Source organism: Pelomonas parva, assembly GCF_043555835.1.
GTDB classification, from domain to species: domain Bacteria; phylum Pseudomonadota; class Gammaproteobacteria; order Burkholderiales; family Burkholderiaceae_C; genus Pelomonas; species Pelomonas parva.
The window spans coordinates 1-444,742 of the sequence record NZ_JBIGHV010000005.1; the positions used below are offsets into that span (position 1 = coordinate 1).

413 protein-coding genes, 2 tRNA genes, 1 other RNA gene, 2 pseudogenes and 4 riboswitches (1 of these 422 cut by a window edge) are annotated in these 444,742 nt (G+C 68.4%); of the genes and pseudogenes, 222 read left to right on the forward strand and 196 right to left on the reverse strand.

Annotation, left to right across the window (positions count from 1 at the left end; all coding sequences use genetic code 11):
* The first annotated feature begins 208 nt into the window (after window positions 1–208).
* Both ACG00Y_RS13770 and ACG00Y_RS13775 read left to right on the forward strand, forming a co-directional pair.
* Window positions 209–415 (forward strand): hypothetical protein, encoded by a 207-nt coding sequence (locus ACG00Y_RS13770; RefSeq protein WP_394479691.1) that lies wholly within the window; start codon window positions 209–211, stop codon window positions 413–415.
* A gap of 9 nt (window positions 416–424) precedes the next feature.
* Window positions 425–628, forward strand: a complete 204-nt coding sequence (locus tag ACG00Y_RS13775) for a LytTR family DNA-binding domain-containing protein (RefSeq protein WP_394479693.1) — start codon at window positions 425–427, stop codon at window positions 626–628.
* A 185-nt stretch (window positions 629–813) separates the two neighbouring features.
* Here the strand turns inward: ACG00Y_RS13775 and ACG00Y_RS13780 are convergent, their stop codons facing one another.
* A complete protein-coding gene (locus ACG00Y_RS13780; RefSeq protein WP_394479695.1) occupies window positions 814–1,455 on the reverse strand; it encodes a hypothetical protein in 642 nt (213 codons plus the stop codon).
* A 920-nt stretch (window positions 1,456–2,375) separates the two neighbouring features.
* Here ACG00Y_RS13780 and ACG00Y_RS13785 point away from each other — a divergent pair.
* The 6 genes from ACG00Y_RS13785 (at window position 2,376) to ACG00Y_RS13810 (ending at window position 9,115) form a co-directional block, all read left to right on the forward strand.
* Entirely contained in the window at window positions 2,376–3,290 is a 915-nt protein-coding gene (locus ACG00Y_RS13785; RefSeq protein ID WP_394479697.1) for a DUF6929 family protein, read from the forward strand.
* A 37-nt stretch (window positions 3,291–3,327) separates the two neighbouring features.
* Window positions 3,328–4,578 carry a M20/M25/M40 family metallo-hydrolase gene (locus ACG00Y_RS13790; RefSeq protein ID WP_394479699.1) on the forward strand — a complete coding sequence of 417 codons (1,251 nt, stop codon included), beginning with the start codon at window positions 3,328–3,330 and terminating at the stop codon, window positions 4,576–4,578.
* A gap of 341 nt (window positions 4,579–4,919) precedes the next feature.
* Window positions 4,920–6,764: a thiamine pyrophosphate-binding protein gene (locus ACG00Y_RS13795; RefSeq protein WP_394479701.1), complete on the forward strand. Its 1,845-nt coding sequence runs from the start codon at window positions 4,920–4,922 to the stop codon at window positions 6,762–6,764.
* A 5-nt stretch (window positions 6,765–6,769) separates the two neighbouring features.
* The gene (locus ACG00Y_RS13800) at window positions 6,770–7,534 is read left to right on the forward strand and encodes an SDR family oxidoreductase (protein WP_394479702.1); all 765 of its coding nucleotides are present in this window, start codon (window positions 6,770–6,772) and stop codon (window positions 7,532–7,534) included.
* Window positions 7,534–8,334 (forward strand): citrate synthase family protein, encoded by an 801-nt coding sequence (locus tag ACG00Y_RS13805; protein ID WP_394479703.1) that lies wholly within the window; start codon window positions 7,534–7,536, stop codon window positions 8,332–8,334. Before ACG00Y_RS13800 ends, ACG00Y_RS13805 begins: the two co-directional genes overlap by 1 nt.
* Window positions 8,306–9,115 (forward strand): citrate synthase family protein, encoded by an 810-nt coding sequence (locus ACG00Y_RS13810; RefSeq protein ID WP_394479705.1) that lies wholly within the window; start codon window positions 8,306–8,308, stop codon window positions 9,113–9,115. The genes ACG00Y_RS13805 and ACG00Y_RS13810 overlap by 29 nt, the downstream gene beginning before the upstream one ends.
* Here ACG00Y_RS13810 and ACG00Y_RS13815 read toward each other — a convergent pair.
* Together ACG00Y_RS13815 and ACG00Y_RS13820 are read right to left on the reverse strand one after the other, a co-directional pair.
* The gene (locus ACG00Y_RS13815) at window positions 9,112–11,220 is read right to left on the reverse strand and encodes a TonB-dependent receptor plug domain-containing protein (protein ID WP_394479707.1); all 2,109 of its coding nucleotides are present in this window, start codon (window positions 11,218–11,220) and stop codon (window positions 9,112–9,114) included. The genes ACG00Y_RS13810 and ACG00Y_RS13815 overlap by 4 nt on opposite strands.
* Before the next feature lie 139 nt (window positions 11,221–11,359).
* On the reverse strand, window positions 11,360–13,471 hold the full coding sequence (locus tag ACG00Y_RS13820; RefSeq protein ID WP_394479709.1) for a TonB-dependent receptor plug domain-containing protein: 2,112 nt from the start codon (window positions 13,469–13,471) through the stop codon (window positions 11,360–11,362).
* 295 nt (window positions 13,472–13,766) lie between these two features.
* Between ACG00Y_RS13820 and ACG00Y_RS13825 the strand changes: the two genes are divergently transcribed.
* Together ACG00Y_RS13825 and ACG00Y_RS13830 are read left to right on the forward strand one after the other, a co-directional pair.
* Window positions 13,767–14,741: an ABC transporter substrate binding protein gene (locus tag ACG00Y_RS13825; protein WP_394479711.1), complete on the forward strand. Its 975-nt coding sequence runs from the start codon at window positions 13,767–13,769 to the stop codon at window positions 14,739–14,741.
* Between the two features lie 9 nt (window positions 14,742–14,750).
* Window positions 14,751–16,397: an ATP-binding protein gene (locus tag ACG00Y_RS13830; RefSeq protein WP_394479713.1), complete on the forward strand. Its 1,647-nt coding sequence runs from the start codon at window positions 14,751–14,753 to the stop codon at window positions 16,395–16,397.
* Here the strand turns inward: ACG00Y_RS13830 and ACG00Y_RS13835 are convergent.
* The gene (locus ACG00Y_RS13835; protein ID WP_394479715.1) at window positions 16,375–17,820 is read right to left on the reverse strand and encodes a sensor domain-containing diguanylate cyclase; all 1,446 of its coding nucleotides are present in this window, start codon (window positions 17,818–17,820) and stop codon (window positions 16,375–16,377) included. The genes ACG00Y_RS13830 and ACG00Y_RS13835 overlap by 23 nt on opposite strands.
* A gap of 209 nt (window positions 17,821–18,029) precedes the next feature.
* Here ACG00Y_RS13835 and ACG00Y_RS13840 point away from each other — a divergent pair, with 209 nt between their 5' ends.
* Together ACG00Y_RS13840 and ACG00Y_RS13845 are read left to right on the forward strand one after the other, a co-directional pair.
* A complete protein-coding gene (locus tag ACG00Y_RS13840; protein WP_394479717.1) occupies window positions 18,030–18,299 on the forward strand; it encodes a hypothetical protein in 270 nt (89 codons plus the stop codon).
* A gap of 75 nt (window positions 18,300–18,374) precedes the next feature.
* Complete coding sequence (locus tag ACG00Y_RS13845; protein ID WP_394479719.1) at window positions 18,375–18,725, forward strand: hypothetical protein; 351 nt, start codon at window positions 18,375–18,377, stop codon at window positions 18,723–18,725.
* Window positions 18,726–18,733: 8 nt separating this feature from the next.
* Here ACG00Y_RS13845 and acnA read toward each other — a convergent pair whose 3' ends face one another.
* Window positions 18,734–21,445, reverse strand: coding sequence for an aconitate hydratase AcnA (gene acnA / locus ACG00Y_RS13850; protein WP_394479721.1), 2,712 nt, complete (start codon window positions 21,443–21,445; stop codon window positions 18,734–18,736).
* A 77-nt stretch (window positions 21,446–21,522) separates the two neighbouring features.
* Between acnA and ACG00Y_RS13855 the strand changes: the two genes are divergently transcribed.
* The 12 genes from ACG00Y_RS13855 (at window position 21,523) to dut (ending at window position 33,308) form a co-directional block, all read left to right on the forward strand.
* Window positions 21,523–22,872, forward strand: coding sequence for an MATE family efflux transporter (locus ACG00Y_RS13855; protein ID WP_394479723.1), 1,350 nt, complete (start codon window positions 21,523–21,525; stop codon window positions 22,870–22,872).
* A 158-nt stretch (window positions 22,873–23,030) separates the two neighbouring features.
* Complete coding sequence (locus ACG00Y_RS13860) at window positions 23,031–24,005, forward strand: BMP family lipoprotein (RefSeq protein WP_394479725.1); 975 nt, start codon at window positions 23,031–23,033, stop codon at window positions 24,003–24,005.
* Window positions 24,006–24,015: 10 nt separating this feature from the next.
* The gene (locus tag ACG00Y_RS13865; RefSeq protein WP_394479727.1) at window positions 24,016–25,551 is read left to right on the forward strand and encodes an ABC transporter ATP-binding protein; all 1,536 of its coding nucleotides are present in this window, start codon (window positions 24,016–24,018) and stop codon (window positions 25,549–25,551) included.
* Window positions 25,548–26,651, forward strand: a complete 1,104-nt coding sequence (locus tag ACG00Y_RS13870; protein WP_394479729.1) for an ABC transporter permease — start codon at window positions 25,548–25,550, stop codon at window positions 26,649–26,651. Before ACG00Y_RS13865 ends, ACG00Y_RS13870 begins: the two co-directional genes overlap by 4 nt.
* Window positions 26,651–27,616 (forward strand): ABC transporter permease, encoded by a 966-nt coding sequence (locus tag ACG00Y_RS13875; protein ID WP_394479732.1) that lies wholly within the window; start codon window positions 26,651–26,653, stop codon window positions 27,614–27,616. The genes ACG00Y_RS13870 and ACG00Y_RS13875 overlap by 1 nt, the downstream gene beginning before the upstream one ends.
* Before the next feature lies 1 nt (window position 27,617).
* Window positions 27,618–28,034: a cytidine deaminase gene (cdd, locus tag ACG00Y_RS13880; RefSeq protein ID WP_394479734.1), complete on the forward strand. Its 417-nt coding sequence runs from the start codon at window positions 27,618–27,620 to the stop codon at window positions 28,032–28,034.
* Between the two features lie 9 nt (window positions 28,035–28,043).
* On the forward strand, window positions 28,044–28,880 hold the full coding sequence (locus ACG00Y_RS13885; RefSeq protein WP_394479736.1) for a purine-nucleoside phosphorylase: 837 nt from the start codon (window positions 28,044–28,046) through the stop codon (window positions 28,878–28,880).
* Window positions 28,877–29,641: a deoxyribose-phosphate aldolase gene (gene deoC / locus ACG00Y_RS13890; protein ID WP_394479738.1), complete on the forward strand. Its 765-nt coding sequence runs from the start codon at window positions 28,877–28,879 to the stop codon at window positions 29,639–29,641. The genes ACG00Y_RS13885 and deoC overlap by 4 nt, the downstream gene beginning before the upstream one ends.
* Window positions 29,642–29,645: 4 nt before the next feature.
* Complete coding sequence (deoA, locus tag ACG00Y_RS13895; RefSeq protein ID WP_394479740.1) at window positions 29,646–30,956, forward strand: thymidine phosphorylase; 1,311 nt, start codon at window positions 29,646–29,648, stop codon at window positions 30,954–30,956.
* Window positions 30,956–31,657, forward strand: coding sequence for a tRNA (guanosine(46)-N7)-methyltransferase TrmB (trmB, locus tag ACG00Y_RS13900; RefSeq protein ID WP_394479742.1), 702 nt, complete (start codon window positions 30,956–30,958; stop codon window positions 31,655–31,657). The genes deoA and trmB overlap by 1 nt, the downstream gene beginning before the upstream one ends.
* A complete protein-coding gene (gene coaBC / locus ACG00Y_RS13905; protein ID WP_394479744.1) occupies window positions 31,657–32,859 on the forward strand; it encodes a bifunctional phosphopantothenoylcysteine decarboxylase/phosphopantothenate--cysteine ligase CoaBC in 1,203 nt (400 codons plus the stop codon). Before trmB ends, coaBC begins: the two co-directional genes overlap by 1 nt.
* Window positions 32,859–33,308, forward strand: a complete 450-nt coding sequence (gene dut, locus ACG00Y_RS13910) for a dUTP diphosphatase (RefSeq protein ID WP_394479746.1) — start codon at window positions 32,859–32,861, stop codon at window positions 33,306–33,308. The genes coaBC and dut overlap by 1 nt, the downstream gene beginning before the upstream one ends.
* A gap of 26 nt (window positions 33,309–33,334) precedes the next feature.
* On the opposite strand, the gene ACG00Y_RS13915 is transcribed toward dut, so the two are convergent.
* Window positions 33,335–33,853, reverse strand: a complete 519-nt coding sequence (locus tag ACG00Y_RS13915; protein WP_394479748.1) for an FKBP-type peptidyl-prolyl cis-trans isomerase — start codon at window positions 33,851–33,853, stop codon at window positions 33,335–33,337.
* Between the two features lie 31 nt (window positions 33,854–33,884).
* Here ACG00Y_RS13915 and ACG00Y_RS13920 point away from each other — a divergent pair, with 31 nt between their 5' ends.
* From ACG00Y_RS13920 to ACG00Y_RS13930, 3 genes are all read left to right on the forward strand, one after another.
* Window positions 33,885–35,000: a JmjC domain-containing protein gene (locus tag ACG00Y_RS13920; protein WP_394479751.1), complete on the forward strand. Its 1,116-nt coding sequence runs from the start codon at window positions 33,885–33,887 to the stop codon at window positions 34,998–35,000.
* Window positions 34,997–35,491, forward strand: a complete 495-nt coding sequence (locus ACG00Y_RS13925) for a hypothetical protein (RefSeq protein ID WP_394479752.1) — start codon at window positions 34,997–34,999, stop codon at window positions 35,489–35,491. Before ACG00Y_RS13920 ends, ACG00Y_RS13925 begins: the two co-directional genes overlap by 4 nt.
* Before the next feature lie 161 nt (window positions 35,492–35,652).
* Window positions 35,653–35,856, forward strand: coding sequence for a hypothetical protein (locus ACG00Y_RS13930; protein WP_394479754.1), 204 nt, complete (start codon window positions 35,653–35,655; stop codon window positions 35,854–35,856).
* Between the two features lie 85 nt (window positions 35,857–35,941).
* On the opposite strand, the gene ACG00Y_RS13935 is transcribed toward ACG00Y_RS13930, so the two are convergent.
* The 7 genes from ACG00Y_RS13935 to ACG00Y_RS13965 form a co-directional block, all read right to left on the reverse strand.
* A complete protein-coding gene (locus ACG00Y_RS13935) occupies window positions 35,942–36,721 on the reverse strand; it encodes an MBL fold metallo-hydrolase (protein WP_394479756.1) in 780 nt (259 codons plus the stop codon).
* Between the two features lie 19 nt (window positions 36,722–36,740).
* Window positions 36,741–37,922 (reverse strand): outer membrane protein assembly factor BamC, encoded by a 1,182-nt coding sequence (gene bamC, locus ACG00Y_RS13940; RefSeq protein WP_394479758.1) that lies wholly within the window; start codon window positions 37,920–37,922, stop codon window positions 36,741–36,743.
* Between the two features lie 65 nt (window positions 37,923–37,987).
* Window positions 37,988–38,869 carry a 4-hydroxy-tetrahydrodipicolinate synthase gene (dapA, locus tag ACG00Y_RS13945; protein ID WP_394479760.1) on the reverse strand — a complete coding sequence of 294 codons (882 nt, stop codon included), beginning with the start codon at window positions 38,867–38,869 and terminating at the stop codon, window positions 37,988–37,990.
* Between the two features lie 30 nt (window positions 38,870–38,899).
* Window positions 38,900–39,391, reverse strand: a complete 492-nt coding sequence (locus tag ACG00Y_RS13950; RefSeq protein ID WP_394479762.1) for a class I SAM-dependent methyltransferase — start codon at window positions 39,389–39,391, stop codon at window positions 38,900–38,902.
* A complete protein-coding gene (locus ACG00Y_RS13955; protein ID WP_394479764.1) occupies window positions 39,388–39,513 on the reverse strand; it encodes a hypothetical protein in 126 nt (41 codons plus the stop codon). Before ACG00Y_RS13955 ends, ACG00Y_RS13950 begins: the two co-directional genes overlap by 4 nt.
* Window positions 39,510–40,724 carry an MFS transporter gene (locus tag ACG00Y_RS13960; RefSeq protein ID WP_394479766.1) on the reverse strand — a complete coding sequence of 405 codons (1,215 nt, stop codon included), beginning with the start codon at window positions 40,722–40,724 and terminating at the stop codon, window positions 39,510–39,512. The genes ACG00Y_RS13955 and ACG00Y_RS13960 overlap by 4 nt, the downstream gene beginning before the upstream one ends.
* Window positions 40,725–40,737: 13 nt before the next feature.
* Window positions 40,738–42,147, reverse strand: coding sequence for an amidohydrolase family protein (locus tag ACG00Y_RS13965; RefSeq protein ID WP_394479768.1), 1,410 nt, complete (start codon window positions 42,145–42,147; stop codon window positions 40,738–40,740).
* A gap of 55 nt (window positions 42,148–42,202) precedes the next feature.
* Here ACG00Y_RS13965 and ACG00Y_RS13970 point away from each other — a divergent pair, with 55 nt between their 5' ends.
* The 7 genes from ACG00Y_RS13970 (at window position 42,203) to ACG00Y_RS14000 (ending at window position 49,071) form a co-directional block, all read left to right on the forward strand.
* On the forward strand, window positions 42,203–44,197 hold the full coding sequence (locus tag ACG00Y_RS13970) for a DNA topoisomerase IV subunit B (RefSeq protein ID WP_394479771.1): 1,995 nt from the start codon (window positions 42,203–42,205) through the stop codon (window positions 44,195–44,197).
* A gap of 44 nt (window positions 44,198–44,241) precedes the next feature.
* Window positions 44,242–44,472, forward strand: a complete 231-nt coding sequence (locus ACG00Y_RS13975; RefSeq protein ID WP_394479773.1) for an AbrB/MazE/SpoVT family DNA-binding domain-containing protein — start codon at window positions 44,242–44,244, stop codon at window positions 44,470–44,472.
* Window positions 44,469–44,885, forward strand: a complete 417-nt coding sequence (locus ACG00Y_RS13980; protein ID WP_394479775.1) for a PIN domain-containing protein — start codon at window positions 44,469–44,471, stop codon at window positions 44,883–44,885. The genes ACG00Y_RS13975 and ACG00Y_RS13980 overlap by 4 nt, the downstream gene beginning before the upstream one ends.
* A complete protein-coding gene (locus ACG00Y_RS13985) occupies window positions 44,882–45,409 on the forward strand; it encodes a GNAT family N-acetyltransferase (protein ID WP_394479777.1) in 528 nt (175 codons plus the stop codon). Before ACG00Y_RS13980 ends, ACG00Y_RS13985 begins: the two co-directional genes overlap by 4 nt.
* Window positions 45,406–46,059 (forward strand): lytic transglycosylase domain-containing protein, encoded by a 654-nt coding sequence (locus ACG00Y_RS13990; protein ID WP_394479779.1) that lies wholly within the window; start codon window positions 45,406–45,408, stop codon window positions 46,057–46,059. Before ACG00Y_RS13985 ends, ACG00Y_RS13990 begins: the two co-directional genes overlap by 4 nt.
* Window positions 46,056–48,383 (forward strand): DNA topoisomerase IV subunit A, encoded by a 2,328-nt coding sequence (parC, locus tag ACG00Y_RS13995; protein ID WP_394479781.1) that lies wholly within the window; start codon window positions 46,056–46,058, stop codon window positions 48,381–48,383. Before ACG00Y_RS13990 ends, parC begins: the two co-directional genes overlap by 4 nt.
* A gap of 214 nt (window positions 48,384–48,597) precedes the next feature.
* Window positions 48,598–49,071, forward strand: a complete 474-nt coding sequence (locus ACG00Y_RS14000; RefSeq protein WP_394479783.1) for an FxDxF family PEP-CTERM protein — start codon at window positions 48,598–48,600, stop codon at window positions 49,069–49,071.
* 88 nt (window positions 49,072–49,159) lie between these two features.
* Here the strand turns inward: ACG00Y_RS14000 and ACG00Y_RS14005 are convergent, their stop codons facing one another.
* The 3 genes from ACG00Y_RS14005 to ACG00Y_RS14015 are packed head-to-tail and all read right to left on the reverse strand — an operon-like array spanning window position 49,160 to window position 51,655.
* Window positions 49,160–49,648 (reverse strand): outer membrane protein assembly factor BamE, encoded by a 489-nt coding sequence (locus ACG00Y_RS14005; RefSeq protein WP_394479785.1) that lies wholly within the window; start codon window positions 49,646–49,648, stop codon window positions 49,160–49,162.
* Between the two features lie 10 nt (window positions 49,649–49,658).
* Entirely contained in the window at window positions 49,659–50,699 is a 1,041-nt protein-coding gene (locus tag ACG00Y_RS14010; RefSeq protein ID WP_394479787.1) for a quinone-dependent dihydroorotate dehydrogenase, read from the reverse strand.
* 14 nt (window positions 50,700–50,713) lie between these two features.
* Window positions 50,714–51,655, reverse strand: coding sequence for a LysR family transcriptional regulator (locus ACG00Y_RS14015; RefSeq protein WP_394479789.1), 942 nt, complete (start codon window positions 51,653–51,655; stop codon window positions 50,714–50,716).
* Window positions 51,656–51,754: 99 nt separating this feature from the next.
* Here ACG00Y_RS14015 and ACG00Y_RS14020 point away from each other — a divergent pair, with 99 nt between their 5' ends.
* The 9 genes from ACG00Y_RS14020 to ACG00Y_RS14060 all read left to right on the forward strand — a co-directional run bounded on the left by ACG00Y_RS14020 (window position 51,755) and on the right by ACG00Y_RS14060 (window position 60,434).
* Entirely contained in the window at window positions 51,755–52,678 is a 924-nt protein-coding gene (locus tag ACG00Y_RS14020) for a DMT family transporter (protein ID WP_394479791.1), read from the forward strand.
* 28 nt (window positions 52,679–52,706) lie between these two features.
* The gene (locus ACG00Y_RS14025; protein WP_394479793.1) at window positions 52,707–53,828 is read left to right on the forward strand and encodes a 3-deoxy-7-phosphoheptulonate synthase; all 1,122 of its coding nucleotides are present in this window, start codon (window positions 52,707–52,709) and stop codon (window positions 53,826–53,828) included.
* Window positions 53,829–53,943: 115 nt separating this feature from the next.
* A complete protein-coding gene (locus tag ACG00Y_RS14030) occupies window positions 53,944–54,372 on the forward strand; it encodes a DUF2141 domain-containing protein (RefSeq protein WP_394479795.1) in 429 nt (142 codons plus the stop codon).
* A gap of 10 nt (window positions 54,373–54,382) precedes the next feature.
* Window positions 54,383–55,858: a carotenoid oxygenase family protein gene (locus tag ACG00Y_RS14035; protein WP_394479797.1), complete on the forward strand. Its 1,476-nt coding sequence runs from the start codon at window positions 54,383–54,385 to the stop codon at window positions 55,856–55,858.
* A 181-nt stretch (window positions 55,859–56,039) separates the two neighbouring features.
* Window positions 56,040–56,711: a PEP-CTERM sorting domain-containing protein gene (locus ACG00Y_RS14040; RefSeq protein ID WP_394479799.1), complete on the forward strand. Its 672-nt coding sequence runs from the start codon at window positions 56,040–56,042 to the stop codon at window positions 56,709–56,711.
* 17 nt (window positions 56,712–56,728) lie between these two features.
* The gene (locus ACG00Y_RS14045) at window positions 56,729–57,379 is read left to right on the forward strand and encodes a PEP-CTERM sorting domain-containing protein (RefSeq protein WP_394479800.1); all 651 of its coding nucleotides are present in this window, start codon (window positions 56,729–56,731) and stop codon (window positions 57,377–57,379) included.
* Between the two features lie 5 nt (window positions 57,380–57,384).
* The gene (locus ACG00Y_RS14050; protein ID WP_394479802.1) at window positions 57,385–59,154 is read left to right on the forward strand and encodes a glycoside hydrolase family 16 protein; all 1,770 of its coding nucleotides are present in this window, start codon (window positions 57,385–57,387) and stop codon (window positions 59,152–59,154) included.
* 51 nt (window positions 59,155–59,205) lie between these two features.
* Complete coding sequence (gene rpiA, locus ACG00Y_RS14055; RefSeq protein WP_394479804.1) at window positions 59,206–59,865, forward strand: ribose-5-phosphate isomerase RpiA; 660 nt, start codon at window positions 59,206–59,208, stop codon at window positions 59,863–59,865.
* A gap of 2 nt (window positions 59,866–59,867) precedes the next feature.
* The gene (locus ACG00Y_RS14060) at window positions 59,868–60,434 is read left to right on the forward strand and encodes a hypothetical protein (RefSeq protein WP_394479806.1); all 567 of its coding nucleotides are present in this window, start codon (window positions 59,868–59,870) and stop codon (window positions 60,432–60,434) included.
* Window positions 60,435–60,719: 285 nt separating this feature from the next.
* Here ACG00Y_RS14060 and ACG00Y_RS14065 read toward each other — a convergent pair.
* From ACG00Y_RS14065 to ACG00Y_RS14085, 5 genes and pseudogenes are all read right to left on the reverse strand, one after another.
* Window positions 60,720–61,820 (reverse strand): annotated as a pseudogene (locus ACG00Y_RS14065) (methyl-accepting chemotaxis protein); the annotation flags it as partial.
* A 331-nt stretch (window positions 61,821–62,151) separates the two neighbouring features.
* Complete coding sequence (gene mnmC / locus ACG00Y_RS14070; RefSeq protein WP_394479810.1) at window positions 62,152–64,029, reverse strand: bifunctional tRNA (5-methylaminomethyl-2-thiouridine)(34)-methyltransferase MnmC2/FAD-dependent 5-carboxymethylaminomethyl-2-thiouridine(34) oxidoreductase MnmC1; 1,878 nt, start codon at window positions 64,027–64,029, stop codon at window positions 62,152–62,154.
* 145 nt (window positions 64,030–64,174) lie between these two features.
* Window positions 64,175–65,464 carry an MgtC/SapB family protein gene (locus ACG00Y_RS14075; RefSeq protein ID WP_394479812.1) on the reverse strand — a complete coding sequence of 430 codons (1,290 nt, stop codon included), beginning with the start codon at window positions 65,462–65,464 and terminating at the stop codon, window positions 64,175–64,177.
* Window positions 65,464–66,834 carry an MBL fold metallo-hydrolase RNA specificity domain-containing protein gene (locus tag ACG00Y_RS14080; protein ID WP_394479814.1) on the reverse strand — a complete coding sequence of 457 codons (1,371 nt, stop codon included), beginning with the start codon at window positions 66,832–66,834 and terminating at the stop codon, window positions 65,464–65,466. The genes ACG00Y_RS14075 and ACG00Y_RS14080 overlap by 1 nt, the downstream gene beginning before the upstream one ends.
* Window positions 66,831–67,463 carry a Rossmann-fold NAD(P)-binding domain-containing protein gene (locus tag ACG00Y_RS14085; RefSeq protein WP_394479816.1) on the reverse strand — a complete coding sequence of 211 codons (633 nt, stop codon included), beginning with the start codon at window positions 67,461–67,463 and terminating at the stop codon, window positions 66,831–66,833. The genes ACG00Y_RS14080 and ACG00Y_RS14085 overlap by 4 nt, the downstream gene beginning before the upstream one ends.
* 155 nt (window positions 67,464–67,618) lie before the next feature.
* On the opposite strand from ACG00Y_RS14085, the gene ACG00Y_RS14090 reads away from it, so the two are divergent.
* Together ACG00Y_RS14090 and ACG00Y_RS14095 are read left to right on the forward strand one after the other, a co-directional pair.
* Entirely contained in the window at window positions 67,619–68,284 is a 666-nt protein-coding gene (locus tag ACG00Y_RS14090; protein ID WP_394479818.1) for a type VI secretion system tube protein Hcp, read from the forward strand.
* Window positions 68,285–68,291: 7 nt separating this feature from the next.
* Window positions 68,292–69,038: a YkgJ family cysteine cluster protein gene (locus tag ACG00Y_RS14095; RefSeq protein WP_394479820.1), complete on the forward strand. Its 747-nt coding sequence runs from the start codon at window positions 68,292–68,294 to the stop codon at window positions 69,036–69,038.
* Here ACG00Y_RS14095 and ACG00Y_RS14100 read toward each other — a convergent pair.
* Together ACG00Y_RS14100 and ACG00Y_RS14105 are read right to left on the reverse strand one after the other, a co-directional pair.
* Window positions 69,033–70,946, reverse strand: coding sequence for a DUF3482 domain-containing protein (locus tag ACG00Y_RS14100; protein ID WP_394479822.1), 1,914 nt, complete (start codon window positions 70,944–70,946; stop codon window positions 69,033–69,035). The two genes, ACG00Y_RS14095 and ACG00Y_RS14100, sit on opposite strands and share 6 nt — an antisense overlap.
* 4 nt (window positions 70,947–70,950) lie before the next feature.
* Window positions 70,951–75,186: an SNF2-related protein gene (locus ACG00Y_RS14105; protein ID WP_394479824.1), complete on the reverse strand. Its 4,236-nt coding sequence runs from the start codon at window positions 75,184–75,186 to the stop codon at window positions 70,951–70,953.
* 201 nt (window positions 75,187–75,387) lie between these two features.
* Between ACG00Y_RS14105 and ACG00Y_RS14110 the strand changes: the two genes are divergently transcribed.
* Window positions 75,388–75,999, forward strand: a complete 612-nt coding sequence (locus ACG00Y_RS14110) for a hypothetical protein (protein WP_394479826.1) — start codon at window positions 75,388–75,390, stop codon at window positions 75,997–75,999.
* A 101-nt stretch (window positions 76,000–76,100) separates the two neighbouring features.
* On the opposite strand, the gene ACG00Y_RS14115 is transcribed toward ACG00Y_RS14110, so the two are convergent.
* Together ACG00Y_RS14115 and ACG00Y_RS14120 are read right to left on the reverse strand one after the other, a co-directional pair.
* Window positions 76,101–77,612 (reverse strand): DEAD/DEAH box helicase, encoded by a 1,512-nt coding sequence (locus ACG00Y_RS14115; RefSeq protein WP_394479827.1) that lies wholly within the window; start codon window positions 77,610–77,612, stop codon window positions 76,101–76,103.
* A 144-nt stretch (window positions 77,613–77,756) separates the two neighbouring features.
* A complete protein-coding gene (locus ACG00Y_RS14120; RefSeq protein WP_394479829.1) occupies window positions 77,757–79,328 on the reverse strand; it encodes an ABC transporter substrate-binding protein in 1,572 nt (523 codons plus the stop codon).
* Between the two features lie 92 nt (window positions 79,329–79,420).
* Here ACG00Y_RS14120 and ettA point away from each other — a divergent pair, with 92 nt between their 5' ends.
* From ettA to ACG00Y_RS14140, 4 genes are all read left to right on the forward strand, one after another.
* Window positions 79,421–81,085 carry an energy-dependent translational throttle protein EttA gene (gene ettA, locus ACG00Y_RS14125; RefSeq protein WP_394479831.1) on the forward strand — a complete coding sequence of 555 codons (1,665 nt, stop codon included), beginning with the start codon at window positions 79,421–79,423 and terminating at the stop codon, window positions 81,083–81,085.
* Window positions 81,086–81,280: 195 nt separating this feature from the next.
* A complete protein-coding gene (locus ACG00Y_RS14130) occupies window positions 81,281–81,769 on the forward strand; it encodes a Spy/CpxP family protein refolding chaperone (protein WP_394479833.1) in 489 nt (162 codons plus the stop codon).
* 91 nt (window positions 81,770–81,860) lie between these two features.
* Window positions 81,861–82,577 carry a response regulator gene (locus ACG00Y_RS14135; protein ID WP_394479835.1) on the forward strand — a complete coding sequence of 239 codons (717 nt, stop codon included), beginning with the start codon at window positions 81,861–81,863 and terminating at the stop codon, window positions 82,575–82,577.
* Entirely contained in the window at window positions 82,574–83,977 is a 1,404-nt protein-coding gene (locus ACG00Y_RS14140) for a HAMP domain-containing sensor histidine kinase (RefSeq protein WP_394479837.1), read from the forward strand. Before ACG00Y_RS14135 ends, ACG00Y_RS14140 begins: the two co-directional genes overlap by 4 nt.
* Here the strand turns inward: ACG00Y_RS14140 and ACG00Y_RS14145 are convergent.
* Genes ACG00Y_RS14145 through trpS form a run of 3 tightly spaced genes read right to left on the reverse strand, consistent with a single transcriptional unit; the run spans window position 83,974 to window position 86,710 of the window.
* Window positions 83,974–85,317 carry an MATE family efflux transporter gene (locus ACG00Y_RS14145; protein ID WP_394479839.1) on the reverse strand — a complete coding sequence of 448 codons (1,344 nt, stop codon included), beginning with the start codon at window positions 85,315–85,317 and terminating at the stop codon, window positions 83,974–83,976. The two genes, ACG00Y_RS14140 and ACG00Y_RS14145, sit on opposite strands and share 4 nt — an antisense overlap.
* On the reverse strand, window positions 85,314–85,721 hold the full coding sequence (locus ACG00Y_RS14150; protein WP_394479841.1) for a DUF3717 domain-containing protein: 408 nt from the start codon (window positions 85,719–85,721) through the stop codon (window positions 85,314–85,316). The genes ACG00Y_RS14145 and ACG00Y_RS14150 overlap by 4 nt, the downstream gene beginning before the upstream one ends.
* Window positions 85,718–86,710: a tryptophan--tRNA ligase gene (trpS, locus tag ACG00Y_RS14155; protein WP_394479843.1), complete on the reverse strand. Its 993-nt coding sequence runs from the start codon at window positions 86,708–86,710 to the stop codon at window positions 85,718–85,720. The genes ACG00Y_RS14150 and trpS overlap by 4 nt, the downstream gene beginning before the upstream one ends.
* Window positions 86,711–86,781: 71 nt before the next feature.
* Between trpS and purN the strand changes: the two genes are divergently transcribed.
* The 4 genes from purN (at window position 86,782) to ACG00Y_RS14175 (ending at window position 90,635) form a co-directional block, all read left to right on the forward strand.
* Entirely contained in the window at window positions 86,782–87,414 is a 633-nt protein-coding gene (gene purN / locus ACG00Y_RS14160) for a phosphoribosylglycinamide formyltransferase (RefSeq protein ID WP_394479845.1), read from the forward strand.
* A gap of 24 nt (window positions 87,415–87,438) precedes the next feature.
* Window positions 87,439–88,701, forward strand: coding sequence for an RsmB/NOP family class I SAM-dependent RNA methyltransferase (locus ACG00Y_RS14165; protein ID WP_394479847.1), 1,263 nt, complete (start codon window positions 87,439–87,441; stop codon window positions 88,699–88,701).
* A gap of 130 nt (window positions 88,702–88,831) precedes the next feature.
* Window positions 88,832–90,046, forward strand: coding sequence for a DesA family fatty acid desaturase (locus ACG00Y_RS14170; RefSeq protein WP_394479849.1), 1,215 nt, complete (start codon window positions 88,832–88,834; stop codon window positions 90,044–90,046).
* A 97-nt stretch (window positions 90,047–90,143) separates the two neighbouring features.
* Window positions 90,144–90,635, forward strand: coding sequence for a DUF3016 domain-containing protein (locus tag ACG00Y_RS14175; RefSeq protein WP_394479851.1), 492 nt, complete (start codon window positions 90,144–90,146; stop codon window positions 90,633–90,635).
* A gap of 100 nt (window positions 90,636–90,735) precedes the next feature.
* Here ACG00Y_RS14175 and rpmG read toward each other — a convergent pair whose 3' ends face one another.
* The 3 genes from rpmG to trxB all read right to left on the reverse strand — a co-directional run bounded on the left by rpmG (window position 90,736) and on the right by trxB (window position 92,325).
* A complete protein-coding gene (gene rpmG / locus ACG00Y_RS14180) occupies window positions 90,736–90,906 on the reverse strand; it encodes a 50S ribosomal protein L33 (RefSeq protein WP_348010927.1) in 171 nt (56 codons plus the stop codon).
* Between the two features lie 37 nt (window positions 90,907–90,943).
* Window positions 90,944–91,177, reverse strand: a complete 234-nt coding sequence (gene rpmB, locus ACG00Y_RS14185; protein ID WP_394479853.1) for a 50S ribosomal protein L28 — start codon at window positions 91,175–91,177, stop codon at window positions 90,944–90,946.
* 188 nt (window positions 91,178–91,365) lie between these two features.
* On the reverse strand, window positions 91,366–92,325 hold the full coding sequence (trxB, locus tag ACG00Y_RS14190) for a thioredoxin-disulfide reductase (RefSeq protein ID WP_394479855.1): 960 nt from the start codon (window positions 92,323–92,325) through the stop codon (window positions 91,366–91,368).
* A 162-nt stretch (window positions 92,326–92,487) separates the two neighbouring features.
* On the opposite strand from trxB, the gene ACG00Y_RS14195 reads away from it, so the two are divergent.
* Genes ACG00Y_RS14195 through ACG00Y_RS14215 form a run of 5 tightly spaced genes read left to right on the forward strand, consistent with a single transcriptional unit; the run spans window position 92,488 to window position 98,325 of the window.
* The gene (locus ACG00Y_RS14195) at window positions 92,488–93,156 is read left to right on the forward strand and encodes a Crp/Fnr family transcriptional regulator (protein WP_348010930.1); all 669 of its coding nucleotides are present in this window, start codon (window positions 92,488–92,490) and stop codon (window positions 93,154–93,156) included.
* 16 nt (window positions 93,157–93,172) lie between these two features.
* The gene (locus ACG00Y_RS14200) at window positions 93,173–95,551 is read left to right on the forward strand and encodes a DNA translocase FtsK (protein WP_394479857.1); all 2,379 of its coding nucleotides are present in this window, start codon (window positions 93,173–93,175) and stop codon (window positions 95,549–95,551) included.
* Entirely contained in the window at window positions 95,548–96,153 is a 606-nt protein-coding gene (lolA, locus tag ACG00Y_RS14205) for an outer membrane lipoprotein periplasmic chaperone LolA (protein ID WP_394479859.1), read from the forward strand. The genes ACG00Y_RS14200 and lolA overlap by 4 nt, the downstream gene beginning before the upstream one ends.
* A complete protein-coding gene (locus ACG00Y_RS14210; protein ID WP_394479860.1) occupies window positions 96,150–97,448 on the forward strand; it encodes a replication-associated recombination protein A in 1,299 nt (432 codons plus the stop codon). Before lolA ends, ACG00Y_RS14210 begins: the two co-directional genes overlap by 4 nt.
* Window positions 97,426–98,325, forward strand: a complete 900-nt coding sequence (locus tag ACG00Y_RS14215) for an amino acid ABC transporter substrate-binding protein (protein WP_394479862.1) — start codon at window positions 97,426–97,428, stop codon at window positions 98,323–98,325. Before ACG00Y_RS14210 ends, ACG00Y_RS14215 begins: the two co-directional genes overlap by 23 nt.
* Here ACG00Y_RS14215 and ACG00Y_RS14220 read toward each other — a convergent pair whose 3' ends face one another.
* Both ACG00Y_RS14220 and ACG00Y_RS14225 read right to left on the reverse strand, forming a co-directional pair.
* Window positions 98,326–99,666 (reverse strand): sigma-54-dependent transcriptional regulator, encoded by a 1,341-nt coding sequence (locus ACG00Y_RS14220; RefSeq protein WP_394479864.1) that lies wholly within the window; start codon window positions 99,664–99,666, stop codon window positions 98,326–98,328.
* A complete protein-coding gene (locus tag ACG00Y_RS14225) occupies window positions 99,659–101,485 on the reverse strand; it encodes a sensor histidine kinase (protein WP_394479866.1) in 1,827 nt (608 codons plus the stop codon). The genes ACG00Y_RS14220 and ACG00Y_RS14225 overlap by 8 nt, the downstream gene beginning before the upstream one ends.
* 300 nt (window positions 101,486–101,785) lie before the next feature.
* Between ACG00Y_RS14225 and ACG00Y_RS14230 the strand changes: the two genes are divergently transcribed.
* Genes ACG00Y_RS14230 through ACG00Y_RS14245 form a run of 4 tightly spaced genes read left to right on the forward strand, consistent with a single transcriptional unit; the run spans window position 101,786 to window position 105,333 of the window.
* The gene (locus ACG00Y_RS14230) at window positions 101,786–102,709 is read left to right on the forward strand and encodes a branched-chain amino acid ABC transporter permease (RefSeq protein ID WP_394479868.1); all 924 of its coding nucleotides are present in this window, start codon (window positions 101,786–101,788) and stop codon (window positions 102,707–102,709) included.
* 13 nt (window positions 102,710–102,722) lie between these two features.
* Window positions 102,723–103,808, forward strand: coding sequence for a branched-chain amino acid ABC transporter permease (locus tag ACG00Y_RS14235; RefSeq protein ID WP_394479870.1), 1,086 nt, complete (start codon window positions 102,723–102,725; stop codon window positions 103,806–103,808).
* Between the two features lie 11 nt (window positions 103,809–103,819).
* A complete protein-coding gene (locus ACG00Y_RS14240) occupies window positions 103,820–104,605 on the forward strand; it encodes an ABC transporter ATP-binding protein (protein WP_394479872.1) in 786 nt (261 codons plus the stop codon).
* Between the two features lie 14 nt (window positions 104,606–104,619).
* On the forward strand, window positions 104,620–105,333 hold the full coding sequence (locus ACG00Y_RS14245; RefSeq protein ID WP_394479874.1) for an ABC transporter ATP-binding protein: 714 nt from the start codon (window positions 104,620–104,622) through the stop codon (window positions 105,331–105,333).
* A gap of 34 nt (window positions 105,334–105,367) precedes the next feature.
* On the opposite strand, the gene ACG00Y_RS14250 is transcribed toward ACG00Y_RS14245, so the two are convergent.
* From ACG00Y_RS14250 to ACG00Y_RS14260, 3 genes are all read right to left on the reverse strand, one after another.
* On the reverse strand, window positions 105,368–106,423 hold the full coding sequence (locus tag ACG00Y_RS14250) for a Leu/Phe/Val dehydrogenase (RefSeq protein ID WP_394479876.1): 1,056 nt from the start codon (window positions 106,421–106,423) through the stop codon (window positions 105,368–105,370).
* 85 nt (window positions 106,424–106,508) lie between these two features.
* On the reverse strand, window positions 106,509–107,237 hold the full coding sequence (locus tag ACG00Y_RS14255; RefSeq protein WP_394479878.1) for a 2OG-Fe dioxygenase family protein: 729 nt from the start codon (window positions 107,235–107,237) through the stop codon (window positions 106,509–106,511).
* A complete protein-coding gene (locus ACG00Y_RS14260; RefSeq protein ID WP_394479880.1) occupies window positions 107,237–108,256 on the reverse strand; it encodes a CDP-6-deoxy-delta-3,4-glucoseen reductase in 1,020 nt (339 codons plus the stop codon). Before ACG00Y_RS14260 ends, ACG00Y_RS14255 begins: the two co-directional genes overlap by 1 nt.
* A gap of 69 nt (window positions 108,257–108,325) precedes the next feature.
* On the opposite strand from ACG00Y_RS14260, the gene ACG00Y_RS14265 reads away from it, so the two are divergent.
* The gene (locus ACG00Y_RS14265; protein ID WP_394479882.1) at window positions 108,326–109,186 is read left to right on the forward strand and encodes an SDR family oxidoreductase; all 861 of its coding nucleotides are present in this window, start codon (window positions 108,326–108,328) and stop codon (window positions 109,184–109,186) included.
* Here ACG00Y_RS14265 and ACG00Y_RS14270 read toward each other — a convergent pair.
* Window positions 109,183–109,761 carry a rhomboid family intramembrane serine protease gene (locus ACG00Y_RS14270; protein WP_394479883.1) on the reverse strand — a complete coding sequence of 193 codons (579 nt, stop codon included), beginning with the start codon at window positions 109,759–109,761 and terminating at the stop codon, window positions 109,183–109,185. The genes ACG00Y_RS14265 and ACG00Y_RS14270 overlap by 4 nt on opposite strands.
* A 93-nt stretch (window positions 109,762–109,854) precedes the next feature.
* Window positions 109,855–109,939, reverse strand: a tRNA-Leu gene (locus ACG00Y_RS14275).
* Between the two features lie 93 nt (window positions 109,940–110,032).
* On the opposite strand from ACG00Y_RS14275, the gene cysM reads away from it, so the two are divergent.
* The 3 genes from cysM to ACG00Y_RS14290 are packed head-to-tail and all read left to right on the forward strand — an operon-like array spanning window position 110,033 to window position 111,691.
* Window positions 110,033–110,929, forward strand: coding sequence for a cysteine synthase CysM (gene cysM / locus ACG00Y_RS14280; protein WP_394479885.1), 897 nt, complete (start codon window positions 110,033–110,035; stop codon window positions 110,927–110,929).
* Window positions 110,926–111,459: an NUDIX domain-containing protein gene (locus tag ACG00Y_RS14285; RefSeq protein ID WP_394479887.1), complete on the forward strand. Its 534-nt coding sequence runs from the start codon at window positions 110,926–110,928 to the stop codon at window positions 111,457–111,459. Before cysM ends, ACG00Y_RS14285 begins: the two co-directional genes overlap by 4 nt.
* A 4-nt stretch (window positions 111,460–111,463) precedes the next feature.
* A complete protein-coding gene (locus ACG00Y_RS14290) occupies window positions 111,464–111,691 on the forward strand; it encodes a sulfurtransferase TusA family protein (protein ID WP_394479889.1) in 228 nt (75 codons plus the stop codon).
* A gap of 159 nt (window positions 111,692–111,850) precedes the next feature.
* Here ACG00Y_RS14290 and galU read toward each other — a convergent pair whose 3' ends face one another.
* The gene (gene galU / locus ACG00Y_RS14295) at window positions 111,851–112,744 is read right to left on the reverse strand and encodes a UTP--glucose-1-phosphate uridylyltransferase GalU (RefSeq protein WP_394479891.1); all 894 of its coding nucleotides are present in this window, start codon (window positions 112,742–112,744) and stop codon (window positions 111,851–111,853) included.
* An 86-nt stretch (window positions 112,745–112,830) separates the two neighbouring features.
* Here galU and ACG00Y_RS14300 point away from each other — a divergent pair, with 86 nt between their 5' ends.
* The gene (locus tag ACG00Y_RS14300; protein ID WP_394479893.1) at window positions 112,831–113,787 is read left to right on the forward strand and encodes an NAD(P)-dependent oxidoreductase; all 957 of its coding nucleotides are present in this window, start codon (window positions 112,831–112,833) and stop codon (window positions 113,785–113,787) included.
* Here the strand turns inward: ACG00Y_RS14300 and ACG00Y_RS14305 are convergent.
* The gene (locus tag ACG00Y_RS14305) at window positions 113,784–116,597 is read right to left on the reverse strand and encodes a valine--tRNA ligase (RefSeq protein ID WP_394479895.1); all 2,814 of its coding nucleotides are present in this window, start codon (window positions 116,595–116,597) and stop codon (window positions 113,784–113,786) included. The genes ACG00Y_RS14300 and ACG00Y_RS14305 overlap by 4 nt on opposite strands.
* 151 nt (window positions 116,598–116,748) lie before the next feature.
* Between ACG00Y_RS14305 and ACG00Y_RS14310 the strand changes: the two genes are divergently transcribed.
* From ACG00Y_RS14310 to ACG00Y_RS14320, 3 genes are read left to right on the forward strand one after another with little or no spacing between them, the layout of a single operon-like run.
* A complete protein-coding gene (locus ACG00Y_RS14310; protein WP_394479897.1) occupies window positions 116,749–116,961 on the forward strand; it encodes a hypothetical protein in 213 nt (70 codons plus the stop codon).
* Between the two features lie 29 nt (window positions 116,962–116,990).
* A complete protein-coding gene (locus tag ACG00Y_RS14315; RefSeq protein WP_394479899.1) occupies window positions 116,991–117,704 on the forward strand; it encodes a response regulator transcription factor in 714 nt (237 codons plus the stop codon).
* The gene (locus tag ACG00Y_RS14320; protein WP_394479901.1) at window positions 117,701–118,777 is read left to right on the forward strand and encodes a HAMP domain-containing sensor histidine kinase; all 1,077 of its coding nucleotides are present in this window, start codon (window positions 117,701–117,703) and stop codon (window positions 118,775–118,777) included. Before ACG00Y_RS14315 ends, ACG00Y_RS14320 begins: the two co-directional genes overlap by 4 nt.
* Before the next feature lie 80 nt (window positions 118,778–118,857).
* Here ACG00Y_RS14320 and ACG00Y_RS14325 read toward each other — a convergent pair whose 3' ends face one another.
* The 3 genes and pseudogenes from ACG00Y_RS14325 to ACG00Y_RS14335 all read right to left on the reverse strand — a co-directional run bounded on the left by ACG00Y_RS14325 (window position 118,858) and on the right by ACG00Y_RS14335 (window position 122,388).
* Complete coding sequence (locus ACG00Y_RS14325; protein WP_394479903.1) at window positions 118,858–119,835, reverse strand: GMP reductase; 978 nt, start codon at window positions 119,833–119,835, stop codon at window positions 118,858–118,860.
* A 598-nt stretch (window positions 119,836–120,433) separates the two neighbouring features.
* Window positions 120,434–121,036: pseudogene (locus tag ACG00Y_RS14330) on the reverse strand (GDP-mannose pyrophosphatase); the annotation flags it as partial.
* 41 nt (window positions 121,037–121,077) lie between these two features.
* Complete coding sequence (locus tag ACG00Y_RS14335; protein WP_394479905.1) at window positions 121,078–122,388, reverse strand: DUF3422 family protein; 1,311 nt, start codon at window positions 122,386–122,388, stop codon at window positions 121,078–121,080.
* 360 nt (window positions 122,389–122,748) lie between these two features.
* On the opposite strand from ACG00Y_RS14335, the gene ACG00Y_RS14340 reads away from it, so the two are divergent.
* Window positions 122,749–123,882 (forward strand): beta-ketoacyl-ACP synthase III, encoded by a 1,134-nt coding sequence (locus ACG00Y_RS14340; protein ID WP_394479907.1) that lies wholly within the window; start codon window positions 122,749–122,751, stop codon window positions 123,880–123,882.
* 3 nt (window positions 123,883–123,885) lie between these two features.
* Here the strand turns inward: ACG00Y_RS14340 and ACG00Y_RS14345 are convergent, their stop codons facing one another.
* Complete coding sequence (locus tag ACG00Y_RS14345) at window positions 123,886–125,424, reverse strand: methyl-accepting chemotaxis protein (protein WP_394479909.1); 1,539 nt, start codon at window positions 125,422–125,424, stop codon at window positions 123,886–123,888.
* A gap of 11 nt (window positions 125,425–125,435) precedes the next feature.
* Window positions 125,436–126,230: a transporter gene (locus ACG00Y_RS14350; protein ID WP_394479911.1), complete on the reverse strand. Its 795-nt coding sequence runs from the start codon at window positions 126,228–126,230 to the stop codon at window positions 125,436–125,438.
* Between the two features lie 100 nt (window positions 126,231–126,330).
* On the opposite strand from ACG00Y_RS14350, the gene sbcB reads away from it, so the two are divergent.
* From sbcB to ACG00Y_RS14365, 3 genes are all read left to right on the forward strand, one after another.
* Window positions 126,331–127,764 (forward strand): exodeoxyribonuclease I, encoded by a 1,434-nt coding sequence (gene sbcB / locus ACG00Y_RS14355; RefSeq protein ID WP_394479912.1) that lies wholly within the window; start codon window positions 126,331–126,333, stop codon window positions 127,762–127,764.
* A gap of 75 nt (window positions 127,765–127,839) precedes the next feature.
* Window positions 127,840–128,769, forward strand: coding sequence for a GGDEF domain-containing protein (locus ACG00Y_RS14360; RefSeq protein ID WP_394479913.1), 930 nt, complete (start codon window positions 127,840–127,842; stop codon window positions 128,767–128,769).
* A gap of 114 nt (window positions 128,770–128,883) precedes the next feature.
* Window positions 128,884–129,156 carry a flagellar basal body rod protein gene (locus tag ACG00Y_RS14365; protein WP_394479914.1) on the forward strand — a complete coding sequence of 91 codons (273 nt, stop codon included), beginning with the start codon at window positions 128,884–128,886 and terminating at the stop codon, window positions 129,154–129,156.
* A gap of 52 nt (window positions 129,157–129,208) precedes the next feature.
* On the opposite strand, the gene ACG00Y_RS14370 is transcribed toward ACG00Y_RS14365, so the two are convergent.
* The 7 genes from ACG00Y_RS14370 to ACG00Y_RS14400 form a co-directional block, all read right to left on the reverse strand.
* Complete coding sequence (locus tag ACG00Y_RS14370; protein ID WP_394479915.1) at window positions 129,209–130,762, reverse strand: methyl-accepting chemotaxis protein; 1,554 nt, start codon at window positions 130,760–130,762, stop codon at window positions 129,209–129,211.
* A gap of 57 nt (window positions 130,763–130,819) precedes the next feature.
* Window positions 130,820–130,915, reverse strand: a riboswitch (cyclic di-GMP riboswitch).
* Between the two features lie 216 nt (window positions 130,916–131,131).
* Window positions 131,132–133,723, reverse strand: a complete 2,592-nt coding sequence (gene acnB / locus ACG00Y_RS14375; protein ID WP_394479916.1) for a bifunctional aconitate hydratase 2/2-methylisocitrate dehydratase — start codon at window positions 133,721–133,723, stop codon at window positions 131,132–131,134.
* Window positions 133,724–133,747: 24 nt separating this feature from the next.
* The gene (locus tag ACG00Y_RS14380; protein WP_394479917.1) at window positions 133,748–134,146 is read right to left on the reverse strand and encodes a type II toxin-antitoxin system VapC family toxin; all 399 of its coding nucleotides are present in this window, start codon (window positions 134,144–134,146) and stop codon (window positions 133,748–133,750) included.
* 5 nt (window positions 134,147–134,151) lie between these two features.
* On the reverse strand, window positions 134,152–134,427 hold the full coding sequence (locus tag ACG00Y_RS14385) for an AbrB/MazE/SpoVT family DNA-binding domain-containing protein (RefSeq protein ID WP_394479918.1): 276 nt from the start codon (window positions 134,425–134,427) through the stop codon (window positions 134,152–134,154).
* A gap of 102 nt (window positions 134,428–134,529) precedes the next feature.
* Window positions 134,530–135,150 (reverse strand): hypothetical protein, encoded by a 621-nt coding sequence (locus ACG00Y_RS14390; protein ID WP_394479919.1) that lies wholly within the window; start codon window positions 135,148–135,150, stop codon window positions 134,530–134,532.
* Between the two features lie 120 nt (window positions 135,151–135,270).
* Window positions 135,271–136,272, reverse strand: a complete 1,002-nt coding sequence (locus tag ACG00Y_RS14395; RefSeq protein WP_394479920.1) for an HpcH/HpaI aldolase/citrate lyase family protein — start codon at window positions 136,270–136,272, stop codon at window positions 135,271–135,273.
* A 56-nt stretch (window positions 136,273–136,328) separates the two neighbouring features.
* On the reverse strand, window positions 136,329–137,315 hold the full coding sequence (locus ACG00Y_RS14400) for a malate dehydrogenase (RefSeq protein WP_394479921.1): 987 nt from the start codon (window positions 137,313–137,315) through the stop codon (window positions 136,329–136,331).
* 94 nt (window positions 137,316–137,409) lie between these two features.
* Here ACG00Y_RS14400 and ACG00Y_RS14405 point away from each other — a divergent pair, with 94 nt between their 5' ends.
* The 9 genes from ACG00Y_RS14405 to ACG00Y_RS14445 all read left to right on the forward strand — a co-directional run bounded on the left by ACG00Y_RS14405 (window position 137,410) and on the right by ACG00Y_RS14445 (window position 145,490).
* Entirely contained in the window at window positions 137,410–138,138 is a 729-nt protein-coding gene (locus tag ACG00Y_RS14405) for a GntR family transcriptional regulator (RefSeq protein WP_394479922.1), read from the forward strand.
* A 94-nt stretch (window positions 138,139–138,232) separates the two neighbouring features.
* Entirely contained in the window at window positions 138,233–138,661 is a 429-nt protein-coding gene (gene sdhC, locus ACG00Y_RS14410) for a succinate dehydrogenase, cytochrome b556 subunit (protein ID WP_394479923.1), read from the forward strand.
* A 14-nt stretch (window positions 138,662–138,675) separates the two neighbouring features.
* Window positions 138,676–139,035: a succinate dehydrogenase, hydrophobic membrane anchor protein gene (gene sdhD / locus ACG00Y_RS14415; RefSeq protein ID WP_394479924.1), complete on the forward strand. Its 360-nt coding sequence runs from the start codon at window positions 138,676–138,678 to the stop codon at window positions 139,033–139,035.
* On the forward strand, window positions 139,035–140,828 hold the full coding sequence (gene sdhA / locus ACG00Y_RS14420; RefSeq protein WP_394479925.1) for a succinate dehydrogenase flavoprotein subunit: 1,794 nt from the start codon (window positions 139,035–139,037) through the stop codon (window positions 140,826–140,828). The genes sdhD and sdhA overlap by 1 nt, the downstream gene beginning before the upstream one ends.
* Before the next feature lie 26 nt (window positions 140,829–140,854).
* Entirely contained in the window at window positions 140,855–141,556 is a 702-nt protein-coding gene (locus ACG00Y_RS14425; protein ID WP_394479926.1) for a succinate dehydrogenase iron-sulfur subunit, read from the forward strand.
* A gap of 2 nt (window positions 141,557–141,558) precedes the next feature.
* Window positions 141,559–141,831: an FAD assembly factor SdhE gene (locus ACG00Y_RS14430; protein ID WP_394479927.1), complete on the forward strand. Its 273-nt coding sequence runs from the start codon at window positions 141,559–141,561 to the stop codon at window positions 141,829–141,831.
* Between the two features lie 33 nt (window positions 141,832–141,864).
* On the forward strand, window positions 141,865–143,175 hold the full coding sequence (gltA, locus tag ACG00Y_RS14435; protein ID WP_394479928.1) for a citrate synthase: 1,311 nt from the start codon (window positions 141,865–141,867) through the stop codon (window positions 143,173–143,175).
* A 60-nt stretch (window positions 143,176–143,235) separates the two neighbouring features.
* Window positions 143,236–144,159 (forward strand): ribokinase, encoded by a 924-nt coding sequence (locus tag ACG00Y_RS14440; protein ID WP_394479929.1) that lies wholly within the window; start codon window positions 143,236–143,238, stop codon window positions 144,157–144,159.
* Between the two features lie 20 nt (window positions 144,160–144,179).
* Window positions 144,180–145,490 carry a TRZ/ATZ family hydrolase gene (locus ACG00Y_RS14445; protein WP_394479931.1) on the forward strand — a complete coding sequence of 437 codons (1,311 nt, stop codon included), beginning with the start codon at window positions 144,180–144,182 and terminating at the stop codon, window positions 145,488–145,490.
* A 6-nt stretch (window positions 145,491–145,496) separates the two neighbouring features.
* On the opposite strand, the gene ACG00Y_RS14450 is transcribed toward ACG00Y_RS14445, so the two are convergent.
* Together ACG00Y_RS14450 and ACG00Y_RS14455 are read right to left on the reverse strand one after the other, a co-directional pair.
* Window positions 145,497–146,054, reverse strand: a complete 558-nt coding sequence (locus ACG00Y_RS14450; RefSeq protein WP_394479933.1) for a PEP-CTERM sorting domain-containing protein — start codon at window positions 146,052–146,054, stop codon at window positions 145,497–145,499.
* An 11-nt stretch (window positions 146,055–146,065) separates the two neighbouring features.
* Window positions 146,066–149,641 (reverse strand): alpha-1,6-glucosidase domain-containing protein, encoded by a 3,576-nt coding sequence (locus ACG00Y_RS14455; protein ID WP_394479935.1) that lies wholly within the window; start codon window positions 149,639–149,641, stop codon window positions 146,066–146,068.
* Between the two features lie 284 nt (window positions 149,642–149,925).
* On the opposite strand from ACG00Y_RS14455, the gene ACG00Y_RS14460 reads away from it, so the two are divergent.
* A complete protein-coding gene (locus ACG00Y_RS14460) occupies window positions 149,926–151,140 on the forward strand; it encodes a tetratricopeptide repeat protein (RefSeq protein ID WP_394479937.1) in 1,215 nt (404 codons plus the stop codon).
* A 7-nt stretch (window positions 151,141–151,147) separates the two neighbouring features.
* Here ACG00Y_RS14460 and ACG00Y_RS14465 read toward each other — a convergent pair whose 3' ends face one another.
* Window positions 151,148–151,474, reverse strand: a complete 327-nt coding sequence (locus ACG00Y_RS14465; protein WP_394479939.1) for a YkgJ family cysteine cluster protein — start codon at window positions 151,472–151,474, stop codon at window positions 151,148–151,150.
* 55 nt (window positions 151,475–151,529) lie between these two features.
* Between ACG00Y_RS14465 and ACG00Y_RS14470 the strand changes: the two genes are divergently transcribed.
* A complete protein-coding gene (locus ACG00Y_RS14470; RefSeq protein ID WP_394479941.1) occupies window positions 151,530–152,207 on the forward strand; it encodes a cupredoxin domain-containing protein in 678 nt (225 codons plus the stop codon).
* 19 nt (window positions 152,208–152,226) lie between these two features.
* Here ACG00Y_RS14470 and ACG00Y_RS14475 read toward each other — a convergent pair whose 3' ends face one another.
* From ACG00Y_RS14475 to ACG00Y_RS14520, 10 genes are all read right to left on the reverse strand, one after another.
* Complete coding sequence (locus ACG00Y_RS14475) at window positions 152,227–152,634, reverse strand: Hsp20/alpha crystallin family protein (protein WP_394479943.1); 408 nt, start codon at window positions 152,632–152,634, stop codon at window positions 152,227–152,229.
* 22 nt (window positions 152,635–152,656) lie between these two features.
* Window positions 152,657–153,106, reverse strand: a complete 450-nt coding sequence (locus ACG00Y_RS14480; protein WP_394479945.1) for an Hsp20/alpha crystallin family protein — start codon at window positions 153,104–153,106, stop codon at window positions 152,657–152,659.
* A 96-nt stretch (window positions 153,107–153,202) separates the two neighbouring features.
* Window positions 153,203–154,642 carry a protein kinase domain-containing protein gene (locus tag ACG00Y_RS14485; protein ID WP_394479947.1) on the reverse strand — a complete coding sequence of 480 codons (1,440 nt, stop codon included), beginning with the start codon at window positions 154,640–154,642 and terminating at the stop codon, window positions 153,203–153,205.
* Window positions 154,639–155,415, reverse strand: coding sequence for a metallophosphoesterase family protein (locus ACG00Y_RS14490; protein WP_394479949.1), 777 nt, complete (start codon window positions 155,413–155,415; stop codon window positions 154,639–154,641). The genes ACG00Y_RS14485 and ACG00Y_RS14490 overlap by 4 nt, the downstream gene beginning before the upstream one ends.
* 42 nt (window positions 155,416–155,457) lie before the next feature.
* Window positions 155,458–157,893 carry a spermine/spermidine synthase domain-containing protein gene (locus ACG00Y_RS14495; RefSeq protein ID WP_394479951.1) on the reverse strand — a complete coding sequence of 812 codons (2,436 nt, stop codon included), beginning with the start codon at window positions 157,891–157,893 and terminating at the stop codon, window positions 155,458–155,460.
* Window positions 157,894–157,980: 87 nt separating this feature from the next.
* Window positions 157,981–158,607: a TIGR02466 family protein gene (locus ACG00Y_RS14500; protein ID WP_394479953.1), complete on the reverse strand. Its 627-nt coding sequence runs from the start codon at window positions 158,605–158,607 to the stop codon at window positions 157,981–157,983.
* Window positions 158,604–159,563 carry a HupE/UreJ family protein gene (locus ACG00Y_RS14505; RefSeq protein ID WP_394479955.1) on the reverse strand — a complete coding sequence of 320 codons (960 nt, stop codon included), beginning with the start codon at window positions 159,561–159,563 and terminating at the stop codon, window positions 158,604–158,606. The genes ACG00Y_RS14500 and ACG00Y_RS14505 overlap by 4 nt, the downstream gene beginning before the upstream one ends.
* On the reverse strand, window positions 159,560–160,426 hold the full coding sequence (locus ACG00Y_RS14510; protein WP_394479957.1) for a peptidyl-prolyl cis-trans isomerase: 867 nt from the start codon (window positions 160,424–160,426) through the stop codon (window positions 159,560–159,562). Before ACG00Y_RS14510 ends, ACG00Y_RS14505 begins: the two co-directional genes overlap by 4 nt.
* A gap of 369 nt (window positions 160,427–160,795) precedes the next feature.
* Window positions 160,796–163,072 (reverse strand): hypothetical protein, encoded by a 2,277-nt coding sequence (locus ACG00Y_RS14515; protein ID WP_394480638.1) that lies wholly within the window; start codon window positions 163,070–163,072, stop codon window positions 160,796–160,798.
* Between the two features lie 113 nt (window positions 163,073–163,185).
* A complete protein-coding gene (locus tag ACG00Y_RS14520; RefSeq protein ID WP_394479959.1) occupies window positions 163,186–163,635 on the reverse strand; it encodes a copper chaperone PCu(A)C in 450 nt (149 codons plus the stop codon).
* Window positions 163,636–163,822: 187 nt separating this feature from the next.
* Between ACG00Y_RS14520 and ACG00Y_RS14525 the strand changes: the two genes are divergently transcribed.
* Entirely contained in the window at window positions 163,823–164,395 is a 573-nt protein-coding gene (locus tag ACG00Y_RS14525) for a PEP-CTERM sorting domain-containing protein (RefSeq protein ID WP_394479961.1), read from the forward strand.
* 60 nt (window positions 164,396–164,455) lie between these two features.
* Here ACG00Y_RS14525 and argF read toward each other — a convergent pair whose 3' ends face one another.
* Both argF and ACG00Y_RS14535 read right to left on the reverse strand, forming a co-directional pair.
* A complete protein-coding gene (argF, locus tag ACG00Y_RS14530; RefSeq protein WP_394479963.1) occupies window positions 164,456–165,418 on the reverse strand; it encodes an ornithine carbamoyltransferase in 963 nt (320 codons plus the stop codon).
* Window positions 165,415–166,620, reverse strand: a complete 1,206-nt coding sequence (locus ACG00Y_RS14535; protein WP_394479965.1) for an aspartate aminotransferase family protein — start codon at window positions 166,618–166,620, stop codon at window positions 165,415–165,417. Before ACG00Y_RS14535 ends, argF begins: the two co-directional genes overlap by 4 nt.
* Before the next feature lie 150 nt (window positions 166,621–166,770).
* Here ACG00Y_RS14535 and ACG00Y_RS14540 point away from each other — a divergent pair, with 150 nt between their 5' ends.
* The gene (locus ACG00Y_RS14540; protein WP_394479967.1) at window positions 166,771–167,100 is read left to right on the forward strand and encodes a DUF3579 domain-containing protein; all 330 of its coding nucleotides are present in this window, start codon (window positions 166,771–166,773) and stop codon (window positions 167,098–167,100) included.
* Between the two features lie 83 nt (window positions 167,101–167,183).
* Window positions 167,184–168,044: an alpha/beta fold hydrolase gene (locus ACG00Y_RS14545; RefSeq protein WP_394479969.1), complete on the forward strand. Its 861-nt coding sequence runs from the start codon at window positions 167,184–167,186 to the stop codon at window positions 168,042–168,044.
* A 293-nt stretch (window positions 168,045–168,337) separates the two neighbouring features.
* On the opposite strand, the gene rpsT is transcribed toward ACG00Y_RS14545, so the two are convergent.
* Window positions 168,338–168,634, reverse strand: coding sequence for a 30S ribosomal protein S20 (gene rpsT, locus ACG00Y_RS14550; protein ID WP_394479971.1), 297 nt, complete (start codon window positions 168,632–168,634; stop codon window positions 168,338–168,340).
* Between the two features lie 120 nt (window positions 168,635–168,754).
* Here rpsT and murJ point away from each other — a divergent pair, with 120 nt between their 5' ends.
* From murJ to ACG00Y_RS14595, 9 genes are read left to right on the forward strand one after another with little or no spacing between them, the layout of a single operon-like run.
* On the forward strand, window positions 168,755–170,317 hold the full coding sequence (gene murJ, locus ACG00Y_RS14555; protein WP_394479973.1) for a murein biosynthesis integral membrane protein MurJ: 1,563 nt from the start codon (window positions 168,755–168,757) through the stop codon (window positions 170,315–170,317).
* 3 nt (window positions 170,318–170,320) lie between these two features.
* Window positions 170,321–171,178 (forward strand): SirB1 family protein, encoded by an 858-nt coding sequence (locus tag ACG00Y_RS14560; protein ID WP_394479975.1) that lies wholly within the window; start codon window positions 170,321–170,323, stop codon window positions 171,176–171,178.
* A 53-nt stretch (window positions 171,179–171,231) separates the two neighbouring features.
* Window positions 171,232–171,918, forward strand: a complete 687-nt coding sequence (locus ACG00Y_RS14565) for an HdaA/DnaA family protein (protein ID WP_394479977.1) — start codon at window positions 171,232–171,234, stop codon at window positions 171,916–171,918.
* Window positions 171,915–172,583 (forward strand): histidinol-phosphatase, encoded by a 669-nt coding sequence (locus tag ACG00Y_RS14570; RefSeq protein ID WP_394479979.1) that lies wholly within the window; start codon window positions 171,915–171,917, stop codon window positions 172,581–172,583. The genes ACG00Y_RS14565 and ACG00Y_RS14570 overlap by 4 nt, the downstream gene beginning before the upstream one ends.
* On the forward strand, window positions 172,580–174,139 hold the full coding sequence (pcnB, locus tag ACG00Y_RS14575) for a polynucleotide adenylyltransferase PcnB (RefSeq protein WP_394479981.1): 1,560 nt from the start codon (window positions 172,580–172,582) through the stop codon (window positions 174,137–174,139). The genes ACG00Y_RS14570 and pcnB overlap by 4 nt, the downstream gene beginning before the upstream one ends.
* On the forward strand, window positions 174,136–174,612 hold the full coding sequence (gene folK, locus ACG00Y_RS14580) for a 2-amino-4-hydroxy-6-hydroxymethyldihydropteridine diphosphokinase (RefSeq protein ID WP_394479984.1): 477 nt from the start codon (window positions 174,136–174,138) through the stop codon (window positions 174,610–174,612). Before pcnB ends, folK begins: the two co-directional genes overlap by 4 nt.
* 15 nt (window positions 174,613–174,627) lie before the next feature.
* Window positions 174,628–174,984 (forward strand): DMT family protein, encoded by a 357-nt coding sequence (locus ACG00Y_RS14585; protein ID WP_394479986.1) that lies wholly within the window; start codon window positions 174,628–174,630, stop codon window positions 174,982–174,984.
* 60 nt (window positions 174,985–175,044) lie between these two features.
* Window positions 175,045–175,692 carry a DUF47 domain-containing protein gene (locus tag ACG00Y_RS14590; RefSeq protein WP_394479988.1) on the forward strand — a complete coding sequence of 216 codons (648 nt, stop codon included), beginning with the start codon at window positions 175,045–175,047 and terminating at the stop codon, window positions 175,690–175,692.
* Window positions 175,693–175,704: 12 nt separating this feature from the next.
* The gene (locus ACG00Y_RS14595) at window positions 175,705–176,715 is read left to right on the forward strand and encodes an inorganic phosphate transporter (protein WP_394479990.1); all 1,011 of its coding nucleotides are present in this window, start codon (window positions 175,705–175,707) and stop codon (window positions 176,713–176,715) included.
* Here the strand turns inward: ACG00Y_RS14595 and ACG00Y_RS14600 are convergent.
* The gene (locus ACG00Y_RS14600) at window positions 176,709–177,137 is read right to left on the reverse strand and encodes a TM2 domain-containing protein (RefSeq protein ID WP_394479992.1); all 429 of its coding nucleotides are present in this window, start codon (window positions 177,135–177,137) and stop codon (window positions 176,709–176,711) included. The genes ACG00Y_RS14595 and ACG00Y_RS14600 overlap by 7 nt on opposite strands.
* Complete coding sequence (locus ACG00Y_RS14605; RefSeq protein WP_394479994.1) at window positions 177,134–177,682, reverse strand: GNAT family N-acetyltransferase; 549 nt, start codon at window positions 177,680–177,682, stop codon at window positions 177,134–177,136. Before ACG00Y_RS14605 ends, ACG00Y_RS14600 begins: the two co-directional genes overlap by 4 nt.
* Before the next feature lie 180 nt (window positions 177,683–177,862).
* Here ACG00Y_RS14605 and rpsP point away from each other — a divergent pair, with 180 nt between their 5' ends.
* The 9 genes from rpsP to ACG00Y_RS14650 all read left to right on the forward strand — a co-directional run bounded on the left by rpsP (window position 177,863) and on the right by ACG00Y_RS14650 (window position 184,078).
* On the forward strand, window positions 177,863–178,123 hold the full coding sequence (gene rpsP / locus ACG00Y_RS14610; RefSeq protein WP_394479996.1) for a 30S ribosomal protein S16: 261 nt from the start codon (window positions 177,863–177,865) through the stop codon (window positions 178,121–178,123).
* A 117-nt stretch (window positions 178,124–178,240) separates the two neighbouring features.
* A complete protein-coding gene (gene rimM / locus ACG00Y_RS14615; protein WP_394479998.1) occupies window positions 178,241–178,756 on the forward strand; it encodes a ribosome maturation factor RimM in 516 nt (171 codons plus the stop codon).
* A 7-nt stretch (window positions 178,757–178,763) separates the two neighbouring features.
* Window positions 178,764–179,504: a tRNA (guanosine(37)-N1)-methyltransferase TrmD gene (gene trmD, locus ACG00Y_RS14620; protein WP_394480000.1), complete on the forward strand. Its 741-nt coding sequence runs from the start codon at window positions 178,764–178,766 to the stop codon at window positions 179,502–179,504.
* 135 nt (window positions 179,505–179,639) lie between these two features.
* Window positions 179,640–179,993: a 50S ribosomal protein L19 gene (gene rplS, locus ACG00Y_RS14625; protein ID WP_394480002.1), complete on the forward strand. Its 354-nt coding sequence runs from the start codon at window positions 179,640–179,642 to the stop codon at window positions 179,991–179,993.
* A 67-nt stretch (window positions 179,994–180,060) separates the two neighbouring features.
* Window positions 180,061–180,750: a CoA pyrophosphatase gene (locus ACG00Y_RS14630; protein WP_394480004.1), complete on the forward strand. Its 690-nt coding sequence runs from the start codon at window positions 180,061–180,063 to the stop codon at window positions 180,748–180,750.
* A gap of 20 nt (window positions 180,751–180,770) precedes the next feature.
* Window positions 180,771–181,760: a CobD/CbiB family protein gene (locus tag ACG00Y_RS14635; RefSeq protein WP_394480006.1), complete on the forward strand. Its 990-nt coding sequence runs from the start codon at window positions 180,771–180,773 to the stop codon at window positions 181,758–181,760.
* 1 nt (window position 181,761) lies between these two features.
* The gene (gene cobT, locus ACG00Y_RS14640; protein WP_394480008.1) at window positions 181,762–182,787 is read left to right on the forward strand and encodes a nicotinate-nucleotide--dimethylbenzimidazole phosphoribosyltransferase; all 1,026 of its coding nucleotides are present in this window, start codon (window positions 181,762–181,764) and stop codon (window positions 182,785–182,787) included.
* Window positions 182,788–182,789: 2 nt separating this feature from the next.
* On the forward strand, window positions 182,790–183,551 hold the full coding sequence (cobS, locus tag ACG00Y_RS14645) for an adenosylcobinamide-GDP ribazoletransferase (protein WP_394480010.1): 762 nt from the start codon (window positions 182,790–182,792) through the stop codon (window positions 183,549–183,551).
* Window positions 183,551–184,078 carry a histidine phosphatase family protein gene (locus tag ACG00Y_RS14650; protein ID WP_394480012.1) on the forward strand — a complete coding sequence of 176 codons (528 nt, stop codon included), beginning with the start codon at window positions 183,551–183,553 and terminating at the stop codon, window positions 184,076–184,078. The genes cobS and ACG00Y_RS14650 overlap by 1 nt, the downstream gene beginning before the upstream one ends.
* On the opposite strand, the gene ACG00Y_RS14655 is transcribed toward ACG00Y_RS14650, so the two are convergent.
* From ACG00Y_RS14655 to ACG00Y_RS14675, 5 genes are all read right to left on the reverse strand, one after another.
* Window positions 184,053–186,086, reverse strand: a complete 2,034-nt coding sequence (locus tag ACG00Y_RS14655; protein WP_394480014.1) for a S9 family peptidase — start codon at window positions 186,084–186,086, stop codon at window positions 184,053–184,055. The two genes, ACG00Y_RS14650 and ACG00Y_RS14655, sit on opposite strands and share 26 nt — an antisense overlap.
* Before the next feature lie 100 nt (window positions 186,087–186,186).
* Window positions 186,187–187,065, reverse strand: coding sequence for a Tim44 domain-containing protein (locus tag ACG00Y_RS14660; RefSeq protein WP_394480015.1), 879 nt, complete (start codon window positions 187,063–187,065; stop codon window positions 186,187–186,189).
* Between the two features lie 60 nt (window positions 187,066–187,125).
* Complete coding sequence (locus tag ACG00Y_RS14665; RefSeq protein WP_394480017.1) at window positions 187,126–187,830, reverse strand: SDR family NAD(P)-dependent oxidoreductase; 705 nt, start codon at window positions 187,828–187,830, stop codon at window positions 187,126–187,128.
* Complete coding sequence (locus ACG00Y_RS14670) at window positions 187,831–188,421, reverse strand: RluA family pseudouridine synthase (protein WP_394480018.1); 591 nt, start codon at window positions 188,419–188,421, stop codon at window positions 187,831–187,833.
* On the reverse strand, window positions 188,421–189,323 hold the full coding sequence (locus ACG00Y_RS14675; protein ID WP_394480020.1) for a DMT family transporter: 903 nt from the start codon (window positions 189,321–189,323) through the stop codon (window positions 188,421–188,423). The genes ACG00Y_RS14670 and ACG00Y_RS14675 overlap by 1 nt, the downstream gene beginning before the upstream one ends.
* A 62-nt stretch (window positions 189,324–189,385) precedes the next feature.
* On the opposite strand from ACG00Y_RS14675, the gene ACG00Y_RS14680 reads away from it, so the two are divergent.
* The gene (locus ACG00Y_RS14680) at window positions 189,386–190,372 is read left to right on the forward strand and encodes a quinone oxidoreductase family protein (protein WP_394480022.1); all 987 of its coding nucleotides are present in this window, start codon (window positions 189,386–189,388) and stop codon (window positions 190,370–190,372) included.
* Between the two features lie 48 nt (window positions 190,373–190,420).
* Here ACG00Y_RS14680 and ACG00Y_RS14685 read toward each other — a convergent pair whose 3' ends face one another.
* The 12 genes from ACG00Y_RS14685 to ACG00Y_RS14740 form a co-directional block, all read right to left on the reverse strand.
* Window positions 190,421–191,005 (reverse strand): FxDxF family PEP-CTERM protein, encoded by a 585-nt coding sequence (locus tag ACG00Y_RS14685; protein ID WP_394480024.1) that lies wholly within the window; start codon window positions 191,003–191,005, stop codon window positions 190,421–190,423.
* A 29-nt stretch (window positions 191,006–191,034) separates the two neighbouring features.
* Window positions 191,035–192,546, reverse strand: coding sequence for a hybrid sensor histidine kinase/response regulator (locus tag ACG00Y_RS14690; RefSeq protein WP_394480026.1), 1,512 nt, complete (start codon window positions 192,544–192,546; stop codon window positions 191,035–191,037).
* An 83-nt stretch (window positions 192,547–192,629) separates the two neighbouring features.
* A complete protein-coding gene (gene lspA / locus ACG00Y_RS14695) occupies window positions 192,630–193,118 on the reverse strand; it encodes a signal peptidase II (protein WP_394480028.1) in 489 nt (162 codons plus the stop codon).
* Window positions 193,119–193,125: 7 nt separating this feature from the next.
* Complete coding sequence (gene ileS / locus ACG00Y_RS14700) at window positions 193,126–195,948, reverse strand: isoleucine--tRNA ligase (RefSeq protein WP_394480030.1); 2,823 nt, start codon at window positions 195,946–195,948, stop codon at window positions 193,126–193,128.
* 73 nt (window positions 195,949–196,021) lie between these two features.
* Window positions 196,022–197,038 carry a bifunctional riboflavin kinase/FAD synthetase gene (locus ACG00Y_RS14705; protein ID WP_394480031.1) on the reverse strand — a complete coding sequence of 339 codons (1,017 nt, stop codon included), beginning with the start codon at window positions 197,036–197,038 and terminating at the stop codon, window positions 196,022–196,024.
* A 22-nt stretch (window positions 197,039–197,060) separates the two neighbouring features.
* Window positions 197,061–197,774 carry a pseudouridine synthase gene (locus ACG00Y_RS14710; protein WP_394480624.1) on the reverse strand — a complete coding sequence of 238 codons (714 nt, stop codon included), beginning with the start codon at window positions 197,772–197,774 and terminating at the stop codon, window positions 197,061–197,063.
* A gap of 43 nt (window positions 197,775–197,817) precedes the next feature.
* Entirely contained in the window at window positions 197,818–198,945 is a 1,128-nt protein-coding gene (locus tag ACG00Y_RS14715; RefSeq protein ID WP_394480033.1) for an acyl-CoA dehydrogenase family protein, read from the reverse strand.
* Window positions 198,946–198,960: 15 nt separating this feature from the next.
* Window positions 198,961–200,160: an acyl-CoA dehydrogenase family protein gene (locus tag ACG00Y_RS14720; protein ID WP_394480034.1), complete on the reverse strand. Its 1,200-nt coding sequence runs from the start codon at window positions 200,158–200,160 to the stop codon at window positions 198,961–198,963.
* A gap of 141 nt (window positions 200,161–200,301) precedes the next feature.
* The gene (gene xdp1, locus ACG00Y_RS14725; protein WP_394480035.1) at window positions 200,302–201,222 is read right to left on the reverse strand and encodes an exosortase-dependent surface protein XDP1; all 921 of its coding nucleotides are present in this window, start codon (window positions 201,220–201,222) and stop codon (window positions 200,302–200,304) included.
* A 152-nt stretch (window positions 201,223–201,374) separates the two neighbouring features.
* Window positions 201,375–204,227 (reverse strand): XrtA/PEP-CTERM system TPR-repeat protein PrsT, encoded by a 2,853-nt coding sequence (gene prsT / locus ACG00Y_RS14730; RefSeq protein WP_394480037.1) that lies wholly within the window; start codon window positions 204,225–204,227, stop codon window positions 201,375–201,377.
* 56 nt (window positions 204,228–204,283) lie between these two features.
* Window positions 204,284–204,922: a retropepsin-like aspartic protease family protein gene (locus ACG00Y_RS14735; RefSeq protein ID WP_394480039.1), complete on the reverse strand. Its 639-nt coding sequence runs from the start codon at window positions 204,920–204,922 to the stop codon at window positions 204,284–204,286.
* Between the two features lie 169 nt (window positions 204,923–205,091).
* Window positions 205,092–205,580: a YajQ family cyclic di-GMP-binding protein gene (locus tag ACG00Y_RS14740; protein ID WP_394480041.1), complete on the reverse strand. Its 489-nt coding sequence runs from the start codon at window positions 205,578–205,580 to the stop codon at window positions 205,092–205,094.
* A gap of 94 nt (window positions 205,581–205,674) precedes the next feature.
* On the opposite strand from ACG00Y_RS14740, the gene murB reads away from it, so the two are divergent.
* Both murB and ACG00Y_RS14750 read left to right on the forward strand, forming a co-directional pair.
* Entirely contained in the window at window positions 205,675–206,703 is a 1,029-nt protein-coding gene (gene murB, locus ACG00Y_RS14745) for a UDP-N-acetylmuramate dehydrogenase (protein ID WP_394480626.1), read from the forward strand.
* Window positions 206,700–207,518 carry a DNA ligase gene (locus tag ACG00Y_RS14750; protein WP_394480043.1) on the forward strand — a complete coding sequence of 273 codons (819 nt, stop codon included), beginning with the start codon at window positions 206,700–206,702 and terminating at the stop codon, window positions 207,516–207,518. The genes murB and ACG00Y_RS14750 overlap by 4 nt, the downstream gene beginning before the upstream one ends.
* A 54-nt stretch (window positions 207,519–207,572) precedes the next feature.
* Here the strand turns inward: ACG00Y_RS14750 and argG are convergent, their stop codons facing one another.
* The 3 genes from argG to ACG00Y_RS14765 are packed head-to-tail and all read right to left on the reverse strand — an operon-like array spanning window position 207,573 to window position 209,722.
* Window positions 207,573–208,889 carry an argininosuccinate synthase gene (gene argG, locus ACG00Y_RS14755; RefSeq protein ID WP_394480045.1) on the reverse strand — a complete coding sequence of 439 codons (1,317 nt, stop codon included), beginning with the start codon at window positions 208,887–208,889 and terminating at the stop codon, window positions 207,573–207,575.
* 12 nt (window positions 208,890–208,901) lie between these two features.
* Window positions 208,902–209,165, reverse strand: coding sequence for a GNAT family N-acetyltransferase (locus ACG00Y_RS14760; protein WP_394480047.1), 264 nt, complete (start codon window positions 209,163–209,165; stop codon window positions 208,902–208,904).
* Window positions 209,162–209,722: a YaeQ family protein gene (locus tag ACG00Y_RS14765; RefSeq protein WP_394480049.1), complete on the reverse strand. Its 561-nt coding sequence runs from the start codon at window positions 209,720–209,722 to the stop codon at window positions 209,162–209,164. The genes ACG00Y_RS14760 and ACG00Y_RS14765 overlap by 4 nt, the downstream gene beginning before the upstream one ends.
* Before the next feature lie 126 nt (window positions 209,723–209,848).
* Between ACG00Y_RS14765 and ACG00Y_RS14770 the strand changes: the two genes are divergently transcribed.
* The 3 genes from ACG00Y_RS14770 (at window position 209,849) to ACG00Y_RS14780 (ending at window position 213,924) form a co-directional block, all read left to right on the forward strand.
* Window positions 209,849–210,514 (forward strand): hypothetical protein, encoded by a 666-nt coding sequence (locus ACG00Y_RS14770; protein WP_394480051.1) that lies wholly within the window; start codon window positions 209,849–209,851, stop codon window positions 210,512–210,514.
* An 84-nt stretch (window positions 210,515–210,598) separates the two neighbouring features.
* Window positions 210,599–212,650 carry a M3 family metallopeptidase gene (locus ACG00Y_RS14775; protein WP_394480053.1) on the forward strand — a complete coding sequence of 684 codons (2,052 nt, stop codon included), beginning with the start codon at window positions 210,599–210,601 and terminating at the stop codon, window positions 212,648–212,650.
* Window positions 212,647–213,924, forward strand: coding sequence for a serine hydrolase domain-containing protein (locus ACG00Y_RS14780; RefSeq protein ID WP_394480055.1), 1,278 nt, complete (start codon window positions 212,647–212,649; stop codon window positions 213,922–213,924). The genes ACG00Y_RS14775 and ACG00Y_RS14780 overlap by 4 nt, the downstream gene beginning before the upstream one ends.
* Here ACG00Y_RS14780 and ACG00Y_RS14785 read toward each other — a convergent pair.
* The 12 genes from ACG00Y_RS14785 to ACG00Y_RS14840 are packed head-to-tail and all read right to left on the reverse strand — an operon-like array spanning window position 213,921 to window position 226,275.
* Window positions 213,921–214,289 carry a YbaN family protein gene (locus ACG00Y_RS14785; protein WP_394480057.1) on the reverse strand — a complete coding sequence of 123 codons (369 nt, stop codon included), beginning with the start codon at window positions 214,287–214,289 and terminating at the stop codon, window positions 213,921–213,923. The genes ACG00Y_RS14780 and ACG00Y_RS14785 overlap by 4 nt on opposite strands.
* Window positions 214,290–214,303: 14 nt before the next feature.
* Window positions 214,304–215,068 (reverse strand): ABC transporter ATP-binding protein, encoded by a 765-nt coding sequence (locus ACG00Y_RS14790; protein ID WP_394480059.1) that lies wholly within the window; start codon window positions 215,066–215,068, stop codon window positions 214,304–214,306.
* 6 nt (window positions 215,069–215,074) lie between these two features.
* On the reverse strand, window positions 215,075–216,190 hold the full coding sequence (locus tag ACG00Y_RS14795; RefSeq protein WP_394480061.1) for a succinylglutamate desuccinylase/aspartoacylase family protein: 1,116 nt from the start codon (window positions 216,188–216,190) through the stop codon (window positions 215,075–215,077).
* Window positions 216,191–216,192: 2 nt separating this feature from the next.
* Complete coding sequence (locus tag ACG00Y_RS14800) at window positions 216,193–216,879, reverse strand: ABC transporter permease (protein WP_394480063.1); 687 nt, start codon at window positions 216,877–216,879, stop codon at window positions 216,193–216,195.
* The gene (locus tag ACG00Y_RS14805; protein WP_394480065.1) at window positions 216,876–217,568 is read right to left on the reverse strand and encodes an ABC transporter permease; all 693 of its coding nucleotides are present in this window, start codon (window positions 217,566–217,568) and stop codon (window positions 216,876–216,878) included. The genes ACG00Y_RS14800 and ACG00Y_RS14805 overlap by 4 nt, the downstream gene beginning before the upstream one ends.
* A gap of 2 nt (window positions 217,569–217,570) precedes the next feature.
* The gene (locus ACG00Y_RS14810; protein ID WP_394480067.1) at window positions 217,571–218,347 is read right to left on the reverse strand and encodes a transporter substrate-binding domain-containing protein; all 777 of its coding nucleotides are present in this window, start codon (window positions 218,345–218,347) and stop codon (window positions 217,571–217,573) included.
* Window positions 218,347–219,123: an ABC transporter substrate-binding protein gene (locus ACG00Y_RS14815; RefSeq protein WP_394480069.1), complete on the reverse strand. Its 777-nt coding sequence runs from the start codon at window positions 219,121–219,123 to the stop codon at window positions 218,347–218,349. Before ACG00Y_RS14815 ends, ACG00Y_RS14810 begins: the two co-directional genes overlap by 1 nt.
* Window positions 219,124–219,149: 26 nt before the next feature.
* Window positions 219,150–220,106, reverse strand: a complete 957-nt coding sequence (locus tag ACG00Y_RS14820; RefSeq protein WP_394480070.1) for an alpha/beta fold hydrolase — start codon at window positions 220,104–220,106, stop codon at window positions 219,150–219,152.
* On the reverse strand, window positions 220,103–220,840 hold the full coding sequence (locus ACG00Y_RS14825) for a sulfurtransferase (RefSeq protein WP_394480072.1): 738 nt from the start codon (window positions 220,838–220,840) through the stop codon (window positions 220,103–220,105). Before ACG00Y_RS14825 ends, ACG00Y_RS14820 begins: the two co-directional genes overlap by 4 nt.
* 13 nt (window positions 220,841–220,853) lie before the next feature.
* Window positions 220,854–221,930, reverse strand: coding sequence for an HD-GYP domain-containing protein (locus ACG00Y_RS14830; RefSeq protein WP_394480073.1), 1,077 nt, complete (start codon window positions 221,928–221,930; stop codon window positions 220,854–220,856).
* Window positions 221,927–223,951 (reverse strand): hybrid sensor histidine kinase/response regulator, encoded by a 2,025-nt coding sequence (locus tag ACG00Y_RS14835; RefSeq protein WP_394480076.1) that lies wholly within the window; start codon window positions 223,949–223,951, stop codon window positions 221,927–221,929. Before ACG00Y_RS14835 ends, ACG00Y_RS14830 begins: the two co-directional genes overlap by 4 nt.
* Window positions 223,948–226,275: a hybrid sensor histidine kinase/response regulator gene (locus ACG00Y_RS14840; protein WP_394480078.1), complete on the reverse strand. Its 2,328-nt coding sequence runs from the start codon at window positions 226,273–226,275 to the stop codon at window positions 223,948–223,950. The genes ACG00Y_RS14835 and ACG00Y_RS14840 overlap by 4 nt, the downstream gene beginning before the upstream one ends.
* 389 nt (window positions 226,276–226,664) lie before the next feature.
* Between ACG00Y_RS14840 and ACG00Y_RS14845 the strand changes: the two genes are divergently transcribed.
* The 4 genes from ACG00Y_RS14845 to feoB all read left to right on the forward strand — a co-directional run bounded on the left by ACG00Y_RS14845 (window position 226,665) and on the right by feoB (window position 233,785).
* Window positions 226,665–227,831 (forward strand): response regulator, encoded by a 1,167-nt coding sequence (locus ACG00Y_RS14845; protein WP_394480080.1) that lies wholly within the window; start codon window positions 226,665–226,667, stop codon window positions 227,829–227,831.
* Complete coding sequence (locus ACG00Y_RS14850; RefSeq protein WP_394480083.1) at window positions 227,828–231,592, forward strand: hybrid sensor histidine kinase/response regulator; 3,765 nt, start codon at window positions 227,828–227,830, stop codon at window positions 231,590–231,592. Before ACG00Y_RS14845 ends, ACG00Y_RS14850 begins: the two co-directional genes overlap by 4 nt.
* Window positions 231,593–231,666: 74 nt before the next feature.
* Entirely contained in the window at window positions 231,667–231,927 is a 261-nt protein-coding gene (locus tag ACG00Y_RS14855; RefSeq protein ID WP_394480085.1) for a FeoA family protein, read from the forward strand.
* The gene (gene feoB, locus ACG00Y_RS14860; protein ID WP_394480087.1) at window positions 231,920–233,785 is read left to right on the forward strand and encodes a ferrous iron transporter B; all 1,866 of its coding nucleotides are present in this window, start codon (window positions 231,920–231,922) and stop codon (window positions 233,783–233,785) included. Before ACG00Y_RS14855 ends, feoB begins: the two co-directional genes overlap by 8 nt.
* On the opposite strand, the gene ACG00Y_RS14865 is transcribed toward feoB, so the two are convergent.
* Genes ACG00Y_RS14865 through ACG00Y_RS14875 form a run of 3 tightly spaced genes read right to left on the reverse strand, consistent with a single transcriptional unit; the run spans window position 233,770 to window position 236,576 of the window.
* Window positions 233,770–234,711, reverse strand: coding sequence for a peptidylprolyl isomerase (locus ACG00Y_RS14865; RefSeq protein WP_394480089.1), 942 nt, complete (start codon window positions 234,709–234,711; stop codon window positions 233,770–233,772). The two genes, feoB and ACG00Y_RS14865, sit on opposite strands and share 16 nt — an antisense overlap.
* Before the next feature lie 30 nt (window positions 234,712–234,741).
* Window positions 234,742–235,632: a hypothetical protein gene (locus ACG00Y_RS14870; RefSeq protein ID WP_394480091.1), complete on the reverse strand. Its 891-nt coding sequence runs from the start codon at window positions 235,630–235,632 to the stop codon at window positions 234,742–234,744.
* Window positions 235,611–236,576: a glycoside hydrolase family 43 protein gene (locus ACG00Y_RS14875; protein WP_394480093.1), complete on the reverse strand. Its 966-nt coding sequence runs from the start codon at window positions 236,574–236,576 to the stop codon at window positions 235,611–235,613. The genes ACG00Y_RS14870 and ACG00Y_RS14875 overlap by 22 nt, the downstream gene beginning before the upstream one ends.
* A 210-nt stretch (window positions 236,577–236,786) precedes the next feature.
* Between ACG00Y_RS14875 and dnaE the strand changes: the two genes are divergently transcribed.
* The 3 genes from dnaE to ACG00Y_RS14890 all read left to right on the forward strand — a co-directional run bounded on the left by dnaE (window position 236,787) and on the right by ACG00Y_RS14890 (window position 242,898).
* Window positions 236,787–240,344, forward strand: a complete 3,558-nt coding sequence (gene dnaE / locus ACG00Y_RS14880; RefSeq protein WP_394480095.1) for a DNA polymerase III subunit alpha — start codon at window positions 236,787–236,789, stop codon at window positions 240,342–240,344.
* A gap of 28 nt (window positions 240,345–240,372) precedes the next feature.
* Entirely contained in the window at window positions 240,373–241,659 is a 1,287-nt protein-coding gene (locus tag ACG00Y_RS14885) for a patatin-like phospholipase family protein (RefSeq protein ID WP_394480097.1), read from the forward strand.
* An 81-nt stretch (window positions 241,660–241,740) separates the two neighbouring features.
* A complete protein-coding gene (locus tag ACG00Y_RS14890; protein ID WP_394480099.1) occupies window positions 241,741–242,898 on the forward strand; it encodes a glycoside hydrolase family 5 protein in 1,158 nt (385 codons plus the stop codon).
* Here the strand turns inward: ACG00Y_RS14890 and ACG00Y_RS14895 are convergent.
* Entirely contained in the window at window positions 242,876–243,154 is a 279-nt protein-coding gene (locus ACG00Y_RS14895; protein WP_394480101.1) for a ComEA family DNA-binding protein, read from the reverse strand. The genes ACG00Y_RS14890 and ACG00Y_RS14895 overlap by 23 nt on opposite strands.
* Complete coding sequence (locus ACG00Y_RS14900) at window positions 243,151–244,905, reverse strand: ABC transporter ATP-binding protein (RefSeq protein ID WP_394480104.1); 1,755 nt, start codon at window positions 244,903–244,905, stop codon at window positions 243,151–243,153. Before ACG00Y_RS14900 ends, ACG00Y_RS14895 begins: the two co-directional genes overlap by 4 nt.
* Window positions 244,906–244,986: 81 nt before the next feature.
* On the opposite strand from ACG00Y_RS14900, the gene ACG00Y_RS14905 reads away from it, so the two are divergent.
* Window positions 244,987–246,003 carry a glycosyltransferase gene (locus ACG00Y_RS14905; protein WP_394480106.1) on the forward strand — a complete coding sequence of 339 codons (1,017 nt, stop codon included), beginning with the start codon at window positions 244,987–244,989 and terminating at the stop codon, window positions 246,001–246,003.
* 10 nt (window positions 246,004–246,013) lie between these two features.
* On the opposite strand, the gene ACG00Y_RS14910 is transcribed toward ACG00Y_RS14905, so the two are convergent.
* The 13 genes from ACG00Y_RS14910 to gyrA form a co-directional block, all read right to left on the reverse strand.
* Entirely contained in the window at window positions 246,014–246,967 is a 954-nt protein-coding gene (locus tag ACG00Y_RS14910) for a glycosyltransferase family 2 protein (protein ID WP_394480108.1), read from the reverse strand.
* A complete protein-coding gene (locus tag ACG00Y_RS14915) occupies window positions 246,964–247,914 on the reverse strand; it encodes a glycosyltransferase family 32 protein (RefSeq protein WP_394480110.1) in 951 nt (316 codons plus the stop codon). The genes ACG00Y_RS14910 and ACG00Y_RS14915 overlap by 4 nt, the downstream gene beginning before the upstream one ends.
* 7 nt (window positions 247,915–247,921) lie before the next feature.
* Window positions 247,922–248,668, reverse strand: a complete 747-nt coding sequence (locus ACG00Y_RS14920) for a glycosyltransferase (RefSeq protein WP_394480112.1) — start codon at window positions 248,666–248,668, stop codon at window positions 247,922–247,924.
* Window positions 248,652–249,794: a lipopolysaccharide assembly protein LapB gene (gene lapB / locus ACG00Y_RS14925; protein ID WP_394480114.1), complete on the reverse strand. Its 1,143-nt coding sequence runs from the start codon at window positions 249,792–249,794 to the stop codon at window positions 248,652–248,654. The genes ACG00Y_RS14920 and lapB overlap by 17 nt, the downstream gene beginning before the upstream one ends.
* Entirely contained in the window at window positions 249,784–250,083 is a 300-nt protein-coding gene (locus tag ACG00Y_RS14930; protein WP_394480115.1) for a LapA family protein, read from the reverse strand. Before ACG00Y_RS14930 ends, lapB begins: the two co-directional genes overlap by 11 nt.
* Before the next feature lie 16 nt (window positions 250,084–250,099).
* A complete protein-coding gene (locus ACG00Y_RS14935; protein WP_056202110.1) occupies window positions 250,100–250,399 on the reverse strand; it encodes an integration host factor subunit beta in 300 nt (99 codons plus the stop codon).
* A gap of 109 nt (window positions 250,400–250,508) precedes the next feature.
* Complete coding sequence (gene rpsA, locus ACG00Y_RS14940; RefSeq protein ID WP_394480117.1) at window positions 250,509–252,221, reverse strand: 30S ribosomal protein S1; 1,713 nt, start codon at window positions 252,219–252,221, stop codon at window positions 250,509–250,511.
* Between the two features lie 150 nt (window positions 252,222–252,371).
* The gene (locus tag ACG00Y_RS14945; protein ID WP_394480119.1) at window positions 252,372–254,372 is read right to left on the reverse strand and encodes a bifunctional 3-phosphoshikimate 1-carboxyvinyltransferase/cytidylate kinase; all 2,001 of its coding nucleotides are present in this window, start codon (window positions 254,370–254,372) and stop codon (window positions 252,372–252,374) included.
* Window positions 254,372–255,280 (reverse strand): prephenate dehydrogenase, encoded by a 909-nt coding sequence (locus ACG00Y_RS14950; protein ID WP_394480121.1) that lies wholly within the window; start codon window positions 255,278–255,280, stop codon window positions 254,372–254,374. Before ACG00Y_RS14950 ends, ACG00Y_RS14945 begins: the two co-directional genes overlap by 1 nt.
* Entirely contained in the window at window positions 255,280–256,377 is a 1,098-nt protein-coding gene (gene pheA / locus ACG00Y_RS14955) for a prephenate dehydratase (protein WP_394480123.1), read from the reverse strand. The genes ACG00Y_RS14950 and pheA overlap by 1 nt, the downstream gene beginning before the upstream one ends.
* The gene (gene serC / locus ACG00Y_RS14960) at window positions 256,370–257,461 is read right to left on the reverse strand and encodes a 3-phosphoserine/phosphohydroxythreonine transaminase (RefSeq protein ID WP_394480124.1); all 1,092 of its coding nucleotides are present in this window, start codon (window positions 257,459–257,461) and stop codon (window positions 256,370–256,372) included. The genes pheA and serC overlap by 8 nt, the downstream gene beginning before the upstream one ends.
* A 13-nt stretch (window positions 257,462–257,474) precedes the next feature.
* On the reverse strand, window positions 257,475–258,062 hold the full coding sequence (locus ACG00Y_RS14965) for a DUF2059 domain-containing protein (RefSeq protein WP_394480126.1): 588 nt from the start codon (window positions 258,060–258,062) through the stop codon (window positions 257,475–257,477).
* A gap of 1 nt (window position 258,063) precedes the next feature.
* Window positions 258,064–260,697: a DNA gyrase subunit A gene (gene gyrA, locus ACG00Y_RS14970; RefSeq protein ID WP_394480128.1), complete on the reverse strand. Its 2,634-nt coding sequence runs from the start codon at window positions 260,695–260,697 to the stop codon at window positions 258,064–258,066.
* A 260-nt stretch (window positions 260,698–260,957) separates the two neighbouring features.
* Between gyrA and ompA the strand changes: the two genes are divergently transcribed.
* The 4 genes from ompA (at window position 260,958) to ssrA (ending at window position 263,455) form a co-directional block, all read left to right on the forward strand.
* On the forward strand, window positions 260,958–261,617 hold the full coding sequence (gene ompA / locus ACG00Y_RS14975; protein WP_394480130.1) for an outer membrane protein OmpA: 660 nt from the start codon (window positions 260,958–260,960) through the stop codon (window positions 261,615–261,617).
* A 74-nt stretch (window positions 261,618–261,691) separates the two neighbouring features.
* Window positions 261,692–262,396 carry a bifunctional 2-polyprenyl-6-hydroxyphenol methylase/3-demethylubiquinol 3-O-methyltransferase UbiG gene (gene ubiG / locus ACG00Y_RS14980; protein ID WP_394480132.1) on the forward strand — a complete coding sequence of 235 codons (705 nt, stop codon included), beginning with the start codon at window positions 261,692–261,694 and terminating at the stop codon, window positions 262,394–262,396.
* Window positions 262,393–263,070: an HAD family hydrolase gene (locus tag ACG00Y_RS14985; RefSeq protein ID WP_394480134.1), complete on the forward strand. Its 678-nt coding sequence runs from the start codon at window positions 262,393–262,395 to the stop codon at window positions 263,068–263,070. Before ubiG ends, ACG00Y_RS14985 begins: the two co-directional genes overlap by 4 nt.
* Before the next feature lie 12 nt (window positions 263,071–263,082).
* Window positions 263,083–263,455, forward strand: a transfer-messenger RNA (tmRNA) gene (gene ssrA / locus ACG00Y_RS14990).
* Window positions 263,456–263,598: 143 nt separating this feature from the next.
* Here ssrA and ACG00Y_RS14995 read toward each other — a convergent pair.
* Entirely contained in the window at window positions 263,599–264,516 is a 918-nt protein-coding gene (locus ACG00Y_RS14995; RefSeq protein ID WP_394480136.1) for an SPFH domain-containing protein, read from the reverse strand.
* A gap of 29 nt (window positions 264,517–264,545) precedes the next feature.
* Window positions 264,546–264,974: an NfeD family protein gene (locus ACG00Y_RS15000; RefSeq protein WP_394480138.1), complete on the reverse strand. Its 429-nt coding sequence runs from the start codon at window positions 264,972–264,974 to the stop codon at window positions 264,546–264,548.
* 120 nt (window positions 264,975–265,094) lie between these two features.
* Between ACG00Y_RS15000 and ACG00Y_RS15005 the strand changes: the two genes are divergently transcribed.
* Window positions 265,095–267,368 (forward strand): Orn/Lys/Arg family decarboxylase, encoded by a 2,274-nt coding sequence (locus ACG00Y_RS15005; RefSeq protein ID WP_394480140.1) that lies wholly within the window; start codon window positions 265,095–265,097, stop codon window positions 267,366–267,368.
* Between the two features lie 59 nt (window positions 267,369–267,427).
* Here the strand turns inward: ACG00Y_RS15005 and fabI are convergent, their stop codons facing one another.
* Window positions 267,428–268,210 (reverse strand): enoyl-ACP reductase FabI, encoded by a 783-nt coding sequence (fabI, locus tag ACG00Y_RS15010; RefSeq protein ID WP_394480142.1) that lies wholly within the window; start codon window positions 268,208–268,210, stop codon window positions 267,428–267,430.
* Between the two features lie 257 nt (window positions 268,211–268,467).
* Here fabI and rimP point away from each other — a divergent pair, with 257 nt between their 5' ends.
* The 18 genes from rimP to ACG00Y_RS15100 all read left to right on the forward strand — a co-directional run bounded on the left by rimP (window position 268,468) and on the right by ACG00Y_RS15100 (window position 291,267).
* On the forward strand, window positions 268,468–269,094 hold the full coding sequence (gene rimP, locus ACG00Y_RS15015; protein WP_394480144.1) for a ribosome maturation factor RimP: 627 nt from the start codon (window positions 268,468–268,470) through the stop codon (window positions 269,092–269,094).
* Window positions 269,091–270,569: a transcription termination factor NusA gene (gene nusA, locus ACG00Y_RS15020; RefSeq protein ID WP_394480146.1), complete on the forward strand. Its 1,479-nt coding sequence runs from the start codon at window positions 269,091–269,093 to the stop codon at window positions 270,567–270,569. The genes rimP and nusA overlap by 4 nt, the downstream gene beginning before the upstream one ends.
* Window positions 270,570–270,619: 50 nt before the next feature.
* Entirely contained in the window at window positions 270,620–273,619 is a 3,000-nt protein-coding gene (gene infB / locus ACG00Y_RS15025; RefSeq protein ID WP_394480149.1) for a translation initiation factor IF-2, read from the forward strand.
* A gap of 72 nt (window positions 273,620–273,691) precedes the next feature.
* Window positions 273,692–274,072, forward strand: coding sequence for a 30S ribosome-binding factor RbfA (gene rbfA, locus ACG00Y_RS15030; protein ID WP_394480151.1), 381 nt, complete (start codon window positions 273,692–273,694; stop codon window positions 274,070–274,072).
* Window positions 274,065–275,024, forward strand: coding sequence for a tRNA pseudouridine(55) synthase TruB (truB, locus tag ACG00Y_RS15035; protein WP_394480153.1), 960 nt, complete (start codon window positions 274,065–274,067; stop codon window positions 275,022–275,024). Before rbfA ends, truB begins: the two co-directional genes overlap by 8 nt.
* A gap of 36 nt (window positions 275,025–275,060) precedes the next feature.
* Window positions 275,061–276,884: a translational GTPase TypA gene (gene typA / locus ACG00Y_RS15040; protein ID WP_394480155.1), complete on the forward strand. Its 1,824-nt coding sequence runs from the start codon at window positions 275,061–275,063 to the stop codon at window positions 276,882–276,884.
* A 107-nt stretch (window positions 276,885–276,991) separates the two neighbouring features.
* Window positions 276,992–277,858, forward strand: coding sequence for a DMT family transporter (locus ACG00Y_RS15045; protein WP_394480157.1), 867 nt, complete (start codon window positions 276,992–276,994; stop codon window positions 277,856–277,858).
* Window positions 277,855–278,964 carry an enoyl-CoA hydratase/isomerase family protein gene (locus ACG00Y_RS15050; RefSeq protein ID WP_394480159.1) on the forward strand — a complete coding sequence of 370 codons (1,110 nt, stop codon included), beginning with the start codon at window positions 277,855–277,857 and terminating at the stop codon, window positions 278,962–278,964. The genes ACG00Y_RS15045 and ACG00Y_RS15050 overlap by 4 nt, the downstream gene beginning before the upstream one ends.
* 221 nt (window positions 278,965–279,185) lie before the next feature.
* Window positions 279,186–282,314 (forward strand): CHAT domain-containing tetratricopeptide repeat protein, encoded by a 3,129-nt coding sequence (locus ACG00Y_RS15055; protein ID WP_394480162.1) that lies wholly within the window; start codon window positions 279,186–279,188, stop codon window positions 282,312–282,314.
* 63 nt (window positions 282,315–282,377) lie between these two features.
* On the forward strand, window positions 282,378–283,322 hold the full coding sequence (dusA, locus tag ACG00Y_RS15060) for a tRNA dihydrouridine(20/20a) synthase DusA (protein WP_394480164.1): 945 nt from the start codon (window positions 282,378–282,380) through the stop codon (window positions 283,320–283,322).
* Window positions 283,319–283,885: a methylated-DNA--[protein]-cysteine S-methyltransferase gene (locus tag ACG00Y_RS15065; protein ID WP_394480166.1), complete on the forward strand. Its 567-nt coding sequence runs from the start codon at window positions 283,319–283,321 to the stop codon at window positions 283,883–283,885. The genes dusA and ACG00Y_RS15065 overlap by 4 nt, the downstream gene beginning before the upstream one ends.
* Before the next feature lie 66 nt (window positions 283,886–283,951).
* Entirely contained in the window at window positions 283,952–285,202 is a 1,251-nt protein-coding gene (locus ACG00Y_RS15070; RefSeq protein WP_394480167.1) for a DEAD/DEAH box helicase, read from the forward strand.
* Window positions 285,192–285,662: a CYTH domain-containing protein gene (locus tag ACG00Y_RS15075; RefSeq protein ID WP_394480169.1), complete on the forward strand. Its 471-nt coding sequence runs from the start codon at window positions 285,192–285,194 to the stop codon at window positions 285,660–285,662. The genes ACG00Y_RS15070 and ACG00Y_RS15075 overlap by 11 nt, the downstream gene beginning before the upstream one ends.
* Window positions 285,663–285,816: 154 nt before the next feature.
* Window positions 285,817–286,275 carry a hypothetical protein gene (locus tag ACG00Y_RS15080; RefSeq protein WP_394480171.1) on the forward strand — a complete coding sequence of 153 codons (459 nt, stop codon included), beginning with the start codon at window positions 285,817–285,819 and terminating at the stop codon, window positions 286,273–286,275.
* Between the two features lie 110 nt (window positions 286,276–286,385).
* Window positions 286,386–288,485, forward strand: a complete 2,100-nt coding sequence (locus ACG00Y_RS15085) for a TonB-dependent receptor (RefSeq protein WP_394480174.1) — start codon at window positions 286,386–286,388, stop codon at window positions 288,483–288,485.
* Between the two features lie 13 nt (window positions 288,486–288,498).
* Entirely contained in the window at window positions 288,499–288,981 is a 483-nt protein-coding gene (locus tag ACG00Y_RS15090) for a hypothetical protein (RefSeq protein WP_394480176.1), read from the forward strand.
* Between the two features lie 89 nt (window positions 288,982–289,070).
* Window positions 289,071–290,051 (forward strand): hypothetical protein, encoded by a 981-nt coding sequence (locus ACG00Y_RS15095; protein WP_394480178.1) that lies wholly within the window; start codon window positions 289,071–289,073, stop codon window positions 290,049–290,051.
* 145 nt (window positions 290,052–290,196) lie between these two features.
* Complete coding sequence (locus ACG00Y_RS15100; protein WP_394480627.1) at window positions 290,197–291,267, forward strand: type II asparaginase; 1,071 nt, start codon at window positions 290,197–290,199, stop codon at window positions 291,265–291,267.
* A 64-nt stretch (window positions 291,268–291,331) separates the two neighbouring features.
* Here the strand turns inward: ACG00Y_RS15100 and ACG00Y_RS15105 are convergent, their stop codons facing one another.
* Together ACG00Y_RS15105 and ACG00Y_RS15110 are read right to left on the reverse strand one after the other, a co-directional pair.
* Window positions 291,332–292,309, reverse strand: coding sequence for a recombination-associated protein RdgC (locus tag ACG00Y_RS15105; RefSeq protein ID WP_394480180.1), 978 nt, complete (start codon window positions 292,307–292,309; stop codon window positions 291,332–291,334).
* Between the two features lie 60 nt (window positions 292,310–292,369).
* Window positions 292,370–293,011: a DsbA family oxidoreductase gene (locus tag ACG00Y_RS15110; RefSeq protein ID WP_394480182.1), complete on the reverse strand. Its 642-nt coding sequence runs from the start codon at window positions 293,009–293,011 to the stop codon at window positions 292,370–292,372.
* Between the two features lie 125 nt (window positions 293,012–293,136).
* Between ACG00Y_RS15110 and yghU the strand changes: the two genes are divergently transcribed.
* The 5 genes from yghU (at window position 293,137) to ACG00Y_RS15135 (ending at window position 295,716) form a co-directional block, all read left to right on the forward strand.
* Window positions 293,137–294,018 carry a glutathione-dependent disulfide-bond oxidoreductase gene (gene yghU, locus ACG00Y_RS15115; protein WP_394480184.1) on the forward strand — a complete coding sequence of 294 codons (882 nt, stop codon included), beginning with the start codon at window positions 293,137–293,139 and terminating at the stop codon, window positions 294,016–294,018.
* A gap of 69 nt (window positions 294,019–294,087) precedes the next feature.
* On the forward strand, window positions 294,088–294,312 hold the full coding sequence (locus ACG00Y_RS15120) for an addiction module protein (RefSeq protein WP_394480185.1): 225 nt from the start codon (window positions 294,088–294,090) through the stop codon (window positions 294,310–294,312).
* The gene (locus ACG00Y_RS15125; protein WP_394480187.1) at window positions 294,309–294,602 is read left to right on the forward strand and encodes a type II toxin-antitoxin system RelE/ParE family toxin; all 294 of its coding nucleotides are present in this window, start codon (window positions 294,309–294,311) and stop codon (window positions 294,600–294,602) included. The genes ACG00Y_RS15120 and ACG00Y_RS15125 overlap by 4 nt, the downstream gene beginning before the upstream one ends.
* Window positions 294,603–294,631: 29 nt before the next feature.
* Window positions 294,632–295,261, forward strand: a complete 630-nt coding sequence (locus ACG00Y_RS15130) for a glutathione S-transferase family protein (RefSeq protein ID WP_394480189.1) — start codon at window positions 294,632–294,634, stop codon at window positions 295,259–295,261.
* Window positions 295,258–295,716, forward strand: coding sequence for a GNAT family N-acetyltransferase (locus ACG00Y_RS15135; protein ID WP_394480191.1), 459 nt, complete (start codon window positions 295,258–295,260; stop codon window positions 295,714–295,716). The genes ACG00Y_RS15130 and ACG00Y_RS15135 overlap by 4 nt, the downstream gene beginning before the upstream one ends.
* On the opposite strand, the gene ACG00Y_RS15140 is transcribed toward ACG00Y_RS15135, so the two are convergent.
* From ACG00Y_RS15140 to ACG00Y_RS15170, 7 genes are all read right to left on the reverse strand, one after another.
* The gene (locus ACG00Y_RS15140; protein ID WP_394480192.1) at window positions 295,688–296,581 is read right to left on the reverse strand and encodes a substrate-binding periplasmic protein; all 894 of its coding nucleotides are present in this window, start codon (window positions 296,579–296,581) and stop codon (window positions 295,688–295,690) included. The two genes, ACG00Y_RS15135 and ACG00Y_RS15140, sit on opposite strands and share 29 nt — an antisense overlap.
* 4 nt (window positions 296,582–296,585) lie before the next feature.
* Window positions 296,586–297,563 (reverse strand): succinylglutamate desuccinylase/aspartoacylase family protein, encoded by a 978-nt coding sequence (locus tag ACG00Y_RS15145; RefSeq protein ID WP_394480194.1) that lies wholly within the window; start codon window positions 297,561–297,563, stop codon window positions 296,586–296,588.
* The gene (locus ACG00Y_RS15150; RefSeq protein ID WP_394480195.1) at window positions 297,560–298,396 is read right to left on the reverse strand and encodes a PIG-L deacetylase family protein; all 837 of its coding nucleotides are present in this window, start codon (window positions 298,394–298,396) and stop codon (window positions 297,560–297,562) included. The genes ACG00Y_RS15145 and ACG00Y_RS15150 overlap by 4 nt, the downstream gene beginning before the upstream one ends.
* 9 nt (window positions 298,397–298,405) lie before the next feature.
* On the reverse strand, window positions 298,406–299,287 hold the full coding sequence (locus ACG00Y_RS15155) for a DMT family transporter (protein ID WP_394480197.1): 882 nt from the start codon (window positions 299,285–299,287) through the stop codon (window positions 298,406–298,408).
* A 114-nt stretch (window positions 299,288–299,401) separates the two neighbouring features.
* The gene (locus tag ACG00Y_RS15160) at window positions 299,402–300,550 is read right to left on the reverse strand and encodes an esterase-like activity of phytase family protein (RefSeq protein ID WP_394480199.1); all 1,149 of its coding nucleotides are present in this window, start codon (window positions 300,548–300,550) and stop codon (window positions 299,402–299,404) included.
* A gap of 11 nt (window positions 300,551–300,561) precedes the next feature.
* A complete protein-coding gene (gene aptA / locus ACG00Y_RS15165) occupies window positions 300,562–301,878 on the reverse strand; it encodes an omega-aminotransferase AptA (protein ID WP_394480201.1) in 1,317 nt (438 codons plus the stop codon).
* A gap of 60 nt (window positions 301,879–301,938) precedes the next feature.
* Window positions 301,939–302,724 carry a ferritin-like domain-containing protein gene (locus tag ACG00Y_RS15170; protein ID WP_394480203.1) on the reverse strand — a complete coding sequence of 262 codons (786 nt, stop codon included), beginning with the start codon at window positions 302,722–302,724 and terminating at the stop codon, window positions 301,939–301,941.
* A 42-nt stretch (window positions 302,725–302,766) separates the two neighbouring features.
* Here ACG00Y_RS15170 and ACG00Y_RS15175 point away from each other — a divergent pair, with 42 nt between their 5' ends.
* The 3 genes from ACG00Y_RS15175 (at window position 302,767) to ACG00Y_RS15185 (ending at window position 307,916) form a co-directional block, all read left to right on the forward strand.
* Window positions 302,767–303,291 (forward strand): gamma carbonic anhydrase family protein, encoded by a 525-nt coding sequence (locus ACG00Y_RS15175; protein ID WP_394480204.1) that lies wholly within the window; start codon window positions 302,767–302,769, stop codon window positions 303,289–303,291.
* Entirely contained in the window at window positions 303,288–304,250 is a 963-nt protein-coding gene (hslO, locus tag ACG00Y_RS15180; RefSeq protein WP_394480206.1) for an Hsp33 family molecular chaperone HslO, read from the forward strand. Before ACG00Y_RS15175 ends, hslO begins: the two co-directional genes overlap by 4 nt.
* 129 nt (window positions 304,251–304,379) lie before the next feature.
* On the forward strand, window positions 304,380–307,916 hold the full coding sequence (locus tag ACG00Y_RS15185; RefSeq protein WP_394480208.1) for a hypothetical protein: 3,537 nt from the start codon (window positions 304,380–304,382) through the stop codon (window positions 307,914–307,916).
* Here the strand turns inward: ACG00Y_RS15185 and ACG00Y_RS15190 are convergent, their stop codons facing one another.
* The 15 genes from ACG00Y_RS15190 to ACG00Y_RS15260 all read right to left on the reverse strand — a co-directional run bounded on the left by ACG00Y_RS15190 (window position 307,917) and on the right by ACG00Y_RS15260 (window position 324,863).
* Complete coding sequence (locus ACG00Y_RS15190; RefSeq protein ID WP_394480210.1) at window positions 307,917–309,359, reverse strand: methyltransferase domain-containing protein; 1,443 nt, start codon at window positions 309,357–309,359, stop codon at window positions 307,917–307,919.
* Between the two features lie 18 nt (window positions 309,360–309,377).
* The gene (locus tag ACG00Y_RS15195; RefSeq protein ID WP_394480211.1) at window positions 309,378–310,112 is read right to left on the reverse strand and encodes a PEP-CTERM sorting domain-containing protein; all 735 of its coding nucleotides are present in this window, start codon (window positions 310,110–310,112) and stop codon (window positions 309,378–309,380) included.
* A gap of 109 nt (window positions 310,113–310,221) precedes the next feature.
* Window positions 310,222–310,737, reverse strand: a complete 516-nt coding sequence (locus ACG00Y_RS15200) for an AAA family ATPase (RefSeq protein ID WP_394480212.1) — start codon at window positions 310,735–310,737, stop codon at window positions 310,222–310,224.
* A complete protein-coding gene (gene pnuC, locus ACG00Y_RS15205; RefSeq protein WP_394480214.1) occupies window positions 310,734–311,345 on the reverse strand; it encodes a nicotinamide riboside transporter PnuC in 612 nt (203 codons plus the stop codon). Before pnuC ends, ACG00Y_RS15200 begins: the two co-directional genes overlap by 4 nt.
* Window positions 311,345–311,635, reverse strand: coding sequence for a septum formation initiator family protein (locus ACG00Y_RS15210; protein ID WP_394480216.1), 291 nt, complete (start codon window positions 311,633–311,635; stop codon window positions 311,345–311,347). Before ACG00Y_RS15210 ends, pnuC begins: the two co-directional genes overlap by 1 nt.
* A 145-nt stretch (window positions 311,636–311,780) precedes the next feature.
* On the reverse strand, window positions 311,781–313,067 hold the full coding sequence (gene eno, locus ACG00Y_RS15215) for a phosphopyruvate hydratase (protein ID WP_394480218.1): 1,287 nt from the start codon (window positions 313,065–313,067) through the stop codon (window positions 311,781–311,783).
* Window positions 313,068–313,162: 95 nt separating this feature from the next.
* Window positions 313,163–314,401 (reverse strand): DUF3999 family protein, encoded by a 1,239-nt coding sequence (locus ACG00Y_RS15220; RefSeq protein ID WP_394480220.1) that lies wholly within the window; start codon window positions 314,399–314,401, stop codon window positions 313,163–313,165.
* A 1-nt stretch (window position 314,402) separates the two neighbouring features.
* Window positions 314,403–317,075 (reverse strand): DUF2339 domain-containing protein, encoded by a 2,673-nt coding sequence (locus tag ACG00Y_RS15225; RefSeq protein ID WP_394480222.1) that lies wholly within the window; start codon window positions 317,073–317,075, stop codon window positions 314,403–314,405.
* 5 nt (window positions 317,076–317,080) lie between these two features.
* Complete coding sequence (locus tag ACG00Y_RS15230; RefSeq protein WP_394480223.1) at window positions 317,081–317,368, reverse strand: DUF1330 domain-containing protein; 288 nt, start codon at window positions 317,366–317,368, stop codon at window positions 317,081–317,083.
* A 4-nt stretch (window positions 317,369–317,372) separates the two neighbouring features.
* A complete protein-coding gene (gene kdsA / locus ACG00Y_RS15235; RefSeq protein WP_394480629.1) occupies window positions 317,373–318,230 on the reverse strand; it encodes a 3-deoxy-8-phosphooctulonate synthase in 858 nt (285 codons plus the stop codon).
* 2 nt (window positions 318,231–318,232) lie between these two features.
* Window positions 318,233–319,879 carry a CTP synthase gene (locus tag ACG00Y_RS15240; protein ID WP_394480225.1) on the reverse strand — a complete coding sequence of 549 codons (1,647 nt, stop codon included), beginning with the start codon at window positions 319,877–319,879 and terminating at the stop codon, window positions 318,233–318,235.
* A 63-nt stretch (window positions 319,880–319,942) separates the two neighbouring features.
* Complete coding sequence (locus tag ACG00Y_RS15245; RefSeq protein WP_394480227.1) at window positions 319,943–320,737, reverse strand: alpha/beta fold hydrolase; 795 nt, start codon at window positions 320,735–320,737, stop codon at window positions 319,943–319,945.
* A complete protein-coding gene (gene mutS / locus ACG00Y_RS15250) occupies window positions 320,734–323,259 on the reverse strand; it encodes a DNA mismatch repair protein MutS (RefSeq protein ID WP_394480631.1) in 2,526 nt (841 codons plus the stop codon). Before mutS ends, ACG00Y_RS15245 begins: the two co-directional genes overlap by 4 nt.
* Before the next feature lie 120 nt (window positions 323,260–323,379).
* Entirely contained in the window at window positions 323,380–323,694 is a 315-nt protein-coding gene (locus ACG00Y_RS15255; protein WP_394480228.1) for an energy transducer TonB, read from the reverse strand.
* Window positions 323,695–323,921: 227 nt separating this feature from the next.
* Window positions 323,922–324,863: an inositol monophosphatase family protein gene (locus tag ACG00Y_RS15260; RefSeq protein ID WP_394480229.1), complete on the reverse strand. Its 942-nt coding sequence runs from the start codon at window positions 324,861–324,863 to the stop codon at window positions 323,922–323,924.
* A 107-nt stretch (window positions 324,864–324,970) separates the two neighbouring features.
* Here ACG00Y_RS15260 and ACG00Y_RS15265 point away from each other — a divergent pair, with 107 nt between their 5' ends.
* Entirely contained in the window at window positions 324,971–325,705 is a 735-nt protein-coding gene (locus ACG00Y_RS15265) for an RNA methyltransferase (RefSeq protein WP_394480231.1), read from the forward strand.
* Between the two features lie 41 nt (window positions 325,706–325,746).
* Complete coding sequence (gene cysE / locus ACG00Y_RS15270; protein WP_394480233.1) at window positions 325,747–326,523, forward strand: serine O-acetyltransferase; 777 nt, start codon at window positions 325,747–325,749, stop codon at window positions 326,521–326,523.
* Between the two features lie 5 nt (window positions 326,524–326,528).
* Here the strand turns inward: cysE and ACG00Y_RS15275 are convergent, their stop codons facing one another.
* Genes ACG00Y_RS15275 through yjgA form a run of 4 tightly spaced genes read right to left on the reverse strand, consistent with a single transcriptional unit; the run spans window position 326,529 to window position 328,983 of the window.
* Window positions 326,529–327,029, reverse strand: coding sequence for a hypothetical protein (locus ACG00Y_RS15275; protein ID WP_394480235.1), 501 nt, complete (start codon window positions 327,027–327,029; stop codon window positions 326,529–326,531).
* Window positions 327,022–327,864 (reverse strand): hypothetical protein, encoded by an 843-nt coding sequence (locus tag ACG00Y_RS15280; protein ID WP_394480237.1) that lies wholly within the window; start codon window positions 327,862–327,864, stop codon window positions 327,022–327,024. Before ACG00Y_RS15280 ends, ACG00Y_RS15275 begins: the two co-directional genes overlap by 8 nt.
* A gap of 14 nt (window positions 327,865–327,878) precedes the next feature.
* A complete protein-coding gene (mog, locus tag ACG00Y_RS15285) occupies window positions 327,879–328,451 on the reverse strand; it encodes a molybdopterin adenylyltransferase (RefSeq protein WP_394480239.1) in 573 nt (190 codons plus the stop codon).
* Window positions 328,444–328,983 (reverse strand): ribosome biogenesis factor YjgA, encoded by a 540-nt coding sequence (gene yjgA / locus ACG00Y_RS15290; RefSeq protein ID WP_394480241.1) that lies wholly within the window; start codon window positions 328,981–328,983, stop codon window positions 328,444–328,446. Before yjgA ends, mog begins: the two co-directional genes overlap by 8 nt.
* Window positions 328,984–329,040: 57 nt before the next feature.
* Between yjgA and pmbA the strand changes: the two genes are divergently transcribed.
* From pmbA to ACG00Y_RS15320, 6 genes are all read left to right on the forward strand, one after another.
* Window positions 329,041–330,408 (forward strand): metalloprotease PmbA, encoded by a 1,368-nt coding sequence (gene pmbA, locus ACG00Y_RS15295; protein WP_394480242.1) that lies wholly within the window; start codon window positions 329,041–329,043, stop codon window positions 330,406–330,408.
* 50 nt (window positions 330,409–330,458) lie between these two features.
* Window positions 330,459–331,610 carry an ABC transporter substrate-binding protein gene (locus ACG00Y_RS15300; RefSeq protein WP_394480244.1) on the forward strand — a complete coding sequence of 384 codons (1,152 nt, stop codon included), beginning with the start codon at window positions 330,459–330,461 and terminating at the stop codon, window positions 331,608–331,610.
* 69 nt (window positions 331,611–331,679) lie between these two features.
* Window positions 331,680–332,561, forward strand: a complete 882-nt coding sequence (locus ACG00Y_RS15305; RefSeq protein ID WP_394480246.1) for a branched-chain amino acid ABC transporter permease — start codon at window positions 331,680–331,682, stop codon at window positions 332,559–332,561.
* A gap of 2 nt (window positions 332,562–332,563) precedes the next feature.
* Window positions 332,564–333,418: a branched-chain amino acid ABC transporter permease gene (locus ACG00Y_RS15310; protein ID WP_394480247.1), complete on the forward strand. Its 855-nt coding sequence runs from the start codon at window positions 332,564–332,566 to the stop codon at window positions 333,416–333,418.
* A 2-nt stretch (window positions 333,419–333,420) separates the two neighbouring features.
* Complete coding sequence (locus tag ACG00Y_RS15315) at window positions 333,421–334,194, forward strand: ABC transporter ATP-binding protein (RefSeq protein ID WP_394480250.1); 774 nt, start codon at window positions 333,421–333,423, stop codon at window positions 334,192–334,194.
* A complete protein-coding gene (locus tag ACG00Y_RS15320) occupies window positions 334,191–334,913 on the forward strand; it encodes an ABC transporter ATP-binding protein (RefSeq protein WP_394480252.1) in 723 nt (240 codons plus the stop codon). Before ACG00Y_RS15315 ends, ACG00Y_RS15320 begins: the two co-directional genes overlap by 4 nt.
* Window positions 334,914–334,994: 81 nt before the next feature.
* On the opposite strand, the gene ACG00Y_RS15325 is transcribed toward ACG00Y_RS15320, so the two are convergent.
* The 4 genes from ACG00Y_RS15325 to ACG00Y_RS15340 all read right to left on the reverse strand — a co-directional run bounded on the left by ACG00Y_RS15325 (window position 334,995) and on the right by ACG00Y_RS15340 (window position 337,497).
* Complete coding sequence (locus ACG00Y_RS15325) at window positions 334,995–335,339, reverse strand: protein tyrosine phosphatase family protein (RefSeq protein ID WP_394480254.1); 345 nt, start codon at window positions 335,337–335,339, stop codon at window positions 334,995–334,997.
* Between the two features lie 10 nt (window positions 335,340–335,349).
* On the reverse strand, window positions 335,350–335,796 hold the full coding sequence (locus tag ACG00Y_RS15330) for a GatB/YqeY domain-containing protein (RefSeq protein WP_394480256.1): 447 nt from the start codon (window positions 335,794–335,796) through the stop codon (window positions 335,350–335,352).
* Window positions 335,797–335,896: 100 nt separating this feature from the next.
* Entirely contained in the window at window positions 335,897–336,109 is a 213-nt protein-coding gene (gene rpsU / locus ACG00Y_RS15335) for a 30S ribosomal protein S21 (RefSeq protein WP_007833691.1), read from the reverse strand.
* A gap of 167 nt (window positions 336,110–336,276) precedes the next feature.
* Window positions 336,277–337,497, reverse strand: a complete 1,221-nt coding sequence (locus tag ACG00Y_RS15340) for a BaiN/RdsA family NAD(P)/FAD-dependent oxidoreductase (RefSeq protein ID WP_394480259.1) — start codon at window positions 337,495–337,497, stop codon at window positions 336,277–336,279.
* A 220-nt stretch (window positions 337,498–337,717) separates the two neighbouring features.
* On the opposite strand from ACG00Y_RS15340, the gene ACG00Y_RS15345 reads away from it, so the two are divergent.
* Window positions 337,718–338,719: a GGDEF domain-containing protein gene (locus ACG00Y_RS15345; RefSeq protein WP_394480261.1), complete on the forward strand. Its 1,002-nt coding sequence runs from the start codon at window positions 337,718–337,720 to the stop codon at window positions 338,717–338,719.
* On the opposite strand, the gene ACG00Y_RS15350 is transcribed toward ACG00Y_RS15345, so the two are convergent.
* The 8 genes from ACG00Y_RS15350 to ACG00Y_RS15385 all read right to left on the reverse strand — a co-directional run bounded on the left by ACG00Y_RS15350 (window position 338,716) and on the right by ACG00Y_RS15385 (window position 344,670).
* Window positions 338,716–339,528 carry a sulfite exporter TauE/SafE family protein gene (locus ACG00Y_RS15350; RefSeq protein WP_394480263.1) on the reverse strand — a complete coding sequence of 271 codons (813 nt, stop codon included), beginning with the start codon at window positions 339,526–339,528 and terminating at the stop codon, window positions 338,716–338,718. The two genes, ACG00Y_RS15345 and ACG00Y_RS15350, sit on opposite strands and share 4 nt — an antisense overlap.
* Entirely contained in the window at window positions 339,525–339,983 is a 459-nt protein-coding gene (locus ACG00Y_RS15355) for an EVE domain-containing protein (RefSeq protein WP_394480265.1), read from the reverse strand. The genes ACG00Y_RS15350 and ACG00Y_RS15355 overlap by 4 nt, the downstream gene beginning before the upstream one ends.
* Window positions 339,984–340,203: 220 nt before the next feature.
* Window positions 340,204–340,503, reverse strand: a complete 300-nt coding sequence (locus ACG00Y_RS15360; RefSeq protein WP_394480267.1) for a cell division protein ZapA — start codon at window positions 340,501–340,503, stop codon at window positions 340,204–340,206.
* Entirely contained in the window at window positions 340,500–340,712 is a 213-nt protein-coding gene (locus tag ACG00Y_RS15365; RefSeq protein WP_268165868.1) for a DUF904 domain-containing protein, read from the reverse strand. The genes ACG00Y_RS15360 and ACG00Y_RS15365 overlap by 4 nt, the downstream gene beginning before the upstream one ends.
* A gap of 14 nt (window positions 340,713–340,726) precedes the next feature.
* Window positions 340,727–341,371, reverse strand: a complete 645-nt coding sequence (gene nth / locus ACG00Y_RS15370) for an endonuclease III (protein WP_394480269.1) — start codon at window positions 341,369–341,371, stop codon at window positions 340,727–340,729.
* Window positions 341,372–341,391: 20 nt separating this feature from the next.
* On the reverse strand, window positions 341,392–342,036 hold the full coding sequence (rsxB, locus tag ACG00Y_RS15375) for an electron transport complex subunit RsxB (RefSeq protein ID WP_394480272.1): 645 nt from the start codon (window positions 342,034–342,036) through the stop codon (window positions 341,392–341,394).
* Entirely contained in the window at window positions 342,033–343,355 is a 1,323-nt protein-coding gene (locus ACG00Y_RS15380) for a polyhydroxyalkanoate depolymerase (protein ID WP_394480275.1), read from the reverse strand. Before ACG00Y_RS15380 ends, rsxB begins: the two co-directional genes overlap by 4 nt.
* A gap of 127 nt (window positions 343,356–343,482) precedes the next feature.
* Window positions 343,483–344,670, reverse strand: coding sequence for an amino acid aminotransferase (locus tag ACG00Y_RS15385; protein ID WP_394480277.1), 1,188 nt, complete (start codon window positions 344,668–344,670; stop codon window positions 343,483–343,485).
* 106 nt (window positions 344,671–344,776) lie between these two features.
* Here ACG00Y_RS15385 and uvrB point away from each other — a divergent pair, with 106 nt between their 5' ends.
* From uvrB to tsaD, 9 genes are all read left to right on the forward strand, one after another.
* Complete coding sequence (gene uvrB / locus ACG00Y_RS15390) at window positions 344,777–346,903, forward strand: excinuclease ABC subunit UvrB (RefSeq protein ID WP_394480279.1); 2,127 nt, start codon at window positions 344,777–344,779, stop codon at window positions 346,901–346,903.
* Between the two features lie 175 nt (window positions 346,904–347,078).
* Window positions 347,079–347,612, forward strand: a complete 534-nt coding sequence (locus ACG00Y_RS15395; protein ID WP_394480280.1) for a Fe-S cluster assembly transcription factor — start codon at window positions 347,079–347,081, stop codon at window positions 347,610–347,612.
* Between the two features lie 21 nt (window positions 347,613–347,633).
* Window positions 347,634–348,854 (forward strand): IscS subfamily cysteine desulfurase, encoded by a 1,221-nt coding sequence (locus tag ACG00Y_RS15400; protein ID WP_394480283.1) that lies wholly within the window; start codon window positions 347,634–347,636, stop codon window positions 348,852–348,854.
* 13 nt (window positions 348,855–348,867) lie between these two features.
* A complete protein-coding gene (gene iscU, locus ACG00Y_RS15405) occupies window positions 348,868–349,254 on the forward strand; it encodes a Fe-S cluster assembly scaffold IscU (RefSeq protein ID WP_394480285.1) in 387 nt (128 codons plus the stop codon).
* 1 nt (window position 349,255) lies between these two features.
* The gene (iscA, locus tag ACG00Y_RS15410) at window positions 349,256–349,579 is read left to right on the forward strand and encodes an iron-sulfur cluster assembly protein IscA (protein WP_057299626.1); all 324 of its coding nucleotides are present in this window, start codon (window positions 349,256–349,258) and stop codon (window positions 349,577–349,579) included.
* Window positions 349,580–349,633: 54 nt separating this feature from the next.
* Window positions 349,634–350,152 (forward strand): Fe-S protein assembly co-chaperone HscB, encoded by a 519-nt coding sequence (gene hscB / locus ACG00Y_RS15415; RefSeq protein ID WP_394480287.1) that lies wholly within the window; start codon window positions 349,634–349,636, stop codon window positions 350,150–350,152.
* 3 nt (window positions 350,153–350,155) lie between these two features.
* On the forward strand, window positions 350,156–352,000 hold the full coding sequence (hscA, locus tag ACG00Y_RS15420; protein ID WP_394480290.1) for a Fe-S protein assembly chaperone HscA: 1,845 nt from the start codon (window positions 350,156–350,158) through the stop codon (window positions 351,998–352,000).
* Window positions 352,001–352,012: 12 nt separating this feature from the next.
* The gene (gene fdx / locus ACG00Y_RS15425; RefSeq protein WP_394480292.1) at window positions 352,013–352,351 is read left to right on the forward strand and encodes an ISC system 2Fe-2S type ferredoxin; all 339 of its coding nucleotides are present in this window, start codon (window positions 352,013–352,015) and stop codon (window positions 352,349–352,351) included.
* Window positions 352,348–353,391, forward strand: coding sequence for a tRNA (adenosine(37)-N6)-threonylcarbamoyltransferase complex transferase subunit TsaD (gene tsaD / locus ACG00Y_RS15430; RefSeq protein WP_394480294.1), 1,044 nt, complete (start codon window positions 352,348–352,350; stop codon window positions 353,389–353,391). Before fdx ends, tsaD begins: the two co-directional genes overlap by 4 nt.
* Here tsaD and ACG00Y_RS15435 read toward each other — a convergent pair.
* Window positions 353,388–353,783 (reverse strand): Hsp20/alpha crystallin family protein, encoded by a 396-nt coding sequence (locus ACG00Y_RS15435; protein WP_394480296.1) that lies wholly within the window; start codon window positions 353,781–353,783, stop codon window positions 353,388–353,390. The genes tsaD and ACG00Y_RS15435 overlap by 4 nt on opposite strands.
* Before the next feature lie 383 nt (window positions 353,784–354,166).
* Here ACG00Y_RS15435 and rpsO point away from each other — a divergent pair, with 383 nt between their 5' ends.
* The 24 genes from rpsO to ACG00Y_RS15555 all read left to right on the forward strand — a co-directional run bounded on the left by rpsO (window position 354,167) and on the right by ACG00Y_RS15555 (window position 379,364).
* Window positions 354,167–354,436 carry a 30S ribosomal protein S15 gene (gene rpsO, locus ACG00Y_RS15440; RefSeq protein WP_394480297.1) on the forward strand — a complete coding sequence of 90 codons (270 nt, stop codon included), beginning with the start codon at window positions 354,167–354,169 and terminating at the stop codon, window positions 354,434–354,436.
* 208 nt (window positions 354,437–354,644) lie between these two features.
* Window positions 354,645–356,786 carry a polyribonucleotide nucleotidyltransferase gene (gene pnp, locus ACG00Y_RS15445; protein WP_394480299.1) on the forward strand — a complete coding sequence of 714 codons (2,142 nt, stop codon included), beginning with the start codon at window positions 354,645–354,647 and terminating at the stop codon, window positions 356,784–356,786.
* An 11-nt stretch (window positions 356,787–356,797) separates the two neighbouring features.
* A complete protein-coding gene (locus ACG00Y_RS15450) occupies window positions 356,798–357,784 on the forward strand; it encodes an NAD(P)H-quinone oxidoreductase (protein ID WP_394480300.1) in 987 nt (328 codons plus the stop codon).
* Window positions 357,785–357,795: 11 nt separating this feature from the next.
* Complete coding sequence (gene tpiA / locus ACG00Y_RS15455) at window positions 357,796–358,539, forward strand: triose-phosphate isomerase (protein ID WP_394480302.1); 744 nt, start codon at window positions 357,796–357,798, stop codon at window positions 358,537–358,539.
* 61 nt (window positions 358,540–358,600) lie between these two features.
* On the forward strand, window positions 358,601–358,978 hold the full coding sequence (gene secG, locus ACG00Y_RS15460) for a preprotein translocase subunit SecG (protein WP_394480305.1): 378 nt from the start codon (window positions 358,601–358,603) through the stop codon (window positions 358,976–358,978).
* A 111-nt stretch (window positions 358,979–359,089) separates the two neighbouring features.
* Window positions 359,090–359,174: transfer RNA gene (locus ACG00Y_RS15465), tRNA-Leu, on the forward strand.
* A 220-nt stretch (window positions 359,175–359,394) separates the two neighbouring features.
* Complete coding sequence (locus tag ACG00Y_RS15470; RefSeq protein WP_394480307.1) at window positions 359,395–359,754, forward strand: NADH-quinone oxidoreductase subunit A; 360 nt, start codon at window positions 359,395–359,397, stop codon at window positions 359,752–359,754.
* A gap of 33 nt (window positions 359,755–359,787) precedes the next feature.
* A complete protein-coding gene (locus tag ACG00Y_RS15475; RefSeq protein WP_046113908.1) occupies window positions 359,788–360,264 on the forward strand; it encodes a NuoB/complex I 20 kDa subunit family protein in 477 nt (158 codons plus the stop codon).
* A 10-nt stretch (window positions 360,265–360,274) separates the two neighbouring features.
* Window positions 360,275–360,871, forward strand: coding sequence for an NADH-quinone oxidoreductase subunit C (locus tag ACG00Y_RS15480; protein WP_394480309.1), 597 nt, complete (start codon window positions 360,275–360,277; stop codon window positions 360,869–360,871).
* A 5-nt stretch (window positions 360,872–360,876) separates the two neighbouring features.
* A complete protein-coding gene (locus tag ACG00Y_RS15485; RefSeq protein WP_394480311.1) occupies window positions 360,877–362,130 on the forward strand; it encodes an NADH-quinone oxidoreductase subunit D in 1,254 nt (417 codons plus the stop codon).
* Entirely contained in the window at window positions 362,127–362,627 is a 501-nt protein-coding gene (locus ACG00Y_RS15490) for an NADH-quinone oxidoreductase subunit NuoE family protein (RefSeq protein ID WP_394480313.1), read from the forward strand. Before ACG00Y_RS15485 ends, ACG00Y_RS15490 begins: the two co-directional genes overlap by 4 nt.
* A gap of 8 nt (window positions 362,628–362,635) precedes the next feature.
* Window positions 362,636–363,976: an NADH-quinone oxidoreductase subunit NuoF gene (gene nuoF / locus ACG00Y_RS15495; protein ID WP_394480314.1), complete on the forward strand. Its 1,341-nt coding sequence runs from the start codon at window positions 362,636–362,638 to the stop codon at window positions 363,974–363,976.
* A 20-nt stretch (window positions 363,977–363,996) separates the two neighbouring features.
* The gene (gene nuoG, locus ACG00Y_RS15500) at window positions 363,997–366,303 is read left to right on the forward strand and encodes an NADH-quinone oxidoreductase subunit NuoG (RefSeq protein WP_394480316.1); all 2,307 of its coding nucleotides are present in this window, start codon (window positions 363,997–363,999) and stop codon (window positions 366,301–366,303) included.
* A 2-nt stretch (window positions 366,304–366,305) separates the two neighbouring features.
* Complete coding sequence (gene nuoH, locus ACG00Y_RS15505) at window positions 366,306–367,403, forward strand: NADH-quinone oxidoreductase subunit NuoH (RefSeq protein WP_394480318.1); 1,098 nt, start codon at window positions 366,306–366,308, stop codon at window positions 367,401–367,403.
* A gap of 10 nt (window positions 367,404–367,413) precedes the next feature.
* Window positions 367,414–367,902: an NADH-quinone oxidoreductase subunit NuoI gene (nuoI, locus tag ACG00Y_RS15510; RefSeq protein WP_056196926.1), complete on the forward strand. Its 489-nt coding sequence runs from the start codon at window positions 367,414–367,416 to the stop codon at window positions 367,900–367,902.
* Window positions 367,903–367,956: 54 nt separating this feature from the next.
* Window positions 367,957–368,598, forward strand: coding sequence for an NADH-quinone oxidoreductase subunit J (locus ACG00Y_RS15515; protein WP_394480320.1), 642 nt, complete (start codon window positions 367,957–367,959; stop codon window positions 368,596–368,598).
* Complete coding sequence (nuoK, locus tag ACG00Y_RS15520) at window positions 368,595–368,909, forward strand: NADH-quinone oxidoreductase subunit NuoK (RefSeq protein WP_394469526.1); 315 nt, start codon at window positions 368,595–368,597, stop codon at window positions 368,907–368,909. Before ACG00Y_RS15515 ends, nuoK begins: the two co-directional genes overlap by 4 nt.
* Before the next feature lie 7 nt (window positions 368,910–368,916).
* Window positions 368,917–370,968 (forward strand): NADH-quinone oxidoreductase subunit L, encoded by a 2,052-nt coding sequence (gene nuoL / locus ACG00Y_RS15525; RefSeq protein ID WP_394480322.1) that lies wholly within the window; start codon window positions 368,917–368,919, stop codon window positions 370,966–370,968.
* Window positions 370,969–370,981: 13 nt separating this feature from the next.
* The gene (locus ACG00Y_RS15530; protein WP_394480324.1) at window positions 370,982–372,460 is read left to right on the forward strand and encodes an NADH-quinone oxidoreductase subunit M; all 1,479 of its coding nucleotides are present in this window, start codon (window positions 370,982–370,984) and stop codon (window positions 372,458–372,460) included.
* Between the two features lie 20 nt (window positions 372,461–372,480).
* Window positions 372,481–373,962, forward strand: coding sequence for an NADH-quinone oxidoreductase subunit NuoN (gene nuoN / locus ACG00Y_RS15535; protein WP_394480325.1), 1,482 nt, complete (start codon window positions 372,481–372,483; stop codon window positions 373,960–373,962).
* A 6-nt stretch (window positions 373,963–373,968) separates the two neighbouring features.
* Complete coding sequence (locus ACG00Y_RS15540; RefSeq protein WP_394480327.1) at window positions 373,969–374,271, forward strand: DUF2818 family protein; 303 nt, start codon at window positions 373,969–373,971, stop codon at window positions 374,269–374,271.
* Window positions 374,258–374,836 carry an NUDIX domain-containing protein gene (locus ACG00Y_RS15545; RefSeq protein WP_394480329.1) on the forward strand — a complete coding sequence of 193 codons (579 nt, stop codon included), beginning with the start codon at window positions 374,258–374,260 and terminating at the stop codon, window positions 374,834–374,836. Before ACG00Y_RS15540 ends, ACG00Y_RS15545 begins: the two co-directional genes overlap by 14 nt.
* A gap of 122 nt (window positions 374,837–374,958) precedes the next feature.
* Window positions 374,959–376,116 carry an efflux RND transporter periplasmic adaptor subunit gene (locus tag ACG00Y_RS15550; protein WP_394480331.1) on the forward strand — a complete coding sequence of 386 codons (1,158 nt, stop codon included), beginning with the start codon at window positions 374,959–374,961 and terminating at the stop codon, window positions 376,114–376,116.
* A 14-nt stretch (window positions 376,117–376,130) separates the two neighbouring features.
* Complete coding sequence (locus ACG00Y_RS15555; RefSeq protein WP_394480333.1) at window positions 376,131–379,364, forward strand: efflux RND transporter permease subunit; 3,234 nt, start codon at window positions 376,131–376,133, stop codon at window positions 379,362–379,364.
* Here the strand turns inward: ACG00Y_RS15555 and ACG00Y_RS15560 are convergent.
* Both ACG00Y_RS15560 and ACG00Y_RS15565 read right to left on the reverse strand, forming a co-directional pair.
* On the reverse strand, window positions 379,342–380,745 hold the full coding sequence (locus ACG00Y_RS15560) for an FAD-binding oxidoreductase (protein WP_394480335.1): 1,404 nt from the start codon (window positions 380,743–380,745) through the stop codon (window positions 379,342–379,344). The genes ACG00Y_RS15555 and ACG00Y_RS15560 overlap by 23 nt on opposite strands.
* Window positions 380,742–381,122, reverse strand: a complete 381-nt coding sequence (locus ACG00Y_RS15565) for a DUF2069 domain-containing protein (protein ID WP_394480337.1) — start codon at window positions 381,120–381,122, stop codon at window positions 380,742–380,744. The genes ACG00Y_RS15560 and ACG00Y_RS15565 overlap by 4 nt, the downstream gene beginning before the upstream one ends.
* A 21-nt stretch (window positions 381,123–381,143) precedes the next feature.
* On the opposite strand from ACG00Y_RS15565, the gene ACG00Y_RS15570 reads away from it, so the two are divergent.
* Window positions 381,144–382,445, forward strand: a complete 1,302-nt coding sequence (locus ACG00Y_RS15570; RefSeq protein ID WP_394480338.1) for a YihY family inner membrane protein — start codon at window positions 381,144–381,146, stop codon at window positions 382,443–382,445.
* Here the strand turns inward: ACG00Y_RS15570 and ACG00Y_RS15575 are convergent.
* Window positions 382,417–383,373, reverse strand: a complete 957-nt coding sequence (locus ACG00Y_RS15575) for a Bug family tripartite tricarboxylate transporter substrate binding protein (RefSeq protein WP_394480340.1) — start codon at window positions 383,371–383,373, stop codon at window positions 382,417–382,419. The two genes, ACG00Y_RS15570 and ACG00Y_RS15575, sit on opposite strands and share 29 nt — an antisense overlap.
* Before the next feature lie 27 nt (window positions 383,374–383,400).
* The gene (locus ACG00Y_RS15580) at window positions 383,401–383,967 is read right to left on the reverse strand and encodes a helix-turn-helix domain-containing protein (protein ID WP_394480342.1); all 567 of its coding nucleotides are present in this window, start codon (window positions 383,965–383,967) and stop codon (window positions 383,401–383,403) included.
* A 91-nt stretch (window positions 383,968–384,058) separates the two neighbouring features.
* On the opposite strand from ACG00Y_RS15580, the gene kbl reads away from it, so the two are divergent.
* The 3 genes from kbl to ACG00Y_RS15595 are packed head-to-tail and all read left to right on the forward strand — an operon-like array spanning window position 384,059 to window position 387,045.
* The gene (gene kbl, locus ACG00Y_RS15585) at window positions 384,059–385,255 is read left to right on the forward strand and encodes a glycine C-acetyltransferase (protein WP_394480344.1); all 1,197 of its coding nucleotides are present in this window, start codon (window positions 384,059–384,061) and stop codon (window positions 385,253–385,255) included.
* Window positions 385,252–386,187 (forward strand): NAD-dependent epimerase/dehydratase family protein, encoded by a 936-nt coding sequence (locus ACG00Y_RS15590; protein WP_394480346.1) that lies wholly within the window; start codon window positions 385,252–385,254, stop codon window positions 386,185–386,187. The genes kbl and ACG00Y_RS15590 overlap by 4 nt, the downstream gene beginning before the upstream one ends.
* 48 nt (window positions 386,188–386,235) lie before the next feature.
* Complete coding sequence (locus ACG00Y_RS15595) at window positions 386,236–387,045, forward strand: MipA/OmpV family protein (RefSeq protein WP_394480348.1); 810 nt, start codon at window positions 386,236–386,238, stop codon at window positions 387,043–387,045.
* 4 nt (window positions 387,046–387,049) lie between these two features.
* On the opposite strand, the gene ACG00Y_RS15600 is transcribed toward ACG00Y_RS15595, so the two are convergent.
* The gene (locus tag ACG00Y_RS15600; RefSeq protein ID WP_394480632.1) at window positions 387,050–387,358 is read right to left on the reverse strand and encodes an Mpo1-like protein; all 309 of its coding nucleotides are present in this window, start codon (window positions 387,356–387,358) and stop codon (window positions 387,050–387,052) included.
* 129 nt (window positions 387,359–387,487) lie between these two features.
* Here ACG00Y_RS15600 and ACG00Y_RS15605 point away from each other — a divergent pair, with 129 nt between their 5' ends.
* The 4 genes from ACG00Y_RS15605 to ACG00Y_RS15620 all read left to right on the forward strand — a co-directional run bounded on the left by ACG00Y_RS15605 (window position 387,488) and on the right by ACG00Y_RS15620 (window position 393,684).
* The gene (locus ACG00Y_RS15605) at window positions 387,488–387,952 is read left to right on the forward strand and encodes a CBS domain-containing protein (RefSeq protein WP_394480350.1); all 465 of its coding nucleotides are present in this window, start codon (window positions 387,488–387,490) and stop codon (window positions 387,950–387,952) included.
* 71 nt (window positions 387,953–388,023) lie between these two features.
* Complete coding sequence (aroC, locus tag ACG00Y_RS15610; RefSeq protein ID WP_394480352.1) at window positions 388,024–389,127, forward strand: chorismate synthase; 1,104 nt, start codon at window positions 388,024–388,026, stop codon at window positions 389,125–389,127.
* 137 nt (window positions 389,128–389,264) lie between these two features.
* Window positions 389,265–390,431, forward strand: a complete 1,167-nt coding sequence (locus ACG00Y_RS15615) for an efflux RND transporter periplasmic adaptor subunit (RefSeq protein WP_394480354.1) — start codon at window positions 389,265–389,267, stop codon at window positions 390,429–390,431.
* A 10-nt stretch (window positions 390,432–390,441) separates the two neighbouring features.
* Window positions 390,442–393,684 carry an efflux RND transporter permease subunit gene (locus tag ACG00Y_RS15620; RefSeq protein ID WP_394480356.1) on the forward strand — a complete coding sequence of 1,081 codons (3,243 nt, stop codon included), beginning with the start codon at window positions 390,442–390,444 and terminating at the stop codon, window positions 393,682–393,684.
* A 97-nt stretch (window positions 393,685–393,781) separates the two neighbouring features.
* Here the strand turns inward: ACG00Y_RS15620 and ACG00Y_RS15625 are convergent, their stop codons facing one another.
* Window positions 393,782–394,264 (reverse strand): hypothetical protein, encoded by a 483-nt coding sequence (locus tag ACG00Y_RS15625; protein WP_394480357.1) that lies wholly within the window; start codon window positions 394,262–394,264, stop codon window positions 393,782–393,784.
* A complete protein-coding gene (locus ACG00Y_RS15630; RefSeq protein ID WP_394480358.1) occupies window positions 394,261–395,148 on the reverse strand; it encodes a LysR family transcriptional regulator in 888 nt (295 codons plus the stop codon). Before ACG00Y_RS15630 ends, ACG00Y_RS15625 begins: the two co-directional genes overlap by 4 nt.
* Before the next feature lie 72 nt (window positions 395,149–395,220).
* On the opposite strand from ACG00Y_RS15630, the gene ACG00Y_RS15635 reads away from it, so the two are divergent.
* The 4 genes from ACG00Y_RS15635 to ACG00Y_RS15650 all read left to right on the forward strand — a co-directional run bounded on the left by ACG00Y_RS15635 (window position 395,221) and on the right by ACG00Y_RS15650 (window position 398,292).
* The gene (locus ACG00Y_RS15635; RefSeq protein ID WP_394480360.1) at window positions 395,221–396,555 is read left to right on the forward strand and encodes an MFS transporter; all 1,335 of its coding nucleotides are present in this window, start codon (window positions 395,221–395,223) and stop codon (window positions 396,553–396,555) included.
* Between the two features lie 9 nt (window positions 396,556–396,564).
* A complete protein-coding gene (locus tag ACG00Y_RS15640) occupies window positions 396,565–396,786 on the forward strand; it encodes an AbrB/MazE/SpoVT family DNA-binding domain-containing protein (RefSeq protein WP_394480362.1) in 222 nt (73 codons plus the stop codon).
* 13 nt (window positions 396,787–396,799) lie between these two features.
* Entirely contained in the window at window positions 396,800–397,204 is a 405-nt protein-coding gene (locus ACG00Y_RS15645; protein WP_394480364.1) for a PIN domain-containing protein, read from the forward strand.
* A gap of 71 nt (window positions 397,205–397,275) precedes the next feature.
* Window positions 397,276–398,292 carry an extracellular solute-binding protein gene (locus ACG00Y_RS15650; protein ID WP_394480365.1) on the forward strand — a complete coding sequence of 339 codons (1,017 nt, stop codon included), beginning with the start codon at window positions 397,276–397,278 and terminating at the stop codon, window positions 398,290–398,292.
* Here ACG00Y_RS15650 and ACG00Y_RS15655 read toward each other — a convergent pair whose 3' ends face one another.
* Complete coding sequence (locus ACG00Y_RS15655) at window positions 398,293–399,954, reverse strand: ABC transporter permease (RefSeq protein ID WP_394480367.1); 1,662 nt, start codon at window positions 399,952–399,954, stop codon at window positions 398,293–398,295. It abuts the gene before it with no gap.
* Between the two features lie 31 nt (window positions 399,955–399,985).
* Here ACG00Y_RS15655 and ACG00Y_RS15660 point away from each other — a divergent pair, with 31 nt between their 5' ends.
* From ACG00Y_RS15660 to ACG00Y_RS15685, 6 genes are all read left to right on the forward strand, one after another.
* A complete protein-coding gene (locus tag ACG00Y_RS15660; RefSeq protein ID WP_394480369.1) occupies window positions 399,986–401,080 on the forward strand; it encodes an ABC transporter ATP-binding protein in 1,095 nt (364 codons plus the stop codon).
* A 27-nt stretch (window positions 401,081–401,107) separates the two neighbouring features.
* A riboswitch (TPP riboswitch) is annotated at window positions 401,108–401,231 on the forward strand.
* 88 nt (window positions 401,232–401,319) lie between these two features.
* A complete protein-coding gene (gene thiC, locus ACG00Y_RS15665) occupies window positions 401,320–403,200 on the forward strand; it encodes a phosphomethylpyrimidine synthase ThiC (RefSeq protein ID WP_394480371.1) in 1,881 nt (626 codons plus the stop codon).
* Complete coding sequence (locus tag ACG00Y_RS15670; protein WP_394480373.1) at window positions 403,200–404,201, forward strand: FAD-dependent oxidoreductase; 1,002 nt, start codon at window positions 403,200–403,202, stop codon at window positions 404,199–404,201. The genes thiC and ACG00Y_RS15670 overlap by 1 nt, the downstream gene beginning before the upstream one ends.
* A complete protein-coding gene (gene thiS / locus ACG00Y_RS15675) occupies window positions 404,194–404,397 on the forward strand; it encodes a sulfur carrier protein ThiS (RefSeq protein ID WP_394480374.1) in 204 nt (67 codons plus the stop codon). The genes ACG00Y_RS15670 and thiS overlap by 8 nt, the downstream gene beginning before the upstream one ends.
* A 2-nt stretch (window positions 404,398–404,399) precedes the next feature.
* The gene (locus ACG00Y_RS15680) at window positions 404,400–405,191 is read left to right on the forward strand and encodes a thiazole synthase (RefSeq protein ID WP_394480376.1); all 792 of its coding nucleotides are present in this window, start codon (window positions 404,400–404,402) and stop codon (window positions 405,189–405,191) included.
* A complete protein-coding gene (locus tag ACG00Y_RS15685) occupies window positions 405,188–406,717 on the forward strand; it encodes a bifunctional hydroxymethylpyrimidine kinase/phosphomethylpyrimidine kinase (RefSeq protein ID WP_394480378.1) in 1,530 nt (509 codons plus the stop codon). The genes ACG00Y_RS15680 and ACG00Y_RS15685 overlap by 4 nt, the downstream gene beginning before the upstream one ends.
* Here the strand turns inward: ACG00Y_RS15685 and ACG00Y_RS15690 are convergent.
* On the reverse strand, window positions 406,693–407,295 hold the full coding sequence (locus ACG00Y_RS15690) for a 3'-5' exonuclease (protein WP_394480380.1): 603 nt from the start codon (window positions 407,293–407,295) through the stop codon (window positions 406,693–406,695). The two genes, ACG00Y_RS15685 and ACG00Y_RS15690, sit on opposite strands and share 25 nt — an antisense overlap.
* 186 nt (window positions 407,296–407,481) lie before the next feature.
* On the opposite strand from ACG00Y_RS15690, the gene ACG00Y_RS15695 reads away from it, so the two are divergent.
* From ACG00Y_RS15695 to ACG00Y_RS15715, 5 genes are all read left to right on the forward strand, one after another.
* Complete coding sequence (locus ACG00Y_RS15695; RefSeq protein WP_394480381.1) at window positions 407,482–409,473, forward strand: glycoside hydrolase family 88 protein; 1,992 nt, start codon at window positions 407,482–407,484, stop codon at window positions 409,471–409,473.
* A complete protein-coding gene (locus tag ACG00Y_RS15700) occupies window positions 409,473–412,532 on the forward strand; it encodes a glycoside hydrolase family 2 protein (RefSeq protein WP_394480383.1) in 3,060 nt (1,019 codons plus the stop codon). The genes ACG00Y_RS15695 and ACG00Y_RS15700 overlap by 1 nt, the downstream gene beginning before the upstream one ends.
* A 14-nt stretch (window positions 412,533–412,546) precedes the next feature.
* Entirely contained in the window at window positions 412,547–413,836 is a 1,290-nt protein-coding gene (locus ACG00Y_RS15705; RefSeq protein WP_394480385.1) for an oligogalacturonate lyase family protein, read from the forward strand.
* Between the two features lie 142 nt (window positions 413,837–413,978).
* Window positions 413,979–414,197, forward strand: a complete 219-nt coding sequence (locus ACG00Y_RS15710; protein ID WP_394480387.1) for a hypothetical protein — start codon at window positions 413,979–413,981, stop codon at window positions 414,195–414,197.
* Window positions 414,194–414,607: a hypothetical protein gene (locus ACG00Y_RS15715; RefSeq protein WP_394480389.1), complete on the forward strand. Its 414-nt coding sequence runs from the start codon at window positions 414,194–414,196 to the stop codon at window positions 414,605–414,607. Before ACG00Y_RS15710 ends, ACG00Y_RS15715 begins: the two co-directional genes overlap by 4 nt.
* A 106-nt stretch (window positions 414,608–414,713) precedes the next feature.
* On the opposite strand, the gene ACG00Y_RS15720 is transcribed toward ACG00Y_RS15715, so the two are convergent.
* The 11 genes from ACG00Y_RS15720 to ACG00Y_RS15770 form a co-directional block, all read right to left on the reverse strand.
* A complete protein-coding gene (locus ACG00Y_RS15720; protein WP_394480390.1) occupies window positions 414,714–416,420 on the reverse strand; it encodes a PQQ-dependent sugar dehydrogenase in 1,707 nt (568 codons plus the stop codon).
* A gap of 82 nt (window positions 416,421–416,502) precedes the next feature.
* Window positions 416,503–419,472 (reverse strand): TonB-dependent receptor, encoded by a 2,970-nt coding sequence (locus ACG00Y_RS15725; protein WP_394480392.1) that lies wholly within the window; start codon window positions 419,470–419,472, stop codon window positions 416,503–416,505.
* A gap of 254 nt (window positions 419,473–419,726) precedes the next feature.
* Window positions 419,727–421,178: a hypothetical protein gene (locus tag ACG00Y_RS15730; RefSeq protein ID WP_394480394.1), complete on the reverse strand. Its 1,452-nt coding sequence runs from the start codon at window positions 421,176–421,178 to the stop codon at window positions 419,727–419,729.
* Window positions 421,179–421,215: 37 nt separating this feature from the next.
* Complete coding sequence (locus ACG00Y_RS15735; protein WP_394480395.1) at window positions 421,216–421,995, reverse strand: NRDE family protein; 780 nt, start codon at window positions 421,993–421,995, stop codon at window positions 421,216–421,218.
* A 4-nt stretch (window positions 421,996–421,999) separates the two neighbouring features.
* Window positions 422,000–423,388 (reverse strand): L-serine ammonia-lyase, encoded by a 1,389-nt coding sequence (locus ACG00Y_RS15740; protein ID WP_394480397.1) that lies wholly within the window; start codon window positions 423,386–423,388, stop codon window positions 422,000–422,002.
* Window positions 423,389–423,644: 256 nt separating this feature from the next.
* Window positions 423,645–426,533, reverse strand: a complete 2,889-nt coding sequence (gene gcvP / locus ACG00Y_RS15745) for an aminomethyl-transferring glycine dehydrogenase (RefSeq protein ID WP_394480399.1) — start codon at window positions 426,531–426,533, stop codon at window positions 423,645–423,647.
* A 20-nt stretch (window positions 426,534–426,553) separates the two neighbouring features.
* A complete protein-coding gene (gcvH, locus tag ACG00Y_RS15750; RefSeq protein ID WP_394480401.1) occupies window positions 426,554–426,928 on the reverse strand; it encodes a glycine cleavage system protein GcvH in 375 nt (124 codons plus the stop codon).
* A 5-nt stretch (window positions 426,929–426,933) separates the two neighbouring features.
* Window positions 426,934–428,046: a glycine cleavage system aminomethyltransferase GcvT gene (gcvT, locus tag ACG00Y_RS15755; RefSeq protein ID WP_394480403.1), complete on the reverse strand. Its 1,113-nt coding sequence runs from the start codon at window positions 428,044–428,046 to the stop codon at window positions 426,934–426,936.
* 26 nt (window positions 428,047–428,072) lie between these two features.
* A riboswitch (glycine riboswitch) is annotated at window positions 428,073–428,180 on the reverse strand.
* A 33-nt stretch (window positions 428,181–428,213) separates the two neighbouring features.
* Window positions 428,214–428,298, reverse strand: a riboswitch (glycine riboswitch).
* A 16-nt stretch (window positions 428,299–428,314) separates the two neighbouring features.
* A complete protein-coding gene (locus ACG00Y_RS15760) occupies window positions 428,315–428,692 on the reverse strand; it encodes a type II toxin-antitoxin system VapC family toxin (protein ID WP_394480405.1) in 378 nt (125 codons plus the stop codon).
* On the reverse strand, window positions 428,689–428,895 hold the full coding sequence (locus ACG00Y_RS15765; protein WP_394480407.1) for a type II toxin-antitoxin system VapB family antitoxin: 207 nt from the start codon (window positions 428,893–428,895) through the stop codon (window positions 428,689–428,691). Before ACG00Y_RS15765 ends, ACG00Y_RS15760 begins: the two co-directional genes overlap by 4 nt.
* Window positions 428,896–428,963: 68 nt before the next feature.
* Window positions 428,964–429,827, reverse strand: coding sequence for a lysophospholipid acyltransferase family protein (locus ACG00Y_RS15770; RefSeq protein ID WP_394480409.1), 864 nt, complete (start codon window positions 429,825–429,827; stop codon window positions 428,964–428,966).
* A 247-nt stretch (window positions 429,828–430,074) separates the two neighbouring features.
* Between ACG00Y_RS15770 and ACG00Y_RS15775 the strand changes: the two genes are divergently transcribed.
* Both ACG00Y_RS15775 and xth read left to right on the forward strand, forming a co-directional pair.
* Window positions 430,075–431,496 (forward strand): dihydrolipoyl dehydrogenase, encoded by a 1,422-nt coding sequence (locus tag ACG00Y_RS15775; RefSeq protein ID WP_394480411.1) that lies wholly within the window; start codon window positions 430,075–430,077, stop codon window positions 431,494–431,496.
* 14 nt (window positions 431,497–431,510) lie between these two features.
* Window positions 431,511–432,281: an exodeoxyribonuclease III gene (gene xth, locus ACG00Y_RS15780; RefSeq protein ID WP_394480412.1), complete on the forward strand. Its 771-nt coding sequence runs from the start codon at window positions 431,511–431,513 to the stop codon at window positions 432,279–432,281.
* A 6-nt stretch (window positions 432,282–432,287) separates the two neighbouring features.
* Here xth and ACG00Y_RS15785 read toward each other — a convergent pair whose 3' ends face one another.
* The 4 genes from ACG00Y_RS15785 to ACG00Y_RS15800 all read right to left on the reverse strand — a co-directional run bounded on the left by ACG00Y_RS15785 (window position 432,288) and on the right by ACG00Y_RS15800 (window position 434,570).
* Window positions 432,288–432,500 (reverse strand): DUF4287 domain-containing protein, encoded by a 213-nt coding sequence (locus ACG00Y_RS15785; protein ID WP_394480414.1) that lies wholly within the window; start codon window positions 432,498–432,500, stop codon window positions 432,288–432,290.
* A gap of 62 nt (window positions 432,501–432,562) precedes the next feature.
* Window positions 432,563–433,210: a CatA-like O-acetyltransferase gene (locus ACG00Y_RS15790; RefSeq protein ID WP_394480415.1), complete on the reverse strand. Its 648-nt coding sequence runs from the start codon at window positions 433,208–433,210 to the stop codon at window positions 432,563–432,565.
* A gap of 95 nt (window positions 433,211–433,305) precedes the next feature.
* On the reverse strand, window positions 433,306–433,677 hold the full coding sequence (locus ACG00Y_RS15795) for a hypothetical protein (protein WP_394480416.1): 372 nt from the start codon (window positions 433,675–433,677) through the stop codon (window positions 433,306–433,308).
* A gap of 179 nt (window positions 433,678–433,856) precedes the next feature.
* Window positions 433,857–434,570 (reverse strand): helix-turn-helix transcriptional regulator, encoded by a 714-nt coding sequence (locus tag ACG00Y_RS15800; protein WP_394480418.1) that lies wholly within the window; start codon window positions 434,568–434,570, stop codon window positions 433,857–433,859.
* A 99-nt stretch (window positions 434,571–434,669) separates the two neighbouring features.
* Here ACG00Y_RS15800 and ACG00Y_RS15805 point away from each other — a divergent pair, with 99 nt between their 5' ends.
* Window positions 434,670–435,062 (forward strand): DUF4902 domain-containing protein, encoded by a 393-nt coding sequence (locus ACG00Y_RS15805; protein WP_394480420.1) that lies wholly within the window; start codon window positions 434,670–434,672, stop codon window positions 435,060–435,062.
* An 8-nt stretch (window positions 435,063–435,070) separates the two neighbouring features.
* Here the strand turns inward: ACG00Y_RS15805 and eda are convergent, their stop codons facing one another.
* Together eda and edd are read right to left on the reverse strand one after the other, a co-directional pair.
* Entirely contained in the window at window positions 435,071–435,691 is a 621-nt protein-coding gene (gene eda, locus ACG00Y_RS15810; protein WP_394480422.1) for a bifunctional 4-hydroxy-2-oxoglutarate aldolase/2-dehydro-3-deoxy-phosphogluconate aldolase, read from the reverse strand.
* An 11-nt stretch (window positions 435,692–435,702) separates the two neighbouring features.
* Window positions 435,703–437,541, reverse strand: a complete 1,839-nt coding sequence (edd, locus tag ACG00Y_RS15815) for a phosphogluconate dehydratase (RefSeq protein WP_394480424.1) — start codon at window positions 437,539–437,541, stop codon at window positions 435,703–435,705.
* A gap of 119 nt (window positions 437,542–437,660) precedes the next feature.
* On the opposite strand from edd, the gene ACG00Y_RS15820 reads away from it, so the two are divergent.
* Window positions 437,661–438,284, forward strand: coding sequence for a gamma-glutamylcyclotransferase (locus ACG00Y_RS15820; protein ID WP_394480426.1), 624 nt, complete (start codon window positions 437,661–437,663; stop codon window positions 438,282–438,284).
* A gap of 1 nt (window position 438,285) precedes the next feature.
* Here the strand turns inward: ACG00Y_RS15820 and ACG00Y_RS15825 are convergent, their stop codons facing one another.
* Window positions 438,286–438,891, reverse strand: coding sequence for a nucleotidyltransferase family protein (locus tag ACG00Y_RS15825; RefSeq protein WP_394480428.1), 606 nt, complete (start codon window positions 438,889–438,891; stop codon window positions 438,286–438,288).
* 108 nt (window positions 438,892–438,999) lie between these two features.
* Between ACG00Y_RS15825 and pdxH the strand changes: the two genes are divergently transcribed.
* Window positions 439,000–439,635: a pyridoxamine 5'-phosphate oxidase gene (gene pdxH / locus ACG00Y_RS15830; RefSeq protein WP_394480430.1), complete on the forward strand. Its 636-nt coding sequence runs from the start codon at window positions 439,000–439,002 to the stop codon at window positions 439,633–439,635.
* 50 nt (window positions 439,636–439,685) lie between these two features.
* Here pdxH and ACG00Y_RS15835 read toward each other — a convergent pair whose 3' ends face one another.
* The 5 genes in view from ACG00Y_RS15835 to ACG00Y_RS15855 are tightly spaced (at most 13 nt apart) and all read right to left on the reverse strand, a layout consistent with a single transcriptional unit that may run on beyond the window.
* A complete protein-coding gene (locus ACG00Y_RS15835; protein WP_394480432.1) occupies window positions 439,686–440,171 on the reverse strand; it encodes a DUF3299 domain-containing protein in 486 nt (161 codons plus the stop codon).
* A 13-nt stretch (window positions 440,172–440,184) separates the two neighbouring features.
* Window positions 440,185–441,372, reverse strand: coding sequence for an ABC transporter permease (locus ACG00Y_RS15840; RefSeq protein WP_394480433.1), 1,188 nt, complete (start codon window positions 441,370–441,372; stop codon window positions 440,185–440,187).
* On the reverse strand, window positions 441,369–442,088 hold the full coding sequence (locus ACG00Y_RS15845; RefSeq protein ID WP_394480435.1) for an ABC transporter ATP-binding protein: 720 nt from the start codon (window positions 442,086–442,088) through the stop codon (window positions 441,369–441,371). The genes ACG00Y_RS15840 and ACG00Y_RS15845 overlap by 4 nt, the downstream gene beginning before the upstream one ends.
* Window positions 442,088–442,624, reverse strand: a complete 537-nt coding sequence (gene msrA, locus ACG00Y_RS15850; RefSeq protein WP_394480436.1) for a peptide-methionine (S)-S-oxide reductase MsrA — start codon at window positions 442,622–442,624, stop codon at window positions 442,088–442,090. Before msrA ends, ACG00Y_RS15845 begins: the two co-directional genes overlap by 1 nt.
* 10 nt (window positions 442,625–442,634) lie before the next feature.
* Window positions 442,635–444,742 carry the 3' portion of a DUF748 domain-containing protein gene (locus tag ACG00Y_RS15855; RefSeq protein ID WP_394480438.1) on the reverse strand. 1,342 nt of this gene lie beyond the right edge of the window, so only the last 2,108 of its 3,450 coding nucleotides appear in the window; its start codon lies beyond the right edge, outside the window; its stop codon occupies window positions 442,635–442,637.

The window sequence follows — 444,742 nt, forward strand, 5'->3', positions numbered from 1 at the left end:
ACTCGCCTCCCCAAAACTCCCAGCAACTGCTATGGATTGAATATCTTCCTGGGAGTTCTGACCATCGGCACTCACCCCGAAAAGCTAGTGTTCATGCGGGTTGCAGGCGTTCTGCAGGGCCGACTACTTACGCTCTCTGCCGTCAAGCAGCCATTGAGCCATCGACTACCTGCTCAAGTCACTGGCCCCGGCCCGCCTGTTCAGCAGCGTGCAGCGCCTGCGCCTGGCCGGCCTGCCGCCGGGCGACGCGTTGCAACAGGTGCTGCAGCAGCTCGGCGCCGCCGCCCCACCCGGCCCGCGCGCATACCTGCGCTGGATCAATGCCTCAGTGGGCAACAGCCTGCGTCTGATTACCGTCGACGAGGTGCTGTATTTCCAGAGCGACAGCAAATACACCCGCCTGGTGCTGGCCTAGGGCGAGGCGTTGATCCGCAAGCCGCTGAAGGAACTCGTCGACGAGCTGGACCCGCAGCAGTTCTGGCAGACCCACCGCTCGACCCTGGTCAATCTGCAGGCTGTTGCTGGCCTGCAGCGCGACTTCCGCAGCCGCCTGCAGCTGCAGCTCAAGCAGGGCGGCGAGCCGCTCACCGTGGCTGAGAGTTACGCGCACCGCGTCAAGCAGATGTGATCGACCGCGCTCACTCCGCCGGCTGCTTGTTGGGCGGCCGGTGGTGGGCCGCGCGGCCCAGCTCGCCGGCCAGGCCGCCGGGCCTGGTAATAGCCCATCTCGACCAGCGCCTTCTTCAGCATCAGCGGCGGGAACGGCGGTTTGCTCCGGCCGTTCCCAATCCCCTTCAACGGAGTATCTAGGTTTTACTCAGAGAACGAATACTTCCGCCAGGTCGACTTGTCGCTATTTACGGCGCCTTCTGGATATACAAACGCTGCGCCTTTGCCTTCGTGCCGGATGGCGCCTACACCAATCATCATGTTCCAAGTGGTGCCGGCAAATTTCTTGCGCAGCACTTGCATCTGCCTGTGTGTACCTCGGGCGAACTTGGGGCCCTTTCTGTTCTCGGGATCTTCAAGCCCAAAGTACGGGATCCAGAATCCTGCATAGTCTTTGAGGTCCCAGGTCGCCGATTCACCCCAGCCTTTGTCGGTGTGCACGCGTTCGCCCATTTGGGCGGACAGATGAAAATGGTGAAGATGGCCCGTTTCTTCGTGCTCTATGTATAGATCCAATCCCGTGTAGTCTTCTGCCTTGCCTTTGACGCAAAGGTAGAAATACTCTCTGTCGTGCATGAGATAGATGGCGACCTGCGCAGGCAACTCGATCTTTGTCGCTACGTCCCATTCGTCGTTGCCACAACGGCCGTCCAATAGCGCTGCTCTTTGGCTTGGTTTGATGGAGATGGCATCGTGGCTGCGCGCCTGCAGCGGCCGCTCGGCGGCGGCCGGCTGAGCGCAGAGCAGGGTGGCGAACAGCAGGGGGGGCAGGAACAAACGGGGCATCGTGGGGCGTTTCCTTGGTGGGGTTTCAGGACCAACTGAGCTCGTGCAGGGGCAGCGGTTCGCCATCGGGTGCTTGGTCAGCAGTCAAAAGTGCGCTCAGTGTCTGCAGCGCTGTCGCGGCCGGCGAGGGCCATGCGACGAAGTCGGCCCGCCGCGGCACGAGATCGGCTAACGCGGTGCCAAACGGCCGGCCCGACCATGGCAGCATGGCGCGATGGACTCCTGTGACCGGAGTAGGCGGCAGCGGCCGCTCAAGCTCTGATCCGCGAATGACTCAGATCAGCCTGTAGCCGCGGGTCGGCGACTTTCGGCTTTGGGCACTTATGCACAGTGCTCGATTATGAGTAGCTCAGTAGGTGCTCGTGCGACATCTCCCTCGTGCGGGGGGGCGTGCCTGGGCTTCGAAACTGTCCATAGTTTCGTCATGCTCAAAGGCGTCAAACGCGATGAATCCTTGCTGGGGTGCGCGCCGCAGCTTCATCTCCAGCGTGCGGCGAACTGTTCCAATCTCAGGAATTTGATTGCCCCCTGCCGAGAGAGCACCTGTCACAACGGGCGATGTCGGTTGGGGCGGTGTGCCATCGTCATCGCGTCGGTGGCTGCCGCGTGGCAAGACTGTTGGACCTCAGTCTCGCCTCGTCGGAAATCAAACGTTATGTGCAGCGCGTCATCGCCCTTGACGCACGCAACGCCAGCATTCACGGGGCCTGCAGCCTATCGGTATCGGAGACCTGCACATAACTGAGCACTGTGCATAAGTGCCCTTATGTACAGCTCTCCATAAGGGCACTTTGCTGTCGTAGCCACGCCGGCCGCGACCGTCAGAAACCGCTGCAAAGCAGCCTTGTCCCGACGCCTCACCTGTGTCCATGCCACTCCCGGCGCAGCTAGCATTCCGGACGCTTGCCGGGAGCTTTGCCATGCTGGAGGTCCGAGTCGTCCGAACCCTGTCCGTCGAGGCAGATGCCGCTCCGGACCATCTCAGCGCCGCCAGCGGCCTGGTCCAGGTGGGGCAGCGGCTGTTTGTCGTTGCCGATGACGAACACATGCTGGCCGTGTTTGAGCTGTCCGGCTACAACTTCGGCCAGCTGCACCGGCCCTTCGACGGCCAATTGCCCGACAAGCCCAAGGCCCGCAAGGCCGCCAAGCCGGACCTGGAGGCGCTGGTCCATCTGCCGCCCTGGCCGGGCTGTCCGCAGGGCGCGCTGCTGGCCATAGGTTCCGGGTCGCGGCCTCAGCGCCAACGCGCGGCGCTGCTGGCTTACGGCGAGGCGGGTGAGGTCCACAGCGCTGTGCGTCAGATTGACCTCTCGCCCTTGTACGCGCCGCTGCTCGCCAGGCATGAACAGCTGAACATCGAAGGCGCCTTTGTCGCTGCCGGCCACTTCTGCCTGCTGCAGCGGGGCATCCAGGCCAGCCCGGTCAATGTGCTGATCAGTTACGACTGGCCGGCGATGCAGGCCTGGCTGGACGGCATCGCGCCCGCGCCGGAGCCGCTCGCCAGCACGCCCTACGACCTCGGCACGATCGACGGCGTGCCGCTGTGCTTCACCGATGGCGCGGCGCTGCCGGAAGGCGGCTGGGTGTTCTGCGCGGCGGCGGAGGCCACGGATGACAGCTATCTGGATGGCCCGTGCCGGGGCTCGGCCGTGGGTGTCGTGGCAGCCGATGGGCGCCTGCTCGGCGTGTGGCCGCTGTCCTTGCGCTGCAAGGCCGAGGGCATTGCGGTGACCGTGGAGAACGGCGCGCTGCATCTGCTGCTGGTGACCGACCCGGACGACCGCGACGAGCCGGCCTTGCTGCTGTCGGCGACCCTGCCGGACCCGCGTGCATGACTAGGATGCGTGGCACCCGACTCCCCGCTTGCTCACCATGCAATCCAAACACGCTCTCGCTGCCGCCGCGCTGGCCACCGCCTGCCTGACCGCCTATGCCCAACTGGCACCCGTCGATGCGGCCGACCCCGTCGCCCCGCTCGTCAACCAGCTCGACCTGGACAAGTACAAGGCCACCATCAAGGGCTTGACGCAGTTTGGCGACCGGCGCCAGGGCACGGCGCGCAACCGCGCGGCGCTGGACTGGATAGAAGCGCAGCTGAAGAGCTATGGCTGCACGAACACCGAGCGGCTGCGCTACGAGTTCACCGAGCCCGTCAAGCGCGGGCCGGCCCAGTTGCAGCCACTGCGAGCCGGCGGCCCTGCCGCTCAAGGCGGCGGCACGCTGTTCGGCAAGCGCGCGTCCACCGGCGTGAACACCGACCCCATGGCCCAGCCCGACGAGAAGCTGCGCGCGCTGAACAGCGAGCAGACGCCGCTGGGCACGGGCCCGCGCGAGAGCGTCTATTGCACGAAGGTGGGCACGACCCGGCCCGACGAGATGTACATCGTGTCGGCCCACATGGACGGCATCGGCTTCGGCGAGGCGGCCAACGACGACGGCTCGGGCACGGCGCTGGTGATGGAGCTGGCGCGCGTGTTCAACGCGCCGGGCGTGACGACGGAGCGGTCCATCCGCTTCATCCTCTGGAACAACGAGGAGACCGGCCTGAACGGCGCCCATGCCTACATCGCCCAGCGCAAGGACCTGCAAGGCATCGAGTCGCCCAAGGGGTCAGGTCTTTACCCGGAGCCGACCTGGCTGGGCGTGATCCAGCACGACATGCTGTTGTTCGACCACGGCATGCCCATCCCCAAGCTGGACGCTGCCGGCAAGCCGGTGCTCGACGCGCGCGGCCAGCCGGTCTACACGGCGCCCAAGGAGCAGCGCGCCGAGGCCGACGTGAACATCGAGTTCCAGGTCAACGCCAAGCAGGCCGAGGGCGCCGCCAAGCTGGCCTGGGCCCTGCGAGCGGCCAACGAGAAGTACGCGACGGACTACCCGGCTGCCGTGGGCAACCGCATGACCAATACCGACTCGGTGCCCTTCATGGACCTGGTGCCGGCCGTCTCGCTGCGCGAGAACGAACGCGGCATGCAGATCGGCGCCGGCTGGAACCCGCACTGGCATCAGCCCACCGACCTGTACTCGACGTACTCGGACAAGGACTTTCTGCTTGGGCTGAACGCTTCGCAGACGACGCTGGCCGCCGTGGCACAGCTCGCAGGCGCACGAGGCAAGCCCTGACCCCGTTGGGGTGCGCACTAGTTCACGAACGACAGTCCGAGATTCCGTGTTTTCCCGCATTCGCGGGGATGTGGGTAAGTTTCACCTCGATACAGTTGCGTCCACTGCGCGGTGCTAACGGCTTCATGCGCAGACTACAGACGGCGCGGGCTTAGTCAGGCCAACAGCGCACGCAGGGGGAGCGAGGCCTTTGGGACTTTGCGTCCATTGGCCGTTCAAGGGTCCACCTTTTTTGGGTGGGTTTGTCCAGTTCCTGATGCCGTGCGGACCCGCCGGTGCCTTTGCTCAAGCAAGGGTTCCGCAGCCCGCTGCGGTGTCCTATTGCCTGCCGCTACCGCACCGTGGAATCAAACACTGCTCTCGCTCCCTTCTATGCCGCCGCGCACGACGTGGCGCGCGAACCCGCCGCCCGTGACGCCGCCGACCTGCTGGTCGAGGCGCTGGAAGCCCTCGGCGTCGAGTACGTCTTCGGCGTGCCCGGTGGTGCCATCGAGCCGCTGTACAACGCGCTCGCCCGCAGCGGCCGGCGCGGCGGCCCGCAGGCCGTCGTGGCCCGCAACGAGCAGGGCGCGGCCTACATGGCCGACGGCTATGCCCGCGAGACCGGCAAGATCGGCGTGTGCATCGCCACCTCGGGGCCGGGCGCCACCAACCTGATCACCGGCGTGGCCTGCGCCTATGACAACAACGTGCCGATGCTGGTCATCACCGGCCAGCCGCCGATCAAGAACTTCGGCAAGGGCGCGTTGCAGGAGAGCAGCTGCACGGGCATCAACACGATGGCGATGTTCCGCCCGTGCACGCGCTACAACTCGCTGGTCTCGCATGCCGAGCAGCTGCCCATCAAGCTGTTCAACGCGCTGATGCATGCGCAGCGCGCGCCCAGCGGGCCGAGCCACCTGTCCATCCCGGTCGACATCCTGCGCCAGCCGCTGCCAGACGACCTGGAGACGCCCGACTTCTCGGGCCTGCTGCGCCGCGCGCCGGCGCTGGTGGACCTGCCGGCCGTGCGTCAGCTGGCCCGCCTGCTGTTCTCGGCGCGCGCGCCGGTCTGGCTGATCGGCGACGGCTGCGGCGAGGCGGCCAACGAGCTGATGCAACTGGTGCAGTTGACCGACGGCCACTTCATCGCCACACCGGACGGCAAGGGCTTCATCAACCCGCGCCATCCGCGCTTTCGCGGCGTATTCGGCTTTGGCGGCCATTCGAGCGCGGCCGAGTTGTTGAGCAGCGAACCCGACCTCGTCATCGCGCTGGGCACGGGCTTCGGTGAGTTCAACAGCGGTGGCTGGTCCACCAACCTGCTGAACAGCCGCCTCGTCCATGTGGACGACAGCGACGAGAACCTGATGCGCTCGCCGACGGCGCGGCTGCATGTGCGCGGCCATATCAAGTCGGTGTGCGAGCAACTGATCACGCTGCTGGCCCCGTCCAACAGCGGGCAGGACGCCACCGTGCTGCCGTTCCTGCACCCGCAGAAGGCGGCCCGCGCCTACGAGGCCATGGTGGACAGCCCGGCCGCCATCCACAACGACAGCGCGCCGGTGAAGCCGCAGCGCCTGCTGGCCACGCTGGGCGAGCGCTGCCCGCCGCAGACGCGCTTTGTCGCCGACGCGGGCAACAGCGCCGCCTGGGCCGTGCACTACCTCGCGCCGCATGACCAGCGCAGCGCGCGCATGCCGGGCGGGCCCTATCTGCCGGCAGGGCAGGAGCGGCGCACGCGCCCGTCCAGCTGGCTGCGCGTGACGATGGACTTCGCGCCCATGGGCTGGGCCATCGGCTCGGCCGTGGGCATCGCCATGGCCAACCGCCGCTGCCCGGTCGTCTGCCTGACGGGCGACGGCAGCTATCTGATGAACGGCCAGGAGATCACCGTGGCCGCCGAGCTGGGCCTGCCGGTGCTGTACGTCGTGCTGAACGACGGCGCTTTGGGCATGGTCAAGCACGGCCAGCGCCTGGCCGGTGCGGAGCCCATCGGCTTCGAGCTGCCCAAGGTGGACTTCGCCATGATGGCCGCCGCCATGGGCATCCCGGGCCATGTGATCCGCTCGCCCGCTGACCTGGACGCGCTGGACTTCAACGCGATCCTTTCGCGTGGCGGGCCGACGCTGCTGGACGTGCGCATCGACGGCGAGGAAGTGCCGCCAATGAATCTTCGAATGAAAACCCTGGGTACTGCGAAATGAGCGACATGACGAACACCGGATCTCTGCTGGGCAAGACGGCCCTCATCACAGGCGGCAACAGCGGCATCGGCCTGGCGACCGCCAAGCTCTTCATGGCGCAGGGCGCCAGCGTGATGATCACCGGCCGCGACGAAGCGACGCTGGCCGCAGCGCGCGACTCGCTGGGCCGCGACCTGCTGGCCGAGCGCAGCGACGCCGGCAAGCTGGACGACATCGACCGCCTGATGGCGCAGGTGAAGGCGAAGTTCGGCCACCTCGACGTGCTGGTGCTGAACGCCACCGGCGGCTCGCCCATGCCCATCGAGTTCATGAGCGAAGACCAGTTCGACGCGATGAACAACGTCGCCTTCAAGGGCGTGTTCTTCGCCATCCAGCGCGCGCTGCCGCTGCTGCGCCCGGGCGCGTCCATCGTCGTGACGACGTCCATCGCCAACCAGGTCGGCGCGCCGGGCTTCTCGGCCTATGCGGCCTGCAAGGCGGCCGCGCGTTCGCTGGTGCGCACGGCCAGCCTGGAGCTGGCGCCGCGCGGCATCCGCGTCAACGCGGTGTGCCCCGGCCCCATCGACACGCCCGGCTTCGGCCGCTGGGACGGCGTGCCGCGCGAGGCGGTGGACGCGGCGCGTGCCGACCTCACGCAGCGCTCGCCCAGCCAGCGCTTCGGCACGGCCGAGGAAGTGGCCAACGCGGTGCTGTATCTGGCCTCGCCGGCTTCGTCCTATGTCGTCGGCGCCGAGCTGGTGGTGGACGGCGGCATCAGCCAGCTGATGTGATGGCGCAGGTCCACACGCGCATCTGGCGCGAGGAGGCCGAGCCCGCTGACCGCTTCGCCACGCGTGCCGCGCATTGCCGGGGCTACGACGTGTATGGCGACATGCTGGGCCGCGCCCGCTGGGTCGACATGCTGTGGCTGCTGTTCCGCGAGGACGCGCCGACCGACGCGCAGGCGCGCTTGCTGGAGGCGCTGGCCGTGGCGCTGGCGAATGCGGGGCCGCGCGATGCGGCCGTGCACGCGGCGATGTGCTCGGGGCTGGGCCGCTCGCCGGCCGCAGCGGCCTTGATGGCCGCGCTGGCCGTGGGGGCGGGCCGCCATGGCGGTGCACAGGAAGTGGCGGCGGCCATCACGCTGTGGACCGACGCGCCGCGGGACGTTGAATCATTTGCGACGCATTGGGTGTCGTCTGCGGCGCCCACGTCGGCGATCTGGCCCGAGGCCGAGCATCCGCCGGGCTTCGAGCCCAATGGCGTGGTCACGGCCGGCATCGTTCGTGATGCGTTGCAGCGGCTCGCCGATATTGGCGATGGCCCGCGCCTGCGCTGGCTGGCTTCGCATCAAGCCGCAATCGAAGCGGCCGTGGGCTTGCCGGTGGCGATGTCGGGCGTTGCTGCGGCGGCCTTGGCAGACCTGGGCTTCACTTCGGAGCAGGGCGAGATGCTGCACCTGCTGCTGCGCCTGCCCGGTGCCGCAGCCCATGCGCTGGAGCAGCGCGCCGGCAGCTACAAGGACTTTCCGTTCTTCGCGCTGGATCTTCAGGATGACCCGCATGACCGCACAAAAAATCTCGCTGCTTGAAGAACACGCCGGCGTGTTGCGCACCCGCATGGGCGGCGCCTTCGTGGGCCAGCGCACGGTGTTCCGTGGGCACGACCTGCATGCCGACCTGGCCGACATGGACTGGCTGGCGCTGTATGTCTTCGGCATCACCGGCCAGCGCTACTCGGCCGCGCAGCTGAAGGTGCTGCATGCGATCTGGGTCTGCACCAGCTACCCGGACGCGCGCATCTGGAACAACCGCGTGGCCGCGCTGGCCGGCAGCGCGCGCAGTTCGGGCACGCTGGCCGTGTCGGCGGCGCTGGCGGTATCGGAGGCCGAGATCTACGGCCGCGGCATCGACATCCGCGCCGCCAGTTTCATCCAGCGCGCGCAGCAGGTGATCGCGTCGGGGTCAAGTCTTGACGACTGCGTGCGCGACGAGCTGAAGCGCCACCGCGCCATCGCCGGCTACGGCCGGCCCATCGCGGCGGGCGACGAGCGCATCGGCCCGATGCTGCGCCTGGTGGAGCGGGAAGGGCTGGCCGGCGGCGCGCACGTGCAGGCCGCGCTGGCCGTCGAGAAGCATCTGCAGGACGGCCGCTGGCGGCTGCGCATGAACTACGCCGCGCTGACCGCCGCGCTCACGTCGGACATGGGTTTCACGCCGCGCCAGCACTACCAGTACGGCTTCCCGGCCTTCCTGGCCGGCATGCAGCCCTGCTACATCGAGGCGAGCGAGAAGCCGGCCGGCACGCTGCTGCCGCTGGCTTGCGACAACGTGACCTACGAAGGCGCCGCGCCCCGGGCCTGGGGCGGCTAAAACCGATAGACCAGCTGCACGTCCACCGAGCGGCCCGCCATCGGCAGGTCGTAGGGCACGCCGGTGCTGGCCAGGCTGGGTTCGCGCACGTCGGCGTTGAACAGGTTGCGGGCCGAGACCGCCAGGTCCCAGCCGGACTGGCGCAGCGAGGTGCGCAGCGTCAGGTCGGCGCTGGTGTAGTCGGGCACGGGCGGGCGGGCATCGCCCGCCGCGCGCATGCGGCCCGCCACGCGCTTGACCTGGCCGCTCAGCGCCCAGCCCTTGTCGAAGTGCCAGTCGGCACGCACAAAGGCCATCTGGTGCGGCGCGTAGCCGGCGTCGTGGTCGGTGCTTTCGTCGACGGCGCGCTGGTAGGCGTAGTGGCCCGCCAGGCGCAGGTTGCGTGCCACGTCCACCACCAGCTCCAGCTCGAAGCCATGGCCGCGTTGTGTGCCCAGGTTGGTGTATTCGCTGGTGCCGCCGCCGATGCTCGCGGCGCGGATGATGTCCGTCATCGTGTAGCGGAAGGCGCTGGCCTGCAGATGCGTCGCCGCGCCCAGCTGCCAGCTGATGGAGGCCTCGGCCGTGCTGATGCGCTCCGGCTTCAGCAGCGGGTTGCCGCGGATGACCGGGTTGTTGATGCTGTATTCCTCCGAGAACGACGGCGCGCGGAAGGCGCGGCCGATCAGCAGCTTGACGGTCAGGTCCAGGCTGGCGTCCCACACCAGGGCCAGGCGCGGGTTGGTCGTGGCGCCGAAGTCGCTGTAGTTGTCGCGCCGCACGCCGGCGGTGAGCGTCCAGTCTTGCGCGACGCTCCATTCGTCCTGCACATAGGCATAGCTGACACGGCGCCGCTGCGGCGTGGCGAAGGACTTGTCGACCGCGAACTCGACCAGCTGCCCGCCCGGCAGCGGCATCGGCAGCCCCATGGCCGGGCCGGAGTCGATGATGGTGAAGTTCTTGAACTCCTGGGTGCGGTACATGTCCAGGTCATCATGGCCCACGCCCAGGCGCACCTGGTGGCCGGCCCAGCCGGTGTAGGCCAGCACGGCGGCCACGCGCGTCTGCCGCTCCCAGGTGTTGGGCGCGCCGAACATGCCCTGCGGGAAGCTGCCGCCAAATGACCCGGGCGGGAAGACCTGCAAGGGCTTCGTGAACTGGTTGATGAGCTGGAAATAGCTGGCGTTGAGGTTCAGCAGCAGCTGGGGTGCCAGCGCCACTTCGGACAGCGACACGCTGGCGTTCCAGCGCTGGTTGCGGCCCTTGCCGACCGGGTCGAGCGCGCCGCCGGCACCGGCGCCGGTGCCGACCTCGTCGCGCAGCGTGTAGCCGGCACGCAGGCGCAGCTTGCCGTAGTTGCCTTCGACGTGCGCATCCACCGCGTCGTGCCCGGTGTTGACCGGCCCCGGCGCCAGGCTGGCGTTGGTGCCGAACAAGCCGTCCAGCCCGGTCTGCGCGTCGGCCTGCACCAGCTCCTTGAAGCCGTCGGTGCGGCCCGCGCGCAGGTAGGCGGCCACGGCCAGCGGGCCCAGCTCGCCGCCGTACTGCAGCCAGGCGTCGCGGCTGGCGAACGAGCCTGCACGCAGCCCCAGCTCCAGCCCTTCGGTGTCGGCCGGGCCCTTGGTGACGATGTTGATGACGCCGGCATAGGCATCGGCACCGTACAGCGCCGAACCCGGGCCGCGGATGACCTCGATGCGCGCGATGTTGGCCACCGGCATGCCGGCCCAGATCGTGCCCCGGTTGCCGATGAACATGGTCGTCATCGGCACGCCGTTGTAGAGCACCAGCGTCTGCGCGTTGAACTCGCTGTAGATGCCGCGCACGATGTACAGCGGGTTGTAGCCCTGGTTGTTGCGGCCGACGTGGATGCCGGGCACGGTGGCCAGCACCTGGTCCAGGTCGGTCGCGCCCATCATGGCGATGTCCTGCGCGGTGATGACCGTGGCGACCGCCGGCGCGCGGCGCAGCGACTGTGCAGCGCCGGTGGCGATGCTGACGGTGGTCTTGTCGCCGTAGACCTGCGCCAGCTCATCTTCCTCGCTCGGCGCCTGTGCGAGCGCGGCCGGCTGCGCTGCCGTCCAGCAGAGGCCGCCCAGAATCACCAGGCGAAAGAAAGGTCGCATTGCTGGCGTCTCCGAGGTGGGTGATGGTGGACGCGTATTGTGCTGTCGCCACCGGGGTGCCCAGGGGTGGGTGTAGCGAGGGGGAGGGTGCTGCGGTTCGTGAACTCTGCACGCGCGCCAAGCCGCGTGCGCCCAGGGTTCAGAGGTGATGCGCAGCCTGGACGTAGAGCGAGCGCCGCGCCAGCGGGATGTCGTGCGGCAGGGCCAGCCCGGGGGCCATGCTGGGCTCGCGGGCGGCGGCGTTGAACAGGTTGCGCACCGACACGACGAAGTCCCAGCGGCCCTTGCCGCGGCCGGTGCGCAAGGTGAGGTCGGCCGTCGTGTCGTCGGCGATCGCAGCGCGCGCGTCGCCTGCCGGGCGCCTGCGGTCGGCCACATGGTTGGCCTGGACGCCGAGCAGCCAGCCGTTGGCGAGGCTCCAGTCGGCCCGGGCGTTCAGCAACACGCGCGGTGCGTAGCCGGCGTCGCTGCCCGTGGCGTCCTCGATGGAGCGCTGCAGCGCGACGTTGCCGCTCAGGCGCAGCTTGCGCGTCGCGTCCCATTGCGCGTCCAGCTCCAGCCCGGTGCCGTGGCGGGCGCCGATGTTGTTGAACCGGGCCGTGCCGCCGCCGGTGTCGGTGGTGCGGATGATGTCCTTCATGCCGTAGCGGAACAGGCTCAGGTTGAGCTGCGTGTCTGCCCGCGCCTGCCAGGAGAACGCCGCCTCCAGCGTGCTGATGGTCTCGGGCTTGAGCGCCGCGTTGCCGCGGATGACGGGGTTGTTGATGCTGTACTGCTCCGTGAAGGCCGGGGCGCGGAAGGCGCGGCCGTAGAGCAGCTTGATGGTGAGGTCGAGGTTGGCATCCCAGACCAGCGCCGCGCGCGGGTTGGTGGTGCTGCCGAAGTCGGAGTAGTGGTCGTGACGCAGGCCGGCCGTCAGCGTCCAGTCCTTGGCCACGCGCCACTCGTCCTGCAGGTAGACATAGCTGACCGTGCGCCGGTGTGGCTCGGCGAAGGACTCGGCAGGCGGGAACTCCTGGAGCTGGTCGCTGGGCAACGGCACCGGCAGGCCGGTGGCCGGGCCGCTGGCGATGATGGTGAAGTTCTTGAACTCCCGCGTCCGGTACATGTCCAGGTCGTCATGCCCGGCGCCGATGCGCAGGTTGTGGCCCTGGATGCCGCTGTAGTGCGCCACCGCCGCGAGCCGGACCTGCCGCTCCCAGGTGCTGGGCGCGCCGAGCATGCCCTTGGGGAACGTGCCGCCGAAAGCGCCCGGCGGGAACAGCTGCAGCGGCGCGTTGAAGGTCTGCTGGTAGTGCAGATAGCTGGCCGTCAGCGTGCCCCGCCAGTCACGGCCGAGTTCGATGTCCGACCAGGACACGTCCGAAGTGATCCGCTCAATGCGATAGCGCCCGACCGGGTCCAGTGCGCCGGCGACGCCGGCACCCGTCTGGAGGTCGTCGCGCAGCTTGTAGCTCGCGCGCAGGCGCAGCCGGTCGCGGCTCAGGTCGGCGCTGGCGTCCAGGGCCTTGAAACCCACGTTCATGTGGGCGGGTGCCAGGCTGGCCCGGGTGTTGAAGGCGCCGTCGAGAGCGGTCTGCTGGTCGGCGCTGACGGTCTCGCGCTGGCCGTCGGTGCTGCCGACGCGCAGGTAGGTGGCCACGTCAAAGGCGCCCAGCCGGCCGCCGTATTGCAGCCAGCCGTCGCGGCTCCTGAACGAGCCGACGCGCACGCCGAGGTCCACGCCGTCCACATCGGCCGCCGTCTTGGTGATGACGTTGATGACGCCCGAGAACGCGTCGGCGCCGTACAGCGCCGAGCCGGGGCCGCGGATGATCTCGATGCGGGCGATGTTCTCCACCGGCATGTCGCCCCAGCCCAGGCCGCGGTTGCCGACGAACAGCGTGGTCAGCGGCACACCGTTGAGCAGCATCAGCGTCTGCGCGTTGAACTCGCTGTGGATGCCGCGGATCAGGTAGAGCGGCGCAAAGCTGTTGCTGCTGCGGCTGACGTGCACGCCGGGCACGCTCTCCAGCACCTCGTCGATGCCGGTGGCGCCCATGGCCGCGATGTCCTGGGCGGTGATGACCGTGGCCACGGCCGGTGCGCGGCGCAGCGCCTGCGGTGCGCCGGTGGCGATGCTGATGGTGGTCTTGTCGCCGTAGACCTGCGCCAGCTCCTCCTCCTCGCTCGGGGCCTGGGCGGCGGCGAGCGGCAACCCTGCCGTGCAGCACAGGCTTCCCAGAAGTGCCGATCCGAGGAACGATCTCATTGCAGCCATTCAGCAGTGGGCGGTGGACGGGGTGCATTGTGCTGTCGCCGGTGCGGCGGCCGGAAGGCCTCGCGCAGCCTTCGCATTTCGGGCAAGCATGCTTGCCGGTGCTCGGCCGCTGAAGCGCCCTCGACACCGCTGCATGCCAACTCAGCCGCGCAGGTGGTGGCATCGTGCACGACTTTGTCGCTCCTTCCGGGGACCGCCCTTACGCAGTGCAGGTACCGTCGCCGATCTCTTCGCCTTTGCATAATGCCGCCCACCCGCCCCGGCCCCTCCACGTTGCGCCCTTCACTTGACTGAGCCCGGTTCCCCCGCCCACGCCACGCGCCGCGCCTTGTTGCGACAGGCCTTGGGCGGTGCCGTGGCGCTGGCCGGCAGCGGTGCGGTGGCGGCGGAGCTTGGGCGCTCGCTCGCCGTCGTCTACCCGGAGCTGGGCGAGCCCTTCCGCCAGGTCTTCGCCAGCATCCTCGAAGGCATCGAGGACAAGCTCGGCGGCCCGGTGGCCAGCGTCGCGATGGCCAGCAATGCCAACCCGGCCCTGGTGGCCGACGACATCCGCAAGCGCGACCTGCAGGTGCTCATCGGCCTGGGCCGGGGCGGCATGCGCGTCGCCAGCGCTCTTGCCGGCGAGATGCCAGTGCTGGTGGGCTGCGTCGTGTCCGTGCAGGAGGCCGAGGCACGCAGCTTCCCCGTGCACACGCTGGCGCCCGACCCGGCCCTGATGCTGGGCCGCCTGAAGCGCCTGCGCCCCGGCACGCGGCGCGTGCACCTGGTCTGCGACCCGAAGCTGAACGCCTGGCTGGTGCGCCTGGCCCGCGAGGCGGCGCGCGCCGAGGGGCTGGAGCTGCTGGCCCAGGAGGTCGTCAACCAGGCCGAGGCGCTGCGTGCCTACACCCAGCTGCTGGCCGCCGCGGACCCGGCGCGCGACGCGCTGTGGCTGCCGCAGGACCCGACCTCGGTGGACGACGGCATCGTGCTGCCGCTGGTGCTCAAGGAGGGCTGGAACCGCAACATCGCCGTGTTCTCCAGCCATCTGGCCCATGTGCGGCGCGGCGCGCTGTTCTCGCTCTACCCCGACAACCACGAGCTGGGGCGCACGCTGGCGGCCTCGGCGCAGCGGCTGGTCGCCGGCTCGCGGACCGGCATGACCGGCGTGCTGCCGCTGCGCCAGGCGCGTGCCGCCATCAACATCCGCACCGCCGCGCACCTGGGCATCGATGTCGCGGCCGTGCAGTCCGGGTTCGACCTGGTCTACCCCTCCAGCTGAGGTTCAAGCGTGTCGCCACCCCCTCCATTCGACAGCCAGCCGCCCGCCCTCGCGCGGGACGAGGGCGCGCCCATGGCGCCGCAGCGGCCCTGGCTGCTGCGCGCCTATGCCCGCTGGCTGCGCGAGGCCTCGTTCCGCCGCCATCTCAGCGTGGCCGTCACCCTGGGCGCGCTGTGCCTGTCCCTGCTGGTGGCCGCCGTCAACGCCTGGCAGGGCGGCCGCGAGGTGCGGGCCATGCTGATGGAGCAGGGCGGGCGCGTGGCGGCCAACCTGGCCTCCAACAGCTCGCTGGCGCTGCTGTATGCGGCGGCCGACAACGCCGAGGAGGCCGTGCGTGCCTCGCTGGCCTTCCCCGACGTCATGGGCATCGAGATCCGCGACGCCAACGGCCGGCTGCTGCTGGCGCTCGGTTCGGCGCGTGACGCCCGGCCCGCCGTGCCGCCGGCGCGCGCCGCCAGCGAACCCTGGCTGGCCGAGGAGACCGAAGACAGCTGGGCCTTCGCCGCGCCGGTGTGGAACCGCCCCGAGGCCTCGCCCTTCGACGTGACGCTGCAGCCCGCGCAACTGCTGGGCCATGTGCGCGTCATCCAGAGCAAGGAGACGCTGCACCGCACGCAGACCTCGCTGTTCATCGCCAACTTCGGCGTGGCGCTGCTGTTCGCGACGCTGTTCCTGTTCGCGGTGCGCTTCCTGGCGCTGCGCCTGACCCGGCCGCTGGCGGCGCTGTCGGACGCGATGGAGCGCGTCGAGCGCGGCGAGGTGGACGTGCGCGCGCCGGCCGGCGGCCCGAAGGACATCGCCGCCATGGCGCACAGCTTCAACCGCATGCTGGCGGTGCTGCAGGAGCGCGAGACAGAGCTGGCCGCCCACCGCGACCACCTGGAGGACCTGGTGCGCGAGCGCACGCAGGAGCTGAGCGTGGCCAAGGAGCGGGCCGAGGTGGCCAGCCGCGCCAAGAGCCAGTTCCTGGCGCGCATGAGCCATGAGCTGCGCACGCCGCTGAACGCCGTCATGGGCTATGCGCAGATCCTGAAGATGGACGAGGGCCTCAGCGCCAAGCAGCGCAACGGCCTGGACATCATCCACAGCAGCGGCCAGCACCTGCTGACGCTGATCGTCGACATCCTGGACCTGTCGCGCATCGAGGCCGGCAAGGCCGAGCTGCGCGTCGCGCCCATCGACCTGGTGCAGCGCCTGCAGGCGGTCATCGACATCATGCGCGTCATGGCCGAGGACAAGCACATCACGCTGGCCCTGCAGCTGGACCCGCTGCTGCCCGCCGTCGTGCTGGCCGACGAGAAGCGGCTCAACCAGGTGCTGCTCAACCTGCTGGGCAATGCGGTGAAGTTCACCCATGTCGGCGGCGTCACGCTGCTGGCCCGCACGCTGCCGGCGGCCGACGTCGAGCCAGGCCATGTGCGGCTGCGCTTCGAGGTGCAGGACACGGGCGTGGGCATCGCCGAGGACCAGGCCGTGCGGCTGTTCGAGCCCTTCGAGCAGGCCGGCAGCGCCGAGCAGCGTGTCGGCGGCACCGGCCTGGGCCTGGCCATCAGCCGGCAGCTGGTGCGCATGATGGGCGGCGAGATCCAGCTGGAGAGCCGGCTGGCCCAGGGCAGCCGGTTCTGGTTCGACATCAGCGTGCCGGTGCAGGGCTGAGCGGCTCGCAGGCCACCCGGTCCCGGCCGGCGTGCTTGGCCTGGTAGAGCAGGGCGTCGGCGGCAGCGATCGACTGCTCGACGCTGCACGGGCTGCGGCCGTCCATCACCACCACGCCCACGCTGATGCTGACATGGGCGCCGGCCGGGGCATGGCCGTGCGGGATGCGCAGCCGGCCCACGGCAGCCCGGGCACCCTCGGCGATGTGGCGGGCGCCGTCGCGGGCGGTGTCGGGCAGGACCAGCGCGAACTCCTCGCCGCCGTAGCGCGCCGCCATGTCGGCGGGCCGCTGGCAGCAACCTAGCAGCGCGCCGGCGATGCGGGTCAGCGCGGCATCGCCGGCCGGGTGGCCGTGGTGGTCGTTGTAGGCCTTGAAATGATCCACGTCCGCCAGCGCCAGGGCGAGCGGGCGCTGGTGGCGCAAAGAGATCGCGACCTGCTCGGCCAGATGGCGATCGAAGGCGCGCCGGTTGGCCAGGCCGGTCAGGCCGTCGTGCACGGACAGCTGCCAGAGTTCGGCGTTCGCCTCGCTCAGCTCGGCCGACATGCGCACCAGGCGGGCGTAGTGCCGGCTGTTCTCGCTGATCAGCAGGATGAGCAGGAAGCCGGCCGCCAGCAGGCCGTAGAGGCGGCCGACATACCAGCCCAGGTCATAGCGGCCGGTGTTGAGCAGCGCGGCCAGCGCCAGGTCGAACAGCCAGACGCACATGACGACCAGCAGCCAGAGGTCGAGCACGCTGTGCGGCCGACGCCGCCACAGCGTGGCCAGCGCCAGCAGGCTCAGCAGCCAGATGCCGGTCAGCACGGCATGGCCGGTGGGCGTCGTGCGGTGGCCGTGCAGGAACTCCGGCAGCAGCCCATGGCCCAGCGTCGCGAAGGCGGTGACGGCCGTGACCACGGCCAGCACGGCGGCAATGGTCACCAGGATGGGCAGGCGGGCCCGGCCGCGCAGCCAGTGGCCGTTCGCATGCCGGCCGGGCCGGGCCGCCTTGATGCGGGCGTAGGCGATGACCAGCAGCGGGAAGCCGGCGTGCCAGGCCATGTACATCGCCGAGGAGGTCTGCGGCCCGGAGCCGAGCAGGCCGGTGGGCGAGAAGAAGCCGGGGAAGATCAGCGCGTAGGCCACCGTGATGGCTGCGGTGAAAAGGTAGCCGCCGGCCAGGATCAGCAAGCCCAGCGAACGCAGCGCATTGAACTGGCCGAACAGCAGCACGGCGGTGATGAGGTCGAAGATCACCAGCGAGGCGACGTAGATCGGCACGAAGGCCGGCACCTGCGCCAGCGGCGTGCGGGCAAAGGGCAGGGCGGTCAGGAAGACGAGGGTCGAGACGATGACGGTCGCCAGCGCGGCGCGGCGTTCTCGCGGGCCCGCAGCTTGCGTGGACAGATGCCCTCGCCACACCTGCGCCGTGTCTCCATGCATAGAGCCGCCACTTGGTTGGGACCCAGCCCTGATTCTTCTCATGTTTGCTGTCGATGATGGCACAGGCCCCGGCGGCGCGGCAGCAGGTTCACGCCTACAAGGGCATGCGCCGCTGTTCACCTCTGGCGGGCCCGCTGGCCTACAAGGTGGGCGAGCGGGCCGGGCGCACAGTGGGCGCGACGCTGTCGTCGTTGCCAAGGAGGTTCGCGATGCTGAAGCCCCACCATGAAACCGCTGCACTCATGGAAGGTCCCGATGCCTTCGGCGGCGGCGCCGAGAACCCCGCCAGCCCCAGCCACCTGCTGCACTTCGAGCCGCTGGCGGCCGGCGACGCCGGGCTGGATGTGCCCTGCGACCCGCAGGGCCGGGTCGGCCTGGACGGGCTGGGTGCCCAGCTGCGCAACGACTACTTCTTCGCCCGCACGCTGATCGGCCGTCTCTTCGCCGCGCCCACGGTGCGCAGCGTGGCTGGTGCATGAACCGGCTTGGTCCTACATCGCCGCTGCAGCACGCCCGACGCCGACTGTCACATTGGCGCGGCAGGATGCCACCCCATGCCCGAAAACCTTGTGCCGTTCATGCCGCCGCTGCCCGTGTCGTCCGGCAGCGATGTCGTCGATGTCGACCTCGACGTGAGCCTGAGCACGCCCCACACCATGGTCGTGCAGGCCCGTCTCGAAACGGTCGCGACGGATGCCGCCGGGCCACGCAGCCTGGAACTCGCCCTCGTCATCCCGCGCTCCAAGTGCTGCGGCGAACGCCCGCGCCTGGGCGCGCTGCTGGACGCCGCCCGAGCAGCGGTGGCGCGCGCGACGCGGGCCGGCACGGTGCCGCTGACCTTGCTGCCGCGCCGCGTCGTCACGCTGGTGGCGGGCCGGCCGCATCTGATCCCGCTGTTCGACTGAGTGCGTGCTCAGGCGGCGAGTAGCTGCCTCAGCACGAAGGGAAGGATGCCGCCGTGGAAGTAGTAGTCCACCTCGATGGCAGTGTCGATGCGCAGCGTCAGGGGCACGGCCTGGGTCGAGCCATCGGCGCGCGTGATCGTCATCAGCGCGTCGCCCTGCGGCTTGATGTCGTCGGCCAGCGCGATGTCGACGGTCTCGGCGCCGGTCAGGCCCAACGTCTCCCAGCTCACGCCGGCCTTGAATTGCAGCGGCAGCACGCCCATGCCGATCAGGTTGCTGCGGTGGATGCGCTCGAAGCTGCGCGCGATGACGGCCTTGATGCCTAGCAGCTGCGTGCCCTTCGCCGCCCAGTCGCGGCTGGAGCCGGTGCCGTACTCCTCGCCGGCAAAGATGACGGTGGGCCTGCCCTCGGCGATGTAGGCCATGGCGGCGTCGTAGATGGTGGTCTGCACGCCGTCCTTCAGCGTGTAGCCGCCTTCCGGGCGCGAGCCGTCGGCGCCGGCAGGCAGCATCAGGTTCTTCACGCGCACATTGGCGAAGGTGCCGCGCATCATCACGTCGTGGTTGCCGCGGCGGGCGCCGTAGGAGTTGAAGTCGGCCTTGTGCACGCCGTGGGCGATGAGGTACTTGCCGGCGGGCGTGGTTTCCTTGAACGAGCCGGCGGGGCTGATGTGGTCCGTCGTGATGGAGTCACCGAACAGCGCCATGACCTTGGCGCCCTGCACGCCCGAGACCAACTGCTTGGGCTCCATCGTGAAGTCCGCAAAGAACGGCGGCTGGGCGATGTAGGTGCTCCTGGGCCAGTCGTAGACCTGGCCTTTCGTGCCCTTGATCGCCTTCCACAGCTTGCCTGGCTCCGTGGCCACCTTGTCGTAGTTGGCCTTGAAAGCGTCTGCGTCCATCGCGAACTTCATCAGCGCATAGATCTCGTCGCTGCTCGGCCAGATGTCGCCCAGGTAGACCGGCTGGCCCTTTTTGCCGAAGCCGACGGGCTGCGTCATCAGGTCGCGCGTGACATTGCCGGCAATCGCGTAGGCCACCACCAGCGGCGGGCTGGCCAGGAAGTTGGCCTTCAGGTTGGGGTGGATGCGCGCCTCGAAGTTGCGGTTGCCCGACAGCACGGCCGCGCAGACCAGGTCGTTGTCCTGGATGAGACGGTTCAGCTCCGGCGTCAGGTCGCCGGCATTGCCGATGCAGGTCGTGCAGCCATAGGCGGCGACGTTGAAGCCCAGCTTCTCCAGGTAGGGCAGCAGGCCGGCCTTGGTCAGGTACTCGGTGACGATGCGCGAGCCGGGCGCCAGCGAGGTCTTGATGTGGGGCGCGACCGTCAGGCCTGCCTCCACCGCCTTCTTGGCCAGCAGGCCGGCGGCCAGCAGCACGCCGGGGTTGCTGGTGTTGGTGCAGGAGGTGATGGCGGCGATCAGCACGTCGCCGTTCTTCACCGGCACGCCCGAGTCCGTCACGTAGGGCCGCGTCAGCTTCTCGGCGGGCTGGTTGAAGCCGTTGTCGGCGATGGGTTTGCTGAACAGCTCGCCGAACTTCGTCGACAAGTCGTTGATGGCGATGCGGTCCTGCGGGCGCTTGGGGCCCGCGAGGCTGGGCACGACGCTGCCGAGGTCGAGCGTGACGACGGAGGTGTAGTCGATGTCGCCGGCCTTGGGGACGCCGAACATCTGCTGCGCACGCCAGTAGCCCTCGAAGGCATCGACCTCGGCCTTGGTCCGGCCGGTGCCCTTGAAGTAGGCGACGGTCTTCTCGTCCACCGGGAAGAAGCCCATCGTCGCGCCGTACTCGGGCGCCATGTTGGCAATCGTCGCGCGGTCGGGCAGCGCGAGGCTGGCCGTGCCCTCGCCGAAGAACTCGACGAACTTGCCCACCACCTTGTGCTTGCGCAGGATCTCGGTGACGGTCAGCACGAGGTCGGTGGCTGTCACGCCTTCGCGCAGCCTGCCGGTCAGCTCGAAGCCGACTACGTCGGGCGTCAGCATGTAGACCGGCTGGCCCAGCATGCCGGCCTCGGCCTCGATGCCGCCCACGCCCCAGCCGACGACACCAATGCCGTTGATCATGGTCGTGTGGCTGTCGGTGCCCACCAGCGAGTCGGGGTAGTACACGCCATCACGCCCCTTGTGCACGCCGCGCGCCAGGTACTCCAGGTTCACTTGGTGGACGATGCCGAAGCCCGGCGGCACGACGCCAAAGGTGTCGAAGGCCTGCATGCCCCACTTCATGAACTCGTAGCGCTCGCGGTTACGCTCGAACTCCAGCTTCATGTTGAGGTCCAGCGCCTTCTTGGTGCCGTAGTGGTCGATCATGACCGAGTGGTCCACCACCAGGTCCACCGGCACCAGCGGCTCGATGGCCTTGGGGTTCTTGCCTAGCGACGCGGCCACGTTGCGCATGGCGGCCAGGTCGGCGAGCAGCGGCACGCCGGTGAAGTCCTGCAGCACGACGCGGGCGACGACGAAGGGAATTTCGTCGACGCGCGGGGCGTTGGGTTTCCAGTTGGCGAGCTGCTCCACATGCTCGGCCGTCACCTTCCTGCCGTCGCAGTTGCGCAGCACGCTCTCCAGCACGATGCGCATCGAGATGGGCATGCGTGCGACGTTGGGGAAGGTCTCTGCCAACTTGGGCAGGGAGAACAGCTGGCCGGACTTGGCCGGCGCGGTCTTGAACTCGGCTCGGGTGCTGGCGAACGCGTGAGCGGCGGGTTTCTGCATGGTTACTCCTTTACGATTCCGGGCCATTCTGGCGAGCTTGCTGTGACTTGTGTGAAACCCGGCCTTAGGTCCTCGCCATGACGGCTCCGTCCGCTCGCCCGCGCCTGTTTGCGCTCACGTGGCCGATGCTGCTGGAGCTGCTGCTGGGCATCGGCATCGGCATCATCGGCACCGCGCTGGCGGCCCGGCTGTCCGACAACAGCGGCGCCGCCTTCGGGCTGGCCAACCAGGTCTTCGCGGCCCTCTTCGTGCTGTTCCGCGTCATCGGCGCAGGCGTCAGCGTGGCCGTGACGCAGGCGCTGGGCGCCGGCCGGCGCGACCAGGCGGACGCGGTGGCGCGCGCGGTGGTCGGTGCCAGCACCTGGCTGGGCGTGGGCGGCGCCGTGGCGGCGCTGGTCGCGGCCGGCCCGCTGCTGGGGCTGGTGAACGCGCCGCCCGAGGTCGCGCCGCTGGCCAAGACGCTGCTGCAGGCGCTGGCGCCGGCGCTGCTGCTGGACGCCTGGAACGCCAACATGTCCAGCGTCATGCGCTCCCACCTGCGCAGCCGCGAGGCGCTGTTCGTCGTCGTGGTCATCCAGGTCATCACGCTGGTGGTTGCCTTGCTGGCCATGCCCAGCCTGGGGCTGGTGGGCTTTGCGCTGGCCTGCGCCGTCGGGCGCGCCGTGGGGCTGGTGATGCACATCCTGCTGTGGCGCACCCGCCTGGACCTGCGCCTGCGCGCGGCCGACTGGTGGCGGCTGGTGCCGGCTCCGCTGGCCACCGTGCTGCACATCGGCATCCCCGGGGCGGCCGAGAACATCTCCTGGCGCCTGGCCTTCATGACCAGCCTGGCCGCCGTGGCCCAACTTGGTGCGCACGCACTGGCCACGCACGCCTACACGATGCAGTTCCTGCACGTGATCCTGATGTTCAGCCTGGCGATCAGCTTCGCGGTGGAGATCATGGTGGGCCACATGATCGGCGCCGGCCGGCTGCATGCGGCCAACCGGCTGGTGCGGCGCTCGCTGGGGCTGGGCATCGTGCTGGCGCTGGTTGTCTCCTGCGCTTTTGCGCTGGCCGGGCCATGGCTGCTGACCCGCTTCACGTCCGACCCGGCCATCGTGGCGCTGGGCTGCACGCTGCTGTGGTGGACCGTGCTCGTCGAGCCCGGGCGCAGCTTCAACCTGGTCGTCATCAACGCTTTGCGGGCGGCCGGGGACGCGCGCTACCCGGTGGTGGTGGGTTCGGCCTCCATGGCCATCGTGCTGGCCGGCGGCAGCTGGTTTCTGGGCGTCTACCTGGGCTGGGGGCTGGTTGGCGTGTGGATTGCTTATGCCGCTGACGAATGGATTCGTGGCCTGTTGATGTGGCGCCGTTGGGCGACACTGGGCTGGCTGCCCCACGCCAGGGCCGCGCATCGCAGGTTGCGCGACACCAGGGCAGGGTGAATCCGTTAGGCCGAACGCCGGGCCGCCCCAAGTCGGCCTGCATCCCCTCGGGGGACCGGCCGCCGAAAGGCGGTCGAGGGGTCGGTATTTTCCAGGTTAGTAAAACTTGAGCGATGCTTTCTACAATGCGCCCCTTTCGCCTTGCCCGACGCCACCCCATGAAATTCGCGCTGCCTCGTGTTTCCCTGGCCTTGATGCTCGTCTGCGGCGCCGCCCAGGCCCAGCAGCCTGCGGTGATCTTCGACATGGGCGGAAAGTTCGACAAATCCTTCAACCAGGCCGGCTACCAGGGCGCCGAGCAGTGGAAGAAGGAGACCGGCAAGAAGTACCTCGAGTTCGAGATCAGCAACGACACCCAGCGCGTGCAGGCCATCCGCCGCATGGCCGAGCGCGGTGCCAGCCCCATCATCAGCATCGGCTTCGCGCAGGCGTCGGCGCTGAAGCAGGTGGCCAAGGACTTCCCCAAGACCCAGTTCGCCATCATCGACGCCGTGGTCGAACTGCCCAACGTGCAGTCACTGCTGTTCAAGGAGCACGAGGGCAGCTACGTCGTCGGTGCGATGGCCGCGCTGGTCAGCAAGACCGGCAAGGTCGGCTTTGTCGGCGGCATGGACATTCCGCTGATCCGCAAGTTCCAGTGCGGCTACGAGCAAGGCGCCAAGGCGACGTCGCCCAAGATCGAGGTGTTCTCCAACATGACCGGCACGACCTCCAGCGCCTGGAACGACCCGACGCGTGGTGGTGAGCTGGCCAAGAGCCAGTTCGCCAAGGGCTCGGACGTTGTCTTCGGCGCGGCCGGCGGCACCGGCGTGGGGGTCTACCAGGCCGCCAAGGACGCTGGCAAGCTGGCCATCGGCGTGGACAGCAACCAGAACCACCTGCAGCCCGGCACCATGCTGACCTCCATGGTCAAGCGCGTGGACGTGGCCGTCTACAACGTGCTGAAGGCCTGGAAGCCTGGCGTCAGCGTGCTGGGGTTGAAAGAGGGCGGCGTGGACTACGCCGTCGACGAGCACAACGCCAAGCTGCTGACTCCGGCGCTGAAGGCCAAGGTGGACGCGGTGAAGGCGGACATCATCAGCGGCAAGATTAAGGTGGCCGATTACATGGCCGACAACGCCTGCAAGTACTGAGCGTCCGAGCGTGAGCACGCCAGCCGTTCGCCTGCAGGCGATCTCCAAGCGCTTTGGCGCCGTGCAAGCCAACCGCGAGGTGTCGTTCGACATCGCGGCTGGCAGCGTGCATGGCCTCGTCGGCGAGAACGGTGCCGGCAAGAGCACGCTGATGGCCATCCTGTATGGCTATTACCGCGCCGACTCCGGCACCATCGAGGTTGACGGCCAGCGGGTCGACATCGGCAACTCGCAGCAGGCGATTCAACTGGGCATCGGCATGGTGCACCAGCACTTCATGCTGGTCGACACGCTGACCTGCCTGGAGAACATCATGCTGGGCGCGGAGGGCGGCTTCTTCCTGGCACCTTCCAAGGCCAAGGTGCGTGCCAAGCTTGTCGCGCTGATGCAGGAGACCGGCCTGCACGTGCAGCTGGACGCCGTCGTGGCCGACCTGCCGGTGGGCGAGTTGCAGCGGCTGGAGATCCTGAAGGCGCTGTATCGCGGCGCGCGCATCCTGATCCTGGACGAGCCCACGGCCGTGCTGACGCCGCAGGAGACCGACCAGCTGTTCGTCACGCTGCGCCGCCTGAAGGAGCGCGGCACGACGCTGATCCTCATCACGCACAAGCTGCGCGAGGTCATGAGCCTGTGCAGCGCCGTCACGGTGATGCGCGCGGGCCAGGTCGTCGAGACGCGGCTCATTGCCGAGTGGAGCGAGGAGTCGCTGGCCGAGTCCATGGTGGGCCGCAAGGTCACGCTGGGCCGGCCCGAAGGCCTGGAGGTGAAGACCGGCGAGGTTCGCCTGCAAGCCTCCGGTCTCAGCCTGAAGCACGCCAACGGCGTGCCCGCGCTGAAGGACGTGAGCCTGACGCTGAAGGCCGGCGAGATCGTCGGCGTGGCCGGCGTGTCGGGCAATGGCCAGAGCGAGCTGCTGGAGGTGCTGTCCGGCCTGCGCGCGCCCGAGGGCGGCCGGCTGCAACTGGGCGACACGTCGTTCACGCCCGATGCCTGGCTGGACACCGCGCAAGCCCGCCCGCTGCGGCTGGCGCATGTACCGGAGGATCGCCACGCCGTTGGCCTGGTCATGAGCTTCCCTGCCTGGGAATCCGCCGTGCTGGGCTACCAGAACCTGCCCAAATACCGCAAGGGCGCGTCCATGAACCACGCCGCGATGCGCGAGGCCACAAAGCAGATGCAGGAGCGCTTCGACGTCCGCCCGCGCGACGAGAACCTGGGTTCGTCCAAGTTCTCCGGCGGCAACCAGCAGAAGCTCATCCTGGCCCGCGAGATCGGCGAGCAGCCGACCGTGCTGCTGGTGGGCCAGCCGACGCGCGGTGTCGACATCGGCGCCATCGAATTCATCCACGGCCAGCTGCGCGCGCTGCGCGACGCTGGCTGTGCGGTGCTGCTGGTCAGCAGCGAGCTGGACGAGATCCTGGCGCTGGCCGACCGCGTGGTCGTCATGAACTGCGGTCGCATCACCGGCGAGTTGGCGATTGAAGACTGCGACGAGAAACGACTGGGCCTGTTGATGGCCGCACAAGAAGAACGAGCGGCCGCATGAGCCAACCTTTGACACTTCCCCGCTGGATAGACATCGGCCTGCTGCCGCTGTGGAACCTGGCCGTCGCGCTGCTGGTGGCCGGCCTGGTCGTCATGGTCATCGGCCACAGCCCCTGGCAGGCGCTGACCGTGCTGCTCGACGGCGCCCTCGGCAGCGTGCGCGGCCTGGGCTATTCGCTCTACTACGCGACGACCTTCATCTTCACGGGTCTTGCCGTTGCGGTCGCCATCCATGCCGGCCTGTTCAACATCGGCGGTGAAGGCCAGGCGACGCTGGGCGGCGTGGGCGTGGCGCTGCTGGCGCTGTGGCTGGGCGCCTCGCTGCCGGCCCTGGTGCTGCTGCCGCTGCTGGTGGTCGCCGCCGCCTTCTTCGGCATGTTGTGGGCGGCGCTGCCGGCCTATCTGCAGGCCTGGCGCGGCAGCCACATCGTCATCACGACCATCATGTTCAACTTCCTGGGCGCGGCGCTGAACGCCTACCTGCTGGTGAACTGGCTGCGCCCGGCGGGCAGCATGTCGGTGGAGTCGGCCGAGTTCGCCGAGTCCGCCCGCATGCCGGCCCTGCACCAGATGGCGGCGGCACTGGGCTATGAACTGCCTTCCTCGCCGCTGAACCTCAGCCTGGTCATCGCGCTCATCGCCTGCGTCTTCGTCGGCTGGTTCCTGTGGAAGAGCGCCGCCGGCTATGCCGTCCGCGCCGTCGGCAGCGCGCCGCGCGCGGCCCACTACGCCGGCATCCGCCCGCGTGCCCAGGTCATGGTCGCGATGGCCATCTCCGGTGCGCTGGCGGGCATGGTCGGCATCAACGAGATCTCGGGTGTGCAGGGCAAGCTGACGCTGGACTTCGTCGCCGGCGCCGGCTTCACCGGCATCGCCGTCTCGCTGATGGGCCGCAACCATCCCGTTGGCATCGTGCTGGCGTCGCTGCTGTTCGGTGTGCTGTACCAGGGCGGCGTCGAGGTGAGCTTCGAGCTCCAGGGCTTCAGCCGCGAGATGGTCGTCACGGCGCAAGGCCTGATCGTGTTGTTCTCCGGCGCGATGGCCACCGTCAGCGCGCCGCTGTTCGCGCGCATCTACGGCAAGTTGAAGGGAGGCCGCTGATGGATGAAGTCCTGATCGCCTCGGTGCTGGCGTCCACGCTGCGCGTCAGCGCGCCGCTGCTGCTGTGCGCGATGGCGGGCGTGCTGTCCGAGCGCGCCGGCGTCGTCGACCTGGGCCTGGAAGGCAAGATGCTGTTCGCCGCCTTTGCGGCTGCGGCCACCGCGTCTGTCACGCACTCCACGGCTTACGGCTTGATGGCCGCCATTGCCGTGGCCTGTTCTGCCTCGCTGGTGCACGGCTTTGCGTGCGTGAGCAATCGCGGCGATCAGGTGGTGTCCGGTGTCGCGCTGAACATGATTGCCGCCGGCCTGACGGTCGTGCTGGGCATCGCCTGGTTCCAGCAGGGCGGCCAGACGCCGCCCATCGCGCCCGAGGTCCGCCTCACGGCCGTTGCCCAGGGCTTCGCCGAGCCCCAGCCGGGCAGCTGGTTCGCTTCCGTCTTCGGCCATGGCCTGCTGAGCCACAACGCGCTGGTCTACGTCGCCTTCCTGATGGTGGCCGCCGTCTGGTTCTTCCTGGAGCGCACCCGCCCCGGCCTGCGCCTGCGCGCCGTCGGCGAGAACCCGGCCATGGTCGAAGCGGCAGGCATGTCCGTCCAGCGGCTGCGTTACCAGGCGCTGCTGATGAACGGCGTGCTCTGCGGCCTGGCGGGCGCCTACCTGACGCTGGCACAGAACGCGTCTTTCTCGCCCAACATGACGGCGGGCCGCGGCTTCATCGCGCTGGCCGCGATGATCTTCGGCAAGTGGAAGCCGCTGCCCACCATGGCCGCCTGTCTGCTGTTCGGCTTCCTGGACGCGGTGGCCATCCGCATGCAGGGCGTGCAACTGCCCGGCGTTGGCGAAGTACCCGTGCAGCTGATCCAGGCATTGCCCTACATCTTGACGGTCGTGCTGCTCGCTGGCTTCATTGGCTCCGCGATTGCGCCCAAGGCTCTGGGCAAGCCCTACGTGAAGGAGCGCTGAAATGGAATTGACCCAAGACCTGCTGGACCGCCTGCTCGGCGAATCGCTGCGCGCCCGCGAGTTCTCGCATTCGCCTTACTCCAAGTACAAGGTGGGCGCCGCCGTGCTGGACGAGCAAGGCCGCATCCACCTCGGCGCCAACATCGAGAACGCGTCCTACCCGCAGGGCTGGTGCGCCGAGCCGTCGGCGCTGACGGCCATGCTGATGGCCGGCGGCAAACGCGCCGTGGCCGTGCTGGTGACGGGCCCCGGGCCGGACATCATCACCCCCTGCGGCGGCTGCCGCCAGAAGCTGCGCGAGTTCTCCGTGCCGGAAGAACTTGTCATCATTTCCGGCGATCCTGGCGGCATCCGCCAGCGCTGGACCCTGGCCGAACTGCTCCCGTACAGCTTCGGCCCCGAACATCTCAAGACCTGAGGTTTCCCCATGATCGACAACAAGACCCTCGACCTCGCCATCGCCGCGAGCGTCGAGAAGCTGCAATCCCTGTTCGGTGACGCCCCCGAAGTCGCCGTCGTCCTCGGCTCCGGCTGGGCCGGCGCGGTCAGCCATGTGCAGGACGCCAAGAACCTGCCCTACACCCAGCTGCCCGCCTTTCCGCAGCCCAAGGTGGAGGGCCACGTCAACGAGATCGTCGTCGGGAACATCGGCCCCCAGCGCGTCATCTTCCTGCGCGGCCGTGCCCACACCTACGAGAGCGGCGACTGCACCGGCATGGCCGGCGCGCTGCGCACGTTGAAGCGCTGGGGCGTGAAGCTGCTGCTGCAGACCAACGCCTCCGGCTCCCTGCGCGGCCACATGCCGCCCGGCAGCCTGATGCTGATCGCCGACCACATCAACGCGCCGCAGCGCAGCCCGCTGGTGGGCGAGCAGGGCAGCCATCGCTTTGTCGACATGGTCAACGCCTACGATGGCGACCTGCGCCGCCACGCGCTGGCGCTGGCCAAGCGCGAGAACCTGATGCTGGGCGAGGGCACCTACTGCTGGGCGCTGGGCCCGCAGTTCGAGACGCCGGCCGAGATCCGCATGTTTGCCGCCTGGGGCGCCGATGCCGTCGGCATGAGCACCGTGCCCGAGACCATCCTGGCCCGCCACGCTGGCCTCAAGGTGATGGGCATCGCGCTGATGACCAACATGGCCGCCGGCCTGTCCGCCGAAGCGCTGACGCACGACCTGACCCTCAAGCAGGCGCAGCTGTCGGGCGAGCGCGCCTCCGCCTTCCTCGCGGCGCTGGTCGCGAGCTTCGCGGACCTGACGCTGTGACAGCCGATCTGAAGGCGGCGGCCCGGACGGCGCTGGCCTGCCTGGATCTCACGAGCCTGAACGACGGCGACACTGCCGCCGACATCGATGCGCTGTGCCGCCGAGCACAAACTTCGCATGGCCCGGTGGCTGCCGTCTGCGTCTGGCCACGCTTTGTCGCCCAGGCGCGCGCGGCGCTGCCGGCGTCCATCAAGGTCGCCGCCGTCGCCAACTTTCCCGATGGCGGGCTGGACCTGGCGCGCGCGCTGGCCGATGTCGAAGCCATCGCGCAAGCCGGCGGTGACGAGGTGGACGTGGTGTTGCCGTATCGCGCGCTGCTGGCCGGCGACAGCACCGAAGTTTCCGAGTTCCTGTCCGAAGTCCGCTTCGCCAGCCGTCCGCTGACGCTCAAGGTCATCATTGAATCCGGCGAGTTGGCCACACCCGAGCGCATCGCCCAGGCCACGCGCCTGGCGCTGGCCGCCGGTGCCGATTTCGTCAAGACCAGCACCGGCAAGACCAAGACCGGCGCCACGCCCGCCGCCGCCGCCGTGATGCTGAAGGAGATCGCCGCGAGCGGCCTGTCCAATGCCGGATTCAAGGCCTCCGGCGGCGTGCGCTCGGTGGCGGACGCCGCCGGCTACATCGCCCAGGTGCAAGCAGCCCTGGGTGGCGGTGCCCTGAATCCGCAACGCCTGCGCTTCGGCGCGAGCGGTCTGCTCACCGATATCGAAGCCGTTCTCTCCGGTTCTGAATCTGTCGCCGTCACGGCGGCCTATTGACCTCATGCTTGCTCAAGAAATCATCCGCGCCAAGCGCGACGGCCACGCGCTCAACGAAGCGCAGATCCAGAACTTCGTCGACGGCCTGACGCACAACTCCTGGAGCGAAGGCCAGGTCGCTGCCCTCGGCATGGCCGTCTTCCTGCGCGGCATGGGCCGCGACGAAGCCGTGCTGCTGACCCGCGCGATGATGAACTCCGGCCGCGTCATGCGCTGGCCCGACATGCCCGGCCCGGTGCTGGACAAGCACAGCAGCGGCGGCGTGGGCGACAAGGTCAGCCTGATGCTCGCGCCCATGGTTGCGGCCTGCGGCGGCTATGTGCCGATGATTGCCGGCCGTGGCCTGGGCCACACGGGTGGCACGGTCGACAAGCTCGAAGCCATCCCGGGCTACACGACGACGCCCGACCCGGCGCGCTTCGACCAGATCGTGCGCTCGCTGGGCTGCGCCATCATCGGCCAGACGGCCGACCTGGCCCCCGCCGACAAGCGCTTCTACGCGACGCGCGACGTAACGGCGACGGTGGAGAGCGTGCCGCTGATCACCGCCAGCATCCTGTCCAAGAAGCTCGCCGCGGGCCTGGAAGGCTTGGCCATGGACATCAAGTGCGGCAACGGCGCGTTCGCGTCCACGCCCGAGTTCGCGCGTGAACTGGCGGAGAGCATCGTTGCCGTCGCCGGCGGCGCGGGCCTGAGGACGCGTGCGCTGATCACCGACATGAACCAGATCCTCGGCAGCGATGTCGGCAACTCGCTGGAAGTCATCGAGACCATCCGCTACCTGACCGGCGAGTACCGCGAGCCGCGCCTGCACGAGGTGACGCTGGCGCTGTGCGCCGAGATGCTGGTGCTGGGCAACCTCGCTGCCGACACCGCCGCTGCCCGCGTGAAGCTGCAGGCGGCGCTGGACTCTGGCGCCGCCGCTGAGAAGTTCGCGAAGATGGTCGTTGCGCTGGGCGGCCCGGCCGATCTGATGGAACGCCCCTCGGCCTACCTGGCCGCTGCTCCCGCCGTGAAGCCCGTGCCCGCGCCGCGCGCCGGTGTCGTCACCACCATGTCGACGCGTGACCTGGGCGTGGCCATCGTGGAGCTGGGCGGCGGCCGCCGCAAGGCCGGTGACGCCATCGACATGCGCGTTGGCTTCTCCGAGGTGAAGGCCATCGGCACCCGCGTCGCCGCCGGCGAGCCGCTGGCGCTTATCCATGCGGCAGATGACGCCGCTGCCGACCGTGCCATCGCGTCCTACCTGGCCGCCGTCTCCCTGGGCGATGCCGACGTGGCCGCCACGCCGCTCGTCATGGCGACAATCGGGTGATGGACGAGCAGAACAACAACCCACCCCAAGAGCCGCCCCGCCGCGCGATCAAGAGCTTCGTCACCCGAGCCGGCCGCATGGGCACGGGCCAGATCAAGGCCCTGGCCGAGTTGGGCCCGAAGTTCGTGCTGTCGTACAAGGCTGAGCGTTTGAACACCGAACAGGTCTTCGGCCGCCGGGCACCGCTGGTGCTGGAGATCGGCTTCGGCATGGGCGGCGCCACGGCCGAGATTGCCCAGACGCTGCCCGACTACGACTTCATCGGCTGCGAGGTCCACGAACCCGGCGTCGGCGCGCTGCTCAAGCTCATCGATGAGAAGCAGCTGAGCAACATCCGCATCGTCCAGCACGACGCGGTCGAGGTGCTGCGCGACATGATCGGCCCCGACCTGCTGGCCGGCGTGCATATCTTCTTCCCTGACCCCTGGCACAAGAAGCGCCACCACAAGCGCCGCCTGATCCAGCCCGAGTTCGTTGCCAGGCTGGTGCAGCACATCGCGCCCGGCGGCTACCTGCACTGCGCGACCGACTGGCAGCCCTATGCCGAGCAGATGCTCGAAGTGCTGTCCGCCGAGCCCGCCCTGCTGAACACTGCGGCCGGCTATGCCGACAAGCCGGCCTACCGCCCGCTGACCAAGTTCGAGAATCGCGGCATCAAGCTGGGCCACGGCGTCTGGGATCTGGTGTTCAGGAAGCGTTGATGACAAGTCCTCTGCACGGCAAGCACATCCTCCTCGCCATGACCGGCGGCATCGCCGGCTACAAGATCGCCGAGCTGACGCGGCTGTTCGTGAAGGGCGGCGCGACGGTGCAGGTCATGATGACCGAGGGCGCCGAGCAGTTCATCACCGCAGTGACGATGCAGGCCTTGTCTGGCCGCCCGGTCTACACCAGCCAGTGGGACGCGCGGCCCGACAACAACATGGCCCACATCAACCTCAGCCGTGAGGCCGATGTGATGCTGGTGGCGCCCGCCAGCGCTGATGCCATCGCGGCTTTGGCGCAGGGCAGGGCGGATGACCTCATCAGCCTGACCGCACTGGCCCGCCGCATCCACGAGTGCCCGCTGCTCGTCGTGCCGGCGATGAACCGCGAGATGTGGGCCCACCCGGCCATGCAGCGCAACGTTGCGCAACTCACGGCGGACGGCGCCACGCTAATCGGCCCCGCCAGCGGTGACCAGGCCTGCGGCGAAATCGGCGATGGCCGCATGCTGGAGGCGCAGGAGATCTTCGACGACGTCGAGGCCTTGCTCGCGCCCAAACCACTGCGCGGCAAGAAGCTGCTCATCACCGCCGGCCCCACCTTCGAGCCCATCGACCCGGTGCGTGGCATCACCAACCACAGCAGCGGCAAGATGGGTTTCGCCATCGCCCGTGCCGCCGCCGAGGCGGGCGCCGAGGTGACGCTGGTGGCCGGCCCCGTGCAACTGCGCACGCCGCGCGGCGTGCAGCGCATCGACGTGCAGAGCGCGCAGCAGATGTTCAGGGCCGTGCTGCCGCTGGCGCCCCAGCACCAGGTCTTCATCGCCACCGCCGCCGTGGCCGACTGGCGCCCAGCGACGGCCCATGACCAGAAGCTCAAGAAGGTCGAGGGCGAGTCGGCCGCGCCGACCATCGCGATGGTCGAGAACCCCGACATCCTGGCCACAGTGGCCGCGCTGGCCCGCCCGCCGTTCTGCGTCGGCTTCGCGGCCGAGAGCGAGAAGCTCGCCGAACACGCCGAGGCCAAGCGCCTGCGCAAGAAGCTGCCGCTGATCGTCGCCAATCTCGGCCCCGCGACCTTCGGCCGCGACGACAACGCGCTGCTGCTGATCGACGCCGCCGGTCAGCGCGAACTGGCGCGTGCCGACAAGCTGACGCTGGCGCGCGAGCTGATCAACGACATTGCTAAACGACTCTGATGACCCAGATTGACCTGCAAGTGCTCGACGCCCGCATGGCCGAGCAGATCCCCGCCTACGCCACGCCTGGCAGCGCCGGCCTCGACCTACGCGCCTGCCTGGATGCCGCCATCACGCTGGCCCCGGGCCAGACGGCGCTGATCCCCACCGGCCTGGCCATCCACATTGCCGACCCCGGTCTGGCCGCCATCATCCTGCCGCGCTCCGGCCTGGGCCACAAACACGGCATCGTGCTGGGCAACCTGGTCGGACTGATCGACAGCGATTACCAGGGCCAGCTGATGGTCAGCTGCTGGAACCGCGGCCAGACCGAGTTCGTCATCCAGCCCTTCGAGCGCATCGCCCAGCTGGTCATCGTGCCGGTCGTGCAAGCGCAGTTCCGGCGGGTGGACAGCTTCGATGCGTCCGAGCGCGGCGCAGGTGGCTTCGGTTCCACCGGCAAGGCATAAAAAAGGCGCCGTGAGGCGCCTTGTGCTCAGTGGATGGGTTCGTCCGGCGGCGCGCTTGTCTGCACCATGAAGATCGGCTCACCGACCGAGCCGGCCTCGATCTCCGTTTCCGTCGCCGCGCGCACGTCCAGCAGCGTCACGTGCATGCGCAGGCCGATGCCGGCCAGCGGATGGTTGCCGTCCAGCACCACGTGCTGCGGATAGACCTCGGTGACCGTGTAGACCGCCTCGGGCATGCCTTCGGTCGCTGCGCCTTCGGGCAGACCTTCGAACTGCATGCCGGGCGCCACATCCTCGGGGAACAGGCTGCGCGCCTCGAAGCAGACGAGGTTGGAGTCGTAGTCGCCAAAGGCTTCTTCCGGCTGCAGCGCCAGGGCGGTCTCGAAACCGACCTCCTGGCCCTCCAGCGCGGCCTCGACCTTGGCGAACAAGTCGTCGCCGCCGAGCAGGAACTCCATGGATTCGGCCAGCTCGTCGATGAGCTGGCCCTGGGCATCTTCGAGTCTCCAGCGCAGGGAGACGACACAGGGTCGGGTGGCTTGCATGGACGCATTTTGGCATCGGCACAATGCCCGCATGCAGACTGCCCTCCCGACCCCCATGCTCGCCGGCCTGAGCCCGGCTCAGTTCATGCGCAAGCACTGGCAGAAAAAGCCGTTGCTGGTGCGCCAGGCCTTTGCCGGCGCAGCACCGCCCGCTTCGCTGAAGGAACTGGCCGCCCTGGCCGCGCGCGACGATGTCGAATCGCGGCTGGTCACGGCCTTCGACGGCCAGTGGAAGCTCAAGCACGGCCCCATCGCCCGCCTGCCGCCGATGAGCAAGCCCGGCTGGACGCTGCTGGTGCAGGGGCTGGACCAGCACCTCGCCGAAGCCCGCGCGCTACTGGACCTGTTCCGCTTCGTGCCCGACGCGCGGCTCGACGACCTGATGCTGTCCGTCGCCAGCGATGGCGGCGGCGTGGGGCCGCATTTCGATTCCTACGATGTCTTCCTGATCCAGCTCGCCGGCCGCCGCCGCTGGCGCATCGGCGCGCAGCGCGACGCCGTGCTGCAGCAGGGCGTGCCGCTCAAGGTCATCGCCAACTTCAAGCCGGAGGAGGAGTTCGTGCTGGAGCCCGGCGACATGCTCTACCTGCCGCCCGGCTGGGCCCATGACGGCGTCGCCTTCGGTCCGGGCTGCATCACCGGCTCGGTGGGCTTTCGGGCATCCACCGCCGATGGCCTGGCGGCCGAACTGCTGCCTCGCCTGTTCGACGAGCCCGAGGACGGCGGCAAGCTCTACGCCGACCCGCGCCAGGAGGCCGTCACCGAGCCGGCCCGCGTGCCGCCGGCGCTGCTGGACTTCGCACGCCGTGCCGTCGAGGCCGCGATGCAACGCCCGCAGGCCCTGGAGCGTGCGTTGGGCGAAGCCTTGACCGAGCCCAAGCCGCAGGTCTGGTTCGAGCCCGGCGAGCCGCTGCCGCCAGGGCAGGGCGTGGCGCTGGACCGCCGCAGCCGCATGCTCTACGACGCTGCCCATGTGTTCCTGAACGGCGAGAGCTTCCGCGCCGGCGGGCGCGATGCGGCGCTGATGCACCGCCTGGCCGACGAACGCCTGCTCGCTGCCGCCGACGTGGCGCGGCTGTCGGCGGGAGCGCGCGAACTGCTCGATCAGTGGACCGAGGACGGTTGGCTGCAGCCGCTGCTGCCATGAATGCGCAGAGCTTTGCCGGCCGGGTTGAGTTCCAGCGCCTGCTCACCGAGAGCCTGGTCTGGGTGGCCGCGCAGGGCTGCCGTGAACTGCACGCCTGGGATGCCAGCTTCGCCGATTGGCCGCTGTCCGATGCCAACGCTCTGACTGCACTGACCACATGGGCCCGGCACGGCCGCCAACTACACCTGCTGGCCTTGCAGTACGACGACGTGGCGCGCCGCCACCCCCGCTTCGTGCGCTGGCGGCGGGACTATGCGCATTGCGTGACTGCGCGCGCGGTCGAGCCCGAAGTGAGACTGGAAGGCGCGCCGGAGAGCCTGTTGCTGGCCGTCGGCGCAGAGGTGTGTTTGAGCCTGCGACTCTTTGATCGGCACCTGTGGCGAGGAGAAATCAGCCTGGATGCCGAGCCGCGCCTGCGCGGGCTGGAGTGGTTTGACGCCCTGGCGCAACGATCCAGCGACGCATTCGCGCCGACGACGTTGGGGTTATGAGTATTTGTGACATGACAAGCCCTATAATTGCCGGCTAGGCGAGGGAAGCGCTCGAGGTTTTCCGCGTCTTGCAATGTCGGGGTCGGTATCAGCGGTGAAACGCTGGCGCGCGATCCCAAAATTATGGTGTGCACCGTCGTTTAAACGTTTGAGGACAAGTAATGAACAAGTCGATCCTGTTGGCTTCCCTGCTGGCTGCTGCCGCTCTGACCGCTTGCAGCAAGAAGGAAGAAGCTGCTCCGGCTCCCGCCCCTGAAGTTGCTGCTCCGGCTCCGGCTCCTGAAGCTGCTTCGGCTGCTGCTTCCGCAGTTGCCGACGCTGCTTCCGCAGTTGCCGACGCTGCCGCGTCCGCCGCTTCGAAGTAATCGCTTCGTCCCCATGAAGGAGCCGTCGCTGCGCAAGCAGCGACGGCTCTTTTGTTTGTCCGGCTGGTGATTCCGCACTGAGCTTTCAGGCGACGGCGAGCCACTCAAAGCCAAGGGTCGGGTCGGCGACGCGAATATCGTCTGCTGCGCAATTCAGTACCGGCGCCAATGCCTTGCGTGCCAGGGCGGGCGAATTGTTTTTCTCACTGAGATGCGCGGCGACGACGCTGCCCAGGCCGGTATGCCGACAGCGCGACAGCAGGTCCGCAGCGGCCTCATTGGACAGATGGCCATGTGTGCCCAGGATGCGCCGTTGCAATGACGGCGGGTAGGGGCCGGACCGCAGCATGGCCTCGTCGTGATTGCATTCCAGCAGCAGGGCCTGGCAGCCGCGCAGCGCCTCGGCCACGGCGGCAGGTGCGCTGCCCAGGTCCGTGACGATGCCCAAGCGCACGGCGCCATCGTTCAGGACCAGCTGCAGCGGTTCGTTGGCGTCATGCGGCACGGCAAACGGCCGCAGTTCCAGGTCGCCGAGAGCGATGGCCTCGCCGCTGCGGGCCAGGCAGAGCAGGCTGGCGTCGAAGTCCTCGCAGCCGATGGCGCGCCAGGTGCCGCGGCTCGTGATGAGCGGGATGCGATGGCGGCGGGCAAAGCTGACCGAGCGGCCGACATGGTCGCCATGTTCGTGCGTGATGAAGATGGCGTCGACATCGGCCGGCGTGCAGCCGGCGATGCCGAGCCGCCGGGTCAGCTCGCGTTCGCTGAAGCCCGCGTCGATGAGGACGCGGGTGGTCGTGATGCCCTGGCTAGCCTCGACGAGCGTGGCGTTGCCGCCGCTGCCACTGCCCAGGTTGCGAAAGCGCACGGTGCGCCGTCAGGAGACCTTACTTGAGGTCGTCCATCAGCAGGCCGAGGATGCGCTTGGCGTTGTCGTCGGTGATGGCCTGGCCGCGGTCGTCCAGCACGCGCACCGTGCTCTTGGTGTCTTCGGCCTTGACGGACACGCGGTAGCGCACCGGCGTGGAGCCCTTGGCGCCGAACAGGCGCTGGAAGAAGTTGGGCTCTTCCTGGCCGGCCTTTTCGGGGTCGGCATAGCGCAGGTAGAACAGGCCGGCGGCGCGGTCGCGGTCTTCAATGGTGAAGCCATGGCGGTCCAGCGACAGGCCGACGCGGCGCCAGGCGCGGTCGAAGGCGTCGTTGACGATGAGGCTGTCTGGCACTTCGGACAGCGGACGGCGCGGGCGGGCCGCGTCCGCACCGACGGCCGACGGCGCCGGCCGCGCTTCTGGTGCCTTGGGCGCCTCGGCGACGATGGCATTGGCTGCCGTTTCCTTGCCGCCGAGTTGCAGCATCAGGCGCGACAGCATCTCGGCTTCGAGCGACGGGTCGCTGGCGCGGGGCTGCCAGGCGGTCGAGTCACGGCTGCCGGTGGTGTAGACCTCTTGCATGCCGCGGTGGCTGATGAAGATGTCGGTGCCACCGCCGCTGGCGGTGCTGCGCTCCAGGCGCGTGCGGTACATGTCGCGTTCGCCGGTCGAGTACAGACCGTCGAAGACCTTGCCGATGGTGGAGCGAATGATGTCTTGGGGCAGCTTGGCGCGGTTCTCGGCCCAGTTGGTCTCCATGATGCCGACCTCGGGCTGGTCCTTGGTCAGCGTGAGGCCACGGTCCTGCCAGAAGGTGCGCAGCTGGGGCCAGATCTGCTCCGGCGTCAACGAGGTGCGCAACCAGCGTTCGTTGCCGCTGCGCTCCAGCCGGATGTCGCCGGCCGAGTTCGGCGCGACGCTGTTGGCGGCCATCGTGGATGTCGCGACGGCGGCAGGCCGGTTTGCCGAGAGCGCCGAGGCGGTGATGGCGCCGCCCTGCACCTGGGCGCGGTTGTCCTTGGCGAGCTGGGTCAGGTCGGGCGGAACGTCCAGGCCCGTGGTCTGGCGCGACTGCGTCTTGTAGTCGACCTTGTCCGCCGAGAACATGCTGTCGAGGGTGCCGCAGCCAGCGAGGGACAGGACAAAGGCCGTGCAGGCCAGGCGGGTCGCCGTGGGGCGATGCGAGAAAAGGGACGTCACGCTGGAGATCTCCGAGGGAACTGTTTGCCCGCTTGCGGCAGGCAGCCGCGCATTAGACCAGAGGCTCAGAGCAGTCCAGCCTCGTTCATGGCTTGACCGACGCTGGCCTGGCCGGCGGCCGTCAGCGGCGTGATGGGCAGGCGCAGTGCGGCGCCGCAGCGGCCCAGGCGGGACAAGGCCCACTTGGCCGGGCCGGGGCTGGGTTCGCAGAACAGCTGCTTGTGCAGGCCCAGCAGCTGCAAGTGAATCTTGCGGGCATCGACGGCGTTGCCGGCGATGGCGAGACGGCACAGCTCAGCCATCTGGCGCGGCGCGACGTTGGCGGTGACGCTGACATTGCCGTGGCCGCCTAGCAGCATCAGCGCGATGGCCGTGCCGTCGTCGCCGGAGTAGATGTGGAAGCCTTCGGGCGCATGCTTGATGAGGAAGGCGGCGCGCTCGATGTTGCCGGTGGCTTCCTTGGTGCCGAAGACGCCGGGCAGCGTGGCGCAGCGCAGGGCGGTCTCGGGCAGCATGTCCGCCACCGTCCGGCCGGGCACGTTGTAGAGCATCATCGGGATGTCCACGGCCTCGGCGATGGCCTTGAAGTGCTGGTAGATGCCTTCCTGCGACGGCTTGTTGTAGTAGGGCACGACGGAGAGCGTGCAGTCCGCGCCGACTTCCTTGGCGTAGCGGCTCAGCTCGATGGCCTCGGCGGTGGAGTTGGCGCCGGTGCCGGCCAGGATGGGCACGCGACCCTTGGCGTGCTCGACCGCGACGCGGATGATTTCGCGGTTCTCTTCCATGCTGACCGTGGGCGACTCGCCGGTCGTGCCGACGACGCCGACGCAGGCCGTGCCTTCCTCGACATGCCAGTCGATCAGGCGGCGCAGGGCCGGGTAGTCGATGCTGCCGTCCTCGTTCATGGGCGTGACGAGGGCGACGATGCTGCCGAGGATGGGCTTCATGGTGGGAATGCTTGAAGGAATCGAGCGATTTTAGGCTGGCCGGCTGGCGGCAACGCGCTGGACGAAGCGCGGGTTGACTCCGCCTTCGAACAGGTCTTCGTAGGCCACGATTTGCCAGCCCGCGCAGACGCGCAGCAACTCGCCGCGTTGCAGCAGGAAGTCGGGGCGCGAAGGGCGTCCGATGGTCTGCTGGCCGTCGGCAAAGGTTTCCCAGATCAGCCAGCCGCCCGGCTTGACGGCGGACTTGATGGTGTCGAACAGCGGGCGCCAGAGGTAGTTGCAGACGACGACGAGGTCGAACTGTTGCTGCGGCAAAGGCCAAGGGCCGGTCTCGATGTCGGCATCGACGATCGTTGCCAGGCTTTGCAGAGGCGACGTGGCGGCCGTGTCTCGGTCGATGCCGGTGACCTGCCAGCCACTCTGCGATAGCCAGCGCAGGTTACGGCCGGAGCCGCAGGCCACGTCCAGCGCCGTGCCGGGTGTCGTGGGGGCGAAGCGCTGCAGCCAGGTTGAGGGCGTCATCCGAAGCAGGACCAGATCTGCTCGCTGAGCTGGATCATGACGGCCGGGTGACGGTAGGCGACCACGGTCGCCGAAAGTGCGGCGACGGCCAGCGCAGGCCAGATCCAGCGACTTGGCTTCATGCCGGTTGGGGCCGGGCAATGGCCGTTTCTTTCACCGGCAGGTTGGCCAGCATGGCCATGACGCCCAGCGCGATGGACAGCCACCAGACGACGTCGTAGCTGCCAGTGGCGTCATAGAGCTTGCCGCCCAGCCAGACGCCCAGGAAGCTGCCGACCTGGTGGCTCAGGAAGACGAAGCCGCCCAGCATGGACAGGTGCTGGGCGCCGAAGATCTGCGCGACGACGGCGTTGGTCGGCGGCACGGTGGACAGCCACAGGAAGCCGATGACGGCCGCGAAGACGTAGACGCTGATCGGCGTCAGCGGCATGGTGATGAAGATGGTGATGGCCACCGCGCGCAGGCCGTAAATGCCCGATAGCAGCAAGTGTTTGGGAAGGCGCTGACCCAGCGAGCCGGCGGCATAGGTGCCGAAGATGTTGAACAGGCCGATCAGCATCAGCGCGCCGGTAGAGACCTCGATGCCAAGGCCGTTGTCCTTCAGATAGCTGGGCAGGTGCACGCCGATGAAGACGACCTGGAAGCCGCAGACGAAATAACCCAGCATCAGCAACTGGAAGCTGCGGTAGCCGAAGGCCTCGCGCAGGGCCTGGCCGATGCTCTGGTGGGCGCCGCTGAACGCAGCCACGTTGCGCTCGCGCACGCCCAGGGACAGCGGCACGATCATCAGCGCGGCACCGGCCAGCAGATAGAGCGCACCCTGCCAGCCGACGTGGCTGATCAGCCAGGTCTCGATGGGGATCATGACGAACTGGCCGAAGGAGCCCGCCGCCGCCGCGACGCCAAAGGCCCAGGAGCGCTTCTCAGGCGACACGGTGCGGCCCAGCACGCCGTAGATGACGGCATAGGTGGAGCCGGACTGCGCGACGCCGATCAGCACGCCGGCGCCGAGCGTGAAGGTCAGCGGGTGGCTGGTGACCGCCATCAACACCAGGCCCAGTGCATAGGCCAGGCCGCCACCGATGAGCACCTTCCACGCGCCGAAGCGGTCGGCCAGCATGCCGGCAATCGGGCCGGCGACACCCCAGGCCAGGTTCTGGATGGCCAGCGCGAAGGAGAAGGTCTCGCGCGTCCAGCCCCGTTCCGTGATGATGGGTTGCAGCCAGAAGCCGAAGCCGTGGCGTATGCCCATCGACAGCGTCACGATGAGCGCGCCGCACAGCAGCACCTGCTGGACGGACAGGCCGGGAGCGGCGGGGCGGCGGGTGTTCATCGGCGGACTTTAATCAGCGCGGTTTGGCCTTGCGGGTCGTCTTGGTTTGCGCCTTGGTCTGCTTTTTGGCGGGCGCCTTGGCCTTGCCGGTCTTCTTCTTTTTGGCGGCCGCCTTCTTCGGCGGGTCGGCCGTCGAGGCGCTGGCTTGCGAGCTGGACGCCGCGACATCCGCCAGGCGGGTCAGCAGCCGGCCCTGCTTGACGCGCAGCATGGGCATGTCGACCTGACCCAGGTCGGCGATGGGGTCGCCGCCCAACACCAGGAAGCTGGCCTCGCAGCCGGGCTGGAAACAGCCGAGCTTGCGGTCGGGGAAGAGGGCGCGCGGCGTGTCGATGGTGGCCAGGCGCAACAGCGTGGCGTGGTCGACGCCGAGGGCGGCCAGCGCGTGCAACTCGGTGCGGGCGGTGCCGATGAAGACGTCGGAGCCGACGAGCAGCGGCACGCCGGCCGCCTGCAGCCGGGCGAGGTTGGCGCGCTGCACGTCCCGCAGCGCCGCCAGGGCCGTGTCGTCCAGCTTGAACAGGGCGGTGGCGGCCGTGGTCGTGATGACAGCGGTGCGCTGGCGGGCGGCCTGGGCGGCTGCGGCCTCGCTGATGGCGAAGCGCTCCGGTGGCGCGTCCAGCGTGTTGGCGTAGCCGGGCAGGTGGGCGATGGCGTCGACACCGGCGGCCAGCGCGGCGTCGAAGTCCGCGGCCGTCTCGACATGGGCGACGACGCGCAGGCCGTCGGCATGGGCCAGGCGGGTCAGCGCGGCGGCCGTGTCAGGGCTGAGGCCCAGGCGGCCGAAATGCTCGGCGCGCTGGCGGAGTTCCGGCCGCTCGCTGTGCGCCAGCACGACACGCAGCCAAGTGCCACCACGGGCTTTGATGGCCGGCCATTGGCGGGCGGCCTGCTCTGGGCTGTCGACGAGGACGATCTGTTGTTGCGCGGCTGCCGCTTGTGGCGTGGGTTCGGGCAGCACGGCGGCCAGCGGGTAGCCGTCGCTGGCGGTGATGCAGGCGGTGACGAAGCTGACGTCTGGGGCGGCCGGGCTGGCGGCCAGCGGCTTGACGTCAGCGACGCTGGCCGGGTCGCCACACAGCATGGCGGCGTAGAACACGCCTTCGTCGATGTACTGGTCGGCGAAACGCCCCCAGCCCCAGGCGGTCTGCAGGTTGTGGTTGTGCGCCTCGGCCAGCGGGTTGATCAAAACCTGGCCGCGCATGTCCATCTTGCGGTTGACCTTGGGCGGCTTCTTCGCGACGAACACGCCGTTCTCGACGTAGAGGTTGCCGCGCTGGATGGCCCGGCCGTCGAACCAGCGGGCGTTCTTCAGCTCCCAGGACAGCGGCGCGCTGGCCTGGTAGGGCTGTTGCTGAGGTGGGGGTGTCTGGGCCTGTGAAAAACTACAGGTCAGCAGCACCGAAGCGATCAGAAATCTCAAGCGGCGGGACTCATCTTCGAGGGCCGCGAATCCTACTTCTTAGAATCCCGCCCCTATGTCCAGCCGTCCCTCCACTACTCTTGCCGCCAAATCTGCCGAATACGGCGAAGCCTCCATCCGCGTTCTGAAGGGCCTGGAGCCCGTCAAGCAACGGCCGGGCATGTACACCCGCACCGAGAACCCGCTGCACTGCATCCAGGAGGTCATCGACAACGCCGCCGACGAGGCGCTGGGCGGTTTCGGCAAGCGCATCGACGTGGTGCTGCATGCCGATGGCTCCGTATCCGTGGCCGATGACGGCCGCGGCATCCCCTTCGGCCTGCATCCGGAGGAAGGCGTGCCGGTTGTCGAGATCGTCTTCACGCGGCTGCATGCCGGCGGCAAGTTCGACAAGGGCTCGGGCGGGGCCTACAGCTTCTCGGGCGGCCTGCACGGCGTGGGCGTGTCGGTGACGAACGCGCTGGCCAAGCGGCTGGAAGTGGCCGTCTGGCGCGACAAGCAGGTGGCCGGCATCGCCTTCGAGCATGGCGACGTGGTGCAGCAGGTCGCTTCGCGACCCGCTGCCAGTGGTGACCGCAAGCAGGGCACGACGGTGCGTGTCTGGCCCGAGGCCAAGTATTTCGAGAGCGCCGAGTTGCCCAAGCATGAGCTGGTGCATCTGCTGCGCTCCAAGGCCGTGCTGATGCCGGGCGTGACGGTCACGCTGAAGGTAGAGAAGACGGGCGAGACGACCACCTGGCTCTACAAGGCCGGCCTGCGCGACTATCTGGCGCAGTCGCTCAACAGCGACCCGCTGATCCCGCTGTTCGAGGGCGAAGGCTTTGCCACCGCCGGCGAGAGCGAGAACTTCGCCGAAGGCGAGGGCGCCGCGTGGTGCGTGGCCTTCACCGAAGATGGCGCGCCGCTGCGCGAGAGCTATGTGAACCTGATCCCGACGGTGGCCGGCGGTACGCATGAATCGGGGCTGAAGGACGGCCTGTTCGGCGCGGTCAAGGGCTTCATCGAGATGCACTCGCTGCTGCCCAAGGGGGTCAAGCTGATGCCGGACGATGTGTTCTCGCGCGCCAGCTTCGTGTTGTCCGCCAAGGTGCTGGACCCGCAGTTCCAGGGCCAGACCAAGGAGCGCCTGAACTCGCGTGACGCGCTGCGGCTGGTGACGGCCTATGTGAAGCCGGCCTTCGAGCTGTGGCTCAACCACCATGTCGACCACGGCAAGAAGCTGGCCGAGCTGGTCATCAAGCAGGCACAAACTCGGCAACGCGCCAGTCAGAAAGTTGAAAAGCGAAAGGGCTCCGGCGTGGCCGTGCTGCCCGGCAAGCTGACCGACTGCGAAAGCCGCGACCTGCTGCACAACGAGGTCTTCCTCGTCGAGGGCGACTCGGCCGGTGGCAGCGCCAAGATGGGCCGCGACAAGGAGACCCAGGCCATCCTGCCGCTGCGCGGCAAGGTGTTGAATTCCTGGGAGGTCGAACGCGACCTGCTGTTCAAGAACAACGAGATCCACGACATCTCGGTCGCGCTGGGCGTGGACCCGCACGGGCCCAATGACACGCCCGACCTGGGCGGCCTGCGCTACGGCAAGGTCTGCATCCTGTCTGACGCCGACGTGGACGGCTCGCACATCCAGGTGCTGCTTCTGACGCTGTTTTTCCGCCACTTCCCCAAGCTGGTCGAGACCGGCCACGTTTTCGTCGCCCGGCCGCCGCTGTACCGCGTCGATGCCCCGGCACGCGGCAAGAAGCCGGCGGCCAAGCTCTACGCGCTGGACGACGGCGAGCTGACCGCGACGCTGGACAAGCTGCGCAAGGAAGGCGCGCGGGAAGGCTCGTGGAGCATCAGCCGCTTCAAGGGCCTGGGCGAGATGAACGCCGAGCAGTTGTGGGACACGACGCTGAACCCGGAGACGCGGCGCCTGTCCCGCGTCGAATACGGCCTGCTCGACTTTGCCTCGACGGTGGAGTCGTTCAACAAGCTGATGGGCAAGGGCGAGGCGGCCTCGCGCCGGGAGCTGATGGAGTTGCACGGCGACTCGGTTGAAATCGATATTTGAGCGTCTGGATATACAATTTTTAAAACGTATATCAAGGAGCCGTCATGAAGGTCGCGAAGTGGGGTAACAGCCTGGCCGTCAGATTGCCGGCTTCGGTGGTGGAGGCGCTGCAATTGCGGGAAGGCGACGAGGTGCACATCGAGAGCAGCAGCGACGGCGTGCTGCGGGTGGAGCGCGCGCCGGGCACCGAGGAGCTGTGGGAGCGGCTGCGTGCGCTGCGTGGCCGGCTGCCGGCGGATTTCAAGTTCAACCGCGACGAGGCCAACGAGCGTTGAAACCCGCCCTCGTGCCGCCGGTGTTCTTCGACACCAACGTGCTGGTCTACCTCGTCTCGCCGGATGCCGAGAAGGCCGCGCGCGCAGGTGCGCTGTTGCGAGAGGGCGGCCATGTCAGCGTGCAGGTGCTCAACGAATTGGTGTCGGTGCTGCGCAAGAAGTTCCGCTTCGATTGGCCAGATGTCGAGACCGTGCTGGCGCTGGTGCAGGCCTATTGCGATGTCGTGCCGCTGGACCTGTTGATGCATCAAGAGGGCCTGCTGCTGGCTCGCTTGCATCAACTCTCCTGGTACGACGCGCTGATCGTCGCTGCCGCGCAGCGGGTCGAGGCGCAGTCTCTGTTCTCGGAGGACATGCAGCATGGCCGCCTGTACGACGACGCCTTGCGTGTCGTGAACCCGTTTCTCGCATGACCTCCCTGCGCCTGCGCCCCACCATGCTGTCCGACCTCGACTGGGTGGTCTCGGTCGAGCGCGACGGGGCGAACCTGCCCTTCATCACGCCCTGGGAGCGGACGCAGCATGAAGGCGCCATCCGCTTCCCGGACTCGCGCCACTTCATTCTCGAAGAAGGCGACGCGCTGGAGCGCAGCGGCTTCGTCATCCTGCAGGGCTGCCGCAACCCGAACGGCTCGGTCGAGCTGAAGCGCCTCGTGCTGCAGGCCAAGGGACGTGGCCTGGGCCGGGTGGCGGTGCGGCAGCTCAAGACCATGGCTTTCAAGCAGTTGAAGGCACACCGCTTCTGGCTGGACGTGAAGGCGTTGAACACCCGTGCCTTGTCGCTCTACCAAAGCGAAGGCTTTGTCGAGGAAGGTCGGCTGCGCGAGAGCGTGCGCGTGACGAGCGATGGCGCAGATGGCTACGACTCGCTGGTCGTCATGTCTCTGCTGGACCGCGAGTACCAGGCGCGCGTGGCGCTCGGGCTGGAGGCCGCATGAAACTGTGGCTGCTCCTGCTGTTGGTTCTGGCGCTGCCCGCGCGGGCGGAACTGTGGGGCTATGTCGACGCCGCCGGCATGGCTCACTTCGCGCATCGCCAGCTCGACGGGCGATACCAGCCCGTGCTGGGCAGCGTCAGCATGCAGCGCGTGCCCGGCAAGACCGATGCCGGTCTGGCGCTGCTGAACTGGTTGGAGATTGCGCCCGAGGTCAAGGCCGTGCAGCCCTGGGTGCGCGAGGCCGCCGAGAAACACGGCGTCGACGCCGAACTGCTGAAAGCCATCATCGCCGTCGAGTCCGGCTACCAGCGCAATGCCGTCTCGCCCCGTGGTGCCACCGGGCTGATGCAGATCACGCCTGAAACGGCCAGCCGCTATGCGACGCCGGCCGACGCCGCGCGGCTCATCGAGCCGCGCATCAACATCCACACCGGCGCGCGCATGCTGGCCGACCTGCTGCGCCGCTTCCGATCCATCGACGTGGCGCTGGCCGCCTGGAACGCCGGCGAGGGCACGGTGCGCCGCGCCGGCAACCGCGTGCCCGACATCGACGAAACCCAGGCCCATGTGCATCTCGTCCTCGAGTTGTACTGGGCCTTGCTGCAGCAGAGCCAGCCGGCCCGCGCGCAGCGCTTGACTTTGCACCCATGAGTTCCCAGACCACCATCGACTTCAACCCGCCTGCCGACGGCGGCGACGACAACGCGCTGACGCTGGGCGCCTACGCCCAGCAGGCCTATCTCGAATACGCGCTCAGCGTCGTCAAGGGCCGCGCGCTGCCGTCCTACTCCGACGGTCAGAAGCCCGTGCAGCGGCGCATCTTGTACTCCATGCATCGCCTGGGTCTGGGCTGGAGCGGCAGCTCTGGTGCCAAGCCCGTCAAGGGCGCCAAGGTCGTCGGCGACGTGCTGGGCAGCTTCCACCCGCACGGCGACCAATCCGTCTACGACGCGCTGGTGCGCATGGCGCAGGACTTCTCGCTGCGCTACCCGCTGATCGATGGCCACGGCAACTTCGGCAGCCGCGACGGTGACGGCGCGGCGGCGATGCGCTACACCGAAGCGCGCCTGGCGCCGATTGCCCGCCTCGTGCTGGACGAGATTGACGAAGGCACGGTGGACTTTCGCCCCAACTACGACGGCACGACGCAGGAGCCGGTCGAGCTGCCCGCGCGCTTGCCCTTCGTGCTGCTGAATGGCGCCAGCGGCATTGCCGTGGGCCTGGCGACGGAGATCCCCAGCCACAACCTGCGTGAGGTCGCCGCTGCGGCCGTCGCGCTGCTGAAGGACGAGAAGCTCGGCGACGACGCGCTGTTCGACCTGATCCCCGGCCCGGACTTCCCCGGCGGCGGCCAGCTGATCAGCGCATCGGAGGAAATCCGTGCCGCCTACATCTCGGGCCGCGGCAGCCTCAAGTTGCGGGCGCGCTGGAAGATCGAGGACCTGGCCCGCGGCCAGTGGCAACTCGTCGTCACCGAGCTGCCGCACGGCACCAGCGCGCAGAAGGTGCTGGAAGAGATCGAGGAGCTGTCCAACCCCAAGGTCAAGGCCGGCAAGAAGACACTGAGCGCTGAGCAGTTGCAGCTCAAGGCCGGCCTGCTGGCGGTGCTGGACGGCGTGCGGGACGAGAGCAGCAAGGACGCCGCCGTGCGCATCGTCTTCGAGCCCAAGAGCCGCACGGTGGAGCAGCAGGACCTCGTCAACACGCTGCTGGCCCACACCAGCCTGGAGAGCAGCGCGCCCGTCAACATGACGATGATCGGCGCCGATGGCCGGCCGACGCAGAAGAGCCTGCGCGACGTGCTGGTCGAGTGGGTGGGCTTCCGCCAGACGACGGTGCGCCGTCGCACCGAGCATCGTCTGGCGCACGTCAACGACCGCATCCACGTGCTGGAGGGCCGGCAGCTGGTGCTGCTGAACATCGACGAGGTGATCCGCATCATCCGCGAGTCGGACGAGCCGAAGGCCGCGCTGATCGCGCACTTCAAGCTCAGCGACCGCCAGGCCGAAGACATCCTCGAAATCCGTCTGCGCCAGCTGGCGCGGCTGGAGGCGATCAAGATCGAGCAAGAGCTGTCCAAGCTGCGCGACGAGCGCGCCAAGCTGGAAGACATCCTCGGCTCGGCCGCCGCGTTGCGCCGCACCGTCATCAAGGAGATCGAGGCCGACGCCAAGCAATACGGCGACGACCGCCGCACGCTGATCCAGGCCGAGAAGCGCGTCACCGCCGAGGTCAAGGTCATCGACGAGCCGGTCACCGTCATCGTCAGCCAGAAGGGCTGGGTGAGGGCGCTCAAGGGCCACGAGATCGACGCCGCCGTGCAGACCTTCAAGGCCGGCGACGCGCTGTGGGGGCATTTCCGCTGCCGCAGCGTCGATCCCCTCATCGTCGTCGGCAGCAATGGCCGGGTCTATTCCGTGCCGGTGTCGACGTTGCCCGGTGGACGCGGCGACGGCCAGCCCATCACGACCATGATCGAGCTGGAAAGTGGCACGCAGATCGCGCACTACGTGGCCGGCGCCGCGACGCAGCGCCTCGTTTTCGCCGGTTCGACGGGCTACGGCCTGATCGCCCAGCTTGGCGACCTGGTCGGCCGCCAGAAGGCGGGCAAGACCTTCCTGGCACTCGACGATGGCGAAGCGCCGCTGCTGGCCATGGTGCCGAACGAGGCGGTCGCCCTGCAACTGGGCGTGTTGAGCGCCCAGGGCCGGCTGTTGACCTTCCCGCTCGATGAACTCAAGCACCAGCCCAAGGGCGGCAAGGGCCTGATGCTCATCGACCTGGAAGGCAAGGACACCGTCATCTCCCTGGCGTGCTTCACGCAGCAACTGCGTGTCGAAGGCAGTGGCCGAGGTGGCAAGCCGCGTGAGGAGGTGTTGAAGAACCAGTCACTGGCTGCCCATGCCGGCAAACGCGCCCGCAAGGGCAAGCAGGTGGAGGGGCTCCAGAAGGTGGCTCGCCTGAGCGTTGTATGAAACGGACCCCGAACCTGGGAATTGCCTGCACCGGATTGGTGAAAGTGTGTCAGCCAGGTGCAAATTTACGTAAGGGTTCCCACTGTTTACAAACGACTACTCATTCGAGGGGGTAGCCCCCTAGCACTTGGGGCCGTGACGGACTTCACAAGCTTTGGTTGCAGTGCACAATGACTTCGCTGTCCATCATTTTGTTGGTCTCAGGAGTTAATCCATGAAATTCAAGTCCCTTGCGGTTGCAACCGCCATCGCTGCACTGAGCGTCACCAGCGCCCATGCAGTTTCCGTTACCGATTTCGACGGTGGCGATCACGGTTCGTTCAAGTTCGCCGTCGAAGCGCCTGCCGCCATGGGCTTCGACACCTACGCTTTCACGCTGGGTAGCGCGTTCGACGTGACCACGACTTTCGCTGCAAGCGGCATTGTGGGTTCCGTCGGCCTTTACACGGCGAGCAACTCGCTCGTCGACAGCTGGGGTATTGGTTCCCCCAGTTTTTCTGCTTCGGACACGAACAGCCTGGCTGCTGGCAGCTACTACTACCTGGTCGCGGCCTTCAAGCCCGGCAGCTACACGTTGACTTCCACGGCTGTCGCCACCCCGGTGCCGGAACCCGAAACCTACGCAATGCTGGCCGCTGGCTTGGGCATCGTCGGCTTCGTGGCTTCGCGCCGTCGTCGCAACGACTGATCCATGCGGATCTGCGGGGTCTCCTGACCCCGCTGCTTGGTTCTGAAACGCCCCGGTGCCTCATGCACCGGGGCGTTTTTCGTCTGGGTCAGTCGTCCATGCCCGGAAATCGGCGGCTGGGGAAGACCATGCTCTGCGTCGTGCGCGTGACCACGCCGGCCTTGAAGTGCACGTTGAAGCGCAGCCCATAGCCTGTCTGGTCCGGCTCGATCGTCCAGTCCCACACGTCTTCTCCGCTCAGGGGAAAGAAGACGCGGCTGCGCTCGGTGCCGAGACGGCGGCTGACCTGCTCCGGCGTCATGCCGGGCTCGATGCGGGCGCGGTTGGCGGCGGAGAGGCCGTCCTCGATGCTCACCAGCCGGCCATCGGCCGTCAGGCGAACCATGTAGCAATGCCGGCCCATGGGCTGACTTGAATACTCCAGCGTGCGGCCGCCATCGGCCTCGGGCCAGATGCGCTTGGGCTGGCCGTAGGCGGCGATGACGTCCTCGCTGCGGCTGCTGCCCGGCAGCAGGGTGGGCGCCGTCGCGCAACCGGCGAGCAGGGCGGTGCTGAGGGCGAGGGCGGCGAGGCGCATGGCGTTGGGTTCAGCGTTGGGCGAGGGCTCGCGCGCAGTCGCTGACGAGGGCCGGGCCCTTGTATATGAGACCGGTGTAGACCTGCACGAGGTCGGCGCCGGCTTCGATCTTGGCGCGTGCATCGGCGCCGCTGAGCACGCCGCCCACGCCGATGATGGGATAGCCGGCTGGCAGCGCCGCGCGCAGCAGGCGGATGACGCGGTTGCTGGCCTCGAAGACGGGCGCGCCGGACAGGCCGCCGGTTTCGTTCGCATGGGTCAGGCCTTGCACCTTGTCGCGCGCAATGGTCGTGTTCGTCGCGATGACGCCGTCGATGCCGTTGGCCTTCAGCGTCTGGGCGATGACGGCGACCTGCGCTTCCTCCAGGTCGGGCGCGATCTTGACGAACATCGGCACCTTGCGGCCGGTCTGGCCTTGCAACTGCAGCTTGCGTTCCTGCAGGCGCGACAACAGCGCGTCCAGCGCCTCGTCGCTCTGCAGCGCGCGCAGGTTCTTGGTGTTGGGGCTGGAGATGTTGACGGTGATGTAGTCGGCGTAGGGGAACACGCCGTCCAGCCCGAGCAGGTAGTCGTCGGCCGCATTCTCGATGGGCGTGGCGGCGTTCTTGCCGATGTTCAGGCCCAGGATGCCGCCGGCCTTGCGGAAGCTGTGGGCGCGTTGCACGTTGGCGATGAAGCTGGCCAGACCTTCGTTGTTGAAGCCCAGGCGGTTGATCAGCGCATGGGCCTCGGGCAGGCGGAACATGCGCGGCTTGTCGTTGCCGGGCTGGCCCTTGGGCGTCACGGTGCCCACCTCGATGAAGCCGAAGCCCATCGCGCCGAAGCCGTCGATGCAGCGGCCGTTCTTGTCCAGGCCGGCGGCCAGGCCGATGCGGTTGCGGAAGCGCAGGCCGGCAATCGTGACCGGGTCGCTGATGCGCTCGCCACACCACAGCAGTTGCGCGGGCGTGTTCTGCAGCCTGGCGATGCTGTTGAGGGTCAGTTCGTGCGCGTGTTCTGCATCGAGGCCAAACAGGAAGGGGCGGGCGAAGGCGTAGGGGATCAGTGGCATAGCGCCGGATTCTCTCAGTCACGGTCCCACGGCGGCACGTCGCCCATCTTCTCCAGCATGAAGTCGATCAGCGCGCGCACCTTGGGTGCTGGGTGGCGGCTCGGCAGGTAGACGGCGTAGAGCGTGTGGGCGTCCGCCAGGCCGCCGACCTGCTGCCAGCCGGGCAGCACGGCCCGCAGGCGCCCGGCGCGCAGGTCGGCACCAATGGCGTAGGTCGGCAGCACGGCCAGGCCCATGCCGGCCAGTGCCGCCACACGCAGGCTCTCGCTGCTGTTGGCGGTCAGCCCGCTCTCGAAGCGCAGTGAGCCGCGGGTCTCGACCTCGGCTTCACCCTGCTCGGCATGCCGGAAGCGCCAACGGTCGGGCGATTGCAGATAGCCGAAGCGCAGGCAGCGGTGACCGGCGATGTCGGCCACGGTCTGCGGCTCGCCCTGCGCCGCGAGGTAGGCCGGTGAAGCGCACAGCACGAAGCGGATGGCCGCCAGCCGCCGCGCCACCAGCCCGTCGGACGGCTTGTGCGTCAGCCGCAGCACCACATCGAAGCCTTCCTCGGCCAGGTCCACGTATCGGTCGTTCAGGCCCAGCACGACGTCGATCTGTGGGTGGCGGGCACAGAACTCGGCCATCAGCGCCGTGAACTGCAGGTTGCCGAAGGCCGTCGACACCGACAGCCGCAGTACGCCGCGCGGCTCGTCGCGGCGGCCGGCAAGTTCGGTTTCCAGCGCTTGCGCCTCGTCCAGCAGTCGTAGCGCACGGTCGTGGACGGCGCGGCCCTCGGCGGTGGGGCTGACGCTGCGTGTCGTGCGGTGCAGCAGCCGTGTGCCGAGCTGGTCTTCCAGCCGCACCACCTGTTTGCTGATGGCCGACTTGGTCGTGCCCAGCAGCCGTGCGGCGCCGGAGAAGCTGCGGGCGTCGACGACGCGGGCAAAGGCTTGCAGGTCTTCGAGGCGTCCCATGGCTGTGCTCCGTTTGGAAACTCTGAGTCGAATTTGTGGCCGATTGTGTCTCGTGGATTTGATTTCTAGAGTCGAGCCCTGCGTTTCAAGAGAGCCGCCATGTCCTCCACCTTGTCGCCCTGCCTGACCCGGTCGTTGCCGCCCAGCCGCTCGGCTCAGCTGTTGTCCGCCGTCGCCGCGTCCAGTCTGCCGCTGCTGTTCATCCTGTTGTGGAGCAGCGGCTATGTGGCCGGCAAGATCGCCTTGCCGCACACCGGGCCCCTGACGCTGCTGACGCTTCGCTTCGGCCTGGCTGCCGTCGTGCTGCTGGCGGTCGCAGGCGCCACTGGCGCGCCCTGGCCGCAGCGTGTGCGCGGCTGGGTGCATCTGGCTGTCGTCGGGCTGCTGATGCAGGTGCTGCACTTCTCCTGCATCTACTTCGCGCTGCAGTGGGGCTTGAGCGCTGGCGTGGCCGGACTGCTGATCGGGTTGATGCCGCTGGCGACGGCGCTGGGCGCGCACCTGTGGCTGGCCGAGCGGCTGAATGCCCGGCAGACGCTGGGCCTGCTGGGCGGCCTGGCTGGCGTGGCGCTGGTCATCGCCGACAAGCCCCTGGGCGGCGCCTGGACGGCCTATGCCGTCGCGAGCCTTGGCCTGCTGGGCCTGGTCGCCGGCACGCTGTACCAGAAGCGCTTCTGCGCCCACATGGACTTGCGCAGCGGCGCCGGCATCCAGATGGCCGTGTCGGCGGCGGCCGTGGCTGCCGTTGCGGGGCCGCTGGAGGGCTTCGCCATCGACTGGACTTTTGAGCTGATGGGTGCCTGGCTGTGGCTGGCCCTCGTCAACTCCATCGGCGCCTTCAGCCTGATGTTCGTCATGATTCGGCGCGGCCAGGCGGGGCAGGTGGCGCGGCTGTTCTTCCTGATCCCGGGCGTGTCGGCACTGATGGGCTTCGTGCTGCTGGGCGAGCGGCTGGCGCCGCTGGCGGTGGCCGGCTTCGCGCTGTCTGCACTGGCGGTGTGCGCGGCAGCGGGCAAGAAGTGACAATGCCGGGCTTGCCCCGGAGCCCCACATGAAACCCCTCGACGACCCCAGCCACGACCGTGAAGTTGGCTCGCGCGACGAAACGCGCGACACCACGCGTACCGACGACACCCGCATCGGCGCCGTGCGCGCGCTGATCAGCCCGGCGCTGCTGCTGGAAGAGCTGCCTATTCCCGACGCGACGCTGGAGCTGGTCGAGAAGGCGCGCCAGGAGATCAGCGACGTGCTGCATGGCCGAGACGACCGGCTGCTGGTCATCGTCGGCCCCTGCTCCATCCACGACCATGACCAGGCGATGCAGTACGCCCACCTGCTGAAGGCCGCGCGCGAGGAGCTGAGCCGCGACCTGCTGGTCGTCATGCGCGTCTATTTCGAGAAGCCGCGCACGACGGTGGGCTGGAAGGGCTACATCAACGACCCGCGCCTGGATGGCAGCTTCCACATGAACGAGGGCCTGCGCCTGGCCCGCCAGCTGTTGCTGGACATCAATGGCCTGGGTCTGCCGGCGGGCACCGAGTTCCTCGATCTGCTGTCGCCGCAATACATCTCCGACCTGATCGCCTGGGGCGCCATCGGCGCGCGCACGACGGAGAGCCAGAGCCACCGCCAGCTGGCCTCGGGCCTCTCCTGCCCGGTCGGCTTCAAGAACGGCACGGACGGCGGCATCAAGGTCGCCAGCGACGCCGTGCTGGCCGCCAGCAGCGCCCACGCGTTCATGGGCATGACCAAGATGGGCACGGCCGCCATCTTCGAGACGCGCGGCAATTCGGACTGCCACGTCATCCTGCGCGGCGGCAAGGCGCCCAACTACGACGCGGCTTCGGTCAGCGCCGCCTGCGATGCGCTGAAGGCCTCGGGCCTGCGCGAGCAGGTCATGGTCGACTTCTCGCACGCCAATTCCAGCAAGAAGTACGAGCGCCAGATCGACGTGGGCCGGGACGTGGCGGGCCAGATCGCCGGCGGCGATGCACGCATCACCGGCGTCATGATTGAGAGCCACCTGCAACCGGGCAGGCAAGACCTGGCCGAGGGCCAGACCAAGGCCGACCTCAAGCCCGGTGTGTCCATCACCGACGCCTGCCTGGGCTGGGCGCAGACGGAGCCGCTGCTGCGCGAACTGGCCACTGCGGTGCGCAAGCGGCGCGGCTGACGGCGGCAGCGCCACCGTTCACGCCGGCCAGACGCCAACCGTCGCAGCGCGCTCGCGCGGCGGCGGGGCGGTTTTCAGAATTCAGCCATTCCCACTGCTGAACCTGGAGATCGCGATGAAGAAAGTCCTGCTCACTGCCGCCCTGATCGCCCTGCTGCCGCTGAGCAGCCAAGCGGCCGACGTCACCCTGGAAGTCGAGGGCCTGGACGCCAGCCGCACGGCCGGCGCCGCGCTGCTGGTCGGCATCTACACCGAAGCCGGCCAGTGGCTGAACAACGCGGCCTCGGGCCAGCGGTTCGCGCTGGATGCGGCGGTCGGCGGCAAGGTGACCGTCGTGCTGAAGAACCTGCCCGCAGGTCGCCTGGCCTTGAGCCTGTACCAGGACGCCAACGGCAACGGCAAGCTGGACATGAACGCGATGGGCATGCCGACCGAGCCCTACGGCTTTTCGAACAACGCCAGCGGCAGCTTTGGCCCGCCCAAGTTCGAGCAGGCCGTGCTGACGCCGGTTTCCGGCACCGCCGTCAAGGTTCGCCTGAACTGACGGATCAGCGATGAGCACGACGCGCCGCTCACTCCTCGCTGCGCTGCTGGCCGGGGGTATCAGTCCAGAACTGCTGGCGCTCGGCCTGCCGGGCTTTGCCGTCGATGCGCCGGAGCTGGCGCCGCTGCGGGGCCTGGGTGGCGAGGCGCTGGACGCCCCTGCCGCCGCCATCGAAGGCCGCCTGCCCGCCGGCTTGAGCGGTCGCTACTTCCGCAACGGCCCCGGCCTGATGCAGCGTGCCGGCCAGCGCTACCGGCACTGGTTCGATGGTGACGGGTTGCTGCAGGCCTGGACCTTGGCCGATGGCCGCGTGAACCACCGCGCCCGCTTCGTGCAGACCGAGAAGTTCCGCGCCGAGCAGGAGGCCGGCCGCTTCCTGCTGCCCGCCTTCGGCACCGCCATCCCCGCCGAGCGCCCGGTGCGCGGGTCGGACAGCGTCAACGCTGCGAACACCAGCGTGCTGCTGCAAGGCAACTCGCTCTACGCCTTGTGGGAGGGCGGCAGCGCCTACGAACTGGACCCGGCGACGCTGGCCACGCGCGGCGTCAAGGCCTGGTCGGACGAGTTGCGCGGCATGCCGTTCTCGGCCCATCCCAAGGTGGAGGCGGACGGCACGGTGTGGAACTTCGGCACCGCCAACGGCCGGCTCGCGGTCTACCAGATCGGCGCCGACGGCCAGGTGCGCCGCCACGCCGTGCTTGATGTGAAGGCGCCGGCCATGCTGCATGACTTCGCCGTGTCGCAGCGCCACCTCGTCTTCCTGCTCGCGCCCATCACGATGGACTGGGCGGCCGTTCGCGGCGGCCAGTCCATGCTGGAGGCGATGCGCTGGGGCGCCGATCAGCCCACGCGCGTGCTCGTCATCGATAAGGCGGATTTCAGCAAGCGCCGCGTCCACGAGATGCCGGCCAGCCATGTCTTCCACTTCGGCAATGCCTGGGACGACGGCCGCCTGCTGCGCGTGGACTATGTGCAAGGCGTGCCGCTGCCCGAGTTCAACGCGGCCGCCGAGCAGATGATGCGCGGCGAGCGGCCGGTGCGTGCCGACTCCACGCCGCGCGTGTTGGAGATCGATCTGCTAACCGGCCGGCTGAGCGTCACCGCGCGCAGCGAGGCCGTCGAGTTCCCGGTCGTCGACCCGCGCGTGGTGGCGCAACGGCATCGCTTCGTCTGGTACCCCACGGCCGTCGACACCGGCGCGCGTTGGGGCTTCAACGGCCTGATGCGGCTGGACATCGACAGCGGCGCCCGCGAGCGCTTCAGCTTCGGCAACGACGTGGTCGTCGAGGAGCATGTGCTGGTGCCCAAGCCCGGCAGCACCCGCGAAGGCGAAGGCTGGCTGGTCGGCATGGGCTACGACGTGAAGCGCCGTCGCAGTTTCCTGAGCGTGTTCGACGCGATGCGCCTGGCCGGCGGTCCGTTGGCCCGCGCCTGGCTGCCCTATGCCGTGCCCTACGGCTTCCACGGCCGCTTCTACCCGGCCTGAGCGACTGCCCCCTGCTTTCCCTTGGGGCAGGGCACACCACATTGACAGCCTTCTGCAAGGCCCCTAATGTCGCGCCGTTTGCTGAAAGCGCTTTCAGAAAGCGCTTTCACTTTCGGCGACCGACAGCAGTACGTCGTCGCCTCGCACGGGATGAACCCGTACCCAAAACCAAGGAGACGACATGCTGAATCTGAAGGCCCCTGTGGCCATCGCCACCCTGTTGCTTGCTGGCGCTGCGGGCGCAGCGACCACCAATGGCATTGCCAACGGCGGGTTTGAGACCATCAACCCCGCCACCAACCTGCCATTCGGTTGGGCAGGGGGTGATTCGTCCGCCCCGGTGCTGTCCGACGAAGCCCACACCGGCGCGCATTCGATGCTGCTGAGCCGGCCCGGTGGCTTCGGCGGGTCCGCGCTGGAACAGAACTCCCTGGGCGACGGCGGTCTGCCGGCGCTGACGGCAGCCAACGTCGGTGACACCCCGTGGCTGAACTTCTGGGTCAAGGGCGATGTGAGCCCCACCGGCAACGCCAAGTACTCGCTGAGCTACATCGGCGACGGCGGTGTGGTTCTGTACGACAGCGGCTTGCAGCACTTCATGGACGGCAACGCCAAGACCGATTGGACGCAGATCAGCTTCCAAGCGGCGGCCATTCCGGCCGGCGCCCAGGCAGTCCGCTTCTTCATCAACACCGCCGTCGGTCCGCTGCTGGATGGCCGCGTCAATGCGATCTACGTCGACGACATCCAGCTGACGCTGACGACGGCCCCCGTCCCCGAGCCCAGCAGCTACGCGCTGTTGGCCGGCGGGCTGGCCGTCCTGGGCATGGCTGTCCGCCGCCGTCGCGCCTGAGAACCACGGAGAACCCCATGCAATTCCACATCCATGCCCTCTCCAAGGCCGCCGCTGTCTTGCTGCTGTGCGGTCTCGCCGCGCAGGCCGGCGCCCAAACCGTCGTGCTCGACACCTTCAACGAAGACACCGGCTGGCTCACCGGCTGGCCCAACCCGCTGCGCTTCGGTGAAGACATCGCCATCCCCTTCGACATCGCCAGCGCAACATCCATCCAGTCCATCCTGACGTCGCTTGTCCGCGTGGACGGCAGCGGGGGCGTCACGCTCGGCGTCGTGGCCCGCCAGGGCGCGCTGCCGGGCAGCCTTGCCTGGCTCCACAGCACCCATGTCGATCCGACCTCCGTCGATGCGTTCGTGCACAACACGCTGGTGTCGCCCAGCGGCTGGTCGCTGGACGCTGGCAGCTACTGGCTGGTCGCGGTGGCGGATGCCGGCTTCGAAGGCCAATGGCAGAGCGGCACCGACGCCGGGCCGGCCGCGTATGCCGTCAGCACGTCGTCGGGAGTCTGGACGAGCGTCGACTCCTCGTTCACCGGCATGCCGGGCGCACGCATCACGGTCACCAGCGCCGTGCCCGAGCCGTCCACCTACGGCCTGATGTTCGCTGGCGGCCTGCTGCTTGCCGCCGTCGCCCGCCGCAAGTCCAACACCCGCCAGCAAGGATGAACGCCATGACCCGTCAACACATCGCCCGGGCCCTCGTGGGCGCCGCGCTGGTGGCCGTCAGCGCCGCCGCGTCCGCCAGCGTCACCAGCCCCGTCATCGGCAAGCTGCTCTGGTCCGAGGAATTCAACGGCGCCAGCCTGGACGGCTCCATCTGGACCGCCACCACCGGCAACGGCTGCCAGATCGGCCTGTGCGGCTACGGCAACCAGGAGCTGCAGTACTACAGCCCCAACAACCTCAGCATCGCCAACGTGCCCTTCGAGCCGGCCACGCGCGCGCTGGCCATCACGGCCCGGCGTGAGGTCGTCGGCAGCAACCAGTTCACCTCCGGGAAGATCGACACGGCCGGCAAGGTGCAGGTCAAGTACGGCATGGTCGAAGTCCGTATGGCCAGCCCCAAGGTCGGCGTGGGCCTGTGGCCAGCCGCGTGGATGCTGGGCACCAGCCCGCAGGTCTGGCCGCGCAAGGGCGAGATCGACATCATGGAGCAGGGCGGCCGCCAGCCCGCCGGCCTGCCGGCCATCTCGCCGGAGCAGTTCGTCGGCGCCAACGTCATCACCTTCAACGAGGCCGCCTGCGTGCCCGGCAACGAGAGCTGCGCCGCGTCCACCGCCTGGCAGACCAAGAACTGGTACACGCCGTCGCGCTCGCTGGCCAACCGCTTCGTCACCTACCGCCTCTATTGGACGGACACGCAGATCCGCTTCAGCGTGCTCGACAACGGCCGCGAGTACGACATGTACAAGGCGCCCATTTCCACGGTCGGCTCGCCCGCGCTGCAGGCGCCGTTCTACCTGCTGCTGAACCTCGCCGTGGGCGGCAACTTCACGCCCGCCGCCACGCCGGCGCAGATCACCGCGCCGCTGCCGGGCACGACCTATGTCGACTACGTGCGCGTCTACGAGCTGGACGGCAAGGGCGAAGTGAAGCTGGGCCTGGGTATCGAGCCCGAGACCGGCAAGTTCGGTGTCTTCACCGACAACACGCCGGTCGATGCCAAGCAGGTGCCGGGCGTGTCGTCGGACGTCTACATCTGGAACCAGGGCTCCATGACGGCGGGCGACATCCCGCCGTTCGAAGGCACGGGCGTGCTGGCCTTCGGCTACTTCGCACCGGGCCAGTGGTTCGGCGGCAGCATCCAGTCGCGCCAGGTCCGCGACATGAGCGGCTTCCGTAACGGCAACATCAAGCTGAAGATCAAGGTGCCGGCCAACGTTGCCTTCAGGATCGGCATGCAGGACACCTACACCAACCAGAACGCGGTGACCTTCCCGGCCAACACGACCGCCTACGGCCTGGTGCGCAACGGTGAATGGGGCACGGCCACCATCCCCGTGGCCGAGATCGCCGGGCCGCGCATCGCGCTGCAGTCCATGCTGGACATGTTCCAGTTCTTCAGCGTCGACGGCGCCCTGCCGAACGCGCAGTTCCAGATCGCCTTCGACGACATCATCTGGGACTCCGGCGTCGCAGGCGCGGCTCCGATGGCGCTGGCCAGTGTGGCCGCACCGACCGGTGTGACGAATGGCCAGGCCGTGCAGGTCGGCTCGGGCATGCTGGCCTTCTCGGCCACGGCGCCGGACTGGGTGGACGTGCACTACACCGTCAACGGCGGCGACGCCCGCACGGTGCGCCTGTACCAGGACGGCACCAACAGCCGCTACACGGCCAGTGGGCTGAAGGCGGGTGACGTGGTCGAGTACCGCTTCACCAACTGGGACAGGCAGCGCCAGGTGGCGGTCGATTCGCCCGCGAAGAAGATCGTCATGAAGTAGCCGCGAGACGGGACGGGTGGCGGCGCTGCTCGTCCCGGCAAAATCGCGGCCATGAACCAAGACCAGCTCAAGCAACTCGTCGGCCGCGCCGCCCTGGACTACGTCACCCCGGGCCAGGTCCTCGGCGTCGGCACCGGCTCCACCGTGGACTGCTTCATCGACGCCCTGGCCGCCAGCGGGATTGCCATCCCCGGCGCCGTGTCCAGCTCTGAGCGCTCGACGCAGCGGCTGCTGAAGCACGGCATCAAGGTGCTGGACGCCACCGAGGTGACCGCCCTGGCCGTCTACATCGACGGCGCCGACGAGATCGACGGCAAGGGCTTCATGGTCAAGGGCGGCGGCGCCGCGCTGACGCGCGAAAAAATCGTCGCCGACCTGGCCGAGAAGTTCGTCTGCATCGCCGACGAATCCAAGCTCGTGGCCACGCTGGGCAAGTTCCCGCTGCCCGTCGAGATCATCCCCATGGCCGCCGCGCAGCTGACGCGCCACTTCGCCAAGCTGGGCGGCGATGCCAAGCTGCGCGCCGGCGTCGTCACCGACAACGGCGGCCACATCCTCGACGTGACAGGTCTTGCCATCACCGACCCGCTGGCCTTCGAGGCCGAGGTCAGCCAGTGGCCGGGTGTCGTCACGGTCGGCGTGTTCGCCCGCCACAAGGCGCAGGTCTGCCTGCTGGGCGGTGCCGGCGGCGTGAAAACGCTGACGTTCTGAGCTTGCGCCGCCCGCCGCGCAAACCGGCCGGCTTCAACGCGGCCTCGCACGAGCGCCACCACTGGTGGCGCAGCCTGCTGCTGAAGCTGGCGCTGGGCGGCGTTTCCGTGGCCGTGCTGTGGTGGGTGATCGGCGGTATTGCCGGCCTGCTCCTCGGCCTCTTGATCGCGGCGCGGGCGTTGGGGCCGGCGCTGGCGCCGGACCTGCTGGCCCTGGCTGGCACGGCCTGGCGCGGCCTGCGCCATCTGGCCTTCCGGTCCGTGGAAGGGCGCTACTACCAGTTCAAGGGCCACCGCATCCGCGTCGAGGACGACGAACTGCTGCCCCGGCGCTGGCTGGCGCTGCAAGACCTCTCGACGGCACTCGGCGCGCCGATACCGGCTGCGGTGCTTGAGCGGCGCGGGCCCGAGGCTTTGTTTGAGCAGCGTGACGGGCTCTATGTGCGCGACGAGGTCGTGCTGATGTGGCTGCGCGAGCAGCGCGACGACCGCGCCGGCCGGCTGGCGCACTGGATAGAGCGCGAGGTCTGGCTCCCGGCCCGCGGGCGCAAGGGCAACTACCAAACCTAGATCCGGCAGTTGAGCGCTCGCTACTCATTGAAAGTCTTGACGCATCAACACCTTGCTCAGTGCTCGTCGGTCACCACTTCGGTGAGCAGCGCTGCACGCCCGCTGGGCTGGCGCTTCGGGCCGCTGACCGCGTTGCTTCTCCTCGTGGGCAGGAGCCCGCTTCGTCGTCGCGCCTTGCCAGCGACCCGCCTCGCCAGCCCCTCAGGCGCGCCCAACTGCCAGATCTAGGTTGAAAAGCAAAAAGCCGGGCAAGGCCCGGCTTCCAGTGGCGAGGCGCGTTGCGCCTCAGAAGGTTTCCCAATCGCTGTCGCTGCCAGCGGGCGCTGGTGCGGGGGCGGGGCGTGGTGCCGGGGCGGACGCCGCTGGGGCCGGGGCCTTGCGGGCCACCGGGGCGGCGGCCGGCTTCCGGGCGGCCGGGGCGGCGGGCTTGTGTGCAGACACCGGCTTGTGCGCGGGCGCCGGTGCGCGGCTGGCCACCGGGCGCGGGCGGTCGTTGCCGAGCTTGAACACGCTGATCGCCTCGGCCATGCGGGCCGACTGCTCGCGCAGGCTCTCCGCCGCAGCGGCCGATTCCTCGACGAGGGCGGCGTTCTGCTGCGTCATCTGGTCCAGCTGCACGACCGAGCCGTTGACGACGGCGATGCCCTCGCTCTGCTCGCGGGCGGCGGCGCTGATCTCGCCAATGATGTCGGTCACACGCTGCACGCTGGCAACGATCTCGGTCATCGTTGCGCCCGCCGCCTGCACCTGTTGCGTGCCGGAGTCGACGCGCTCGACGCTGGCACTGATCAGGCTCTTGATCTCCTTGGCCGCCTCGGCGCTGCGCTGGGCCAGCAGGCGCACCTCGCCGGCCACGACCGCGAAGCCGCGGCCTTGCTCGCCGGCTCGCGCGGCTTCCACGGCCGCGTTCAGCGCCAGGATGTTGGTCTGGAAGGCGATGCCGTCGATGGTGCCGATGATCTCGTTGATCTTGCGCGAGCTGTGGCTAATCTGGTCCATCGTCGCAACGACCTGCGAGACCGCATCGCCACCTCGCTGGGCCACCGCAGCGGCCGAGCTGGCGAGCTGGTTGGCCGTCATCGCGGCGTCGGCCGTCTGCTTGACCGTGCCGGTCAGTTCGGACATCGACGAGGCGGCGTTCTGCAGGTTGCTGGCGGTCTGCTCTGTGCGCTGGCTCAGGTCCAGGTTGCCGGTGGCGATCTCGGCGCTGGCGGTGCCGATGCTGTCGGCCGCGCCGCGCACTTCGCCGATCAGCTTCTGCAGCGAACGCTGCGTGCCGTCCAGTGCAGTCAGCAGGCGGCCGAGGTCGCCGGTCGCGTTGCTGGGAATGGGGTGGGTCAGGTCGAAGCGAGCCAGCGCCTCGGCAGCCTCGGTCGCGGCATGCAGGCTGGAGCCGCTGCCGCCGCCGCTGGTCGCCAGCGCGAACAGGCCGGCCACCCAGGCAACCACCAGGCTGCCGATGAGCCAGGTCTTCGCCGCGCCTGGGTTGTCGCCCGAGAGCGCCACGCCGATGCCGATGGTGACCACGCCGAGCACCAAGCCCAGCGCCACCTTCAGTCGTTGAGAACCGCTGCCAGAACCGAACATGCCGTCGTCTCCATCAATTTTGAACAGGAAGGCCGGCATGGGCCGGCAAACCAGCGGAGTGTGCGCCCGGGCCTGTCGGGGCGGACGGGCGATCAGCGCTGCAAAGCGGCAATAGTTGCTCGAACGCGGGTCAACTGCCGGAACGCCGTTGCCGGCGCAACGCGAAGCGCTGCGGGTCGATGGCGTCCAGCAGTTCGGCCTCCAGCGGCCGGGGCGCGCCCAGCGCCAGCGCCGCCACCAGCCGTCCGGCCAGCGCCGCCCAGCCAATGCCGCGCGACGCGAAGCCGGTGCAGACGACGAGGCCCGGCCGGCGCGGCTGCAGGCGCAGCTGCGCCGCCAGCGGGCCCGGCGCGGCGAGGCCGCCGATGAGGGGCATGCGGTCCGGCGCGACCAGGCGCCAGGCCACGCGGCCGGCCAGCGGCGCCTGCGGTGCTTCGGCAAGGCCGGCCAGGCGGGCGTAGCGGGCCAGGTTGTCGGCCTGGTCGGCTTCGCGCAAGTCGGGGTCGAGGTCACCGTCCTGCGCCGTCGCGCCGCACCACGCGCCGCCCCGGCCATCGGCGATCGCGTAGCCGTCACCGGCCACGGGCACGCCCGGCTGCCAGGGCGCGTCGGCCAGATGCGTGAGCTGGCCGCGCTGCACGACCAGGTCGTCGGCCAGCGGGCCCAAGTCACTGAGCAAGGACAGCTGGCCGTGGCCGCCGGCCAGCACGACGAGTGTCACTTCGTCGATGAGATGGCCGTCTGCAGCCAGCAGCTGCCAGCAGCCCGGGCACTCGCGCAGCGCGGCGACAGGCGTGTTCAGCATCAGCTTGGCGGCGCTCGCGGCCAGCATGGCGCGCACGTAGGCGGCCGGGTCCACCGCACCGCCGCCGGGGTAGAACCAGGCCGGATGGCCCAGCGCCGTGCCGGCGCGTGCCGAGGCCTCATCGGCGGACAGCGGCTGCACATAGCCGGGCGCTTCGAGCATCTGCGCCAGCGCCAGCCGCGTCTCCAGCCGCAGCAGGCCGCGTTGATGGGGCAGGCCCAGCTCGGCCAGCAGGCTTTGCGTGGCCAGCGATGCCGCGCGGTTGAAGCGCGCGTGTGGGCCATCGTCGGGGTTGACCGTGCCGTGGAAGAGGCCGGCCGGGTTGCCCGAGCTGGCGTGGGCCGGGCCGGGCAGCGCGTCGACGACGGTGCAGGCCACGCCCTGGCGCGACAAGGCCCATGCACAGGCCGCACCGGCGAGACCGGCGCCGAGGATGACGGCGCGCTTCGCACCGGGCGCCAGCGCCTCGCGGCCGGCCGGGCGCTGCAGCAGGTGGCGCGGCGCGAAGCGGGCGACCGTCATCTCCGGCTTGTTGGCAAAACCCTGCGCCAGCGCCACGCCGAAGCCCAGGGCGGTCAGCGTCCGGCGCATCGGGCGGTGGATGCTCCACGTCGCCAGCGTCGTGCCGGGCCGGGCATGGCGGGACAGGCTCTTCAGCAGCCAGTCGTCCCACAGCTCAGGGTTCAGCTTGGGCGCGAAGCCGTCCAGGCAGATCGCGTCCGCCTCCAGCACCAGTTCGCGCAGCAGTTCGCGGGCGTCGCCCAGGCCCAGCAGCAGCTCGACACGGCCACCCTCGAAGCTCAGCGTGTGCAGCCCCGCAGTCAGCGGCGGCCAGCGCTCGATGAGCTGCGCTGCCAGTTCGGGCAGCTCGCTGGCTGCATGCGCCCGCGTCAGGTCGTCGCGCCGTAGCGGGTGCTTCTCAACGCTGACGAAGACGAGCCGCTCGCAGCGTGCCGGGTCTTGTCGCCAGGCGTCCCAGGTGGCGAGGAAGTTGTTGCCCAGCCCGAAGCCGGTTTCGAGCACGACGAAGCGCTCGCGCCCCTGCCAGCGCCCGGGCAGGCCGTTGCCGGCAACAAAGACATGACGTGACTGCGCCTGCGCGCCGGCCCGGGAGTGGTAGACATCGCCGAAGGCCGGCGAGGCGGGGGCAGCCGGTTCGGAGAAGTCGACCTCGGCGGGCGTGACGACGGCGCGCGCGGTCATTGATGCACCCTTCGGCCTGCGGCCTTGCCCGGCCGACGGATCGGCCAGGCGTTCGTCAGGCTTGAGATGCCTATCAGGCATCTCAAGTCCGGTCTCACTCCCGCCAGGCGGGAGCGAGCTTGCTTTGGGCGGCCCAGCGCGGCGCTCATGCGGCGCCGCCGGGCAGCAGCAGGGCCAGGCCAATGCCAAGCGCCAGCGGCAGGGCCAGCGCCGGGATGACGAAGCGCGCAAAGCGCCAGCCGCCTGCGGCCAGCGCCGTGACGCCGCGCGTCACGCTGTTGCACGCCAGGGCCAGCAGCAGGCCAAGCAAGACCTGACCCGGCGTGATGCTGCCGGCCGCCTGCAGGCCGGCCAGCGAGGCGATGGGCGCATGCGCGTCGGCAAAGGCGGCGAGGGCCACGGCGCCGTACAGGCCCGAGCTGCCGAAGTGCTCGCGCGCCCAGCTCACCGCCACGGCCACCGCGCTGAGCATCAGCGACAACGCCAGCGCCTCGCGCAGCCGCAGCGGGCCCGCGTCGCCCGGGCCGGCGGGCGCAGCGCCGGCCTGCTCGACACGGCGCGAGCGCAGCGCCAGCAGCCCGCCCATGCCGCCGCACAGTGCCATGCCCAGCAGCGCCACGGGCAGCACCGCCATGGCGGCGGCTGGGGCCAGCGCGAACAGCATGAGCAGCGCCTGCAGCCAGGTCGCGCTGGTGGACATGACGGCGCCCGCCGCGCAGGCCAGCGCCAGGCCCGGCTCGCTGCGCGCATGGGCGCCCATGGCGGCGATGGTGGCCGTGCTGGACACCAGGCCCGACAGCAGCCCCGACAGCGCCAGCCCCGCCTGCGGCCCGGCCAGGCGCAGCGCGACATGGCCCACCGCCTGCAGCACCAGCAGCAGCAACATCAGGCCCATCAGCGAATGCGCCTTCATGCCAGCCAGCCAGGGCAAGGGCTCTTGCGGCATCAGCGGCAGCACCACCAGAGCCAGCGCGCCCAGCAGCAGGCCGTCGTGCAACTCCTCCTCGCGCAGCACCTGTGTGGCAAAGCGGTGCAGCCGCGTGCGTGCGGCGAGCAGCGCCGTCACGACGACGGCCGCCGGCGAGCCCAGCAGGGGCGCCGTCACGCACAGCGCGCCGATCAGGTAGGTGACGAGCAGGGCGATCTCCGTCGTCAGCCCGGGATCGCGGCCCCGGCTGCGCAGATGCGCGCTGGCGGCCAGCGCCGTGATGGCCAGCGCGCCCACCGCCAGCAGCCCCGGCGCCTGCAAGGCCTGGCACAGCGCACCGGCCAGCGCGGCCAGCGTGAAGGTGCGCAGGCCGGCCGGTTCGCGGTGCGGCCCGCGCTTCTTGTGGCGCTCACGCTCCAGGCCGATCAGCAGGCCGCTGCCCAGTGCGGCGGCCAGCCCGACGATCAGGTCAGCCGGGACGCCAAAAGCCTGGCCCAGACCGTCCATCACCAATCGACGGTCTCGCCGTGCTGCGGCACGCGCACGCGCAGGCCCAGCTCGTCCTGGATGCGGCAGCGCAGCGCGTCGGCGGCCGCCGGTTCGCCGTGCACGACGTAGACCTGCTCGGGCGGCCGAGGCAGCGCCCGCAGCCACTGCAGCAGGCCGTCGGCGTCGGCGTGGCCGGACAGGCCATCCAGGTGGCTGACCTCGGCGCTCACCGGCACCCAGCGGCCACGGATCTTGATCTCGCGCTCGCCCGCCACCATGCGCGCACCGCGCGTGCCACCGGCCTGGAAACCGGGGAAGGCGATGTGGTGGCGGGCCTGGGGCGCGAGCGTCTCGATGTAGTTCAGCACCCGCCCGCCGGTGGCCATGCCGCTGGCCGAGATGACGACGGCCGGCCGCGCGCGCGGCTGGGCCAGCGAGGCAGCGAGCTTGAGGCTCTGGGCCTGCTTGGTGACGTAGTGGACGCGGTCGGTCAGGCTGCGCGCCTCGCTGGCCGAGATGCGCAGCAGCCGAGCGTGCTTGAGCGTGATCTCGGTGGCCTGCTCGGCCATGGGGCTGTCCAGCCAGATGGGCACGTCCAGCGGCAGCTCGCCGGCATTGCGCAGCCGCTGCAGCAGCAGCAACAGCGCCTGCGCGCGGCCGACGGCGAAGCTGGGCAGCAGCACCGAGCCGCCGCGCTTGAAGGTGGTGCGCAGGATCTGCGCCAGCCGCGCCTGCACGTCCTCGGCCGGGTGCAGGCGGTTGCCGTAGGTGGATTCGATCAGCACCACGTCGGCTGCGGGCGGCACTTGGGGCACGGGCATCAGCAGGTCGTTCACCCGGCCGATGTCGCCCGAGAACAGTAGGCTGCGGCCACCCTGGCTGACGTGGATGGAACTGGCGCCCAGCAGGTGGCCGGCGGGCGTGAAGCGCACCTCAGTGGCGCCGAGCCTGAGCTTGCCGTCGCGGGGCAGCGGCGCGAAGGCCTTCAGCGTCGCCTCGGCCTCGCGCACGCTGTACAGCGGCAAGGCTTTTTCGTGGTGGCTGGTGTGCTCGCGGTTGGCGCGGCGGGCGTCTTCCTCCTGCAGGTGGGCGCTGTCGCGCAGCAGCACGTCGCAGAGATCGCGGGTCGCCGAGGTCGTGTAGATGGGGCCCTTGAAGCCCTGGCGGCGCAGTGCGGGCAGGTAGCCGCAGTGATCCAGGTGGGCGTGGGACAGCAGCACCGCGTCGAGCTGCATGGCGGGTGCCCCGAGCGCGGCCCAGTTGCGCTCGCGCAGTTGTTTGTAGCCCTGGAACAGGCCGGCGTCGAGCAGCAGACGCTGCTCGCCGAGTGTGAGCAGATGGCGCGAGCCGGTGACGGTGTCGGCGGCGCCGAGGAAGGTCAGCTTCATGGGGCTCCCAGGGTTTGCATGGCGCCTGATTCAAGCACTTGCACGGGCGGGCCGCCTTGCGCGAGCGCAAGCCGCAGCGCACGTGCCACGCGGCCCGGCGTGATGGGCCGCCAGGGCCTGGGGATCAGGCCGGCGATGGGCCGCGCCAGTCGCAGTGACCAGGACTCGCCGCTGCGATGTGGCTGGTCCGGCCGCTCGCCATCCAGCAGCGAAGGCCGGGCGATGACGAGGCGTTCAAAGCCCAGCGCGATCAGCGCATCCTCGGCCTCGCCCTTGACCCGGTTGTAGAAGACGGCCGAGCGCGCATTCGCGCCCATGGCCGAGACCAGGCCGCAGCGCGTGGCGCCGGCCTCACGCGCAGCACGCGCGACGGCGACGACCGCGTCGAAGTCCACCGCGCGAAAGGCCTCTCGCGAGCCGGCCTGGGCCATGGTCGTGCCCAGCGCGATGTAGACGCTGCCGGGCGCGGGCAGGGCGGCGAAGCACTCGGGTCGGGCGTAGTCCACCGTCATCGCGCCCGGCTGCGGCCTGCGCACCAGAGCAATGGCCTCGGGCAGCTCGGCGCGCAGCGCCCGGCCCACAAGGCCGGTGGCGCCGGCAATCCAGCTCGGTTCGGGGGTGTGTGGCATGGCGGGCATTGTGGCGGCCGCCACCCAAGCGAGCGGGGCGGTCCGACCGATTGAGGACGGTGCGGGCAATCCCTGAAGCGGCCGGCCAACATGGCGCGAAGCCCCGGCCTAGAGTGCCCGGGCCGCATTGGCAGGTTTTCTCAAGGATGGTCGACATGAAAGCACTGATCGGGGCACTCGCCGTCACCACCGTGTTCGCCACCGCGCCGGCTGCGGCGGCGGGCGTGGACTATCTGCTGGAGATCGAGGGCATCAAGGGCGAGTCCAAAAGCACGGTGAAGGCCAGTGCCATCGATCTGCAGTCCTGGTCCTGGGGGCTGTCGTTGACCAGCTCCATCGGCGGCGTGGGCAAGGTCTCACTGCAGGACTTCCACTGGACACAGTACGTGGACTCGACGGCCCCCCAGTTGCTCGGCTGGTTCGGCAGCAACAACCTGGACCGTGACGTGACCCTGACCGCCACCCGCACCGACGCGAAAGCCGGCGACTTCTCGTTCTTCGAGATCGCCTTCGGGGACAGCTCGCCGTCCAGCTTCCTGCTTGGCGGCAGCGCCGGTGCCGGCACCGAGGGCCTGATGGTGCAGGCCAGCGTGCTGGTGACCTCGGCAACGATGAGCTACCGCACCTCACCGACGGCGGCCTGGACCACAGGCAGGTTCAGCGTCGCCGATGACCGGCTGCTCTTCAGCGGCGACCCCATCGTGCTGCAGGGCTACGCGCTGGCCGTGGCCGGCGTGGTGCCCGAACCGTCGACCTGGGCGCTGATGCTGGGCGGCCTGGCGCTGACCGGCTGTGCGGCCCTGCGCCGACGCCGGGGCTGAGCGGCCGATGATGAACGCGCCGGCGCTGCGCATCCGCCTCGCGCTGCCTGGGCGGCGCGTCGAGGTGGCGCACCCGGCGCCCACGGGGCCGGCGCGGCTCGATGAGTTGCTGCCCTTCATGTATGCGGTCGACGACGCAGCCATCGCCGTGGCGGTGGGGCAGGCGCGCAAGAGCGGTGCGAACGTGTCCTGCGCCAAGGGCTGCTCGGCCTGTTGCAAGCGCCAGCCGGTGCCGGTGACGCCGGCCGAGGCCCATGGCCTGGCGCGCCGCGTGCAGGCGCTGCCGCAGCCGCGCCGGGCCCGCGTCGAACAACGCTTCGCCGATGCCGTCGCGCAGTTGCGCGCGGCGGGCTTGTTCGACACCTTCATGCGCGACACGCCCATCGACGGCCCCGCGCAGGCGCGCGACGCCGCCACGGCCTACATGGCGCTGGGGCTGGTCTGCCCCTTCCTGGAGGACGACGCCTGCAGCATCCACGCGCAGCGGCCGTTTGTCTGCCGGCAGTACCTCGTCAGTTCGCCGCCGGCCCTGTGCGCCGACCCCTTGCAGCAGCCGGTCGCCGTGCTGGACATCCCGGTGCGGCCGGCTGGCGCGATGCTGGCCTTGACCCCGCCGCTCGGAGGCAAGCCGGCCTTTACCGTGCCGCTGGTGCTGGCGCTGGCCTATGCCGCGCGCCACGCCGACACACCACCGCGCAGCGACGATGCCCGCCAGACGCTGGCGCAGTGGCTGGACGGCTTGCTGCCTTCATGAACCCGCCGCCGCGTCTGCGGCCCGCAGCAAGGTCTCGCAGGCCTGCGCAAGCAGCGTCGACAGCCGTTGCTGCACCTCGGGTGGCTCACCCTGGAAGGCGTCTGGCCAGGCCAGCGCGTTGATGGTGGCCTGCAGCTGCGCGGCGGGCAGCTGCAGGCCGATCTGAGCCTGCCAGACGCGCAGCACTTCGTCGGCCAGCAACGACGCGGCCTGCGCCAAGTCGATCTGCAAGGCGGTCGTGCGCCGCCCCTGGCGGCGGTTGAACCATTCCGTGAGCCCGCTGCCGGCGACACCGCCGACGACGGCGCCGATCAGCGCCCCGGCGCCCAGCGTCAGCCCGCCTGCCGCCAGGTCCGCACCCAGGCCCGTGGCCGCGCCGCCCATGGCGCCGCCCAGCACCGAATTGCGCACGACGGGGCGCGGCCGCACCACCTGGTGCGGCCAGTCCTCAGCGGCCGATGGCGTCGTGCCGCTGGCGGCGTCCTGGCCGTACAGCTCGCACAGCTTCTCGGCCAGCAATTGCAATTGCTGCTCCACCGCCTTGCGCAGTTGCGCTTGCGGTTCGGCGCCTTCGGGCAGGTGCAAGGGCTGCAGGCACAGCGTGGTCAGGGCTTGCGCCATGAGCTGCCGGGCCTGGGCCTCGCGCTCGCGAACCGGTGTCTCCCAGGCTTCGAGCAGGCGTTGCCAGGCCGGCTGGCGGGCGGCCGGCCACAGCGTGCCCAGCGCGCGCAACTGGCGGCTCTGCGCCGGCCAGCCAGGCGTTGTGGCGGGCAGGCTGTCGGCGGCCACGCAGGCATCGAAGGTCGGCGTGGGGGCGGGGCTCGCGTTCAGCAGCGCCAGCGCACGGCCGCTCCAGGTGGCCGGCAGGGTTGCAGGTGCCGCGTCAGCCAGCGTCACCAGCAGGCGGTCGCCCTCCGGGCTGCTGAGCCGTTCGCCGGCCCGGCCCAGCAGGGTGCCGGCCAGGCGACGCTGCGGGTCGATCACCATCAGGCGCAGGTCGGCCGGCCCGCTGCCCACCTGCAAGGGCAGCGCGCGCGCCAGGCGCCAGCTGCGCCAGGCCGCGTGCAGCACCAGCAGCAGGCGCGGCAGCGCAACGAGCGCCACCGTCGCCGCCAGCAGATGCAGCCAGTCCGCGGCCAGCGCCTGGGGGCCTTGCAGCGCGGCGTGGCGCAGCGGGGCCACGTCGGGCACGGCCAGGCCGCTGAGCCAGGCGGCTGGGGCCAGCAGCACATCGGCCAGGCGCTGCACCTGGGCGGCGTCGAGGTAGGTGCTCTCCCAGCCGATCAGGATCTCCAGCCCGAGCGCACGCAGGTAGAGGCCGCCGATCAGCCCCAGGTTCAGCCCCAGCAGCGCCAGGTGCCACAGCAGCGCGCAACGCGCCGCCTGCAGCGGCAGGCTGAGCAGCCACCAGTGCGCCAGCGCTTGGTTTGCTCGGCCACGAGTGCCTGGCGTCAGCAGGCGTTGCCACAGGCGCAGCACCGGCCCTTCCTTGGCCTGCGGGTTCGGCCGCCTGAATGCCAGCACGAACAGCAGGCCGTAGGCCAGCAACTGCAGCGCCAGCACGCTCCACAGCGGCAGCGCCAGCAGGTTGAGTTGCTGGCCGCCCAGCCGGTCCAGCCCCAGGCCCAGCGCCAAGCCCACCACCAGGGCCGCCAACGCCCAGCTGCCCGACCACAGCGGCCGCGCCAGCAGTTCCGTCAGCCGGTCATCACGCTCGCCTAGGCGCCGCGCCGCGTGGCGCGCCCGTGCCAGGCGGAAGTCGGCGGCGGCACCCTCGGCCCGCGCCTGTTGCGTGGCCCAGCGGGCGTCGTCAGCGGACCAGAGCGCGCCCACCGCGTTGCTTTCGGCCCAGTCCAGCAGCGCCACGCGCCGTGCGGCTGCCTCGGGGGCCACGAAATCAGGTGTCAACGCTTCAATCCTCCAGCAGCGCCGCCAGCGCCTGCGCGTCCAGCGGGCTGGCCTGTTCGTGGCCTTCCAGCATGCCCTCGGCCAGGCCGCGCTTGTCGCGGTGCAGCTCGATGATGCGCTCCTCCACCGAGCCGGCCGTCACCAGCCGGTAGACGGTGACAGGTCTTGCCTGACCCATGCGGTGGGCACGGCCGGCGGCCTGGTCTTCGGCGGCGGGGTTCCACCAGGGGTCGACGATGAGCACGTAGTCGGCCATCGTCAGGTTCAGGCCGAAGCCGCCGGCCTTCAGGCTGATCAGGAAGACCTCGCCCTCGCCACGCTGGAAGGCGGCGACGCGCTTGGTCCGCTCGGCCTGGGGCGTGCTGCCGTCCAGGCGCTGGAAGGGCAGGGCCATCTGCGTCAGGCGCTCGCCCAGCAGGTCCAGGTAGTCGGTGAACTGGCTGAAGACGAGGGCCTTGTGGCCGCCGTCGACCAGCTCGCGCACGATGCGTTCGAAATCGGCCATCTTGGCGCCCACCAGGCCCAGCTCGGGCGACACCAGGCGCGGGTCGCAGGCGGCGCGGCGCAGACGCATCAGCTCGGCCAGCACCTGCATGGGCGCGGCGCGTTCGTTGCCTGCGGCGGCCGCGGCCACGGCGGCCTGCGCATCGCGGCGCAGAGCTTCGAGGAAGTGGCGCTCGGCCTCGCTGGGCTCCACACGGTGGACGATCTCGGTGCGCGGGGGCAGGTCTTGCAGCACCTGCGCCTTGGTCCGGCGCAGCAGGAAGGGCGCGACGATGCGGCGCAGCCGGGCGCGGGCCGGCGCGTCCTGCTGGCGCTCGATGGGGCCGGCAAAGCGCTCGTTGAACTGCTGCGGCGTGCCCAGCAGGCCCGGGTTGATGAGATTCATGATGGACCACAGATCGGCCAGCCGGTTCTCCACCGGCGTGCCGGACAAGGCCAGGCGGAAGTCCGCATCGAACTCGGCGACCGACTTGGCGCGCTTGGTGGTCGCGTTCTTCAGCGCCTGGGCCTCGTCCAGCACCAGCGTGGCCCAGCGGCGCGCGGCGAAGCCGTCGGCATCGATCTGCGCCAGCGCGTAGCTGGCGACGATGACATCGCCCGGGCCGGCGGCGGCCAGCATGGCGCTGCGGTCAGTGGCTTGGGCGTAGACCTGCACGGTCAGGCCGGGCGCAAACGCGGCGCACTCGGCCGCCCAGTTGCCACAGACCGACGTGGGCGCCAGCACCAGGGCCGGGCCCTGCGCGCTGCGCTCGATCAGCAGCGCCAGCGTCTGCACGGTCTTGCCCAGGCCCATGTCGTCGGCCAGGCAGGCGCCGAAGCCGGCGGCGGCCAGGCGGCTCATCCAGGCGTAGCCCTCGGCCTGGTAGGCACGCAGCTCGGCGCGCAGTGATTTGGGCGTCTGCGGCTGCAGCGCGGCGGCGGCACCGAGCTGGTCCACGCGCGCCCGCCAGGCCTTGTCGCCGCCCAGGTTGACCCCGGCCAGGCCCTGGTCCAGCCAGGCGGCGCTGGCGTGGGGCAGTTGCAGCTCGCCCTTCTTCGTCTGGGCGAGCGAATCCAGGTCGCGCAGCTGTTGGCGCAACTGCTCGGACAGCGCCAGGTAGTGCCCCTCGGCCATGCGCACGAAGCGGCTCTTGCTGGCGCGGCTGAGCGACAGCAGCTCCTGCAGGCTGACGACGCGGCCTTCTTCGACCTGCACCTCGCCGGTCACGCCCAGCCAGTCGCGGCTGCTGCTGACCTGGATCTGCACGGCCTCCGCCGCTACCGCCAGCACGCGCACTGGCTTGCCCTTGGGCCAGTCCAGCGCGGCGATTGCGGCCAGGCCGGGCAGGCGCTCGACGGCGGCGAGCGCTTCTTCAGCATCGGCCAGCAGCCAGGGCTGGTCGGGCGGCTGCTCGGGGTCAAGGAAGGGCAGGGCCTCGATGACGGCGGCGCGGTGACCGGCCTCGGCACCCAGGTCGCGCTCGGTGGCCAGGCTCACGCCCTCGTGCAGGCACATCAGCCGCGCGCGGCCCAGGCCAGGCGTGACGGCGGGGCCGAAGTCGCCAAAAGGCTGGGCCACCAGCAGCAGCTGCAGGCCCTCGCCCTGCGGCGTGAGGCGGGCATGCAGGCGGCTGTCGCCTGTCACGCGCTGGCCGGCATCGGCGTCGCTGTGCAGCTGGAAGTGGCCGGTCAACACCTGCAGCGCCGCGCCCAGCTCGGCGGTGGCGTTGGCCGGCACCTTCCAGCCCTGGCTGACCAGCTCGGCGACGCGACGCTGCGTGGGCGTGATGCGGATCAAGCGCGCCCGGCCGGGCCCCTCGCGCAGCACGCGCTGGGTGTTGCGGCGCTCGCGCTCGGCGTCGGCCTGGGCGCCAAAGAGCATGCCGGCGTGTGGCGGCTCGGCAGCAACCAGCGGCGGGTGCAGGTGGAACTCGAAGGCGTCGTTCGGCGATGTGCCCACGCGGCGGACTTCCAGCTCCGGCAGGCCCTCGGCAAGCTCGACCCACTGGCCCGGCGCGTCGGCAAACATCAGGTGCGGGTGGCCGATCAGCGCGACCAGGGCCTGGCTCACGTCCAGGCGCAGGTCATGCACGCCGGCCCAGGCATCGCGCTCGATGTGGCGCAGCACCAGGTTGTCGCGGCTGCGCTGGGCGCCCTGCTTCTTCAGCTTGGCCAGCGTCACGGCCTTGAACTTGGTGAGGCCGCGCGCGCTGGTGGTGATCTCCAGCGGCTCCAGCGTGTGCACGCGACCGGCGGCGTCCAGGCTGAGCTGCCAGGCCAGCTCGGGCTTGGTCGCGGCGCCGGCGGGCTTGCCGTCGTCGCTGAGGGCGGCGATGGCCGCGAGCGCGTCCTGCCAGGCCTGGCGCGGCTGGCCCAGGAAGTTGGCGATGCGGGTCGGGCCCGCGCCACCCAGCTCCAGGCGCTGCAGAGCGGCGCGCAGGTGGTCGGCCAGCAGTGCCTGATCAGGGCCCAGGCCGGCGAGCAGGTGTTGCGCGAGCGCGGGCGTCCAGCCCGGCGCGGGCTTGCCCAGCCAGGCGGCGAGCAGCAGACAGTCCACTTGCTCGGCATCGCCCGGCGCGCCGGGATGGAAGGCGGCTTCCAGGAAGCTGTCCTCGCCCAGCTTCACGCCGATGCCATGCGCCCACAGCCCCCAGGCCTCGTAGGCCGTCGGGCTGCGGCTGCCGGACTCGGCAATGGCGTACTTGCGCGCCTGCGCCCAGGCCTTGGGATCGTCCTGGGCCAGCAGGCTCAGCAGGTACAGGCGCGCGGTGTCCAGCGACAGCGCGTTGCGGCGGCTGCGGCTGGCCGTGTGAATGGCCTTGATGGTGGCCTCGAAGCCGGCGCTGGCCTCGGCCCAGCGGCCGTCGACGAGGGCGCGCGTGGCCGCCAGCAGCGTCACGCCGGGACCGGCCAGGCCGCGCAGATGTTGCTCGGCACTGTCCAGCTGCAAGGCCAGCATGTCGGCCTCGGCCAGGCGGGCGCGCATGGGGATGCTGAGGGGCTGGGCGGTGGTCTGCAGCCAGGTGCGCAGTTCGGCGCGTACCGGATGACCGGCCGGCAGCACGTCCAGCAACTGGCCCAACAGGCCGTCGCGCAGGTCGGCGTCGATCTGGCCCAGCAACTGCGGGCACCAGGGATCGACCAGCGCCTGCACGGCCAGCATGGGGCTGGACAGCTCCTGCAGACGCGTGGTGAGCAGCTCGTGGAACTCGGCCGCCGGCATGCCCGAATAAATCATCAGCCGCAGCACCGTGCGCATCTCCTCGGGGCCGCGGAAGTTGACCCAGCCGATGGGGTCCTGCCAGTCGCCCCGGCCGGAGCCCGACAGCCACAGGCGCTGGCGCCAGTAGCGCTCGTGGCCGGGCGCGGCGAGCAGGGTCTGCAGGCGTTCGACGTGGTCGGCCAGCGTGACGCGCGTGCCCTTGCCGTGCAGCCCGTCGGCGCGGCCCTGCGCGACGAGGGCTTGCAGGCCGTCGCGGGTGGCGTAGTGGTCGAAGGTCTCGCCATTGGCGCGCTCGCGGCCGGTCAGCGACAGCCATTGCATGACGGTGTTGATGCTGGCCGTGCCGCCCAGCAGCAGCAGGGCGTCGAGCAGCGTCTGCAGGTCGGCCTCGGGCAGGGCGGCGGGTGTGGCGAGCTGCTCGGTCCGCTGGGCCGCTGCGGCCGTGCGGCCTCGGCGCAGCATCTCTTCGGCGGTGACGACGCTGCCATCTGGCAGCTGGAACTTGAGTGAGTTGTCGAGCGGGGAACGGGCCATGGGGCGGGATTAGATCAGCCCCTCTTGAGGAGCCGGGGTTGGCAGCGCCCGTGTTTCAACGGTAGCGGCAAGCGGCACCCGCCTGCTGCAATTGAAACCATCGCTCGCCTGCGGGGAACGGCATTGATACCGCCGATCCAGACACTGATCTGCATCGCGACACGTCGTCGTGAACCTTTGCAAACCCTAAGGGAGATCGCCATGTCTTTGCGTCACATCCTCATCGGCGCGGTCGCGCTGGCCTGCAGCGCCGCCGCTCAGGCAGGCCTCGTCAGCTACAGCTTCGTCGCCGTTGGCTTTGACGCGGCGGCCGGCGGAACGCTGACGGGCAGCCTGGTCGTGGACATGGACGCCGCCGACTCGGATGCGCAGCTCACGCGCGGCGCCTACGACAGCGGCGCCAAGCTGTCGGGCAGCGTGTCGGGCGGCGTGCAGGACGGCAAGGCGTACTCGAACGAGAACAAGCGGATCTTTGTCGACGCGGATATGGACAGCATCTACAGCTTCATCGACCTGAACGACCCATGGCCGGTTTTCCAGCTGTCGTTGCAGGCCGCACCGGGCGTCGATGCGCTGACGACGGGCGCCATGCCTTACCTGTATCTGGAGGACTTCCCGGCTCGTCACGAAATCCGCTTCCAGATGCCCGGCGAGGCTCAGTACCGCTACGAAATCACCTCGTTGACGAGCAGGGACCTGCCACCCCGCGATGGTGCGCATGAGCTGCCGCTGCCGGGTACGGCGCCGCTGGTCATGGCGGGCCTGCTGGGCCTCGGCTGGGCCAGGCGCCGGGCCGCCACGCAGCTGCCTTGAGGGCCAGCTGCCGATGTGCGAGCCCTGAGCCGCAGCGGCGGTCGCCCAGCAAAAACGGCCTGCCCCGTGAGGGACAGGCCGTGAGCGCGGAAGGCGCTGGCTCAGCGCTTCGGCTGCGTCAGACGCGGGCCGTTGTTGTGGCGCGGGGCGCCGCCGTTGTTGCCGCGTGCGGGCTGGGCGCCGGCAGCGCGGGGGGCGTGCTCGGCATGCGGCTTGGGCGCCGTCCGCGCGCCGCCGACGCCGGTGTGGCCACCAGGCTTGCCGCCCGGGCGTCCCTGGCCGTCACGGCCACCGTCGCGCTGGCCACCACGGCTGTCGCCGCCACGGCCGCCACCGCCGCCGCCGCCACGACCACCACGGCCATTGGCGCCTGCCGGCGGGTTGGGGTTGCGGCCCCGGCTGCCGTTGGGGTTCAGCACGGTGCGGCCCAGCACGATGGGTTCGGCGCGCTCGTTGGGATCGGGGGCGAAGCCGGCCACGATCTCCTTGGGGATCTCGCGCTTGATGAGGCGCTCGATGTCCTTCAGGAAGCCGTTCTCGTCCACGCAGACCAGGCTGACCGCCTCGCCCTGGGCGCCGGCACGGCCCGTGCGGCCGATGCGGTGCACATAGTCCTCGGCCACGTTGGGCAGCTCGAAGTTGACGACGTGGGGCAGCTGGTCAATGTCGATGCCGCGGGCCGCGATGTCGGTCGCCACCAGGCAGGTCAGGTCGCCGGCCTTGAAGTCGGCCAGCGCCTTGGTGCGGGCACCCTGGCTCTTGTTGCCGTGGATGGCCATGGCGCTGATGCCCTGGTCATTCAGATAGTCGGTCAGGCGGTTGGCGCCGTGCTTCATGCGCGTGAAGATCAGCACCTGGTGCCAGGGCTGGCCGTCGACGCCACCCTTGATCAGGTGGGCCAGCAACTCCTTCTTGCGCTCGCGGCCGACCGGGTGGACCTTCTGCGCGATGGCGTCGTTGGTCTGGTTGCGGCGGGCCACTTCGATCAGCGCGGGGGCGTTGAGCAGCTTGTCGGCGAGGTTCTTGATCTCGTCGCTGAAGGTGGCGCTGAACAGCAGCGACTGCTTCTTGGCCGGCAGCAGGGCCAGCACCTTCTTGATGTCGTGCACGAAGCCCATGTCGAGCATGCGGTCGGCTTCGTCGAGCACCAGGATCTGCACCTGCGACAGGTCCAGCGTGCCTTGCTGCGCGTGGTCCAGCAGGCGGCCGGGCGTGGCGACGAGGATGTCGACGCCGTCGCGCAGCTTGTTGATCTGCGGCTGCATGCCGACGCCACCGAACATGACCATGCTCTTGAGCGGCAGGTACTTGCCGTAGGTCTGCACGCTTTCCTCGACCTGGGCAGCCAGCTCGCGGGTGGGCGTCAGCACGAGGGCGCGGATGGCGATCTTGCCGCGCTTGTTCAGCACCTTCTCGCCAGTGGACAGGCGGTGCAGCAGCGGCAACGTGAAACCGGCGGTCTTGCCGGTGCCTGTCTGGGCGCCGGCCAGCAGGTCACCACCGTTGAGGACGGCGGGAATGGCCTGGGCCTGGATGGGGGTGGGGGTCGTGTAGCCCGCGTCGGCAATGGCGCGCAGCAGGGGCTCGGCGAGGCCGAGAGTTTCGAAGGTCATCGAGTTGGGGAGTGAGCACGCCTGTTCGCATCGGCTGCCGTTGCAACGGGGAGTCGCAACCAGTCTTCGGGCAGCCGGGCGGCGTGCAGGGGCTGAAAAGAGAACGCCGCGCAAGACTGAGAATCGCGGCGGATGGCCGGCATTCTACGGGGCGGAAACCTTGACCCAGTCGACGCTGAGCCAATTGGCCGGGGAATGCGGCACGGAGATGCCCGCCTTCATTGCCCAGGGGATGACTTGCCGGTGCAGCGGGATCAGGTTGACCTGCTCGCGGTAGGCCTGCAGTGCGGCCTTGACGAGGGGCTGGCGCTTGGTCGGGTCGGTCTCGATGCTGGACGCGGCGGCGAGCGCGTCGCCCTTGGCGTTGATGATGCCGCTGTAGTTGGCGACGCCCACGCCTTGCTCGCCGCGATTGCGCAGCACGGGGGTCAGCATGACCTCGGCGTCGACGGTGCCGCCGCCCCAGCCGGCCAGGTACAGGCTGGTGTCGTGCTTCTCGACCTTGGGGAAGAAGAGGGTGCGCGGCATGGCATTGACGCGCACCTTGACCTTCAACTGCGCCCACATGCTGGCCACGGCAACGCAGAGCTTTTCGTCGTTGATGTAGCGGTTGTTGGGGCAGTCCATCGTCACGTCGAAGCCGTTGGCGTAGCCCGCCTCGGCCATCAGCTTCTTCGCGGCGGCCAGGTCATAGGGCAGGCGCGTTTCCAGCGCGGGGTCGTTGTAGCCGCCCAGCGGCGACGGCGTCAGCCCGCCGGTCGGGGCCGAGTAGCCCGCCATCAACTTGGTCTTGATGGCCTGGATGTCGATGGCCTGGTATAGCGCCCGACGCACACGGATGTCCTTGAACGGGTTCTTGCCGTCGGGCGACTTGCCGTGCAGCAGCGTGTCACGGGTCTGGTCCATGCCGAGAAAGACGAGGCGGTTCTCCAGGCCGTCGACGACCTTGAGCCCGGCCGTGCGGCGCAGCCGCTCGATGTCGCGCGAGGGCGGGTCCAGCACGAAGTCGATCTCGCCGGTGATCAGCGCGGCGGTACGAGTGGCGTCGTTGCTGACGGGCGTGAAACTGAACTGCTGGACATTGCCCTCGAACTGGCCCCACCAGTTCGGGTTGCGCTTGTAGGTGGTCCGCACGCCGGGCTGGCGGCTGACGAGCATGAAGGGCCCGGTGCCGTTGGCATTCAGGTTGGCGTGGCTGTCCTCGCCCTCCTTGAAGTTCAGTGGGCGCGTGACGCGGTTCTGTTCGCACCAGCGCTTGTTCATGATGAGCAGGTTCATCAGGTGCTCGCCGAAGATGGGATTGGGCTTGGGCAGCACGAACTCGACCGTCAGCGGGTCGATGGCCTTCGGGATGCCCACCGCATTGGCATAGACACGGAACGGCGAGTTCGGGTCGCGCAGGCGCTGCATCGAGAACACCACGTCCTCGGCGCTGAACGGGCTGCCGTCGTGGAACTTGACCCCGGCGCGCAGCTTCACGCGCCACAGCAGCGGGTTGACTTGCGTCCACTCGGTGGCCAGCGACGGCACCAGGCTCTGGTCCTTCGCGCGGCGCAGCAGGAACTCGTAGACCTGGTTGTTCAGCGAGGTCGTCAGCAGCTCGTTCTGCGAGTGCGGGTCCAGGGTCTGCAAGTCGCCCTGGGCGGCCCATCGCAGGGACTGGGCCTGGGCGAGGCTGGTGGCGAGAACGAGCAAGGCGGCGAAAAGACGGTGCATCTGGCTTCCTCAAATCCGGGCTCGGCGACAATAGCAGGCAACGCAGGCCTCTCCCGGGGCCTGCCGCCATTTCAGCTTCACAGGATTGCCCCATGGCCCAGTACGTCTTCAGCATGAACCGCGTCAACAAGACGGTTCCCCCCAAGCGCCACATCCTCAAGGACATCTCGCTGTCCTTCTTCCCCGGCGCCAAGATCGGCGTGCTGGGCGTGAACGGCTCGGGCAAGTCGACCATCCTGAAGATCATGGCCGGCGTCGACAAGGAGTACGAGGGCGAGGCCATCCCGATGCCGGGCATCAAGATCGGCTACCTGGAGCAGGAGCCGCGCCTGAACGCCGACCAGACCGTGCGCGAGGCCGTCGAAGAGGGCATCGGCGGCGTGCTGGCGGCCAAGAAGCGCCTGGACGAGGTCTACGCGGCCTATGCCGAGCCCGACGCTGACTTCGACGCGCTGGCCGCCGAGCAGGGCGAGCTGGAATCCATCATTGCCGCCGCCGGCTCCGAAAACACCGACCTGCAGCTCGAAATGGCTGCCGATGCGCTGAACCTGCCGCCGTGGGACGCCGTCATCGGCGTGCTGTCCGGCGGTGAGAAGCGCCGCGTGGCGCTGTGCCGCCTGCTGCTGAGCAAGCCCGACATGCTGCTGCTGGACGAACCCACCAACCACTTGGACGCCGAGTCAGTCGAGTGGCTGGAGCAGTTCCTGCAGCGCTTCCCCGGCACCGTGGTGGCCATCACCCACGATCGCTACTTCCTGGACAACGCGGCCGAGTGGATTCTCGAACTCGACCGCGGCCACGGCATCCCGTGGAAGGGCAACTACTCCGACTGGCTGGACCAGAAGGAAAAGCGCCTGGAAGGCGAGCAGAAGAGCGAAGACGCCCGCGCCAAGGCGATGAAGGAAGAGCTGAAGTGGGTGCGCTCCAACGCCAAGGGCCGCCAGGCCAAGAGCAAGGCGCGCCTGGCCCGCTTCGAGGAACTGAGCGACACCGACTACCAAAAGCGCAACGAGACCAACGAGATCTTTATCCCCGTGGCCGAGCGCCTGGGCAATGAAGTCATCGAGTTCGAGAACGTCAGCAAGAGCTTCGGCGACCGCGTGCTGATCGACAACCTGTCGTTCAAGGTGCCGGCCGGCGCCATCGTCGGCATCATTGGCCCCAACGGCGCTGGCAAGTCGACGCTGTTCCGCATGCTGCAAGGCGTGGAGCAGCCGGACAGCGGCACGGTCAAGATCGGCAAGACGGCCAAGATGGCGTTTGTGGACCAGAGCCGTGAGGCCATGGACGCCGACAAGACCGTGTGGCAGGACGTCTCCGGCGGCCTGGACAACATCACGGTCGGCAAGTTCGTCATGCCCAGCCGCGCGTATCTGGGTCGCTTCAACTTCAAGGGCAACGACCAGCAGAAGCTGGTCGGCTCGCTGTCCGGCGGTGAGCGCGGGCGCCTGCACCTGGCCAAGACGCTGGCGCAGGGCGGCAACGTGCTTATGCTGGACGAACCGTCCAACGACCTGGACGTGGAAACGCTGCGCGCGCTGGAAGAGGCGCTGCTGGAGTTCGCCGGCTCGGCCATGGTCATCAGCCATGACCGCTGGTTCCTGGACCGCATCTGCACCCACATCCTGGCCTGCGAAGGCAACTCCCAGTGGTTCTTCTACGACGGCAACTTCCATGAGTACGAAGCCGACAAGAAGAAGCGCCTGGGCGAGGAAGGCGCGCGCCCGAAGCGCATGCGCTTCAAGCCGATCAAGTGAGGGGCTTGGCACCCCCACGCGCCTGCGTACAGGTGCTGCCCCCCGAGGGGGCGCGAACCTGCTTGGGGCGGCCCGGCGCTCGGTTCAGGTAAGGCAGGGCGGACAACGGGACACAGTTCTTTACCCCCGCCCCAAACATCGCATACAGGGGCCTTGGAAGATGAGCTCACCCCATCTTCTTCCAGGAGACCTCTGATGAAAGCCTTCCAGATCCAGAACCTGCTGCGCGTCGGCACCGTCGCTGCGGCGCTTGCCCTGGGTGGCGTTGCTGCCCATGCCGGCGGCCATGGCGGCCATCACAAGGGCGGCCACGCCGCGATGGCGGATGGCGGCATGTTCGGTGCGCGCATGGGTCACATGCTGGAGATCGTCAACGCGACGGACGCGCAGCGCAGCCAGATCCAGGCCATCTTCAAGGCCGCGCGCCAGGACCTCTCCGGCCAGCGTGAAGCCGGCAAGAAGCTGCACCAGCAACTCGCCACGCTCTACACCGCCACCAACATCGACGCCGCCGCCATCGAGTCGGTGCGCGCCCAGATGAGCGCCCAGCGCGAAGCCGCCGCCAAGCGCATGAGCCAGGCCAGCATCGAGGCCGCCCGCGTGCTGACGCCCGAGCAGCGCGCCAGGATCGGCGAGGTCATGAAGAAGCGCATGGCCCGCCACGCTGACCGCCGCGCCGGTTGATGCAACTGCGGCGAGGAGTTCTGCGATGCTTGCGCCTCAAGCCACCGGTGCCGCCGCGCGCCGGCTTCCTTCCCTCTCGCCTGCCATGCCGATGAGTGCCCGACTGCTGTTGATCGACGACGACGCCCGCCTCACCGGCATGGTGGGCGACTACCTCCGCGCTGCCGGCTTCGAGGTCAGCACCGCCGGCACGCTGGCGCAGGCGCGCGAGGCGCTGGCGCATGGCCGCTACGAACTGCTGGTGCTGGACCTGATGCTGCCCGACGGCGACGGGCTGGACTTCTGCCGCTGGCTGCGCGGCGACGCGCGCTGGCGCCACCAGCCGGTGCTGATGCTGTCGGCCCGTGGCGAGCCCATGGACCGCATCCTCGGCCTGGAGCTGGGTGCCGACGACTACCTCGCCAAGCCCTTTGAGCCGCGCGAGCTGCAGGCCCGCATCAAGGCCTTGCTGCGCCGGCTGGAGCCCAAGCTGGACGGCGACGAGGTGCTGCGCTTCGGTCGCCTGGAGATCGACCTGGCCGCCCGCGTGGCGCGCCTGGACGGCAAGATCTGCGACCTGACCAGCCACCAGTTCGACCTGCTCGTCGTGCTGGCGCAAAGCCCCGGCCGCGTGCTGAGCCGTGACCAGATCATGGACGCGCTGAAGGGCCACCCGCTGGAGGCCTTCGACCGCTCCATCGACGTGCACATCTCGCGCATCCGCGCCGTCATCGAGGACGACGCGAAGAACCCGCGCCGCGTGTTGACGGTGCGCGGCGCCGGCTACGTCTTTGCCCGCAAGCAGGACGCCGACGCGGACAACGCTTGAAGAGTCTCTACGTCCGCATCTACCTGACGCTGGTGGCGCTGCTGCTGGCGTTCGCCTTCGGCTCGGCCTGGCTGTTCCAGCGCCACATCGAGCAGGAACGCGGCAACGTCGAGATCGCGGCCAACGAGCGGTTGAACGCGATCGCGGAGCTGCTGCGGCTGGCGCTGCCGCCGGCCACCGCCTCCCGCGCTCAGCAGGCCGAGGCGTTCAAGGAGTGGGGCGGTCGGCTGCGCATGCCGCTGGCTTTGGAAGACGATCAACAGGGACGCATCGCTGCGACCGCAGCCTTCCTGCGGCGCGTGGACGATCCCGGCTCCGTCGTCGTGCGTGCCAGCCTGGGCGATGGCCGCAGCCTGGATCTCGTGCGCACCATTCGCCCCCCGGCGGGGCCACCCGGCGCGCCAGGCGCCAGCGGTCCCCAAGGTCAGGGTGGCCAGCGCGCGCCCGCTGCCGCCGTGCGGCCCCAGCGCGCCGACGAGGGCCTGTGGAGCGGGCCCTGGACCGTGCGCGCCGGCGCGCCGGGGGCGCCGCAGGTCTCCACGCTGGCCATCGTGCTGGTGCTGCTGTTCGTGGGCGTCGCGGTGGGGGCTTATCCGGTCGTGCGCCGGCTGACGCGGCGATTGGAGGCGCTCAAGCGCGGCGTGGAGCGCTTCGGCGCGGGCCAGCTCCATCTGCGCGTGGACGACGGCGGCCGTGACGAGGTGGCCGCGCTGGCCGCCAGCTTCAACCAGGCGGCCGGCCGCATCGAGACGCTGTTGCGCTCGCACCAGACGCTGCTGGCCAATGCCAGCCACGAACTGCGCTCGCCGCTGGCGCGGCTGAAGATGGCTTTTGCCATGCTGGACGAGGCCACGCCGGCCCAGCGCGAGAAGCTGGCCCGCGAGATCGACGTCAACATCGCCGAGCTGGACGCGCTCGTCGAGGAGGTGTTGCTGGCCAGCCGGCTGGAGGCCGGCAGCGGCGTGGGCGACACCGAGGTGGTGGAACTGCTGGCGCTGGCCGCCGAGGAGGCTGCGCGGACCGAGGTGGCTTTCGAGCCGGAGACCGACGCCGCGCCCGTGAACGGTCAGGAGCGGCTGTTGCGCCGGGCGCTGCGCAACCTGTTGGAAAACGCGCGGCGCTACGGTGGCCCCGACGTGACGCTGGGCTTGCGGCCGGTGGCGGGTGGCTACGAGCTGGTCGTTGCCGACCGCGGCCCCGGTGTGCCGGCGGAACTGCGCGAGCGCATCTTCGAGCCCTTCTACCGCCTGCCCGGCCATGCCGAGATGGCGGGCGGCGTGGGCCTGGGGCTGAGCCTGGTCAAGCAGATCGCCGAGCGCCACGGCGGCAGCGTGCGCTGCCTGGCGCGCGAGGGCGGCGGCAGCCGCTTCGTGATCTTCCTGCCGGCCGCGAAAACCTAACGGTTCTCGTCGAAGACTTTCCTCAGCAGCAGGCTGAGCAGCAAGGCCGCCGCGATCAGGCCGGCCGTCGCGGCCTGCCAGAAGCCCACCGCGCCGTTGCCGTTGGCACCAAACGCCAGGAAGTAGCCGCCGCCCAGCCCGAAGCCCCACAGCGCGATGACGTAGATGACCATCGGCAACGTGGCGACCTGGTAGGCGCGCAGTACATGGGCCGCCACCGTCTGCAGCGCGTCGCCGAGGTGGAAGAACCACACCCACACCAGCAACGGCAGCGCCGCGGCTGCAGCCTCGGGGTTGGACGTGTACAGCGCCACGATGGGCTCTCGCGCCAGCGCGACGACGGCGCCCACCGTCGCTGCCACGAGCGCGCCCAGCACCATGGCATGCCGGCCGACGATGCGCGCCTCGCGCTTCTGGCCCGCGCCCAGGTGCTGGGCCACCAGCGTCAGGGCGGCCATGGCCAGCGCCAGCGAGATCATGAACATCATCGCGACGAGGTTGACGGCGATCTGGTGGCCGGCCACCGGCGTGGCGCCCAGCCGGGCGATGAAGAAGGCCATGAAGGTGAAGCCGGTCACCTCGACCAGGATGGAGCCGCCCATCGGCAGGCCCAGGCGCACCAGACCGGCCAGTTGCTGCCAGTCGGGCCGCGTCTGCCACAGTTGCGGGATGGTGAAGGGCAGGTAGAAGGCGTCGCGGCGCAGCAGCACCAGCGCGACCAGCGCCTGGCCGATCATCGCGATGGCCGTGGCCCAGCCGCAGCCGGCCACGCCCATGGCAGGAATGGGCCCCCAGCCGAACACGAGCACGGCGTTCAGCGGCACCTTGGCCGCGAGGCCCGTCAGCTGCATGGCCATGACCGCCTTGGGCCGGCTCACGGCCGTCGAGAAGCCGCGGAAGGCGGTGAAGAGCAGGGCGGCCGGCAGCGCGAACGCCTCCGGGCGCGTGTAGGCGCGGACCTTGTCGGCCTGCGTCGCGTCGAGCTGTGCCAGCCAGATGAAGGGCTCGGGGAACCACAGCGCCAGGCAGCCCGGCACGCACAGCAGCACCGACAACCACTGCGCCTGCACAAAGGTCTGGCCGGCGCCGGGCAGGTCGTCGGCGCCGAACTGCCGGCCGGCGATCGGGCCGACGGCGAGCACGACGCCCATCAGGCCGACAAAGATGGTCACGTAGACGGCCGAGCCGACCGCCAGCGCGGCCAGGTCCTCGGGGCCGACGCGGCCCAACATCAGCGTGTCGATGGTGCTGAACATCATCACGGCCACCTGGCCGACCAGGACCGGCCAGGCCAGCGGCACGAGGCGGCGGACGCTGTCGACGAATCTGGTCCTGTTCATCGGGTGACCCGTTCCGCGTAGCGGTTGAAGCGCCAGGCGGTTCCTTCGTGCGTGATGCGATGCCAGACGACGCGCTTCTCGAACGGGTCCAGCGCGGGCCAGTGCTGCACTTCGTCGAAGGTCCGGCCACAGCCCTTGCAGATCGCGTCGCCCTGGGCCGTGGAGCAGATCGCGATGCAGGGCGAGTCGGGCGTCGTGGCGTACCAGGCGAACCAGGCGTCCAGCGCCATGTCGCTCAGGGATTCGACATCCAGCTCGGTGGCGCGGTGCCAGGCGAGCAGCGCGTAGGCCGTGGCCAAGGCGCGCACCTCGGGCGCGGCGCTGATGCCATCGGACGACGGCGAACGCTCGCGCCACCAGTTGATGGCGGCTTCGAGGTCGGTGACGTGAATCGTCGAACTCAAACGACCAACCCCATCGCCCCGCGCACCTCGCGCAGCGTCTTGCGCGCGACGGCACGGGCGCGCTCCGTGCCGACCTCCAGCGTCCATTGCAGCTGCTGCGGGTCCAGCGCTGCGGCCCGCTCGCGCCAGGGCGCCTGCTCGCGCTGGATGGCTTCGATCAGCGGCTGCTTGCAGTCCAGGCAGCCGATGCCGGCCGTGCGGCAGCCGGTGTCGCAGGCGGCGCGGGTGGCTTCGTCGGTGTAGATCTGGTGCAGCGGCCAGACCGGGCAGCGCGCCGGGTCGCCAGCATCGGTGCGGCGCACGCGCTGAGGGTCGGTCGGCATCGTGCGGATCTTGGTTGCCGTCACCTCGGGCGCGTCGCGCATGGCGATGGCGTTGTCCCCGCTCTTGCTCATCTTCTGGCCGTCAAGACCTGGCACGCGGGCGGTCTCGGTCAGCAGCGCCTGGGGTTCGACGAAGACAGGTTGGTAGAGCCGATTGAAGCGCCGGGCGACCTCGCGGGTCACCTCGACATGGGCCGCCTGGTCCTCCCCCACCGGCACACCGGCCGGCTTGTAGAGCAGGATGTCGGCCGCCTGCAGCAGCGGGTAGCCGAGGAAGCCGTAGGTGGCCAGCTCGGGGTCGGCGGCGATCTGGTCCTTGTAGCTGGGCATGCGCGCCAGCCAGCTGGACGGCGTACACATCGCCAGCAGCGTGAACAGCTCGGCGTGCTCGGGCATGCGGCTTTGCAGGAAGAGGGTGCAGCGCTCGGGGTCGATGCCAGCGGCCAGCCAGTCGGTGACCATTTCGTAGGCATGCCGCCCCAGCGTCTCACCGCTGGGGCGCTGCGTCGTCAACGCATGCCAGTCGGCGACGAAGAAGAAGCAGTCGTGGCTGTCCTGCAGCTTGACCCAGTTCTTGAGGGCGCCGTGGTAGTGGCCGAGATGGAGTGCGCCTGTTGGGCGCATGCCCGACAGGATTCGCTGGCGGGTGAGGACGGGTGACGTCATGGGGCGCGGATTGTCGTTCACCCGCCGTGCCCTGCCGAAGGGCAGGGGTGGTGTCCTTACACTGCCGGCCCATGAAACGACTGGTGATCTTGATTTCGGGGCGGGGCTCCAACATGGAGGCCATCGTCAAGGCCTGCGCGGCCGAGGGCTGGCCGGCCGAGGTGGCCGCCGTCATCAGCAACCGGCCCGACGCGGGCGGGCTGCTGTTCGCCGCCGAACGCGGCATCGCCACGGCGGTCGTCGACCACAAGGCCTACGCCAGCCGCGAGGATTTCGACGCCGAGCTGGCCCGCGTCATCGACAGCTTTGCGCCCGACCTGGTCGTGCTGGCCGGCTTCATGCGCATCCTGACGCCCGGCTTCACGGCCCGTTATGCGCGCCGCATGCTCAACATCCACCCATCGCTGCTGCCCGCCTTCACGGGCCTGCACACGCATGAGCGGGCGATTGCCATGGGCTGCAAGATCGCCGGCGTGACGGTGCACTTCGTCACCGCCGAGCTGGACCATGGCGCCATCGTCATGCAGGCCGCCGTGCCGGTGCTGCCGGGCGACGATGCCAAGGCTTTGTCGGCGCGTGTGCTGACGGCCGAGCACCGCATTTATCCGCAGTCGGTGCGCTGGTTCGTGGAAGATGCGCTGATGTGGGACGGCGAGCGCGTCACCCACCGCGACGGCGCGGCGCAGCAACTGCTGCTGGCTTGAGCGGCGGGCCGGGATAATGCCCGGATGCATCCGAATGCCCTCCTGGAGCTGAGCGCCGAGCTGATTGCCGAAGTCAATCAGCTCGACGCCCCGGCCGACTCCACCGTCTCCGCCTTTTTCCGACAACACAAGAACCTCGGCCAGCGCGAGCGCGCCTGCCTGGCCGAGACCGTCTACGCGCTGTTGCGCGAGCGGATCAAGTTCCAGAACCTGGCCCAGAGCGGCACCGGCTCGATGCACCGTCGCCTGGCCATGCTGGCCTGGCGTGGCAATGCCGCCTTCCTGCGCGGGGCTCTCAGCCCGGCCGAAGTGCATTGGCTGGAGCAGGTCCAGGCCATCGACCCCATGAGCCTGGCGTCCAAGATGCGCCACAACATGCCCGAATGGCTGGCCGAGCCGCTGCTGGCGCGGCTGGGCGACGAAGAATTCTGGCAGCTCGCCACCGCGCTGAACGAGGCTGCGCCGCTCGACCTGCGTGTCAACGCGCTCAAGCTCAAGCGAGAGGAGGCCCAGGCCCAGTTCAAGGCCGCCGGCATCGAAGCCGTGCCCACGCCGTATTCGCCGCTGGGCCTGCGCATCGATGGCAAACCTGCGCTGCACAAGCTGGAGCTGTTCACCAACGGTGGCGTCGAGGTGCAGGACGAAGGCAGCCAATTGCTGGCCCTGCTGCTGGCACCCAAGCGCGGCGAGATGGTGGTGGACTTCTGCGCCGGCGCGGGCGGCAAGACGCTCGCCCTGGGCGCGGCCATGCGCAACACCGGCCGGCTCTATGCCTTCGACGTCTCCGGCCATCGGCTGACGGCGATGAAGCCGCGCCTGGCGCGCAGCGGGCTGTCCAACGTCTATCCGGCGCAGATCGCCCATGAGCGCGACGACCGCATCAAGCGCCTGGCCGGCAAGATCGATCGCGTGCTGGTTGACGCCCCCTGCTCGGGGCTCGGCACGCTGCGCCGCAACCCTGATCTGAAATGGCGCCAGTCGCCCAAGGGCGTAGCCGAGTTGCAGGACAAGCAGCGCGCCATCCTGGCCAGCGCCGCGCGTCTGGTGAAGCCGGGCGGCCGGCTCGTCTACGCCACCTGCAGCCTGCTTGACGCCGAGAACGAGGTCATCGCGGCCGAGTTCACCGCCGCCCATCCGGAGTTCAAAACGCTGGACGCTGCCGAATGCCTGGCCAAGTCGCAGGTCGAGGGCGCCGAGGGGTTGACCGAAGCCGGCGCGCTGCGACTTTGGCCTCATCGGCATGCAACGGACGGCTTTTTCGCCGTCGCATGGGAACGGCTGGCTTGATCCACGTCAAAGAGCGCGCCGCATCGCACGCCGACGCTCGAATGCGGTGCCCGCCACCCCTTGTTTTTGGGGGCGCTCCTCTACAATCGAACTTCCTTTGCATGCCCATTGAGGGCGAGGTCTTGGACGCATGAACGAAATCTTGAACACGCTGGTGAATTGGCTGAGCGATGGTCTGCTCAATGCCAGCGGTTGGCAGGTGCTGGTCTTCACGCTGGTCGTGACGCACATCACCATCTCTGCGGTGACGATCTTCCTGCACCGGGCGCAGTCGCACCGCGCGCTGGAGCTCGGTCCCATCCCCTCGCACTTCTTCCGTTTCTGGCTGTGGCTGACCACGGGCATGGTGACCAAGGAGTTCGTCGCCATCCACCGCAAGCATCACGCCAAGTGCGAGACCGAGGAAGACCCGCACAGCCCGCAGACGCGCGGCCTCAAGGCCTTGCTGTTGACAGGTGTCGAGCTGTACCGCGCCGAGTCGCGCAACATGGAGACCATGCGCAAGTACGGCACGGGCACGCCGGACGACTGGATCGAGCGCAACCTCTACACGCGCTTCTCGTGGCAGGGTGTGGCGCTGATGCTGATCCTGAATGTGCTGGCTTTCGGCGCCATCGGCTTGACGGTCTGGGCCATCCAGATGGCCTGGATTCCTGTCTGGGCGACCGGCGTCATCAACGGCATCGGTCACTACTGGGGTTATCGCAATTTCGAGGCGCCGGATGCGTCGACGAACGTGTCGCCCTGGGGCATCCTGATCGGTGGTGAAGAGCTGCACAACAACCACCACACCTACCCGACGTCGGCCAAGTTCTCGGTCAAGAAGTACGAGTTCGACATTGGCTGGGGCTATATCCGAGCGATGGAAATGATCGGTTGGGCCAAGGTCCGCAAGACGGCACCCAAGTTGAGCCTGGGCGAGATCAAGCCGGCTGCCGATGCGCGCACGCTGGAGGCGCTGATCGCCAACCGCTATGAGGTGATGGCCACCTACGCGCGCGGGCTGAAGGCAGCCTGCGCCGCCGAACTGGCCCGGGTCAAGGCCGAGGGTGGCCAACACAGCGAGCGGTTCATGCAATTCAAGCTCGCCCAGCGCTGGCTGCATCGCGATGAAGACCGCATCCCGGCCGAGGTCCATGGCGAACTGGCCCATGTGCGCGCTGCCAGCCCGGTTATCGACAAGCTGGTGACCATGCGCGAGGAGCTGCGCCAGATGTGGACCCGCACCAATGTATCGGCCGAGCAGTTGGTGGCCGACCTGCAGGCCTGGTGCCGCCGTGCCGAGGAAAGTGGTATCGCCGAGTTGCAGGCCTTCTCCATGCGCCTGCGTGCCGCTCACGCGTGAACTAGGGTTTCCGCCATGCAAAGGGCGCCCGAGAGGGCGCCCTTTTGCTTTGTCTGGCCTAGACTTCTGCCTGCAGTCGTTAACTTAGGAGGTTGCCATGAGCTATCGATGGATCACCGCAGGCCTGTTGGCCCTGACCGCCACCGCGCACGCCGACGTGCAGGTGAATTTCGTCAAGCCCGAGACCTTTGTCGACATCAAGGACAACAACGGGTTTCGGCAGGACGAGGTCCTGAAGGACATCGAGGCGCATCTGGTTGCGCAGGCGCAGAAGTACCTGCCCGGGCGCGATGTGCGCATCAATGTGACCGACGTGGATCTGGCCGGTCACGTCGAGCCCTTTGGCCGCAGCGCTACCTGGCTGCGCGTCATGCGCACGGTGACGCTGCCGGCCCTCTCTCTGAACTATGAAGTGCTGGATGGCGGCAAGGTCGTGCAGCAGGGCAAGGCGGAGTTGCGCGACATGAACTACCAGGATGGCTTCATCGGCTACTTCAGCAGCGATGCGCTGCGCTACGAGAAGCGCATGATCGACCGCTGGTTTCAGGCCGAGTTCCGCACGACGACCGCCGCAGCAACGCCGCGCTGAGGCTGCGGCCAGAAAAGACAAAACCCGCCAGCATTGCCGCTTGGCGGGTTTTGTTTCGAGCGAGTGATTGACGTGCTTGGGCGGCTTGCGCCGCCTGCCATCACTTCAGCTTGATTTCCTTGTACAGGACGTGCTTGCGCACCTTGGGATCGAACTTCATGAATTCCAGCTTTTGGGGCGTGGTCTTCTTGTTCTTGTTCGTTGTGTAGAAGTGGCCGGTGCCCGCAGTGGACTCCAGCTTGATCTTCTCGCGGCCGCCTTTGGATGCCATGGTCGTGTTCCTTCAGTAGGTCAGTGAACGGCGCGCTTTACAGCTCGCCCTTGGCACGCAGATCGGCGACGACCTGGTCGATGCCGACCTTGTCGATCAAACGCAGAGCGGCATTGGTGATACGCAGGCGAATCCAGCGGTTTTCCGATTCAAGAAAGAAACGGCGGTATTGCAGGTTCGGCAGGAACCGACGCTTGGTTTTGTTGTTGGCGTGGGAAACATTGTTCCCGACCATGGGCTTCTTGCCCGTGACTTGACAGACGCGTGCCATGACGCTTCTCCGGTTTGACGACTGACCAGTTGCCTGAGAACTCCCAGGCAACCCATTGACCGCATATGCCTGCTAAACCCGGCCCCGAATGTTCACCCAAGGGCCAAGCGCGGTCCATCCGGCAGGCAAGCCCGCGAGTATAGCGGGAAACCCGCAAGCCCGAAAGGCGCTCGCGGGGTTCGCGCAGATCAGCCGTGTTCCTGCTCGAGAAAACGCTGCGAGTCCAGTGCCGCCATGCAGCCCGTGCCGGCGCTGGTGATGGCCTGGCGGTAGACATGGTCCTGCACGTCGCCGGCCGCGAACACGCCGGGCACGCTGGTCATCGTCGCGAAACCGTTCAGGCCGCTCCTGGTGACGATGTAGCCGTCCTTCATCTCCAACTGGCCCTGGAAGATTTCCGTGTTGGGCTGGTGGCCGATGGCGATGAAGCAGCCGTGCACGGGGATGTCGACCTTGTTGCCGTCCTTCACGTTCAGCGTGCGCACGCCGTTCACGCCGGACGCGTCGCCCAGCACCTCGTCGAGCTGCTGGAAGAGGTGAAGCTTGATCTTGCCGGCGGCGGCCTTCTCCATCAGCTTGTCGACCAGGATGGGCTCGGCGCGGAACTTGTCGCGACGGTGGATCAGGTGCACGGTGCTGGCGATGTTGGACAGGTACAGCGCTTCCTCGACGGCCGTGTTGCCGCCGCCGACGACGCAGACCTCACGGTCGCGATAGAAGAAGCCGTCGCAGGTGGCGCAAGCACTGACCCCGCGACCCATGAACGATTGCTCGGACTCCAGGCCCAGGTATTTGGCGGAGGCGCCAGTGGCGATGATCAGGGCATCGCAGGTGTAGGTGCCGCTGTCGCCGAACAGCGTGAACGGGCGCTTCGAGAAGTCGACCTTGTTGATGTGGTCGAAGACGATCTGCGTGTTGAAGCGCTCGGCGTGTTCCTGGAAGCGCTGCATCAGTTCGGGGCCTTGCACGCCCATCACGTCGGCGGGCCAGTTGTCGACCTCGGTCGTGGTCATGAGCTGACCCCCCTGGGCCATGCCGGTGATCAGCGTGGGCTTGAGGTTGGCGCGTGCAGCGTAGATGGCGGCGGTGTAGCCGGCGGGGCCCGAGCCGAGGATGAGCAGGCCGTGATGTTGGAAGTTGGCGGTCATGACAGGTGAGGTGAGGGCGGTAAGTCGTCCCGCAAGGGCCTTTTGGGGTGCTACCCCGGCCTAACCCGAAGCGGCGAACCGTGCCGCGTGTGCACAATGCACGCCATTTTAGGCAGGCGTCTTTCTGGCCGTCGGCCTGGGCCCCAAACCTGGAGACTGCATATGGCGATGATTTCCAATCTGGACTTGATCCGGCGAGTTCCGCTGTTCTCGATGTTGACCACCGACCAGGCCCAGTCCATCGCTGACAGCGTCGTCAAGCGTCGCTTCAAGCGTGGCGAGCTGATCGTCGAGCAAGGCACCAAGTCCAACGCGCTGTTCATCCTGCTGAACGGCCGCGCCCGCGTGCTGACGGCCGACCACCGCGGCCGCGAGGTCATCCTGGCCGTGCTGCAGTCGGGCGACTACGTTGGCGAGATGAGCCTCATCGACAACGAACCTCATTCGGCAACGGTGCGCGCCGAGGTGCAGACCGACATGCTGGTGCTGGGCCGACTGGAGTTCGCGCGCTGCCTGCCCGAGAGCAGCAGCCTGTCCTACGGCATCCTGCGCGGCCTGGTGGCGCGGCTGCGCAACGCCGACCGCCAGATCGAGTCGCTCGCGCTGCTGGATGTCTACGGCCGCGTCGCGCGCACGCTGCTGGATATGTCCGAGGACGAGAAGGGCATCAAGATCATCCGCGGCAAGGTCTCGCGCCAGGACATGGCCAAGGTCGTTGGCGCGTCGCGCGAGATGGTCAGCCGGGTCATGAAGGACCTGGAGGAGCGCGGCGTCATCGAAACGCTTGAGAACGGTTCGGTGGTCATCAAGGAACGGCTGACCCACGATTGACGGTGACAATGCGGGGATGAGTTTTCCCCTCGGTTCCCTGCTGGGTGGCGACGACGCCGCCAGCGAGCCCGCCGCCCCAGCCAAACCCACGCGCCGCCAGGCGCCCAAGCCCACCGTCGCGCCGCCATCGGCAGCAACGCGGCTGCTGCGAACACCGCTGTGGCTGGCCCTGACGGCGCTGCTGCTCGCGCTGCTCGTGCTGGCGCTCGCCACGCATGACGTGCGCGACGCCGCCTTCAGCACCAGCGGGCAACGTGACCTGGTCGGCAACCGCGTCGGCAGCTTCGGCGCCTGGGTGTCCGACGGCCTGCTCTTCCTGTTCGGCTTCTCGGCCTGGTGGCTACCGCTGCTGGCCGTGCGGGCCTGGTTGCGCGGCCTGGCCGGGCTGCTGCGGCATGACACGCTGGCGCCAGTGCGCTGGAGCCGACGCCTGCGCTGGTGGACCGGCGTGCTGCTGCTGATCTGCGCGAGCTGCGCGCTGGAATGGAGCCGTCTCTACGCCGTCGAGCCACGCCTGCCGGGCCATGCGGGCGGCCTCATCGGCTACACACTCGGCCCAATGGGCATGAAGGGCCTGGGCTTTGCCGGCTCGGGCGTCGTGTGGATCGTGCTGCTGCTGACCGGCTTGTCCTGGGCGTTCCGCTTCTCCTGGGGGCATGTGGCCGAGCGCATTGGCGAGCGCATCGAGCAGTTCCGCGAGCAATACCTGGAAAAGCGCGAGATCAAGGCGGACCAGAGGTTTGGCGAGCAGGCCGTGAAGGCGCGCGAGCAGGAGGTCGAGGTCGAGCGCCAGATCGAGCGACAGGTCGAGGCCGACCACGCGCCGCTGGTCATCGAGGCGCCGGTCGTCGAGGTGCCGCAGTCCACGCGCGTGGCCAAGGAGCGCCAGCAGACGCTGTTCGTCGATGCTGGCGACGCCAAGCTGCCGCAGGTCGACCTGCTGGATGCAGCACCCGGCCGCCAGGAAACGGTGACGCCGGAGTCGCTGGAGATGACCAGCCGCCTCATCGAGAAGAAGCTGCGCGATTTCGGCGTCGAGGTCCACGTCGTCGCCGCGTCGCCGGGCCCGGTCATCACGCGCTACGAAATCGAGCCGGCCACGGGCGTGAAGGGCTCGCAGATCGTCGGCCTGGCCAAGGACCTGGCGCGCTCACTGAGCCTGGTGTCCATACGCGTCGTCGAAACGATTCCGGGCAAGAACTACATGGCGCTGGAGCTGCCCAATGCGCGCCGCCAGACCATTCGGCTCTCCGAGATCCTCGGCTCGCAGATCTACGCTGACGCCGCATCCCAGCTGACCATGGGCCTGGGCAAGGACATCGTCGGCCTGCCCATCGTGGCGGACCTGGCCAAGATGCCGCACTGCCTGGTGGCGGGCACGACCGGCTCGGGCAAGTCGGTGGGCATCAACGCGATGATCCTCAGCCTGCTCTACAAGGCCGAGGCGCGCGACGTGCGGCTCATCCTCATCGACCCGAAGATGCTGGAAATGAGCGTCTACGAGGGCATCCCGCACCTGCTGGCGCCGGTCGTCACCGACATGAAGCAGGCCAGCAACGCGCTGAACTGGTGTGTCGGCGAGATGGAGCGGCGCTACAAGCTCATGTCCAAGATGGGCGTGCGCAACCTGGCTGGCTACAACAAGAAGATCGACGAGGCCAAGGCCAACGGCATCAGCATCCCCAACCCGTTCGCCTTGAACAACGACGAGCCGGAACCGCTAGAGCGCCTGCCCTTCATCGTCGTCGTCATCGACGAGCTGGCCGACCTGATGATGGTGGTCGGCAAGAAGATCGAGGAGCTGATCGCTCGCCTGGCGCAGAAGGCGCGCGCGGCGGGCATCCACCTGATCCTGGCCACGCAGCGGCCGTCGGTGGACGTCATCACCGGGCTCATCAAGGCCAACATCCCGACGCGCCTGTCCTTCCAGGTCAGCTCCAAGATCGACAGCCGCACCATCCTCGACCAGATGGGCGCCGAGGCGCTGCTGGGCATGGGCGACATGCTCTACATGCCGTCCGGCACCGGTCTGCCGATCCGTGTTCACGGCGCCTTTGTCAGCGACGACGAGGTCCACCGCGTTGTGGAGTACATCAAGTCCCAGGGTGAACCGAACTACATCGAAGGCATTCTTGAAGGCGGTGTGCTGGACGGCATCGATGGCGAAGCGCCCGCACCGGGCGAAGCCGCCGGTGAAGCCGACCCGATGTACGACCAGGCAGTTGCCATCGTCCTACAGCATCGCAAGGCGTCGATCTCGCTCGTGCAGCGCCATCTGCGCATAGGCTACAACCGCGCCGCGCGGCTGCTGGAGCAGATGGAGAACTCGGGGCTTGTCGGTGCGCTGGCTTCCAATGGCAGCCGTGAATTGATTGTTCCGAAACGAGACGAATGAAGAAACTTCTGTTGTCACTGACGCTTCTGGTCGCTGGTGTCGCCCATGCTGACGCCGTCGATGCACTGCGCGACTTTGCCCGTGACGTGAAGAGCGGCAAGGCCAACTTCACGCAGACGGTCACATCGCCCGATGGCAAGCGCAAGAAGGTGTCGTCGGGCAGCTTCGAGTTCCAGCGGCCCAACCAGTTCCGCTTTGCCTACGCCAAGCCCTTCGAGCAGGTCATCGTGGCGGACGGCCAGAAGGTCTGGATCTATGACGCCGACCTCAACCAGGCCAGTTCGCGCAAGCTGGCCGACGCGCTGGGCGCCACGCCGGCTTCGCTGCTGGCCGGCACCAACCTTGAACGCGACTTCACGCTGAAGGCGCAGCCCAGCGAGGGCGGCATCGACTGGGTGCTGGCGACGCCCAAACAGGCAGAGTCGACGATCCAGTCGCTCAAGCTCGGCTTCAAGGCCAAGGAACTGGCGGCGATGGAGATCGTCGACGGCTTCGGCCAGCGCTCGCGGCTGGACTTCAGCGCGGTGCAGGCCAATGTGCCGGTCGCCGCCGAGCGCTTCCAGTTCAAGCTGCCGGCTGGGGCTGATCTGATCGAGCAATGACGGGTCTGTTCGACGCCGAGCCGCCTGCCCAGCCGCTGGCTGAACGGCTGCGGCCGAAGACGCTGGACGAGGTCATCGGCCAGCGCCACCTGCTCGGCCCCGGCATGCCGTTGCGCGCGTCGTTCGAGGCTGGGCGGCTGCAGAGCATGATCCTGTGGGGCCCGCCGGGTGTCGGCAAGACGACGCTCGCGCGCCTCGTGGCCGGCGCGTTTGACGCGCAGTTCATTGCCATCTCGGCCGTGCTGGGCGGCGTCAAGGACATCCGCGAGGCGGTCGACCGCGCGCAGATCGCGGCGCAGCAGGGCCGGCGCACGGTGCTGTTCGTCGACGAGGTGCATCGCTTCAACAAGGCCCAGCAGGACGCCTTCCTGCCGCACGTCGAATCGGGCCTGTTCACCTTCATCGGCGCGACGACCGAGAACCCGAGCTTCGAGGTCAACTCGGCCTTGCTGTCGCGCGCGCAGGTGCAGGTGCTCAAGAGCCTGGACGCTGAAGAGCTGCAGCAACTTGTCGAGCGGGGTGCGGCCGAACTTGGCATCGCGCCACCCTCGAAGCCCGCTGCCGACCGCCTCATCGGCTATGCCGATGGCGATGCGCGCCGACTGCTCAACGCGCTCGAATCCGCCGCAGCGCTCGCCAATGGCCAGCTCATCGACGAAGCCCTGCTGGAGCGCACGCTGGGCGAGCAGTTGCGCCGTTATGACAAGGGCGGCGACCAGTTCTACGACGTCATCTCCGCTCTCCACAAGTCCGTGCGCGGCAGCCACCCGGACGGCGCGCTGTACTGGTTCGCACGCATGCTGGACGGCGGCGTGGACGCCCGCTACATCTCGCGCCGCCTGATCCGCATGGCCAGCGAGGACATCGGCCTGGCCGACCCGCGCGCGCTGCGCATCACGCTGGACGCCGCCGAGACCTATGAGCGGCTGGGATCGCCGGAGGGTGAGCTGGCGTTGGCCGAGGCGGTCGTGTACCTCGCCATCGCGCCCAAGTCCAACGCCGTCTACAAGGCCTTCAATGCGGTCAAGGCTTTCATCAAGCAGGACCAGTCCCGCCCCGTGCCCGTGCACCTGCGCAACGCGCCCACCAAGCTCATGAAGGAGCTGGGCTACGGCAAGGCCTACCGTTACGCGCATGACGAGCCCAACGGCTACGCGGCCGGCGAGCAATACCTGCCCGACGGGCTCGAAGACCAGCGCTGGTACGAGCCGGTGCCGCGCGGCCTAGAGACGCGCATCGCGGACAAGCTGGCCGAGCTGCGCCGGCTGGACGATGAAGCGGCTGCTGGCGGCTAGCGCGGCGTTGCTGCTGGGCTTCGCTGCCCACGCGGCCGACGGCCCGACGCTGACCCGCGTGCGCGACACCGGCGTCATCGTCATCGGCTACCGGCCGGCCTCGCTGCCGTTCTCCTACCTGGACGCCCAGCTGCGCCCCACCGGCTACACGGTGGAGCTGTGCGAGCGCATCGTCGCCGCCGTGCGCAGCAAGTTGCAGCTGCCCGACCTGGAGGTGCGGCGCGTCGAAGTGGCCTCGGCCACGCGCATGCCGCTGGTCATCAACGGCACGCTGGACCTGGAATGCGGCATCACCACGCACACCGCCGAGCGTGCCCGGCAGCAGGCCTTTTCGCTGACCATCTTCATCGCCGAGACGCGCTTGATGACACGCGGCGGCGAGCGAGTGGGAGGCCTGGCCGACCTGCGCGGCCAGACGGTGGCGTCCACCATCGGCACGACCAGCATCCAGCACCTGGCCAAGGTCAACGAGCAGCAACGCTTGAGCATCCGCATCCTCGGCGGGCTGGATGATCCGGAGGGCTTCCAGATGCTGCGCAGCGGCCGTGCTGCGGCTTTCCTGATGGACGACGTGCTGCTGCGCGCGCTGCTGGCCCAGCAGGGCCCGGGTGCCGATGACTACCGCATCTCCGACCAGGCGCTCACCGTCGAGCCCTATGCCATCGGCTTGCGCAAGGGTGACCCGCAGTTCAAGGCACTGGTGGACGAGGTGCTGGCTGGGCTCTACCGCAGCGGCGAGATTCATGCGATCTATCGCCGCTGGTTCGAGTCGCCGCTGCCGGCGTCGGGGCTGAACCTGAAGCTGCCGATGAGTGCGGCTTTTCGCCGCGTCATCGCGCAGCCGACCGACTCGCCGGACCCCGAGCGTTATCGTTGATCAGCGGAAGTCATCCAGCACGATGCCGTGCCGGTTCAGCTTGTCGTAAAGCGTCTTCCGCGGCGTGCCCAGCAGTTCCATCGCCGCCGGCACCTTGCCTTGCGTGCGTCGCAGCGCCTGCTCGATCAGCGTCTTCTCGATCAGGTCCATCTGCCGCGCCAGGTTGAGCATGGGCGCGGCCTGCAGCGCGGCCTGCGGATCGAGGTCGTCCAGCGCCAGCACGAAGCGGTCGGCGGCGTTGCGGATCTCGCGCACATTGCCCGGCCAGTCGTGGGCCATCAGCTCGCGCAGCTTGTCCGGCGTCAGCTCGGGTGACGCGCGCTCGTAGCGGACGCAGGCCTGGGCGACGAAGTGCTCGAACAGCAGCGGGATGTCCTCGCGGCGCTCGCGCAGCGGCGGCAGCTTGAGCGTGGCGATGTTGAGGCGGTAGTAGAGGTCGTTGCGGAACTCGTTGCGCTGGGCCTGCTCGCGCAGGTCCGACTTGCTGGCCGCGATGAAGCGCACGTTGATGGGCAACTCCTCGTTGGAGCCCAGCCGCTCGATGCGCCGCTCCTGCAGCACGCGCAGCAGTTTGATCTGCAGTGCGATGGGCATGGTCTCGATCTCGTCCAGCAGCAGCGTGCCGCCGTTGGCATGCTCGATCTTGCCGATGCGCCGCTTGGCCGCCGACGTGAACGAGCCGGCTTCATGGCCGAACAGCTCGCTCTCGAACAGCGCCTCGGGCAGGCCGCCGCAGTTGATGGCGACGAAGTGACGGTCGCGCCGCGCGCTCTGGTCGTGCAGGCAGCGGGCCACCAGCTCCTTGCCGGTGCCGGTCTCGCCGACGATCAACACATCGGCCGACGTACCGGCGAGGTTCAGCACCTGGCGGCGCAACTGCTGCATGCCAGGCGACTGGCCCAGCAACGCCGCCTCGATGCCGCTGGCGCTCTGCAGCTGGGCGCGCAGCTCGTCGGCCGAGTGGCGCAGCGTGCGCAGGTCCAGCGCGCGGCGGGCGACGTCGATCAGGCGTTCGGGCGCAAAGGGCTTCTCGATGAAGTCGTAGGCGCCGGCGCGCATGGACTGCACGGCCATGGCCACGTCGCCGTGGGCGGTGATGAGGATGGTGGGGATGCTGGAGTCGGTCGCCTGCACATGTGCCAGCAGCGCGCGGCCGTCCATGCCGGGCAGGCGCACGTCGGTGATGAGGATGACGGGCGCACCGGGCTGCAGATGGGGCAGGGCCTCCTCGGCGCTGCGGCAGGGCAGGACGGTGAAGCCTTCCAGCTCCAGCGTCTGCGTGAGGCTGACGCGCACGGGCATGTCGTCCTCGACGAACACGACCTTGTAGCCTTCAAACATCTGCTTGCTCCCAGGTTTCGACGTCGAGGTCGAACTCAAAACTCATGCCTTGCGGCAAACGTTCGGCGCGCAGCCGGCCGCCGAACTCATCCACGATCTTTGCCGAAATGACGAGGCCCAGCCCCAGCCCTTCACCGGCCGGCTTGGTCGTGAAGAAGGGCTCGAAGAGGTGTTGCAGCTGCTCGTCGCTGACGCCCGCACCGCTGTCCTGCACCTTGATCTGCACACGCCGCCCCGCGTCCAGCGACTGGGCCTGCACGCGCAGCTGGCGCTCGGGCTCGCCCTGCATCGCATCGATGGCGTTGCCGAACAGGTTGACCAGCACCTGCTCCAGCCGGTTGGCCTCGGCCCGCACCCGCAGGCCAGTGGGCAGGTCGACTAGCGCCTGGACATCGAGCGCGCGGCTGCGGTGCTCCAGCAGCAGCAGCGCGTTGCGCACGCAGGCCAGCAGAGGCGCGCTGCCCGCCACCTGCTCGTCGGCCTTGCGCGCGAAGCTCTTCAGCTGGCGGGTGATCTGGCTCATGCGCTCGACCATGTCGTCCATGAGCCGCAGGTTGGTGGTCACGGCATCCTGCCGGCCACTCTCCAGCAGCCGGATGGAGTTGCGCGCCAGCGCACGCAAGGCGGTGAGCGGCTGGTTGACCTCGTGCGACAGCCCGGCCGACATCTGCCCCAGCACGGCCAGCTTGCTGGCCTGCAGCAGCTCGCCCTCGGTCTGCAGGCGCTGGGCGATCTGCGTCTTCAGTGCCTCGTTGGTCTGGCGCAGCTCGGCCGTGCGGCTGTCCACCAACTGCTCCAGTTGCGCGTGGGCCTGGCGCAGGTCGGTCTGGGCCTGGGTCAGCTGGCGCAGCGCACGGCGGCGTGACGACAGGTAGAGGACGAGCAGGCCGATGCTGGCGCCGAACGCCGCGCCGCCCCAGGCCGCCAACTGGGCGCGGCGGCGCACTTCGGTCAGGTCCGACAGAGCCACCAGGCGCAGCCCCAGCGGCACGATCTGTCGCTGCTGGGCCAGCATGGGCTTGGCGCCCGGGAAGGGCAGCAGCACCTGCTGGCCCTGGTGTGCCTCCAGGGACGCAGGCAACTCCAGATCCGCGCCAATCGCCTGCGGGTAGCGCGCGCTGGCTTGCAAGGCCTGGCGGCGCGACGGGTCGGCATGGCCCAGCACGGTGTACTTCCAGGCCTGCACCGAACTCATGATGACCACGTCCTGGTCGTCGGCCACGAGGATGCGTTCGCCCTGCGTGCGCGCGCCCAGGTCCACCCAGGTCGCCTCCAGCGGCGCCAGGTTGAAGCGCACGACGATCACCCCCGATTGGCGCAGCGGGTACAGCAGATAGAAGTCCGTGCTGCCGGTGTTGGCATCGGCGGCGAAGAAGTGCGTCCTGCCCTGGGCCAGCGCCTCGGCCAGGCGGGCCGGGGCGCTCAACGCCTCGCTGGCGGTCAAGACCTGACCCTGCGGGTTGGTGACAAAGATCTGGTGCGTGCCGGCGCGCACGTTGACGCGGGCCAGCATCTGGCTGGCGGCGCGGCGGGCCTCGGCGTCGTCGGGGGTCTGCAGCAGCGCCTGCAGCGTGGGCGCGATGGCCAGCAGGCTGGGCAGGGAGGCGTGCCGTCCCAGCTCGGCGGCGAGGTTGGAGGCGTACAGCTCCAGCCGCTCGGTGCTGAGCGCCGACAACTCCTCGCGGCCGCTGCGTTCACTCAGGCGGTGCGCGAGCACGAAACCGAGCACCATCAGTGCACCGGTCAGGAAGAGATGAAAGCCCGGCCGGCTCAGCAACCGGATGAGGCGCAATGCGCGCGGGCGAAGGGCGTCGGACACGGGCGCTAGTTTGCCCACGCCCGGCCGGCCGCTGCAGCGCTCGCGATGGTTTTTTCGGGCCTGGCGGAGAACCGCCTGCGACGCGTGCGGTTTGTGCGGATTTCCGCCCACAAAATGCCGGCCGACACTCGTGAAATCAGACCTTGACCACCGCCGTGGGACGGATCAAACGGCAGGCTGTTTCAACCCGTCGGTGAATACCCTTGAAACGCCGCCCCGTGCCCGGTTTTGGCACGAGGGTTGCGATTTGTCCATGTCGCTTGGCGCATGCTGCGCCCAACAAATCAACAGGGGCCCTCCATGGAGACTCTCGTTCAACAGATCATCAACGGCCTGGTGCTGGGGAGCATGTACGCCCTCGTCGCACTCGGCTACACGATGGTCTACGGCATCATCAACCTCATCAACTTCGCGCACGGCGAGATCCTGATGGTGGGCGCCATGGTCAGCTGGACGCTGGTCACGCTGCTGGCGGATTCCGGCATGCCGGGCTGGCTGCTGATGCTGGTCGGCCTGTCGGCGGCCATCGTCATCTGCGCGGCGCTGAACTACGCGGTCGAGAAGATCGCCTACCGGCCGCTGCGCAACGCGCCGCGCCTGGCGCCGCTGATCACGGCCATGGGCATGTCGCTGCTGCTGCAGGTGCTGGCGATGATCATCTGGAAGCCGAACCCCAAGCCCTTCCCGCTGCTGCTGCCCACCGACCCGATCAACCTGGGCGGCCCGGTCATCACGGTCACGCAGTGCCTGATCCTGGGCCTGACGGTCTGCATCCTGGCGGCGCTGATGTACCTCGTGAACTTCACCCGCCTGGGCCGCGCGATGCGCGCCACCGCCGAGAACCCACGCGTGGCCGGGCTGATGGGCGTGAAGCCCGACTTCATCATCTCCACGACCTTCGTCATCGGCGCGGCATTGGCCGCCGTGGCCGGCCTGATGTGGGCGGCCAACTACGGCACCGTGCAGCACACGATGGGCTTCATGCCCGGGCTCAAGGCCTTCACGGCGGCCGTGCTGGGCGGCATCGGCAACCTCGCGGGTGCCGTGGTGGGCGGCGTGCTGCTCGGGCTGATCGAGTCCATCGGCGCCGGCTACCTGGGCGAGCTGACCGGCGGCGTGCTGGGCAGCCACTACGCCGACATCTTCGCCTTCGTCGCCCTCATCCTCGTGCTGACGCTGCGGCCTTCGGGCCTGCTGGGCGAGCGTGTGGCCGACCGCGCCTGAAGGGAGTCAAGACATGGAAACCAAGAAGCTCATCACCTTCCTGCTCGCCGCCGTCGGCCTGCTCGTCGTGCCGCTGTTCGCACAGCAGTTCGGCAACGGCCCGGTGCGCATCATCGACCTGGCCCTGCTCTACGTGCTGCTGGCCCTCGGCCTGAACATCGTCGTTGGCTATGCCGGCCTGCTGGACCTCGGCTACGTGGCCTTCTACGCCGTCGGCTCCTACATGTTCGCGCTGATGGCCAGCCCGCATCTGAGCGACAACTTCGAGGCCTTCAAGGCCGCGTTCCCGGAGGGCCTGCACTCGCCGATCTGGCTGGTCATCCCCTTGGCGGCCGGCGTCGCGGCGCTGTTCGGCGTCATGCTGGGCGCGCCGACGCTGAAGCTGCGCGGCGACTACCTCGCCATCGTCACGCTGGGCTTCGGCGAAATCATCCGCGTCTTCCTGAACAACCTGGAGCACCCGGTCAACGTGACCAACGGCCCGCGCGGCATCGGCCAGATCGACTCCTTCCACATCTTCGGCATCAACCTCGGCAAGTCCTGGGAGGTGTTCGGCTTCACGCTGCCGTCGGTGACGCTGTACTACTACCTGTTCCTGCTGCTGGTCGTCGTCAGCGTCGTCATCTGCTATCGGCTGGAGCAGTCGCGCATCGGCCGCGCCTGGATGGCCATCCGCGAGGACGAGATCGCCGCCAAGGCCATGGGCATCAACACCCGCAACCTGAAGCTGCTGGCCTTCGGCATGGGCGCCACCTTCGGCGGCGTGGCCGGCGCGATGTTCGCGAGCTTCCAGGGCTTCGTGTCGCCCGAGTCCTTCAGCCTGCAGGAGTCGATCATGATCGTCGCGATGGTCGTGCTGGGCGGCATCGGCCACATCCCCGGCGTCATCCTCGGCGCGCTGATGCTGGCGGCCCTGCCCGAGGTGCTGCGCTATGTGGCGGGCGACATCCAGAGCATGACCGGCGGCCGCATCGATGCGTCCATCCTGCGCCAGTTGCTGGTGGCCCTGGCCATGATCACCATCATGCTGGTGCGCCCGCGCGGCCTGTGGCCCGCGCCGGAGCATGGCAAGGCAGCCCCCGTGCCTGCCGCGAAGTGAGGGAGACGCCCATGAGCACCCACGACAACATCGTCCTCAACGTCAGCGGCGCATCCAAGCGCTTCGGCGGCGTGCAAGCCCTGTCCGACGTCGGCATCCAGATCCAGCGCGGCCAGGTCTACGGCCTGATCGGCCCCAACGGCGCCGGCAAGACAACCTTCTTCAACGTCATCACCGGCCTGTACACGCCCGACGGCGGCAGCTTCTCGCTGGGCGGCACGCCCTACACGCCGCAGGCGGTGCACCAGGTCGCCAAGGCCGGCATCGCGCGCACCTTCCAGAACATCCGGCTGTTCGCCGACATGACGGCGCTGGAGAACGTCATGGTGGGCCGGCACGTCCGCACCAAGTCCGGCCTGATCGGCGCGGTTTTGCGCACGCCCAAGTTCAAGGCCGAGGAGGCCGCGATCAAGGCGCGCGCCCAGGAGCTGCTGGACTATGTCGGCATCGGCGACTACGCGGAGTTCAAGGCGCGCACGCTGAGCTACGGCGACCAGCGGCGCCTGGAGATTGCCCGGGCGCTGGCCACCGACCCGCAGCTCATCGCGCTGGACGAGCCCGCTGCCGGCATGAACGCGACCGAGAAGGTCGTGCTGCGCGAGCTGATCGACCGCATCCGCAACGACGGCCGCACCATCCTGCTCATCGAGCATGACGTGAAGCTGGTCATGGGCCTGTGCGACCGCGTCACGGTGCTGGACTACGGCAAGCAGATCGCCGAGGGTACGCCCTACGACGTGCAGCGCAACGAGAAGGTGATCGAGGCCTACCTCGGCGCCGGCCACAAGAACCATTGAGCGGGACGAAAGACATGGCACAAACCCTTCTCAAGGTCAGCGATCTCAAGGTCGCCTACGGCGGCATCCAGGCCGTCAAGGGCGTCAGCTTCGAGGTGCGCGAAGGTGAGCTGGTGTCGCTGATCGGCGCCAACGGCGCCGGCAAGACGACGACGATGAAGGCCATCACCGGCCTGCAGCCGATTGCCGCCGGCAGCGTGGAGTACCTCGGCAAGGCCATCAAGGGCCAGGGCGCCTGGGACCTGGCCAAGCAAGGCCTGGTGATGGTGCCCGAGGGCCGCGGCACCTTCACGCGCATGACCATCATCGAGAACCTGCAGATGGGCGCCTACAACCGCAAGGATGGCGAGATCCAGGCGGACATGGAAAAGGTATTTGGCCTGTTCCCGCGCCTGAAAGAGCGCGCCAAGCAACTGGCCGGCACGATGTCCGGCGGCGAGCAGCAGATGCTGGCCATGGGCCGCGCGCTGATGGCCCGGCCCAAAGTGCTGCTGCTGGACGAGCCGTCCATGGGCCTGTCACCCATCATGGTCGACAAGATCTTCGAGGTCGTGAACGACATCCACCAGCAGGGCGTGACCGTGCTGCTCGTCGAGCAGAACGCCAGCCGCGCGCTGCAACTGGCCAATCGCGGCTATGTGATGGAGTCGGGCGAGGTGACGATGACCGGCGAGGGCAGTGCGCTGCTGAACGACCCGAAGGTTCGCGCGGCCTACCTCGGCGAGTGAATGAAAAACGCCCGGTACTGCCGGGCGTTTTGTCTTATGGCTGGTGCACGAGTTTGCTGCGCGCCCAGTCATCGGCCACGCGGGCCGGCGTCGAGTCGGCCGCCTGTACGCGCAGCAGCAGTTCCTCGACACGCTCGGCGATGCGGCTGACCTCGGCCATCACGGCGGCCTCCTCGCCTTCGCCGCGGTACTCGCGGGCCACGCTGATGATGCCGCCGGCATTCACCAGGTAGTCGGGCAGGTAGCAGATGCCGCGCCGCTGCAGCGCATCGCCATCGGCGGGCGTGGCGAGCTGGTTGTTCGCCGCACCGGCGATCAGCTTGGCGCGCAAGGTCGGCACGGTCTGCTCGTTCAGCGACGCGCCCAGCGCGCAGGGCGCCAGCACGTCGACCTCGGCGGCCAGGATGTCGGCGACGCCGACGGCGACCGCACCGAACTGTGCGACCGCGCGCTCGACCTTGGCCGCGTCCACATCGGCCACGACGAGCTTGGCGCCAGCGGCATGCAGGAACTCGGCCAGATGCCAGCCCACCGCGCCCAGGCCTTGCAGCGCGACGCGCACGCCTTCAAGGGACGTGCGGCCCAGCACGAGGCGGGCGCCGGCCTGGATGGCCACGAACACGCCCCAGGCCGTCTTGGGGCTGGGGTCGCCACCGAAGGCGCCGTCGCGAGGGATGCCGCTGACGAAGGGCGTGACGGCTTGCAGGCCGCGCATGTCGGCAGTCGTTGTCCCGACGTCCTCGGCGGTGATGTAGGCACCGCCCAGCGACTGCACGGCGCGGCCGAAGGCGGCGAACAGGGCGGGGCGGTCGAAGGCGCCGGGCGGCTTCAGGATGACGGCCTTGCCGCCGCCGAAGGGCAGGTCGGCCAGCGCATTCTTAAGGCTCATGCCTTGCGACAGGCGCAGCGCGTCGTTCAGCGCGGCGGCGTCGGAGTCGTAGTGCCAGAGGCGGCAGCCGCCGAAGGCGGGGCCGCGTGCGGTGCTGTGCAGGGCGACGATGGCCTTGAGGCCGGTGGCCGGGTCGGCGGCGAGCAGCACGCGCTCGTGGGCAGGCTGTTCGGGCAGGCCGAAGAGGGAGGTCGTGGTCATGACATTCGGCGCTTGGTAAGCGCGGCAGTGAAAGAGGAACGGCCACGCTTTTGGCGCGGCCGTCGTCAGTGTAGGCGGCGGGGTGTCAGGGCCCCTGGAAACCGCCGCTTCGCAAAGTGATGACCAAGGTGTCGCGCCAGCCTCGCTCGCCCGCCGCCAGCGGCTGGATGGGCGTCGTCTCGTGGATGACGCGGGCGTCGTCCAGCAGCAGCGTCGTCCAGGGTTCGGTCATCGTGAAGCGCTGGCCCGCCGGGCCGGCGGCGTCGAACACGCGTGACTCGCCGCCCTTGATGCCCTGGCGGCCGACCAGCAGCACGGCGACCAGGTCGACGCCATCGCGGTGGGCGCCCTCGGGTGTCGGCCGGCCGATGCCGTCGCTGGTGTCGATCCGAAACGGGTGGGCTTCGATGAACCAGGGTTGCTCGCCGCGCAGCGCGGAGGCCGTCTTCGCCAGGCCCAGCAGCAGCGCGGTCCACGCGGGTGAAGTGACCATCTCCTGCGCCAGCGGCACAAACCAGCGCTGGATGCCGCCATGCAGCGCGTTGTAGTCCAGCGGCTGCCAGTGGGCACGGTGGGGCATCAGCGTCAGCGTGTCGCCGTCGGCGACGAAGCAGCCGTGGCGGCGGAAGCGGTAGCGGCCGCCGTCGCGCAGATAGCCGTCGGGTGGCAGGTCGTCCCAGCAGGGCTTGAGGGCGTCGAGGTCTGAAGCAGACACACCGAGTGCGCCAAGCATCGCCGGAGCAAGCACGGCCTCGCCATCCCGTTTCAGCGAGCCGATCAGGTCGGCTGGATCAGTCCACGGCGGCTCGAACATCAGTGCTTGTCCGCCTCGGAGGTGAACGCATCGGCGTAGAACTCGCCGTCCGGCAACTGGCACTGCGCGACGAAGTCCTTGTGCGCCGAGTCCACCACGATGGGCGCGCCGCAGGCATACACCTGATGGCCCGACAGGTCGGGCAGGTCCTGCATGACGGCACGGTGGACAAAGCCCGTGCGGCCCGTCCAGCCCTCGTCAGGCTCCGACAGCACCGGCACGTAGGTCAGCTCGGGCCAGTCGGCGGCCAGTTGCGCCACCCAGTCATGCAGGTAGAGATCGGCCTGCTTGCGTGCGCCCCAGTACAGCGTCATCGGCCGCTTGGACCCGATGTGGCGCGCCCTCTCGATGATGGCCTTGATGGGTGCAAAGCCCGTGCCGCTGGCCAGCAGCACGATGGGTTTCTCGCTGTCCTCGCGCAGGAAGAAGCTGCCGAACGGCCCCTCCATGCGCAGGATGTCCTTCTCCTTGAGCGCGCCGAAGACATGGTCGGTGAACTTGCCGCCGGGCATGTGGCGGATGTGCAGCTCGATCTGGCCGGGTAGCGAATGCGGCGCATTGGCCATCGAGTAGCTGCGGCGCGAGCCGTCGCGCAGGATGAACTCGACGTACTGGCCGGCGCGGAACTGGAAGTTCTGGTTGGCGGCGAGCTGCATCGTCAGCACGGCCACGTCGGGTGCGGGGCGCAGCATCGCGGCCACGCGCGTCGGCAGCTTCAGCACCGGGAACTCGCCGGCGCCCGGCACCGTGCGGGCCTCGATGGTGCAGTCGGTCTGCGGCCGCGCGCAGCAGGTCAGCACGAAGCCCGCAGCTTCCTCCTCGGCCGACAGCGCCTTGGACTGGTGGTTGCCGTGGATGACGGCGCCTTCGAGCAGCTTGCTCTTGCAGGAGCCGCACGCGCCGTCCTTGCAGCCATAGGGCAGGCCCACGCCATTGCGGATGGCGGCGGCAAGCAGGGTGTCGTCGCCTTTGGTCATGTAGACGCGGCCGGCGGGCTGGATGGTGATCTGGTGACTCATGGGCTCAAAAAGCAAGCGGCCCCGCTGAGAAGTCCGGGGCCGTAGACTGCGCCGCATTTTGCCCGAGGCATGAAGACCCGACTCTTGATCATTGGTTGTGGCGACGTGGGCCTGCGCGTGCTCAAGGCGCTGGCCGGCCGCTGGCGCGTGTTCGCGCTGACCTCCAGCCCGGCGCGTGCCGACGCATTGCGGGCCGCCGGCGCCGTGCCGCTGGTCGGCAATCTCGACGAGCCCGCCACGCTGGCGCGGCTGGCGGGGCTGGCTGACCTCGTGCTGCATCTGGCGCCACCGGCTCGCGATGGCGACACCGACCAACGCACGCGCAACCTGCTCGCCGCGCTGGCGCGCAGGCCGCCGCAGGCCCTGGTCTACGGCAGCACCACCGGCGTCTACGGCGACTGCGGCGGTGCCTTCATCGACGAGACGCGCGCGCTGAACCCCGCCACCGACCGCGCCCGCCGCCGTGTCGATGCCGAGGCGCAGCTGCGCACCTTCGGGCTGCGGCATGGCGTGCGCGTGAGCCTGCTGCGCATCCCGGGCATCTACGCGCGCGACCGTGAAGGCGGCCATCCGCGCGAGCGGTTGGCGCGCTGCACCCCGGTGCTGCGGCGGGAGGACGATGTCTTCACCAACCATATCCATGCCGACGACCTGGCCCGTGCCTGCGTGCTGGCGTTGCTGCGCGGTCTGTCGCAGCGGGCGGTGAACGTCTGCGACGACAGCCAGCTGCTGATGGGCGACTACTTCGACCTGGCGGCCGATCTTGCCGGCCTGCCGCGCCCCGAGCGCATCACGCGCGCCGAGGCGGCCGAGCGCATGGGCGCCATGCAGCTGAGCTTCTGGAGCGAGTCACGCCGGCTGCGCAATATGCGGCTCAAGCGCGAACTGCGCCTGGCGCTGCGCTACCCCACGCCGCGCGAAGGGCTTTAGCGGCGGCGCGAAGAGCGCCAGTGGCGGATCAGCAGCCACGCGCCCAGCATGCCGCCAAGATGGGCGAAGTGGGCAATACCGCTGGCGCGGCCGAAGCCGAGCACCAGCTCCAGGCCGCCGAAGATCGCGACGAAGTACTTGGCCTTCATCGGGATGGGCGGGATCAGCGGCACGATGATGCGGTTGGGGAACAGCATGCCGAAGGACAGCAGCAGCCCGAAGATCGCGCCCGAAGCGCCCACCGTTGGCGCTTGCGTGCCGATGGCCCAGGTGAAGGCCAGTTGCACCAGCGCGGCGGTCAGCGTGCTGGCGACGAGGATATGCGTGTAGCGCTTGGGCCCCCAGACCCGCTCCAGTTCACCGCCGAACATCCACAGGCCCAGCATGTTGAACAGCAGGTGCATGAAGTCACCATGCAGGAAGGCGTAGGTCAGCAACTGCCAGGGCAGGAAGGCGCCGGACGTCAGCGGCCAGAGTTCAAACCAGAACGCTAGGCCGGGAAAAAGCTGGAAGAAGCAGAAGACACCGACGCAAGCCAGCAGGAAGGCTTTGGTGACCGTGGGCAGAGGCGGCATGAGTCTCGGCTGCGCGCCCGGTGAGGGCGCCTGCACCGGGGAGGCCGGTGCTTACCGTTTTGAGTATGCCAGGGGAAATAAAGCCGTTTCTTCTGGTGCCCGGGGCCGGACTCGAACCGGCACACCTTGCGGCGGGGGATTTTGAGTCCCCTGCGTCTACCGATTTCGCCACCCGGGCCCGTCGGAAACTGCTGCTCGCATGGCTGCGAGAGGGGCGGATTATGCACTCGCAAAGGCATGGCCTGGGTTCCCGCTGCCACAATCGTCGGCCATGAGCTATCCGACCCTCGAAGACGTCATCGGCGCGACGCCGCTGGTGCGCCTGCAACGCCTGCCGGGCCGCGATGCGCGCGGCAATGTGATCCTCGCCAAGCTGGAGGGCAACAACCCGGCTGGCTCGGTGAAGGACCGCCCGGCCATCAGCATGATCAAGCGCGCCGAGGAGCGCGGCGACATCAAGCCGGGCGACACGCTGATCGAGGCGACCTCGGGCAACACCGGCATCGCGCTGGCCATGGCCGCAGCCATCCGCGGCTACCGCATGGTGCTGATCATGCCGGAGGACTTGTCGATCGAGCGCGCGCAGACGATGAAGGCATTCGGTGCCGAACTGGTGCTGACGCCCAAGACCGGCGGCATGGAGTACGCGCGCGACCTGGCCGAGCAGATGGACCGCGAGGGACGGGGCCGCGTGCTGGACCAGTTCGCCAATGCCGATAACCCGCGCGCCCATTACGAGACCACCGGCCCCGAGCTGTGGAAGGACACGGGCGGGCGCATCACCCACTTCGTCAGCGCCATGGGCACGACGGGCACCATCACCGGCGTGTCGCGCTTCCTGAAGGAGCAGAACCCGGCCGTGCGCATCATCGGCGCGCAGCCGGCCGAGGGCTCGCGCATCCCCGGCATCCGCAAATGGCCCGAGGCCTATCTGCCCAAAATCTATGACCCGACGGGCGTGGATGAACTGGTGCTGGTGAGCCAGAGCGACGCCGAGGACATGGCGCGGCGGCTGGCGGCGGAGGAGGGCTTGTTCGCCGGCATCTCGGCGGCGGGCGCCTGCTGGGTGGCGCTGCAGATCGCGCGCCAGGTGGAGAACGCGACCATCGCCTTCATCGTCTGCGATCGCGGCGACCGCTATCTGTCGACGGGCGTGTTCCCCGCATGACTGTTTTCAGGTTCTGCCCGGTTTGCGCCAGCGAACTGGCGCTGATCACGCAGGCCGAGGACGGCGGCGACAAGGAGCGCCTGCGTTGCCCCGCCTGTGGCTTCACGCACTGGAACAACCCGACGCCGGTGCTGGCGGCCGTCATCGAGTGCACGGACCGTGAGGGTCAGGTATTGCTGGCGAGAAATGCCGCTTGGCCGGGACGCTTCTTCGGCCTCATCACCGGGTTCATGGAGGCCGGCGAGACGCCCGAGGACGGCATCCGGCGCGAGATCGCTGAGGAAACCTCACTTGAGGTGGATTCCTTGAGCCTGCTCGGCGTCTGGGACTTCCAGCGCATGAACCAGATCATCATTGCCTACCACGCGGCCGCGCATGGCGAGATCAAGCTGTCGCCGGAACTGGCCGAGTACAAGCTGATCGCACCCGAGAAAGTGCGCTGCTGGCCTCAGGGCACGGGCCAGGCCCTGGCGACCTGGCTGCGGACCAAAGGCATCGAGCCGCAATGGCTGGACCTCAAGAGAGAATGACGACATGGACGTCCAACGCGAGATCGACACCCGGGGCCTGAACTGCCCCCTGCCCATCCTGAAGGCCAAGAAGGCGCTGGCCGACATGCTCAGCGGCGAGCTGCTGCGCGTCGTCGCCACGGACCCGAGTTCAATGCGCGACTTCCAGGCCTTTGCGCGTCAGACGGGCAATGAACTCGTGCAGCAGGAGACTGCCGGCACCGAGTTCATTCACGTCTTGCGGCGCCGTTAGGGCGCGCTGAACGGGTCCCCGCGAGTGCGAGCGGCCTGGCTGCGGGATGCAGCGCAAGGCGCAAAGCACAGCCATAGCACGCTATGGCGAGCATTTGCAACGCGGCGATGCGCCGGCAGACAGGATGCGCGCGCCGCGAGGGGCCTGTTTAGCGTTCCCTTAGATCGGCAGAGCTTTAAGGAATTCCTTGAAGCCCGGGCCCAGCTGCGGGTGGGCCAGGGCCAGTTCCACGTTGGCCTGCAGGAAACCTTCCTTGCTGCCGCAGTCGTAGCGCTTGCCTTCGTAGCGGTAGGCAAACACCTTCTCGCGGCGCAGCAGCCCCGCGATGCCGTCGGTCAGCTGGATCTCGCCACCCACGCCGCGCTGCTGGTTGGCGATCTCGTGGAAGACGCCCGGCGTCAGGATGTAGCGGCCGGCCACGCCCAGGCGTGAGGGCGCGTCTTCGGGGGCGGGCTTCTCGACGATGCGGGTCACGTCCATCAGGTTGTCGTTGACCTGCGTGCCGGCGACGATGCCGTAGCGGCGCGTGTGCTCGGCCGGCACTTCCTGCACGGCGAGGATGGAGGCGCGCCAGTCGGCGTACTGCTCCACCATCTGCTTCAGGATGCCGCGACCCGGCGCGGGGCCGACCATCAGGTCATCGGCCAGCAGCACGGCAAAGGCCTCGTTGCCGACCAGGCGCTGGCCGCACAGCACGGCGTGGCCGAGCCCGAGGGCCTGGGCCTGGCGCACATAGATGCACTGCATGTCATCGGGTTTGACACTGCGCACCACGTCCAGCAGTTCCTGCTTGCCAGAGTTTTCCAGCGCGACTTCCAGCTCGAAGGTCATGTCGAAATGGTCTTCGATGGGGCGCTTGTGGCGGCCGGTCACGAAGATCATCTCGCGCACGCCCGCCTCGTAGGCTTCCTCGACCGCGTACTGGATCAGCGGCTTGTCGACAACCGGCAGCATTTCCTTGGGCTGCGCCTTCGTGGCCGGCAGAAATCGCGTGCCGAGACCGGCGACCGGAAAGATGGCTTTGGTGATCGGCGATTTGGGCGAAGAGGCCATGGGTACACTGGTTGCAAGGGGGTTGCCGAGGATTGTGTCACGCGGGTTGTGACGGTCATGACCCTTGAGTCGGCCACAAAAACACGATGAGCGTCCTGATTCTTGAGCCCTTGGAAGCCGAGGTGGTGCAGTGGTTGGCGGAGCGTCACGATGCGCGTTTCGCGCCGGAACTGGTCGGCGACCATGACGGTTTGCTGGACGCGCTGCGCGACTTCCGCGCCTTGGTCGCGCCGCCCGAGGTGCGGGTCGACGCGGGCCTGCTGCGGGCCGTGCCGGCCTTGCGGGTCATCGGCCGGGCCAGCGGCGGCGCCGAGAACATCGACATCGAGGCCTGCCGCAAGGCCGGCGTGGAGGTCGTGCGCTCGCAGGCGTCGACCGCCAGCGCCGAAGCCGAGTTCGCGGTCGGTGCGCTGCTGAGCCTGCTGCGGCGCGTGCCCGTGGAAGGCAGCGATGGCCTCAAAGTGGGCCGCGAGCTGGGCTGCTCGACCATAGGCCTGCTGGGGCTGACACCGGCCGCCCAGGTGCTGGCGCAACTGCTGCAGGCCTTTGGCGCGCGTGTCGTCGGCTACGACCCGGCCTTGCATCCCAGCGATTCGACCTGGGCGCGCTGGGGCATCGAGGCGCTAAGCCTGAGCCAGCTGATGACCCAGAGCGACGGCCTGGTGCTGCTGCTGCCCTATTTCGACCGTTTCCGCGGCCTTGTCGGCGAGCGCCAGCTGGAGGGCGCCAGGCCCGGCCAGGTGCTCGTGGGCCTGAGCCAGTCAGGCCTGGTGGACGAGGCGGCGCTGGCGCGCGCTTTGCGCAGCGGCAAGCTGCTGGCGGCCTGGTTCGACAGCCTGGAGCCGGGCTGGCTGGAGTCAGGCCGGCCGCTCCATGGCCTGGCGCAGTTGCAGGTCACGCCGCGCCTGGCCGGCACGACGCGGGAGTCCCGCGTGCGCGCGGCCTGGGCGGTGGCGCGGGGCATCGACGAACTGCTGGGGCCGGCGCGCAGCGGCGCCAAGCCCCCGGCCAAGCCCCCAGCGAAAGCGTCGCTCGCCTACTAAACGGGTAGGCGGGCAAGCTGCTCGCGCAGCCTCACCACCGTCTCCTTGAAGCCCGCCACCCGGGCGCGCTCCTGCTCGACGACGGCCGCCGGCGCCCGGGCGACGAAGCTCTCGTTGCCCAGCTTAGCCTCTGCCTTGGCGATCTCGCCTTCCAGGCGCGTCGCTTCCTTGGTCAGGCGGGCGCGCTCGGCTTCGACGTCGATCTCGACCTTCAGCGCCAGCTTGGCGGCGCCGTGGACGAGCACCGGCGAAGTGGCGCTCTGCCTGGCGAACTCGGCGTCGTCGGCGATCAGCTCGACGGCGCTGAGCTTGGCCAGCACCTTGAGCACGGCGGCCGCTTCGGACAGGAAGCTCAGGTCGCCGCCCACCAGCAGCGGCACGCGGTCGCTCGGGCTCAGCGCCATCTCGCCGCGCAGGCTGCGCGTGACGCCGACGACTTCCTTCAACTGCGCCATCCAGGCATCAGCCGCCGGGTCGATGCGCTCCGGCTGGGCCACGGGGTAGGGCGCCTGACCGATGTAGTCGGTCGTCTTGCGGCCGGCCACGGGGGCGACGGTCTGCCACAGCTCCTCGGTGATGAAGGGCGCGACCGGGTGCAGCAGGCGCAGCGTCGTCTCCAGCACGCGGATCAGCGTGCGGCGGGTGGCGCGCTGCTGGGACTCGTCGCCGTTCTGGATCTGCACCTTGGCGATCTCCAGGTACCAGTCGCAGTACTCGTCCCAGACAAAGCTGTAAACGGCGTTGGCGACGTTGTCGAGACGGTACTCGGCGAAGCCCTGAGCGACGGCAGCTTCCACGCGCTGCAGCTCGTTCGTGATCCAGCGGTCGGCCTGGCTGAACTTGTTGTAGCCCGGCGGGCAGCCACCCTCGGCATGCACGAGGCCGCAGTCCTGGCCCTCGGTGTTCATCAGCACGAAGCGCGTCGCGTTCCAGAGCTTGTTGCAGAAGTTGCGGTAGCCCTCGCAGCGCTTGGTGTCGAAGTTGATGTTGCGGCCCAGGCTGGCGTAGGACGCCATCGTGAAGCGCAGCGCGTCCGCGCCGTAGGCCGGCATGCCTTCGGGGAACTCCTTCTTCACGCGCGCCGCGACCTTGGGCGCCGTCTCGGGCTTGCGCAGCCCCTGCGTGGATTTCTGGATCAGCGTGTCGAGGTCGACACCCTGGATCAGGTCCACCGGGTCCAGCACATTGCCCTCGCTCTTGCTCATCTTCTGGCCCTGCGAGTCGCGCACGAGGCCGTGGATGTAGACGTCCTTGAACGGCACCTGGCCGGTGAAGTGCGTCGTCATCATGATCATCCGGGCGACCCAGAAGAAGATGATGTCGTAGGCGGTCACGAGCACGGACGAGGGCAGGAACAGCTCCTGCTCCAGCGTCTTCTCGGGCCAGCCCAGTGTGGAGAAGGGCACCATTGCCGACGAGAACCAGGTGTCCAGCACGTCCGGGTCGCGGCTCAACTGGCCCAGATAGCCGGCCGTCTTGGCGCGGGCCTGGGCCTCCTCCTCGCTGCGTGCGACGAACAGCTCGCCGCCCGTGCCATACCAGGCCGGGATCTGGTGGCCCCACCACAGCTGGCGCGAGATGCACCAGTCCTGCAGGTTCCCCATCCAGTGGTTGTAGGTGTTGACCCAAGACTCCGGGTAGAACTTGACGGCGCCGGTCTCGACGGCCTCGACGGCCTTGGCGGCGATGCTCTTGCCGTCGGCGCTCGGCTTGGTGACGGCCACGAACCACTGGTCCGTCAGCATCGGCTCGATGACCTGGCCGGTGCGCTCGCAGCGCGGCACCTGCAGCTTGTGCTTCTTGACCTCGACGAGCAGGCCCAAGGCCTCCAGGTCGGCGACGACGCGCTTGCGGGCGACGAAGCGGTCCAGTCCGCGGTAGGCCACGGGCGCGTTGTCGTTGATCTTGGCCTGCAGGTCCAGCACCGCGATCGTCGGCAGGTTGTGGCGCTGGCCGACGGCGTAGTCGTTGGTGTCATGAGCCGGTGTGACCTTGACGACGCCGGTGCCGAACTCGCGGTCCACGTAGTCATCGGCGATGACCGGGATCTCGCGGTCCGTCAGCGGCAGCTTCACGAGCTTGCCGATCAGCGCGGCGTAGCGCTCGTCCTCGGGGTGGACCATGACGGCCACGTCGCCCAGCATGGTTTCGGGCCGCGTCGTGGCCACGACGACCGAGCCGGAACCATCCGCCAGCGGATAGCGGATATGCCACAGCGAGCCGTCTTCCTCTTCAGACGACACCTCCAGGTCCGACACCGCGGACTGCAGGATCGGGTCCCAGCTCACCAGGCGCTTGCCGCGGTAGATCAGGCCTTCCTCGAACAGCCGAACGAAGGTCTCGACGACGACGTTCGAGAGCTTCTCGTCCATCGTGAAGTACTCATGGCCCCAGCTCACCGAGTCGCCCAGCCGGCGCATCTGGCTGGTGATGGTGTTGCCGCTCTCCTGCTTCCAGTCCCATACGCGGGCGACGAAGTTCTTGCGGCCCAGGTCGTGGCGGCTCTGGCCCGCGGCCTGCAGCTGGCGCTCGACGACGATCTGCGTGGCGATGCCGGCGTGGTCGGTGCCCGGCACCCACAGCGTGTTGTCGCCCTTCATGCGGTGGTAGCGCGTCAGAGAGTCCATCACCGTCTGGTTGAAGGCGTGGCCCATGTGCAGCGTGCCCGTCACGTTGGGCGGCGGCAGCTGGATGCTGAAAGACGGCTTGGCCGGGTCCAGCGTCGGCTCGTACAGGCCGGCGGCCTCCCACTTCGGGCCCCAGTGGGCTTCCAGGGCGGCGGGTTCGAAGGACTTGGCGAGTTCGGTCACGGGGCGGTCTCGGGCGGGCGGTGGGCAGGGGCGACGATTTTACGGGGCGGCCTCTGGGGCGATACAAAACGAAACCCGGCGATACCGCGTCGAGATGCGCGGCGCGGCGCGCCCCGCAATCATGGGCGCATCCCAACCGACAGAGCCCACCATGAACTTCTTTCGTCGCTGGCACGCCCACCAGGAGTTTCGCCGCCACTTTGGCCACCCTGTCACCCGCCCCGCTGACGGCTGTGCCGGCCACCTCGCCGCGCCGCGTGCTGTCACCGCCCTTGCCGACTTCGTCGACTCGCTGGATGCCGAGCAGCGGCAACTGCTGCGCTTGATGATGCAGGGCGTCTCTCGCGACCGGCGCCAGGCCTGATGCGGAGAGCGAGGCCGAATAATCCCGCCATGCACCGACTGCTGCTGATTGACGACGACGAGGCGCTGGCCGGGCCTTTGACGCAATACCTGGCCCGCTTCGACTTCCAGCTCGAAGCCGTCACGCGACCCAGCGCCGCCGTGGCGCGGCTGGGCGCCGAACGCTTCGATGCGCTGATCCTCGACGGCATGCTGCCCGAGATGGACGGCTTCGAGTTCTGCAAGCGGCTGCGCGCCGGGGCCGCCCCCTGGCGCGACATCCCCGTGCTGATGCTGACCGCGCGTGGCGACCTGACCGACCGCGTCGTCGGTCTGGAACTGGGCGCCGACGACTACCTGCCCAAGCCCTTCGAGCCGCGCGAGCTGGCGGCGCGGCTGCAGACCATCCTGCGCCGCACGCGTCTGGCACCGGCCGCCGCGCCCGCTGCAGCCCAGCCGGCTGGCAGGCTCTGCTTCGAGGGCCTGGAGATCGACACCGCGCGCCGTGAGGTTCGCTGTGCGAACGGCTTTGTCGAGCTGACCGGCACCGAGTACGAACTGCTGTTGCTGCTGGCCCGCGAGCCCGGCCGCGTGTTCTCGCGCGACGACATCCTGAACCGGCTGCGCGGCCAGGAGGCCGAGCTGTTCACGCGCGCGGTCGACATCCTGGTGAGCCGCCTGCGCCGCAAGCTGGAGCCGCTGGAGGCGCTGAAGACGCTGCGCAACGCCGGCTATTGCTTTGCCCTCCCGGCGCGCTCCGCGTGAGACAACATCCCTACGACCACCAATGGCGCGAGCGCTGCGAGCGCCAGCAGAGGAAGCGCGCACAGCGCTTCAGCCGCGACCGCGAGTGGCGCTGGCGGGCGCGGCATCGCTGGCATCAGCGCTGGCACCGACATCACCGGCAGTTCAAGCATTCGCTGGGCGCGCGCCTGATCGCGGTGTTCATCGTGCTGGCTTGCGCCAGCAGCGCCATCCTCTGGTGGTCCGAGGACAGCGCGGCCGGGTTGCTGTGGGCCGTGCCGGCGCTGCTGCTGGTCACGGGCCTGGCCTTCGGGGCCATCCGCCACATGGTGCAACCGCTGCACGCGCTGGCGCTGGGCGCGGAGGCCTTCCGCCGCGGCCAGTTCTCGCATCGTGTGCCGGTCATCCACCGCGACGAGATCGGTGACCTCGCATTGCGCTTCAACCAGATGGCGGCCGACATCCAGGCCATGCTGGACGGCAAGCGCGCCTTGCTGCTGGCCGTCAGCCACGAGCTGCGCAGCCCGCTGACACGCGCGCGGCTGCACGCCGAAATGGTGGGCGAGGGCGAGTCGCGTGACGCGCTGCTCGACGAGCTCGCGCAGATGCGCGACCTCATCACGGCGCTGCTGGAGAGCGAGCGGCTGGGCAGCGGGCACCAGGCCTTGCAGCTGTCGGATTGCGACCTTGCCGAGCTGGCGCGGGAGCAGGCGCGGCCGGGCGTGGATCTGCACGTCGAGCCAGACCTGCCGCTGCTAAAGCTGGACCGGCCGCGCGCGCAACTGCTGCTGCGAAACCTGGTGAACAACGCTTTGCGCCACAACGATGCGGCGCGCGGCGCGGTGCAGGTCGGCCTGAGCCGAGCGGGTAACGGCGTTCGCATCAGCGTGCGCGACTTCGGCCCCGGCGTGCCGGCCGATGCGTTGCCTAACCTGGGCCAGGCGTTCTACCGGCCGGACGCGGCGCGCACGCGCGGGGAGGGCGGCGTGGGCCTGGGGCTTTGCCTGTGCCGGCTGGTGGCGCAGGCGCATGGCGGCCGGCTTGAGTTGCGCAACGCCGAGCCCGGTTTTGAGGCGGCCGTGACGTTGCGCTGAGAGTGACATGAACAAGTGCTCTCCCGCGTTCTGGCTGCGCCCTCGCGGGCTCGCCGAAACGCCGGGCTGTCAATGGGTTGCTACATGAACAAATGTTCGCCGGCGTTTTCACCGCCGAGAACCACGTAATTCACTTTCTTCAAGTCCGCCAACTGCGTGCCGCCTGAATACGAAATGGAGCTCTGCAGGTCCTCCTGCATCTCCCTCAGCGTGTCGCCCAGCTTGCCCTTGACCGGTTCGAGGATGCGCTTGCCCTCCACATGCCGGTATTCGCCCTTGTTGAAGTCCGAGGCCGAGCCGTAGTACTCCTTGTAGAGCTTGCCGTCGACCTCGACCGTCGTGCCGGGCGATTCCTCGTGGCCGGCGAACAGCGAGCCGATCATGACCATCGCGGCGCCGAAGCGCACGCTCTTGGCGATGTCACCGTGGTGGCGTATGCCGCCGTCGGCGACGATGGGCTTGGTGGCCACGCGGGCACACCACTTCAGCGCCGACAGCTGCCAACCGCCGGTGCCGAAGCCGGTCTTGAGCCGCGTGATGCAGACCTTGCCCGGGCCGACGCCGATCTTGGTCGCATCGGCGCCCCAGTTCTCCAGGTCGATGACGCCTTCCGGCGTGCCGACATTGCCGGCGATCACGAAGGTGTCGGGCAGCTTGTGCTTGATGTGGCCGATCATGCGCTGCACGCTTTCGGCATGGCCGTGGGCGATGTCGATGGTCAGGTAGTCGGCGCCGACGCCTTCGGCCGCGAGGCGGTCCACCAGCTCCATGTCCGCCGGCTTCACACCTACGCTCAAGGACACCAGCAAGCCCTTGTCGCGCATGGACTTGGCGTAGGCCAGGCTGTCCAGGTCGAAGCGGTGCATCACGTAGAAGTAGCCTTCGCGGGCCAGCAACTCGGTGATGGGCTCGTCCACCACGGTCTTCATGTTGGCGGGCACGACCGGCAGGCGGAAGCGGTGTGGGCCGAACTGCACCGAGGTGTCGCAGTTCGAGCGGCTCTCCACGCGGCATTTGCGCGGCAGCAGCAGGATGTTGTCGTAGTCGAAGATTTCCATGTCAGTGGTGTTCACAGTTGCGGCACGCGTTAAGCAGTGCGTGCCTGAGCTGCGAGCGCTTGACTTGCTTCGGCATGAAGGCTGGCGCCCTCGACGGCCGGGAGGCCGTCGCGTCGCAGGCTAACTTCGCTTGCGAAGTTAAGGCGCGACGCGCCGGGCCGAAGACAAAATTTGGGCCCGGTGATTGATTCTACGCAACTGCCGGGGCGTTCAGGGGCCTCAGGCTTTCAAGGCCGTGGTGTACAGCCAACCCGCGAGCCAGAGCTGCCTTGACCATCGCGTCCGCACCGGCCGATTCGCCGCCGATGCGCAGCAGCACGTCGCAGCGCTCCAGCACCGCCTGTGCATGCGGGTGGAAGAAGCGGTCCCAGACTGCATCGCCGCGCTGGCCACCCGCAGCCTCGATGAGCGGCAGCGTGACCCATTCGCCCAGCAGCGGCACATGGCCCAGTTCGGCCACCTGCACGGCGGCGTCCTGCATGGCCTTGACGTTCGCCGCGATCAGGTCTTCACGGTCGCCCGTGCCGCTGCCTGTACCGTTGTATGGCCCGGCGATGAAGACCAGCAGCGGCCCCTGCCGAGGCGGCGGGCCGAACACATGCCGCTCGGCCCAACGCAGCAGCATGAGGGTCTTGGCATCGACGATCTCGCCGGCCTCGACCTGGCGCATGGCCTCGTCAAAGCCCAGCTCGAAGCGGGCGATGTCCTCGCCCTCGTTGACCAGGCCGCCGCCTTCGCTCACCAGGTCCGCGTCCTCGTACTCGGCGGCGAAAAAGTGCAGCTTCTCGGTCACCGAGCCCGGACTCATATAGGCCTCGAACAGCGCCTGTGGCTCGCGCACGTGGACGCCCGCTTCCTGCTCGGCCTCGGCACGGATGCAGCTGACCGGGTCGGCCTCGTCCAGCAGCCCGGCCACGGCCTCGGTCATCAGCTGCTGCCAGCCGTTCACGAACACCGGGTAGCGGAACTGCCGCGTCAGCAGCACGCGGCGGCGTGCGCGCTGGTAGAGCAGGATGCAGGCGCCGTTGCCGCGGTCGTAGGTCTCGCGGTGCTGCGTCTGCCACTGGCCGTCGCTGCGCAGGAAATCGAAGGCGGTGGTCTTCAGCGTGTACCAGTTGTCGGAGAGCAGCTTGACCTGCTGCACGCGCACCCGTTCGGACAGTGGGAGATCGACGATGCGGGATTCGGGCGAGATGGGCATGGGCATCCAGGTTGGGAACGCAATGATGCCTGCCGGTCCTTTCAGGGGTGATGAAAGAACTTGCGGTGGATGCGCCGCGTCGTCCGCCACACGGTCAGCAGCACGACCGGAATGGCCACGCCGGCCGCCAGCTCCGGGCTGAACGGCAGCCAGCCCTCGGCCTTCAGCGCCTTGAAGAAGTAGAGCAGCAGGCTGACGACGTAGTAGGTGATGGCCGCCAGCGACAGGCCTTCCACCGTGGCCTGCATGCGCAACTGTGTGCGCTGGCCGTCGCCCAGCTGGGCCAGCAACTGCTGGTTCTGCGCCTCGGTGGCGATGTCCACCCGCGTGCGCAGCAGCGCGCTGGCGCGCGAGATGCGCTGCGACAGCCCGGCCAGGCGCTGGGCTGTCGCGCTGACGGTGGCGATGGCCGGCGACAGCCGCCTCTGCATGAACTCGCCCAGCGTCTGCGTACCGGCCACCTTGCCTTCGTGCAGCTCGCTCAGCCGCGTCTGGACGATGGCGTGATAGGCCTGTGTCGCGCCGAAGCGGTACTGGTGCTCGGCCGTTGCATGCTCCACGCGCGCGGCGGTCGAGATCAGGTCGTCCAGCAGCTCGGCCTCCGAGGCGCCGCGAAGCTCCAGCCGCGCGGTGATGGCTGCCAGCGTGGCCTCCACCTCGGCCAGCGTGGCGCCCAGCGCCTTGGCCGCCGGCAGGCCGCGCAGCGCCATCAGCCGGTAGGTCTCCAGCTCCAGCAGGCGCTGGCAGATGCGGCCGGCGCGGGTCTCGGGCGTGCCGGGCTCAGCCAGCACGACGATGTGCTCGAAGCCGCTGGCGCGCAGGCAGAAGTCGGTCACGACCAGCGAATGCCCGCCCATCGTCGACGCGACCACGGCGTGGGCGCCGAACCAGGCGCGGCCCTCGGCCAGCGCGCTGGGGGCGAAGGTCAGCGGGCGCTCGATCATGACCAGCTTGATGGCTGCGAACGTGCGGCCCGGAATGCGCGCCAGCCAGTCGGGCGCGACACGCAGCGGCAGCGCGTCCAGCGTCTGCGCGCCGGGCTCGGCATCGGCCGGCAGCGGCTGCACGACCGAGTAGCGCGTGAACTCGGCATGGCGCTCCCACTTCATCGAGAACTCGCCGCAGCGCAGGCGCAGGAAGTTGGCGTTCAGCGCCTCCTCAGCCAATTCGTGCTGGCCGGGCAGGCGGCGCAGGTGGGCGTGCTCGTCGGCGCGGCTGACGCCGTCGTTCAGCACGGCGATGTGGACGATGACGGCCGGCAGGCGGATGCGCGCCGGCGGGCGTGCATGCACTTCGTTGTGCAGCGTCAGGCGCAGGGCGTCGTCGGGCGGTAGCAGGCTGTCTTCGTTCATGCGCTAGGAGGCTGTCGGGCTTTGGGCTGGGTGCGCGTTGGCCCGCCTTGGGGTCGCAGGCAAGGCGCAAAGCGGAGTCGGGTTGTACACCCGACGAGCATTTGCAACGCTGCATGCGACCCCAAGGCGAGCCAACCCGAAGGGCCGGGGCGAATTGCCATGCCATCCGGCGTTACGCCCACCTTGTGGGGTGTGGCCCCACGGCGGTGGTCGCGCCTTGTCTGGCATGGCAACTCGCCCCGGCGCGCACCCAGCCCAAAGCCCGACAGCCTCCTGGGCTAGTGCGTAGAGAAGTCATCCGGCCAGGTCGATAAGATTTCAGGCTTCGTACTTCAGCAGGCGGCGGCTTCCGTCTTCAATATGCAAGCTTCATTCCCGCCCGTCGTCATCAGTGGCACGGGCATCTACCGCCCGCCCCATGTCATCACCAACGCAGAACTGGTGGAGGCCTTCAACGCCTACGCCGACCTGCAGAACGCCCAGCACGCCGAGGCGATCGCGTCCGGCGAGCGTGCCGCCTTGACGCATTCCAGCGTCGAGTTCATCGAGAAAGCCTCGGGCATCAAGCAGCGCTACGTCATCGAGAAGGCCGGCGTGCTGGACCCGACCCGCATGTACCCGCGCTTCACACCGCGTGGCGACAACGAGATCTCGCTGATGGCCGAGATCGCCGTGGATGCCGCGAAGCAGGCGCTGGCGCAGGCCGGCAAGACCGGCGCCGACATCGACGCCGTGCTCTGCTCCAGCGCCAACATGCAGCGCGCCTACCCGGCCATGGCCGTCGAGATCCAGCAGGCACTGGGGGCCGGCGGCTACGGCTTCGACATGAACGTGGCCTGCTCGTCGGCCACCTTTGCGCTGGAGCAGGCGGTCAACGCGGTGCGCTCGGGCGCGAGCAAATGCGTGCTGGTCGTCAACCCCGAGATCACGTCGGCCCACCTGGAATGGCGCGACCGCGACTGCCACTTCATCTTCGGCGACGTCTGCACGGCCGTCATCGTCGAGCGCGCGGAAGACGCGACCGGGCCTGAGCAGTGGGAAATCCTCGGCACCCACCTCGCCACCCAGTTCAGCAGCAACATCCGCAACAACTTCGGTTTCATGAACCGCGCCGAGGACCGCGACCCGAATGCGCGCGACCTGACCTTCTACCAAGAGGGCCGCAAGGTCTTCAAGGAAGTCGTGCCCATGGCCGCCGCCCACATCGAGGCTCACCTCGGCAAGCTGGGCCTGGCGCCGGCCGAGGTCCGCCGCTACTGGCTGCACCAGGCCAACCAGGGCATGAACCAACTGGTCATCAAGAAACTGGTGGGTGCCGATGCCGGCAGCGAGATTGCGCCGTTGATCCTGGACGAATACGCCAACACCGCGTCGGCCGGCTCCATCATTGCCTTTCACCATCACCGCGCCGACCTGAAGGCCGGTGACACCGGCGTCATCTGCTCCTTCGGCGCCGGCTATTCCATCGGCAGCGTCGTCGTGAAGAAACGCTGACGATCAGCGCGGCAAGCGGAACTGCGCCACCAGGTCGGCCAGCCGAGCCGCCTGGTCCTTCAGGCTCTCGGCCGCTGCCGCGCTTTCTTCCACCAACGCGGCGTTCTGCTGCGTCATGTGGTCCAGGACGGTGATGGCCGAGCCCACCTGGCCGATGCCCTGGCTCTGCTCGGTACTGGCCGCGCTGATCTCGGCAATCAGGTCGCTGACCTTGCCGACTTCCAGCACGATGCTACGCACCGTCTCGCCCGCGCGGCCCACCTGCACGCTGCCGGCCTCCACGCGCTCGACGCTGCTGCCGATCAGGCCCTTGATCTCCTTGGCCGCGTCTGCCGAGCGCCCGGCCAGCGAGCGCACCTCCGACGCGACGACCGCAAAGCCGCGGCCCTGCTCGCCCGCCCGCGCGGCCTCGACGGCGGCGTTCAGCGCCAGGATGTTGGTCTGGAAGGCGATGCCGTCGATGACGCCAATGATGTCGGCGATGCGTTTGGAACTGGCCGAGATGTCGCTCATCGTGTGAATGACCTCGTCCACCGCCGCGCCGCCACGCTCGGCCACCGTCGCCGCTGATCGCGCCAGTGCAGTGGCGCGCTGGGCCGTCTCGGCGTTGTTCTTCACCGTTGCCGTCAGCTCTTCCATCGCCGACGCCGTCTGTTCCAGGCTGCTGGCTTGCTCCTCGGTGCGCTGGCTGAGGTTGGCGCTGCCGGTGGCGATCTCGGCCGAGCCGGTGGAGATGGAGTCCGCGCCGGACCGCACCTGGCCGACGATGTGGGCGAGGTTCGCGCCCATCTGCTGCAGCGCCAGCAGCAAGTGGCCAGTCTCGTCGCGCGTGTGGCCTTCGATGTGATGGCTGAGGTCACCGCCCGCCACGGTCTGCGTGTGGCTGACGGCGCGCTCCAATGGCCGCGTGATGCTGCGAGCCGCCACGAGATTGAAGACCAGCAGCAGGCCGCCGCCCACGACGGCCGCCGCAATCAACAACAGCTTCGCCCGCGCAGCCGAGGCCGCGCCCGTCGCGTCGGCTTCCTTGGCGAAGGCCTGGATCAGGTCGCTCAGCTGTTCCATGTCCGTCTCCAGCGCCTTGAAGGCCTCGCCGAAGGCCGGCAGCCGCGCCTCGGCCGCGGGCAGGTCGCTGCCGGCGAGCTTGACCACCTCGTTGGCGCTGGTGATGTAGGCGTTGAGCCGCGTCTGCGTCTTGCCAATGACGTCGGAGATCGCGGGGCTGAGCGACAGGGAGTTCAGCGTATCGATGTGCCCGCGGAAGTCCTGGGTGTGCTCGGTGATGTCCTTCTGCACGTCGGCCAGCTCGGACGCCTGGCCCTTGATGCCGCCCAGCACCGCGCGCAGCACGTCGCCGCGCAGCGCGTCGTGCATCATGTCCGCCTCCAGCTGCGCGCGCAGCGCCGCGTTGGAGCTCGCAACCGACGCCGCCGTGCTCGACAGCGTGCCCAGCGCCAGGTAGCCCACCAGGCCCACGACGGACACGAAGAGCAGCCCCATCAGGCTGAGTGCAAGCAGGCGCTGCCGGATGTTGAGATTCATTGTGGACCTCCTCAGAACCGGGCCGACAGACCGACCGTCCACGCCAGATCCGGCGCGTTCTTGTTGATGCCGTGAGCTACCGCCATGTCGACCTGCAGGTTGCGCTCCAGCAGGTAGGCCAAGCCGGCATCCAGCGTGACCACGCTGCCACCATGTCGGCGTGACGTGAGCTGCTGGCCCGACAGTTCGACGAAGCCGCGCAGTTTGTCGGTGAGCGACTTGCCGACGACGCCGGCCAGGATGGCGCCCACAAAGTGCCGTCCGTCCTCGTCGCGGTCCCGGTACAGCCCGGGCATCAGCCCGGCCGACCAGCCGCCGGCGAACTCCCACTCAGCCACCAGTCGCAGGGAGGGCCTCAGCCCCTGGCCGCGAAAGGCGCCCGAGCCGCTGTCCATGTCGACGTGCAGCAGCCAGGCCAGGCCCGGTGTGCCAGCGTCCTCGTCGCCGTCGCGCTGATGCCATTTGATGCCCGCCGACAGGTCCGACCAGCCGCGCTCGCGCGTCGTGACACCGGCCTCCTCGGAGCGCAGCCGCAGCCGCCCATCGGTCTCGAAGCGCAGCTCCCAGGTGTCGCCGACGCCGATGCGCAGCAACGTGGGCGTGCTGGCCAGCCGCGCCTTCACGCTGCCGACCCGGTCGCGTTCCCAGGCCAGGCTGGTCTCGATTTGCCATCGGCCCTTGCCGACCACGTCGCTGGACTCGACAAAGTCCGGGCGGTCGGTGGCGATGGTCTCGTCGTCGGCCCAGGTGTGCCCTGTGAGGGCCAGGGCCAGCAATCCTTGCAGCAGCGCAGTACGGGTCTTCACGGCGGACTCCCTCGTTAGCATCAGCTAGCGGCCCACTCTAGCGGAGCGTTCGTGGCTTGGCGACAGGTGCGCGCCCGACCTTGCGCTATCGTCCCGGGCCATGAGCGACATCAGCTTCTTTTGGCACGACTACGAGACCTTCGGCCGCGTGCCCCGGCGCGACCGCCCGGCCCAGTTTGCCGGCCTGCGCACCGACGCCGAGCTCAACGAGATCGGCGAGCCGCTGATGCTGTACTGCCAGCCGGCGCCCGACTACCTGCCCGACCCCGAGTCCTGCCTGCTCACCGGCATCCTGCCCCAGCACTGCCTGCAGCGCGGCGTGCCCGAGCACGAGTTCGCGGCCAGCATCGAGACCGTGCTGGCCCTGCCCGGCACGGTGGGCGTGGGCTACAACAGCATCCGCTTCGACGATGAAGTGACGCGCCACCTGTTCTGGCGCAACCTCATCGACCCCTATGCCCGCGAGTGGCAGAACGGCTGCGGTCGCTGGGACCTGCTGGACGTCGTGCGCTGCGCCTACGCGCTGCGGCCCGACGGCATGGAGTGGCCGAAGCACGAGGACGGCCGCCCCAGCTTCAAGCTCGAGCACCTGACCATCGCCAACGGCGTGGCCCACGAGGCGGCACACGATGCGCTGTCCGACGTGCGCGCGACCGTCGCGCTAGCCCGCAAGCTGCGCCAGGCCCAGCCCAAGCTGTGGGACTTCTGCGTCAAGCTGCGCAGCAAGCAGGCCGTGTGGGACGAGATCGGCATCGGCAAACCCTTCCTGCACATCTCGGGCATGTACGGCCCGGAGCGCGGCTGCATCGCCGTCGTCTGGCCGCTGGCGCCGCACCCGACGAACAAGAACGAGCTGATCGTCTGGGACTGCTCGGTTTCGCCTGAAGAGCTGCTGACGCTGAACGCCGAGGCCATCCGCACCCGCATGTTCACCAAGCAGGACGCGCTGCCCGAGGGCGTCACGCGGCTGCCCATCAAGACCCTCCACGTCAACAAGAGCCCCATCGTCATCGGCAACCTGAAGACGCTCAGCCCGGCCATGGCCGAGCGCTGGGGGCACGACACCGAAGCCCAGCTCGCCAACGCCCGCCTGCTGGCCGAGAAGGGCCGGCTGCTGGACGGCCTGTGGGCCGACGTCTTCCAGCGCGAGCCCTTCGAAGCGGCCGACGTGGACGAAGACCTCTATGGCGGCTTCATCGCCAACGAGGACCGCCGCGCGCTGAACCGCGTGCGCGCAACTTCGCCCGAGCAACTGGCCGAGCGCGCGGCACAGGGCAAGCTGGCCTTCCAGGACGGGCGGCTGGAGGAACTCGTCTTCCGCTGGCGCGCGCGCAACTTCCCGGCCAGCCTGTCGCCCGAAGAGGCCGAGCGCTGGCAAGCGCATCTGGCTGCGCGGTTGCACGAAGGCGAAGGCGGGGCGCAGACGCTGGCGGCCTTCATGGAGCGCATCGACCAGCTCGGCGAATCCGCCGACGAGCGCGGCGAGGCCATCCTGTCGGCGCTCTACGACTATGCGGAGCAGATAGCCCCGTAGACCGTGATCTGCCGCATGGTTTAAAGCCGGCAGTCCTGCGATAGTCGGGTGGAGAAGACCGACTCAGGAGACGCCATGAGCAGCACCACAGCCCCAGCAGAAGACACCACCGCCGCCCGCCTGCGCGCCATGCTCGTGCGGGCGCCCACGGCCGTGGCCTTCGTGTCCGGCCAGCGTTTCGAAGTCGTCAGCGAGGAGTTCAACCACCTCTTTGGCTTCGGTGACGACAGCGACCTGGCCGGCCAGGGCACGCGGGTCGTCCACACAACAGACCTCGCCCACACGGCGCTGCACGAGCGTGCCGGCGCGGCGTTCACTGCCGGGCGACCGCTGGACGAGGAGATGGAGTACGTCAAGCGCGACGGCCACCGTTTCTGGGGTCGCCTGCAGGCCACGCCTGTCCACTGGGATGACCCGGCAGGCGAGGCGCTGTGGATCGTCGAGGACGTGACCGCCGCCCGCGCCCAGCGCCTGCAGCCGACCTGGACGGCCAAGCACGATGCGGTGACCGAGCTGGCCAACCGCCGCGAGTTCGAGCGCCGCCTGGGCGAGCATGTGGGCAGCCGCCGCAGCGACCCTGTCTCGGTGCTGTGGCTGGACGTGGACCGTTTCGGGGACGTCGTGAAGGACATGGGCGCGGAGGTGGGCGATCATTTCCTCTACGGCCTGGGCCAGATGCTAATCGGCAAGGTGCGCGCGTCCGACCTGGTCGCGCGGCTGGAGGAAGACCATTTCGCCATCCTGCTGCCCGACTGCGACCAGCATTACGCACAGATCATTGCCGAGAAGATCCGGTCCGCCGTGGCCGCCTACCGGCTGCGCTGGGGCATGCACCGCACGCGCGTCAAGGCCTCGGTCGGCGTCGTGCAGATCCACTCGACGCTGGGCACGGTGGACGCCGTGCTCGGCGCCGGCGCGCTGGCCTGCACCGAGGCCAAGGCTGCCGGCGGCGACAGCGTGCGGGTGTTCGTGTCCGCCGGCGGCTTCGAGGAACTCGCGGGCTGAATTCACGGATGGCGGCGCGGCGATCCCCGGAGATGCGGGGTTTTTCGCCGAATGTTCTAAAGTTCCTTTCGGCGCGGCCGATGTAGCGGCCAGAGCGCTTGAAAGTTGAATCCCATGACCGTTGCCTTGTCCACCGCCTTGTCCGGTATCTCGTCCGCGAACGAGCGCCTGCGCGCATCGGCGTCCAACATCGCCAACATGGCGGCCAGCAACCAGGCACGCCCCAGCGTCGAGCCGACCAATGTCGACAAGGCGCCCGAGCGCGAGATCAACCCGGCCAATGAAGTCGTCGAGCAACAGGCTGCGGCCTATGCCTTCGTCGCCAACATGAAGGTGCTGCAGACGCAGCTCAACACCACCGGCGCGCTGCTGGACATCAAGGCCTGAGCCTCTGAACTGCTGAGAAAAAGGCGCTGCCGTCCGCAGCGCTTTTTTGTTTTCAGGCTTCCAGGCGGAAGCTGGCGACGGCGCGGGTGAGCTGCTCGGCCTGCAGGCGCAGGCTCTCGGCGGCGGCCGTGCTTTCCTCGGCCAGGGAGGCGTTGCGCTGGGTCATGTCGTCGAGCTGGCCCATGGACTGGTGGATCTCGACGATGCCCCGGTCCTGCTCGCGGGAACTCTGGCTGATCTGGCCGACCATGGCCGACACGCGCTGCACCTGCGTGACGATCTCGCCCATCACGGCGCCGGTGCCGCGCACCAGTTCGCTGCTGTCCTGCACCTGCTCGACCGAGCCCTGCACCAGCGTCTTGATCTCGCGGGCGGCCTCGGCGCAGCGCTGGGCCAGCGTGCGCACCTCACCGGCCACGACCGCAAAGCCCCGGCCCTGCTCGCCGGCGCGTGCCGCTTCCACGGCCGCGTTCAGCGCTAGGATGTTGGTCTGGAAGGCGATGCCGTCGATGGTGCCGATGATGTCGGCGATGCGCTTGCTGGAGGCCTCCAGCCGACTGATCTGGCTGACCGCGCGCTCGACCAGCTCGCCACCGCGTTCGGCCACCGCGCGCGCCTTGCCGGCCAGCTGGTTGGCCTCCTGGGCATGCTCGGCGCCGCTCTTCACGTTGCCGCTGATCTGCTCGACGCTGGCGGCCGTCTGCTGCAGCGAGGAGGCCTGCTCCTCCGTGCGGGCGCTGAGGTCCTGGTTGCCCTGGGCGATCTGCTGGCTGGCCGTGGCCACCGAGGCCACGCCCTCGCGCACCTCGCCGACGATGCCGCGCAGGCCTTGCTGCATCGTGCCGAGCGCGGTCAGCATCTCTGCGGCCTCGTCGCGGCCGCGCGCCGTGACGGGCTCGCTGAGATCGCCGGCGGCCATGCGCTGGGCGTCGCGCACGGCGCGACGCAGCGGGGCGACGATGGAGTGCGTGATGCTCCAGCACAGCAGCGCGCCCAGCGCCAGCAGCGCGGCGCCGCCGGCCAGCACCATCAGGCGCGAGCGCTGGAAGAGGGCATCGGCGTCGTCGGCCGTCTGGCCGATGCGAGCGATCTCGCGCGCCTTGATCTCGTCAACCTTCTTCATGTAGGCCAGCTGCGAATCGCGCAGGCTGCGCTCCAGCAAGTCGGTGGCCTCGCCCATCTCGCCGGTCTTGATGTGGTGCAGGAAGGTGGCGAGATCGTTGTCGAAGACCTCGCCCAGCTTGTGGGCCTGTGCGACCAGCTGGAGGCCCTCCTCCGAGCGGATCGTGGGGGTGATCTGCGTCCACAGCTCGGTGTTGTCCACACGCGCCTTGGCGATGGAGCCCAGCCAGCCGGTCTGCTTTTCGAGATCGTCGTAGAGCAGGATGTTGCGGGTCTGGCGCGCGATCTTGTTGATGTTGTCGGCGACGGCGACGAGGCGCTCGACCTTGGGCAGGCGGTCGTCGCGGATGAAGCGCAACTGGTCGGCCAGTTCCTGCAGGCCCCCCAGGGCCAGGGCGCAGAGCGCCCCCATGGCGAGCAGCAGCGCGAAGAAGCTGGCGGCCAGTCGGGGGCCGATCTTGAAGCGGGTCAGCAGTTGGATCATGAGCGGGCAACGGGTTGTTGCCCAGGGCGCACGGGCCCGCCCTTGTGGGGCGGAGGTTCTGGCGGCTCCGCTGCCATGAGCAGCGCTGGCGCGCTGCCGTTAGGCCGGTGGCTTTGCGTATCCGGCTTTCGCGCGGACTTGCCCTGGACAGAAGATGGAGTGGGAGGCTGGACCCGGCCTTTTGGCGGACGGGTGATACGAATTCTTACGAGTGCGTAACAGCCTGTATAGGCAGGCAATCGATTGCTAGAGAGCAGCCCCCAGGCGCTGATGGTGCAGCTGTGCGGAGTTCACGGCGGGTGCCAGGGCTTGCCGGCGAACCCATGAAAAAGGCCCGCCAGTGGCGGGCCTCGGTGGGGCAGATCAGGATCAGGCCGCGACGGCCTTGGCGGTGTCCGCGTATTCCTCGATCTGGTCGAAGTTCAGGTACTTGTAGATGGCCGCGCCGTCCTTGTTCACGACGCCCATGGCCTGGTGGTATTCCTGCACCGTCGGGATGTGGCCCAGCTTGGAGGCGATGGCCGCCAGCTCGGCCGAGGCCAGGAACACGTTGGTGTTCTTGCCCAGGCGGTTGGGGAAGTTGCGGGTCGACGTGGAGACGACGGTCGCGCCTTCGCGCACCTGGGCCTGGTTGCCCATGCACAGGCTGCAGCCCGGCATTTCGGTGCGCGCGCCGGCCGTGCCGAAGGCGGCGTAGTGGCCTTCCTTGATCAGCTCGCTCTGGTCCATCTTGGTGGGCGGGGCCACCCACAGCTTGACCGGGATGTCGCGCTGACCGCCCAGCAGCTTGGCCGCGGCGCGGAAGTGGCCGATGTTGGTCATGCACGAGCCGATGAAGGCCTCGTCGATCTTGGTCCCGGCGACTTCGGACAGGAACTTGGCGTCGTCCGGGTCGTTGGGGCAGCAGAGGATGGGTTCCTTGATGTCGGCCAGGTCGATCTCGATGACGTGGGCGTACTCGGCGTCCTTGTCGGCTTCCAGCAGCTCGGGGTTGGCCAGCCAGGCTTCGACCTTCTCGATGCGGCGCTGCAGCGTCTTCGCGTCGGCATAGCCGTCGGCGATCATGTTCTTCATCAGCACGACGTTGCTGGTGAGGTACTCCTTGATCGGCTCGGGATTGAGCTTGATCGTGCAGCCGGCGGCCGAGCGCTCGGCGGAGGCGTCCGACAGCTCGAAGGCTTGCTCGACCTTCAGGTTCGGCAGGCCTTCGATCTCCAGGATGCGGCCCGAGAAGGCGTTCTTCTTGCCGGCCTTGGCGACGGTCAGCAGACCGGCCTTGATGGCGTACAGCGGGATGGCGTGCACGAGGTCGCGCAGCGTCACACCCGGCTGCATCTCGCCCTTGAAGCGCACCAGCACCGACTCCGGCATGTCCAGCGGCATCACGCCGGTGGCGGCGCCGAAGGCGACCAGGCCGGAGCCGGCCGGGAAGGAGATGCCGATGGGGAAGCGGGTGTGCGAGTCGCCACCGGTGCCGACCGTGTCGGGCAACAGCAGGCGGTTCAGCCAGCTGTGGATGACACCGTCACCCGGGCGCAGGGACACGCCGCCGCGGTTGCTGATGAAGGCGGGCAGCTCGCGGTGGGTCTTGACGTCCACGGGCTTGGGGTAGGCGGCCGTGTGGCAGAAGGACTGCATGACCAGGTCGGCCGAGAAGCCCAGGCAGGCCAGGTCCTTCAGCTCGTCGCGGGTCATGGGGCCGGTCGTGTCCTGCGAGCCGACCGTGGTCATCTTGGGCTCGCAGTAGGTGCCCGGGCGAACGCCCTGGCCTTCCGGCAGGCCGACGGCGCGGCCCACCATCTTCTGCGCCAGTGTGAAGCCGGCCTTGGTCTCGGCAGGGGGCGACGGCAGGCGGAACAGCGTGGAGGCGGGCAGGCCCAGGAACTCGCGCGCCTTGGCGGTCAGCGAGCGGCCGATGATGAGGTTGATGCGGCCACCGGCGCGCACTTCGTCGAACAACACGTCGCTCTTGAGCTTGAACTCGGCCACAGTCTCGCCGTTCTTCACCAGCTTGCCGTCATAGGGCAGCACGTCGACGCTGTCGCCCATCTCCAGCTTGGACACGTCCACTTCGATGGGCAGCGAGCCCGAGTCTTCCTGCGTGTTGAAGAAGATCGGCGCGATCTTGCCGCCCAGCGTGACGCCGCCGAAGCGCTTGTTCGGCACGAAGGGGATGTCCTGGCCGGTGGCCCAGATGACGGAGTTGGTGGCGGACTTGCGGCTGGAGCCGGTGCCGACCACGTCGCCGACGTAGGCGACCAGATGGCCCTTCTTCTTCAGGTCCTCGATGAACTGCATCGGGCCGCGCTTGCCGTCTTCCTCGGGCTTGAAGGCCGCGTCGGCGCGGGTGTTCTTCAGCATCGCCAGGTAGTGCAGCGGGATGTCCGGGCGGCTCCAGGCGTCGGGGGCGGGTGACAGGTCGTCGGTGTTGGTCTCGCCGGGCACCTTGAAGACGGTGACCGTGATTTTCTTCTCGACCTCGGGGCGCGAGGTGAACCACTCGGCATTGGCCCAGCTCTGCATGACGTCCTTGGCGTGGGCGTTGCCGGCCTTGGCCTTGTCGGCCACGTCGTTGAAGAAGTCGAACATCAGCAGCGTCTTCTTCAGGCCTGCGGCGGCGACGCTGGCGACTTCCGCGTCGTCCAGCAGCTCGATCAGCGGATGCACGTTGTAGCCGCCCACCATGGTGCCCAGCAACTCGGTGGCCTTGGCCTTTGAAATGAGGCTCACGCTGATGTCGCCGTGCGCCACGGCGGCCAGGAAGCTGGCCTTGACCTTGGCGGCGTCGTCTACGCCCGGGGGCACGCGGTGGGTCAGCAGGTCCAGCAGGAACTCGCCTTCAGCGGCCGGCGGGGCCTTGATCAGCTCGATCAGTTCGGCGACCTGCTTGGCATCGAGGGCAAGCGGCGGGATACCGAGGGCGGCGCGCTCAGAAACATGTTGGCGATAGGCTTGAAGCATGGTTTTCTCCGTTGAAGCAGCAGGTCAGGCCGAGGTCGGTTCGACGATCCTCAGCCCTTTGAAATAGTCTCTGTAGAAGCCGGCGTCGCCCGTGATCAGGCCGTCGCACTGCATCATGGCGTGGGAGCCGATCAAGAAGTCCGCGACGGTGCGGGTGCGGTTGCCGCCGCGCTGGCGGTAGCGCCGCTGCATCTCGCCGGCGCGCAGGGCCGACTTGGCTTCCATCGGGTCGAAGCGTATGCCCAGGTCTTCGAGGAACTGCAGCACATCGGTGCCACCCTTGAAGGCCGTGCAGACCTCGGCCAGCGCCACCTCGCACAGCACGACCGGGCCGACATGCAAGGCCTGGCGCACGGCTTCGGCCGCAGCGGCGCAGGCGTCGTCGTCACCAGCAATCAGGTCGATCAACACGGATGAATCCATGGCGATCAAGGTGCGGGCTCTCCCGGGTCCGACTCGGGCGGCAGATAGGGGTCGCCGGGCGCATGGCCGCGGATCGCGCGCATGGCCTCGTCGGTGTTGGCGAAGCCATCGAGCTTGAAACGGCCGCGCAGGCGCGAGATCGCGTCATCGACGTTCTTGCGCAAGATGATGCGGCCGCCGTCCAGCTCGACCTTGAGCGTGGTGCCCTTGGTCAGGCCGAGGGCGTCTCGGACGGCCTTGGGCAGGGTGATCTGCCCACGTTCGGCAACAGTGGCTTCCATGGCGGCCTCCAGCGGCTGAACGCCACGGGGCGCGGCGACTCAGGTATGCATCGGAAAGTATGCAAACATTCTACATACCTGGGGCGCTTCAAGCCAGATGACTCACTTGCCGGCTGCCGGCGTGATGCCGAGGCTGTTGCGCGCGGTCTCTGCGGCATCGGCTTCCGGGTTGGCCAGCCTGGCGGCGCGGGCCGCTTCCATCAGCTTGACCTGCTCGGGGTGGATGCAGTCGTCCAGCAGGCGCTGGCCGATCTTGGTGTCCAGCAGCATGGACTTGTTGGCGATCTGGATCATCAGCGTGCGGCCGGTCACGTCCTCCAGACGCAGCGCGCCGGTGGACGAGAGCACGGGTTTCATCGTGATGAGCATCTTCTGCCAGGCGACCGTGATGTAGCCGGCCACCTTGGGATGCTTGTCGATATGGACCGAATGCTTGAACTCGCAGGCGTAGTCGCCGAGGTGGGCCCGCTCCGCAGCGGCGAGCTGGGCTTCGTCGGCATCAACCAGGACCGGCTCGGGCGGCGGAGGTGGCGGCGTCTTCTTTGCCTGCACCTGCTTCCTGGCGGTCGACTTGACTGCAGGCTTGGCTGGGACGGGCTTGGCGGCAGCCGTTGCGGCGGGTTTGGTGGCCTGAGGTTTTGCGGCAGGCACCTGGGCCAGCACGGGCAGGGCGGCAGACAGGATCAGGGCAGCGGCGCTGCGGCGAAGCGGGGAAGACTGCATCGAGCGTTGGGGCAAAAGGGGAGGGGATGTGGGCGGCGCATGATGGCCCTGGATCGGCCGCGCCGCCGTGAGCAGATGTAGGTGATTGTCCGGCGCCGGATTTCGCGGGCAGGCCGTGATTTACCCGATGGCTACTGGGAAGAACGCCCGCCGCGCTTCGTCCGGCAGCGCGCGGCCGGTGCGCTCGGCGCGCTCCAGCACGGTCCAGAAATAGCGGTAGCTGGCGCGGTCGTGCAATCGGTCACGGAAGGAGATCGGCGCCCACTGGGCGGCTTGCGCGGCCAGCAACAGCTCGGCGGCCTCCTCTATCTCGTCGGCACCCGGCGCGAAGGCCTCAACGATGGGGCGGATCTGGTCGGGGTGGATGCTCCACATGCGCGTGTAGCCGAAGTCCCGCGCGGCGCGGCGGGCGGCGGCCGACAGCCGTTCGTGGTCGCGGAACTCGGTGACGACGCAGTGCGAAGGCGTCTTGCCGAAGGCGTGTGCAGCGGCCGCGATCTCCAGCTTGGCGCGCACGACCAGCGGGTGCTCGAATTGCCCGGGCAGCTCCATCGCCGTCTTCGGTATCGCGCCACCGTGGGCGGACACGAAGTCCATCAGGCCGAAGGACAGGGATTCGATGCGCGGGTGCGCGGCGATGCGGAAGACCTCGCGCAGCGCGCCGTGCGTCTCGATGAGCACCTGCAGCGGCAGCTTCGGCTGACCGTGGCGTTCGCAGGCCGCGTCGATGGCGGCGGCGGCGCGGTCCACGTCGTCTGCGCTCTCGGGCTTGGGGATCATCAGATAGGCCAGGCGCTGGCCGGCCTTGGCGACGAGCGTGTCCACGTCGGCCTCGAAAGCCGCATGGCCGAACGGATGGACGCGGGCGCCGACGCGGCCGAAGCGGTTCGCGGCGCTGGTCGCCAGCTCGGCGATCAGCAGCGCGTGCTCGGCCTCGCCGCCGACCGGGGCGCCGTCCTCGGCGTCCAGCGTGATGTCGAAGACGGGGCCCAGCTCGGCCTGCAGCGCCAGGCTCTTGCGCATGCGGGCTTCGACGCCGCAGTAGTGGTCGACGACGGGCAGCGTGGCGCGCGGCGTGTCATGGCCGAACAAGGCCTGGTGGGGGTGGAGGAGGTTGGTCATCGGCAATGAAAAAGGGCCGGCAAGCCGGCCCTTCTCGGGTGGGACGTTGGCCGTGATTACAGCAGGTGCTTGACGCCGTCCTGCTCGTCCGTCAGTTCCTTCAGCGTCTTGTTGATGCACTCCTGCGAGAAGGCGTCGATCTCGATGCCCTGGACGATCTTGTACTCGCCACCTTCGCAGGTGACGGGGTAGCCGAACATGACTTCCTTGGGGATGCCGTATTCGCCGCCCGACGGGATGCCCATCGTCACCCACTTGCCGTTGGTGCCCAGGGCCCAGTCGCGCATATGGTCGATGGCGGCATTGGCAGCCGACGCCGCCGAGGACAGGCCGCGCGCGGCAATGATGGCCGCGCCGCGCTTGCCGACGGTGGGCAGGAACACTTCACGGTTCCACTGCTCGTCGTTGATCAGTTCCTTCACCGACTGGCCGTCGATGGTGGCGTTGCGGTAGTCGGCGTACATCGTCGGCGAGTGGTTGCCCCACACGGCCAGCTTCTCGATGGCGGCCACGGCCTTGCCGGTCTTGGCAGCCAGTTGCGAAGCGGCGCGGTTGTGGTCCAGGCGCAGCATGGCGGTGAAGTTCTTGGCCGGCAGGTCAGGCGCCGACTTCATCGCGATGTAGGCGTTGGTGTTGGCGGGGTTGCCCACCACCAGCACCTTGACGTTGCGCGAGGCCACGGCGTTGAGCGCCTTGCCCTGCGTCGTGAAGATGGCGCCGTTGATGGACAGCAGCTCGGCGCGTTCCATGCCGGGGCCGCGCGGGCGCGAGCCCACCAGCAGCGCGTAGTCGGTGTCCTTGAAGGCGGTCATCGGGTCGCTGTGCGCTTCGATGCCGGCCAGCAGCGGGAAGGCGCAGTCTTCGAGTTCCATGATGACGCCCTTCAGAGCGTTCTGAGCCTTCTCGTCCGGGATCTCCAGCAACTGCAGGATGACGGGCTGGTCCTTGCCCAGCATCTCGCCGGAGGCGATGCGGAACAGCAGGGCGTAGCCGATCTGGCCGGCAGCGCCGGTGACGGCGACGCGAACGGGTTTCTTGCTCATGAAAATCTCCGAAGGGGCAGTTGAAAAAGCTGGCTCGGGCATGCTGCCCTGAACCTGGCAAGTGTAGGGGCAGACCCTGTGCTGCAATGCGCCGATGCCCTCCGTTAAGCCCCGGCCGCCCGCGCCTCTCTACGAACAAATCCGCCAGCTGATCGTCGCGGCGCTGGCCGCCGGCGAATGGCGGCCGGGCGATGCGCTGCCCAGCGAGGCGGCGCTCGCGGCACGCTTCGGCGCCAGTGCCGGCACGGTGCGGCGGGCGCTTGACGAGCTGACGGCGGCCAACATCGTCGAGCGCCGCCAGGGAAGCGGCACCTTCGTGGCCACGCATGCAGCGCCGCGCCAGCAGTTCCGCTTCCTGCGCCTGGTGGCCGACGACGAGGCGCGCGGCTTCACGCGCGAGTTGCTGAGCTGTCGCCGCTTGCGAGCCACGGCCGACATCGCCCGCGCGCTGGGCCTGCGCACGTCCGAGCCCGTCATCGAAGTCCGCCGGCTGTTGCATCGGCGTGAACGACCCGTCGTGCTTGATGAACTCTGGCTTCCCGAAAGGCATTTCGAAGGCTTGAGCGCAGAAGTGATTGCGGCGCATCCGGGCACGCTCTACGCGCTGTTCGAGTCTCGCTTCGGTGTCCACATGGTGCGGGCCGAGGAGAAGCTGCGCGCCGTGGCGGCGACGCCCGAAGCCGCAGCGCTGCTGCGTGTCCCGCTCGCAGAGCCGCTGCTCAGCGTCGAGCGGCTGGCCTACACCTACGGCGATCGCCCGGTGGAATTGCGGCGCGGCCTCTACCACACCAGCGCGGATCATTACCTCAACGAGTTGAACTGAAACTGACGATGACGCAGTGCAGCAAGTGCAATGGTCGGGTTAACGCATGGCCCTAGAATCGTTTGGTTTCACCCCGATTACGTAGGCTTCGACCATGACGGACAGTGCAAAGACAAGACCCGTATACCGAAATATTCACGTCACTCAGATCCTGTCCTACCGCCTGCCTCCCGCCGGCATCGTCTCGATCCTCCATCGCGTCAGCGGCGTGCTGATGTTCGTCCTGCTGCCCTTCGTGGTGTGGATGCTGGATGCGAGCCTGACGTCTGAGATCTCCTACGACGGCTTCACCAATGTGTTCGTGGCGGGCGTTGCCGGCCTGCCCGCATGGTTCGTCAAGCTCGTCACGCTGGGCCTGCTGTGGGCCTACCTGCTGCACTTCATCGCCGGCGTTCGCCACGTCTGGATGGACGTGACGCACAGCGTCAGCAAGGCGCAGGGGCACAGCTCCGCACTCGTCACGCTGGTCCTCAGCACGCTGCTGACGCTGCTGCTCGGCGCCAAGCTGTTCGGCCTGTACTGAGAAAGGACAACAACATGAGTACTTTCGGCTCCAAGCGCATCGTCGTCGGCGCGCACTACGGCCTGCGTGACTGGCTGGCCCAGCGCGTCACCGCCGTGCTGATGGCTTTGTTCACCATCGCCGTGCTGGCCCGTTTCCTGATGCCCGGCGAACTGGGCTACGACCACTGGTACGGCGTGTTCGCGCCGCAGTGGATGAAGGTGCTGACCTTCGTGGCCATCTTCTCGTTGGCCTACCACGCCTGGGTCGGCGTGCGCGACGTGCTGATGGACTACGTGAAGCCGGTCGGCATCCGACTGGTGCTGCAGGTGTTTTCTATCGTGTGGCTGCTCGGCTGTGCCGGCTGGGCGATCCAGGTGTTGTGGAGACTTTGATGACGACGGCAAAGATTTCGACCCGCAAGTTCGACGTGGTCATCGTCGGGGCCGGTGGCTCCGGTATGCGCGCCTCGCTGCAGCTGGCGCTGGCCGGCCTGAACGTGGCCGTGCTGTCCAAGGTCTTCCCGACCCGCTCGCACACCGTCGCTGCCCAAGGCGGCATCGGCGCGTCCCTGGGCAACATGTCCGAGGACAACTGGCACTATCACTTCTTCGACACCGTCAAGGGGTCGGACTGGCTGGGCGACCAGGACGCCATCGAGTTCATGTGCCGCGAGGCGCCCAAGGTCGTCTACGAGCTTGAGCACTTCGGCATGCCGTTCGACCGCAATGCCGACGGCACGATCTACCAGCGTCCGTTCGGCGGCCACACCGCAAACTACGGCGAGAAGCCCGTGCAGCGCGCCTGCGCCGCGGCCGACCGCACTGGCCACGCGATGCTGCACACGCTGTACCAGCAGAACGTCAAGGCGCGCACGCAGTTCTTCGTCGAATGGATGGCGCTGGACCTGATCCGCGACGCCGAGGGCGACGTGGTCGGCGTGACCGCGCTGGAGATGGAGACCGGCGAGGTCCACATCCTGCAAGGCAAGACCGTGCTGCTGGCCACCGGCGGCGCCGGGCGCATCTTTGCGGCCAGCACCAATGCCTTCATCAACACCGGTGACGGCCTGGGCATGGCGGCGCGTGCCGGCATTCCGCTGGAAGACATGGAGTTCTGGCAGTTCCACCCCACCGGCGTGCACAACGCCGGCGTGCTGCTGACCGAAGGCTGCCGTGGCGAAGGCGCCATCCTGCGCAATGCCAACGGCGAGCGCTTCATGGAGCGCTATGCGCCCACGCTGAAGGACCTGGCGCCGCGCGACTTCGTGTCGCGCTGCATGGATCAGGAGATCAAGGAAGGCCGAGGCTGTGGTCCCAACAAGGACTACATCAACCTCGACATGACCCACCTGGGTGGCGACACCATCGCCAAGCGCTTGCCCTCGGTGCTGGAGATCGGCCACAACTTCGCCAACGTCGACATCACGAAGGAACCCATCCCCGTGGTGCCGACAATCCACTACCAGATGGGTGGAATTCCCACCAACATCCACGGCCAGGTGGTGGTGCCCAAGGACGGCAAGCCCAACGAGATCATCAACGGCTTGTACGCGGTGGGTGAATGCGCCTGCGTCAGCGTGCACGGCGCCAACCGGCTGGGCACCAACTCGCTGCTGGACCTGCTGGTCTTCGGCCGTGCGGCCGGCAACCACCTGGTGGCGGCGAACCTGGGCAAGCAGTCGCACAAGACGTTGCCGGCCGACGCGGCCGACCGTTCGCTGGCCCGCCTGGCGCGCCTGGACGGCAGCAGCAGCGGCGAGTACGCGCAGGACGTGGCCAACGACTTACGCGCCGCGATGCAGCAGCACGCCGGTGTGTTCCGCACCCAGGCCATGCTCAACGAAGGCGTGAGCAAAATCGCCGCGATTGCCGAGCGGGTCAGGAACATCACGCTGAAGGACAAGTCCAAGGTCTTCAACACGGCGCGCATCGAGGCGCTGGAAGTGGAGAACCTGATCGAGGCGGCACAGGCCACCATCGTCTCGGCGGCAGCCCGCACCGAGAGCCGCGGCGCCCACACCGTCAACGACTACGGCGACACGCCGGCCCACCCCAATGGCCGTAACGACGAGCAGTGGATGAAGCACACGCTGTGGTACTCCGAGGGCAACCGGTTGGACTACAAGCCGGTCAACCTCAAGCCGCTCACCGTGGACTCGATTCCCCCGAAAGTCCGGACCTTCTGACGGCTCGCCGCCAAGGACACTGAATCATGAAGCGCACTTTTCAGATTTACCGTTACGACCCGGACAAGGACGCCAAGCCCTACATGCAGACCCTCGAGGTCGAGCTGGACGGCTCCGAGCGCATGCTGCTGGACGCCTTGAACAAGCTCAAGGCCGTTGACCCCAGCCTGTCCTTCCGCCGCTCCTGCCGCGAAGGCGTCTGCGGTTCGGACGCGATGAACATCAACGGCAAGAACGGCCTGGCCTGCTTGACGAACATGCGCACGCTGCCGGGAACCGTGGTGCTCAAGCCGCTGCCGGGCCTGCCCGTCGTGCGCGACCTGATCGTCGACATGACGCAGTTCTTCAAGCAGTACAACTCGATCAAGCCCTACCTCGTCAACGACAACATCCCGCCCGAGACCGAGCGGCTGCAGTCGCCCGAGGAGCGCGATGAGCTGAACGGCCTGTACGAGTGCATCCTGTGCGCGAGCTGCTCCACGAGCTGCCCGAGCTTCTGGTGGAACCCGGACAAGTTCGTCGGCCCGGCCGGCCTGTTGCAGGCTTATCGATTCATCGCTGACAGCCGCGACGAAGCCACCGCCGAGCGCCTGGACAACCTGGAAGATCCGTACCGCCTGTTCCGCTGCCACACCATCATGAACTGCGTGGACGTCTGCCCGAAGGGGCTGAACCCCACGAAGGCCATCGGCAAGATCAAGGAATTGATGGTCCGCCGCGCGGTCTGACGATGGTTGAAGCAGCCGAGGCCTTGATCGACGAACGCGCGCTCTCCAAGCTGCGTTGGCGCTGCCGACGGGGCCTGCTTGAGAACGACATCCTCATCGAACGCTTCTTCAACCGTCATCCCGATGGCATCAGTGCCACCCTCGCTGAGGGTCTGACCGCGCTGATGGACCTGGCCGACAACGACCTTCTCGACCTGTTACTGCGCCGCAAGGAACCCAGTGGTGAAATCGACACTGCTGCGGTGCACAAAGTTCTCGCCGAACTGCGCACCTGATCCGTTTTTCAAAGCCTCCCAAAGGACTGCACCATGACCCCGTCCGACGTGAAAGCCACCCTGTCGTTCTCCGACGGCAGCCCCTCGATGGACCTGCCGCTCTACAAGGGCAGCATCGGCCCGGATGTCATCGACATCCGCAAGCTATACGCCCAGACCGGCAAGTTCACCTACGACCCCGGCTTCCTGTCGACGGCCTCGTGCAACTCCACGATCACCTACATCGACGGCGACAAGGGCGAGCTGCTGTACCGCGGCTACCCCATCGAGCAACTCGCGGTGAACTGCGACTACCTCGAGACCTGCTACCTGCTGCTGTACGGAGAGCTGCCGAACGAGAGCCAGAAGGCCGACTTCGAAAGCCGCGTCATGCACCACACGATGGTGAATGAGCAGATGCAGTTCTTCCTGCGCGGCTTCCGCCGCGACGCTCACCCGATGGCCGTTATGACGGGCCTGGTGGGTGCGATGTCCTCGTTCTATCACGACAGCACGGACATCAATAACCCCGAGCACCGCGAGATCTCGGCTATCCGCCTGATCGCCAAGATGCCCACGCTCGTGGCCATGGCCTACAAGTACACCATCGGCCAGCCCTACATCTACCCGCAGAACAACCTGAGCTACGCCGGCAACTTCATGCGCATGATGTTTGCCACGCCCTGCGAGGACTACAGCCCCAACCCGGTGCTGGTGCGGGCGATGGATCGCATCTTCACGCTGCATGCCGACCACGAGCAGAACGCGTCGACCTCGACCGTTCGCCTGTGCGGCTCGTCGGGCACCAACCCGTTTGCGGCCATCGCGGCCGGCGTGGCCTGCCTGTGGGGCCCCGCTCACGGTGGCGCCAACGAGGCCTGCCTGAACATGCTGGGCGACATCCAGAAGCAGGGCGGCGTGGCCCGCATCGGCGACTTCGTCAGCAAGGTCAAGGACAAGAACTCCGGCGTCAAGCTGATGGGCTTCGGTCACCGTGTCTACAAGAACTACGACCCGCGCGCCAAGCTGATGCGCGAGACCTGCCACGAGGTGCTCAACGAGCTGGGCCTGCAGAACGACCCGCTGTTCGAGCTGGCGATGAAGCTGGAGAAGATCGCGCTGGAGGACGAGTACTTCGTCGCCCGCAAGCTCTACCCGAACGTCGACTTCTACTCGGGCATCGTTCAGCGCGCCATCGGCATCCCGGTGCCGCTGTTCACGGCCATCTTCGCGCTGGCCCGCACGGTCGGCTGGATCGCCCAGCTCAATGAGATGATCGGCGACCCCGAGTACAAGATCGGCCGCCCGCGCCAGCTGTTCGTCGGCGCCACGCCGCGCGACGTCAAGCCCATCGCCCAGCGCTGATCGGCTCACGCGCACTGCGAACCCCTCGGCTTCCCGAGGGGTTTTTTGTTTGGAAACTTGATGTCCGCACCTGAGATCCTCGTCCTCGGCAGCGTCAATCGCGACCTCATCGTCCATGCACCTCGCCTGCCGCTGCCAGGTGAGACGCTGCGCGGCCAGCGCTTCGGCTCCTGCCTGGGCGGCAAGGGGGCCAACCAGGCGGTGGCTGCGTCGCGGCTCGGGGCGCGTGTGGCGCTGGCGGCGCGCGTCGGTCTGCTGGAGAACGGCGCGGCGATGGTGGCGCAGCTCCAGGGCGAGGGTGTCGACACGCGTGCCATCGCCCAGCCGGCTGACGAGGTGCCGGGTGTTGCCCTCATCGTCGTCGGCGCAGAGGATGCCGAGAACCAGATCGTCACCGTTGCCGGCTCCAACGGCACGCTGCCGCTGGCGCAGGTCGAGGCCCTGGAGCTGACAGGCCTGCGCTGGCTGATCGCTCAGCAGGAGCTGCCGCTGCAGAGCATCGCGCGCGCGTTCGAGCGCGCCCGCGCGGCCGGCGTGAAGACGCTGCTGAACGCCGCGCCCTACCGCCCCGGCTGCGAGGCGCTGCTGCCGCTGGTGGACCTGCTGGTGGTCAACGAGCTCGAAGCCCAGGCCTTGGTGACCACGCTGGGCGGCGGCGTCGCCGAGCCCGAGGTGCTGGCCCAGGCGCTGCGCGCCAAGGGACCGGCTGCGGTGCTGGTGTCGCTGGGCGCCGAGGGCCTGTGCTGGGTCGACGATGAAGGCATACGCCGCGTGCCGGCGCGGCAAGTCAAGGCGGTCGACACGGTGGGTGCTGGCGATACCCTCGTCGGTGCCCTCGTCACCGCGCTGGCCGAGGGCCAGACCATCGAAAAAGCGCTGACTTTTGCCCAAGCCGCAGCGGCGCTCGCGGTGTCCCGCCCCGGCGTGCAGGACGCCATGCCGCGCCGCGACGAAGTCGAGCAACTGCTCGCGCAAACCCACTGAATCTCACAAGGAGAAGAGCCATGTCCCAGACCCTGCTGCTGCCCCGCTGGCTGCTGACGATGAAGCCCGGCGAGCCCGTGCTGGACAACCACGCGCTGCTGATGGACGGCGAGCGCATTGCCGCCGTCGGCCCGCGCGCCGAGCTGCTGGCCCAGTACCCGCAAGCCGAGCGCGTCGAGCTGCCCGAGCAGATCCTCATCCCCGGCCTCATCAACGGTCATGCGCACTCGGCGATGACGCTGCTGCGCGGCGTCGCCGACGACGTGCCGCTGATGGACTGGCTGCAGAACCACATCTGGCCGCTGGAGAAGAAGTGGGTCAGCGAGGACTGGACCTACCTCGGCAGCAAGCTGGCCGCCGCCGAAGGCCTGCGCAGCGGCACGACCTACATCAACGACATGTATTTCTTCCCGACCGCGATGGCCCGTGCCGCCGTGGACTCGGGCGTGCGCGCCGCCGTGTCGATGAACGTCATCGATTTCCCCACTGGCTATGCCTCCGGCCCCGATGACTACATCGCCAAGGGCATCGCCGCCTACGAGCAGTACAAGGGCGAGAGCTTGCTTGACTGGACCAGCGCGCCGCATGCGCCGTACACGGTGTCCGACGAGACCTTCATCAAGCTGCGCGACCTGGCCGAGAAGCTCGACATCCAGATGCACTGCCACATCCACGAGACGGCGGGCGAGGTCGAGGACGGCATCAAGGCGCATGGCGTTCGTCCCATCGAGCGGCTGGACAAGCTGGGCCTGTTCAACGAACGCATGATCGCTGTGCACATGGTTCACCTGAACGAGGCCGAGATCGAGCTGATGGCGAAGAAGGGCGTGCACCTGGTGCACAACCCGAATTCCAACCTGAAGCTGGCCTCGGGCGTCATGCCGTTGAAGGCCCTGGAAGCGGCCGGCGTCAACACCATCCTTGGCACCGACGGCGCCGCGTCCAACAACCGGCTGGACATGTTCGGCGAGATCCGCTCGGCCGCACTGCTGGCCAAGGGCATCACAGGCGACCCGACCGTGGCGTCAGCGCGCACCGCGCTTGAGATGGCGACGATCCGTGCTGCCAAGGCCATGGGCCGGGGCGACGACCTGGGCTCGCTCGAGGTCGGCAAGCTGGCCGACGTGGTGGCCGTGTCGCTGGACAGCATCGAGTGCCAGCCGGTCTACAACGCCGCCGCGCAGCTCGTCTACGTGGCAGGGCGCGAGCAGGTCAGCAACGTCTGGGTCGGCGGCCGCCAGGTGCTGCGTGAACGCCAGCCGACGACCATCGACGTGCCGGCGCTGCTGGCCGAGGTGCGCGATGTCGTCGGCCGCATGCAGGCGGGCTGAAGGGTTTCAGCGCGCCGTTGACGCGCGGCGCAGGCGCAGGCGGACCAGGCCCAGGCCCAGCAGCGCGAGTGCCGCGCTGCCCGGCTCCGGCACGGCGGCGGCCGTCACGTCGAAGGTCAGTGTGCCGCTGGCCCATTGGCCTTCGACGACGCCGTTGGCGAAGTCCTTGGTGTATTCGCTGAACTCGAGGCGCAGCAGGCCGTCGGCGCCCACGCTCAGGCCCAGGCCGGTCAGGTCCGCCGAGCCGGTGTAGCTGCCGGCGCCGCTGAAGCCATCGATCACGTCGGGCGCGAGATCAAAGGCGTCCAGCCCGCTGGAACTGCCGAAGCTGACCAGCATGTCGAACAGGCTGCTGGGTGCCGTGGCGTTCAGCGTGACGTTCCAGTCCAGCGAGTTCAGCACCGCGTTGGCACCGATGTCGATGAGCCAGACGGTGTTGCCCGCCTCGCCGAACTGATTGATGCTCTTCGCGCCGCTGACGTCGATGACGACCGGCGTGGCCTGGGTGGCGAGGCTGGCAAGACCGAGGGCGGCCGCTGCGGCGAGTTGCTTGAAGGTGTTCATGGCTTGGGTTCTCAGTTGGATGCGGCAGGGCGCGCGACGAAGACGACCGCCGTGCGGGCCGGCACGTTGAAGCTGCCGGTCGTGCGGTCGAAGGTGGCGGCAAGGGCGCGCTGGTCGGCGGTATGCGCCGGGTGCAGTTCCAGCGCGTGGCCGGCCAGCGTCGGGAAGTTCAGCTGCTTGGCCGTCTTGTCGACGTTGATCAGGTAGACCAGTTCATCGAAGTTGGCGCCGGGATAGCCGACACCGTTCAGTCGACCCACCAGCACCGTGGGCTCCTGCGCCGAGCCGGTGTTGAGGAACGTCAGCCGGGCCTTGATGTCCTCGGCCGTGCGCAGGCGCAGCAGCGTCGTGCTCTTGCGAATCTTCAGCAGGTCGCGGAAGGCGTCGCGCGTCCAGGCGATATCGTTCGCATGCGGCTTGATCAACGGGTTGGCCAGCAGCGGGCGGGCCAGCGCCCAGTTGTCGGCGTTGTCGCGCGCGGGTGGCAGGCCGGCGCCGAAGCCGTTGTCCGCATACGTCCAGTCCAGCCGGTTGAACCAGTCGCCGCTGTCGTAGCTGTTCTTGTCGAGCGACTTGCTGCGCAGCGTCTCCGTGCCGGCATGGAAGTAAGCCACGCCCTGGCTGAAGGCATTGATGGCATTGGCCAGGATCTGCACGCGGGCGCGGTCTTCCTTGCTGGTGCCCGTTGGCAGGCGGAAGGCGTTGTTGTCGAACAGGGTCAGGTTGTCGTGGTTCTCCACGTAGTTGACGACCTCGCCCGGCTCCAGCACCCAGCCGGCCGGGATGCCGCCCACGTCGATCTGGTCCAGCCGCAGCGTCGCGTCCCAGCTCGTCTGCATCTGGAAGCTGCGGATGGAGCCGGCCAGCGACGCCTTCAGACGGTCGGCAAACCACATCAGCTCACCGCGGCTCTGGCCGGAGGCGCTGGCGTTGGGGTCGTAGAAGAAGCCGTTGACATAGCCCTGGTTGGCCACCAGCGCGTTGCCGCTGTCGCAGCATCCGCCGCCGCGCACCGCGTCGCGGATCAGCGGGTTGAAGCTGCCGATGCCCGAGCCGTTCAGCGACAGCATCTCGGCCTGCACGAAGCGCGCGCCGTTGGCGACCTCGCCGAAGTTCCAGCCCTCGCCGACGATCTGCACCGCGCGGCCGGCGGCGGCCTCGATGCGGGCCTTCAGCGCCTCGATGACCGCCCTTGGGTGGTGGCCCATGATGTCGAAGCGCAGCGAGCTGATGCGGTAGTCGCGCACCCAGGTCACGGCCGAGTCGATCATCAGCTTGGCCATCATCAGGTTTTCTGATGCGGTGTTCTCGCAGCAGGTGGAGCGCTCGATGCCGCCCGTGGCGTTGTAGCGGAAGTAATAGCCCGGCACGACCTTGTCAAGCACCGAGGTGGCGTTCTGACCGGACGAGGTGGTGTGGTTGTAGACCACGTCCATGCCCACGCGCAGGCCGGCCTTGTTGAGCGCCTGCACCATCTGGCGGAACTCGACGACGCGGGCCAGCGGGTTGGCGGCCGTGCTGGCGTAGGCGCCATCGGGCGTCGTGAAGTGGTGCGGGTCGTAGCCCCAGTTGAAGCAGTCGCTGCCGGCGGTGGCGGCCACGGTGGCCTGTTGCGATTCGCTGTCGGCGGCGCCGCTCGGTGAAGGCGTTACGCAGCTCTTCTCGTTGACGCTGGCGATGTCGAACACCGGCAGCAGGTGCACGTCCGTCAGGCCGGCGGCGGCGAGCGCCGTGAGGTGCTTCATGCCGTTGGACTGGCTTTCCGCAAACGCCAGGTACTTGCCGCGCCGCGCGGCGGGCACGGTGGCGTCGTTGATCGAGAAGTCACGCACGTGCAGCTCGTAGATGCTCAGGTCCGTTGGCGCCATCACCGTTGCGGGCGGCGCGCCGGCGTCCCAGCCGGCCGGCTTGGTGACGGCGGCGTTCAGGTCCATGACAACGCTCTGCTGGCCGCCCAGGCTCAGGCCCAGCGAATAGGGGTCGGTGACGAGGTTCTTCACCAGGCCCGTGCCGCGCACGAAGACCTGCACCTGGTAGCGGTAGGTCGCACCCTGCAGGCTGCCGAGCTTGGTCAGGCGCCACACGCCGGTGGCGGCGTCGCGGGTCATGGGTTCGGTGGTCGTGCGGGTCAGCGGCGAGCCGGCGATCGGCGTCGTCAGCATCAGCGACACGGCCTGCGCGGTCGGCGCCCAGAGCTTGAAGCTGGTGTTGCCTCCCGCGACGACGGCGCCCAGGTCGGGCACGTTGTTGGCGGCGGCGTAGAGGTCGTCCAGCGCGCCGGCGATCTGCGTGGCCGTGGCGTTCTGAACCTTGCCGTTGGCGTCCTGCTGCACCAGCACGAGCTGCTTCTGGTGCAGGGCGGGCAAGGCGGCCAGGTCGGCGGCGCGCACGTTGAAGACGGCGCCGTTGCCGACGTATTTGAAGCGCAGCGCATCGGCCGCCGGCACGGTGCCGGTGAAGGCGTCCAGCGTGATGAAGCCGTCGGCGCCCTGCACCGGCGCATCGGCGGCGACGCTGATCTGGCCGGTGGCCGAGTGGTAGAGCCGCACAGTGCCCGAGGCGGTCATGCGCGGCCACTTGACGAGGCGTTTGTTCAGCCAGATGGCGCGGGCGTCGGTGCTGGACACCTGACGCAGGTCCGGCGGCGCGGTGTAGACGGTGGCGTCCCGCTCCACCAGCCAGATGTGGGCGACCTGGTTCTGGATGGTCAGCGCGCTGAACTCGACGCGGATGTTGTTGTCGCGGCCGTCCTTGTCGTTCTCGTTGGGCGACAGGCCGTGGATGATGAATTCCAGCGCCTTGCGGTTCACGTCGCCCTGCGGGTTCAGCACGGGGATGTCGAAGACGACCTCGCCGTTGCCCGTCGCGTAGCCGGGCATCGCGCTCAGCGGCACCGGCTGGCCCCAGTTGTCGATCTGCACGCCGGCCGGCAAAGCGGCCGTGTCCAGCCCGCTGCCATTCCACAGGTGCAGGCCCCAGTTTGCGTAGCCGGCGTCGAAGCGCTTGTAGTGCACGCGCACGGTCTTGATGTCCGGCGCGGGCAGCAGCAGCGGGTTGCTTGTGTAGTTGGTGCTGTCGCCCTGCAGCCGCCAGATCTCGTTGGCACCGGCCTGCAGCACATAGCTCTGGTCGGCGCCGCCGTTGTCCTTGTTGTCGCCGTTGTGCAGCAGGAAGCCAACCGAGCCGCTGGTCGCGGCCAGCGGCACGTCGTAGTAGACGCCGAAGTCGTCGCTGCCGGCGGCGTTCCAGCCCTCGTTCCAGTTCGGGCTTTGCGCGGCGTTCCAGCTGTGGATCTGCCAGCCGGTGTGGTTGCCGTCGGCGCGGCGGTAGTGCACGCGCAGCGACGTGGCCGGCTCGGCGGGTGTGGCCACTGCGGCGATCCTGGCGCGCGGCAGGGCGACTGCGGGCACGCCGGCCAGCAGCTCGACCCCGCTTTCGTCTGGCGCCGCAGCGCTGACGCTGCTCGTGGGCGCCTGGGGGGCCTCCGCGCCGCCGCCGCAGGCCGCCAGCAGCCCGCCCATGCCCAGCGCCAGCGCGCCCATCACCCGTCGCGCCTGCCGCGCGAAACCGTCTGCCCATGCCTTCATGCCAGCCACTCCTTGGAAGTGGGCGGATGCTATTGGAGTAAAACTACATCAGGAAGTTGGTGGAATCCCGGTGTGTCCTGCGGATTTATCGTGCGCTATTCCATGAGATCAGCCTGAAATGACCAAGGATTCTGATTTGAATGTAGTTTTGCTTCTTTGTTTTGCGGGTGATTTCAGGTGGCTCAAGTGCCAGGCAGCGGATGACTGGAGACATGGCGGCGCGGCGGGACTAAGCTCAAGCCAGGGTCGGCGCACGACCGGCCTGTCAAAGCGAGGAGACCGTCATGAACACCCGCGCCCTGATCGCGGTGCTCGCCGTGGCCGGCGCCGCCCTGAGTGGCTGCGCCGTCGACCCGATCGCGCCGCCGCCCGCCAGCGTCTTCCTGGACGCCGCCTTCAAACCGCCCACCGTGCACATCGACGCCGCCGAGGCCATGCGGCTCAGCCCGGCCATGCAGCGCTTCGCCGAGACCGAGATGGCGGCCGAAATCCGCAAGAAGGGCTTGCGCGATGGCCTCATCGACGCGCTCTACACCAAGGGCCGGTTGCAACTGGACTACGACAGCGAGATCACCCGCACCGCCGCGGAGGCCTTCGACGCGCGGCGCGGCAACTGCATGTCGCTGGTCATGATGACGGCCGCCTTCGCCCGCCACCTGAAGATGCCGGTGCGCTTCAACAGCGTCTACCTGGAAGAAAGCTGGACGCGCAGCAACGGCATCTTCTTCGTCGCCGGCCACGTCAACATCAGCCTGGGCCGGCCGCCGTCCACGGCGCCGCGCGTGACCATCTACGGCGAGCCCGACCTGATGACCATCGACTTCCTGCCGCCCGAGCAGGTGCGCCGCAACCGCAGCCGCGCCGTCGAGGAAAGCACCATCCTGGCGATGTTCATGAACAACCGTGCTGCCGAGGCCTTGATGCTGGGCCAGGTGGACGATGCCTACTGGTGGTCACGCGCGGCCATCCTGACCGACTCCCGGTGGCTGGCCTCGTACAACACGCTGGCCGTGCTCTACCGCCGCAAGGGCTTGTACGGTCAGGCCGAAGCTACGCTGCGCCTGGTGCTGGACCGTGAGCCGCTGAACCTGCAGGCCATGTCCAACCTCATCCTGGTGCTCAGTGACCTCGGGCGCAACGCCGAAGCCGAGGTCTACAGCAACCAGCTCGCGCAGGTCCAGCCCGTGCCGCCCTACAAGTTCTTCGACGAAGGCGTGGCGGCGATGAAGGCGGGCGAGTTTGCCGAGGCGCGCCAGCTGTTCCGCAAGGAGGTGGCGCGTGCCGCCTACGTGCCCGAGTTCCACTTCTGGCTGGGCCTGGCCAACTTCGGCCTGGGCGACGTGGCCGGCGCACGCGGCGAGATCGCCAAGGCGATGGAGAACAGCGCAACGACACACGACCGCCGCATGTACGGCGCCAAGCTGGCCTGGCTCAACGAGCTGCGCGAGGAGCAGCAGCAGCGTCGCCGCGAGCCGCTGATGCAGCGGGCGGGCTCCTAACCAGTCATCACAGCGGTGGTAGCCCGTGCCTGGCGCGGGCCCGCGCGCAGGCGTCGTCGCCAATGCCCATCGGCGCCCGTTCGCCGAACTCCCGGCACGGCGAGGGCCGCCACTCGTGGATGCCGCAGCTGGCGCGTGCACCCACCTTGCCGCTGAGCGCCGCGCAGCGCGGCTGGGCATGGTCAGTGCCGCGCAGCCGCACCAGGCGGCCGGTCAACTCCACCGCCAGCCCGTCGGGCACGCGGCCGCCTTCGCTCTCCAGTTCGCTGCGGTCGAAATCGACGCGGAAACTGGCGCAGCAGGCGCCACAGCTCAAGCAGGGGTTGTCACTCATCACGCCAGTGTAGGCAGCGGGTGACACTGGCCCGATGCTGCACCACCTGACCCCCATGCGCGCCACCCTCATTGCCTTGCTGCTGTTTGCCGCCGCCGCACAGGCCGCCGACCTGACCGTCACCGTGCTGGACCGCAGCGGCAAGCCGCTGGCCGACGCCGTCGTCCTTGTCGACAGCAGCGTGCAGGGCGCGCGCCCGGCGCCGGTCATGGAGGCCAACGTGGCGCAGGAGAAGCTGCGTTTCATGCCCGCCGTCAGCGTCGTCGGCATGGGTGCCAAGGTCAGCTTCAACAACCTGGACAGCTGGGACCATCACGTCATCCTCGGCGTGATGGGCGCCGGCGGGACCTTCGTGGACCCGGGCCAGAACACCCAGTTCCGCCTCGCCGGCCGTGTGCGCAACAAGGCGCCGGCCAGCGACAGCAAGGTGCTGAGCCAGCCCGGCCCCTATTTGCTGGCCTGCCACATCCACAGCTCCATGCGCGGCCATGTCTACGTGGCCGACACGCCGTGGGCCAAGCTTGGCGGCGAGGACGGCAAGGTGCTGCTACAAGGCCTGCCAGAAGGCCCGGCGCGCGTGCGCATCTGGCACCCGGACCAGATCATCGACGGTACGCCGACGGCGGTGCAGATCGCCGCCGGCGGCAGTGCCGTGACGGTCACGACGCAGATCGTCGCCGCCCGCAAGAAGCGGCCGACGCCTGCGGCCGACAGCAACTATCCGGGGCTCTGACGATGCGGGCCGCGCGGCGTCAACCGGCGGCGATCTCGATGCGCCGTGGTTGCGCGTGAGCCTGCTTGGGGATGCGCAGCCGCAGCACGCCGTCCTTGAGCTGGGCCTCTATGCGCGAGGCATCCAGCTCGCGGCTCAGCGTGAAGGCGCGCCGGTAGCGCGGCAGGCGCACCTCGGCGTGTACGGCTTCCATGTCGGCCGGCGCGACGGCCTCGACGCTGCCTTCGATGTGCAGCGTGTCGGCCTCCACGCGCAGTTCGAGCTGTTCGCGGGGGACGCCGGGCAGGTCGGCCAGCAGCGTGATGCCGGTGTCGTCTTCGCTCACGTCCACGCGCGGCGTCAGCGCGCGCTGAGCGTCGGCGTCGCCGCCCTGGCGGGCCGGTGCGCGGCCACGGCTGTTGTCGGTCTGGACAGCTGGGTTGCTCATGTCGGTTCTCCTTGGTGGCGGGTTACTGGATGGCGATGCGGCGCGGCTGCGCGTCGGCCTGGCGGGCCACGCTGATGCGCAGGATGCCGTCGCGGTAGCTGGCCTTGACGTGCGCCGCATCGGCGTCGTCCGGCAGGCTGATCGCGCGCCGGAAGCTGCCGCTGAAGCGCTCGCGGCTGTAGGTGCGCGCGCCGCTTTCTGCCGGCGTGGCGGGCCGCTCGCCGGCGATGCTCAGCACGCCGCGGTCGACGGTCACGTCGAGGCTGACCGGGTCCAGGCCAGGCGCGAAGGCGTAGATCTCCACGCTGGTCGGCGTGTTGCCGACGTTGATGGCCGGGAAGGTGCCGGGCGCCGTCGAACGGATGGCCGACGGCGCGCCGAAGCTGCTGCCGAAATGCTCATCGATCTCGCGGTGCAGGCGGTCGAAGTCGGAGAAGAAGCTGGAAGGAAAGGTCCAGAGTGACGAGTACATACAAGCCTCCTTTCAAGTCGTGATGCCCTGCCAAACGGGCATCGACGCCGAATTAGGAACGGCTTGCGAGGTTTCAAGACCTTGTTGAAATGACTTTCAGAGCGGCTCGCGCACCACGGTCACCGTGCAGTCCGACTCGGCCACCACCCGGCTGGACACGCTGCCCAGGTAGCGCCGCAGCGTCGACGCGCCGCGTGCGCCCATGACGATGTGGTCCACACCGTTGCGGCGCGCGAAATCCACCAGCGCGTCGCCCACGTCGGGCGACTCCAGCACATGGAAGGTCAGCCGGCCGTCCGCCAGGTTCAGCGCCTTGCTGATCGGCCGCGCCCAGTGCTTGAGGGCGATGAGCTGTTTCACGTGCAGGCTCTGGCCGTGCTGGTCGGTCAGCTCGTCCAGGCCGATGCGATTGATCTTCATGACGGACACGCAGGCCAGCCGCGCGCCAGTTTCGGTCTGGACGATGCGGCGCACGGTCTCGCACAGCTGCGCGCGCAGCTCGTTGGTGCCGCGGTCCACCTCGACCGCCGCCATGATGATGGGGCTGCGCGCCAGTTGCTCGGTGACCGCCGGCACGGCGGCGGGGTCGGCGCCGAGAGCGAAGAACCAGCGCTTCATGCGCAGCATGGCGCCGCTGACCTGCAGCTTCTCGGCGCGTGCTGTCAGCGCCACGCCGCCGGGCTCGCGCAGGTCCAGCGCCAGTTGGGCGGCGCTCTGGTAACGGCGCTCGGGTCGCACCTCCAGGCAGCGCAGGATGACCTCCTGCAGCCAGGGTGGCAGCTCCGGCCGGATGGCACGCGGCGGCACCGGCTCGACATAGAGGCGCCGGCGCAGGCCGCGCACCGAGTCCGGCTGGCCGAAGGGCCGCTCGCCGGTGGCCAGGTGGTAGAGCATGACGCCCAAAGCAAACAGGTCGCTGCGCGGGTCGCTGCGCACGAACTGCACCTGCTCCGGGCTCATGTAGGGGCCGGTGCCCATGGGCAGCGTGAACTCCTCCTCCAGCAGGTCGGGCAGCTGCTCGTGGCGGCTCAGGCCGAAGTCCACCAGCACGGCCGTGCCGTCGGGGCGGAACATGATGTTGCTGGGCTTGATGTCCAGGTGCACGACATGCTGGCGGTGCAGCGCGGCCAGCGCCGTGGCCACGCGGGCGCCGATGTCGGCCACCTCCTCGGGCGGCAGCGGCGCGTCGTCCAGGCGCGGGCGCAGCGTCTCGCCGGGGATGCGCTCCATGACGATGAAGGCCTGGCGCGTCCAGTCGCCGCGGGCGACGAAGCGCGGCACGTGGGGGCCGCTCAGTTGCGGCATCAGCATCTGCTCGACCTCGAAGCCGACGATGGTCGCCGGGTCCTCTCCGCCCTTGATGCGCGGCACCTTCATCAACAGCTCGACGCCGTCGTCGGTGCCGTCGGCGCGGCTGACGCGCCACAGGTTGGCCATGCCGCCCTGGTGCAGCCGCGCTTCGAGGCGGAAGCCGTCGAGCACCTGGCCGGCTTCGAGCGGCCCGGGCGGCGGGGGGAGTGCGACCGGTACGCTCATTCCCCGAGCGCGAGACGCCGCGCCAGGCGCTCGACGAGGACGGTCGGCATGGCCGTGGCGCGCAGTGCGGCGCCGGCGGCGTCGACGTCGTAGGCGACGCGCTGGAAGGTGATGCGGGCGTCGTCCAGGTCGGACGTGGGCGGGTCCAGCAGCGCATAGCAGGCGGCCGGGTTGCCGTCGCGCGGCTGGCCGCAGGCGCCGGGTATGGCCAGCCACTGGCGGTGGCCCGGCAGCGGCATGGGCACGCCCGGCAGCGGCCGGAAGTCACCCGCCTTGCCGGTGCCGGACAGGTGGTAGAGCATGGGCTCGTGCATGTGGCCGCAGACCTGGATGCGCGCGTTGCTGGCGTGCAGGCTCTTCACCGCCTCGGCGCGGCCTTGCACGTACTCCCAGCCATTGGGCTCGAAGGCATTGGCATGCACGAAGAGGATGTTGCCCGGCTCGCCGTGGGCCTGCAGCGGCAGCCGGGTCAGGAAGCGCAGCTGCTCCTCGCCGAGCTGAGAGCGGGTCCAGTCGACGACGTTGCGCGCGTCCGGGTGCATGCCCGGCGTGCTGCCGTGGGCGACGGCTTCGTCATGGTTGCCCTGGATGGCGATGGCGCCGTCGGCGGCCAGGGCCATGACCTGATCCAGCACCCAGGCCGGGTCGGCGCCATAGCCGACGAAGTCGCCCAGCAGCGCGAAGCGCGTCGCCCCCTGGGCTCTTGCGTCGGCGAAGACGGCCTCGAAGGCTTGTCGGTTGGCATGAATGTCGGTGATGAAGGCCCAGCGCATCCCGACAGCTTGCCATGAAGCGCTGACAGCGCGCGGACAGGCCTATCGGGTCGCCAGGTCCGGCCGGATGAGGGCGAGCGCGCCGAGCAGGTCTTGCGCTGCCACGGGGTCGCGCCGTTCGAGCGCCAGTGCCAGGCGGCGTAGCGGCTCGGCGGCGGGCTGGAAGTCGGGGCTCTGGCGCAGCACGGCCAGCAGCGGCGTGCCGACGCGGGCCAGCATGACGGCGGGGTCGGCGCTGGGCGCGGTGCGGCGGCCCAGGTCCAGGTAGCTGCGCCGCGCGTCGGCGTAGGCGTTCAGGCGCGGCGCGAGGTCGGGCGTGGACAGCAGCGTGGCGGTGTCGACACGCACCTCGCCGAGCAGCGCCAGCAGCCGGTCGCGTGGCGCGGAGTCGGGTGCGTAGGTGATGCGCGGCGCGCGGTAGGCCACCCAGGGACGGTCGTCGGTGTTGGGCGGCGTGTCGCCGGCCAGGCGACGCAGCGCGGTGCTGTCGGCGATGAAGCTGCCAAGGATGGCGAAGTCGTCGGCGAGGCCGAAGTGCGCCGCCATCTCGGGTCGGGTCTTGCCCGGTGTGAAGTGGGTGCCGCCCGCGCGCCCGATCAGGCCCACGGTGGGCGTGTCCAGGCTGTTGCTTGCCAGCAGCGCCGCGCCGTCGGGGAAGGCCTGCAGGAAGGCGGCGGTGATGCTGCGCAGCGTGTCCAGGTCCAGCTGGTGCAGCGGCAGCCACTGGCAGAACACGCCCTGCGGCGCGAGGCGCCCGCGCACCGCCTGGAAATGCTCGACGGTGTAGAGTGCGCCGGAGCCGCTGCGGGCGGGGTGGAAATTGTCGGAGACGACGACGTCGTAGCCCTGCGTGGCGGTGCGCACATAGCGGCGTGCGTCAGCGGTGTGCATCTGCGGTGTGGGACCGGCGCCTAGCGCCGTGCGGAACAGCGCCGAGGCCTCGATGACCTCGGGCAGCAGCTCGACGGCGTCCACCTGCACGCCGGGCAGGCGCGCGGCCACGCCTGAGGTGATGCCCGAACCCACGCCGAGGAACAGCGCGCGCTTGGCTTCGCCGTGCAGCAGCAGCGGCAGCAGCGCCTGGCGGCCGTCGACCAGCACCGTGTCGCTGCTGCCCTCCTGCTGGCGGTTGTTGATGTGCAGGCGGGCAACGCCTTGCGCGTCCTCGACGACGCTGACGGCGGCCATCGTGCCGTCGCGGTAGCTCAGCAGCCGGCCGCCTTCGGGCAGGTCGACGAAGGCCAGCGGTGGCGCGAACAGCGCCAGCGCCGCCGTCGCGCCCGCCGGCAGCCACCAGGCCGGGCGGCGCCAGGCCGGCGCCAGCAGCAGATAGCCGGCCGCCACCAGCAGCAGCGCGAGCTTGGGGCCCAGCGCCGAGGCCAGCACGACACCGAAGACCGGCGCCGCCGCCATCGCGCCCAGCGTGTTGACGCCCAGCGCGCGGCTGAACGGGATGCCGGCTTCGGTCGCGTCGGCGCTGAGCTGGCAGAACAGGGCGCCCATCAGCAGCGTCGGCAGCGCGAAGGCGGCCAGCGCCAGCAGCGCCTCGACGGCCAGCGCGCTGGCGAGCGTCGCCGGGAGGAAGTCGAGCAGTGTCTGCTTGATGGCCTCGGCGCCCCACAGCGCGGCCATGCCCAGCAGCACGCTGAAGGCCAGGCCTTGCAGCAGCGCCGGCGTGCTGCGCAGGCGCGGCCAGCGGGCGAAGGCGGCGGCGCCCAGCGCGCTGCCGGTGAGATAGACGGCCAGCAGCAGCGCGAAGGTGTAGACCGTGTCCTCGGCCACCTGGCTGAGCACGCGCACGGCCAGCACCTCGTAGGCGATGCCGAGCAGGCCGGTCGCGGCGAGCATCCACAGCGGGCGTTTCGATGTCTTGCGGCCCAGCGTGGCGACCGGCGCGGCTTGCAGGGCGAGGCCGGCGAGCAGCGCGCAGCCGAGGTTCAGCGCCACGCACAGCCCGGCACTGCGCGTGAGGCCCCAGTCTGGGATCAGCCAGAAAGCGGTGGACAGCACACCGGCGACGGCGCCCAGCGTGTTGGCGGCATACAGCGGCGCGACGCCGGCCGTGCCCAGCCGGGCCATGGCCGGCAGCGTGGCGCCCATCGCGGCTGTGGCCGGCAGCAGCAGCAGGAAGCTGGCACCGAAGGCGACGCTCCAGTGCCAGGCGGGTGTCGCGTGAGGCCCGATCAGCGCCAATGCGGCATTGCTGGCGGCGGGCATGCTCAGCATCAGCACGCCGCTCCACAAGCCGATCAGCACCTCGCAGCCGGCATACCAGCGCAGCGGCTGGCTGCTTGCCTCGATGCGCCGGCCCAGCAGCAGCGAGCCCAGTGACAGCCCACCGAAGAAGGCCGCGACGACGGCCAGCACGGCGGCCGATTCATGCCCGAGGACGAGGCCGAACTGCTGCGTCCAGACGATCTGGTAGCCCAGCCCGGCAAAGCCGGACGCGGCCATCAGCAGCAGCGCGAGGCGGTTCATGGAAATGCAACCACAGAGGCACTGAGACACAGAGCCTCTGCGCTTCCTCTGTGGCTCTGTGCCTCTGTGGTTGCCTTTGATCCCATCTCAGGCGTTGAAGCTCAGCGTATAGCCCCAGCTTTCCAGCCGCGTCGGAATCGCGTTGAAGGCCAGGCTGATGCGCCGCCCGCCGGCGTTCGGCGGCACGGCATGCATCAGATAGCTCGGGAACAGGATCAGGTCGCCGGGGCTGGGCGCGGGGCTGACCCATTTCTCGGCGTTGTACGGCCCGGTCGTCACGCCGGCATGGTCGTTCTTCAGCGTGAAGTCATGGCCGCCGGGCGACTTCATGAAGACGGTGCGCGCCGACTCGTGCGTCTCGGTCAGGTAGACGACGCCCGACGCGAAGCTGTTGGCATGGTTGTGCATGGCCTGGCGCCCGCCGGTGTCCAGCACGTTGACCCACATCTCCTTGATGGCCCAGCCCAGGTTCTCGCCGAACAGCAGGCGGCCGAACTCGGCCACCTTGGGCGTGATGAGCGCGGCGGCTTGCACGAACAGCGGGCTGTCAGCCGGCTGCAGCATGCGGGTGTGCGACAGCGCCTCGGAGCTGTTGTTGTGCTCCAGCGCGCGCGTGCTGAAGTGGTCCACCAGCGCGTTGACAAGGGGCTGTGGCAGCACGCCCGGCGCCCGCAACAACGGGATCGGGAACAGGCCGATGACTTCGTCAGTCATGCCACCACCGCCGCGACGCGCAGCCACGACCAGTACGCCGCCATGCCGCCGATGCCGTACAGCGACACCGTGCGCAGCCGCTGCGCCGCCGGCCACCTGGCCGTGACGCGCCACAGGCACCAGCAGAGCGCGACCGTCATCAACTGGCCCAGCTCGACGCCAAGGTTGAAGGTCAGCAGCGCGACGAAGAGGTGGTTGTCCGGCAGACCGATCTCCTGCAGGGCGCCGGCAAAGCCCAGGCCGTGTACGAGGCCGAACAGGAAGGCGACGGCGGCGGGCCAGCGGCGCGCGACCGTGTCACGCCGGTGCAGCGCCTCGACGGCCACCAGCACGATGGACAGCGCAATGGTGGCCTCGACCGGCGCGGAGGGCAGCGTGAGCCAGCCCAGGGCGCTGCTGGCCAGCGTCAGGCTGTGCGCAGCGGTGAAGGCGGTGATCGTCCAGACCAGGTTGCGCCTGAATCCCACGAGGAAGAGCAGGCCGACGACGAACAGCAGGTGGTCGATGCCGCCGAGGATGTGCTCCACGCCCAGCAGCGCGTAGGCGCTGGCGATCTCGCCCATGCCGCGCGGATCGTCGGCCGCGCCAAACAGCTGCACCGTGGGCTGGGCCTTGGTGAGCGTGTAGACGCGGCTCTGGCCGTCCAGCCAGAAGACGCGGATGACGGCCGCCGAATAGCGGTCGCCGACGCCCTTGACCGACAGCGTGCCGGCCAGGCCGCGCTCGCCGCAGCGCAGCGCATTGCCCTGGGCCCGGCAGGCCTCGGGCCAGACGGGTGTCAGGTCTTGCGCCAGCGGCCGCTTCTCGCCGGCCATCCATTGCCAGATGAACTCGCCGCGCTGCGTCTCGTGCAACTGCATCTCGGCCATGCTCATCTCGTGGGCGCGCGAGGGCAGGGCAGCGGCGGCCAGCGCGAGCAGCAGCGCTGCGCGCAGCCAGATCAGCAGGCGCCTCATGGCGCCGGGGCCTCAACCTTGACGGTGTACTTCTTGGCCAGCGCGGCCACGGCGGCGCTGCGTTGTTCGGCCAGCACCGCATCCGTCCAGTCCTGCAGCACGACGCCGCGCAGTGCCTCGAAGCTGGCGGGCTTGCCCGCGCTGGTGGCGTCCAGCCGCACCGCATGCCAGCCGTCGCGGGACTGCAGCGCCAGCCACTGGCCGGCGGCTGCGCTTTCCAAGGCCTTGGCGAAGCCCTCGCCATAGCTTTGCGTCAGGTTGCCGTGCGGCCTGCCCTTGAAGACGCGCAGGCCGGCCTTGGCGTCGCCGGGCGTGCCGTTGTTGAGCAGGTCGACGAAGGCGCGCACGGCGGTCTCGCCGGCCTCGCCGCCCAGCACGGCCTCCTGGAAGTCGAAGCGGGCCGGCTCGTCATACTTGGCGCGGCGTTTCTCGAACCAGTCGCGCAGCACCTCATCCGATGCCGGCGGCAGCTGGGTGCCGCCGTCGACGACGCTGAGCGCCTTGAAGATGACGCGCTCGCGGATGGCGGTGTCGCCCTTGTCCAGCTGCAGCGCCAGGCCCTCGCGGTAGAGCACCTCATTGTCCAGCCAGACCTTCTGCAAGGCCTTCATCTCTTCGGCAGTCGGCTCGTGGCCGCGCTTGGCCTTGAAGAGATCGCGGGCTTCCTTCGTCACCTGGGCGCTGATGACGATCTCGTTGGCCTCGTCGGTGCCACGGTTGACAAGGCGGTCGATGCCAAACAACGCCGCGCCGATCAGCAGGAAATGCAACAGCGGTTCGCGGACCCAGTCGGGGCGGCCGGGCTGGGTTTTGCGGGCAGGCGCTGCCTGGGTGGCGGCATTCAGGGGAAGCTGGGCGGACATGGATCTCGGCACGGGACGGCGGGGTCTGGCCGGAAATGCTAGTGACGCTGCAAGACAACTTGACGACAGCCGGCCAGCTCTCTCAGGGCCGAGCGCCGGGCCTGCCATGGGCCAGAGGCCCATGTCCTTCCGTAGGCACAAGCAGTTCGCAGGACTGCTTGTGTCCGACTCCAGTTCGCCAAGCCGGCCCATCTGGCGATGCATGCGGCTCAATGCCGCATGCATCGCCGTCCCCTTGGGGGCTGAGGTCGGACACATGGCGCCCTGTGGGCGGCATGTGCCCACCGAAGGGCTGCGGCACTGCCGCAGCGCGGTCTGCAAGACCGACCAGACTCGCCGCGTTCAGCGGGCGAGGTTGGGCGAGGGGCTTCACCTCACGCCGGCGACGGTGAACGAGTTGGCCACCTGGACGTAGATCGGGTTGCTGTAGAACCAGAGGTCGGCCCAGGCCGCCACGTCGTAGGACACGGCCTTCTGGCCAACGATGGGGTTGGCCGCGCCCGTGGCGGTTTCCATGTGCGCCGGGCAGCCGTCGATGGTGCCCGTGGTCATGGTGGCGCCCGCAGCCGGCTGGTTGGTGGCCGCCGTCGTGCAGGGGATGCGCAGCATCGTCGGGTCGATTGCATTGGTGTAGACGTCGGCCAGCGGGTTGCCGTTGGCGTCGGTCTCGTAAGGCACCGCAGCCGGCAGGTTGGTGCCGCGCAGGCGCACGTACTGCGAAGCCTGCACGGCCGGGATACGGAAGCTCATCTTCAGGAAAACGCTGTTGTCCACGCCCGATTGCACTTGCGTCCACGCCGAGCTGCCGTTGCCGAAGGTCTTCAGCACGGCGGCCGAGGTGTTCTTCGCAGCGGCCGGCACGCTGGCCAGGCCCGTGGTGGTGCCGTCGGCCTTCAGCCAGTTCGCGTTGCGCGGCCATTCGCCGGCGTAGTCGGCCGAGGCGGGCGCCTTGTAGCCTGTGACCAGGCCGCGGATCACGTCGACGTGGTCGAGCACCGGCTTGTTCAGCGGCTGGCTGATGCCCACCTGGGCCAGCGACGGGTTGGCGAAGCTGTAGGGTGCATAGCTCGCACCGGCCGGGTCGCGCAGCGCGATGGCGATGACGATGTCGGCGCCGGGGCGCACGACGAGCTTCTCGCCCATGGTGGCGCAGCCGGTCTTGTCGATGTCGGTGCCGTTGGTGGCCGCGCTAACGGCCAGTGCCTCGACGGACGCATTGCTGCGCGCGCCGATGCCGGGGTAGGAGGCGCAGGCCACAAAGGCCAGGCGGTCGATCAGCTGGCCGCTGGCGGCCCAGGCGTTGCCGGTGCGCAGGCCGTCGACGATGGTCTGCGGGCGCAGCTTGTCGGCGCCGTTGCGGACCATCACGTAGGTGCGCTGGTACTCGCCCGGCAGGAAGTCCTGCGTGGAGCGGCGGTCATCCGGGCCGAAGCTGCCGCGGTTGTGCCAGTCCGAGCTGGCGAAGAACCACCAGTTGCGACCTTCGCCCAGCAGCGCATCCCACACGCCACCGACTTCAGAGGCATAGACGCCCGTGCCGCCATAGGTCGTGCCGCCGACCGAGTCGGTCAAGGTGCCGCCGATGTTGTTGCGGCGCTGGTGGTATTCACCGCGCGCGTCCGAAGCGCCGTGGCCGGGCTGCGATTCGAAGCCGAAGGCAACGGCCGGTGCCGCGTTGTTGAGGTTGCGCAGGTGCTCGACGTTGAAGCCGTTGTTGCCGTTCGGGTTGAACGGGCCGGCGCGCTCCAGGTGGGCGGGCACGTAGTAGCTGGTCTGGCCGTGGAAGTCGGCCATCCACTTCATGGCTTCGACCGTCTTCAGGTGGCCGCGCGTGCCGACGCCGGTGCCGCTGGTGGGGACGAGCTTCTTGCCGGTGGCGCTCCAGCCGATGGCGGTGGAGGTGGAGTCGGCGCTGTTGGGGTTGGTGCAATCCCAGTTGTTGCCGATGGCCGAGCCCGTCACGTTGCCGCGGCTGGTGTCGGTGTCATTGCGGTCGAAGCAGTACGACCACTTGGACAACGCGTTGGCATTGCCTAAAGCGGTGTAGCCCGGCGTTGTCGGCAGCGTGGCGGTGTCGATGGACGAAGGCATCTGGCCGCTGATGATGGCCATGGAGCTGTGCTCGTGGCCGGCGACGACGGACTCCAGGCCCAGGAACATCGGCAGGTTGTTCTTGGCCGCGAGGTATTCGAGCTGCGGGTACTGGAACTCCTGCATCGACTGCCAGCGCCACATGTTGCCGTTGCCGCCCACGCCGCCGCTGTCGCCCTTGATGGCGGCCGCGCCGATGCTGTTGGACCAGGTTGTTGTCGGGCCCTGGCCGGCCACGTGGGGGTAGGCCGGCGTGGACAGGGATTCGTCTTCGGCCAGCGTGCAGTTGCGGTTGCCGCGGCCGCCGTGGCCGGCTTGCACGAACCAGTCCAGGCCCCAGGGCGTGTCGGTGGTCTTGTCGGTGGACTTCTTCACCAGCTTCTGCATGGAGATCGCGCCGTCCGAGCAGGTGGTGTGGTTGTGGAAGTCACCGGCGACGTATTTGCCGGGTGTCTTGCCGGCAGCGGTCGCGAGCGTCGGTGCGATCACGGCGGCACTGCCGAGCGTCGCCAGGGCGGCCAGGGCGATCTGGCTCTTGCTGAAGAAGGGGGTCATGGAAGCGGCTCCAGGGAGGAAGGGGAGAGACTGGAAAACCGGGCGCATGCTATGGACCGGGCGTGACCTCGGCATGACGGCATTGCGACGCCGCGTGAGCCGAAGCGCGGGGGTCAGCGCAGGCCAGCGAAGTCGACGTTGAACATGGCCTTGACCGGCTCGGCCGATTCGAAATGCAGGTGCATCGGGTAGCTGCGACCGATCTGCAGCGGCTGCTTCAGGTCCAGCAGTTCGATGTGCAGGCCGTCCTCGGCCAGGGTCAGCATCTCGCCCGCCGGGATCAGTAGTGACAGGTCTTGAGCGTCGCTCGGCGCGCCCGGCCCAGCCAGCCGGGCGCCGCCCGCCAGCGGGGTCTTGATGCCGATGAGGCGGTCGGTCGTCTGCACCTCGTCGAAGCGCATGAAGAGGCGGGCGCTGTCCGCGTCGACCCGGGTCGCCCGTGTCCACGGGTGCCAGATGCGCAGATGGCTGCTGAAGAACTCGCAGGCCTGGGCTGGGCGGGCCAGGCCGGCGGCGCCTAACGCGATGATCAGGTGGCGGCGGTTCAGGGTGGAGGAGGTCATGGCGGGGCAGGGGGGGCGGCAGGTCCGCGACCATCGCAGCGGCCGATGACAAAGGCGTGACGCGTCACTGCAGCAGGCCTTGCCTTCATGGCGTCACGCGCCTGTCGTCATTGCTCACCACACTCCGCCCCGACGTTCATGCAGCGGCTCCGTGCCGCCCCCAACATCCAAGCTCTGGAGTTTTCCGATGAAGCTCGCCACCCTCGCCCTGGCCCTCGGCCTCGCCTCGCCCGCCTTCGCAGCCGCCCCGCTGTCTGTCGACTTTGAAAAGACCTGGGAGTTCGGCGAGGAAGTTGCCGACACCTATGCCGCCCAGGGCGTGAGCTTCACCAACGTGCTGGGTCTGTCCAACGACGCCGACTTCACGTACTTCTCCAGCGCCCCGTCGCCCATGGGTGTGGCCTTCGTGCAGCTGGATGGCGTCACCAACACGGCGGCCTACCTGAACGTCGCTGCAGGTGTCACCGGCGGCCTGAGCTTCCATTTCGCCGGCATCGACACGGCCACCATCAAGGCTTACTCCGGCGCGAACGGCAGCGGCTCACTGCTTGGCACGATCAACCTAGGCGCCACGGGTGCCGACTTTGGCACCTGGAACAAGACTGCGCTGTACTTCAGCGGCACGGCCCTGTCCTTCGATCTGACCGGCACGGCCGGCGTTGCCGCGCTGGACAACATCTCCGCCGTGCCCGAGCCGAGCAGCGTCGCGCTGCTGCTGGCCGGCGGCGCGCTGCTGCTGGCCCGTCGTCGTCGCGGCTGATTGGCAAGCCCAAAGAAAAAGCCGGCTGTTCGCAGCCGGCTTTCTCATGGGCTGCTCAGATCAGCCGATGCGCCCGAGCAGCAGGTACTCCATCAGCGCCTTCTGCACGTGCATGCGGTTCTCCGCCTCTTCCCACACGACCGATTGCGGGCCGTCGATGACATCCGCCGCCACCTCCTCGCCGCGGTGCGCCGGCAGGCAGTGCATGAACAGCGCATCCGGCTTGGCGCGGGCCATCATGTCGCGGTCCACGCACCAGTCCTTGAAGGCCGCCTTGCGGGCCTCGTTCTCCGCCTCGTAGCCCATGCTGGTCCAGACGTCGGTCGTCACCAGGTCGGCCCCCGCACAAGCCTCGCGCGGGTCGTCGAAGACCTTGTAGCAGCTGGCGTCCTTCACGCCCGCCACGGCATGGTCGATGCCGTAGCCGCTCGGCGTGCTGACATGCACCGTGAAGCCCAGGATCTCCGCCGCCTGCAGCCAGGTGTTGGCCATGTTGTTGCCGTCCCCCACCCAGGCCACGACACGGCCCTTCAGGCAGTCCATGTCGATGGACCCGCGCCGGTCCATGCCGCGCGCCTCGATGAAGGTGAACAGGTCGGCCAGGATCTGGCAGGGGTGGTATTCGTTGGTCAGCCCGTTGATGACCGGCACGCGCGAATGCGCCGCGAAGCGCTCGATCTTGCTCTGCTCGTAGGTGCGAATCATGACGATGTCGACCATGCGGCTGATGACGCGCGCCGAATCCTCCACCGGCTCGGCGCGGCCCAGCTGGCTGTCGCCGGTCGTCAGGTGCACGACCGAGCCGCCCATCTGGTACATGCCGGCCTCGAAGCTGACGCGCGTGCGCGTGCTGGCCTTCTCGAAGATCATGGCCAGCGTGCGGTCCTGCAGCGGCTGGTACTTCTCGTAGTTCTTGAAGCGGCGCTTGATGATGCCGGCGCGGTCGAACAGGTGGGCGTATTCCTCGGCCCGCAGGTCCTTGAACTGGAGGTAGTGGCGCATCAGTGCGTCCCCCGGCTTCATGGCTTGGGTTCGGCCAGGAAGGCCTTGATCAGCGGCACCAGCAGGGCCGTGATCTGATTCGCTTCATCGTGCGTCAGGATCAGCGGCGGCAGCAGGCGCACGACGCGGTCGGCGGTGATGCTGATGAGCAGGCCCGCCTCCAGGCTGCGGTTCAGCAGCACGCCGGCGGGGCGGTCCAACTCGATGCCCAGCATCAGGCCCTGGCCGCGGATCTCGACAAAGCCGCTCTCGCCCGCCAGCGCTGAAGCCAGCCCGTCGCGCAGCGTTGCGCCGACGGCCTCGGCGTTCGCCAGCAGTCCGTCCTCTTCCATGATCTTCAACGTCTCGACGCCGGCGCGCATCGCCAGAGGATTGCCGCCGAAGGTCGTGCCGTGGTTGCCCGCCTTCAGCACGCCCGCAGCGCGCGGGCCGCAGACGACGGCGCCGATGGGCACGCCCGAGCCCAGGCCCTTGGCCAGCGGCATGACGTCCGGCTTGATGCCCGCCCACTGGTGGGCGAACCATTTGCCGGTGCGGCCGATGCCGCACTGCACCTCGTCCAGCATCAGCAGCAGGTCGTGCTGGTCACAGACACGGCGCAGCGCCTGCAGGAACTCGACGCGCGCCGGGTTGATGCCGCCCTCGCCCTGGATGGTCTCCAGGAAGATGGCCGTGATGTTGGGATGGGCCGCGATGGCCGCTTCAACGGCGGCCACATCATTCAGCGGCACGCGCACAAAGCCCGGCACCAGCGGCCCGAAGCCGGCCTGGATCTTGGGGTTGGCCGTGGCCGACAACGTGGCGATCGAACGGCCATGGAAGGCGCCCTCGAAGACCAGGATCTCCGGCGACGTGTTGTCACGGTCGTGGCCGAACTTGCGGGCGATCTTCAGCGCCGCCTCGTTGGCCTCCAGTCCGCTGTTGCAGAAGAAGACGTTGGCGAGACCCGAAAGCTCGCACAGCTTGTCGGCGAGCTGCTCCTGCAACGGCACGCGGTAGTAGTTGCTGCTGTGGATGAGCTTGGCGACCTGATCCTGCAGCGCCGGCACCAGGCGCGGGTGGTTGTGGCCCAGGGTGTTGACCGCAATGCCGCCCAACCCGTCCAGCAGTCGTCGGCCGTCCGTGTCCCAGACCCAGACGCCCTGACCGTGCGAAAGCGCAACGGGCAGGCGGCCGTAGGTCGGCATCACATGGGCATCGGACGGGAGGGATTCAGCGTTCATCGGGTCTCCGATTGGTGTTGGGAAAAGTGGGACTTTTGATTCTAGAGTCCGCGCGCGGACCTTTGCTGCGGCGCAGCAGATGGTGATGAGCCAAGGCACAATAACTGTCTTTGGCAGCGCCCCCGCTGTACCCGGAAGCCGACCTTTTCCATGACCGTTGCCCGACCGCCGCGCGAAGTATTCATCCAGGGTGTGACACTGGATGGACGCACCTTCCGCCCCAGCGATTGGGCCGAGCGCCTGGCCGGCGCGATGTCCAGCTTCAGGCCGGGCGGCGTGCGCGGTGGCATCGGCGCCCACATCGGCTATTCGCCGCTGTGCGTGCCCACCGTCATCAATGGCGTGAAGTGCGTCATCGTCAACGAGGAACTGAAACGCCTCGAACCCATGGCCTGGGATTTCGTCATGAACTTCGCGCGCGACAACGACCTGCAGGTCGCCGAGGCCTGTCTGCTACCTGACAGCAAACCGGGCACCTGACTCGGTGTTCCTAGCGACAACCCGCGCTGCGCCGGCGGCGGGCGCCGTTATTCTCGACGGCTACGTTCCGTAACCTGTTGTCGATGAACTTGAGCGTCGCCGCCCCAACGCCTTCTGCCGCCGTCCGCGCCGAAGGCATGGCTTCGTCCGGCAGCGTCTGGGTGTTGCTGCGCGGGCTGTCGCGCGAGAGCGGCCACTGGGGTGTCTTCCCCGATCACCTGCTGCGCGAACTGCGCGCCATGCAGCCGGCGGCGCAGGTGGTGTCGCTCGACCTGCCCGGCACCGGCACGCAGCGCCGCCAGGCCAGCCCGACGCAGGTGTCGGCCATCGTCGACGCCTGCCGGGCTGAACTGCAGCGCCGTGGCGTTGGCGGGCCGGTGTCGGTGGTGGGCATGTCGCTGGGCGGCGCCGTGCTCAGCGACTGGGCCAACCGCTACCCGGCCGAGGTCGAGGCCGGTGTGCTGATCAACCCCAGCCTGCGGCCCTTCAGTGAACTCTTCCGCAAGCCGCGGCCGCTGAACTATCTCGGCCTGGCGCTGCTGTCGCTGAGCCGCTTCAGCGCCCGCATGCGCGAGGAGCGCGTGCTCAGCTTGACGACACGGCTGACGCCGCCGCAGACCATCATCGACCGCTGGCTGGAGTTGCAGCGCCAGCATCCGCTGGGCGTGCGCAACACGGCGCGGCAGTTGCTCGCCAGCCTGCGCTACCGTGCCAGCCGCACGCGCCCGGCTGCGCCCATGCTGCTGCTGTGCAGCAAGGCCGACACCCTCGTCGACTGGCGCTGCTCGCAGGCCATCAGCCGCGCCTGGGGGGCGCCGCTGCGCCTGCACACGAAGGCAGGCCACGACTTGCCGCTGGACGACCCGCAGTGGGTGGCCCGCGCCGTGGCTGAATGGCTGCGTGACCGCAGCATTCAGGGGGTTGAGCCGGGGGAGTGGCATTGAACGTGCGCCCCTCGCCCAGCTTCGCCTGCTGAAAGCGGCGAACTTGGTCGGTCTTGCAGACCGCGCTGCGGCAGTGCCTCAGCTCTTCGGTAGGCACATGCCGCCCACTGGGCGCCATGTGTCCGACCTCAGCCCCCAAGGGGACGGCGATGCTTGCCGGATTGACCGGCAATCACATCGCCTGTGGGCTGGCTTGGGAGCGGCCCGGCGCTCGGCCCCAACTCAAATACGGATACAAACGCAGAAGGCCCGCTTTCGCGGGCCTTCTGCTTGCACCAGAGCTGGATTTTCTATCAGGCGGCGAGCGCCTTGATCTTGGCGGACAGGCGGCTCTTGTGGCGAGCGGCCTTGTTCTTGTGGAAGATGCCCTTGTCGGCGACCGAATCGATCACGGCCTGGGCATTCTTGAAAAGGTCAGCAGCCTTGGACTTGTCGCCCGCGGTCACGGCCTTCTGCACGTTCTTGATGACGGTGCGGAACTGCGAACGCAGTGCCGTGTTGGCGGCATTGAGCTTGGCGTCCTGGCGGACGCGCTTGAGGCCCGATGCCAGGCGGACCGTCTTCTTCTTGGCTTTGGAGCTGGTGGCCATGCTGTATCTATACCCAGTTGGTGCAAAGACAGCGAGTATAGCCCGGAAATTAGGGTAAAGCCAAGGGGCGGGGCCGAATTTGACGGGGTGCGCGATTGGCGACACAGATAATCCGCCGCCATGAATCTGCTGCGAGCCGCGTCGACCATTTCCCTGCTGACCCTGGCTTCGCGCATTACCGGCCTCGTTCGAGAAACGCTGGTGGCCGGCCTGTTCGGCGCGACGGCGATGACGGACGCGTTCCTCGTCGCGTTCCGCATTCCCAACCTGCTGCGCCGCCTGTTTGCCGAAGGTGCGTTCTCGCAGGCCTTCGTGCCGCTGATCGCGGCGACCAAGGCAACCGACGGTGAGGAGGCGACACGGCGTCTCGTCGACGCGGTCGCCACCGTGCTGCTGTGGGCCTTGGTGGCGACTTCGGTGCTCGGCGTCGTCGCCGCGCCGGTGCTGGTCTGGCTGTTGGGTTCGGGCCTGCCGGGCGAGGCCTACGACGCGTCGGTCGTCATGACACGCGTCATGTTTCCCTACATCGGCTGCATGTCGCTGGTGGCCTTGGCCGCCGGCATCCTGAACACCTGGCGGCGCTTTGTCGTGCCCGCAGCCACGCCGGTGCTGCTGAACCTGAGTGTCATCGCCGTCGGCTGGTCGCTGGCCGGGCCGCTGGAGCGCGCCGGCTACCCGGGGATCTATGCGATGGCCATCGGCGTCATGCTGGGCGGCGTGCTGCAGTTGCTGGTGCAGTGGCCAGCGCTGCGAGCCATCGGCGCAATGCCCCGCATGCGCCTCAGCTGGCGCGGTTTTCGCGACGCGCAGGCCCATCCGGGCGTGGGGCGCCTGTTGGTCAACATGGGCCCGGCGCTGCTGGGCGTGGGCGTGGCGCAGTTGTCGCTGATGATCAACACGCAGATCTCCAGCCACCTCGGTGCCGGTGCGACCTCCTGGTTGAACTATGCGGACCGGCTGATGGAGTTCCCCATCGGCCTGCTCGGCGTGGCGCTGGGCGCAGTGCTGACGCCGCAGTTGTCGGCAGCCCAGGCCGCCAGCCAGAGCGACCGTTACAGCCGCCTGCTCGACTGGGGCCTGCGCATGGTGATGTTGCTGGCCTTGCCTTGTGCCGTGGCGCTGATGGTCTTTGCCGGGCCGCTGACGGCGGTGCTTTACCACCGCGGCGCGTTCACTGCCGCGGATGTCGGCCACACGGCGCAGGCGGTGATGGGTTGGGGCGTCGGGTTGCTGGGGCTGGTGGCCATCAAGGTGCTGGCGCCGGGCTTCTATGCGCGGCAGGACACCGGCACGCCGGCCAAGATCGCCATTGCCGTGCTGGTGCTGACGCAGGCGTTCAATGTGGTCCTGGTACCGCAGATCGGTGTGGCCGGGCTGGCCTTGTCGATTGGCCTGGGCGCACTCGTCAACGCGGGTTGGCTGCTGTGGGGGCTGCGCAGGCTGGGCAGCTATCGCCCCGAGCCCGGCTGGCTGGCATTCGGCCTTCGCGTGGTGCTGGGCTGCTTGGCCATGGGCTTGCTGCAGTGGCAACTGGCGACGAGGCTGGACTGGATCGCCCTTGGCGCTCACGAGTTCCAGCGCGCCCTCGTCATGGCGGGCAGTCTGGCCGGCAGTGCGGCGGTCTACTTCGTCGTGCTGCTGCTGGCCGGCATGCGGCCCCGGGCGCTGGGCCGGCCGAGCTGAGCGATGAAGTACGCGATGCCCACGCCGCTGGACTACTTCGCCACGCTCGTGGCGCAGGACGACGGCCTGAACCTGCTCGAAGCGGCCGCCAGCCTGGCGCAGGACGAGCATCCGCAGCTGGATGTGCAGGCGGTGATGGCCGATGTGGATGGCCTGGCGCGACGGCTGCGCGAGCGCATGGCGGCGGATGCCACGCCGCCCGAGCGGCTGAGTTGCCTAACGCGCTTCTTCCACGGCGAGCTGGGGTTTGCCGGCAACCTGAACAACTACTACGCGGCGGACAACAGCTTCGTCCACCGCGTGCTGGAGACGCGCCGGGGCATCCCGATCACGCTGGCGGTGCTGCTGCTGGAGCTGGGTGAGCAGGTCGGCCTGCGCATGGCGGGCGTGGCCTTTCCCGGCCACTTCCTCGTCAAGTGCCGCATCGGCCTGGGCGAGGTCGTCATCGATCCCTTCACCGGCGGCACGTTGTCGCCCACGCGGCTGGACGAGCGGCTTGGCGTCTATCGCCACGGCAGCGGCCTGCCGGACGATGTCGAACTGCCGCTGGAGTTCTTCCTGCGCGCCGCGACGCCGCGCCAGATCCTCGCTCGCATGCTGCGCAATCTGAAGGAAGTGCACCGCGCCGGGCAGGACTGGCCCCGCCTGCTGGCCGTGCAGCAGCGCCTGGTCGTGCTGTTGCCCGGTGATCCGGCCGAGCGACGTGATCGCGGCCTGGTGTTCGACGCACTCGGTGCCACGTCCGCCGCAGCCGATGACCTGGCCTTCTACCTCGGCGAGCGCGGCGATGCACCGGACGCTGCCATGCTGCGAGCACGCCTGGCCGTGCTGGTGGAGCAGCGCTCGCCGCCGCTTCAGTGACAATCCGCGCCCTCGCGTCCATCTCGCGAAGCCGTTGTTCCTTGAAGAACTTGATGAGGCAGATCCCCCTCGCGCTGCTGGCCCCGCCCGCGCACAGCTTTGACAACTTCCTGCCCGGTGCCAACGCCGAAGCCCTGGCCTATCTGCTGGGCCTGATGCCGGCCGACCCGCCTGTGCTGCTGTGGGGCCCGACGGGCGCAGGCAAGACGCATCTGTTGCAGGCGCTCGCCGAACGCTGGCAGGCCGCCGGCCAGCGTGTTGCCTGGTATGACGCCGACACCGCCTTGCCCTGGGAATTGCCGGCGCACGAAAGCCTGCTTCTGCTGGACGATTGCCAGCGCTTCGACGCCGGCCAGCAGCATGCGGCGTTTGCGCTGTTCGTCGCATCGGCGGGGCAGGGCTACACGGTCGTCGCGACGGCCGATGCACCTGCCGTCGACCTCAGCGTGCGCGAGGACCTGCGCACACGCCTCGGCTGGGGCCCGAGCTTTGCCCTTGAGCCGCTGCGCGAGGCCGAGATGCGCGCCGTGCTGCGCCGCGAGGCCGACCGGCGCGGCCTGTTGCTCGGCGACGAAGTGCTGTCCTATCTGCTGACCCGTTTCGAGCGCAATCTCAAGGGGCTCATGGCGCTGCTGGAGCGGCTCGATGAGTTCGCCATGGCCAGCAAACGGCCGCTGACCTTGCCCTTGTTGAAGGCCATGTTGGCCGACGAAAAAATAGACTCTGACCCCATTTTATGAATCTCACGCTGTTTGACCTGGACGGGACCTTGATCCCGGTGGACTCCGACCACTCCTTCGGCCAGTTCATGGTCGAGGTCGGCTGGGTGGATGGCGAGGTCTGGGGGGCTCGCAACGACGAGTTCTTCGCCCAGTACAACGCCGGCATGCTGGACCTGCCGGCCTACGTCGAGTTCGCCACGTCGGCGTTTCGCAGCCGCCCGATTGAAGAGGCGCTGGCGATGCGCGAGCGCTTCATGGCCGAGGTCATGCAGCCGGCGTTGCGGGCCGAGGCGAGGGCGCTGGTGGAGAAGCACCGTGCGGCGGGCGACCTGATCGCGTTGGTCACCGCCACCAATGAGTTTGTCACCACCCCCATCGCTGCGGCTTTCGGCATCGAGCACCTGATCGCCGTGCAACTGGAGCGCGATGCGCAGGGCCGCTACACCGGCGCCATCCATGGCGTGCCGAGCTTCCGCGAGGGCAAGATCGCGCGGGTCGAATCCTGGCTGCAAAGCCTGGGGGCACAATCGGCCGGTTTCGAGCGCATCACGTTCTACAGCGACTCGACCAACGACTTGCCCCTGCTCGAACGCGTCAGCCACCCGGTGGCGACCAATCCCAGCCCGGCGCTCGCGCAGATCGCCAGCGAACGCGGCTGGCCCCAGATCCAACTCTTCGCATGATCAAGAAGTTCATCGACAAGCTGTTCAGCAAGCCCGCGGCAGTCGCCGCCAAGAAGACCAGCCCGCTCGGCAAGCGCGTCGAGGTCGAGGCAGCTGTGCACGGCATCAATCCCGACCTGCTCGACGAGCGCGCCGTCAAGGTCGTCAAGACGCTGACCGACGCCGGCTTTGAGGCCTACATCGTTGGCGGCGCCGTGCGCGACCTGTTGCTGAACATGCGGCCCAAGGACTTCGACGTCGCCACCAATGCGACGCCCGAGCAGGTCAAGGGCTTGTTCCGCCGCGCCTTCATCATCGGCCGGCGCTTTCGCATCGTCCACGTCGTCTACGGACGCGGCCGCGAGCACGAGGTCATCGAGGTCTCGACCTTCCGCGCGCTGCCCAGCGAGTCCGAGGCCGTCGCCGGCAACGAGAAGACGGCCAAGGGCGAGCTGGAAGGCAAGTCACACGCCGTGGACGCCAGTGGCCGCGTGCTGCGCGACAACGTCTGGGGCCCGCAGATCGAGGATGCCGCGCGGCGCGACTTCACCGTCAACGCGATGTACTACGACCCGGTGCGCGGCCTCGTCGTCGACTATCACGGCGGCCTCGCCGATGCCAAGGCCAAGTTGCTGCGCATGATCGGCGACCCCGAGACGCGTTACCGCGAAGACCCCGTCCGCATCATCCGTGCCGTGCGTTTCGCGGCCAAGCTGGGCTTCACGCTGGAGCCCAAGACGCTGGCGCCGGTGAAGGCCTCGTCGGCGCTGCTGGCCAACGTGCCGGCCTCGCGCCTGTTCGACGAGATGATCAAGCTGCTGCAGACCGGCCACTCGCTGGCCAGCATCGCGCAGCTGAAGAAGCTGGGCCTGGGCCGCGGCGTGTTCGCCGTGCTGGACGCCATGCTCACCGAGACCGGCGACCTGTACGAGGGCGTGCGCGGTAACTTCGTGCGCCAGGCCTTCGAGGACACCGACCGCCGAGTGCAGGAAGGCCGTGGCGTGAGCCCGAGCTTCATGCTGGCCTGCATGCTCTGGCACGAGGTGCTGGACCGCTGGACCAAGATCCGCAACACCGGCGAGCCGGCCGTGCCAGCGCTGGCCCAGGCCATCGACGCCGTCTTCGACGCCCGCATCGGCGACATCTCCGGGCGCGGCAAGCTGGCCGGCGACATGCGCGAGATCTGGATGATGCAGACCCGCTTCGAGCGCCGCACGGGCTCAGGCGTCTTCAGCCTCATCGAGCAGCCGCGCTACCGCGCCGGCTTCGACTTCCTGCGCCTGCGTGCCGATGTCGGCGAGATCGACCCGGCGCTGGCCGACTGGTGGGAGGACTTCGCGCTCGGCAGCGACGACGACCGTCAGGCGCTGCTGGCCGACGCCCGTGCCGCGCAGCAGAAGCAGCCGCGCGTGGTGCGCGCTCCGCGTCCCGCCGAGGCGGAGGCGCCAGCAGGCGAGGACGGCGAAGCCGAATCCGACGGCGAGGTTGGCGACGCCCCTGCCCGCAAGCGCCGTCGCCGCCGTCGCAAGCCCGCCGGAGGCGGCGAGGGCGCCGCGCCGGCACCCGCTGCGGAGTGAGTTCGCGCGCCTACGTCGGCCTCGGTGCCAACCTCGGCGCCGACTTGCTGGCCACGCTGACGCAGGCCGCCCAGGCGCTGGCGGCGCTTCCCGGCACGGAGCTTGTGGCCCTGTCCAGCGCCTGGCGCAGTGCGCCGGTCGATGCCGGCGGCCCCGACTTCCTGAATGCCGTTGCAGCGCTGGACACGACGCTGTCGCCCATCGAATTGCTGGACGCGCTGCAAGCCATCGAGCAGGTCCATGGCCGCGAGCGCCCGTATCGAAACGCACCGCGCACGCTGGACCTGGACCTGCTGCTGCACGGCGACGCCGTCCTCGTTACACCGCGCCTGACGCTGCCGCACCCGCGCCTGGCCGAGCGCGCCTTCGTGCTGCGCCCGTTGCTGGAGATCGCGCCGCAGCTGGCGCCGTTGGCCGCCGGCGATGCCTGGCAGAGCCAGCGCATCGAGCGCCTCTCATCCATCAAGCTCTGATTCAGGAGACCCGCGATGTTCTCGACCCTCGCCGGCTGGCAGACCGTGGGCCTGCTGCTGCTGTCCAACGTCTTCATGACCTTCGCCTGGTACGGCCACCTCAAGGGGCTGGCCACCAAGCCGTGGTTCATCGCTGCGCTCATCAGCTGGGGTATCGCGCTGTTCGAGTACCTGCTGCAGGTGCCGGCCAACCGCATCGGCCACGGCGCCGGCTTCAGCCTGGCGCAGCTGAAGATCACGCAGGAAGTCATCACGCTGGCGGTCTTCGTGCCCTTCAGCCTGTACTACATGGGCGAGCCGCTGAAGCTGGATTTCCTGTGGGCCGGGCTGTGCCTGATGGGCGCCGTCTACTTCATCTTCCGGTCGGCTTGATGACGATTCGATGACAGTCGGCCGCTAAACTGCGCGCCTTCCAGAATTCGAAGGACCTTCATGCTGTTCGGCAAGCTGCTGCCCCGCGAGGGCAATTTTTTTGAGCTGTTCAATGAGCATGGCGGCTTCATCCTGGAAGGTGCGCGCGCCTTCCAGAAGATGATCGAGAACTACGCCGACCCGGCGCTGCGCCAGCAGTACGCCGACCAGGTCGACAAGGCCGAGCATGCCGCCGACCGCGTCACCGCCGAGGTGAACCGGCTGCTGCATCGCACCTTCATCACGCCCATCGACCGCGAGCAGATCCACAGCCTGATCAATGCGATGGACGACATCGTCGACCTGCTGCAGGACTCGTCCGAGACGCTGTCGCTCTACGACGTGCGCGCCGTGCCCGAGCAGGTGTTGCAGCTCGCCACGCTGTCCGTGCGCTGCTGCGAGCGCGTGCAGCATGCCGTCACGCTGCTGCCCCACCTGAGCCAGCCGGCCACGACCGAGGCCGCGCTCAAGACCTGCGAGGAAATCGACCGCCTGGAGTCCGACGCCGACCGCGTCATGCGCTCGGCCATGTCGCGCCTCTTTCGCGAGGAGGCCGACGTGCGCGAGCTGATCAAGCTCAAGGCGATCTACGAGCAGCTGGAATCCATCTCCGACCGCTGCGAAGACGTGGCCAACCTGATCGAGGGCATCGTCCTCGAGAATTCCTAAGCGGCCGCTGACATGGCATCCGCTGAGATCGCCTTCTGGGTGGTGGCCCTGCTCGTCGTGCTGGCCCTGCTTTTCGACTTCATGAACGGCTTCCACGACGCCGCCAACTCCATCGCCACCGTCGTGTCCACCGGCGTGCTGAAACCGCAGCAGGCGGTGCTGTTTGCTGCCTTCTTCAACGTGCTGGCCATCGCCTTCTTCCAGCTCAAGGTGGCGGCGACCATCGGCAAGGGCATCGTCGAGCCCGGCATCGTCGACCACCATGTTGTCTTCGGCGCGCTGATCGGCGCCATCGCCTGGAACTTCATCACCTGGTGGTGGGGCATTCCGTCCAGCTCCTCGCATGCGCTGATCGGCGGCATCGTCGGCGCCGTCATCGCCAAGTCCGGCACCCAGGGTCTGGTCGGCGCCGGCATCTGGAAGACCGTCGCCTTCATCCTCGTGTCGCCGCTGCTGGGTTTCCTGCTCGGATCGCTGCTGATGGTCATCGTCGCATGGGTGTGTCGAGGCAAGTCGCCCCTGCGCATCGATGCCTGGTTCAGACGATTGCAACTGGTATCGGCCGGCCTCTACAGCCTGGGCCATGGCGGCAATGATGCGCAGAAGACCATCGGCCTGATCTGGATGCTGCTGATCGCGGCGGGCATGGTCGCGGTAGGCGACAAGTCGCCGCCGGGTTGGGTGATCTGGTCCTGCTACATCGCCATCGGCGTGGGCACGATGTTCGGCGGCTGGCGCATCGTCAAGACCATGGGCCAGCGCATCACCAAGCTCAAGCCCGTGGGCGGCTTCTGCGCGGAGACCGGCGGCGCGATCACGCTCTTCCTGGCGACGGCCATGGGCATTCCGGTGTCGACCACGCACACCATCACCGGCGCCATCGTCGGCGTGGGCTCGGTGCAGCGCGCCTCGGCCGTGCGCTGGGGGGTGGCCGGCAACATCGTCTGGGCCTGGATCTTCACCATCCCCGCCGCCGCGCTGATGGCCTCCATCTGCTACTGGGTCAGCTTCGCCATCTATTGATCGACCTGCGCTTCGAAGTAGCGCTGGGCGCTGAAGGCGATGGTCGCCATCATCGCCGTGCCGCCGATGAAGAGGCAGAGCACGACGCCAATGACGGCGGCCCAGCCGCCGGTCGAGGCGGGCTGTCCGGCGTTGAATCGCTCGTTCCAGCGTTCATCCGGCATCAGGCCGTAGACGATGCCGCCCAGCAGCGCCGCGACGAGGCTCGCGCCCAGCAGCGGCATCAGCAGCCAGGCAATGCGGTCGTCCTGGCCCAGCGCGTTCATGCGCTGCAGGCCGACCAGGCCCAGCAGCGTCGGCAGCGGGAAGGCCCAGCCCCAGCGGTCGCGCAGCCCGTGCAGGTAGAAGCGATGCAGCCCGAACACGCCGCCGAGCAAGGCCAGCCAGGTCGCGACGCCCTTGTGCTTGACGCCTGCGCTCATTCGGCCGCCGAGCCGTCGCCCAGGCCCAGCGGGCGCTGCATCAGCACGACGTCCAGCCAGCGGCCGAACTTCCAGCCGGCGCTCTTCAGCACGCCGGTGTGCGCGAAGCCGAGCGCCGTGTGCACACCGACCGACCCAGCGTTGTTCGCATCGCCGATGACGGCGAGCATCTGGCGCGCACCGGCGGCCTCGCAGCGTGCGATCAGCTCGGCGAGCAGCAAGCGGCCAATACCCTGACCCTGAGCGGCGGGGGCCAGGTAGATCGAATCCTCGACGCAGAAGCGGTAGGCCAGTCGCGGGCGGAAGTAGTTGGCGTAGGCATATCCCAGCACCTCGCCGCCCCGTTCGGCGATGAGCCAGGGCAGATCGCGCCCCAGCACTTCGCTGCGGCGCCGGGCCATCTCGTCGACGCTGGGTACCTCTGTCTCGAAGGTGCCGGTGCCGTGCTCCACGGCTTGGGCGTAGATGGCCTGGATGGCGGCCAGGTCGGCCTCGGTACTGGGGCGGATCGTCAGCGGATGGAAGGTGGGGGCGGGTTGTGACATCTGTCGAATCGGGTTGCTACGCAAGCAGGTGCAACCGAGTTTATAATGCTGGGTTTTGGCGCTGGTCGCAGATGGCTGCGGCGTATCTACGGTGCCGTCCCCGGCAGGGGTTCCTGCTTTGACTTGCTCGCTACTTGAGTGTCTCCTCGTGCGGTGGTCAGCCAATTTTTAGGAAACATCATGGTTGTGATTCGTCTGGCCCGCGGCGGCTCCAAGAAGCGTCCCTTCTACAACATCGTCGTGGCCAACAGCCGTCAGCGTCGTGACGGCCGCTTCATCGAGCGCGTCGGCTTCTACAACCCCATCGCCTCCGGTGCCGCCGAGAAGCTGCGCGTCGCGCAAGACCGCGTGAGCTACTGGATTGGTGTTGGCGCGCAGCTGTCGCCCACCGTCGCCCGCCTGGTCGACGACGCCAAGACGGCCGCCGTCGCTGCCGCCTAAGCGTCAACGCGCGTGGCAGGCAACAAGCCTCAGCAAGACGGCGCCTCGGCGCCGTCTTTTGCTTCCAGGGGCGCCTCGGCGCCTTCTGCTGCTTCCTGGCCCGAAGATCTTCAGCCGGTGGGCCGCATCCTTGATGCCTGGGGCATCAAGGGCGGCCTCAAGGTGCAGGCTTATTCGACCGACGCAGACGCGCTGTTCAGCGCCAAGCGCTGGTACCTGAAGTCCACCGCGCCTAAGCCGGCGCAACTCGTGCTGGCCGTGCGTTCGGTGCGCGAGCAGGGCGAAGGCATCGTCGCGACCGCCGAGGGCGTGGATGACCGCAATGCGGCCGAGGCGCTGCGCGGTCATGAGATCTACGTGCCGCGCAGCGACTTCCCGCGCACGCCCGATGGTGAGTATTACTGGGTCGACCTGATCGGCCTGGATGTCGTCAACCGCGAGTCGCAGCCGCTGGGTCGCGTGATCGGCCTCATCGACACCGGCCCGCATGCGGTGCTGCGCATTCTGCCGCCCGGGGTTGATGAGCCGGCCAAGCCCGACCAGGAGCGGCTGATCCCGTTCGTCGCGGCCTTCGTCGATGACGTGAACCTGGAAGCCAAGCGGGTCACGGTCGACTGGGGTCTGGATTTCTGAGGCGGTCATGCGCTTCGATGTCCTGACGATCTTCCCGGAGTTGTTCGCGCCGCATCTGACGCATGGCGTCACGCGGCGCGCCTTCGAGAGCCGCCAGGTCGATGTCCGGCTCTGGCCGCTGCGCGATTTCGCTGAAGACAACTACCGCCGTGTCGATGACCGGCCCTATGGTGGTGGCCCCGGCATGGTCATGCTGGCGGAGCCGCTGGAGCGCGCGCTGGATGCGGTCCGCGCGGACCGCAGCGAAGCGGCGCCGGCCGTCATCCACTTCACGCCGACCGGCGCGCGCATTGACCAGGCGCGCGTGCAACAACTGGCCGGCGGGCCCGGTGCCATTCTGCTCTGCGGCCGCTACGAGGGCATAGACCAGCGTGTGTTGGACCGCCACGTGACGCTGGAACTCAGCCTGGGCGACTTCGTGCTGTCCGGCGGTGAGCTGCCGGCGCTGGCCTTGCTCGACGGGGTGGCGCGGCTGCAGGACGGCGTGCTGGGAGATGCCCAATCCCACCAGCAGGACAGCTTCTCGGACGGCTTGCTGGACTGCCCGCATTACAGCCGGCCCGAGGTTCTGTCGGGCGGCCGTGACGTGCCGGCGGTGCTGCTTTCCGGCCATCATGCCGACATCAAGCGCTGGCGCCGCGAGCGCTCGCTGGCCCTCACGGCCGAGCGCCGGCCCGACCTGATCCAAGCCGCCCGCGCTGCCGGTCGGCTGAGCAAGGCCGACGAGTCCTTCCTGGTCAAGCTCTAGGCAAAACCCTCGTCTTGAGCTACATTAGCGGGCTGTCCGATCCTCTGGCGGGTCGAGTGGCTGGAATCTTTTCAAAAGCATCCCGGCTGCAAACATCCCGATAAATAGCGCCCCGCCAAGATCCCAGGAGTACAGATGAACCTGATCCAAACCCTTGAGCAAGAAGAAATTGCTCGCCTGAACAAGACCATCCCGGCCTTCGCCCCCGGCGACACCGTGATCGTCAGCGTCAACGTCGTTGAAGGCACCCGCAAGCGCGTGCAGGCCTACGAAGGCGTCGTGATTGCCAAGCGCAACCGCGGCCTGAACAGCAGCTTCATCGTCCGCAAGATCTCCAGCGGCGAAGGCGTGGAGCGCACGTTCCAGCTGTACAGCCCGCTGATCGCGACGATCGAAGTCAAGCGCCGTGGCGATGTCCGCCGCGCCAAGCTGTACTACCTGCGCCAGCGTTCGGGCAAGTCGGCGCGTATCAAGGAGAAGCTGGCTTAATCAGCCGGTTCCCCACCGCCAAGGCCGCCCGGAGCTACGCTCTCGGCGGCTTTTGTTTTTCCCACGCATGACCCGCCGCCCAGCCATCACCCAGCCACAGCTCGTCCCCGTGACGAGCATCGACGACCACCTGCCCGCCGTGCCGGCTGCGGCGCTGACGGCGGAGGCGATCTGCGCCCGGATGGCGGCGCTACCGACGTGGGCGCCCGAGTTCGCCGGCGATGGCGGCCTCTTCACGGACCGCGCGCCGGCCGGCGCTGCAGTGCTGTTGCCGCTGGTCCAGCGCGACGACGGCCTCACGCTGCTGCTGACGCGCCGCACCGACCACCTGCGCGACCATGCCGGCCAGATCAGCTTCCCCGGAGGCCGCGTGGAGCCCGAGGATGACGGTCCGGTCGCCACCGCGTTGCGCGAGACCGAGGAAGAGATCGGCCTGTCGCGCGACTACATCCGCGTCGTCGGCCAGTTGCCCATCTACTCGACGGTGACGGCCTTCCAGGTCACGCCGGTCGTCGCGCTGGTCGAGCCTGGCTTCACGCTGACGCTCGACAGCTTCGAGGTGGCCGAGGCCTTCGAGGTGCCGCTGGCCTTCCTGATGAACCCGGCCCACCACCGCCACCACCGTTTCGAGTTCGCGGGCGCCGAGCGGCGCTTCCTTTCCATGCCCTGGCATGACGCCGGACGGGAGTACTTCATCTGGGGTGCTACGGCCGCGATGTTGCGCAACCTCTACCGACTTCTCAGTGGCTCGCCATAGCCCCACTATCATCCCCGCCCATGAATTTCTTCGCGGTGCTGCTGGCCCTGTTGTGTGAGCAACTCAAGCCCCTGAGGCATGGCAATCGCGTGCACGAGTCGGTCATCGCCTGGGTGCGCTGGACGGGCCGCAACTTCGACGCCGGTGGCGAGCACCATGCCGTCGTCGTCTGGTCCATCACCGTGCTGGTGCCGGGTGTCCTGGTTGCGCTGGCGTACTGGGGGCTGCGGCACTTCAGCCTGCTGCTGGCGCTGGCGCTGAACGTGCTTGCCCTGTACCTGACGCTGGGTTTCCGGCAGTTCAGCCACTACTTCACCGACATCCGCGATGCGCTGGAGCGCGGTGACGACCTGACCGCGCGCCAACTGCTTGCCGACTGGCGTCACCTGGACGCGAGTGAGCTGCCGCGCACCGAGTTGATCCGCCACGTCATCGAGCATTCGCTGCTGGCGGCGCATCGACATGTCTTCGGCGTGTTCTTCTGGTTCATCGTCTTCTCGACGCTGGGCCTAGGCCCCGCCGGTGCCGTCGTCTATCGGATGGCGGAGTTTGCGGGCCGCTACTGGGCTTTCAGAAGCCATACGCTGGACGCGCCGAGCAACCCGCGGCTGCTGGCCTTGTCGCGCCAGGCCTTCGCATTCATCGACCACGTGCCGGCGCGGCTGACGGCAGCGGGCTTCGCCATCGTCGGCAACTTCGAGGAGGCGGTGAACGCCTGGCGCCGCGACGCCAACCTCTGGCTGCATCCCAACGAGGGCATCATCCTCGCGTCCGCGGCCGGCGCTGTCGGCCTGCAACTGGGCGGTGCCGCCGCCCCGGGCATCACGCCCAACCGCAGCCGCACCTTCGAGGCCGGCTCGGAGCCGGAAGCCACCGGCGCCGCCGGGTCGACGGCGGGTGCGCTGCCCCAGCTGGGCCATCTGCAAAGCGTGGTCGGCCTGGTCTGGCGTTCGGTGGTGCTTTGGATGTTGTTGCTGGCGCTGTTGAGCCTGGCCAACCTCGTCGGCTGACATGAACCTACCCGAGCTGCCGGCGCTGGCCGAGCCGAGCCTGAGCGCGCGCGTGCAGCACGCGCTGGACCACAAGACCAAGCCGCTGGGCGCGCTGGGCCGCATCGAGGCACTGGCGCTGCAGTTGGCGTTGATCCAGGGCGCCGAGCGGCCTGCGCTGCGCGAGCCGCAGCTCGTCGTCTTCGCGGCCGACCACGGCCTGGCGCGGCGCGGCGTGTCGGCCTATCCGCGTGAAGTGACGCCGCAGATGGTGGCCAACATGCTCGCCGGCGGTGCGGCCGTGTCGGTGCTGGCGCGCCAGCAAGGCCTGGCGCTGACGATCGCGGACTGCGGCGTCGACGCGCCGCTGGCGCCGGGTGCCGTCGACCTGCGTATCGCGCCCGGCACTGCGGACACAAGCGCAGGCCCGGCGATGACGCCCGAGCAGGCGGGCCGCGCACTGCACAACGGCATGGCGCTGGTCGAGCGCCTGCCGGGCAACGCGCTGCTGCTGGGCGAGATGGGCATAGGCAACACTTCGTCGGCGAGCCTGCTTATGCAGCGGCTGACGGGCCTGCCGTTGGCAGATTGCGTAGGCCGCGGCACCGGGCTGGACGACGCTGGCCTGGCGCGCAAGAGCGTTGTGCTGGGCGAGGCGCTGGCCGTGAATGCCGGCGCGCAGACGCCGCTGCAGATCGCCGCCGCGCTGGGCGGTTTCGAGATCGTCACGATGGCGGGCAGCGTCATCGCTGCTGCGGCACAGCGCCGGGTCGTGCTGGTCGACGGCTTCATCACGACGGCCGCCGTAGCACTGGCCGAGGCGTTGCGGCCCGGCGTGCTGGCCGCCTGCGTGTTTGCGCACCGCTCCGCCGAAGGTCCACACGCGCACTGGCTGCAGCAGCTTGGCGTGCGCCCGCTGCTCGACCTTGAGTTGCGCCTCGGCGAAGGCAGCGGTGCGGCGCTGGCCTGGCCGCTGCTGACAGCGGCCTGCGCGCTGCTGGCTGACATGGCCAGCTTCGACAGCGCCGGCGTCAGCAACCGCGACTGAGCATGCGACTGTTCCTCGTCGCGCTGCAGTTCCTGACGCGGCTGCCGGTACGCCTGCGCACCTTCGAGCCCGGCTGGCTGAACGACTGCGTGCGCCACTTCCCGCTGGTGGGGGCGTTGGTCGGTGCCGTCGGCGCGATCGTGCTGATCGGCGCTGCGCAACTGTGGCCCGCCTGGATCGCGGCCGTGTTGGCCCTGGCGGCGACGGTCGCACTGACCGGCGGCTTCCACGAGGACGGCCTGGCCGACACCTTCGACGCGCTGGGCGGCGTCGTGCCGCGCGACAAGGCGCTGGTCATCATGAAGGACTCGCGCATCGGCAGCTACGGCGCGCTGGCGCTGGGGCTGTCGCTGCTGCTGCGTGCAGCCCTGCTGGCGGTGCTGGCGGCGCGGCCCGCGCTGGGCGCGGTGGCGGCCTTGCTCGCCAGCCATGCGCTGGCGCGGGCGGCGGCGGTGGGTATCATGGTCAGCCTGCCTTACGGCGGCGACGCCGAGCACGCTAAGGCCAAGCCGCTGGCGCTGGCGGTGGCGCCGCGCAACCTCGTCATCGCGCTGGGTTGGTGCGGGCTGCTGTTGCTTGGGCTGGCGGCCAGCGGCGTCTACCTGCCTAAACTGGCAGCCGCCGTTGCGGCCGCCGCCGTTGTCGCGCTGCTGATGCGCCAGTGGCTGAAGCGCCGCCTGGGCGGCTACACCGGCGATGGCCTTGGCGCGACCGAGCAGCTTGCCGAGATCGCCGTGCTGCTGGCCTTCACGGCCTCGTTCTGATGGCGGCGTTCACGATCTGGCGCCACCCCCGGCCGCGCGGTGCCGAGGGCCGCTGCATCGGCGGGCGCACCGACCTGCCGGTGGACCCGCGCAAGGCCAAGCGCCTGGCCCACCGCATCCGCCAGCATGCCCGCCGGCTCAGCCTGCCGCGCGAGGTCGTCACGTCGCCGCTGGCGCGTGCAGCAGGCGTTGGGCGATGCCTCAAGCGCTGGGGCTTTGTCTGGCGAGTCGATGCCGCCTTGGCGGAGATGGACTTCGGCGCCTGGGATGGCCGGCCGTGGAGCGATATCCCGCCCGCAGACTTCGAGCGCTGGATGAGTGACTTCTGCGGCTTCGACTTCGATGGTGGCGAGTCGCTGGACGCGCTACTCAAGCGCGCATCGGCATGGCAGCCGCCCTGCGCACTGGCGGTTGGCCACGGCGGCTGGATCAATGCGCGGTGCTGGCAGGGCGGGGCGCCGACGCCGTCGAGCTGGCCCCGCCCGCCTGCCTACGGTCGGCTTACTTCAGCACCGTCTGCTGCATGAACAGCACCGTCGCGTAGAACTGGAAGTCCTGGTTTTCCTTTTTCTGGAAGCCATGGCCTTCGTTGTCGGCGCGCAGGTACCAGACCGGTGTGCCGCCTTCCCGCACCTTGGCAACGATCTGCTCAGCCTCGGTGTAGGGCACGCGCGGGTCGTTCTTGCCCTGGATGACGAACAGCGGCTTCTTGATCAGCGCTGCTTTGGTCAGCGGCGAGATCTTCTCCAGGTGCGCTCTCATGGCCGGGTCGCGCTCGTCACCGTACTCGACGCGACGCAGGTCGCGGCGGTAGCTCTCGGTGTTGTTCAGGAAGGTCACGAAGTGCGAGATGCCCACCACGTCGATGGCGCCAGCGATGCGCTCGGGGTAGAGGGTCGACACCGCCAGTGTCATGTAGCCGCCATAGCTGCCGCCGGTGACCAGCACGCGCGAGGCATCCAGGTCGGGCTGGGTGGCGATCCAGTCGAGCAGGGCGCCGATGTCCTTGACCGAGTCCTCGCGCTTGAAGCCGTTGTCCATCGCCAGGAAGCTCTTGCCGTAGCCGCTGGAGCCGCGCACGTTGGGCTGGATCAGCGCCATGCCCAGCTCCTGCACGTAATAGGCGCTGCGGCCGAGAAAGCCCATTTGTGCCTGCGACTCGGGGCCGCCGTGGATGGCGATCAGCACCGGGCGCTTGCCGGTGAACTTCGCGGGCGGCGGTGTCAGCAGGCCCGAGATGGTCGTGCCGTCGAAGCTCTTCCAGCGGACGATCTTCTGTTCGGTGAAAGTGGACGTATCGATGCCCGGGGGCGAGTAGGCGCGCGTCCATTGCTGGACCTTGCCGTCTGTGCCCATGGAGTAGATCTGGCCGGGGCCCTGGGCGTTGCTGATCGAGAAGGCCAGTTCGCTGCGGGCGCGGTGATAGGCGGCCGTGCCGACCGTGCCGTTGGGCAGGACAGCGGCCGCCGCCACTTCCTTGCCCGTGGCCGTGTCAAAGAAGCGCAGTTCGTCGCGGCCGTCGATGTTGAACTGCGCCGCCAGGCGGCTGCCGTCCTCCGTCAGCGTGACGCCGCTGACGTCCCACGGGATGTGGCTGCTGACGCGGTCGATGCGGCCACTGGCCATGTCCAGCTTCATCAGCTCGCGGAACTCGCCGGCGCGGTCGCTGGTGATCCACAGCGTGCGGCCGTCGGGCGTCCAGCCGGCCGGAGAATAGGTCGCCTTGGCCTCCTGGCTGTCCATGGCCGGTAGCACCCGCCGGGCAGCGCCGCTGTCCAGTTCCAGCATCCAGATCTGCGATTCATTGGCCGACAGATAGCGTGTCAGCAAGATGCGGCGCTCGTCCGGCGAGGGCCGGCTGGCGGCCCAGCCGCCGCCCTCCAGTTCGGCCAGCTTGCGGCGGCCTTCCGGCCTGGCCGGGTCCATCAGCCACAGCGTCGTCGTGATCTTGGTGCGCGTGCCGCCCTGGGCCGTGCGGTCGATGGGCACGCTGGAGTAGACGAGCTGGCCGCTCTTGCGCAGCCAGGTGTTGATCGCATGGCGCTCGTCGGGGCTGGTCAGCAGCACGGGCTGTGCCCCGGGCTGGTTCAGCGGCAGGCGGTAGATCTGCGCCACCTCGTTGCCGCCGCTAGCGCGCTCGAAGACGATGTACTGGCCAGTGCGCGGCTCGTAGGTGGCGCGGGCCACCGGGTCGGCGCCATCCGTCAACTGTTCGCCTTCCGTCAGTGGCGCTGTCACGCGGAAGATCTGCGCCGTGTTGGCGCCCGCCTTGCGGTGGCTGACCAGCATCTCGCGCTGTGTGGGGTGCCAGTCGGAGAAAGCGTGGCCGCGGAAGTCGTTGTAGCGGCCCACCGCATCGGCCAGGCTCTGCGGCACGGGCGGGATGCCCTGCACGACGAGGTTGGCGTTGGGCGTGACGACGGGCTGGGGCGCGGTGGCTGGCGCAGTCGTCTGGGCGGGTGGCGCGGGCGGCGTGGCGCAGGCTGCCAGCAGCGAAGCGGCAAGCGCCGCCAGCGAAAGACGTGAACGGATCATGGGGGCCTCAAAAAGGAAATGGGCGCTCGGAAGCGCCCATTTTCGTGCCGGTCCGGCTCGGGTCTAACCCGGGATGCCGGTCGTCATGGTCTGGCCTGGATCAGGCCGTCTGCTGGATGCCGGCGATCAGCCAGCCCTGGCCGGACTGGACCAGATGCCAGACCTCGTCGAAGTCGGCGGCTGCCTGCTCACTGTCCTCGCGCACCAGGCCCCAGAAGCGCACCGACACGACTTGCTCGCCGTTCTCCGTCGCCACATCGACGACGCTGGCATCGAGCTGCAGTACCTCGGTGCGTTGCTCCTTGCTGCCGCGCTCCAGCAGGTCGTGCTGGATGCTGGCGTACATCTGCGGCGTCGTGAAACGGCGCAGGTCGGCTTGGTCGGCGGCGTCGTTGGCGGCCTGCAGGCGGATGAAGACCTGCTTGGCGATCTTCTCGAAGCCATCGGTGTCGAAGCCTTCCGGCACTGCGGCCGGCGCGCTGGCGGCGGCCGCGCCGCCCATGGCGCCTGCGGCGGGCTGCGGGTTCCAGGCCGGCTGCTGCGGCTGCGCGTCGAAGCGCGAGACGTTGGCGCCATTGGCGCCAGCCAGTTGCGGCTTGCGGCCGCCGAAGCGGCGCATCAGGAAGCCGATGACGACGACCGCCAACAGGCCGAACAGCACCATGGTCATGATGTTGGCCAGCTCGGCGCCGAAGCCGAGGTGGCTGGCCAGCGCGGCCAGGCCCAGGCCTGCGGCCAGGCCGGCGATGGGGCCCATCCAGGAGCGCTTGGGCGCAGCGGCTGCACCGGCGGCCGGCGTGGCCGCAGCCTGCTTGGCAGGAGCGGCCTGTTGAGGCGACGGGGCCGGCGTCTGCGGCGTCGTCTGGGTGGGGACGTTGCGCTTCACGCCACCGCCGCCCAGGCGCTTGGCCTCGGCGTCATGGACGGGCAGTGCGAAGGCCAACAAGGCGGCCAGGCTCACAGCGAGGATGCGGTTCACGTGCAGTCTCCAGAAGATTGGGAATGAGCCCAGCGTAGCTGAGGACTCGGCTCAGCATTTTCAAGCATCGCGGATGTCGGCGACGGTGGTTTTGCCGAAGTGTGGACTAGCCAGGAACTGAATGATGGTGGATGCCGTTGCCTCGGCCGTCTGCAACTGCCCTCCATCCTTCAGTCCCTGGAAGCGCGCCTGTTCGGGGAACTGAGCCGGGTCGGCGCCGCGCAACTGCACCTGCATGTCGGTGTCGATGACGCCGGGCGCCAGCGACACGACGCCGACGTCGGGCGCCTCCAGTGCCAGTGCGCGGCTCAGATGGTCCAGCCCCGCCTTGACGGCGCAGTAGGCCGAGCTGCCGGCCATGGCGCGGCGGCCCAGGCCGGAGGAGATGTTGAGGATGCGCCGCCTGGGCACGCCGGCGGTCTCGGCCAGGAAGACGCGGCTCAGCAATGCTGGCGCCTCCAGCCCCACTCGCAGTGCGGCGGACAGCGTGGCCAGGTTGGTCGCGGCCAGCGGGCCGGGGGCGCTCAGCAGTGCGGCGTTGTTGATCAGCGTGGCGCTCTCCCAGCCCGCGTTGGCGCGCAGCCAGGTCTGCAGGCGCTCGGCGGCGGGCAGCGGGTCGGCGAGGTCCAGCGTCCATTGCTCGGCCTTCAGCGCCGGGTTGAGGCGACGGGCGATGCCGACGACGGCGTTGCCGGGCTGGGTCAGCTGTTCGGCGAGGGCGGCGCCCAGGCCGCGCGAGCTGCCGGTGACGAGGTAGAGATGCATTCAGAACTCCGGTGGGCTGGAGAAGCAATGGCCGCTAACGCGCAGTTCGCTTGCATGCAGCAGCAGGCGCGGGCTGGTGGCTGCGATGTCGGGCGCGGCGTAGAGGGTATCGCCCAGGATGGCATGGCCGATGTGGGCGAGGTGCACGCGCAACTGGTGGGTGCGGCCCGTGAGCGGCTCCAGCGCAACGCGCGTCGAGCTGCCTTCGTGGCCGATCACGCGCCAGCGCGTCTGGGACGGCTTGCCGCTTTCAATGTTCACCTGCTGGCGTGGGCGGTTGGGCCAGTCGGCACCCAGCGGCAGGTCGATAACGCCTTCGCCTTCCAGCCGGCCGGCGACGACGGCGACATAGAGCTTCTCGACGCGGCGATCGGCGAAGTCGGCGCTGAGCTCGCGCTGCGCCTGCACGCCACGCGCAAACAGCAGCAGTCCGGACGTGGCCTGGTCGAGGCGATGCACGACGAGGGCGTCGGGGTAGAGCCGCTGGACCCGGGCGCTTGCGCAGTCCGGCTCGGTGCGGCCCGGCACGCTGAGCAGCCCGGGCGGCTTGTCGATGACGACCAGGCGGTCGTCCACGTGCACGATGCGCATCAACGTGAGGACACGAGGATGCCTGCCGCGATCAGCGCGAAGGCCGCGCCGTGGTACCACGCCGGCATGTGGCCGAGCAGGGCGGCCGAGATGATGGCGGCGAACACCGGCGTCAGGTTGACGAAGAAGCCGGCCAGCGCCGGCCCTGCCTCCGCCACGCCCAGGCCCCAGCAGCGGTAGGCGATCAGCGACGGGCCGATGGCGACATAGGCCAGAGCCAAGACCAGCGTCGGGCTCCAGTGGATGGCCGCAGGCGCGACGGCCTGCTCCACGCCGGCCGACACGGCCGAGAACACCACGCCGAACATCAACTGCGCCATCAACGCCTCGGCCCAGTTCCAGCCGGGCTTCTCGCCCGGCCGCAGGCCCTGCATTGGCCGCGCCAGAATCCACGAGTAGACGGCCCAGGTGAAGATGGCCACCAGCATCAGCAGGTCGCCCGGCACGAAATGCACGGCCAGCAGCGCCGCCGGGTCGCCGCGCGCGATGACCAGCGCCACGCCGGCCAGCGACAGCACCGCACCGGCCCACTGACGGCGGGTCGGTTTCACGTCGTAGAACAGGGCGCCGACGCCCAGCATCCACACCGGCATGCTGGCGGTGATCAGCGTCACGTTCAGCGGCGACGAGGTGTGCAGCGCCAGGTACTGCAGCGCGTTGTAGCAACCCATGCCGAGGAAGCCCAGCCAGGCCAGGCTGCGCCAGCGCACCAGCGCCTCGCGCGGATGGGCCAGCAGGCGCCAGGCCAGCGGCGCGAGCAGCAGCAAGGCCAGCCCCCAGCGCAGCGCGTTCAGTGCCATAGGCGGGATGTCGTTGCGCACCAGCCTGCCGACGACGGCGTTGCCGGCCCACAGCAGCGGCGGCAGCGTCAGCAGCAGGGCAAGGCGTGGGGTCAGCTTCATCAGCGGCGACGCGGTGGGCAAAGGGCTGGCACGATAGCCGACCTTGCAATTGGAGACGCTGCATGAGCGACAAGGCCGTGGTCATCGAGGCCCCCGGCGGGCCGGAACAACTGAAGCTGGTGGACGTGGAGGTCGGCGCGCCCGGCCCGGGCGAGATTCGCATCCGCCACGCGGCCTGCGGCCTGAACTACATCGACGTCTACCACCGCAACGGCGCCTACCCGCTGCCGCTGCCGGCCCGGCTGGGCATGGAAGGCGCGGGCGTCGTCGAGGCGGTGGGCGAGGGCGTCACGCACCTGGCACCCGGGGACCGCGCCGCCTACGCCAGCCAGCCGCCGGGCGCATACGCGACGGCGCGCGTGATGCCAGCAAAGGCGGTGCTGAAGCTGCCCGACGCCATCGCCTTCGAGACGGCGGCAGCCATGATGCTCAAGGGGCTGACGGTGCAATACCTGCTACGCCGGACGTTGCCGCAGGGCGGGCTGCAGGCGGGTGATTTCATCCTCTTCCATGCCGCCGCCGGCGGTGTCGGCCTGATCGCCTGCCAATGGGCACGGGCGCTGGGCCTGCAGTTGATCGCCACGGCAGGCAGCGCCGAGAAATGCCAACTGGCGCTGGAGCACGGCGCGACCCATGCGATCGACTATCGCCGCGAGGACTTCGCCGCCCGGGTGCGCGACATCACCGGCGGGCGCGGCGTGAAGGTGGTCTACGACTCGGTGGGCGCGGACACCTGGGAGGGCTCGCTGAACAGCCTGGCGCCCTTCGGCCTGATGGTCAGCTTCGGTGGCGCCTCCGGGCCGGTGCCGGCGTTCAACGTCGGCACGCTGGCGGCCAAGGGCTCGCTTTACCTGACGCGGCCGACGCTGTTCACGCACATCGCCACGCGCGAAACCACCCAGGCGATGGGCGACGACCTGTTTGCGATGGTGGGCAGCGGGCAGGTCGGCATCCGCATCGACAAGCGATATGCGCTGGCCGACGCCGCCGAGGCGCATCGCGACTTGGAAGCGCGCCGCTTGCTGGGCAGCGCTGTGCTGCTGCCCTGATAGGACAAAGGCCGGCAGAGCCGGCCTCTGTCAGCGAAGCAGTTCGATTCAGCGGCTGCGGCGACGCACGATGGCACCGACAGCGGCCAGACCGGCCAGCATCAGCGCATAGCTTTCGGGCTCGGGCACAGGCTGGGCAGCGATGTTCAGCGAGCCGGTGAAGCCTGTGGTGCCACCGATGAGATTGCCGGTCACCACGATGGTGTGCGGGCCGCGCGTCAGCCAGCCGTCGTTGTAGGTCCAGAGGTCGACGCTGAAGAAACCGGGAACGCCGTCGTCGATCAAGGCAAAGGCGCTCACCCCATCGATGGTGACGTTCGTCACGTCATACCCTTGCGTCGCTCCGGCGCTGGCCTGCACGACGAACGGAAACAGATCGAAGTCGGTCCAACCCGCGAACTCGGGACCGGACAGGTCGAAGGTGAACTCGTTGTCGCCAGTTGCCAGGCCGTTGAAGCTGGCCGACCAGATGCTCGGATCAGTCGTGTCCTGGACCAGCGTGAGGGGCGTGCCAGCGAAAGCAACGCCGCAAATCAGGGCGGCGGCAAGTGCAACGGCATTTCTCAACATGACAACATCCTTCGATTTAGGGGATGTCGCCAGTATCGGCCGCAACTGGTTACATCGACGCATCAGCTCGCCCCCCGGTTCGCGTGGGTTGCCTAGGCGGCCCGAACCTCGCACTGGGGTTCTGGCTCCGCCAGCCGTTGCCCCACCAGCCCCACCGCAATCTCGAAGCTGAAGCTGGAGCCCACGCCCGGCGCGCTTTCCACGGCCACCTCGCCGCCCATCAGGTGGACTAGGCGCTGCACGATGGTCAGGCCCAGGCCGGTGCCGCCGTAGCGGCGGGTGATGCTGCCGTCGGCCTGCGTGAAGGGGTCGAAGATCTGGCCGATCTGGTCGCGCGTCATGCCGATGCCGGTGTCGGTCACAGCGATGCGCAGGCGCAGCCGATCGGGGCTGTCGTCGGCGTGGGCGTCGGCGCGGGCAATCTCGACGCGGACTTCACCGTGCTCGGTGAATTTCAGCGCATTGCCGATCAGGTTGATCAGCACCTGGCGCAAGCGCAGCGCATCGCCCACCAGGTCGGCCGGCACGCCCGGCTGCACGAGCGCGTGCAACTGGATGCCCTTGTCGTGCGCCTGCAGCAACAGCGGCTGAACGGCCTCGCCGAGACAGTCGTGCAGGCTGAACGGTTGCTCGTCCATGACGATGCGGCCGGCCTCGATCTTGGCCACGTCCAGCAGGTCATTGATGATGGTCATCAAGCCCTTGGCGGACTGGTGGGCCATGCCGATGAAGCGGCGCTGCCGCTCGCTCAGCTCGGTCTGCAGCACCAGCTCGGTCAGGCCCAGCACGCCGTTCATGGGCGTGCGGATCTCGTGGCTCATGTTGGCCAGGAAGCTGCTCTTGGCCTGGCTGGCGGCCTCGGCGGCCTCGCGGGCGGCGACGAGGGCGGCCTGGCTGGCCTTGAGGTCGGCGATATCGCGTGCGTTGAGCAGCATGACGGTGTCGCCGGTGATGGGGTCGCGCATGGGTCGCGCGTCCAAGGCATGCCAGCAGGGGCCGGCCAGCGTCTGCAGTTCGACGTCCTGGCGGCAGGTCTCGCCGCGCTGCACGCGGGCGAGGATGCCGGCCGCGTCATGCCAGTGGGCAAACAGGCGGCTGAACTCGCTGCCGCCAGCGGGTGGCGGCGTGTCGCCGAAGGTCAGCGCGGCGGCGGGGTTGCGCATCAGCAGCTCGCCGCCCTGCAGCGTGAAGACGGCGATGCGCGCGGAGGTGTGCTGCAAGGCCTCGACGCCGCGCAGCATGGACAGGTCGGCGCCGCCGCCCAGCGAGTCGGCCGCGAACAGCATGACCTGGCGGCGGTCCGGCGTGCGCATGCCACGCGAGACCAGCATCACCGAGGTGGGCTCGCCCTTGGGGTAGAGCGTCCACAGCTCGCGGACGATCTTGCCCTGCGCATGGTCTGCCGCCGTGACGGCCAGGCGCTCCTGCACGGCGTCGCCGTGCTCGGAGAAGTCGCGCGACAGGAACTCCTCGGCGCTGTCGGCATGCCAGAAGCGCAACGCCGCAGCATTGGCCCAGAGGTTGCGCCGCTGCTCGGGGTCAAAGACCCAGAGTGGCACGTCAAGCCAGTCGTAGTGGCTCAGGCTGGCGAAGTCGAGGAGCATCGGAGGCGAGATAAAGGCGCGCGATTGTCACTTTCCGTCACACGAGCCCGTGTGAACGAATGCACGGCACGCATCTCGGCGGGTCAGCCTTTACGGACGCGCCGCAGTTCGTCCAGGATCAGCAGCACCGCGCCGACGGAGATGGCGCTGTCGGCGACGTTGAAGGCCGGGAAATACCAGCCGCCGGCGTGAACCTGGATGAAGTCGACGACGTAGCCGTGGACCGCGCGGTCGATGACGTTGCCCAAGGCGCCGCCCAGGATGAGGGTCAGTGCCCAGGCGAACATGCGCTGTTGGCCGTGGCGACGCAGCATCCAGATGATGAAGCAGGCGGCCACCAGCCCCAGGCCGATGAAGAACCAGCGCTGCCAGCCGGACGCCGTGTGCAGGAAGCTGAAGGCGGCGCCGTAGTTGTGGGCGCGCACGAGGTTGAAGAAGCCGGTGACGGGGCGCGTGTCACCGAGCTGGAAGGCGCCGATGACGAGCACCTTGGTGAGCTGGTCGGCGACGATGATGAGGGCGGCGACGAGCAGCCATTGCGACAGGCCGGGCGTGGAGGAGGTCTTGGGCATGGCGGGCTCAGGCGATGGTGCGGGTCTCGCCCGTGCCGTGCAGGTTGCTGTCGCAGCGACCGCACAGCGTCGGGTGGGCGGCGATGCTGCCGACATCAGCGCGGTAGTGCCAGCAGCGCTCGCACTTGGCGTGCGGGCTGGGCGTGACGGTGACGCCCAGTTCCGTCGCCGACACCAGCCTGACCGCCGATGTGATGAAGACGAAGCGCAGGTCGTCGCCCAGGCTGGCGAGCAGCATCTGGTCCTGCTCGTTGACCTTGAGCACCAGCTCGGCTTGCAGCGAGGCGCCGACGGCACCCGTCACGCGCACCGCCTCGATGGCCTTGTTGACCTCGTCGCGGATGGCGTGGATGCGTTGCCACTTGGCAAGCAGTGCGGCGTCGGTCTTGCCAAAGTCCCAGTAGGTCTCGGTGAAGATGCTCTCGCCCTTGCCAAAGATTGCCCAAGCCTCTTCAGCGGTGAAGCTGAGGAAGGGCGCCATCCATCGCAGCATGGCGTGCGTGATCTGCCACAGCGCCGTCTGCGCCGAGCGGCGCGCGAGGCTCTTGGGCGCGGTCGTGTATAGGCGGTCCTTCAGCACGTCCAGGTAGAAGGCGCCGAGGTCCTCGGAGCAATAGACCTGCAGCTTCGAGACCACAGGGTGGAACTCGTAGCGCTCGAAGTGGGCCAGGATGTCGGCCTGCAGCTCGGCGGCGCGGGCCAGCGCGTAGCGGTCGACTTCCAGCAGGTCTTCAGGCGCGACGGCGTCCGTCGCCGGGTCGAAGTCGCTGACGTTGGCGAGCAGGAAGCGCAGCGTGTTGCGCACGCGGCGATAGCTGTCCACCACGCGCGCGAGGATCTTGTCGTCCAGGCCGAGGTCGCCCGAGTAGTCCGTTGCGGCCGTCCACAGGCGCAGGATCTCGGCGCCGTATTTGTCCGACACGGCCTGCGGCGCCACGACGTTGCCGTCCGACTTGCTCATCTTGCGGCCCTTGCCGTCGACGACGAAGCCGTGGGTCAGCAGGCCCTTGTAGGGTGCGCGGCCGTACAGCGCGCAGGCGATCAGCAGCGACGAGTGGAACCAGCCGCGGTGCTGGTCATGGCCTTCCAGGTACAGGTCCGCCTCGGGGCCGGTTTCGTGGCCGGCGCCCTTGTGGCTGCCCTTGAGCACATGCTCAAAGGTCGACCCGGAGTCGAACCAGACATCCAGGATGTCGTTGCCCTTGGTGTACTGGGCGGCTTCCTCGCCCAGCCACTCAGCGGCGTCCAGCTTGGACCAGGCTTCGATGCCGTTGGCCTCCACCAGCTGCGCGGCGCGCTCGATGAAGTCCAGCGTGTTCGGGTGCGCCTCGCCCGTGTCCTTGTGCAGGAAGATGGGCAGCGGCACGCCCCAGCTGCGCTGGCGCGAGATGCACCAGTCGGGCCGGCCGGCGATCATGTCGTGCAGGCGGGCGCGGCCGTTCTCGGGATAGAAGCTCGTTGCTTCGATGGCCGCGAGTGCGGTCTTGCGCAGGCTGTCCGGCGCCTTATCGGTCGTGAACAGACCGTCGCCCTCGTCCATACGCACGAACCACTGCGCGGCGGCGCGGTAGATGACCGGCGACTTGTGGCGCCAGCAATGCGGGTAGCTGTGCGTCAGCTTGGACTGGGCCATCAGGCGGCCGTTGTCCAGCAGCGTCTGCGCGACGACCGCATTGGCCTTCCAGATGTGCTGGCCACCGAACAGCGGCAGGTCGGCCGCGTAGGCGCCGTTGCCCTGCACGGGGTTCAGGATGTCGTCGAAGGCCAGGCCGTGGGCGACGCAGGACTGGAAGTCGTCCAGGCCATAGGCGGGCGCGGAGTGGACGACGCCGGTGCCGTCCTCGGCCGTCGCGTAGTCGGCCAGGTAGACCGGGCTCTCGCGGTCATAGCCGGGGTGCACGTGCGCCAGCGGGTGCTTGAACTTCAGCAGCTCCAGTGCGCGGCCGGGCACGGTGGCGACGACGCTGCCTTCCAGTTGCCAGCGCGCCAGGCACTTTTGCACCAGCGCCTCGGCGACAACGAAGTAGCCCTTGGGCGTGTCGACCAGCGCGTAGGGCAGCTCGGGGTTGAGGTTCAGCGCCTGGTTGGCAGGGATGGTCCAGGGCGTCGTTGTCCAGATGACAGTGAAGGCGTCCTTGGTCAGCGGCGCGACACCGAAGGCGGCGGCGAGCTTCTCGGGTTCGGCCGACAGGAAGGCCACGTCCACGGCGGGAGACACCTTGTCCGCGTACTCGATCTCGAACTCGGCCAGCGAAGAGCCGCAGTCGAAGCACCAGTACACCGGCTTCAGGCCACGGTAGACGAAGCCGCGCTCGAACATGCGCTTCAACACGCGGATTTCGCCGGCCTCGTTGGCGAAGTTCATCGTGCGATAGGGGTTGTCCCACTCGCCCAGCACGCCCAGCCTCTTGAAGTCCGCGCGCTGGCCGTCGATCTGCTCGCCGGCATAGGCGCGGCTCTTGGCCTGCACCTCGTCGCGCGGCAGGCCGCGGCCGAAGGTCTTCTCGATCTGGTTCTCTATCGGCAGGCCGTGGCAGTCCCAGCCCGGGATGTAGGCTGCGTCGAAGCCCGCCAACTGGCGTGCCTTGACGATCATGTCCTTCAGGATCTTGTTGGCGGCGTGGCCGATGTGGATCTGACCGTTGGCATAGGGCGGGCCGTCGTGCAGCACGAACTTGGGCGCACCGCAACGGGCGTCGCGCAGGCGCTTGTACAGGCCTTGCTCGTCCCAAGACTTGACCCAGCCCGGCTCGCGCTTGGGCAGGTCGCCGCGCATCGGGAAGGGCGTGTCGGGCAGGTTGAGCGTGGCGCGGTAGTCGGGCGTGGTCATGGCATGCGGCCAGGCGACTAGCCTGGCGGTCAAAAAACGGGGGAGGGCGGTCGAAGAGCGGCGGGGAGCCGCTTCAAATTCGGTCGCGCGTGGTCTGGCGGCGCTGGGCGGCGTGGGTGGCCAGAAAGGCGCGTGCTGCCTCGGTGTCGGCGGCAATGGCGGCCGTGAGCGCATCCAGCCCGTCGTACTTGGCTTCGTCGCGAAGTTTGTGCAGCAGTTCCACGCGGGCGAGTTTACCGTAGCCCCCCTCGGGAGACAGTGGCCAGCTCAGGCAGTGCACCTCTAGCAGGACCCGGCCCGCGTCCTCGACGGTGGGCCGGCGACCGAGACTGGCGACACCGGCCAAAGGCTCTGGCGACAGGCCATGCACGAGGACCGCGAAGATGCCGCTGGCGGCCGGCTTGTCGTGTGCGAAGCGCAGGTTCAGCGTGCGAAAGCCATCGGCGGCGCCGGCTGCGGATTCGCCCAGTTGGCGCCCCAGCTTGCGGCCATGCGTGACATGACCCGTGATGGCATAGGGCCGGCCGAGCAGCGCTGCCGCAGCCGCCATGTCACCGTCGGCAAGCGCCTCGCGCACGGCCGAGCTGCTGACGCGCAGGCCGTGCACTTCATAGCTCATCATGCGGGCCACGTCGAAGCCCTTCGCCTGACCGGCGGCGTCCAGCGTCGCATAGTCGCCCTGCCGCTTGGCGCCGAAGCGGAAGTCGTCACCGACCAGCACGTAGCGCGCGCCCAGCCCTTCCTGCAGCACCCGGCGGATGAAGTCCTGCGCCGGCAGCGAGGCCAGCTGTTCGTCAAAGCGCAGGATGACGACCTGGTCGACACCGCAGCGCTCCAGCTCAACCAGCTTGTCGCGCAGATTGGCGATGCGGGCGGGCGCCAGCTCCGGTTTGCCGGCTTTGGTGGCGAAGAAATCGCGCGGATGCGGCTCGAAGGTCATCACGCAAGTCGGCAGGCCGCGGTGGCGGGCCTCGGACTGCAGCAGCGCCAGCATGGCCTGGTGGCCGCGGTGCACGCCGTCGAAGTTGCCGATGGTCAGCGCACAGGCAGGCGCGATGCCGGGGTGGTGAAAGCCTCTGAAAACTCGCATCGGGCTCATTGTCCCTGCTGCGTCACGAGCCCCAGACCTCGGCAGGGCTCGAAACCCAGCGCCATTCACCGGGCTTGAGGTCGGCCGGCAGCGTCAGCGCACCGAACTGCGGCCGGTGCAGCGCCTCGACGCGGTTGCCGACGGCCGCGACCATGCGCTTGACCTGGTGGTACTTGCCTTCGATCAGCGTCAGCCGCAGCAGCGTCTCGTCGACGATCTCGGCGCCCTCGGCATGGGTGATTTCGCTGCCCGGCTTGCCTTCGGCCTCGCGCAGCTCCACGCCGGTCTTCAGCCGCTCCACCATCTCGGCCGTCAGCGGATGCTTGCAGCGCGCCTCGTAGACCTTGGGCACATGGTGCTTGGGCGAGGTCAGCTTGTGGATCAACGTGCCGTCGTCGGTCAGCAGCAGCAGGCCGGTCGTGTCTTCGTCCAGTCTGCCGATGGGTTGCACGCCGCGCTCGCGCAACGGCGCGGGCAGCAGGCTGAGCACGCTGGGGTGGTGCTTGGGCTTCTGTGAGCACTCATAGCCGGCGGGCTTGTTCAGGAGGACCAGCGCCTTGTCAAAGAAGGGCCAGGTCTGGCCGGCGACCTCGAACTGAAGGCCAGCCGTGTCGAACTCGGCCCAGGGCTCGTCGACGACCTCGCCCGCAACCTTGACCTCGCCGTGGCCGATCAGCCCAGCGCACAGGCGCCGGGTGCCGAAGCCTTGGGAGAACAGGATCTGGTCGAGTCGCAGCGGTTTGGCCATGCCCCAGATTGTCGGGCCTCGGCCCCGCATCTCAGGCAAACACGCCGGCCGTGTCCTGCATGCGCTGGCTGATTTCGCCGAGGTGGTGCAGCGTGTCGCCCCACTGCATCTCCATGACGGTCAGGCGCTTGAAGTAGTGGCTGCCGGCATATTCGTCAGTGACGCCGATGCCGCCGTGCAGCTGCGTGCATTGCTGGCCGACGAAGCGCATCGAGTTGCCGAGCTGGACCTTGGCTTGCGACAGCGCGCGGCGGCGCACGGCGGGCATGTCGCCCAGGCGCAGGGTCGCGTAGTAGCTCATGGAGCGGGCCAGTTCGAGCTGCATCTTCACGTCGGCGATGCGGTGCTTGAGGGCCTGGAAGCTGGCGATCACGACACCGAACTGCTTGCGCGTGTTCATGTATTCGACGGTCAGTGCCAGGTATTTCTCCATGACGCCAATCGCTTCGGCCGCTTGCGCAGCGATGCCGATGTCCGCGGCCAGCTCCAGCAGCGCGAGGCCTTGGTCCGGGCCGGCGATGAGCTGGGCGGGCGTGTTGTCGAAATGAACTTCGGCCGCGCGGGAGCCGTCGTGAAGCGAATACGGCCGCGTCTGCACGCCGGCGGCCGAGCGCTCGACGAGGTAGAGGGCAACGCCGTGCGGCGCGTCGTCGCTGCCGGCGAAGCGGGCCGGCACGATGAAGGCATCAGCCACGTCGCCTGCGGGCACGAGGCTCTTGACGCCGGTCAGCCTGCCGTCGACGGCACGTGTGGCGACCCGGTTCAGGCGGTAGCGCGACCTGGCCTCCTGGTGTGCCAGCACGACCAGCGCCTCGCCACCGGCAATGCGCGGCAGCCAGGCGGCCTGCAGTTCGTCCGGCGCCTGGCTCAACACGGCCGGCGCGATCAGCGCGCCCTGGGCCACCGGCTCCATGACGAGACCCCGGCCCAGCTCTTCCATGACCACCATGGCCTCGACCGCGCCGAAGCCGAGGCCGCCATGGGCCTCGGGCACGGCCAGCGCGGTCAGGCCCAGGCCGGCCAGGCCGTCCCATGCGGCACGGTCGAAGCCACCTGCCCGCGCGATCTGCGAGCGGCGCTCGAAGCTGTAGTCCTTGTCGACGAAACGGCGCACCGCGTCGCGCAGGGCTTCCTGGTCTTCACTGAAATCGAAATCCATGTTCTTGTCTCCCGCTCAGCCGAGCACGGTCTGGGCAACGATGTTGCGTTGCACTTCGTTCGAGCCGCCGTAGATCGTCGTCTTGCGGACGTTCAGGTAGTTGCCGGTCAGCGGGATGGCATGCGATGCACCGCCCAGCCAGGCGCCGCCCAGCCACTGGTCGCCCTGCCAGCCGGCTTCCATCGCCTCGTGGATGTGGGGCAGGGCCAGCGGGCCACCGGCCAGCATCATCAGCTCGGTGTAGCGCTGCTGCAGCTCGCTGCCGCGGATCTTCAACAGGCCCGCGACGTCCAGCGGCTGCTTGCCCGTGCGCTCGCCGGACAGCACGCGCAGCACCATCATTTCCAGCGCGACGACATCGACCTCGCACAGCGCGATCTGGTCGCGGAAGCGCTGGTCGTCCATCAAGCCCTCGGCCTTGGCGATGCGCTTGAGCCGCTCCAGCTCGCGCTTGGCGCGGTTCACGTCGGCGATGTTGGTTCGTTCGTGCGAGAGCAGGTGCTTGGCATAGGTCCAGCCCTTGTTCTCCTCGCCAATCAGGTTCTCGGCCGGCACCTCGACGTTGTCGAACCAGACCTCGTTCACCTCGTGCTCGCCGTCCAGCATGATGATGGGCTTGACGCTGACGCCGGGCGTGGTCATGTCGATCAGCAGGAAGCTGATGCCGGTCTGCGGCTTGCCCTCAGAGGACGTGCGCACCAGGCAGAAGATCCAGTCGCCGTACTGACCCAGCGTGGTCCAGGTCTTCTGGCCGTTGACGATGTACTTGTCGCCCTGGCGTTCAGCGCGGCACTTCAGGGAGGCCAGGTCGGAGCCCGAGCCAGGTTCGCTGTAGCCCTGGCTCCACCAGACCTCGCCGCTCATGATGCCGGGCAGGAAGCGCTGCTGCTGCTCCGGCGTGCCGAAGGCCATGATGACCGGCGCCACCATCACCGGGCCGAAGGGCACGATGCGCGGCGCGCAGGCGAGGGCGCATTCCTCTTCAAACAGGTGGCGTTGGATGGCATTCCAGCCCGGGCCGCCGAACTGCGCGGGCCAGGCCCAGCCATGCCAGCCCTTGGTGCCCAGGATCTTGGCCCAGCGCTGCAGGTCATCCTTGTTCAGGCGCAGCGCGTGTCTCACCTTGTGGGCGATGTCGGCCGGCAGGTTGGTGCGCACCCATTCGCGCACCTCGGCGCGGAAGGCCAGCTCCGCATCGGTGAAGTTGAGGTCCATGTCTCGCTGCGTCTGATTGGAATGCCGGGCGTTTTAGCACGGTCGTTCGTATCTGCGCTGTCCTGCCAGGGACAGCGTGGCGAGTGGGCTCAAAAGCAAAAAGGCACTCCGAAGAGTGCCTTTCGTGCGGCGTGCCGATGCTCAGCCTTGCGCGGCGCGGCGACGGCGCACACCCAATATGCCAGCCAGTGCGACACCTGCAAGCGCCAAGCTGGTCGGCTCCGGCGCCTGGTTGGTGGTGACGTCCTTGCTGGCGAAGGTCAGCAGCTTGATGTAGTCATTGTTGGTGTCAAACGTGGCCCCACCGCCGAAATTGCTGTTGTAGGCGGAGATCAACCACCAGCTCGACACGACATCCTTCTTGCCTCCAGCCGCGTCACCGTCGTTAACCGTGCGCGTGACGTTGGTGCCGCTGGAATAGTTGGCGGCAGGGCCTGGGTCGAAACCATTCGCACCGCTGTCTTCGATGAGTGCCCATCCGGCACCGGCGGTCAGCGTTGATGCGGACTTGCCGACGACCAGAGCATCGGCCTTTTGGCCGTCATTCAAGCCTGCGCCGAAAGTTCCTGTGTAGGCCATCAAGGTGAAGTCGGCGTCATTCTGGCGCCAGCCAATCGTGACCTTGTCGAGCGCGACTGCAGTGTCGAACTTCAGAAGGATCAGGTCCGGTGCACCATTCGTCGGGCTGTTGTCCAGCGCGTGTTGCGGCGACCCGGTGTTGGTCGCAATCTCGTAGGCGCTCTTGACGGCGACGCCGTCGCTGCTCATCGCAGCCAGTTGAGCATCCTGGTAGGTGCCCGTGGCGCCCGTGACTGCTCCCGACGTATTTCGGACGGCACCTGCGCCATAGGCCCACATCGTCAGGCCGTTGGTGTCGCCGTCGGTCGCCGCGCATTTCGCCGAGTTGCCAACGGTCGTGCCGAGGTTTGTGCCGATGGCCGCCTGGCAGGCACTGGCGTTGATGCCCCAAGTCGACGCAGCTTGGGCTTGTGACATGGCTGCCAGCAAAGTGCAGCCCGATACCAGGGCTAAAGCCAACTTCCGTTTTGCAGCAATGGTCATGAATTTCTCCGATTTGCTCGTTCTATTTGAATCACATCGAAATTAGCAAATTCAATGCCAGATTCGTGAAGCTATGTCCGACAGGCACTTAGACGCGCATCGAAACTTTGTGTGACTGAAATGTAAAGCCTTCCGACGGTAGATCCATCCCCTCACTTGAGTGCATCTAGCAGTCGTTTGGCGGCCTCGCGGCTCTCAAAGCTTGGGTAGTCCCTGATGGCTGCAGTCAATTCCTCGCGGGCCTCCGTGCGCTTGCCGACTTTTGCCAACACGGCAGCGAGGTGGTACCGGATGTCGGGGTTGTTGGGCGCGCGCAGTCGCGCATCGCGTAACTTGATCAAAGCGGCGTCGGTCTGGCCGTCCTCGAACAGGGCCCAGCCCAGCGTGTCGGTGATCAGGGCGTTGTTCGGCCTGATGAGCAAGGCTTTTTCGGCCGTCTGGATTGCAGCCTTGGGATTCTTGAGGGCCAGATGGACATTGCTGAGGTTGTTCAGGGCCTCGGCGTCGGCGTCAGCGATTTTCAGCACGGCTTCGTACTCTGCTTTCGAGCGCGCGAAGTCGGCGTTCCGAGCATGGTGGTTGGCCAGTGCCTTGCGAATGTTCAGGTCGCGGGGATTGCGCTTCAGCCAGGCCTCGGCCGCAGCGCGTGCTTCCCCGGGTTGGCCTTTGGCGCTCAGCAACTCGAACAGGGGTCGCAAAGTGGTCGATGTTGGCTGTACGCTGAAGGCTTGGCGGTACGCCGCGATCGCTGCGGCGGGTTGTCCGCGGGCCGCCGCAATGTCGCCCAGCAACTGGTGGCCGACAGGGAGTTTTGGGTGCTGCTGGATGATGCGCTTGGCGCGCGCTTCAGCCATGGCTGACTCATTGCGCTGCAGATCGATGGTGGCCATCAGCACGTTGGCGGGCAGGAAATCCGGGCTGCTGCCGAGTGCCTTGTCGAGGCTGTAGTTCGCCGCAGCCAGGTCGCCGGCGGTCACCTGCATCGCGGCGATGTCCGTCTGGATCTGTGCATTCGACCCGGCGCGGCGGGAGGCGTTCACAAGTGTGTGGCGTGCGCCGCTCGCATTGCCGTTTGCAAGTTGTGCACGTGCGTAGATGGACAGAATCCCTACGTCATCAGGTGCTTTGGCAAGCAGGCTCTTGGCGGCCTCCATGGCCTGGCTGGGGCGGTTGAGCTTGAGGTGCATTTCCACCAGCGCAAAATCCGCGCGAGTGTCGGTTTTGGCGGAAAGCTGAGCCACGTTCTCAAGCAACCGCTGTGCTTCATCAAGCTTGCCCATTCGCTGTTGCAGCACGGCCTGGTCGAACATCGCTTCGGTGTTTCGCTCATCCAACTTCAGGATGGCCTTGAGTCGACGCGAGGCGCTTTCGTAGGCGTTGGCCGCGATGTCGAGGCGGGCCAATCCGAGTTGTGGGGCGATGAGCTTCGGGTCCGCCGCGTAGGCCGCCTCGAAATGTCGACGGGCGGTGCCGAAATCACCCGCCTTGGCCCTGGCCACGCCGGCGAGGTTGAGGAAGACGGCGTTGCCAGCTTGCTGCTTGAGCAGTGCATCAGCGACTTCGACGGCCTTGGCGGGGAGGTTCTCGCGCAGATACAGCGCGATCAGACCCATGCCGGCTTGGACCTGACGCGGATCTTTCTTGAAGGCGGTGAGCAACTGCGCACGGGCGCTGCTCGAGTCGCCGCCCTGATAGAGGGCCATGCCCAGGGCGGTGTGGAACTCAGGGCGATCCCGGGTCTTGAGGGCTTCCTCCATCAATTGGCTGGCCTTGTGGTGCCGGCCCTTGCCGAGATAGGCGGCGGACAGCATCGTCAGCGCCTGACCGTCGTTCGAGACGAGTTTGAGGTAGGACTCAAGCACCTCGATGGCCTGGTCGGGGTTGTTTTCCTGCAGGCTGATTCGCGCCAGCATCTTGCTGGCCGGCGTCATGGGTTGGGCGCGGCAGAAGAGTTCGAGGAAAGGTTTTGCCTTGCCCAATTCATCCAGCTCGTAGTGAGCCATGCCGGCCAGCAAGAGCAGCTGCGGACGGTACCGTATGAACTCGATGGGGACCGGATCGAGCAGGGCAACAACTTCCTGCAAGGCCGCTTTGGCAGCCACGCGGTCGCCGGCCCGGCTGGACAGCAGCGCCTTCAAGTAGGCGGCACGAGGTTCGCGCAGCAACTGCTTGCGCGCGGCTTCAACGTCAGCAAGCGCATCTGCGTCGCGGTGGCTGTCGATGTAGAGACCCGCGCGCGCCAGTCGTGACTCGATGTGACGGGTGTCGAGTTTCAGGGCCTCGCTGTAGCCGGCGATTGCTGCCGCGATATCGCCGCTGAGGTGACTGATGCTCGCGCGCTGGTAGTGAGCCTCGGCAAGGTTCGGGGACAGTTTGAGCGCTGTGTCTGCGGCAAGGGTGGCCTCTTTGAACTGGCGCGCACGTACCCGCACCGGCACCTCGGCAAGCCAGGTTTCCGGCGCGTTGCGATCAATCGCGCGGGCCTCTTCGATGGACTGGAGCGCGTTGGCCTGGCTACCTAGGTCTGCATAGGCAGTTGCCCGCTGAAGCAGGACTGCCAGCCGCACGCTGTTGGGCAGGCCGGCTGGCGCCATGCGTGCCTGCTCCAGCAATTGCTGGTGCTTGCCCTGGGCCAGCAGCGCCTGACCCAGGATGACCGCCACTTCGGCCCTATCCACACCCAGTCGCAGCGCCTCGGCGATGGCAACCTCAGCGGCAGCGACCTGGCCGTCCATCATGAGTGCGCGTCCAAGCAGCAACTGGACCGGAAGCAAGGTCTTGTCGATCTGCAGGGCATTCTTCAGTTGGACGATGGCGCCGGAAACGTCCTTCCTGTCGAAACGAACCTGCGCGTCTTCGTAGTAGCGCGCGGCCTTTTCCCTGGATGTCTGTGCCGAGACAGGCGACATGGTCCCCGCCACCAGCAGCGCGCAGAGCAGGCCGGCCAACCTAGGGCTGAAGTGGGTGCGGGCAGATTGGCCTGTGAGGCCATTGAATTTGGTCATGACGCTCTGTTCAGGCGCGGGTGGGGCCGGATGATAGGGGCGGCCCCGTTGCCGGATCAGTAGCGAAGCTCCAGCGTCATGACATCGTTCTCGCGCCGCATCTGGAAGCGGTTCAGGAAGCTGTTGCCCAGCAACACATCGTTCATCTGGCCTGGAATGACGATGGCGACGACGTCGCGGACTTCGACCTCGCCGATGCGGATGCTGGCCAACTGGATCATGTACGCCGGCACCGCGCCGTTGGCGGTCTGCGTGACGATGCGCTTGCCGTTGACGAAGCGCAGGCCCAGGCGCTCCGCCTCGATCTGGCTGATGGCGACGCTGGTGGCGCCGGTATCGACCAGGAAGCTGGTGACGTGGCCATTGATCGTGCCCAGCGTCGTGAAATGCCCGCCCGGGCCCATGGGCATGACGATGTGGCGCGGCGGCGCCGTTGTCGGCACGATGCGGCCCGGTGCGGCGCCGAGGACCAGGGTCTGGCGCCGGCCGGCGATCTCAACCGTGGCGCGGCCGTTCTCCAGTGCGACCAGCCGGACGCCCTTGGACACCTCGCCCATGCGGATGGTGCGAGGCTCGCCATCGATGAGGAACAGCGCTGCGCTGGTGCCCAGCATGCCATTGAGCTGCACCTGTGCCGGCGGCGGCAGCGGCTGCGCCGTCGCCAGGCCCAGGCCGAGCAGCAGCGGCACAAGCATGACGCGGCGCACGAACGTGGCGTATTCCGGGCCGAGCGCCGGGCCGCTCCCAAGCCGGCCCGGCTGGCGATGTGCTTGCCGGTCGAACCGGCAAGCATCGCCGTCCCCTTGGGGGACCGACCGGGCGCGCCCGCGTGCAGCGGTGCAGGGCTGGGCGAGGGGTGTCACTTCAGTCCCGGAAGTTGTTGTAGGTCAGCGGCGTGTCGCTGAAGCTCTTTTTCATGTGGGCGATGGCCGTCTGCAGATCGTCACGGTTCTTGCCGGTCACGCGCACGGCGTCGCCCTGGATGCTGGCCTGGACCTTGAGCTTGCTCTCCTTCAGCGAGGTCACGATCTTCTTGGCCAGCGTCGCCTCGATGCCTTCCTTGATTTTGTAGACCTGGCGCACCTTGTCGCCGCCGAGCTTCTCGATCTTCTCCTGCTTGTCGAGGAAGCTGATGACGACATCCTGCTTGGTCAGCTTGCCGTAGAGCACGGCCTCGATCTGCTCCAACTGGAAGTCGCTGTCGCCGGTGGCGTGGATTTCCTTGTCCTTGAGTTCGACCTTGGCGCCGGTGCCCTTGAAGTCGAAACGGGTGCCGATTTCCTTGATGGCGTTGTCGACGCCATTGCGGATCTTGACGTGATCGGGTTCTAGGACGGTGTCGAAGCTGGGCATTTGCAGAAGAGGTGTGTGGGTCTGCGAAAATTTTCCCATGTCCTCGCCCTCACAGACCCCCTTGAACGAAGTGCCTAGCGGCGTGCCGATTCCCCTGCGCATCGAAACCGACGTCAATCTCAAGCCCTACAACACCTTCGGCCTGCCCGCTGTCGCCAAGCGCCTGGTGCGCATCCGCGAGGCGGCGGACGTGCGCCGGGTCGTTGATCACCCGGAGTTGGGCAGGGCGCCGAAGTTCGTGCTGGGGGGCGGCAGCAACCTCGTGCTGACCAAGGATGTGGAGGCCGTCGTGCTGAAGGTGGAGATTGCTGGCATCCGCCTTTTGGAGGAGCGGCCGGACGCCTGGATCGTCGAGGCGGGCGCGGGCGTTGTCTGGCATGAACTGGTCACGTGGACGCTGGACCATGGCTTCCCTGGCCTGGAGAACATGGCGTTGATCCCGGGCACCGTGGGCGCGGCGCCGGTGCAGAACATCGGCGCCTACGGCATTGAGGTGAAAGACCGGCTGGAGGCGGTCGAAGTGATGGACCTCATCACCGGCCGGCCGGCGCTGCTGCCGGCCGAGGTCTGCCGCTTTGGCTACCGCGACAGCGTCTTCAAGCACAGTGACTTCGGCGGTCTGGCCGGCAAGAGCGTCATCACGAAGGTGCGCTTTCGCCTGCCCCGGCCGTGGCAGCCGGTGCTGGGCTATCTGGAGATCGAACGCAAGATGGCCGAGACGGGCATCGCGGCGCCGGACGCGCGTCAGATCTACGACTGGATCGTCGCCGTGCGCCGCGCCAAGCTGCCCGACCCGGCGGTGATCGGCAACGCCGGCAGCTTCTTCAAGAACCCGGTCGTCACCGCCGAGCAGTGCAAGGACATCATCGGCCGCGACCCCGGCATCGTTCACTATCCCATGCCCGACGGAAGCGTGAAGCTGGCCGCCGGGTGGATGATCGACGCCTGCGGCTGGAAGGGGAAGATGGTGGGCGGAGCGGCGGTCTACGAGAAACAGGCGCTGGTGCTGGTCAACAAGGCGGACGCGCGCGGCGCGGAGGTCGTGACGCTGGCCCGAGCCATCCAGGAGAGCGTCTACGGGCGCTTCGGCATTCGGCTGGAACCGGAACCGGTGGTGGTATGAGGCTCGGCCGGCGCGCGCTGCTGGCGTGGCTGGGTTCGGCCGCGCTGCCGGCGGCCGCGCTGGAGCCGCTGCTGGCGCGCACGGCGCCGGCAGGCATCGACCCCAAGCGCTACCTCGTCAGCGAGAAGCTGGATGGCGTGCGCGCGCTGTGGGATGGCACGACGCTGCGGTTTCGCAGTGGCCGTGTGATCGCCGCGCCGGCATGGTTCCTGGCGGCGCTGCCCAGGACACCGCTGGACGGCGAGCTGTGGATTTCACGGCGCAGCTTCGATGTGCTGTCGGCTGCGGTCAGGCGCGCCGAGCCGGTCGACGCCGAATGGCGCCGCATCACTTACCGCGTGTTTGAGCTGCCGGCCGGTGATGGCACGTTCGAGCAGCGCGCTGACAAGATCAAGTCGCTGGCGAACGACATCGTCGTGCCGGTCGAGCAGCAGCGCCTCAAGTCGAATGCCGAGCTGCGTGCGAAGTTGAAGCAGGTCGTCGACGCGGGCGGCGAAGGCCTGATGCTGCACCGCGCCGATGCGCCGCTGGCGTCCGGCCGCAGCGACCTGCTGCTCAAGCTCAAGCCTCATGCCGACGCCGAAGCGGTCGTCATCGGCCACGAGCCCGGCAAGGGTCGCCTGGCGGGACAGCTCGGCGCGCTGGATCTGCAGACGCCGGAGGGCGTGCGCTTCAAGCTGGGCACCGGCTTCACCGACGCCCAGCGTCGTGACCCACCGGCCATCGGCGCGACGGTCACCTACCGCTACCGCGACCTCACCCCGTCAGGGAAGCCGCGGTTCGCGAGCTTCCTCCGCGTCGCCGAGACGTTCTAGTCAGTCGGTGACAGAGCTACTCGCTGCGCTCGATCGGTCTGTCCCGCAAGGGCTCTAGCTTTCCAGCTTGGGCAGCCCGCCACCGGCCAGCAGGCCCACGCCGGTGTAGACGCCCAGCTTGCCGCGCGTGTCGCTGATGTCGAGGTTGCGCATGGTCAGCTGGCCGATGCGGTCGGCGGGGCTGAAGGCGCCTTCGACCTTTTCCATGCTCAGGCGCTCGGGCGCATAGGTCAGGTTGGGGCTCTTCGTGTCCAGCAGCGAGTAGTCATTGCCGCGGCGCAGCTCGATGGCGACCTCGCCGGTGATGGCGCGGGCAATCCAGCGCTGGGCAGATTCGCGCAGCATGATGGCCTGCGGGTCGAACCAACGGCCCTGGTAGAGCAGGCGGCCGAGCTTGCGGCCGTTGTCGCGGTAGAGCTCGATGGTGTCTTCGTTGTGGATGCCGGTGACCAGACGCTCGTAGGCGATGTGCAGCAGCGCCAGGCCGGGGGCCTCGTAGATGCCGCGGCTCTTGGCCTCGATGATGCGGTTCTCGATCTGGTCGCTCATGCCCAGGCCGTGGCGGCCGCCGATGACATTGGCCTCGGCCAGCAGCGCTACCGGGTCGCGGTACTCGACGCCGTTCAGCGCGACGGGCACGCCCTCTTCAAACCGCACCGACACCGTCTCGGCCTTGACGACCACGTCCTCGCGCCAAAAGGCCACGCCCATGATGGGGTTGACGATCTTGATGCCGCTGTTCAGGTGCTCCAGGTCCTTGGCCTCGTGCGTGGCGCCCAGCATGTTGGAGTCGGTCGAGTAGGCCTTCTCGGCGCTCATCTTGTAGGCGAAGCCCTTCTCCGTCATGAAGGCCGACATCTCGGCGCGGCCGCCCAGCTCGTCGATGAAGGTCTGGTCCAGCCAGGGCTTGTAGATCTTCAGCGCCGGGTTGGTCAGCAGGCCGTAGCGGTAGAAGCGCTCGATGTCGTTGCCCTTGTAGGTCGAGCCGTCGCCCCAGATGTTGACGCCGTCGGCTTTCATCGCGGCCACCAGCATCGTGCCAGTCACGGCGCGGCCGATGGGCGTGGTGTTGAAGTAGGTGACGCCGGCCGTGCTGATGTGGAAGGCGCCGGCCTGCAGCGCGGCGATGCCTTCGGCCACCAGCTGCGCGCGGCAGTCCACGAGGACGGCCTTCTCGGCGCCGTACAGCATGGCCTTGCGCGGGATCTCGTCGTAGTCGGGCTCGTCGGGCTGGCCGAGGTTGGCCGTGTAGGCATAGGGCAGGGCGCCCTTGAGCTTCATCCAGTGCAGCGCGGCCGAGGTGTCGAGGCCGCCGGAGAAGGCGATGCCGACCTTCTGGCCGACGGGAACGGATTGCAGGATCGTGGACATGGTGAGGGTCTCTTAGACGAGGTTCTGCCACTCGGGGTGGCGCTGGATGTAGACGTGGACGTAGCTGCAGGCGGGCTGGACCTTCAGGCCTTCTGCCCGGGCCCATTGCAGGCCGGCTTCGACGAGCTTCGCTGCCAGGCCCTGGCCCTGGTAGGCCTGCGGTACGCCGGTGTGCGTGAAGACGACGCGGCCGGCCCCGAGCTGGTAGTCGAGCACGCTGACCGGCGTGGTCGGCAGCGTGAAGCGCTGGCGGTCGGGTTCGTGCTGCGGCGTCATTCGCTGGCCGTCTTCAGGGCAACGGGATGGATCTCGACCGAGGCACTGCTGGTCGACACATAGATGCTGCCGTCCTGGATGCTGATCTGCAGCTGCATGCTGCGTTCGGCCAGCGGGATCAGGGCTTGCGACTGCTCGGCAGGGATTTGCCAGACGGCCAGGCGCGGCGCGCGCGTCAGCTTGTTCTCAAGGCCGGCCCACCAGACCGGCGTGCTCGACGCGAAGCTGTAGACGCTGACGCGGCGGGCACGGCCGTGAGCCTTCATCAGGCGGCGCTCGTCGGGCTGGCCGAGGTCGATCCAGTGCTGCACCTCGCCCGTCAGGTCGAGCTGCCAGAGGTCGGGCTCGTCCACGTCGGACAGGCCCTTGGTGAACTCCAGCCGGCCGTTGAGGTCGTCCGCCGTCACGTTCAGTGCGTAGGCCAGAACGCGCACCATCATGCGTTCGTCGGTCTCGCTGGGGTGGCGGGCGATCGTGAGCGCATGGTCGCCGTAGACATGACGGTCCATGTCGGCGATCTGCAGCTGGGCTTTGTGGATGGTGGCTTTGAGCGCCATTCGGTGGAGATTCGGTGGAGGTACGAGGTGGTAACGAAGCGCAGCCCGCGATTATCGCGGTGAAGGGCTCGTGGCATCATGCCGCCTTCCGTTTTGAACCTTCGCAACCCGCGTTGCGCCCTCGTCATGAAACGCATTCTTCTCCCGCTGGCCCTGGTTTTCGCCGTCGCTGCCCAGGCACAGGTCATCAACAACCCCAAGGCCAAGGTCGATCCGAAGAACAACAAGGTCAGCAAGCCGGTCGTCGAGAAACCCAAGCCCAAGCTGATGTCTCGCGACGAGCTGCGCGCCTGCATCGACCAGCAGGAGGCCAACAGCAAGGAAGCGCTGGCCATCAAGGCAGAGCAGAGCGCGTTCGAGGCCAACGAGGAGAAGATCAGGGCAGAGAAGGTGACGCTTGATGCCGGCGAAGCGGCGCTGAGCAAGCAGGTCACCGAAGTGAAAGCCGAGCGGGATGCCATCCTGGCGGCTCATGCCGCGCTCACGGCTGAGGCACCCAAGCTGGCGAAGGCCGACCTGAAGACTCGCAACGAAGCGTACACGGCCCGCACCACGGCCTTCAATGCCATGTTCGAGGCCGCGAAGGCGGCCGAAGTCGAGCAGAACGCCAAGCGCAAGGCCTTCAACGAGAAGATCGATGCGCGGGACGCGCAGTTCAAGACGGTGAAAGAGCGCGAGGAAAAGTACTTCGACGCCGATGACAAGTGGAAGGCCGAGTGCCAGAACAAGGCCTACGACGAGAACGACGAGAAGGCCATCCGCAAGGAGAAGGCGGCCGCTGCCGACAAGTGACCCACGCCGTTCGCTGACCTGCACCACCAGCCGGGCCGCCCCCCACCAGGGAGCGGCCCTTCTTCATTGTTTCGGGAGATCCCCATGAACAACCCCAACCCGCTGCTGCAGGACTGGACCGGCGCCCACGGCCTGCCGCCCTTTGCCGACATCGCCCCCGGGCACTTCCAAGCCGCCTTCGACGCGGCGCTCGCCGAGCACCGCGCCGAGGTCGATGCGATCGCCGCTCAGGTCGAGCCGCCGAGCTTTGCGAACACGCTCGCCGCCTTTGATGCCAGCGGCCGCCGGCTCACCCGGCTGGAGCATTTGTTCTACACGCTGGCCGCCTCGGCCACGTCGCCCGAGCTGCAGGTCGTGCAGCGCGATCTGGCTGCGCCGCTGTCGGCGCACGGCAGTGCCGTCTACATGCATGCGGGGCTGTTCGCCCGCGTCGACGCCTTGTTCGAGGCGCGCGAGCGCCTGGGCCTGTCGGCCGAGCAGCGCCGCCTGCTGGAGCGTGTGCACCTGGACTTCCTGCGTGCCGGCGCGCGCCTGTCGCCCGAGGCCAAGGCCCGCTATGCCGCCGTCATGGCCCGGCTGGCCGAGCTGAACACCCGCTTTGCGCAGAACGTGCTGGCGTCCGAAAACGGCTACCAGCTGCGGCTGGCGGGCGAGGCGGATCTTGCCGGCCTGCCCGGCTTCGTGCGTGCTGCGGCCCGCCAGGCGGCCGTGGAGCGAGCGCTGGAGGAGGGCGTTCACGTCATCACGCTGTCGCGCTCGCTGATCGTGCCCTTCCTCTCTTTCAGCGCGCGGCGCGACCTGCGCGAGCAGGCCTGGCGCGCCTGGGTGGGCCGGGGTGACAACACGGGTGAAACGGACAACCGCGCCATCTGCCGCGAGATCCTCGAATTGCGCGCCGAACAAGCCGCGCTGCATGGCCATGCCTGCTATGCCGACTTCGCGCTGGAGGACACGATGGCGCGCAGCCAGGCAGCCGTGATGGGCCTGCTGGAGCGCGTCTGGCATCCGGCGTTGGCCGCACAGGCGCGCGAGCGCGAGGCCGTTCTCGGCGCCATGGCCGCTGTGGGAGCCACTCATGAACTCCAGCCCTGGGACTGGCGCTTCTACGCCGAGCAGGCCCGGCGCGCGCGCTTCGAGCTGGACGAGGCCGAGGTCAAGCCCTACTTCCCGCTGGAGCGCATGGTTGCGGCGATGTTCGACTGCGCCAGCCGCCTGTTCGGCCTGCAGTTCAAGCCACGACCGGACATCGCCGGCTACCACGCGGATGTGCGCGCCTACGAGGTGCTCAACGCCGACGGCTCCTTGCGGGGCCTATTCCTGCAGGACAACTTCGCCCGCCCGACCAAACGCAGCGGCGCGTGGATGAACGCGCTGCGCAACCAGAGCCGCGCGTTGGGCGCCACGCCCGTCATCCTGAACAACAACAACTTCGCGCGCGGTGCGGCGGGCGAGCCGACGCTGCTCAGCTTCGACGACGTGCGCACGCTGTTCCATGAGTTCGGCCACGGCCTGCACGGCCTGCTATCCAGCGTCGAGCACGAGCGCCTGGCCGGCACCCAGGTGCTGCGCGACTTCGTCGAGCTGCCGTCCCAGCTCTACGAACACTGGATGGCCGAGCCGCAGGTGCTGAAGACCTTCGCCCGGCATTGGCAAACCGACGAGCCGCTGCCCGACGCACTGCTCGCCAAGCTGCAGGCCGCGCGGCAGTTCGGCCAGGGCTACGAGACGCTGCGCTACACGGCCAGCGCGCTCGTCGACATCGCGGTGCACGCGTTGCCAGAAGCGCCAGCCGACGTGGTCGCCTTCGAGGCAGAGACGCTGGCGCAATGGCGGCTCCCGGCCGAGGTCGGCCTGAACCACCGGCTGACGCATTTCCAGCACCTGTTCAGCAGCGCGGGCTACGCGGCCGGCTACTACGTCTACCTGTGGGCCGAGGTGCTGGACTGCGATGCCTTCGACGCCTTCGTCGAGGCGGGAAGCGTGTTCGATGCCGACGTGGCGGCGCGGCTGCGCGAGTGCATCTACGCGGCCGGCAACAGCCGCGAGCCGGGCGAGGCCTTCCGCGCTTTCCGCGGCCGCGACCCGGTCGTGGAGCCCATGCTGAAGGACCGCGGCCTGCTGGAGCCGGCCGCTTGAGCCTGCGGCGGTGGCTGCTCGCAGCGGCCCTGGCCGGGCTGACTGCAGCGCACGCCGCCCCCCTGGTCGTGCCGGCGCGCATCGACGCCGCCTTGTCGGCCATGGTCAAGCGCGGCGAGCTGGTGGGCGTCACCGCCGTCGTCTATGAAGGCGGCAGCGAGGCCTATTTCGGCGCCTTCGGCCAGGCGGACCGGGAGGCCGACCGGGCGATGGCGCGTGACGCGCTGATGCAGATCCACTCGATGACCAAGCCCCTCACCGGCGTGGCGCTGATGCAGCTCTACGAGCTGGGCAGGTTCCAACTCGACGACCCGGTGGCCAAGTACCTGCCGGAGTTCGCGAACCCGCGGGTCTGGGTGGGCGAGGGGGCGGACGGCCAGCCCGTCACCGAGCCGGCCGCGCGCGCCATCACGATCCGCGACCTGGGCCGGCACACCAGCGGCATCGCCAGCGGCTTGGGCATGCCGCCCGCCCTGGAGCGCCACAACAACGCGCACTACCGAGGCATAGCCTGGACATCCGACCTGAGCGAACTGGTCGCCCGCACGGCCTTGGCGCCTCTGGTCGCGCATCCCGGTCGGCGCTGGACCTACGACCTGGCGACAAACGTGCAGGCCCGCCTGGTCGAGAAGCTGTCGGGCCAGCGCTTCGAGGACTACCTGCGCGACCACCTGTTCCAGCCCATGGGCATGGCCAGCACGCGCTTCCATGTCGCGCCCGACGCCGCCGACCGCGCCCGCTTCGCGCCCAGCTACGCCCGTGATGCGAACGGCCGGCTGCAGCGCATCCCCGATGCCCAGTCACGTGCCTACAACGACACCGACTGGCAGCTCAAGACCGGCACCACGGGTCTGGTGTCGACGCTGGACGACTACATGACCTTCGCGCGCATGCTGCTGGACGGTGGCGTGGCGCCCAACGGGACGCGGGTGCTGAAAGCGGAGACGGTCAAGCTAATGGCGACGGATGCGCTGCCGGCCGAGCTGACCGACCGCTCGTGGCTGCCCAGCAAGGGCAACGTCGGCTTCGGCATCAACGTCGGCGTGCGCGTCGGGCCGCCGCGCAACTCGGGCGAGTTCTCCGGCGCGCCGGGCGAGTTCTTCTGGGACGGCGCGGCCAACACGCTGTTCTGGGTCGACCCCAAGCACGGCATCGCGGCGGTGCTGTTCACGCAGTTCTACCCGCCGGGCGACGGCAAGCTGAACCGGGCTTTCCGGGACGCGGTCTATGCGGACGACGCCGAGGCCTTTGCCGGCAACAAGCCGAAACCTTAGTTTTCAGGCCGTCGCCACAGCCAGATCGCCACGGTGGCCATGATCGCCGGCACCCCCAGCTGCACGGCCAGCGGCACGGGCATGAACATCAGCATGACGGCGCTGCACGTCATCATGACGGTGGCCAGCCACTTGGCACGGCGTGGCACGGCGCCGTGGTCGCGCCAGCTGCGGATGTGGGGGCCGAAGTGGGTGTGGTTCAACAGCCAGGCCTCCAGCGCCGGCCAGCCCTTGCTCGCGGCCCAGGCGGCCAGCAGCAGGAAGGGCACGGCAGGCAGCAAGGGCAGCACCAGGCCCAGCATGGCGAGCACCAGGCTCAGTACCGCCAATGCGCGCCACAGCAACCGGACCAGCGCGCGATGCATGGCCTATTTCACGCCTACTTCAAGCCGCCGCTGAGGAACTGCTGCAGCCGCTCGCACTGCGGGCGCAACAGCATCTCCTTGGGGTTGCCTTCTTCCTCGACCTTGCCCTGATGCAGGAACAGGCAGTGGTTGGACACCTCGCGCGCAAAGCCCATCTCGTGCGTGACGACCACCATCGTGCGGCCCTCCGCCGCCAGGTCGCGCATCACCTTCAGCACCTCGCCGACCAGCTCCGGGTCCAGCGCCGACGTGGGTTCGTCGAACAGCATAACCTCGGGGTCCACGGCCAGCGCGCGGGCGATGGCGACGCGCTGCTGCTCGCCGCCCGACAGCTGGGCCGGGTAGACGCCGGCGCGGTGCGCCACGCCGACGCGGGCCAGCAGCGCCTGGGCGCGCTCGATGGCCTCGGCCCTGGGCTTGCCGAGCACATGGATCGGCGCCTCGATGACGTTCTCCAGCACCGTCATGTGGGCCCAGAGATTGAAGTTCTGGAACACCATGGCCAGCTTGGCGCGCCAGAGCTGGAGTTGCCTGGCCTCGCCGGCCTTCAGGCTGCCGTCGCGGTCGCGCACGAGCTTCAGGCTTTCGCCGCACAGGCTCAGCTCACCTTCGTTGGGCTGCTCCAGCAGGTTCAGGCAGCGCAGGAAGGTGCTCTTGCCCGAGCCCGATGAACCGATCAGCGTGACGACGTCGCCGCGGCTGGCGGCCAGCGAGATGCCCTTCAGCACCTCGCGCTCGCCGAAGCGCTTGTGGATGTTGGTGGCCTGGAGTTGGATCATCTTTTCTCAAGCTCCGAGCAACTTGCCGGTACGCAGGGCTTCGCGGCCGGCGACCTTGGCGACGCGCATGCCGGCGTTGGCAAAGCGCAGGAAGTCGCGCGCGAAGAACAGGCCGTCGACGGGGCTCTTCAGCTCAGTCACCTCGGCCGTGATCGGGTCGATGACATGGGCCAGCACCTCGCCGGCCTTGACCTCGGCGCCGACGTTCTTCAGGAAGGTCAGCACGCCGGGCACGGGCGACTTGATGGGCATGCTGCCGGCCAGCGGGCGGGCGTCGCCGACCGCGTCGGGCAGGGCCGGCTTGTCGCCCGCAATGAGGCCGCGCCAGCGCAGGAAGTCGACGATGTTCTTTGCGTCCGCAGCGGCCAGTTCATGCGTCACGTCGCAGGCGCCGCGCAGTTCCACGGTGACCGACAGGCAGGCCTGCGGGATGGGGAAGCGGCCGCCGAAGTGCCTGTCCCACTTCCACCAGACCTGCGAGCAGGCTTCATCAAACGGGTTGTCGCCCGAGTCCTGCGCCAGCAGCGTCAGGCGCGAGCCCAGGAAGCGCGCCAGCGGTTCGCAGTCGGGCCAGCAGGGCGTCTCGGTGTAAAGGTGCATCAGCGCCTGGGCGTCGCAGTGCAGGTCCAGCACGATGTCGGCGTCGCAGGACAGGCTCATCAGCGTGCGGCGCTGCGACTGCAGCTCGGTGTCGACCGGCGAGGCCAGCACGGCGGCCTTCAGCGCACGGCGCAGCAAGGTGACGTTGGCGGCGGCGTCCGCGCCCAGCTGCGACTCCACCGCCTGCGCGACGGCGGCGACCTGATCGGGGTAGTGGCGGTTGAAGTTCTCCCCCGACATCAGCTCGAAGCGGCCCAGGTGGGCGTGCAGCAGGAACTGGCTCAGGCCGATGGGGTTGGCCATCGGCACCAGGACGATCTCGCCGCTGATCTGGCCGGCCGCTTCCAGCGCGGCCAGTTGCTGGCGCAGGTGGTGGGCCACCAGCATGCCGGGCAGCTCATCGCCGTGCAGCGAGGCCTGGATGTAGGCCTTCTGGCCGCCGGTCTGGCCGTAGTGCAGCGAGACCAGTTCGCGCTGGGTACCCGGCGCGGGGGAGATCAAAGGGTGACGGATCACTTGCATGGTCAGCGGGACATCATGGGTTTCAGCCAGCGGTTCTCGGCCCAGCGAAACAGCCCAACCAGACTGAGCGTCAGCACGAAGTAGAAGGCGCCGGCCGTGATGAAGGCCTCGAACGGGACGTAGTACGTGGAGTTGACGAGGCGGGCGGTGCCGGTCAGGTCCATCAGCGTGACGACGCTGGCCAGCGACGTGCCGTGCAGCATGAAGATGGCCTCGTTGCCGTAGGCCGGCAGCGCGCGGCGCAGGGCGGCGGGCAGCACGATGCGGCGCAGCATCAGGCCCCGGCCCATGCCCAGCGCCTTGGCTGCCTCGATCTCGCCGGCCGGCAGCGCGCGGATGCTGCCGGCGATGATCTCGGTCGTGTAGGCCGCCGTGTTCAGCGTGAAGGTCAGCCAGGCGCAGAAGGTGGCCGACGACAGCCAGGGCCACGCCCAACTCTCGCGCACCGCGTCGAACTGCGCCAGGCCGTAGTAGCAGAGGAAGAGCTGCACCAGCATCGGCGTGCCGCGGAACACGTAGGTGTAGGCCCAGACCAGCCGCGAACCCCAGCCCTTGGAGACCGTGCGCACCAGCGCCAGGGGCACGGCCAGCAGCAGGCCGCTCAGCAGCGACAGCACCAGCAGCTTCAGCGTGATGCCTAGGCCGGCCACATACATCGGCAGGTTCTCGACGATGGCTTCAAAACTCACAGCCGCCCCTCCTTCACCCCGATGGCCAGCCGCTTCTGCGCCCAGGCAAAGCCCAGCTCCGACACGCTGGTGAAGACCAGGTAGATCAGCGCCACTGCGAGGTAGAAGCTGAAGGGCTCGCGCGTGTTGCCGGCCGCCTGCTGGCCACGCGTCATCAGGTCCGACAGGCCGATGACCGAGACGATGGCCGTGCTCTTGACGAGCACCAGCCAGTTGTTGGACAGGCCCGGCAGCGCATGGCGAAGCATCTGCGGCAGCGTGATGCGCCACAGCACCTGGCGCGGGCTCATGCCGAAAGCCAGGCCGGCCTCGCGCTGACCCGGCGGCACGGCGAGGAAGGCACCGCGGAAGGACTCGGTCAGGTAGGCGCCGAAGATGAAGCCGATGGTCAGCACACCCGCCACGAAGGGGTTGATGTCGATGTAGTCCTCATGGCCCAGCATCGGCGCCAGCGTGTTGATGGCGACCTGCCCGCCGTAGAAGACGAGCAGCATCAGCACCAGGTCGGGCACGCCACGGATCAGCGTCGTGTAGACGGTCGCCAGGCCTTGCGCCACGCGTGAGCGCGACAGCTTGGCCAGCGCGCCGGCCAGGCCCAGCACGATGGCGACGGCCAGGGACGACAGCGCCACGCCCAGCGTGACGGATGCGCCTTCGAGGAGGCTGGGAAGAAAACCGTGCAGCAACATGACTAGCGCTGTGAAACGAGGTCGAAGCTGAAATAGCGGTCGTTCAGCGCCTTCAGCGTGCCGTTGCGGCGCAACGCGGCCAGGGCATCATCGACCCGCTTGCCCAGCGTCGGGGCGTCTTCCTTGCGCAGGCCCACGCCGATGCCCTTGCCATAGTGGCGCTCGTCACGGCCGAAGTCCGGCCCGTGGAAGCCGAAGCCGCGGCCCTCGGCGTGGTTCAGGAAGCCGAACTGCGCGATGACGGCGTCCACCAGCGTTGCGTCCAGCCGGCCGGCCTTGAGGTCCAGGAAGACCTGGTCCTGCGTCGCATAGCGCAGCACCTGGCTGCCCTTGAACTGCTCGGCCAGGAAGCGCTCATGGATGGTGCCGCGCTCCACGCCGATGCGCCGACCCTTCAGCCCTTGCGCGCTGACGGTGAGCCCGGCGTTGCTGCGCATGACCATGCGCACCGGCGAGAAGTAGTAGGGCGACGAGAAGGCGATGAGCTGCTGGCGCTGCGGCGTGATCGACATCGAGGCCAGGATGGCGTCGATCTTGCGCGACTGCAGGGCGGGGATGAGGCCGTCGAAGTCCAGGATGACCGGCGTGACCTGCATCCCCATGTGACGACACAGGGCGTCGGCCACGTCGATCTCGAAGCCCTTGAGCTGGCCGTCGGTGCCGATCTCGCTGAAGGGCGCGTAGCCGACCGCAAAGCCGATGCGCAGCCGCTGCGGCGCCTGGGCGCGGGCAGCCGATGCAAAGGCCAGAGCGGCTGTCAGTGCGGCGCGCCGTCGCATCACTTCTTGGGCGAGATGTCGTAGTCGAAGTACTTGTCGGCCAGCTTCTTGAACGTGCCGTTGGCCTGCAGCGCATCGATGGCGGCGTTGAACTTCTTGCCCAGCGTGGCCTCGTCGGCCTTGCGCATGCCCACGCCGGTGCCGACGCCGAAGAACTTGTCATCGAGAACGTTGCCGCCGATGAAGGCGAAGCCCTTGCCCTCGGGCTTCTTCAGGAAGCCGAAGTCGGCGGCCGGCGAGTCCATCAGCGTGGCGTCGATGCGGCCGCTCTTCAGGTCCAGGAAGACCTGATCCTGGCTGCCGTAGCGCACGATGTCGCTCTGCTTGAAGGTGGCGGCGGCATAGGTCTCGTGCGTCGTGCCGCGCTGCACGCCGATCTTCTTGCCCTTCAGGCCGGCGGCGGTGGGCTCCAGCTTGGCACCGGCCTTGGCGACGAGGCGGGCCGGCGTGGCGTAGTAGGGCTTGGAGAAGGCGACCACTTTCTGGCGCTCGGTGGTGATGGAGACGCTGGCGAAGATGGCGTCCACCTTGCGTGACTGCAGCGCCGGAATGAGGCCGTCGAACTCCTGCTGCACCATGGTGCACTGGGCCTTCATCTCCGCGCAGTAGGCCTGCAGCAGCTCGATCTCGAAGCCCTTCAACTTGCCGTCGGGGCCGATCTCGGAGAACGGCGGGTAGGCGCCCTCGACGCCGATGCGCAGCTTCTTCCATTCGGGGGCCTGGGCCTGGGCCAGCGTGGCGGCCAGGGCCAGGGTGAACAGGGCGGTTTTCTTCATGTCGGACCTTTTGGGTGGGACGGTATTCAGCGGGTGACGGCAGGTAGCCAATCACGCAAGGCCGCAAGGGTAGCAGCCGGGTCTTCCTCCTGAGGCACATGGCCCAGGGCGGCAAACGTCACCAGGCGGCTGCCCGGGATGGCCTCGTGGAAGGCCTCGCCCCAGCGCGGCGGGATGAGCCGGTCCTTGCCGCCCCAGAGGATGAGCGTGGGCACCTTGATCTCGGGCAGGCGCTCGACCGGCCCTGGCGCGAGCTGGTCCATGCGGCGCATCAGCGCGACGCGGTTGCCCTCGCGCAGCGTCAGTTCGTAATAACGGTCCACCAGTGCGGCGGTGACGCGCGCCGGGTCGCCGTAGACGTCGATGACGCTCGCCTCGATGGCGCGGCGCGGCAGCAGCCAGCGCATGGGCTCGCGCAGCACCGGGATGCGGGCGATGCGAAAGCCCAGCGGCAGCGACTCGGGCACGAAGTCGTGGCCGGCGGCGTCGACCAGCACCAGGCCGGCCACGCGCGCCGGGTCGGCCAGCGCCAGCTGCCAGGCGATCTCGCCGCCCAGCGAATTGCCGCCGACGATGGCCCGGCCTATGCCCAGGCGGGACAGCAGGTTGCGCACGAAGGCGACGTAGCGGGCGTCGCTGTAGTCGCCGTCGGCGTTCGGCCCAGTCAGGCCGAAGCCGGGCAGGTCGAAGCTGATGACGCGGCGCGTTTCGCTAAGTTCCGCCACCCAGCCTTCCCAGGTGTGCAGGCTGGCGCCGGTGCCGTGGATGAGCACGAGGGGCAGCGGGTCGCTCGTTGGGCCCTGGTCGCGGTAGTGGACGAGCAGGCCGTCCACGTCGACGAAGTCCGACGGCGGCTGTGCCCAGCGCGGTATGAGGCTCTCCAGCGAGCGGTCCGGCGCCTTGCTGACGGCAAAACCCAGCGCCGCCAGCATCAGCAGGATGCCGACCAGCTTCAGCGCCACGTCACCGAAGCGGCTGCTCACGTGGGACTGAGATCCGCGTTGACGCCTCTGCGGTCATCGAAGACGAAGCAGTTGCCGTGGTAATGCTTGCCGCCCGTGTCCTCGAAGTACTTCAGGATGCCGCCGTCCAGCTGCCAGGCGGTCAGGCCCTGCGCCTCCAGGACCATGGCGGCCTTCTCGCAGCGGATGCCGCCGGTGCAGTAGCTCACCACCGTCTTGCCGGCCAGCTCGCCCTTGTGCGCCTCCAGCGCGGCCGGGAAGTCGCTGAACTTGTCCAGCCGCCAGTCGATGGCGCCGTTGAAGGCGCCCTGGTCGACCTCGAAGCCGTTGCGCGTGTCCAGCAGCACGACCTCGCGGCCGGCGTCGTCATGGCCCTGGTCCAGCCAGCGCACCAGCGTGGCTGGCGCCAGCGCGGGCGCGCGGGGCGCCTGGTCGGGGCGGACGGTGGGCCGGTTCATGCGGATGATCTCCGGCTTGACCTTGACCTTCAGCCGCTGGAAGGGCTGCACCTCGCTCCAGCTCTCCTTGGGCGTCAGCGTGGCGAAGCGGGCGTCGGCGCGCAGCTCGTTCACCCAGGCGTTGACGGCTGCGGCCGGCCCGGCCAGGAACAGATTGATGCCTTCTTCGGCGATCAGCACCGTGCCCTTGAGGTCCAGGGCGAGCGCCCGGGCCTCCAGGCGGTCGCGCAGCGCCGCCGTGTCGGCCAGCGAGACGAAGAGGTAGCAGGAGATGTTGAGGATGGGACCGGTCTGCATGGGGGGCGGATTATCAATCGGCCCACCTCGACGCAATCTGCCGGACCTCGTCGACGCAGGCCTCCAGCGCCGCCACCACGCCCGGGTCGAAATGGCTGCCGCTGCCGTTGCGGATGAATGCCAGCGCCTCGTCGTGCGTCATGGACTGCTTGTAGGGCCGCACGCTGATCAACGCGTCGTAGACATCGGCCACCGCCATCAGCCGCGCCGACAGCGGGATGGCCTCGCCGGCCAGGCCGTCCGGGTAGCCGCTGCCGTCCCACTTCTCGTGGTGGTGACGGGCGATCTGCTTGCCGAAGGTCAGCATCAGGCCCGCGTCCTCGCCCAGCTTGTCGATGGCGCGTTGCAGCAGGTCGGCGCCATGCTCTGCGTGCGTCTTCATGACCCGCCATTCGTCGGCCGACAGCTTGCCGGGCTTGAGCAGGATGCCGTCGGGGATGGCCACCTTGCCGATGTCGTGCAGCGGCGCGGCCTTGGCCAGCTCGTCGATGGCGAACTCGGTCAGGTCGGCAGGGCCGCCGGGCTGGGCGGCCAGCCAGGTGGCCAGCGTGCGCACGTACTCCTGCGTGCGCTGGATGTGGTTGCCGGTGTCGGCGTCACGGAACTCGGCCAGGCTCACCATGACGAACAGCGTCGTGTCGCGCAGCCGCTCCACCTCGCGGCGGCGCGCGTCCAGCTCGCCGCTGAGCTGGGCGTTGTGGCGCAGCAACTGGTCCTCGGCGAGCTTGAGCTGCAGGTGGGTGCGCACGCGCGCCGTCACGGTGGCCGGGTTGAAGGGCTTGTGGATGAAGTCGGCGCCGCCGGCCTCGAAGCCGCTGCTCTCGTCCTCGGTGCGCGTCAGCGCGGTCAGGAAGATGATGGGCACGCGCCGCGTCGCCGGGTCGGCCTTCAGAATGCGGCAGACCTCGTAGCCGTCCATCTCCGGCATCATCACGTCGAGCACGATGAGGTCGGGCGGCTGGCGGCGGCAGATCTCCAGCGCCTTGGCGCCGCTGACGGCGAGTTGCACGCGGTAGTCCGGCTTCAACACCTGGGCCAGCAGCGTCAGGTTGGCCGGCGTGTCGTCGACGACGAGGACCGTTGGCATCATGGCTTGTGCTCCCCGCGCAGTGCGGCCTGGGCGGCGTCGAAATCGAAGCGCTGCATCGCGCTGGCCAGCGCCTTGGCCTGGGGTGCTGGCAGCATGCCGATGAAGGTGGAGCCGTGCTTGTCCCACAGTGTCAGCGCCGTGCTGTCGGCCTCGCCCAGCAGCGTGTCCAGCTCGCCGATCAGCGTGGCCGGGTCGGTGACGGTGGCCACGGCATCGCTCGTCACCGCAGCAGGCACGACCGGCGGCGGCAGGCCCGCCAGCGGGCGCTCCAGGTCGAGCAGGCGGCGCAGCGTGTGCGGCAGCAGCGGCTTGGCGCACAGCGCCTGGGCGCCCTGGCGCAGCGCGCGGCCCCGCAGCACCGGCGTGTCGAAGGCGCTGAGCAGCACGATGCGCCGCACGCAGGGCGGGCCGGCCTCGGCCAGGCGCTGCAGCAGCTCGCCGCCTTCCATGTCGGGCAGCACCCAGTCGACCAGCATCAGGTCGTGCGGCTGGCTGGGCGGCGTGCGCGCCAGGCGGCCCAGTGCCTGGCTGCCCTGGCTGAGCAGCTCCAGGCGTGCCGTCGGTGCCAGCGCCTTCACGAGAGCCACGAGCGCCTCGTGGCCGGCGCTGTGCGCGGCCTGCACGATGAGGATGCTGCGCAGCGGGGCCAGGCGTGGCAGTGGCAGCTCGGGGCTGGGTGGCAGCGGCAGCAGCAGCTCGAACTCGCTGCCCCGGGCCGGCGTGCTGCGCGCGGTCAGCGTGCCGCCCATGCGGTCGGCCAGCGCGCGGCAGATGGCCAGGCCCAGGCCCGTGCCGCCGAAGCGCCGGCTGGCGCCGGCCTCCGCCTGTGCAAAGGGCGTGAAGAGGCGGTCCATCTGCTCGGCCGACATCCCCACGCCGCTGTCGCGCACCTGCAGCCGCCAGGCGCCGCCAGCGTCCAGCGCGGCCGTCAGCTTGATCTGCCCGGCCGGCGTGAACTTGATGGCGTTGACCAACAACTCGGTGACCAGCTGCGTCAGCCGCGCCATATCGCCACGGCGAGCGCCGGCCGAGCCCAGCAGTTCGGTCGACTTGATCTCGCACAGCAGCTCCAGCTGCCGCGCCTGCGCCGCTGGCCGCACGGCCTCGACGGCGCTGCCGATGACGGTCTCCAGCCGCAGCGGCTCGGCGGCCAGCTGCATGCGGCCAGCGTCGAGGTCAGCGTAGTCGAGCAGGCCGTCGATCAGCTTGATGAGCGACTCGCCCGCCTGCGCCACCTCCTCCAGCTGGGCGCGCTGCTCGGCGGCCATGCGGCCGGCGAGCAGCAGGCGCGTCTGGCCCAGCACGGTGTTCATCGGCGTGCGGATCTCGTGGCCGATGTTGGCGAGGAAGTCGGACTTGGCGCGCGAGGCCGCCTCGGCCGCGGCGCGCGAGCGCTCCAGCTCAGCCGTGCGGGCCTTGACGAGGTCGTCCGTCGTGGTCAGGCCCGCGCCTGCCGGGGCGAGCTGGATCAGCCGCGACAACTGGCAGGACAGGCCCCACAGCGCCAGGCAGAACATCGTCTGGCACAGCGCCAGGTTGGCCAGCAGCGGCCAGGCCTCGACCAGCCAGGCCGGCGGCTGGCCGGCGAAGCGCAGCAGCGTCGGCGGCGCCAGCATCAGCGCCAGCAGCGCCAGCGAGATCAGCAGCGCCTGGCCGGCCCGCCAGGTCGCGAACAGCAGCAGGCAGCCGCCCAGCGTCCACGGCGCCAGGCTGGCCAGCGTGTAGAGACTGGGCCCGGGGTCGGGCCGCAGCGTGAAGGCCAGCATGCTGCAGCAGAAGTACAGCGCCAGCAGCGTGACGCCGCCGCGCTGCCATTGGCTCAGCTGCAGAGGCCGCGAGTGGGTCAGCCAGGCCAGCAGCGCGAAGGCGAACGCCAGCAGCGGGTAGGCGATGCGGTCGTTCGGATCGATGACACCCAGCCGGGTTTCGCTGGCCCAGGCCGCCAGCGCCGACGCGACGATGAGGCAGAACAGCCAGCGCGTGCCGACGGGGCCAACGACGACCAGCGTCGGCCGTGTCATGGCGTGCCGCTTTGCAGCGCGAGCAGCGCCGCGTCGAAGTCCAGCGCCGCCAGCGCCGTCTCCACCTGGCCCCGTGTCGCGTCGTCCAGGCCGCTGCCGGCGCCGTGGGCCTGCCACCAGTCCAGTGCGCCACTGTCGCTCTGGGCCAGCAACTGGTGCAGGTCGGCGAGGTCGCCGGGTGCAGGTGCCACAGGGGCGGCGGCGACGACGGGCGCGTCCAGCGCCTGCTGCACTTCGACCAGCACCTGGCGCAGCGCGGCTTCGACGCGGCCCAGCTGCTCGCCGGCGGCGCCCGCGTCGGCCCCGGCGGCACTGCGTTCCAGCGCCAGCGCCGCGCGGTGCAGGCCCTGGGCGCCCAGCGTGGCGGCCAGCCCCTGCAGCGTGTGCGCGGCGCGGCGCAGCTCGGCCCATTCGCCACCGGCCAGCCAGTCGGCCCAGCCGGCGAGTCCGCCGGCGTACTGCGCGGCAAAGCCCTGCAGCGTGCGCCGGTACAGCGCGGTCTGGCCGTCGAACTGGCGGATACCCAGGCTCATGTCGAGCACAGGTGCGGGCGGCGGCGCCGGTGCGGGCCGGTAGGGCTGCAGCTCGCGCACCAGGCGGGCCACGTCCAGCGGCTTGGCGATGTGGCCCTGCATGCCGGCGGCCAGGCACTGGGCGCGCTCCTCGGCCAGCGCATGGGCCGTCATGGCCAGCACCGGCAGCGTCGCGAAGCCGGGCAGCGCGCGTAAGCGCCGCGTCGCAGTCAGGCCGTCGAGCACCGGCATCTGCAAGTCCATCAGCACCAGGTGGTAGGCCTCGGGGCCGCCGGCTAGCAGCTTGTCCAGACCCTCCTGGCCATTGCCCGCCAGCGCCACTTGGGCGCCGCGGCTGCCCAGCAGGCGCAGCGCGATCTCCTGGTTGACGGGATGGTCCTCCACGAGCAGCACGCGCAGCCCAGCCAGGGACTGGCGATCGACGAAGGCCGAGCGCTCGCCGGCCCCGCTGCCGTGGCTGCCCAGCAGGCGGCGCAGCTCGCCGGGCAGCAGCGGCTTGGCGCACAGCGCCCGGGCGCCGAAGGCCCGCGCCTGCGCGCTGCCGTCGTCCAGCCCCGGCGGGCTCAGCACGGCCACGCGCAGCGCCGGGTGGTCGCGGCGCAGCCGGGCCAGCAGCTCGGCGCCGGTCGGGCCGGGGCCCGGCAGGTGCCAGTCCAGCAGCAGCCAGTCGAAGCCGGGCCCGGCGTGGCGGGCCTGGTCCAGCGCCGCGAGCATGGCCTCGGCATGGCCGGCCACGACCAGGCCGCCGGCCAGCCCGAGATGACCCAGCAAGGCCTGCGTCGCCGCGCGGCTGTCGGCATGCGGCTCGGCCAGCAGCACGCGGCGCGGCGGCAGCGCGGCGGGTGCGTGCGCGCTGCGGTCCAGCCTCAGCGTCAGCTGGATGTCGAAGCGGCTGCCCTGGCCGGGCTCGCTGCGCACGGTCAGGCGGCCGCCCATCAGCTCGACGAGGCGGTGTGCGATGGCCAGGCCCAGGCCGGTGCCGCCATGGCGCCGCGGCATGGCAGTCTCGCCGGGGTTGATCTGGCGGAACAGGCCGGCGGCCTGTTCGGCCGACATGCCGATGCCGCTGTCCTGCACGCTGATGAGCAGGGGCACGCCGTCCGGTGCCTCGGGCGGGCGCATCGCCAGGCGCAGCACGACCTGACCCTCCGGCGTGAACTTGAGGGCGTTGGACAGCAGGTTGACGAGCACCTGCTGCAGGCGCAGCGCGTCGCCATGCAGCTGGCCCTGCGCACCCAGCAGGGCGGTGTCGGCCCAGTCGCAGATCAGCGTGACGGCCGGGTTGGGGTGCAGCGGCCGCACCAGCTCGACGGCCTGGGCGACAACATCCTCCAGCCGCAGCGGTCGGGCCTCGATCTGCATGTGGCCGGCTTCGATCTTGGACACGTCCAGCACGTCGTTGATGAGGCTCAGCAGCGTGCGCGAGGCGGCGTCGGCCTTCAGCAGCAGGTCGCGCTGTTCGGCGCTGAGCGGCGTCTGCAGCGCCAGCTGGTTCATGCCCATGATGGCGTTCATGGGCGTGCGGATCTCGTGGCTGATCTGCGCGAGGAAGCGGGTCTTGGCCTCGGTGGCAGCCCGGGCGGCGGCGATGTGGGCGAGGGCATCGCCGTGGCGGCGGCGCAGTGCGGCCACGCACAGCGGCGGCAGCGGCAGCAGCAGCACCGTCAGCGCGAGCGCGGCATCGACGGCTCCGCCCGCGCTGCCGCGCAGGCTGAGGAGCAAGGCCAGCAGCGCGATGAGCGCCGCCATGGCAAGCCAGAGAAGACCGAGCGTGAGCGTGCGCTGGGGCATGAAGCGGGTTCGTTGAGCCGGCGGATTATGTGTGGCTGGAATGAAGCTGCCCCTCGCACAGTCTCGCGCCGCTGGACGCGGGCGCGCCTGGTCGGTCTTGCAGACCGCGCAGCCGACAGAGCGGCTGCTTTTCGGCAGGCACGACAAGTCAACAGGACTTGCCGTGTCCGGCCTCAGCCCCCGAGGGGACGGCGATGCTTTCGGCATTGAGCCGCAAGCACATCGCCTGACGGGCCGGCTTGGGCGCGGCCCGGCGCTCGGCCCAACTGAAAAGTCGGCCAGCCGCGAAAGACTCCACGGCTGCCGGCCGCTGCGCCGGCGCCACGCTGGGGAAAACCACCGTCCCGGCGCGCCGAGACAGCATGATCGCGCGGTTATCCTGAGCCGCCATGCCGCTGATCCTTGTCGTCGACGACCAACCGAGCAACATCCACGCGCTCTACCAGCTTCTGGTGGACGACTGCGAGGTGTCGATGGCCACCAGCGGCGCCGAGGCGCTGGCCTTCTGCGCTCAACAACTGCCCGACCTCATCCTGCTCGATGTGCTGATGCCCGAGATGAGCGGCTACGAGGTCTGCGACCGCCTCAAGGCCGACCCGCGCACCCGCGCCATCCCCGTCATCTTCGTCACCGTGCAGGGCAGCGCCGCCGACGAGGCCGAGGGCTTTGCCCACGGCGCGGTCGACTACATCCCCAAGCCATTCGTCGACGTCGTCGTCAAGGCCCGCGTGCGCACGCAGCTGGCGCTGAAGCTGGCGTCGGAGAGCTTCGCGCGTTCGCAGATCGAGCTGTTCCAGCGCGACAAGCTGGCGTCGGTGGGCCGCACCATCGCGGGCATCGCCCAGGAGCTGTCTTCGCCGCTGGGCAATGCGCTGATCTCGGCTTGCACGCTGCAGGACGACCTGGCCCATCTTCGCGGCCTCAGCAACGCCGGCAGCATCAAGCGCAGCGACCTCGACAAGCATCTGCGCGTCAGCGAGGAGAGCGTCAGCCTGGTGCTGTCCAACCTGCAGCGCACGCTGTCCATCGTCGACTCGTTCATGCAGTCCACGGCCGACAACTTCGGCGACCAGCGGCGCAGCTTCTCGCTGCTGGAGCTGGTGCACGAGGTCGTCGCCAGCCTGGCGACCATGCTGGAGGCCCACCAGGTGCGCTGCGAGCTGGATGCCGCCGACGACCTGCATCTGCTGAGCTTTCGCGGTGCGCTGGCCAAGGTGTTGTCGACGCTGATCCAGAACGCAGTCAAGCATGCCTACCGCGAGGCCGGTGGCGAGGTCCACATCCGCGTTCGGCCCCAGGGCACGGACCAGCTCACCATCACGGTGCAAGACCATGGCGTGGGCATCGCGCCGGCACTGCTGGGGCGGGTGTTCGACCCCTTCTTCTCGACCCGCTTCGCGCCCAACCGCAGCGAGCCCGGCCTGTACATCGTGCGCAACCTCGTCACGTTCGCGCTGGGCGGGCAGATGCAAGTCGAATCGACGCCGGGCGTCGGCACCACCGTGAGGTTGTCGCTGCCGATGATCTCGCCCGAAGCGCGCCGAGCCGCAGCGTGACGGGGCCGACGGTCGCCGAGTCCTCGCGCCGGGCCTGGCGCATCGGGCCGGCGCTGCTGCTGGGCTTCGTGCTGCTGGCGGTGTTGCCGTTGGGCGCGATGGGCTTCTGGCAGCTCGCCAGCTTTGAGCGCAGCCTGCGTGCCACGGTCACCGACCATCTGGTGGCGATCGCGGGCAAGAAGGTCGCCGAGATCAACGAATACCTCAACGAGGTGCGGGTCGACGCCCAGCTCGCCGCGCAGGCGGCCGACACGCGCTACCTGCTGGGCCAGGGCCTCGATGCCGGCGCGACGCAGGTGCCGGCCGCCAGTCGGGCCTTCTTCAAGCGGCTCTACGACACCGGCAAGTACGAGAACCTGCTGCTGGCGCAGCCGGACGGCCGCATCAGCTTCGCGTGGAAGCCGCCGGCCGGCGTCAGCCCGGCGATGGCCCGGCTGGACGCGGGCGCCTTCGCGGGCAGCGAGTTGCTCGATGCGCATCGCCGCGCCATCCTTGGGCTCGAAGCCCAGCTCACGCCGGTCGTGCGCCTGCATGACGAGGGCGGGCGCACGCTCTTCCTCGTGCATGCCGTCGTCGATGGCGAGCGCACCCTGGGCAGCATCGTGCTGCAGTTCGACCTGAACCGCCTGCTGGCCGTCGCCAGCAACCGCGACGGCCTGGCGCAGAGCGGCGAGACCGTCCTGGTGCAGCGTGTCGGCAGCCAGGCCTTCTTCGTCAACGACAGGCTGCTGCGCATGTCGCCCGAGCAGGCGGCCCGACCGCTGGACGCGCAGACCGCGGCCACCCTGCCGGCGCTACGCGGCCTGCGCGGCGAGAGCGGCAGCGGGCTGGCGCGCAACTATGCGGGCGCGGCAGTGCTGTCGTCATGGCGGCATCTGCCGGCGCTGGACTGGGGCATGGCTGTCAACCTCGACGCCGACGAGGCCTTCGCGCCGGTCCAGGCGCTGCGCAACCGGCTGCTGGCGACGCTGGGCCTGGCGCTGCTGCTGGCCCTGGGCCTGGCGCTGCTGGCCGGGCGGCGCCTCGTCGAGCCCGTGCAGCTGCTGAATCGTGCGGTGGCGCGCATCGCGGGCGGCAGCCTCGGCGAGCGCGCGCCGGTCTGCGGCTTCGCCGAGTTCCGCGAGCTGGCGCGCAATTTCAATCACATGGCCGAGCAGTTGGTGGTGGAGAAGCAGCTGCTGGAGGCTCGCGTGGAGCAGCGCACCCGGGCGCTGAACGACAGCGAACAGCGTTTCCGCGGCGTCTTCGAGCGCGCCCAGGTGGGCATTGCGCTGTGCGATGCCCAGGGCGTCCTGCTGGAGGTCAACCAGGCGCTGACGGCCATGCTGTGCCGCACCGGCGAGGAGTTGCGCGGCGCCCGGCTGGCCGAGCTGCCCGACTTCCGCGTCGGCCGCGCGCCCGGCACCGAGCTGGCGCGGCTGGCGGCGGGGCGGCTGGAGCATGTGCGCTTCGAGCGCGGCTTTGCGCTGCCGGGCGGCGGCGAGCTGTTCGTCGACGGCAGCGCCAGCGCCATCCGCGACCGCCGTGGCCGGATCGTCAATGTCGTGCAGATGCTCATCGACGTGACCGAGCGCCACCGGGCCGAGGTCGACCTGGTGCGCGCCCGCGTCGCCGCCGAGGCCGCGAGCCAGGCCAAGAGCGACTTCCTCGCCAACATGAGCCACGAGATCCGCACGCCGATGAGCGGCGCCCTCGGCATGCTCAACCTGCTGCTGCGCACGGAGCTGACGCCGCGCCAGCACGATTACGCCTCCAAGGCCCGCACGGCGGCGCAGGCGCTGCTGGCCGTCATCAACGACGTGCTGGACTTCTCCAAGGTCGAGGCCGGCAAGATGGAGCTGGACGCGCACCGCTTCGCGCTCAGCGACTTCATGCGCGAGCTGGCCACCATCCTGTCGGCCAACGTCGGGATGAAGGACGTGGAGGTGCTGTTCCGTGTCGACCCGCGGCTGCCGGCCGCGCTGGTGGGCGACTCGACGCGGCTGCGCCAGGTGCTGCTGAACCTGGCCGGCAATGCGCTGAAGTTCACCGATCGCGGCGAGGTGGTGTTGGCGCTGACCCGTCTGGACGGCGACAGCGACCCGCCGCGCATCCGCTTCGAAGTCAGCGACACCGGCATCGGCATCCCGGCGGACAAGCTGGAGCACATCTTCGGCGGCTTCAGCCAGGCCGAGCAGAGCACGTCGCGGCGCTACGGCGGCACGGGCCTTGGGCTGGCCATCAGCCGCCGGCTGGTGGCGCTGATGGGCGGCGAGCTGGCCGTGGACAGCCGGGTGGGCGAGGGCAGCCGCTTCCACTTCGAGATCGCGCTGGCCGAGGCGCCGGCCGCGCTGCCCAAGGGCCAGCCCGCGCAGCGGGGCCTGAAGGTGCTCATCGTCGACGACAACCCCATGGCCCGCGAGGTGCTGATGGGCATGGGCGAGGGCCTGGGATGGGACTGCGACCTGGCCGCCAGCGGCGAGCAGGCGCTAGCCCTCGTCCACCTGGCCGCCGAGCGCGGCGAGCCGCATTACGAACTCATCCTGATGGACTGGCGCATGCCCGGCCTGGACGGCTGGGAGACGTCGCGGCGCATCCGCGACAGCCACGAGTCCGACGCGCCGGTCATCATCATGGTCACCGCCCATGGCCGCGACCTGCTGGCCGAGCGCAGCGAGCACGAGATGGCCAGCCTGGGCGGCTACCTCGTCAAGCCGGTGACGGCCTCGATGCTGCAGGATGCCGTCGCCGAGGCCATGCATGGCGGCCCGCGCACCCGGCGCGCCGAGGGTGGGCAGCGGCGCCTGACCGGCATGCGCCTGCTGGTGGTGGAGGACAACGGCTTCAACCAGCAGGTGGCGCAGGAGCTGCTGCAGGACGAGGGTGCCGTCGTCACGCTGGCCGGCGGCGGCGTCGAGGGCGCCCACGTGGCCGTCGTTGCGGAGCCGCCCTTCCATGCCGTGCTGATGGACTTGCAGATGCCCGACATCGACGGCTTCGAGGCGACGCAGCGCATCCTGAAAAAGCGCCCGGACAGCCTCGTCATCGCCATGACGGCCAACGCGATGGACGCCGACCGCCAGGCCTGCCTGGCCGCCGGCATGTGCGACCACGTCGCCAAGCCGGTCGACCTGGAGCAGCTCGTCGCTTGCCTGCGCCGCCACGTGGGTCATGTCGATGGTGCTGCGGCGCCCGCCGCTGCGGTTACCCCGGCACCGCTGCTGGACCGTGCCGGTGCGCTGCGCCGGCTGGGCGGCCGCCAGGCGCTGTACGAGCGCCTCGTCACGTCGTTCGCCCAGGATGTGCCGGCCGAGATAGAGGCGCTGCGCCGCCATGTGCGGCAGGCCAGCGTGCCGGACGCCGTGCGCGTGCTGCATACGTTGCGCGGCCTGGCCGGGGCCGTTGGCGCCGAGGCGCTGGCGGCGCTCGCCGGCGCGCAGGAGCAGGCGGTGCGCACCGAGGCCGATGTGCGTGCCGCCGATGCCGACGCCTTGCAGCGCCTGCTGGCCGACAGCCTCGCCGCGCTGGTGCCGCCCGCCGCGCCGGCCCCGGTGGTGGCGGCGCCGGCGGACCCGCAGGAGGCGCTGGAGGCGCTGCGCCAGCTGCGCCAGTTGCTGGTGGAGCGCAACATGCGCTCGGTCGCCGCCTGCGAGCAACTGGCCGGCCAGGCGGGCGCGCTGGGCCCCGACTTCGCGACACTGTCCGGCGCCATCGCGCGGCTGGACTTCGCCAAGGCGCTGAAGGCTTGCGACCTGCTGCTGCAGAGCCTGAACCCGCGCTGAAACGGTTGACGGGCCGGCCTCGCGCCGACACATACAATGAGAATCATTCTCATCAAAGATCCGACCCGCCCGCCATGTCCGAGCCGTTGCCTTCCAGCCTCGCCGCCGCCCCCGCCGGGCAGGCGCTGACCGTCCAGCAGGTCAGCGCGCCCGCGCATTCGCCGGAGTGGGCGTCCTGGCTGTCCGACCTGGGCTTCATGCCTGGCGAGCCGGTGCGCGTGCTGCGCCGGGGCGCCGACCGCACGGGCAACCTGGTCGTGCGCGTCGGGCAGTCGACGTTCGCGCTGCGCCATGCCGAGGCCGAATGCATCGCCGTGACGCCGCGTCATGGTTGAGTCCGTCGTCCACTTTCACCCCGGCGGCAAGCTGGTCGCCCTCGTCGGCAACCCCAACTGCGGCAAGACGGCCCTGTTCAACGGCCTGACCGGCAGCCACCAGAAGGTGGCCAACTACGCCGGCGTCACCGTCGAGCGCAAGGAGGGGCGCCTCATTTCAGCCGCCGGCAAGACGCTGCGTCTGCTGGACCTGCCCGGCACCTACAGCCTGCATCCGCGCTCGCCGGACGAGCGCGTCACCTGCGACGTGCTGGCCGGCCGCGCCAAGGGCGAGAAGCGACCGGACCTGGTCGTCTGCGTGCTGGACGCCACCAACCTGCGCCGCAACCTGCGCCTGCTGCTAGCCGTGCGCCGGCTGGGCCTGCCGGTGGTCGTGGCGCTGAACATGGCCGACCTGGCCGCCAAGCGTGGCATCCACGTGGACCCGGCGAAGTTGGGCGCTGCCCTTGGCGTGCCGGTGGTGCGCACGGTGGCCATCCACAAGGAAGGCCTGGACGAGCTGAGCGCCGTGCTGGACCGGCCCGAGGCCTGGCAGGCCGTGCCCGCCAGCGCCGAGCCGGGCGTGGACGACCAGGCCGCCATCAACGTGCTGCTGGGCGGCCTGGGCCTGGCCAACGAGCTGCCCGAGCTGCCCAGCGACCGCGCTGACCGCGTGCTGCTGCACCCGGTGGCCGGCTCGTTGATCCTGGCCGTGCTGCTGTTCTTCCTGTTCCAGGCCGTGTTCGCCTGGGCCGAGGCGCCGATGGGCTGGATCGAGTCGGCCACTGCGTGGGTGGGCGAGCAGGTGGGGGGCTGGCTGCCCGAGGGCCTGTTGCGCAGCTTCCTCGTCGACGGCGTCGTTGCCGGCCTGGGCGGCGTGGTGGTGTTCCTGCCGCAGATCCTGATCCTGTTCTTCTTCATCCTCGTGCTGGAGGAGTCGGGCTACCTGCCGCGCGCGGCGCTGCTGCTGGACCGGCTGATGGGCAGCGTGGGCCTGTCGGGCCGCAGCTTCATCCCGCTGCTGTCCAGCTTCGCCTGCGCCATCCCCGGCATCATGGCCGCACGCTCCATCGCCAATCCGCGCGACCGGCTGGTCACCATCATGATTGCGCCGCTGATGACTTGCTCGGCGCGGCTGCCGGTCTATGCGCTGCTGATCGCGGCCTTCGTGCCCAACCGCGAGGTTGGTGGTTTCGAGCTGCAAGGCCTGGTGCTGTTCGGCCTGTACCTGGCCGGCATCGTCGGCGCGCTGGTGGTGGCCTGGGTCATCAAGCGCCTGGGCAGCGCCGGCCGCGATGTGCGGCCGCTGATGATGGAGCTCCCGGCCTACCACTGGCCGTATCCGCGCAGCGTCGCGATCGGTCTGTGGCAGCGCGCTGTCATCTTTCTCAGGCGAGTGGGCGGCATCATCCTTGTGATGACCATCGCGCTGTGGCTGCTGTCCAGCTTCCCCGGGCCGCCGGCTGGCGCCACGGGCGCGCCCATCGAGTACAGCATCGCCGGAGCCCTGGGCCGCGGCCTGGCCGTCATCTTCGAGCCGCTGGGCTTCAACTGGCAGATCAGCCTGTCGCTGGTGCCGGGCCTGGCGGCGCGCGAGGTGATGGTCAGTGCGCTGGGCACGGTCTATGCACTGTCGGCCACCGGCGACGACACCGCCGGCGCGCTGGCGCCGCTGATCGCGCAGACCTGGAGCTTCGCGACCGCGTTGTCGCTGCTGGCCTGGTTCGTGTTTGCGCCGCAATGCCTGGCCACTCTGGCCACCATCAAGCGCGAGACAGGCAGCGTGAAGATGGCGCTGGCAGCGGCGGGCTACCTGTTTGCGCTGGCCTACCTGGCGTCGTTCATCACCTACCGCGTGGCGCTCTACTTGGGCGCTTGAGGCGTCGGCCGGGTGGGGACGGCCGCGCTGCAGACGTCGATGTAGCCCGGGCTGTGTACGAACCAGCCGCTGCGAAAGCGGCGTGCGTCGAGCAGCTGCGTCCAGGTGCGGGACTCCGTCTTCAGCACCTGCAGCGCGGGCCGCTCGTCCGCTGGCACCTCGGCCAGCAGGCGCACACGCTGGATGCCGGTGCGCTGCTCCGGCTTGTCGTAGAAGCCCATGGCCGCCGTGCCACGGGGCAGGGCGGACAGCAGCTCCATGCCCTTGAGCACGCGGCCGATGAGGGTGATGTTCAGGTCCAGCCCGCGCGGCGCCTGGCCGATGACCGCGTACAGCTCCGCACCGTTGCTCGAATCGATCGCGTCGCCCCGGCCGGCGCCGACCATGCCGTAGCAATGCGCCAGCCAGGCCTTGCCGGTCTTGGGATCGGCTGCGACCGGGAAGCCCTGGGCGAAGCCGGTGCGCGGCGCCCAGCCCTCCTTGTCCGGCAGCCGCGCAAAGCCGGCCTTCTTGCCGACGCGCTCCAGCGGCACTGAGAACTCGGCCGGCAGCTTCGCGCTCGCGCCGGCGGGCAGGGCGCGGGCCTTGGCGGTGTCGTCGCCGTCGGGGTCGCCCCATTGGGTGACGAAGTTGTCCTGCACGCGCAGGATGGCCAGGCCGTCCCAGTAGCCGCCCCGGGCCAGCGCGCGGATGTTGGCGGCATGGGCGGGCGCAAAGCGCGGGGCCAGCTCGATGACGACTTGCCCCGACGCCAGCTCCATCAGCAGCGTGTTCTCGGGGTCCAGCGCGCGCCAGTGGCTGGCGGGTGAGGCGGCCAGGATCTGCTGGGCCGTCTTCTTGGGCGCCGATGGCTTGGCGGGTTTCGGTGCGGCCAGGGCGGTGGAGAGCAGGCCGGCGGTGGCCAGCGCGAGGGCGATGTGTTTCATGGGCGCGCAGCTTAGCGGCGCCCGCGATCTTCAGGGCGGCGGCAGGAAGCGGCTGCCATCGCGTGCGCGCAGCGCCTGGGCCAGCCGCGCCGCCAGCGCCTGTGCGGCAGGCGCCTCCCGTTCGGCGCGCGAGCCATGGCAGCCGTCGCCGCGCAGGCAAGTCAACCAGACGTCCGGGTCACGCTCGTCGCAGGCCAGGCCGAACTGGCAGGGCAGCAGGCGCAGCGCGGCCTGGGCGGTGGCGCGGCCGTCCTCGTCATCGAAGCGCTGGCCGTCGAAGTACAGCACCGCTTCGCCGCCGATGCGGCGCAGCAACAGGCGCTCGCCGAGTTCATCCAGCAGCAGCGCGTCGGGCCGCGCGAAGACAGCCTGCAGCAGCGCGGCGTCGTCGAGGTCGGACTGCTGCACGGCCAGCAGCGGGTCGCCGCCGGGCTCGTCGGCGGCCACGTTGACGAAGGCCAGCCACTCGGCGCTGGCGAACTGGCTGCAGCCCGCCGCGAGCGCCGACTGGCGCGCCACGGCGCGCTGGTGGCGGGCGTCGTTGCGGTCGGGCTGGCTGATGGTCTGAAGGGCGGCCAGGTCGGCACAGCGCCGTGCCAGCGCTCGGGCATAGAGGCGCCCGCCCAGGTCGCGCTGCGCAAGCGCGGCCAGCAGGCTGGCGCGCAGCTCGGTCTCGGGTGCTTCGAGCAGGCCGGGCAGGCCGATGACGGCTGTCTCGGTTGGCGCGGGCGATGCCGCCGGCAGCACGGTCACAGCCGGCGGTGGCGCGGCGTCCGCGAGGGCAGGCGCCAGCGTGGCGACCGCTGCCCGGGGCGGCGCCTCTGCATCGACTGAGGTCGGGCTCAACCACGCCCAGGCCAGCAGCGCGACCCCCAGCACCAGGGCCGCCGGCGGCGCGATCACCAGACCGCTTGCGGCCATCCGTCCGAGCCCCAGGTCACATTGCCGATGAACAGCACCGGCGCGCCGTTGTTGTTCGCGTCGTAGGCATGCCAGGCCATCACCGAGCCGTCGGCCAGCAGCGACTGCCCGCCCGGGCCCTTGAAGCGCGAGCCGCTGGACGCGATAACGGTGCCGCCGCCGGACATCATCGATTTGCCGGCCTTGTCCGTGTACGGCCCGGTGATCGAGGTCGAGCGGCCGACGGTGATGTAGTAGGTGCTGCTCGCGCCCTTGCAGCAGGCGCCCTTGGAGGCGAACAGGTAGTACCAGCTGCCGCGGCGCACGACCATGCCGTTCTCGATGCCGTTGGCCGTGTCGCGGGCGATGTTGACGAGGCCGCCGGTGGGCGGCTTCAGGTTCACCTTGCTGACCCGCGTGATGTAGATGCCGTTCCAGAACGAGCCGAACACCAGGTAGGGGTCGCCGTTGGCGGCCAGCGTGAAGGCCGGGTCGATGGCGTTGTAGCCGTCGCCGGCCTTGGAGGTCAGGATGGCGCCCTGGTCCACCCACTGGCCCGCCGCGATGCCGCCGGCCGAGGTCGTCAGGCCGATGGCCGACTTCTGCGAGCCGAAGCTGGAGATGGCGTAGTAGCAATAGCCCCGGCCGCCGTACTCACCGCAGCCGGGCGCCCAGACCATGGCGGTCTTGTTGCTCGGCAGGTAGTTCCTCCACCAGGCCAGGCCGCCGCTGAAGATGGGGCCGCCCTGGGTCCAGCTCGTGCCGTTGCTGGAGTACTTGACGCCGATCCCGCCGTTGTCGGTGGTCTCGAACAGCCACCAGGTCGAGCTGGTCTTGTAGAGGTGGGGATCGTGGGTGCCGATGGCGCCGGTCAGCGTCCAGGGGGCGGCGTGGCTGGCGGCCAGGCCGGCCGCGAGGGCGCAGCCGGCGGCCAAGCGCATCAGGCGCTTCAGGGTCAGGAACATGGGTTGTCTCCGGTGTCGTTGGCGGCCGCCTCGTCGTGCAGCCTGCAGAAATTAAACATGACTATTTCCGCGCCGTAACCTCGCGGTAACGCCGATTCAGGAGTTGATATCACTTAAAAGTAATACTTAAACTTTTATGCCGGAAGCGTTTACAGCGCGGTGGCGTTGGCGGGCGGGGTGGGTGCCGGGGCGGCTTCCTACAATGCCGCGATGCCCGAGACCGCCGTCCAAGATTCGCCAGACCTTCCCTTCGTCCACCTGCGCATGCACACCGAGTATTCGGTCGTCGACGGCACGCTGCGCACCGATGACGCCGCCGATGCGGCGGCTGCGGACGGCCAGGTGGCGGCGGCCATCACCGACCTGGCCAACCTCTTCGGCGGCATCAAGTTCTACAGCGCGATGCGCAAGAAGGGCGTGCAGCCCATCCTGGGCGCCGACTGCTGGCTGGAGACCGAGGCCACCGACAAGCCGCCCACGCGGCTGCTGCTGCTGGTGCAGGACAAGCAGGGCTATCTCAACCTCAGTGAGCTGCTGTCGCGCGCCTGGATTCAGAACGTGCAGCGCAACCAGGCCTGCCTGAAGTGGGAGTGGTTGGTGGAGCTGGGCGAGGGCTTGATCTGCCTGTCCGGCGCGCAGCATGGCGGCGTGGGCCAGGCGCTGATGCAGGGCGACAAGGCGCGGGCGCGGGACTGGGGGCAGCGCCTGTCGGCCGTGTTCCCGAACCGCTTCTACATCGAGCTGCAACGCGCCGGCCTGCCCGGCCAGGAGGCGCTCGTTCAGGCCAGCGTGCCGCTCGCGGCCGAGCTGGGGCTGCCGGTGGTGGCGACCCACCCGATCCAGTTCCTCGGCGAGGACGACTTCGAGGCCCACGAGGCGCGTGTTTGCGTGGCTGAGGGCGAGACGCTGGCCAACCCCAAGCGCATCAAGCGCTTCCTGCCCAGCCAGTACTTCAAGACGCAGGCGCAGATGCGCGCGCTGTTCAAGGACATCCCGAGCGCCATCCAGAACACCGTCGAGATCGCGCGCCGCTGCTCGCTGAGCCTGGTGCTGGGCAAGCCACAGCTGCCCAACTTCCCGACGCCGCTGCTGGATGACGGCACGCCCATGCCGATGGAGCAGTATTTCCGCGAGCTGAGCCATGAGGGGCTGGTCGGACGGCTGGTGCACCTCTTCCCGAACGAGGCCGAGCGCGAGAAGGAGCGGCCGCGCTACGTCGAGCGGCTGGACTTCGAGCTGAACACCATCATCAAGATGGGCTTCCCGGGCTACTTCCTGATCGTGTCGGACTTCATCCGCTGGGCCAAGGAGAACGGCTGCCCGGTCGGCCCGGGCCGGGGCTCGGGCGCGGGCTCGCTGGTGGCCTACGCGCTGCTCATCACGGACCTGGACCCGCTGAAGTACAACCTGCTGTTCGAGCGCTTCCTGAACCCCGAGCGGGTCTCGATGCCCGACTTCGACATCGACTTCTGCCAGGGCAACCGCGACCGGGTCATCGACTACGTCAAGGACAAGTACGGCCGCCCGGCGGTCAGCCAGATCGCGACGTTCGGCACCATGGCCGCCAAGGCCGCGCTGCGCGACATCGGCCGCGTGCTGGGCATGGGCTTCGGCCATGTGGACAGCATCGCCAAGCTCATCCCCGCGCCGCCGGGCAAGACGGTGACGCTGGCCAAGCTGCCGCCGAACTTCGACCCCGACAAGGCCAAGATGATCTACGCGCGCCACGAGGCGCCGGAGCTGGAGGAGCGCGAGAGAAGCGACGAGGAAGTGGCCGAGCTGCTCAAGCTCGCGGCCAAGGTGGAAGGCATGGTGCGCAACATCGGCATGCATGCCGGCGGCGTGCTGATCGCGCCGGGCAAGATCACCGACTTCTGCCCGCAGTACCAGCAGCCCGGTTCCACCAGCGCGGTCAGCCAGTTCGACAAGGACGACGTGGAGGCCATCGGCCTGGTGAAGTTCGACTTCCTGGGCCTGGCGACGCTGACCATCCTGGAGCTGGCCAAGGACTTCATCGTCGCCCGCTACCCGGACCGCAAGGGCTTCGACTGGGCCAATGTGCCGCTGGTCGACAAGAAGGTGTTCGACCTGTTCGGCAAGGGCCTGTCGGAGAGCGTGTTCCAGTTTGAATCGCCCGGCATGCAGCGTCTGCTGAAGGATGCCAAGCCGTCGCGCTTCGAGGACTTGATCGCGCTGGTGTCGCTGTACCGGCCGGGGCCCATGGACCTGATCCCGTCCTTCGTCGCGCGCAAGCACGGCAAGGAGACCATCGAGTACCCGCACCCGCTGCTGGGCCAGGTGTTGGAGGAGACCTATGGCGTCTTCGTCTACCAGGAGCAGGTCATGCAGGCGGCCCAGGTGCTGGGCGGCTACAGCCTCGGCGGCGCCGACATGCTGCGCCGCGCGATGGGCAAGAAGAAGGCCGATGAAATGGCCGCCCATCGCGCGATGTTCCGCAAGGGCGCTGCGGAAAAGGGCATCAACGAGGAGAAGGCCGACGAGGTCTTCGACCTGATGGAGAAGTTCGCGGGCTACGGCTTCAACAAGTCGCACGCCGCCGCCTACGCCTTGCTGTCGTATCACACGGCCTGGCTGAAGACGCACTACACGGCCGAGTTCTACGCCGCGAACATGACCATCGAAATGGACGACACCGACAAGCTCAAGGTGTTGCTCAACGATGCCAAGATCTTCGGCATCGAGTTCCAGTCGCCCTGCGTGAACAAAGGCGTGTACCGCTTCGAGCCGATCACCAATCGGCTGGTGAACTACGGCCTGGGCGCCGTCAAGGGTACGGGCCGTGGAGCCATCGAGGCCATCGTCGCGGCGCGCGAAGCCGGCGGGCCGTTCCTGAGCTTCTACGACTTCTGCCTGCGCGTGGATCGCAAGTCGGTCAACAAGCGCGCTGTGGAGGCGCTCATCAAGGCCGGCGCCTTCGACAGCCTCAACCCCGAGCGTCACAAGCTGCTGGCCAGCGTCGGTCGCGGCTACACGCATGCCGAGACGCAGGAGGCCAATGCAGACCAGGGCGGACTGTTCGACTTCGGCGACTCCCACGCAGCCTCGCATGTCGAGCCCGACCTCGTCGACGCGGCCGTATGGAGCATCAAGGAGCGGCTGTCGCTGGAGAAGACGGCGATCGGCTTCTATCTGTCGGGCCACCTGTTCGACCACGGCGGGGCCGAGGTACGGCGCATCGTCAAGCGCCAGATTGCCGACCTGCAGGACAGCCGCGAGCCCACGCTGGTGGCCGGCATCGTCAGCGACATGCGCGTCATCAACGGCCAGCGCGGCCGCGTCGCCATCTTCAAGATCGATGACAAGAGCGACGCCATCGAGGCTGTCGCCAACGAGGAGCTGCTGAATGCCAACAAGGACTTGCTCGCCGAGGACGAGCTGATCATTGCCCAGGGCAAGGTGCAGAACGACCGCTTCTCCGGCGGCCTGCGCATGAACGTGCAGGCCGTGTGGGGCCTGGCCGCCGCGCGTGCCAAGTTCGGCCGTCACCTGCTGCTGGCCAACGCAGGTTCGGCGGGCTTGATCAAGGAACTGGTCGAGCGCTTTCCGCCGCGCGATGTCGAGATGGAGGAGGGCGGCACGCGCAAGCTCGGCCTGCCGGTGCGCGTGTCGGTCAAGGCCGAGCCCGAGGGCGACAAGGTCGGCGCACGCTGGCTGGTAGAGCTGGGCGAGGCCAGCCGCTTCTGGCCCGCCGACGAGGCGATGGCCAAACTGGGCGCCGCGGCTGAGGTCATTTACGAGGTGGGATGAGGCCCGCCATCGGCGATGATTTCGCCCGATGCTGCAAGCCGTGCCCAGACCCCTCGCGGGGCTCATCCGCTCGCAGCCGGTCACGGGCCTGATCCTGACCGGCGGCGGCGCGCGTGCGGCCTACCAGGTGGGCGTGCTGGCGGCCATCGCGCAGTTGCGCCGCGATGCCGGCGTGACGGCCAATCCGTTTCCCATCATCAGCGGCACGTCGGCCGGCGGCATCAACGCGTCGGCGCTGGCCTGCCATGCCGATGACTTCGACGCCGCCGTCGACGGCCTGCTGCATCTCTGGCAGGGCCTGCATGTCGAGAGCATCTATCGCGCCGATGCCTTCGAGGCGGTGAAGAGCGGCGCGCGCTGGCTGAGCATGATCAGCCTGGGCTGGGCCCTCGCCCGCTGGACGCGCAGCCGCCCGCGCAGCCTGCTCGACAACACACCGCTGCGCACGCTGCTGGGCCGCTACCTGGACATGGATCGCATCGAGGCCATGCTGGACGGCGGCCACCTGCGCGCGCTGGCGCTGACCGGCTCCAGCTACAGCTCGGGCCAGCACGTCACCTTCTTCCAGACACGCCACCACATCGTGCCCTGGCTGCGCGAACAGCGCATGGCCGTGCAGACCCAGCTGTCGCTGGGTCATCTCATGGCCTCGGCGGCGATTCCTTTCATCTTCCCGGCCGAATCGCTGGAGCTGGAAGGCATTGCCGAATGGTTCGGCGACGGCTCCATGCGCCAGAGCGCGCCGATCTCGCCGGCCGTGCACCTGGGCGCCGAGCGCGTGCTCGTCATCGGCGCCGGCCGCATGAAGGAGCCCGAGGGCCGCCGTGTCGACACGGGCGAGGCGCATCCCAGCATGGCGCAGATCGCCGGCCATGCGCTGTCGAACATTTTCCTGGACGCGCTGGCCGTGGACGTGGAGCGGCTGCGCCGCATCAACCGCACGCTGGCCTTGCTGCCGCGCGAGGCGCGTGCCGCGACAGCGCTGCGCTCCATCGAGCTGCTCGTCATTGCGCCCAGCCGCCGCCTGGACGACCTGGCCGGCGAGCACCAGGCCAGCCTGCCCAAGTCCGTGCGCGCGATGCTGCGGGCCTTCGGCGTCAGCGGCAAGGGCAAGACGACCAGCGGCTCAGCGCTGGTGAGCTATCTGCTGTTCGAACCCAGCTTCATCGGCGAGCTGATCAACCTGGGCATGAGCGACACGCTGGCCAAGCGGGCCGAGGTGCAGCGCTTCTTCGGCTGGCCGGCGCGCGCGCCGCAGATCGACCCGGCGGTGCTGCGGCGTACACGCTCGGCCGGTTTTGCGGCGGGGGTCTGAATGGTATTCAAAGGCAACCACAGAGGCACTGAGACACAGAGGTCTTCAATCAAGCCGGTGTCTCTGTGTCTCTGCGCCTCTGTGGTTGCATTGCTGTATGGGCTCCTTGCCGTTCCGGCGCAGGCGGCCGACATCGCCTTCTGGGACACACCGCGCCACGGCGGCAACAGCTTCAACGGCAAGCCGCCCGACGAGGCCTACTTCCGTGCGCTCCGGGCCACCGGCGCCACGTGGGTGCGGCTGACCTTCTCGAAGTGGAAGGGTCAGGGCCGCGACTTCCTGATCGGCGATGCGGACGACTACCGAGGCATTCCGGCGGAGGACCTGGCGCTGCTGCGCCAGGCGATGGATGCGGCCGGTGCGGCGGGCATCAAGGTCGTGCTGGTGCCGCTGTCCCTGCCCGGCAACCGCTGGGTGCAGCACAACCAGGACAAGCAGGACGACCGGCTCTGGAAGGACCGCCGGTACTGGGCGCAGTCCGCCGCTTTCTGGCGCGACCTGGCCGTGGCCGTCAAGGACCACCCGGCCCTGGCGGGCTACAACCTGCTCAACGAGCCGACGCCCGAGAAGGGCATGGGGCTGGACGAACAGGCCACGCCCGAGGTGCGCCAGGCCTGGTACGCCACCCACAAGGGCACGACACGCGATCTGCCGGCGTTCTACGGGCAACTGATCGCCGCGATCCGCGCGGTCGATGCGGACACGCCGTTGATGCTCGACGGCGGCTGGTACGCGCATGCGTGGAGCCTGAGCTACTGGACGCTGCTGACGGACGCGAAGCTGCTCTATGCCTTCCACATGTACGAGCCCTGGAACCTCACCAGCGCTCCGCAGATCAAGCGCAAGCCGCAGCTGCGCTATCCCGGCGCCGAGGTGACCTGGGGCGGCAGGACGCTGAGCTTCGACAAGGCGGCGATGCAGCGGTTCCTGGGCGTGCCGTTCGCGTGGGCCAAGGCCAACGGCGTGCCGGCGAATCGAGTGGTGGCGGGTGAGCTGGGCTGCGTGCGCGTCTGGACAGATTGCGGCGCCTACCTGGCTGACGTGCTCGACACGCTGAACAGCCACGGCGCGCACTGGGCTTTCTACAGCTTCCGCGAGGACGTCTGGGAAGGCATGGACTACGAAATCCCGCCCGCATTTCCCGCCGGCCAGGTGTACTACCTGCGGGAGCAGGGCAAGGGCGCCAGGGTGCCGCTGGACAGCCCGCTGATGGGGGTCATCCGGAGCCGGATGCGCTAGCTCCGTAGGCCTGACCCGCCACACGCAGGCCGGCGCCCGAGAGCTTGATCGCCGTGGCCGAGCGTATGCCCGGCACGCGCTTCATCAAATCGGCCCAGTCCGCGAACGGGCGCGCGTCCAGCAGGCGTTGAACCAAAGCCGGCCCGAGGCCGGGCAGGGATTCGAGCTGGGCGCGCTTGGCCGTGTTCGCCTCGACCTCGGCCTGTTGAGCCAGGGCGGGCGTCGCCGCCCACAGCAACAGGCTGCGGCGCCTCATGATTCGCCGGCCTGCGCCCGCACCATGGCGGCATAGGCGCCGTCACGCGCGAGCAGCTCGGCGTGAGTGCCGGTCTCGACCAACTTGCCCGCGCCCATCACATGGATCGCATCGGCGTCGCGGATGGTGGAAAGGCGGTGGGCGATGACGATCAGCGTCTTGCGGCCCGACCAGGCGGCCAATGCCTGCTGCACCGCGCGCTCGCTCTCGGTGTCCAGCGCCGAGGTGGCCTCGTCGAAGATCCAGACCGGCGCGTCCTTGTACAGCGCGCGCGCAATGGCCAGGCGCTGGCGCTGGCCGCCGGACAGCTTGCTGCCGTTGGCGCCGACATTCGTTTCGACGCCCTCCGGCAGCGTCTGCACGAAGTCCCACAGGTGGGCCGCGCGCAGCGCCTGCTCCAGCCGGGCGTCGTCGCGCGGCTGGGCGTAGGCGATGTTGTTGGCCACCGAGTCGTCGAACAGCACGATGTCCTGCGAGACGACGGCGAACTGGCGGCGCAGGGACAGGCGTGTCAGCGTCTCGATGTCGGTGCCGTCCAGCGTGATGCGCCCGGCGTCCGGCCGGCCGAAGCCCAGCAGCAGATGGATGATGGAACTCTTGCCCGCGCCCGAGGCGCCCACCAGCGCCGTCGTACGGCCGGCGGCGAAGGCGAGGCTGAGGCCGTTCAGCGCCGGCTGGCTGGCGCCGGGGTAGGTGAGGCCCACGTCCTCCATGACCAGCTCTCCCTGCGCCGGCGCGGCCAGCTCGTGCGTGCCCGCATCGGCTTCCTTGGTCGCATCCATCAGCTCGAAGCAGCCCTTGGCGATGACGAAGGCGCGGGTCAGCGGCGCGGCCAGGTCGGACAGATGGCGCAGCCGCGAGGTCAGCAGCATCAGCGCCGTGACGAACTCGGCGAAGGCCTTGACGCCGGTGTTGTCCGCGCGCGCCTGCCACAGCGCCACGCAGATGATGAAGGACAGGCCGATGCTGGCGACGAACTGCGACAGCGGCTGGGCCAGCGCGCCGGCGGCGGCGGTCTTGAGGTCATTGCGGCGCACGGTCTGGGACACCTCCGCAAAGCGCTCCCGCTCATGCGCGGCCGCGCCGAACTGGCGCACCACGCGCCAGGCCCGCGTCATGTCGTCGACGCGGTTGACCAGCAGCAGCTGCGAGTCGTAGGCGCGCGTGGACATGGTCCGCATGCGCTGGTTGACCTTCTTCATGACCAGGGCCATCAGCGGCGTGACGATGAGGCTGAGCAGCGTCAGCTGCCAGTTCAGATAGAAGAGGAAGCCGATCATCGCCAGCGCCGGCAGGCCGTCGCGCAGCACGCTCAAGCCCACATTGGCGACCAGATGGATGATCTGCTGCGGGTCGTTGACGACCTTGCTGACCGCCGTGCCGGGCTGCATGCGCGTGTAGACCTGCGCGTCCAGCCGCAGCAGCGCGCTGACCAGCGCGGCGCGGAAGTCCACCACCGTGCGTGTCAGCGTCCAGTTGAAGAGGTATTGGCCGAGAAAGCCGAACACGCCGCGGATGACGTACAGGCCGATCAGCACGACCGGCACCATCCACAGCGGAAACGCGTCCGCCGTGAAGCCATCGCCGAAGGCATAGCCGACCAGCTTGGGGATCAACGGCTCGGTGGCTGCCACGCCGATATAGGCCAGCACGGTGAGCACGGCGCCCCAGCGGTGCGGGTAGACGAACTGGCGCAGGCGGCGGGCCACGGATGGCGTGGGCGACGAATCGGGGCGGGCATCAGCGGACATGAGCGCGGATTGTCGTCTGCGTCATCGGGCCGCGAAGCGAGGCCTTCCTATACTGCCGCGCAGCCCGGCCAACGCCCGCCCATGAAAATCGTCCACCTGCTCCTGACCCCTCGTTTTGCCGGCTCCGAACGCTACGCCGTGGAGCTGGCCAATGCGCAGGCGGCGGCCGGGCATGAGGTGGTGGTGGTGCTGCACAAGCGCGGCGCCGAGCCGCGGCCCGATGCCATCGCCCACCGGCTCGATGCGCGCGTGCGGCGCGTGCTGGTTGGCGGCTGGCGGCCGCTGGCGATCTGGGCGGCGCGGCGCGCGGTCGATGCGGAGGCGCCCGACGTGGCCCATGCCCACCTCAGCCTGGGCTGCCGCGCACTGCATGGGCGCAGGAAGGCGGGGCTGCGGGTCGCGACGCTGCACATCCGCTACAAGCCGAACCAGCATGACGACCTCGATGCCTTGATCGCGATCGCTCCCTGGCAGCTCGCCGGCATGCCCGAGGCCCGCCTGCAGCACACGCGGCAGATCGACAACTGGACGGCCGCCGGCCCGTTCGACCCCGCTGCACGCGCCCGTGTGCGGGCCGATGCCGGCATCGCCGACGGCGACTTCGTCATCGGCGCGCTGGGCCGCTGCGAGGCCAGCAAAGGCCTGGACACGCTGATCGACGCGTATCAGGCGGCGCGGCCACCGGGCACGCGCCTGGTCATCGTCGGCGGCGGTGCCGAGTGGGCCAGGCTGCGTCGCAAGGCATCCGCCGACATCGTCATGCCCGGCTTCGTGGCCCGGCCGCAGGACTGGTTCAGTGCGATGGACGCCTTCGTCAGCGCGGCCACGTCGGAGCCCTTCGGCCTGGTTTTCCTGGAGGCCATGGCCGCCGGCCTGCCGATCGTCGCCACGGCCAGCGAGGGCGGGCAGCTTTTCGAGCAAAGCCTTTGCCAGCCGCTGGTGCCGGTCGGTGACTGCAGCGCCTTGAAGGCGGCGCTGGCCTTGCTCGGCACGACCCGGCCAGGGCGCCGCAGTCATGACCTGACGGCCTATTCCATCGACACGGCGGCAGCGCGTATCGAAGCGTTCTACCTCGGCGAACTGCAGGCCCGGACGTGATCCGCCATGCTCACATGCTGCGCCACCACTGCAGCCCGCGTAGCCAGCGGCCGCGTTTGAAATAGGCGGCAAGTAGCTCCTGTCTTGTCAGCGGCGAGCTGCGCTCGAAGCGCTCGGCGTCGGTCTTCAACCCCTGCAGCGCCTCGCCACCCAGCTGCCGCCGCCGCCGCCGCGCGCGCAGCAGCGTGCGGGCGCAGAAATGGGCGATCTCGAAGCGCGTGTCCGCCTGCAGCGGCGGCAGCTCGGCTGCCAGGCCGTCCAGCGCCAGCGTCCAGTCGTCCAGCCGTTTGACGTCCAGATGGCTCATCAGGCTGCCGCCGCGCTGGCGATAAGCCACCCAGACCTCGGCGACATGCAGGTGCCGCGGCGTGTGCAGTGCCAGCCGCGGGTAGAGGGCCATGTCCTCGAAGATGCGGCCCTCGGCAAAACGCAGGCCCGCCGGCCAGCAGGCGCGGCGCACGATCTTGCTCCAGGGGTGGAACTGGCCGCGCACGAACAGGCCGCGCAGGCGCAGGTCGATGTCGTTCATCAGCACGCCGGCCGGGCCGTCGAAGCTGGCGATGTGCCGGTGGCGCGGCTTGACCGACGCCGTCGAGGGCCCGTCGTCGAAGACACGGAAGTCGCAGGTCAGCAGGTCCGGTTGGTGTTCGGCCAGCAGAGCTTTCAGGCGCGGGATAACACCAGGCTCCACGAGGTCGTCCGGGTCGATGAACCACAGGTAGGCGCCGCGCGCCTCATTCAGCAGCCGGTTGCGCGCCGCGCTAACGCCTTTGTTGAGCGGCTGGCGGATCACGCGGGCCTGAGGCAGCAGCGCCTCGACCAGCGCTGCAGAGCCGTCGGGCGAGGCGTCGTCAACGAAGATGAGCTCGACGTCGTTGTCGAGCTGGTCGCGCAACGAGTCCAGGCAGGCCGGCAGCCAGGCCTGCACCCGGTACATCGGCAGCAGCAGGCTGAGCCAGGTCAAGATGGCCGGCGCAGCAGCGCGTCCAGCACGCTGCCCGGCAGCACCCGACCACGGAGCCAGTTGCGCTCGACAATGTTTCGGTCATTGCCGCGCAGCTTCAGCAGCGCCGGCAGCCGGCGCGGGCAGGGCGTCAGCGCGATGCGCACGAAGAGGTGAGTCTTGCGCCAGCCGACACCGCACAGCCAGGCGAAGGGGCCGTCCTCGGCGCGCATCAAGGCCAGGCGGTAGTCGGCGGCCTGGCGGTCCAGCAGGTCGGCCGCCACGACGTGCATCAGCAGATAGCGTTGTGAGCCGGTGTCCAGCCGCTGCAGCACCCGCGCCGCGCGGCCCTGATCCTGCAGCCGCGTGAGCATCGCCTCGGGGCCGATGTCTAGCGCTTCGTCGAAACCCTGGGCGAGCGCCGTGGCGAATGGGCAGCCCGGCACGGCGGCCATCAGCCAGTTCTCGACGATGGGCTGCTCGGGCCGTGCCGTGAAGCGGTCGACGTAGAAGCCGACGTAGCTGGCCGCGCGGCGGGCACGCTGCTGATGCAGCCAGTCCAGGTCGCGGGCGAGCAGGATGGAGGCGTCCATCCACACGCCACCGTGACGGGCCAGCAGCTGGATGCGCAGCCAGTCGGCCTGGCGGTAGGCGGGCAGGGTGTCGAAATCGGCGCGCAGGCCGGGCAGCCAGTCGAGGGCGCTGGCACGGTGCAGCAGGCGGATCTCGTGGTCGGGAGCGAAACGACGCCAGTTCTCCAGGCAGGCGACGATGAAGTCCGGTGCCGGCTCGGTCTGCCAATAGGTCCAGATGACCTTGGGAATCTCGGTCTCGCAACGGGCCGCGCCGACGACCGTCTCGCGGGTGCGTTCCGGCACGCGGGCGCGCAGGACCGTCCAGACCTCGCGCAGGAACAGCACGGTGGCCAGGATCAGCAGGCCCTTCAGCACAAGCACGAGGGTGGTCATTCGCGCCTCACTCTCGCCAGTGGTCCGCGATCCAGCGCGCCGGCCGCGCGTGGCGCCAGTTGCCGTTGCTGCGGCCGGCCAGCGCGTCGGGCGGGTTCATGACGCCGTGGAAGATGAGGATGCGGGCGCCGTCGGGGATGAAGGGGTCACGCCAGTAGCTGGTCGGCCAGGCCGGGATGCAGTGGTACTTGTAGCTGGCGCACCAGGCGTCGTCCCAATACTGCAGCTTGCCCTGACGGTGCAACACGGCGGACAGGAAGGCCTGCTCGTTGCGGTAGTCGGCCTTGGCCTTGGCCTGGTCGGCGACGAACTCGGTCAGCACGTCCTGGTGCGCGCCCAATTCCCAGCGGTAGACGGAGGAGTTGCCGGTGATGCGCCAGGGCCGCTTCCAGTCGTGGATGACAAGGAACTCTCCGGAGACGTTGAAGAAGGGCGTGATGTCGTCGACGATGACGACGTCCAGATCCAGGAACAGCGCGGTGCCGCTGAGGCCGTACTCGTTGACCAGCACGGGGCTGAAGGTCGTCAGCTTCTTCCAGCCCCGCTCGGGTTCGCCGTTAGGCAGTGTCAGCTCGGGGATGGGGAAGCAGCGCACCTCGCTGCGGATGCCTTCCGTACGGTCGGTCAGGCAGGCGAACTCGAAGTCGCCCTTCAGATGGCGCCGCACCATCGCGTACAGACGGTTGACGTACTCGGGGCCGTACTTGGTGCCCCACTTCATGCAGACGATGGTGCGCTTAGAGTTCTTCGACATGACGCGGGGGGTAGGTGTCCCAGCCCAGGCAGCCCGGGCACTGCCAGAAATAGTGGGCGGCCTCAAAGCCGCAGGCGGCGCAACGGTAGCGCAGCAGCGGCTTGGTGGCTCGCTCCAGCGTCTGGATGAGCGGCGCGGCCTCGTCGGCCGGTAGTGCGGCGGCGTTCAGCTTGAGCAACTCGGTCGCAGCGGAGAGTGCCGGTTGCTCTTGCAGATGCAGTGCCAGGCGGCCGCGCTGCGGCCCGGGTTGAAGCGTGGCCAGCGCACGCAGCAGATGCATGCTGGGCGCACGCTGGTATTGCTCAGTCAGCAACGCGATGGCGCGCTCCGGCTGGCCCAGGGCCTGGGCGGCTGCGGCGCAGTCGGCGGCGACAAGGTTGAAGGCCGGCGGGTTGGCGGTCAGCAGCTTGGTGAACGCGGCCATCGCGCCTTCAGCCTGCCCGGCCTTCAGCAGCAGCTGGCCTTGCAGCACGTAGGCTCGGGCGCCCTCGGGCTCGCGGCGCTGGGCGTGGCCCAGCAGCTCCAGCGCGAGGTCGCCATGCCCCTGGGTTTGGGCGACCAGCGCCTGCTCGCACAGGTAGTGCGCGATGCGGCCGGAGAACGAGCCCGTGCCGGCGGCCTCCAGTTCGGCGGCGATTTCGGCGGCCTTGGCCCAGTCGCGCGAGCGCTCGTACAGTGACAGCAGTGCCAGACGGGCCTCACGCTCGAAGGCGGTACCGCGCAGCTCCGCATAGGCAGCCTCGGCGCGGTCGAACAGGCCGGCCTTGAAGAAGTCCTGTGCCAACTCGTGCTGGGCGCGGTCGCGGTCGGTTTGCGCCAAGTCGCCGCGGCGCAGCAGGTGTTCGTGCACACGCACGGCGCGCTCGGTCTCGCCACGGCGGCGGAACAGGCTGCCCAGGGCGAAGTGCAGCTCGGAGGTGTCGGGGTCGTTCTGGACGGCTTCGATGAAGGCGTCGATGGCCTTGTCCTGCTGCTCGTTCAGCAGCAGGTTCAGGCCCTTGAAGTAGGCCTTGGGGGATTCCTTCTCTTCGAGCTTCCATTGCCGCGAGTCGAGCTTGGAGGCCAGCCAGCCGAGGATGAAGACGACGGGCAGGACAAACAGCAGCCAGCGCGGATCAAACGCCATCTTGGTGGGCGGCAAAGGGAAGGGAAGGCGCTTCCGTTGCGGCAGCGGGGGCGTTGGAGACCGGCTCCAGGCGCTGCGCCGCGCGGCGGTGTCGCCACCAGGCCGGCACCATGGCGAGCACGCCAAACGCCGCGCCGAGGCCGAAGGCCAGCAGCACGATGATGACTTGCGGCGCGCGCCATTCGTGGCCGAAGAACCAGCGCACGACGGCGTCGTGGCTGTTGTTCAGCGCAAAGGCGAACAGCGTGAAGAAGAGCAGGGCCCGCAGGAGCCAGACGAGGGTGCGCATGGCCCCGGATTCTGGCTCAGGCGTCCGTCACTGGCAGGTGCTTGTCGACAGCTTCGCGCAACGCCTTGCCGGGCTTGAAGTGGGGTGCCAGCTTCTCGGGGATCATGACCTGCTCGCCGCTGCGCGGGTTGCGGCCCACGCGCGGTGGGCGGCGGCTGATGGAGAAGCTGCCAAAGCCGCGGATCTCGATGCGGTGGCCGCGCGCCAGGGCGTCGCTCATCGCGTCGAGGATGGTCTTGACGGCGAACTCGGTGTCGCGCTGGGTCAGTTGGCCAAATCGTTCGGCGAGCACAGCGACGAGGTCGGAGCGGGTCATGGCGGAGCTTTTGCTGAGAGCAGAAATTGAAACAGGCCCGCTGGCGAGGCCGGCGAGCCTGTGGGGAGCATACCCGGCCTCCGAAGAGACCGGGCGGGCCAGACAGGGCTTAGTTGCCCTGGTTGTCCAGCTTGGCGCGCAGCAGGGCGCCCAGGCTGGTGGTACCGGCGTTTTCACGCTCGCTCGACTGGCTCAGGCGCTGCATGGCTTCCTGGTTGTCGGCGTTGTCCTTGGCCTTGATGGACAGCTGGATGTTGCGGGTCTTGCGGTCGATGTTGACGATGACGGCGGTGACTTCGTCGCCTTCCTTGACCACGTTGCGGGCATCTTCCACGCGGTCGCGGGAGATTTCCGAAGCACGCAGATAGGCCATCACGCCTTCAGCCAGCTCGATCTCGGCGCCACGCGGGTCGACCGTGATGACCTTGCCGGTCACCGAAGCGCCACGGTCATTGATCGTGGTGTAAGCGGTGAAGGGGTCGCTGTCCAGCTGCTTGATGCCCAGCGAGATGCGCTCGCGCTCGACGTCCACGGCCAGCACGACGGCTTCGACTTCCTGGCCCTTCTTGAAGTTGCGCACGGCGGTTTCGCCGGTCTCGTCCCAGGACAGGTCGGACAGGTGCACCAGGCCGTCGATGCCTTGCGCCAGGCCCACGAACACGCCGAAGTCGGTGATCGACTTGACCGGGCCCTTGACCTTGTCGCCGCGCTTGACGTTCTCGGCGAACTCTTCCCACGGGTTGGCCTTGCACTGCTTCATGCCCAGGCTGATGCGGCGCTTGTCTTCGTCGATTTCCAGAACCATGACTTCGACTTCGTCGCCCAGCGTGACCAGCTTGCTGGGGGCGATGTTCTTGTTGGTCCAGTCCATCTCGGAGACGTGCACCAGGCCTTCGATGCCCGGCTCGATCTCGACGAACGCGCCGTAGTCGGCGATGTTCGTGACCTTGCCGAACAGGCGGGTGCCGGTCGGGTAGCGGCGAGCAACGCCGAACCACGGGTCGTCGCCCAGCTGCTTGATGCCCAGCGAGACGCGGTTCTTCTCGGCGTCGAACTTCAGGACCTTGGCGGTCAGTTCCTGGCCGACCTGAACGACTTCGCTCGGGTGGCGGACACGGCGCCAGGCCATGTCGGTGATGTGCAGCAGGCCGTCGATGCCGCCCAGGTCCACGAACGCACCGTATTCGGTGATGTTCTTGACCACGCCGTTGACGATGGCGCCTTCGGACAGCGTCTCGAGCAGCTTGGCGCGCTCTTCACCCATCGAAGCCTCGACCACCGCGCGACGCGACAGCACAACGTTGTTGCGCTTGCGGTCGAGCTTGATGACCTTGAATTCCATGGTCTTGCCCTCGTAGGGGCTCATGTCCTTCACCGGGCGCGTGTCCAGCAGCGAGCCGGGCAGGAAGGCGCGGATGCCGTTGACCAGGACGGTCAGGCCGCCCTTGACCTTGCCGGAGACGGTGCCGGTCACGAAGTCGCCGGACTCCAGGGCCGTTTCCAGGCTCAGCCACGAGGCCAGGCGCTTGGCCTTGTCGCGCGACAGGATGGTGTCGCCGTAGCCGTTTTCGATGGCGTCGATGGCGACGGAGACGAAGTCGCCGACCTGGACTTCCAGTTCGCCCTGGTCGTTCTTGAACTCTTCGATGGGCACGTAGGCTTCGGACTTGAGGCCTGCGTTGACGACGACGAAGTTGTGTTCGACACGAACGACTTCAGCCGAGATCACTTCGCCAGCGCGCATGTCGGAGCGCTGCAGCGACTCCTCGAACATGGCGGCGAAGGATTCCATGCCGGAAGCGGCGGTTTGGTTTTGGGACATGTGGATAGACCTTGATGCGCCGGGGAGCCCCGGACGCGGCGTGCAGACGAGCTGCGGGTTAAGTTGTTGACATCGCGACCCTCGGTGAACTGACGTTCGGAGGGAAGGGCCGCGGGCCGTGGCTTCTCGGGCCTGGGCCGGGCTGACGGGTCAGAACGGCCGGCGCTGTTGCCACCAAACCAGCATCTGATCCACCGAGGCTTCGATGGTCAGCGCCGAGTTGTCGAGCAGCTGCGCGTCCTGCGCTGGGGCCAGTGGCGAGGCAGAGCGGTTCTTGTCCCGTTCGTCCCGCGCCTCCAGATCTTCGCGCAAGCCTTTGATATTAGCTGAAATACCCTTGGAAATCAATTGCTTATGCCTGCGCTCGGCGCGCGTCGCGGCGCTGGCGGTCAGGAAGACCTTGAGGTCGGCGTCGGGGAAGATGGCCGTGCCCATGTCGCGGCCGTCGGCGACGAGGCCGGGCAGGCGGCGAAAGCTCAGTTGCAGTTGGTGCAGGGCCTGACGCACGGCGGGGTGCACGGCGACCTGCGAAGCCAGCAGGCCGGTCGCCTCGGCGCGCAGGCGGGCGCTGACGTCTTCTGAGCCTAGGAAGACCTGGCCGTCGATGAAACGCAGTTGCAGCGTCGGCACGATGGCTGCAACTGCGGCGCCGTCGTCCAGGTCTAAGCCGGCGCGACGCGCGGCCAGGCCAGCGACGCGGTAGAGCGCGCCGGAGTCCAGCACCGCAAAGCCCAGCGCCTTGCCGACCTCGTCGGCCAGCGTGCCCTTGCCGGAGGCGGTTGGGCCGTCGATGGTGATGACGGGGATGTCGGCGGCGTTGGCCGTCACGACGCCGAACAGCGTCTCGAAATAGTCGGGGAAGGTCTTGGCGACGCAGTGCGGCTCCAGGATGCGCACCGGCTGGGCGGCCGAAGTGACCAGGCCGTTGAAGGCGGCCAGCGAGAAGCACATCGCGACGCGGTGGTCGTCGTAGGTGTGGATGGCGGCGGCCTGCCAGTCCTTCAGCGGCTCGACTCGAATCCAGTCCGGGCCTTCTTCGACGGTGGCACCCAGCTTGCACAACTCGGTGGCCATCGCGGCGATGCGGTCCGTCTCCTTGACGCGCCAGCTGGCGATGTTGGTCAGCGTCGTCGGCCCGTCGGCGTACAGAGCCATGACGGTCAGCGTCATCGCCGCGTCGGGGATGTGGTTGCAGTCCAGCGTGATGCCCTTGAGCGGCCAGGCGCCGCGACGGACTTCCAGCCAGTTCGGGCCGGTCGTGATCTCGGCACCCATGGCGGCGGCGGCTTCGATGAAGCGCACGTCGCCCTGCAGAGACTCGCTGCCCACGCCTTCGATGCGCATGGGCGCTTCGCTTGCGGCGATGGCGCCCAGGCCGACGAAGTACGACGCCGATGACGCGTCGCCCTCGACGAACACCTCGCCCGGTGAGCGGTAGCGGCTGCCGGCCGGGATGACGAAGGCCTCCCAGCCCTCGCGCTTCACGTCGATGCCGAAGCGGGCCAGCAGGGCCAGCGTGATCTCGATGTAGGGCTTGGAGATCAGCTCGCCAATCACCTCGATGCGGATATCGCGCTCGGCCACCAGCGGCAGGGCCAGCAGCAGGGCGGTCAGGAACTGGCTGGACACATCGCCGCGCACGCGCACCGGCGTGTCCAGGGCCAACGAGGACGGCCCGCGCAGCCGCAGCGGCGGGTAGCCCGCGTTGCCCAGGTCGTCGATCTCGCAGCCCAGGCCGCGCAGCGCGTCGACCAGGTCGCCGATGGGTCGCTCATGCATGCGCGGCACGCCCGACACCTCGAAGCTGCCGCCCTGCGTCGCGGCCAGCAGCGCCAGTGCCGCCGTCAGCGGCCGCATCGCCGTGCCGGCGTTGCCGAGGAAGAGCTTGGCGTCCTTGGCGCGCAGACGACCACCCAGGCCGTCGATGACGAGTGCGTCACCTTCACGCCAGACGCCGCAACCCAGCGTGCGCAGCGCCTCCAGCATGACGGCGGTGTCGTCCGACGCCAACAGGTCGCGCACGAAGGTCTTGCCCTCGCTCAGCGCGGCCAGCAGCAGCACGCGGTTGGAGATGCTCTTGGAGCCGGGCAGGCGCACGGTGCCTGCGGCGCCGCGCAGCGGCGGCAGGTCGAGAAAGGGGATCTTGAACATCACTTCGCCGCAGGGCGGCCGGGAGGAAGGGCAGGGGTGGGCGCAGGCGCAGGGTTGCCCCAGGCAGCACGGCCTTCGGCAATGGGCCGCAGCGCGGCTTCGAGGGCCGTGGCGTCACCGGCTTCTATCAGCGCTTCGAGCTGGTCCAGCATGGTGCGAAAACGCTTGGACTGCGCCAGCACCTCGTGTTTGTTGGCCAGCAGGATGTCGCGCCAGACGCCGGGCTCACCCGCAGCGATGCGGGTGAAGTCACGAAAGCCCGGGCCAGCGAGGCTGAGGTAGTCCCGCGCGGCGGGCTGCTCGGCGATGGCCTGGAAGTAGGCGAAGGCCAGCAGGTGCGGCAGATGGCTGACGGCAGCGAAGGCAGCGTCGTGGTTGTGCGGCCGCATCTTCAGCACCGTGGAGCCAAGCGCCGACCACACGTCGGTTGCGCGCTGCACCAGCACCGGGTTCGTGAAGGGCTGGGGCGTCAGGATGACTTGCCGGCCCTCGTAGAGCGTGGCCTCGGCATGTTGCACGCCGCCCGACTCCTTGCCGGCGATGGGGTGGCAGGGCACGAAGCTGGCGGCTCGCTCGCCCAGGGCGCGGCGGGAGGCCTCGATGACGTCGCATTTGGTGGAACCCACGTCCATGAACAGGACGCCGGGGTTCACCAGGTGGCGGATGGCCTTGAGCGTGCTTTCGGTGGCCGACACGGGCACGGCGATCAGCACGATGTCCGAGCCGGACACGGCAAGCAGCGCGGACTCGGCGGCCACGTCGATGACGCCGAGCTTCTTGGCCAGTTTGGTCGTCGACGGCGACTTGCTGTAGCCGACGACGCGCTTGACCAGGCCGGCCTTCTTCATCGCCAGCGCAAAACTGCCGCCCATCAGGCCGCATCCGATCACGCCGAGCTGTTGAAACATCAGTTTTTTACCGGGTAGGCGCCGAGCATCTTGAAGAAGGCGCAGATCTGGCGCAGCTCGGCCAGCGCGCCGGCGACGTGTGGCTGGGTCGGGTGGCCGTCGAGGTCGATGTAGAAGTAGTAGTCCCACTGACCTGTGCGGGCCGGGCGGGACTCCAGGCGGGTCATGGACACGCCGTGCTTCTTCAGCGGCACGAGCAGATCGTGCATGGCGCCGGGGCGGTTGGCCACGGAGACGACCAGGCTGGTGCAGTCGCGGCCCGTGGCCGGCGGCGTGGCCATCGTCTGCGGCAGGCAGATGACGGCGAAGCGGGTGCGGTTGTAGGCCTCGTCCTGGATGGCGTGAGCGACGATGTGCACGCCGAACAGTGTCGACGCCCGTTCGGCGCCCAGTGCGGCCCAGGCCGGGTTGGTGGCGGCCAGACGGGCGCCCTCAGCATTGCTGGACACGGCGCGCCGCTCGGCGTCGGGCAGGTGCTTGTTCAGCCAGTTCTGGCATTGCGCCAGCGCCTGGGGATGAGCCAGCACCGCTTCGATGCCGTTCATGGACGGCTCCTTGCGCATCAGGTTGTGCCGGATCAGCAGGCTGACTTCGCCGACCACATGGCAGGGCGTGTGCAGGAACAGGTCCAGCGAGCGCGTGACGACGCCCTCGGTCATGTTCTCGACGCCGACGACGCCGAACTGCGCGCTGCCCGACGCCGTCGCGTGGAAGACCTCGTCGAAGTTGGCGCAGTAGGTCATGTCGGCCGCGCCGCCGAAGTATTCGATGGCAGCCTGCTCACAGAAGGTGCCGACCGGGCCCAGCACGGCCACGCGTTGCGGCGACTCCAGCGCCAGGCAGGCGGACATGATCTCGCGCCAGATGGCCGCCACATGCTCGCCCTGCAGGGGGCCGGGGTTGGCGGCGCGGATTTTCTCGATGACCTGCGCTACGCGGTCGGGGCGGAAGAAGGGCGTGCCTTCGGCGCGCTTGATCTCACCGACCTGTTCGGCCACGCGGGCGCGCTGGTTCAGTAGTTCCAGCAGTTGCTTGTCCAGGCCGTCGATCTGGTCGCGCAGCGCCAGCAACGCCTGGGAGGCGACGGGTTCAGCCATGGCGGGCCTCGAAATCCTTCAGGAAGCCGACCAGCGCCTGCACGCCTTCCAGCGGCATCGCGTTGTAGATGGAGGCGCGCATGCCTCCCACCGACTTGTGGCCTTTGAGCGCCAGCAGGCCGGCGGCCTTGGCCTGAGTGAGGAAGCTCTCGTTGAGTCTTTCGTCGCGCAGAAGGAAGGGCACGTTCATGCGTGAGCGGCAGCTCGGGTCGACGCGGTTCTCGTACAGGCCCGACGCATCCAGGGCACCATAGAGCAGGGCGGCCTTGTCGATGTTGCGCTGCTCGACAGCCGCGAGGCCGTGCTTGCCGCCGTACTCCAGCGCCTTGACCCACTGGAACACGAGGCCGGCAACGTAGATCGCGAACGTCGGCGGCGTGTTGTACATGGAATGGTTGGCGGCCACGGTCTCGTAGTTGAAGGCCGAGGGGCAGATGTCCAGTGCGTGGCCCAGCAGGTCCTCGCGCACGAACACCAGCGTCATGCCGGCCGGGCCGATGTTCTTCTGCGCGCCGCCAAAGGCCAGGCCGACGCGGCTCCAGTCGATGGTGCGGGACAGCAGGTGCGACGAGACGTCGATGACCAGCGGCACGCCGCTGGTGAGCTGCGGCAGGTCGTGGAACTCGACGCCGTCGATGGTCTCGTTGGTGCAGAGGTGGACATAAGCCGCGTCATCGCGCAGCGCCCAGTCGCGCGGGATGGCGTAGCCCTTGCCGATATCGGCGGCGATCTGCACGTCGGCGTAGCGGCGCGCCTCGGCCGCGCTCTTGCGCGACCAGGAGCCCGTGACGACGACGTCGACCTTGCCGCCACGGCTGAGGTTCAGCGGCACGATGGCGTTTTCGCCCAGGCCACCGCCCTGCATGAACAGGATGCGGAAGTTGGCCGGTACCGCCAGCAGCTCGCGCAGGTCGCGCTCGGCCGCCTCCAGGATGGCGCCGAACTCCTTGCCGCGATGGCTCATCTCCATGACGCTCATGCCGCTGCCGTGCCAGTCCAGCATCTCCGCCGCCACCTGGCGCAGCACGGGTTCGGGCAGTGTGGCGGGGCCGGGGGCGAAGTTGAACGGGCGGGCAGAGGTCATCGAGGTCGGGAGGCTACTTCTTGGGTGCGGAGGCCGGTGCGGCCTTGGGGGCGGCGCTCGCGGGCGGCGGCTGCAATCCGAGCTGCTTGGCCAGGGTGGCCTGCAGGGTCTTCAACCGGCCTTCCAGTGTCGGGCCGGCTTCGGCCATCACCTTCTGAGCGACAGCCTTTTGCAGCTCGATGCTGGCGAGGCCGAACTTCTGGCTGACGGGCGATTCTGCCCAGGCCAGCACCTGCTTCAGTTCGTCCTCGCTGAAGCGTTCGTCCAGCAGCGCCGAAGCCGTGTTCGGCACGGCCTTGGAAATCTTGTCCTTCAGGTAGGACACGTTCTCCTCGACGAACTTCTTCAGCTCGACGTCCATGGCCTTGACCGTGGCTTCGCGCTTGTCGGCCGGCACCTGTTGCAGGGCGGCGCGGACGCTTTGCGACAGTTGCGGCAGCGGCCCCTGGACGATGCTGGCGGCCAGGTTGTCGGCCAGGCCGCGCTGTTGCAGCGCGACGATCTTGTCGATCAGCGCCTTCTTGGCGGGCGAGGGCTGCGCCATGGCCGAGCCGGCGGCCAAAACGAGGGCTAGGGCCAGGCCCAGTTTGCGGGAAGTCATGTCAGTCCTTGGGGGCTTCGGGGTTGTCGCCGGCCTCGTCGGGCTCGGCGCCGGCATCGGATTCATTGGCATCGTTCTCGACGATGCGCTGCAGGCCCGACAGCTTGCTGCCATCGTCCAGCGCGATCAGTGTGACGCCTTGCGTGGCGCGGCCGAGTTCGCGGATCTCGGCAACGCGGGTACGCACGAGCACGCCCTTGTCGGTGATCAGCATGATCTCGTCCTCCGGGCGGACCAGCGTCGCGGCGACGACGCGGCCGTTGCGCTCGGTCTGCTGGATGGCGATCATGCCCTTGGTGCCCCGGCCGTGGCGGGTGTACTCGACGATGTTGGTGCGCTTGCCGTAGCCGTTCTCGGTGGCGGTCAGCACGCTCTGCGATTCGTCTTCAGCCACGAGCATGGCGATCAGGCGCTGATCGGGTTCCAGCATCATGCCGCGCACGCCGCGGGCGGTGCGGCCCATTGGGCGCACATCGTCCTCGTCGAAGCGCACGGCCTTGCCGCCGTCGCTGAACAGCATCACGTCATGGTGGCCGTCGGTCAGCGCCGCGCCGATGAGGTGGTCGCCCTCGTCCAGGTCGACGGCGATGATGCCGGCCTTGCGCGGGTTGCTGAAGTCCTTCAGCGACGTCTTCTTGACGGTGCCGAGCGCGGTGGCCATGAAGATGAAGTGATCTTCGGGGAAGGTGCGGAACTCGCCCGTCAGCGCCAGCACGACGGTGATCTTCTCCCCGGCCTGCAGCGGGAACATGTTGACGATGGGCTTGCCGCGCGAGTTGCGCGAACCTTGCGGCACCTCCCAGACCTTGAGCCAGTAGACGCGGCCACGGTCGGAGAAGCACAAGATCCAGTCGTGGGTGTTGGCGATGAAGAGCTGGTCGATCCAGTCGTCGTCCTTGGTCTGCGTGGCCTGCTTGCCGCGACCGCCGCGCTTTTGCGCACGGTACTCGCTCAGCGCCTGGCTCTTGATGTAGCCGGTGTGCGAGAGCGTCACGACCATGTCGGTCGGCGTGATCAAGTCCTCGGTGCCGAGTTCCTGCGCGTTGTGCTCGATGACGCTGCGGCGCGCGCCCAGTTTGGTCTGGCCGAACTCCTGCTTCAGCTGCGCCAGCTCCTCGCTGATGATGGTCGTCACGCGCGACGGCGTGGCCAGGATGTCCAGCAGATCGGCGATCTGCGACATCACCTCCCGGTACTCGCCGACGATCTTGTCCTGCTCCAGCCCGGTCAGCCGCTGCAGGCGCATCTGCAGGATCTCGCCCGCCTGGGCTTCGGACAGACGGTACAGGCCGTCAGCCTGCATGCCGAACTGGGGCTCCAGGCCCTCGGGGCGATAGGCCTGGCTGCCGCCTTCGGCACGCGCCAGCATCTCGCGCACCAGCGACGAGTCCCAGCCCTTGGCCATCAGCGCCGCCTTGGCGACCGGCGGCGTCGGCGAGGTCTTGATCGTCTCGATGAACTCGTCGATGTTGGCCAGCGCGACGGCCAGGCCCTCCAGCACGTGGCCGCGTTCACGTGCCTTGCGCAGCTCGTAGATCGTCCGGCGCGTCACCACCTCGCGGCGGTGCTCCAGGAAGACGACGATCATGTCGCGCAGATTGCAGAGCTTGGGCTGGCCGTCGACCAGCGCGACCATGTTCATGCCGAAGCTGTCCTGCAGCTGCGTCTGCTTGTAGAGGTTGTTCAGCACCACCTCGGGCACTTCGCCTCGCTTGAGGTCGATGACGACGCGCATGCCCGACTTGTCGGACTCGTCCTGGATGTGGCTGATGCCCTCGATCTTCTTCTCTTGCACCAGCTCGGCGATGCGCTCGAGCAGCGTCTTCTTGTTGACCTGGTAGGGGATCTCGTCAACGATGATCGACTGGCGCGCGCCCTTGTCGATGTCCTCGAAATGCACCTTGGCGCGCATCACCACGCGGCCGCGACCGGTGCGGTAGCCGTCGCGCACGCCGGCTAAGCCATAGATGATGCCGGCGGTCGGGAAGTCCGGCGCCGGGATGATCTCCATCAGCTCGTCGACCGTGCACTCCGGGTTCTTGAGTGCGAACAGGCAGGCGTCGACGACTTCGTTCAGGTTGTGCGGCGGGATGTTCGTCGCCATGCCGACCGCGATGCCGGCAGAGCCGTTGACCAGCAGATTGGGCAGGCGGGTCGGCAGAACCAGGGGTTCCTGATGGCTGCCGTCATAGTTTGGCCCGAAATCGACAGTCTCCTTGTCGATATCGGCCAGCATCTCGTGAGCGATTTTGTCGAGACGAATCTCGGTATATCGCATTGCTGCCGCGTTATCGCCGTCGATCGAACCGAAGTTGCCCTGGCCATCAATCAGCATGTGCCGCAAGCTGAATGGCTGCGCCATGCGCACGATGGTGTCGTAAATGGCCGAATCGCCGTGCGGATGGTATTTACCCATCGTCTCGCCGACCGCCTGCGCACTCTTGCGGTACTTGGCGTTATAGGTGTTGCCCATTTCATTCATCGCGTACAAAACGCGACGGTGCACGGGCTTCAAGCCATCTCGCGCATCGGGCAGGGCGCGGCCGACGATCACGCTCATCGCGTAGTCGAGGTAGGAGCGGCGCATCTCCTCCTCGAGGCTGATCGGCAGGGTTTCCTTGGCGAACTGGGTCATGCGGCGGAGGGGCGCACGCGCCTACAACAGGGCGGCGTCATTGGAGGTAGGTGAAAGACGGAATTCTAAGGGCCCCGTCCCTTGTAGCAGCAGCGCAACAGCGTCACCGTGCCCTTGAACGTAGGCCGCCACAATGCGTTTGTCTCAGTGCCCCCATGGCACAATCGTTGAGTCCCTAGGAGAAACCCTAAAGTCTCCTGGGTTAGAGGTTGAGTACTGACTCTCGCAGGGCAACTGCGGCATTCCTTGAGAGGAGAATCATGAAGAAATTGAATCGAGTGGCGTCGCTGTTTGCGATGGCTGCGGTCGCCGCCGCGACGTCGTCGGTGTCGGCGCAAACCATTGACAACTGGCGCGCGACCGACGGTACGGTCTGGAAGAACGGCACCAACGAATACTGCTGGCGCGACAACTTCTGGACGCCGGCTACGGCAGCCAAGGGTTGCGACGGCGAAATCAAGCCGGCACCGAAGGCAGCAGAACCCAAGCCCGCCGCGCCGCCGGCCCCGGTGGCGCCCCCGGCTCCCCCGAAGCCTGTGCCCCCGCCGCCGCCCGCCCCGGTCAGCGAGAAGGTCACCTTCGCCGCTGACGCCTTCTTTGACTTCGACAAGGCGACGCTGAAGCCCGAAGCCACGGCCAAGCTGGATGACCTGGTCAGCAAGACCAAGGGCATCAATCTGGAAGTCATCATCGCCGTTGGCCACACCGACTCGGTGGGCAGCGACGAGTACAACCAGAAACTGTCGATCCGTCGCTCGGAAGCCGTCAAGGCCTACCTGGTGGGCAAGGGTGTCGAGCCGAACCGCGTCTACACCGAAGGCAAGGGCGAGAAGCAGCCTGTCGCCGACAACAAGACCGCCGATGGCCGCTCCAAGAACCGCCGCACCGAGATCGAAGTCGTCGGTACGCGCAACAAGTAAGCTCTGGCGCCCTCGGGCGCTGAGCGCAAGGCCCCGCCGGCTCGCCGTCGGGGCTTTTTTATTTTCAGCACGCCATGACCATCAATGCCGACCCGCAAGAGCTTGCCAAGTTTGGCGAACTCGCCCACCGCTGGTGGGACCCCGAAAGTGACTTCAAGCCGCTGCACCAGATCAACCCGCTGCGCCTGGGCTGGATTCAACAGTTATGTCCTCTGGCGGGTAAACGGGTCGTCGACGTGGGTTGCGGCGGCGGCATCCTGAGCGACTCGATGGCCCGTGCCGGCTCGCAGGTGCTGGGCATCGACCTGTCGACCAAGCCGCTGCGCGTCGCCGAACTGCACGCGATGGAAGCCGGCACCGAGGGTGTTGAGTACCGCGAGATCGCCGTCGAGGCGCTGGCCGCCGAGCAGCCTGCGAGCTTCGACGCCGTCACCTGCATGGAGATGCTGGAGCATGTGCCCGACCCGGCCTCCGTTGTGCATGCGCTGGCGGCGCTCGTCAAGCCGGGCGGGTGGGTGTTTCTGTCGACGTTGAATCGCAATGCCAAGTCTTTCCTGCTGGCCATCGTCGGCGCGGAGTACGTGCTGAACATGCTGCCCAAGGGCACGCATGAATACGCGCGCTTCCTGAAGCCGTCGGAGCTGGCGCAGTTCTGCCGCGATGCCGGGCTTGAGCTGCAGTCCAGCCGGGGTCTGACCTACAACCCGCTGACGCAGCGCTACAGCCTCGGTAGCGACACGGACGTCAACTACTTGCTGGCCTGCCGGCGCCCGCTGTGAGTCCATTCGGCGCACGCTGGGCGCATCTGCGTGCCGTGCTGTTCGACCTTGACGGCACGTTGATCGACAGTGCAGAAGATCTCGCCCGTGCTGCCAACGCGATGCGTGCCAAGCGTGGCCTGACGCCGCTACCCCTGGCGCAATACCGGCCGCATGGTGGCTCCGGCGCGCGCGGCATGCTGGGCCAGGCCTTCGCTATCGGACCGGGCCAGTCGGGGTATGACGAACTCAAGCGCGAGTTCCTCGATCGCTACGAGGCACTGATGTACGACAGCACGCACCCGTTTGCCGGCATAGCCGCCGAACTGGCGGGGTTGGCGGCGGTGGGACTGGCCTGGGGCGTCGTCACCAACAAGGCCGAGCGTTTCGCGCTGCCGCTGACAACAGCGCTGCGCCTGGGTGCGCAGGCCGTGGTGGGCGGCGACACGACGGGCCATGCCAAGCCGCATCCCGCGCCGCTGCTGGAAGCGGCGCGTCGTCTGGGTGTCGCGCCACAGGCTTGCCTCTACGTCGGTGACGACGAGCGCGATGTCATCGCCGGTCGCGCGGCCGGCATGACCACGGCGGTGGCGGCATGGGGTTACCTCGGCCCAGAGGCCGACCACAGCCGCTGGGGCGCAGATATCGTGCTGACCGAACCAGGCGAGCTCTTGAAGCAGCTCGGACTGGCCTAAAATAAGGTTCCTGGGGCCGACCTGGTTTCGACGTGGGTGCGGATCCGGAGTAGGGCATGCCGAGCACCAGTCCGCTCGTAAAACCACTGGAAACAAAGTAACTGCAAACGACTCTACGTTCGCACTCGCCGCTTAATTGCGGATGAGCTTCTCAACGGCAGGCCGATGGGCCGGGCTGAACCTCGCAAGGGGCAAGGCTGAGAAGTCACTCACATCGGCTGGCAATGCGCTGGGTCACTCAGTGTGTTGTGAGACTAAGTGACTGGCGGGAAAGCTAGCGTGCCACTGCGCGAGTTGACCGTGAGATTCAAATCAGCCGGCTAAGCATGTAGATCTGCCCGGTGATGGCTTGCGGACGGGGGTTCAATTCCCCCCGGCTCCACCATCTCAGAGTTCAGCGAAGTCCGCTGAAGCCCAAAAGGCCCAAGTAAATCAACGACTTGGGCCTTTTTCTTTGTCCGCCAGCGCCCGGGTAAGTGCACCACATTCCGGCATCTGACCGGGTAACTTTCCGGGTAACTCAGGCTGTCAGGGCTTGCTGCCTGCCTTGAGCAGACTCATCGCCGTGCCGATCAAGCCCGCGACCTCGCTCACGTTGCCGGGCACGATCATCGTGTTGTTCTTCTGTGCGAGTTGGGCAAACGCATCGACTGCCTTTTCGGCCACCTTGAGCTGGACGGCCTGTTCGCCGCCAGGCTGCTGGATGGCGGCGGCAATTTTTCGGATGGCATCGGCCGTCGCATCGGCTACCGCCGTGATGGCGGCCGCCTCGCCCTGGGCCTGGTTGATGTCTGCCTGCTTTTCACCCTCCGAGCGCGCGATCGCGGCTTCGCGCTCTCCGGTGGCGATGTTGATCTGCTCCTGCCGCCTGCCTTCCGACGCTGCGATCAGTGCGCGTTTCTCGCGCTCAGCGGTGATCTGCGCTTGCATGGAGTGCAGGATGGCCGGCGGCGGTGTCAGGTCCTTGATCTCGTAGCGCAGCACCTTCACACCCCAGTTCAGCGCGGCTTCGTCCAGGGCCTCGACCACGGAGGTGTTGATGACCGCCCGCTCCTCGAAGGTGCGATCCAGTTCCATGCGGCCGATGACGGAGCGCAGCGTCGTCTGTGCGAGCTGGGTGATGGCGATGACGTAGTTGCTCGCGCCGTAGCTGGCGCGCATCGGGTCCGTGACCTGGAAGTAGAGGATGCCGTCGACGGTCAACTGGGTGTTGTCCTTGGTGATGCAGACCTGGCTGGGCACGTCGAGCGCGATCTCCTTCAGCGAGTGCTTGTAGGCGAGTCGGTCGACAAAGGGCACTAGGAACTTCAGGCCCGGTGTCAGCGTGCCGTGGTACTTGCCGAGGCGCTCCACCACCCAGGCGTTCTGTTGCGGGACGACCTTGATCGAGCGCACGACGAAGATGGCGGCGATGACGAGGATGACGAGTGCGATCTGGAACCCCATGGGGCCTCCCGTGTTGTTGATTTGAAGGCTCAGCGGTCGAGCAGCAGGCAACTGCCTTCGACCGCGCGAATCACATGCCGGCCGCTCTGGGCCGGCGCACTGCCGATGAAGCGCGCCTGCCAGGCCGCTCCGCGGTAGTGCACCTTGGCCAGGCCGTCGGTCGTCCATGCCTCGACCTGCACGGATTGCCCGATGTCGAGGTTGACGTCGGGATTGCTCGAGGCGGGCGCGGACGCGGGCATGCGCCTGCGCTTCAGGTGCCAGCCCACGACCGCAGCGACACCGACGACGGCGGCCGCCAGCAGCTGGCCGGTCTGGCCCACGCCCAGATGCGCAGCCAGCGCACCAGCGGCTGCGCCCAGCGCCAACATCAGCAGGTAGAAGCTGCCGGTGGCCAATTCGACAGCGACCAGCACGCCCGCCGCGATCCACCAGCCGGTGGCCCAGTTCCAGTCCATCTTGTCTCCCGAGGTCTGCGTTGTCGGGGCAGTTTATAGACTGCGCTGACACGGACGAAACACACTGCGGCCCTACACTTCGCCGCTTCGTTTTTGATGCCCGCCCGCTGGAGGCTGCCCATGATCCGTTTTCACTTTCCCGTTGTCATCATCGACGAGGACTACCGCTCCGAGAACACTTCGGGCCTGGGCATCCGCGCGCTGGCCGAGGCCATCCAGAAGGAGGGCATGGAGGTGCTGGGCGTGACGAGCTACGGCGACCTGTCGCAGTTCGCGCAGCAGCAGAGCCGCGCGTCGGCCTTCATCCTGTCCATCGACGACGAGGAGTTCACGCCCGGCCCCGAGATGGACCCCGTGGTGCTGAACCTGCGCAAGTTCATTCAGGAGATCCGCAACCGCAACCCGGACATTCCGATCTACGTCTACGGCGAGACGCGCACCAGCCAGCATCTGCCTAACGACGTGTTGCGTGAGCTGCATGGCTTCATCCACATGTTCGAGGACACGCCGGAGTTCGTGGCCCGCCACATCATCCGCGAGGCCAAGAGCTACCTCGACGGCCTGGCGCCGCCGTTCTTCAAGGCGCTGATGGAATACGCCCAGGACGGTTCCTATTCCTGGCACTGCCCGGGCCATTCCGGCGGCGTCGCTTTCCTGAAGAGCCCGGTGGGCCAGATGTTCCACCAGTTCTTCGGTGAGAACATGCTGCGTGCCGACGTCTGCAATGCCGTCGAGGAGCTCGGCCAGTTGCTGGACCACACCGGCCCCATTGCCCAGAGCGAGAAGAACGCGGCGCGCATCTTCAATGCCGACCACTGTTTCTTCGTCACCAACGGCACCAGCACGTCCAACAAGATGGTCTGGCACCACACGGTGGCGCCGGGCGATGTGGTCGTCATCGACCGCAACTGCCACAAGAGCAATCTGCACGCCATCATCATGTGCGGCGCCATCCCCGTCTTCATGACGCCGACGCGCAACCACTACGGCATCATCGGTCCCATCCCGGAGAGCGAGTTCAGCCCGGAGACCATCCGCGCCAAGATCGCCGCCAACCCGCTGCTCGCGCACATCGACCCGGCCACCGTCAAGCCCGCCATCGTCACGCTGACGCAGAGCACCTACGACGGCGTGCTCTACAACACCGAGACCATCAAGAAGAAGCTCGACGGCTACATCCCGACGCTGCACTTCGACGAGGCCTGGCTGCCGCACGCGGCCTTTCATGACTTCTACGGCCAGTTCCACGCGATGGGCAAGAACCGCCCGCGTCCGAAGGAGGCCATGGTCTACGCGACGCAGTCCACGCACAAGTTGCTGGCCGGCATCTCGCAGGCCTCGCAGGTGCTCGTGCAGGACTCGCAGAGCGTCAAGCTCGACAAGCACCTCTTCAACGAGGCCTACCTGATGCACACCAGCACCAGCCCGCAGTACTCGATCATCGCGAGCTGCGACGTGGCGGCCGCCATGATGGAGCCGCCCGGCGGCACGGCGCTGGTGGAGGAGAGCATCAGGGAGTCGCTGGACTTCCGCCGCGCGATGCGCAAGGTCGAGGCCGACTATGCCGAGGACTGGTGGTTCAAGGTCTGGGGGCCGGACTTCCTGCGTGCCCAGGATGACCAGGGCAGCCACCCGGTCTCAGACGACTGGATGCTGCATGCGGACGAGGACTGGCACGGCTTCGGCGGCCTCGCCGAAGGCTTCAACATGCTGGACCCGATCAAGTCCACCATCATCACGCCCGGGCTGGATATGGAAGGGCGCTTCGCCACAACCGGCATCCCGGCGTCTGTCGTCACCAAGTTCCTCGTCGAGCACGGCGTCGTCGTCGAGAAGACGGGCCTCTACTCGTTCTTCATCATGTTCACCATCGGCATCACCAAGGGCCGCTGGAACACGCTGCTGACGGCGCTGCAGCAGTTCAAGGACGACTACGACAAGAACGCGCCGCTGTGGCGCATCCTGCCGGAGTTCTGCGCCAAGTTCCCGAAGTACGAGCGCATGGGTCTGCGCGACCTCTGCCAGGCGATCCATCAGGCCTACGCGGAAGGCGACATCGCGCGGCTGACGACGGACATGTACTTGTCCAACCTGCAGCCGGCCATGACGCCGACCGACGCCTATGCCCACATCGCGCAGCGCCGCACCGAGCGCGTCGGCATCGACGAGTTGGAGGGTCGCATCACGACCTCGCTGCTGACGCCTTACCCGCCCGGCATCCCGCTGCTTGTGCCCGGCGAGCGCTTCAACAAGAAGATCGTCGACTACCTGAAGTTCACGCGCAGCTTCAACGCCAGGTTCCCAGGCTTCGCGACAGACGTGCACGGCCTCGTGCACGAGATCGACGAAGAGACTGGGCGCGGCTTCTACTACGTGGACTGCGTCAAAGCCTGAGCCTGCCCCGCCCCAAGGCTTGGCCTGGGGGCGGGATTTGAACGGCTAGCGGCGACCGTTCACCCCTCGCCGGCCATCGCGATCTGGCTGAAGCCGCCGTCGACGTAGGTAATTTCGGCGCTGATGCCGGCTGCGAGGTCGGAGAGCAGGAAGGCGGCGGTGTTGCCGACGTCGTCGATCGTCACGTTGCGGCGGATCGGCGCCTGGGCCGCAAACTGGCCCAGCAGCTTGCCGAAGTCCTTGATGCCCGAGGCCGCCAGCGTCTTGATCGGGCCGGCCGAGATGCCGTTCACCCGCACGCCCTTCGGGCCGAGCGCCTGCGCCAGGTAGCGCACGCTGGCCTCCAGGCTGGCCTTGGCCAGGCCCATGGTGTTGTAGTTGGGCACAATGCGCAGCGCGCCGAGGTAGCTCAATGTCAACAGCGCGGCGCCTTCGCGCAGCCGCGGTGCGGCGAGTTTGGCCATGGCTGGGAAGCTGTAGGCCGAAATATCGTGGGCGATGCGGAAGTTCTCGCGCGTCATGCCTTCGAGAAAATCGCCGGCAATCGCCTCGCGCGGCGCAAAACCAATCGAATGGACGAAGCCGTCGAACTCGGGCCAAGCCTCGCCGAGTTGATTGAAAAGCGCCTCCAGCTGCTCGTCGCTGGTCACGTCGCAGTCATAGATCAGCTGGGAGCCAAACTCGGCGGCGAACTCGGTGATGCGCTCCTTGAAGCGCTCGCCCTGGTAGCTGAAGGCCAGCTCGGCGCCTTCGCGGTGGCAGGCCCGGGCGATGCCGTAGGCGATGGAGCGGTTGGACAGCACGCCCGTGATCAGCAGCCGCTTGCCGGCGAGAAAGCCCATTCTTGTCTCCTGTGAGGTCTCAAACAGCCTCAGATTCTGTCACGCGCAGCGGCCGGCGGCTTGCCGGCATGGGACTTGCACCGTACAATCCGACTTTCACCGAAAACGAGGCTCAGCCTCGCCAAGCCCCGGACGACATCCCCCGGAGCTGGCCGCAAACTGGTTGCAGTTGGTTTTTTGTGAAACGAGTTGGGCGGATTCATCCAGCCCATTTTTTTTGCTTTTTCGCTTTTCTTCGACCCCTCGCCCATCCCCGCATGAGTTGGCAAACCACTGTGGAAACGACTGTGACCGGACTCGGTTACGAACTCGTGGACTGCGAACGCAGTGCCAGTGGTGGAACGCTGCGCGTGACGATCGACAAGCTGGAGGCGCAAGCGGCTGCCGGTGAATTGGTCGATGTGCACGACTGCGAAAAGGTCACTCGCCAGCTGCAGTATGTACTTGAGGTCGAGGGTTTGGAGTATTCCCGGCTCGAAGTGTCTTCGCCGGGTCTGGATCGGCCGCTGAACAAGGCTGCGCACTACGCGCGCTTTGCCGGCCAAGAAATCGACATCACGCTGAAGCTGCCGTTCCAGGGCAAGAAGAAATACCGCGGCGTCCTCAGCGCCCAGCCGCAGGCCGAGAACGACCAGGCCTGGCGCCTGGTGTTCGACGACGGCGAGGCCGACCAGGCGCTGGACTTCACGCTCGACGAGGTGCGCGAGGCCCGCCTCGTCCCGGTGATCAGCTTCAAGGGGCGCGGCGGTGAGCCGGCGCCCGACCGCAAGCCGGGCCAGCGTGGCGTTATCAAGCCGAAAAAGGCAGCAGCTAAGAAACAAGCGGGCGCATCCACCGAGGTGGTGCCCGGCCAAGACAAGGTTGACGGAGGTCTCAAGCAATGAACCGCGAAATGTTGATGCTGGTGGACGCGATCTCGCGCGAGAAGAGCGTGGAACGCGATGTCGTGTTCGGTGCGGTCGAAGCCGCACTGGCCTCGGCCACCAAGAAGATTTACGGCGCTGAGGCCGACATCCGCGTCAGTGTCGACCGCGACTCCGGCGAATACGAGACCTTCCGCCGCTGGCATGTGGTGCCGAACGAAGCTGGTCTGCAGAACGCCGACGCGGAAATCCTGCTGTTCGAAGCGCAGGAGCAGATCGACGACATCGAGGTCGACGACCACATCGAGGAACCGGTCGAGTCCGTGCCCATCGGCCGCATTGGCGCGCAGGCAGCCAAGCAGGTCATCCTGCAGAAGATCCGTGACGCCGAACGCGAGCAACTGCTCAACGACTTCATGTCGCGCGGCGAGAAGATCTTCGTCGGCACCGTCAAGCGTCTGGACAAGGGCGACATCATTGTCGAAAGCGGCCGCGTGGAAGGCCGCCTCAAGCGCAGCGAGATGATCTCGAAAGAGAACCTGCGCACCGGCGACCGCGTGCGCGCCGTCATCCTCGGCGTGGACCCGACGCAGCGCGGCCCGCAGATCATGCTGTCGCGCTCCAGCCCCGAGTTCATGAAGGAACTCTTCGCGCAGGAAGTGCCGGAGATCGAGCAAGGGCTGCTGGAGATCAAGAGCTGCGCCCGCGACAGCGGCAGCCGCGCCAAGATCGCCGTCATCAGCCATGACCGCCGCGTCGACCCCATCGGTACCTGCGTCGGCGTGCGTGGTTCGCGCGTCAACGGCGTGACGACCGAACTGGCCGGCGAGCGCGTGGACATCGTGCTGTGGAGCGAAGACCCGGCGCAGTTCGTCATCGGCGCGCTGGCCCCGGCCAATGTGCAGAGCATCGTTGTCGATGAAGAGCGGCATGCGATGGACGTCGTCGTCGACGAGGAAAACCTCGCCATCGCCATCGGCCGTGGCGGTCAGAACGTGCGCCTGGCGTCCGAGCTGACCGGCTGGCGCATCAACATCATGTCGGCCGAGGAATCGGCCGCCAAGCAGGAGCTGGAGACGGAAGGCGTTCGCGCGCTGTTCGTCGACAAGCTCGACGTCGATGCCGAGGTGGCCGACATCCTCATCGCCGAGGGCTTCACCAGCCTGGAAGAAGTCGCCTACGTGCCGATGCAGGAAATGCTCGAGATCGAGGCCTTCGACGAGGACACCGTCAACGAGCTGCGCACTCGTGCCAAGGATGCGCTGCTGACGATGGAAATCGCCAAGGAAGAGAAGGTCGAGGAGGTTTCGCAGGACTTGCGCGACCTGGAAGGCGTCTCGCCCGAACTGCTGTCCAAGCTGGCGGCAGGCAACATCAACACCCGCGATGACCTGGCCGATCTGGCCGTGGATGAGCTGGTCGACCTGTCCGGCCTGGACGAAGCGGCTGCGCGCACGCTGATCATGAAGGCGCGTGAACACTGGTTCAACGATTGATCGATCTCGACACGCCGCGCCGCACCAAAAGTAATTTGAAGGATTCCCACATGGCCGTGACTACCGTCGCCCAATTCGCCGCCGAGCTGAGCAAGCCGGCGAGCAGTCTGCTGGAGCAGCTGCAAGCCGCGGGCGTCAAGAAGTCTTCCGTCGACGACTCGCTGAGCGAGAACGACAAGGAACGCCTGCTCGACCACCTGCGCCTGTCCCACGGCACCGCTGCCGCTGACCGCAAGAAGATCACGCTGGTCAAGAAGTCGACCACCGAGATCAAGCAGGCCGATGCCAGTGGCAAGGCCCGCACGATCCAGGTCCAGGTCAAGAAGACGCGTACCTTCGTCAAGCGCGACGACGCCTCGGAAGAGGCCGGCAGTGGCCAGGACGATGCCGACCTGGCGCGTCGCGAGGAAGAGGCGCAAGCCCAGGCCGCCGCACTGCGTCAGCAAGAAGAGGAGCTGAACGCCAAGGTGAAGGCCCGCGAGGACGCCGAGCGCGCCGCCCGCGAAGCCGCCGAGGCGCGCCGTGCCGAGGAGCAGGCTGCCGCCGAGGCCGCTGCTGCGGCTGCCGCCGCTGCTGCCGCACAGGCCGCCGCAGCGCAGGCCGCTGCCGAAGCTGCCAAGCCGGAGCAGACCGCCGAAGCCCGCCAGCGCAGCTCGGCTGCCGCGTCCGCCGAAGCCGCTGCCATCAACAAGGCTGCTGCCAGCCGCCGCGCCAAGTCGGCACCGGCGCCTGCGCCCGAACCCGTCGCCGCTGCGCCGGTGGAGGTGCCCGCGCCCGTCGTGGTTGCCGCGCCCGTGGAGCCGCCCAAGCCCGCGCTGCGCGTGGTCAAGGCCGTGGACGCCGCCGCCGAAGAGAAGAACAAGCAGGACGACCTGGCCCGCCGCCGCAAGGCCGCCGAGTCCGAGGCTGCCGCCATCCGCGCGATGATGAACGCGCCCAAGAAGGTGATGGTCGCGCCCAAGAAGGAAGAGCCCAAGCCGGCCGAACCGGCTGCGGGCATCAAGGGCACCATCCACAAGAAGGTCGGCGCGCCGGGCGCACCGGCTGCTCCGGGCAGCACCACGGCCAAGCCGGGCGACAAGAAGTCGGTCAAGTCCGAGAAGCTGTCGTCCAGCTGGGCCGATGACGCCGCCAAGAAGCGTGGCCTCAAGACCATCGGCTCCGGCCCCGCCGGCGCCAACCGCCCGGGTGGCGGTGGCAACTGGCGCGCTCCGGCGCGCGGTGGCCGCGGTGGTCGTGGCGGCCGTGATGACGGTGGCTCCAACTTCACGCCGCCGGTCGAGCAGCAGACCATCGAGGTGCACGTGCCGGAGACCATCTCGGTCGCTGACCTGGCGCACAAGATGTCGGTCAAGGCTGCCGAGGTCATCAAGCAGTTGATGAAGCTGGGCCAGATGGTCACCATCAACCAGCAGTTGGACCAGGAAACGGCCATGATCCTCGTCGAGGAAATGGGCCACAAGGCCGTGCCGGCCAAGCTGGACGATCCGGATGCCTTCCTTGAAGAAGAGGGCAGCGCCGCCGAGCAGCAGCACGAGTCGCTGCCGCGCGCGCCGGTCGTCACCGTCATGGGCCACGTCGACCACGGCAAGACCTCGCTGCTGGACTACATCCGCCGCAGCCGTGTCGCTGCCGGCGAAGCGGGCGGCATCACGCAGCACATCGGTGCGTATCACGTCGAGACGCCGCGCGGCATGATCACCTTCCTGGACACCCCGGGTCACGCGGCCTTCACGGCCATGCGGGCTCGCGGCGCCAAGGCGACGGACATCGTCATCCTGGTCTGTGCGGCCGATGACGGCGTCATGCCGCAGACCAAGGAAGCCATCCACCACGCGAAGGCGGCAGGCGTGCCCATCGTGGTCGCGATGACCAAGATCGACAAGCCCGACGCCAACGCCGAGCGCGTCAAGAGCGAGCTGGTGGCCGAGCAGGTCGTGCCGGAAGAGTTCGGCGGCGACGCGCCCTTCATCGGCGTGTCGTCCAAGACCGGCCAGGGCATCGACGACCTGCTGGAGCAGGTGCTGTTGCAGGCCGAAGTGCTGGAACTGAAGGCGCCGGTCGTCTCCATGGCCAAGGGCCTCGTCATCGAAGCCAAGCTGGACAAGGGCCGCGGCCCGGTGGCGACGGTGCTGGTGCAGAGCGGCACGCTCAAGCGCGGCGATGTCGTGCTGGCGGGTTCCACCTTCGGTCGCGTGCGCGCCATGCTGGACGAGGACGGCAAGGCCTGTACCGAGGCTGGCCCGTCCATCCCGGTCGAGATCCAGGGCCTGACTGAAGTGCCGCAGGCCGGCGACGAGTTCATGGTGCTGGGCGACGAGCGTCGTGCCCGTGAGGTGGCCACCTTCCGCTCGGGCAAGTACCGCGACGTGAAGCTGGCCAAGCAGCAGGCCGCCAAGCTGGAGAACATGTTCAGCGAGATGGGCGGCGGCGACGTGCAGACCCTGCCGCTGATCATCAAGAGCGACGTGCAGGGCTCGCAGGAAGCGCTGGCCGCTTCGCTGCTCAAGCTCAGCAACGCCGAGGTCAAGGTGCAGATCGTCCACGCGGCGGTCGGTGGCATCAGCGAGAGCGACATCAACCTCGCCATCGCCTCCAAGGCCGTCATCATCGGCTTCAACGTGCGGGCCGATGCCGGTGCGCGCAAGCTGGCCGAAGGCAACGCCGTCGATCTGCGTTACTACAGCATCATTTACGACGCTGTGGATGACGTGACCAAGGCGATGTCCGGCATGCTGGCGCCCGAGCAGCGCGAAGAGGCACTGGGCACGGCCGAGATCCGTGTCGTGTTCGTCGCCTCCAAGATCGGCACGGTGGCCGGCTCCATGGTCACCAGCGGCCTGGTCCGCCGTGGCGCGCGCTTCCGCCTGCTGCGCGAGAACACCGTCGTCTACACGGGCGAAGTGGACTCGGTGCGACGCGAGAAGGACGACGTCAAGGAAGTCAAGGAAGGCTTCGAGTGCGGTATCAAGCTCAAGAACTACAGCGACATCAAGGAAGGTGATCAGCTGGAATTCTTCGAGATCAAGGAAGTGGCTCGCACGCTTTAACTGCCAATCCCTCGGGTTTACCCCGCAGACCCCGCCCGAAAGGGGCGGGGTTTGTTCTTTGAGGAAACCGCCATGAGACATAAACGCGCCATTCCCAACCGAGCTTTCCGCGTCGCCGACCAGATCCAGCGCGATCTGGCGGAGCTGATCCGTGAGCTGAAGGACCCGCGCATCGGCATGGCCACGATCAACGCGATCGAGGTCACGCCCGACTACGTCCATGCCAAGGTGTTCTTCTCGGTGCTTATCGGCGACCCGGCCGAGACGCAGGAGGCGCTGAACGAGGCGGCGGGCTTCCTGCGCAACGGCTTGTTCAAGCGCTTGCAGATCCACACGGTGCCGACGCTGCACTTCCAGTTCGACCGCACCACCGAGCGCGCGGCCGAGATGAGCGCGCTGATCAACCGCGCCAACGCGACGCGCGCGTTGGAAGACGAGGAACCGAATGACTGAGGCCGTCGTCGCCACCAGGCCTGCCCGAGTACGCGTTCAGCGTCGGCCGCTGCATGGTGTGTTGTTGCTCGACAAGCCGCTGGGCTTGTCGAGCAACGACGCGTTGCAGAAGGCCAAGTGGCTGCTGCGCGCCGAGAAGGCCGGCCACACGGGCACGTTGGACCCGCTGGCCACCGGCCTGCTGCCGCTGTGCTTCGGTGCGGCCACCAAGTTCAGCCAGCTCAGCCTGGACGCCGACAAGCGTTATCTCGCGACCTTGGCGCTGGGCATCCGCACGACGACCGGCGATGCCGAGGGCGAGGTGCTGGCGCGTGTTGACGCCGACCACATCACGCCCGAGCAGATTGCTGCCGCCTGCGCCGCCTTCACTGGCGAGATCGACCAGACGCCGCCGATGTACTCGGCGCTCAAGCACGAGGGCAAGGCGCTGTACGAATACGCCCGCGCCGGCGTCGAGATCGAGCGCAAGAGCCGTCGCGTGACGATTCATGCCATCGACATCGTCGCCGTGCAGGCTGGCACCGTGACCCTCGACGTTCGTTGCACCAAAGGCACCTACATCCGCACGCTGGCCGAAGACATCGGCGCGAAGCTGGGTGTAGGCGCGTCGCTGGCGGCGCTGCGCCGCACGGGCTCCGGCAGCCTGACGCTGGACGGCAGCATCACGCTGACCGCGCTGGAGGCCCTGCCCGACGATGAGCGCGCCGCGCTGCTCACGTCACCCGACCGGCTGCTGGCCGACGCGCCCGAGCTGCGCCTGCCGGCCGATGAGGCCGCCCGTTTTCTGTCCGGGCTGCGCCGCCGTGTCAGCGCGCCCGACGCCGAACGCGTGCGCGTCTACGGCCCCGAATCGCGCGCCTTTCTCGGCAGCGCCCACATCACTTCTGGCGAGCTGATCGCCGACCGCCTGTTGACCCCGCCGGAGGTCCAGGCGCTCCTTGAGAAGCAATAGCTTCTGCCTGACCCGGTTTTCTTTAAAAGCATCACCATGACCACCCCGATCCGCAACATTGCCATCATTGCCCACGTCGACCATGGCAAAACCACCATGGTGGACCAGCTCCTGCGTCAGAGCGGCACCTTCGCCGAGCACGAGAAGGTCGTCGACACCGTCATGGACAGCAATGCCATCGAGCGCGAGCGCGGCATCACCATCCTGGCCAAGAACTGCGCGGTCAGCTGGGAAGGCACGCACATCAACATCGTCGACACCCCGGGCCACGCGGACTTCGGCGGTGAAGTCGAACGCGCGTTGTCCATGGTCGACGGCGTCGTGCTGCTGATCGACGCGCAGGAAGGCCCGATGCCGCAGACGCGCTTCGTCACGAAGAAGGCGCTGGCCCTGGGCCTGAAGCCTATCGTCGTCGTCAACAAGGTCGACAAGCCGGGCGCCAAGCCCGACGCCGTCATCAACGCCGCCTTCGACCTGTTCGACAAGCTGGGCGCCAATGACGAGCAGCTCGATTTCCCCGTCGTCTACGCCTCTGGCATCAACGGCTGGACCTCGCTGGAAGAAGGCGCACCCGGTGAGCAGTGGGGCCCCGACATGTCGGCCCTGTTCAACACCATCCTGAAGCACGTGCCGGCACAAAAGGGTGACCCCGAGGCGCCGCTGCAGCTGCAGATCTCGGCACTCGACTACTCCACCTTCGTCGGCCGCATCGGCGTGGGCCGCATCAGCCAGGGCACGCTCAAGCCCGCGATGGACGTGCTGGTCATGGAAGGCCCGGACGGCAAGACCTACAAGGGCCGCGTCAACAACGTGCTGACCTTCCAGGGTCTGGACCGCGTGCAGACCCAGACGGCCGGTCCCGGCGACATCGTGCTGATCAACGGCATCGACGAGATCAGCATCGGCGTCACCGTGACCAGCCCGAGCGAGCCGGCGCCGCTGCCCATGCTCAAGGTCGACGAGCCGACGCTGACGATGAACTTCTGCGTCAACACCAGCCCGCTGGCCGGCCGCGAAGGCAAGTACGTCACCAGCCGCCAGATCTGGGACCGCCTGCAGAAGGAGTTGCAGAGCAACGTCGCGCTGCGCGTCAGCGAGACCGACGAGGACGGCATCTTCGAAGTGATGGGTCGCGGCGAACTGCACCTGACCATCCTGCTGGAGAACATGCGCCGCGAGGGCTACGAGCTGGCCGTCTCCAAGCCGCGTGTGGTGTTCAAGGACGTCGACGGCGTCAAGCACGAGCCCATCGAGCTGGTCACGGCCGACGTGGAAGAAACCCACCAGGGCGGCGTCATGCAGGCCCTGGGCGAGCGCAAGGGCGAGCTGGTCAACATGGAGCCGGACGGCCGTGGCCGCGTGCGCCTGGAGTACCGCATCCCGGCGCGGGGCCTGATCGGCTTCACGAACGAGTTCCTGAACCTGACCCGTGGCTCGGGCCTGATCAGCAACATCTTCGACGGCTACGAGCCGCACAAGGGCGACATCGCCAGCCGCAAGAACGGCGTGCTGATCTCCATGGACGCCGGTGAGATCTTCACCTATGCGCTGGGCAAGCTGGACGACCGCGGCCGCATGTTCGTCAAGCCCAACGACCCGGTCTACGAAGGCATGATCGTCGGCATCCACAGCCGCGACAACGACCTGGTCGTCAACGCCACGCGCACCAAGCAGCTGACCAACTTCCGCGTCTCCGGCAAGGAAGACGCGATCAAGATCACGCCGCCGATCGACCTGACGCTGGAGTACGGCGTGGAGTTCATCGAGGACGACGAGCTGGTCGAGATCACGCCGAAGTCGGTTCGCCTGCGCAAGCGCCATCTGTCCGAAAACGAGCGTAAGCGAGCGTCTCGCGCTTAAGCGCGAGCCACTCGCTGGCGCGGCTCCTTGAGCTCCCCCAGCCCCCTCCGCGAGGGGGCTCTAGTCAGATGATTGCCCGCGCCCCGTTTACGGGGCGCTCTTCGTTGATGAGCCACCGATCTGCTGTGTTGCTGATGCTGCTGGTCACGCTGCTGTGGAGTTCGGCGGGCGTGGTGACGCGGCACCTGGACGCGGCGCGGGGCTTCGAGATCACGTTCTGGCGCAGTGCCTTCAATGCGCTCGCGCTGGTCGTCATCCTCGGCTTCATGCGGGGCAGGGCGCTGCTCGGCGCGATGCGCGGCACCGCCGTCTGGGCGTCCGGCCTGTGCTGGGCCGTCATGTTCACGGCCTTCATGGTGGCGCTGTCGTTGACGACGGTGGCCAACGTGCTCGTGACGATGTCGCTGTCACCACTGTTCACGGCGATCTTCGCGCGCGTCTTCCTGCGCCAGCCGATCCCGGCGCGCACCTGGTGGGCCATCGCCGTGGCCGGTGCGGGCATCGCGTGGATGTTCGGCGGCCAGCTTGGCGGGCCGCTTTTGGGTGTCTTTGTTGCGCTTGGCGTGCCTTTGGCGGCCGCGACGAACTGGTGCCTGCTGCAGAAGGTGGGGCAGGGCGCCGACATGCTGCCGGCCGTGTTGATCGGCGCCCTGCTCTCGGCCGCGATCACGCTGCCGCTGGCCTGGCCGCTGCAGGCCGGCGCCCACGACCTCGGCCTGCTGGCCTTCCTCGGCATCTTTCAACTCGCCGTGCCCTGTCTGCTCGCTGTGCGCCTGGCTCGTGAGCTGCCTGGCCACGAGCTGGCCCTGCTCGGCCAGGCCGAAACGCTGCTGGGTGTGCTATGGGCCTGGGCGTTTGCGGGCGAACACCCAGGCAGCGCCGCGCTGATCGGCGGTAGCCTCGTGCTCGCGGCCTTGGTCGCCAACGAGGCGCTGGCGCCCCCCTCCGTCAAATCTGCATTGAAGAACGCATGAGCGACCTGATCCCACCCCTGGCGTCCGACGGCAACATCCTGGCCGAGGTCAATGGCTGCCTTGGCCTCATCACGCTGAACCGCCTGCAGGCGCTCAACGCGCTGTCGCTGGCCATGATTCGCGACATGACCGCGCTGCTGCATCACTGGGCCGCGCACCCGCAGATCCAGGCCGTGGCCGTTCTCGGAGCACCCCGCGAAGGCAAGCCGCCGGCGTTCTGCGCGGGCGGCGACATCCGCTTCTTCCACCAGGCCGCGCTGGCCGGCGACCCGGCGCTGGGCGACTTCTTCACCGAGGAATACCGCCTCAACTACCTGATCCACCACTATCCCAAGCCCTATGTTGCGCTGATGGACGGCATCGTCATGGGCGGCGGCATGGGCATCAGCCAGGGCTCGAAGTTGAGGGTGCTGAGCGAGCGCTCCACGCTGGCCATGCCCGAGACCGGCATCGGCCTGTTCCCGGACGTGGGCGGCGGCTGGTTCCTCGCGCAATGCCCCGGCCACATCGGCGAATGGCTGGCGCTGACAGGCCAGACGGTGGGCGCCTCGGACGCGATCACCTGGGGCCTGGGCGACGTCTTCGTCGGCGCCGAGCACTGGCCCACGATGATCGACAACCTGCGCCACGGCGAGCAGCCCAGCGCCGAGCATGTCGTCGCCACCGTCATGGAGCGCTGCGACATCGCGCCGTCGTCCGACACGCCAGTGGCGCAGGTCGACCGCCACTTCGGCCAGCCCACCTTGCCGGCCATCCTCGCCTCGCTTGCGCAGGCCGATGACGAATGGGCGCGCCGCACGCTGCAGACGCTGCAAGGCCGCTCGCCGACGATGATGGCCGTCACGCTGGAGCTGGTGCGCCGCGCCCGCCATCTCGACCTGGCCGACGACCTGCGCCTGGAGCGCGACCTCGTTCATCACGCCTTCCACCTGCGCGGCGCTTCGGCCAGCGAAACGGTCGAAGGCATACGCGCGCTGGCCATCGACAAGGACCATGCGCCGCGCTGGCAGCCTGCGACGGTGGCGGGCGTCGACCCGGCCGAGGTGGCTGCTTTCTTCGCCAGTCCGTGGGCGTTGGCCGAGCATCCGCTGCGAGACCTCCAGTGAGCGAACTGCGCCACAGTCCGTGGGGCAGGGGCCGGGAGTCCGCATTGAAATCCGCAGTCAAGCCTGCTGCCTGGTTGACCTGCAGGGCCATGGTTTTGGCGCTGTTGTCGCCCGGCTGGATGCCGAGTGACGCGGTCGCCCAAGAGTCAGCCCCGGGGGCGGCCCATCAGGTTCATGCCGTTGACGTCGGCATCCAGACCCTTTGCGCGCCCGCGTGGGCCTTGCCGGCCGACAGCCTGCGCGTGCCCGATCTGCGGCAGCAGCGCGTGGCCCTCGACAGTGCCGACGAGGAAATCACGCTGGACTTCGCCTGCCGGGGTTGGGTCGCCCAAGCCCGGCAGGCCGGCGGGCAGGCCGGGAACACGCTGGACTGGCAGGCACTGGTGGCGCAGGTGCTGGTGGGCGCGCAGCGCCGCACGGAAGCCATGGCCTTGGCCGAACAGGCGTACACCCAGGCCCAGGCGCTGGGCGAAACCGGGCGCCTGGCCTTGCGCCGCGCGGCAACCGCCTTGCTGCAGGCGCATCTGCAGGTGCGTGACCAGACGGCCAGCCAGCTGTGGGCCCAGCGCGCCGTAGATGCCAGCCCGGATGACAAGCCGCTTGACAAGGACGGTGCGCTGGCCCTGGCAAACCGTGCCACCACTGAGCTGATGGCCGGCCGCTTCGCCCCAGCGGCGGAACAGTTGAACCAAATGCTGCAGCGGGTGCAGGCGCAAGACGGCGGACAAGTCTTCCGCTACCCGGTGGCGGTGGCGCTGAATCAGCTCGTCTATGCCCAGGCGGTGCAAGGCCGCTGGACCGAGGCGCTGGCCACCGCAGACCAACTGGTCGCGCACCGCCGCCAGTACCTGCCAGCCGATCGCACAGGCCTGGCCGTGGCGCTGGGCAACCGGGCCAGCGCCCTGACCAATCTGTCCCGGTTCGACGAAGCCCTGGCCGCCATGCGGCAGGCCATCGCCGAAAGCGAAGGCGGTGGTTCTTCCGATGCTCAGGCCTCGGGGGCGCTGGCTCAGATGCGCGGCAACCTGTCCAACTTGTTGCTGGCGCGCGGTCAGCCGCAGGACGCACTGGTGCATGCACAGGCTGCCGCCGCGCAAACGCAAGGCGGCGCAAAGCTCAATGCGCTGCACCAGACGGCCAGCGCGCAGATCGCCCTGGGCGACCTGGCCGGCGCCATGACCACCTGGCGTGAGGCCCAGCGCATCGTTGACATCGAACCGCCTCAGGGCGAGGCCTGGTTGCGGCTGCGCGTGCTGCTGGGCCAGGCCCAGGCCCTGCTGACGCTGGGCGACCTGAATGCTGCACGCGTGCTGCTGGAGCGCGCCGAGATCGAGGCAGCGCGTGCGCCGGCCAATCTGGCCGAACGCGGCCAGCGGCTGCTGGTGCTGGCGATGTGGCAGGAACTCGCGGGCCAGACCGAGGCCGCGTTGCGCACGTTGGATGAAGCCGACAGTGCCTACGCTGTGCAGTTCCCGCCGGAACACGCCAACCGCCGCGACCTGCTGGTTCGCGCCTGCGGCCTGGGCCGTGGCTGTGCTGAACTGCCGCGCCGCTTGGGCGCGATCACGCAGCAACCCCGGCTGGCGGCTGCTGCGGCACTGGTGCTGGCCCGCGACCGGCTGGCGGCCGGTGATGCCGAGAGTGCCCAACTGCAGGCCGGGCAGGCCATACAGGCGGCCTGGGCCGCAGCCAGCCCCTTGCTGCAATGGCAGGCCCTGGCGGTCTATGCACGCAGCCAACAGGTGCATAAGCGCAGCGCCGAAGCGATCTTCTTCGGCAAGCTGGCGTTGGTGCAGTTGCAGGTCACTCGCAACCGCCTGGACGGCCTGGGCCCTGACGCCGACAAGCTGTACCTGGCCGACAAGCTGGGCTTGTATCGCGACGTGGCGGGCTGGCTGCTGGATGCAGGGCGCGTGCCCGAAGGACTGGAGGTGCTGCGCCTGCTCAAGCGCAGCGAACAGGACGACTTCAACGAGCACCGAAGCGCGGCTGCGGCCGAGGGCTTGAGTCTCACGCCGCGCGAGCTGGCCTGGCGCCAGCGGCTGGATGCAGCGGCTGGCGCCGGCGAGCTGCGTGCCCAGGAAATCCAGCGCCTGAATCGCCTGTTGGCGGCGCGGCGTATCAGCCGCGAAGAAAGCGCTCGCCTGCAAGCCCTGCTGGCCGAACAGGGGGCCGAGGCGCTGGCTGTCCGTGAGCGACTGCAAAGTGCGCTGGCTCAGGTCCAGACCCAAACACCCGAGCCGGGCCTCAGCAGCACCAGCCGCGCATCGGCTGACACAGCAGATCCGCGCCTGCCCGTGCCGGCCGACGCCCGCACCTTGCACGTCTACCTGCTGACCGGGGCAGACGGGCTGCGGGCGGTGCTGGTGGGCCAGCAGGGTCGACGCGTCGTGCGCGGCCCGGCCACTGCGGCCGAGCTGTCGCGCGGCGTGGCGGGCCTGCTGGACGCCGTGCGCCAGCGCCAGGATGTGCGTGGCCCGGCGCAACGGCTGCATGCACAGATCGGCGCCTTGTTCGTCGAACAGGCCCGTGCCTGGCGCATACGCCGGCTGGTGATCTGGTCGGATGGCGCGCTGCGGTATCTGCCGCTGGGCTTGCTGCACGACGGTCAGAGCTACCTCATCGAACGATTCGCCTTGAGCATGGCCACGCCGGTGGACCGCGCTGCCGCCGCTGCAACCCTTGCGCCAGCTGGCAAGGCAGTGCCACCGCTGGCGGTGCAGGCCTGGGGCGTGACCGAGGCGCTCGCGGGCCTGCCGGCCTTGCCTGGCGTGGGTGATGAGCTGTGCGGCATCGTGGACGGACCCGTGCGCGGCTGGGATGACCGTGCCTGCCGTGGCGTGCTGCGCGGGCAGGGCGACCTCAATGCGCGCTTCACCGAGACCGCGTGGCGCGCCGCTGGCTCGACGCGGTCAGCCGGTGGCGTGGTTCACATCGGCACGCACTTCGTGCTGCGCCCCGGCAATGTCGCGCAGTCCTGGCTGTTGCTGGGTGACGGTTCACGCCTGACCTTGGAAAAGCTGCGGCAGTGGCCGCTGGGTGCGCCGCGCTTGTTGACCCTGTCGGCCTGCGAAACCGCCGTGCCGGGTGGCATGGGTGCCGACGGGCGCGAAGTCGACGGCCTGTCCAGCACGCTGCTGGTCAGTGGCGCCGGCCAGGTGTTGGCCAGCCTGTGGCGGGTCGATGACAGCAGCACGGCCAGCCTGATGCACCGCTTCTACGAGCAGGCGAAGCGTCGGCCGCAGGATCTGAGCGTCGCCTTGCAGGCGACGCAGCTGGAGGCCCTGCGGCGGGGACAGCTCGTCCAGAGCTGGGCCGCCTTCGTGCTGAGCGAGCCGGCCGCGCGCTGACGGAAGAGAAAATTAGTGATTTCGAATCAAGCACTTAGCCCCTGGCGCCTGTCCGTCGCCCCCATGATGGACTGGACCGACCGCCACTGCCGCTATTTCCACCGTCTCATCACGCGCCGCACCCTGCTCTACACCGAGATGGTGACGACCGGCGCGCTGCTGCACGGCGACCAGCCGCGTCATCTGGACTTCAACGCCGAGGAACACCCGGTCGCGCTGCAGTTGGGTGGCAGCGAGCCGGCCGATCTGGCTGCCTGCGCGCAGCTGGCCGAACGCTGGGGCTATGACGAGGTCAACCTGAACTGCGGCTGCCCCAGCGAGCGGGTGCAGAAGGGCGCGTTCGGCGCCTGCCTGATGGCCGAGCCGCAACTGGTGGCCGACTGCGTGAAGGCGATGCGTGACGCGACGGCGCTGCCGGTGACCGTCAAGCACCGCATCGGCATCGACCGCATCGAGAGCTACGACTTCGTGCGCGACTTTGTCGGCACCGTCGCCGCAGCCGGCTGCGAGGTCTTCATCGTCCATGCCCGCAACGCCTGGCTGCAAGGCCTGAGCCCGAAGGAGAACCGCGAGATCCCGCCGCTGCGCTACGAGCTGGTGGCGCAGCTCAAGCGCGAATTCCCGCAGCTGACCATCGCCATCAACGGCGGCCTGAAGACACCTGACGAGATTGCCGCCCAGCTCGCCGTGCTGGACGGCGTGATGGTCGGCCGCGAGGCCTATCACGAGCCCTGGAGCATGGCGCGGTGGGACTCGCGCTTCTTCGGCACGGACGACCCGGCCGTCAGCCGTGAGCAGGTCGAAGACCAGTGGTTGGACTACCTGGAACGCGTGCACGTCGCCGGTCGGTCCTGGGCGCATGCGATGCGCCACGCGCTGGGCCTGTGGAACGGCACACCGGGCGCGCGCCGTTGGCGCCAGGTGTGGAGCGACCACCGGCTGAAGGCGCTGCCGCCGCGCGAGGTCGCTGCGATGGCAACGGCGGCGCGGCTGGGGCAGGGCGGTTGACGACGCGGTTCGCCGTCTTCGCCACCGCGCTGGGGCACTGCGGCATCGCCTGGCGCGGCGATGCCAGCGACGGTGTAATCGGCTCGCAACTGCCGGCAGCCGATGTCGCCACGCTGCGCGAGTTGATGCAGCGCCGTTTCGACGGCGCCAGCGAGGCCGCGCCGCCCGCGCCGGTGCACGAGGCCATCGCCCTCATCCAGCGCCTGCTGGCGGGCGAGACGGCCGACCACCGTGAGCTGCTGGCCGTCAAGCTGGACGATCGCGCCGTCCCGGCGTTCGATCGCGAGGCGTTGTGGCTGACGCGCCAGATCCCCGTCGGCCAGACCCGCACCTATGGCGAGATCGCCAGCGCGCTTGGCCATGCCGGCGCGGCGCGCACCGTCGGCCGCGCCGAAGGCCACAACCCGTTTGCGCCCATCGTGCCCTGCCACCGCGTCATGGGCGCGGGCGGTGCACCGACGGGTTTCTCGGCCCCCGGAGGCGTCGAGACCAAGCGGCAGCTGCTGCTCATCGAGGCCCGCGCGGCGGGCCAGTTGGCGGGCGACCAGCAGGCACTTTTTTAGTCAGTTGGGGACAGAGCTGCTCGCGGCGCTTGATCGGTCTGTCCCGCAAAACCCTTCTAATGACGCATGAGCTTCAACGAACTGGGCCTCACGCCCGCCCTGCTGCGCGCCGTGCGCGAGCAGGGCTACCACGCGCCGACCGCCATCCAGGCGGCGGCACTCCCCCCCGCGCTGGCCGGCCGCGACGTGCTGGCGCTGGCGCAGACCGGCTCCGGCAAGACGGCCGCCTTTGCGCTGCCGTTGCTGCAACGGCTGATCGCGTCACCGCCACGCCCGGGACCTCGCGTGTTGGTGCTGGCGCCCACGCGCGAACTGGCCGCACAGACGGCTGAGCTGCTGCGCGAGCTGGCGGCACTGCTCCTGCACCGGCCCAAGGTCGCGCTGGCCTTTGGCGGCGTGTCCATCAACCCGCAACTGATGGCGCTGCGCGGCGGCTGCGACGTGATGGTGGCCACGCCCGGCCGGCTGCTGGACCTGCTGGAGCACAACGGCCTGCAGCTGGCCGGCGTGCAGTGCCTGGTGCTGGATGAAGCCGACCGCCTGCTGAGCCAGGGCTTCGCGGAGGAGCTGCAGCGCGTGCTGGCGCTGTTGCCGGCGCAGCGCCAGTCGCTGCTGTTCTCCGCCACTTTCCCGCCCGCCGTGCAGGTGCTGGCCGAGCAACTGCTGCGCGACCCCGTTCGCATCACCATCGAAGAGGCACCGCCGCAGATCACGCAGCGCGCCATCCAGCTCGACCGCGCCCAGCGCCTGCCCGCCTTGCGCGAGCTGTTGAAGACCGAGGGCTGGGAGCGGGCGCTGGTCTTCGTCGCCAGCCGCTACACGGCGGATCTCGTGTCCGACAAGCTGTTCGCCCACGGCTTCAAGGCCGGCGTGCTGCATGGCGAGCTGAGCCAGGGCGCCCGGCAGGACGTGCTGGCGGCGCTGAAGGCCGGCAGCGTCAAGGTGCTCGTCGCCACCGACGTGGCCGCGCGCGGCCTGCATGTCGACGCGCTGGATGCCGTCGTCAACTACGAGCTGCCGCGCTCGCCGGCCGACTACACCCACCGCATCGGCCGCACCGGCCGCGCGGGCGCGCAAGGCGTGGCCGTGAGCTTCATCTGCGCGGACAGCGCCGAGAACGCCGAGAGCCATTTCCGCGTCATCGAGAAGCGGCAAGGCCAGCGCGTGCCGCGCGAGCGTTTGGCGGGCTTCGACCCCGAGGCCGTGGCCAGCGAGACGCAGGCCACGGGCGGCATCAAGAGCACGACGCGCAAGAGCAAGAAGGACAAGCTGCGCGAAGCCGCCGCACGCGCCGGAGGAGCCAGCGATGGGCATTGAGATCGAACGCAAGTTCCTCGTCACGGGCGATGGCTGGCGCGCGCAGGCTGCCACGCAGACGCGCTTCAGCCAGGGCTACCTGAGCCGAGACCCGGCCCGCACGGTGCGTGTGCGCATCGCGGGCGAAGCAGCATTCCTGACCATCAAGGGCGCGACCCAAGGTGCGACGCGCGCGGAGTTCGAGTACGACATCCCACTCGCCGATGCTCAAGCGCTGCTGGCCCTGTGCGACGGCCCCGTCGTCGAGAAGATTCGCCACCTGTGCCCGCATGAGGGCGTGACCTGGGAGGTCGACGAGTTCCTGGGCGCCAATGCCGGCCTGGTCGTGGCGGAGATCGAACTCGAATCCGAGAGCCAGCCTTTCGCCCACCCGGCCTGGCTGGGCGACGAGGTCACCGGCGACGGCCGCTACGTCAACGCCAACCTGGCGGTGCGGCCGTTCACGAGCTGGCCGGCCTGACGAACGAGGGGGCGGCGAATCCGCGCACGGGCAGGCCGCGTATGGCCATGAGGCTGCGTGTCACACGCAGGCCATGCCCGCATCGCAAGATGCACGGTTTCGCCCCTCAACGACAACGCCCGTGCCCCTGTGCCCGTCCTCACTGCTGCAACGAATGCGCGCCGGCCTGCTGATGCTGCTGCTCGTCGTGCTGCCGCTGCAGGGCGTGCTGCAACTCGCGGTGAGCCTGCAGGGCCAGCGCCATGTGCACACGGGCGCTGTGCATGACGCATCGCCGTCGCCGCTGCGGGTGCTGCTGGACCGCCTGCACCCCGCGCAGGACCTGCGGCTTCAGGGTCACAGGCCCGCCTGGGTGGTAAGCCACGGCGCCGCTGCCGAGGAGCACGAGCATGGCGGCGTGAGGCACAGCCACACGGCGGCCGACACCGACGTGCTGGCCGTCGGCGACCCGGCCGACGAGGCCGCGCAAGGCGGTGCCACGGCCTTCCTGGCCTGGTTGCCGGCGCCGCTGGCCTTGCCGATGGCGGCAGCAGGCGCTGGCCGCCCGGCCACGGCTGATGCCGACTGGCGCGGCCGCATCATCGCGCCGCCGCTGGCGCCGCCGCGAGGCTGAGGACTGCGGGCGCCCGCCGCCCGCCAGACACCCCTCGATTGACGCCGGTCCGAGACGAGACCGGTGCCTGCCTGCGCACGCCGCGGCGCCCCCCATTGCCGAGAACTCCCATGTCCAAGAACCGCTTGCGGCCCACCGCGCTGGCCGCTGCCTGCCTGCTCGCCGCATCCACCACCGCCGCCGCGCAGACGCAGGCGCCCGTCGTCGTCGCCACCGCCACGCTCGAGAAGGTCGAAGTCAGCGGCCGCCATTACGACAACGCCATCGGCAGCGCCGACGCCGCCTCGCAAGGGACGATCCACGCCGAGCTGCTGAAGAGCCGCCCCGCGCTGCGCCCCGGCGAGGTGCTGGAGTTCGTCCCCGGCCTCATCGTCACGCAGCACTCGGGCGACGGCAAAGCCAACCAGTACTTCCTGCGCGGCTTCAACCTGGACCACGGCACCGACTTCGCCACCAGCGTCAACGGCCTGCCCGTCAACATGCCGTCGCATGGCCACGGCCAGGGCTATTCGGACCTGAACTTCCTGATCCCCGAGCTGGTCGACCGCATCGAGTACCGCAAGGGCCCGTACTTCGCCAGGAACGGCAACTTCGCCGCCGCCGGCTCGGCCGACATCGCCTACCGCAGTACGCTGGACGAAGCTTTCGCCGCGTTGACGCTGGGCCAGCGCCAGTTCCAGCGCTTCGTCGGCGCAGGCTCCACGGCCATCGGCGGCGGGCTGCAATTGCTGGGCGCCGTCGAGGTGCAGCACAACGACGGGCCGTGGACGCTGCCCGAGCGCCTGCGCAAGAGCAACGGCGTGGTGACCCTCTCCGGCGGAAGCAAGGCCGAGGGCTGGAGTGCCAGCCTGATGGGCTACGACGCCAAGTGGCAGTCGACCGACCAGGTGCCCGAGCGGCTCATCAGCGCCGGCACGTACAACGGCCAACCCTTCGGCCGCTTCGACGCCATCGACACCAGCGACGGCGGCGAGACGCGGCGCACCAGCGTCTCCGGCGAGTGGCATCGCAACACGGGTGCAGAGACCACGACCGTCGCGGCCTACGCGATGAACTACCGGCTCAAGCTGTTCTCCAACTTCACCTATGCACTGGAGCGCCCCGATGACGGCGACCAGTTCTCGCAGCAGGACAGCCGCAATGTCTACGGCGCGAGCGCCAGCCACGCCGTCGAGCATCGTCTGGGCGGCCTGCCGGCGCGCAGCGAGATCGGCCTGCAACTGCGCCACGATCGCATCCGCGTGGGCTTGTACGACACGGTGGAGCGCCGCGTCATCGGCACCACGCGCGACGACGAGGTGCGCGAAACCCAGCTGGGCGTCCACGGCCAGACCTCGATCGAGCTGACGCCCTGGCTGCGCGGCGTCGTCGGCCTGCGGGCCGACCAGGCGCGCTTCAAGGTCAACAGCCTGAGCAACAGCGCCAATTCCGGCAGCGCGTCGGCGAATCTGTTCTCGCCCAAGCTGTCGCTGATTGCCGGGCCTTGGGCCAACACCGAGTTCTTCTTCAACGCCGGCCGGGGCTTTCACAGCAATGACGCGCGCGGCACGACGGCCGCCGTCGACCCCCGGACCGGCGACGCCGTCGACAAGGTGCCAGGTCTTGTCTCGGCGCGCGGCATGGAGCTGGGTGCGCGCACGGAGTGGGTGCCCGGCCTGCAAAGCTCGGTCGCGCTGTGGCAGCTCGATTTCGATTCCGAGCTGGTCTACGTCGGCGATGCCGGCGCCACCGAGGCCAACCGCCCGAGCAAGCGCCATGGCGTGGAGTGGAACAACCGCTATGTGCCCACGCCCTGGCTGCTCATCGATGCCGACCTGGCCTGGACACACGCCCGCTTCGCCAACTTCGACGCCGCCGGCAACCGCATCCCCAACGCCGTCGACAAGGTGGCGTCCATGGCCGTCACCGTGCGCGAGCTGGGCCCCTGGTCGGCCAGCCTGCAGTGGCGCTACCTCGGCTCGGGCGCGCTGATCGAGGACAACAGCGTGCGTTCGCGCTCCTCGCTGACGACCAACCTGCGCGTCAGCCGCAAGCTCTGGGACAAGGCCGAGCTGACGATGGACGTGTTCAACCTGACCAACCGCAAGCTCAACGACATCGAGTACTTCTACGAGTCGCAGTTGCCGGGCGAGGCGGCACTGGTGGCCGACCGGCACGTCCACCCCGCCGAGCCGCGCACGGTGCGCGTGACCTTGAAGATGGGCTTCTGAGCAGGCCCTCGCGATGCGCGCGCTGCTGCTCTGGCTGCTGATGCTGGCCCAGCCAATCTACGGCGCGTCCAGTGCCAACCTGCGGCTGCTCGGGCCGGCGCACTGGCACGCGGCGCCGGCCGTGGTCGCGCATCAGGACGACTGGCTGCAGCCCGCCGTGCGCCTGGTGCAGCGCGTGGCCAAGCGCGTGCAGGCCTTGCGAGCCCAGACGCATGCCCGCGCCCATGCGCTGGGCGCGCGGCATGAACACCATGGCCTGCTACGCCATTGGCATGAGCCAGCGGACGAGGGCGTGCGCACCGTCGCTGCGGCCGACCCGGCCGTGGCCGACCTGGTCGCGGGCGCGGCTGCCGGCAGTGCCGCGCTGGTGCTGGGCGCGCCTGTCCGGCCGTTGCTCGTCGCCGCCCATACTGCCAACGGCCGCTGGCACATGCCGCCTGCGCCCGCCTGGGTGGACGCGCTGCACCGCCCCACGCCACCGCCGCCCCGAAGCTGATCCCCGCCGACGCCGACCCGGCTGCACGCCGGATTGCCTTGCGCCCGCCCGGACGACGCCGTCGCCGCGCGGGCCTTTGGGGGATTCACATGACTTTCATCAACGACACCGTCGACCCGGTCGAGGCCGGGCGTCGCCTGGGCCACGACCTCCATCGCCTCAGCCGCATCGCGCTGCAGCCCGACTGGCCGCTGGCCGTGTGCGAGGGTTTCGAGGCCGCAAGACCTGGCACCCGGCCGCACCAGGACGACCGCTTCGTGCGCAAGTGGCTGCAACTGCGCCTGGGCGCGCTGGCACGCGGCCGCGCCGTGGCGGCCGACGTCACCGTCGACCTGCTGCGCCGGCTGGACGTGAGCCACTGCCCGGTCACGCGCGAGCCGTTGACGCATGCCACCCGCCTGGGCAGCGATGCCTCGGTGGACCGGCTCAACAACGATGGCGCCTACGCGGCGGCCAATCTCGCGATGCTGTCGGCGCGCGTCAACCGCATCAAGGGCGGGCGCGGCTTCGACGAGGTCTGGGCGCTGTCGCGGCGCGGCGAGCCCACGGCCAGCCTCACGCCCGTCGAATGGCTGCGCCTGGCCGTGCTGATGCTGGGCCCGGCGCATGCAGACAGGCCGCTGGACGTGCCCGCCCTGCCGCTGTGCGCGCCGCTGCCGCCCACGTCGGCGCGCACGGCGCTGCAACAGGTGCAGCGGCTGCTGACGCTGAACGCCAGCCAGGCGGCCTCACGCAACCGGCTGCTGCGCGGCCTGCTGCCGGCCTGCGGCAGCGCCTCGGCCGAGGCCCGGCTGCGGCTGCTGGCCGATGCGGTGCATGTCGGCCTGAAGCGGCTGGCACCCGGCGATGAATGCTGGGACGTCTGGCTGCAGCCCGGCCTGATGGAGGCCTTGGCGGCCTGGCGCGAGGCGCTGAGCGACCGTGCCTGGGCGCACACGTCGTGGGCGGCCGGCCAGCTGGCCGGTGGACGCCCCGTCGACCGGCGCGAGCTGGCGCCGTGGCGGCTGGCGACGCGGGGCTATCTGCCGCCGGCCGCCGGTTGGGCGATCGCCAGGGGGGCGACTCGCTGAGGGTGCGTGCACCTTGGTGGGCAATGCACCGGCGTCATGCGCCTTCTGAAAGCGTGAATGCTGGATCGGTATTCAGGCTGGCCCGTTTCTCGCATCTACTCGCGATGGTTTCTTTACCACCAGAGGAGAACTTCGCATGCAATCCATGACCCTCGGCCTGCGCGCCGCCTGCGCCGCACTGCTGGCAGCCAGCGCCTTCGCCGGCCTGCCGGCGCTGGCCCAGACCGCCAAACCCACCGTGGTGATCCTCGCCACCGGCGGCACCATCGCCGGTGCTGGCGCCTCGGCGCTGAACAGCGCCACCTACCAGGCGGCCAAGGTGCCGGTGGACAAGCTGATCGCCGGTGTGCCCGAACTGGCCAGCGTGGCCAACGTGCGCGGCGAGCAAGCCTTCCAGATCGCCTCCGAGAGCTTCACCAACGACAAGCTGGTGACCCTGGGCAAGCGCGTGTCCGCGCTGCTGAAGGACCCGGAAGTGGGCGGCGTCGTCGTCACCCACGGCACCGACACGCTGGAAGAGACCGCCTTCTTCCTGAACCTGGTGGTCAAGAGCGACAAGCCCATCGTGGTGGTCGGCTCGATGCGGCCGGGCAGCGCGATGTCGGCCGACGGCATGCTGAACCTGTACAACGCGGTGGTGGTGGCGGCTTCGCCCAGCGCCAAGGGCAAGGGCGTGCTGATCACCATGGCCGACGACATCCTCGCCGGCCGGGACGCAGCCAAGCGCGTGAACATCAAGACCAGCGCCTTCGGCAGCCAATGGGGAGCGCTGGGCATGGTGGTCGAGGGCAAGACCTTCTGGTTCCGCAGCCTGGCCAAGCGCCACACCGTGAACTCCGAGTTCAACATCGACACCATCGACGCGCTGCCGGAGGTGTCCATCGTCTACGGCTCGGGCAGCATGAACATGGCGCTGTACGACGCGGCGGCCTCGCCGGGCGTCAAGGCCATCATCAACGCCGGCACGGGCAATGGCTCGGTGCCCAACTACGCGGTGGACAAGCTCAAGTCCATCCGCGACAAAGGCGTGCTGGTCATCCGCTCCAGCCGCGTGGCCGACGGCATCGTGCTGCGCAACGCCGAACAGCCCGACGACAAGTACGACTGGGTGGTGGCCCACGACCTGAACCCCCAGAAGGCCAAGATCCTGGCCGCCGTGGCGCTGACCAAGCCGCAGACCACCGCTGAGCTGCAGCGGATCTTCTGGGAATATTGATCAGCGACGACGCCGAACAAGCCCCTCGCGCCCAGCGCATCCCTGCGTTGGGCGTGCTGGGCTGTCACCAGGGCGGCGACTCGCTGAGCGCTTCCTCGGGCACGTTGGCGGGCAGGGCGGCCGGCGCCGGTGCACCGCCTGCGGCGGCAAAGTCATGCTCGCCGCCCAGCCCTTCGATCAGCGCCGGGATCAAGCCGCCCAGCTCGCCAGTGGCCAGGGCCAGGTCGGCGTCGAACGCCTCGTCGCCGCTGGCCTCGGGCTTGCCCTCGAAGGCCAGGTCCAGGAAGCTGATCTTCTTGATCGCAAACCCCTCGGTCAGCGTGAAGGCCACGCGGTCCTTCCAGCTCAGCGCCAGGCGAGTGGGCATCTTGCCGCTGGTCAGATGGGCGCGCACCTCGTCGATGTCCAGCGGGTGGCGGGCGTAGCGCACGACGGGCTTCTCGTCGTCGCTGCCCTTCAGCTCGCACTCACGCTCGATCTGGAAGCCCTCGGGCGTCACGCCGTCCATGAGCCAGGCGGCCATGCAAGCGGCGGGGCTCTCGGCAGTCTGCACCAGCTGCAGGCTCAGGCCCGGGCTGGCCTGGATCAGCAGCGTGATGACTTCATCGGCGCGGCTGGTGGAGCCGGCGTCGACGAACAGCAATTGCTGGGCGGGCGCGATCCACACCTGCGTGGCCGAGGTCTTGGTGAAGGCGCGCGGCAGCAGCTCGTGCTGGGCCTGCTCCTTCAGGTCCTTCTTGGCCTTCTTGCCGGGCTTGCGGCCGGTGGTCTCTTCGATGCGCTCGGCCAGCTCGTCCACGCGCTCCTGCACGACGGAGGAGGGCAGCAGGCGCACCTCGCGCTTGAGCTTGATGAGCCAGTGGCCGTCGACCACTTCGACCAGTGGCGCGTGCTCGATGCCGCGTGGCGGCGCCCAGCCGACGGCCAGGGGCTGCGTGGGCGCGCAGGGCAGGAAGGTTTCCTTGGCAAGCTGCTCGGCGAGCAACTGGGCATCGGCCGTCCAGCCTTCGCCGATGCGGTAGGTGATCAGGTTCTTGAACATGGTCTCTGGAGAAACAGGAAGCCCGCCAGCGGCGGGCTTCGGAAATGGGTGGCGATTGTCTCAGGCCTCGTCGGCCACCTGCCGCAGCAGCTTCTCGAACACCTCCACCGACTGCCCGCCCTGGATCAGGTGGCGCTGGTCGACGATGATGGCCGGCACGGCGTGGATACCCTGGGCATGAACCCCGGCTTCGGCCTCCGCGACCTCGGCGGCATAGCGGTCGCCGGCCAGCAGCTCGCGCGCTTCGGTCTCGGGCAGGCCGGCGGCGGTGGCCAGTTCCAGCAGCACGGCGGGGTCGGACACGTTGCGGCCGTCGGTGAAATAGGCCTTCAGCAGCGCCACCTTGAGCGTGCGTTGCACCGCGCCGCCGAAGACTTCGTCGGCCCAGTGCAGCAGGCGGTGGCCGTCGCGCGTGTTGACGATGCGGCTGCGCGCCTCCATGCTGAAGGTGAAGCCCAGCTCGGCGCCGCGCTCGCGGATGGCCTGGCGCGCGCCGGCCAGCGAAGCCGGGCTGGCGCCGTATTTCTCGGCCAGATGTTCCTCGATGTCCTGCCCCTCGGGTCTCATGCCGGGGTTGAGCTCGAAGGGGTGGAAGTGCAGGTCCAGCACCAGCCCCGGGATGCGCGCCGCAGCGGCTTCGAGGGAATACAGGCCGATGGCGCACCAGGGGCAGACGATGTCGGAGATGAAGTCGATTCGCATGGCCGGCATTTTCGTGGGCCGGCGACGACCCTGCGGCTGAAGGGCTTGAAACAAGCGTGCCGGGATGCCCTTCGATTTGGGCCCCGGCGCGACGGGAGATCGGCTTTTGCGCTAGCGTTGCCGGCATGACCGACCCGACACCCGACTACACCCCGCCCCAGGTCTGGACCTGGAACAAGGCCAGCGGCGGCCAGTTCGCCAGCATCAACCGGCCCATCGCCGGGCCGACGCACGACAAGGCGCTGCCCGTTGGCCGCCACCCGCTGCAGCTCTACTCGCTGGGCACGCCCAACGGCATCAAGGTCACCGTCATGCTGGAGGAACTGCTGGCCCTCGGCCATGCGGGCGCCGAGTACGACGCCTGGCTGATCCGCATCAATGAGGGCGATCAATTCGGCAGCGGCTTCGTCGCGGCCAACCCCAACTCCAAGATCCCGGCGCTGGTGGACCGCAGCGGTGCTGAACCCGTGCGGGTGTTCGAGTCCGGTGCCATCCTCATCTACCTGGCCGAGAAGTTCGGCGGCGCCTTTCTGCCGGCCGGCGGCACCGAGCGCGCGGAAGTCCTGAGCTGGCTGTTCTGGCAGATGGGCAGCGCGCCCTTCCTGGGCGGCGGCTTCGGCCACTTCTATGCCTATGCGCCCACCAAGCAGGAGTACCCCATCGACCGCTACGCGATGGAGGTCAAGCGCCAGATGGACGTGCTGGACCGGCTGCTGGCCGAGCGCCGTTTCGTGGCGGGCGAGCAGTACACGGTGGCCGACATGGCCATCTGGCCCTGGTATGGCGCGCTGGCCAAGGGCCAGCTCTACGGCGCGGGCGAGTTCCTGTCGGTGCACGAGTACCGCCACGTCATCCGCTGGGCCGACGAGATCGCCCAGCGGCCGGCCGTGCAGCGCGGCCGCAAGGTCAATCGCACCTGGGGCGAGCCCAGCAGCCAACTGCATGAGCGACATGAGGCGAGCGACTTTGATCTGAGGACGCAGGACAAGCTGATGACCGCGCCATGACTGTGCAAGCAGCGCAGGCCGGTCTGGCCCTGTGGCATGCTTGTCGGCAGAAGCGAGACGAGGTGTGCGATGACGAAGCCGATAGACGTTCTTGAAGCCGAAGCGTTGAGCCTTTCGCCGGCAGAGCGCTCTCGGCTGGTTGATCGGTTGCTGGCCAGCCTTGGGCATGACCCGGCCTGGGAGCAAGCCTGGTCCGAGGAGGCAGACCGCCGTGAAGCGCGGATCGCCGACGGTCAGGCGCAGTGGGTTGATGGGGCGGAGGCTGTCGCACGCGTGCGAGCCGCGCTGAAGTGAGCTATGTCCTCTCGCCGGAAGCTGAAGGCGAGTTATCTGACGCGGCTTCCTTCTGCCGAACGCATTTCGGCCCCGTCGCCGCCGAAAGCTTCCTTGCCACGTTTGAATCCAAGGTGCGCCTGATCGCCGACTTCCCAGGCGTAGGGACGGCGACTTCAAAAGGCCGCCGCCTCTATCCCATCGGGCGATATCCATTCTCCATCCTGTACAGAACCGAAGCCGGCGTTGTTCGCATCAGCGCCATCGCGCACCACGGCCGCAGGCCTGCGTACTGGCAAGGCCGGCCATAGCGACTTCGGTGCTGCAACTCTGCAACACTATGATCACCCTCTACGACTGCGCCACCGCCCCCAGCCCGCGCCGCGCCCGCATCCTGCTGGCCGAGAAGGGCGTGGCTCACGAGACCGTGCAGGTGGACCTGCGCAGCGGTGAGCAGCTCGGCGAAGCGTATCGGCGCATCAACCCGCAATGCACGGTGCCAGCGCTGGTCACCGATGAGGGCGCCGTGCTGACCGACAACTGGGCCATCGCCGCCTATGTCGAAGCGCGCTACCCCGAACCGCCCTTGCTGGGACGCACGCCGCTGGACAAGGCCGAGATCGCGGGCTGGCAATGGCGCGTCGAGTTCGAGGGGCTGATGGCCGTCGCCGAGGCCTTGCGCAACAGCAGCCCGGGCATGGTCAACCGGGCGCTGCCGGGGCCGGTGGACCATGCGCAGATCCCGGCGCTGGCCGAGCGCGGCGTCGCGCGGGCGCGGCAGTTCTTCGCGGCGCTGGACGCGCATCTGGCGGGGCGCGACTTCATTGCGGCGGGCCAGTTCAGCATTGCCGACATCACGGCCGTCGTTGTCGTGGACTTTGCGCGGGCCATCCGCCTCAAGCCCGTCGACGAGCACGCCGAGCTGCGCCGCTGGCGCGGGGCGATGCAGGCGCGCGGGACGATGGCATGAACGCCGGACAACCGCTGTCGCTGACGACCCACGACGACCCGCCGCCCGAACCTTGCCGGGTCGTCGACGCCGGTCTCGGCGAGGCCAACGACAAGGCCGCGCCGCTCGACGAAGTCCTGCCGCTGGCCACGTTCGCCCACCTGCCTTCGGGTGAGGTGGTCGGCGGCGCCATCGGCCGCACCTGGGGGGCTTGCTGCGAGCTGCAGCAGCTCTGGGTGCATGACGGGTATCGGCGGCGCGGCCTGGGCCGGCAGTTGCTGCAGGCCTTCGAGGCGCGCGCCGAGGCGCGTGGCTGCCAGACCATCTATCTCGAAACCTTCAGCTTCCAGGCACCTGCCTTCTACCGGGCGCTGGGCTATGACGTGGCGCTGGAACTGGCGGGGTTTGCGCCCGGCATCGTCAAGTACACGATGGTGCGCCGCGCTCTCAGCGTCTCGCCGCCTTCTCCAGCCTGACGACCGCGTCCAGCAGATACGGCCGGTCGCGCTCGAAGAAGCTCGGGTCGATGTTGGTGTTGGGCAGGTGCAGGAAGCGGACCTTCTTGTTCTTCAGCAGCTTCAGGCTGTCGCCGAAGTAGCGCTGGAAGAGCCGGTCGAGCTGGCCGTTGGCATAAGCCTTCTTCAACCCGTAGGCCAGCCGCTCGGCCAGGCGGGGCTGGTCCTTGGCAACGAAGAAGTACATGGGCATGTAGGTGAAGACGGCAAAGTCGTCGACGACGGTCAAGCCTGGGTGGGCCTCGCTTTGCGCGCGCAACTCCGGCTCGACCTCGTAGACGCTGCGCATCAGCAGCTGGAAGCGGCCCGAGTGCAGCATCGGGATCAGTGTCGGGTGGGCGCCGCCGTAGACGACCTTGAAGCGGTGGTCCCCCAGGATCTTGGCGGTGGACCAGCCGGGGCCTTGGCCGATGCTCAGCGCGCGCAGGTCGTTGACCGTGCGGATGGACGCATACAGCGGCTGCTCGCTTTGGCGCCCGAGGAAGAAGCGGAAGCTGGCCAGGCCGCGCATGATGGGCACGCGCACGGGCAGCGCGCCGTCCAGCCACTCCTGCGTCGGCATGGCCGTGGCGACCGACAGGCCACCGCCCTTGGCCAGCTCCAGCAGCTGGCGGCGGATGACGGTTTCCTCGCGCTGCTGGACGACGCTGTAGGGGCCGTATTTGTCGCGGGACAGCGCCAGCGCCAGCTCCAGCAGCCGGTCCGCGTAGATGCGGTGCGGCGACTCGCGCTCCATATGGGGGATGGTGACGACCTGCGGTTGTGGCGGCGCCGCTGCGGCTGGCAGCAGGGCCAGCAGCATCAGCAGCGCCAACAACCGTCTCATGGGCTCACAGCTTCCGGTCGCTGGGCCGCGCCAGATAGAACCATTCCGTCCCTGGCAGCGACTTCACGTTCGGGAACACGATGCGCCCCTCGCTGGGCGCCAGCACGGCCTCGCCGCTGGCGCGGGTGCCGATCTGCTGGCCGTGGGCAATGGCGTCGAAGCTGGCCCATTCGCGCGCGAAGCTGTCGCCCATGTCCTCGCGGTCGATGACGTCGTAGAGCTGCAGCAGCTCCGGCGGTTGCGCGGGCCGGTGCGGCTCGACGGCGCGCTCGTCCAGCATGCCCAGGAACACAAGCGCGCGCAGGATGGCCAGGCGCGCGACCTCGGGGCCGTTGGCGTCCAGGTGTTGGCCGCATTCCAGCGTGATGGCCCAGCCGCCGGTGGAGCGCATGTATTCGGTGGTGCCGACGCCGTAGTGCGGGTCGGAGATCAGCGACGCGCGCCGCGAGCCGTCGTGGCTGCGTTGCTGGCGGCGCTGCAGGCCCAGCGCGTAGGTGGACAGCCAGCCTTCGACGATGCGCGTCACGCCCAGCGCCGCTGCCAGGCCCGACTCGGTCGCCTCCTGCGCGAAGGGCTCCAGCTCGCCGCTGTTGTTGCGCGGGCCGATCATCGCGAAGGCGGGGCCCTGGCCCTGAAAGCTGTGCAGGTCCAGGATGCCGTCGTGCTGCGCGATCAACGGGCACAGCACGCGCGCGATGCGGTCCTCGAAGTCCTGCGCGATGACCGGGGGGCGCAGGTTGCGGTTGAGGTTGCGGTCGCCCTCGCGGCGGTTCAGCCGGTGGGCCAGGGGGTTGACGATGGGTACGAAGGTCAGCGTGCCGCGCTTGAGCGTCAGCTCGCCGGCGTCGAGCTGGCGGGCGATCTCCGTCATCGCCTTCGTGCCGTGGATCTCGTTGCCGTGGACGGCACCCGTGATGAGCACGCGTGGGCCGGGCTGCAGGCCGGCGAACTGGTGGATGCGGATATGCGTGGGCTGGGTCATGGCTGGAGCAGGGCGGAGGACGACAAGGTCCGGTCAGCAGGAAAGACGCGGCGCGGCAGCTCGGCCACGGGCTGGCCGGCGCGGTAGGCGACGAGGCGGTAGAGGGTGGCGAAGGCGAAGTCCGGCGGCGCCTCGCCGGCGCCCAGCACCAGCTCGCCGCCGCGGCGCACGGCGTCGGCCAGGAAGGCGGGCAGGCGCAGGTGATACGGGTTGCGGGCGATCTCGCCCGCGTGGCGCTCTAGCGCGGCGATCAGGCGCGCCGTGTCGGCGATATTGGTTTCGACCAGCGTGTTGGGCGCGGCTTGGGTGGACCAGAACTCGGTGAAGGCCAGCACCGTGTCCAGCCGCGCTTGCGCCACCGCTTCGACGACGAGGCGGTAGACGCCACGGTGGCTGGGGTTGTCGTCCAGCGCGTGCGGGGCGAGGACCAGGGCAGGGCGGTGCTCGGCGAGGATGGCGGCGAGCGCGTCGACCTGCGCGGGCTGGATCGCGTCGGCACGCACGTCGGACAGGCCCTCGGCGCCAACGCGGATGCAGCCGAAGCCCAGCACCGCACAGGCGTCCTGCAGCTCGGCCCAGCGTGGCTCGCGGCGTTCGGGGTTGCTGCCCAGCGTGACGGCGACATTGCTGACGCGCCAGCCGGCCTCCTGCTGCAGCCGCAGCGGCATCGCGCCGACGATGCATTCGTCGTCGGGATGGGGGGCGAAGATCAGGCAGTGGCCCGGTGCGACCTCGGGCGCGGGCGGCGCCTGGCGGTCGGGTGGAGCGCCCAGCAGGGCGGCGAAACGGGTCAGGTGCTCGCGCCAGCGCGCGAGGTCGGCTTCCAGGGGCATGCCGTGATGCTAACGAACCCGCGCAGGCCAGGTCGCCAGCACCACACCGAGCAACGCCAGGCCGTAGGCCAGGGCTTGCTGGGCCGACAGCGCCTCGCCCAGCGCCAGGCCCACCAGCGCCGTGCTGATGGGCAGGAAGACCATGAACACGCCCGCCTTCGCCGCCGGCAGCCCTTGCAGGCCTGCCATCCATAGCCAGACCGTGATGACGCTGGCCGTGGCGGAGTAGTAGGCCAGCAGCCCCCAGTCCATGGCGCGCGGCGCACTGAAGTCGAAGCTCAGGCCCTGCCAGATGGCCAGCGGCGTCACCAGCGCCAGGCCCCACAGGTTGATGAGCGCGCTGATGCGCTTCGGGCCCAGCCCGGCCGTAAGCTGCTTGCCGATGACGACGTAGCAGGCCTCGCAGAACACGGCGGCGATCAGCAGCAGGGCGCCGACCATCGTGGTCTCCGCGCCGCCTTGCTTGCCGGTGGCCACGAGCGCGATGCCGCCCACCGCGCAGGCGATGCCGGCCAGCGTGCGGCCGTTCAGCCGCTCACGCAGCACCGCCCAGCTCAGCAGCGCCACCGCCGCCGGGATGCCGGCCAGGATGACGCCGGCCACGACGGCCGAACTCTGCCGCAGGCCGTACAGCATGCAGATGGAGAACAGGAAGTTGCCGAGGAAGGATTCGAGGAACAGCAGCCGGCGGGAGCGCGCGTCCAGCGGCGGCTCATTGGCCGGCTTCTTCAGCCATGGCAGCATCAACACGGCCGCGAAACCGAAGCGCAGGCCGGCCAGCAGGAAGACGGGGAAGGCCGCGACCAGCAGCTTGGACAGGCCGACATAGCTGCCCACCAGGCTGGTGCTGGCGGCCAGCAGCGCGTAGGCGCGCCAGGGAACCGCGAGCATCAGGCCGTAGGGCGGGTCGCGACCCGCCGTTTGGTTGCGCCTTCCAACATCGCGCAAAAGGTTGCCGCCAGCAAACGGCGGGTCATGACCCGCCCTACGAGGCTGGCCTTCATCTCAATCGATGCTCAGAGCAATGAACTGCGTGAACTGCGCTGCGTTGAAGTTGTTGTCCGAAACAAGGATCAACGTCCGCTTGCCGTCCACCATGGGGCCGAACGTGATGCCTTCGATGTTGTCCAGCGCCAGCGCGCTGCCGTCGTCGTTGGTCAGCGTGGACAGGTCCAGCAGCAGGCTGCGCTTGACCGGCACCACGTCACGGCCCTTGATGCTGGGCCAGCCGGACACGTCGGTCGCGCCGCGCGTGTCGATGCGGAACAGCTTGATGGTGGTGCTGGTGGGCTTGCCCGTCAGCGCCGCGCGGCCGGGTGTGGCGGCGCCTACGGCGTAGGCGCGCTCGATGACGATGAACTCGGTGGCCGACAGCGCGAGCATGTCGGGCACGCCGTTGGTGGCGAAGTCGCCTTCGCGGGCCGGCGGGAAGGGCAGGGGCGCGACGTCGTAGACGTACTCGGCGCCGGCCTTGCCGGTGTCGAGGTCGAAGGACAGCATGCGCGCCCTGCTGCCCTGGCCTTGCGCCGCGGGCAGGCTGTCCTGCGCCAGGCCGTTCTCCACCATGGTCCACAGCGTGCGGCCGTCGGGCGTGAGGGCGACGCTCTCGAAGGCGAGGTTGTTGTGCGGTCCGGTGTCGCCCGCCGCCAGGCCGCCGGCGCTGCCGGTGGGTCGGTAGTGGGCGGGCAGCGTGAAGTCGCCGGCCGGCGTGCCGTCGGGGTGCATGCGGTGCAGCGTCGGCGGCTCGGTGATGGCGGAGCTGCGCTGACCCTCGTCGGCCCAGTAGATGAGCTGGCGTTGCGCGTCCAGGCGCAGGCTCTCGGGGTCGATGCGGTTGCGGCCGAAGGGCTGGCCGTTCTTGTCCCGCAGCGTCGTCATGTCCACCCAGGTCACGCCGGCGTGGCCGGGGTCGGCGCTGCGGCGGAACTGGCTCAGGTCCAGCGCCAGCTCGTAGAAGCGCGCCGGCCCGCGGTCGCTGCGGTCATCGCAGATGGCCAGGTAGCGGCCGGTGGCGGGCACATAGTCGATGCTGGACAGGCCACCGGCCGGCAGGCTGCGGAAGGTCGCGCTGGTCGGCACGATCTGCTGGCCGAGGTAGCTGAGGTGCTGCGCGTGTGCAGACCCTGCCAGGAGCAGGGCGAGTAGCCATTTCATGGGGAAAGTTCTTATGCGGCACGGCGAAGGGCCGCCCTGAGGGTGTCGATGATGCGTTCGATGTGACCGCTCTCGATGATGAGAGGCGGCGACAGCGCGATGGTGTCGCCCGTCGTGCGGATCAAGAGCCCCTTGTCCCAGCAGTCCAGGAAGATGTTGAAGGCGCGCTTGGCCGGCTCGCCGGGCAGGGGCTTGAGTTCGATGCCGCCGACCAGGCCGATGTTGCGCACGTCAATGACGTTGGGCTCGTCGCGCAACGAGTGCAGCGCGGCAGCGAACTCGGCCTGCATTGTCGCCGCGCGGGTCAGCAGGCCGTCGTCGGCGTAGGTGTCCAGCGTCGCGATGCCGGCCGCGCAGGCCAGCGGGTGGGCGGAGTAGGTGTAGCCGTGGAAGAACTCGATCAGGTGCTCGGGCCCGGTCATGAAGGCGTCGTGGATCTTCTGCTGCGCGAACACCGCGCCCATGGGCACGCAGCCGTTGGTGATGCCCTTGGCCACCGTCATCAGGTCCGGCGTGACGCCGAAGGTCTGGGCGCCGAACGGGTTGCCGGTGCGGCCGAAGCCGGTGATGACCTCGTCGAAGATCAGCAGGATGCCGTGCCTGTCGCAGATCTCGCGCAGGCGCTGCAGGTAGCCGGCCGGCGGGATCAGCACGCCGGTGGAGCCCGCGACGGGCTCGACGATGACGGCGGCGATGGTGGACGCATCGTGCAGCGCGATCAGGCGCTCCAGGTCGTCGGCGAATTCCGCGCCGTGCTCGGGGACGCCGACCGAGAAGGCGTTGCGCGCCGGGTCGTGTGTGTGGCGGATGTGGTCGACGCCCGCCAGCAGGGTGCCGAACATCTTGCGGTTGGCCACCATGCCGCCGACCGAGATGCCGCCGAAGTTGACGCCGTGATAGCCGCGCTCGCGGCCGATGAGCCGGGTGCGGGCGCCTTCGCCACGCACGCGGTGGTAGGCGAGGGCCATCTTCAGCGCGGTGTCGACCGCCTCGGAACCCGAGTTGGTGAAGAACACGCGGTTCATGCCCGTGGGCGCGATCTGCGCCAGTCGCTCGGCCAGCTCGAAGGCCTTGGGATGGGCCATCTGGAAGGGCGGCGCAAAGTCCAGCTCGGCGGCCTGTTCCTGAATGGCCTTGACGATCCTGGGCCTGTTGTGACCGGCGTTGACGCACCACAGGCCCGCGATGCCGTCGAGCACCTCGCGGCCCTTGTCGTCCCGGAAGAACATGCCGTCGGCGCTGGTCAGCAGACGCGGCGCCTGCTTGAACTGCCGGTTGGCAGTGAAGGGCATCCAGTAGGCATCAAGCTTGGGAAGGTCGGCGCTCATGGGGGGCTCCTCGCGGGGAGCGCCAGTCTAAAGTGAATCTGACAGGGTCGTCAGAATCGATCAGCCCGCCTGTTGCAGCGCCGCCAGTTCCGCCTCGTCGAAGCCGGCCGCGCGGCGGGCTTCGAGGTTGAAGGGCGCACGCAGCTTGGGTGCCTGGTAGCGCGTTGCCAGCTCTGCGTAGGTGGCAATGGGCTCCAGCCCGCGCAGCTCGCAAAGGAAGCGGTACCAGCGGTTGCCAGCCAGCACATGGCCGATCTCGTCGTGCAGGATGACGTCGAGGATCTCGCCGGCGCGTTTGTCACCCGCGCCGACGAGCTTGGCGCGCACGGCCGGCGATGCGTCCAGCCCACGCGCCTCCAGCGTGCGCGGCACCAGCGCAATGCGGGCCAGCAGGTCGTGCTTGGTGCGCTCGGCCATCTCCCACAGCGCGTTGTGGGCGTCGAAGTCGCCGTAGTCGAAGCCCAGGCCCAGCAGGTGCTCGCGCAGCAGCGTGAAGTGCTTGGCCTCTTCCTGTGCGATGCGCAGCCAGTCGCGGTAGAAGGCCGCGGGCATGCCGGGGAAGCGCCAGCAGATGTCCAGCGCGAGGTCGATGGCATTCAACTCGATGTGGGCAATGGCATGCACCAGCGCAGCGACGCCGGCGGGCGTGCGCATCGATGGGGGCTTCAGCTTGATGTGCTCGACGAGGCGAGGGCGCTCGGGGCGGCCGGGGATACCACCGGGGTCGGCGATGGCGGCATGGACGTCGACCGGCAGGCTCGCGTCGAGTGCCAGCGTGGCGGCGGCCTTGGCGGGCGCATCGGCAATCAGAAGAGGGGCTAGCGTGGCCAGGCGGAGGTCGGACATCGGGCAGGATTTTAGAATCCCATCCTTTTGCGAAAGACCGCGATGGCCGTCTACCAGCTCGACGAGCACATCCCCGACGTGGCGGACACGGCCTTTGTGGCCGACAGCGCCGAAGTCATTGGCCGCGTGACGCTCGGCGAGAACGTCAGCGTGTGGTTCAACGCCGTGCTGCGCGGTGACAGCGACACGCTGACGATCGGCGCTGGCAGCAACATCCAGGACGGCTCGGTGCTGCATGCGGACCATGGCTTTCCGCTCGTCATCGGTGAGAACGTGACCGTGGGGCACAAGGTGATGCTGCATGGCTGCACGGTCGGTGACGAAAGCCTCATCGGCATCGGCGCGGTGGTCTTGAATGGCGCCCGCATCGGCCGCAACTGCGTCGTCGGTGCCGGGGCGCTGGTGACCGAGGGCAAGGAATTCCCCGACGGCAGCCTCATCGTCGGCGCGCCGGCCAAGGTCGTGCGCGCGCTGACCGAGGCGCAGATCGCCGGCCTCAAGGCCAGCGCCGCCCATTACGTGAACAACGGCCGCCGCTATGCGGCCGGACTGAAAAGAATCCGATGAGTGAACTCCACAAATTCCTGTTCGACGGCCTGCCGGTGCGCGGCATGCTGGTGCGGCTGACCGACGCCTGGCGTGAGGTGCTGAGCCGCCGCGAGCCCGGCCAGGAGTACCCGCCCGAGCTGCGCGACATGCTGGGCCAGATGAGCGCGGCGGCCGTGCTGATGCAGGCCAACATCAAGTTCAATGGCGCGCTGGTGCTGCAGGTGTTTGGCGACGGCCCGGTCAAGCTGGCCGTGGCCGAGGCGCAGCCCGACCTGACGTTCCGCGCCACGGCCAAGTGCGTCGGCACGGTGGAGCCGGGCGCGACGCTGGAGGCCATGGTCAACGTGCATGGCAACGGCCGCTGCGCGATCACGCTGGACCCCAAGGACAAGTTCCCCGGCCAGCAGCCCTACCAGGGCGTGGTGCCGCTGCACGGTGACCAACGCGAGCCGCTGCAGAAGATGAGCGAGGTGCTGGAGCACTACATGCTGCAGTCCGAGCAACTGGACACCAAGCTCGTGCTGGCCGCGAATGGCGACATCGCTGCGGGCCTGCTGATCCAGCGCCTGCCCATCCAGGGCGAGGGCAACCTCGAGAACAAGCGCAACGAGGATGACATCGGCCTGTCCGAAGGCTTCAACCGCATCTCCATCCTGGCCGCCACGCTGACCGCCGAGGAGTTGTTGACGCTGGACGCCGACACCATCCTGCGCCGCCTGTTCTGGGAAGAGACCGTCACGCGCTATGAGCCGCAGGCACCGCGTTTCGCCTGCACCTGCTCGCGCGAGCGCGTCGGCCAGATGCTGCGCGGCCTGGGCCGCGAGGAGGCCGACGAGGTGTTGGCCGAGCGCGGCGACATCGAGATCAGCTGCGACTTCTGCGGTCAGCACTACCGCTTCGATGCGGTGGACGTGGGCCTGCTGTTCACGCAGGCGGGGCACCAGCCCGAAGGCGGCGGGGCCGCGACGCTCCAGTAGCCCGCGTTCAGCGTTTCAGCAACGCCCCTCATGCCGTCTGAGGACGCGCGCCACCGTAGTGATTGACGCCAGCACCCCAAGCTGACACTTTGCCGGGTGGCCCGTTTTCGCATGGGCCAGGAGCGGGCGATGGCAGATGCCAGAAGCGGCTTGAGCGGTTTTCCGTGGGCGAGTGCGGCGGTGCTGGTGGCGTTTGTCGCCAGCACGCAGCTGGTGCCCCATGCCTTCGAGCCGCTGCGCCCGGCCGAGAAGCCGCGCGCGCAGGCGCCGCTGGACCCGGAGCTGGAAGTCAACGCGCGGCTGTGGGAAGACCCCTTCGCCGCGCTGCGCCGCTACGAGACCGAGCGCGCGGACCGCTGCGAGCGCTTTCGCAAGCAGGCCTCGCGCGAGATCGACGTCGACTGCCTGGACCGTGTGGCCGAGGCGCGCGACCCGCGCAACATGCTGGCCAAGCTGGACCGCGACCAGGACCAGCGCCTGGACGACACCCTGGTTGTGCTGGGCTTGTTGCCGGGCGCGGACTTCGTCGGCGCCGAGGAAGCCCGCCGTCGCGTGCGCTATGCCGCGCTGGCCGGCCTGCTGGCCATGGACTACGTGCCCGACAACGCCGAGCGCCTGAGCCTGCTGGAGTTCGACCTGCTGGAGCCGCCGCCGGCCCAGCCGGCCAAGGCCGCCAGCGGACCTGCAAGCGCAGCCAGCGCCGCCAGCCAGCCGGCCAAGGCGCGCGCGCCCTTCGTTGTGCCCTACGAGCTGCTGTCCCAACGCACCAGCCACCGGGACAAGCCGGGCCGTGCCGGCAGCGCCCGCTATGCGCAAGTGGTGATGCTGTGGGTGGACGAGAACTCTCTGCCCACGCGCAAGCTCGACGCGCTGGTTCGCCTAACGCAGCAGTTGATCGGTGAGCGGGCGCGGGGCCTTGCGAACTTCAAGTTCAAGGAGGGCGGCCAGCCCAGCCTGGCCGTCATCGGCCCGTCGTCCACCGACGCGCTGCGCCTGGCGCTGGCCGATCTGCGCTGTGCGGCCGACCGCAGCACGGCCGCCGGCGCCTCGGCCTCGGTGGCCGCCCAGCGCTGCGCCATGCCGGGCATGCAGAACAACCCCGGGCTGCCGACCGACGTGCAGGAGGGCTACCGGCTGCTGTCCCGCGCCGAGTTCTACAACTCGGCCTCGACGGCGCCCAACCGCATGCTGGCCGAGCTGAACAAGCAGGACCTGGACGCCTTCGTCACCGAACAGTTCGGCCGCATCACGGGCGAGAACCGCTCGGTGGTGCTGCAGCGCACGGTGGGCAACGACGGCGAGCTGATCCGCAAGCTGGACGCCGAGATCCGCCTGCGCCTGTCGCCGGAGAGCCGGCGCCGCGTCGTCGTCGTCGCCGAGCGGGACTCGCTGTACGCGCAGTCGCTGGTGGCCGAGCTGAAGCACCGGCTGGGGCAGGGCAGCCAGGACCGGCTGCAGCTGGAGGTGGTGTATTTCTTCCGCGGGCTGGACGGCGTGACCACGCGCGAGACCACCGCTGCACAGGCCGCCGCCAAGACCACGCAGATGCTGGAATGGCCCGAGAGCCGCGACCAGCTTGACTACCTGCGCCGTCTGGGTGCCGACCTCAAACGCAGCGAGACCAACCGCGAGCTGCCGCCCATCGGCGCCATCGGCATCTTCGCCAACGACGTGCACGACAAGCTGCTGGTGCTGCAGGCCCTGCACGAGGACTTCTCCGACAAGATGTTCTTCACGACGGACATGGACGCGCGCTACCTGCACCCGCGCACCCAAGCCTTCACGCGCAACCTCGTCGTCGCCAGCAGCCTGCCGCTGGCCTTCTACCCGCCGCCGCAGACGGAGAAGACCGGCCCCGAGCCCGTCAACCTGCAGGCTGGTACACCGCCGTTGCGCGACATCTACCAGACCAGCACCTACGCGGCCGCGCGCCGCGCCGGCTGCCGCAGCGACGACTGCAAGCAGCGCGAGCGCGCCGCGCTGGATCAGGCGCTGCTGAACCCCTCGCTCTACGAAGTGGGCCGCAGCAATGCCGTGCCCCTGGCCGGTTATGCACTGGATGCGCGGCCGGCGCTCAACAACGCGGGCCGCATCCTTGTGGCCGTGCTGATGATCGTCATCACCGGCACGATGCTGCTCATCTGGCCGTCCACGCCGGCCATCAAGCAGGCGCGGCGCGTCTTTCTGCGCGAGCCGACACGCAACAACCAGCCGCAGATGGACATGACCTCCATCGTGCTGGTGGCCTTGCACGCGGGGCTGTTCTCCTACGTGCTGGCCAGCCTCATCGAGTTCGTGCTGCCCAGCCGGATGGACTTCATCCACGCGTTGCTGCTGGCCAGCCTGGCCGGCTTCGGCGCGCTGCTGGCCGTGCTGCCGGCGCTGCTGTCGGCGCGGCGCGAGCAACCGCCGCCGCCCCACCAGGCGGCCGGCGTGGACCGGCTGCATCTCGTCGTGCTGCTGATGATGGCCGCCGTGTGGCTGTGGCTGGCCTGGCCATCCGTCGGCTGGCGCGGCACGGCCTTGTGCAGCACCTGCGAGCCGGTGGCCTGGCTGGAGGGCGTCAGCGCCTGGCCTTCGCACCTCATCCACCTGCTGGCGCTGTTCGCCATCTTCTGGACACTGGACTGGGCCTGGGCCTGTTCGCTGCAGCAGCTGCGCGACGACTCCGACTGGCTCAAGTTGCCGCCGCCCGTGGCGCCGCCCATAGTGCGCAGCAGTCTGCGCGAGCTGGCCGAAGGCTGGTTCGAGCGGGTCAGCGTGCTGTTCTGGAAACCGGGCGTCGGCTTCAGCTGCAGCTTCGAGCAGCTCTGGAAGGAGTACGCCGAGCGCGGCGCGGCCCGCCCGCGCGCCGCCCGCGTGCTGGTGTGGTTCGTGCTGACGCTGGCCCTCGTCGGGCTGATGTTCCTGGGCCTGTCCGAGGGCCAGATCCCCGAGGTGCCGGTGCGCGGCGACGAGCACCGCCAGATCGTCAAGGCCACGCTGTACGTCATCCTGCTGATGCTGCCGCTGCTCATCGTCGCGGTGGGCGACGCCATCGTGCTGCTGGTGCGCTTCGTGCAGCACATGAACGCCGGGCGCAGCTACTACCCCCAGGCCACGATCGACATGTTCGCCCGCTCGCTGGGTGACGAGCACCATGAGCTGTGGGCCCGGCGCTTCAAGGCCAGGCCCGAGGAGCGCCACGAGGCCGGCGAGTTCGACTCGCACACGCTGCTGGACGACTGGATCGACGTGCAGGTCGTGGCCCGCCGCAGCGCGCCGGTGGCGCGGCTCGTCATCGGGCCCTTCGTCGTGCTGGCGCTGCTGGTGGTGGCGCGCAGCCGGCTGTTCGACAACTGGGCGATGACGCCGGCGATCGCGGTCGGCGTCAGCGTCTACGTGGCGGCGCTGATCGGGCTGACCGTGCTGCTCAAGCAGGCCGCCGAGAACACGCGCCGGCGCGCGCTGGAGTCCATGCAGGCCGACCAGCGCTGGCTGGCCGGCAGCGGCAAGCCGCGGGCCGACCTGGTCGAGCCTTTCAAGCGCCTGATCGCCCAGGTCGAGAACAACCAGCGCGGCGCGTTCGCGTCATTCTTTGACCAGCCACTGCTGAAGGCCATGCTGGTGCCGCTGGGCGGGGCGGGCGGCACGCAGCTGTTTGACCATCTGCTGCTCGGGCGCTGATCAGCCGGTCAGCAGGCTGCCCTGGCGCCACAGCACATCGAGCAGCTGTTGCGAGCGCTCGCCGCCGAGCCGCTGCGCCTCGGCGCATGCCAGCAGTTCGTCACGCAGCAGGCTGCCGTCCAGCCTGCGCAAAAAAGCGACCTCGGCGGCAGGCAGCGGCATGGGCTGGTGGTGGCCGCTGACAAGCATCGCGCGTTCGGCCAGCAGCAGGCGGTTGAAGGCATGCAGCGCAGGGCGCTTGGGCGGCTGCGCGGTGTCGGTCGTCTGGCTCAGCGAGACGAGCTTGCGTGCAAACAGGCCGAACAGGGTCGCGCCCACGCGCGGCCAGGCGTCGTCGGCGGCAGCCAGCCACTCGCCCATCGGTCGCCGCAAGCCCTGCCCCGCCGATGCGGCGCGCAGCAGTGTGGCAACGTCGGCATCGGCCACAGCGATGTCTTCGCCGCGTGGATGGTGAAACCCGGCCGCGTCGGCCAACGGCTGCAGCAGGCTGCCCAGGCTCAGCTCGCGCACCGCGGCCGGCGTGAAGGCGGCAGTCACCGCGTCTTCGGCGCGGACGAGCAGCGCCGTCCTGAGCGTGCGGTGCGTCAGGTAGTCGGCGAACTGGTCGCGCGCCAGCGGGTCGTCACTCCATGCCGCGACGCGCGCGGCCATGTCGGGCGGCAGCAGATGCTCTGCGCCGCCGGGCGTGTCGGCGTCTGCCAGGTGGGCGAGGCCGTGCTCGGCGGCCCAGTCGACGAACTGCAGCAGGTAGCAGGGGTCGTAGTCGCTGCCCAGTTCGTCGTGAAACAGCAGCGCGTCCGACTTGCCGAGCAGCTCCTGCGCCTGCTGACGCCAGGCCTGGATGGACGAATGGTGTCGGGCGCCCATCGCGCCGGCTTCGGCCAGCGTCGTCAGGGCCGCACGGGCCGTGGCGAGCCGCTCCTGGGGCAGGCCGTCGCCTGACTGCAGCGTCATCAGGTCGCGCAGGCCCTCGTTGAGCTTGCAGCCCGGGTAGGTCAGGAAGCAGATGCAGGCGACGCCGCCGGGTGCCAGGCAGGCGGCGACGATCTCGAAGATGCGCGCCTTCAGCGCATCCGGAACCCACGAGAACAGGCCCCAGACGATGATGCGGTCGAAGCGCTCGCCGGGCCAGTTGAAGTCGGCCAGGTCGGCCTGCAGCAATTCGATGTTGGTGAGCCCGGCGCGTGCGGCGCGCTGGCGGCCCTCGGAGATTCGCTCGGGGACGAGGTCCATGCCGATGCAGTGACTGCTCGGATGGCGGGCCGCGATGGCGCTGAGGTTCAGACCGGCACCACAGCCCAGTTCCAGGATGCGGCAACCATCGGCGCTGACGGCCGGGATGCCGTAGAGGCGCGCAATCGTGCCGCTGAGGCCGGGGTCGGTGAGCGGGCTGACGAAGTCTTCGTAGGGAACGCGTTGGTAGCGTTCGCGCAGGTCGTGCATGGCGGGTCGCCCGCCCGCTCAGGCGCGTCGACGCTGTGCCAGCAGTGCGATGCCGGCGATTGCCGTCAGCAGCAGCGTGCCCGGCTCGGGCAGGGGCATGTCAGCGCCCGCGCCCGCTTGGATCGCGGCGCCGGCGTTGTCGTACGCGTAGTCGACCAGGCGCGAGTCGTCGAAGTCGGTGCCCAGCGTGAAGCGGCCCCAGCCGTAGTGCGTGGCGCCGCTGTCAACGAATGCGAAGCCGAAGAAGGCGGTCTCACCGTAAGACCAGTCACCCCGGGTGTCCGTTGAAGTGGCGCCGCCCTTGCCGCTGGCGGTGATGAGTTGGTAATAAAAGGGCTGCGGGGGCGTCGTCTGGGGATCGGCGTAGCTGCCGCCCGTGCCGATGAGGTCACCGGCCGCCAGCTTCTCGAGCGATGTGCCGTCTGCGCCGACAAGCCCGGCCAGCGTGCCGGTGCCGCTGAGGTGGGCACCGAACTGTTCACCTCTCGGGGTTGGCCTGCAGCCGGGGCCCTTGCCATCCGAGACGCCGCCACTTGAGCCGTAGAAGCCGATGGACAGGAGGTTCCCGCCGGGCAGATCAACGTTAATCGTCCGGCAGCCCGCAGCGGCTTCCAGGTTCACCAGGCCGCTGTAGACGATGTCGGCCGCGGCCGGGCTCACGGTCAGCACCGTGGCCGCCGCGCCCACCAGCATGTCGCGCGACACGGCCCGGGCGCGGAAACGGTTGGTCTTGCTAGCGGACTGGTGCGGCATGTATTTGTTCCCTGAAGGTGAGCGGTGATTCTCGTTGGCGGCGGCTCGTGTTCAGGCGTGCGGCCCCTTTGATCAGGGGGGGCAGCGCGCAGTCAGCTTGATGGTGGCGTCAGCTGCGCGGCAGAGGCGCTAGCGCGGCCAGCGCCAGGTCAAGCCGCTCCGGCCAGTCGCCTTGGATGTCGCTCCAGGCGAGGCCGACCTGTGCCAAGGCCTTGCGCAGCCGCGCGTCGAAGGCCTGCCGCACAGCCGGGCCGTCACGCTGGATGCCGTCTGCCTGCCAGGGCAGGTCGGGTGCGCACAGCAGCGTCAGGTCGCAGCGGCGCTGGAAGGCCAGTGCGTCGGCCAGCAGCGAGTCGTCGTCGAAGTAGTGCTGGCTGCACAGCGCCGTGATGAGGGGCGTGGTGTCGCAGAACACCAGCTCGTGCTGGCGTGAGGCCGCGTCAATGCGCGCGGCCTGCTCGGCGGCGATGTGGGCCTGCTCGTGTTGCAGCGGCGTGCGGCCGTGGGTGTCGCACCACTCGCGCAGGTACTCGGGGACGAGGCCAGCGTTGAATCGCGCTGCCAGCGCCTCTGCCAGCGTGGACTTGCCGGTGCACTCGGCACCCAGCAGCGCGACAAGCTTCAAGCCCGCCTCCACGCCCGCCAGCCCATCACGCTCATCGGGATGAAGCCGGCGTACAGGATGACCGTCAGCCAATACCCCTTGAGCCCGAACAGCACGACGCTGGCCAGGTTGACGACGATCCAGGTCGGCCAGTTCTCCACGTACTTGCGCGCCAGCAGCCACTGGCCCAGCAGGCTGACGACGGTGGGGAAGGCGTCCCAGTAGGGCAGCGGCGAGTCGGTGGCGCGGTCCAGGAACAAGCCCAGCAGCGGCCAGGCGGCCAGCGTCAGCAGCGCCGGCTTCAACAGGCCTTGCATGCCCAGGCGGCGCACCTTGAGCGCCTCGCCATCGCGCGTGCGGCCAAAGCGCCATTGCCACCAGCCCCAGACGGCCAGCACGGCGAAGACGATCTGCAGCCCGGCCTCGCCATAGAGCTTGCCGTCCCAGAACAGCGCGAAATACATCAGCGAGCTGAGCAGCGCCAGCGGCCAGGCCAGCAGGTTCACCCGCATATTGCAGATGACCATCCACACGGCCAGCACGAAAGCGACCAGCTCCAGCCAGGAGATGGGGCTGCCAAATGCGGAGAAGGCCGGCGCAAGCAGCGCGGCCCAGAGGCTGGCGAGCATCAGCGCCTGACGGCCGAGGCCGGCGCGGCGAGGGGAACGAAGATCTCGTCCGACTTGATCATGCCCAGCTCGAAGCGGGCTTTTTCTTCCACCATCTCCAGGCCTTCGCGCAGATCACGCAGTTCGGCCTGCAACTGGGCATTGCGGGCGCGGGCCGCGTCGTTGTCGGCCCGCGCCTGCGCCACCTCCTCCCGGAGGTGAGCGACATACGGAAGGCTGCCCCGGCCCACCCAGAGTTGGGCCTGGATGGCGATCACGAAGACCGCCAGGACCAGGGCAAGAACTTTCATCGTGCCCCTCGTCCAAGGACTACCTTGGCCGGTCCCCCGAGGGGACGGCGATGCTTGCGGCATTGAGCCGCAAGCACATCGCCAAGGCGGGCCGGCTTGGGAGCGGCCCGGCGCTCGGCCCGCATGGCGGGGGCTGCCGAAAGGATCACTTCAGGTTGTAGAAGGCAGCACGGCCCGGGTAGACCGCCACGTCGCCCAGGTCTTCTTCGATGCGCAGCAGCTGGTTGTACTTGGCCATGCGGTCCGAGCGCGACAGGGAGCCGGTCTTGATCTGGCCGGCGTTCAGGCCGACGGCGATGTCGGAGATGGTGCTGTCCTCGGTCTCGCCCGAGCGGTGCGAGATGACGGCCGTGTAGCCGGCGCGCTTGGCCATCTCGATGGCGGCGAAGGTCTCGGTCAGCGTGCCGATCTGGTTGATCTTGATCAGGATCGAATTGGCGATGCCCTTGTCGATGCCTTCCTTCAGGATCTTGGTGTTGGTGACGAACAGGTCGTCGCCGACGATCTGCACGTTCTTGCCCAGGCGGTCGGTGAGGATCTTCCAGCCGTCCCAGTCGCCTTCGGCCATGCCGTCTTCGATGGAGATGATGGGGTACTTGTCGACCCAGGTGGCCAGCATGTCGGTCCACTCCTGCGAGGACAGCTGGATGCCGCCTTCGCCTTCCAGCACGTACTTGCCGTCCTTGTAGAACTCGCTGGCGGCGCAGTCCAGGCCCAGGGCGATCTGCTCGCCGGCCGTGTAGCCGGCCTTGTCGATGGCGTCCAGGATCAACTGGATGGCCGCTTCATGGTTCTCGACGCTGGGCGCGAAGCCGCCTTCGTCGCCGACGGCGGTGGAGATGTGCTTGTCGTGCAGGATCTTCTTCAGCGCGTGGAAGACCTCGGCGCCCCAGCGCAGCGCCTCGCGGAACGACGGTGCGCCCACGGGGATGATCATCAGTTCCTGCAGGTCCAGCGAGTTGTTCGCATGGGCGCCGCCGTTGATGACGTTCATCATCGGCACGGGCAGCTGGTTGCCGTTCATGCCGCCGAAGTAGCGGTACAGCGGCAGGCCGGACTCTTCGGCGGCGGCGCGGGCCACGGCCATGGACACGGCCAGCATTGCGTTGGCTCCCAGGCGGCTCTTGTTCTCGGTGCCGTCCAGGTCGATCAGCGTCTTGTCCAGGAAGGCCTGCTCGGCGGCGTCCAGGCCGAGAACGGCCTCAGAGATCTCGGTGTTGATGTGCTCGACGGCCTTCAGCACGCCCTTGCCCAGGTAGCGGCTCTTGTCGCCGTCACGCAGCTCGATGGCTTCGCGCGAGCCGGTGGACGCGCCCGAGGGCACGGCCGCGCGGCCCATGACGCCGGACTCCAGCAGCACGTCGCACTCGACGGTGGGATTGCCGCGGCTGTCGAGGATTTCTCGACCGACGATGTCAACGATGGCGCTCATTCAGTATCTCCAGGGAAGTGAAAAATTCGGGCGGGCGCAGTGTGCCAAAGGGGCGTTACCGCGTCACATCAATCGGCCGGTGCAGGCGCGGGAGTTTAAGTGCTGGCTTCGTGCGTTGGCCCCTGCTTCCACAGCCGCCATGTCACGGCGGCGAGCGCGGTGACGCCCAGGCCCAGCACGGCCCACAGCAGCAGGCGGCGGGGCGGCAGCGAAGGTTCGTCGGCTTGCGCCGTGAAGGGGCCGAGGCTGGCGCTGCCCAGGCGTGACCGCTCGCGCGGCCAATCGGGCACGACATCGGCGAGCGGGCGCGGGCCGGCCTCGACGGCGGTCTTGCCGACCTGCAGGCTGAACGGCGGCTCGCCCTGCGCGGCCCAGACAAGGCGGGCGGTGCGCACGGTCCAGCTCAGCTGCAAGCTGCTGGACGGTGGCAACGCCGCACCGCGCGGCGGCAGCAGGCGCAGCTCGCTGGCGTTCAACGACAGCGGCAGCGCGGGCGCCGCATCGGCGGTGTCGCCGCTGCGGTCGACGCGGTAGAAAACGCTGCGCGCGACGGTCTGCCAGGCGGCCTTGGGGCTTGATCTCGTCTGCACCTGCAAGGGCAGCACCCAGGTGCCTTGGGTGCCGGTGAGCGACAGACTCAGCAGCGGCTGCGGGCCTCCCAGCGGCACAACCCAGCCGCCGTCGGTGTCGGGTGCGGACAAGATCGCGGTGCGGGCCAATTGGCTGGGCGCTGCGCCGGCGGGCTGGGCGAGCAGCGTGGCGCCGTTCGGCTGCACGCTGCGGGCCGAGTCGTCCCAGACGAGGCGCAGATAGCGCTGCGGTCGGGCGGGCAGGGCCACCAGCGGCTGGCTCAGCGGCGCGCCGTCACCGGTGCTCACGCCCAGCAGGTGGCCGGTGCCGAGCGGGCGCCAGGCCTGCAGGTCGGCGCTGGTCTCCAGCCGATAGCCGGCCTGAAAGGGTGCAGCGTCTGCCGGCCAGCGCAGGCGCAGCTGCTGCGGCTCGGCGGTCCAGTGCTCCGGCTCGCCCAGGTCGAGCAGCCAGCCGGCTGGCGACTTGTTTGGCGGCGCCGAGGCCGGCTGGGGCGCGGGCGGCAGCGCGAACAGCTTCAGCTCGCGCTCGGGCAGCACGATGACGCTGTCATCCGGCAAAAGCGCGAACGGCACGCGGCGGCCTTGCGCGTCGAGCAGCTGCCAGTCGCTCAGGTCGCTGGCCAGGCTGTGCCGCCAGGCCTCGGCGGTGGCCTCCAGCTTCAGGAAGGGCGCGGCCTGCGTGACCTCGACCGGCGCGCGGTGGGGTGCTGCACTGGCCGCAGTGGCGGCCAGGAGGATCAGCATTTCAAACAGGTGGTTTTTCATCTCGTGGAGAGCCAGCCGAACCGGAAGCACCAGGCAGAGGCGCGACATAGCCGATCACCAGCATCAAGACGCCCACGCCGATGAAGGAGACGATGCGCAGCACGGTGCCGCTGCCCTGCAGGTCGAACACCATCAGCTTCAGCACGACGGCGCCCAGCAGCACGGCGCCGGCCAGCCAGGGCGCGCGCTGCTGGCGGCGTGTGCCGAGCAGCATCAGCACCAGCGCCAGCGCGCTCCACAGCAGGGCCAGGCCGGTCTGCACGCCGCGCGAGTCCAGCCAACCGTCGACGTGATACGGCACGCCGCCCCAGTGGTGGAAGCAGCGGATCAGCATGCCGTTGAGCCACAGGAAGGCCAGGCCGGCAGGCACCGCCAGCATCTGAATCGGCAACTTCGCGGCGGCCGGGCTGCGCAGCCAGGCGACGACGGCCAGCAGCGCGGCGGCGATGCCGAGGTCCAGCGGGTTCAGCACCGGGATATAGGGCAGGGGCTGGGCGCTGCCGGGGCTGGCCCAGTTGGCGATCAGCACCCAGGCTGCCAGCGCGAGGCTCAGCACAGCGGCGCCGGCCTGGGCATAGGCCGCAGGTGCCAGGCGCAGCGGCCAAGCCTGTCGCTCGGGTAGGCACTTCTGCTGGTGCAGTACGGCGGCCAGCAACAGCGTGGGCACCAGCAGCCAGCCCAGCCAGCCCCAGGCGCTGCCGGGGTCACCTAGATCGGCGGTCCAGTGGCGGCCCTGCAGCGCGCCCAGCAGCGCGAACGCCAGCAGGCTGCCGGCATGCGTGGCGTTGCGCAGCAGCGCGGGCCAGTGCGGTGCCGTGCGTTGCAGCACCAGCGCCTGAGCCGCCCAAACCAGCGGCAGTGCCCAGATGCCGCCTGCCGATAGCGGCGCGCCATGCAGCACCGTGCCCAGGATGCCCAGCAAGCCCCAGACCGGCAGCAGCAGCGAGGTGGGCCAAGCGGCGGTGGGCCAGCGCCATAGCGCCTGCATGCCCAGCAGTAGCGCGCTGATTGAGGCGACCAGCGCGACGCTGACGGCCCACTCGTGCGGTGCCTGCACCCACTGGTCCAACACGATGCCCGCCGCGACCGCGAGCCACAACGCGCCCCAGCCGACCAGCGCAAACGCGACGCCCGCATGCCAGGGCCGGCTGTCGTCACGGCCCAGGAAGCGCGCGGCGCCCAGGCCGGCGGCGGCGATCAGCAGCGCGTTGAGTAGTTGCGATGGCGCATGAGAGGCGTCACCTTGGGACATTGACCACACCAGCGTGAAGCCGCCTAGCGCCATCAGCGCCAGGCCACTGGCCAGCACGCGCAGGCGGCGCTGTCGCAGGCCCAGCCACACGGCGCCTGCGCCCTCCAGCGCCCACGCGCCGGCGGTGGCTTCGGCGCTGAGCGCGAAGGGGATGACCAGCGTGCCGAACACCGCGCCCAGCGCGATGAAAGCCTCGAACACCAGCGCGTGGGCTGGGCGGCGGCGCACCCACGCGGCCAGGCCCACATAGGCCGCGCCGATCAGCAGCGCGGCCAGGGCGATGGCCATCGAGTCCGGCTTGAGCAGCGCGTACTGCATGCCTGAGCCGAACACCGGCACGCCGAACAGCAGCGTGGACTGCAGCCAGCGCTCGGGCTCCTGAGCGCGGCGACCCGGCATCAGCAGCACGGCGGTGAACAGCAGCCAGAAGGCGATCAGGAAGCCCTGGGCGACGGCGTAGTCGGCGGGCGTGTAGCCGGTTAAGCCCCAGGCGCTGGCGATCAGTGCCGTGAAGCCGAAGGCGATCAGGTTCAGCCGTGGCCAGTGCTTGAACCAGGCGACCAGCGCCACGCCCAGGCCCAGCACCAGGTAGTAGCCCAGCAGCATCGCGATGGCCCCGCCGCCGGTCGACAGCAGCAGCGGCGTCGCATAGCCACCCAGCGCCGCGACGACGGCCAGCGCCTGCGCGTCCTGCTTGACCGCCAGCAGCGCGGCCAGCAGGGAGACGGACAGCATCAGCGCGAACACCAGCGCCAGCGGCTGCAGGCCGGCCAGCTTGACGGCGGCGAACAGCGTCAGGTAGACCACGGCCACGCCGCCGCCCTGCAGCAGCAGGCTGTAGCCACGCGAGCGAACGCGCAACCGCCAGCCGATGGTCAGCAACGCAACGCCGGTGGCGCCGATGCCGGCCAGGCGCACTTCCAGCGGCAGCGTGACGTTCTCGGCCGCGAAGCGGGCCAGGAAGGCCAGGCCCAGGAAGAGCATCGCCAGCCCGACCTTGACGATGGTGTTGGCCGCCGCGATGCGCTGGGCCCAGGCGGGCATGGGGATGGGGCGGCGCGGGGTGGGCGCGGGAGGCGGCGGGGGTGTCGGCCTGGGTGGTTGAGATGAGGCGACCGGCGTTGCGATGACAGGCGGCACTGGGACGGTGCTTGCCGCTTTGGTCAGCTCGGGCGCGGGCTCGGGCATTGCGACAGGCGCTTGCACGGCAGCAGGCTGAGCTGCCACTGCCGGTGCGGGCGCGCGTGCCAGCAATTGCTGCTCCAGGCTGGCGATGCGCCGGCCTTGCTGCATCTGCTGCCAGAAAAGCCAGCCGACGGCGGCACCGAGGAACGCGCCGATCAGGCTCTCGGCAGCAATGCCGCCAAACAGCGCGCCCAGCAGCAGTGCGACGATGGCCACGCCGCTTACACGCCTTCGATCAACACCATGCGCATGACTGCAATGCCCTCGCGGGCTTCACGCGCAGCGCCGTACTCGGGCGAGTCGTAGAAGGCCTGCGCGGCTTCGGGAGTCGGGAACTTCAGCAGCACGACGCGGTCGGGCGACCAGTCGCCTTCCAGCACGGTCGTCTTGCCGCCGCGCACCAGCACCTCGGCGCCGTGCTCCTTCATGGCCAGCGTCGACAGGCGCCGGTAATCCTCGTACTGCGCTGGGTTGGTGACCTTGACGTTGGCGAGGATGTAGGCAGCCATAGATTCAGCAGGAAAAGTCGTTTTCCAAGAGAGGCTGTTGCTTGACCACGCGATCCAGTGCCACCAACTGCGCCAGCAGCGTCTTCATGTGCTTGAGCGGCACGGCATTGGGCCCATCGCTGAAGGCTTCGGCCGGGTTCGGGTGTGTCTCCATGAAGAGACCCGCCACCCCCGCGCCCACGCCAGCCCGGGCCAGCACCGGCACCATCTCGCGGGCACCGCCGCTGGAGCCGCCAAGGCCGCCGGGCTTCTGCACCGAGTGGGTGACGTCGAACACCACGGGCGCGCCGGTGTTGCGCATCTCGGCCAGGCTGGTCATGTCGGCGACCAGGTTGTTGTAGCCAAAGCTGACGCCGCGCTCGCAGGCCAGGAACAGGTCTTCGGACAGGCCCACCTCGCGCGCAGCGGCGCGGGCCTTGTCGATGACGTTCTTCATGTCCCAGGGCGCGAGGAACTGGCCCTTCTTGATGTTGACCGGCTTGCCCGACTGCGCGACCGCACGGATGAAGTCCGTCTGGCGGCACAGGAAGGCCGGCGTCTGCAGCACGTCGACGACGCTGGCGACCTCGGCCACCTGGGTGGCGTCGTGCACGTCGGTCAGCACGGGCAGGCCCGTCTGGCGGCGTACCTCGTCGAGGATCTTCAGGCCGGCTTCCATGCCGACACCGCGCTTGGTGGTGCCGGACGAGCGGTTCGCCTTGTCAAACGAGCCCTTGTAGATCAGCGGGATGCCAAGCGAGTCGCAGGCCTCCTTCAGCAGGCCGGCCACGTCGAGCGACATCTGCAGGCCTTCGATGGAGCAGGTGCCGGCGATCAGGAAGAAGGGCTGGTCGATGCCGACATCGAATCCGCAGAGCTTCATGGTCATGCGTCCTTCTTGTGGTTCAGCGCGGCCTTGATGAAGGCCGTGAACAGCGGGTGGCCGCCCCAGGGCGTGGACTTGAACTCGGGGTGGAACTGCACGCCGACGAACCAGGGGTGGACCTCGCGCGGCAGCTCGACCATCTCGGTCAGCTTCTCGCGCTGGGTGATGGCCGAGATGACGAGGCCGGCCTGTTGCAGGCGGTCCAGGTAATGCTCGTTGGCCTCGAAACGGTGGCGGTGGCGTTCAGTGACGACCTTGCCGTAGATGTCGAAGGCCAGCGTGCCGGGCTTGACGTCCGAGCTTTGCGCGCCCAGGCGCATGGTGCCGCCGAGGTCGCTCTTCTCGTCGCGCTTCTGGATGCTGCCGTCGGCGTCCTGCCACTCGTCGATCAGCGCGATGACGGGGTGGGGCGTGTCGGGTTCGAACTCGGTCGAGTTGGCGCCTTCCAGGCCGGCCAGGTGGCGGGCCACCTCGATGGTCGCGACCTGCATGCCCAGGCAGATGCCCAGGTAGGGCAGCTTGTGCTCACGGGCGTACTGGGCGGCCAGGATCTTGCCTTCCACACCCCGCTTGCCGAAGCCGCCGGGCACCAGGATGGCGTCGAACTTGCCCAGTTCACCGACGGTCTCCGGCGTCAGCGTCTCGCTGTCGACGTATTCGATCTTCACGCCGGCATGGTTGTGAATGCCGGCGTGGCGCAGCGCCTCGTTGAGCGACTTGTACGAGTCCGACAGGTCGGTGTACTTGCCGCACATGGCAATGGTGACTTCGGTCTTGGGGTTCTCGACCTCATAGACCAGCGTGTCCCATCGCTTCAGGTCAGCGCTCTTGGTGTTGAGCTGCAGCTTGGTGCAGATGAGCTGGTCCAGCCCCTGCTCGTGCAGCAGGCGCGGCACCTTGTAGATGGTGTTCACGTCCCACATCGAGATCACGCCGTACTCCGCGACGTTGGTGAACAGCGAGATCTTCTCGCGCTCGTCGTCGGGGATGCGGCGGTCCGCGCGGCACAGCAGCGCGTCGGGCTGGATGCCGATCTCGCGCAGCTTCTGCACCGTGTGCTGGGTGGGCTTGGTCTTCAGCTCGCCGGCTGCGGCGATCCAGGGCACATAGGTCAGGTGGACGAAGGCGGTGTTGGTCGGGCCGGCCTTCAGGCTCATCTGGCGCACGGCTTCCAGGAAGGGCAGGGACTCGATGTCGCCCACCGTGCCGCCGATCTCCACGATCGCCACATCGGCCGCGTCCGGCGTGCCGATGCCGGCGCCGCGCTTGATGAATTCCTGGATCTCGTTGGTGATGTGCGGGATCACCTGCACCGTCTTGCCGAGGTAGTCGCCGCGGCGTTCCTTCTCGAGCACGGTCTTGTAGATCTGGCCGGTCGTGAAGTTGTTGGTGCGCCTCATCCGGGTGGTGATGAAGCGTTCGTAGTGGCCCAGATCGAGGTCGGTTTCGGCACCGTCGTCAGTGACGAAGACTTCACCGTGCTGGAAGGGCGACATCGTGCCGGGGTCGACGTTGATGTACGGGTCCAGTTTGATCAGGGTGACTTTGAGGCCGCGCGATTCGAGGATGGCAGCCAGGGAGGCCGACGCGATGCCCTTGCCTAGCGAGGACACCACACCGCCAGTGACGAAGACGTATTTGGTCATGTCTTGCAGCGCGCCAGAACAGCGCGCTGAGGTGGAAATTGCGATTGTAAGAGAGGCGGCCGGTCAGCCCAGCAGATCGAGCACCAAGTCCGCCGTGTCGTCGGGCTTCTCGAAGGGATACAGGTGCGAACCCTCCACCCAGCGCCAGTTCTCGCCGGCCAGCTTCTTGGATGCCGCTGCGCCCGCCTGGCGCAGCTCGGCCGAGCGCGTGCCGCCGACGAATGCGACCGGGCATTGCGGTGGGCGTAGGCGCAACAAGAGCGGCAAGTGGTGTGGCAGCGTGCGGTAGACGTGGGCTTCGACCTCGCGGCGAAAGCGCAGCTGGACCTGGCCGTCGGCCTCCTCGAAGCCGGCGGCGATGTAGTCGGCCAGCACGCGCGGGTCCCAGCGGGCGAACATCTTTTTGGCGGCGAAGTGCTGGTGCACGGCCTCGCGGTCGGGCCAGGCATGGCGGCGCTCGCGGGCGATCTTGGACGGGCCGTAGCGGTGGATGAGCCCGGTCGTCTTGGCGACGGCGACGGCGGCGGCCTTGAAGCCTGCCACCACGGGCGAGTCCAGCATCACCAGGCGGTTGACGAGGTCGGGGCGGCGGCAGGCGGCCATCAGGCTCAGCATGCCGCCGAGCGAATGGCCAGCCAGCGCGACCTGACCCTCGGGTCTCACGTCGTTGTCGATGAAGTGGATGAGCTGGTCGCGCAACTTGCGCCAGTCGCCGGTGACCGGGAAACGCGGGTCATGGCCGAAGCGGTCCAGCGCCTCGACGCGCCAGCCGGCGGCGCGCCAATGGTCGAACAGCAGGCGGTAGCAGCCTGCGGGGTAGCTGTTGGCATGAGAGAAGACGAGGACTTTCTCGCTCATGTCTTGGCGATCTTCTTCAGCCTGTAGAGCGCCTCGAGAGCTTCGCGCGGCGACAGCGCATCGGGGTCGATGCCGTCCAGCGCGGCGACCAGCCCGCTGGGCTCGGGCAATGGCGGCGGAGCCGGGGGCGCCGCGAACAGGTCGAACTGATCGTCCTCGGCGTTCTGCCGTGCTTCCAGCGCTTCCAGCGTCGCGCGTGCCTGGCGCACCAGGCTGGCCGGCATGCCTGCCAGGCGCGCGACCTGCACGCCATAGCTGCGGCTGGCCGGGCCGGGCTGCAGCTCGTGCAGGAAGACGATGTCCTCGCCGCTCTCGACGGCCGAGACGTGCCAGTTCTGCGCCTGTGCATGCTTGGCGGGGAACTCGGTCAGCTCGAAGTAGTGCGTCGCAAACAGCGTGAAGGCGCGGGTCTTGTCGTGCAGGTGGCTGGCGATGGCCGACGCCAGAGCCAGGCCATCGAAGGTTGACGTGCCCCGGCCGATCTCGTCCATCAGCACCAGCGACTGGTCGGTCGCCGAGTGCAGGATGGCCGCGCCTTCCGTCATCTCCAGCATGAAGGTGGACTGCGCGTTGGCCAGGTCGTCGGCCGCGCCGATGCGCGTGTGGATGGCGTCCATCGGGCCGAGCCGGCAGCTCGTCGCCGGCACATAGGAGCCGATGGCGGCCAGCAGCGCGATCAGCGCGATCTGGCGCATGAAGGTGCTCTTGCCGCCCATGTTGGGGCCGGTGATGACCAGCAGCCGGGTGCGCGCGTCCAGCTTGCAGTCGTTGGGCATGAACTCGGTGCCGCCCGTCTCGGCCAGGCGCGCCTGCACGACCGGGTGGCGGCCGGCCGCGATCTCCAGGCAGGGCTGCGACACGAACTCGGGCCGGCACCAATTCAGCGTGACGGCGCGCTCGGCGAGAGCTGCGAGAGCGTCCAGCGCAGCCAGCGTGCGGCCCAGCGCGGTCAGCGGCTCCAGCCGGGTGATCAGCGCGTCGATGACCTGCTCGTACAGCAGCTTCTCGCGCGCCAGCGCCCGCTCGTTGGCGGACAGCGCCTTGTCCTCAAACGCCTTCAGCTCCGGCGTGATGTAGCGCTCGGCGTTCTTCAGCGTCTGGCGGCGCTGGTAGTCCATCGGCACCTTGTCGACCTGGCCTTGGGTGACCTCGATGTAGAAGCCGTGCACGCGGTTGAACTGCACGCGCAGGTTGGCAATGCCGGTGCGGGTACGTTCGCGGGTTTCCAGGTCGAGCAGGAAACCGTCGCAGTTCTGCTGGATGCCGCGCAGCTCGTCCAGCTCGGCATCGAAGCCGTCGGCGATGACGCCACCGTCGCGCGTCAGGATCGCAGGCTCCAGCGCGATGGCGCGCTCCAGCAGTTCAAGGATGTCGGCCGGCGGGGTCAGGCTGGCATCGCGCAGCGCAGCGGGCGTCACCGCGCGCAGCTGTGGCAGCACCTGCAGTGTCGCGCGCAGGCCGGTCAGCTCGCGCGGGCGCACCTGGCGCAGGGCGATGCGGGCGGAGATGCGCTCCACGTCGCTGACCGACTTCAGCGCCTCGCGCAGCGGCTCGAAGCCTTCCGTCTGCAGCGCCGCGATGGCGTTGTGGCGCGAGATGGCCTCGGCGCGGTCGCGCTTGGGATGCAGCAGCCACTGGCGCAGCGTGCGGCTGCCCATGCCGCTCTTGCAGCTGTCCAGCAGCGAGAACAGCGTGGGCGACGACTCGCCGCGCAGCGTCTGCACCAGCTCCAGGTTGCGCTGCGTGGCGGGCGGCAGGTCCAGCAGGTCGCTGGCGCGCTGCACGCGCAAGGACCGCACATGGGCCAGCGCGCGGCCCTGCGTGTGCTCGGCGAAGGCCAGCAGCGCGCTGCCTGCCGCATGTGCCAGGGTCAGCTCATGCGCATTGAAGCCCTGCAGGCTGGCCACGGCGAGCTGCTCGCACAGTTTGCGCTGGCCTAGAGCGGCATCGAACTGCCAGCTCGGCCGGTTCGTGACCGGGAAGCGCGCCTTCATGACGCCCGTCGGCTGCTGCTCGCGGTTCACCAGCACCTCGGCCGGCGACAGCCGCGCCAGCCAGGCCGGCAGTTCCAAGTCGCTGCATTCGGCGAGACCAATCTCGCCCTGCGTCAGCGACAACCACGCCAGCCCATGCCGGCGGCCACTGCCGCTGACGGCCAGCAGCACGGCGTCCTGCTTGTCGGCCAGCAACTCGGTGTCGGTGATGGTGCCCGGCGTGACGACGCGGACCACCTTGCGCTCGACCGGACCCTTGCTGGCACCGACTTCGCCCACCTGCTCGGCAATTGCCACCGCCTCGCCCAGCTTGATCAACTTGGCGAGATAGCTCTCCAGCGAATGCACCGGCACGCCGGCCATGACGACCGGCTGGCCGGCGCTCTGGCCGCGCGTGGTGATCGTGATGTCCAGCAGTGCATGGCACTTGCGCGCATCGTCGTAGAAGACCTCGTAGAAATCGCCCATCCGGTACAGCAGCAGCGTGTCCGGGAAGTCCGCCTTCAAGCCAAGATATTGGCTCATCATTGGCGTGTGAGGGGCGAGGTCGGGGGCGGTGTCGGCTTTCATGGGGCCGCGCATTATCTGGCGCCCCAAAAAGAGCAAGGCCCGCAGTCGCGGGCCTTGTTGATTCAGCGAAGCGCCTGATTAATCTTCGGACTTGAACACCAGCTTCACTTCGTGCGTCTGCGCGGCGCCGGTGCCTTCGAACTTCCACTGGCTCAGCGCCTCGACGGCGGCGCGGTCGAAGACGCGCTTGGGCTCGGCTTCAACCACTTCCACGTTGGCCACCTTGCCATCGCCGGCGATGGACATCTTGGCGCGCACGCTGCCCGAGTTGATGTTCTTCTTGACAGCCTCGTTCGGGTACTCAGGAGCCACCTTCTTCAGCACCTTCACATCGGCTTGCGCCAGGGAAGCTGCGGCAACGAGGGCGAGAGCGATAGCGGAGCGAGCGAACATGGAATCCTTCAGTGGGTTGGAGTGGAAGCGCTGCGGCTTGTGTGCCGCGTTGGGTCGCATTTTGGCCAGTCGACCCCCCACGTGTAAGGGGTGGTGCCGTGCACAAGTCACGGATCAAGGTTCGGGTTCACCCGTAGGCGCCAGGGCTGCCAACTCCATCACGGCCAGAAGCGGCGAAGCCCTCGCGAGGAGGGCTTCGTCAGCAGCGCAGGGCGCAGAAGAATGGGTCAGACCGGGGCGTCGCCGCCCATGTCTTCCTTCTTGAGGCGCACGGCCACGCGCTTCTTGGCCACGGGCGCGGGGGCTTCGGCAGCCACCGTGTCTGCGGCCGGCGCGGGGGCGGCGGCGTCACCCTCCTTGATGACGCGGGTGTAGGGCGACAGCATGGTGACGAGCTGGCCGTAGATCTTGGGGTTGCCCGCCACCACTTCACGCTGATGCAGATAGTCGGCTTCGCCGGTGAAGTTGCCGATCAGGCCACCGGCCTCCGTGATGATCAGCGAGCCGGCCGCCACGTCCCAGGGCTGCAGGCCGGTCTCGAAGAAGGCGTCGTAGTAGCCGGCGGCGACATAGCAGAGGTCCAGCGCTGCAGCGCCTGGGCGGCGCAGGCCGGCGCAGTGCTGCATGACTTCCTCGAACATCTTCACGTAGCGCTTGAAGTTGTCGCCACGGCGGAACGGGAAGCCGGTGCCGATCAGCGCGTCGCTCATGCGGGTGCGCTTGGACACGCGCAGGCGGCGGTCGTTCAGGAAAGCGCCGCGGCCCTTGGTGGCGTAGAAGAGGTCGTTGCGGGTCGGGTCGTAGACGACGGCCTGCTGCACCACGCCGCGATGCGCCAGCGCGATGGACACGCAGTACACGGGGAAGCCGTGGATGAAGTTGGTGGTGCCGTCCAGCGGATCGATGATCCAGACGTACTCGGAATGCTTGGCGCCGTGCGTGCGGCCCGACTCTTCGGCCAGGATGCCGTGGTCCGGGTAGGCACCCAGCAGCGTCTCGATGATCACCCCTTCTGCGGCGTGGTCGACCTCGGTGACGAAGTCGTTCGGGCTCTTGGTGTTGATGCGCAGAGCTTCGAGGTCCAGCGAGGCGCGGTTGATGATGGCGCCAGCCGCACGCGCCGCCTTGATGGCGACATTGAGCATGGGATGGTGAGACGTTTGCAGCATGCGTGGCACTCGCTGGGGAAGGGGCTGACAGGAGGAAAGAGCGGCGAGACGACGAGAGGTCGGCCCGGATAATCGCGCGATTCTAGCCGCCCGCTTGGTAGTAACCCGTGCAATCCACACGCTTCGTTCTCATCAACACCAGCCACGCCGGCAACGTCGGCGCCACGGCGCGAGCGATGAAGGTGATGGGCTTCCACGACCTGGTGCTGGTGGCACCGCGCTTTGCCGATGTGCTCTGCCACGAGGAGGCCGTGGCCATGGCTAGCGGCGCGGCGGACATCCTGGCGCGCGCCCGCGTCGTGGCCACGCTGGCCGAGGCGCTGGACGGCGTCGACCACGCCTGCGCCACCGCGATGACGCCGCGCGACTTCGGCCCGCCCACGCACGAGCCGCGCGCGCTGTTCGCCGAGCTGGCCGCACGGGAAGCGCCGCCGCGCCTGGCGCTGGTGTTCGGCTCCGAGCGCTACGGCATGAGCAATGAGGATGTCTACCGCTGCCACGCGGTGCTGAGCATCCCCACCCACCCAGACTACGGCTCGCTGAACCTGGCGCAAGCCGTGCAGCTGCTGGCCTACGACCTGCGCCAGGCCATCGGCGGCTTCGGCGTGCAGGCGCGCACGCCCGACCCCGAGCGGGCCGATGCGCGCGCCGTGCAAGGTCTGCTGGATCATCTGCAGACCGCACTGACCGACATTGGCTATCTCGACCCCGCCGCGCCGCGCAAGCTGATGCCGCGCCTGAACCAGCTCTTCAACCGCGCGGAGCTGACCAACGAGGAAGTCCACATCCTGCGCGGCATTGCCCGGCAGATGATGAAGACCGCAGGTTCAGCAGGTTCTTGACCCCGCGCCTAGACTGGCCAGCCCTTCTTTCAGCACACACCATGTTCCAGCGCCTGCGCGAAGACATCGCTCTGATCCTCGAGCGCGACCCGGCTGCCCGGTCGACCTGGGAGGTGCTGACCTGTTATCCCGGCCTGCATGCGCTGACGCTTCATCGCCGCGCGCACTGGCTGTGGACGCATGGCTTCAAGTGGCTGGGGCGCTGGGTCTCGCACTGGGGCCGCTTCCTGACCGGCATCGAGATCCACCCCGGCGCCAAGTTCGGCCGCAAGGTTTTCATCGACCACGGCATGGGCATCGTCATCGGCGAGATGGCCGAGATTGGCGAGGGCTGCACCATCTACCAGGGCGTGACGCTGGGCGGCACTTCGCTCGTGAAAGGCGCCAAGCGGCACCCGACGCTGGGCCCGGGTGTCATCGTCGGTGCCAATGCTTGTGTGCTGGGCGGCTTCACGGTCGGCGCCGGTGCGCGCATCGGCTCGGGCGCTGTCGTCACCAAGGCCGTGCCGGCGGGCGCGACTGCAGTCGGCAACCCGGCCCGCATCATCGAGGCCGCCAGCGAGCAGGCCCGCGAGGAAGCTGCCGCCCGAATGGGCTTCTCGGCCTACGGCGTGGCCCAGGGCGACGACCCGGTGGCGCTGGCCATGCGCGGCCTCATCGACAGCGCCTCGGGCCACGAGCACCAGATCGCGCTGCTGTGGGACGCGGTGTGCAAGCTGTCGACTGAGCTGGGCAAGCCGGTTGGCGATTGCGTGCCCTGCGATGCTCAGCGGGACGAGACTTTCGATGCGGCGGAGATGAACCGGCTGGTCAAGTAGGCGCGTCAGCGCTGTTGCCGCGTGCTCTCGTCGCGCAGGAACCTGGCGATCTCTGCGTCCTGCTTCCGGATGGCGCTGGCTGTGTCAAAAACAGGATGCGACATGCCACACAGGCTGGCGACCCAGTGCTTGTTCTTGGTCAGGTACAGCAGGTGGTGGCGTGCTTGCGTCCAGCGCTCGTAGCCGCACATCGACCCGTCGACCTTTTCGACGACGAGTGCGGTGCCGACTGCGAAGTCACCCTTCCAGCGATGTTTGACGACGAGGTGCAGCAGCGGGCGGAGGTGCAGGGGCGAGTGCCACCCGAGAACGTGGTCCCGCGATAGCCAGGAGGTGGTGGGTTCGGACGACTCGCCCATGATTTCCGCCAACACCACAGCCTGAGAGAACGCCCAACGTTCACGCCAATAGGCCGCCTCGTCATCGCCCGGCGGTACGCATGAGCAAGCCTGCACCGAGCCAGCGGCTGCGGCCAGCAGGGTGACGGCCAGAAGCAGTTCACGCATAGCGGCTCCACTTTGAAGGCCAATGGGCCAGCAAAAGGCCGGCGAGTACGGCAGCAGCAACTGGCACCAGCAGTACAAGCGCAGGCAATACCGGCATTGCGTATAGGTCTGCGCGGCTGTTTTCCGGGTCCAGCACGGTCCTGGCCGTGAGTGCGCACCAGATGCTCACGAGCGCCAGGGCTGGCACTTTGGACAGGCGCTGGTTTGACGGCCAAAGCAGCTTCAATGTGAAGCCGGCGGCGAACCCGCTCAATGAGTAGTAAAGCGCGATCACGAAGTCGGCTGACGCCGGTGATTCGCCGGCCCAGGCGAACGCCAGGCCAAGGAAATTCAGTTTCGAGGGGTGCATCAGCACGATCAGGCCGGTGGCAATGCTGGTCAGGCCTGCGAGCAAGACGTGAAGGGACGGATGGCGACTCAACACCGGCGCCACCCGCCGTCGAAGCTGGATGGCCAGCGCGACGGCACATCCAACCCAGATCAAGGCCATGACAAGCAAGAGCGCGATGTCCATCGACCAGGCAAAGTCGTTGACCCAGCGCGCATGTGTGCCGGCTTCAAGGATGACGAAGAGCACCGCTGCAATGACGGGTCCGAGCCAGACGCGCCTGATCAGCCGTGCAGTCATCACGCCGGCGACAACGAACGACGAGATCCCGGTCCCCAGCGGCAAAGCGCCGTTCCCATGCAACCGCCAGTGGCTCGACGCGTCATCGATGAGCGTGACGGGAAGCAGGGCATACCAGAGCACCAGCAGCCCGAGGATCAAGGTTTTCAGCGCGGCAAGCGTTAGTCGCATCCATCCGAGTCGAAGCCGTGCGAATGCCCTGGACATCGCAGGGTCTCGGCTCAGGCCTGGCTCGGTCGGATCGCCGCCTTCGGCCGGAACGCCTTGCAGACCTCGTCTCTCGTTTCCATGTACGGCCCGCCGATCAGATCGATGCAATAGGGCACCGCCGCGAAGATGCCGCTGGCTTTCTCATGCCCCGCCAGCGTCTCGGCGATGGCCTTGGGCTGGCCGGGCAGGTTGATGATGAGCGCCCGGCCGCGGATGACGGCGACTTGCCTAGACAGGATGGCCGTCGGCACGAAGTGCAGCGAGATCTGGCGCATCTGCTCGCCAAAGCCCGGCATCTCGCGGTCGGCCACGGCCAGCGTCGCCTCGGGCGTCACGTCGCGCGGCGCGGGGCCGGTGCCGCCGGTGGTCAGCACGAGGTCGCAGCGTTCGGTGTCGACCAGATCGATGAGCGCCGCCGAGATGCCGGCCTGCTCGTCGGGGATGAGGCGGGGCACGAACGTGATGGGGTTGTGCAGCGCGCTCGTCAGCCAACTTTGTAGCGCGGGCAGGCCCTTGTCTTCGTAGACGCCGCTGGAGGCACGGTCGCTGATCGACACGATGCCGATGCGAACAGGCTCACTCATCGGTATCAGCTGCAGGCTCAGACGCCTTGATGAACTGGAACAGCTCGCGGTACGCGCGGCCGCTGCGTTTTTCGGGCTCGTTGGCCGCGTCCTTGCGCGCAGCACGCACGAGGTTGCGCAACTGCTGGATGTCGACATCGACATGACCGTCGATGAACTGCTGCAGCGCCGCGTCGTCGGCCAGCAGCAGCTCGCGCCAGCGCTCCGACTGGTGCAGCCGCAGGCTGTCCGACGCATGGCCCAGCTTGAACGCAGCCACCGCCTCGCGCACCGGCTCGGGGTCGATCTTGCGCATCAGCTTGCCGATGTACTGCATCTGCCGGCGCTTGCCTTCGAAGTTGGTGATCTTCTTGGCGTGGCGCAGCGCGTCGTACAGGATCTCGGGCAGGGCCAGTGGCTCCCAGCGGCTCTCGGGCAAGGCGAGCAGGTCCTCGCCGAGCTTCTGCAGCGCGGTCATGTCGCGCTTGAGCTGGGACTTGCTGGGGCGGTCGAAGTCGTCGTCGTCTTCGAAATCAGGGGTGTCTTCTTGCATCGGAGGCCGTGTTCAGCGAGTCCTATGATTGTCGCCCACTCGATTTGCCTCGCATTCATGTCCCACGCCCAAGACGGTTTCGCCTACAGCCCCGCGCAGTTCCAGCAGTGGATTGAAGACGCCCTCGCCGAGGCGAAGAAGCTGGGCGCCAGCGACGCAGGCGCCGAGGTGTCCGAGGGCTGCGGCCTGTCGGTGTCGGCGCGGCTGGGCCAGCTGGAGAACGTGGAGCGCAACCGCGACAAGTCGCTGGGCATCTCGGTCTACCTGGGTCAGCGGCGCGGCAATGCCAGCACGTCGGACTTCTCGCCGCAGGCCATCCGCGACACGGTGCGCGCAGCCTATGACATCGCCCGCTTCACGGCCGAGGACGAGTTCGCCGGCCTGCCCGACGCGGCCGACCTGGCGCTGGACGCGGCCGCCCGGCCCGAGCTGGACCTGTTCCACCCCTGGGCCATCGACGCGGCCCAGGCCGCCGAGATCGCGCTGCGCTGCGAGGCTGCGGCGCTGGGCGTGGACAAGCGCATCACCAACAGCGAGGGCGCGGCCGTGTCGGCGCAGCAGTCGCACTTCTGGATGGGCAACACGCGCGGCTTCCGGGGCGGCTATGCCAGCTCGCGGCACTCGCTGTCGGTCGCGCCGATTGCCGGCCGCGGCTCGGGCATGCAGCGTGATGCCTGGTACAGCTCGATGCGCGCTGCGACCGACCTGGCCTCGCCTGAGGCCGTGGGCCGCTACGCCGCCGAGCGCGCGCTGTCGCGCCTGAAGGCACGCAAGGTTGCGACGGCCGAGGTGCCAGTGTTGTTCGAGAGCACGGTCGCTATCGGCCTGCTGGGCGCGCTGGTGCAGGCCACCAGCGGCGGCGCGCTCTACCGCCGCACCACCTTCCTGCTCGACAGCCTGGGCAAGCCGGTCACGGCACCGCACATCGACATTTCCGAAGACCCGCACTTGCCCAAGGGCAAGGGCAGCTCGCCGTTCGACGACGAAGGCGTCGCCACACGCGCCCGCTCGGTCGTGGACGGCGGCGTGCTGCAGGGCTATTTCCTGTCCAGCTATTCGGCGCGCAAGCTGGGCATGAAGACGACCGGCCATGCCGGCGGCTCGCACAACCTGCGCATGACCAGCCGCGCCACCGCGCCCGGCGACGACCTGCCGACGATGATCCGCCGCCTGGGCCGTGGCCTGCTCGTCACCGAGCTGATGGGGCAGGGCGTGAATTACGTGACCGGCGACTACTCGCGCGGCGCCAGCGGCTACTGGGTCGAGAACGGCGAGATCGCCTACCCCGTCCACGAGGTGACGATCGCCGGCAACCTCAAGGACATGCTGCAGAACATCGTCGGCATCGGCACCGACGAGTATTCGATGGGCACCAAGACCGTTGGCTCGGTGCTGGTCACCGGCATGAAGCTGGCCGGCAACTGAGTGCGCTGCCAGCAACCGAGTTCGCACAAGACAACAGGAGCATCCGCACAATGATCACTCGCACACTCAAGCCGCTCGCCGTCGCCGCCTTCATCGCGCTGGCCGGTGTGGCCCAGGCCGCCGACATCAAGCTGGGTGTCGCGGAGGCGCTGTCGGGCGGTGCCGCGCAGTACGGGCTGAGCATCCGCAACGGCTTCCAGCTCGCGGCCGACGAGATCAACGCCGCAGGCGGCATCAACGGCAACAAGTTGGTGTTGGTCGTCGAGGACGAGCAGGGCAAGAAGGAGGAGGCGATCAATGCCTTCAAGAAGCTGATCTTCCAGGACAAGGTGCTGATGCTGTTCGGCCCCACGCTGTCCAACTCCGCCCAGGCCGCCAACCCCATCGCGCAGGCGGCCAAGGTCGTCGTCTTCGGCACGTCCAACACGGCCGACGGCATCACGTCCATTGGCGACCACGTGTTCCGCAACTCGGTGACCGAGGCCGACGTGCTGCCGGTGACGCTGTCCACGGCCGTCAAGAAGCTGGCCATCAAGAAGGTCGCCGTGCTGTACGGCAACGACGACGTCTTCACCAAGAGCGGCTACGACAACTTCAAGAAGGCGCTTGAGGCGCAGAAGATCGCCGTCACCACAACCGAGACCTTTGCCAAGGGCGACGTCGACTTCAAGGCGCAGTTGACCAAGATCAAGGCCAGCAACCCCGACGCGCTGGTGCTGTCCGCCCTCATCGCCGAAGGCGCGCCGATCATGGTGCAGGCCCGCCAGCTCGGCCTGAACGTGCCGGTCATCGGCGGCAACGGCATGAATTCGGTCAAGGTGTTCGACCTCGCCAAGGGCGCGTCCGACGGCCTGTGGATCGGCAGCCCCTGGTCCGTCGAAAACCAGACCAAGGAGAACAGCGCCTTCGTCGTCGCCTTCACCAGGCTGCACAAGTCCGCGCCCGACCAGTTCGCCGCGCAGGCCTATGACGCGATGTACATCACCGCGCAGGCGCTGAAGAAGGTCAAGCTCAGCGGCGACCTCGCCAAGGACCGCGCCGCGTTGCGCAGCGCGCTGCCCGACGTGAAGTGGACCGGCGCCACCGGCGGCTTCGCGTTCCGCCGCGCTGTCGACAAGGCTGGCAAACCGGCCGGCTACGACGCCAACCAGACCGCCATCGTCAGCGTGACGAAGAACGGCCGCTACGCGATCGAGAAGTAGCGCGGTACGTCTGCCGCTGCTGCCTGCGGCTTCCCGTCGCAGGCCTTGTCTTTTGTCCGGGTTCCTCACGTGCTTGAACAGCAGCTCTTTAACGCCCTTTCGCTGGGCAGCGTGTATGCGCTGTTCGCCCTCGGCTTCACGCTGGTGTTCGGTGTGCTGGGCGTCGTCAACCTGTCGCACGGCGCGGTGTTCATGGTCGGCGCCTATGCGGCGCTGCAGGCCGTCCTCAAGCTGAACCTGCCGCTGGCCGGCGCGCTGGCGGTGGCCTTCCTGGCGTCGGGCCTGCTGGGGCTGCTGATCGATGTGCTGGTGTTGCGGCCGCTGCGGGCGCGCAATGCGCCGCACCTGATCCCGATGATCGCCACCATCGGCCTGGCGATTGCGCTGAACAGCCTGGCGCAAGGCATCTTCGGCGCCGAGAACCTGCGCTTCCCGGCCGAGGTCCTGCCGCACGCCACGCTGACCATCGCCGGCCTGCATGTCACGGTGCTGGAGCTGGGCATCATCCTGCTGTCCTTCGTGCTGATGGCCGTGCTGCTGCTGGTGCTGCGCGGCACGCAACTGGGCCGCGCGCTGCGCGCCATCGCCGAGTCGCCCAAGGCGGCGGCGCTGCTGGGCATCAACGTGGGCGGCCTGTTCATGCTGACCAGCTTCTTCGCCGCCGGCCTGGGCGGCGTGGCCGGCGTGCTGATCGGCCTGTACTCCAACGCGCTGTACCCGCTGATGGGCCAGCCCATCCTGCACAAGGGCATCGCCGTCATCATCCTGGGCGGCATGGGCGACATCCGCGGTGCGATGCTGGCGGGGCTGTTCCTGGGCTTTGCCGAGGTGCTGTCGGTGGCCTACATCGGCTCGACGATGCGCGACGCGGTCGGCTTTGGCCTGCTGTTCGCCGTGTTGCTGCTGCGGCCAAAAGGCTTGTTCGGTACCGTCAACGAACGCAAGGTCTAGCCGTGGAAGCGTTCGACAACTTCTGGGCCGTCTACAGCAACCTGGTGCTCACGCTGGGCACCAACTCGCTGCTGGCGCTGTCTATCTACCTGACGCTGTCCTGCGGCATGCTGGCCATGGCCAACGGCGCTTTCATGGGGATCGGTGCTTACACGGCGGCGCTGCTGACGATGAATGCCGGCATGCCGTTCCCGGTCGCGCTGGCGGGCGGCATGGCCGCACCCGCGCTGGTGGCGTTGCTGATGGGCGGGCCCACGCTGCGGCTGTCCGGTGTCTACCTGGCGATGGCCACGCTGGCCTTCGGCGAGGTGGTGCGCATCTTCATCCTCAACACCGAGGACTGGACCGGCGGCGCCCTGGGGCTGAACGGCATTCCGCCATCGACCCAGTGGTGGCATGTCTTGCTGGCGCTGCTGCTGGCATGCGCGGTGCTGGCGCTGCTGCGCTGCTCCAAGGTCGGGCGGGCCTTCGAAGCCATCAAGCTTGATGAGACGGCAGCCGGCCTGATGGGCATCGACGTCAACGCCCACAAGATGCTGGCCTTCGTGCTGGGTGCGATGCTGGCCGGTCTGGCCGGTGCACTCAACGCGCACCTGACCTTCTTCATCGGCCCCAACGAATACGGCTTCGACCGCGGCGTCGAGATCCTGACCATGACCATCCTCGGCGGCATCAATGGCCTGATGGGACCGATCTCCGGCGCCGTCATCCTGACGTTGCTGCCCGAGTTGCTGCGCGGCCTGGCGGACTTCCGCAACGTGTTCAACGGGCTCATCCTCGTGGTGATCGTGCTGTTCCTGCCGCGCGGCCTGTGGGACCCGGCGCGGCTGCGCGCGCTGCTGGGCCGGAGGCGCTGAGCATGCTGACGCTGCAATCCGTCTCGCGCCACTTCGGCGGCCTCAAGGTGCTGCAGGACGTCAGCTTCGACGTGCCAGCCGGCGGCATCTTCGGCCTCATCGGCCCCAACGGCGCCGGCAAGACCACCGTCGTCAACCTCATCACCGGCCTGCTGCCGCCCACGTCGGGCGACATCCTGTTCAACGGCGAAAGCCTCGTCGGCCGCAAGCCCCACCGCATCACCGCCAGCGGCGTGGCGCGCACCTTCCAGAACATCCGCGTGTTCAAGGAGATGACGCTGCTGGAGAACGTCATCGTCGGCATGCATGGCCGGCTGGCCTATGGCCCGGCCGGGCTGCTGCTGCGCCTGCCCAGCTTCCGCGCCGCCGAACGCGCCGCACGTGACCGGGCGCGCGAGTTGCTGTCCTGGATGAAGCTGGACCACAAGGCCGATGACATTGCCGACAACCTCAGCTATGGCGAGCAGCGCAAGCTTGAACTCGCCCGTGCGCTGGCCACCGAGCCCAAGCTGCTGTTGCTGGATGAACCGGTGGCCGGCATGAACGGCGCCGAGAAGACCGAGCTGATGGCCGAGATCCGCAACATCCAGGCGCGCGGCTACACCATCTTCATGATCGAACACGACATGCGCTTCGTGATGGGCCTGTGCGAGCACATCGCCGTACTGAACTTCGGCCGCATCATTGCCCAGGGCGGGCCTGAAGCCGTGCGCAACGACCCGCAGGTCATCGAGGCCTACCTGGGTCGCGATGACGACGAAGAGGTGGCGGCATGAGCGCGCAAGCCTTGCTCAGCGTGCGCGGGCTGAGCATCAACTACGGTCACGTCAACGCGGTACGCGGCATCGATCTCGACCTGGCCGCCGGCGAGATCACGGCGCTGGTCGGCGCCAATGGCGCCGGCAAGACCACGACGTTGATGGCGCTGTCCGGGCTTGTGAAGAAGGCTGCAGGTGCCGTGCACTTCGATGGTCAGGACATCTCAGCCATGGCGCCACACCGCATCGTCGCCAGCGGCCTGGTGCAGGTCGCCGAAGGCCGGGCCACGCTGACGACGCTGACCGTGCGAGAGAACCTGGACCTGGGCGCCTACACGCGCCGCGATGGCGCCACCGCACGGGCACGCGATGTCGATCGCATCTATTCGCTGTTCCCGCGCCTGGCCGAGCGGGCAACGCAGATGGCTGGCAGTCTGTCCGGTGGCGAGCAGCAGATGCTGGCCATCGGCCGCGCCTTGATGGCCAAGCCTCGGCTGCTGCTGCTGGACGAACCGTCGATGGGTCTCGCGCCCCTCATCGTGCAGGACATCTTCCGCACGCTGAAACGCATCAACGCCGAAGGGCTGACGATCTTCCTCGTCGAGCAGAACGTGAAGCAGGCGCTCAAGCTCGCCCATCGCGCCTACGTGGTGGAGAGCGGCGAAGTGGTGCTGCAAGGCCGCGGTGCCGAACTGCTGGGCGACCCGCGCGTGCAGGCCGCCTACCTCGGCCACTGAGACGCGACCGGGCACAGTGCCTGCGCACTGTGCGACGCGTGCCGAAGGACAGGCCCCTGCAGGGGCCGGGCATGAGCGGGTTCAGCCGAGCTGTTGAGCCTGGACGAACAGGCGCGTCGAGCGCGCGCCGGAGCGGCAGAACACCAGCAGCGGCCGTGGCAGCTCCTGCAACAGCTGTGCGAAGGCGGCGATCTCCTCCGGCGACTGGTAGCCGCCGGCCACCGGCAGATGGCGGTATTCCAAACCGGCGGCTTTCGCGGCGGTCTCCATCTCGGCCGAGGTCGGCTGGTCCGGGCCATGCTCGAAGTCGGGCCGGTTGTTGACCACGCTCTTGAAGCCCATCGCGGCGGCTTCGGCCATGGCTTCGGGCGACAACTGCGGCGCAGCGCAGATGTCGGGGGCGATCGCTTGCAGGGGCAGGCTCATGGTGATCTCCTTACTTGGCCAGCGCGGCCTTGACCGCGGCGGATACCGTGCTCATCTCGGCCGAGTTGCCCAGCGCGGCCTTGGCGGCAGCCATGACCTTGCCCATGTCGGACGGACCCGTAGCACCCAGTTCGACAAGGATCGCGGCGACCTTCTCCGCCACGGCCTCGGCCGACAGGCGCTCGGGCAGATAGGCCTGCAGCACGGCCAGCTCGGCGGTTTCCTTGGCGACGAGGTCGTCGCGACCGGCGGCGCTGAACTGGCTGATCGAATCCTTGCGCTGCTTGATCAGCTTGTCGACGATGACGACGAGAGCCATGTCGTCCACGACGACGCGCTCGTCCACTTCCTTCTGCTTGACGGCGGCCAGCAGGCCGCGGATGGTCAGCAGACGGTCGGCGTCCTTGGCGCGCATGGCGGCCTTCATGTCTTCGGTGATGCGGTCTTTGAGGCTCATGGGGAGGTCCGATTCAAAAAGACAAAAACCCGCGACAGCGTCCTGTGGCGGGTTTTGGAGTTCACCGGAACACAGGGTTCCGGGTCGCGTCAGGAGACGATCAGTACAGCTTCTTGGGCAGCTGCATGCTGCGCACGCGCTTGTAGTGGCGCTTGACGGCCGCAGCCTTCTTGCGCTTGCGCTCAGCGGTGGGCTTCTCGTAGAACTCGCGGGCGCGCAGGTCGGTCAGCAGGCCCAGCTTTTCGATGGTGCGCTTGAAGCGACGCAGTGCGACGTCGAACGGCTCGTTTTCTTTGACGCGGATAGTGGTCATGTATTTCCTTCAGATTGCGCTCGGTATTCGCAGCTTCAGTATCAGCAGCAGGTTCCGGATTACTGCGTCACTTGTTCAGTCCAATGACATGCAGCGAATCGACGCGCGGGGTTTGCCAGCAAAGCCGAGGATTGTAGCCAGAAAATCAAGGACTTGCCAAGATTTGCTCAGATGGGCGTTGCAGCCTCTGCCATGGCCGCAGCGCAGGCCGCCGCGCTGGCCCATGCCCACTGGAAGTTGTAACCCCCCAGCCAGCCCGTCACGTCGACGACTTCGCCGATGAAATACAGCCCGGGCACGCGTTTGCTTTCCAGCGTCTGCGAGCTGAGGTCCCGCGTCGAGACGCCGCCGCGCATGACCTCGGCCTTGCGCCAGCCTTCGTCGCCGCTGGGCATCAGCTGCCAGTCGTGCACGCTGCGGCCCAGGCGCTGAAGGTCGGCGTCGCGGCATTCCGCCAGCGGTTTCGCCGCGTCTAGCTTGGCGCGTTCCAGCCACGCGCCGGCCAGGCGCTGCGGCAGGCGGGCCGCGAACTCGTTGCCGAGCTGGCGGCGGGACGTGGCCTTGGCGTCCACGAGGTCCTTGTCGAGCTGCAGTTCGGGCGCGAGGTTGATCTGCAGAGGCTGGTCGGCGGCCGTCCGGTAGCTCGAAATCTGCAGGATGGCCGGGCCACTCAACCCGCGGTGCGTGAACAGCAAGTCCTCCAGGAAGCGCCCGCGCGCCTTGCCGCTGCCGCAGGACACCTCGACCGGCAGCGACAGCCCGGCCAGCGCGGCGAACGGCGCCCAGGCGTCGGCATCGAAGGTCAGCGGCACGAGGGCAGGGCGGGGCTCGACGATGGCGTGTTCGAAGCGTTTGGCCAGGCGAAGGCCCCAGTCGCTGGCGCCGATCTTGGGCACCGGCAGCCCGCCGGTCGCAACGACCATCCGCGGCGTCGTCACCGGCCCCTGGCTGGTGTCCAGCTCGAAGCCGCCGTCGGGCAGCCGGCGTACATCGGCCACCGTGCACGGCTGCCAGCGCGTCACGCCGCCCGCGTCGCACTCGCTGACCAGCATCTTGATGATCTGCTCGGCGGAGTCGTCGCAGAACAGCTGGCCCTTGTGCTTCTCGTGGAAGGCAATGCCGTGGCCTTGCACGAGCTTGATGAAGTCCTGCGGCGTGTAGCGCGCCAGCGCCGAGCGGCAGAAGGCGGGGTTCTCGGACAGAAAGTTGCCCGGCCCCGCCTCGCGATTCGTGAAATTGCAACGCCCGCCACCGGAGATTCGGATCTTTTCAGCCAGCTTCTGCGCATGGTCGATCAACAGCACGCTCAAGCCCCGCTGGCCCGCAAGCCCCGCACAGAACAGGCCTGCGGCGCCTGCACCCACCACCACCACATCGAATCGCTGCATAAACCACTCTTGAAACGACCTGCATTGTCGTGGGCGGCCTGTTGAAACTCGGTAGGATGCAAGCAAGTGATGCGTCAGGGCTTCTAGGGGGGAGGCCCGATTCATGGGGTGAGCTGGTCTTGCTGGCCGCGCGCACGCCCCACTACAGTCCCTTGACATCCTGGATCAGCCCGGTTCCCCGCCGATGGCACCTGATCGCATCAAAAACGATTCCATCGACATGACCGCCGACCCATCCGCGACGCAACCCGGCAGCCTGGCGCACTGGCTGGCCGGTCATGCCGCGCTGGTCGATGAAACACTGGCAGGCCTGGTGTCGCTGATCGAGCCGCTGGGGAGCCAGGCGGCCATCAAGGCCGTGGCCAATGGCCGCTACGTTTTCGCCAGCGCCGGCCTGGCGCAGATGTTCGAGCAGGAACAAGTCGTCGGTCACACCGATGCCGAGCTGCTGAAGCCCGATGAGACGACGGCGTTGCGCCGTGTCGAGCAGACCGTCATGGCGCAGCGCCACCCGGTCGTCTCGGAGCACAAGCTGGAGATCAACGGCCGCCGCCGCGAGTTCAGCGTGACGCGTCTGGCGCTGGGTCAGGACTTCCTGCTGTCGGTCTGGCATGAGCGCACCGAGGAGCGCCACCGTGAGTCGCATCTGCAGCGCGCGCTGGCGCAGATCGAGCAGCAGCAGGCAGCCATCGAGCAGATCCGCCGCGAGCTGCAGCAAGGCTCGGGCCGCGACGATGTCTCGGGCCTGTACATGCGGCCGCAGTTCGACGACCAGTTGTTGCGCGAGATTGACCTGTCCTCGCGCGAGCATCGCGAGTTCGCGCTCGTCGTCATTGCGCTGGATTCATCGCCCGCCGTGGCGAGCCTGGGTGACGACGCGCAGCAGCGCCTGCTGGAGGGCATCGGTCGCATGCTGCGCGCCAACACGCGGGCGATGGACTCGGCCTGCCGCATCGGCGCGCAGCGCTTTGCCGTGCTGCTGTCGGGCGTCGGCCTGGCCACGGCACATGCGCGCATGGAGCAGTTGCGCCGCCAGTGCGCGGCCCAGATCGTCGTGCTGAACGGCCAGGACCTGGGCCTTTCGATTTCGATGGGCGTGTCCAGCTTCCCGCACACGGCGTCGCGCCAGGACGAGCTGATGAACGCCAGCGAGGCTGCCGTCCACGAGGCACAGCGCCGCGGCGGCAACCAGGTCGTGCTGGCGTCCATCGCCTTCGGCTAAAGCCCCGACAGACCCTTCCAAAGCATGTAGGCCGCGAGCGCGAACAGCAGCGTCGCGAAGGCCTTCTTCAGCTGGGCCACATTCATCGCATGCGCCGCGCGCGCACCCAGCGGCGCCATCGTCACGCTGGCCACGGCGATCAGCGCGAGCGCCGGCAGATAGAGATAGCCGAAGGTGCCGGGCAGCACTGGCTCCATGCCCCAGCCTGCCGCGACGTAGCCCAGCGTGTTGGCGATGGCGATGGGGAAGCCCAGCGCCGCGCTCGTCGCCACGGCGAAGTGCACCGGCACGTTGCACCAGACCATGAAGGGCACGCTGGCGAAGCCGCCGCCCGCACCGACCAGCCCCGACAGCAAACCAATGCCGGCACCGGCGCTGAACTGGCCGGCCGGGCCAGGCATCTGGCGGCTTGGCGCGGGCCGCTTGTTGCGCAGCATCTGCCAGCCCGAGAAGCCGACGAAGGCGGCAAACACCAGCGCCAGCCAGGCGCCCTTGAGCAGCGCGAACAGCCCTGCGCCGGCCAGCAGCCCACCGGCCAGGATGCCGGGCGCCAGACCCTTGACGAGATCCCAGCGCACAGCGCCGCGCTTGTGGTGCGCCCATACGCTGGACAGCGACGTGAACATGATGGTCGCCATCGACGTGGCAATGGCCATCTTGACGGCCAGGCCGGCCTCCACGCCTCGCTGGCCGAGGATGAAGGTCAGGAAGGGCACCATCAGCATGCCTCCGCCTATGCCCAGCAGCCCGGCAAGAAAGCCGGCTGCCAGGCCCAGTGCCAGCAGTTCGGCGACGAGGCCTGCGGTCATGCGGCGTGCAGCCGCTTCAGCACCGCCTGCCATTCGGCTGCGGTGACCGGCGTGATGGACAGCCGGCTCCCGCGCTGCAGCACCTGCATGCTGGCCAACTCCGGCGCCTCGCGCATCTCCTTGAGGCTCAGCAACCGCGTCGTCTCGCGCCAGCGCACGTCCACGTGCACCCAGCGCGGCGCGTCGGGCTTGGACTTGGGGTCGAAGTAGGGGCTGGCCGGGTCGAACTGCGTTGCGTCCGGGTAGGCCGCGCTGCAGACTTCGGCGAGGCCGGCGACACCGGGCTCGGCGCAGGACGAGTGATAGAAAAGCACGCCATCACCGAGCCGCATCGCGTCGCGCATCAAATTGCGCGCCTGGTAGTTGCGCACACCGGTCCAGGGCAGCGTGCCTGCGCGGGCCAGGTCGGTGATAGCCGCTTCGTCGGGCTCCGACTTCATCAGCCAGTAGTTCATGGGCTGATGCTAAGGGGGAAGAAGGTGTCCACCGCAATCCTGGGGGCCGAGATCCTGAACACCCAGGGGTAATCAGGTGGGCGAAGTCAGCCGGACTTCGGGTTCATCTGACGCGAGACGATCACGCCCATCCGGCATTTTCCAAGCCCTTGCTCATAGAGCATCGGATGAAGGAAATAAAGCCCCGGGGAAAGCAGTGGACGCGGCGGATTTTAAGCGCTCAGAGCAACTGCCCGTCATGTCCAAGGGCTTCATCCAGTCGTTTGATCAGGGCATCGACTTCGGGTGAGGAAACCGGTGTAGAAGCAGCGGCTTCTCGTGGGGTGTCGGCGAGTTGATAGGCCAGGTTCAACGCGGCCAGCACGGCGATGCGCTCGCGGGCCTTGACCTTGCCGGCGTCGCGGATGGCGCTCATCTCGCGGTCGACCTGAGCCACGGCGGCGGTCAGCGCTGCCTCGCCGCCGGGTGGGCAGCCGAGCAGGTAGCTCTGGCCCATGATGGTCACTTCCATCTGCTTCATGGCTGCTCCTCCTTGGGCGCTTCGGCTGGCAGGCGCTCCAGCAGCGCATCCACACGGGCGCGGGCGGCGCTCAGGCGCGAGCGAAGGCTGTCGCGCTCCTGCGTGATGGCGGTGAGCTGCACCTGCAGCAGCAGGTTGGTGCGCAGGATTTCGTCGTGTCGCACGAGCAGGCGCTCCACGCGGTCTGTCAGGTCGGTCAGGCTGGCCATGGATGGGCTCGGGATCAGGCGGGCGCCGATTTTAGGTTGCGGCCGGTGTCACACTCGTTGATGACGGTGCAAACATTGCAAAGGGGCTTGCGCGCCTGGCAGACATAGCGGCCATGCAGGATCAGCCAGTGGTGGGCGTCGACGAGGTAGGCCTCGGGGATGCGGTCGAGAAGGCCTAACTCCACAGCCAGTGGTGTTTTGCCGGGCGCCAGGCCCGTGCGATTGCCGACGCGGAAGATGTGCGTGTCGACGGCCATCGTCGGCTCGCCGAAGGCGACGTTGAGTACGACGTTGGCGGTCTTGCGGCCGACGCCGGGCAGCGCCTCCAGCTCGGTGCGCGAGCGCGGCACCTCGCCGCCGTGCTGCTCGATGAGCATGGCGCAGGTCTGCAGCAGGTGCTTGGCCTTGCTGCGGTACAGGCCGATGGTCTTAATGTGCGATTCCAGGCCATCCTGGCCCAGCGCCAGGACTTGCGCCGGCGTGTTGGCGACGGCGAACAGGCGCCTGGTGGCTTTGTTTACGCCCACGTCGGTGGCTTGAGCGGAAAGCAGCACGGCGGTCAGCAGCTCGAAGACGCTGGCGAATTCCAGCTCGGTCTGCGGCGCCGGGTTGGCGGCCTTCAGTATGGCGAAAAAGCGTTCGACTTGAGCACCGTTCATGCTGACATTGTCGACGGGCTTCAGCTGCGCTTGGCGCGCGCCCGGGCCATGGCCGCCTCGATGGCGGCGCGCTTGCGGTCGAGTTGGGCGGGGTCGGTGATGGCCGACGCCGCCGCCAGGTCGGCCAGCTTGGCCTGGGCCTTTTCGGCCAGTCGCGCCTCGTTTTCTTCCGCTTCTCGGTGGCGGCGGAACTGGCGGAAGACATAGCGCTCGCGGGCCTCGTCGGCCTGCGGCTGGCTCCAGGCGGCCCAGCCCGTCGTCGTGGTCACCTCGGGCATGGAGATGCAGTCGACCGGACATGCCGGCACACAGAGTTCGCAGCCGGTGCACTGCGCCGTGACGACGACGTGCATGGCCTTAGGCGCGCCGACGATGCAGTCCGCCGGGCAGGCCTTGATGCACAGCGTGCAGCCTATGCACCAGGCCTCGTCGATGACGGCCACGCCGCGCGTGGCTTCGATGCCGTTCACGGGATTCAGCGGGTGCGCCGGTCGTCCGGTGATCGCTGCGAGCCGAGCCACGCCCTCGGCGCCGCCCGGCGGGCACTGGTTGATGTCGGCCTCGCCAGCGGCCACGGCTTCAGCGTAGCGACGGCAGTCCGGGTAGCCGCAGCGGGTGCATTGGGTCTGCGGCAGCGCGGCGTCGATCAGCTCGGCCAGGCTCACGCTCTGCGCTTGCGGGCCGGCGCCGATTTGGCCGTGGCCTTTGCTGCCGTGGCCTTGGCCGTCTTCTTCAGCGGCGCGGCTTCGTACTTGGCAATGAAGTCACAGACCTGCGGGTAGACGTTCTCGCGCCAGCGGCGGCCCGAGAAGATGCCGTAGTGGCCCGCGCCGATGGCGTCGTAGTGGAACTGGTGCTGCTTGGGCACGCCGGAGCAGATGTCGTGCGCGGCCCGGGTCTGGCCGGCGCCGGAGATGTCGTCGAGTTCGCCTTCGACGGTCAGCAGCGCCGTTGTCGTGATGTCTTGCGGGCGCACCAGCTGGCCGTTGACTTCCCAGGTGCCGTTGACCAGGCCGAAGTCCTGGAAGACGGTCTTGATGGTGTCGAGGTAGTACTCGGCCGGCATGTCGAGCACGGCGTTGTACTCGTCGTAGAACTTGCGGTGCGCCTCGGCGCTGTCGCCGTCGCCGCGCACCAGGTCCAGGAAGTAGTCGTAGTGCGAGGTCAGGTGGCGGTCCGGGTTCATCGCCACGAAGCCGGTGTGCTGCAGGAAGCCGGGGTAGACCGCGCGGCCGGAGCCGGGGAAGTTGGTCGGCACGCGGTAGATGACGTTGTTCTCGAACCAGCTGTAGCTGCGGTTCATGGCCAGGTTGTTGACGGCCGTCGGGCTCTTGCGGGCGTCGATGGGGCCGCCCATCATGGTCATGCTGCGCGGCGTGGCCTCGCCGGCGCTGGCCATCAGCGAGATGGCGGCCAGCACGGGCACCGTGGGCTGGCAGACGGAGATGACGTGGCTGTCCGCGCCGCCGACGTGGCGGATGAACTCCTGCACGTAGGCGATGTAGTCGTCCAAATGGAACGGACCGACTTCAAGCGGCACCATGCGTGCGTCCGTCCAGTCGGTGATGTAGACCTTGTGGGTCTTCAGCAGTTGCTTGACCGTCTCACGCAGCAGCGTGCTGTGGTGGCCGGACAGCGGCGCGACGACGAGGACGGTGGGCTGGTCCTTCATCTGCGACAGCACGTTCAGCTCGTCCGTGTAGCGCTTGAAGCGCAGCAGGCGGCAGAAGGGCTTCTCCAGCGCCACCAGCTCCTGCACGGCCACGTCGACGCCGTCGACCTCGACCGAGCGGATGTCGAACTCGGGCTTTTCGTACTCCTTGGCCAGGCGGTGCATCAGGTCCAGCCCGGCGGACAGGCGCTGCGCCATGGGCGTGTGCGCAAAGGGCGACAGCGGGTGGCTGTAGAGCTTGGCCGACGCGGCGGCGAACTCGGAGAACGGGCTCAGCAGGGCGCGCTGGGTTTCGAACAGTTGGTACAGCATGGCCGGCCTTGGCGAGGATCAGGAAGGCTTGATGGTGCCAGAAAACGTTGTCGGTCTTGTGCGGTGCAGCATTGGATCGGCGGGCGAACCGCCAATCCTTTGCACTTCACTGGTGCAAAAAAGGCGCTCAGCCCTTCAGCACGGCCGCCATGGCGCCCGCAACCGTGGGCAGATTGCCCTCATTCAGTGCGGCGACGCAGATGCGGCCGGAGTCCACGCCGTAGACGGCGAACTCGCTGCGCAGGCGCTGCATCTGGGCGGCGCTCAGGCCCGAGTAGCTGAACATGCCGAGCTGCTCAGTGACGAAGCCGAGGTCTTGCGTGACGCCGGCTGCCTTCAGCGCCGCGACCAGCGCGCTGCGCATCGCCTTGATACGCACACGCATGCCGGCCAGTTCTTCCTCCCACAGCGCGCGCAGCTTGTCGTCGGCCAGCACCTGGGCGACGACTTGCGCGCCGTGCGTCGGCGGGTTGGAGTAGTTGGTGCGGATCATGATCTTCAGCTGTGACAGCACGCGCACGGCCTCCTCGTCGCTGGTGCACACGACGCTCAGGGCCCCGACACGCTCGCCGTACAGCGAGAAGCTCTTAGAGAAGCTGGTCGACACGAAGAAGCCGACGCCGGCGGCGAGGAACTGGCGCACCGCCTCGCCGTCTTCCTTCAGGCCGAAGCCGAAGCCCTGGTAGGCCATGTCCAGGAAGGGCGTCAGGCCCTTGGCCTTGACGGCGGCGACGACTTCAGCCCATTGCGCGGCAGTGATGTCGTAGCCGGTCGGGTTGTGGCAGCAGGCGTGCAGCACGACGACAGTGCCGGCGGGGGCGGCGTTCAGCGCGGCCAGCATGCCGTCGAAGTTGATGCCCTTGTTGGCCGCGTCGTAGTAGGGGTAGGTCTCGACGGTGAAGCCGGCCTGCGTGAACAGTGCGCGGTGGTTCTCCCAGCTCGGGTCGGAGATCAGCACCTTGGAGACGGGGTTGAGCTGCTTCAGGAAGTCTGCGCCGATCTTCAGCGCGCCGGTGCCGCCGATGGCCTGCACGGTGGCGACGTTCTTCAGTTCGCTGCCGAAGACGAGCTTCTGCACGGCCTTGTCATAGGCGGCGATGCCGTCGATGGGCAGGTAGCCGCGCGGCTTGGGCGCAGCAGCCATGGCGGCCTCGGCTTCGCGCACGCACTTCAGCAGCGGCAGCTTGCCGGCTTCGTCGTAATAGACGCCCACGCCGAGGTTGACCTTGCCCGGGCGGGTGTCGGCGTTGAACTGTTCGTTCAGGCCGAGGATGGGATCACGGGGGGCAAGGGTGACATCGGCAAAGAGGGACATGGCGGGATTCCTGAAAGGACGTTGGCAGCAGGGTAGGGCGGTCAGCGGGGTACTGCGCTTAAGCTGACGGATTGCGCAAGGCGCCGATTTTCCCAGGATTCCCCCGATGCAAGACGCGCTGAACGCCATCACAGCCCCCGAGGGTGACACCGAGGAACGCAAGGGCGAATTCGTCAGCTTCGAAGGCTCGCCGTTCCAGCTGTTCCAGCCTTTCCCGCCGGCCGGGGACCAGCCCAAGGCCATCGCCCAGCTTGTCGAGGGCATCAACGACGGTCTCAGCTACCAGACGCTGCTGGGCGTGACGGGCTCCGGCAAGACCTTCACGATGGCCAATGTCATTGCTCGGCTGGGCCGCCCGGCCATCATCTTTGCGCCCAACAAGACGCTGGCCGCGCAGCTGTACAGCGAGTTCCGGGATTTCTTTCCGAACAACGCGGTCGAGTACTTCGTCAGCTACTACGACTACTACCAGCCCGAGGCCTATGTGCCGCAGCGCGACCTGTTCATCGAAAAGGACAGCGCGATCAACGAGCACATCGAGCAGTTGCGGCTGTCGTGCACCAAGAGCCTGCTGGAACGGCGCGACGTGGTCATCGTCGCGTCGGTGTCGGCCATCTACGGCATCGGCTCGCCGGCCGACTATCACCAGATGGTCATGACGCTCCGCGTGGGCGACAAGCTGGGCCAGCGAGATGTCATCGCCCACCTGATCCGCATGCAGTACACGCGCAACGAGATGGAGTTCACGCGCGGTCACTTCCGCGTGCGCGGCGACACCATCGACGTGTTCCCGGCGGAGCACTCCGAGCTGGCCATCCGCATCGAGCTGTTTGACGACGAGATCGAGGCGTTGTCGCTGTTCGACCCGCTGACCGGCCAGATCCGCCAGAAGATTCCGCGCTTCACGGTCTATCCCAGCAGCCACTATGTGACGCCGCGTGACCGCGTGCTGGCAGCAACGGATGCGATCAAGGCGGAGCTGCGCGAGCGTGTCGACTTCTTCGTCAAGGAAGGCAAGCTCGTCGAGGCCCAGCGTGTCGAGCAGCGCACCCGTTTCGACCTGGAGATGCTGCAGGAGGTGGGCCACTGCAAGGGCATCGAGAACTACACGCGCCATCTGTCGGGCGCCGAGCCGGGCGACCCGCCGCCCACGCTGGTTGACTATTTGCCCAAGGACGCCCTCATGTTCCTGGACGAGAGCCACGTGCTGATCGGCCAGTTCGGCGGCATGTACAACGGCGACCGGGCACGCAAGACAACGCTGGTCGAGTACGGCTTTCGCCTGCCGTCCGCGCTGGACAACCGGCCTCTGAAGTTCGCCGAGTTCGAACGTAAGATGCGTCAGGCGGTGTTCGTGTCGGCCACGCCGGCGCAGTACGAGAAGGACAACGCCGGTCAGGTGGTCGAGCAGGTCGTGCGGCCGACGGGGCTGGTCGACCCCTTGGTGGAAGTGCGGCCTGCCACGCACCAGGTGGACGATGTGTTGCAGGAGATTCGCCTGCGCGTTGAAGTGCAGGAGCGCGTGCTGATCACGACGCTGACCAAGCGCATGGCCGAGCAGTTGACGGACTACCTCAGCGACAACGGTGTCAAGGTGCGCTACCTGCACTCGGACGTGGACACGGTGGAGCGCGTCGAGATCCTGCGCGACCTGCGCCTGGGCGCCTTCGACGTGCTGGTGGGCATCAACCTGCTGCGCGAGGGGTTGGACATCCCCGAGGTGTCCCTCGTCGCCATCCTGGACGCGGACAAGGAAGGCTTCCTGCGCGCCGAGCGCAGCCTCATCCAGACCATAGGCCGGGCGGCGCGCAACCTGAACGGCAAGGCAATCCTCTACGGCGACCGCATCACCGACTCGATGCGCAAGGCCATCGACGAAACCGAGCGCCGCCGCGCCAAGCAGATCGCCTTCAACACGGAAAACGGCATCACACCGCGCAGCGTGCAAAAGCGCATCAAGGACTTGATCGATGGCGTCTACTCCGCCGAATCCGGCCGCGACGACGCCAAGCTCCTGGCGGCCGCGAAGGTTGAGGACTTGTCCGAGAAGGATCTGGCCAAACGTATTGCCCAGCTCGAAAAGCAGATGCTGGAACACGCCCGCAACCTGGAGTTCGAGCAGGCCGCCCGCATCCGGGATCAGCTGGGTCAGCTCCGCGAGCAGGCGTTTGGCGCGCGCGTGCACGACAACATCGTGCCGCTGGACAGCGCGCGCAAGGTCGCGCCACGCTGACCGGCCAAAAACCTGCCCAGGGCTAGGGGCTAGCGAGTAACCCTGAGGGTGCCCCGATTAGTCGAGTAAAATCATCGGAAATGAATTAGTCGGCTATTGTCCTGGTCATCCCGGGTTAACCCCGAATCAATGCTCTGAACAAACCGTGTCAGAGCGTCTCGCAAAGGAGTTCTGTATGCGTCTCACCACCAAAGGTCGGTTTGCTGTTACCGCGATGCTGGACCTGGCGCTGCGCGAGAATACCGGCCCCGTCGCCCTGGCGGCGATCAGCCAACGGCAGCAGATTTCGCTCTCCTACCTGGAGCAGCTCTTCGGCAAGCTGCGCCGCCATGAACTGGTGGAAAGCACCCGTGGCCCGGGCGGCGGTTACTCGCTGGGCCGCAAGGCCGAGAACATCACCGTCGCCGACATCATCGTCGCCGTGGACGAGGCGCTGGACGCCACCGGCTGCGGCGGCAAGGACAACTGCATGGGCGAGGACAGCGGCCGCTGCATCACCCATGAACTCTGGACCAATCTGAACGCCAAGATGATCGAGTACCTCGACTCCGTGTCCTTGCGCAAGCTGGCCGACGAGCAGTTGGCCAAGGGCTTCGAGGTCGAGGCCGCGCCGGTCAAGCGTGCGATTTCGTCGCAGCCCGTGCTCAAGCCGATCCGCGTGACCGCGCCGAATTCGGTGTTTGCGCTGGGTGGCGCGTTCAGTAAGTAAAAACTCAAAAGAAGTCGTTCCATGGACATGACCCCGCACTTCCCGATCTACCTCGACTACGGCGCCACGACGCCCTGCGACCCCCGCGTGGTGGACGCGATGGTTCCCTGGTTGCGCGAGCACTTCGGCAACCCGGCGTCGCGCAGCCACGCATGGGGCTGGGAAGCGGAAGAGGCCGTCGAGAAGGCGCGCGTGCAGGTGGCCGAACTTGTCGGCGCAGACCCGCGCGAGATCGTCTGGACCTCCGGCGCGACCGAGTCCATCAATCTCGCGCTAAAGGGCGCTGCGCAGTTCTACAAGACCCGCGGCAAGCACCTGATCACCGTCAAGACCGAGCACAAGGCCACGCTGGACAGCATGCGTGAACTGGAGCGCCAGGGCTTCGAGGTGACCTACCTCGACGTTCAGGCCAACGGCTTGCTCGACCTGGAAGCGTTCAAGGCCGCGCTGCGCACGGACACCATCCTGGCCTCGGTCATGTTCGTGAACAACGAGATCGGGGTCATTCAGGACGTCGTGGCTCTGGGCAACCTGTGCCGGGAGCGTGGCGTCATCTTCCACGTGGACGCTGCTCAGGCGACCGGCAAGATTGCCATCGACCTGGCCAAGTTGCCCATCGACCTGATGAGCATGTCCGCACACAAGACCTATGGCCCCAAGGGCATGGGCGCGCTGTACGTGCGCCGCAAGCCGCGTGTCCGGCTGGAAGCCCAGATGCACGGTGGCGGCCACGAGCGCGGCATGCGCTCGGGCACCTTGCCCACGCACCAGATCGTCGGCATGGGCGAGGCCTTCCGCATTGCGCGCGAGGAGATGGGCGTCGAGCAGGAACGCATCCGCGCGCTGCACAACCGGCTCATCAAGGGCCTGTCCGGCATCGAACAGACGTTCATCAACGGTGACCTCGAACACCGCGTGCCGCACAACCTGAACATCTCGTTCAACTATGTCGAGGGCGAGTCCCTGATCATGGGCGTCAAGGGCCTGGCGGTGTCGTCGGGTTCGGCGTGCACGTCGGCCAGCCTGGAGCCCAGCTACGTGCTGCGCGCGCTGGGCCGCAGCGACGAGCTGGCGCACAGCTCGCTGCGCATGACCATCGGCCGCTTCACGACCGAAGAAGAAATTGACTACGCCATCAGCGTGCTCACCGACCGCGTCGGCAAGCTGCGCGAGCTGTCCCCGCTGTGGGACATGTTCAAGGACGGCGTCGACATCAGCACCATCCAGTGGGCTGCCCACTGAGCAGGAGAACACCATGGCATACAGCGAAAAGGTCGTTGACCACTACGAGAACCCCCGCAATGTCGGCAAGTTCGACAACGGCGATGACGACGTTGGCACCGGGATGGTCGGCGCTCCGGCCTGCGGCGACGTGATGAAGCTGCAGATCAAGGTGAACCCGGCGACCGGCCTCATCGAAGACGCCAAGTTCAAGACCTACGGCTGCGGCTCGGCCATCGCTTCCAGCTCGCTCGTGACCGAATGGGTCAAGGGCAAGAGCCTGGACGAAGCGCTGACGATCAAGAACACGCACATCGCCGAAGAGCTGGCGCTGCCGCCGGTCAAGATCCACTGCTCCATCCTGGCCGAAGACGCCATCAAGGCCGCCGTGGACGACTACCGCGCCAAGCATTCGGCCTGATATGTCGGTCACGCTCACCGAAGCTGCGGCCCGCCACGTCAAGCGCTACATCGCCAAGCGCGGCAAGGGTGTGGGCGTGCGCCTGGGCGTGAAGACGACCGGCTGCTCGGGCCTGGCCTACAAGCTGGAGTACGCCGACGACGTGGCGCCCGAGGACGTGGTGTTCGAGGGCCATGAGGTCAAGATCCTCATCGACCCCAAGAGCCTGCCCTACCTCGATGGCACCGAACTGGACTTCGTTCGCGAAGGTCTCAACGAGGGCTTCAAGTTCCGCAACCCGCGCGAGAAGGACAAGTGCGGCTGCGGCGAGTCCTTCCGTGTCTGAGCCTCTGTGAATCCATGACGGGCGCGGTGAGACCGCGCCTTTTTCATTCCTGCCATGCGCCTGACCGACAACGACTTCCAGCTCTTCGACCTGCCCGAACAGCAGGCCCAGGAGCGCGCCGGCATCGACGCGCGCTGGAAGGCGCTGCAGGCTGAGGTCCACCCCGACCGCTTTGCCGCCGAGGGCGCCGCCGCCCAGCACCTGGCCATGCAGTGGGCGATGCGTGTCAACGAGGCGCACCAGCGCCTGCGCGACCCACTCAGGCGCGCGGCCTACCTCTGCGAGCTGCGCGGCGCGCCGGTGCAGGCCGAGAACAACACGCAGATGCCTGCCGCCTTCCTGATGCAGCAAATGGAATGGCGCGAGGCCCTCGACGACGCCGACGGTGAAGCCGCGCTGCAAGCCTTGGACGGCGATGCGGCGCAAGCCGAAACCACTGCCCTCGCCACCCTGCAGCGCCTGCTCGACGACGCCAACGACGCGTTTGCTGCCGCCTCCCTGGTCCGCGCGCTGATGTTCATCCAGCGCTTCCGTGCCGATATCGATCAGCGCCTCGCCGCGCTAGATGCATAAAACATGGCCCTGCTTCAGATCTCCGAACCCGGCGCCTCGCCCGACCCGCACCAGCGCCGCATCGCCGTCGGCATCGACCTCGGCACGACGCACTCCCTCGTCGCCGCCGTGCGTCATGGCGTGGCCGAATGCCTGCCCGATGAGCAGGGCCGCGTCATCCTGCCGTCCGCCGTGCGCTACCTGCCCGAAGGTCGTCGGCAGATCGGTACCGATGCGCTCGCCGCGCAGGCCGAAGACCCCGAGAACACCGTGGTCTCGGTGAAGCGCTTCATGGGCCGCAGCCTGGCCGACGTGGCCAACCGCGAGCAGTTGCCCTACCGGTTCGAAGACCGCCCCGGCATGCTGGCCATTGCCACGCGCGACGGCGTGAAGAGCCCCGTCGAGGTGTCTGCCGAGATCCTGGCGACGCTGCGCTTCCGTGCCGAAGACAGCTTTGCCGACGATTTGTTCGGCGCCGTCATCACCGTGCCGGCCTACTTCGACGACGCCCAGCGCCAGGCCACCAAGGACGCCGCAGAGCTGGCCGGTCTCAAGGTGCTGCGCCTCATCAACGAGCCGACCGCTGCGGCTATCGCCTATGGCCTGGACAACGCCAGTGAAGGCCTGTATGCGGTCTACGACCTGGGCGGGGGCACCTTCGACATCTCGCTGCTGCGGCTGACGCGCGGCGTGTTCGAAGTCGTTGCGACCGGCGGCGATGCGGCGCTGGGCGGCGATGACTTCGACCGTGTGCTGGCCGATTGGGCGCTGGTTGGTCGCGTCGTTGAGTCCGCGCACGACAAGCGCGCTGTTCTCGTTGCGGCGCGTGCAGCCAAAGAGGCGTTGTCTGACGCCGACTCGACCGAACTGGTTGCCGCGCTGGACTCTGGCGAACTGCGCGTGACCGTTACGCGCAAGCAGTTCGAGGAACTGGCGCAACCGCTTATCGCCAAGACCTTGTCCGCCGTGAAGCGCGTGCTGCGCGACGCCAAGGTCAAGGCGGCGGACGTAGCCGGCACTGTCATGGTCGGTGGCTCCACGCGCGTGCCCATCGTGCGCCGCGCGGTGAGCGAACTCGTCGGCCGTGAGGTGCTGACCAATCTGAACCCGGACGAAGTTGTCGCGCTCGGCGCCGCCATCCAGGCCAACCAGCTCGCCGGCAATGCGGCCGACGGCGAGATCCTGTTGCTGGACGTGATCCCGCTGTCGCTGGGGTTGGAGACCATGGGTGGCCTGACCGAGCGCGTCATCGAGCGCAACTCGACCATCCCCGTCGCCAAGGCCCAGGACTTCACGACCTTCAAGGACGGCCAGACTGCGCTGGCCATCCACGTCGTGCAGGGCGAGCGAGAGCTGGTCAGCGAATGCCGGTCGCTCGCTCGCTTCGAGCTGCGCGGCATCCCGCCGATGGTGGCCGGCGCGGCGCGCATCCGCGTCAGCTTCCAGGTCGATGCGGACGGGCTGCTGAACGTCTCCGCCGAGGAGCTGACCTCGGGCGTGCAGACGGCCATCACCGTCAAGCCCAGTTATGGGCTCGGCGACGACGAGATCGCCAACATGCTCAAGGACGGCTTCAACAGCGCCGAGGGCGACATGGCGGCACGCAAGCTGCGCGAGGCCAAGGTGGAGGCCGAGCGCATGGTCCTGGCAACACGCAGCGCGCTCGCGGCCGACGGCGACCTGCTGCCCGCGACCGAGCGCGACGCGCTGGAAGCCCGCCTGGTGATGCTTGCGGCGATGGACGGCGATGCCGACGCCATCGACGACGCCGTCAAGGCGCTGGCCGAAGCGACCGAAGGCTTTGCCGCCGAGCGCATGAACCGCTCCATCGCCCGCGCGCTGACCGGCCGCAACGTCTCGGCCCTTTAAGAGAACAACGACATGCCCGTCATCAAGATCCTCCCGCACGCCGAGTACTGCCCCGAGGGCGCCACGTTGACTGGCGAGCCCGGCACGTCGATCTGCGAGGTGCTGCTGGCCAACGACATCCACATCGAGCACGCCTGCGACCAGGTCTGCGCCTGCACGACCTGCCACGTCATCGTCCGCGAGGGCGGCCGTTCGCTGAGCGAGATGGAAGAGGACGAAGAGGACATGCTGGACCGCGCCTGGGGGCTGGAGCCGGACTCGCGCCTGTCCTGCCAGGCGCTGCTGCGCCAGCAGGACGTGACGGTCGAGATCCCCAAGTACTCGATCAACCACGCCAAGGAAGGCAAGTGAATTCGGTCCAGCGCATCCTCGGGTTGGAGTCGTCCTGCGACGAGACCGGGGTGGCGCTTGTCGAGGTGGATGGCGATGCGCCGCCAAGGTTGCTGGCGCAGGGGCTGTACAGCCAGATCGCGATGCACCAGGCCTACGGAGGCGTCGTGCCCGAGCTGGCTTCGCGCGACCACGTGCGCCGCGTGCTGCCGTTGACGCGCGAGGTGTTGTCGCAGGCCGGCGTGGCGCTGCAGGACGTCGACCTGATCGCCTACACGCAAGGCCCCGGCCTCGCGGGTGCGCTGCTCGTCGGCGCCGGTGTGGCCGTGTCGCTGGCTGCCGCGCTGGATGTGCCAGCTCTGCCCGTCCATCACCTCGAAGGGCATCTGCTGTCGCCCTTCCTGTCGGTCGACCCGCCGGAGTTTCCCTTCGTCGCGCTGCTGGTCAGCGGCGGCCACACGCAGCTTATGCGCGTGGACGACGTGGGCGCCTACGAGATGCTCGGCGAAACCATCGACGACGCCGCCGGCGAAGCCTTCGACAAGAGCGCCAAGTTGTTGGGTCTGCCTTACCCGGGTGGCCCGCATCTGGCGCGTATGGCCGAGTTCGGCAACCCGGAGGCCTTCGCGCTGCCGCGCCCGCTGCTGCACAGCGGCAAGCCGGATTTCAGCTTTGCCGGCCTGAAGACGGCGGTGCTGACGCAGGTGAAGAAGATCGGCGACTCACCCTGCGAGCAGACGAAGGCCGACCTGGCGGCGTCGACGCAGGCCGCCATCGTCGAGGTGCTGGTGAAGAAGTCGCTGCTGGCCTTGAAGATGACCGGCCTGAAGCGCCTCGTCGTTGCGGGTGGCGTCGGTGCCAACAGCAAGTTGCGCGAGCAGTTGAACGCCGCTTGCGAAAAACGGGGCGTGCGTGTGCACTACCCCGAGCTGTCGCTGTGCACCGACAACGGCGCCATGATCGCCATGGCCGCCGCGCTGCGCGTGCAGCGCGGCTCAGCCGAGCCCCGGCGCGACGGCGGCTTTGAAGTCCGCCCGCGCTGGGAGCTGGGCGCGGCTTAGTTGACGGTCAGTTCGCCGCCGTTCTCGGCGACGCGCTTGACCAGACTCAGCGTCAGCACGCCGTTTTCGAAACGAGCTTGAGATTGCCCCTGGTCGATCTCGGCAGGCAGCGAGAAGCTGCGGGCATAGCGGGCAGCGCGGCGCTCGCGATAGAGCACGCGGGAGCCGTCGGTCGGTGCAGCGGCCTCTTCGGTGACCGTTTCGACCTGCACGCGACGGCCTTCAACGCGCACCTTGACGGCTTCCTTGGCCACGCCGGGCATGTCCACGGTGACGTGGTAGCCCTTGTCGTCCTCGCTGATGTCCAGGGCCGGCGTGCGGGCGGTGTCGGTATCGGCGTCGAACTGGCGCAGGACGCGGGCGACATGGCGGGGGTGGGTCAGGTAGAACATGGTGAAACTCCGTGGCGGTTGAGACTGCTTCGAGGGGTCGGGAGCAGCACCCGATGACCGAGAGATAGGGCGGCGCGAGAGTGCTTCAAGAGCCCATTTCGCTCGCGTGCAGAGATGTCACGCATTTGCAGGGCAGAGCGCTTTCGGCTCTTGAAACTGCCCGGCGCCAGCCGCATGTCTGATCGCTCCGCCTGCTGCGGGTCGGGGCGCCATCCGCTTTGGGCTAGAATCCGCAGGTTTTGCGCACCGCAAGGTATGCAGAGCATCAAGCACGGCTTGGGGCGGTTTCCCCCTTGTCCGCAAGTCAACCCCGGAAACCGTCTGCGGCAGCGCTTCGAATGCGTCTTGCCCGGCCGGACTTCCGAAACCTTTTGGAAAACAAAATGTCCGTCGCCGATCTGAACAAGGCCGAAATCGTCAAGGCCAACGCGCGCAGCGCCAACGACACCGGCTCGCCGGAAGTCCAAGTCGCCCTGCTGACCGCCCGCATCAACGACCTGACGCCTCACTTCAAGACCCACGCCAAGGACCACCACGGTCGTCGCGGTCTGCTGAAGATGGTCAACACCCGCAAGAGCCTGCTGGCCTATCTCAAGCGCGTTGACTCCAGCCGTTATGTCGCGCTGATCGCCAAGCTCGGCCTGCGCAAGTAATTCACTGAATCCGACACGGAGCCTGTCTGGTCCTCAAGCCCAGCACAGGCTCTTTGTCCATTGATCTGCCGGAACCGAGCTGTCGTGGTGTCGGATCATTCCAAGACGGTTTTCTTGAGCCGCCCTGGAATGGCATCTGGACCAAACCCAGTCTCGTTCCCGGTTCCCCGGGCGTCATGAGCGCGCCCACAACAACCAGGAGATGAGCATGTCCATTTTCAACAAGGTCACGAAGTCCTTCCAATGGGGTCGTCACAACGTCGTGCTGGAAACGGGTGAAGTCGCCCGCCAGTCCAGCGGCGCCGTCCTCGTCAACATCGAAGGCACCGTCGTGCTGGCCACCGTGGTCGCCAAGACCGAGGCCAAGGCCGGCCAGGACTTCTTCCCGCTGACTGTCGACTACCTCGAAAAGACCTACGCCGCCGGCAAGATCCCCGGCAGCTTCTTCAAGCGTGAAGGCCGCCCCAGCGAGCACGAGACGCTGACCAGCCGCCTGATCGACCGCCCGATCCGCCCGCTGTTCCCGGAAGGCTTCTTCAATGAAGTCCAGGTCGTCGTCCATGTGGTGAGCCTGAACCCCGAAGTGCAGGCCGACATCGCCGCGCTGATCGGCTCGTCCGCCGCGCTGGCCATTTCCGGCATCCCGTTCAGCGGCCCCATCGGCGCCGCCCGCGTGGGCTATGTCAACGGCGAGTACGTGCTGAACCCGAGCAAGTCTGAACTGGTCAACAGCCAGATGGACCTGGTCGTCGCCGGCACGCAAGCCGCCGTGCTGATGGTCGAATCCGAAGCCTCTGGCCTGTCGGAAGAAGTCATGCTGGCCGCCATCGTCTACGGCCACGAGCAAGGCAATGTCGCCATCGCCGCGATCAATGAGTTGGTCAAGGAAGCCGGCAAGCCGGCCTGGAACTGGGCTGCACCCGCCAAGGACGAGGCCTTCATCGCCAAGGTCAATGGCCTGGCCGAAGGCCCGCTGCGCGAGGCGTACCAGATCCGTTCCAAGCAAGCCCGCACGCAAGCCTGCCGCGCCGTGACGTCCAGCGTCTTTGCTTCGTTGAAGGACGAAGGCGTTGCGTTCGACAAGGTCGAGGTCGAAGGCCTGCTGTTCGAGATCGAAGCCCGCATCGTGCGCAGCCAGATCCTGGCCGGCGAGCCGCGCATCGACGGCCGCGACACCCGCACCGTGCGCCCCATCGAAATCCGCAACGGCATCCTGCCGCGCACGCACGGCTCGGCGCTGTTCACGCGCGGCGAAACGCAAGCGCTGGTCATCGCCACGCTGGGCACGGACCGTGACGCGCAGCGCATCGACGCGCTGGACGGCGAGTTCGAAGACCGCTTCATGATGCACTACAACATGCCCCCCTTCGCCACCGGCGAGACGGGTCGCGTGGGCTCGCCCAAGCGCCGCGAAATCGGCCACGGCCGCCTCGCCAAGCGCGCGCTGATCGCCGCGCTGCCGAGCAAGGAAGACTTCCCGTACTCGCTGCGCGTGGTCTCGGAAATCACCGAGTCCAACGGCTCGTCGTCGATGGCTTCGGTCTGCGGCGGCTGCCTGGCGCTGATGGACGCCGGCGTGCCGATGAAGGCCCACGTGGCCGGCATCGCCATGGGCCTGATCAAGGACGCCAACCGCTTCGCCGTGCTGACCGACATCCTGGGTGACGAAGATCACCTGGGCGACATGGACTTCAAGGTGGCTGGCACGACGACCGGCATCACCGCCCTGCAGATGGACATCAAGATCCAGGGTATCACCAAGGAAATCATGCAGGTCGCGCTGGCGCAAGCCAAGGAAGCCCGCCTGCACATCCTGGGCAAGATGACCGAAGCCATGGGCACGGCCAACACCGAGGTGTCGCAATTCGCGCCGCGCCTGTACACGATGAAGATCAACCCGGAGAAGATCCGTGACGTCATCGGCAAGGGCGGCTCGACGATCCGTGCGCTGACCGAAGAGACCGGCACGACCATCGACATCGGCGAAGACGGCACGATCACCATCGCCTCGACGGACGCCGACAAGGCCGAACTGGCCAAGAAGCGCATTCAGGAAATCACGGCCGAAGTCGAAGTCGGCAAGGTCTACGAAGGCCCGATCGTCAAGATCCTGGACTTCGGTGCTCTCGTGAACCTGCTGCCCGGTAAGGACGGCCTGTTGCACATCAGCCAGATCGCGCACCAGCGTGTCGAGAAGGTCACCGACTTCCTGCAGGAAGGCCAAGTGGTCAAGGTCAAGGTGCTGGAGACCGACGAGAAGGGTCGCATCAAGCTGTCCATGAAGGCGCTGATCGACCGTGAAGCCGCGCCGGCTCCGGTGGCAGAGCAAGCACCGGCTGCTGCGGAGTAATTCCCAAAGCGATGAAAGCCATCGCGATCACCCGCCCCGGCGGGCCCGAGGTGCTGGAGCTGGCCGAACGGCCGGACCCGGTCGCGGGCCTGGGTGAGTGCCTGATCCGCGTTGCAGCTTCGGGCATCAACCGCCCGGACGTGCTGCAGCGCAAGGGCGCCTACCCGCCGCCCCCCGGCGCGAGTGATCTGCCGGGGCTGGAGGTCGCAGGCGAGATCGTGGCCGGTGATGGCGAAAGCCTGGCGGCGCACGGCTTCAAGCTGGGTGACAAGGTCTGCGCGCTGGTCAACGGCGGCGGCTATGCCGAGCTGTGCACGGCGCCTGTGGGCCAATGTCTGCCGTTGCCTGAAGGATGGACGCTGAGGCAGGCGGCCACGCTGCCTGAAACCTGCTTCACGGTCTGGGCCAATGTGTTCGACCGCGCGGGCTTGCAGGCCGGCGAGACGCTGCTGATCCACGGCGGCTCCAGCGGCATCGGCGTGACGGCCATCCAGATGGCCAAAGCGCTTGGCGCCCAAGTGCTGGTGACGGTGGGTTCGTCTGACAAGGCCGAGGCCTGTCGGGCACTGGGCGCTGATGTGGCGATCAACTACCGCGAACAGGATTTCGTCGCCGAAGCCAAGGCCGCCACGGGCGGTCGTGGTGTCGACGTGATCCTGGACATGGTGGCTGGTGACTACATTGCCCGCGGCGTGCAGGCGCTGGCCGAAGACGGTCGTCTCGCGATCATTGCAGTGCAGGGCGGTGTGAAGTCGGAGATCGATGCAGGCCTCGTGCTGCGCAAGCGCCTGACGATCACCGGCTCGACACTGCGCCCGCGCTCGTTGGCGTTCAAGGCCGGACTGGCGCGCTCGCTGCGCGACAAAGTCTGGCCGCTGATCGAGGCCGGTCGCATCAAACCGGTCGTCTACCGCGAACTGCCAGCGGCCCAGGCGGCCGAGGCGCACGCGTTGATGGAATCGAACCAGCACATCGGCAAGATCGTGCTGACCTGGTGAGGAGAGCTGACATGAGAAGAAAACTCGTCGTAGGCAACTGGAAGATGCACGGTAGCCGCGCGGCCAATGCCCAGCTGCTTGCCGGCCTCAAGGAAGCCGGCCCCTGGAACGCCGACGTCGCCGTCTGCGTGCCGGCCGTCTACATCGCGGAGACCGCGCTGGCGCTGACCGGCAACGCCATCGTCTACGGCGCGCAGGACTGTTCGTCGCACGAGCAGGGTGCCTACACCGGCGAGGTGTCGAGCGCGATGCTGGCCGACGTCGGTTGCCGCTACGTCATCGTCGGCCACTCGGAGCGCCGCGCCTATCACGCGGAGAGCGACCAGCTCGTCGCCGACAAGGCCAAGGCCGCGTTGGCGCATGGCGTGACGCCCATCGTCTGCGTCGGTGAAACGCGCGCCGAGCGCGAGGCGGGCCAGACCGAGGCCGTGGTCAAGCGCCAGCTTGCTGCCGTTATCCATACGCTGGGCCACTGCTGTGGCGAGATGGTCGTCGCCTATGAGCCCGTCTGGGCCATCGGCACCGGCCTGACTGCTTCGCCCGCCGAAGCGCAAGCCGTGCATGCCGTGCTGCGCGCGCAGTTGCACGCGGCGACGGATCGGTCGGGCGTCATGCGCATCCTCTACGGCGGCAGCGTCAAGGCCGACAACGCGGCCGAGTTGTTCTCGCAAGCGGACATCGACGGCGGCCTGATTGGCGGCGCGTCGTTGAAGGTGGCTGATTTCGCGGCCATTTGCCGGGCCGCTGCCCACTGAAGTTTCCCCGGCGCGTGCCAATGGCGGCGTGCGTCACAAGCGTTTTGATGGAGTGTTTGGAATGCAGTTCTTTGCAAATCTGGTGTTGATCGTTCAGCTGCTGTCCGCTCTGGCGATCATTGGTTTGGTGCTGGTGCAGCACGGCAAGGGTGCCGACATGGGCGCCTCGTTCGGCAGTGGTGCGTCGGGCAGCCTGTTCGGCGCCACCGGCAGCGCCAACTTCCTGTCGCGCACCACGGCCGTCGCCGCGACGCTGTTCTTCTGCTGCACGCTGGGCCTGGCCTTCCTGGCGAACGGCCGGCCTGCTGGCGCCAGCGGCGCCGACACGGCGCTGGACCGCGCTCCGGTCGCGGCGCCCGCTGCGTCGGGCGCTGCCGCCATCCCCGGTGCTGTCGTCGCACCCGCAGCGCCGGTGCCCGCTTCGGCAGCGTCCAACTGAATCCCGACTAAAAACCTCGCCTCTTCACCGGGTGACCCCTGGTTCTCGGTATAGAATGCGAGGCTGTCCGGCAAGGTAAACCCTCAAGGTTGCCGGGCATATTGAGTACCTGCCGTCGTGGTGAAATTGGTAGACACGCTATCTTGAGGGGGTAGTGGCGAAAGCTGTGCGAGTTCGAGTCTCGCCGACGGCACCAGACAATCGGCTAGGATTCCCGCTGGTCTTGAAGCGGGAGTCAGCCAAAGCGGCCTGTCGCTGAGGTCACCCAAGTTGGGTTGATCAACGCAAGGTTCAAGGCGGGCGCGATCCGCGAGCGAGTTGTTTCGATTCGCTGGTGGCGCGCCTGTTTGCTTTTGTGGCCCACTTTGTGCGTGCCACGTTGACGAAGACACTGAAGTCGACCCGAGAAAGCCCAGATGAATCTCGATCAATACCTGCCCGTCATCCTCTTCATTTTGGTCGGCACGGTGGTCGGGATCGCTCCCCAGGTGCTCGGCGCGCTGCTCGGCCCGAACCGGCCCGACGCGGCCAAGAATTCCCCCTACGAATGCGGCTTCGAGGCCTTTGAAGACGCGCGCATGAAGTTCGATGTGCGCTACTACCTCGTTGCCATTCTGTTCATTCTTTTCGACCTGGAAATCGCCTTCCTGTTCCCCTGGGCCGTGGCGCTCAAGGAAATCGGCACCACGGGCTTCTGGGCGATGATGATCTTCCTCGGCATTCTGGTCGTCGGCTTCGCCTACGAATGGAAAAAAGGCGCCCTGGACTGGGAATAACAAGCGCCACGCCAAACACGCTGGGAATTCGATATGGGTATTGAAGGCGTCCTCAAAGAGGGCTTTGTCACCACGTCGGTCGACAAGCTCATCAACTGGTCCAAGACCGGCTCGCTGTGGCCGATGACGTTTGGCCTGGCCTGCTGCGCCGTCGAGATGATGCATGCGGGCGCTGCGCGCTACGACATCGACCGCTTCGGCATGCTGTTCCGCCCCAGCCCGCGTCAGTCCGATCTGATGATCGTGGCCGGCACGCTGTGCAACAAGATGGCGCCGGCGCTGCGCAAGGTCTACGACCAGATGGCCGAGCCGCGCTGGGTGTTGTCCATGGGCTCCTGCGCCAACGGCGGCGGCTACTACCACTACAGCTACTCTGTCGTGCGCGGCTGCGACCGCATCGTGCCGGTGGACGTCTATGTGCCCGGCTGCCCGCCGACGGCCGAGGCGCTGCTCTACGGCATCCTGCAGTTGCAGGCCAAGATCCGCCGTGAAAACACCATTGCACGCTGAGCGCCAAGGTATGAGCCTGAATCTCGAAACCCTGGCCCAGCAAGTTGGCGCCGTCCTCGGCGAGCGCGTCGTCGAGCTGAAGTCCGCCTTGGGCGAACTGACGCTGACCGTGCGTGCTGCCGACTACCTCGAAGTTGCCACCACGCTGCGCGATCACGCTGAACTGAAGTTTGAGCAGCTGATCGACCTCTGCGGCGTCGACTACAGCGACTACGGCAACGGTGGCTACGAGGGGCCGCGCTACGCCATCGTCAGCCACCTGCTGTCGGTCAGCAAGAACTGGCGTCTGCGGCTGAAGGTGTTCGCCACCGACGACGACTTTCCCGCAGTGGCCTCGGTCATCGGCGTGTGGAGTTCGGCGAACTGGTTTGAGCGCGAAGCGTTTGACATGTATGGCGTCATCTTCGACGGCCACGATGACCTGCGCCGCATCCTGACGGACTACGGCTTCATCGGCCACCCGATGCGCAAGGACTTCCCGGTGTCGGGCCATGTCGAGATGCGCTACGACGCCGAGCAGAAGCGCGTCATCTACCAGCCGGTGACCATCGAGCCGCGTGAGATCACGCCGCGCATCATTCGCGAAGACAAGTACGGCGGGCTCTGAACACCATGGCAGAGATCAAGAACTACACCCTGAATTTTGGTCCGCAACATCCGGCCGCCCACGGCGTGCTGCGTCTGGTGCTGGAGCTGGACGGCGAAGTCATCCAGCGCGCCGATCCGCACATCGGCCTGCTGCACCGCGCGACCGAGAAGCTTGCCGAGCAGAAGACCTACATCCAGTCGCTGCCCTACATGGACCGCCTCGACTATGTGTCGATGATGGCCAACGAGCACGCCTACTGCCTGGCCATCGAAAAGATGATGGGCATCGAGGTGCCGATCCGCGCGCAATACATCCGTGTGATGTTTGCCGAGATCACCCGGCTGCTGAACCATCTGCTCTGGCTGGGTTGTCACGGCCTGGACTGCGGCGCGATGAACATCCTCATCTACTGCTTCCGCGAGCGCGAGGATCTGTTCGACTTGTACGAAGCCGTGTCGGGCGCGCGCATGCACGCGGCCTACTTCCGTCCGGGCGGTGTCTACCGCGACCTGCCGGACGTCATGCCGCAGTACAAGGTCAGCAAGATCCGCAATGCCAAGGCCATTGCCCAGCTCAACGAGAACCGCCAGGGTTCGATGCTGGACTTCATCGACGACTTCTGCGCGCGCTTCCCGAAGAACGTCGACGACTACGAAACGCTGCTGACGGACAACCGCATCTGGAAGCAGCGCACGGTCGGCATCGGCGTCGTGACGCCCGAGCGGGCGCTCAATCTCGGCTTCACCGGAGCCATGCTGCGCGGCTCGGGCATCGCCTGGGACCTGCGCAAGACGCAACCCTACGACGTCTACGACAAGCTGGACTTCGACATCCCCATCGGCACCAACGGCGACACCTACGACCGCTACGTCGTGCGCGTCGAAGAGATGCGCCAGTCCAACCGCATCATCCAACAGTGCTCGGCCTGGCTGCGTGCCAACCCCGGCCCGGTCATCACCGACAACCACAAGGTGGCGCCGCCTTCGCGCGTGGACATGAAGTCCAACATGGAAGAGCTGATCCACCACTTCAAGCTCTTCACCGAGGGCTTCCACGTGCCCGAGGGCGAGGCCTATGCGGCCGTCGAACACCCCAAGGGCGAGTTCGGCATCTACATGGTCAGCGACGGCGCGAACAAGCCCTACCGCCTGAAGATCCGCGCGCCGGGCTTTGCCCACTTGGCAGCGCTGGACGAGATGGGTCGCGGCCACATGATCGCCGACGCCGTCGCCATCATCGGCACCATGGACATCGTGTTCGGCGAGATTGATCGATGAGCTACCAACTCTCTGACGCCACCCGCGCGCGCTTCGACCGCGAGGTCGCCAAGTACCCCTACGAGCTGCGCCAGTCCGCCGTCATGGCCTGCCTGGCCATCGTGCAGCAGGAAGAGGGCTTCGTGCCCCGCGCTGCAGAGGACGTGATCGCCGCCCACCTCGGCATGGCGCCCATCGCCGTGTACGAGGTGACGACCTTCTACAACATGTTCAACCAGCGCCCGACGGGCAAGTTCAAGCTGAACGTCTGTGCGAACCTGCCCTGCCAGCTGCGCGACGGTCAGAAGGCGCTGGACCACCTGTGCAGCAAGCTCGGCATCGAGCAGGGTGGCACGACGGCTGACGGCCTGTTCACCGTGCAGAAGAGCGAGTGCCTGGGTGCATGCGCCGACTCGCCGGTGATGCTGGTGAATGACCGCCAGATGTGCAGCTTCATGACCAACGACCGCCTCGACGAGCTGGTCGATGTGCTGCGTGCCGAAGCAGCCAAGGCCTGAGGATGACGATGCTGGACCTCACCAAATTCCAATCCACAGGCAACGAGACCTGCTTCCATGGCCGCCACATCACGCCGCAGATCTACGCGGACCTGGACGGCAAGAATTGGTCCATCAAGGACTACGAAGCCCGCGGTGGCTACGCGGCGCTGAAGAAGATCCTCGCGGCCGATGGCGGCGAAGGTATGACGGCCGATCAAGTCATCGCCGAAGTGAAGACCTCGGCGCTGCGCGGTCGCGGTGGAGCGGGCTTCCCGACCGGCCTGAAGTGGAGCTTCATGCCCCGTCAGTTCCCGGGCCAGAAGTACCTCGTCTGCAATTCCGACGAAGGTGAGCCGGGCACGTGCAAGGACCGCGACCTGCTGATGTTCAACCCGCATCAGGTCATCGAGGGCATGGCCATCGCGGCCTACGCGATGGGCATCACGGTCGGCTACAACTACATCCACGGCGAGATCTTCGAGGTCTACGAGCGCTTCGAAGCGGCCCTGGAAGAAGCCCGCGCGGCGGGTTATCTGGGCGACAAGATCATGGGCTCGGGCTTCAGCTTCCAGCTGCATGGCCACCATGGCTTCGGCGCCTATATCTGCGGTGAAGAGACGGCGCTGCTGGAGTCGCTGGAAGGCAAGAAGGGCCAGCCGCGCTTCAAGCCGCCGTTCCCGGCCAGCTTCGGTCTGTATGGCCGGCCGACGACCATCAACAACACCGAGACCTTCGCGGCGGTGCCCTGGATCATCCGCAATGGCGGCCAGGCCTACCTGGAGATCGGCAAGCCCAACAACGGCGGCACCAAGCTGTTCTCGGTCTCCGGAGACGTGGAGCGCCCGGGCAACTACGAGATTCCGCTGGGCACGCCGTTCAGCAAGCTGCTGGAGCTGGCCGGTGGCGTGCGCAAGGGTCGCACGCTGAAGGCCGTCATCCCCGGCGGCTCGTCCGCCCCCGTGCTGCCGGCCGAAGTGATGATGAACTGCACGATGGACTACGACTCCATCGCCAAGGCCGGCTCCATGCTGGGCTCGGGCGCCGTCATCGTCATGGACGACACGCGCTGCGCGGTGCAAAGCCTGCTGCGCCTGTCGTACTTCTATGCCCACGAGTCCTGCGGCCAGTGCACGCCTTGCCGCGAAGGCACTGGCTGGATGCACCGCGTGCTGGAGCGCATCTATCACGGCGAGGGCAGGGCAGAGGACATCGACCTGCTGAACTCCGTGGCCGACAACATCCAGGGCCGCACGATCTGCGCGTTGGGCGACGCTGCGGCCATGCCCGTGCGCGCCATGATCAAGCACTTCAAGCACGAGTTCGTGCACCTGATTGAACACAAGAAGCCCCTGGTGGCTCCGACCTGAGCGCCTAGAGAAACACCACCATGGTTGAAATCGAACTCGACGGTCAGAAGGTCTCGGTCCAGGAAGGCAGCATGGTCATGCATGCCGCCGAGAAGGCCGGTACCTACATCCCGCACTTCTGCTATCACAAGAAGCTGAGCATCGCGGCCAACTGCCGCATGTGCCTGGTGGACGTGGAGAAGGCGCCCAAGCCCATGCCCGCCTGCGCGACGCCGGTCACGCAAGGCATGATCGTCCGCACCAAGAGCGACAAGGCGATCAAGGCCCAGCAGGGCGTCATGGAATTCCTGCTGATCAACCACCCGCTGGACTGCCCCATCTGCGACCAGGGCGGCGAGTGCCAGCTGCAGGATCTGGCCGTGGGCTACGGCGCCGGCAAGAGCCGCTACTCCGAAGAGAAGCGTGTCGTCTTCCACAAGAACGTCGGCCCGCTGATCTCGATGGAAGAGATGAGCCGCTGCATCCACTGCACCCGCTGCGTGCGCTTCGGCCAGGAGATCGCCGGCCAGATGGAGCTGGGCATGGCCCACCGTGGCGAGCACAGCGAGATCCAGACCTTCGTCGGCCGCACGGTGGACTCCGAGCTGTCGGGCAACATGATCGACATCTGCCCCGTCGGCGCGCTGACCAGCAAGCCCTTCCGCTACAGCGCCCGCACCTGGGAACTGTCGCGCCGCAAGAGCGTCAGCCCGCACGATTCGACCGGCGCCAACCTGGTTGTCCAGGTCAAGAACCATCAGGTCCTGCGCGTCGTGCCGCTGGAGAACGAAGACGTCAACGAATGCTGGATCGCCGACCGCGACCGCTTCAGCTACGAAGCGCTGAACAGCGACGCGCGTCTGACCGCGCCGATGATCAAGCAGGGCGGCGCCTGGAAGCAGGTCGACTGGACGACGGCGCTGGAATACGTCGCCAACGGCCTGAAGTCCATCAAGGCCGACCACGGCGCGGCATCCATCGGTGCGCTGGGCTCGGCCCACAGCACGGTGGAAGAACTGCATCTGCTCGCACAGATCGTGCGCGGCCTGGGCAGCGACAACATCGACCACCGCCTGCGCCACAGCGACTTCGGCAATGCCGCGTCGGCTGGCCAGGCACGCTGGTTGGGCACTTCGATTGCAAGCCTGTCCGAACTGGACCGCGCGCTGGTCGTCGGCTCCAACCTGCGCAAGGACCACCCGCTGTTCGCTGCCCGCCTGCGCCACGCCGCGCGTCGCGGCGCCGCCGTAGCCCGCATCGGCGTGAGCCATGACGACTGGCTGATGCCACTCGCCGCTTCGCAATCCGTCGCGCCGTCGGGCTGGGAGCAAGCCCTGGCCGATGTGGCCGCAGCGATTGGCGACGGCGCGCCGCTGGCTGGCACTGCGACCGACGAAGCCAAGGCCATCGCCGCCAGCCTCGTCTCGGGCCAGCGCAAGGCCGTGCTGCTCGGCAACGCCGCCGCTGAACACCCGCAAGCCACCAGCCTGCTGGCACTCGCGCAATGGATTGGCGCGCAGACCGGCGCAAGCGTCGGCTACCTGACCGCTGCCGCGAACACCGTCGGTGCTCAGTTGGTGAAGGCGCAGCCGCAGATCGATGGCCTGAATGCCGGCCAGATGCTGACCGGCACGGCGCTGAAGGCCGTTGTGCTGCTGAACACCGACCCGGTGCTCGACGCTGCCAACGCCGCCGCCGCTGCCAAGGCGCTTGAGGCGGCCGAGATGGTCGTCGTGCTGAGCCCGTTCAAGAGCGGTATCGAATACGCCGACGTGCTGCTGCCCATCGCCCCATTCACCGAAACTTCGGGCAGCTTCGTCAACGCTGAAGGTCGCCTGCAAAGCTTCGTCGGCGTCGTCAAGCCGCTGGCGGAGACGCGTCCGGGCTGGAAGGTGCTGCGCGTGCTGGGCAATCTGCTGGGCTTGGCCGGTTTCGACCAGGACAGCTCCGAGCAAGTGCGTGAGCAGGCGCTGGGTGGCGACATTGCTGGCCGCCTCAGCAACGCCACCTCGGCCGCGCCGCAAGCCGTTGCCAAGAGCGAGGGCGTCGAGCGCTTCGCCAACCTGCCGATCTACGCGACCGACTCTCTGGTGCGCAACTCGACCTCGCTGCAGCTGACCACCGACGGCCGCGAAGCCGCCACGGTCGGCCTGCCGACGGCCCTGTGGCAGCAGCTGGGACTGCAGGACGGCGACCAGGTCCGCGTCGTGCAGGACGGCGGAGCCGCGCAGTTGCCCGCCCGCCTCGAAGTCGGTCTGCCCGACGGCGTGGCCCGAGTGCCCGCCGGACTCGCACAAACCGCTGCGCTGGGTGCCGCCTTTGGCACGCTGACGTTGAGCAAGGTCTAACCATGATCGACACCCTCTACCAAAACGGTGCGCAACTGCTGGGCGGCCTGTGGCCCGTGGTCTGGAGCCTGCTGAAGATCGTCGCGGTCATCCTGCCGCTGCTGGGTTGCGTCGCCTACCTGACGCTGTGGGAGCGCAAGGCCATCGGCTGGTCGCAGATCCGCCCGGGTCCGAACCGTGTCGGCCCCTACGGCCTGCTGACGCCCATCGCCGACGCGGTCAAGCTGATCTTCAAGGAGATCATCAAGCCGGCAGCTGCCCACAAGGGCCTGTTCTTCCTCGGCCCCGTCATGACCATCATGCCGGCGCTCGCCGCCTGGGCAGTCGTGCCCTTCGGTCCTGACGCTGCCGTCGCCAACGTCAATGCCGGCCTGCTGTTCCTGATGGCGATCACGTCGCTGGAGGTCTACGGCGTCATCATCGCCGGCTGGGCCTCCAACTCGAAGTACGCCTTCCTGGGCGCGCTGCGTGCGTCGGCGCAGATGGTCTCGTACGAGATCTCGATGGGCTTCGCGCTGGTCGTCGTGCTGATGGTGACCGGCAGCCTGAACATGACGGAAATCGTGCTGGTGCAGGAGCGTGGCTGGTTCGCCGACATGGGCCTGACCTTCCTGTCCTGGAACTGGCTGCCTCTGTTCCCGATCTTCATCGTCTACTTCATCTCGGGTCTGGCCGAAACCAACCGCCACCCGTTCGACGTCGTTGAAGGCGAATCGGAAATCGTCGCCGGCCACATGATCGAGTACTCGGGCATGTCGTTCGCGATGTTCTTCCTGGCCGAATACGCCAACATGATCCTGGTGTCGGCACTGGCCGTCGTCATGTTCCTGGGCGGCTGGACGGCACCTATCTCCTGGGCGTTCTTCGGCATGGAGACGCCGCAGTTCATCCAGAACACGATGGCGTTCTGGAACTGGGCCTGGCTGTTCGGCAAGACTTTCTTCGTCGTCACGATGTTCCTGTGGGTGCGTGCCACGTTCCCGCGCTTCCGCTACGACCAGATCATGCGTCTGGGCTGGAAGATCTTCATTCCTATCACGCTGATCTGGCTGGTCGTTGTCGGTGCCTGGATGCAGACCCCGTTCAACATCTGGAAGTGAGGCGGCGCCCATGACTGCAATCACGAATTTCGCGAAGACCTTCTTCCTCTGGGAATTGCTCAAGGGGATGAAGCTCACCGGCAGGCACTTCCTGTCGCGCAACATCACCATCCAGTTCCCCGAAGAGAAGACGCCGCTGAGCCCGCGCTTCCGCGGCCTGCATGCGCTGCGTCGCTACGAGAACGGTGAAGAGCGCTGCATCGCCTGCAAGCTTTGTGAGGCTGTCTGCCCGGCGATGGCCATCACCATCGAGAGCGACGTGCGCGCCGACGGTAGCCGCCGCACGACGCGCTACGACATCGACCTGACCAAGTGCATCTTCTGCGGCTTCTGCGAAGAAAGCTGCCCGGTGGACTCCATCGTCGAAACGAGCATCTTCGAGTACCACGGCGAAAAGCGCGGCGACCTGTACTTCACCAAGGACATGCTGCTGGCCGTCGGCGACAAGTACGAAGCCGAAATCGCGGCTCAAAAGGAGGCCGACGCCAAGTACCGCTGATCGCCGGCGCGCCGCGAGGCGCACCGCGGTCCAGCTCAGCTGGCCTGGATACCTATGGACATCACGACCATCCTTTTCTACGTCTTCTCCGGCATCCTGCTGGTGAGTTCGTTCCGCGTCATCACGGCGCGCAGCACCGTGCATGCGGCGCTGTTCCTGATCCTCTCTTTCTTCACGGCATCCTGCATCTGGATGCTGCTGAAGGCCGAGTTCCTTGCCATCGCGCTGGTGCTGGTCTACATCGGCGCCGTCATGGTGCTGTTCCTGTTCGTCGTCATGATGCTGGACCTGAACTCCGACAGCGTGCGCGAGGGCTTCTGGAAGCACCTGCCCGTCGCTGCTGTCGTCGGCGCGCTGATCGCCTTCGAGATGGGCATCGTGCTGATGGGCGGCTTCCAGCTGGCCGACGCGCCGGTGGCCACCGCCGAGCAGATCAGACAAGGCAACACCAAGCTGCTCGGCATCGAGGTCTACACCAGCTACCTGTACCCGCTGCAGATCGCGGCCGTGCTGCTGCTGGTCGCCATCGTCGCGGCCATCGCGCTGACGCTGCGCCGCCGCAAGGACTCGCGCGCCATGGACCCGGCCGAGCAGGTCAAGGTCACCAAGGCCCAGCGCCTGAAGATCGTCAAGATGGCGCCGACCGTCGCCACGCCGGCCGCGGGTGCCGCACCCAAAGAAGGAGGCCAGGCATGATCGGCGCACTGACCCTGGGCCATTTCCTGACGCTGGGCGCGATGCTGTTCGCGCTGTCGGTGATCGGCATCTTCCTGAACCGCAAGAATCTGATCGTGCTGCTGATGGCCATCGAGCTGATGCTGCTGGCGGTCAACCTGAACTTTGTCGCCTTCTCGCACTACCTGGGCGACATGGCGGGCCAGGTCTTCGTGTTCTTCATCCTGACCGTCGCGGCGGCGGAGTCGGCCATCGGCCTGGCCATCCTGGTCGTGCTGTTCCGCAACCGAGCCAGCATCAACGTCGAGGAACTCGACGCGCTGAAGGGATAAGAACAAGATGTCTGCTCAACTCTCCCAAAACACGCTGCTTGCGGTGCCCCTGGCGCCGCTCGCCGGCGCCATCGTTGCCGGCTTCTTCGGCAAGACGGTGGGCCGCCGCGGCTCGCACGTAATCACCATCCTGGGCGTGCTGATCGCCTTCATACTGTCGGCGCAGACGCTTTACAGCGTGGCCGTGGACGGCGCGCGTTTCAACGCGACCATCTACGAGTGGATGAAGCTTGGCCCGCTGACGATGGAGGTCGGCTTCCTCGTCGACGGCCTGACGGCCATGATGATGGTGGTGGTGACCTTCGTGTCGCTGATGGTGCACATCTACACCATCGGCTACATGGAAGAGGACGACGGCTACCAGCGCTTCTTCTCGTACATCTCGCTGTTCACGTTCAGCATGTTGATGCTGGTTATGAGCAACAACATGCTGCAGCTGTTCTTCGGCTGGGAGGCGGTGGGCCTGGTCTCCTACCTGCTGATCGGCTTCTGGTACAAGAAACCGACGGCCATCTTCGCCAACATGAAGGCCTTCCTGGTGAACCGGGTCGGCGACTTCGGCTTCATCCTCGGCATCGGCCTGCTGGTGGCTTTCGGCGGCACGCTGAACTACGCCGAGACCTTCGCCAAGGCGGACATCCTGTCCAAGATGGTGTTTCCGGGCACAGACTGGTCGCTGATGACCGTCACCTGCATCTGCCTGTTCATCGGTGCGATGGGTAAGAGCGCGCAGTTCCCGCTGCACGTCTGGCTGCCGGACTCGATGGAAGGCCCGACGCCCATCTCCGCGCTGATCCACGCAGCCACGATGGTGACGGCCGGCATCTTCATGGTGGCGCGCATGTCGCCGCTGTTCGAGCTGAGCGACACGGCGCTGAACTTCGTCATGGTGATCGGCGCGATCACGGCGCTGTTCATGGGTTTCCTGGGCATCATCCAGAACGACATCAAGCGCGTCGTCGCCTACTCGACGCTGTCCCAGCTCGGCTACATGACGGTCGCCCTGGGCGCCTCGGCCTACTCGGTCGCCGTCTTCCACCTGATGACGCACGCCTTCTTCAAGGCGCTGCTGTTCCTCGGTGCGGGCTCCGTCATCATCGGCATGCACCATGACCAGGACATCCGCAACATGGGCGGCCTGCGCAAGTACATGAAGATCACGTGGATCACGTCGCTGCTGGGTTCGCTGGCGCTGATCGGCACGCCGCTGTTCTCGGGCTTCTATTCCAAGGACTCCATCATCCTGGCGGTGCACGCCAGCACGCTGCCGGCTGCGGGCTTCGCCTACTTCGCCGTCGTTGCCGGCGTGTTCGTGACAGCCTTCTACTCGTTCCGGATGTACTTCCTCGTCTTCCACGGCAAGGAGAACTTCCGCCACAAGCCCTTCCCGGGTGAGCACGACCACCACGACGATGACCATGGTCACGGTCATGACTCGCATGTGCACGTGCCGCACGAGTCGCCTGCCGTCGTCTGGGTGCCGCTGGTGCTGCTGGCCATCCCGTCGGTCGTCATCGGCTTCATGACGATCGGCCCGATGCTGTTCGGCGACTTCCTGAAGGACGCGATCACCGTCAACACCACGGCCCATCCGGCGATGGCCGATCTGGCCCAGCACTTCCACGGTGCTCTGGCCATGGCCGCGCACGGGCTGGTGACGCTGCCGTTCTGGCTGGCTGTGGCCGGTGTCGCGACGGCCTACGTGTTCTACATGGTCGCGCCGCAGATCCCGGCCACGCTGGCCAAGGTGCTGCGTCCGCTGATCGTCGTGCTGGAGAACAAGTACTTCCTGGATTGGTTCAACGAGAACGTGCTGGCCCGCGGCGCGCGTCTGCTGGGTACCGGCCTGTGGAAGGGTGGCGACGGCGCGCTCATCGACGGGCTCATCATCAACGGCTCGGCCCGCACCGTGGGCGGCATTGCGGGCCTCGTGCGCCGCTTCCAGACGGGGTATCTGTACTGGTACGCCCTCGTCATGATCCTCGGCGTCACCGGTCTGATGACCTGGCAGCTCTGGCCCTACATCGAGCCCCAGTTCAAGTCGCTGCTCGGGGCTTGAGGAGATAACAAGAATGCCGTATTTGAGTCTTGCGATTTTTCTGCCCATCGTCTGCGGCGGGTTGCTGCTGGCGATCGGGCGTGACGACCAGAAGCACGCTGTGCGCTGGCTGGCCTTGGTTGCTGCGGTAGCGAGCTTTCTTGCCACCATCCCGCTGATCACCGAATTCAACACGGCGACGGCTGCGATGCAGTTCGTCGAGAACCTGGCCTGGATCGAGCGTTTCAACATCCGCTACCACCTGGGCGTGGACGGCATCTCGATGTGGTTCGTGCCGCTGACGGCCTTCATCACCGTCATCGTCGTCATTGCCGCCTGGGAGGTCATCGACACGCGCGTCAACCAGTACCTGGGCGCGTTCCTGATCCTGTCGGGCCTGATGGTGGGCGTGTTCAGCGCGCTGGACGGCATGCTGTTCTACGTGTTCTTCGAGGCCACGCTGATCCCGATGTACATCATCATCGGCGTGTGGGGCGGCGCGAACCGCGTCTACGCGGCCTTCAAGTTCTTCCTGTACACGCTGGCCGGCTCGCTGCTGATGCTGATCGCGCTGATCTACCTGTATGCGCAGGCGGGCGGCAGCTTCGACATCCAGACCTGGCACAAGCTGCCGCTGTCGGGCACCGCGCAGACCTGGCTGTTCTTCGCCTTCCTGGCCGCGTTCTCGGTCAAGGTGCCGATGTGGCCGGTGCACACCTGGCTGCCCGACGCCCACGTCGAGGCGCCCACCGGCGGCTCCGTCGTGCTGGCGGCCATCATGCTGAAGCTGGGCTGCTACGGCTTCCTGCGCTTCTCGCTGCCGATCGCGCCCGATGCCGCACGCGAATGGGACTGGCTCATCATCTCGATGTCGCTGATCGCCGTCGTCTACATCGGCCTCGTGGCGCTGGTGCAGAAGGACATGAAGAAGCTGGTGGCCTACTCGTCCATCGCGCACATGGGCTTCGTGACGCTGGGCTTCTTCATCTTCAACGAGCTGGGCGTGTCCGGCGGCCTGGTGCAGATGATTGCGCACGGCTTCGTGTCGGGCGCGATGTTCCTGTGCATCGGCGTGCTCTACGACCGCGTGCATTCGCGTGAGATCGCGGCCTACGGCGGTGTGGTCAACACCATGCCCAAGTTCACTGCTTTCGCCGTGTTTTTCGGCATGGCGAACTGCGGCCTGCCCGCCACGGCCGGCTTCGTCGGTGAGTGGATGGTCATCCTCGGCACCGTGCAGTACGACTTCTGGCTTGGCGGCATTGCGGCCACGGCGCTGATCTTCGGCGCGGCCTACACGCTGTGGATGGTCAAGCGCGTCTACTTCGGCGACATCGCCAATGACGATGTGCGTGCGCTGACCGACATCAACAGCCGCGAGTTCCTGATGCTGGCACTGCTGGCGATCGCGACGCTCTACATGGGCCTCTACCCCAAGCCCTTCACGGACGTGATGCACGAGTCGGTCACCGAGCTGCTCAAGCACGTGGCGCTCACCAAGATCCCGGCCTGATCCGAGCAGAGGCAAGAACAATGAACGACATGAACTGGCTCGCGATCTATCCCGAAATCCTGCTGCTCGTCATGGGCTGCGTGGTCGCGCTCGCGGACCTGTGGGTCACCGACGAACAGCGCCGCCCAACCTACTGGCTGACCCAGCTGACGCTGGTCGTCGTCGGTGGCATGCACTTCTGCTACTACGACGCCGGCCTCACCACCTACGCCATGCAAGGGATGGTGGTCGCCGACCCCATGGGCCATCTGCTGGCCGGCTTCGCCTGCCTGGCCACGCTGATCACGCTGGTCTATGCACGCCCCTATGCCGCCTCGCGCGACATGCTCAAGGGCGAGCTGTTCATCCTCAGCCTGTTTGCGCTGCTGGGCATCAACGTGATGCTGTCGGCCAACAACTTCCTGGTCATCTATCTCGGCCTGGAGCTGATGAGCCTGTCGTTGTACGCCCTCGTCGCTCTGCGTCGCGACCACGCGGTGTCCACCGAGGCGGCGATGAAGTACTTCGTGCTCGGCGCGTTGGCCAGCGGCTTCCTGCTGTACGGCTTGTCGATGATGTACGGCGCTACCGGCTCGCTGAACATTCAAGAGGTCTTCGGTGTGATCTCCCAGGGCGTCCCGAACAAGGCCGTGCTGATCTTCGGCACCGTCTTCGTCGTCGCCGGCCTGGCCTTCAAGCTCGGCGCTGCGCCCTTCCACATGTGGGTGCCGGACGTCTATCAAGGCGCGCCGACTGCCGTCACGCTGTTGATCGGTGGCGCGCCCAAGCTGGCCGCGTTTGCGATCACCGTGCGCCTGCTGGTGGAAGGCATGATCGGCCTGGCCGTGGACTGGCAGCAGATGCTGGTCGTGCTGTCCGTCATGTCGCTGCTCATCGGCAACCTCGCGGCCATCGCGCAGACCAACCTGAAGCGCATGCTGGCCTACTCGACCATCGCCAACATGGGCTTCATGGTGCTGGGCATGACGGCGGGCGTCGTCAACGACAGCACGGTGTGGGGCGCCAATGCCTACAGCGCGGCGATGTTCTATGCCGTGACCTATGTGCTGACGACGCTGGGCACCTTCGGCATGATCATCCTGCTGTCGCGCCAGGGGCACGAGGCCGAGGAGATCAAAGATCTGGCGGGTCTCGCCAAGCGCAGCCCCTGGTTCGCGCTGGTCATGACGCTGTTCATGTTCTCGCTGGCCGGCGTGCCGCCGACGGTCGGCTTCTACGCCAAGCTGGCCGTGCTGCAGGCGCTGGTCGTCAACGGTCTGCCGTTCTACATCGGCCTGGCGGTGTTTGCCGTCGCCGTGTCGCTGGTGGGTGCCTTCTACTACCTGCGCATCGTCAAGGTCATGTTCTTCGATGCGCCGACCGACACGGCGCCTCTGGCTGCGCCGGCCGACGTGCGCTTCGTCATGACGCTCAACGGCGCCGCCGTGCTCGTGTTCGGCCTGCTGCCCGGTGGCCTGCTGGAACTGTGCAAGGTCGCCATCCGCCAGGCTTTGACTACGTAAGCAGGCATGGACCAGTCCACCGCCGTCTGGCTGGTCCTCGCCGTGGCCGTCATCGCGGCCAACCTGCCTTACTTCAACGAGCGTGTGTTGCTGGTCGGCCCGCGCCACGCGCCCAAGGCCGTGTGGTGGCGGCTGCTCGAACTCGTGCTGATGGCCATGCTGACCTTCGCGCTGGGTTCCGCGCTGGAGGCGCGCATCGGTCAGCGCCACGCCCAGGGCTGGGAGTTCTACGCGGCGGCCAGCTGCCTCTTCATCACGCTGGGCTTCCCTGGCTTTGTCTGGAGATACCTGCGCCGTGGCCGAGCCTGACGAGCATCTCGTCGAGCGCCGGCTCGACAGCCAGCAGGTCTATCGTGGGCACTTCCTCGACGTGCGCCGCGACCAGATCGCGCTGCCCGACGGCAAGACCTCGCACCGCGAGTACATCCGCCATCCCGGCGCCGTCATGGTCGTGCCGCTGCTGGACGACGGCCGGCTGCTGATGGAGCGCCAGTACCGCTACCCGATGGGCCGCGTGATGCTGGAGTTCCCGGCCGGCAAGCTCGACGCCGGCGAGGACCCGCGTGTCTGCGGCCAGCGCGAGCTGCTGGAAGAGACCGGCTACAGCGCCGCCGAATGGGCTCATGCCGGCGTGCTGCACAACGCCATCGCCTACTCGGACGAGGGCATCCACATCTACTTCGCGCGCGGTCTCACGCGCGGCGAGCAGAAGCTGGACGACGGCGAGTTTCTGGAGATCGTCACGCACTCGGTCGACGACCTTGATCGCATGGCCGCCAGCGGCGAGCTGACGGACGCCAAGACGCTGATCGGCCTGCTGTGGCTGCAGCGCTGGCAGCACGGTGCCTGGGCGCTGGACTGGCAAGCCGCCTAACCTCGCCCTGCCTGGTCGCTCAAGCGACAAGCACCTCGTACATGACCTCTGGCGGCGCTGTATCAGGCCGTTAAGCTCAAGCGTTTTTTCGTCTGCCCACGTCCTCACAAGAAGGTCTTTCCATGATTCGCGCAACGCCGATCCTCACCGCTCTGACGCTGGCCTTGGCCCTCACCGCCTGCGGCAAGGGCGGCAAGCCCGATGAGGCCAAGGCGGCGTCGCCCAAGCCGGCTGCGCCGCTGCTGCTGGCACCGGAGGATCTGCGTCAGGTGGGGCAGAGCGGCCTGATCGGTGCACCCGTCATCAACGGTGCCATCCAGCCGGCCCGCCGCGCCGACCTGCGTGCCGAGGTCGCGGCCGTCGTGCTGCAGGTGGCCAAGGACAACGGCGAGCGCGTGCGCGCGGGCGATCTACTCATCCGCCTGGACGCCACGGCCATTCGCGACAGCCTCACCTCCGCCGACGAGGCGCTGCGCGCCGCGCAGCAGAACTTCGAGCAGACCGAGCGCGTGCTGGCCCGCCAGCGCACGCTGAACCAGCAGGGCATGATCTCCATGCAAGGCCTGGAAGACGCCGAGGTGCGCCGCAATGCCGCCCAGAGCGAACTGGCTGCCGCCAAGTCCCGTGCCGTCACCGCGCGCCAGCAGGTCTCGCGCACCGAGGTGCGTGCACCATTCAATGGTGTCGTCAGCGAACGCAAGATCTCCGTCGGCGACACCGTCCAGGTCGGCCGCGAGCTGGTCAAGGTCATCGACCCGGCCTCCATGCGCTTCGAAGGCCAGGTCTCGGCCGACCGCCTCGGCGAGCTGAAGCTGGGTCAGCCGGTGGCCTTCCGCATCAACGGCTTTGGTGACGCCGAGTTCCGCGGCAAGCTGGCCCGCATCGACGCGGCCGCCAACCCGACAACCCGTCAGGTCGAACTCGTTGCCGAGTTCGACGACAAAGCCAAGGCGCCGCAGGTCTCGGGCCTCTATGCCGAAGGCCGCGTCGAAAGCGCCGACCGCCGCGCGCTGGTGCTGGCGGAAAGCTCGATCGTCCGCCAGGGCGACAGCGCCTTCGTCTGGAAGGTCGCCGGCAACCAGCTGAAGAAGGTGGCGGTCACGCTGGGCGAGCGCGACGACCGCCGCGGCGAAGTCGTAATCGCCTCGGGCCTGGCCATGGGTGACCAGGTGTTGCGCGCACCCACGGGCAGCCTGGTCGATGGCGCGCCGGTGCAACGCGTCGCGTCCGGTGCCGGCGCGGCCTCCGCTGTTCCTGCGGCCGCCGCTGCCAGCAAGTAACCCCAGGAGGCAGCATGTTCCTCTCCAACTTCAGCATCAACAAACCCGTCGCGACCGTCGTCCTGGTCATCGGGTTGATGCTGGTGGGCCTGCTGGCGCTGTCCAAGCTCAAGGTCAACCAGTTCCCCGAGGTCGAGCCGCCGGTGCTCGTCATCAACATTCCGTATCCCGGTGCCTCACCCGAGACGGTGGAGCGCGAGGTCGTCAACCGCATCGAGAAGGCGCTGCAGAGCATCTCCGGCGTCGACCAAAGCAACTCCACGTCGCGCGAAGGCAGCGCCACCATCGTGCTGGTCTTCGACTTCTCGAAGAACATGATCGAGGCCGCCGACGAGGTGCGCAATGCCATCGCCTCGGTGCGCTACAAGCTGCCCACCGAGATCCGCGAACCCATCATCAACCGGGCCGACCCCGGCGCCCAGCCCATCCTGCAGCTGTCGCTGTCCAGCACGACGCTGACGCATGCCCAGCTCAGCCGCCTGGCCGAAGACCAGCTCGCCGAGCGCTTCCGCGGCATCACCGGTGTGGCGGTCGTCAACGTCAACGGTGCGCTGCGGCGTGAGCTGTCCATCCTGCTGCGCGCCGAGAAGCTGCGCGAGTTCGGCGTCTCGGTCACCGAGGTGACGAATGCCGTGCGCGCCCAGAACACGACCGCGCCGGTTGGCAAGGTACGCGGCGAGCTGGAGGACCAGAGCATCCGCCTGCTGGGCCGGCTGGAAAGCCCGGCCGAGTTCGAGCAGATGATCATCAAGCGCAGCGCAGGCACGGTCATCCGCCTGGGCCAGGTCGCCGAGGTCAAGGACGGATTCGCCGAGATGAGCGGCTACAGCCTGCGCAACGGCCGCCCGAACGTCGGCATCTCCATCACGCGCTCGCGCGACAGCTCGACGGTCAGCGTCGCCAACGACGCGCGCAAGCTCGTCAAGGAAGTCGAGAAGGAGCTGCCCAAGGGCACGACGCTGGAGATCACGCAGGACGGCGGCGAGGACGCGGAGAACAGCCTCTACAACGTCATGCATGCGCTGGTGTTCGGCGCCGGCCTGACCATCTTCGTCGTCTACGCCTTCCTGAACAGCTGGCGCTCCACACTGATCACCGCGCTGTCGCTGCCCACCTCGGTGCTGGCCGCCTTCATCGCCGTCTGGCTGCTGGGCTTCTCGCTGAACTTCATGAGCCTGCTGGGCCTCAGCTTGGCCATCGGCGTGCTCATCGACGACGCCATCGTCGTGCGGGAGAACATCGTCCGGCACATGGAGCGCGGCAGCGACCGCGTCACCGCCGCGCGCGAGGGCACGGCCGAGATCGGCCTGGCCGTGGCGGCCACCACCTTCGCCATCGTCGCGGTCTTCGTGCCGGTCGCCTTCATGGGCAACGGCCCCGGCCAGTGGTTCAAGCCCTTCGCGCTGACCGTCGTCGCGTCCGTCATCGTCTCGCTGCTGATCAGCTTCACGCTCGACCCCATGCTGTCGGCCTACTGGGGTGACCCCCCGGGCTACCACGAGCAGCCCAAGAAGGGCATCAGCAAGCTGCTGCACCGCTTCAACGTCTGGTTCGACAGCATCTCCGACGGCTACGGCCATGTCATCGCCTGGGCGCTGCACCACCGCCGCTGGATGGCCGCGTTCGCGGTGCTGAGCTTCGTTGGCGCCATCGGCTTGCAGATCAAGTTTGGTGGCTCCAGCTTCCTGCCGCAGGCCGATGCTGGCTTCCTCGTCATCGACGTGCGCGCGCCGGCGTCCAGCAGCCTGGAGTATTCCAAGCTCAAGCTCGACGCCGCTGCGGCCCTGGCCTCGACCATGCCCGAGACCAAGGCGACCACGGCCTATCCCAATGCCGCGGGTGGCCGCATCTATGTCGACATCGGCAAGAGCACCGATCGCCAGCGCTCCGCCACCGACGTGGCCAAGATCCTGCGCGAGCGCGTCGGCCGCCTGGTGGGCGCCGAGTACGTCGTGCTCGACGACCTGAACAACGGCGCGCAGAAGCCAGTGCAGATCCGCTTCTACGGCGCCGACTCGCGCAAGCTGCAGGAGATCACGCAGCAGTTCGTGACGACGCTGCGCGGCGTCAAGGGCGCGGTCGACGTGGGCTACTCCGAGCAGGACCCGCAGAACGAGCTGCAGATCGAGCTGGACCGCAGCCTGGCCAACCAGATGGGCATCTCGGTCAACGACGCGGCCCAGGCGCTGCGCGTGGCCTTCGCCGGCGTCGAGGTGGGCGACTGGATCGACCCGACCGGCGAGGCCCGCGACGTGGCGGTGCGCTTGCACCCGGCCGACCGTGTGGATGCTGCCAACATCGAGCGCCTGCCCATCACCGTCACCGGCACCAACCGCATGGTGCCGCTGGACCAGATCGCCACCGTGACGATGGGCAAGGGCCCGGGCCAGATCCAGCATGGCAACGGCAAGCGCACCATCACCGTCAGTGCCAACGCCCAGGGCCGCTCGCCGGGTGAGATCACGGCCGAGGCGCAGAAGCTGGCCAAGGCCATCAACTTCCCGCCCGGCTTTGGCATCGAGCTGGCCGGCTCGGCGCGCGACCAGGAGGTCGTCTTCACGGCCATGATCACGGCACTGCTGTCGGGCATCGCGTTGATGTACTTCGTGCTCGTCATCCAGTTCAACAGCTTCACGGCGCCGCTGGGCGTCATGCTGTCGTTGCCGCTCTCGCTGATCGGCGTCGTGCTGGCGCTGATCATGACCGGCGGCACGCTCAACCTGATGAGCCTCATCGGCGTCATCATGCTGATGGGCCTGGTGGCCAAGAACGCCATCCTGCTGCTGGACGCCACGCGCCAGGAGGAGAGGGCCGGCATCGACCGCGAGGAGGCGCTGATGCACGCGGGCCGCAAGCGCTTTCGACCCATCCTGATGACGACGCTGGCGCTGATCGCGGGCATGTTGCCGGTGGCCATCGGCATCGGCGAGGGCGGCGAGTTCTACCGCCCGATGGCCGTGGCCATCATCGGCGGCACGATCACGTCGACCGTCCTGACGCTGCTGGTGGTGCCGAGCTTCTACGACAGCATCGAGATCGCTCGCGACCGCGCCATCGCCAAGTTCCACCGCCGCGAACCGCGCTTCACGGTCGTGGGTGCCTTCGTCATGACGCTGGTCGAGGCGGTGCTGACGCTGGTGCTGGTGCGCTTCGTGTTCCGGATGGTCATGCGCGTCGTCCGCCGTCCCGCCACGCTGCTGCAGTGGCTGACGCTGGGCTTCGCTTTCAAAGCACCCGCCCAGGGTTGAGCAGGTCCAGCGGGTCCAGTGCCCGCTTGATTGAGCGCATCAGCGCGAGGGCCGTCGGGTCCTTGCGGCGGCTGAGCTCCTCGCGCTTGAGCCGGCCGATGCCGTGCTCTGCCGAGATCGATCCGCCGCGCTTCTGGACGGCGTCGTAGACCCGTTCGTTGATCGCCGTCTCGTGCGTGGCCAGGAACTCGGCCGGGTTAGCGCCGGTCGGCGCCTGCACGTTGTAGTGCAGGTTGCCGTCGCCGAGGTGGCCGAAGTTGATGACTTCGATGCCGTTCAGATAGGCGGCCAGCACCGCGTCCATCTCGGCGACGAAACCGGGAATGGCGGACACCGGCAGCGAGATGTCGTGCTTGATGTTCAGCCCCGCCTGCGCCTGGGCCAGCGGGATGGATTCGCGCAGGTGCCAGAAGGCTTTCGCCTGCTGCAGGTTCTGCGCGATGGCCGCATCCTGCACGCAGCCGCGCTCGATGGCTGCTTCCAGCAGGCCTTCTAACACGCCCCGCGCATGCTCGGCGCTTTCGGCGTCGGACAGCTCCAGCAGCACCGTCCATTCGGCCGCGCCCAGCGGCTGGGCCAGCTGTGGCAGCTCACGCGCCACCAGCGTGAGGGAAGCTCGGCTCATTACCTCAAAGCCGGTCAGCGCATCGCCCGCGCGCTCGCGCGCCAGGCCCAGCAGCGCGACTGCGTCGTCCAGCGACGCGCAGGCAGCCAGCGCCGTCAAACGGTCTTTGGGTTGGGGATACAGCTTCATCGTCGCGGCCGTGATGACGCCCAGCGTGCCCTCGCTGCCGATGAAGAGATCGCGCAGGTCATAGCCCGTGTTGTCCTTGCGCAGGCCCGACAGCCCGTGCCAGATCTCGCCCGCCGCGGTGACCACTTCCAGCCCCAGGCACAGCTCACGCGCATTGCCATAACGCAGCACCTGCGTGCCGCCGGCATTGGTCGCCAGGTTGCCACCTAGCGTGCAAGAGCCCTCGGCCGCCAGGCTGAGCGGGAACAGCATGCCCGCGCCGGCCGCCGCCGCCTGCACCTCGGCCAGCACGCAGCCGGCCTCGGCCGTCAGGCTGGCATTGGCCACGTCGATGCCGCGCACGCGCTTCATGCGTGACAGACTCAGCACGAGCTGGCGGCCACTGTCGTCCGGCGTCGAACCGCCCACCAGGCCGGTGTTGCCGCCCTGCGGCACGACGGCCACGCGGTGCTCGTGGCACAGCCGCATCACGGCTGCCACTTCGTCGGTCGACGCCGGCCGCGCCACGGCCAGCGCGCGGCCCACGTAGCGCTTGCGCCAGTCGTTCTCGTAGGCCACCAGATCGCCGCCCACCAGCAGGCCCGCCTCGCCGAGCCGCTCGCGCAGCGCGTCGAGGAAGGCACTCATGCAGGTTTCGCCGCAGCCAGCCGCAGGCGGATCTGCGCCGTGCAGGCGACGAAGACGACCACGCCCAGGATCACCTCGCCCAGCGCCAGCCACTGGCCCGGGCCGCCTTCGCTCGTGGCGCGCACCAGGCCTTCCAGCACGTAGAGCCAGATCAGCAGCGCCACCCAGCGGTAGGTGTACATGCGATAGCGCCACAGCCCCAGCGGCGCCGCCAGCAGCGGCAGCGCCTTCACGGCCAGCGTGCCGCGGCCGGTGGGGGCAAGCCACAGCTCCCAGGCCAGGCACAGCAGGATCAGCGCGACGGTGGCGCCAAAGGCGACGTTGCGCGACAGACGTTCGTTCGCGCGGGGTTCGGTTCTTTCGAGGGCAGGGGACATAGCTGCGGCATCATAGAAGCCATGTCTTCGTCCCCTGTCCCGCCAGCCGCACCAGAAGAAATCGACGCCCCGCTGGCCCGCAACCCGATCGCCTTCGCCCGCAACTTCATCACCGACCTGCTCGCCTGGCCCTGGCTGCAGACGCTGCACACCTTCCGCCAACGCTTCCGCGAGGAGAAGCTGGGCCTCACCGCCGGCAGCCTCACGTTCACGACGCTCATTTCACTGGTGCCGCTGCTGACGGTGATGCTGGCCATCTTCACGGCCTTCCCGATGTTCTCGAGCTTCCAGTCGGCGCTGGAGCAGTACTTTCTGAAGAGCCTCATTCCGCCCAACATCGCCAAGCCGGTGCTGGCCTCGCTGACGCAGTTCGCCGCCAAGGCCAACCGGCTGGGCGTCGTGGGCCTGGTTGTGCTGGGGGTCACCGCGCTGGCGTTGATGCTCACCATCGACCGCACGCTCAACGCCATCTGGCGCGTGCAGCGACCCAGGCCCATGGCGCAGCGCGTGCTCGTCTACTGGGCCGCGCTGACGCTGGGCCCGCTGCTGCTGGGCGGCAGCCTGACGCTGACGAGCTACGCCGTCAGCGCCGGCCAGGGCGTCATCGGCAAGATGCCCGCCAGCCTGTCCACGCTGCTGGGCGGCGCCGACATCGCGCTGTTGGGTCTGGCCATCGCCGGGCTCTTCCATTACGTGCCCAACACGCATGTGCGCTGGCGCCATGCGCTGCTGGGTGGTGTCTTCGTGTCCATCGGCTTTGCGCTGGCGAAGACGCTGCTGGCCTGGTATGTGAAGAAGGTGCCGACCTACTCGACGCTGTACGGCGCGTTCGCCACCGTGCCGGTTTTCCTGGTCTGGGTCTACCTGGGCTGGGTCATCGTGCTGCTGGGTGCCATCCTGGCGGCCAACACGCCCAGCCTGACCGGGCGGCTGCACCTGCGGCCTCATGTGCCGGGCCAGCCGATGGCACTGGCGCTGGAGGTGCTGCGCGAGCTGTGGCGCTCGCGCGATGCCGGTCACAGCGGCCTGTCGCACCTGGGGCTGGCGCGCGCCTTGCGGGTGGACCCGTTGCAACTGGCGCCCATCCTCGACAAGCTGCTCGCCATGGACTGGATAGGCCTGCTTGAGGAAGAGGGCGCCCAGCGCCTGGTGCTGCTGTGTGCGCCGGAGCGCACGCCGGCCGAGCCGCTGATCGCCGCCTTCCTGGCCGAGCGGCGCGGGCTGCTTGGCAACCTGTGGGTGCAGGGTGGCTGGTCGCGGCTGACGCTGGACCAGTTGCTAGGGGCTGCGAAGCCTACTGAGGCTGAAAGCCCCCGGCCTTGATGATGCGCGCCCAGGTCGCCGAGTAGGCGCGCTCGCGCGCCGCGAGCTGGGCCGAATTCATCATGCCCACCGACAAGCCCAGCTCGGTCAACCGCGCCTTCACCACTGGCTGCGCGATGACGCCGGCCAGCGCGTTGGAGAACCGCTCCACCACCGCCGGCGCCGTGCTGGCCGGCGCGAACAGGCCGTAGTACGGCAGGTCCTCGAAGCCGCCGATGCCCAGCTCCGAAAACGTCGGCACCTCCGGCAGCACGCCCTGGCGCTGCTGGCCCATGACGGCCACGATGCGCAGCTTCTTCTGCTGGTGCTGGGTGATGAGGTCGGGCACCGAGCCCACGCCGGCGCTGATCTGGTTGCCCAGCATCTCGGCCACCATGGGCGCGCTGCCACGGTAGGGAACGCTCAGCAGGTTCAGCCCGTTCTTCTCGCCCAGCAGCTTGACGAGGAACTCCGGCACCGAGGCCGGTGCCGGCACGCCGACATTGCCCTGGCCGCCCTGCTTTTTCACCCAGGCGAGGTAGTCGGGCAGGCTGGTTGCCGGCGTGCCGCCCGACAGCGCGATGGCGTTGGCGAAGGTCGCGAAGCCGGCCACTGGCACGAAGTCCTTGGCGGGGTCGAAACCGGGGTTCTTCAGCACCAGCGGCAGGATGGAGATGGTGTGGTCATGGCTGATGAACAGCGTCGTGCCGTCGGGCGGCGCAGCCTTCAGCGCCTGGGCGGCGATCTGGCCGCCGGCGCCGGGCTTGTTCTCGACGATGACCGTCGTGCCCAGCGACACCTGCAGCGCCTCGCCCAGCAGCCGCGCGATGGCGTCGGTGCCGCCACCGGCGGGGAAGCCCACCAGCAGCCGGATGGGCTTGTCCTGCGCCTGTGTGGCGAAGGGCAGGGTGGCGAGTGTCGCCAGGGTCGCGCGGCGCGAGATGCTCATGCAGGTCTCCGTGATGGAAGCTGCAGTCTACGGATGAAGCACCACCAGCAGCGCCGTCGCGGCCGACTTGCCCACGTTGCGGATGGCATGCGGTCCGTCCACCGCATAACGGGCCGTCTCACCGGCCTTGAGGCGACTCGTCACGCCTTGCGCCGTCACCTCCAGGCTGCCCGTCAGCACGCTGAGGTGCTCGCGCGAACCCGGCTCATGCGCATGTGAATCCAGCAAGCCGCCGGCCTGCACGCTCAGCTCGTACCACTCGAACTGACCCGCCAGCTCGATGGGGCCCAGGATGCGCAGCTTGCACAGGCCGTCCGGGCTGGTGAGCCCGGGCGTGGCATGGGCCGGCACCGTCTCGATGGCCGGCGTGGCCGCCCGCTCGCCGCCCAGCAGTTCGCCCATCTCAACACCCAGCGCGTTCGCCAGCCGCCACACCACGGCGACCGTGGGGTTGGCCTGGTTGCGCTCGATCTGCGACAACATGGACTTGCTCACGCCGGCCCGCTTGGAGAGATCATCCAGCGACAGGCCACGGCTGGCGCGCAGGGCTTGCAGCGCGGCGCCGACGCGCGGCGGTTCGGTGTCCATGTTCATGCTTGACTCGGCTGTACGTTTTTCAGATACTGAACACATGTTCGATATATCGAACATGTTCGCTACCGAATTGTGCACCAGGAGCTGCGCCATGAGCCAAGCCTTCTACCAACACCTGCAGTCCGAACTGGACGGCATCCGCGCCGCCGGCCTCTACAAGGCCGAGCGCATCATCACCACGCCCCAGGGCGCCGTCGTGCAGACGACCGATGGCCGCGAGGTCATCAACCTGTGTGCCAACAACTACCTCGGGTTGTCGTCGCACCCGCAGGTGATTGAGGCGGCGCACGAGGCGCTGCGCACGCATGGCTTCGGCCTGTCGTCGGTGCGCTTCATCTGCGGCACGCAGGACGTGCACAAGGAACTCGAAGCGCGCATCGCCCGCTTCGTCGGCTGCGAGGACGCCATCCTCTACGCCGCCGCCTTCGACGCCAACGGCGGCTTGTTCGAACCGCTGCTTGGCGAGCAGGACGCCATCATCAGCGACGCGCTCAACCACGCCTCCATCATCGACGGCATCCGCCTGTGCAAGGCGCAACGCTGGCGCTACGAGCACAACAACCTCGACGACCTGGAGCGCTGCCTGAGGGAAGCGAAGGCCAAGGGCGCGCGCCACACGCTGGTCTTCACCGACGGCGTGTTCAGCATGGACGGCACCATCGCCCAGCTCGACAAGATCCGCGTGCTCTGCGACCGCTACGACGCGCTGCTGGGCATCGACGAATGCCATGCGTCCGGCTTCATGGGCAAGACCGGCCGCGGCACGCACGAGCACCGGGGCGTGTTCGGCAAGATCGACATCATCACCGGCACTTTCGGCAAGGCGCTGGGCGGTGCGAGTGGCGGCTTCACGGCGGCGCGTAAGGAAGTCGTCGAGCTGCTGCGCCAACGTTCGCGGCCCTATCTCTTCAGCAATACGCTGGCGCCCAGCATCGCCGGCGCGTCGCTGGCCGTGCTGGACCTGCTGGAAGGCTCCACCGCGCTGCGCGACAAGCTGGAAGCCAACACCGCCTGGTTCCGCGACGCCATCCAGGCCGCCGGTTTCGAGATCAAGCCCGGCACCCACCCCATCGTGCCAATCATGATCTACGACGCGGTGAAGGCGCAGGCGCTGTCCAAGCGCATCCTGGAGCTGGGCATCTACGCGGTGGGCTTTTTCTTCCCCGTCGTGCCCAAGGGCCAGGCGCGCATCCGCGTGCAGATCTCGGCGGTGCATGAACGCGAGCATCTGGAAAAGGCCGTCGCGGCGTTCACGCAAGCCGGCCGTGAACTGGGGCTCGTCAAATGACGCGCATCCTCATCATTGGCGCCAACGGCCAGATCGGCACCGAGCTGGCTTTTGAACTCGCACAGCTGCATGGCAATGACGCCGTCATCACCAGCGACCTGTCGCCCAAGGGTCGCGTGCCGACGCTGCACCACGAGACGCTGGACGTGACCGACGCCGGCGCGCTGGCAACCATCGTCAAGCGCCACAAGATTACCCAGATCTACCACCTCGCCGCCGCCCTCTCGGCCAACGGCGAGAAGCACCCGATGTGGGCCTGGGACCTGAACATGAAAGGCTTGCTCAACGTGCTGGAGCTGGCCCGGCACGAGAAGCTGGACCGCATCTTCTGGCCCAGCTCGATTGCCGCCTTTGGCCCCAACACGCCGGCCGTCGACACGCCGCAGACGACCGTGATGGACCCGACGACGGTTTACGGCATCTCCAAGCTGGCCGGCGAACGCTGGTGTGCCTGGTACCACGCCAAGCACGGCGTGGACGTGCGCAGCCTGCGCTACCCCGGCCTGATCAGCTGGAAGACGCCGCCGGGCGGCGGCACGACGGACTACGCCGTCGAGATTTTCCATTCGGCACTGAAGGAAGGCCGTTACACCTGCTTCCTCGAAGCAGGCCAGGCCTTGCCGATGATGTACATGCCCGACGCGCTGCGCGCCACGATCGAGCTGATGCATGCGCCGGCCGAGCAGATCAAGCAGCGCGGCAGCTACAACCTGGCCGGCGTCAGCTTCACGCCCGAGCAGATCGCCGCCAGCATCCGCCGCCAGCTGCCGCAGTTCACGATGGACTGCGTGCCCGACTTCCGCCAGGCCATCGCCGCCAGCTGGCCGCAGCGCATTGACGATGCCGCCGCGCAGGCCGACTGGGGCTGGGCGCTCCGCTACGACCTCGACGCCTTGGTCGACGACATGCTGTTGAATCTGGCACGGGATTGAGCGCCGTCTGACAAGACCCGGCGCCCACGCACTGTTAGCCTGGGCCTCATGCGCATCGTCCTGCCCACCCTGCTGACCGCCGCCATGGCGCTGGCGCAGGCGGCGCCAGCGCCGGACGACGACCCGGACGAGAAGACGCGCTACCTGCTGGGCGCGTCGTTGACCGTCGGCCCCGAGTACGACGGCGCCAGCCGACAACGCGTGCGCATCAAGCCCGTCTGGGCCGCCAAGCTGGGGCGTTTTCGGATCACCACGTCGGGCGGCAGCGCGCTGTTGGGTTTCGGGCGCGAGAGCGCGGGCGCGGGGGCCAGCACGCAACTGCTGAAGGGCGAGAAATGGCGGCTGGGCCTGTCGCTGCGCATCGACAGCGGCCGTGACAGCGGCGATGCCCGCACGACGCGAGGCCTGCCCGACGTGAGGCGCACGCTGCGGGCCCGGCTTTACGCCAATTACAGCCTCGCGCCGGACTGGAACCTCGGCGCCTCGCTGTCTCAGGACGTGCTGGGCCGCCAGGGCGGTCTGACGGCCGGGCTCGACCTGGGCTGGCGCTTCTACCGCAGCGCCGAGACCGAGTGGACCGCCGGCCTCGGCGTGTCGGCGGCCGATGCCCGCAACCTGCGCAGCTACTACGGCGTGCCGGCCGCAGCGGCGACTGACACTGGCCTGCCCGCCTACGAACCGGGCGCGGGGCTGCGCGGCGCGCACTTCGGCGTCAACTTCAAGCATGCGCTGGGCAAGCACTGGTTCGTGTTCGGCGGCGCCGGCACCAGCCGCCTGCTGGGCCCGGCGGCGGACAGCCCACTGGTGCAGCGGCCGGGCGGTTCGACCGCCGCCGTCGGGGTGGCCTGGCGCAACTGAGCGGCTACAGCTTGATGCGGCCGATCCAGATGTCGCGGTACATGACCCAGTCGCCCATGAAGCTGTAGAGCGGGTACTTGAACGTGGCCGGCCGGTTCTTCTCGAAGAAGAAGTGGCCTATCCACGCGAAGCCGTAGCCACACAGCAGGCCGTTCAGCAGCCAGACGGGGTGGCCGGTGGTCACCAGCCGCCACAGGCACAGCAGCACCAGCGTCGAGCCGATGAAGTGCAGCCGCCGGTTGCGGCGGTCGCCGTGCTCGCGCAGGTAGTAGGGGTAGAAGTCGGCAAAGCGGTGAAAGCGCTCGGGGTCCATGCGCCATTCAAGCGCGCCGCCGCCACGGCCGCAAGCCACTGCATCGCCGCCGGGCATGGTGTTTTTCATGGGGGCGAGGCGAGTGCTTTGTGTGCTATGTTGCCCATGAGTTTTGCCTTGGAGAGCACCATGAAAGTCGTCGATATCCTGCGTGTCAAAGGCGGCACCTTGTTCACCGTCACGCCCGACGAACCGCTCAAGGAGTCGCTGGCCGTCATGGCCGAGCGTGACATTGGCTCGCTCGTCGTCATGGAGCATGGCGACCTGGTCGGCATGCTGACCTTCCGCGAAGTCATCCAGGCCGTCGTCAAGAACGGCGGCGAGGTCGGCTCGACCATCGTGCGCACCGTCATGGACGATGCACCGCTGACCTGCACGCCCGAGACCGAGATCGACGAGGTGCGCCGCATGATGCTGGGCCGCCATGCGCGCTACATGCCGGTCATGAACGGCAAGACGCTGATGGGCGTGATCTCGCTGTACGACGTGGCCAAGGCCGTGGTGGACAGCCAGGACTTCGAGAACCGCATGCTGAAGGCCTATATCCGCGACTGGCCGGTGGAAGAGAACGCCGAGCCCGAGTCCAAGCTCTAGAAGTTCGCAACGCATGAAGGCGGCCTTGCGAGGCCGCTTTTGCTTGTGCGGGCCGCCTAAACTTGCGGTCTATGTCAGGCAGCACCTTCGGCGAACTCTTTCGCGTCACCAACTTCGGCGAAAGCCACGGCCCGGCCATCGGCTGCATCATCGACGGCTGCCCGCCCGGCATGACGCTGAGCGAGGCCGACATCCAGCCCGAGCTGGACCGCCGCCGCCCCGGCACCAGCCGGCACGTCACGCAGCGCAACGAGCCCGACGCGGTCAAGATCCTGTCGGGCGTCTACGAGGGCGTCACGACCGGCACGCCGATCTGCCTGCTGATCGAGAACACCGACCAGCGCAGCAAGGACTACGGCAACATCCTCGACACCTTCCGCCCTGGCCACGCCGACTACACCTACTGGCGCAAGTACGGCGTGCGCGACCCGCGGGGCGGCGGTCGTTCGTCGGCGCGGCTGACGGCGCCCATGGTGGGCGCCGGTGCGGTGGCGCGCAAATGGCTGCGCGAAGCCTATGGCACCGAGTTCCGTGGCTGCATGACGCAGCTGGGCGAGATCGAGATCCCGTTTGAGGGCTGGCAACACGTCGGCCAGAACCCCTTCTTCGCCGCCAACACCAGCAAGATCGCCGAGCTGGAGGCCTACATGGACGCGCTGCGCAAGGCCGGCGACTCGGTCGGCGCGCGCATCCGCGTCGAGGCCACCGGCGTGCCGGTCGGCCTGGGCGAGCCGCTGTTCGACAAGCTGGATGCCGACATCGCCTATGCGCTGATGGGCATCAACGCGGTCAAGGGCGTGGAGATCGGCGCCGGCTTCGGCGTCGTCGCGCAGCGCGGCAGCGAGCATGGCGACGAGCTGACGCCGTTGGGCTTTGCCAGCAACAACTCGGGCGGCATGCTGGGCGGCATCTCCACCGGGCAGGACATCGTGGCCAGCATCGCCATCAAGCCCACCAGTTCCATCCGCAGCCCCAAGGCCAGCATCGACCGCGCGCTGCAGCCGACCACGGTGGAGACCTTCGGCCGCCATGACCCCTGCGTCGGCATCCGCGCCACGCCCATCGCCGAGGCCATGCTGGCCCTGGTGCTGATGGACCATGCCCTTCGTCATAGGGCGCAGTGCGGGGATGTGGTGCTGCCCATCGATCCCATTGCGGCAGCCCGCCCGGCCTGAAGTTCTCCGACACCGGCCTACGGCCCGGCGAGTGCAGCTCAGCCCCCGCAAAACGCGTTTCGTCACTCCGCCGCTGCGTCGCGGCGCTCTCGTTTCTAGACTGCAAAGGTCTGTTTCAGAGAGCGTTCGGGGGAGTCATGCGCAAGTCGTTCAAGTTGGGTGGCATCGCAGCGGTCGTGCTGCTGGTGGGCGGCGCCGGGGTGGCCGTCATGGCCAGCAAGGGCGACGGCCCCAAGAAGCCGGGTGACGAGAAGGCCAAGCCGGCGCTGGAGTTCGTGGCCAGCGAGGTCGTCAAGCCGGTCATCACCGCCATGCCGGGCCAGATCGAGTTCAGCGGCCCACTGGTGGCGCCGGGCACGGTCGTCGTGCGCGCCAAGTCCAATGGCACGCTGCTGAATCTGGCGGTGGGCGAGGGCAGCCGCGTGAGGGCCGGCCAGGTGCTGGGCCAGGTCGACCTGGAAGAGCTGCGCTACCGTATCGCCGAGCGCGGCGCGAGCGTCGAGGCCATGCGCGCCCAGATGGACCAGGCGGCCCGCACGCTCAAGAGCAACGAGGATCTGGCGGCCAGGAATTTCATCGCCCAGACGGCGCTGGACAACTCCCGCGCCGCGTACGAATCCGCCCGCGCCAACTGGAATGCCGCCAAGGCCCAGCTCGACACCAGCCAGGTGACGATGCGCCAGGCGGCGCTCGTCGCGCCCATCAATGGCGTCGTCGCCAAGCGCCACGCATTGCCGGGCGAGAAGCTGGCGTCCGAACAGCAGATCCTCAGCATCGTCGACCTCGCCAAGCTGGAGCTGGCCGGCCTGGTGGGCACGCACGAGGTGAGCCGCCTGCAGCCGGGCATGGCCGTGCAGGTGAAGGTGGAGGGTGTGGACGAGCCGGTCGAGGCCAAGATCGCGCGCATCGCGCCGGCCGCCGAGCCGGGTACGCGCTCCATCGGCGTCACGCTGGTACTGGACAACCCCAAGGAGCTTTACCGCGCCGGCCAGTACGCCGTCGCCAAGGTCGTGCTGCAGGACGACACGCAGCGCCTGACCGTGCCCATCGCCGCCATCAGCCGCAACGCCGGCCAGGAGCAGGTCTGGATGATCGAGAAGGGCGCCCTGGTGCGCCGCATCGTGACGACAGGCCGCAGCGATGCGCGTGAAGGCCGTGTCGAGGTGTTGAACGGCCTCAAGCCCGAGGCGCAGGTGCTGGCCGCGCGCTTCGACAACCTGCGCGAGGGCGACCCGGCGCAAGTCGTGGCCACCAAGTCGGCCAAGGTCGCCAGCGCTGCCGCCTCCGCGCCGGCGCAGCAGTGAGGAGCGCGCCATGTGGATGACCCGCGTTTCCATCCAGAACCCGGTCTTCGCGACCATGGTGATGGTGGCCCTGTGCGTGCTGGGCCTGTTCTCGTATTCCAAGCTGGGTGTCGAGCAGATGCCCGACATCTCCTTCCCCGGTGCCATGGTGGACGTGCGCTACCCCGGCGCCTCGCCCGAGGCCGTCGAGCGCGAGATCGCCAAGCCGCTGGAAGAGGCGCTGAACACGATTGCCGGCGTCGAGCGCATCCAGTCGCGCAGCTTCGAGGGCCGGGTGCAGGCCAGCGTCGAGTTTTCGCTGAACGCCGACATGGGCCGTGCGATGCAGGACCTGCGCGACCGCGTGGCCGCCGCGCAGGCCCGGTTCCCGCGTGACGCCAAGCCGCCCACGGTGCAGCGCTTCGAGAACGACAACGCGCAGCCCGTCGTCGTGATGGCGCTGCTGAGCCCCACGCGCGGCTCGCGCGAGCTGTCCATGATGGCCGACCTGATCGTCTCCAAGCGCCTGGGCCGCGTGGAAGGCGTGGCCAAGGTGGACGTGGGCGGCATGACCACCCGCGAGGTGCGCATCGACCTGGACCCGATGCGGCTGCGCGCCTACGGCGTGACGCCGGCCGAGATCGCCAAGGCGCTGGCCGATGCCAATGCCGACCAGCCCGTGGGCCTGCTGTCCGACCAGACCAGCGACGCAATCCTGCGCGTGGAAGGCCGTGTGAAGGACCCCAAGGCCTTCGGGCAGATGGTCGTCGCGCGCCGCGGAAACCTGGCGCTGACGCTGAACGACCTCGGCACGCTGGTCGAGCGCGAGCGTGAGCAAGACAGCATCGCCCGCATCAACGGCCAACCGGCCGTCAGCTTCAACGTCTTCAAGCAGCAGGACGCCAACATCGTCAAGACCGGCGAGGCCGTGAAGGAGGCGATGGAGGAGCTGCGCAAGACGCTGCCCAAGGACGTGGAACTGCGCCTGATCTATGCCGGCAGCGACTTCGTGAAGGGCTCGCTGACCGGCCTGCAGCACACGCTGATCGAAGGCGCGCTGCTGACCGTGGCCATCGTCTTCCTGTTCCTGCACAGCTGGCGCTCCACCATCATCACGGGCCTGACGCTGCCCATCGCCGTCATCTCCAGCTTCATCGCCGTGCATGCCTTCGGCTTCACGCTGAACTTCATGACGATGATGGCGCTGAGCCTGTGCATCGGCCTGCTCATCGACGATGCCATCGTCGTGCGCGAGAACATCGTGCGCCACGTGGCCATGGGCAAGGACCACCGCACCGCTTCCTTCGACGGCACCAACGAGATCGGCCTGGCCGTCATGGCGACCACCTTTGCCATCTGCGCCGTGTTCGTGCCGGTCGCCTTCATGGGCGGCATCATCGGCAAGTTCTTCTACCCCTTCGGCATCACCGTCGCCGTCGCGGTGCTGGTCAGCCTGTTCGTCAGCTTCACGCTGGACCCGATGCTTTCTGCCGTCTGGCACGACCCGCCGAGCACGCGCATCAAGCACTGGCCGGTCATCGGCCACCTGATCCGCGCGACCGACTGGGGCATGGACCGCCTGCACGACCTGTACGCCAACACGATCGACTGGGCCTTCTCCGGCCGCCGCTACCGCGTCTTCGTGCCGCCCATTCCCGCCTACGGCCACCCGTTCAGCGCCGATGGCCAGCGTGACAAGGCCGCCAGGCGCCGGCTGCGCTTCGCGACGTTGACGCCGCGTGGCCTGGTCATGTGGGGCGCCTTCGCCAGCTTCGTCGCTGCACTGGCGCTGGCGCCGATGGTGGGCAGCGAGTTCGTGCCGCAGACCGACAATGGCTTCACGCAGGTCAACCTACGCATGCCGGTGGCCAGCAGCATCGAGCGCGGCAGTGCCAAGGTCGCGCAGATCGAGGAGATTCTGGCGACCTACCCCGAGATCAAGACCGTCTCCACCGTGGTGGGCAGCACCGGCGAGGGCATGGCCACGGGCCGCAACCAGGCGTCGCTGAACATCACGCTGACCGACCGCAGCGAGCGCAAGCGCACGCAGAAGGAGATCGAGGACGCCATCCGCGCCGACATCGCCAAGATCCCCGGCATCGAGGTCAGCGTGGGTTTTGACCGGCCGATCTGGATCACCATCCTGGGCAGCGACCCCGAGGTGCTGACCCAGGCCGCCAAGGACTTGGTCGAGAAGATCAAGAAGATCCCCGGTGCGGTGGACGTGGACACGACGGTCAAGCCCGGCCTGCCGGCCTTCGCCGTGCGGCTGAAGGACTCGGCCATCCGCGAACTAGGCCTGACCGCGCCGCAGATCGCGTCGTCCTTGCGCGCCTACGTCAACGGCGAGATCGCGACCTACTGGACCACGCCGGACGGCAACCAGGTCGAGGTGCTGCTGCGCCTGCCGCGCGAACAGCGCGAGCGCATCGAGCAGATGAGCAAGCTGCCGGTGGCCTTCTCGGCCTCGGGCGCGCCCATCACGCTGGACCAGGTCGCCACCATCGAGCCCGTGTTCAACCCCGAGGTCATCCGCCGCGAGAACCTGCAGCGCCGCGAGGCCGTGTTTGCCGGCGTGCAGGGCCGGCCCAGCGGCGACGTGAACGCCGACGTGCAGGCGCTCATCAAGAACACCCAGCTGCCACCGGGCACCAGCTTCAAGGTCGACGGCGCCGGCAAGCAGCAGGCCGAGGCCTTCAACGGCCTGCTCGCGGCCATGGCGCTGGCGGCCATCTTCATCTACATCGTGCTGGCCAGCCAGTTCGGCAGCTTCCTGCAGCCGATCGCGATCATGGCGAGCCTGCCGCTCGCGCTGATCGGCGTGATGCTGGCGCTGCTGCTGTGGCGCTCGACGCTGAACGTGTTCTCGATGATTGGCCTGGTCATGCTGATGGGCCTGGTGACCAAGAACGCCATCTTGCTGGTCGACTTCGCCAACCACGCCCGCAAGGCCGGCGCCACGGTGGCCGAGGCGCTGCGCGAGGCGGGCCTGATCCGCATGCGCCCCATCATCATGACGACGGCGGCCATGGTCTTCGGCATGCTGCCGATGGCCATTGCGCTGAACGACGGCGGCGAGATCCAGGCGCCCATGGGCCGCGCCATCATCGGTGGCGTCATCACGTCGACGCTGCTGACGCTGGTGGTGGTGCCGGTGCTGTACAGCTACCTGGTGCGGGACAAGAAGCCCGTGGCCAAGGCGGCGGAGCAGGGCGGTGCGAGTTCGCTGCCGCTGCATGGCATGCCTGGGGCGATGCCTGCAGACAAGGATTAAACGATCTCCCTCGAGCGCTTCAGCGCTTGGGCCGGCTGCTTCGGTGGCCGGCCCTTTTTGTTGGTGACCTTGTGGTCGTCTGAAGCAAAGCGTGGCGCTAGATATCGTCCGAGTCCAGCGACTTGAATGGGGCGAAATACCAGAGCATGAACGCAACGGCGAGAGCCGTCAGGGCACCCAAGCCCCACATGATCTTTTCAGTCCGGAAGACGGACGCCTGCGAATCTGGTGTCACCAACTGCTGACCATTGAATTCCGCGCTCACGATCCAGTACCCCATCATTGGGCCTGCATCCTGCAGCCATACGCGCAAGGTGGCACTTTTCCGAGGCACTGGCGCCTGGCAAAGCGTGCGAGCTTTGTAGCAAGAGATCTGGATCTCCTGGAAATTGGACGTTTGCAGATCGAGGTAGTCGATGTTCTTCCTTTGCAGGCGGTTCGCCGTGACCGTGATTTCCTTCGCCTGAGAAAGTTGAAGGCGTGAGGGAGCAAGCATCCACGCACCCGCCAACAGGATGGCAACGGGAATCGCGATCCAACGGGCGATCTTGAATGCGAGGTCGTCCATGACGAAGTTCACTGGCATACCTCCCGAACGCAACTGCGCAACCATCGATGCCCCGCATCCCCATCCATGCGCGGGTGCCAAAGCAGCGACACCGTGAAGGGCGCCACCGCCACTGGCAGTTCAAGCCTCTGCAGACCATCTCGCAGATGGGCCGTGTGGCGCTCCGGCACGGTCGCAATCAGGTCCGTGCCGCGCGCCAGCGCCAATGCCTCCGAGAACCCCGCCACCGTGACGACGATGTCGCGGGCAAGGCCCAGGGCGGACAACGCCTCGTCGACAGGCCCCGCCGCCGTGCCGCGCCGGGAGACAGCGACATGCCGGCCTGCCGCGTAGCGCTTGGTCGTCAGCTTGCCGTTCGCCAGCACATGGCCTTGGCGCACCACGGCCACGAAGCGGTCGCGGAATAGCGCGTGGGCGCGCAGTTCCGGCCCCGTCGTCGAGCCGATCACGCCGGTCTCCAGATCCACGCTGCCGTCGCGCAGCGACGTACTGTCCCGATCCGGCTTGGGCACAAATCGCAGCCGCACACCAGGTGCCTCGGTGGCCACGCGGGCGAGCAGGGCGGCGCCGAAGTTCTCGACAAATCCTTCCCGAGTTCGCAGCGTGAATTCGCGCTCCAGCCGGTCCAGCTTCAGTGCATCAGCCGGCCTCAATGCCGCCAGAGCTTCCTTCACCAGCGGCCCGATCCGCTCGCGCAACTCCAGCGCCCGTGGCGACGCCACCAGCCCACGCCCGGCGCGCACCAGCAGTGGGTCGCCGGTGGCTTCGCGCAGCCGGGCGAGTGACCGGCTCATCGCCGATGGGCTCAGTCGCAGCCGACGTGCGGCACCGGCCACGCTGCCCTCGGCGAGCAGGGCGTCCAGCGTCAGCAGCAGGTTGAGGTCAGGGTCTGACATGGCGTCTCGTGCAGCAATGAAGTGCAGATGATGCGTCTTCCGCCAGGGCCGGCCAATGTCTAAGGTCTGGGCATGAACACCACGACCCTCGCTCAACCGGCCGCGAAGCCCCTCGCCGGCGTGCTCGCCAGTCTCGGCCTGGCCGCGCTGTTGCCGTCCCTGGCCATCAGCAGCGCCAACGTCGCGCTGCCCACGTTGGCCACGGCTTTCGGCGCCAGCTTTGCCCAGACCCAGTGGGTCGTGCTGGCCTACCTGCTGGCCACGACAACCCTCATCGTCGGCGCCGGCCGGTTGGGCGACCTGATCGGCAAGCGTCGCTTGCTGCTCGCCGGCATCGTGCTGTTCACTATCGCGTCGGGGCTGTGCGCGCTGGCGCCCACGCTGCCGCTGCTGATCGCCGCCCGCGCGCTGCAAGGCGTGGGCGCTGCGGCCATGATGGCCTTGACGATGGCGATGGTGGGTGCAGCCTTGCCCAAGGCGCACACGGGTCGGGCGATGGGGCTGTTCGGCACGATGTCGGCCGTCGGCACGGCGCTCGGGCCGTCGCTGGGCGGCGTATTGATCGGCATGTTGGGTTGGCAAGCCGTCTTTGCCGTCAACCTGCCGCTGGGTCTGGCGGCGTTCGTGATGGCCTGGCGTTGCCTGCCGGCGGACCGGGGGCAGGGCGGCGCTGCGGGCTTTGACCTGCCGGGCACGCTGTGGCTGGCGCTGGCATTGGCCGCGTATGCGCTGGCAATGACGCAGCACATCGGCTTGCTCGCCGCCGCCGCGATGGGCCTGCTGCTCTTCCTTCGCACCGAAGCCCGCGCCGCTTCGCCCCTGATGCGGCTCGACCGGTTGCGCGACCCGGCCCTGAGTGCGGCGCTGGCAATGAACGCACTCGTGTCGGCCGTCATGATGGCCACGCTCGTCGTCGGTCCTTTCCACCTGAGCGGCGCGTTGGGCCTGGGCGCGGCCGCGGTCGGTGCGCTGATGTCCATCGGCCCCATGGTGTCGGCCGTCAGCGGGGTGCCGGCGGGCCGGCTGGTGGACCGTTTCGGCAGCCGGCGCATGACGCAACTGGGCTTGGCCGTGATGGCGCTCGGCTGCGCACTGATTGCGCTGCTGCCCGCATCGCTGGGCGCCATCGCCTATGTCGGGCCGCTCGCCCTCGTCACGCCCGGCTATGCGCTCTTTCAGGCGGCCAACAACACGGGCGTCATGGCCGATGTGGCGGCCGAGCAGCGTGGCGTCGTGGCCGGCCTGCTGACGCTGTCGCGCAACCTCGGCCTCATCACGGGCGCCTCGGCCGTGGCCGCCGCTTTTGCCAGGGGCGGGCTTGGCCTGAGCTTCGCCATCGCCACGGGCTTGCTTGCCATCGCTGTCGGACTCACCAGGCCGCGCGAATTACAATCTCGCGAAATGTAAGGAGCGCACATGGCCGAATCCACCGTCACCGCCAAGGGTCAGACGACCGTGCCTGCGGACATCCGGGCGCTCATCGATGCCAAGCCAGGTACTCGCCTCGTCTGGTCCGCGATGCCGGACGGGACCATCATCGTCCGGGCCAAGACCAAGTCCATCCTCGACATGGCCGGCATGCTCAAGGCGCCCAGGGGCAAGCGCGTCAGCGTCGAGGACATGAACCCCTGGCGCTGAGGGGAGGCTGGCCATGCCGGCGCTCGACACCAACATCCTGGTTCGCTACCTCGTCGAGGACGACCTCTCCCAGCTCGCTGCGGCGCGTCGGCTGATCAGCCGCTGCGTGAACGAAGGGCTGACGCTGTTCGTGCCCGTCACCGTCGTCCTGGAACTCGAATGGGTGCTGCGCAAGAGCTTCGGCTTCGGCAAGGAAGACGTGCTGCTGGCCTTGTCGCATCTCTTCTCGGCGGCAGAACTGACCATCGAATCTGAGCGCGCGCTGGAAGTGGCGCTGCAGCTGTTCCGCCAGGGCCCGGCGGACTTCGCCGAATGCCTGCACATCGCCTTGGCCACCCAGGCCGGCGAGCAGCCGCTGTGGACGTTCGACAAGAGCGCGGCCAAGGTGGATGGCGCGCGGTTGCTGACCAAGGGCTAAGGACGTTCGGTTCAAACGCGAATCATTCTTGTTAGCATGCGGACTTCCGCAATCCCTGAAGAGACCTGTCGATGCTGCGTCGTTCCCTGCTTTGCATCTCCCTCAGCCTGGCCGGCCTGAGTGCCGTGGCCCAGCCCGCCGCCGTGCTCAACGTCTATTCGGCCCGCCACTACCAAACCGACGAGGCGCTGTACGCCAACTTCACGAAGCAGACCGGCATCCGCATCAACCGGCTGGACGGCAAAGAGGACGAGCTCGTCGAGCGCATCCGCAACGAGGGCACGGCCAGCCCGGCCGATGTGCTGATCACCGTGGACGCCGCGCGCCTGGAGGTGGCCGACAACCTGGGCCTGTTCCAGCCGGTCAAGTCGTCGGTGCTGGAGGCGCGCGTGCCCGCCGGGCTGCGCACCGACACCTGGTTCTCGTTCTCGACCCGCGCCCGCGTCATCGTGCACAACAAGGCGGCCGTGAAGAGCGACTGGGTGCAGACCTATGAAGACCTCGCCGACCCGCGCCTGAAGAACCAGGTCTGCGTGCGCTCCGGCTCCCACCCCTACAACCTGTCGCTCGGCGCGGCGCTGATCGCCCACAACGGCGAGGCCAAGACCGAGGCCTGGGCCAAGGGCCTCGTGGCCAACTTCGCCCGCGCGCCCAAGGGTGGCGACACCGACCAGCTGCGCGCCGTGGCCGCCGGCGAGTGCGGCGTGACCATTTCCAACAGCTACTACCTCGCGCGCCTGATGCGCTCGACCAAGCCGGAGGACCAGGAGGTCGTGAAGGCCATCGGCATCGTCTGGCCCAACCAGAAGACCTGGGGCACGCATGTCAATGTCTCCGGCGCCGGTGTGCTCAAGCACGCGCCGAACAAGGCGGCGGCCGTCAAGTTCCTGGAGTACCTGGCCAGCGACGAGGCGCAGGGCTACTTCGCCAATGGCAACAACGAATGGCCGGTCGTGAAGTCGGCTGTGATGAAGAACCCGGCGCTGGAAGCGATGGGCACGTTCAAGCCGGATGCGCTGCCGATTGGCGACTTGGCCAAGACGACGACCGCCGCGCAGAAGGTGTTCGACCGCGCCGGCTGGAAGTGATCATCTTGTGCCGCGCACGATGTGCCGGCACAGCACCACCATCGGCACCAGCCCGACGGCGACGATGGCCAGCGCCGAGGTGGATGCCTCGGCCAGCCGCTCGTCCGAGGCCAGCGTGTAGGCCTGCGTGGCCAGCGTGTCGAAGTTGAAGGGGCGCATCACCAGCGTGGCGGGCAGCTCCTTCATGACGTCAATGAACACCAGCAGCCCGGCCGTCATCGCGCTGCCGCGCAGCAGCGGCAGGTGCACGCGCCACAGCGTCTGCGCCGGCGTGTGGCCCAGCGTGCGCGCCGCCTGCTCCATGCGCGGCGTGATGCGCGCCAGGCCAGCGTCCATGGCCTGCAGCGCGGCCGTCAGGTAGCGCACGACGCAGGCATAGACCAGCGCCGCGATCGTGCCCGTCAGCAGCAGGCCGGCGTCGATGCCGAAGCCGCGCAACATCGCCGCGAGCGCATGGTCCAGCTGCGTGACCGGGATCAGCACGCCCACCGCGATGACCGACCCCGGCAGCGCATAGCCCAGCCCCGCCACGCGGTGCGCCCAGCGCGTGGTCGCGCTCTTGTCGACGCGCGCCGCATAGGCGATCAGCAGCGCCAGCGCCGTCGCCAGCAGAGCCGTGGCGCCGGCCACCAGCACGCTGTTGCCGGCCAGCGTGAAGAAGCGCGTGCCCCATTGCGCATCGCCTTCGGTCAGCGCCATGTGCAGCATGACGCCCGCTGGCAGCAGGAAGCCGCCGGCCAGCGGCAGGGCACAGGCCAGCAGCGCCAGCACGGCGCGCGGCCCCTGCAGCGGCACGCGCACGACGCCCCGGCTGCGCAGCGTGCTGTCCGCAAAACGCGAGCCGCCACGCGACAGCCGCTCCAGCGCCAGCACCAGGATGACGAAGCCCAGCAGCACCATCGCCAGTTGCGCGGCGGCCGTGCGGTCGCCGAGCGAGAACCAGGCGCGGTAGATGCCGGTCGTGAAGGTCTGCACGGCGAAGTACGACACCGTGCCGTAGTCCGCCAGCGTCTCCATCAGCGCCAGCGCCACGCCGCCGGCAATCGCCGGCCGCGCCAGCGGCAGCGACAGGCGGCAGAAGGCCTGGAAGGGCGACAGGCCCAGCGTGCGGCCCACTTCGATCATGCCGCCCGCGCGCTCCATGAAGGCCGTGCGCGCCAGCATGTAGACGTAGGGGTAGAGCACCAGCGAGAACATCACCACCGCGCCGCCCAGCGACCGCACATCCGGGAACCAGTAGTCGCCGCGCCGCCAGCCAAACGTCTCGCGCAGCCAGCCCTGCACGGGGCCGACGAACTGCAGAAGGTCGGTGTAGGCATAGGCCATCACGTAGGCCGGCATGGCCAGCGGCAGCAGCAGCGCCCACTCGAAGGTCGAGCGCCCCGGGAACTCGTGGCGCGTCACCAGCCAGGCCGCGCCGACGCCCAGCGCAGCCACACCGGTGCCGACGCCCGCGCACAGCCACAGCGTGGCGACGACATAGTCCGGCAGCACGGTGGACAGCAGGTGCTGCCAGGTGCCGGCCGTGCCGGGCGTGAAGACATTGAAGGCCACCGACAGCAGCGGCGCGGCGATCAGCGCGGCGGCCACCAGGGCCAGGGCGCGAAGCGAGGGCAGGCGACGTCGGGGTGTGGTGGCGGGGAGGTTCAGGGCCGATTGCATTGCGGGCAATTATCATGATGCCCCACCCGACATGACCCCATCTCCCGACACGCCGCCCTGGCTCGCCCTCGACAACATCGACATCGCCTATGGCGCGCGCACCGTTGTCGAGCGGCTGTCGCTGACGCTGGCACGCGGCAGCATCGGCTGCCTGCTCGGGCCCTCGGGCTGCGGCAAGACCACCGTGCTGCGCGCCATTGCCGGCTTCGAGTCCGTGCAAGCCGGCGAGATCCGCCTCGACGGCGAGAGCGTCAGCCGCCCCGGTTACCAGCTGCCGCCCGAGCGGCGCCGTATCGGCATGGTTTTCCAGGACCATGCGCTGTTCCCGCACCTGACCGTGGCCCAGAACGTCGGCTTCGGCCTGCGCGGCGTGGCCGATGCGAAGGCGCGCATCCAGCAGATGCTGGACACCGTGGGCTTGGCCCACGCGGCGGCCCGCTACCCGCACGAGCTGTCGGGCGGCCAGCAGCAGCGCGTGGCGCTGGCCCGGGCGCTCGCGCCACGGCCGCAGCTGCTGTTGCTCGACGAGCCCTTCGCTAACCTCGACGTGGAACTGCGCGAGCGGCTGGGCGCCGAGCTGCGCGGGCTGCTCGCGCCGTCCGGCACGACGGCGCTGCTGGTCACGCACGACCAGCACGAAGCCTTCGCGATTGCCGACGAGATCGCCGTCATGTCGGAAGGACGCATCCAGCAATGGGACAGCGCCTACCAGCTCTACCACCGCCCGGCCAACCGCTTCGTGGCCGATTTCGTCGGCCAGGGCGCGTTCTTGTCCGGCAAGGTCGAGAGTGACTTCGAGCTGCGTGTGGAGCTTGGCGTGGTGCGCAGCCAGCAGCCCATCCGCTGCGCCGAGCATGGGGAAGCCTGCGGCAGCGGCTGCGCGGTGGACGTGCTGCTGCGCCCCGACGACGTCGTGCACGACGACGCCAGCCCCATCACGGCCGAGGTCGTCGCCAAGGCCTTCCGCGGCTCGGAGTTTCTGTACACCCTGCGCCTGCCCAGCGGGGCGCTCGTGCTGTCGGTCGTGCCGTCGCACCACAACCATGCCATCGGCGAGCGCATCGGCATCCGCCTGGAGCTGGACCACGTCGTCGTCTACCGCGCGGCAAACGACGCGGTGCGTTGACACAGCGCGGCGCGGGCAGCTACATTCGCGCCCGCTCCGGGGTGCTCGGGTCTGGCTTGCGCCAGACCTGGATGCTGAGACAGTCAACGATGACTGAACCCGTGAACTTGAACCGGCTAGTACCGGCGTAAGGAGAGCGCATGCCTGGCGGCGTGCAGGCGATGCCACCCTCGGTGGCGCTCGCCGCACACCCACAGGCGGCCCCCGGAGCACCCCCTTAGCCGCTCCAGGAGACCGCCGTGAACGCCCCCGACAACACCATCTCGCTCGCCGACCGCCTGTCGCTGACGCGCGAGCCATTCCCCGCGTCCACCAAGGCCTACGTCACCGGCAGCCGGCCCGATGTGCGCGTGCCGATGCGCGAGATCGCGTTGACGAACGGCGAGACCGTCGTCGTGCACGACACGTCCGGCCCCTACACCGACCCTGACGCCGCCATCGACGTGCGCCAGGGCCTGCCCGACGTGCGTGCCGCCTGGGTGGCCGACCGGGGCGACACCGAGGCCTACACGGGCCGCATACGCGTCGCGCTGGATGACGGTGGCAAGGAGGACAACCAGCGCATCGCCCAGTTGCGTGCCGAGGCCGCCGCGCTGCAGCGCCTACCGCGCCGCGCCCAGGCCGGCGCCAACGTGAGCCAGCTGCACTACGCCCGGCGCGGCATCGTCACGCCGGAGATGGAGTTCGTCGCGCTGCGCGAGAACGGCCGTCGCGAGTGGATGCGCGACTACCTGTCCGACGCCGAGCGCGAGCAGCGCCTGCGTGGCGACTCGCTCGGTGCCGCCATCCCCGAGATCATCACGCCCGAGTTCGTGCGCCAGGAGGTGGCCCGCGGCCGCGCCGTCATCCCCGCCAACATCAACCACACCGAGCTGGAGCCGACCATCATCGGCCGCAATTTCCTCGTCAAGGTCAACGCCAACATCGGCAACTCGGCCGTCACGTCCAGCATCGAGGAAGAAGTGGAGAAGCTGGTCTGGTCCATCCGCTGGGGTGCGGACACGGTGATGGACCTCTCCACTGGCCGCAACATCCACACGACGCGTGACTGGATCGTTAGAAACTCGCCCGTGCCCATCGGCACCGTGCCCATCTACCAGGCGCTGGAGAAGGTCGGCGGCGTGGCCGAAGACCTCTCCTGGGCTGTCTTCCGCGACACGCTGATTGAGCAGGCCGAGCAGGGCGTCGACTACTTCACCATCCACGCCGGCCTGCGCCTGCCCTTCATCCACCTGACGACGAAGCGCCGCACCGGCATCGTGTCGCGCGGCGGATCGATCCTCGCCAAGTGGTGCATCACGCATCACCGCGAGAACTTCCTGTACACGCACTTCGAAGAGATCTGCGAAATCATGAAGGCCTATGACGTGACCTTCTCGCTGGGCGACGGCCTGCGCCCCGGCAGCGGCGCCGACGCCAACGACGAGGCGCAGTTCGCCGAGCTGAAGACGCTGGGCGAGCTGACGAAGGTGGCCTGGAAGCACGACGTGCAGACCATGATCGAGGGCCCCGGCCACGTGCCCATGCACCTCATCCAGGCCAACATGGCCGAGCAGCTGAAGCACTGCCACGAGGCGCCGTTCTACACGCTGGGCCCGCTGACCATCGACATCGCGCCCGGCTACGACCACATCGCCTCGGCCATAGGCGCGGCCATGATCGGCTGGATGGGCACGGCCATGCTCTGCTACGTGACGCCCAAGGAGCACCTGGGCTTGCCCGACCGCGACGATGTGAAGCAGGGGCTGATCGCCTACAAGATTGCCGCGCACGCGGCCGACATCGCCAAGGGCCACCCCGGCGCCCGGGCCCGTGACGACGCGATGAGCAAGGCACGTTTCGAGTTCCGCTGGAACGACCAGTTCGCACTCGGGCTGGACCCGGACACGGCGCGCGACTATCACGACGAGACCCTGCCCAAGGACTCGTCCAAGGAAGCGCACTTCTGCTCCATGTGCGGGCCGAAGTTCTGCTCGATGAAGATCACGCAGGACGTGCGCGAGTACGCGGCGAAGCAGGGGCTGGAAGCGTCGGACGTGGTGGCCGACGGCATGGCCCAGAAGTCTGCCGAGTTCCGCGCACACGGCGGCGAGCTCTACATCCCCATCGCCAAAGCCTGATGGCGACGATCGCCATAGCAGGCGCCGGCGTCATGGGCCGGCTGCTGGCCTGGCAGCTCGCGCGGGAGGGGCATCGCGTCAGCGTGGTCGACCCCGCTTCGGCGCCTGACCAGCCCGGCGCGGCCGCCTTCACGGCTGCGGGCATGCTGAGCCCGCTGGCCGAGCAGGAGCATGCCGAGCCCGAGGTCGCCGCGCTGGGCTGGCGGTCGCTGGAACTGTGGCCGGCCATTGCCGCAGCGCTGGGCCGGCCCGGCCTCGTGAAGACCGACGGCAGCCTGCTGCTGGCGCATGGCGTCGACGTGGGCGCGGCGCAGCGCGTGCTGGCGCGGCTGGACGACGGCCCCGAGCTGCTGAACCGCGCCACGCTGCAGATGCTGGAGCCCGCGCTCGCGCCCGATCTCAAGGCATGGTGGCTGCCGGGCGAGGGCCAGTTGCTGCCGCGTGAGCTGCTGCTGGCCTTGGCCCAGCAGGCGCCCGGCGTCGACTGGCTGTGGGGGCGGCGTGCGGTCGCCGTGCAGCCGCATCGCGTCGAACTCGACGACGGCCGCCGGCTGGACGCTGACCTCGTCATCGACACACGCGGCCTGGGCGCCAAGCCGGACATGCCGGGCCTGCGCGGCGTGCGGGGCGAGATCCTGTGGCTGCATGCACCCGGCGTCGTGCTGAACCGCCCGGTACGGCTGCTGCATCCGCGCCATCGCGTCTACCTGGTGCCCAGGCCGGGCGAGGTCATCGTCGTTGGCGCGTCCGAGGTCGAGAGCGAGGACCGCTCGCCCGTCAGCCTGCGCAGCGCTGTCGAGCTGATGGCGGCGGCCCACAGCGTGCTGCCGTCACTGGCCGAGGCGCGCATCGTTCACATGGACACCAATCTGCGCCCGGCCTTGCCGGACCACCGGCCGCGCATCGAGCACCAGCCCGGCCTGCTGCGCATCAACGGTCTGTTCCGTCACGGCTGGCTGCTGGCGCCGGCTTTGTCTGAGGAGGCGCTTCGCCATGTCTGAGTTCACGTTGAACCAGCAGCCCCAGCCCTGGCGCGAGGGCTTGAGCGTCGCTGCACTGCTGGCCGAACAGGGCAGGGCGGCCGATGCCGTCGCCACAGCGCTCAACGGCGCCTTTCTACCCCGCACCCGTAGAGACACGACCTTGATCCAGCCCGGCGACGAGCTGACCTTGATCCAACCCATCACCGGAGGATGACCATGTCGTCCCTGACCCTGTACGGCCGCATGCTGAAAAGCCGCTTCCTGCTCGGCACCGCCGGCTACCCCTCGCCCGCCGTGCTGCGCCAGGCCATCCACGCCAGCGGCGCCCAGGTGCTGACCGTGGGCCTCAAGCGCACGCTGGCGGCGGCCGGCGACAACGGCTTTGTCGCCGCCATCCGTGAGACCTTGAAAGAAACCGGCGGTCAGCTGCTGCCCAACACCGCCGGCTGCCGCACCGCGCAGGACGCCATCACGCTGGCGCAGATGGCCCGCGAGCTGTACGGCACGTCGTGGATCAAGCTCGAAGTTGTCGGTGACGAGTACACGCTGCAGCCCGACCCCTGGGAATTGGTCAGCGCGGCGGAAGCGTTAGCCAGGGACGGCTTCGACGTCTTCCCCTACTGCACCGACGACCTCATCACCTGCCGCCGCCTGCTGGACGCCGGCTGCCAGGTGCTCATGCCCTGGGGCGCGCCCATAGGCTCGGGCCAAGGCCTGCTGAACCCGTTTGCGCTGCGCACGCTGCGCGAACGCCTGCCCGGCGTGCCGCTGATCGTAGACGCCGGCATTGGCGCGCCGTCGCATGCGGCCCAGGCCATGGAGCTGGGCTATGACGGCGTGCTGCTGAACTCCGCCGTCGCCCAGGCGGGCGACCCGGTCCGCATGGCTGCGGCGTTCGGCCAGGCGATCGCTGCCGGGCGGCTCGGCTTCGAGGCCGGCGTGATGGCCCGGCAGGACATGGCGGTGGCCAGCACACCCGTCGGCGGCCGGCCCTTTCTCATCCCATGAACAAGCCCGTCATCTGGAGCATTGCCGGGCTGGACAGCGGCGGCGGCGCGGGCTTGTCGGCCGACCAGCGCGCAGCCGACGCGATGGGCGTTCACCTGTGCCCCGTCGCCGCCGCACTGACGGCGCAGAACAGCGTCGCCGTGGACGCCGTCTTCCCCGTGCAGTCCGAGCAGCTGGACGCGCAACTCGCCGCGCTGGCGCAAGACCTGGCACCAACGGTCATCAAGACCGGCCTGCTGGGCGGCGTCGAGCAGTTGCGCGTCGTCACACGCTGGGTGGATCGCCTGCGCGAGCGCGCGCCGGTGGCGCTGGTCGTCGACCCCGTGCTGCGCGCGTCCACGGGCGCGAGCTTTGCCGACGACGACTTGCTGCGCGCCTACCGCGAGGAGCTGCTGCCACGCGCCACCGCCGTCACGCCCAACCGGCGCGAGGCGACTCGGCTGGTGGGCGAGGGCTGCCCGCAGCAGCAGGCGCCGGCGCTGGGCGTGGCGACGGTCTGCATCACGGGCGGCGACGAGGCCGGCCCGCTGGCCGTGGACTGGCTGCAAAGCCCGCAGGCTAGCGGCTGGCTGGCGCTGCCGTGGCGCGCCGCACGCAACAACCACGGCACCGGCTGTTGCTTCGCCACGGCGCTGGCGGCCGCGCTGGCTCGCGGCTTTGCGCCCGCCGACGCGGCCGTGTTGGCCAAGATGCTGACGGCCTCGGGCCTGCTGGCCGATGCCACGCCCGGCGCGGGCGCCGGCCCGGTGCGGCCCTCGGCCGGCTTCATCACCGACCCCGGACTGCTGCCCGCGCTGTTCGACACCGCGCCCACCGCCTGGCCCGCGCGGTGTGACGGCCCACCTGCCGTCGAGGGCATCTACGGCATCACCGACAGCGGTGCCCACGTCGTCGCGCTGTTCGGCGCCGGCCTGGCCACCGTGCAACTGCGCCTGAAGCGCGCCGAAAGCGAAAGCGGCGCGGCCTGGCACACCCGCCTGGCCGGCGAGGTGCAGCCCGCGCTGGACGCCGCCCACCGCCTGGGCGCGACGCTCATCGTCAACGACCATTGGCGCGCCGCGCTGGCGCTGGGTGTGGGCTTCGTCCACCTCGGCCAGGAAGACCTGCTGGCGCTGGACACCGCAGCCCGCGCCGACCTGGCCCAGGCCCGCGCGCGCGGCTTACGGCTGGGCATCAGCTCGCACAGCCTGTGGGAGCTGGCCCGCGCCGTCGCGTGGGCGCCGGACTACATCGCCTGCGGCCCCGTCTGGCCCACGCTCACCAAGGCCATGCCGTGGCGGCCGCAGGGGCTGGACAACCTGGCCTGGTGGGCGGCGATGTCACCCGTGCCGGTGGTCGGCATCGGCGGCGTGCTGGCGCCGGAGCAGCTGGTGCAGATCGCCGCGTCGGGCGCGGCGGCCGGCTGCGTGGTGCGCGGGCTCAAGGAGCTGCCGGCGCGCGACTGGTTGGCCGCCTGGCGCAGCGGCGCGGGCATGCCGCTGGCGACAGAGCCGTCCTGGCCTCACCCCTCGCTCAGCGCCTTGTAGACCAGCAGCGACGCATGCGCATCATTCGCCGCGTACTGCAGCTGCTGCGGGGTCAGCGTCCTGTTGGCCCAGTTGGACGTGGTGGCCTTCTTCGACTTGGCGAAGCGCCTGCCCAGCACGACGGCCACGGCGACCTTCAGCCCCACCGCGTCCTTGAAGCCCAACCGCTTCACCATCTGCGACACGTCGATGGACTGGCCCAGTCGCAGGCCCAGCTTGCGCTGGATCTGCGGCCGGTCCGAGGCCAGGCCGAAGCCCACCTTGACGACGACGTCCGACTCGATCATGGCCTGCAGGAAGTCGCCCACGCCCGGCGTGGCGGTCTGCACGATGAAGGCATCGGTCAGCGTCGCGAACTGGATCACCTCGGGGCCGGTCTGCGCTGCGCCGGCCACAAAGGTTGGCTTGCTCTCGGTGTCGAAGCCGACATGCCCGGCCTGGCGCAGCGCGGCTTCAGCGAACTGGAGTTGCTCGCCGGTCTTCAGCACGTGGATGCGGCTGGCCGGCAGCGCGTCGTAGGCGGGCAGGGCGGCTATCTGCTCGGAGGTGGGGCGCTGCAATGGCGAGGGGTTGCGCATGGCGGCAGTATGGCCGCACCGCAATTGCTCAAATGATTGAGCACCGCCCGCCTACCCGGCAGCGCTAGCATTTCACGCCGCCGGGCGCGCCCCGTGTGAATGCACCCGCACGCCGACCGCGGCGCCATCCCTGTTGCCCTGCCGTCCTGGATCTCAGCGGCGCGCCACCGCGAGGTCCCATAGACGATGAAGTCCCTGCAAATTGCGCTGGCCCTGCTGGCTGCCAGCGTGGCAGCCCATGGCCAGCCTGTCGGCCCGGCGCGTGCGGAGTTCCTGCCCGTGCTGGAGAAGGTGGCCGACTACCAGATCACGGCCATGGCGGCGGGCTTGAACCCGATCAAGACCGGCGAGGGCTACCCCAACCCGCGCGGCTGGGTGCAGGCCGCCCTGTTTGTGGGCCTGACGGAACTGGCCGACCGCAGCGCCAACCCGCGCTACCGGCAACTCATCCTGCAGCGCGGCGAGGCCAACCAGTGGCGGCTGGCGTCGCGAAAGTATTTCGCCGACGACCAGGCCATCGGCCAGGCCTATCTGTGGGCCGCAAGGAATGGCGCCGGCGCGGCTGCGCAAGCCGAGGTCAAGGCGGAACTGGACGCCATCCTCGCCAGTCCCTCGTCGGTGGCGCTCGAATTCACCGAGCACCGCGAAGGCCAGGGTTTGCAGGCGCTGGGCTGCCAGGCGCGCTGGTGCTGGTCGGATTCCCTCTTCATGGCGCCGGCGCTCTGGCTTGAATTGAGCCGGCAAACGGGCGATGCGCGGTATGCCGAGTTTGCGAAGAAGGAATTCCGGGCCACGACGGCCTATCTTTTCGATGCCGACGAGGGGCTGTACTTCCGCGACTCGCGGTTCTTCAGCCGGCGCGATGCCCAGGGCCGGAAAGTCTTCTGGAGCCGCGGCGTGGGCTGGGCCTTTGCCGGGCTGGCCCGCATGATGGACCGGCTGCCGGCCGGCGACCCGGACCGGGCGCAGATGGCGGCGGTGTTCCAGCGCATGGCCGCCCGGCTCAAGGCGCTGCAGAAGCCGGACGGCTACTGGGCGCCGTCGCTGCTCGCCAATGGGCCGGACACGCCACCCGAGTCCAGCGGCACGGCCTTCTTCACCTACGGGCTGGCCTGGGGCGTGCAGCGCGGCCTGCTCGACCGCGCGACCTACGAGCCCGCCGCACGCCTGGGCTGGGCGGCGCTGCTGCGGGCTGTGCATCCGGATGGCAAGTTAGGCCATGTGCAGCCGGTGAGTGACCGGCCCGACCAGGTCAGCGCTGACGACACGCAGCTCTACGGCGTGGGCGCCTTCCTGCTGGCCGGCACGGCGATGGCCGACCTGGCGGCTGCGCCCCCCAAGGTCGCCGCGCTCGCGCCGCCGACCGACGCCGAGCGCACGCCGCGCGCCGTCGTGCGCCATGCGCCGGAGCGCTTCGACGACCTCCTGTGGGAGAACGACCGCGTCGCCCACCGCCTCTACGGCCCAGCGCTGCAGCAGGCCGAGCCGCCGTCGGGCTCGGGCATCGACACCTGGGCCAAGAAGGTGCGCTGGCCCTTCATGGACCGGCAGCTGAAGACGGCGTCCTATCACGACGACCACGGCGAGGGGCTGGACTACTACAACGTGCGCGCCAGCCGTGGCGTGGGCGGGCTGGGCATCTGGCTGGACGACAAGCTCTGGGTGTCGCGCAACTGGGCCAGCCACCGCATCCTGAAGAGCGGCGCCGAGGTCGCGTCCTTCCAGGTCGAGTACGCGCCCTGGCCGGTCGGCACGCAGCGCCGGGTCTGGGAGACGCGCACGTTCACGCTGCCGCTGGGCACGCACTTCACGCGCATGCAGTCGGTCATCCATTCGGACCAGCCGGGCGACCTCATCGTCGCCATCGGCCTGGGCAAGGGCGCCACCGTCCCCGGCCGAGGCTCGCTGCTGGCGAACAAGGCGCAGGGGCTACTGGCCTTGTGGGAGCCGACCGACCGCACGCGCGGCGCCATGGGCAATGCGGTGCGCGTGGACCCGGGCATGGTGGAGGACATTGGCGCTGATGTCGACAACCACCTGATCCGCATCCGCGTCAAACCTGGTGTGCCCTTCGTTTACTACATCGCCTCGGTCTGGGACCAGGGGCCGGACTTCCGCACGCGCGAGGCGTGGGAAGCCCACATCACCCAACATAAGCTGGACTTCAACGCGCAATGATGAATCTCCGCCTTTTGCTTCGCTACCTCTCGGCCGGCCTGCTGGGTGCCATGCTGACCGTAGCGGCCGCAGCCGACGCGCCACGCACCGAGACGCTGATGCTCTCCGGCACCGGCCCGGACGACGCCGTGCCCTGGGACTTCACGATCGATGGCGGCCGGCGGGCCGGCGAGAAGGCGCGCATCCCCGTGCCGTCCAACTGGCAGCAGCACGGCTTCGGGCAGTACCAGTACGGCTACGACAAGGGCTCGCGCGCGGCGCACACCGGCACCTACCGCCATCGCTTTGCCGTGCCGGCCGACTGGAAGGGCCGCAACGTGCGCATCGTCTTTGACGCGGCGATGACCGACACGACCGTCAAGGTCAATGGCCGCCTCGCCGGCCCGGTCCACCAGGGCGCCTTCAACCGCTTCAGCCACGACGTCACGGCGCTGTTGAAGCCTGGCGAGGACAACGACATCGAGGTGCAGGTCAGCGAGGCGTCGTCCAACGCCGCCACCGACCTGGCCGAGCGCCATGGCGACTACTGGGTGTTTGGCGGCATCTACCGGCCGGTCTGGCTGGAGGCCGCGCCGCCCGAGTCCATCGCCCACGTCGCCATTGACGCCAAGGCCTCCGGCGAGCTAGCCGCCCAGGTGACGCTGCGCGCGCCGCGCACTGTGACGCGCGTGGCCGCGCAGGTGCGCACGCTCGCCGGTGCGGCGGTCGGCCAACCGTTCACCACGGCAATTCCCGGTGGTGGCGCCGGGCTGGTGCGCGTGCAAGGCCGGGTGCCGAAGCCGCGCCTCTGGTCGGCGGAAGCGCCCCACCTCTATCTGCTCGACATCACGCTGTTCGCCGGTGACAAGCCGGTTCACCAGCAGCGCGAGCGCTTCGGCTTCCGCACCTTCGAGGTCCGCGAGGGGCAAGGCCTCTACCTGAACGGCCAGCGCATCCTGCTCAAGGGCGTCAACCGCCACAGCTTCCGCCCGGAGACCGGCCGCGCCGTGTCGCGCGCCCAGGCGTTCGAGGACGTGCGCACCATCCGCGCGTTGAACATGAACGCGATGCGCGTGGCCCACTACCCGCCGGAGAAGCCCTTCCTGGAGGCCGCAGACGAGCTGGGCCTGTACGTCATCAACGAGCTGAGCGGCTGGCAGAAGGCGCACGACACCGAGGTGGGCCGCAAGCTGGTGCGCTCGCTGGTGGAGCGTGACGTGAACCACCCGAGCATCCTGTTCTGGAGCAACGGCAACGAAGGCGGCTGGAACCGCGAGCTGGACCGCGACTTCGCGCTCTATGACCCGCAGGCGCGCCCCGTGCTGCACCCCTGGGAGCCGTTCAGCGGCATCGACACCAAGCACTACCCGCGCTACCCCGACCTGCAGCGCCGCCTGGCCGGGCCGTTGCTGGTCATGCCGACGGAGTTCCTGCACGGCCTGTTCGACGGCGGGCACGGCGCCGGGCTGGACGACTACTGGCAGGCCATCACCGCGTCGCCGCGTGGCGCGGGCGGCTTCCTGTGGAACCTGGCCGACGAAGGCATCGCGCGCACCGACCAGGGCGGCGCGCTCGACGTGTTCGGCAGCTACGGGCCAGACGGCCTGCTCGGCTCGCGGCATGAGAAGGAGGGCAGCTGGTACACGGTCAAGGCCATCTGGTCGCCGGTGCAGGCGGATGCGCCGAAGCTGGACCGCGTCTTCGACGGTCGCATCCAGCTGCGCAATGGCTACGACTTCACGCCGCTGTCCGATGTGCGCTTCCGCTGGGAGTGGCTGCGCTTCGCCGGGCCGCAAGCGGCGGGGCGCGACGACACCGTCCTCGCCAGCGGCGAGCTGGACGGCCCCAAGGTCGCGCCGCATGCCGCCGGTGCGCTGAAGCTGCCGCTGCCCGCCGCCCGCGCGCAGGCTGATGCGCTGCGCCTGACGGCCACGCGGGGTGGGGAGCAGCTGTGGACCTGGGTCTGGGCCGTGCCCGGCCAGCCGAAGCTGCCGCAGGGCGAGCGTGTGGGCACGCCCGAGGTGCTGAAGGAAGGCGGGGCTATCCGCCTCGTCGCCGGTGCCGCATCGGCGCAGTTCGATGCCGCCACCGGGCTGCTGACCGGGCTGTCGCGGGACGGCAAGCTGCAGCCGCTGTCGAACGGGCCGCGCCAGGTCGTCGCCCGGCCGAAGACGGCGGCCGAGCCTGCCTGGGTGGAGCCGATCGCGCAGGGCGAGGGCGTCTACGCGTTCGAGCAGGCTGCGCTGGCGAATGTCGCGACGGTCGACCTCGGGCGTGTCGAGGCCGACGGCTGGGCCGGCTTCCGGCTGGAGCTGTCGCCCGACGGCCAGCGCTGGAAGACGGTCTACGACGGCGCGCGCGCCCCGCGCGACGGGCTGACCTACATCTTCCCGCCGCAGCCGGTGAAGGCCGTGCGCATCAGCCGGCTGTCCGGCACGCGCCAGGCGCCGACGGTGGCCAAGCTGAAGCTGGCCCACGAGGCGGAGCGGTTCGCGCTGCCCGCCGTTGGCCAGCCAGCGGTGACGACGGGCGTGTCGCGCGACGCGCAAACTGGCCGGCAGCTCGCCTGGCTGGAGGCGCCCGGCGCCGGCGGCCTGGAGCGCGTGCGCTGGACGCTGGACGACAGCGGCGAACTGGCGCTGGACTACGCCTACACGCTGGACGGCGCGGTGCTGTACCACGGCATCGGCTTCGACCGGCCGCTGGCCGATGTGGCGGCCGTGCGCGCGCTCGTGCGCGGGCCCAGCCCCGTGTGGAACAACCGCCTGCGCGGCCCGGTGCTGGGCGTGCACGACATCACCGTGGGCGGCTACTTCGCCGACCCGCAGTGGCTGCGCCTGCCGTCAAACGATGGCGGCGGGTTGACCGTCCACAGCGCTGGCGTGCCCTTCCTGCAGGTCGGTACGCGGCTGGCCGACTTCCCCACCACCAGCGTCGACTTCCCGGCCAGCGACCTCGGCTTCCTGCATGCCATCCCCGGCATGGGCGCCAAGTTCCAGGCCGCCGACCTGACCGGCCCTGCCGGCGGGCCCACCGTGGCGGCGGGGCGTTATGCCGGCCGGCTGCTGTTCAAGTTTTGACGAGACAGACCGACATGCACACCTCATCGATCACCCGACGCACCATGCTGTCGCTGGCTGCCGCGCTGCTCGCCGGCACCGTCCCTGCGTTGGCTGCTGCCGAGCCGGCGAGCTGGCTCGACCCCACCACCGGCCGCCGCATCGTGCGTGTCGACGACCGGCCGGGCAACTACGGGCTCTACTTCAACTACAACCCGTTCACGCCCCAGGGCGACCTGATGATCTACCTGTCCGGCGAGGGCATCCACGTTGCCGACACGAAGACGTGGAAGACGCGGCTGGTGCTGCCGGGCCAGGTGGACCGGCTGCTGTTCGCCGGGCCGAAGACGCGCTCGGCCTACTACACGCTGCGCGACGCGGCGGTGGAGGAGGGCGGGCCGTCCTCGGTGTGGTCGGTGGACCTGGACACCGGCAAGACGCGCAAGATCACCGACCTGCCCGGCGGTCGCGTGATGGCCATCAATGCCGACGAGACGCTACTGGCCGGCGTCTGGGAGACCTCGCCGCCGCCGCCCGAAATCGCGCGCCAGGGCCGGCGCGACCCCGTGACCGGCTCGCCCGCCTATGCCGGCGTGGACAAGGACGGCAAGCCACTGTCCTTTGCCGCCGCCAAGGGCCAGTGGATGGCCGCGCGGCTGGCGGCGCGGGTGCCCATGGAGATGTACAGCGTGGCTATCGCCACCGGCGAGCGCAAGAGCATCCACCGCGCCACCGACTGGCTGAACCACCTGAAGTTCTCGCCCACCGACCCGACGCAGCTGATGTTCTGCCACGAGGGCCCCTGGCACCAGGTGGACCGCATCTGGACCATCCGCGTCGACGGCACGCAGCTGACCAAGGTGCACACCCGCACGATGGCTGGCGAGATCGCGGGCCACGAGTTCTGGGGCCGCGACGGCAAGACCGTCTGGTACGACCTGCAGACGCCGCGCGGCGGCGTCACCTGGCTGACCGGCCGCAACCTGGCCACCGGCGAGCAATGGCGCTATGAGGTCGCGCGCGACCAGGCCTCCTACCACTTCATGCAGTCGCCCGACGGCCGCATGTTCTCCGGCGACGGCGGCAATGCGGGCAAGTGGATCAGCCTGCTGCGGCCGGTGATGCGCGAGACGCCGGTGCCCGGCCTCATCACGCCCGGCCGGCTGGAGAGCATCCGCGTGGCCGACCTGAGCAAGCAGGACTACACGCTGGAGCCCAACCAGCACTTCACGCCGGATGGGAAGTGGCTGGTCTACCGGGCGAATGTGGAGGGGAAGCCGGCGATCTATGCGGTGGAGCTGCCGGAGGTGCCCGTACTGCGCTGAAGGGTGCGTGCGGCAACGCACCGAACTTAATGCCTCTCACCCCTTGCACGCAGCACGGGCTGTGAGAGAAGCGCGCTGCTTTGCAAGGCGCTCCTGCAGATGTACCATCACGGCACCTTTTTGGAACCTTGGAGGTCCTGTTATGGCTGATGCAGCGGTACGAATCATCAAATTCGATGCGGGTTCTTCGACCGACAAGACCCTCGCACGCATGCAGGGAAAGCTTGAGGCGTCAACCGGGGTCGAGGCGATGCGTCGCAGCCTCACGATCGCCGACCTGATCACCGACTACACAAAGAAGGGTCAAAAGATTTTCGTGCAGGGTGACGACGGCGTTCTCCGGCAGCTCATCATCTCGTGAGCGATCCAACTATTTCTGTCGCGCCGCAATCGATCGAGGCCGGCTCGGCAGGCCAGCCGACCGTCATGATGGAGGTGGGCCAGCCGGTCCAGCTTGATGTCAGCAGCCGAACACCGGATGACGTCACCTCGTTGGATGCCAGCCTGTCTCAGGCTCAGTGGGAGCGGCTGAGCGGTCAACGCGACGTGATGATCAAGGCAATGGTCTCGATCTTCACTTGGCTGAACGGTGGAGTGTTCGCACTTGTGCTTCTAGCCTGGGTCGTGGGCATCTGGGTGCCGGACTACCGCATCGTCGACAGCAAGACGTTGATGACGCTGATCGGGGCCACCGTGGTTCAGGCCGGGATTGCGTTTGTGGCGATCACACGGTTCCTTTTTCCAGGTCCCAAGGACGATACCAATCCATAGCGGATGGAGGCGTGTGAAAGCGCGCCAGTCACGCAGCACTGCGCGCCGACGGCATAGGGTTGCATTTCTGCATTTGGTTGATGCGCTTGGTCGCTACCGGCCGCGTTCACTTCGGCGCCACGCGCCAGATCTCGCCCGTCACGTCATCGTCCACCAGCAGCGAGCCGTCCTTCTGCACCGCGACCGAGCTGGGCCGGCCCCAGACCTCGGCATCGCTGGCGACGAAGCCGGTCATGAAGTCTTGGTAGCGGCCGGTGGGCACGCCGTCCTTCATGAACACGCGCACGACCTTGGAGCCGGTGCGCGTCTGGCGGTTCCAGGAGCCGTGGAAGGCGACGAACAGATCGCCGTCATAGACCTTGGGAAACGCCGCTGCAGCGCCCGGCGCCGCCTCGTACATGACCATGCCCAGCGGCGCCGCATGGGCCGTGAACAGCAGGTCGGGCGTGGTGACCTTGTCGCGCAGGTCGGGGCGGTGGCCGGCCAGGCGCGGGTCTTCATGGGCGCCGATGTAGAACCACGGCCAGCCGTAGAAGGCGCCGGGCTTCACGCGGGTCAGGTAGTCCGGCGGCAGGTTGTCGCCCAGCAGGTCGCGCTCGTTGACGCTGCACAGCAGGTCGCCGCTGCGCGGGTGCAGGTACATGCCGACGCAGTTGCGCAGGCCGGTGGCGTAGGTGCGGCGGTTGTTGCCGTCGGCGTCGAAGGCCAGCACGACGGCGTGGCCTTCCTCCTCGCCCCAGGCCGCCCCCATGCCGTGTTTGGCCTCCCAGTCGGCGATCGGCTCGGGCGGCGCCTTGCCGATGCGCTCGGCGACGTTGCTCGCCGAGCCAATGGACAGGAACATCGTGCGGTCGTCGGCCGAGAACACCAGCGTGCGCGACGAATGCGCCCCGACGGCCTGCGACAGGCGGGGCACCACCACCTCGGGCTCGCCGCCCGCCACCAGGTCGCCGTTGCGGTAGGGGTAGCGGACGATGGAATTGACGAAGGCGACGTAGAGGTATTGCGGGTTGGCGCCGGTGGGCCAGAAGGCCATGCCGAACGGGCGGTCCATGCCGGCCGCGAAGGTGCTCACCACATCGGCCGTCTCGCCGGTCGACGAGCGGAACACCTTGACCAGCCGCTTGGTCGTGGACGAGATGAAGATGTCACCGTTGGGCGCCTTCACCATGACACGGCCCCGGTCCGGGTCCTTGGCCCACAGGTTGACCTTGAAGCCCTCGGGCACGGCGGGCAACGCACCTTCCGGGCGCAGCACCGTGCGCGGGCCGTTGCTGGCGCTTTCCGTCGCGTAGGGCGTGGGCAGGTCGGCCACGGTCCATGCGTGGATGCGCCCGGGTTGGTCGGCCGTCCAGCTGCCGGCGTCGGCTGAACTCGCCGCCGGCTTGCTGGCCGCCACGGCGGGCACCGCCGGCACCGCGCCCTTGGGCAGCTTGTCTAGATAGGCCAGCAATGCACGCCGCTGGGCCTTGTCCGCCAGGCTGACCGGCATCGTCGTGCCCGGCGCGTAGGCCGAAGGATCGGCGAGGTAGCGGTCGAGGTCGGCCGTCGTCCAGACCTTGCCCTGGCCACCCAGCCCGGCCAGCGCCGCCGAATAGCCGAAGCCCGGCACGCCGCCCACCTTGCGACCGACGATGCCGTGCAGCCCCGGGCCCATCAGCGCGCGCCGGTCGGGCGTGACGGTGTGGCACATGGCGCAGTTGCTGTCGAACAGCCGCTTGCCGAGGGCCAGGTCTTGCGCCTGGGCGGCTGCCATGCCTGCGAGGGCAAGCAGCAGCGCTGCTGCGCGCTTGAGATGTTTGACGTACTTCATACGGTCCTTGTGGCGCTGTGCCCGCGGCCCCGCGCCGCGAGCATTGGCCGCCCCTCGGCTGGGCGAGGGGCGGGTCCAGGCGTCAGAACTTGTACTGCATGCCCAGGCCGAAGGTGCGGCCGAACTGGGCGTACAGCCAGGTGTCGTCGCGCTGGCTGTCGCGGCCGTAGCGCAGCGCCTGGTTGGTCAGGTTCGCGGCTTCAAAGGTCAGCTTCAGCTTCGGCGAGACGTTGTACGACGCCGAGAAGTCGATGTTGGTCGACGCATTCACGAACGAGACGTCGTGGCCGTTCACATCGCCCAGCACGTTGATCAGGTACTTGGACCGATACGCGGCGGAGACGCGGGCGCTGAACTGGCTGTCCTCGTAGTAGAGGGTCAGGTTGCGCGCCCTCGGCGACATGCCCACCAGGTTGGCGTTGATCGACAGCTGCGGCAGCGTTGGCGTGGCCGTGCGGGTGATGTAGTTGATGGTCGACTTCACATGCGTGATGTTGGCCAGCATGCCGAAGTTGCTCCAGATGCCCGGCAGGAAGCTGAACGGCAGCTGCACATTGGCCTCGAAGCCGGTCAGCGGGCCGCCCGGCGTGTTGGCCGCGCGGCCCACGGTGACGATGGAGGTGGGCAGCGTGGCGCAGGTCGGGTTGGTGCCCGTGATCGTGCAGGTGCCACCGCCGGTCAACAGCGCATCGGGCAGGCCCAGCGTGTTGTAGGCGACGCGCTCGGTGACGCGCTGGATGTAGCTGTCGATCTTCTTGTGGAAGACGCCCAGCGACAGCAGCGAGTTCTTGGCGAAGTACCACTCGGCCTGCAGGTCGTAGGTGTCGGCGCGCACCGGGTCCAGGTTGGGCGCACCGATGCTGACCGTCTGCGCGTTGGTGTTGACCGAGGCGGTGGGGGCGAGGTCGGCGTACTCCGGGCGCGACAGCGTCTTGCTGGCCGAGAAGCGCAGGAACACGTCCCTGGGCAGTTCCGCCGTCAGGTTGAAGGAGGGCAGCGTGTCGCGGTAGGTCTTGTCGAAGGACACCGGCTGCAGCGCGCCGTTGACGTTGACCAGCGCCGAGGCGTTGGCTTTCGTCTCGGTGGCGCGCACGCCGACGTTGCCGCGCAGCATGACGGGACCGACCTCGTAGTTGAAGTCGGCGGACAGGTAGGCCGCGTCGATCTTCTCGAGGATCTTGCGGTTGCTCTGCCCCAGCAGGTTCAGCTGTGAGCCGGGAATGGACGGCGAGTGGGCTTCGATGTCCCACACCTTCAGGAACTTGGGTAGGTCGACGGCCACCCACTGGCTGGGGTAGCCCGAGCCTTCCAGCCCCTTGCCGAAGTTGGAGATCATGCGCGTCACGCTGGCGAGCTGGAAGCCGGGCGGGTTGGCCAGGCCGTTCTGCGTGCCGGAGCCGACTTCGAAGTTGTCCCAGACGTTCTTGCGCGACGACAGGCCGCTGCGCAGCGTGATGTTCTCGCTGACTTCCCAGCTGCCGCCCACGGCGTTGGTGCGCAGCTTGTTGCCGGTGTTCAGCACGCGGCCGACGAAGCCGCCGCGCACGGTGCCGTCCGCATCGGTGGGCGCGAAGCTGTAGTTCGCGGGGTTGGCCACGTCGGTGCCGAAGGTCAGCGTGGGCACGTTGCGGTTCTGCCGGAAGTCGAACGAGAAGCCGTTGACGTTCGGGATGTCGAGCTGCACCGTCGCGCGCATCGGCGAGTCCAGCCGGCTGTCGGAGATGCCGGTCATGACGTCGAGCTTGATGGTGTCGGTCAGCTTGTGCGTGGCGCTCAGCACATGCTGCTTGAAGGTGGTGTTGTTGACGTCGATCAGGCCTTCGGAGCGCACGTCCACGCCGTTGAACTTGCCGTATTCCCAGCTGCCGTTGCTGTTGAACGAGGCCTCCACGATGGACGTCATCGGCTTGCCGTTGGAGCCCAGCGGGCGGCCGAACGAGATGGCGGAGATGTAGTTGTCGTAGCGGCTGTTGTCGAAGGTGCCGCCCAGCATGTCGAGGTTGACCTCGGTGGCGGCGGACGGCCGCCACTGCAGCGCGGCGGTCACGCCCAGACGCTCATACTCGGCGACGGAGCGGCGATAGCGCGGGATGCGCGGGTGGAAGGCGCCGCTGCCGGCGGCCGGGTTGGCCACGGTGCCGCCGAAGTTGTCGGTGCGGCCGAACACATTCTGGTAGGCGGCCAGGTTGGAGGTGCGGGGCAGGTTGAAGCCGCAGTTGTTGGCGTCGATGCCCTTGACGGCGTTGTTGGCCGGGTTCTGCGGCGTGAAGCCCACCGGCGAGCAGAAGCCCGAGCCGCCGTCGCTGGCCGGCAGCAGCTCGACCGCCTCATAGCCTTCCTCCGTGGCGCTGCGCTTGGACCAGGCGGCGGACAGGAGGATGCCGATCTTGCCGATGTCGGTCTGCGCGCTGGTGGTGAACAGGCCGGTCAGTCGCGGCGCCGAGTTGCGGGCGAGCGTGTTGTAGTTGGACTGCGCGCCGAAGGTCAGCGTCTGCTCGCGGAAGTCGAAGGGGCGGGCGCCGCGCAGGTCGACCGTGGCGCCGAGCGAGCCTTCCTCGACGTCGGCCTGCGAGGTCTTGCGCACCGACAGGCTGTTGAACAGCTCGGCCGCGAACACCGAGAAGTCGAACGCGCGGCTGCGGTTGGTGCTGCCGTTGATGTCGGAAGCGCCGGTGGCCGAGATGGCCTCGATGCCGTTGATGCGCACGCGCGTGAAGCCGGCATTCAGGCCGCGCACGGTGATCTGCTTGCCTTCGCCGCCGTCGCCGCGCGCCAGCGCCACGCCGGGCACGCGCTGCAGGGACTCGGCCAGGTTGGCGTCGGGGAACTTGGAGACGTCCTCGGCCTTGATGACGTCGACGAGGCCGTCGGCGTTCTTCTTCTGGTTCAGCGCGTTGTTCAGGCTGGCGCGAAAGCCGGTCACGACGACGGCGTCCAGCTTGGCGGGGTCCTCTTGCGCGAAGGCCGGGGCGGCCAGGGTGCCGATGGCGAGCGCGACGGCGCTCATGCGCAGGGTTTGTCGGCTGGCGGGGGCTCCAGGGAAGGTCGTCATTTGTGCTCCTTGATCGTTGTAGATGCGTCTTCGAAAACGCCGGCGATGGTCATACGACAACCAGCCGTTTGCAACGCGATCAGGCAAACACTCAAGCGGATGCGCAATACCGTGGCAATCCGCAATCTCTTGGCGTTATTACCAATGTTGCTGGGAGAAGAGAGGGCGGCGCCGGGCGGCGCTCGCCGTCGTGGCGTGGTGTTTCAAGAGGTCGTACAAGTTGCGTGCAGGCCGCCGTGGCCCTGCCCGGCGCGTCACCACTTACAACCCTTGCCGCGCACCGCGTCCATCGCCAGCGGCACCACGGCCAGGATGCCGGCGCCGCTGTAGGCCTTGCGGCAGTCCTTGTTGGTGGCCTCCTCGACGGCCTGCTCCAGCTTGGACTTGCGCTCCGGCGGCGGCGGCAGCAGCTCGACCAGGCCGGGGCTGCGCCGGGCCGTCATGTCGCCACGCGGCAGCGACAGGTTCAGCGGCGCGCGCGGGGCGCTGGCGGCGGCCGTTGGTGGCGAGGGCAGGTCGGGGCCCAGGCGCGGTCCGGCGTCCGGCGCGCCGGACGAGCCCATGGGCGCGCCGTGCTCCCTGGCCTGAGGGCTGGCGTCCGGGTCGCCGCGCGCCGGGCCGGCCGGCACGTTGCCGGCCAGCTCGCTCAGCGCCGACGCACCGGGCGCCGCCACGCCCGAGCGGGCATGGGTCGCGCGCCGCAGCGGCGCGACGCCGGCCGCCGCGTCGGCCGCTTCGATGCGGTTGACGGCGGCGGGCAGGTCTTGCGTGCTGGATAGCGCGGTCGTGGCGGCGGGGGTGGCCGCGCGCATCTCGCCGGGGCGGGGCAGCGGTGCCGTCGGGGCGCCGGCGTCGGCCGTCGGCGCTTCCAGACGCTGCACGGCGGAGGGCAGGGCCGTGGCCGTCGGCAGCGTGCTGACGGCGTCGGGCGACGTGCGCAGGTCGGCGGCACGGGGCAGGGGGGTCGCCGTCACCGCAGCGGCCGGGGCTTCCAGGCGCTGCACGGGCGCCGGCAACTCGGCACTGGGCGCCAGGGCGGCCGGCGGCGGCGCGGTGCGCAGGTCGGCCGGCCGGGGCAACGCGGTGGCGGTGGGTGAGGGCGCAGGGGCTTCCAGGCGGCTCAAGGGCGCGGGCAGGTCGCTGGCCTGGGGCAGGGCTTCGGCCGGGCGGCTGGGCGTGCGCAGGCTGGCGGTTGGCGTGAGCGGCGCGACGACGGCCTCGGGCTGCGCCTCCAGCCGGGCTATTGCCGCGCTGGGCAGCTCGGGCGTCGGCAGCGAAGGTGCGGCGGTGAGTGGCGGCGGCCCCAGGTCCTGCCGCTCGACGGGCCGGAAACCCTCGGGCAGCTCCAGCGTGGCCATGCTGGGCGGGGCGGGCGAGGGCTCGTCGCTGCGGGCGGCTTCGGGCGGCACGTCCTGCGGGTTCGGGCGGCCCAACTGGGCGGCGCCGGGGGGCGCGGGGCTGGCCTCGGGTGGCGGGGGGGCGGTGCTGCGGCTTGCCTCCTGGCCCGGCGGCGCGCCGGGGTCGCCGCCGCTGCGGCCCAGCAGCTTGACGGTGAGGCTGCCCCACACGCCCTGGCCCGGCGCGGCAGTGCCCGTCGTGTTGCCGAACATCAGTACCAGCCAGACGTGCAGCAGCGCGGCCAGCAGCAGGCAGCGCTGCAGCTGGCGGGAGTCGGGCGGCGGGCGGCGGAGGGCTACGGCGGTCACTGCGGGCGCATTGTGTGTCAGCCCCGGCAGCCGACGTTCAGGGCCACTCGTCCAGCGTGTGACGGACCGGCGCCAGCCAGCGGCCATCGAGGGTGACGCTGCGCTCGACGACGTGCGTCGTGCCGCCCGCCTCGCGGATCAGCACCGTCGAGCAGCGCGTGCCGTAGCCGGCATCGGGCATGCGGATGAAACGCGGCGACAGCAGGCGCTCGCGGGCCAGGCCCACGCCGGTGTCGGGCAGCTCGTCGTCGGGCCCCGGCGTGGCGTCGGCCAGCGCAGCGAGCAGGCGCTCCGTGAGGTCGTCGGCATCGTTCGCACGCGCCAGTGCGGCGGCCATGGCGGTGCGCAGGCCCACGGTCTTGGGCCAGGGCGTGTCCAGCGCGGCGTTGGACAGCGTGTGGATGCCGGCGCCCAGCGCGAGCGGCGCAGGGGCGCGGTTGCTGAGCCAGTGCCAGGTGTTGCGTGCCACATCGGCGGTGATGAGGTTGAAGCCGTTGTAGCCAGTGGCCAGTTGCTGTGCGAAGTCAGGTGCGCTCGCGCTGTTGTTCAGCCAGTCCACGACGAGGGCGCCGCGCGAGGGCGCGGCGGGGTTCTGGCGGCCGGGTTCGCGAACATTCGTCAGCAGCGCCAGCCGGCCGGCGCGTGTCAGGCCGAACCAGGTGCCGCCGGCGCTGAGGTCGCGGCCGGCGAGGATGTCGGGCTGGTCAGCCCACCAGGCTATGGGTGCCGCCGCGCGGGCGAAGAACTCGTCGCGGTTGGCGGCGATGACGAGGGGGAAGCGCGGGTGGGCGTTCAGCGCGAACGCGGCGAGGCACATCGCCTCAACATTCCACGATGTTGACGGCGAGGCCGCCGCGCGCGGTTTCCTTGTACTTGGTCATCATGTCCGCGCCCGTGTCGCGCATGGTCTTGATGACCTTGTCCAGGCTGACGAAGTGCGTGCCGTCGCCGCGCAGCGCCATGCGCGCGGCGTTGATGGCCTTGACCGACGCGATGGCGTTGCGCTCGATGCAGGGGATCTGCACCAGGCCGCCTACAGGATCGCAGGTCAGGCCCAGGTGGTGCTCCATGCCGATCTCGGCCGCGTTCTCGACCTGCTCCGGCGTGCCACCCATGACGGCACACAGCGCGCCGGCGGCCATCGAGCAGGCGACGCCCACCTCGCCCTGGCAGCCGACCTCGGCGCCGGAGATGGAAGCGTTTTCCTTGTAGAGGATGCCGATCGCGGCGGCGGTCAGCAGGAAGTCGACAACGCCGCGGTCGGTGGCGTGGTGGACGAAGCGCGTGTAGTAGTGCAGCACTGCGGGCACGATGCCGGCCGCGCCGTTGGTGGGTGCCGTGACGACGCGGCCGCCGGCGGCGTTCTCCTCGTTGACGGCCAGCGCGTAGAGGTTGACCCAGTCCATCACCTGCAGCGGGTCGCGCAAGGCTGCTTCCGGGTTGGCAGTCAGGTCGCGGTGCAGTTGCGCCGCGCGGCGCTTGACCTTGAAGCCGCCGGGCAAGATGCCCTCGGTCTTGCAGCCGCGTGTGACGCAGGCCTGCATGACGCCCCAGATCTTCATCAGCCCAGCGTCGATCTCGGCCTCGCTGCGCCAGTGGCACTCGTTGCGGCGCATCAGCTCCGCGATGGAGATGCCGTGGCGCTGGGTCAGCACCAGCAGTTCGTCGCCGGACTTGAAGGGGTAGGGCAGGACGGTGGTGTCGGGCGCAATCACCTTCTGCTTGCTGCCATCCGCCGCCACCTCGTCGCTGACGACAAAGCCGCCGCCGACGGAGTAGTAGATGCGGTTGGCGAGTTCTGCGCCTTCGGCATCGAAGGCGATGCAGCGCATGCCGTTGGCGTGGAAGGGCAGCGTCTCGCGGCGCTTGAAGATCAGGTCCTTGGCTTCGTCGAAGGTGACCTTGTGCTGGCCGACGAGGTTCAGGTCGCCGGCGCGGATGACGTCCAGCAGCGCGGGAATGGCTTCCACGTCCACCGTGTCCGGCTCATGGCCGGCCAGGCCCAGCAGCACGGCCTTGTCGCTGCCGTGGCCCTTGCCAGTGGCGCCCAGCGAGCCGTACAGGATGACCTGTACACGCTGGACCTTCTCCAGCAGGCCATCGTGCTGCAGCCGCAGGCCAAACAGCCGCGCCGCGCGCATCGGCCCGACCGTGTGCGAGCTGCTCGGGCCGATGCCGATCTTGAAGAGGTCGAAAACGGAGACGGCCATGGCTCATTGCCTTTGCGCATTCAAACGCATTTGCACTCTTTGGGACCGCGGCCACCGGTGCCGGCGGTCTGAGTGGCGGAATAGCGGGGCGTGAGTTGCCCCTTCATGCCTTGCGCCTCACACGCCGTTGTGCAGCGTTGTTCGAGCGAAGGCACCCAGATGGACCAGGCGAGGACCACCAGCATCAGAAGCGCAAAGCCCAGTGCGATCTGTGGGCCTGGCTTCCGATACCAACGGCGTTGCATGAACTTGCGCGTCAGGCTTCTTCGTATTCGGACAGCGGCACGCAGCTGCAGAACAGGTTGCGGTCGCCCCAGACGTTGTCCACGCGGCCCACCGGCGACCAGTACTTCTGGCGGCGCAGCGAGGCCAGCGGGTAGGCGGCGGCTTCGCGGCTGTAGCCATGCGTCCACTCGGTTGCGCTGACGACCATCGCCGTATGCGGCGCGTTGACCAGCGGGTTGTCCTCGCGGCTCACCTTGCCGCTCTCGACATCTGCGATCTCGTGGCGGATCTGGATCATCGCGTCGATGAAGCGGTCCAGCTCGGCACGGCTCTCGCTCTCGGTCGGCTCGACCATCAGCGTGCCGGCGACAGGGAAGCTCAGCGTCGGTGCGTGGAAGCCGTAGTCGATGAGGCGCTTGGCGACGTCCTCGGCGCTGATGCCGCTGCTCTCCTTCAGCGGGCGCAGGTCCAGGATGCACTCGTGGGCGACGCCGCCGCCCTTGACCCCATCGATGCCGCCGCTGAAGTGGATGTCGTAGTGGTCCGACAGGCGGGCTGCAACGTAGTTGGCCGACAGGATGGCGACCTCGGTGGCCTTCTTGAGACCCTCGGCGCCCATCATGCGGATGTACATCCACGAGATGGGCAGCACGGCCGCGTTGCCCAGCGGCGCGGCGCTGACGGCGCCGATGTTGGTGGCCTTGCCCAGGCCTGCGGTGCGGTGCGCCGGCAGGAAGGGCACGAGGTCGTCCACCACGCAGACCGGGCCGACGCCCGGGCCGCCGCCGCCGTGCGGGATGCAGAAGGTCTTGTGCAGGTTCAGGTGGCTCACGTCACCGCCGAACTCGCCGGGTGCGGCCACGCCGACCAGTGCATTCATGTTGGCGCCGTCCACGTAGACGCGGCCGCCGTGGCTCTTCACCATCGCGCAGATCTCCTTCACGTGCGTGTCGAACACGCCATACGTGGAGGGGTAGGTGATCATGATCGCGGCCAGTTTGGCGGCGTGCTGTTCGCACTTGGCCTTCAGGTCGACCAGGTCGATGTTGCCTTCCTTGTCGCACTTGGTGACGACCACCTGCATGCCACACATCTGCGCGGAGGCCGGGTTGGTGCCGTGGGCGCTTTCGGGGATCAAGCAGATGTTGCGATGCGCTTCGCCGCGCGACTCATGCCAGGCCTTGATGGCCAGCAGGCCCGCGTACTCGCCCTGCGAACCGGCGTTGGGCTGCAGGCTGATGCCGGCATAGCCGGTGCACTCGGTCAGCCAGTTCTGCAGCAGCTGGTCCAGCTCGGTGTAGCCGGCCAGCTGGTCCTGCGGCGCGAACGGGTGGACGCCCGCGAACTCCGGCCAGGTGATGGGGATCATCTCGGCCGTGGCGTTCAGCTTCATCGTGCACGAGCCCAGCGGGATCATGCTGCGGTCCAGCGCCAGGTCCTTGTCCGACAGGCTGCGGATGTAGCGCAGCATCTCGGTTTCGCTGTGGTGGGTGTTGAAGACCGGGTGGGTCAGGAAGGCGCTGCTGCGGCGCAGCTGCGATGGGATCAGGCTGTCGACGCCGGCCGCGAATTCGGCGACGGTCGGCGCGGTGGCGCCGGCGGGTGCGAGCCAACTCCAGATGGCCTCGATGTCGGCGCGCGAGGTCGTCTCGTCCAGCGCGATGCTGACGTGCTTGTCGCTGTGCTTGCGCAGGTTGGCTTGTGCGGCCACGGCCTTGGCCGTGACGGCAGCCGCATCGCACTCCACCAGCAGCGTGTCAAACACGTGCGGCGTGACGACCTTGACACCCATGTGCGTCAGGCCCGCATGCAGGATGGCCGTGTAGCTGGCCACGCGCTCGGCGATGCGCTTCAGGCCTTGCGGGCCGTGGTAGACGGCGTACATGCTGGCCACCACGGCCGGCAGCACCTGGGCCGTGCAGATGTTGGACGTGGCCTTCTCGCGGCGGATGTGCTGCTCGCGGGTCTGCAGGGCCAGGCGCATGGCGGGGTGGCCTTGCGCGTCCTTGCTGACGCCCACCAGGCGGCCGGGCATGGAGCGCTTGAACTCGTCCTTGCAAGCCAGGAAGGCCGCGTGCGGGCCGCCGGCGCCCATTGGCATGCCGAAGCGCTGGCTGTTGCCGGCGACGATGTCGGCGCCGAATTCGCCGGGCGAGACCAGCAGCGTCAGCGCGAGCAGGTCGGTGCAGACGATGAACGCTGCGCTCTTCGCGTGCGCCTGGTCGGCGAAGGCCTTCAGGTCGTGGATGAGGCCGGTGGTGCTGGGGTACTGGCAGACGACGGCGAAGTAGTCGTTCTCGGCCATCAGCGTGGGCGCCATGCCGACCAAGACAGAGATGCCCAGCGGCGCGCAGCGCGTCTGGATCACCTCGATGGTCTGCGGGTGCACATCGCCGGCGACGATGAGCGTGTTGCTCTTGCTCTTCACACCGCGCTTGGCCAGCGTCACGGCCTCGGCGGCCGACGTCGCTTCGTCCAGCATGGAACCGTTGGCGATGTCCATGCCGGTCAGGTCGGTCACCATCGTCTGGAAGTTCAGGATGGCTTCCATGCGGCCCTGCGAGATCTCCGCTTGATAAGGCGTGTAGGCCGTGTACCAGGCGGGGTTCTCGAGGATGTTGCGCAGGATGACGCCCGGCGTGTGCGTGCCGTAGTAGCCCTGGCCGATGAAGCTCTTGTAGACCTTGTTCTTGCTCGCAATCGCCTTCAACTCGGCCAGCGCACCGGCCTCGGTGATGGGCGCGGGCAGTTTCATGCCTGCCGAGCGGCGGATGGACGCGGGCACGACCGCGTCGATCAGCGCGCTGCGGCTGGCCACGCCGACGGCGGCGCACATCAGGGATTCATCGACGGCATCCGGCCCGATGTGGCGGGCGTGGAATTCGGAGGCGTCTTCGAGTTGAGAAAGCGGCGTCGGCATGGCGGGTCTACAGCTTTGAATCAGAGGGTCTTGAGCAGGGCGTCGTAGGCGGTCGAGTCCATCAGTGCGTCGAGCTGGCTGGGGTTGCTCAGCTTCACCTTGAAGAACCAGCCGGCCTGGAGCGGGTCGGAGTTGGCCAGCGCCGGGTCGTCGCGCAGGGCTTCGTTGACCTCGGTGATTTCGCCGTCCACGGGCATGTAGACATCGGCAGCAGCCTTGACGGACTCGACGACGCCGGCGACTTCCTTCTCGGCGTAGGTCTTGCCCACTTCGGGCAGGTCGACGAAGACCACGTCGCCCAGCGCGTCCTGCGCGTGCACGGTGATGCCGACGGTGGCCGTGCCATCGCCATGGACTTCAAGCCATTCGTGGTCGGGGGTGTACTTGATGCTCATCGCGTTCAGCCTCTGTAGTAGCGGTTGGGGGTGAAGGGGGTAGGGGAGACGACCATAGGCGTGCGCTTGTCGCGCACGATGGCGAAGACTTGCGCGCCGACGGCGGTGTGGGCCTTGTCGAGGTAGGCGAGGGCGACCGGCTGGTTGACGGTGGGGCCCAGCGTGCCGCTGGTGACGACGCCGATCTCGGTGCCGTCGGCTGTCACGATCTTGGCGCCCTCGCGCACGGGCATGCGCTCCGTGCCGACCAGGCCCACGCGCTTGCGGGCAGCGCCGTTGGCCAGTTGCTCGTCGATGACGGCCGCGCCGGGGTAGCCGCCGGCACGCGCGCCACCGGCGCGGCGCACCTTCTGGATAGCCCAGGTGATGGAGGCTTCGACCGGCGTGGTGCTTTCGTTGATGTCATGGCCGTACAGGCACAGGCCGGCCTCCAGGCGCAGCGAGTCGCGTGCGCCCAGCCCGATGGGCTTCACTTCGGCGTGGGCCAACAGCTTGCGGGCCAGCGCCACGGCGTCGTCCTGGTGGACCGAGATCTCGTAGCCGTCTTCGCCGGTGTAGCCGGAGCGGGTCAGGAAGGTGTCAATACCGTCCAGCTTGAAGAAGCCGCCGGTCATGAAAGTCAGCTTGGCGACGTCGGGGTTCAGACGCGAGAGCACGTCGACGGCTTGCGGGCCTTGCAGCGCCAGCAGCGCGCGCTCGGGCACGGGGATGACTTCGCAGCGGCTGCCGATGTGCTTTTGCATGTGCGCGATGTCGTGCACCTTGCAGCCGGCATTGACGACGACGAACAAGTCATCGGGCCGCTTGCAGACCATCAAGTCGTCAAGCAGGCCGCCTTGCTCGTTCGTGAACAACGCGTAGCGCTGCTTGAAAAGCCCCAAGTCGACGATGTCGACCGGCACCAGCGTTTCGAGCGCGGCGGCGGCATCGGCGCCCACCAGCCGCACCTGACCCATGTGCGACACGTCGAACAGCCCGGCGGCCGCCCGCGTGTGCTTGTGCTCGGCCATCACGCCGGCGGGGTATTGCACCGGCATGTCGTAGCCAGCGAAGGGCACCATCTTGGCGCCGAGTTCGACGTGGAGGGCGTGAAGAGGCGTTTGCAGCAAAGAGGACATCAAGGCTCCGACGGATTTCGGGTGTGGATGTCCTCGCTGTCCGGGGTACCTGAGAGATTGACCCCGGCGATTGCCACGGGCTTGCCCCTTCGGTGGACGGGCTCAAGGACCCGTCTCTCTCCAGTGAGGAACGCGTCGAGTGTCTGCCAGTCGGCGCGACCTCTCAACACGTTTTGTCAGTCCTTCTGCCTGAGCGTTGTTGCGCCTTCGGCGGCCCCCAACATCACCGGGGCGCTCTCCTGAACGGGGCACATTCTAGGCGGTGTTTTCAGTGCGCCGAGTGGCCGTAGGCCACACCGAGCTGCCGGGCGGCGGCGTCTCGGCGTTTGTCCAGCGTGTAGAGGGTGGCGCCTGGCGTGATGAGCGTGGAGGCGAGCAGCAGCACGTCGATCAGGCCGAGGCCGCAGCCGAAAAATTTTTCGCGGTCCAGCAGTTGGATGGCCTCGGTCACGGTGGCCGTTGCGGCGCGCGGCAACCTGGCGATTTCGGCCAGCACGATGGCGCGCGGCGCCGGTGGCGTGCCGCAAGCCAGTTCACCGATCACCAGTTCGTGCGAGAGCACCTGGCGCAACTGCAACAGGCCCACCAGCGCCGGGTCGGGCTGCTTGAAGTGCTCCGACCAGACACAGGTGTCCACCAGGATCATGTCGGCTCGACAACCGGGCGGCGGCGCGGGATGGGCGGCATGTCGGGAACGGAGCCGCCCAGCGCAATCAAGCGCTGGGCAGCGCGGGTTTGCACATACATGCGCACCGCTTCCTCAATCAGCCGCGCGCCTTCCAGCTTGTTGTCGGACATCTCGACGGCCCTTTGATAAAGCTCGTCGTCCAGCGTGACGGTGGTTCGCATGAGGCGCTCCTTGCACAAAATTTGATGCAAATGTGCATCAGATTCTGTGCAAAAAACAAGCTCGCGCGTCAGCGGGCGTAGAAGTCCGCCTCGCCCGGCGGGCGGGACTTGAAGCGCTTGTGCAGCCAGAAGTATTGGTGCGTTTGCCGACGGACCATCGCCTCGATGACGGCGTTCATGCGCGTGGCGTCAGCGACGAGGTCGGCGGTCGGGAAGTCCTGCAGCGGCGGCTCGATGACCAGCGTGTAGCCATCGGCCTCGCGGCGCGGGTAGCAGGGCAGAACGACCGCGTCGGCCGCCGTCGCCATGCGCGACAGCCCGGTGATGGTGGCCGCCGGCACGCCGAAGAAGGGCAGGAAGATCGAGTCCCGGTGCCCGAAGTCCTGGTCGGGCAGGTAGAAAAAGCGCCGGCCTTCCTTCAGCGCCCGCAGCGCCGGCCGCATGCCCAGGTGTCGGGCGAACATGACGGCGGTGCCGAAGCGCATCCGCTTGGCGAGGAAGAACTTGTCCAGCCAGGGGTCCTTCTGCACCGAGTACAGGCCGACGGCCGGCGCCTCCAGCGAAACGCGCACGCCGGCCAGGTCCAGGCCGGTGAAGTGTGCGGTCAGCAGGATGGCGTTGCGGCCGTCCACCGCGCGCAGATGCTCCAGGCCTTCGATGCGCATCAGCCGCTCCATGCGCTCGCGCGAGGCGAACCAGCAGTAGCCGTACTCCAGCAGCATCTGCACCATGGCGACGAAGTGCCGGCGTAGCAGGCGGCGGCGCTGGGCGGGCGTCAGCTCGGGCAGGCACAGGCGCAGGTTGACATCGCCGATGTGCCGGCGCGACGTCGGCACGGACGCTACGAGATGGCCGATCAGCCAGCCGAGCGCCGACAGCACGCGGAATGGCAGCCAGCTCAACAGCCAGACGAAGCCGACCAGCAGCTTCATGCCCACGGTCTAGGTCCATCAATGGCGTGGCCCGGCAGGGACTGGTTGAGCGTTTGCACGATGGGAATGAATGCTTGGGCGCGTGTTCGGTCAGCGCGCGTGGGTTGAGGTCTGGGCGGCGGATTTTGCAGCAGCACGCCCGCAGCCAGCCGAAGCTATAGTTTTACATAATGCACATTGTCGCCTTTGTGATGGGCCGCCGTTCATGGTGGCTATGCTGTGCCGCCCACAGCTCACACCAATCAACATGCGCCTCTCCTGCGACGTGGCCATCATCGGCGGCGGCACGGCCGGTATGGCGGCATACCGTGCCGCCCGCGTTCACACGGACCAGGTGCTGCTCATCGAGGCAGACAGGTTCGGCACGACCTGCGCACGCGTCGGCTGCATGCCGAGCAAGCTGCTCATCGCTGCGGCCGATGCTGCGCAGGCCGTGCGTGATGCGCATCGCTTCGGAGTCAACGCCGAAGCCCCGCGCATCGACGGCAAAGCCGTCATGCAGCGCGTGCGTAGCGAGCGGGACAGGTTCGTCGGCTTCGTGCTGAATACCGTGGACGGCTGGCCCGAGAACACGCGGCTGAATGGCCGGGCCCGCTTCATCGACGCTCGCACGCTGGAGGTCAACGGCCAGCGCATCGATGCCAAGGCCGTCGTCGTCGCCACCGGCTCGCGACCGCGCATCCCGCCGGGCTGGCGTGCGCGCCTGGGAGACAAGTTGATCGTCAATGACGATGTCTTCGACTGGACCGATCTGCCGCATTCCGTGGCGGTGGTCGGCGCCGGGGTCATCGGGCTGGAGCTGGCCCTTGCGCTGCACCGCCTCGGCGTGCGCGTGCGTCTGTTCGCGCGCGGCTCACGAGTCGGTCCGGTGACCGACCCCGAATTGCAGGCGCTGGCCCGGCACCTGTTCGCCGAGGAACTGCCGATGACGCTGGATTGCGCGACGCTGGACCCGGTACTGGAGGGCGACCAGGTGCTGATCGGCGGCGAGCGCTTCGACACCCTGCTCTGCGCCGCCGGCCGCCAGCCCAACCTCGATGACATGGGGCTGGAGGCCCTGCAGCTGCCGCACGATGCCGACGGCCGCCCGCAGATCGACCGCCACACCGGCCAATGGGGCGGCGGCGCGCTGTTCATCGCCGGCGATGCGACGCAGGAACACGCGCTGCTGCACGAGGCGTCGGACGCAGGCCGCATCGCCGGCGACAACGCCGCGCGCTGGCCCCACGTGCATCACCGGCCGCGGCGGACGCCATTGGCCGTCGCCTTCAGCGACCCGCAGATCGCCATCGCCGGCGCTAGCCATGCCGACTTGACCGCAGCCGGCACCGCCTTCGACACCGGCCGCGTCAGCTTTGCCGATCAGGGACGCAGCCGGGTCATGCTGGTCAACCGGGGCGCGCTGCATGTCTATGCCGACCAGGCCAGCGGCCGCCTGCTCGGCGCCGAAATGATCGGCCCGGCCGCCGAGCATCTTGGCCATCTGCTCGCCTGGAGCGTGCAGCGTGGCGACACCGTCCAGCAGATGCTCGATTGCCCCTTCTATCACCCGGTCATCGAGGAAGGCCTGCGCACCGCGCTGCGTCAGTTGCAGAGCGACCTGCACCTGCCCTCCCCGCCCATCGAGCACTGCCTGGACTGCGACACCTCGGCCGAGGCAGGCGCCTGAGTAGGATGCCGGTCATGAAAAAGTTTGCCACCTGGAACGTCAACTCCCTCGCTGTGCGCCTGCCCCAGGTGCTGGACTGGCTGGCCGCCCATCCTGTCGACGCGCTGGTGCTGCAGGAGACCAAGCTGACCGATGACAAGTTCCCCACCATGGAGATCGGCGAGGCCGGCTACCAGGTGCAGTGGTTCGGCCAGAAGACCTACAACGGCGTCGCGCTGATCAGCCGCGAGCGGGCGGACGGCGTCGTCAAGAACATCACCGGCTTTGCGGATGAGCAGGCACGCGTCATCGCCGGCACGGTGGGCGGCGTGCGCGTCATCGGCGGCTACTTTCCGAACGGCCAGGCGCCGGACAGCGACAAGTTCACCTACAAGATGAACTGGTTGAACGGCCTGCGCGGCTGGCTTGTGGAGGAGATGAAGCAGCACGAACAACTTGTGCTGATGGGCGACTTCAACATCGCCCCGGAAGACCGCGATGTCTACGACCCGGTCGCCTGGGCCGGCCAGATCCACTGCACGCCGCAGGAGCGCGAGCACTTCCAGCAACTGCTGGCGCTGGGGTTGACCGACGCCTTCCGCCTGTTCGAGCAGCCGGCCAAGAGCTGGAGCTGGTGGGACTACCGCAACCTGGCGTTCCGCAAGAACCAGGGGCTGCGCATCGACCACATCCTCGTCAGCGAGGCGCTGAAAGGCCGCGTGACGGCCTGCGAAATCGACAAGTTGCCGCGCAAGAACGAGCGGCCCAGCGACCATGCGCCGGTGATCGTGACGATAGACGGCTGAGCCGCTTCAGCCCTTCTTCGCCAGGCACCACGCCACCAGCGCATTGGCGTGGCCATGGCCCATCTGGTGCTCCGCCTTCAGGTGGGTGACCAACTCCATGTGCTTGAGCGGCCCCGCGTTGGCGATGACCTGCTCCCAATGCGCGATAGGCTGGCCGTAGGTCTTTTCGATGGACGGGAAGTAGGAGGCAGGGCCTTTGACTTTCTCTTCGGCGGGCATGGACGTCCTTTCAGTGCTTGCCTGTCAGACGACGATTGAAGCGCCTCAGTTTCGACAGCGCTTCAGATCGCATCGAGATTCGCCTGGAATCGCTCGAAGAAGCGCCCGACATGCACACCGTCGCAGAGCGCGTGATGCACGTCGACCGCCACCGGCATCAGCAGCCGGCCGCCCTCCTCCCTGAACCTGCCAAAGGCGACCTTGGGCCGGTCGTCGCCGACACCACGGGCGTGGGTAAAGGCCGTGAAGGCCAGCCAGGGCAAGGCGGTCATGTGCACCAGCGTCTCCTCGCGGACCTCGCCGGGATCGTCGGCGGCAAACAGGTCGCCGCTGGCGCTGCGCACGCGAGCAATGCCCGGTTTGGCGCGCGCCGCGAAGGCCGCCAGCGATGTATCGCGCGGCAACGTCAGAAATCCGAAGCTGCCGTCATCGCGCAGCACGGTCGTGCTGGCATGGATGGTGCCGAACTCGCGCACGCCACTGCCGTCGGCCGTCATCGACTGGCGCATGCCGTCGACGGCATTGGCGGCCTCCAGCGCTGCGTGGTGGTAGGCCAGCCAGGGCGTGGCGCCATGGCGGGCGGCGCGATCGCGCAGGCCGGTCACGTCCACCGGCACGGTGACGCTGAAGGCCGGCTGCGCCATGCCGCGGAAGTGTTCCAGGGCCGCGCGGCGCGGCCAGGCATCGAGGGGGATGTAGCGGTCTTGCATCCCCGCATGCTCGCACGCCGGCGCAGCAAAAAAATAGCCCGGCTCGCAGAGGCGACCGGGCTGAAGGAGTTGTTCGATGAGGACGGAGAGGCTGGTCAGTCACTGCCCAGTTGGCGCATGCCGAAATCGTGCAGCGCACGCTTCAACTCGTCGGTGCGGTCCTCTCCCAGGTCGGCGAGCAGCAGCGCTGGAGGAGCGCCACGAACATGGCCGATCTGGTTGTAGCCGAGGATTTTGGCGCGCGCCAGGGTGTGCGTCGTCAGCGGCAGGCACTCGAGTGGCGCCTGATCGGCAAGGCTCAGCAAGCGGGCATAGGTTTCAGCGGATATGGACACGGTGCCTGTACTGCTGGCAATGGAAGAGGTCGGGGCCGGCTGCTGTGGCTGCGCGGGATGACCCTGAGGTGCGGAGCTCGTTGGCTGGAGCTGGTCACCTGGAACATCAATCGCAGCGTGGATGTCGGCCAAAGAGTCAGTCTGCCGGTCAGCTGCCGAAGCGCGGAACGCCAAGGATTTCGTAGATCAGGTCGATGAGTTTCATGGGGGCTCCTTAGGGGGACGGGGCTGGAATTCGCTTACCGAACTGTCCCTGTTTTTGCCCCCCTAGAAACCTAGCAACCCTTCCAGGTTGCGCATCGAAAGCGCGGTCACAGTAGCCCTGCCGCGACGCACTTCAGCACCGCCTGATGCTTGGAGCTCACACCCAACTTGCGCATCGAGTTGCCGAGATGGAAGTTCACAGTCTTCTCGCTCATGCCCAGGATGACGCTGACTTCCCAGGCCGTCTTGCCCTGCGCCGTCCAGCTCAGGACGTCCAGCTCCCGCTTCGTTAGCTTGGGCAGGTCGCCCTTGTTGAGCTTCGGGCTCAGCAGCCGGTCCGCCGCAGTCAGTGCATGGGCTGCGAGCAACTGCAGACCGGCGACCATCTGCATCAATTGCGCACCTGCTGCAGGTAGTGCTTCGTCGCGATCCACGCCGAGCACAAAGTGCTTATCGCCCGGTAGATGCAGCTTGACCGCGATGCCCGTCTTGTAGCCGTACGGCGACTGCATTTCCCAAAGTTCGCCGACACCTGCTGCTGTGTACGTTGACTGGTCGTACACGACGGGAACCGTCTGCGTCATCAGGTGCTCTACGACAGGGTCACGGAGGGCGTCGTCCCTGTTATTCGCAGCTTCCAAATGGCCAGCAGGTGTGTTGCCATAGGTGGTGATCTGCATGGTGCTGTCCTTCAACACGCCACGCATCAGCATGCCCGAGATGATGGGAAACCCCATGGCATCCGCCGTCGCCACGAGACGGCGCTCGAAGCTCGCGAAGTCTTCGCTGAGGCCGACGTCGATCAGCTGCTGGTAGTTCATTTCGGGCCGCACCATACCTGCCAAGTCTGCCAGCTTGTCCGGTGATGGACGGTCGTCACAGACTGCACACCTTTCCGATCGCGACCATGAGGTGTGTTCATGACGAACTTGATCCGCCTGCCCGAGGGCAGTGTCTGCTGGCCTGCCGCCGCGCTGTCCAGCGCCGCCCAGGATGTCCGCCACGCGAAGACGCGTGTGAGCTGCGCGCGCGCCATCGACCACTGCACGGGTGGCACGACGCGCTGGGAGCGCCGCCAGGGCGATGCGACGGCCTGGGTGGAGTGGGACTGGGTGGAGATGGGCGCAGGCACGGTTGTGCAGGCGGACCCGCTCAATGTGCGGTCCAACGTGCTGCTGCTGGACGATCGCGGCCGCCCGGTGCTGTCGTCGCGCCGGCGCACCACGCTGGCGACACTGGTCTACCTGCTGCCCTGGCAGGGGCCGGTGCTGGACGAACTCAGGCGGTCGGCGACCATGCGCCTGGCCGCCTGACCAAGCGGTTAGCGCAGGGCGGCGGCCTCGGCCGCCAGCCGGGTGATGCGCGCCCAGTCCTTGGCGTCTACTGCGTCCTGCGGCGTCAGCCATGAGCCGCCGCAGACCTTGACGTTGGCCAACTTCAGGAACTCGGGCGCTGTCTCCAGCGAGATGCCGCCGGTGGGGCAGAAGGCAACATCCGGGAACGGGCCACCCAGGGCCTTCAGCAGGTTGACACCGCCGACCGCGACGGCCGGGAACAGCTTCAGGAAACCGAAGCCGGCCGCGTTGGCTTGCATGACCTCCGACGCGGTGGACACGCCGGGCAGCAGCGGCAGGCCTTCGGACTTGCAGGCGGAGGCCAGCGCATCGGTGTAGCCGGGGCTGACGCCGAACTGGCAGCCGGCGTTCTTCGCGTTGGTCACGTCGGCGGGGGTGCGCAGCGTGCCGGCGCCGACGATGGCGCCGGGCACCTTGGCCATGGCTTCCATCGCTTGCAGCGCGACGGGCGTGCGCAGGGTCACTTCGAGCACACGCACGCCGCCGGCCACCAGGGCTTCGGCGAGGGGCACGGCGTCTTCCAGGCGCTGGATGACGATGACGGGGATGACGGGGCCGTAGCTGGCCAGGCTCAGGGTTTCAAGCATGGGGGTGATTCTCACAGCCAGGTAATCGCGCCCTCTTCGGCGCTCAACACATTGCGTCGCAGACCCGCGAAGAGTTCGCGGCCCAGACCATGGGCATTGACGCCGGCTTCGCTGGGGTCGAGCTTGACGTTGTCGCGCGCGGCCCATTCGGCCTCGTCGACCAGCGCCGCCAGCACGCCGTTGACGGCGCAGACGCGCACCACGTCACCGTCGCGCAGCTTGGCCAGCGGGCCGCCGGCCAGCGCCTCGGGGCTGACGTGGATGGCCGCGGGCACCTTGCCCGAGGCACCGCTCATGCGGCCGTCGGTGACCAGCGCGACGCGGAAGCCCTTGCCCTGCAACACGGCCAGCGGTGGCGTCAGCTTGTGCAGCTCGGGCATGCCGTTGGCGTGCGGACCCTGGAAGCGCACGACGACGACGACGTCCTTTTCCAGCTCACCGTTCTTGAACGCGGCCAGCATGGCTTCCTGCGTGGTGAAGACGCGGCAAGGCGCCTCGATGGTGTGACGGTCCTCCGGCACGGCCGAAGACTTGATGACGGCCCGGCCAAGATTGCCGGCCAGCAGCTTCAAGCCGCCGGTGGCGCTGAAGGGCGCAGCGGCCCCGCGCACGACGCCGTCGTCGCTGCTCACGGCCGGCAAGGCCTGGCGAACGACCTCGCCGCCCTGCCCCACCGCGTGCGGCACGAAGGTGTAGGGCCGCAGGCTGTCGCCGCCGACGCTGAGCACGTCCTCGTGCATGAGGCCGGCGTCCAGCAGTTCGCGGATGACGAAGCTCGGGCCGCCAGCGGCCTGGAACTGGTTCACGTCGGCGCTGCCGTTGGGGTAGACGCGGGCCAGCAGCGGCACGACGCCGGACAGGTCGGAGAAGTCCGTCCAGTCGATCAGGATGCCGGCCGCGCGGGCCACGGCGACCCAGTGGATGAGGTGGTTGGTGGAGCCGCCGGTGGCCAGCAGCGCGGCCATGGCGTTGACGATGCAGCGCTCGTCGACGACATGCCCGATGGGCTTGGCCGCCTGGCCCGCAGCCAACGGGCCACGCCCGCTGATCTTCAGCGCCGTGGCGACGGCCTCGCGCGTCAGCGCCGTGCGCAGGTCGTCGTGAGGATGCACGAAGGCGCTGCCCGGCACGTGCAGGCCCATGGCCTCCAGCAGCATCTGGTTGCTGTTGGCCGTGCCGTAGAAGGTGCAGGTGCCGGCGCCGTGATACGCAGCGGACTCGCTCTTCAGCAGCTCGTCGCGGCCGACCTTGCCCTGCGCGTACAGCTCGCGCACCTTGGCCTTCTCGCTGTTGGTGATGCCCGAGCTCATCGGCCCGGCCGGCACGAAGACGCAAGGCAGATGACCGAAGTGCAGCGCGCCGATCAAGAGGCCCGGCACGATCTTGTCGCAGATGCCCAGCAGCAGGGCCGCGTCGAAGACGTCATGCGTCAGCGCGATGGCCGTGCCCATCGCGATGGTGTCGCGCGAGAACAGGCTCAGCTCCATGCCCGGCAGGCCTTGCGTGACGCCGTCGCACATCGCTGGCACGCCGCCAGCCACCTGCACCGTGGCGCCCAGGCGATGGGCCTCGGCGCGGATCTGCGCCGGGTAGCCCTCGTAGGGCTGGTGGGCCGACAGCATGTCGTTGTACGACGTGACGACGGCCAGATGCGGCGCCTTCTCGGCGACGATGCGCAGCTTGTCATTGGCCGGCAGCGCCGCCACGGCGTGCGCCACGTTGGCGCAGCCCATGCGCTCGAAGCCGCGCTGGCGGTTGCCCAACTGGGCGATGCGGGCAAGATAGTCACCGCGCAGCTTGGCGCTGCGCTCGCGGATACGCTCGGTGACTTCGATCAGGGTGGAATTCATGAGGTGTCTCCTGGCGCCTCGGTCTCGTAACCGGGCCTTGAGAATTTAAGTAACCATATTACTTGCCCCTGGAGGGGCGCGGGTTACGACCTGGGTACCGGCAGCACAAAATGAAGGCGATGGCGTTACCGGCAATCCACATTCCCCACGGCCCTGCGCGCAGCGCCCACCTGCTGCAGCGCACGACGGCCGAATGGCGGGCCAGCGGCGACGACCTGCTGCTGTTCGCCTACGGTTCGCTGATCTGGCGGCCGGAGTTCGAGTATGCCCAGGCGCTGCCGGCGAAGGTGCTGGGCTTTCACCGCGTGCTGCGCATGCGCTCGCGGGTGAACCGCGGCTCGCCGCAGGAGCCGGGGCTGGTGCTGGCGCTGATCTCGGGTGGCAGCTGTCGGGGCCTGGTCTACCGCATCCCCCGCGCCGCCGGCGAGGCGGCACTGCCGCAGCTGTGGGCGCGCGAGATGCCCAATGGCGTCTATGAACCGCGCTGGCTGAACTGCGACACGCCGATGGGCCGGCTGCGGGCGCTGGCGTTCACGCTGTCCCGACAGAGCCCCAACTGGACCGGGCCGCTGCATGAGCCCGAGTTGCTGCACATCTTCCAGCACGCCAGCGGCCGCTACGGCACGACGCTGGACTACCTGCTGCGCACCGTCCAGGGTTTGCGTGAGCACGGAATCCGCGACATGGAACTGGAGCGGCAGGCTCACCTGGCCGCGCAGCACGGCCTCTGCGCGCCGCTGTGACTCAGGTGCGCAACCGCGCCAGGTCCTCGACCGTGTCCACATCGATATGCACGCCGGGGTCGTCGACGGCAATCGGCTGGGCCGCATAGCGCGCCACGATGCGCCGCGCGCCTTCGTCGCCCTGCAAGGCCATCAGCTCGGAATACAGCTCGGTGCCAAAGCCCACTGGGTGGCCCTGGATGCCGCGGTATTGCGCGTAGCAGACCGGGTAGCGCTCCAGGCCTTGGGCCACGGCCAGCATGGTGGCGGGTCGCACCAGCGGCATGTCGGCCGGCAGGATGAGCCAGCCGTCCGCGTCACCCGTGGCGCTGACGCCCGCGACGATGGAATGCCCCATGCCGATGGGCTGGGGGCGGCCGTGCACATCGCGCTCGGGCAGCGTGACGACATCGCGCGCCGCGACCAGCAGGTGCACCGCCGGGGCGAGCGCCGGCGTCGTCACGACGACGACGGGCAGCTGCGTGGCAATGGCATGGCGCAGCGTGCGGGCCAGCAGGGAGTCCGCACCGTTCGAGCCGCTGATGGGCTGCTCCAGCTTGTGGCCCGCACCGCGAAACCGCGAGCCTCGGCCGGCAGCGAGCACCACGACGGCGGGGCGTCGCTTCATCATGTTGAGGGCCTGTCGGTCATTTGCTGCACTGCCACAAGCATGCCGAGTGACCTTGCGCTTGAAACTGGGACGTTCACTTAAGGGAAGGTCTGCATACTTCTGGCTATGACGAAACTCAGCGACTTCCGAAAAAACTACGAACTGGGCGAACTGGACGAGGCCGAGGCGGCGGACGGGCCGCTGTTTCTGTTCAACCGCTGGATGGACGAAGCCATTGCGCACGACGTGTCCGAGCCGACGGCGATGACGCTGGCCACGGTGGGCGCCAACGGCCGGCCGTCGACGCGCGTCGTGCTGCTGAAGGGCTGCGATGCGCGCGGCATGGTCTGGTTCACGAATTACGAAAGCCGCAAAGGTGAGGAGTTAGCGGTGAATCCGTGGGCCGCGTTGCAGTTCCACTGGGTCGAGATGGAGCGCGTCGTGCGCATCGAGGGCCGGGTCGAGAAGACGTCCGCGCAGGAGTCCGACGACTACTTCAAAAGCCGCCCGCTGGACTCGCGCCTGGGCGCCTGGGCCTCGCCGCAGAGCCGCGTCATCAACTCGCGTGCTGTGCTGGTGAGCAACGCCGCCAAGGCTGCGGTCCAGCATGGGCTGAGCCCCGAACGCCCGCCGCATTGGGGCGGCTATCGCCTGGTGCCGGAGCGCTTCGAGTTCTGGCAGGGCCGGCGTTCGCGACTGCATGACCGGCTGGTGTTCAGGCTCGACGCCTATGGATGGGCGCGCGAAAGACTCGCACCCTAGGGCCTGTTGCCGCTACGGCGGTAGGCCTGCTGCCGTAGCGGCAACAGGCCCTAATTGACCGCGTTGCCGTCCTCGACGCGGTAGTACAGGCCGTAGGGGTCGTCGTGCAGCACCGCCAGCACGCCCTCGACGACGACCGGCTCCAGCGTGTAGCGCACCGGCTTCTTCGTGCGCACCTCGACCATGCCCTCCGGCCCTGCGGGCACGCAGAAGGAGCAGCTCGTCGGCACCGAGGACAGCAGGAAGTGATGCTGCCGGTCGCCCGCCTCCAGCGGCGTCATGAAGCCCTGCACCCTGACCGTCTTGCGGTCCAGCGCCTGCACGGCGGCCGGGAAGGTCGGGATGATCTTCTTCTTCTCGGCGCGCGCTGTGACCTGGGACAGCAGTGTCCAGGACAGCACGTCGGCGCGCTCCTGCAGCGGCTTGAAGGGGCTGCGCGGGTCGTGGTAGCCGGGGCCCTGGCCGAGCGGAGGCGGAGTCTGTGAGAGGGCGGCGGCGGCCACGAGGCAGAGGGCGAGGAGGGGCTTGAACTTCATGATGGCGGGATTTTCAGCGCGGAGCTTGCAGCAAGGTCGTGACATCCAGACGATAGGCCCGCCACGCCGGCCAGGCGGCCGCCAGCAGCGCCAGCCCTGCGGCCAGCAGGGGCACCAGCCATTCGGCGTCACTCAGGCCCAGCGTGCCCAGGCGCAGCGACTGCCGCTCGGCCAGCAGCCGCTCCAGCAGCGCGACGAAGCCATGCCCCGCCGCCAGGCCCAGCAGCGTGGCCAGGCCGGCCAGCAGCAGCGCCTCCAGCGCGATCAGCGTGGCGACACGACGGGCCGGCGCGCCCAGCATGCGCAGCATGGCTAGATCGCCTTGGCGGGCGCGCACCGCGTGCAGTAGCGCCACCCAGACGGACAACCCGGCAGCGGCCAGCAGCACGATGCCGAAGCCGCGCAGGACCTCGGTGCCGGCGCCCACCAGCCGCATCAGCCGCGCCGTCTCCAGCGCCGGCGCCGCCGCCTGCAGCCCCTCCTGCGCATTGACCCAGCGCGGCAGCAGCGCTGCTGCCAGCGGGCTGCGGTAGCGCACCAGCGCCAGCGTGATCTCCCGAGGCTCGTCGTCGTGACCGTCATGGGCTTCGCGATGGTCGCCGTGCACCTCCCAGACCGAGGCCAGGTCGGTCAGCACGAGTCGGTCCAGCACGCTGCCCGACTCGGCCAGCACGCCGACGACCTCGAACTGGTGCTCGCCATGGGCGCCGCCACCCGCCAGCCCATGGCTGCCGGCAAACCGGTCGCCGAGCTTGAGACCGCTCGTGCGCGCGACCTCGGCGCCCAGCACCGCCTGCATGGGCTTCGTCCAGCGTGCGCCCTGCGAGATCTTGCCGCCGTAAAGATCGATGTACTCAGGTGTCGTGCCGGCGATGCGGTAGCCATTGAAGGAGTCGCCCAGCGACAGCGGCACCGCCTGTGCGACGAGCGGCTGCTGCTTCAGCAACTCCAGCGTCGCCAGCGGGATGTTGCCGGTCGGCGCATCGAGGTGGAAGACGCCGGCCAGCATGATCTGCATCGGGCTGCCCTTGGCGCCGACGACAAGGTCGATGCCGGCGAGGTCGCGCTTCAGCCCGGCCTCGACCTGGGCGCTGGCGCGCAGCACGAAGGTGACGGCGGCCAGGCCCAGCGTCAGCAGCAGCAGGTTGAGCGCGGTCGTCAGCGGGCTGGACCAGAGGTAGCGCCAGGCGAGGCGGATCATGTCGTGCCCTCGTCCGACCAGTACGTCGTGCGGCTGCCCGTGGGCATGGCAGACCGGCCGGCCGGCGACTCGCCGCGCAGCACCACCTCGGCCACGTCCTCCCGCGCACCCAGCGCCTCGATGACGCGGCCGTCATGGCTGGCGATGACCAGCGTGCAGCCCTCGCGCTCGGCCGCGTCCAGCAGCAAGGCCAGCATGTGCAGCGTGTGCTCGTCGTCCAGGCTGGCGCTGGGCTCGTCAGCCAGCAGCAGGCGGGGCCGGCGCATCAGCGCGCGAGCCAGCGCCACGCGCTGGGCCTGGCCGACGCTGAGCTGGTGCGGCCGGCGGTGGGCCAGTTCGACGATGTCCAGCGCGGCCATCAGTTCAGCCGCACGCGCCGGGTCGGCGCCCTGCCCTGCGGCCAGCGCCGGCAGCGCGAGGTTTTCGGCCACGGTCAGCGCTTCACTCAAATGCAGACGCTGCGGCACGACGCCGAGATTGGCCCCACGCCAGGCGTCCAGCGCACGCGGACTCAAGGCCGCCAGGTCGGTCCCCGCGACGTTCAGCTCGCCCCGCTGCACGCGCAGCAGGCCCGACAACAGCGCCAGCAGCGTCGACTTGCCCGAGCCCGACGCGCCGCGCAGCAGCAGGTGCCGCCCCGCCGGCAGCGCAAAGTCGCGGTACTCGATCTCGGCACCGCCCGCGTAGCGATGGCGCAACCCACCCCAGCTGAGCATCACTTCACGAGGCGCTTGAAGCTGGACAGGAACTTGTCCACCTTGCCAGCGACGACGAAGGCGCAGTAGCCCTGCTCCGGGTTGCGGGCGTAGTAGTGCTGGTGGTAGGCCTCGGCCGGGTGGTAGTCGGTCTCGGGCAGCAGCTCGGTGACGACGCGGCCACCGTGGTGGTCGTCGGCCTCCTTCAACACCTCGGCGGCGAGCAGGCGCTGCGCCTCGGTGTGCCAGTAGATGGCCGAACGGTACTGCGTGCCGACATCGGCGCCCTGGCGGTTCAGCGTCGTCGGGTCATGGATGGTGAAGAAGACTTCGAGCAGCTCGCGCAGCGAGACCTCGGCGGGGTCGAAGTCCAGCCGCACGACCTCGGCATAGCCCGTGTTGCCGCCGCAGACGGCCTCGTAGGTGGGCGCGGGCCCCCGCCCGTTGCTGTAGCCGCTCTCGACGCGGTGCACGCCGCGCACGCGTTCGTAGACGGCCTCCAGGCACCAGAAGCAGCCGCCGGCCAGCGTGATGCGTTCGAGATTCGTTGCGGGCATGGGTGACCTTTCAGTGGGCGGCAAGAGACAGTTCGACACGGGGGCGCCAGTCGGCCGCGCAAGCCCCGTTGCAGAGCTTGGGGGCGGCGAGGAAGACGCGGGCATTCGGCGCGCCACGGGCCAGCAGCGAGTCGCGCACGGCCACGGCGCGTGCGATGGCGAGCTGGCGCAAGGCCTCGTCGTCGACCTCGTAGCTGGCCATCAACAGGCCGCGCATCTGGGCGGGCGGCAGGTCCTTGGCCAGGCCCAGCACGTTGCGGGGCTTGTTGGGCAGCTTGGTGGCCGCATAGAGCCGCTGCAGCGCGGCCTCGGGCGTTGCCGCGTTCTCGGCCTTGAGCGCCGCAGCCAGACGCTGTTCGCGCAGCGCCGGCACCTCGGTCTCCGAGTCCGCCCAGCCGGTCAGCGTCAGCTGCACGCCGGGCTTGTCGGCGAGCAGCCTGGCGATGCGTTCGAGCTTGTCGGTGGCGGCCGGCTCCGCGCTGGCCGGCGCGAAGGCGATCTGCGCCTCCTCGGCCGAGTCGCTGCCGCTGAACAGCGAGAACGGCGACGTCAGCGCCTTGCCGATGAGGTTCAGCACCAGCTTCCAGACCAGCCCGCCGACGCTGAACTCGGGGTCGCTGAGCGAGCCGCTGACAGGCAACTGGATGTCGATGACGCCGTTGGCGTCCTTCAGCAGCGCGACGGCGAAGCGCACCGGCAGCGTCGTCGCATCGGGGCTGTCGACGCGTTCGCCGAAGGTCAGCTGGTTCAGGATGATCTGGTTGCTCGCCACGAGCTGCCCGCCGGGCTCGACCTTGTAGTTCAGCTTGGCGGACAGCTTGCCGCGGTCGATGGCATAACCCGCGTACCGGGCGGCATAGCCGGACAGCGGCGCCAGCTCGATGTCGCTGGCGTTGGCCTGCACGTCCAGCGCCAGCGGCGCGCCAGGCTTGAGCTGGCCGTCGATCTCCAGCAGCCCGGTGCCGGCGACCTTGCCGCGCACGGTCAGCGGCGCCATGGCCGCTCCGGCGGTCGAGAAGGCGCCCAGCGAGCCTTGCAGCTCGCTCAGGCGGGCGCTGTAGTTGGGCTTGACGAAGCGGTCGTTGAAGTCCACCAGGCCGCGATTGACGCGGATGCGTTCGATGGCCAACACAGGCTGCGGCGCCGATGCTGCCGGAGCCGCAGCAGCTGCTGAAGCTGCCTCAGCCGGGCCGATGTCGCGCAGGTTGAAGCGCCCCTGCTCGTTGACGATGAGGCGGGCGTAGGCGTCCTCCAGCAGCGCGTCGCGCACGTCCAGGCGCGGCGGCGCGCCGGGGGTCAGTGCGAGCTTGACGCCGTCCAGCTGCAGGGATTGCCAGCTCAGCAGGTCTTCACCGACGACCCGTTGGCCGTCGACGACGCGTGCCTGCAGCAGCGCGAGTGGGCCCAGGCGCAAGTCGCCGTCCAGCGCGGCCTGCCAGGCCCCGCCTGCCTGCTGGCTCGCGTTGACCTGCGCCTTCAAGCCCAGGTCGGCGCGCTGCAGTTGCAGGCCCCAGGCCGGGTCCAGGTAGGCGTTGAGAAGTTGCAGCGGCAACGCCTGCGACTGCAGCGTGCCGCTGGCCGTCAGCGGTGCCAGGCCGATGCGACCGTTCCACTGCAGGCCGCCCGCGCTGGCCCCGATGGGCTGGTCATTGGCGCCCAGCGCGGCGAGCTGGGTCGTGAGCTGGGCCTGCAGCGGCGCCGCAGCCGGCCAGCTGAGCGGACCCATTTGCAGGCGCAGCGGCTCGACGGCCAGCGCAACGGGCGACACGCCGGCCGGCACGGCGGCGTCGCGCCAGCGCAGCGCGCCGCGCTCCACTTGCACACCGGCGAGCTGGAGCTTCCAGGTCGGGCCGGGCGCCGATGCGGCGGGCTCGGCGGGCAGCAGCGCGGCCAGGTTGAGCCGGCCTTCGCTGTCGCGGGCGAGCTGGGCGCGCGGCGCGGCCAGCTTCAGCGTGCCCAGGCGCAGCGAGCGGCCGGCGGGGGCTATCTCGGCCTGGTCCAGCTGGGCGCTGGCCAGCGTCAGCAGCGGCTTGGTCGCCAGGCTCAGGCGGGCGTCGTTGACCTGCAGCTCGCGCAGCGTCAGCTTGGCGCGGTCTACGGCGCCTTCGGCCAGAGGGT

Excerpts from the sequence above, each read along its gene's own strand:
- ACG00Y_RS15190 (WP_394480210.1), bottom strand. The coding sequence starts at position 309,359 with ATGCACGACCTGCGCGAACGCTACCAACGCGTTCCCTACGAAGACTTC.
- ACG00Y_RS14500 (WP_394479953.1), bottom strand. The coding sequence starts at position 158,607 with ATGACTGACGAAGTCATCGGCCTGTTCCCGATCCCGTTGTTGCGGGCG.
- ACG00Y_RS14875 (WP_394480093.1), bottom strand. The coding sequence starts at position 236,576 with ATGTTCCTGACCCTGAAGCGCCTGATGCGCTTGGCCGCCGGCTGCGCC.
- ACG00Y_RS15210 (WP_394480216.1), bottom strand. The coding sequence starts at position 311,635 with ATGAAAGTTCTTGCCCTGGTCCTGGCGGTCTTCGTGATCGCCATCCAG.
- ACG00Y_RS13840 (WP_394479717.1), top strand. The coding sequence starts at position 18,030 with ATGCTGAAGCCCCACCATGAAACCGCTGCACTCATGGAAGGTCCCGAT.
- ACG00Y_RS15635 (WP_394480360.1), top strand. The coding sequence starts at position 395,221 with ATGAACACCACGACCCTCGCTCAACCGGCCGCGAAGCCCCTCGCCGGC.
- ACG00Y_RS14290 (WP_394479889.1), top strand. The coding sequence starts at position 111,464 with ATGGACGTCCAACGCGAGATCGACACCCGGGGCCTGAACTGCCCCCTG.
- nuoN (WP_394480325.1), top strand. The coding sequence starts at position 372,481 with ATGAACGACATGAACTGGCTCGCGATCTATCCCGAAATCCTGCTGCTC.
- ACG00Y_RS14520 (WP_394479959.1), bottom strand. The coding sequence starts at position 163,635 with ATGACCTCCTCCACCCTGAACCGCCGCCACCTGATCATCGCGTTAGGC.
- rpsO (WP_394480297.1), top strand. The coding sequence starts at position 354,167 with ATGTCCGTCGCCGATCTGAACAAGGCCGAAATCGTCAAGGCCAACGCG.
- nusA (WP_394480146.1), top strand. The coding sequence starts at position 269,091 with ATGAACCGCGAAATGTTGATGCTGGTGGACGCGATCTCGCGCGAGAAG.
- thiS (WP_394480374.1), top strand. The coding sequence starts at position 404,194 with ATGTCTGAGTTCACGTTGAACCAGCAGCCCCAGCCCTGGCGCGAGGGC.
- gcvH (WP_394480401.1), bottom strand. The coding sequence starts at position 426,928 with ATGAGCATCAAGTACACCCCCGACCACGAATGGCTTGAAGTCCATGGC.
- ACG00Y_RS15590 (WP_394480346.1), top strand. The coding sequence starts at position 385,252 with ATGACGCGCATCCTCATCATTGGCGCCAACGGCCAGATCGGCACCGAG.
- ACG00Y_RS15160 (WP_394480199.1), bottom strand. The coding sequence starts at position 300,550 with ATGAAATGGCTACTCGCCCTGCTCCTGGCAGGGTCTGCACACGCGCAG.
- ACG00Y_RS15195 (WP_394480211.1), bottom strand. The coding sequence starts at position 310,112 with ATGCCGCACCAGTCCGCTAGCAAGACCAACCGTTTCCGCGCCCGGGCC.
- ACG00Y_RS15005 (WP_394480140.1), top strand. The coding sequence starts at position 265,095 with ATGATCCGTTTTCACTTTCCCGTTGTCATCATCGACGAGGACTACCGC.
- ACG00Y_RS15245 (WP_394480227.1), bottom strand. The coding sequence starts at position 320,737 with ATGAGCGAGAAAGTCCTCGTCTTCTCTCATGCCAACAGCTACCCCGCA.
- ACG00Y_RS14760 (WP_394480047.1), bottom strand. The coding sequence starts at position 209,165 with ATGACGCCGCAGCACGAACCCGACCGCCAGCGCTTCACGCTGCCGACC.
- ACG00Y_RS15280 (WP_394480237.1), bottom strand. The coding sequence starts at position 327,864 with ATGTCCAGGGCATTCGCACGGCTTCGACTCGGATGGATGCGACTAACG.
- pheA (WP_394480123.1), bottom strand. The coding sequence starts at position 256,377 with ATGGCTGAACCCGTCGCCTCCCAGGCGTTGCTGGCGCTGCGCGACCAG.
- nth (WP_394480269.1), bottom strand. The coding sequence starts at position 341,371 with ATGAACGGTGCTCAAGTCGAACGCTTTTTCGCCATACTGAAGGCCGCC.
- dapA (WP_394479760.1), bottom strand. The coding sequence starts at position 38,869 with ATGAAGCCCATCCTCGGCAGCATCGTCGCCCTCGTCACGCCCATGAAC.
- ACG00Y_RS15620 (WP_394480356.1), top strand. The coding sequence starts at position 390,442 with ATGTGGATGACCCGCGTTTCCATCCAGAACCCGGTCTTCGCGACCATG.
- ACG00Y_RS15395 (WP_394480280.1), top strand. The coding sequence starts at position 347,079 with ATGCGTCTCACCACCAAAGGTCGGTTTGCTGTTACCGCGATGCTGGAC.
- kbl (WP_394480344.1), top strand. The coding sequence starts at position 384,059 with ATGAGCCAAGCCTTCTACCAACACCTGCAGTCCGAACTGGACGGCATC.
- ACG00Y_RS14535 (WP_394479965.1), bottom strand. The coding sequence starts at position 166,620 with ATGAACGCTGAATCCCTCCCGTCCGATGCCCATGTGATGCCGACCTAC.
- dut (WP_394479746.1), top strand. The coding sequence starts at position 32,859 with ATGACCCAGATTGACCTGCAAGTGCTCGACGCCCGCATGGCCGAGCAG.
- rimP (WP_394480144.1), top strand. The coding sequence starts at position 268,468 with ATGAGTTGGCAAACCACTGTGGAAACGACTGTGACCGGACTCGGTTAC.
- ACG00Y_RS14605 (WP_394479994.1), bottom strand. The coding sequence starts at position 177,682 with ATGTCACAACCCGCCCCCACCTTCCATCCGCTGACGATCCGCCCCAGT.
- prsT (WP_394480037.1), bottom strand. The coding sequence starts at position 204,227 with ATGACCAAATTCAATGGCCTCACAGGCCAATCTGCCCGCACCCACTTC.
- ACG00Y_RS15275 (WP_394480235.1), bottom strand. The coding sequence starts at position 327,029 with ATGCGTGAACTGCTTCTGGCCGTCACCCTGCTGGCCGCAGCCGCTGGC.
- purN (WP_394479845.1), top strand. The coding sequence starts at position 86,782 with ATGAAACGACTGGTGATCTTGATTTCGGGGCGGGGCTCCAACATGGAG.
- ACG00Y_RS14650 (WP_394480012.1), top strand. The coding sequence starts at position 183,551 with ATGGCGGCGTTCACGATCTGGCGCCACCCCCGGCCGCGCGGTGCCGAG.
- ACG00Y_RS15740 (WP_394480397.1), bottom strand. The coding sequence starts at position 423,388 with ATGGCCGTCTCCGTTTTCGACCTCTTCAAGATCGGCATCGGCCCGAGC.
- sdhC (WP_394479923.1), top strand. The coding sequence starts at position 138,233 with ATGACGGACAGTGCAAAGACAAGACCCGTATACCGAAATATTCACGTC.
- typA (WP_394480155.1), top strand. The coding sequence starts at position 275,061 with ATGACCACCCCGATCCGCAACATTGCCATCATTGCCCACGTCGACCAT.
- ACG00Y_RS14265 (WP_394479882.1), top strand. The coding sequence starts at position 108,326 with ATGAAGACCCGACTCTTGATCATTGGTTGTGGCGACGTGGGCCTGCGC.
- ACG00Y_RS15255 (WP_394480228.1), bottom strand. The coding sequence starts at position 323,694 with ATGTTCGCTCGCTCCGCTATCGCTCTCGCCCTCGTTGCCGCAGCTTCC.
- ACG00Y_RS14560 (WP_394479975.1), top strand. The coding sequence starts at position 170,321 with ATGAAGTACGCGATGCCCACGCCGCTGGACTACTTCGCCACGCTCGTG.
- nuoK (WP_394469526.1), top strand. The coding sequence starts at position 368,595 with ATGATCGGCGCACTGACCCTGGGCCATTTCCTGACGCTGGGCGCGATG.
- ACG00Y_RS14005 (WP_394479785.1), bottom strand. The coding sequence starts at position 49,648 with ATGCGCCTCGCCGCCCTCGCCCTCAGCACCGCCCTGCTCGCCGGTTGC.
- coaBC (WP_394479744.1), top strand. The coding sequence starts at position 31,657 with ATGACAAGTCCTCTGCACGGCAAGCACATCCTCCTCGCCATGACCGGC.
- ACG00Y_RS14815 (WP_394480069.1), bottom strand. The coding sequence starts at position 219,123 with ATGAAGAAAACCGCCCTGTTCACCCTGGCCCTGGCCGCCACGCTGGCC.
- ACG00Y_RS14380 (WP_394479917.1), bottom strand. The coding sequence starts at position 134,146 with ATGGATTCATCCGTGTTGATCGACCTGATTGCTGGTGACGACGACGCC.
- ACG00Y_RS14015 (WP_394479789.1), bottom strand. The coding sequence starts at position 51,655 with ATGGGACGCCTCGAAGACCTGCAAGCCTTTGCCCGCGTCGTCGACGCC.
- ACG00Y_RS14735 (WP_394480039.1), bottom strand. The coding sequence starts at position 204,922 with ATGCTTGTGCCGCTGCTGCTCGGCCTGGGCCTGGCGACGGCGCAGCCG.
- ACG00Y_RS15835 (WP_394480432.1), bottom strand. The coding sequence starts at position 440,171 with ATGAAGTTCAAGCCCCTCCTCGCCCTCTGCCTCGTGGCCGCCGCCGCC.
- ACG00Y_RS14720 (WP_394480034.1), bottom strand. The coding sequence starts at position 200,160 with ATGGACCTCAACTTCACCGATGCGGAGCTGGCCTTCCGCGCCGAGGTG.
- ACG00Y_RS15640 (WP_394480362.1), top strand. The coding sequence starts at position 396,565 with ATGGCCGAATCCACCGTCACCGCCAAGGGTCAGACGACCGTGCCTGCG.
- nuoH (WP_394480318.1), top strand. The coding sequence starts at position 366,306 with ATGATCGACACCCTCTACCAAAACGGTGCGCAACTGCTGGGCGGCCTG.
- ACG00Y_RS14035 (WP_394479797.1), top strand. The coding sequence starts at position 54,383 with ATGAGCACGACGCGCCGCTCACTCCTCGCTGCGCTGCTGGCCGGGGGT.
- ACG00Y_RS13800 (WP_394479702.1), top strand. The coding sequence starts at position 6,770 with ATGACGAACACCGGATCTCTGCTGGGCAAGACGGCCCTCATCACAGGC.
- ettA (WP_394479831.1), top strand. The coding sequence starts at position 79,421 with ATGGCCCAGTACGTCTTCAGCATGAACCGCGTCAACAAGACGGTTCCC.
- ACG00Y_RS14110 (WP_394479826.1), top strand. The coding sequence starts at position 75,388 with ATGTCTTTGCGTCACATCCTCATCGGCGCGGTCGCGCTGGCCTGCAGC.
- ACG00Y_RS14315 (WP_394479899.1), top strand. The coding sequence starts at position 116,991 with ATGCACCGACTGCTGCTGATTGACGACGACGAGGCGCTGGCCGGGCCT.
- ACG00Y_RS14340 (WP_394479907.1), top strand. The coding sequence starts at position 122,749 with ATGCAAGCTTCATTCCCGCCCGTCGTCATCAGTGGCACGGGCATCTAC.
- ACG00Y_RS15075 (WP_394480169.1), top strand. The coding sequence starts at position 285,192 with ATGGGCATTGAGATCGAACGCAAGTTCCTCGTCACGGGCGATGGCTGG.
- ACG00Y_RS14460 (WP_394479937.1), top strand. The coding sequence starts at position 149,926 with ATGAACACCCGCGCCCTGATCGCGGTGCTCGCCGTGGCCGGCGCCGCC.
- ACG00Y_RS15170 (WP_394480203.1), bottom strand. The coding sequence starts at position 302,724 with ATGTCCGACCTCCGCCTGGCCACGCTAGCCCCTCTTCTGATTGCCGAT.
- rpsT (WP_394479971.1), bottom strand. The coding sequence starts at position 168,634 with ATGGCCACCAGCTCCAAAGCCAAGAAGAAGACGGTCCGCCTGGCATCG.
- pnp (WP_394480299.1), top strand. The coding sequence starts at position 354,645 with ATGTCCATTTTCAACAAGGTCACGAAGTCCTTCCAATGGGGTCGTCAC.
- ACG00Y_RS15595 (WP_394480348.1), top strand. The coding sequence starts at position 386,236 with ATGCGCATCGTCCTGCCCACCCTGCTGACCGCCGCCATGGCGCTGGCG.
- ACG00Y_RS14490 (WP_394479949.1), bottom strand. The coding sequence starts at position 155,415 with ATGCGCTGGGCCTTCATCACCGACATTCATGCCAACCGACAAGCCTTC.
- ACG00Y_RS14920 (WP_394480112.1), bottom strand. The coding sequence starts at position 248,668 with ATGTCGAAGAACTCTAAGCGCACCATCGTCTGCATGAAGTGGGGCACC.
- yjgA (WP_394480241.1), bottom strand. The coding sequence starts at position 328,983 with ATGCAAGAAGACACCCCTGATTTCGAAGACGACGACGACTTCGACCGC.
- ACG00Y_RS14870 (WP_394480091.1), bottom strand. The coding sequence starts at position 235,632 with ATGGCCGCAAGCGGTCTGGTGATCGCGCCGCCGGCGGCCCTGGTGCTG.
- ACG00Y_RS13855 (WP_394479723.1), top strand. The coding sequence starts at position 21,523 with ATGACGGCTCCGTCCGCTCGCCCGCGCCTGTTTGCGCTCACGTGGCCG.
- ACG00Y_RS14665 (WP_394480017.1), bottom strand. The coding sequence starts at position 187,830 with ATGCATCTCTACCTCGTCACCGGCAGCTCGCGCGGCCTGGGCGCCGCC.
- dusA (WP_394480164.1), top strand. The coding sequence starts at position 282,378 with ATGATGGACTGGACCGACCGCCACTGCCGCTATTTCCACCGTCTCATC.
- ACG00Y_RS14230 (WP_394479868.1), top strand. The coding sequence starts at position 101,786 with ATGGAGACTCTCGTTCAACAGATCATCAACGGCCTGGTGCTGGGGAGC.
- ACG00Y_RS14825 (WP_394480072.1), bottom strand. The coding sequence starts at position 220,840 with ATGCAGACCGGTCCCATCCTCAACATCTCCTGCTACCTCTTCGTCTCG.
- ACG00Y_RS15805 (WP_394480420.1), top strand. The coding sequence starts at position 434,670 with ATGACGAACTTGATCCGCCTGCCCGAGGGCAGTGTCTGCTGGCCTGCC.
- ACG00Y_RS14765 (WP_394480049.1), bottom strand. The coding sequence starts at position 209,722 with ATGGCGCTCAAAGCCACCATCCACAAAGCCCAGCTGCAGATCGCCGAC.
- ACG00Y_RS15325 (WP_394480254.1), bottom strand. The coding sequence starts at position 335,339 with ATGAGCCTGCCCCTGCAAGCGATCGCCCCCGACATCTGCGCTGCGCCG.
- ACG00Y_RS15340 (WP_394480259.1), bottom strand. The coding sequence starts at position 337,497 with ATGCAGCGATTCGATGTGGTGGTGGTGGGTGCAGGCGCCGCAGGCCTG.
- deoA (WP_394479740.1), top strand. The coding sequence starts at position 29,646 with ATGCTTGCTCAAGAAATCATCCGCGCCAAGCGCGACGGCCACGCGCTC.
- gltA (WP_394479928.1), top strand. The coding sequence starts at position 141,865 with ATGACCCCGTCCGACGTGAAAGCCACCCTGTCGTTCTCCGACGGCAGC.
- dnaE (WP_394480095.1), top strand. The coding sequence starts at position 236,787 with ATGCCCGAGACCGCCGTCCAAGATTCGCCAGACCTTCCCTTCGTCCAC.
- ACG00Y_RS14030 (WP_394479795.1), top strand. The coding sequence starts at position 53,944 with ATGAAGAAAGTCCTGCTCACTGCCGCCCTGATCGCCCTGCTGCCGCTG.
- ACG00Y_RS15670 (WP_394480373.1), top strand. The coding sequence starts at position 403,200 with ATGGCGACGATCGCCATAGCAGGCGCCGGCGTCATGGGCCGGCTGCTG.
- ACG00Y_RS14090 (WP_394479818.1), top strand. The coding sequence starts at position 67,619 with ATGAAAGCACTGATCGGGGCACTCGCCGTCACCACCGTGTTCGCCACC.
- ACG00Y_RS13990 (WP_394479779.1), top strand. The coding sequence starts at position 45,406 with ATGAAACTGTGGCTGCTCCTGCTGTTGGTTCTGGCGCTGCCCGCGCGG.
- ACG00Y_RS14400 (WP_394479921.1), bottom strand. The coding sequence starts at position 137,315 with ATGAGCAAGAAACCCGTTCGCGTCGCCGTCACCGGCGCTGCCGGCCAG.
- cdd (WP_394479734.1), top strand. The coding sequence starts at position 27,618 with ATGGAATTGACCCAAGACCTGCTGGACCGCCTGCTCGGCGAATCGCTG.
- ACG00Y_RS14465 (WP_394479939.1), bottom strand. The coding sequence starts at position 151,474 with ATGAGTGACAACCCCTGCTTGAGCTGTGGCGCCTGCTGCGCCAGTTTC.
- rplS (WP_394480002.1), top strand. The coding sequence starts at position 179,640 with ATGAACCTGATCCAAACCCTTGAGCAAGAAGAAATTGCTCGCCTGAAC.
- ACG00Y_RS15400 (WP_394480283.1), top strand. The coding sequence starts at position 347,634 with ATGGACATGACCCCGCACTTCCCGATCTACCTCGACTACGGCGCCACG.
- cobT (WP_394480008.1), top strand. The coding sequence starts at position 181,762 with ATGAACCTACCCGAGCTGCCGGCGCTGGCCGAGCCGAGCCTGAGCGCG.
- ACG00Y_RS15630 (WP_394480358.1), bottom strand. The coding sequence starts at position 395,148 with ATGTCAGACCCTGACCTCAACCTGCTGCTGACGCTGGACGCCCTGCTC.
- ACG00Y_RS14995 (WP_394480136.1), bottom strand. The coding sequence starts at position 264,516 with ATGGGGTTCCAGATCGCACTCGTCATCCTCGTCATCGCCGCCATCTTC.
- ACG00Y_RS15785 (WP_394480414.1), bottom strand. The coding sequence starts at position 432,500 with ATGCCCGCCGAAGAGAAAGTCAAAGGCCCTGCCTCCTACTTCCCGTCC.
- ACG00Y_RS14260 (WP_394479880.1), bottom strand. The coding sequence starts at position 108,256 with ATGAGTCACCAGATCACCATCCAGCCCGCCGGCCGCGTCTACATGACC.
- ACG00Y_RS15085 (WP_394480174.1), top strand. The coding sequence starts at position 286,386 with ATGTCCAAGAACCGCTTGCGGCCCACCGCGCTGGCCGCTGCCTGCCTG.
- ACG00Y_RS15515 (WP_394480320.1), top strand. The coding sequence starts at position 367,957 with ATGGACATCACGACCATCCTTTTCTACGTCTTCTCCGGCATCCTGCTG.
- ACG00Y_RS14220 (WP_394479864.1), bottom strand. The coding sequence starts at position 99,666 with ATGTTTGAAGGCTACAAGGTCGTGTTCGTCGAGGACGACATGCCCGTG.
- ACG00Y_RS15825 (WP_394480428.1), bottom strand. The coding sequence starts at position 438,891 with ATGAAGCGACGCCCCGCCGTCGTGGTGCTCGCTGCCGGCCGAGGCTCG.
- ACG00Y_RS14250 (WP_394479876.1), bottom strand. The coding sequence starts at position 106,423 with ATGACCACGACCTCCCTCTTCGGCCTGCCCGAACAGCCTGCCCACGAG.
- xdp1 (WP_394480035.1), bottom strand. The coding sequence starts at position 201,222 with ATGACCATTGCTGCAAAACGGAAGTTGGCTTTAGCCCTGGTATCGGGC.
- ACG00Y_RS13875 (WP_394479732.1), top strand. The coding sequence starts at position 26,651 with ATGGATGAAGTCCTGATCGCCTCGGTGCTGGCGTCCACGCTGCGCGTC.
- ACG00Y_RS15775 (WP_394480411.1), top strand. The coding sequence starts at position 430,075 with ATGCGCCTCTCCTGCGACGTGGCCATCATCGGCGGCGGCACGGCCGGT.
- ACG00Y_RS14235 (WP_394479870.1), top strand. The coding sequence starts at position 102,723 with ATGGAAACCAAGAAGCTCATCACCTTCCTGCTCGCCGCCGTCGGCCTG.
- ACG00Y_RS14810 (WP_394480067.1), bottom strand. The coding sequence starts at position 218,347 with ATGCGACGGCGCGCCGCACTGACAGCCGCTCTGGCCTTTGCATCGGCT.
- ACG00Y_RS15655 (WP_394480367.1), bottom strand. The coding sequence starts at position 399,954 with ATGCAATCGGCCCTGAACCTCCCCGCCACCACACCCCGACGTCGCCTG.
- ACG00Y_RS15000 (WP_394480138.1), bottom strand. The coding sequence starts at position 264,974 with ATGGACTGGAACTGGGCCACCGGCTGGTGGATCGCGGCGGGCGTGCTG.
- ACG00Y_RS15720 (WP_394480390.1), bottom strand. The coding sequence starts at position 416,420 with ATGAAGTACGTCAAACATCTCAAGCGCGCAGCAGCGCTGCTGCTTGCC.
- murJ (WP_394479973.1), top strand. The coding sequence starts at position 168,755 with ATGAATCTGCTGCGAGCCGCGTCGACCATTTCCCTGCTGACCCTGGCT.
- ACG00Y_RS14885 (WP_394480097.1), top strand. The coding sequence starts at position 240,373 with ATGCTGCAAGCCGTGCCCAGACCCCTCGCGGGGCTCATCCGCTCGCAG.
- ACG00Y_RS14775 (WP_394480053.1), top strand. The coding sequence starts at position 210,599 with ATGAACAACCCCAACCCGCTGCTGCAGGACTGGACCGGCGCCCACGGC.
- ACG00Y_RS15840 (WP_394480433.1), bottom strand. The coding sequence starts at position 441,372 with ATGATCCGCCTCGCCTGGCGCTACCTCTGGTCCAGCCCGCTGACGACC.
- ACG00Y_RS14085 (WP_394479816.1), bottom strand. The coding sequence starts at position 67,463 with ATGCCACACACCCCCGAACCGAGCTGGATTGCCGGCGCCACCGGCCTT.
- ACG00Y_RS15615 (WP_394480354.1), top strand. The coding sequence starts at position 389,265 with ATGCGCAAGTCGTTCAAGTTGGGTGGCATCGCAGCGGTCGTGCTGCTG.
- rpmG (WP_348010927.1), bottom strand. The coding sequence starts at position 90,906 with ATGGCATCCAAAGGCGGCCGCGAGAAGATCAAGCTGGAGTCCACTGCG.
- ACG00Y_RS15450 (WP_394480300.1), top strand. The coding sequence starts at position 356,798 with ATGAAAGCCATCGCGATCACCCGCCCCGGCGGGCCCGAGGTGCTGGAG.
- ACG00Y_RS15490 (WP_394480313.1), top strand. The coding sequence starts at position 362,127 with ATGAGCTACCAACTCTCTGACGCCACCCGCGCGCGCTTCGACCGCGAG.
- ACG00Y_RS14270 (WP_394479883.1), bottom strand. The coding sequence starts at position 109,761 with ATGCCGCCTCTGCCCACGGTCACCAAAGCCTTCCTGCTGGCTTGCGTC.
- ACG00Y_RS14540 (WP_394479967.1), top strand. The coding sequence starts at position 166,771 with ATGACCGTTGCCCGACCGCCGCGCGAAGTATTCATCCAGGGTGTGACA.
- trpS (WP_394479843.1), bottom strand. The coding sequence starts at position 86,710 with ATGACGTCACCCGTCCTCACCCGCCAGCGAATCCTGTCGGGCATGCGC.
- ACG00Y_RS15690 (WP_394480380.1), bottom strand. The coding sequence starts at position 407,295 with ATGCGCAACCCCTCGCCATTGCAGCGCCCCACCTCCGAGCAGATAGCC.
- ACG00Y_RS13985 (WP_394479777.1), top strand. The coding sequence starts at position 44,882 with ATGACCTCCCTGCGCCTGCGCCCCACCATGCTGTCCGACCTCGACTGG.
- ACG00Y_RS14590 (WP_394479988.1), top strand. The coding sequence starts at position 175,045 with ATGCTGTTCGGCAAGCTGCTGCCCCGCGAGGGCAATTTTTTTGAGCTG.
- ACG00Y_RS15140 (WP_394480192.1), bottom strand. The coding sequence starts at position 296,581 with ATGAGACGGTTGTTGGCGCTGCTGATGCTGCTGGCCCTGCTGCCAGCC.
- ACG00Y_RS15735 (WP_394480395.1), bottom strand. The coding sequence starts at position 421,995 with ATGTGCCTCGCCGCGTTCGCGCTGAACGCCCACCCGCGCTTCCCCCTC.
- ACG00Y_RS15230 (WP_394480223.1), bottom strand. The coding sequence starts at position 317,368 with ATGGCTGCCTACATCCTCGCCAACGTCAAGGTCACCAACCCAGCGCAG.
- iscA (WP_057299626.1), top strand. The coding sequence starts at position 349,256 with ATGTCGGTCACGCTCACCGAAGCTGCGGCCCGCCACGTCAAGCGCTAC.
- ACG00Y_RS14570 (WP_394479979.1), top strand. The coding sequence starts at position 171,915 with ATGAATCTCACGCTGTTTGACCTGGACGGGACCTTGATCCCGGTGGAC.
- ACG00Y_RS14965 (WP_394480126.1), bottom strand. The coding sequence starts at position 258,062 with ATGACTTCCCGCAAACTGGGCCTGGCCCTAGCCCTCGTTTTGGCCGCC.
- ACG00Y_RS14405 (WP_394479922.1), top strand. The coding sequence starts at position 137,410 with ATGCCCTCCGTTAAGCCCCGGCCGCCCGCGCCTCTCTACGAACAAATC.
- ACG00Y_RS15605 (WP_394480350.1), top strand. The coding sequence starts at position 387,488 with ATGAAAGTCGTCGATATCCTGCGTGTCAAAGGCGGCACCTTGTTCACC.
- ACG00Y_RS15220 (WP_394480220.1), bottom strand. The coding sequence starts at position 314,401 with ATGCTGATCCTCCTGGCCGCCACTGCGGCCAGTGCAGCACCCCACCGC.
- ACG00Y_RS14010 (WP_394479787.1), bottom strand. The coding sequence starts at position 50,699 with ATGCCACTGATCCCCTACGCCTTCGCCCGCCCCTTCCTGTTTGGCCTC.
- eno (WP_394480218.1), bottom strand. The coding sequence starts at position 313,067 with ATGAGCGCCATCGTTGACATCGTCGGTCGAGAAATCCTCGACAGCCGC.
- galU (WP_394479891.1), bottom strand. The coding sequence starts at position 112,744 with ATGGCCTCTTCGCCCAAATCGCCGATCACCAAAGCCATCTTTCCGGTC.
- ACG00Y_RS15800 (WP_394480418.1), bottom strand. The coding sequence starts at position 434,570 with ATGAACTACCAGCAGCTGATCGACGTCGGCCTCAGCGAAGACTTCGCG.
- ACG00Y_RS14455 (WP_394479935.1), bottom strand. The coding sequence starts at position 149,641 with ATGAAGGCATGGGCAGACGGTTTCGCGCGGCAGGCGCGACGGGTGATG.
- trmD (WP_394480000.1), top strand. The coding sequence starts at position 178,764 with ATGCGCTTCGATGTCCTGACGATCTTCCCGGAGTTGTTCGCGCCGCAT.
- ACG00Y_RS15090 (WP_394480176.1), top strand. The coding sequence starts at position 288,499 with ATGCGCGCGCTGCTGCTCTGGCTGCTGATGCTGGCCCAGCCAATCTAC.
- ACG00Y_RS14310 (WP_394479897.1), top strand. The coding sequence starts at position 116,749 with ATGAACTTCTTTCGTCGCTGGCACGCCCACCAGGAGTTTCGCCGCCAC.
- ACG00Y_RS14865 (WP_394480089.1), bottom strand. The coding sequence starts at position 234,711 with ATGAAACACATCGCCCTCGCGCTGGCCACCGCCGGCCTGCTCTCCACC.
- ACG00Y_RS14805 (WP_394480065.1), bottom strand. The coding sequence starts at position 217,568 with ATGTTGCTGCACGGTTTTCTTCCCAGCCTCCTCGAAGGCGCATCCGTC.
- ubiG (WP_394480132.1), top strand. The coding sequence starts at position 261,692 with ATGACCATCAATGCCGACCCGCAAGAGCTTGCCAAGTTTGGCGAACTC.
- ACG00Y_RS14705 (WP_394480031.1), bottom strand. The coding sequence starts at position 197,038 with ATGCGAGTTTTCAGAGGCTTTCACCACCCCGGCATCGCGCCTGCCTGT.
- sdhA (WP_394479925.1), top strand. The coding sequence starts at position 139,035 with ATGACGACGGCAAAGATTTCGACCCGCAAGTTCGACGTGGTCATCGTC.
- eda (WP_394480422.1), bottom strand. The coding sequence starts at position 435,691 with ATGCTTGAAACCCTGAGCCTGGCCAGCTACGGCCCCGTCATCCCCGTC.
- argF (WP_394479963.1), bottom strand. The coding sequence starts at position 165,418 with ATGAAGCCGGGGGACGCACTGATGCGCCACTACCTCCAGTTCAAGGAC.
- argG (WP_394480045.1), bottom strand. The coding sequence starts at position 208,889 with ATGTCCACGATCCTGCAATCCGTTCCCGTCGGCCAGAAGGTCGGCATC.
- acnA (WP_394479721.1), bottom strand. The coding sequence starts at position 21,445 with ATGCAGAAACCCGCCGCTCACGCGTTCGCCAGCACCCGAGCCGAGTTC.
- ACG00Y_RS15185 (WP_394480208.1), top strand. The coding sequence starts at position 304,380 with ATGGCAGATGCCAGAAGCGGCTTGAGCGGTTTTCCGTGGGCGAGTGCG.
- ACG00Y_RS14475 (WP_394479943.1), bottom strand. The coding sequence starts at position 152,634 with ATGAGCAACCCAGCTGTCCAGACCGACAACAGCCGTGGCCGCGCACCG.
- ACG00Y_RS15560 (WP_394480335.1), bottom strand. The coding sequence starts at position 380,745 with ATGAGTGCCTTCCTCGACGCGCTGCGCGAGCGGCTCGGCGAGGCGGGC.
- ACG00Y_RS14770 (WP_394480051.1), top strand. The coding sequence starts at position 209,849 with ATGAAACGCATTCTTCTCCCGCTGGCCCTGGTTTTCGCCGTCGCTGCC.
- aroC (WP_394480352.1), top strand. The coding sequence starts at position 388,024 with ATGTCAGGCAGCACCTTCGGCGAACTCTTTCGCGTCACCAACTTCGGC.
- ACG00Y_RS14045 (WP_394479800.1), top strand. The coding sequence starts at position 56,729 with ATGCAATTCCACATCCATGCCCTCTCCAAGGCCGCCGCTGTCTTGCTG.
- ACG00Y_RS14845 (WP_394480080.1), top strand. The coding sequence starts at position 226,665 with ATGCCGCTGATCCTTGTCGTCGACGACCAACCGAGCAACATCCACGCG.
- rpsU (WP_007833691.1), bottom strand. The coding sequence starts at position 336,109 with ATGACCACTATCCGCGTCAAAGAAAACGAGCCGTTCGACGTCGCACTG.
- ACG00Y_RS14145 (WP_394479839.1), bottom strand. The coding sequence starts at position 85,317 with ATGAACAGGACCAGATTCGTCGACAGCGTCCGCCGCCTCGTGCCGCTG.
- ACG00Y_RS15365 (WP_268165868.1), bottom strand. The coding sequence starts at position 340,712 with ATGGCCAGCCTGACCGACCTGACAGACCGCGTGGAGCGCCTGCTCGTG.
- ACG00Y_RS14385 (WP_394479918.1), bottom strand. The coding sequence starts at position 134,427 with ATGGAAGCCACTGTTGCCGAACGTGGGCAGATCACCCTGCCCAAGGCC.
- gcvP (WP_394480399.1), bottom strand. The coding sequence starts at position 426,533 with ATGCCGACGCCGCTTTCTCAACTCGAAGACGCCTCCGAATTCCACGCC.
- ACG00Y_RS14655 (WP_394480014.1), bottom strand. The coding sequence starts at position 186,086 with ATGATCCGTTCACGTCTTTCGCTGGCGGCGCTTGCCGCTTCGCTGCTG.
- ACG00Y_RS14200 (WP_394479857.1), top strand. The coding sequence starts at position 93,173 with ATGAGTTTTCCCCTCGGTTCCCTGCTGGGTGGCGACGACGCCGCCAGC.
- rpsA (WP_394480117.1), bottom strand. The coding sequence starts at position 252,221 with ATGTCCCAAAACCAAACCGCCGCTTCCGGCATGGAATCCTTCGCCGCC.
- ACG00Y_RS14915 (WP_394480110.1), bottom strand. The coding sequence starts at position 247,914 with ATGACCACCCTCGTGCTTGTGCTGAAGGGCCTGCTGATCCTGGCCACC.
- ACG00Y_RS14365 (WP_394479914.1), top strand. The coding sequence starts at position 128,884 with ATGACCGTTGCCTTGTCCACCGCCTTGTCCGGTATCTCGTCCGCGAAC.
- ACG00Y_RS14115 (WP_394479827.1), bottom strand. The coding sequence starts at position 77,612 with ATGACCTTCGAAACTCTCGGCCTCGCCGAGCCCCTGCTGCGCGCCATT.
- acnB (WP_394479916.1), bottom strand. The coding sequence starts at position 133,723 with ATGCTTCAAGCCTATCGCCAACATGTTTCTGAGCGCGCCGCCCTCGGT.
- ACG00Y_RS15470 (WP_394480307.1), top strand. The coding sequence starts at position 359,395 with ATGAATCTCGATCAATACCTGCCCGTCATCCTCTTCATTTTGGTCGGC.
- iscU (WP_394480285.1), top strand. The coding sequence starts at position 348,868 with ATGGCATACAGCGAAAAGGTCGTTGACCACTACGAGAACCCCCGCAAT.
- ACG00Y_RS14240 (WP_394479872.1), top strand. The coding sequence starts at position 103,820 with ATGAGCACCCACGACAACATCGTCCTCAACGTCAGCGGCGCATCCAAG.
- sdhD (WP_394479924.1), top strand. The coding sequence starts at position 138,676 with ATGAGTACTTTCGGCTCCAAGCGCATCGTCGTCGGCGCGCACTACGGC.
- nuoF (WP_394480314.1), top strand. The coding sequence starts at position 362,636 with ATGCTGGACCTCACCAAATTCCAATCCACAGGCAACGAGACCTGCTTC.
- ACG00Y_RS15380 (WP_394480275.1), bottom strand. The coding sequence starts at position 343,355 with ATGCTGTACCAACTGTTCGAAACCCAGCGCGCCCTGCTGAGCCCGTTC.
- ACG00Y_RS15575 (WP_394480340.1), bottom strand. The coding sequence starts at position 383,373 with ATGAGCATCTCGCGCCGCGCGACCCTGGCGACACTCGCCACCCTGCCC.
- ACG00Y_RS13785 (WP_394479697.1), top strand. The coding sequence starts at position 2,376 with ATGCTGGAGGTCCGAGTCGTCCGAACCCTGTCCGTCGAGGCAGATGCC.
- ACG00Y_RS15315 (WP_394480250.1), top strand. The coding sequence starts at position 333,421 with ATGCTGACGCTGCAATCCGTCTCGCGCCACTTCGGCGGCCTCAAGGTG.
- ACG00Y_RS14740 (WP_394480041.1), bottom strand. The coding sequence starts at position 205,580 with ATGCCCAGCTTCGACACCGTCCTAGAACCCGATCACGTCAAGATCCGC.
- kdsA (WP_394480629.1), bottom strand. The coding sequence starts at position 318,230 with ATGAAGCTCTGCGGATTCGATGTCGGCATCGACCAGCCCTTCTTCCTG.
- ACG00Y_RS14345 (WP_394479909.1), bottom strand. The coding sequence starts at position 125,424 with ATGAATCTCAACATCCGGCAGCGCCTGCTTGCACTCAGCCTGATGGGG.
- ACG00Y_RS14470 (WP_394479941.1), top strand. The coding sequence starts at position 151,530 with ATGCGCGCCACCCTCATTGCCTTGCTGCTGTTTGCCGCCGCCGCACAG.
- ACG00Y_RS14795 (WP_394480061.1), bottom strand. The coding sequence starts at position 216,190 with ATGCAAGTGATCCGTCACCCTTTGATCTCCCCCGCGCCGGGTACCCAG.
- parC (WP_394479781.1), top strand. The coding sequence starts at position 46,056 with ATGAGTTCCCAGACCACCATCGACTTCAACCCGCCTGCCGACGGCGGC.
- ACG00Y_RS15820 (WP_394480426.1), top strand. The coding sequence starts at position 437,661 with ATGGCGTTACCGGCAATCCACATTCCCCACGGCCCTGCGCGCAGCGCC.
- secG (WP_394480305.1), top strand. The coding sequence starts at position 358,601 with ATGCAGTTCTTTGCAAATCTGGTGTTGATCGTTCAGCTGCTGTCCGCT.
- ACG00Y_RS14095 (WP_394479820.1), top strand. The coding sequence starts at position 68,292 with ATGATGAACGCGCCGGCGCTGCGCATCCGCCTCGCGCTGCCTGGGCGG.
- ACG00Y_RS15760 (WP_394480405.1), bottom strand. The coding sequence starts at position 428,692 with ATGATCCTGGTGGACACCTGTGTCTGGTCGGAGCACTTCAAGCAGCCC.
- ACG00Y_RS14425 (WP_394479926.1), top strand. The coding sequence starts at position 140,855 with ATGAAGCGCACTTTTCAGATTTACCGTTACGACCCGGACAAGGACGCC.
- ACG00Y_RS14120 (WP_394479829.1), bottom strand. The coding sequence starts at position 79,328 with ATGCACCGTCTTTTCGCCGCCTTGCTCGTTCTCGCCACCAGCCTCGCC.
- ACG00Y_RS14025 (WP_394479793.1), top strand. The coding sequence starts at position 52,707 with ATGAAACCCCTCGACGACCCCAGCCACGACCGTGAAGTTGGCTCGCGC.
- ACG00Y_RS14635 (WP_394480006.1), top strand. The coding sequence starts at position 180,771 with ATGAATTTCTTCGCGGTGCTGCTGGCCCTGTTGTGTGAGCAACTCAAG.
- ACG00Y_RS14480 (WP_394479945.1), bottom strand. The coding sequence starts at position 153,106 with ATGTACTCGTCACTCTGGACCTTTCCTTCCAGCTTCTTCTCCGACTTC.
- ACG00Y_RS14545 (WP_394479969.1), top strand. The coding sequence starts at position 167,184 with ATGAACTTGAGCGTCGCCGCCCCAACGCCTTCTGCCGCCGTCCGCGCC.
- uvrB (WP_394480279.1), top strand. The coding sequence starts at position 344,777 with ATGCAAGACGCGCTGAACGCCATCACAGCCCCCGAGGGTGACACCGAG.
- ACG00Y_RS15385 (WP_394480277.1), bottom strand. The coding sequence starts at position 344,670 with ATGTCCCTCTTTGCCGATGTCACCCTTGCCCCCCGTGATCCCATCCTC.
- ACG00Y_RS15555 (WP_394480333.1), top strand. The coding sequence starts at position 376,131 with ATGTTCCTCTCCAACTTCAGCATCAACAAACCCGTCGCGACCGTCGTC.
- ACG00Y_RS14680 (WP_394480022.1), top strand. The coding sequence starts at position 189,386 with ATGAGCGACAAGGCCGTGGTCATCGAGGCCCCCGGCGGGCCGGAACAA.
- ACG00Y_RS15725 (WP_394480392.1), bottom strand. The coding sequence starts at position 419,472 with ATGACGACCTTCCCTGGAGCCCCCGCCAGCCGACAAACCCTGCGCATG.
- ACG00Y_RS13885 (WP_394479736.1), top strand. The coding sequence starts at position 28,044 with ATGATCGACAACAAGACCCTCGACCTCGCCATCGCCGCGAGCGTCGAG.
- pnuC (WP_394480214.1), bottom strand. The coding sequence starts at position 311,345 with ATGCTCGCCAGCCTCTGGGCCGCGCTGCTTGCGCCGGCCTTCTCCGCA.
- ACG00Y_RS13815 (WP_394479707.1), bottom strand. The coding sequence starts at position 11,220 with ATGCGACCTTTCTTTCGCCTGGTGATTCTGGGCGGCCTCTGCTGGACG.
- ACG00Y_RS14210 (WP_394479860.1), top strand. The coding sequence starts at position 96,150 with ATGACGGGTCTGTTCGACGCCGAGCCGCCTGCCCAGCCGCTGGCTGAA.
- yghU (WP_394480184.1), top strand. The coding sequence starts at position 293,137 with ATGACCGACCCGACACCCGACTACACCCCGCCCCAGGTCTGGACCTGG.
- ACG00Y_RS14715 (WP_394480033.1), bottom strand. The coding sequence starts at position 198,945 with ATGGATTTCGATTTCAGTGAAGACCAGGAAGCCCTGCGCGACGCGGTG.
- ACG00Y_RS14105 (WP_394479824.1), bottom strand. The coding sequence starts at position 75,186 with ATGGCCCGTTCCCCGCTCGACAACTCACTCAAGTTCCAGCTGCCAGAT.
- ACG00Y_RS15600 (WP_394480632.1), bottom strand. The coding sequence starts at position 387,358 with ATGGACCCCGAGCGCTTTCACCGCTTTGCCGACTTCTACCCCTACTAC.
- ACG00Y_RS14495 (WP_394479951.1), bottom strand. The coding sequence starts at position 157,893 with ATGAACCGCCTCGCGCTGCTGCTGATGGCCGCGTCCGGCTTTGCCGGG.
- ACG00Y_RS14785 (WP_394480057.1), bottom strand. The coding sequence starts at position 214,289 with ATGCATCGCGCGCTGGTCCGGTTGCTGTGGCGCGCATTGGCGGTACTG.
- nuoG (WP_394480316.1), top strand. The coding sequence starts at position 363,997 with ATGGTTGAAATCGAACTCGACGGTCAGAAGGTCTCGGTCCAGGAAGGC.
- ACG00Y_RS13955 (WP_394479764.1), bottom strand. The coding sequence starts at position 39,513 with ATGAAGCCAAGTCGCTGGATCTGGCCTGCGCTGGCCGTCGCCGCACTT.
- xth (WP_394480412.1), top strand. The coding sequence starts at position 431,511 with ATGAAAAAGTTTGCCACCTGGAACGTCAACTCCCTCGCTGTGCGCCTG.
- rpiA (WP_394479804.1), top strand. The coding sequence starts at position 59,206 with ATGAACCAAGACCAGCTCAAGCAACTCGTCGGCCGCGCCGCCCTGGAC.
- trmB (WP_394479742.1), top strand. The coding sequence starts at position 30,956 with ATGGACGAGCAGAACAACAACCCACCCCAAGAGCCGCCCCGCCGCGCG.
- ACG00Y_RS14430 (WP_394479927.1), top strand. The coding sequence starts at position 141,559 with ATGGTTGAAGCAGCCGAGGCCTTGATCGACGAACGCGCGCTCTCCAAG.
- ACG00Y_RS13915 (WP_394479748.1), bottom strand. The coding sequence starts at position 33,853 with ATGCAAGCCACCCGACCCTGTGTCGTCTCCCTGCGCTGGAGACTCGAA.
- serC (WP_394480124.1), bottom strand. The coding sequence starts at position 257,461 with ATGACCTCTGCCCGCCCGTTCAACTTCGCCCCCGGCCCCGCCACACTG.
- ACG00Y_RS14215 (WP_394479862.1), top strand. The coding sequence starts at position 97,426 with ATGAAGCGGCTGCTGGCGGCTAGCGCGGCGTTGCTGCTGGGCTTCGCT.
- ACG00Y_RS15540 (WP_394480327.1), top strand. The coding sequence starts at position 373,969 with ATGGACCAGTCCACCGCCGTCTGGCTGGTCCTCGCCGTGGCCGTCATC.
- ACG00Y_RS14360 (WP_394479913.1), top strand. The coding sequence starts at position 127,840 with ATGAGCAGCACCACAGCCCCAGCAGAAGACACCACCGCCGCCCGCCTG.
- rpsP (WP_394479996.1), top strand. The coding sequence starts at position 177,863 with ATGGTTGTGATTCGTCTGGCCCGCGGCGGCTCCAAGAAGCGTCCCTTC.
- ACG00Y_RS14900 (WP_394480104.1), bottom strand. The coding sequence starts at position 244,905 with ATGTCCGCTGATGCCCGCCCCGATTCGTCGCCCACGCCATCCGTGGCC.
- ACG00Y_RS15150 (WP_394480195.1), bottom strand. The coding sequence starts at position 298,396 with ATGCCCCTGGAAGCCGACCTCGCGCGCTGGCGCGAGCACCTGACCCGT.
- ACG00Y_RS14195 (WP_348010930.1), top strand. The coding sequence starts at position 92,488 with ATGGCGATGATTTCCAATCTGGACTTGATCCGGCGAGTTCCGCTGTTC.
- ACG00Y_RS15770 (WP_394480409.1), bottom strand. The coding sequence starts at position 429,827 with ATGAAGCTGCTGGTCGGCTTCGTCTGGCTGTTGAGCTGGCTGCCATTC.
- mutS (WP_394480631.1), bottom strand. The coding sequence starts at position 323,259 with ATGATGAGCCAATATCTTGGCTTGAAGGCGGACTTCCCGGACACGCTG.
- ACG00Y_RS15660 (WP_394480369.1), top strand. The coding sequence starts at position 399,986 with ATGACCCCATCTCCCGACACGCCGCCCTGGCTCGCCCTCGACAACATC.
- ACG00Y_RS14445 (WP_394479931.1), top strand. The coding sequence starts at position 144,180 with ATGTCCCAGACCCTGCTGCTGCCCCGCTGGCTGCTGACGATGAAGCCC.
- ACG00Y_RS14840 (WP_394480078.1), bottom strand. The coding sequence starts at position 226,275 with ATGCCCCAGCGCACGCTCACGCTCGGTCTTCTCTGGCTTGCCATGGCG.
- ACG00Y_RS15345 (WP_394480261.1), top strand. The coding sequence starts at position 337,718 with ATGACCGCCGACCCATCCGCGACGCAACCCGGCAGCCTGGCGCACTGG.
- trxB (WP_394479855.1), bottom strand. The coding sequence starts at position 92,325 with ATGACCGCCAACTTCCAACATCACGGCCTGCTCATCCTCGGCTCGGGC.
- ACG00Y_RS14510 (WP_394479957.1), bottom strand. The coding sequence starts at position 160,426 with ATGTCCGCCCAGCTTCCCCTGAATGCCGCCACCCAGGCAGCGCCTGCC.
- ACG00Y_RS14855 (WP_394480085.1), top strand. The coding sequence starts at position 231,667 with ATGTCCGAGCCGTTGCCTTCCAGCCTCGCCGCCGCCCCCGCCGGGCAG.
- pdxH (WP_394480430.1), top strand. The coding sequence starts at position 439,000 with ATGACGAAACTCAGCGACTTCCGAAAAAACTACGAACTGGGCGAACTG.
- ACG00Y_RS14600 (WP_394479992.1), bottom strand. The coding sequence starts at position 177,137 with ATGAGCGCAGGCGTCAAGCACAAGGGCGTCGCGACCTGGCTGGCCTTG.
- ACG00Y_RS13970 (WP_394479771.1), top strand. The coding sequence starts at position 42,203 with ATGTCCAGCCGTCCCTCCACTACTCTTGCCGCCAAATCTGCCGAATAC.
- ACG00Y_RS14080 (WP_394479814.1), bottom strand. The coding sequence starts at position 66,834 with ATGAAGCTGACCTTCCTCGGCGCCGCCGACACCGTCACCGGCTCGCGC.
- ACG00Y_RS15565 (WP_394480337.1), bottom strand. The coding sequence starts at position 381,122 with ATGTCCCCTGCCCTCGAAAGAACCGAACCCCGCGCGAACGAACGTCTG.
- ACG00Y_RS14790 (WP_394480059.1), bottom strand. The coding sequence starts at position 215,068 with ATGATCCAACTCCAGGCCACCAACATCCACAAGCGCTTCGGCGAGCGC.
- ACG00Y_RS13810 (WP_394479705.1), top strand. The coding sequence starts at position 8,306 with ATGACCGCACAAAAAATCTCGCTGCTTGAAGAACACGCCGGCGTGTTG.
- ACG00Y_RS14945 (WP_394480119.1), bottom strand. The coding sequence starts at position 254,372 with ATGTTCAAGATCCCCTTTCTCGACCTGCCGCCGCTGCGCGGCGCCGCA.
- hscB (WP_394480287.1), top strand. The coding sequence starts at position 349,634 with ATGCGCCTGACCGACAACGACTTCCAGCTCTTCGACCTGCCCGAACAG.
- ACG00Y_RS15550 (WP_394480331.1), top strand. The coding sequence starts at position 374,959 with ATGATTCGCGCAACGCCGATCCTCACCGCTCTGACGCTGGCCTTGGCC.
- truB (WP_394480153.1), top strand. The coding sequence starts at position 274,065 with ATGACTGAGGCCGTCGTCGCCACCAGGCCTGCCCGAGTACGCGTTCAG.
- ACG00Y_RS14505 (WP_394479955.1), bottom strand. The coding sequence starts at position 159,563 with ATGAGGCGCCTGCTGATCTGGCTGCGCGCAGCGCTGCTGCTCGCGCTG.
- ACG00Y_RS14390 (WP_394479919.1), bottom strand. The coding sequence starts at position 135,150 with ATGCAGTCTTCCCCGCTTCGCCGCAGCGCCGCTGCCCTGATCCTGTCT.
- ACG00Y_RS15765 (WP_394480407.1), bottom strand. The coding sequence starts at position 428,895 with ATGCGAACCACCGTCACGCTGGACGACGAGCTTTATCAAAGGGCCGTC.
- ACG00Y_RS14020 (WP_394479791.1), top strand. The coding sequence starts at position 51,755 with ATGTCCTCCACCTTGTCGCCCTGCCTGACCCGGTCGTTGCCGCCCAGC.
- ACG00Y_RS14245 (WP_394479874.1), top strand. The coding sequence starts at position 104,620 with ATGGCACAAACCCTTCTCAAGGTCAGCGATCTCAAGGTCGCCTACGGC.
- ACG00Y_RS15350 (WP_394480263.1), bottom strand. The coding sequence starts at position 339,528 with ATGACCGCAGGCCTCGTCGCCGAACTGCTGGCACTGGGCCTGGCAGCC.
- gcvT (WP_394480403.1), bottom strand. The coding sequence starts at position 428,046 with ATGTCCTCTTTGCTGCAAACGCCTCTTCACGCCCTCCACGTCGAACTC.
- ACG00Y_RS14450 (WP_394479933.1), bottom strand. The coding sequence starts at position 146,054 with ATGAACACCTTCAAGCAACTCGCCGCAGCGGCCGCCCTCGGTCTTGCC.
- ACG00Y_RS15650 (WP_394480365.1), top strand. The coding sequence starts at position 397,276 with ATGCTGCGTCGTTCCCTGCTTTGCATCTCCCTCAGCCTGGCCGGCCTG.
- ACG00Y_RS14050 (WP_394479802.1), top strand. The coding sequence starts at position 57,385 with ATGACCCGTCAACACATCGCCCGGGCCCTCGTGGGCGCCGCGCTGGTG.
- ACG00Y_RS14485 (WP_394479947.1), bottom strand. The coding sequence starts at position 154,642 with ATGAGCGTACCGGTCGCACTCCCCCCGCCGCCCGGGCCGCTCGAAGCC.
- cysE (WP_394480233.1), top strand. The coding sequence starts at position 325,747 with ATGTTCCAGCGCCTGCGCGAAGACATCGCTCTGATCCTCGAGCGCGAC.
- mog (WP_394480239.1), bottom strand. The coding sequence starts at position 328,451 with ATGAGTGAGCCTGTTCGCATCGGCATCGTGTCGATCAGCGACCGTGCC.
- rpmB (WP_394479853.1), bottom strand. The coding sequence starts at position 91,177 with ATGGCACGCGTCTGTCAAGTCACGGGCAAGAAGCCCATGGTCGGGAAC.
- ACG00Y_RS15705 (WP_394480385.1), top strand. The coding sequence starts at position 412,547 with ATGCACACCTCATCGATCACCCGACGCACCATGCTGTCGCTGGCTGCC.
- ACG00Y_RS15710 (WP_394480387.1), top strand. The coding sequence starts at position 413,979 with ATGGCTGATGCAGCGGTACGAATCATCAAATTCGATGCGGGTTCTTCG.
- fdx (WP_394480292.1), top strand. The coding sequence starts at position 352,013 with ATGCCCGTCATCAAGATCCTCCCGCACGCCGAGTACTGCCCCGAGGGC.
- ACG00Y_RS14675 (WP_394480020.1), bottom strand. The coding sequence starts at position 189,323 with ATGAAGCTGACCCCACGCCTTGCCCTGCTGCTGACGCTGCCGCCGCTG.
- ACG00Y_RS14670 (WP_394480018.1), bottom strand. The coding sequence starts at position 188,421 with ATGCGCATCGTGCACGTGGACGACCGCCTGGTCGTCATCGACAAGCCG.
- ACG00Y_RS15070 (WP_394480167.1), top strand. The coding sequence starts at position 283,952 with ATGAGCTTCAACGAACTGGGCCTCACGCCCGCCCTGCTGCGCGCCGTG.
- ACG00Y_RS15240 (WP_394480225.1), bottom strand. The coding sequence starts at position 319,879 with ATGACCAAATACGTCTTCGTCACTGGCGGTGTGGTGTCCTCGCTAGGC.
- ACG00Y_RS15105 (WP_394480180.1), bottom strand. The coding sequence starts at position 292,309 with ATGTTCAAGAACCTGATCACCTACCGCATCGGCGAAGGCTGGACGGCC.
- ACG00Y_RS14440 (WP_394479929.1), top strand. The coding sequence starts at position 143,236 with ATGTCCGCACCTGAGATCCTCGTCCTCGGCAGCGTCAATCGCGACCTC.
- ACG00Y_RS14130 (WP_394479833.1), top strand. The coding sequence starts at position 81,281 with ATGAAAGCCTTCCAGATCCAGAACCTGCTGCGCGTCGGCACCGTCGCT.
- ACG00Y_RS14750 (WP_394480043.1), top strand. The coding sequence starts at position 206,700 with ATGAGGCTCGGCCGGCGCGCGCTGCTGGCGTGGCTGGGTTCGGCCGCG.
- ACG00Y_RS14335 (WP_394479905.1), bottom strand. The coding sequence starts at position 122,388 with ATGAACGAAGACAGCCTGCTACCGCCCGACGACGCCCTGCGCCTGACG.
- ACG00Y_RS15685 (WP_394480378.1), top strand. The coding sequence starts at position 405,188 with ATGAACAAGCCCGTCATCTGGAGCATTGCCGGGCTGGACAGCGGCGGC.
- ACG00Y_RS15120 (WP_394480185.1), top strand. The coding sequence starts at position 294,088 with ATGACGAAGCCGATAGACGTTCTTGAAGCCGAAGCGTTGAGCCTTTCG.
- ACG00Y_RS14565 (WP_394479977.1), top strand. The coding sequence starts at position 171,232 with ATGAGGCAGATCCCCCTCGCGCTGCTGGCCCCGCCCGCGCACAGCTTT.
- ACG00Y_RS13835 (WP_394479715.1), bottom strand. The coding sequence starts at position 17,820 with ATGCATGGAGACACGGCGCAGGTGTGGCGAGGGCATCTGTCCACGCAA.
- ACG00Y_RS14000 (WP_394479783.1), top strand. The coding sequence starts at position 48,598 with ATGAAATTCAAGTCCCTTGCGGTTGCAACCGCCATCGCTGCACTGAGC.
- ACG00Y_RS15330 (WP_394480256.1), bottom strand. The coding sequence starts at position 335,796 with ATGAGCCTCAAAGACCGCATCACCGAAGACATGAAGGCCGCCATGCGC.
- ACG00Y_RS13925 (WP_394479752.1), top strand. The coding sequence starts at position 34,997 with ATGAATGCGCAGAGCTTTGCCGGCCGGGTTGAGTTCCAGCGCCTGCTC.
- ACG00Y_RS15700 (WP_394480383.1), top strand. The coding sequence starts at position 409,473 with ATGAATCTCCGCCTTTTGCTTCGCTACCTCTCGGCCGGCCTGCTGGGT.
- sbcB (WP_394479912.1), top strand. The coding sequence starts at position 126,331 with ATGAGCGACATCAGCTTCTTTTGGCACGACTACGAGACCTTCGGCCGC.
- ACG00Y_RS14685 (WP_394480024.1), bottom strand. The coding sequence starts at position 191,005 with ATGCGTCGATGTAACCAGTTGCGGCCGATACTGGCGACATCCCCTAAA.
- mnmC (WP_394479810.1), bottom strand. The coding sequence starts at position 64,029 with ATGACCGCGCGCGCCGTCGTCACGCCCGCCGAGGTCGACTTCTCCGAA.
- ACG00Y_RS15480 (WP_394480309.1), top strand. The coding sequence starts at position 360,275 with ATGAGCCTGAATCTCGAAACCCTGGCCCAGCAAGTTGGCGCCGTCCTC.
- ACG00Y_RS15355 (WP_394480265.1), bottom strand. The coding sequence starts at position 339,983 with ATGAACTACTGGCTGATGAAGTCGGAGCCCGACGAAGCGGCTATCACC.
- fabI (WP_394480142.1), bottom strand. The coding sequence starts at position 268,210 with ATGGGCTTTCTCGCCGGCAAGCGGCTGCTGATCACGGGCGTGCTGTCC.
- ACG00Y_RS13975 (WP_394479773.1), top strand. The coding sequence starts at position 44,242 with ATGAAGGTCGCGAAGTGGGGTAACAGCCTGGCCGTCAGATTGCCGGCT.
- ACG00Y_RS14950 (WP_394480121.1), bottom strand. The coding sequence starts at position 255,280 with ATGTTTCAACAGCTCGGCGTGATCGGATGCGGCCTGATGGGCGGCAGT.
- ompA (WP_394480130.1), top strand. The coding sequence starts at position 260,958 with ATGAAGAAATTGAATCGAGTGGCGTCGCTGTTTGCGATGGCTGCGGTC.
- pcnB (WP_394479981.1), top strand. The coding sequence starts at position 172,580 with ATGATCAAGAAGTTCATCGACAAGCTGTTCAGCAAGCCCGCGGCAGTC.
- ACG00Y_RS15080 (WP_394480171.1), top strand. The coding sequence starts at position 285,817 with ATGCGCGCCGGCCTGCTGATGCTGCTGCTCGTCGTGCTGCCGCTGCAG.
- ACG00Y_RS14285 (WP_394479887.1), top strand. The coding sequence starts at position 110,926 with ATGACTGTTTTCAGGTTCTGCCCGGTTTGCGCCAGCGAACTGGCGCTG.
- ACG00Y_RS15580 (WP_394480342.1), bottom strand. The coding sequence starts at position 383,967 with ATGAACATGGACACCGAACCGCCGCGCGTCGGCGCCGCGCTGCAAGCC.
- ACG00Y_RS14595 (WP_394479990.1), top strand. The coding sequence starts at position 175,705 with ATGGCATCCGCTGAGATCGCCTTCTGGGTGGTGGCCCTGCTCGTCGTG.
- ACG00Y_RS15110 (WP_394480182.1), bottom strand. The coding sequence starts at position 293,011 with ATGCGAATCGACTTCATCTCCGACATCGTCTGCCCCTGGTGCGCCATC.
- hslO (WP_394480206.1), top strand. The coding sequence starts at position 303,288 with ATGAGTGAACTCCACAAATTCCTGTTCGACGGCCTGCCGGTGCGCGGC.
- ACG00Y_RS13780 (WP_394479695.1), bottom strand. The coding sequence starts at position 1,455 with ATGCCCCGTTTGTTCCTGCCCCCCCTGCTGTTCGCCACCCTGCTCTGC.
- ACG00Y_RS13805 (WP_394479703.1), top strand. The coding sequence starts at position 7,534 with ATGGCGCAGGTCCACACGCGCATCTGGCGCGAGGAGGCCGAGCCCGCT.
- lolA (WP_394479859.1), top strand. The coding sequence starts at position 95,548 with ATGAAGAAACTTCTGTTGTCACTGACGCTTCTGGTCGCTGGTGTCGCC.
- ACG00Y_RS13920 (WP_394479751.1), top strand. The coding sequence starts at position 33,885 with ATGCAGACTGCCCTCCCGACCCCCATGCTCGCCGGCCTGAGCCCGGCT.
- ACG00Y_RS14075 (WP_394479812.1), bottom strand. The coding sequence starts at position 65,464 with ATGGACGGTCTGGGCCAGGCTTTTGGCGTCCCGGCTGACCTGATCGTC.
- ACG00Y_RS13790 (WP_394479699.1), top strand. The coding sequence starts at position 3,328 with ATGCAATCCAAACACGCTCTCGCTGCCGCCGCGCTGGCCACCGCCTGC.
- ACG00Y_RS15790 (WP_394480415.1), bottom strand. The coding sequence starts at position 433,210 with ATGCAAGACCGCTACATCCCCCTCGATGCCTGGCCGCGCCGCGCGGCC.
- ACG00Y_RS14255 (WP_394479878.1), bottom strand. The coding sequence starts at position 107,237 with ATGTTCGAGCCGCCGTGGACTGATCCAGCCGACCTGATCGGCTCGCTG.
- ACG00Y_RS15095 (WP_394480178.1), top strand. The coding sequence starts at position 289,071 with ATGACTTTCATCAACGACACCGTCGACCCGGTCGAGGCCGGGCGTCGC.
- ACG00Y_RS15100 (WP_394480627.1), top strand. The coding sequence starts at position 290,197 with ATGACCCTCGGCCTGCGCGCCGCCTGCGCCGCACTGCTGGCAGCCAGC.
- ACG00Y_RS15145 (WP_394480194.1), bottom strand. The coding sequence starts at position 297,563 with ATGACCCAGCCCACGCATATCCGCATCCACCAGTTCGCCGGCCTGCAG.
- ACG00Y_RS14370 (WP_394479915.1), bottom strand. The coding sequence starts at position 130,762 with ATGATCCAACTGCTGACCCGCTTCAAGATCGGCCCCCGACTGGCCGCC.
- ACG00Y_RS15260 (WP_394480229.1), bottom strand. The coding sequence starts at position 324,863 with ATGCTGCAAACGTCTCACCATCCCATGCTCAATGTCGCCATCAAGGCG.
- rbfA (WP_394480151.1), top strand. The coding sequence starts at position 273,692 with ATGAGACATAAACGCGCCATTCCCAACCGAGCTTTCCGCGTCGCCGAC.
- ACG00Y_RS14300 (WP_394479893.1), top strand. The coding sequence starts at position 112,831 with ATGAGCGTCCTGATTCTTGAGCCCTTGGAAGCCGAGGTGGTGCAGTGG.
- lspA (WP_394480028.1), bottom strand. The coding sequence starts at position 193,118 with ATGCCCAAGACCTCCTCCACGCCCGGCCTGTCGCAATGGCTGCTCGTC.
- hscA (WP_394480290.1), top strand. The coding sequence starts at position 350,156 with ATGGCCCTGCTTCAGATCTCCGAACCCGGCGCCTCGCCCGACCCGCAC.
- ACG00Y_RS13870 (WP_394479729.1), top strand. The coding sequence starts at position 25,548 with ATGAGCCAACCTTTGACACTTCCCCGCTGGATAGACATCGGCCTGCTG.
- ACG00Y_RS13845 (WP_394479719.1), top strand. The coding sequence starts at position 18,375 with ATGCCCGAAAACCTTGTGCCGTTCATGCCGCCGCTGCCCGTGTCGTCC.
- ACG00Y_RS14165 (WP_394479847.1), top strand. The coding sequence starts at position 87,439 with ATGCATCCGAATGCCCTCCTGGAGCTGAGCGCCGAGCTGATTGCCGAA.
- ACG00Y_RS15320 (WP_394480252.1), top strand. The coding sequence starts at position 334,191 with ATGAGCGCGCAAGCCTTGCTCAGCGTGCGCGGGCTGAGCATCAACTAC.
- ACG00Y_RS15045 (WP_394480157.1), top strand. The coding sequence starts at position 276,992 with ATGAGCCACCGATCTGCTGTGTTGCTGATGCTGCTGGTCACGCTGCTG.
- ACG00Y_RS14325 (WP_394479903.1), bottom strand. The coding sequence starts at position 119,835 with ATGGAAATCTTCGACTACGACAACATCCTGCTGCTGCCGCGCAAATGC.
- ACG00Y_RS14930 (WP_394480115.1), bottom strand. The coding sequence starts at position 250,083 with ATGCGCACCCTCGTCTGGCTCCTGCGGGCCCTGCTCTTCTTCACGCTG.
- ACG00Y_RS14630 (WP_394480004.1), top strand. The coding sequence starts at position 180,061 with ATGACCCGCCGCCCAGCCATCACCCAGCCACAGCTCGTCCCCGTGACG.
- ACG00Y_RS13820 (WP_394479709.1), bottom strand. The coding sequence starts at position 13,471 with ATGAGATCGTTCCTCGGATCGGCACTTCTGGGAAGCCTGTGCTGCACG.
- ACG00Y_RS15175 (WP_394480204.1), top strand. The coding sequence starts at position 302,767 with ATGGCCGTCTACCAGCTCGACGAGCACATCCCCGACGTGGCGGACACG.
- ACG00Y_RS15360 (WP_394480267.1), bottom strand. The coding sequence starts at position 340,503 with ATGAAGCAGATGGAAGTGACCATCATGGGCCAGAGCTACCTGCTCGGC.
- ACG00Y_RS14690 (WP_394480026.1), bottom strand. The coding sequence starts at position 192,546 with ATGCTCCTCGACTTCGCCAGCCTGAGCCACTACGACTGGCTTGACGTG.
- ACG00Y_RS14905 (WP_394480106.1), top strand. The coding sequence starts at position 244,987 with ATGAAAATCGTCCACCTGCTCCTGACCCCTCGTTTTGCCGGCTCCGAA.
- edd (WP_394480424.1), bottom strand. The coding sequence starts at position 437,541 with ATGAATTCCACCCTGATCGAAGTCACCGAGCGTATCCGCGAGCGCAGC.
- ACG00Y_RS14835 (WP_394480076.1), bottom strand. The coding sequence starts at position 223,951 with ATGACACGGCCGACGCTGGTCGTCGTTGGCCCCGTCGGCACGCGCTGG.
- ileS (WP_394480030.1), bottom strand. The coding sequence starts at position 195,948 with ATGACCACGCCCGACTACCGCGCCACGCTCAACCTGCCCGACACGCCC.
- ACG00Y_RS13950 (WP_394479762.1), bottom strand. The coding sequence starts at position 39,391 with ATGACGCCCTCAACCTGGCTGCAGCGCTTCGCCCCCACGACACCCGGC.
- ACG00Y_RS14175 (WP_394479851.1), top strand. The coding sequence starts at position 90,144 with ATGAGCTATCGATGGATCACCGCAGGCCTGTTGGCCCTGACCGCCACC.
- cysM (WP_394479885.1), top strand. The coding sequence starts at position 110,033 with ATGAGCTATCCGACCCTCGAAGACGTCATCGGCGCGACGCCGCTGGTG.
- ACG00Y_RS15680 (WP_394480376.1), top strand. The coding sequence starts at position 404,400 with ATGTCGTCCCTGACCCTGTACGGCCGCATGCTGAAAAGCCGCTTCCTG.
- gyrA (WP_394480128.1), bottom strand. The coding sequence starts at position 260,697 with ATGACCCAGTTCGCCAAGGAAACCCTGCCGATCAGCCTCGAGGAGGAG.
- aptA (WP_394480201.1), bottom strand. The coding sequence starts at position 301,878 with ATGAGCGCCGACCTTCCCAAGCTTGATGCCTACTGGATGCCCTTCACT.
- ACG00Y_RS14935 (WP_056202110.1), bottom strand. The coding sequence starts at position 250,399 with ATGACCCGCTCCGACCTCGTCGCTGTGCTCGCCGAACGATTTGGCCAA.
- ACG00Y_RS14395 (WP_394479920.1), bottom strand. The coding sequence starts at position 136,272 with ATGACCAACCTCCTCCACCCCCACCAGGCCTTGTTCGGCCATGACACG.
- ACG00Y_RS15530 (WP_394480324.1), top strand. The coding sequence starts at position 370,982 with ATGCCGTATTTGAGTCTTGCGATTTTTCTGCCCATCGTCTGCGGCGGG.
- ACG00Y_RS14895 (WP_394480101.1), bottom strand. The coding sequence starts at position 243,154 with ATGAGGCGCCGCAGCCTGTTGCTGTGGGCGGCGACGCCCGCCCTGGCT.
- ACG00Y_RS14040 (WP_394479799.1), top strand. The coding sequence starts at position 56,040 with ATGCTGAATCTGAAGGCCCCTGTGGCCATCGCCACCCTGTTGCTTGCT.
- ACG00Y_RS15695 (WP_394480381.1), top strand. The coding sequence starts at position 407,482 with ATGAAGTCCCTGCAAATTGCGCTGGCCCTGCTGGCTGCCAGCGTGGCA.
- ACG00Y_RS15475 (WP_046113908.1), top strand. The coding sequence starts at position 359,788 with ATGGGTATTGAAGGCGTCCTCAAAGAGGGCTTTGTCACCACGTCGGTC.
- ACG00Y_RS15155 (WP_394480197.1), bottom strand. The coding sequence starts at position 299,287 with ATGCTCGCGGTTCCCTGGCGCGCCTACGCGCTGCTGGCCGCCAGCACC.
- ACG00Y_RS13960 (WP_394479766.1), bottom strand. The coding sequence starts at position 40,724 with ATGAACACCCGCCGCCCCGCCGCTCCCGGCCTGTCCGTCCAGCAGGTG.
- ACG00Y_RS13860 (WP_394479725.1), top strand. The coding sequence starts at position 23,031 with ATGAAATTCGCGCTGCCTCGTGTTTCCCTGGCCTTGATGCTCGTCTGC.
- nuoL (WP_394480322.1), top strand. The coding sequence starts at position 368,917 with ATGTCTGCTCAACTCTCCCAAAACACGCTGCTTGCGGTGCCCCTGGCG.
- ACG00Y_RS13930 (WP_394479754.1), top strand. The coding sequence starts at position 35,653 with ATGAACAAGTCGATCCTGTTGGCTTCCCTGCTGGCTGCTGCCGCTCTG.
- infB (WP_394480149.1), top strand. The coding sequence starts at position 270,620 with ATGGCCGTGACTACCGTCGCCCAATTCGCCGCCGAGCTGAGCAAGCCG.
- lapB (WP_394480114.1), bottom strand. The coding sequence starts at position 249,794 with ATGGCGTTTGATCCGCGCTGGCTGCTGTTTGTCCTGCCCGTCGTCTTC.
- tpiA (WP_394480302.1), top strand. The coding sequence starts at position 357,796 with ATGAGAAGAAAACTCGTCGTAGGCAACTGGAAGATGCACGGTAGCCGC.
- ACG00Y_RS15135 (WP_394480191.1), top strand. The coding sequence starts at position 295,258 with ATGAACGCCGGACAACCGCTGTCGCTGACGACCCACGACGACCCGCCG.
- ACG00Y_RS15435 (WP_394480296.1), bottom strand. The coding sequence starts at position 353,783 with ATGTTCTACCTGACCCACCCCCGCCATGTCGCCCGCGTCCTGCGCCAG.
- nuoI (WP_056196926.1), top strand. The coding sequence starts at position 367,414 with ATGACTGCAATCACGAATTTCGCGAAGACCTTCTTCCTCTGGGAATTG.
- ACG00Y_RS15645 (WP_394480364.1), top strand. The coding sequence starts at position 396,800 with ATGCCGGCGCTCGACACCAACATCCTGGTTCGCTACCTCGTCGAGGAC.
- ACG00Y_RS14515 (WP_394480638.1), bottom strand. The coding sequence starts at position 163,072 with ATGACCCCCTTCTTCAGCAAGAGCCAGATCGCCCTGGCCGCCCTGGCG.
- ACG00Y_RS15845 (WP_394480435.1), bottom strand. The coding sequence starts at position 442,088 with ATGCTCAGCTGGGGTGGGTTGCGCCATCGCTACGCGGGCGGTGCCGAG.
- msrA (WP_394480436.1), bottom strand. The coding sequence starts at position 442,624 with ATGCCCGCAACGAATCTCGAACGCATCACGCTGGCCGGCGGCTGCTTC.
- ACG00Y_RS15130 (WP_394480189.1), top strand. The coding sequence starts at position 294,632 with ATGATCACCCTCTACGACTGCGCCACCGCCCCCAGCCCGCGCCGCGCC.
- feoB (WP_394480087.1), top strand. The coding sequence starts at position 231,920 with ATGGTTGAGTCCGTCGTCCACTTTCACCCCGGCGGCAAGCTGGTCGCC.
- ACG00Y_RS15300 (WP_394480244.1), top strand. The coding sequence starts at position 330,459 with ATGATCACTCGCACACTCAAGCCGCTCGCCGTCGCCGCCTTCATCGCG.
- ACG00Y_RS14830 (WP_394480073.1), bottom strand. The coding sequence starts at position 221,930 with ATGATGCCAACGGTCCTCGTCGTCGACGACACGCCGGCCAACCTGACG.
- ACG00Y_RS14135 (WP_394479835.1), top strand. The coding sequence starts at position 81,861 with ATGAGTGCCCGACTGCTGTTGATCGACGACGACGCCCGCCTCACCGGC.
- ACG00Y_RS14525 (WP_394479961.1), top strand. The coding sequence starts at position 163,823 with ATGAAGCTCGCCACCCTCGCCCTGGCCCTCGGCCTCGCCTCGCCCGCC.
- ACG00Y_RS15485 (WP_394480311.1), top strand. The coding sequence starts at position 360,877 with ATGGCAGAGATCAAGAACTACACCCTGAATTTTGGTCCGCAACATCCG.
- ACG00Y_RS15050 (WP_394480159.1), top strand. The coding sequence starts at position 277,855 with ATGAGCGACCTGATCCCACCCCTGGCGTCCGACGGCAACATCCTGGCC.
- cobS (WP_394480010.1), top strand. The coding sequence starts at position 182,790 with ATGCGACTGTTCCTCGTCGCGCTGCAGTTCCTGACGCGGCTGCCGGTA.
- pmbA (WP_394480242.1), top strand. The coding sequence starts at position 329,041 with ATGTCCCACGCCCAAGACGGTTTCGCCTACAGCCCCGCGCAGTTCCAG.
- ACG00Y_RS14585 (WP_394479986.1), top strand. The coding sequence starts at position 174,628 with ATGTTCTCGACCCTCGCCGGCTGGCAGACCGTGGGCCTGCTGCTGCTG.
- ACG00Y_RS15570 (WP_394480338.1), top strand. The coding sequence starts at position 381,144 with ATGTCTTCGTCCCCTGTCCCGCCAGCCGCACCAGAAGAAATCGACGCC.
- ACG00Y_RS14170 (WP_394479849.1), top strand. The coding sequence starts at position 88,832 with ATGAACGAAATCTTGAACACGCTGGTGAATTGGCTGAGCGATGGTCTG.